This is a genomic window from Streptomyces roseifaciens (assembly GCF_001445655.1).
In the GTDB taxonomy this organism is placed as follows: domain Bacteria; phylum Actinomycetota; class Actinomycetes; order Streptomycetales; family Streptomycetaceae; genus Streptomyces; species Streptomyces aureoversilis.
On record NZ_LNBE01000003.1, the window covers coordinates 172,712 to 634,084 of the forward strand.

389 protein-coding genes, 1 tRNA gene and 10 pseudogenes (2 of these 400 only partly in view) are annotated in these 461,373 nt (G+C 72.1%); 202 read left to right on the plus strand and 198 right to left on the minus strand.

All coding sequences use genetic code 11. From position 1 onward, the window contains the following. Window positions 1-131 carry the 3' end of an amino acid permease gene (locus AS857_RS06810; RefSeq protein ID WP_058042248.1) on the plus strand. It extends 1,318 nt beyond the left edge of the window, so the window shows 131 of its 1,449 coding nt (coding positions 1,319-1,449); its start codon lies off the left edge, out of view; it ends in the stop codon at window positions 129-131. Window positions 132-205: 74 nt separating this feature from the next. Here the strand turns inward: AS857_RS06810 and AS857_RS06815 are convergent, their stop codons facing one another. After that, complete coding sequence (locus tag AS857_RS06815) at window positions 206-748, minus strand: PadR family transcriptional regulator (RefSeq protein ID WP_058042249.1); 543 nt, start codon at window positions 746-748, stop codon at window positions 206-208. 175 nt (window positions 749-923) lie between these two features. On the opposite strand from AS857_RS06815, the gene AS857_RS06820 reads away from it, so the two are divergent. The 3 genes from AS857_RS06820 (at window position 924) to AS857_RS06830 (ending at window position 3,845) form a co-directional block, all read left to right on the plus strand. Then, complete coding sequence (locus AS857_RS06820) at window positions 924-1,922, plus strand: zinc-binding dehydrogenase (RefSeq protein ID WP_245699641.1); 999 nt, start codon at window positions 924-926, stop codon at window positions 1,920-1,922. 76 nt (window positions 1,923-1,998) lie between these two features. After that, entirely contained in the window at window positions 1,999-3,303 is a 1,305-nt protein-coding gene (locus tag AS857_RS06825; RefSeq protein ID WP_245699642.1) for an MATE family efflux transporter, read from the plus strand. A gap of 68 nt (window positions 3,304-3,371) precedes the next feature. After that, window positions 3,372-3,845 carry a helix-turn-helix domain-containing protein gene (locus AS857_RS06830; protein WP_063804193.1) on the plus strand — a complete coding sequence of 158 codons (474 nt, stop codon included), beginning with the start codon at window positions 3,372-3,374 and terminating at the stop codon, window positions 3,843-3,845. On the opposite strand, the gene AS857_RS39475 is transcribed toward AS857_RS06830, so the two are convergent. The 18 genes from AS857_RS39475 to AS857_RS06905 form a co-directional block, all read right to left on the minus strand. Further along, entirely contained in the window at window positions 3,824-5,029 is a 1,206-nt protein-coding gene (locus AS857_RS39475; RefSeq protein ID WP_338058247.1) for an MAB_1171c family putative transporter, read from the minus strand. The two genes, AS857_RS06830 and AS857_RS39475, sit on opposite strands and share 22 nt — an antisense overlap. Further along, window positions 5,030-5,527: an ImmA/IrrE family metallo-endopeptidase gene (locus AS857_RS39840; RefSeq protein ID WP_160330195.1), complete on the minus strand. Its 498-nt coding sequence runs from the start codon at window positions 5,525-5,527 to the stop codon at window positions 5,030-5,032. It abuts the gene before it with no gap. A 792-nt stretch (window positions 5,528-6,319) separates the two neighbouring features. After that, window positions 6,320-7,075 carry a 3-deoxy-manno-octulosonate cytidylyltransferase gene (locus AS857_RS06835; RefSeq protein WP_058042250.1) on the minus strand — a complete coding sequence of 252 codons (756 nt, stop codon included), beginning with the start codon at window positions 7,073-7,075 and terminating at the stop codon, window positions 6,320-6,322. Between the two features lie 58 nt (window positions 7,076-7,133). After that, complete coding sequence (locus AS857_RS06840; protein ID WP_058042251.1) at window positions 7,134-8,255, minus strand: adenosylhomocysteinase; 1,122 nt, start codon at window positions 8,253-8,255, stop codon at window positions 7,134-7,136. 25 nt (window positions 8,256-8,280) lie between these two features. After that, window positions 8,281-9,276: an NAD-dependent epimerase/dehydratase family protein gene (locus tag AS857_RS06845; RefSeq protein ID WP_058042252.1), complete on the minus strand. Its 996-nt coding sequence runs from the start codon at window positions 9,274-9,276 to the stop codon at window positions 8,281-8,283. Between the two features lie 31 nt (window positions 9,277-9,307). Beyond that, a complete protein-coding gene (locus tag AS857_RS06850) occupies window positions 9,308-10,144 on the minus strand; it encodes an aminoglycoside phosphotransferase/kinase family protein (protein ID WP_058042253.1) in 837 nt (278 codons plus the stop codon). Further along, the gene (locus AS857_RS06855) at window positions 10,141-10,797 is read right to left on the minus strand and encodes a histidine phosphatase family protein (RefSeq protein WP_058042254.1); all 657 of its coding nucleotides are present in this window, start codon (window positions 10,795-10,797) and stop codon (window positions 10,141-10,143) included. Before AS857_RS06855 ends, AS857_RS06850 begins: the two co-directional genes overlap by 4 nt. Next, window positions 10,794-11,546: a phosphotransferase gene (locus tag AS857_RS06860; protein ID WP_058042255.1), complete on the minus strand. Its 753-nt coding sequence runs from the start codon at window positions 11,544-11,546 to the stop codon at window positions 10,794-10,796. Before AS857_RS06860 ends, AS857_RS06855 begins: the two co-directional genes overlap by 4 nt. Continuing rightward, window positions 11,543-12,388, minus strand: coding sequence for a class I SAM-dependent methyltransferase (locus AS857_RS06865; RefSeq protein WP_058043956.1), 846 nt, complete (start codon window positions 12,386-12,388; stop codon window positions 11,543-11,545). Before AS857_RS06865 ends, AS857_RS06860 begins: the two co-directional genes overlap by 4 nt. 31 nt (window positions 12,389-12,419) lie before the next feature. Beyond that, window positions 12,420-12,932, minus strand: a complete 513-nt coding sequence (locus AS857_RS06870) for a P-loop NTPase family protein (protein ID WP_058042256.1) — start codon at window positions 12,930-12,932, stop codon at window positions 12,420-12,422. 93 nt (window positions 12,933-13,025) lie between these two features. Continuing rightward, a complete protein-coding gene (locus tag AS857_RS06875) occupies window positions 13,026-14,084 on the minus strand; it encodes a glycosyltransferase family protein (RefSeq protein ID WP_173864731.1) in 1,059 nt (352 codons plus the stop codon). After that, window positions 14,081-15,799, minus strand: a complete 1,719-nt coding sequence (locus tag AS857_RS06880) for a carbamoyltransferase family protein (protein WP_058042258.1) — start codon at window positions 15,797-15,799, stop codon at window positions 14,081-14,083. The genes AS857_RS06875 and AS857_RS06880 overlap by 4 nt, the downstream gene beginning before the upstream one ends. 6 nt (window positions 15,800-15,805) lie before the next feature. Continuing rightward, window positions 15,806-16,756 carry a thymidylate synthase gene (locus tag AS857_RS06885; RefSeq protein WP_058042259.1) on the minus strand — a complete coding sequence of 317 codons (951 nt, stop codon included), beginning with the start codon at window positions 16,754-16,756 and terminating at the stop codon, window positions 15,806-15,808. A 62-nt stretch (window positions 16,757-16,818) separates the two neighbouring features. Continuing rightward, on the minus strand, window positions 16,819-18,612 hold the full coding sequence (locus AS857_RS06890; RefSeq protein ID WP_058042260.1) for a hypothetical protein: 1,794 nt from the start codon (window positions 18,610-18,612) through the stop codon (window positions 16,819-16,821). Further along, window positions 18,609-19,319: an HAD family hydrolase gene (locus AS857_RS06895; protein WP_058042261.1), complete on the minus strand. Its 711-nt coding sequence runs from the start codon at window positions 19,317-19,319 to the stop codon at window positions 18,609-18,611. The genes AS857_RS06890 and AS857_RS06895 overlap by 4 nt, the downstream gene beginning before the upstream one ends. Window positions 19,320-19,407: 88 nt before the next feature. Then, entirely contained in the window at window positions 19,408-19,602 is a 195-nt protein-coding gene (locus tag AS857_RS39480) for a hypothetical protein (RefSeq protein WP_144440750.1), read from the minus strand. Continuing rightward, entirely contained in the window at window positions 19,599-20,009 is a 411-nt protein-coding gene (locus AS857_RS06900) for a DUF6415 family natural product biosynthesis protein (RefSeq protein WP_058042262.1), read from the minus strand. The genes AS857_RS39480 and AS857_RS06900 overlap by 4 nt, the downstream gene beginning before the upstream one ends. Next, window positions 20,006-20,800, minus strand: coding sequence for a TauD/TfdA family dioxygenase (locus AS857_RS06905; protein WP_058042263.1), 795 nt, complete (start codon window positions 20,798-20,800; stop codon window positions 20,006-20,008). Before AS857_RS06905 ends, AS857_RS06900 begins: the two co-directional genes overlap by 4 nt. A gap of 174 nt (window positions 20,801-20,974) precedes the next feature. Here AS857_RS06905 and AS857_RS06910 point away from each other — a divergent pair, with 174 nt between their 5' ends. Further along, the gene (locus AS857_RS06910) at window positions 20,975-21,394 is read left to right on the plus strand and encodes an NUDIX hydrolase (protein WP_058042264.1); all 420 of its coding nucleotides are present in this window, start codon (window positions 20,975-20,977) and stop codon (window positions 21,392-21,394) included. Window positions 21,395-21,418: 24 nt separating this feature from the next. Further along, window positions 21,419-22,579, plus strand: a complete 1,161-nt coding sequence (locus AS857_RS40600; RefSeq protein ID WP_063804194.1) for a helix-turn-helix domain-containing protein — start codon at window positions 21,419-21,421, stop codon at window positions 22,577-22,579. Window positions 22,580-22,599: 20 nt separating this feature from the next. Here the strand turns inward: AS857_RS40600 and AS857_RS06920 are convergent, their stop codons facing one another. Then, window positions 22,600-22,806: a hypothetical protein gene (locus AS857_RS06920; RefSeq protein WP_216823953.1), complete on the minus strand. Its 207-nt coding sequence runs from the start codon at window positions 22,804-22,806 to the stop codon at window positions 22,600-22,602. A gap of 236 nt (window positions 22,807-23,042) precedes the next feature. Between AS857_RS06920 and AS857_RS06925 the strand changes: the two genes are divergently transcribed. The 5 genes from AS857_RS06925 to AS857_RS06940 all read left to right on the plus strand — a co-directional run bounded on the left by AS857_RS06925 (window position 23,043) and on the right by AS857_RS06940 (window position 27,472). Continuing rightward, the gene (locus tag AS857_RS06925; RefSeq protein WP_144440751.1) at window positions 23,043-24,335 is read left to right on the plus strand and encodes an NsdA family TPR-like regulatory protein; all 1,293 of its coding nucleotides are present in this window, start codon (window positions 23,043-23,045) and stop codon (window positions 24,333-24,335) included. Between the two features lie 18 nt (window positions 24,336-24,353). Continuing rightward, window positions 24,354-24,917, plus strand: coding sequence for a GNAT family N-acetyltransferase (locus AS857_RS06930; protein ID WP_058042267.1), 564 nt, complete (start codon window positions 24,354-24,356; stop codon window positions 24,915-24,917). Between the two features lie 419 nt (window positions 24,918-25,336). Beyond that, window positions 25,337-25,627, plus strand: a complete 291-nt coding sequence (locus tag AS857_RS06935; RefSeq protein ID WP_063804195.1) for a hypothetical protein — start codon at window positions 25,337-25,339, stop codon at window positions 25,625-25,627. A gap of 438 nt (window positions 25,628-26,065) precedes the next feature. Then, window positions 26,066-26,275 carry a helix-turn-helix domain-containing protein gene (locus AS857_RS37335; RefSeq protein WP_079110137.1) on the plus strand — a complete coding sequence of 70 codons (210 nt, stop codon included), beginning with the start codon at window positions 26,066-26,068 and terminating at the stop codon, window positions 26,273-26,275. Between the two features lie 63 nt (window positions 26,276-26,338). Continuing rightward, window positions 26,339-27,472 carry a tyrosine-type recombinase/integrase gene (locus AS857_RS06940; RefSeq protein ID WP_245699649.1) on the plus strand — a complete coding sequence of 378 codons (1,134 nt, stop codon included), beginning with the start codon at window positions 26,339-26,341 and terminating at the stop codon, window positions 27,470-27,472. 154 nt (window positions 27,473-27,626) lie between these two features. Here AS857_RS06940 and AS857_RS06945 read toward each other — a convergent pair whose 3' ends face one another. From AS857_RS06945 to AS857_RS06990, 10 genes are all read right to left on the minus strand, one after another. Next, on the minus strand, window positions 27,627-28,148 hold the full coding sequence (locus tag AS857_RS06945; RefSeq protein ID WP_245699651.1) for a flavin reductase family protein: 522 nt from the start codon (window positions 28,146-28,148) through the stop codon (window positions 27,627-27,629). 34 nt (window positions 28,149-28,182) lie between these two features. Continuing rightward, complete coding sequence (locus AS857_RS06950) at window positions 28,183-29,457, minus strand: ATP-grasp domain-containing protein (protein ID WP_058042268.1); 1,275 nt, start codon at window positions 29,455-29,457, stop codon at window positions 28,183-28,185. Next, entirely contained in the window at window positions 29,454-30,422 is a 969-nt protein-coding gene (locus AS857_RS06955) for a 3-oxoacyl-ACP synthase III family protein (RefSeq protein WP_058042269.1), read from the minus strand. The genes AS857_RS06950 and AS857_RS06955 overlap by 4 nt, the downstream gene beginning before the upstream one ends. Next, window positions 30,419-31,213 carry a thioesterase II family protein gene (locus AS857_RS06960; RefSeq protein WP_058042270.1) on the minus strand — a complete coding sequence of 265 codons (795 nt, stop codon included), beginning with the start codon at window positions 31,211-31,213 and terminating at the stop codon, window positions 30,419-30,421. The genes AS857_RS06955 and AS857_RS06960 overlap by 4 nt, the downstream gene beginning before the upstream one ends. Then, window positions 31,210-34,389, minus strand: a complete 3,180-nt coding sequence (locus AS857_RS06965; RefSeq protein WP_058042271.1) for a non-ribosomal peptide synthetase — start codon at window positions 34,387-34,389, stop codon at window positions 31,210-31,212. Before AS857_RS06965 ends, AS857_RS06960 begins: the two co-directional genes overlap by 4 nt. Then, window positions 34,386-35,459, minus strand: coding sequence for a MupA/Atu3671 family FMN-dependent luciferase-like monooxygenase (locus AS857_RS06970; protein ID WP_058042272.1), 1,074 nt, complete (start codon window positions 35,457-35,459; stop codon window positions 34,386-34,388). Before AS857_RS06970 ends, AS857_RS06965 begins: the two co-directional genes overlap by 4 nt. A gap of 8 nt (window positions 35,460-35,467) precedes the next feature. Next, window positions 35,468-37,048 carry an amino acid adenylation domain-containing protein gene (locus tag AS857_RS06975; protein WP_058042273.1) on the minus strand — a complete coding sequence of 527 codons (1,581 nt, stop codon included), beginning with the start codon at window positions 37,046-37,048 and terminating at the stop codon, window positions 35,468-35,470. After that, window positions 37,045-39,063 (minus strand): beta-ketoacyl [acyl carrier protein] synthase domain-containing protein, encoded by a 2,019-nt coding sequence (locus AS857_RS06980; protein WP_058042274.1) that lies wholly within the window; start codon window positions 39,061-39,063, stop codon window positions 37,045-37,047. Before AS857_RS06980 ends, AS857_RS06975 begins: the two co-directional genes overlap by 4 nt. Window positions 39,064-39,080: 17 nt before the next feature. Then, entirely contained in the window at window positions 39,081-39,389 is a 309-nt protein-coding gene (locus tag AS857_RS06985) for an acyl carrier protein (RefSeq protein WP_058042275.1), read from the minus strand. Between the two features lie 279 nt (window positions 39,390-39,668). Further along, window positions 39,669-41,000 carry an MFS transporter gene (locus tag AS857_RS06990; protein WP_058042276.1) on the minus strand — a complete coding sequence of 444 codons (1,332 nt, stop codon included), beginning with the start codon at window positions 40,998-41,000 and terminating at the stop codon, window positions 39,669-39,671. Between the two features lie 68 nt (window positions 41,001-41,068). On the opposite strand from AS857_RS06990, the gene AS857_RS06995 reads away from it, so the two are divergent. Then, window positions 41,069-41,575 (plus strand): MarR family winged helix-turn-helix transcriptional regulator, encoded by a 507-nt coding sequence (locus tag AS857_RS06995; protein ID WP_058042277.1) that lies wholly within the window; start codon window positions 41,069-41,071, stop codon window positions 41,573-41,575. A gap of 41 nt (window positions 41,576-41,616) precedes the next feature. Here AS857_RS06995 and AS857_RS07000 read toward each other — a convergent pair whose 3' ends face one another. Next, window positions 41,617-42,555, minus strand: coding sequence for a ParB/RepB/Spo0J family partition protein (locus AS857_RS07000; protein ID WP_245699653.1), 939 nt, complete (start codon window positions 42,553-42,555; stop codon window positions 41,617-41,619). A 338-nt stretch (window positions 42,556-42,893) separates the two neighbouring features. Here AS857_RS07000 and AS857_RS07005 point away from each other — a divergent pair, with 338 nt between their 5' ends. The 10 genes from AS857_RS07005 to AS857_RS07050 all read left to right on the plus strand — a co-directional run bounded on the left by AS857_RS07005 (window position 42,894) and on the right by AS857_RS07050 (window position 52,969). Further along, a complete protein-coding gene (locus AS857_RS07005; protein WP_160330196.1) occupies window positions 42,894-43,868 on the plus strand; it encodes a helix-turn-helix domain-containing protein in 975 nt (324 codons plus the stop codon). Window positions 43,869-44,023: 155 nt separating this feature from the next. Further along, window positions 44,024-46,036: a glycosyltransferase family 2 protein gene (locus AS857_RS07010; protein WP_058042279.1), complete on the plus strand. Its 2,013-nt coding sequence runs from the start codon at window positions 44,024-44,026 to the stop codon at window positions 46,034-46,036. 306 nt (window positions 46,037-46,342) lie between these two features. Beyond that, the gene (hisC, locus tag AS857_RS07015) at window positions 46,343-47,434 is read left to right on the plus strand and encodes a histidinol-phosphate transaminase (protein WP_058042280.1); all 1,092 of its coding nucleotides are present in this window, start codon (window positions 46,343-46,345) and stop codon (window positions 47,432-47,434) included. Window positions 47,435-47,641: 207 nt separating this feature from the next. Further along, the gene (locus AS857_RS07020; protein ID WP_245699655.1) at window positions 47,642-48,937 is read left to right on the plus strand and encodes an ATP-grasp domain-containing protein; all 1,296 of its coding nucleotides are present in this window, start codon (window positions 47,642-47,644) and stop codon (window positions 48,935-48,937) included. A gap of 159 nt (window positions 48,938-49,096) precedes the next feature. Next, a complete protein-coding gene (locus AS857_RS07025) occupies window positions 49,097-49,678 on the plus strand; it encodes a type 2 periplasmic-binding domain-containing protein (protein WP_058042282.1) in 582 nt (193 codons plus the stop codon). Between the two features lie 4 nt (window positions 49,679-49,682). Further along, on the plus strand, window positions 49,683-50,096 hold the full coding sequence (locus tag AS857_RS07030; RefSeq protein ID WP_058042283.1) for a DUF2000 family protein: 414 nt from the start codon (window positions 49,683-49,685) through the stop codon (window positions 50,094-50,096). A 164-nt stretch (window positions 50,097-50,260) separates the two neighbouring features. Next, entirely contained in the window at window positions 50,261-50,674 is a 414-nt protein-coding gene (locus AS857_RS07035; protein WP_058042284.1) for a cell division protein SepF, read from the plus strand. Window positions 50,675-50,698: 24 nt separating this feature from the next. Then, window positions 50,699-51,982: an AAA family ATPase gene (locus AS857_RS07040; RefSeq protein ID WP_079110140.1), complete on the plus strand. Its 1,284-nt coding sequence runs from the start codon at window positions 50,699-50,701 to the stop codon at window positions 51,980-51,982. Continuing rightward, window positions 51,972-52,355 (plus strand): nucleotide pyrophosphohydrolase, encoded by a 384-nt coding sequence (locus AS857_RS07045; RefSeq protein WP_079110141.1) that lies wholly within the window; start codon window positions 51,972-51,974, stop codon window positions 52,353-52,355. The genes AS857_RS07040 and AS857_RS07045 overlap by 11 nt, the downstream gene beginning before the upstream one ends. A 155-nt stretch (window positions 52,356-52,510) precedes the next feature. After that, window positions 52,511-52,969: a DUF6099 family protein gene (locus AS857_RS07050; RefSeq protein ID WP_058043962.1), complete on the plus strand. Its 459-nt coding sequence runs from the start codon at window positions 52,511-52,513 to the stop codon at window positions 52,967-52,969. Between the two features lie 11 nt (window positions 52,970-52,980). Here AS857_RS07050 and AS857_RS07055 read toward each other — a convergent pair whose 3' ends face one another. After that, entirely contained in the window at window positions 52,981-53,175 is a 195-nt protein-coding gene (locus tag AS857_RS07055) for a hypothetical protein (protein WP_058042285.1), read from the minus strand. Window positions 53,176-53,423: 248 nt separating this feature from the next. Here AS857_RS07055 and AS857_RS07060 point away from each other — a divergent pair, with 248 nt between their 5' ends. The 7 genes from AS857_RS07060 to AS857_RS07090 all read left to right on the plus strand — a co-directional run bounded on the left by AS857_RS07060 (window position 53,424) and on the right by AS857_RS07090 (window position 62,538). Beyond that, entirely contained in the window at window positions 53,424-54,347 is a 924-nt protein-coding gene (locus tag AS857_RS07060; protein WP_058042286.1) for an LLM class F420-dependent oxidoreductase, read from the plus strand. A gap of 42 nt (window positions 54,348-54,389) precedes the next feature. Continuing rightward, a complete protein-coding gene (gene mmuM / locus AS857_RS07065; RefSeq protein WP_058042287.1) occupies window positions 54,390-55,316 on the plus strand; it encodes a homocysteine S-methyltransferase in 927 nt (308 codons plus the stop codon). 158 nt (window positions 55,317-55,474) lie between these two features. Then, window positions 55,475-56,962, plus strand: a complete 1,488-nt coding sequence (locus AS857_RS07070) for a hypothetical protein (protein ID WP_245699656.1) — start codon at window positions 55,475-55,477, stop codon at window positions 56,960-56,962. Window positions 56,963-56,966: 4 nt separating this feature from the next. Beyond that, on the plus strand, window positions 56,967-57,752 hold the full coding sequence (locus AS857_RS07075) for an NUDIX hydrolase (RefSeq protein WP_063804196.1): 786 nt from the start codon (window positions 56,967-56,969) through the stop codon (window positions 57,750-57,752). Between the two features lie 34 nt (window positions 57,753-57,786). Beyond that, window positions 57,787-59,271, plus strand: coding sequence for a 3' terminal RNA ribose 2'-O-methyltransferase Hen1 (locus AS857_RS07080; RefSeq protein WP_058042289.1), 1,485 nt, complete (start codon window positions 57,787-57,789; stop codon window positions 59,269-59,271). Further along, window positions 59,268-61,958, plus strand: coding sequence for a polynucleotide kinase-phosphatase (locus AS857_RS07085; RefSeq protein WP_058042290.1), 2,691 nt, complete (start codon window positions 59,268-59,270; stop codon window positions 61,956-61,958). Before AS857_RS07080 ends, AS857_RS07085 begins: the two co-directional genes overlap by 4 nt. A gap of 139 nt (window positions 61,959-62,097) precedes the next feature. Beyond that, on the plus strand, window positions 62,098-62,538 hold the full coding sequence (locus tag AS857_RS07090) for a hypothetical protein (protein WP_058042291.1): 441 nt from the start codon (window positions 62,098-62,100) through the stop codon (window positions 62,536-62,538). Window positions 62,539-62,560: 22 nt separating this feature from the next. Here AS857_RS07090 and AS857_RS07095 read toward each other — a convergent pair whose 3' ends face one another. Both AS857_RS07095 and AS857_RS07100 read right to left on the minus strand, forming a co-directional pair. Continuing rightward, on the minus strand, window positions 62,561-62,953 hold the full coding sequence (locus AS857_RS07095) for a RidA family protein (protein WP_058043963.1): 393 nt from the start codon (window positions 62,951-62,953) through the stop codon (window positions 62,561-62,563). Between the two features lie 89 nt (window positions 62,954-63,042). After that, window positions 63,043-64,179 (minus strand): acyl-CoA dehydrogenase family protein, encoded by a 1,137-nt coding sequence (locus AS857_RS07100; protein WP_058042292.1) that lies wholly within the window; start codon window positions 64,177-64,179, stop codon window positions 63,043-63,045. 129 nt (window positions 64,180-64,308) lie between these two features. Between AS857_RS07100 and AS857_RS07105 the strand changes: the two genes are divergently transcribed. Together AS857_RS07105 and AS857_RS07110 are read left to right on the plus strand one after the other, a co-directional pair. Further along, on the plus strand, window positions 64,309-65,967 hold the full coding sequence (locus AS857_RS07105) for an AMP-binding protein (RefSeq protein WP_058042293.1): 1,659 nt from the start codon (window positions 64,309-64,311) through the stop codon (window positions 65,965-65,967). Then, entirely contained in the window at window positions 65,960-66,799 is an 840-nt protein-coding gene (locus AS857_RS07110; protein ID WP_058042294.1) for a PaaX family transcriptional regulator, read from the plus strand. The genes AS857_RS07105 and AS857_RS07110 overlap by 8 nt, the downstream gene beginning before the upstream one ends. Window positions 66,800-66,912: 113 nt before the next feature. On the opposite strand, the gene AS857_RS07115 is transcribed toward AS857_RS07110, so the two are convergent. From AS857_RS07115 to AS857_RS07135, 5 genes are all read right to left on the minus strand, one after another. Continuing rightward, window positions 66,913-69,168, minus strand: coding sequence for a bifunctional salicylyl-CoA 5-hydroxylase/oxidoreductase (locus AS857_RS07115; protein WP_058043964.1), 2,256 nt, complete (start codon window positions 69,166-69,168; stop codon window positions 66,913-66,915). Further along, window positions 69,165-69,992 carry an enoyl-CoA hydratase family protein gene (locus tag AS857_RS07120; protein WP_058042295.1) on the minus strand — a complete coding sequence of 276 codons (828 nt, stop codon included), beginning with the start codon at window positions 69,990-69,992 and terminating at the stop codon, window positions 69,165-69,167. The genes AS857_RS07115 and AS857_RS07120 overlap by 4 nt, the downstream gene beginning before the upstream one ends. A 144-nt stretch (window positions 69,993-70,136) precedes the next feature. After that, window positions 70,137-71,138: an ornithine carbamoyltransferase gene (gene argF / locus AS857_RS07125; RefSeq protein ID WP_058042296.1), complete on the minus strand. Its 1,002-nt coding sequence runs from the start codon at window positions 71,136-71,138 to the stop codon at window positions 70,137-70,139. Between the two features lie 88 nt (window positions 71,139-71,226). After that, a complete protein-coding gene (locus tag AS857_RS07130; protein ID WP_245699658.1) occupies window positions 71,227-72,534 on the minus strand; it encodes an arginine deiminase in 1,308 nt (435 codons plus the stop codon). Between the two features lie 120 nt (window positions 72,535-72,654). Continuing rightward, a complete protein-coding gene (locus AS857_RS07135; protein WP_058042297.1) occupies window positions 72,655-74,184 on the minus strand; it encodes a helix-turn-helix domain-containing protein in 1,530 nt (509 codons plus the stop codon). A gap of 103 nt (window positions 74,185-74,287) precedes the next feature. On the opposite strand from AS857_RS07135, the gene AS857_RS07140 reads away from it, so the two are divergent. The 8 genes from AS857_RS07140 to AS857_RS07175 all read left to right on the plus strand — a co-directional run bounded on the left by AS857_RS07140 (window position 74,288) and on the right by AS857_RS07175 (window position 83,092). Further along, entirely contained in the window at window positions 74,288-75,265 is a 978-nt protein-coding gene (locus tag AS857_RS07140; protein ID WP_058042298.1) for a hypothetical protein, read from the plus strand. 1 nt (window position 75,266) lies between these two features. Next, window positions 75,267-75,629, plus strand: coding sequence for a GntR family transcriptional regulator (locus AS857_RS07145; RefSeq protein ID WP_058042299.1), 363 nt, complete (start codon window positions 75,267-75,269; stop codon window positions 75,627-75,629). A gap of 129 nt (window positions 75,630-75,758) precedes the next feature. Next, entirely contained in the window at window positions 75,759-76,655 is an 897-nt protein-coding gene (locus tag AS857_RS07150) for an alpha/beta fold hydrolase (protein ID WP_058042300.1), read from the plus strand. A gap of 218 nt (window positions 76,656-76,873) precedes the next feature. Next, window positions 76,874-79,588: an aconitate hydratase AcnA gene (acnA, locus tag AS857_RS07155; protein ID WP_058042301.1), complete on the plus strand. Its 2,715-nt coding sequence runs from the start codon at window positions 76,874-76,876 to the stop codon at window positions 79,586-79,588. A 258-nt stretch (window positions 79,589-79,846) separates the two neighbouring features. Then, window positions 79,847-80,116, plus strand: a complete 270-nt coding sequence (locus AS857_RS07160; protein ID WP_058042302.1) for a hypothetical protein — start codon at window positions 79,847-79,849, stop codon at window positions 80,114-80,116. 39 nt (window positions 80,117-80,155) lie between these two features. After that, window positions 80,156-80,500, plus strand: a complete 345-nt coding sequence (locus AS857_RS07165; protein WP_058042303.1) for a hypothetical protein — start codon at window positions 80,156-80,158, stop codon at window positions 80,498-80,500. Window positions 80,501-80,585: 85 nt separating this feature from the next. Next, entirely contained in the window at window positions 80,586-81,830 is a 1,245-nt protein-coding gene (locus AS857_RS07170) for a zinc metalloprotease (RefSeq protein WP_058042304.1), read from the plus strand. Window positions 81,831-81,895: 65 nt separating this feature from the next. Beyond that, on the plus strand, window positions 81,896-83,092 hold the full coding sequence (locus AS857_RS07175) for a serine hydrolase domain-containing protein (protein WP_216823956.1): 1,197 nt from the start codon (window positions 81,896-81,898) through the stop codon (window positions 83,090-83,092). Between the two features lie 122 nt (window positions 83,093-83,214). Here AS857_RS07175 and AS857_RS07180 read toward each other — a convergent pair whose 3' ends face one another. From AS857_RS07180 to AS857_RS39845, 3 genes are all read right to left on the minus strand, one after another. Beyond that, entirely contained in the window at window positions 83,215-84,270 is a 1,056-nt protein-coding gene (locus tag AS857_RS07180) for an FG-GAP repeat domain-containing protein (RefSeq protein ID WP_058042306.1), read from the minus strand. A gap of 119 nt (window positions 84,271-84,389) precedes the next feature. Next, entirely contained in the window at window positions 84,390-88,256 is a 3,867-nt protein-coding gene (locus tag AS857_RS07185) for a GH92 family glycosyl hydrolase (protein ID WP_058042307.1), read from the minus strand. A 458-nt stretch (window positions 88,257-88,714) separates the two neighbouring features. Then, a complete protein-coding gene (locus AS857_RS39845) occupies window positions 88,715-88,870 on the minus strand; it encodes a hypothetical protein (protein WP_160330198.1) in 156 nt (51 codons plus the stop codon). Between the two features lie 33 nt (window positions 88,871-88,903). On the opposite strand from AS857_RS39845, the gene ngcE reads away from it, so the two are divergent. From ngcE to AS857_RS07200, 3 genes are all read left to right on the plus strand, one after another. Continuing rightward, entirely contained in the window at window positions 88,904-90,349 is a 1,446-nt protein-coding gene (ngcE, locus tag AS857_RS07190) for an N-acetylglucosamine/diacetylchitobiose ABC transporter substrate-binding protein (protein ID WP_058042308.1), read from the plus strand. Window positions 90,350-90,604: 255 nt separating this feature from the next. Further along, window positions 90,605-91,522, plus strand: a complete 918-nt coding sequence (locus AS857_RS07195) for a carbohydrate ABC transporter permease (protein WP_058042309.1) — start codon at window positions 90,605-90,607, stop codon at window positions 91,520-91,522. Between the two features lies 1 nt (window position 91,523). After that, window positions 91,524-92,432: a carbohydrate ABC transporter permease gene (locus tag AS857_RS07200; RefSeq protein ID WP_079110144.1), complete on the plus strand. Its 909-nt coding sequence runs from the start codon at window positions 91,524-91,526 to the stop codon at window positions 92,430-92,432. A 100-nt stretch (window positions 92,433-92,532) separates the two neighbouring features. On the opposite strand, the gene AS857_RS07205 is transcribed toward AS857_RS07200, so the two are convergent. The 7 genes from AS857_RS07205 to AS857_RS07235 form a co-directional block, all read right to left on the minus strand. Continuing rightward, window positions 92,533-92,997, minus strand: coding sequence for a hypothetical protein (locus AS857_RS07205; protein ID WP_144440752.1), 465 nt, complete (start codon window positions 92,995-92,997; stop codon window positions 92,533-92,535). Between the two features lie 250 nt (window positions 92,998-93,247). Further along, a complete protein-coding gene (locus AS857_RS07210; protein WP_058042311.1) occupies window positions 93,248-94,576 on the minus strand; it encodes an FG-GAP-like repeat-containing protein in 1,329 nt (442 codons plus the stop codon). A gap of 278 nt (window positions 94,577-94,854) precedes the next feature. Continuing rightward, window positions 94,855-96,399: an FG-GAP-like repeat-containing protein gene (locus AS857_RS07215; protein ID WP_058042312.1), complete on the minus strand. Its 1,545-nt coding sequence runs from the start codon at window positions 96,397-96,399 to the stop codon at window positions 94,855-94,857. Between the two features lie 182 nt (window positions 96,400-96,581). After that, complete coding sequence (locus AS857_RS07220; protein WP_079110147.1) at window positions 96,582-97,811, minus strand: acyltransferase family protein; 1,230 nt, start codon at window positions 97,809-97,811, stop codon at window positions 96,582-96,584. An 87-nt stretch (window positions 97,812-97,898) separates the two neighbouring features. Next, complete coding sequence (locus AS857_RS07225) at window positions 97,899-99,581, minus strand: FG-GAP-like repeat-containing protein (protein WP_162492567.1); 1,683 nt, start codon at window positions 99,579-99,581, stop codon at window positions 97,899-97,901. Window positions 99,582-99,880: 299 nt separating this feature from the next. Beyond that, window positions 99,881-101,353 carry a S1 family peptidase gene (locus AS857_RS07230; protein ID WP_058042314.1) on the minus strand — a complete coding sequence of 491 codons (1,473 nt, stop codon included), beginning with the start codon at window positions 101,351-101,353 and terminating at the stop codon, window positions 99,881-99,883. Window positions 101,354-101,529: 176 nt separating this feature from the next. After that, window positions 101,530-101,907 (minus strand): hypothetical protein, encoded by a 378-nt coding sequence (locus tag AS857_RS07235; protein ID WP_058042315.1) that lies wholly within the window; start codon window positions 101,905-101,907, stop codon window positions 101,530-101,532. A gap of 366 nt (window positions 101,908-102,273) precedes the next feature. Between AS857_RS07235 and AS857_RS07240 the strand changes: the two genes are divergently transcribed. The 8 genes and pseudogenes from AS857_RS07240 (at window position 102,274) to AS857_RS07270 (ending at window position 115,788) form a co-directional block, all read left to right on the plus strand. Then, a complete protein-coding gene (locus tag AS857_RS07240) occupies window positions 102,274-105,810 on the plus strand; it encodes an ALF repeat-containing protein (RefSeq protein ID WP_079110148.1) in 3,537 nt (1,178 codons plus the stop codon). Window position 105,811: 1 nt separating this feature from the next. Next, window positions 105,812-106,186 (plus strand): DUF6188 family protein, encoded by a 375-nt coding sequence (locus AS857_RS42315; RefSeq protein WP_420823919.1) that lies wholly within the window; start codon window positions 105,812-105,814, stop codon window positions 106,184-106,186. 365 nt (window positions 106,187-106,551) lie between these two features. After that, window positions 106,552-107,751 (plus strand): ROK family transcriptional regulator, encoded by a 1,200-nt coding sequence (locus AS857_RS07245; RefSeq protein WP_058043966.1) that lies wholly within the window; start codon window positions 106,552-106,554, stop codon window positions 107,749-107,751. A 218-nt stretch (window positions 107,752-107,969) separates the two neighbouring features. Beyond that, complete coding sequence (locus tag AS857_RS07250) at window positions 107,970-109,076, plus strand: substrate-binding domain-containing protein (protein WP_079110149.1); 1,107 nt, start codon at window positions 107,970-107,972, stop codon at window positions 109,074-109,076. An 11-nt stretch (window positions 109,077-109,087) separates the two neighbouring features. Further along, window positions 109,088-109,897 (plus strand): annotated as a pseudogene (locus AS857_RS07255) (ATP-binding cassette domain-containing protein); the annotation flags it as partial. A gap of 179 nt (window positions 109,898-110,076) precedes the next feature. Further along, window positions 110,077-111,408, plus strand: coding sequence for a sugar ABC transporter permease (locus AS857_RS07260; protein WP_058042317.1), 1,332 nt, complete (start codon window positions 110,077-110,079; stop codon window positions 111,406-111,408). Window positions 111,409-111,817: 409 nt separating this feature from the next. Further along, the gene (gene dxs / locus AS857_RS07265; protein ID WP_058042318.1) at window positions 111,818-113,806 is read left to right on the plus strand and encodes a 1-deoxy-D-xylulose-5-phosphate synthase; all 1,989 of its coding nucleotides are present in this window, start codon (window positions 111,818-111,820) and stop codon (window positions 113,804-113,806) included. Window positions 113,807-114,285: 479 nt separating this feature from the next. Next, the gene (locus AS857_RS07270; RefSeq protein ID WP_058042319.1) at window positions 114,286-115,788 is read left to right on the plus strand and encodes an amino acid permease; all 1,503 of its coding nucleotides are present in this window, start codon (window positions 114,286-114,288) and stop codon (window positions 115,786-115,788) included. An 80-nt stretch (window positions 115,789-115,868) separates the two neighbouring features. Here the strand turns inward: AS857_RS07270 and AS857_RS07275 are convergent, their stop codons facing one another. Then, on the minus strand, window positions 115,869-116,255 hold the full coding sequence (locus tag AS857_RS07275) for a PIN domain-containing protein (protein ID WP_058042320.1): 387 nt from the start codon (window positions 116,253-116,255) through the stop codon (window positions 115,869-115,871). A gap of 142 nt (window positions 116,256-116,397) precedes the next feature. Here AS857_RS07275 and AS857_RS07280 point away from each other — a divergent pair, with 142 nt between their 5' ends. Further along, window positions 116,398-117,489: a PLL family lectin gene (locus AS857_RS07280; protein ID WP_058042321.1), complete on the plus strand. Its 1,092-nt coding sequence runs from the start codon at window positions 116,398-116,400 to the stop codon at window positions 117,487-117,489. A 130-nt stretch (window positions 117,490-117,619) separates the two neighbouring features. On the opposite strand, the gene AS857_RS07285 is transcribed toward AS857_RS07280, so the two are convergent. The 4 genes and pseudogenes from AS857_RS07285 to AS857_RS07300 form a co-directional block, all read right to left on the minus strand. Continuing rightward, entirely contained in the window at window positions 117,620-118,738 is a 1,119-nt protein-coding gene (locus tag AS857_RS07285) for a C40 family peptidase (protein ID WP_079110151.1), read from the minus strand. Between the two features lie 30 nt (window positions 118,739-118,768). Then, window positions 118,769-119,251: a poly-gamma-glutamate biosynthesis protein PgsC/CapC gene (locus AS857_RS07290; protein ID WP_030365939.1), complete on the minus strand. Its 483-nt coding sequence runs from the start codon at window positions 119,249-119,251 to the stop codon at window positions 118,769-118,771. 88 nt (window positions 119,252-119,339) lie between these two features. Then, a pseudogene (pgsB, locus tag AS857_RS07295) lies at window positions 119,340-120,522 on the minus strand (poly-gamma-glutamate synthase PgsB); the annotation flags it as partial. A 4-nt stretch (window positions 120,523-120,526) separates the two neighbouring features. Next, window positions 120,527-122,758 carry a HAMP domain-containing protein gene (locus AS857_RS07300; RefSeq protein WP_245699661.1) on the minus strand — a complete coding sequence of 744 codons (2,232 nt, stop codon included), beginning with the start codon at window positions 122,756-122,758 and terminating at the stop codon, window positions 120,527-120,529. A 224-nt stretch (window positions 122,759-122,982) separates the two neighbouring features. Between AS857_RS07300 and AS857_RS07305 the strand changes: the two genes are divergently transcribed. Together AS857_RS07305 and AS857_RS07310 are read left to right on the plus strand one after the other, a co-directional pair. Then, window positions 122,983-124,011, plus strand: a complete 1,029-nt coding sequence (locus AS857_RS07305) for a hypothetical protein (protein ID WP_058042322.1) — start codon at window positions 122,983-122,985, stop codon at window positions 124,009-124,011. A gap of 474 nt (window positions 124,012-124,485) precedes the next feature. Then, a complete protein-coding gene (locus tag AS857_RS07310; protein WP_058042323.1) occupies window positions 124,486-127,332 on the plus strand; it encodes an NACHT domain-containing protein in 2,847 nt (948 codons plus the stop codon). Between the two features lie 112 nt (window positions 127,333-127,444). On the opposite strand, the gene AS857_RS07315 is transcribed toward AS857_RS07310, so the two are convergent. The 3 genes from AS857_RS07315 to AS857_RS07325 form a co-directional block, all read right to left on the minus strand. Then, a complete protein-coding gene (locus AS857_RS07315; protein ID WP_058042324.1) occupies window positions 127,445-127,798 on the minus strand; it encodes a hypothetical protein in 354 nt (117 codons plus the stop codon). 118 nt (window positions 127,799-127,916) lie between these two features. Continuing rightward, a complete protein-coding gene (locus AS857_RS07320; RefSeq protein WP_058043970.1) occupies window positions 127,917-128,522 on the minus strand; it encodes a mycothiol-dependent nitroreductase Rv2466c family protein in 606 nt (201 codons plus the stop codon). A 71-nt stretch (window positions 128,523-128,593) separates the two neighbouring features. Beyond that, window positions 128,594-128,776, minus strand: coding sequence for a hypothetical protein (locus AS857_RS07325; protein ID WP_058042325.1), 183 nt, complete (start codon window positions 128,774-128,776; stop codon window positions 128,594-128,596). Between the two features lie 133 nt (window positions 128,777-128,909). Here AS857_RS07325 and AS857_RS07330 point away from each other — a divergent pair, with 133 nt between their 5' ends. Both AS857_RS07330 and AS857_RS07335 read left to right on the plus strand, forming a co-directional pair. Next, window positions 128,910-129,740: a helix-turn-helix domain-containing protein gene (locus AS857_RS07330; protein WP_058043971.1), complete on the plus strand. Its 831-nt coding sequence runs from the start codon at window positions 128,910-128,912 to the stop codon at window positions 129,738-129,740. Further along, the gene (locus AS857_RS07335) at window positions 129,730-129,939 is read left to right on the plus strand and encodes a DUF397 domain-containing protein (protein WP_058042326.1); all 210 of its coding nucleotides are present in this window, start codon (window positions 129,730-129,732) and stop codon (window positions 129,937-129,939) included. Before AS857_RS07330 ends, AS857_RS07335 begins: the two co-directional genes overlap by 11 nt. A gap of 73 nt (window positions 129,940-130,012) precedes the next feature. On the opposite strand, the gene AS857_RS07340 is transcribed toward AS857_RS07335, so the two are convergent. The 5 genes from AS857_RS07340 to AS857_RS07360 all read right to left on the minus strand — a co-directional run bounded on the left by AS857_RS07340 (window position 130,013) and on the right by AS857_RS07360 (window position 137,375). Further along, on the minus strand, window positions 130,013-132,142 hold the full coding sequence (locus tag AS857_RS07340) for a 3-hydroxyacyl-CoA dehydrogenase NAD-binding domain-containing protein (RefSeq protein WP_058042327.1): 2,130 nt from the start codon (window positions 132,140-132,142) through the stop codon (window positions 130,013-130,015). Further along, the gene (locus AS857_RS07345; protein ID WP_058042328.1) at window positions 132,139-133,383 is read right to left on the minus strand and encodes a thiolase family protein; all 1,245 of its coding nucleotides are present in this window, start codon (window positions 133,381-133,383) and stop codon (window positions 132,139-132,141) included. Before AS857_RS07345 ends, AS857_RS07340 begins: the two co-directional genes overlap by 4 nt. Window positions 133,384-133,873: 490 nt before the next feature. Then, the gene (locus AS857_RS07350; protein ID WP_058042329.1) at window positions 133,874-135,151 is read right to left on the minus strand and encodes an HRDC domain-containing protein; all 1,278 of its coding nucleotides are present in this window, start codon (window positions 135,149-135,151) and stop codon (window positions 133,874-133,876) included. A gap of 233 nt (window positions 135,152-135,384) precedes the next feature. Continuing rightward, window positions 135,385-136,047, minus strand: coding sequence for a response regulator transcription factor (locus AS857_RS07355; protein WP_030369345.1), 663 nt, complete (start codon window positions 136,045-136,047; stop codon window positions 135,385-135,387). Window positions 136,048-136,664: 617 nt separating this feature from the next. Next, the gene (locus tag AS857_RS07360; protein ID WP_058042330.1) at window positions 136,665-137,375 is read right to left on the minus strand and encodes a DUF3000 domain-containing protein; all 711 of its coding nucleotides are present in this window, start codon (window positions 137,373-137,375) and stop codon (window positions 136,665-136,667) included. A gap of 91 nt (window positions 137,376-137,466) precedes the next feature. Here AS857_RS07360 and hemE point away from each other — a divergent pair, with 91 nt between their 5' ends. Beyond that, window positions 137,467-138,552 (plus strand): uroporphyrinogen decarboxylase, encoded by a 1,086-nt coding sequence (gene hemE, locus AS857_RS07365; RefSeq protein WP_058042331.1) that lies wholly within the window; start codon window positions 137,467-137,469, stop codon window positions 138,550-138,552. A gap of 61 nt (window positions 138,553-138,613) precedes the next feature. On the opposite strand, the gene AS857_RS07370 is transcribed toward hemE, so the two are convergent. Further along, complete coding sequence (locus AS857_RS07370; RefSeq protein ID WP_058042332.1) at window positions 138,614-139,684, minus strand: alkene reductase; 1,071 nt, start codon at window positions 139,682-139,684, stop codon at window positions 138,614-138,616. A gap of 203 nt (window positions 139,685-139,887) precedes the next feature. On the opposite strand from AS857_RS07370, the gene AS857_RS07375 reads away from it, so the two are divergent. Continuing rightward, window positions 139,888-140,370 (plus strand): MarR family winged helix-turn-helix transcriptional regulator, encoded by a 483-nt coding sequence (locus AS857_RS07375; protein WP_058042333.1) that lies wholly within the window; start codon window positions 139,888-139,890, stop codon window positions 140,368-140,370. A gap of 25 nt (window positions 140,371-140,395) precedes the next feature. Here the strand turns inward: AS857_RS07375 and AS857_RS07380 are convergent, their stop codons facing one another. Further along, a complete protein-coding gene (locus AS857_RS07380) occupies window positions 140,396-141,325 on the minus strand; it encodes a nitroreductase/quinone reductase family protein (protein ID WP_058042334.1) in 930 nt (309 codons plus the stop codon). Between the two features lie 290 nt (window positions 141,326-141,615). Next, window positions 141,616-142,488: a DMT family transporter gene (locus tag AS857_RS39490; protein WP_058042335.1), complete on the minus strand. Its 873-nt coding sequence runs from the start codon at window positions 142,486-142,488 to the stop codon at window positions 141,616-141,618. Window positions 142,489-142,781: 293 nt separating this feature from the next. Here AS857_RS39490 and AS857_RS07390 point away from each other — a divergent pair, with 293 nt between their 5' ends. Continuing rightward, a complete protein-coding gene (locus AS857_RS07390) occupies window positions 142,782-143,666 on the plus strand; it encodes a 2OG-Fe(II) oxygenase family protein (RefSeq protein ID WP_245699669.1) in 885 nt (294 codons plus the stop codon). Between the two features lie 23 nt (window positions 143,667-143,689). Here the strand turns inward: AS857_RS07390 and AS857_RS07395 are convergent, their stop codons facing one another. From AS857_RS07395 to AS857_RS07415, 5 genes are all read right to left on the minus strand, one after another. After that, complete coding sequence (locus AS857_RS07395; RefSeq protein ID WP_058042337.1) at window positions 143,690-145,069, minus strand: FAD-dependent oxidoreductase; 1,380 nt, start codon at window positions 145,067-145,069, stop codon at window positions 143,690-143,692. 12 nt (window positions 145,070-145,081) lie between these two features. Beyond that, a complete protein-coding gene (gene pcaG / locus AS857_RS07400) occupies window positions 145,082-145,639 on the minus strand; it encodes a protocatechuate 3,4-dioxygenase subunit alpha (protein ID WP_058042338.1) in 558 nt (185 codons plus the stop codon). Then, window positions 145,639-146,370, minus strand: coding sequence for a protocatechuate 3,4-dioxygenase subunit beta (gene pcaH / locus AS857_RS07405; RefSeq protein WP_079110154.1), 732 nt, complete (start codon window positions 146,368-146,370; stop codon window positions 145,639-145,641). The genes pcaG and pcaH overlap by 1 nt, the downstream gene beginning before the upstream one ends. A 54-nt stretch (window positions 146,371-146,424) precedes the next feature. Continuing rightward, window positions 146,425-147,624, minus strand: a complete 1,200-nt coding sequence (locus AS857_RS07410) for a 4-hydroxybenzoate 3-monooxygenase (protein WP_058042339.1) — start codon at window positions 147,622-147,624, stop codon at window positions 146,425-146,427. A gap of 71 nt (window positions 147,625-147,695) precedes the next feature. Then, the gene (locus tag AS857_RS07415; protein WP_058042340.1) at window positions 147,696-148,889 is read right to left on the minus strand and encodes a thiolase family protein; all 1,194 of its coding nucleotides are present in this window, start codon (window positions 148,887-148,889) and stop codon (window positions 147,696-147,698) included. A 187-nt stretch (window positions 148,890-149,076) separates the two neighbouring features. Between AS857_RS07415 and hemG the strand changes: the two genes are divergently transcribed. Together hemG and hemQ are read left to right on the plus strand one after the other, a co-directional pair. Beyond that, window positions 149,077-150,534, plus strand: a complete 1,458-nt coding sequence (hemG, locus tag AS857_RS07420; protein WP_058042341.1) for a protoporphyrinogen oxidase — start codon at window positions 149,077-149,079, stop codon at window positions 150,532-150,534. A gap of 5 nt (window positions 150,535-150,539) precedes the next feature. After that, window positions 150,540-151,253, plus strand: a complete 714-nt coding sequence (gene hemQ / locus AS857_RS07425; protein ID WP_058042342.1) for a hydrogen peroxide-dependent heme synthase — start codon at window positions 150,540-150,542, stop codon at window positions 151,251-151,253. A 55-nt stretch (window positions 151,254-151,308) separates the two neighbouring features. Here hemQ and AS857_RS07430 read toward each other — a convergent pair whose 3' ends face one another. Continuing rightward, window positions 151,309-152,895: an alpha/beta hydrolase gene (locus AS857_RS07430; protein ID WP_058042343.1), complete on the minus strand. Its 1,587-nt coding sequence runs from the start codon at window positions 152,893-152,895 to the stop codon at window positions 151,309-151,311. Between the two features lie 245 nt (window positions 152,896-153,140). Between AS857_RS07430 and AS857_RS07435 the strand changes: the two genes are divergently transcribed. The 4 genes from AS857_RS07435 to AS857_RS07450 all read left to right on the plus strand — a co-directional run bounded on the left by AS857_RS07435 (window position 153,141) and on the right by AS857_RS07450 (window position 158,968). Further along, entirely contained in the window at window positions 153,141-153,842 is a 702-nt protein-coding gene (locus AS857_RS07435) for a nuclease-related domain-containing protein (protein WP_144440755.1), read from the plus strand. An 844-nt stretch (window positions 153,843-154,686) separates the two neighbouring features. Further along, the gene (locus AS857_RS07440; protein WP_420823920.1) at window positions 154,687-155,823 is read left to right on the plus strand and encodes an imelysin family protein; all 1,137 of its coding nucleotides are present in this window, start codon (window positions 154,687-154,689) and stop codon (window positions 155,821-155,823) included. Then, a complete protein-coding gene (efeB, locus tag AS857_RS07445) occupies window positions 155,820-157,091 on the plus strand; it encodes an iron uptake transporter deferrochelatase/peroxidase subunit (RefSeq protein WP_058042345.1) in 1,272 nt (423 codons plus the stop codon). Before AS857_RS07440 ends, efeB begins: the two co-directional genes overlap by 4 nt. After that, on the plus strand, window positions 157,088-158,968 hold the full coding sequence (locus AS857_RS07450; protein WP_079110156.1) for a phospholipase C: 1,881 nt from the start codon (window positions 157,088-157,090) through the stop codon (window positions 158,966-158,968). Before efeB ends, AS857_RS07450 begins: the two co-directional genes overlap by 4 nt. Before the next feature lie 183 nt (window positions 158,969-159,151). Here the strand turns inward: AS857_RS07450 and AS857_RS07455 are convergent, their stop codons facing one another. Then, window positions 159,152-159,556, minus strand: coding sequence for a BlaI/MecI/CopY family transcriptional regulator (locus AS857_RS07455; RefSeq protein WP_058042347.1), 405 nt, complete (start codon window positions 159,554-159,556; stop codon window positions 159,152-159,154). A gap of 263 nt (window positions 159,557-159,819) precedes the next feature. On the opposite strand from AS857_RS07455, the gene AS857_RS07460 reads away from it, so the two are divergent. Further along, window positions 159,820-161,790 carry a transglycosylase domain-containing protein gene (locus tag AS857_RS07460; RefSeq protein WP_245699670.1) on the plus strand — a complete coding sequence of 657 codons (1,971 nt, stop codon included), beginning with the start codon at window positions 159,820-159,822 and terminating at the stop codon, window positions 161,788-161,790. Between the two features lie 59 nt (window positions 161,791-161,849). On the opposite strand, the gene AS857_RS07465 is transcribed toward AS857_RS07460, so the two are convergent. Together AS857_RS07465 and AS857_RS07470 are read right to left on the minus strand one after the other, a co-directional pair. Then, window positions 161,850-163,124 (minus strand): polysaccharide deacetylase family protein, encoded by a 1,275-nt coding sequence (locus tag AS857_RS07465; protein WP_058042348.1) that lies wholly within the window; start codon window positions 163,122-163,124, stop codon window positions 161,850-161,852. A gap of 68 nt (window positions 163,125-163,192) precedes the next feature. After that, window positions 163,193-163,894, minus strand: coding sequence for a peptidyl-tRNA hydrolase (locus AS857_RS07470; protein ID WP_245699674.1), 702 nt, complete (start codon window positions 163,892-163,894; stop codon window positions 163,193-163,195). Window positions 163,895-163,941: 47 nt separating this feature from the next. On the opposite strand from AS857_RS07470, the gene AS857_RS07475 reads away from it, so the two are divergent. Genes AS857_RS07475 through AS857_RS40310 form a run of 3 tightly spaced genes read left to right on the plus strand, consistent with a single transcriptional unit; the run spans window position 163,942 to window position 165,673 of the window. Further along, window positions 163,942-164,838 carry an ATP-binding cassette domain-containing protein gene (locus tag AS857_RS07475; protein WP_058042350.1) on the plus strand — a complete coding sequence of 299 codons (897 nt, stop codon included), beginning with the start codon at window positions 163,942-163,944 and terminating at the stop codon, window positions 164,836-164,838. Beyond that, the gene (locus AS857_RS07480; RefSeq protein WP_058042351.1) at window positions 164,835-165,503 is read left to right on the plus strand and encodes a hypothetical protein; all 669 of its coding nucleotides are present in this window, start codon (window positions 164,835-164,837) and stop codon (window positions 165,501-165,503) included. The genes AS857_RS07475 and AS857_RS07480 overlap by 4 nt, the downstream gene beginning before the upstream one ends. Before the next feature lie 29 nt (window positions 165,504-165,532). After that, a complete protein-coding gene (locus AS857_RS40310) occupies window positions 165,533-165,673 on the plus strand; it encodes a hypothetical protein (protein ID WP_173864732.1) in 141 nt (46 codons plus the stop codon). 3 nt (window positions 165,674-165,676) lie between these two features. Here AS857_RS40310 and AS857_RS07485 read toward each other — a convergent pair whose 3' ends face one another. The 3 genes from AS857_RS07485 to zapE form a co-directional block, all read right to left on the minus strand. Next, the gene (locus tag AS857_RS07485; protein ID WP_079110404.1) at window positions 165,677-166,579 is read right to left on the minus strand and encodes a polysaccharide deacetylase family protein; all 903 of its coding nucleotides are present in this window, start codon (window positions 166,577-166,579) and stop codon (window positions 165,677-165,679) included. A 59-nt stretch (window positions 166,580-166,638) separates the two neighbouring features. Continuing rightward, window positions 166,639-166,935: an antibiotic biosynthesis monooxygenase family protein gene (locus tag AS857_RS07490; protein WP_058042352.1), complete on the minus strand. Its 297-nt coding sequence runs from the start codon at window positions 166,933-166,935 to the stop codon at window positions 166,639-166,641. Between the two features lie 235 nt (window positions 166,936-167,170). Continuing rightward, the gene (zapE, locus tag AS857_RS07495; RefSeq protein ID WP_058043976.1) at window positions 167,171-168,247 is read right to left on the minus strand and encodes a cell division protein ZapE; all 1,077 of its coding nucleotides are present in this window, start codon (window positions 168,245-168,247) and stop codon (window positions 167,171-167,173) included. A 149-nt stretch (window positions 168,248-168,396) separates the two neighbouring features. Here zapE and AS857_RS07500 point away from each other — a divergent pair, with 149 nt between their 5' ends. Together AS857_RS07500 and AS857_RS07505 are read left to right on the plus strand one after the other, a co-directional pair. Then, window positions 168,397-169,221, plus strand: coding sequence for a pyrimidine reductase family protein (locus AS857_RS07500; RefSeq protein ID WP_058042353.1), 825 nt, complete (start codon window positions 168,397-168,399; stop codon window positions 169,219-169,221). A 161-nt stretch (window positions 169,222-169,382) separates the two neighbouring features. After that, entirely contained in the window at window positions 169,383-169,883 is a 501-nt protein-coding gene (locus AS857_RS07505; protein WP_058042354.1) for a hypothetical protein, read from the plus strand. A 100-nt stretch (window positions 169,884-169,983) separates the two neighbouring features. Here the strand turns inward: AS857_RS07505 and AS857_RS07510 are convergent, their stop codons facing one another. Together AS857_RS07510 and AS857_RS07515 are read right to left on the minus strand one after the other, a co-directional pair. Continuing rightward, window positions 169,984-170,676, minus strand: a complete 693-nt coding sequence (locus tag AS857_RS07510; RefSeq protein WP_079110158.1) for an ABC transporter ATP-binding protein — start codon at window positions 170,674-170,676, stop codon at window positions 169,984-169,986. Then, a complete protein-coding gene (locus AS857_RS07515; protein ID WP_058042355.1) occupies window positions 170,673-171,737 on the minus strand; it encodes an ABC transporter permease in 1,065 nt (354 codons plus the stop codon). The genes AS857_RS07510 and AS857_RS07515 overlap by 4 nt, the downstream gene beginning before the upstream one ends. A 172-nt stretch (window positions 171,738-171,909) precedes the next feature. Here AS857_RS07515 and AS857_RS07520 point away from each other — a divergent pair, with 172 nt between their 5' ends. From AS857_RS07520 to msrB, 4 genes are all read left to right on the plus strand, one after another. Further along, on the plus strand, window positions 171,910-173,220 hold the full coding sequence (locus AS857_RS07520) for a sensor histidine kinase (RefSeq protein ID WP_338058248.1): 1,311 nt from the start codon (window positions 171,910-171,912) through the stop codon (window positions 173,218-173,220). Then, window positions 173,217-173,885, plus strand: coding sequence for a response regulator (locus tag AS857_RS07525; protein WP_058042356.1), 669 nt, complete (start codon window positions 173,217-173,219; stop codon window positions 173,883-173,885). The genes AS857_RS07520 and AS857_RS07525 overlap by 4 nt, the downstream gene beginning before the upstream one ends. Window positions 173,886-173,968: 83 nt before the next feature. Then, window positions 173,969-175,366 (plus strand): UDP-N-acetylmuramate--L-alanine ligase, encoded by a 1,398-nt coding sequence (gene murC / locus AS857_RS07530; protein WP_058042357.1) that lies wholly within the window; start codon window positions 173,969-173,971, stop codon window positions 175,364-175,366. Window positions 175,367-175,410: 44 nt separating this feature from the next. Then, window positions 175,411-175,818, plus strand: coding sequence for a peptide-methionine (R)-S-oxide reductase MsrB (msrB, locus tag AS857_RS07535; RefSeq protein ID WP_058042358.1), 408 nt, complete (start codon window positions 175,411-175,413; stop codon window positions 175,816-175,818). A 39-nt stretch (window positions 175,819-175,857) separates the two neighbouring features. Here msrB and AS857_RS07540 read toward each other — a convergent pair whose 3' ends face one another. The 4 genes from AS857_RS07540 to lpdA all read right to left on the minus strand — a co-directional run bounded on the left by AS857_RS07540 (window position 175,858) and on the right by lpdA (window position 180,495). Continuing rightward, complete coding sequence (locus tag AS857_RS07540) at window positions 175,858-176,148, minus strand: hypothetical protein (RefSeq protein ID WP_058042359.1); 291 nt, start codon at window positions 176,146-176,148, stop codon at window positions 175,858-175,860. A gap of 126 nt (window positions 176,149-176,274) precedes the next feature. Further along, entirely contained in the window at window positions 176,275-178,011 is a 1,737-nt protein-coding gene (gene treZ / locus AS857_RS07545; RefSeq protein WP_058042360.1) for a malto-oligosyltrehalose trehalohydrolase, read from the minus strand. Between the two features lie 45 nt (window positions 178,012-178,056). After that, complete coding sequence (locus AS857_RS07550) at window positions 178,057-178,980, minus strand: GNAT family protein (RefSeq protein WP_058042361.1); 924 nt, start codon at window positions 178,978-178,980, stop codon at window positions 178,057-178,059. 99 nt (window positions 178,981-179,079) lie between these two features. Further along, the gene (gene lpdA / locus AS857_RS07555) at window positions 179,080-180,495 is read right to left on the minus strand and encodes a dihydrolipoyl dehydrogenase (protein ID WP_058042362.1); all 1,416 of its coding nucleotides are present in this window, start codon (window positions 180,493-180,495) and stop codon (window positions 179,080-179,082) included. Window positions 180,496-180,588: 93 nt separating this feature from the next. Between lpdA and AS857_RS07560 the strand changes: the two genes are divergently transcribed. After that, a complete protein-coding gene (locus AS857_RS07560; protein WP_058042363.1) occupies window positions 180,589-181,476 on the plus strand; it encodes a LysR family transcriptional regulator in 888 nt (295 codons plus the stop codon). A gap of 49 nt (window positions 181,477-181,525) precedes the next feature. Here AS857_RS07560 and treY read toward each other — a convergent pair whose 3' ends face one another. Together treY and glgX are read right to left on the minus strand one after the other, a co-directional pair. After that, complete coding sequence (treY, locus tag AS857_RS07565; RefSeq protein WP_058042364.1) at window positions 181,526-183,943, minus strand: malto-oligosyltrehalose synthase; 2,418 nt, start codon at window positions 183,941-183,943, stop codon at window positions 181,526-181,528. Window positions 183,944-183,985: 42 nt separating this feature from the next. Beyond that, window positions 183,986-186,112 (minus strand): glycogen debranching protein GlgX, encoded by a 2,127-nt coding sequence (glgX, locus tag AS857_RS07570; protein ID WP_058042365.1) that lies wholly within the window; start codon window positions 186,110-186,112, stop codon window positions 183,986-183,988. 469 nt (window positions 186,113-186,581) lie between these two features. On the opposite strand from glgX, the gene AS857_RS07575 reads away from it, so the two are divergent. Both AS857_RS07575 and AS857_RS07580 read left to right on the plus strand, forming a co-directional pair. Then, a complete protein-coding gene (locus AS857_RS07575) occupies window positions 186,582-187,835 on the plus strand; it encodes an SAV2148 family HEPN domain-containing protein (protein ID WP_058042366.1) in 1,254 nt (417 codons plus the stop codon). Window positions 187,836-187,938: 103 nt separating this feature from the next. Then, entirely contained in the window at window positions 187,939-188,661 is a 723-nt protein-coding gene (locus AS857_RS07580) for a 3'-5' exonuclease (protein WP_058042367.1), read from the plus strand. A 157-nt stretch (window positions 188,662-188,818) separates the two neighbouring features. Here the strand turns inward: AS857_RS07580 and AS857_RS07585 are convergent, their stop codons facing one another. After that, window positions 188,819-189,754 carry a phosphotransferase enzyme family protein gene (locus tag AS857_RS07585; protein WP_079110160.1) on the minus strand — a complete coding sequence of 312 codons (936 nt, stop codon included), beginning with the start codon at window positions 189,752-189,754 and terminating at the stop codon, window positions 188,819-188,821. A 347-nt stretch (window positions 189,755-190,101) separates the two neighbouring features. On the opposite strand from AS857_RS07585, the gene AS857_RS07590 reads away from it, so the two are divergent. Continuing rightward, a complete protein-coding gene (locus AS857_RS07590) occupies window positions 190,102-191,331 on the plus strand; it encodes a S8 family peptidase (protein WP_058042369.1) in 1,230 nt (409 codons plus the stop codon). A 167-nt stretch (window positions 191,332-191,498) separates the two neighbouring features. Continuing rightward, window positions 191,499-192,173 carry a LysE family translocator gene (locus AS857_RS07595; RefSeq protein ID WP_058042370.1) on the plus strand — a complete coding sequence of 225 codons (675 nt, stop codon included), beginning with the start codon at window positions 191,499-191,501 and terminating at the stop codon, window positions 192,171-192,173. Window positions 192,174-192,231: 58 nt separating this feature from the next. Here AS857_RS07595 and AS857_RS07600 read toward each other — a convergent pair whose 3' ends face one another. Then, complete coding sequence (locus AS857_RS07600; RefSeq protein WP_058042371.1) at window positions 192,232-193,071, minus strand: NAD(P)H-binding protein; 840 nt, start codon at window positions 193,069-193,071, stop codon at window positions 192,232-192,234. 159 nt (window positions 193,072-193,230) lie between these two features. On the opposite strand from AS857_RS07600, the gene AS857_RS07605 reads away from it, so the two are divergent. Beyond that, window positions 193,231-193,734, plus strand: coding sequence for a MarR family winged helix-turn-helix transcriptional regulator (locus AS857_RS07605; protein ID WP_058042372.1), 504 nt, complete (start codon window positions 193,231-193,233; stop codon window positions 193,732-193,734). Here AS857_RS07605 and AS857_RS07610 read toward each other — a convergent pair. The 13 genes from AS857_RS07610 to AS857_RS07665 all read right to left on the minus strand — a co-directional run bounded on the left by AS857_RS07610 (window position 193,665) and on the right by AS857_RS07665 (window position 205,583). Then, the gene (locus AS857_RS07610; protein WP_058042373.1) at window positions 193,665-194,441 is read right to left on the minus strand and encodes a sirohydrochlorin chelatase; all 777 of its coding nucleotides are present in this window, start codon (window positions 194,439-194,441) and stop codon (window positions 193,665-193,667) included. The genes AS857_RS07605 and AS857_RS07610 overlap by 70 nt on opposite strands. Then, window positions 194,438-195,340, minus strand: coding sequence for an ABC transporter permease (locus AS857_RS07615; RefSeq protein WP_058042374.1), 903 nt, complete (start codon window positions 195,338-195,340; stop codon window positions 194,438-194,440). The genes AS857_RS07610 and AS857_RS07615 overlap by 4 nt, the downstream gene beginning before the upstream one ends. Then, window positions 195,327-196,130, minus strand: coding sequence for an ABC transporter ATP-binding protein (locus AS857_RS07620; protein ID WP_058042375.1), 804 nt, complete (start codon window positions 196,128-196,130; stop codon window positions 195,327-195,329). The genes AS857_RS07615 and AS857_RS07620 overlap by 14 nt, the downstream gene beginning before the upstream one ends. A gap of 44 nt (window positions 196,131-196,174) precedes the next feature. Further along, window positions 196,175-197,302: an aliphatic sulfonate ABC transporter substrate-binding protein gene (locus AS857_RS07625; protein WP_058042376.1), complete on the minus strand. Its 1,128-nt coding sequence runs from the start codon at window positions 197,300-197,302 to the stop codon at window positions 196,175-196,177. Between the two features lie 174 nt (window positions 197,303-197,476). Next, on the minus strand, window positions 197,477-198,805 hold the full coding sequence (locus tag AS857_RS07630) for a sulfate adenylyltransferase subunit 1 (RefSeq protein WP_058042377.1): 1,329 nt from the start codon (window positions 198,803-198,805) through the stop codon (window positions 197,477-197,479). Window positions 198,806-198,807: 2 nt separating this feature from the next. After that, a complete protein-coding gene (gene cysD / locus AS857_RS07635) occupies window positions 198,808-199,722 on the minus strand; it encodes a sulfate adenylyltransferase subunit CysD (RefSeq protein WP_058042378.1) in 915 nt (304 codons plus the stop codon). Next, window positions 199,719-200,276, minus strand: a complete 558-nt coding sequence (gene cysC, locus AS857_RS07640; protein ID WP_079110161.1) for an adenylyl-sulfate kinase — start codon at window positions 200,274-200,276, stop codon at window positions 199,719-199,721. The genes cysD and cysC overlap by 4 nt, the downstream gene beginning before the upstream one ends. Then, the gene (locus tag AS857_RS07645) at window positions 200,273-200,962 is read right to left on the minus strand and encodes a phosphoadenylyl-sulfate reductase (RefSeq protein ID WP_058042380.1); all 690 of its coding nucleotides are present in this window, start codon (window positions 200,960-200,962) and stop codon (window positions 200,273-200,275) included. The genes cysC and AS857_RS07645 overlap by 4 nt, the downstream gene beginning before the upstream one ends. Continuing rightward, window positions 200,959-201,150: a hypothetical protein gene (locus AS857_RS07650; protein ID WP_058042381.1), complete on the minus strand. Its 192-nt coding sequence runs from the start codon at window positions 201,148-201,150 to the stop codon at window positions 200,959-200,961. The genes AS857_RS07645 and AS857_RS07650 overlap by 4 nt, the downstream gene beginning before the upstream one ends. Then, window positions 201,147-202,844, minus strand: coding sequence for a nitrite/sulfite reductase (locus AS857_RS07655; RefSeq protein ID WP_058042382.1), 1,698 nt, complete (start codon window positions 202,842-202,844; stop codon window positions 201,147-201,149). The genes AS857_RS07650 and AS857_RS07655 overlap by 4 nt, the downstream gene beginning before the upstream one ends. Before the next feature lie 209 nt (window positions 202,845-203,053). Then, complete coding sequence (locus tag AS857_RS42320; RefSeq protein WP_353620284.1) at window positions 203,054-203,137, minus strand: putative leader peptide; 84 nt, start codon at window positions 203,135-203,137, stop codon at window positions 203,054-203,056. A 128-nt stretch (window positions 203,138-203,265) separates the two neighbouring features. Then, on the minus strand, window positions 203,266-203,841 hold the full coding sequence (locus tag AS857_RS07660; protein WP_058043979.1) for a GNAT family N-acetyltransferase: 576 nt from the start codon (window positions 203,839-203,841) through the stop codon (window positions 203,266-203,268). Between the two features lie 491 nt (window positions 203,842-204,332). Then, on the minus strand, window positions 204,333-205,583 hold the full coding sequence (locus tag AS857_RS07665) for a helix-turn-helix domain-containing protein (RefSeq protein ID WP_058042383.1): 1,251 nt from the start codon (window positions 205,581-205,583) through the stop codon (window positions 204,333-204,335). A gap of 231 nt (window positions 205,584-205,814) precedes the next feature. Here AS857_RS07665 and AS857_RS07670 point away from each other — a divergent pair, with 231 nt between their 5' ends. From AS857_RS07670 to AS857_RS07685, 4 genes are all read left to right on the plus strand, one after another. Next, window positions 205,815-206,999 (plus strand): YihY/virulence factor BrkB family protein, encoded by a 1,185-nt coding sequence (locus tag AS857_RS07670; RefSeq protein WP_079110162.1) that lies wholly within the window; start codon window positions 205,815-205,817, stop codon window positions 206,997-206,999. Window positions 207,000-207,198: 199 nt separating this feature from the next. Further along, the gene (rsgA, locus tag AS857_RS07675; RefSeq protein ID WP_058042385.1) at window positions 207,199-208,290 is read left to right on the plus strand and encodes a ribosome small subunit-dependent GTPase A; all 1,092 of its coding nucleotides are present in this window, start codon (window positions 207,199-207,201) and stop codon (window positions 208,288-208,290) included. Between the two features lie 185 nt (window positions 208,291-208,475). After that, a complete protein-coding gene (locus tag AS857_RS07680) occupies window positions 208,476-209,948 on the plus strand; it encodes a DNA-3-methyladenine glycosylase 2 family protein (RefSeq protein ID WP_058042386.1) in 1,473 nt (490 codons plus the stop codon). A 2-nt stretch (window positions 209,949-209,950) separates the two neighbouring features. Then, window positions 209,951-210,466: a methylated-DNA--[protein]-cysteine S-methyltransferase gene (locus AS857_RS07685; RefSeq protein WP_058042387.1), complete on the plus strand. Its 516-nt coding sequence runs from the start codon at window positions 209,951-209,953 to the stop codon at window positions 210,464-210,466. A gap of 71 nt (window positions 210,467-210,537) precedes the next feature. Here the strand turns inward: AS857_RS07685 and AS857_RS07690 are convergent, their stop codons facing one another. Both AS857_RS07690 and AS857_RS07695 read right to left on the minus strand, forming a co-directional pair. Further along, window positions 210,538-211,020, minus strand: a complete 483-nt coding sequence (locus AS857_RS07690; RefSeq protein WP_058042388.1) for a DUF456 domain-containing protein — start codon at window positions 211,018-211,020, stop codon at window positions 210,538-210,540. A gap of 109 nt (window positions 211,021-211,129) precedes the next feature. Further along, complete coding sequence (locus AS857_RS07695; RefSeq protein WP_058042389.1) at window positions 211,130-211,834, minus strand: helix-turn-helix transcriptional regulator; 705 nt, start codon at window positions 211,832-211,834, stop codon at window positions 211,130-211,132. 1,614 nt (window positions 211,835-213,448) lie between these two features. On the opposite strand from AS857_RS07695, the gene AS857_RS37350 reads away from it, so the two are divergent. After that, entirely contained in the window at window positions 213,449-215,059 is a 1,611-nt protein-coding gene (locus tag AS857_RS37350; protein WP_245699675.1) for a protein phosphatase 2C domain-containing protein, read from the plus strand. A gap of 319 nt (window positions 215,060-215,378) precedes the next feature. Further along, window positions 215,379-215,948: an ATP-binding protein gene (locus AS857_RS07705; RefSeq protein ID WP_079110164.1), complete on the plus strand. Its 570-nt coding sequence runs from the start codon at window positions 215,379-215,381 to the stop codon at window positions 215,946-215,948. A gap of 33 nt (window positions 215,949-215,981) precedes the next feature. Here AS857_RS07705 and AS857_RS07710 read toward each other — a convergent pair whose 3' ends face one another. Beyond that, complete coding sequence (locus AS857_RS07710) at window positions 215,982-217,025, minus strand: DUF2637 domain-containing protein (RefSeq protein WP_058042391.1); 1,044 nt, start codon at window positions 217,023-217,025, stop codon at window positions 215,982-215,984. Window positions 217,026-217,223: 198 nt separating this feature from the next. After that, window positions 217,224-218,045 (minus strand): (2Fe-2S)-binding protein, encoded by an 822-nt coding sequence (locus tag AS857_RS07715; protein ID WP_058042392.1) that lies wholly within the window; start codon window positions 218,043-218,045, stop codon window positions 217,224-217,226. Window positions 218,046-218,163: 118 nt separating this feature from the next. Here AS857_RS07715 and AS857_RS07720 point away from each other — a divergent pair, with 118 nt between their 5' ends. Further along, window positions 218,164-219,027, plus strand: a complete 864-nt coding sequence (locus tag AS857_RS07720) for a GntR family transcriptional regulator (protein ID WP_058042393.1) — start codon at window positions 218,164-218,166, stop codon at window positions 219,025-219,027. Window positions 219,028-219,146: 119 nt separating this feature from the next. Here AS857_RS07720 and AS857_RS07725 read toward each other — a convergent pair whose 3' ends face one another. Beyond that, window positions 219,147-219,950 (minus strand): hypothetical protein, encoded by an 804-nt coding sequence (locus tag AS857_RS07725; RefSeq protein ID WP_058043980.1) that lies wholly within the window; start codon window positions 219,948-219,950, stop codon window positions 219,147-219,149. Window positions 219,951-220,300: 350 nt separating this feature from the next. Here AS857_RS07725 and AS857_RS07730 point away from each other — a divergent pair, with 350 nt between their 5' ends. Continuing rightward, the gene (locus AS857_RS07730; protein WP_245699676.1) at window positions 220,301-222,352 is read left to right on the plus strand and encodes an elongation factor G; all 2,052 of its coding nucleotides are present in this window, start codon (window positions 220,301-220,303) and stop codon (window positions 222,350-222,352) included. A gap of 66 nt (window positions 222,353-222,418) precedes the next feature. Here AS857_RS07730 and AS857_RS41850 read toward each other — a convergent pair whose 3' ends face one another. The 6 genes from AS857_RS41850 to AS857_RS07760 all read right to left on the minus strand — a co-directional run bounded on the left by AS857_RS41850 (window position 222,419) and on the right by AS857_RS07760 (window position 230,991). Then, the gene (locus tag AS857_RS41850) at window positions 222,419-224,239 is read right to left on the minus strand and encodes an FG-GAP-like repeat-containing protein (RefSeq protein ID WP_058042394.1); all 1,821 of its coding nucleotides are present in this window, start codon (window positions 224,237-224,239) and stop codon (window positions 222,419-222,421) included. Between the two features lie 97 nt (window positions 224,240-224,336). Further along, window positions 224,337-225,515 carry an XdhC family protein gene (locus tag AS857_RS07740; protein ID WP_058042395.1) on the minus strand — a complete coding sequence of 393 codons (1,179 nt, stop codon included), beginning with the start codon at window positions 225,513-225,515 and terminating at the stop codon, window positions 224,337-224,339. 23 nt (window positions 225,516-225,538) lie between these two features. Further along, a complete protein-coding gene (locus AS857_RS07745) occupies window positions 225,539-226,996 on the minus strand; it encodes an NCS2 family permease (protein WP_058042396.1) in 1,458 nt (485 codons plus the stop codon). Between the two features lie 166 nt (window positions 226,997-227,162). Continuing rightward, window positions 227,163-229,535 (minus strand): xanthine dehydrogenase subunit D, encoded by a 2,373-nt coding sequence (pucD, locus tag AS857_RS07750; protein ID WP_058042397.1) that lies wholly within the window; start codon window positions 229,533-229,535, stop codon window positions 227,163-227,165. Continuing rightward, complete coding sequence (locus AS857_RS07755; RefSeq protein ID WP_058042398.1) at window positions 229,532-230,113, minus strand: (2Fe-2S)-binding protein; 582 nt, start codon at window positions 230,111-230,113, stop codon at window positions 229,532-229,534. The genes pucD and AS857_RS07755 overlap by 4 nt, the downstream gene beginning before the upstream one ends. Further along, entirely contained in the window at window positions 230,104-230,991 is an 888-nt protein-coding gene (locus AS857_RS07760; protein ID WP_058042399.1) for an FAD binding domain-containing protein, read from the minus strand. Before AS857_RS07760 ends, AS857_RS07755 begins: the two co-directional genes overlap by 10 nt. Window positions 230,992-231,276: 285 nt before the next feature. Here AS857_RS07760 and AS857_RS07765 point away from each other — a divergent pair, with 285 nt between their 5' ends. Beyond that, window positions 231,277-232,965 (plus strand): PucR family transcriptional regulator, encoded by a 1,689-nt coding sequence (locus tag AS857_RS07765; RefSeq protein ID WP_058042400.1) that lies wholly within the window; start codon window positions 231,277-231,279, stop codon window positions 232,963-232,965. Window positions 232,966-233,153: 188 nt separating this feature from the next. After that, a complete protein-coding gene (locus tag AS857_RS07770) occupies window positions 233,154-233,399 on the plus strand; it encodes a hypothetical protein (RefSeq protein WP_058042401.1) in 246 nt (81 codons plus the stop codon). Window positions 233,400-233,453: 54 nt separating this feature from the next. Here AS857_RS07770 and AS857_RS07775 read toward each other — a convergent pair whose 3' ends face one another. Then, complete coding sequence (locus AS857_RS07775) at window positions 233,454-234,452, minus strand: endonuclease/exonuclease/phosphatase family protein (protein WP_058042402.1); 999 nt, start codon at window positions 234,450-234,452, stop codon at window positions 233,454-233,456. 472 nt (window positions 234,453-234,924) lie between these two features. On the opposite strand from AS857_RS07775, the gene mgtA reads away from it, so the two are divergent. Both mgtA and AS857_RS07785 read left to right on the plus strand, forming a co-directional pair. Continuing rightward, on the plus strand, window positions 234,925-237,675 hold the full coding sequence (gene mgtA / locus AS857_RS07780; protein WP_079110166.1) for a magnesium-translocating P-type ATPase: 2,751 nt from the start codon (window positions 234,925-234,927) through the stop codon (window positions 237,673-237,675). Between the two features lie 35 nt (window positions 237,676-237,710). Further along, the gene (locus tag AS857_RS07785; protein WP_245699679.1) at window positions 237,711-238,505 is read left to right on the plus strand and encodes an MgtC/SapB family protein; all 795 of its coding nucleotides are present in this window, start codon (window positions 237,711-237,713) and stop codon (window positions 238,503-238,505) included. A gap of 22 nt (window positions 238,506-238,527) precedes the next feature. On the opposite strand, the gene AS857_RS07790 is transcribed toward AS857_RS07785, so the two are convergent. Beyond that, window positions 238,528-239,415, minus strand: coding sequence for an NAD(P)-dependent oxidoreductase (locus AS857_RS07790; protein WP_058042403.1), 888 nt, complete (start codon window positions 239,413-239,415; stop codon window positions 238,528-238,530). 570 nt (window positions 239,416-239,985) lie between these two features. On the opposite strand from AS857_RS07790, the gene AS857_RS07795 reads away from it, so the two are divergent. From AS857_RS07795 to AS857_RS07810, 4 genes are all read left to right on the plus strand, one after another. Next, complete coding sequence (locus AS857_RS07795) at window positions 239,986-240,204, plus strand: hypothetical protein (protein ID WP_058042404.1); 219 nt, start codon at window positions 239,986-239,988, stop codon at window positions 240,202-240,204. A gap of 131 nt (window positions 240,205-240,335) precedes the next feature. Beyond that, window positions 240,336-241,142 (plus strand): HlyD family efflux transporter periplasmic adaptor subunit, encoded by an 807-nt coding sequence (locus tag AS857_RS07800; RefSeq protein ID WP_058042405.1) that lies wholly within the window; start codon window positions 240,336-240,338, stop codon window positions 241,140-241,142. 83 nt (window positions 241,143-241,225) lie between these two features. Then, a complete protein-coding gene (locus tag AS857_RS07805; RefSeq protein WP_058043984.1) occupies window positions 241,226-243,343 on the plus strand; it encodes an NHLP family bacteriocin export ABC transporter peptidase/permease/ATPase subunit in 2,118 nt (705 codons plus the stop codon). Between the two features lie 58 nt (window positions 243,344-243,401). Beyond that, a complete protein-coding gene (locus AS857_RS07810; protein WP_079110407.1) occupies window positions 243,402-246,287 on the plus strand; it encodes an NHLP bacteriocin export ABC transporter permease/ATPase subunit in 2,886 nt (961 codons plus the stop codon). Between the two features lie 62 nt (window positions 246,288-246,349). On the opposite strand, the gene AS857_RS07815 is transcribed toward AS857_RS07810, so the two are convergent. Continuing rightward, on the minus strand, window positions 246,350-246,616 hold the full coding sequence (locus AS857_RS07815; RefSeq protein WP_058042407.1) for a hypothetical protein: 267 nt from the start codon (window positions 246,614-246,616) through the stop codon (window positions 246,350-246,352). A 69-nt stretch (window positions 246,617-246,685) separates the two neighbouring features. Beyond that, a complete protein-coding gene (locus tag AS857_RS07820) occupies window positions 246,686-248,578 on the minus strand; it encodes a hypothetical protein (protein ID WP_058042408.1) in 1,893 nt (630 codons plus the stop codon). A 523-nt stretch (window positions 248,579-249,101) separates the two neighbouring features. Between AS857_RS07820 and AS857_RS37355 the strand changes: the two genes are divergently transcribed. Next, window positions 249,102-250,760 (plus strand): hypothetical protein, encoded by a 1,659-nt coding sequence (locus tag AS857_RS37355; protein WP_245699680.1) that lies wholly within the window; start codon window positions 249,102-249,104, stop codon window positions 250,758-250,760. Further along, the gene (locus AS857_RS07830) at window positions 250,760-251,158 is read left to right on the plus strand and encodes a hypothetical protein (RefSeq protein WP_058042409.1); all 399 of its coding nucleotides are present in this window, start codon (window positions 250,760-250,762) and stop codon (window positions 251,156-251,158) included. The genes AS857_RS37355 and AS857_RS07830 overlap by 1 nt, the downstream gene beginning before the upstream one ends. 297 nt (window positions 251,159-251,455) lie before the next feature. Here the strand turns inward: AS857_RS07830 and AS857_RS07835 are convergent, their stop codons facing one another. Continuing rightward, window positions 251,456-252,619: a magnesium and cobalt transport protein CorA gene (locus AS857_RS07835; RefSeq protein WP_058042410.1), complete on the minus strand. Its 1,164-nt coding sequence runs from the start codon at window positions 252,617-252,619 to the stop codon at window positions 251,456-251,458. A gap of 114 nt (window positions 252,620-252,733) precedes the next feature. Between AS857_RS07835 and AS857_RS07840 the strand changes: the two genes are divergently transcribed. Next, complete coding sequence (locus AS857_RS07840) at window positions 252,734-253,852, plus strand: winged helix DNA-binding domain-containing protein (RefSeq protein ID WP_058042411.1); 1,119 nt, start codon at window positions 252,734-252,736, stop codon at window positions 253,850-253,852. Window positions 253,853-253,903: 51 nt separating this feature from the next. Here the strand turns inward: AS857_RS07840 and lysA are convergent, their stop codons facing one another. The 3 genes from lysA to AS857_RS07855 form a co-directional block, all read right to left on the minus strand. Then, window positions 253,904-255,244 carry a diaminopimelate decarboxylase gene (lysA, locus tag AS857_RS07845; protein WP_079110408.1) on the minus strand — a complete coding sequence of 447 codons (1,341 nt, stop codon included), beginning with the start codon at window positions 255,242-255,244 and terminating at the stop codon, window positions 253,904-253,906. A gap of 1,072 nt (window positions 255,245-256,316) precedes the next feature. Further along, window positions 256,317-256,724 (minus strand): SAV_915 family protein, encoded by a 408-nt coding sequence (locus AS857_RS07850; protein WP_107105531.1) that lies wholly within the window; start codon window positions 256,722-256,724, stop codon window positions 256,317-256,319. A gap of 195 nt (window positions 256,725-256,919) precedes the next feature. Continuing rightward, the gene (locus AS857_RS07855; RefSeq protein WP_058042413.1) at window positions 256,920-257,762 is read right to left on the minus strand and encodes a helix-turn-helix transcriptional regulator; all 843 of its coding nucleotides are present in this window, start codon (window positions 257,760-257,762) and stop codon (window positions 256,920-256,922) included. A gap of 146 nt (window positions 257,763-257,908) precedes the next feature. Here AS857_RS07855 and AS857_RS38680 point away from each other — a divergent pair, with 146 nt between their 5' ends. Both AS857_RS38680 and AS857_RS07865 read left to right on the plus strand, forming a co-directional pair. After that, window positions 257,909-259,816, plus strand: a complete 1,908-nt coding sequence (locus tag AS857_RS38680; RefSeq protein ID WP_107105532.1) for an AMP-binding protein — start codon at window positions 257,909-257,911, stop codon at window positions 259,814-259,816. Then, window positions 259,813-261,441: an AMP-binding protein gene (locus AS857_RS07865; protein WP_058042414.1), complete on the plus strand. Its 1,629-nt coding sequence runs from the start codon at window positions 259,813-259,815 to the stop codon at window positions 261,439-261,441. The genes AS857_RS38680 and AS857_RS07865 overlap by 4 nt, the downstream gene beginning before the upstream one ends. A gap of 324 nt (window positions 261,442-261,765) precedes the next feature. On the opposite strand, the gene AS857_RS07870 is transcribed toward AS857_RS07865, so the two are convergent. From AS857_RS07870 to AS857_RS07885, 4 genes are all read right to left on the minus strand, one after another. Next, window positions 261,766-262,569, minus strand: a complete 804-nt coding sequence (locus tag AS857_RS07870) for a hypothetical protein (RefSeq protein WP_058042415.1) — start codon at window positions 262,567-262,569, stop codon at window positions 261,766-261,768. Between the two features lie 153 nt (window positions 262,570-262,722). After that, window positions 262,723-264,519 carry a glyoxylate carboligase gene (gene gcl, locus AS857_RS07875; RefSeq protein WP_058042416.1) on the minus strand — a complete coding sequence of 599 codons (1,797 nt, stop codon included), beginning with the start codon at window positions 264,517-264,519 and terminating at the stop codon, window positions 262,723-262,725. Next, a complete protein-coding gene (locus tag AS857_RS07880) occupies window positions 264,516-265,451 on the minus strand; it encodes a 2-hydroxy-3-oxopropionate reductase (RefSeq protein ID WP_079110169.1) in 936 nt (311 codons plus the stop codon). Before AS857_RS07880 ends, gcl begins: the two co-directional genes overlap by 4 nt. Before the next feature lie 873 nt (window positions 265,452-266,324). Next, a complete protein-coding gene (locus AS857_RS07885; RefSeq protein WP_058042417.1) occupies window positions 266,325-267,152 on the minus strand; it encodes a TIM barrel protein in 828 nt (275 codons plus the stop codon). 98 nt (window positions 267,153-267,250) lie between these two features. Here AS857_RS07885 and AS857_RS07890 point away from each other — a divergent pair, with 98 nt between their 5' ends. The 9 genes from AS857_RS07890 to AS857_RS07930 all read left to right on the plus strand — a co-directional run bounded on the left by AS857_RS07890 (window position 267,251) and on the right by AS857_RS07930 (window position 276,193). After that, the gene (locus AS857_RS07890) at window positions 267,251-267,508 is read left to right on the plus strand and encodes a hypothetical protein (protein WP_079110409.1); all 258 of its coding nucleotides are present in this window, start codon (window positions 267,251-267,253) and stop codon (window positions 267,506-267,508) included. After that, window positions 267,505-267,888, plus strand: a complete 384-nt coding sequence (locus AS857_RS07895; RefSeq protein ID WP_420823921.1) for a helix-turn-helix domain-containing protein — start codon at window positions 267,505-267,507, stop codon at window positions 267,886-267,888. The genes AS857_RS07890 and AS857_RS07895 overlap by 4 nt, the downstream gene beginning before the upstream one ends. 126 nt (window positions 267,889-268,014) lie before the next feature. After that, a complete protein-coding gene (locus AS857_RS07900) occupies window positions 268,015-268,977 on the plus strand; it encodes a helix-turn-helix domain-containing protein (protein WP_058042419.1) in 963 nt (320 codons plus the stop codon). A gap of 93 nt (window positions 268,978-269,070) precedes the next feature. Beyond that, window positions 269,071-269,616: a 2-oxo-4-hydroxy-4-carboxy-5-ureidoimidazoline decarboxylase gene (uraD, locus tag AS857_RS40315; protein WP_058042420.1), complete on the plus strand. Its 546-nt coding sequence runs from the start codon at window positions 269,071-269,073 to the stop codon at window positions 269,614-269,616. Beyond that, window positions 269,613-269,996 carry a hydroxyisourate hydrolase gene (gene uraH / locus AS857_RS40320; protein WP_058042421.1) on the plus strand — a complete coding sequence of 128 codons (384 nt, stop codon included), beginning with the start codon at window positions 269,613-269,615 and terminating at the stop codon, window positions 269,994-269,996. Before uraD ends, uraH begins: the two co-directional genes overlap by 4 nt. Before the next feature lie 5 nt (window positions 269,997-270,001). Continuing rightward, the gene (gene pucL, locus AS857_RS07915; protein WP_058042422.1) at window positions 270,002-270,949 is read left to right on the plus strand and encodes a factor-independent urate hydroxylase; all 948 of its coding nucleotides are present in this window, start codon (window positions 270,002-270,004) and stop codon (window positions 270,947-270,949) included. A gap of 137 nt (window positions 270,950-271,086) precedes the next feature. Beyond that, window positions 271,087-272,445, plus strand: a complete 1,359-nt coding sequence (locus AS857_RS07920) for an 8-oxoguanine deaminase (protein ID WP_058043989.1) — start codon at window positions 271,087-271,089, stop codon at window positions 272,443-272,445. A 692-nt stretch (window positions 272,446-273,137) separates the two neighbouring features. Continuing rightward, window positions 273,138-274,556, plus strand: a complete 1,419-nt coding sequence (locus AS857_RS07925; protein ID WP_079110170.1) for a nucleobase:cation symporter-2 family protein — start codon at window positions 273,138-273,140, stop codon at window positions 274,554-274,556. Between the two features lie 185 nt (window positions 274,557-274,741). Continuing rightward, window positions 274,742-276,193, plus strand: a complete 1,452-nt coding sequence (locus AS857_RS07930; RefSeq protein ID WP_058043990.1) for a YfcC family protein — start codon at window positions 274,742-274,744, stop codon at window positions 276,191-276,193. 4 nt (window positions 276,194-276,197) lie between these two features. Here the strand turns inward: AS857_RS07930 and aceB are convergent, their stop codons facing one another. Both aceB and AS857_RS07940 read right to left on the minus strand, forming a co-directional pair. Next, window positions 276,198-277,814, minus strand: a complete 1,617-nt coding sequence (aceB, locus tag AS857_RS07935; protein ID WP_058042423.1) for a malate synthase A — start codon at window positions 277,812-277,814, stop codon at window positions 276,198-276,200. A gap of 170 nt (window positions 277,815-277,984) precedes the next feature. Continuing rightward, entirely contained in the window at window positions 277,985-278,584 is a 600-nt protein-coding gene (locus AS857_RS07940) for a nucleotidyltransferase family protein (RefSeq protein ID WP_058042424.1), read from the minus strand. Window positions 278,585-278,738: 154 nt separating this feature from the next. Here AS857_RS07940 and AS857_RS07945 point away from each other — a divergent pair, with 154 nt between their 5' ends. Next, window positions 278,739-279,068, plus strand: a complete 330-nt coding sequence (locus AS857_RS07945) for a DUF5955 family protein (RefSeq protein WP_058042425.1) — start codon at window positions 278,739-278,741, stop codon at window positions 279,066-279,068. Between the two features lie 251 nt (window positions 279,069-279,319). Here the strand turns inward: AS857_RS07945 and AS857_RS07950 are convergent, their stop codons facing one another. Further along, complete coding sequence (locus tag AS857_RS07950) at window positions 279,320-280,111, minus strand: IclR family transcriptional regulator (RefSeq protein WP_058042426.1); 792 nt, start codon at window positions 280,109-280,111, stop codon at window positions 279,320-279,322. A 155-nt stretch (window positions 280,112-280,266) separates the two neighbouring features. Here AS857_RS07950 and allB point away from each other — a divergent pair, with 155 nt between their 5' ends. Both allB and alc read left to right on the plus strand, forming a co-directional pair. Next, window positions 280,267-281,619 carry an allantoinase AllB gene (gene allB / locus AS857_RS07955; RefSeq protein WP_058043991.1) on the plus strand — a complete coding sequence of 451 codons (1,353 nt, stop codon included), beginning with the start codon at window positions 280,267-280,269 and terminating at the stop codon, window positions 281,617-281,619. Beyond that, window positions 281,616-282,764 carry an allantoicase gene (gene alc, locus AS857_RS07960; RefSeq protein ID WP_058042427.1) on the plus strand — a complete coding sequence of 383 codons (1,149 nt, stop codon included), beginning with the start codon at window positions 281,616-281,618 and terminating at the stop codon, window positions 282,762-282,764. The genes allB and alc overlap by 4 nt, the downstream gene beginning before the upstream one ends. Here the strand turns inward: alc and AS857_RS07965 are convergent. The 4 genes from AS857_RS07965 to AS857_RS07975 form a co-directional block, all read right to left on the minus strand. Continuing rightward, the gene (locus AS857_RS07965) at window positions 282,745-283,290 is read right to left on the minus strand and encodes a GNAT family N-acetyltransferase (RefSeq protein ID WP_058042428.1); all 546 of its coding nucleotides are present in this window, start codon (window positions 283,288-283,290) and stop codon (window positions 282,745-282,747) included. The genes alc and AS857_RS07965 overlap by 20 nt on opposite strands. A 4-nt stretch (window positions 283,291-283,294) precedes the next feature. Further along, on the minus strand, window positions 283,295-283,954 hold the full coding sequence (locus tag AS857_RS07970; protein ID WP_058042429.1) for a thiaminase II/PqqC family protein: 660 nt from the start codon (window positions 283,952-283,954) through the stop codon (window positions 283,295-283,297). Window positions 283,955-284,107: 153 nt separating this feature from the next. Further along, on the minus strand, window positions 284,108-284,269 hold the full coding sequence (locus AS857_RS39850; protein WP_160330199.1) for a DUF6126 family protein: 162 nt from the start codon (window positions 284,267-284,269) through the stop codon (window positions 284,108-284,110). Beyond that, complete coding sequence (locus AS857_RS07975) at window positions 284,266-284,892, minus strand: helix-turn-helix domain-containing protein (protein ID WP_058042430.1); 627 nt, start codon at window positions 284,890-284,892, stop codon at window positions 284,266-284,268. The genes AS857_RS39850 and AS857_RS07975 overlap by 4 nt, the downstream gene beginning before the upstream one ends. Before the next feature lie 168 nt (window positions 284,893-285,060). Here AS857_RS07975 and AS857_RS07980 point away from each other — a divergent pair, with 168 nt between their 5' ends. From AS857_RS07980 to AS857_RS07990, 3 genes are all read left to right on the plus strand, one after another. Then, on the plus strand, window positions 285,061-285,516 hold the full coding sequence (locus tag AS857_RS07980; protein WP_058042431.1) for a guanyl-specific ribonuclease: 456 nt from the start codon (window positions 285,061-285,063) through the stop codon (window positions 285,514-285,516). 118 nt (window positions 285,517-285,634) lie between these two features. Beyond that, the gene (locus AS857_RS07985; RefSeq protein ID WP_058042432.1) at window positions 285,635-287,455 is read left to right on the plus strand and encodes a hypothetical protein; all 1,821 of its coding nucleotides are present in this window, start codon (window positions 285,635-285,637) and stop codon (window positions 287,453-287,455) included. Between the two features lie 52 nt (window positions 287,456-287,507). Beyond that, entirely contained in the window at window positions 287,508-288,713 is a 1,206-nt protein-coding gene (locus AS857_RS07990; RefSeq protein WP_058042433.1) for a cytochrome P450 family protein, read from the plus strand. A 23-nt stretch (window positions 288,714-288,736) separates the two neighbouring features. On the opposite strand, the gene AS857_RS07995 is transcribed toward AS857_RS07990, so the two are convergent. Together AS857_RS07995 and AS857_RS08000 are read right to left on the minus strand one after the other, a co-directional pair. After that, window positions 288,737-289,444, minus strand: a complete 708-nt coding sequence (locus tag AS857_RS07995; protein ID WP_058042434.1) for a DUF6875 domain-containing protein — start codon at window positions 289,442-289,444, stop codon at window positions 288,737-288,739. A gap of 125 nt (window positions 289,445-289,569) precedes the next feature. Then, entirely contained in the window at window positions 289,570-290,199 is a 630-nt protein-coding gene (locus AS857_RS08000; protein WP_160330200.1) for a LysE family transporter, read from the minus strand. 225 nt (window positions 290,200-290,424) lie between these two features. Between AS857_RS08000 and AS857_RS08005 the strand changes: the two genes are divergently transcribed. The 7 genes and pseudogenes from AS857_RS08005 to AS857_RS37365 form a co-directional block, all read left to right on the plus strand. Beyond that, window positions 290,425-291,174: a GntR family transcriptional regulator gene (locus AS857_RS08005; protein WP_058042436.1), complete on the plus strand. Its 750-nt coding sequence runs from the start codon at window positions 290,425-290,427 to the stop codon at window positions 291,172-291,174. A gap of 257 nt (window positions 291,175-291,431) precedes the next feature. After that, on the plus strand, window positions 291,432-292,442 hold the full coding sequence (locus AS857_RS08010) for a sugar ABC transporter substrate-binding protein (RefSeq protein ID WP_476718231.1): 1,011 nt from the start codon (window positions 291,432-291,434) through the stop codon (window positions 292,440-292,442). Next, entirely contained in the window at window positions 292,439-293,491 is a 1,053-nt protein-coding gene (locus AS857_RS08015) for an ABC transporter permease (protein ID WP_058042437.1), read from the plus strand. The genes AS857_RS08010 and AS857_RS08015 overlap by 4 nt, the downstream gene beginning before the upstream one ends. Further along, the gene (locus AS857_RS08020; protein WP_058042438.1) at window positions 293,488-294,315 is read left to right on the plus strand and encodes an ATP-binding cassette domain-containing protein; all 828 of its coding nucleotides are present in this window, start codon (window positions 293,488-293,490) and stop codon (window positions 294,313-294,315) included. The genes AS857_RS08015 and AS857_RS08020 overlap by 4 nt, the downstream gene beginning before the upstream one ends. 202 nt (window positions 294,316-294,517) lie before the next feature. After that, the gene (locus tag AS857_RS08025) at window positions 294,518-295,636 is read left to right on the plus strand and encodes an ROK family glucokinase (RefSeq protein WP_058042439.1); all 1,119 of its coding nucleotides are present in this window, start codon (window positions 294,518-294,520) and stop codon (window positions 295,634-295,636) included. Continuing rightward, complete coding sequence (locus AS857_RS08030) at window positions 295,636-296,208, plus strand: hypothetical protein (RefSeq protein WP_063804202.1); 573 nt, start codon at window positions 295,636-295,638, stop codon at window positions 296,206-296,208. Before AS857_RS08025 ends, AS857_RS08030 begins: the two co-directional genes overlap by 1 nt. Window positions 296,209-297,718: 1,510 nt before the next feature. Further along, window positions 297,719-297,970, plus strand: a pseudogene (locus AS857_RS37365) (EamA family transporter); the annotation flags it as partial. A 102-nt stretch (window positions 297,971-298,072) separates the two neighbouring features. On the opposite strand, the gene AS857_RS08045 reads toward AS857_RS37365, so the two are convergent. The 3 genes from AS857_RS08045 to AS857_RS08055 form a co-directional block, all read right to left on the minus strand. After that, complete coding sequence (locus AS857_RS08045; RefSeq protein WP_144440756.1) at window positions 298,073-299,278, minus strand: MAB_1171c family putative transporter; 1,206 nt, start codon at window positions 299,276-299,278, stop codon at window positions 298,073-298,075. A gap of 6 nt (window positions 299,279-299,284) precedes the next feature. Beyond that, window positions 299,285-299,860: a hypothetical protein gene (locus AS857_RS08050; RefSeq protein ID WP_216823957.1), complete on the minus strand. Its 576-nt coding sequence runs from the start codon at window positions 299,858-299,860 to the stop codon at window positions 299,285-299,287. A 138-nt stretch (window positions 299,861-299,998) separates the two neighbouring features. Beyond that, a complete protein-coding gene (locus AS857_RS08055) occupies window positions 299,999-300,421 on the minus strand; it encodes a helix-turn-helix domain-containing protein (RefSeq protein ID WP_058042443.1) in 423 nt (140 codons plus the stop codon). 176 nt (window positions 300,422-300,597) lie between these two features. On the opposite strand from AS857_RS08055, the gene AS857_RS08060 reads away from it, so the two are divergent. Genes AS857_RS08060 through AS857_RS36705 form a run of 14 tightly spaced genes read left to right on the plus strand, consistent with a single transcriptional unit; the run spans window position 300,598 to window position 317,699 of the window. After that, on the plus strand, window positions 300,598-302,376 hold the full coding sequence (locus AS857_RS08060; protein ID WP_216823958.1) for a fatty acyl-AMP ligase: 1,779 nt from the start codon (window positions 300,598-300,600) through the stop codon (window positions 302,374-302,376). 8 nt (window positions 302,377-302,384) lie between these two features. Next, on the plus strand, window positions 302,385-304,067 hold the full coding sequence (locus AS857_RS08065; protein ID WP_216823959.1) for an acyl-CoA dehydrogenase family protein: 1,683 nt from the start codon (window positions 302,385-302,387) through the stop codon (window positions 304,065-304,067). Further along, the gene (locus AS857_RS08070) at window positions 304,064-305,722 is read left to right on the plus strand and encodes an acyl-CoA dehydrogenase family protein (protein ID WP_058042446.1); all 1,659 of its coding nucleotides are present in this window, start codon (window positions 304,064-304,066) and stop codon (window positions 305,720-305,722) included. Before AS857_RS08065 ends, AS857_RS08070 begins: the two co-directional genes overlap by 4 nt. A 42-nt stretch (window positions 305,723-305,764) precedes the next feature. Then, on the plus strand, window positions 305,765-306,040 hold the full coding sequence (locus tag AS857_RS08075; protein ID WP_058042447.1) for an acyl carrier protein: 276 nt from the start codon (window positions 305,765-305,767) through the stop codon (window positions 306,038-306,040). After that, window positions 306,037-308,952, plus strand: a complete 2,916-nt coding sequence (locus tag AS857_RS08080) for a type I polyketide synthase (RefSeq protein ID WP_058042448.1) — start codon at window positions 306,037-306,039, stop codon at window positions 308,950-308,952. The genes AS857_RS08075 and AS857_RS08080 overlap by 4 nt, the downstream gene beginning before the upstream one ends. A gap of 5 nt (window positions 308,953-308,957) precedes the next feature. Then, window positions 308,958-309,980, plus strand: coding sequence for a 3-oxoacyl-ACP synthase III family protein (locus AS857_RS08085; protein ID WP_058042449.1), 1,023 nt, complete (start codon window positions 308,958-308,960; stop codon window positions 309,978-309,980). Between the two features lie 11 nt (window positions 309,981-309,991). Next, a complete protein-coding gene (locus tag AS857_RS08090; RefSeq protein ID WP_063804283.1) occupies window positions 309,992-311,872 on the plus strand; it encodes an HAD-IIIC family phosphatase in 1,881 nt (626 codons plus the stop codon). Next, the gene (locus tag AS857_RS08095; RefSeq protein WP_058042451.1) at window positions 311,869-312,096 is read left to right on the plus strand and encodes a hypothetical protein; all 228 of its coding nucleotides are present in this window, start codon (window positions 311,869-311,871) and stop codon (window positions 312,094-312,096) included. The genes AS857_RS08090 and AS857_RS08095 overlap by 4 nt, the downstream gene beginning before the upstream one ends. Before the next feature lie 52 nt (window positions 312,097-312,148). Next, complete coding sequence (locus AS857_RS08100; protein ID WP_245699683.1) at window positions 312,149-312,835, plus strand: 2-oxo acid dehydrogenase subunit E2; 687 nt, start codon at window positions 312,149-312,151, stop codon at window positions 312,833-312,835. Then, on the plus strand, window positions 312,832-314,079 hold the full coding sequence (locus tag AS857_RS08105; RefSeq protein ID WP_058042453.1) for an FAD-dependent monooxygenase: 1,248 nt from the start codon (window positions 312,832-312,834) through the stop codon (window positions 314,077-314,079). The genes AS857_RS08100 and AS857_RS08105 overlap by 4 nt, the downstream gene beginning before the upstream one ends. Then, entirely contained in the window at window positions 314,076-315,200 is a 1,125-nt protein-coding gene (locus AS857_RS08110; protein ID WP_058042454.1) for an alpha/beta fold hydrolase, read from the plus strand. Before AS857_RS08105 ends, AS857_RS08110 begins: the two co-directional genes overlap by 4 nt. Next, complete coding sequence (locus tag AS857_RS08115; RefSeq protein WP_107105535.1) at window positions 315,197-315,955, plus strand: thioesterase II family protein; 759 nt, start codon at window positions 315,197-315,199, stop codon at window positions 315,953-315,955. Before AS857_RS08110 ends, AS857_RS08115 begins: the two co-directional genes overlap by 4 nt. Before the next feature lie 39 nt (window positions 315,956-315,994). After that, window positions 315,995-317,203, plus strand: a complete 1,209-nt coding sequence (locus AS857_RS08120) for a cytochrome P450 (RefSeq protein WP_058042455.1) — start codon at window positions 315,995-315,997, stop codon at window positions 317,201-317,203. A gap of 52 nt (window positions 317,204-317,255) precedes the next feature. Further along, on the plus strand, window positions 317,256-317,699 hold the full coding sequence (locus AS857_RS36705; RefSeq protein ID WP_063278416.1) for an SRPBCC domain-containing protein: 444 nt from the start codon (window positions 317,256-317,258) through the stop codon (window positions 317,697-317,699). 192 nt (window positions 317,700-317,891) lie between these two features. Here the strand turns inward: AS857_RS36705 and AS857_RS08125 are convergent. Next, a pseudogene (locus AS857_RS08125) lies at window positions 317,892-319,081 on the minus strand (IS110 family RNA-guided transposase); the annotation flags it as partial. A 411-nt stretch (window positions 319,082-319,492) separates the two neighbouring features. Here AS857_RS08125 and AS857_RS37370 point away from each other — a divergent pair. From AS857_RS37370 to AS857_RS08165, 11 genes and pseudogenes are all read left to right on the plus strand, one after another. Beyond that, window positions 319,493-320,288 (plus strand): annotated as a pseudogene (locus AS857_RS37370) (IS5 family transposase). Window positions 320,289-320,708: 420 nt separating this feature from the next. Further along, entirely contained in the window at window positions 320,709-320,966 is a 258-nt protein-coding gene (locus tag AS857_RS39495) for a hypothetical protein (protein WP_144440757.1), read from the plus strand. 160 nt (window positions 320,967-321,126) lie between these two features. Beyond that, window positions 321,127-321,471: pseudogene (locus tag AS857_RS37375) on the plus strand (transposase); the annotation flags it as partial. Between the two features lie 204 nt (window positions 321,472-321,675). Further along, window positions 321,676-324,306, plus strand: a complete 2,631-nt coding sequence (locus AS857_RS41145) for a hypothetical protein (protein WP_245699685.1) — start codon at window positions 321,676-321,678, stop codon at window positions 324,304-324,306. 201 nt (window positions 324,307-324,507) lie between these two features. Continuing rightward, entirely contained in the window at window positions 324,508-324,666 is a 159-nt protein-coding gene (locus tag AS857_RS40605; RefSeq protein ID WP_216823960.1) for a hypothetical protein, read from the plus strand. Between the two features lie 41 nt (window positions 324,667-324,707). Continuing rightward, a pseudogene (locus AS857_RS41150) lies at window positions 324,708-325,004 on the plus strand (IS3 family transposase); the annotation flags it as partial. A gap of 304 nt (window positions 325,005-325,308) precedes the next feature. Beyond that, window positions 325,309-326,520 (plus strand): site-specific integrase, encoded by a 1,212-nt coding sequence (locus AS857_RS08150; protein ID WP_245699687.1) that lies wholly within the window; start codon window positions 325,309-325,311, stop codon window positions 326,518-326,520. 20 nt (window positions 326,521-326,540) lie between these two features. Beyond that, a pseudogene (locus AS857_RS42055) lies at window positions 326,541-327,327 on the plus strand (alpha/beta fold hydrolase); the annotation flags it as partial. 794 nt (window positions 327,328-328,121) lie between these two features. Further along, the gene (locus tag AS857_RS42060) at window positions 328,122-328,499 is read left to right on the plus strand and encodes a carboxymuconolactone decarboxylase family protein (protein ID WP_420823943.1); all 378 of its coding nucleotides are present in this window, start codon (window positions 328,122-328,124) and stop codon (window positions 328,497-328,499) included. Between the two features lie 26 nt (window positions 328,500-328,525). Then, a complete protein-coding gene (locus AS857_RS08160; RefSeq protein WP_173864734.1) occupies window positions 328,526-329,167 on the plus strand; it encodes an MBL fold metallo-hydrolase in 642 nt (213 codons plus the stop codon). 39 nt (window positions 329,168-329,206) lie between these two features. Further along, a complete protein-coding gene (locus AS857_RS08165) occupies window positions 329,207-329,986 on the plus strand; it encodes an exodeoxyribonuclease III (RefSeq protein ID WP_058042458.1) in 780 nt (259 codons plus the stop codon). Window positions 329,987-330,052: 66 nt separating this feature from the next. On the opposite strand, the gene AS857_RS08170 is transcribed toward AS857_RS08165, so the two are convergent. Continuing rightward, the gene (locus tag AS857_RS08170; protein ID WP_058042459.1) at window positions 330,053-331,921 is read right to left on the minus strand and encodes an SGNH/GDSL hydrolase family protein; all 1,869 of its coding nucleotides are present in this window, start codon (window positions 331,919-331,921) and stop codon (window positions 330,053-330,055) included. 148 nt (window positions 331,922-332,069) lie between these two features. Between AS857_RS08170 and AS857_RS08175 the strand changes: the two genes are divergently transcribed. After that, window positions 332,070-332,510, plus strand: a complete 441-nt coding sequence (locus AS857_RS08175) for a DUF6278 family protein (protein WP_058043997.1) — start codon at window positions 332,070-332,072, stop codon at window positions 332,508-332,510. An 81-nt stretch (window positions 332,511-332,591) separates the two neighbouring features. Here the strand turns inward: AS857_RS08175 and AS857_RS08180 are convergent, their stop codons facing one another. After that, window positions 332,592-333,407, minus strand: a complete 816-nt coding sequence (locus AS857_RS08180; protein ID WP_058042460.1) for a GntR family transcriptional regulator — start codon at window positions 333,405-333,407, stop codon at window positions 332,592-332,594. Window positions 333,408-333,616: 209 nt separating this feature from the next. On the opposite strand from AS857_RS08180, the gene AS857_RS08185 reads away from it, so the two are divergent. The 4 genes from AS857_RS08185 (at window position 333,617) to AS857_RS08200 (ending at window position 336,976) form a co-directional block, all read left to right on the plus strand. Beyond that, entirely contained in the window at window positions 333,617-334,360 is a 744-nt protein-coding gene (locus AS857_RS08185; protein ID WP_058042461.1) for an amino acid ABC transporter ATP-binding protein, read from the plus strand. 18 nt (window positions 334,361-334,378) lie between these two features. Further along, complete coding sequence (locus tag AS857_RS08190; RefSeq protein WP_079110174.1) at window positions 334,379-335,380, plus strand: glutamate ABC transporter substrate-binding protein; 1,002 nt, start codon at window positions 334,379-334,381, stop codon at window positions 335,378-335,380. Window positions 335,381-335,468: 88 nt separating this feature from the next. After that, the gene (locus AS857_RS08195) at window positions 335,469-336,113 is read left to right on the plus strand and encodes an amino acid ABC transporter permease (RefSeq protein ID WP_058042462.1); all 645 of its coding nucleotides are present in this window, start codon (window positions 335,469-335,471) and stop codon (window positions 336,111-336,113) included. Next, window positions 336,110-336,976 carry an amino acid ABC transporter permease gene (locus AS857_RS08200; RefSeq protein WP_058042463.1) on the plus strand — a complete coding sequence of 289 codons (867 nt, stop codon included), beginning with the start codon at window positions 336,110-336,112 and terminating at the stop codon, window positions 336,974-336,976. The genes AS857_RS08195 and AS857_RS08200 overlap by 4 nt, the downstream gene beginning before the upstream one ends. Window positions 336,977-336,996: 20 nt before the next feature. Here AS857_RS08200 and AS857_RS08205 read toward each other — a convergent pair whose 3' ends face one another. The 3 genes from AS857_RS08205 to AS857_RS08215 form a co-directional block, all read right to left on the minus strand. After that, entirely contained in the window at window positions 336,997-337,365 is a 369-nt protein-coding gene (locus AS857_RS08205) for a cupredoxin domain-containing protein (RefSeq protein WP_079110413.1), read from the minus strand. Window positions 337,366-337,540: 175 nt separating this feature from the next. Continuing rightward, complete coding sequence (locus AS857_RS08210) at window positions 337,541-338,731, minus strand: globin domain-containing protein (RefSeq protein WP_058042465.1); 1,191 nt, start codon at window positions 338,729-338,731, stop codon at window positions 337,541-337,543. Window positions 338,732-338,802: 71 nt separating this feature from the next. After that, window positions 338,803-339,243: an RrF2 family transcriptional regulator gene (locus AS857_RS08215; RefSeq protein ID WP_058042466.1), complete on the minus strand. Its 441-nt coding sequence runs from the start codon at window positions 339,241-339,243 to the stop codon at window positions 338,803-338,805. A 136-nt stretch (window positions 339,244-339,379) separates the two neighbouring features. On the opposite strand from AS857_RS08215, the gene AS857_RS08220 reads away from it, so the two are divergent. The 3 genes from AS857_RS08220 (at window position 339,380) to AS857_RS08230 (ending at window position 343,599) form a co-directional block, all read left to right on the plus strand. Beyond that, the gene (locus tag AS857_RS08220; protein WP_245699693.1) at window positions 339,380-340,282 is read left to right on the plus strand and encodes an SGNH/GDSL hydrolase family protein; all 903 of its coding nucleotides are present in this window, start codon (window positions 339,380-339,382) and stop codon (window positions 340,280-340,282) included. 342 nt (window positions 340,283-340,624) lie between these two features. Further along, window positions 340,625-342,475: a gamma-glutamyltransferase gene (gene ggt / locus AS857_RS08225; RefSeq protein WP_107105536.1), complete on the plus strand. Its 1,851-nt coding sequence runs from the start codon at window positions 340,625-340,627 to the stop codon at window positions 342,473-342,475. 128 nt (window positions 342,476-342,603) lie between these two features. Further along, window positions 342,604-343,599 (plus strand): ligand-gated ion channel, encoded by a 996-nt coding sequence (locus AS857_RS08230; RefSeq protein ID WP_058042468.1) that lies wholly within the window; start codon window positions 342,604-342,606, stop codon window positions 343,597-343,599. Between the two features lie 9 nt (window positions 343,600-343,608). On the opposite strand, the gene AS857_RS08235 is transcribed toward AS857_RS08230, so the two are convergent. From AS857_RS08235 to AS857_RS08245, 3 genes are read right to left on the minus strand one after another with little or no spacing between them, the layout of a single operon-like run. Beyond that, window positions 343,609-344,160: an isochorismatase family protein gene (locus tag AS857_RS08235; protein WP_058042469.1), complete on the minus strand. Its 552-nt coding sequence runs from the start codon at window positions 344,158-344,160 to the stop codon at window positions 343,609-343,611. Window positions 344,161-344,183: 23 nt separating this feature from the next. Then, the gene (locus AS857_RS08240) at window positions 344,184-345,524 is read right to left on the minus strand and encodes an MFS transporter (protein WP_058042470.1); all 1,341 of its coding nucleotides are present in this window, start codon (window positions 345,522-345,524) and stop codon (window positions 344,184-344,186) included. Next, window positions 345,521-346,000 carry a MarR family winged helix-turn-helix transcriptional regulator gene (locus AS857_RS08245; RefSeq protein ID WP_058042471.1) on the minus strand — a complete coding sequence of 160 codons (480 nt, stop codon included), beginning with the start codon at window positions 345,998-346,000 and terminating at the stop codon, window positions 345,521-345,523. The genes AS857_RS08240 and AS857_RS08245 overlap by 4 nt, the downstream gene beginning before the upstream one ends. Window positions 346,001-346,192: 192 nt before the next feature. Here AS857_RS08245 and AS857_RS08250 point away from each other — a divergent pair, with 192 nt between their 5' ends. The 4 genes from AS857_RS08250 to AS857_RS08265 are packed head-to-tail and all read left to right on the plus strand — an operon-like array spanning window position 346,193 to window position 350,808. Next, window positions 346,193-347,035, plus strand: coding sequence for a nitrilase-related carbon-nitrogen hydrolase (locus AS857_RS08250; protein WP_058042472.1), 843 nt, complete (start codon window positions 346,193-346,195; stop codon window positions 347,033-347,035). Further along, window positions 347,032-348,372: an aspartate aminotransferase family protein gene (locus tag AS857_RS08255; RefSeq protein ID WP_058042473.1), complete on the plus strand. Its 1,341-nt coding sequence runs from the start codon at window positions 347,032-347,034 to the stop codon at window positions 348,370-348,372. The genes AS857_RS08250 and AS857_RS08255 overlap by 4 nt, the downstream gene beginning before the upstream one ends. Continuing rightward, window positions 348,369-349,769 (plus strand): dihydropyrimidinase, encoded by a 1,401-nt coding sequence (hydA, locus tag AS857_RS08260; RefSeq protein WP_058042474.1) that lies wholly within the window; start codon window positions 348,369-348,371, stop codon window positions 349,767-349,769. The genes AS857_RS08255 and hydA overlap by 4 nt, the downstream gene beginning before the upstream one ends. A gap of 40 nt (window positions 349,770-349,809) precedes the next feature. Beyond that, on the plus strand, window positions 349,810-350,808 hold the full coding sequence (locus AS857_RS08265; protein ID WP_058042475.1) for a TIGR03842 family LLM class F420-dependent oxidoreductase: 999 nt from the start codon (window positions 349,810-349,812) through the stop codon (window positions 350,806-350,808). Between the two features lie 91 nt (window positions 350,809-350,899). Here AS857_RS08265 and AS857_RS08270 read toward each other — a convergent pair whose 3' ends face one another. Beyond that, entirely contained in the window at window positions 350,900-351,955 is a 1,056-nt protein-coding gene (locus AS857_RS08270) for a lipoate-protein ligase LplAB (protein WP_058042476.1), read from the minus strand. Between the two features lie 159 nt (window positions 351,956-352,114). On the opposite strand from AS857_RS08270, the gene AS857_RS08275 reads away from it, so the two are divergent. The 3 genes from AS857_RS08275 to AS857_RS08285 all read left to right on the plus strand — a co-directional run bounded on the left by AS857_RS08275 (window position 352,115) and on the right by AS857_RS08285 (window position 356,289). Further along, a complete protein-coding gene (locus AS857_RS08275; RefSeq protein ID WP_058042477.1) occupies window positions 352,115-353,896 on the plus strand; it encodes a gamma-glutamyltransferase family protein in 1,782 nt (593 codons plus the stop codon). A 122-nt stretch (window positions 353,897-354,018) separates the two neighbouring features. Continuing rightward, window positions 354,019-354,846: an inositol monophosphatase family protein gene (locus AS857_RS08280; RefSeq protein ID WP_058042478.1), complete on the plus strand. Its 828-nt coding sequence runs from the start codon at window positions 354,019-354,021 to the stop codon at window positions 354,844-354,846. A 36-nt stretch (window positions 354,847-354,882) separates the two neighbouring features. Beyond that, entirely contained in the window at window positions 354,883-356,289 is a 1,407-nt protein-coding gene (locus AS857_RS08285) for a phytoene desaturase family protein (RefSeq protein ID WP_058044000.1), read from the plus strand. A gap of 49 nt (window positions 356,290-356,338) precedes the next feature. Here AS857_RS08285 and AS857_RS08290 read toward each other — a convergent pair whose 3' ends face one another. The 5 genes from AS857_RS08290 to AS857_RS08310 form a co-directional block, all read right to left on the minus strand. Further along, entirely contained in the window at window positions 356,339-356,932 is a 594-nt protein-coding gene (locus AS857_RS08290) for a Clp protease N-terminal domain-containing protein (protein ID WP_058042479.1), read from the minus strand. Window positions 356,933-356,934: 2 nt separating this feature from the next. Further along, window positions 356,935-357,159 (minus strand): helix-turn-helix domain-containing protein, encoded by a 225-nt coding sequence (locus tag AS857_RS08295; RefSeq protein WP_058042480.1) that lies wholly within the window; start codon window positions 357,157-357,159, stop codon window positions 356,935-356,937. 32 nt (window positions 357,160-357,191) lie between these two features. Next, window positions 357,192-357,770 carry a hypothetical protein gene (locus AS857_RS08300; protein ID WP_063804204.1) on the minus strand — a complete coding sequence of 193 codons (579 nt, stop codon included), beginning with the start codon at window positions 357,768-357,770 and terminating at the stop codon, window positions 357,192-357,194. After that, window positions 357,767-358,057, minus strand: a complete 291-nt coding sequence (locus AS857_RS08305; protein ID WP_058042482.1) for a hypothetical protein — start codon at window positions 358,055-358,057, stop codon at window positions 357,767-357,769. The genes AS857_RS08300 and AS857_RS08305 overlap by 4 nt, the downstream gene beginning before the upstream one ends. 115 nt (window positions 358,058-358,172) lie before the next feature. Beyond that, the gene (locus AS857_RS08310; RefSeq protein ID WP_058042483.1) at window positions 358,173-358,913 is read right to left on the minus strand and encodes an SIR2 family NAD-dependent protein deacylase; all 741 of its coding nucleotides are present in this window, start codon (window positions 358,911-358,913) and stop codon (window positions 358,173-358,175) included. A gap of 317 nt (window positions 358,914-359,230) precedes the next feature. Between AS857_RS08310 and AS857_RS08315 the strand changes: the two genes are divergently transcribed. The 3 genes from AS857_RS08315 (at window position 359,231) to AS857_RS08325 (ending at window position 361,775) form a co-directional block, all read left to right on the plus strand. After that, a complete protein-coding gene (locus AS857_RS08315) occupies window positions 359,231-360,142 on the plus strand; it encodes a hypothetical protein (protein ID WP_144440758.1) in 912 nt (303 codons plus the stop codon). Window positions 360,143-360,287: 145 nt separating this feature from the next. After that, the gene (locus AS857_RS08320; protein WP_058042485.1) at window positions 360,288-360,866 is read left to right on the plus strand and encodes a TetR/AcrR family transcriptional regulator; all 579 of its coding nucleotides are present in this window, start codon (window positions 360,288-360,290) and stop codon (window positions 360,864-360,866) included. A gap of 123 nt (window positions 360,867-360,989) precedes the next feature. Next, a complete protein-coding gene (locus AS857_RS08325; protein ID WP_058042486.1) occupies window positions 360,990-361,775 on the plus strand; it encodes an SDR family oxidoreductase in 786 nt (261 codons plus the stop codon). A gap of 58 nt (window positions 361,776-361,833) precedes the next feature. Here AS857_RS08325 and AS857_RS08330 read toward each other — a convergent pair whose 3' ends face one another. Next, a complete protein-coding gene (locus AS857_RS08330) occupies window positions 361,834-363,567 on the minus strand; it encodes a BCCT family transporter (protein WP_058042487.1) in 1,734 nt (577 codons plus the stop codon). A 147-nt stretch (window positions 363,568-363,714) separates the two neighbouring features. Between AS857_RS08330 and AS857_RS08335 the strand changes: the two genes are divergently transcribed. Next, on the plus strand, window positions 363,715-364,848 hold the full coding sequence (locus AS857_RS08335) for a glycerate kinase (protein ID WP_245699696.1): 1,134 nt from the start codon (window positions 363,715-363,717) through the stop codon (window positions 364,846-364,848). Window positions 364,849-365,234: 386 nt separating this feature from the next. Here AS857_RS08335 and pssA read toward each other — a convergent pair whose 3' ends face one another. The 9 genes and pseudogenes from pssA to AS857_RS08380 form a co-directional block, all read right to left on the minus strand. Beyond that, complete coding sequence (gene pssA, locus AS857_RS08340) at window positions 365,235-366,083, minus strand: CDP-diacylglycerol--serine O-phosphatidyltransferase (RefSeq protein WP_079110176.1); 849 nt, start codon at window positions 366,081-366,083, stop codon at window positions 365,235-365,237. Next, a complete protein-coding gene (locus AS857_RS08345) occupies window positions 366,070-366,726 on the minus strand; it encodes a phosphatidylserine decarboxylase (protein WP_058042489.1) in 657 nt (218 codons plus the stop codon). Before AS857_RS08345 ends, pssA begins: the two co-directional genes overlap by 14 nt. Window positions 366,727-366,895: 169 nt before the next feature. Beyond that, a complete protein-coding gene (locus AS857_RS08350; RefSeq protein WP_058042490.1) occupies window positions 366,896-368,101 on the minus strand; it encodes an acyl-CoA dehydrogenase family protein in 1,206 nt (401 codons plus the stop codon). Window position 368,102: 1 nt separating this feature from the next. Then, window positions 368,103-368,615, minus strand: coding sequence for a MaoC family dehydratase (locus tag AS857_RS08355; protein ID WP_058042491.1), 513 nt, complete (start codon window positions 368,613-368,615; stop codon window positions 368,103-368,105). 5 nt (window positions 368,616-368,620) lie between these two features. Beyond that, a complete protein-coding gene (locus AS857_RS08360) occupies window positions 368,621-369,592 on the minus strand; it encodes an HpcH/HpaI aldolase/citrate lyase family protein (protein WP_058042492.1) in 972 nt (323 codons plus the stop codon). Next, window positions 369,589-371,601, minus strand: a complete 2,013-nt coding sequence (locus tag AS857_RS08365; protein ID WP_079110177.1) for a protein meaA — start codon at window positions 371,599-371,601, stop codon at window positions 369,589-369,591. The genes AS857_RS08360 and AS857_RS08365 overlap by 4 nt, the downstream gene beginning before the upstream one ends. A 10-nt stretch (window positions 371,602-371,611) precedes the next feature. Then, complete coding sequence (gene ccrA, locus AS857_RS08370; RefSeq protein WP_058042494.1) at window positions 371,612-372,949, minus strand: crotonyl-CoA carboxylase/reductase; 1,338 nt, start codon at window positions 372,947-372,949, stop codon at window positions 371,612-371,614. A gap of 382 nt (window positions 372,950-373,331) precedes the next feature. After that, complete coding sequence (locus AS857_RS08375) at window positions 373,332-374,171, minus strand: TetR family transcriptional regulator (protein WP_058042495.1); 840 nt, start codon at window positions 374,169-374,171, stop codon at window positions 373,332-373,334. 100 nt (window positions 374,172-374,271) lie between these two features. Then, window positions 374,272-375,162: pseudogene (locus tag AS857_RS08380) on the minus strand (3-hydroxyacyl-CoA dehydrogenase family protein); the annotation flags it as partial. Window positions 375,163-375,540: 378 nt separating this feature from the next. On the opposite strand from AS857_RS08380, the gene AS857_RS08385 reads away from it, so the two are divergent. Further along, on the plus strand, window positions 375,541-376,170 hold the full coding sequence (locus AS857_RS08385; protein ID WP_245699703.1) for a HEAT repeat domain-containing protein: 630 nt from the start codon (window positions 375,541-375,543) through the stop codon (window positions 376,168-376,170). 30 nt (window positions 376,171-376,200) lie between these two features. Here AS857_RS08385 and AS857_RS08390 read toward each other — a convergent pair whose 3' ends face one another. Continuing rightward, window positions 376,201-377,238: an Rv2578c family radical SAM protein gene (locus AS857_RS08390; protein WP_058042497.1), complete on the minus strand. Its 1,038-nt coding sequence runs from the start codon at window positions 377,236-377,238 to the stop codon at window positions 376,201-376,203. 173 nt (window positions 377,239-377,411) lie between these two features. Here AS857_RS08390 and AS857_RS08395 point away from each other — a divergent pair, with 173 nt between their 5' ends. Together AS857_RS08395 and AS857_RS08400 are read left to right on the plus strand one after the other, a co-directional pair. Further along, entirely contained in the window at window positions 377,412-377,855 is a 444-nt protein-coding gene (locus tag AS857_RS08395) for an SRPBCC family protein (RefSeq protein WP_058042498.1), read from the plus strand. Window positions 377,856-378,079: 224 nt separating this feature from the next. Continuing rightward, window positions 378,080-380,464 (plus strand): MFS transporter, encoded by a 2,385-nt coding sequence (locus tag AS857_RS08400; RefSeq protein WP_058042499.1) that lies wholly within the window; start codon window positions 378,080-378,082, stop codon window positions 380,462-380,464. A 463-nt stretch (window positions 380,465-380,927) separates the two neighbouring features. On the opposite strand, the gene AS857_RS08405 is transcribed toward AS857_RS08400, so the two are convergent. The 7 genes from AS857_RS08405 to AS857_RS08435 form a co-directional block, all read right to left on the minus strand. Then, a complete protein-coding gene (locus tag AS857_RS08405) occupies window positions 380,928-381,437 on the minus strand; it encodes a flavin reductase family protein (protein ID WP_058042500.1) in 510 nt (169 codons plus the stop codon). Then, complete coding sequence (locus tag AS857_RS08410; protein ID WP_058042501.1) at window positions 381,434-382,672, minus strand: MFS transporter; 1,239 nt, start codon at window positions 382,670-382,672, stop codon at window positions 381,434-381,436. Before AS857_RS08410 ends, AS857_RS08405 begins: the two co-directional genes overlap by 4 nt. Beyond that, a complete protein-coding gene (locus AS857_RS08415) occupies window positions 382,669-383,874 on the minus strand; it encodes an acyl-CoA dehydrogenase family protein (protein ID WP_245699705.1) in 1,206 nt (401 codons plus the stop codon). Before AS857_RS08415 ends, AS857_RS08410 begins: the two co-directional genes overlap by 4 nt. A gap of 49 nt (window positions 383,875-383,923) precedes the next feature. Then, the gene (locus tag AS857_RS08420; protein WP_058042502.1) at window positions 383,924-385,105 is read right to left on the minus strand and encodes an acyl-CoA dehydrogenase family protein; all 1,182 of its coding nucleotides are present in this window, start codon (window positions 385,103-385,105) and stop codon (window positions 383,924-383,926) included. 121 nt (window positions 385,106-385,226) lie between these two features. Then, complete coding sequence (locus AS857_RS39855) at window positions 385,227-385,490, minus strand: acyl carrier protein (RefSeq protein ID WP_058042503.1); 264 nt, start codon at window positions 385,488-385,490, stop codon at window positions 385,227-385,229. A 34-nt stretch (window positions 385,491-385,524) separates the two neighbouring features. Beyond that, on the minus strand, window positions 385,525-387,120 hold the full coding sequence (locus tag AS857_RS08430) for an amino acid adenylation domain-containing protein (protein WP_058042504.1): 1,596 nt from the start codon (window positions 387,118-387,120) through the stop codon (window positions 385,525-385,527). Further along, window positions 387,117-387,911, minus strand: a complete 795-nt coding sequence (locus AS857_RS08435) for an alpha/beta fold hydrolase (protein ID WP_058042505.1) — start codon at window positions 387,909-387,911, stop codon at window positions 387,117-387,119. Before AS857_RS08435 ends, AS857_RS08430 begins: the two co-directional genes overlap by 4 nt. A 416-nt stretch (window positions 387,912-388,327) precedes the next feature. On the opposite strand from AS857_RS08435, the gene AS857_RS08440 reads away from it, so the two are divergent. The 12 genes from AS857_RS08440 (at window position 388,328) to AS857_RS08495 (ending at window position 405,660) form a co-directional block, all read left to right on the plus strand. Continuing rightward, window positions 388,328-389,164 carry a M55 family metallopeptidase gene (locus AS857_RS08440; RefSeq protein WP_058044003.1) on the plus strand — a complete coding sequence of 279 codons (837 nt, stop codon included), beginning with the start codon at window positions 388,328-388,330 and terminating at the stop codon, window positions 389,162-389,164. Further along, a complete protein-coding gene (locus AS857_RS08445) occupies window positions 389,157-390,527 on the plus strand; it encodes a M20/M25/M40 family metallo-hydrolase (RefSeq protein ID WP_058042506.1) in 1,371 nt (456 codons plus the stop codon). The genes AS857_RS08440 and AS857_RS08445 overlap by 8 nt, the downstream gene beginning before the upstream one ends. A gap of 113 nt (window positions 390,528-390,640) precedes the next feature. Beyond that, the gene (locus tag AS857_RS08450) at window positions 390,641-392,629 is read left to right on the plus strand and encodes a S9 family peptidase (RefSeq protein WP_058042507.1); all 1,989 of its coding nucleotides are present in this window, start codon (window positions 390,641-390,643) and stop codon (window positions 392,627-392,629) included. A 222-nt stretch (window positions 392,630-392,851) separates the two neighbouring features. Beyond that, window positions 392,852-393,631 (plus strand): 2,3-dihydro-2,3-dihydroxybenzoate dehydrogenase, encoded by a 780-nt coding sequence (locus tag AS857_RS08455; RefSeq protein WP_058042508.1) that lies wholly within the window; start codon window positions 392,852-392,854, stop codon window positions 393,629-393,631. A 248-nt stretch (window positions 393,632-393,879) separates the two neighbouring features. Continuing rightward, window positions 393,880-395,100, plus strand: coding sequence for an isochorismate synthase DhbC (gene dhbC, locus AS857_RS08460; RefSeq protein ID WP_058042509.1), 1,221 nt, complete (start codon window positions 393,880-393,882; stop codon window positions 395,098-395,100). Then, on the plus strand, window positions 395,097-396,743 hold the full coding sequence (locus AS857_RS08465) for a (2,3-dihydroxybenzoyl)adenylate synthase (RefSeq protein WP_058042510.1): 1,647 nt from the start codon (window positions 395,097-395,099) through the stop codon (window positions 396,741-396,743). Before dhbC ends, AS857_RS08465 begins: the two co-directional genes overlap by 4 nt. A gap of 26 nt (window positions 396,744-396,769) precedes the next feature. Further along, window positions 396,770-397,402, plus strand: coding sequence for an isochorismatase family protein (locus tag AS857_RS08470; RefSeq protein ID WP_058042511.1), 633 nt, complete (start codon window positions 396,770-396,772; stop codon window positions 397,400-397,402). Between the two features lie 5 nt (window positions 397,403-397,407). Further along, window positions 397,408-397,638, plus strand: a complete 231-nt coding sequence (locus tag AS857_RS08475) for a phosphopantetheine-binding protein (RefSeq protein ID WP_058042512.1) — start codon at window positions 397,408-397,410, stop codon at window positions 397,636-397,638. Beyond that, window positions 397,635-401,768 carry an amino acid adenylation domain-containing protein gene (locus tag AS857_RS08480; protein ID WP_420823922.1) on the plus strand — a complete coding sequence of 1,378 codons (4,134 nt, stop codon included), beginning with the start codon at window positions 397,635-397,637 and terminating at the stop codon, window positions 401,766-401,768. Before AS857_RS08475 ends, AS857_RS08480 begins: the two co-directional genes overlap by 4 nt. Further along, window positions 401,768-402,511: a 4'-phosphopantetheinyl transferase family protein gene (locus AS857_RS08485; protein ID WP_079110179.1), complete on the plus strand. Its 744-nt coding sequence runs from the start codon at window positions 401,768-401,770 to the stop codon at window positions 402,509-402,511. The genes AS857_RS08480 and AS857_RS08485 overlap by 1 nt, the downstream gene beginning before the upstream one ends. Window positions 402,512-402,761: 250 nt before the next feature. After that, window positions 402,762-403,463 carry a hypothetical protein gene (locus AS857_RS39860; protein WP_058042513.1) on the plus strand — a complete coding sequence of 234 codons (702 nt, stop codon included), beginning with the start codon at window positions 402,762-402,764 and terminating at the stop codon, window positions 403,461-403,463. Window positions 403,464-403,536: 73 nt separating this feature from the next. Further along, window positions 403,537-405,660 (plus strand): CHAT domain-containing WD40 repeat protein, encoded by a 2,124-nt coding sequence (locus AS857_RS08495; RefSeq protein ID WP_144440759.1) that lies wholly within the window; start codon window positions 403,537-403,539, stop codon window positions 405,658-405,660. Window positions 405,661-405,724: 64 nt separating this feature from the next. Here AS857_RS08495 and AS857_RS08500 read toward each other — a convergent pair whose 3' ends face one another. Continuing rightward, on the minus strand, window positions 405,725-406,123 hold the full coding sequence (locus AS857_RS08500) for a hypothetical protein (RefSeq protein ID WP_058042515.1): 399 nt from the start codon (window positions 406,121-406,123) through the stop codon (window positions 405,725-405,727). A 392-nt stretch (window positions 406,124-406,515) separates the two neighbouring features. Here AS857_RS08500 and AS857_RS08505 point away from each other — a divergent pair, with 392 nt between their 5' ends. The 5 genes from AS857_RS08505 (at window position 406,516) to AS857_RS08525 (ending at window position 412,311) form a co-directional block, all read left to right on the plus strand. Beyond that, the gene (locus tag AS857_RS08505; RefSeq protein ID WP_058042516.1) at window positions 406,516-408,045 is read left to right on the plus strand and encodes a hypothetical protein; all 1,530 of its coding nucleotides are present in this window, start codon (window positions 406,516-406,518) and stop codon (window positions 408,043-408,045) included. A 45-nt stretch (window positions 408,046-408,090) separates the two neighbouring features. Next, a complete protein-coding gene (locus tag AS857_RS08510; RefSeq protein ID WP_058042517.1) occupies window positions 408,091-408,660 on the plus strand; it encodes a GNAT family N-acetyltransferase in 570 nt (189 codons plus the stop codon). Between the two features lie 51 nt (window positions 408,661-408,711). After that, on the plus strand, window positions 408,712-410,727 hold the full coding sequence (locus AS857_RS08515) for a DUF5107 domain-containing protein (RefSeq protein WP_058042518.1): 2,016 nt from the start codon (window positions 408,712-408,714) through the stop codon (window positions 410,725-410,727). A 140-nt stretch (window positions 410,728-410,867) separates the two neighbouring features. Beyond that, window positions 410,868-411,449, plus strand: a complete 582-nt coding sequence (locus AS857_RS08520; protein ID WP_058042519.1) for a TetR/AcrR family transcriptional regulator — start codon at window positions 410,868-410,870, stop codon at window positions 411,447-411,449. A 100-nt stretch (window positions 411,450-411,549) separates the two neighbouring features. Continuing rightward, window positions 411,550-412,311: an SDR family NAD(P)-dependent oxidoreductase gene (locus tag AS857_RS08525; protein ID WP_058042520.1), complete on the plus strand. Its 762-nt coding sequence runs from the start codon at window positions 411,550-411,552 to the stop codon at window positions 412,309-412,311. Here AS857_RS08525 and AS857_RS08530 read toward each other — a convergent pair. Further along, window positions 412,301-413,713: an amino acid permease gene (locus AS857_RS08530; protein ID WP_058042521.1), complete on the minus strand. Its 1,413-nt coding sequence runs from the start codon at window positions 413,711-413,713 to the stop codon at window positions 412,301-412,303. The two genes, AS857_RS08525 and AS857_RS08530, sit on opposite strands and share 11 nt — an antisense overlap. 370 nt (window positions 413,714-414,083) lie before the next feature. Between AS857_RS08530 and AS857_RS08535 the strand changes: the two genes are divergently transcribed. Further along, the gene (locus AS857_RS08535; RefSeq protein ID WP_058042522.1) at window positions 414,084-415,292 is read left to right on the plus strand and encodes an aminotransferase class I/II-fold pyridoxal phosphate-dependent enzyme; all 1,209 of its coding nucleotides are present in this window, start codon (window positions 414,084-414,086) and stop codon (window positions 415,290-415,292) included. 89 nt (window positions 415,293-415,381) lie between these two features. Then, window positions 415,382-416,479: an MBL fold metallo-hydrolase gene (locus AS857_RS08540; protein ID WP_107105539.1), complete on the plus strand. Its 1,098-nt coding sequence runs from the start codon at window positions 415,382-415,384 to the stop codon at window positions 416,477-416,479. An 8-nt stretch (window positions 416,480-416,487) separates the two neighbouring features. On the opposite strand, the gene AS857_RS08545 is transcribed toward AS857_RS08540, so the two are convergent. Continuing rightward, window positions 416,488-417,021: a GNAT family N-acetyltransferase gene (locus AS857_RS08545; RefSeq protein WP_058042523.1), complete on the minus strand. Its 534-nt coding sequence runs from the start codon at window positions 417,019-417,021 to the stop codon at window positions 416,488-416,490. Between the two features lie 94 nt (window positions 417,022-417,115). Then, on the minus strand, window positions 417,116-417,688 hold the full coding sequence (locus tag AS857_RS08550; RefSeq protein ID WP_058042524.1) for a TIGR03086 family metal-binding protein: 573 nt from the start codon (window positions 417,686-417,688) through the stop codon (window positions 417,116-417,118). Between the two features lie 165 nt (window positions 417,689-417,853). Between AS857_RS08550 and AS857_RS08555 the strand changes: the two genes are divergently transcribed. The 3 genes from AS857_RS08555 to AS857_RS08565 all read left to right on the plus strand — a co-directional run bounded on the left by AS857_RS08555 (window position 417,854) and on the right by AS857_RS08565 (window position 420,641). Then, window positions 417,854-419,371, plus strand: coding sequence for a bifunctional phosphatase PAP2/diacylglycerol kinase family protein (locus AS857_RS08555; protein ID WP_058042525.1), 1,518 nt, complete (start codon window positions 417,854-417,856; stop codon window positions 419,369-419,371). A gap of 64 nt (window positions 419,372-419,435) precedes the next feature. After that, the gene (locus tag AS857_RS08560) at window positions 419,436-420,248 is read left to right on the plus strand and encodes a methyltransferase domain-containing protein (protein ID WP_058042526.1); all 813 of its coding nucleotides are present in this window, start codon (window positions 419,436-419,438) and stop codon (window positions 420,246-420,248) included. A gap of 42 nt (window positions 420,249-420,290) precedes the next feature. Beyond that, entirely contained in the window at window positions 420,291-420,641 is a 351-nt protein-coding gene (locus tag AS857_RS08565; RefSeq protein WP_058042527.1) for a VOC family protein, read from the plus strand. 91 nt (window positions 420,642-420,732) lie between these two features. Here the strand turns inward: AS857_RS08565 and AS857_RS08570 are convergent, their stop codons facing one another. Then, window positions 420,733-422,541 (minus strand): hydroxysqualene dehydroxylase, encoded by a 1,809-nt coding sequence (locus tag AS857_RS08570; protein ID WP_058042528.1) that lies wholly within the window; start codon window positions 422,539-422,541, stop codon window positions 420,733-420,735. Window positions 422,542-422,778: 237 nt separating this feature from the next. On the opposite strand from AS857_RS08570, the gene AS857_RS08575 reads away from it, so the two are divergent. Further along, the gene (locus tag AS857_RS08575; RefSeq protein ID WP_058042529.1) at window positions 422,779-423,084 is read left to right on the plus strand and encodes a 4a-hydroxytetrahydrobiopterin dehydratase; all 306 of its coding nucleotides are present in this window, start codon (window positions 422,779-422,781) and stop codon (window positions 423,082-423,084) included. Between the two features lie 64 nt (window positions 423,085-423,148). On the opposite strand, the gene AS857_RS08580 is transcribed toward AS857_RS08575, so the two are convergent. From AS857_RS08580 to AS857_RS08605, 6 genes are all read right to left on the minus strand, one after another. Beyond that, window positions 423,149-424,519 (minus strand): cryptochrome/photolyase family protein, encoded by a 1,371-nt coding sequence (locus tag AS857_RS08580; protein ID WP_058042530.1) that lies wholly within the window; start codon window positions 424,517-424,519, stop codon window positions 423,149-423,151. Window positions 424,520-424,617: 98 nt separating this feature from the next. Then, a complete protein-coding gene (locus AS857_RS41855; protein ID WP_058042531.1) occupies window positions 424,618-425,778 on the minus strand; it encodes a DUF1266 domain-containing protein in 1,161 nt (386 codons plus the stop codon). A gap of 59 nt (window positions 425,779-425,837) precedes the next feature. After that, a complete protein-coding gene (locus AS857_RS08590) occupies window positions 425,838-426,635 on the minus strand; it encodes an aldo/keto reductase (protein ID WP_058044006.1) in 798 nt (265 codons plus the stop codon). Window positions 426,636-426,828: 193 nt separating this feature from the next. After that, a complete protein-coding gene (locus AS857_RS08595) occupies window positions 426,829-428,655 on the minus strand; it encodes an AMP-dependent synthetase/ligase (protein ID WP_173864763.1) in 1,827 nt (608 codons plus the stop codon). Window positions 428,656-428,753: 98 nt separating this feature from the next. After that, a complete protein-coding gene (locus AS857_RS08600) occupies window positions 428,754-429,956 on the minus strand; it encodes a hypothetical protein (protein ID WP_058042532.1) in 1,203 nt (400 codons plus the stop codon). Window positions 429,957-430,083: 127 nt separating this feature from the next. After that, on the minus strand, window positions 430,084-430,947 hold the full coding sequence (locus AS857_RS08605) for a LysR family transcriptional regulator (RefSeq protein ID WP_058042533.1): 864 nt from the start codon (window positions 430,945-430,947) through the stop codon (window positions 430,084-430,086). Window positions 430,948-431,042: 95 nt separating this feature from the next. Between AS857_RS08605 and AS857_RS08610 the strand changes: the two genes are divergently transcribed. Then, window positions 431,043-432,044: a bile acid:sodium symporter family protein gene (locus tag AS857_RS08610; RefSeq protein WP_058042534.1), complete on the plus strand. Its 1,002-nt coding sequence runs from the start codon at window positions 431,043-431,045 to the stop codon at window positions 432,042-432,044. A gap of 320 nt (window positions 432,045-432,364) precedes the next feature. On the opposite strand, the gene AS857_RS08615 is transcribed toward AS857_RS08610, so the two are convergent. After that, the gene (locus AS857_RS08615) at window positions 432,365-434,569 is read right to left on the minus strand and encodes a sialidase family protein (protein ID WP_058042535.1); all 2,205 of its coding nucleotides are present in this window, start codon (window positions 434,567-434,569) and stop codon (window positions 432,365-432,367) included. A gap of 66 nt (window positions 434,570-434,635) precedes the next feature. Next, window positions 434,636-435,595 carry a quinone oxidoreductase family protein gene (locus tag AS857_RS08620; RefSeq protein ID WP_058042536.1) on the minus strand — a complete coding sequence of 320 codons (960 nt, stop codon included), beginning with the start codon at window positions 435,593-435,595 and terminating at the stop codon, window positions 434,636-434,638. Window positions 435,596-435,730: 135 nt separating this feature from the next. Here AS857_RS08620 and AS857_RS08625 point away from each other — a divergent pair, with 135 nt between their 5' ends. Continuing rightward, on the plus strand, window positions 435,731-436,192 hold the full coding sequence (locus AS857_RS08625; protein WP_058042537.1) for a MarR family winged helix-turn-helix transcriptional regulator: 462 nt from the start codon (window positions 435,731-435,733) through the stop codon (window positions 436,190-436,192). Window positions 436,193-436,255: 63 nt separating this feature from the next. Here the strand turns inward: AS857_RS08625 and fdhD are convergent, their stop codons facing one another. Beyond that, complete coding sequence (gene fdhD / locus AS857_RS08630; RefSeq protein ID WP_058042538.1) at window positions 436,256-437,110, minus strand: formate dehydrogenase accessory sulfurtransferase FdhD; 855 nt, start codon at window positions 437,108-437,110, stop codon at window positions 436,256-436,258. Window positions 437,111-437,330: 220 nt separating this feature from the next. On the opposite strand from fdhD, the gene AS857_RS08635 reads away from it, so the two are divergent. Then, on the plus strand, window positions 437,331-438,926 hold the full coding sequence (locus tag AS857_RS08635; protein WP_058042539.1) for an aldehyde dehydrogenase family protein: 1,596 nt from the start codon (window positions 437,331-437,333) through the stop codon (window positions 438,924-438,926). 40 nt (window positions 438,927-438,966) lie between these two features. Here AS857_RS08635 and AS857_RS08640 read toward each other — a convergent pair whose 3' ends face one another. Then, on the minus strand, window positions 438,967-440,286 hold the full coding sequence (locus AS857_RS08640; RefSeq protein ID WP_058042540.1) for a DUF2254 domain-containing protein: 1,320 nt from the start codon (window positions 440,284-440,286) through the stop codon (window positions 438,967-438,969). Between the two features lie 115 nt (window positions 440,287-440,401). Here AS857_RS08640 and AS857_RS08645 point away from each other — a divergent pair. Continuing rightward, window positions 440,402-440,489, plus strand: a tRNA-Leu gene (locus AS857_RS08645). 669 nt (window positions 440,490-441,158) lie between these two features. Further along, the gene (locus AS857_RS08650) at window positions 441,159-442,184 is read left to right on the plus strand and encodes a recombinase family protein (protein WP_420823923.1); all 1,026 of its coding nucleotides are present in this window, start codon (window positions 441,159-441,161) and stop codon (window positions 442,182-442,184) included. 75 nt (window positions 442,185-442,259) lie between these two features. Here the strand turns inward: AS857_RS08650 and AS857_RS08655 are convergent, their stop codons facing one another. The 9 genes from AS857_RS08655 to AS857_RS08690 all read right to left on the minus strand — a co-directional run bounded on the left by AS857_RS08655 (window position 442,260) and on the right by AS857_RS08690 (window position 448,616). Next, window positions 442,260-443,114: an aminoglycoside phosphotransferase family protein gene (locus tag AS857_RS08655; RefSeq protein WP_058042542.1), complete on the minus strand. Its 855-nt coding sequence runs from the start codon at window positions 443,112-443,114 to the stop codon at window positions 442,260-442,262. Next, on the minus strand, window positions 443,095-444,000 hold the full coding sequence (locus tag AS857_RS08660; RefSeq protein WP_058042543.1) for an aldo/keto reductase: 906 nt from the start codon (window positions 443,998-444,000) through the stop codon (window positions 443,095-443,097). Before AS857_RS08660 ends, AS857_RS08655 begins: the two co-directional genes overlap by 20 nt. Continuing rightward, window positions 443,997-445,184 (minus strand): cupin domain-containing protein, encoded by a 1,188-nt coding sequence (locus AS857_RS08665; protein WP_058042544.1) that lies wholly within the window; start codon window positions 445,182-445,184, stop codon window positions 443,997-443,999. Before AS857_RS08665 ends, AS857_RS08660 begins: the two co-directional genes overlap by 4 nt. Before the next feature lie 14 nt (window positions 445,185-445,198). Beyond that, entirely contained in the window at window positions 445,199-445,336 is a 138-nt protein-coding gene (locus AS857_RS40325) for a hypothetical protein (RefSeq protein ID WP_173864736.1), read from the minus strand. Between the two features lie 412 nt (window positions 445,337-445,748). Beyond that, window positions 445,749-446,582: a helix-turn-helix domain-containing protein gene (locus tag AS857_RS08670; RefSeq protein ID WP_058042545.1), complete on the minus strand. Its 834-nt coding sequence runs from the start codon at window positions 446,580-446,582 to the stop codon at window positions 445,749-445,751. Beyond that, window positions 446,579-447,091 carry a DUF6879 family protein gene (locus AS857_RS08675; RefSeq protein WP_058042546.1) on the minus strand — a complete coding sequence of 171 codons (513 nt, stop codon included), beginning with the start codon at window positions 447,089-447,091 and terminating at the stop codon, window positions 446,579-446,581. Before AS857_RS08675 ends, AS857_RS08670 begins: the two co-directional genes overlap by 4 nt. Continuing rightward, window positions 447,075-447,287, minus strand: a complete 213-nt coding sequence (locus AS857_RS08680) for a hypothetical protein (RefSeq protein WP_058042547.1) — start codon at window positions 447,285-447,287, stop codon at window positions 447,075-447,077. Before AS857_RS08680 ends, AS857_RS08675 begins: the two co-directional genes overlap by 17 nt. Before the next feature lie 548 nt (window positions 447,288-447,835). Next, window positions 447,836-448,057 carry a hypothetical protein gene (locus AS857_RS08685; RefSeq protein ID WP_058042548.1) on the minus strand — a complete coding sequence of 74 codons (222 nt, stop codon included), beginning with the start codon at window positions 448,055-448,057 and terminating at the stop codon, window positions 447,836-447,838. Next, window positions 448,050-448,616, minus strand: a complete 567-nt coding sequence (locus tag AS857_RS08690) for an RNA polymerase sigma factor (RefSeq protein WP_058042549.1) — start codon at window positions 448,614-448,616, stop codon at window positions 448,050-448,052. The genes AS857_RS08685 and AS857_RS08690 overlap by 8 nt, the downstream gene beginning before the upstream one ends. 128 nt (window positions 448,617-448,744) lie before the next feature. Here AS857_RS08690 and ctaD point away from each other — a divergent pair. Next, window positions 448,745-450,361: pseudogene (gene ctaD / locus AS857_RS08695) on the plus strand (aa3-type cytochrome oxidase subunit I); the annotation flags it as partial. Beyond that, window positions 450,358-450,678: a hypothetical protein gene (locus AS857_RS08700; protein WP_058042550.1), complete on the plus strand. Its 321-nt coding sequence runs from the start codon at window positions 450,358-450,360 to the stop codon at window positions 450,676-450,678. The pseudogene ctaD and the gene AS857_RS08700, both read left to right, overlap by 4 nt. A gap of 86 nt (window positions 450,679-450,764) precedes the next feature. On the opposite strand, the gene AS857_RS08705 is transcribed toward AS857_RS08700, so the two are convergent. The 5 genes from AS857_RS08705 to AS857_RS08725 form a co-directional block, all read right to left on the minus strand. Next, complete coding sequence (locus AS857_RS08705) at window positions 450,765-451,958, minus strand: transglycosylase family protein (protein ID WP_058042551.1); 1,194 nt, start codon at window positions 451,956-451,958, stop codon at window positions 450,765-450,767. 71 nt (window positions 451,959-452,029) lie between these two features. Then, window positions 452,030-454,165 carry a glycoside hydrolase domain-containing protein gene (locus AS857_RS08710; RefSeq protein ID WP_058042552.1) on the minus strand — a complete coding sequence of 712 codons (2,136 nt, stop codon included), beginning with the start codon at window positions 454,163-454,165 and terminating at the stop codon, window positions 452,030-452,032. Window positions 454,166-454,327: 162 nt separating this feature from the next. Beyond that, window positions 454,328-455,797: a C40 family peptidase gene (locus tag AS857_RS08715; protein WP_058042553.1), complete on the minus strand. Its 1,470-nt coding sequence runs from the start codon at window positions 455,795-455,797 to the stop codon at window positions 454,328-454,330. A gap of 141 nt (window positions 455,798-455,938) precedes the next feature. Continuing rightward, window positions 455,939-456,148: a hypothetical protein gene (locus AS857_RS08720; protein WP_058042554.1), complete on the minus strand. Its 210-nt coding sequence runs from the start codon at window positions 456,146-456,148 to the stop codon at window positions 455,939-455,941. A gap of 195 nt (window positions 456,149-456,343) precedes the next feature. After that, on the minus strand, window positions 456,344-456,661 hold the full coding sequence (locus AS857_RS08725) for a hypothetical protein (protein ID WP_058042555.1): 318 nt from the start codon (window positions 456,659-456,661) through the stop codon (window positions 456,344-456,346). A gap of 173 nt (window positions 456,662-456,834) precedes the next feature. Between AS857_RS08725 and AS857_RS08730 the strand changes: the two genes are divergently transcribed. Together AS857_RS08730 and AS857_RS39500 are read left to right on the plus strand one after the other, a co-directional pair. Next, window positions 456,835-457,836, plus strand: a complete 1,002-nt coding sequence (locus AS857_RS08730) for a helix-turn-helix domain-containing protein (RefSeq protein ID WP_058042556.1) — start codon at window positions 456,835-456,837, stop codon at window positions 457,834-457,836. Between the two features lie 266 nt (window positions 457,837-458,102). Then, window positions 458,103-459,149 carry an RICIN domain-containing protein gene (locus AS857_RS39500; protein WP_144440760.1) on the plus strand — a complete coding sequence of 349 codons (1,047 nt, stop codon included), beginning with the start codon at window positions 458,103-458,105 and terminating at the stop codon, window positions 459,147-459,149. 17 nt (window positions 459,150-459,166) lie between these two features. Here AS857_RS39500 and AS857_RS08745 read toward each other — a convergent pair whose 3' ends face one another. Next, window positions 459,167-461,373 carry the 3' portion of a right-handed parallel beta-helix repeat-containing protein gene (locus AS857_RS08745; protein ID WP_063804207.1) on the minus strand. 610 nt of this gene lie beyond the right edge of the window, so the window shows 2,207 of its 2,817 coding nt (coding positions 611-2,817); its start codon lies beyond the right edge, outside the window — the gene reads right to left on this strand; the stop codon is at window positions 459,167-459,169.

Genomic DNA, 461,373 nt, shown 5'->3' on the forward strand with positions numbered 1-461,373 from the left:
CGGTGATAGGTCTGTTGGCAGTGGACGAGGAGAGCCGCCCTCAGGTCGTGGGGAGTGGCGCTCTGACCGCGCTCTTCTTGACGCTCGGAGTGGTGCGACACCGACGGCGCATCACTTCCGGGACTGGGTGACCGGACAGGGCTGGTAGAGGATCACCGGGTGTGCGGACGTGCCTGCAGGGTACGTCCGCACACCCACTTGAGCGTCAGGCATCACCCTCCGACGCCTCGCGTAGCTCCCGCAGCTTCTCACCGAGCCAGGCACGTTCCGCCTGCTGTGCAGCCCGAGCCATGATCAGCATGCCTTTGCGGTAGGGATCTTGAACATCCTTGATGCGTACGGGGGTGCCCGAACGGCTGAAGAAACTGGCCGGCTGGTTGAGGAAGTCCAGCCGCTGCTGCAACACGGCGGCTTGTTGAGCGGGGTCCGTGAGCTGGCTGAGGAAGGCGAGCAGGGTGAAGAAGGCGCCGCCGTCCGTGATCTCGGTCGGCTTCGGATGCGCCAGACGCTGCAACAACTCGGCTCGTCCCTCGGCCGTGATGCTCAGTATGTGACGGGCCGGAGCGCTGTCGCCGGGCTCGGACCGTCGCTCGACGTATCCAACCTGGCGCAGGCGGTTGATGGCCGGATACAGGGCTCCGTCACTCACGGGCCGGTTGTGCCCTATCAGGTCCGAGATGTGGCGGCGGAGTTCGTAGGCATGCATGGGGCGCTCGGCGAGAAAGCCAAGGACGGAGAGCGTCAGCACAGTCTTCCTGCCTTGTGGGTCGAGGTGGCGGATACGGGGCGTTCGGCCCGGTTTTCATGATCACGATTGCGACTACCTCTATTAGAGTGACACGAATCGAGGTAGCGTGTCGCGTGCTGACCGAGTCAGCAGCCGGAGGGGCCTGAGCCCCGTATGTGCTGGAGGGGGTGTCCCTTTGCGCAAGACGATGCATGCGATGACGGTGCAGCGCCCTGGCGGACCAGAGGTGTTGCAGCTGCGTGAGGTTCCCCGCCCCGAGCCGCGGGAAGGCTGGACGCTGGTGCGCGTTATGGCGTTCGGACTGAACCGTTCGGAGCTGTTCACTCGCCGCGGCATGTCCCCCACCGTGAGCTTTCCACGAGTGCTGGGCATCGAGTGCGTAGGGGTCGTAGAGCAGTCACATGACCCTGGACTGCCGGAGGGCACTACGGTCGCGGCCGCTATGGGGGGCATGGGAAGGCAATTCGACGGAAGCTACGCGGAGTTCGCACTGCTCCCAACGGCTCAGCTCATGCCCGTGAGAACGAAACTTCCATGGTCCGCCCTGGCGGCGATCCCCGAGTCCTACCTGACCGCGTATGGATCGCTGGAAGCACTCCGGCTCCGGCCGGGGCACCGTCTGCTGATTCGTGCCGCCACCTCGTCCGTTGGTATGGCGGCGCTCGCTCTGTCTGCCGGCCTGGAAGTGGAAGTGGCCTGTACGACACGTGATCCTGGCAAGGTCGAGTCGCTGCGCGAGCATGGGGCCGATCAGGTCATCCTTGACCGCGGAGGCAGTATCGGTGAGCACGTGCGCGCGATATGGCGGGACGGAGCGGACCGCGTGCTGGACCTGGTGGGCGGCGGCACGGTCTTGGACTCACTGCGCGTACTGGCTCCGGGCGGCAGCGTATGCAACTCAGGCATCCTCTCGGACACTTGGGTCATGCCGGCATTCGAGCCGCTGGAGGACATCCCTTCCGGGGCGACGCTGACCACCTTCTCCAGCAGCGCAATCAACACCGGCGCTTGGGCGCGGCTGGCCCTCCAGGACATCCTCGGTCAGGTCGAGACAGGAAGTTGCCGGTCGGTGATCGACCGAATTTTCCCTCTCGAAGAACTCGCCGCTGCTCACCACCACATGGAAACCAATCAAGCCCTCGGAAAGGTCGTGGCCGTTGTCCACCATCCCTGACACCCAGACAATGACTGAGGCCCAGAGCCTCACGCCAGCTCTCACTCGACGGGCACTGTTGGGCTTAGGCGTGCCGGTGTACTTCGAGCTTCTCTCTGGAGTGGTCGCCGGCATCATCGATACCGTCTGGGTCTCCCGCCTGGGTGAAGCAGCCGTCGGAGCGGTCGCTGTCGCGAGCACTCTCGAGAACGTGCTGCTTGGCGTGATCCTCATGGCCAACATCGGAGCCACGGTTCTGATCGCCGACGCCTTGGGCGGCGGACGACGAGCCGAGATCCCGACCATCATGCGCGCTGTCGGACTGCTCTGGTTGATCATCACGCCCATTGTCGCGATCGGCGGCTTCTTCGCACGTGACCAGGTTGCGAGCCTGCTCGTGGGCGGAGAGGGGGAGGTGCATCGGCTTGCGGCCGGCTTCTTTGCCATCGCCTTCCCAGGGATGGCAGTCTTCTTCGCCCAGAACGTGGTCGACGGCATCTTCAAGGGGACGGGCGACACGAAGACGCCTATGCGGATGGCGATCCTTGCCAACTCCTGCATTCTCGTGCTCGACCCACTGCTTATCTACGGTGTCGGCGGCCTTCCCCACATGGGTGTACGAGGAGCCGCGCTTGGGATGCTCTTGGGCCGCTCCGTCGCCCTGTGCGTGAGCTTGACGCTGCTGTGGCGCAAGCGCCTCGGCAATGTCGGTGACGCGGCGGCCACCACGCTGCGCTGGCCCAACGCCCTGCGACGCCTCCTGGGCATCGGCCTGCCGGCATCCGGAGACTTCGTCCTGCGCATGGGCATCAGCGCGACGCTGGTCGGCATTGTCGCTCGGTTCGGTGAGGACCCACTGGCCGCCTACGGCATCGGCATCAAGGTGATCCTTTTCGTCACCATGGCCTTTTACGCCCTTCGTCAGGCGGGGAGCATTCTCACCGCCCGCACCCGGGGATCGGGCGAGAGCGCGGACAGGGTGATCGGACAGCAAAGCGTCGTACTCGCCATGATGGTCGGTGCCGGCGCCGGACTCGTGCTCGCCCTGGGCGGACGGCTGCTCATGGGGTTCTTCACACAGGCATCAGGAGTCATTGACTCAGGTGCGACCCTGCTGTGGTACCTCCTGCCCTACCTGGTGCTTCTGGCTGGTGTGGTTGGCCTCGGCGGAGCGTTCATGGGCGGTGGGCGCACTCGGGCAATGTTCTGGGTCACACTGATGGGTGCTGTTGTTCAGCTGCCGCTCGCCTACGGGCTGAGCTCTCTGTCCGCGCTGGACGTCCAGGGAGTGTGGCTGTCTATGATCATCGGCACTGGCGCCCAGTACCTCATGTCGTATCTGCTCTTCCGGCGCTACTTCGGGGCGCGGGCCAGTAAGAGTTCGGCTGACTCGCGCTCGTAGCCGCGCCACCAGGGGGATGGCTAGAGTTGACAGCTGAGGAGGACAACCCGAGAGGAGGTCGGTAGATCATGAACGATGCGGGTGGTCAGAGCCCTGGAGGGCACACCGAACGTAGAAGTCTCGCTGAGAAGCTGGAGCACTTGCTGGCTATTACGACGCCAGCAGGCCAGCGTCCCCCCTCGAACGAGGACATAGCGACAGCGATCAACATTGCCGCAGGCGAGAAAACGATCAGCGCTACCTACGTATGGCAGCTGCGCACCGGACGGAAAACAAATCCGACGATGCGCCACCTTGAGTCGCTGGCTCAATACTTCGGGGTGAGCGCTGCCTACTTCCTCAGTGATGAGGAGTCCCGAAAGATCGATGACCAGCTGGCCTTGCTCGGCGCGCTCAAACAGTCGGACGCGCGCAGCATCGCCTTGCGCTCGACAGGGCTTTCCGAGTCGAGCCGCCGGGCTTTGCATAGCATGATCGACCAGTTGCGGAAGCTAGAGGGATTGCCTGACGACGAACTCGGTCAAGAGGAAACGGCGCGCTGACGGTTTCCTTCGAAATGGCTTCTGCTGCGCGAATTCAGTTTCTGAAAAGATTTTGAAACCTGCGCAAGAAGTGCGATCTCCTGTGCCAGGTTGACGCCGGCGGTTCGACGACGGGCGAGAGGCTCTTCCTGTGCTGGCTCCAGCTCCCCGGGGCCGTATAGAGCTGACCTCAGCACTGCCGCTTCACACATGGCCTCGTGCTGCATCCCGTGTGCTTGCTCGAGGCGGTGGATAGCGATCGGATCCGCTCTGTGCCGGAGAACCAGCTGTGCGTCCCTGATTTCGATGACACGTCGATACAAATGGTAGTCGAGCTGACGTCGTGGAATCCATCCGAGCAGGCGGGATGCGGGAGGTTCCAGGACCAGGTTCGGTGCCGCTTGATACACGGCGCGCCACAGGGGTGCAAGCCGTAGATAGTCACGGTAGGTGTTAAGCCAGCGGCCTGCTGAATTTAACTTCGGTCCCCAGGAGGGGGCTGTCCAGCCGAAAATTTGAAGAAGAGTTCCTGCATCTGCGATAGACCAGAAGAGGAACTTCCAGGGCCCTACCACACCTTCTGCATGTAGTGCGATGATCTGCCAATAGCGGACGGCGCAATACGCCAGAATGAGTGTGGAGCCTGCGGCAACGAACCACATGCCGAGGCGTAGCCAGAACTCGCGCACGGTGCGGGCGTAACGGAAAGAGAAGAGAACCGTCTGGAAGCGTCCCGCCGCACAAATGGCCAAGTAGTAGGCCATGTAGGCCGCATAATCCACATTTTGAATATTCAGGTATACGGTCTCTTGGGCAGATGCTTCTTTTTTCGGCTGTATGGCGAAGAATAGGAAAATGAGGGCAGTGAGTGCGGCTCCGAACCCTGCCACCTGCCATTGTGTGGACCTCTTGGCAATCTCGGGGGGTAGCGTCAGATTAACGACCGTCACTTGCTGCGCAGCCGTGAGCACTACTACGGATGCCTGAACGATGATCGTCGTGGCGTTCGGGAACCCAAGGAATCCCGAGATTTGGCGCCTGAAGATCTCCAGGTCGACGAAATATGCCACCGAGTTGCACATAAAGTATGTACATAACGCGAAGAGCGCGAGATTCTTCGGCCTGTGCACGAGTGCGGGTAACTTGTAGGAGAAAGCGGCCAGGCTTGCTACGGCGCAACTCCACGAGAGTACATTGAAAATCATTCACTGCACCGAGCCGACGCTGGGTGAGTGGCCTGCAGATATAGCTTCCTTGAGCCGTGTGATTACCTCGTCATCCGGGCACAATGGGGGCTCCGTGCCGGTGTCATTCTGCCGTCGGACTGGGGTGAGGAGAATGGAGGCAACCATTTCTGCCTCCTGCTCATTCCGTTCGGAATATTCAGTCCGCTGGAGTGCCCTGCGAACGACCATTGGGTCGATATCTGGGAACAGGTGACTTAGCACAGTTTCGCTTGTTCCCGCGTTGGCTTCGTGATCACACAGGATGTGGGCGAGCTCATGCGCGATGATGTGCTCTTGGTGAGCGCGGGTCGTGCGAACTTCGTATATGACAAAGTCGGCCGCCGGGGTGGCCATCCACATACCGTTTAGGGAATACTCAGGTATCGCCATAGGGATGAGATGGATCGGTTTCCCGCGTTGATCGCTCAACCTGTCTCTTAACGAGACGATGTCGCGACTGTCCTTGTCGAGCCCCATAGCAGTGAGGCGTGCTTCGCACTGCCGGCGGAGGCTTTTGAAGTGTCGCGATGTTGTAGAGACACCTGACACGGAAAGGGCGTGGCCTATCGCATACTCCTTCATTGGGGAATTACCGATTTCCGCTCGATCGTGTCTCTGCGCGGCATTTCGCGAGTGCGGTCTGCGAGCCTGCGAGGGAGCCGTAAGAGGGGATGCCAACCGGAGCCCCTTGCCTCGCCTTGCCTGCCTTGTCGCGCAAGGTCGATAACCCCGGTATCCCAGGCGCAGACGCGAGTGTTGCGTGCACGCAAGTAAGACCATCGGTGGCTAGCAAGTGCTTCCCCTCCCCTATGCGATAGAACGCACCTGCGTCGACCCAACCTTACTCACATGGCAAGGCTGTGCACCAGAGTGTCACGTGTGCTCTCCCTCGCTGAGGACCGGGGTGAGGATTAGAGTCAATAATTCGGATTCATGGGGCAGTCTGTGTCCTGATACTTGCTTGACGACGTCGCTGGAAACAGTGCAAGGACCTCTGGATGTCCGATTTATCCAGGGGTGAAGGGTGCCGCCGATGCCCTCGTGGAAGGGCAAGAAGTGTCCGGTCCAGCCACTGACGCGTTCCAATACGTCGGTGCCATCAGCTGATGCCTTCGTCCAGAACAGTGACCATGCCCGGGAGGGTGGCATCGGCGCGCAGGCAGAGGCACCGGCCGACAGGGGTCGCGCCGGTGCCGGAGCCGCCGATGCGGGCCTGCATGCACGCGCGAGGGCTGGGTGGCGCTCAAGCTCGGTGGTCAGCACTCCCTGTCACGTGATTTCCCCAGGAGCAGATGTCTCCCTCAGCATCGTGTGTGCCCTTTCAAGATCCTGGGGCGTGTCCACCGCGATTCCCCGGTCGGTCACGGGGAGCATCCGAACCCCGTGTCCATGCTCGATGAGCCGGAGCATCTCTATGCCTTCGGTGCGCTCCAGCGGCCCCTGTTCGAGCTGTTGAAACAGCCCGATCCCATCTTGAGTGAAGCCGTAGAGACCAAGCTGCCGTAGGTAGAAGGGGCGTTGGTTCCGCGGATACGGGATCGGCTGGCGGGAGAACATCAGGGCGTTGTCGTTCTTGCCGACGACGACCTTGACGACGTTGTGGTCGAGGACCGCTGCCGCGTCGTTCAGCCTCGTGCACGCGTTGACTGCCAGGGCGCCGGCGCCAAGGTGGGTGAGTGCTTCGGATACGGCGTCGATCGACGTGGGGTTGATGAACGGTTCGTCTCCCTGGACGTTGATGTACGCGTCGGCTTGAAGGTGTTGTGCGCACTCGGCGACCCGGTCGGTGCCGGTGGGGTGCTCGCCGGTCATGATGCAGGGGATGCCGAGCCGGCGGCAGGTGGCTTCAATGCGGTCGTCGTCTGTTGCGACGACGGCGTCGTCAAGGTGGTGCGTCTGCTGACAGCGTCGGTGGACGTGCCAGAGCAGCGGCATGTCTCCGAGTATGGCGAGTGGTTTTCCCGGGAATCGCGAGGCTCCCCAGCGGCAGGGGATGACTGCAACGTGGCGGCGTGTGGCACTCATGGTCAGCTCCCGTAGATGGGGCGTGATGGGCGTGTGCGGACAGCCGGGATGGGAGTGATCACCGGTCGAAGTGGTCGAGCCAGACTTGCGCGATGGTCTGGCGGACAGGCGAGGGCACTTCGTGCAGGCCGGGGGCGTACTCGCCGCGGCTGAGCGCGGCGGTGGCAGCGAGGATCTCGGCTTGGACGAGGTGGATGTAGCTGCCGACCGCCGCGCCGTGCACGAAGTTGACGGCTCCTCCTTCGGCGAGCACGTAGAAGTAGTGCCCGGTCACCTCGTAGCGGGTCAGGTGGTCGCCGACGGGAGTGCGCTGGTAGAGGCCGTCGAGCGCGTCGAGTTCGAGTTCGTCTTCGGAGGAGGTGACCGAGGCGACGTAGGCGCCGTTGCGGAGGGCTTCGAAGTGGCTTTGCCGCAGCGCCAGGTTACCGGTGGCGCAGAGAACGAGTTCGGCGTCGTGGATTGCCTCTGTGCGGGATGGCGGGGTGCGGAAGCCCTGGGAGCGTGCCTGTACGCGTTTGACGGGGTCGCTGTCGAAGACGGTGACACGCAGGTCGTGGGCGCGCAGGTTGTGCGCGATGGAGCGGCCGACCTTGCCGAAGCCGATGACGCAGGCGCCGCGGCTGGTGAGGATGTCGCCCCGGGTGCGGACGAGCGCATCGGTCGAGAAGACGATGGAGCGGCCGACTAGGTGGTCCTCGCAGTGCTTCAAGGGGGAGCGGGCCACGGAGAAGACCGGGCAGGGTAGTTCTTCCAGCGCTTCGTACCGCTGATGGCCGTTCTCTGTGTCCTCGACGACGCCCCGGATGCGGCCAGAGAATTTCTCGGCCAGGGTGGTGATGGCAGGAGCGAAGTAGCCGCCGATGTCGAGCAGGACGACGTCGTGGCTCGGGGCGTTCTTCTCTAGGTACTCCAGGGCCCTGACGGGGTCGGCGAACATGGCGCGGCTGAGGTCGTGCACAGCGTAGGCACGTCGGACTTCCTGTACTGCCTCGGGGCTTATGGACCTGGGCTTGGGCAGCACGGCCGCGATGGTCGACGTGCGGGCCAGCGCGTGCAGGAAGGCCGGCCGTTCGGGGAGCAGGTGGGTGATGATCAGCAAGCTGATCGGGCCGTCGACGGGGAATCGCGCGGTGATCCGACGGAAGTAGGCGTCGAGCCGGGCTTTCTCAGGGCCTTCCACGGCACCTCCTTCTCCGCAACGGGGGTCAGGCCGCGGCGCTGTAGGGGGACTGGGTGAGTGCCTGCATCTGGGCACGCATGCCGCTGTGAAGGTCGGCCGTCGCACGCCAGCCGAGGGTGGCTTCGGCGAGCCGGGTGTCGGCTCGGGTACTCAGGACGTCCCCGCTGCGTGCTGTGTCAGCACGGACGTCGATTTCCCGGCCGGTGAGGCTCTGGGCGACGTTGATCACGTCGATCAGAGAGGCATTGGCGCCGCCGCCGACGTTGATAATGCTTGTGTCGGGCGGGGTGGTGGCTGCGGCGATAGTGGCGGCGATCGCGTCGTCGACGAAGGTGAAGTCCCGGCGCTGGTATCCGTCTCCGAACAGCCGGAGGGGGCCGCCGGTGAGGGCGGCGTGGAGCGTGCGGTGGATGAACATGTCCGGGCGCTGGCGGGGGCCGTAGACCGTGAAGTACCGCAGGGCGATGACGGACGTCGGGCACGCGGCGCGGGCGGCATGGGCCAGGCACAGCTGCTCCTCGGCGAGCTTGGTGACCGCGTACGGAGAAACCGGGCGGAGGCGGTCGCTTTCGACGCTGGGTCCTCCGCTGGTGACCCCGTAGACACTCGAGGAGGAGGCCACCACCAAGCGGGGGACACGCATGCGGGTGGCTGCGTCCATCACGCGCTGGGTGGCGAGGATGTTGGAGTGGACGTACTCGCTGAACTGTGGTCCCCACGACGGGCGCACGCCGGGGATGCCGGCCAGGTGGAAGATGACGTCTGCGTCGACGAGCAGGGGGTCGATCGCGCAGTCAAGGAGGTCGGCAGTGACGTGGATGTAGCCCTGGACCCCGTGCAGCACGGTGAGGTTGACAGCCGTGGACTCGTCGCTGGCGGGATCGCGCCGGTCAACGCCGATCACAGCGGCACCTGTCTGGAGGAGAGCGTGGGCGAGGTGGGAGCCGATGAACCCGGCCGCGCCCGTCACGACCGCGCGCCGGATGACTGGTGCGGTGACGGCGGCGTGGATCTCTGACATAAGGACCTCCGAAGGGTTCGGTGTCGAGGGGCTAGCTCAGGCGTGAGAGGACGGTTCGGCCGTGGGCGGTGAGGGCGTGGTCGTCTTGTTCGTGTCCGCGGACCAGGGCGGTGGCGGCCTCGATGGCGCCGAACCGCTCAAGGAGGCGTTGTTCGGTGGCGGACGGGCGAGATCCGTAGCCGTTGAAGAAGGCGTCGCGGAGGTGTGGGGCTGCCTGCCAGCGGCGGAATTCGAGCCGGGCGAAGTCGCGCACGCGGGCATCACGTCGCATGTGCTCCATGTCGACGACCCGGAACGCATCTCCAGTGATCCAGTTATGCGGCTGGTAGTCGAGGTGGCAGACGGCGCTGTCCATCGGGGTGCCGGCCAGCTCGGTGGCGATCCGGCCGAGGAGCCGGTGCTCGGCTCCCGAGAGGAGGCCGGCTCGCTCGGCCTTGGCGATCCAGCCGCGCAGGCGGGTGGCGAGCTCGATGCTCAAGGCGCCGGCACTGCGTGCTGCCGTGGCCCGGTGAAGGGCCTGCAGGGCACGGCCGGCGTCGTGGTGCGCCTGCTCCTCCTCGGGAGATCCGGGAGGAAGGCTCTGACCTCCTTGCCCATTGACGGCAGTGAGCAGCAGCGTTCGCGTGGCGTCCTGTCGGGCGACGAGCGCTGGTGCGTGACCCTGCAGGTGGCGGACCCATGTCGTGTAGGCCCGGACCTCTTGGGCGTAACGGACGGACCGCTCGTGCTGCTTGGCGACGTAGGTGTTCCCGACGCTGTCGGCGAGGCGTAGGAGCCGTGGGGGGAGCGCCAGGTCTGCGACGACGGTGACCTTGCCGACGACTCGATGAGCGAGTTGGACGCGCGGGTCGTCGGGGTTCGTGCTCATGGCGCGGGCTCCGCCGCCGGCCCGGCGAGGTGCGCGGCGTCGTTGTGAACCTTCAGCAGCCACCGGTGCTGGCCGAGCCGGTTGAGGTGGTGCTGCCACCGGCTGATCGATGCGTGGGAGACGGCGAAGCCGGCATCGGTGCCTGGGCCGAGACCGAGCAGCAGGGTGTGGGCGGCGATCACGGTCTCGCCGTGCGCGGCGAACAGGAGGCGGTCGCCTTCGTGCGCGGCGATGAGGTTGCGGAGAAAGGCACCGGCCCGTTGCAGGTAGCCGTTCCAGGTGTCGGATCCCTCCGCCCACGGCTGGTCAGGGTGGACGTGCGGCGCGCCTCCGGCGGCGGTTTTCACCTCGGTCCAAGGTTTGCCGTCGGCTGCGCCGTGGACGGGACCGTCGAGGCCAGGGTGGGTGCCAACCGGTAGGCCGAGGGCCTGGCCGAGGATCTCGCCGGTCTGGCGGAGCCGGAGCCGGGGGCCCGTGAAGAGCGCGGTGAACGGGGTGCTTCGGTGCTCGGCGGCCAGCCGGGCAGCCGCCAGGGTCACCTGGGCCTGGCCGCGGGTGGTGAGTCCGGTGCAGGTCGCGGGCCCGCCGACGACGCCGTCGACGTTGCACTGGGCCTCGCCGTGCCGGATGAAGACGAGTTCGGTGGTGATCATGTTGAGCCTCCGAATCCGGGGACGCCGAAGCGATAGCCGTTGCGTCCGGCGTACGGGGCGGTCAGGTGCACGTGGAGGGCGAGAAAGGCATGAAGGCGCTGGAGATCGATGGCGGCCAGCCGGGTGTTGTGACGGGAGGCGGCCTCGTTGTAGAGGTCCAGGGCCTGTTCGACGCCGGGCGGTTCGATCGGGCCGTGCGTCATGATCAGCGTGGTGATCAGCTTGGCCAGGTCGTATCCGAAGGGGGCGAGCGTGAGGTCGTCGGTGTCGACCGTGAAGATCGTGCCCTCGGTGGTGATCAGGAAGTTCCGCGGGTTGCTGTCCTTGTAGAAGGCGACGGGCCCTTCAGCGGTCTCTTCCAAGAGCGCGAGCAGCATGTCCAGAACCGATGAGTCGGGCAGGTGGCCCTGTTCCAGCCGCTTGCGCAGGGCGACCTCGCGGCAGGCGACGTAGTCGGGGAAGAAGGCGCCGTCGCGGGAGGTGCACGGCACGGCGAGTGAGGCGCGGTGCAGGTCGCTGGTCCAGGCGGCGCCGTGGGCATCGCCCAGCATGCCGGCCAGTCGCGGCAGGTCGTGCGGCTCGGCATGCCGGCCATCTATCCATGCGAACGTCAGGCTGGTCGGGGCGGTGGCCATGAGCGCCGGCTGCAAGAGCGGCCGGGCGTGCGCGGCGAGCCAGTGGTAGTGCCGGGAGGCTGCGGCCGCCTGCCTGGCGCTGGCGTAGTTCTTGGTGAACCGGGCAGAGGTCATGGCTGACCTCCCCGGTGCCGGGCCACTACGTAGGTGATGACGGAGCTGGTGGTGATCGGCTGTTCGGGGAGCGCTTCGTGGAGCGCCTCGGCCAGTGCGCTCGGGTTGCCGTAGAGGCCGGGGGAGAGGTGGTATTTCGGGTTCGTGGCGAGGTACTCCGCCGCGTGATCGAGGCCGCCGAACGTGAACCGGTGCTCCTCGTGCTCGGTCTTGATCACTTCCAGGGAGGTGCCCGTCAGGCCCACGAGGTTGCCGCTGTGGGCGGCGGCGTAGAGGCTCTCGTGTTGCTCGGCGCGCGGATCGAGCCCGGCGGCGGCGATAAGGGCGTCCATCTCTCGGTAGCTGTTGAGCGATTTGGTGACCAGGACGGCGAGCCCGTCACCAGCCAGCACGCGAGCGATCTCGGCGAGGGCCCGCTCGGGCTGCGGCGAGTGGTAGAGGCAGAACGCGGCCACCACCGCCCCGGCTGAACCGTCGGCCAGCGGCAGCTGGTGGAAGTCCGCCTGGACGAACTCCGCACGAACCTCGCGCTGCCTTCCCACCCGATCGCGCGCGTCGGCCAGGAGCGCCGGGGCCAGGTCGACGCCGACCAGGCTCGTCGGCCGGAGCTGCTCGGCCAGGACCCGGGTAGTGGTGCCGCGCCCGCAACCGATGTCCACCACCAGCCCAAGCGGCGGTGCGCCCTCGCCGTGGTGCTCCGTGAGGCTGCGGACGATGACCTCGGGTACCGGCCGACCGGAGGTCTTTGCGCGCAGGAGGGCGCCGGTCCGGCGGGTCAGCCGGGCAGCTCGACCGTACAGATCGTGTTGCCGTCCGGGGTCGAGAAACGGGTTGGTGATCACGAGCCGCACCCCCACAGGGGCTGCGGCCGACTCAGCTGTGCTCGGCGGCGATCTGTCGGAGCCAGCGCCGCGTGTGGCGTCGGCTGGTCAGCAGAACCACGGTGGCGTGACCGGCGGCGAACTGCTCGATCTTGGCCATGACGCGGGGCCGCATCTTGCGCCGGTACGTCGCGACGTACTTGATCACGCCCCAGTGGATGCGGTTGTGTACCCCGTTGCCCTGGTGACCGGCGCCGTGCCGGATTTGCCGGGAGACGATCCCCCACAGGGCGGCCGGCGTGGAGACATCCATGAAGACGACCGTGTCGCAGGCTTCGAGCCGGATTTGGAGCGTGGAGTTGTAGTTGCCGTCGATCACCCAGGCCGGCTCGGCGACGAGATTCCGCTGCACCTCGGCGAACTCCGCCATGGGCAGCTCGTTCCAGTCGTCGTCGTAGAACGCGGCATCCAGGTGCGTCACCGGCGCGCCGAGCAGGGCGCCGAGCTCGCGGGCGATGTGCGACTTGCCGCTGCCTCCGCAGCCGACGACAGCGACTTTCTTCATGGTGCTCCAGCCTAGGGCTACGGGGACGGTCGGGCGGCCTGGCTGCCGGGAAAGGTCCGGATGATCCGGGACGGGCTTTTCGAGTGTGGTGATTCATCGGGCCGCTCCTCTGCAGGCACCCGCCGGGGTGCTGGCGACCGAGTCGAGGACGGCTTCCAGCGCGTCCATCTGGCGGCTCAGACCGAAGAGCTCAAGGCGGGCGAGGCAGGCGGAGATCAGTTCCGCGTGTCGGCGGGTGCCGGTGATCTTCTTCAGGTCAGTGATCTTGCGGACCACGTGGCCGCCCGACCGGACCACCAGCTCGTCGGGTACGAACCGCTCGACGTGCCGGATGCCGGACGGGGCCAGCGGCAGGCAGCCTGCCAGCACGGCCTCGAAGATCCGCTGCGTCATCTGGCCCGCCGCGGCGTACCGCTCGGGCAGCAGCAGGACGGTGGTCAGTGCGTCACCGTACAGGTTGGCGACTTCTGTGAAAGGGATCCGTCCGAGAAAGGTGACGTGCGGCCAGCGACCGGTCTGGGTCCACTTGCCGCCGACCCGGTGCTCGAAGCAGGAGGCGGCCGGGGCGAAGAAGCGGTCGAAGGCTTCGTTGCGGTCGTACTGGTTGCCCACGTAGGCCAGCGGCACCTCGCGGGGCTTCATCGCCAGGGTGTTCGGATCGGCCTGGGCGAGCAACTCCTCGTCGAGGGGGAACAGGAGCGTGTGGGCGCCGGGGGTGGGCTCCAGGGCGGCCTCGCACACCGCGACCGTGGAGCAGCGTCGCCAGATGCTGTCCGGTCGCAGCTGGCGGTCCTTGTCCCAGATCACCGTGGGCACGCGACGGTGCGTGGTGTAGTGCAGCAGCAGCTCGGACTGGCGGTGCAGATCACAGGTGTGACCCGAGGTTCCGCAGATGGTCGTGTTGCGCCCTTCGATGGGCCAGCGCCACTCGAGGAACAGGACGTCGATGTCGGGGAACCCGGCGTCGAAGGTGTAACGGCTGCCGACGGCGTCGCCAGCTTCGAGCCGGTCGCGGTCGGCCTGCAGGAAGACGATGTGGTGGCCGCGCGTGAGGAGGGCATCGATCAGGGGACGGCGGTGGCTGCGGCCTCCGTCGGGGGTGTCGGTGATGCCGTTGCCGAGGAAGCCCCAGAAGCTGTATCCGATCTTCATTTGGTGATCCACCGGCCTTCCAGGAGCAGCGCGTCCAGCCCGGAAGTCGCGAGGCAGTCGAGTGCCATCTCCGGAGTCCCGCAGATGGGCTTGCCCTTGACGTTGAGCGACGTGTTGATCAGTACGGGGACGCCGGTGCGGCGCCCGAACGCCTGGAGAACGTCGTGCATGAAGAGGTTCTGCTGCGCGGTGACGGTCTGGAGCCGGGACGTTCCATTGGCGTGGACGACGGCGGGGATCTGCTCGCGGGCCTTGGCAGTGACCTGGGAGGCCATCGACATGTACGGGGCGTCCTGGCCGAGGGTGAAGAACTCCCCGGCCCTCTCGGCGAGGGTGATAGGGGCGAACGGGCGGAACGGCTCCCGGAACTTCACCGTGGCGTTGAGCCGTTCCACGACGCCGTTCTCCAGAGGTGAGGCAAGGATTGACCGGTTTCCCAAGGCACGGGGGCCGGCCTCGACGCGTCCCTGGAACAGACCGACGATCATCCCGTGGGCCAGCTGGTCGGCGAGGAATTCCGCGGCCTCTGCGCCTAGGGGCTTCTGCTTCAGGCCCGGCCACCGGGTGAGGACCGGACGGGGCTGTGGGTAGGACGGCCCGAGGTAGCAGGCGCGAGCGACCCCTTCGAGAGGCTGCCGGCTGCCGGTGTCCGCGTGCACGGCGATCGCGGCGCCGATCGCCGTGCCGGCGTCGCCCGGCGCGGGCGGGACGAAGACCTCATCGAAGATCCCTTCCTCGACGATCCGCCCGATGCCGACGCAGTTCGTGGCCACGCCTCCGCCCACGCACAGCCTCCGCGACCCGGTGACCCGGTGAGCACGGCGGGCCAGGTGGAGCATGACCTGCTCGGTGCGTTCCTGGAGCGCTGCGGCGAGGTCCTGGTGGACCTGCTGACGCTGCTCTCCTGGGTTTCGCGGTGGGCAGGTGTCGGTGATGAAGAGGGGCGAGATCCGGGGGTAGCCGGAGTGGAGGACGCGTGGGGGAAAGTAGGCCGGGTCCACGACGAAGCCGGTGGCGGTGGTGCGGAGCGCGCGGGCGAAAACGGGTCGGAACCGGGCGGCGTCGCCGAGAGCCGCGAGCGCCATCACGGTGCCCTCCTCGTTGCCGCGTCGCCAGCCGAGATGTTCGGTGACGGCCCCGTACACGTAGCCGAGAGAGGCTGGGTCTCGGATCTCCTCCAGGGAGCGGACGCACGGGCGTTCGGCGTGGTGGCCGTGTGCGACGGTGGTGGTCTGCCGTTCCCCGAGGCTGTCCACGACGAGGACAGCCGCCTCGGTCCATCCCGAGGCCGCGAAGGCGATCAGCTGGTGGGCGCGGTGATGCAGCACGGGGACGACCCGCGCGCGGGGGAACTCCCTCCGCAGGTATTGGAGGCGGCGCTGGGTGCGTACGGCGACCTTGGCGAACCCGGTGGCGCGCGGCAGGGCCCGCGAACGGGTTGCACTCGACAGCAGCAGCCGCGCCGTGGCGGGGACCTCGGCCAAGTAGCGGGCGGGCCGGAAGTTGTACGCGACGGCGTCCACGTCGGTCGGCGCGAGGCCGGCCCGGCCGAGGAGCCAGACGATGGCGTGTTGGGGGTATTCCCGCGTGTGCTTCTGCCCGGAGAGGCGTTCCTCTTCGACGAAGCCGACCAGCTCGCCGTTCACCAGGAGGGCTGCGGCCGAGTCGTGTGTGAAGGAGCACAGGCCGAGGATGACGCCGGGTACCTGATCCATCGCGGCTTACCCTTCCGCTACGGGCGGGACGGAGACGCTGGCGCGGCGGTTCAGCTCGTCGTACCAGTGGATCAGCGCCTCGCCGAGCGGTCCGTCGACGGTCGTGGCGATGTGCTGCGCCTCCTGGCGTGCCCCGTGCTTCCACAGGCGGTAGCTGCGCATCGTTGTGGCTATGGCGTCCCAGGTGGGATGTCCGGTCTCGTCTCCGGCTTCGACGTGGCTGAGCAGTTTGTCGAAGCCCTCCCATGGGGTGGCGAGGGTGGGCATGACCTGGCTCGCGTTGACGTCGGTCAGGCCGGCGGCTTGCTCGATGTCATGTTCGTAGATGTGCAGGGAGCCGACCTGGTGGTGGTACTCCCCGAGTTCGGCGTCCAGCCATCCGGCGACCAGTTCGTGCAGCGTGGTGTAGAAGAACAGGTCGTATGGCATGCCGGTCCACACGTCCTGGCCGCGCATGCTCGTTGTCATGTGCAGGCGGCCGGCGCGCAGGTGGAAGCGGAAGCCGAGGGTGCACGGGACGTCCTTGTGGCCGGCGGCATCCCGTGCCGGGTCGTAGAGCTGGATCAGGGCCCGGCGGGAGTCGGGGTCGTCCTTGAGGATCTCGACGACCCTGTGGAGCTGGTCGATCCTCCCGGCCCAGTTGCGCATCCGGGGCCCGTACGCGCCCTGGAGAACGCCGTCGTCGGCGTAGTGGCGCAGCCGTCCGTTGAATTCGTGGATCCACGGGGCATCGGTGCCGGACAGGTACCAGACCGTCTCGGCCACGGCGAAGGCCGGGTTGATGATCCGGGCCGGCGGAGCGCACAGCAGCCGCGCCCTGGGCTGGGTCAGCCGCATGGTGACGTTGAGGACCTCGCGGGTGGCCATGCCACGAGGGCTGACTTTGTCGCCGTTCTTGGCCAATGTCACGGCTCCAACGAAGAGTTCGGCGATGCTGTCGGCGGTCAGATGCGTCATGGTTGCGTCTCCTCACCTTGCGATTCGCCGGGACCAACGCCCCGGCACGGTGGTGAACGGGGCTACGCCGGGCCGGTCCGAGACCGGTCGACGACGAGGCGGGCGATGTCGCGGGCGCTGGTGCCGTGCCAGTGGCACACCGCATCGGTGGCCCTGCGCGAACCCTGCGATTGGGGCGGTGTGCTCAGTGCGTTGGCGATGTCGTCCGCCGAGCTGCAGCGCTGGGCGAGGCCATGGTCGGCGAGGCCCAACGTCCGCCCGCCGGGATGAGCAAGTTCGAGAACGGGGATGTTCAGCAGCACAGCCTCGATGCCGCAGGTGGAGTAGGCGCTCAGGACCGCGTCGGCGCCGGCCAGGCACCCGTGGGCACCGACTCCTGGATCGGCAGCCGCCACCGGCAGCCTGCTTGCCCTTTCGAGGAAGAGGCCGAAGGAGCCAGCGGTCTGCGCAGGGTGGGGTGCGATGATCAGGCCCCAATCCCCCTCGGCCTTCCGCAGGCCCTCCAGGACGAGGCTTCCCTGGGCGCGGAGAAGGTCGGGGCCGAAAGGCTGACAGGCCCATACCGCGATCTTCTCCGGGCAGCGGTCCACGCGGGCCGCCAGAAGTTCGTCGAGGTAGCAACGCTGCTGCTCTTGATCGAGGCCGCCGAGGGCATCGAACCGTGGTTGCCCCAGGACGTGGATCTCGGCGTCCGGGTGCCGTGCCCAGGCCCTCGCGGGCGTGACGTCCCGTTCGCCCATGACGACGATGTGACGGCTGTGCAGGGTCGGCCACGCCACCGATTGCGGGGTCCAAGCTCCGTGCTGAACGTAGAACGTGGTGATGCCGTGCCGTTCGGCCGCATGAACCGCGAGCGCTCCCAGCGGGCTGGTGTCGTTGCAGAGCAGGACGGTGTGCGGTCGGGTGGAGGTGAACACGCCGTCCAGCCAGGTCTCGGTGCGGAGCACCGCGCGCCACGATGGCTGAGTGCTGCCGCCGCTCGTCTCGACGACGGAGGCAGCAAGGCGCTCCAGCCGGTCCAGCCACACGGCCAGCTCGCGGACACGGATCGTCTTGCCGTAGCCGCCAGGGCCTTCGTCGGTGGTGGCGGGACCGGGGATCGTACCGGTGGGGGAGAGGAGACTGGGCAGCGCTGGGCACAGGCGGGTGGACGAGGTCGTCGGCTCCGGGCATCGGTCCGCGGCGTCCGTGGCCAGATCGACCAGGACGCCACGGTGGCCGTCTCGAGCCAGTTCCTCAAGAACCGGCAGGAGGGTCTCGGCGTGGCGGGACGACCACGACAGCGCTACGACCTCGGACTGCGGAAGCGTCGAAGGTGACGGGCTGGGCGCGGTCGAAGCGTCCACGGGCGAGGCCGTGAGCTGTCGGAGCTGAGCGGACCGCATCGGATCGCCGGCAACCGGAGCGCCCAGGAGGTAGGCGACACCGGACCAGGTGACGGTGTAGAGGCGGTACTCACGGGAGCTCGTCTCACGCGCGCCGATCAGTGCTTCGCCCGCGGCGGGGATGATGCAGCCGGGGTTCCGTGCGAACGGCTCCCACGCGCTCAGGGCAAGCAGCTTACGAACGAGTTGACCGACGAGGCGGCGCACGGGGACGTGCTGCACGTGCAGCCATGAGGCCCCGCCGGGCGTCAGAGCCCGCTGTGCGCTGTGCGCCTCCAGCTCGGACATCACGGCCTGGATGTGGGAGTCCAACTCCTCCCGGTCGGTCGTCGGAACGTCGAGAGCCGTCGTGGCGATCCACTCCGCCGTCGGCTGGTCCCGCAGGGCGTCTTCTGGGACGAGCGCCCACCGGTACGCAGCGTCCGCCCACACTCGGGCGAGGGCGAGCGGACCCGCGTCCACCGGGTTCACAGCAGGCTTCCTTCGAGGAAGGGGCCCGAGTGTCGGCCCTCACCGAGGATCTGCAGGAGATCGTGCGGAGCATGCGCCGTTGGAGGTACCGGGGTACCGGGGGAGCCGTAGCCCCAGGCCGCGTGGACGTAGGCAACTCCAGCCCGCTGCGCGGCTTCATGGTCAACCGCCATATCGCCCACGAAAGTGGCTTGCGCCGGATCAGCACAGAGATCGACGAGCGCGAGCAGCAGGGGGTCGGGGGCCGGCTTGCCGCGGCCAGGACCGCCGGCTGCGCGAACCGAGCCGAACGGGCACCCGAGCTGCGCCAGCAGAGGGGCCGCACGATCCAGTGGCTTGGACGTGACGACACTGAGCAGCCATCCGCGGGCGACGAGGGTGTGGAGTACTTCCTCCACCCCCTCGAACGGCCGGGCCAGATGGGCGAAGGCCTTCGATGCCTCCGAGTACGTCTGATGCACCGCCTCGACATCGGTCACGGCCAGACGCCTCATGATGTCGTTGAACGGGCGGCCCAAGTGCTGTTCGTACTGCTCGAACGGCAAGTCGATGCCGTGGTGCTGCTGGACCGCGTGCCATGCCTCCTGCATCACCGGCCGTGTGTCGAGCAGGACCCCGTCGAGGTCAAGGAGCAGCGAGCGCTGTGCGCCGCAGTGTGCCGGATGGGTGTGGGAGCTCTGTATCGCGGAGCAAGGCGTTGAGGTCATGCTTTTCTCCCTCGAAAGCGGAGGTGGGAACGCAGTGGGCCGAAGGGCGTGCCGAGTTCCGAATGCCCGTGGGAGCAGCCCTTGGTGATCACTCCTCGGGAGGCAGATCGGGCACGCTGACCGGCGGTGGGCTCGGTATGGCGTTGTGGTGGTGCTCAAGCTGGACGAGCTGTGCGAGCAGCCAGACTGTGGCGACGACACCGGCCCCGTACGTCCACTTGCACATGGTGCCGACCGGGTCGTACCAGACGAGGCGGCGTCGAGTTCGCGCGTGGCCCCTCATGACACGGCCGCCAAGTGGAGCTGCTCGGCTTCTTCGTTGGCGAGTGCGAGGAGGTCGCGACAGATGCAGGCCAGTTCCTGGGCGTACACACAGCGCACGACCGTGGGCCCGGATTTCGGCTCGTTGTTCAGCCTGTCCCGCATGGAAGCGGCCACGTGACGGATCTGGTCGCCCTGGCCGTACTGCGCCCAGTCCTTGGTCTCGACCTCGGGCAGGAGCAGCTGGATGTGGCCACGTAGGCGCAGCAGCAAGTGATCGACGTTGGCGGCCGGCGGCAGCCTGTCGAGGGTGGCGCGGACCGTGCCCATGATGCCGTCGATGTCGATGGGGTACTCGTCCGGTCTGACCTGAGGGACTCCCCGGCAGGTGGCGCGCAGGCGGCGGCCGACGATCTTGAGGGACCTCATAGCACGGTCACCGGGCAGGCCGTGGTCGGCGTAGTCGTGAACGGAGAGGCGGGGGAGAAGCCTTTGAGGAGGGGGACGTGGGGATCGCCGAGGACGCGCCAGCACAGGCGGGGGCCGGTGAAGGTGGCGCGGGCGTGGAACCAGCGTTCGTTGTCGAGCAGGTAGCCCTGGCTGGCGGCCAGCGGCAGGCGGATCTGGTAGGTGGTGAGCGCGCTTCGGAGGTCGGGCAGGTAGCTCTGCACGATGGGGCTAAAGCGGGCGAGGCCGTCGAGCCGAAGCCGTACGGACACCCGGCCGTCGGGGTGTTCGGTGAGCACTTGAGTCGGGTGTCCGTCGCCGCCGCCGAAGAATGCGGTGCGCGGTTTGCTCAGTGCCACGATCGCGTCGCGGCGGCGTGCCGCGATGTCGGTGTACACCGCGCGGCCGTCGGTCAGCAGGCACTCTCCGCCGACGTAGGCGGGGGTGCCACAGACCAGCAGCATGAGACGGGGCGGCTCGGGAACTCCGGAGCGTTCGGTGTGCGGGGCCAGCTCGCCGTTGCCGAAACCCCCGTATCCGGCAAGGTGCGTGTGGCGGCGGGTGTCGCGGATGGTGGTGAGTCCGTCGGGGTCGCTGTCCCGGTGCGGGGCGATGTCCATGATCCTGGAAGCGAAGTCGCGGACGGCGGTGCGGGAGGAGAAACCGCCGAGGGTGATCATCCCGGAGTCGCGTAACCGTTCCCGGACCACCTCTTCGACCCGCGGCGACTGGATGTCGACGAAGTGGGCCGAGAACAGCTTGGCCTCGCGCATCGGCGTGCTCCTCTCATCGAAGGGAATGCGAACAGAGTCGGAGGCAGAGACTGGCGGGGTACAGCGACGGATTGTCGACTCGGACAATTCGCTTACAGAAGCGGCAGGTTGATGAGGTCGTGCTATGTTCCGCACGCCCCAAGGACCCGCGATGCCCCGCGAAGGACAGCAGCGATGACCTACACGCCCCCGACCTGGCCCGTCTCCGTCAAAGCCGTCGCCCTCGACATCCACCAGCGCGTACTGCTGCTGAAGAACGAGAGGCAGGAGTGGGAACTGCCCGGCGGCCGCCTCGAGCAGGCAGACGACAGTCCGGAGACGACGGTCGAGCGGGAGCTGCTGGAGGAGACCGGCTGGGAGGTGAAGGCCGGGCCGATCATCGACGGTGGCGTGTGGATCTACGAGCCGATCCCTGGCCGGCGGGTCCTGATCGTGACCTACGGCTGCACCGTGCTCACCCCGGACCGGACGCCGGTCATCAGCCACGAGCACAAGGAGATCGGCCTCTTCACGGCCGACGAGGTGCCAGGGCTGAACATGCCGGACGGCTACAAGCGGGCGATTGCCACCTGGTACGGGCAGCGGCAGAGCTGACGGGCTGCCGGGAGGCATGACGTGATGCTTCCGGCGCCACGGCCGGCCGCCCGCCATGTGGTGTGGCACTGGGCGACCCCGCAGGCCGAGGCCGTCCTCGCCACGCGCGACCTGGGGACGATCCTGAGGTTCCACCGGGCCGTGCACCGGCTCAACCAGACCGAACTCGGCGAGATCCTGGGCTACGACAAGACGTACGTCTCCGCCCTGGAACTGGGCAAACGCTCGCTGGACGACGTCGGCTCCCGACGCCGCGTCGCGGAACACCTCGGCCTCCCGCCGCACGTCCTCGGCGTGACCGACGTCGCCGACACCGACCACCGGGCCATGCTCCAGTTCGGCGCGTCCACCGTCCGGCTCGCCGAGATCGCCCGCCAGACCGGCCATGCCTCCGAAGCCGTCGCCGAACTGTGGCCGCTTGTCGCCCGCCTCGAAGCCCGCGTCGAAGACGGACACAGCGAACGCGATGTCGTCCGCCTGCTGGCCCACGCCCGCGTCGGACTCGGCGTCGCCCTCGGTAATGTGCTCCCCGAAGAGCGCCTGGCCACCGCGGCCCGCTGGACCGCCCGCAGCCTGGAAGCGGCCCGCCACCTCGGCAACGACCCGGCCTTGCTCTCCGGCATCCTGCGCATGCACGGCAACGAACTGCGCAAGGCCGGACTCCGCGGCGCCGCCGTCGAACGCCTCCGCCATGCCGCCGCCATCGCGTCCACGACCGACGGCCGTGTCGCCGTCCTGCCGCTCCTGGCCCGCGCCGCCGGCGCTCTTGGCGACCGCACGCTGTTCGACGCGGTGATGCACGAGACCGACGGTCTTCTCGACCGTGCCGTGCACACCTCGTTGTTCAACCCCTACTCGCTCCACGAGATCCGCCTGCGCGGCCTCCTGGCGACGGGCCGTGCACCAGCGGCCATAAGGCTGGTCGAGGATCGACCGACGCTGACGACCACGGTCGCGCCGCAGTGGCGGGTGATCGAGCTGGTCACCGTTGCCCAGGTCCTGCTGCTCGGCGGCGACAGCACCGGGGCCGCCGAGACCCTGGACGCGGCGGTGGGCGAAGCGGTGGTGCAGCGGCTGCCGCACCAGTTGCAGCGCATCATCCGCGCCGCCGGCCAGCGGCTGCCGGACACCCGGGCCGCGGCCGACGAGGCGCTGGGCCGGATGCGACAGGAGATGGCCGCGTAGGACAGGGGCTGCGGCCCCGCTCATCGCGTCTCCTCCGGGCCGCTGTCGGGGAAGGGCACCGCGCGGGCGAGTTCCCAGTAGACGTCGTAGTCGTGGGCGCCCCAGCTGGTCACGTCACCGTGCGCCTGCCGGTAGCGGGCACCAGTGGGGGATTCGGGGGCGGTCTCGCGATTCCGCACGATGGGCAGGGCGGGTCCGGACATGGAAGTGCCGGGGGAGCAGGGCATGGGAGCGTTCTCCCGTTCTCGGGGGGATGTGCGAGAGCGCGGGCCCGTCAGGGGCGGCGGCCCGCCGTGTGTCCACTTCACTGCTGGACCGATGGCCGTACGAGGAAACCGAGCGGCCATTGAGCGGCCATTCACTGGCCTCGAACACCGAAGATCAGCGTGATTCCCGCCACCGCATACCGTCCGCGGCGGTTACCGCCTACGGTGAGTCCGAGCTGAGATCAGGGAGTAGTCGGATGAGGACGCCGGCAAATAAGGAACTGTTCGCCGCCCGAGTGGCGAAAGGCTGGTTCTCCCAGGAAGCAGCAGCCGAGGGCATCAGTGAAGCTGGGCAGCAGGCTTTGCGAGAGCCTCGGTACGTGATCAGCGTGCGTACCTACCGGCGGTGGGAGTCGGTCAATCCCGGGTGGCCGAGGCCGGACCAGGCAACTGCTCTGCGAGCGGCGTTCGGGCGTGGCCCCGAGCACCTGGGGTTCGTGATCGATGCCGAGCAGATGTTTGACAGCCCCGACGAGGGGACCGCCATGATCCCACCTATGAAACGACGCAACGCTCTGACTGCCGGAGCCGCCGTCATCGGCCTGCCCTGGCTCAGCTCCTCGCCCTCCCGCCCTGCCGAGGTGCGCGTGGGCCACGACGAGGTCGTCCTGCTCCAGGCTGCCGCTGCCGACCTTGATGCCATCGACCAGCGTTTCGGCGGTGACCGGCTGTGGCGAACTGCCACCATGCACCTGAGCTGGATGCACCACGTGATCAATCACGGCACCTACAGCGACGCCATCGGCCAGGAACTCCACACCATCACTGGCCAGCTCACCACCAGCCTGGGCTGGTTCTGCTACGACGCCGGACAGCAGACCGAAGCCCGCGTCTACTTCTCCGAAGCGCTGAACACAGCGATGATCTCCGAAGACCACGCGCTGGCCACGCGAACACTGTCGAACATGGCCCGCCAGTCCGTTGATCTCGACAAGCCCCGTGAGGCGGTGCGCTTCGCCCGCACCGCCGAACAGTACGCCGCAAAATGGGATGCCCCGCCTCGTGTGACCGCGCTATTGGCCATTCGTGCGGCCCAGGGATACGCGCGGTTGGGAGACGAGATCAACGCCTCTCACACCATCAAGCGGGCGTGGCGGTCCTTCGACCAGGGCTCCACGGACCGTGACCCTGAGTGGACCGGGTTCCTCAACGAAGCGGAACTCGTGTGCCTGGAAGGCATGTGCCGATCCGACCTGAAGCAGAACCGGCGTGCCGTACGGCTCCTGGAGCGCTCTGCTGGCCTACAGGACATCGAACACTCCCGTAACCGGGGCATGTGCTTGGCCCGCCTCGCGCAGGCAGCCGTCCACGACCACGATCTCGACCGCACAGCAGAAGCCGCCAAGGAGTCCCTGCGCCTGATCGAGGGCGGCCAGTCCTCCACCCGCAACCGCCATCAGCTCGCGGCCGTCCGCGACAGCCTCACCCCGCACGCGTCCAGCGCACAAGCCCGCGAAACCATTGAGCTGTTGAACGCCCACATCGCCTGACCAAGGAGCCGCCTCCGCATGCCCCACCTCACGTTCGCCCGGCACACCCCCGACGCCGCTCGAAAGATCATCGACGAACTGACCGACGTTTACGCAAAGGTCTACGACGTGCCTCCGTACATCGGCGACCCCTTCTTCTCCGTCGCCACTTTCGTCGAGCGACTCACTGCCGCATTCGACATGAAGGGCTTCGAAGTCGTCACCGCGCACCTCGACGACGGCACCCTCGTCGGCTACGTCCATGGCGTCACGCTCACCACCGACCGGCCTTGGTGGGCCTCCCTTACCGACACGCTTCCCGCGGACGCGAAGGACGCCGCACAGGCTGGCGACATGTTCTGGCTACGCGAGCTGATGGTCCTCCCACAACACACCAACAACGGCATCGGCCGAGCTCTCCACAACGAAATGATCAGCGGCCGCGCGGAACCCTGGACAACCCTGACCTGCATCATCGACAACGAGCCCGCCCGCAGTGCCTACCCCCGGTGGGGGTACGAGGTCATCGGCCGCATCAAACACGCTCCCGAGTCTCCCGTCTACGACGCCATGATCCTTCGCCCTGACGTCGTGCCTTCCTGAACCCTGCCCAGGAGGTGCCCTTGCTGATCGTCCGCCGCGCGGTACCCGGCGGCGGTCGGGCTGTGCCCTGTACGCACGCCGTCCCTGCTGACGGACACCACATGGCCCGCCTTGCTGGACCGTAGATCCCTGTCACCCCGACTGGTACATCGTCGGAGAACTCCGCGCGTCCGGTGCGACTACCGCACGGGTGATGACGACCGCAGTCTGCCGTCGGCTTCTACCTTCCTTCGTAATGCCGTCTTTGGCCTCGTCGTCCGCGTGCTTCTTACGTCCGAATGATCCGCCGTACATGCCCCATTACCCCAGTTCGCCTACGGCAGACGGCGATCGGTGCGAACGGGCTGGAGACCTGCTCGCCACCCATGTCAACGTACGGGTGTCCGGAAAACCGCAGGTCAGGGAAGGGATTCACCGTGATGATCACCGCCACCACGCCCCACGTCGGCTCGCCCGCCACGCTCTCCACTGCACCCCACGCCGGGGAGCGGGAATGGCTGACGGGGGATGGCTGCGCGGAACCGGTCATCGACCTTCTGCGGGGGCAGGGCTGGTCGATCGTCTCCGACGATCTCGCCAACGTCCACTGTGGAAGTCCGGACGGTAGGGCGTACGTCGGTTTCCTTCCGGAGACGCCGGACGCCTTCCACAACGACGTCGTGTGGCGCGTGAGCGTGAGCGCGCCGCGCGGAAGCCGAGGGCGGGAGTAAAGCTTCGGCTCGGGTACCCCCGCCGAGGCCATCGCTCGGTTCCTCACCGCTCTGATCGCTGCTCAGCCCCAACCCGAGCCTGATGCCAGTGGTGGCCTCTGTGGCCATTTACCACAATCCACAGAGCGAACTCACGGTCTTTTGTTGCCTCATTTAACGGCCTGCTGCTGACGCAGGCAAGGCCAGCCGTCGGGGGCCACGCTTGCGGGCTCCTGCTTATAGCGGCAAACCTCCGGTTAACCAAACCGGTCCTCCTCAACAAACTGAGTGTTGTTCGCGCTGACTACTTGGCGGTGGCTTCGGCGCGGGCGTAGAGCTGCCCAGTTTGAGAGTGCCGGCTGCGTAACGGCTCGTGGAACGTCTATGAGTTCCGCGAACCCGATCTCGAGTCACTCCCGCAGCGGCGGCAAATTTGCAGCGCTATGAGGAGTACGAAGCATGAGTGACCGACTTCTGTCCGTGCCGACCGTGGCTGGGCTTCTTGACGTGAGCCGTCGCACGGTCTACCGGTTTGTCGCTTCCGGTGAACTGTCCATTGTCGACCTTCGGACCGGTGTCGAACGCTCGCGGGTGCGGATCCCGAGCGCCGATGTCGAAGCGCTCATTAAGCGCCGCACGGTCGGCCTGCCCAAGCGTCGCGCTGCTTGAGCTGCAGGCTGTTCGCGCATTTTCAATCTCAAGTTTTCCTGAATTGCCCTCCTGAAAGAGATCATGGCGTACCTTCGCAAGCTGAAGTCTGGAAAGTGGCAGGCCACCGTCCGGAATCCGGGTGGCGACCGGTTCGCAGAATCCTTTCCTCTTAAGACGCAGGCCAAGGCTTGGGCAGCCGACCTCGAGATGAAATTTGCTCGCGGTGTCTTGCGTGACCCGCGCGCTGGCGAGATCAAGTTCAGGGACTGGCACGACCGGTGGTGGGAGGCTCGAGTCGTCGAACCTCACACTCGTCGGGGAGATGCCTCGAGCATCAAGACCCACGTCATGCCGCACTGGGCGGACTGGGAGATACAGGCCATAGCCCGCATGGACATGCAGGCATGGATCAGCAAGCTGGTGAAGGACGACAAGGGCGTCTCGGCGATTCACCGTGCGTACAACCTCACGAAGTCGATCATGCGTGCCGCCGTTGACGAGGACTTGATCGCCGTATCGCCGTGCCGGCGTATCGATCTGCCGACCATCGCGGAGAAACCCCCGCAGTGGTTCACCCTCGACCAGGCGCAGGCCATCCTCGACCAGCTCGCCGATCCCTGGCGGACCATGGTCTTGCTCGGTTTCTACACCGGGTTGCGCTGGGGTGAGCTGTCTGGGCTCCACGGACACCGGATCGACTGGCAGCGCTCGCGTCTCTTCGTCGTCGAGGTCAACACGAAGTCGGGAATCAAGGAGTACCCCAAGAGCTCGAGGAGCCGACGGGAGGTGCCCATCCCGCCGCATGTTCTGGAAGCACTCGAGCACCACATGCACGGCCGGGACCGGGACGGCGTGGTGTTCACCACGGTCACCAAGGGGCGGTCCGGGAGACTCCTCGATGACGGGAACTGGCGTCGGCAGACCTGGTGGCCGGCCGTTCGTGCCGCGACCTACCTGGACCCGACGACCAACATGCACGTACTCGTGCCGGAGTACCCGCCGCACGCCACCCGCCACACCACTGCGTCCTGGCTAGTGCAGAATGGGGTGTCGCTGTACGAGGTGCAGCACCTGCTCGGTCACGAGAGCTACCAGACCACGCAGCGGTACGCGCACCTCCAGCCTGACGCTCATCAGGCGGTACTCGGAGCGTGGCAGCGCCTTGACGCTCAATTGACGCTCCAGGGTCCTGATGATCTCGCTCTGGCGACCTAAAACGGCCTCTGACCTGCGATTTCTTCGGGAAGATGTTGCTTCGACATCTTCCCGATGACGCACCACGTGGAGTGCGTGGCCATCCTGAAGCCGGTGGCCAAGGACGCCTGACCGGGCCCAGGGCTCCCGGGCCCGGCCGGCGCGGTCCTGCGGGTTACTGGGCCGGCCGCCCCGCAGGCGTGCGGAATTCGCGCTGGTGCCACAGCAGGGGCTCGTCGCCGGGGCCCGAGCGGGTTTCCAGGAGTTCGCCGAGGAGCAGATCGTGGTCGCCGGCGGGGAGGACGTCCGCCCGGCGGCACAGGAAGGCCGCGTGGGCGTTCGTGAGGAGCGGGAGGTCCGAGCCCGGCCACGGTTCGAAGCCGCCTGCCGCGAAGCGGTCGACGCCGCTGCGGGCGAACGTTCTCGCCGTGGCGGCGTGTTCGGCGCCCAGGAGGTTCACCACGAACTCGGGGGCGGACGTCAGGGCCGGGTGGCAGCTGGACGTGCGGGCGATCCCGACGAGCAGCAGCGGCGGTTCCATGGACACGGAGGTGACCGCGCTGGCGGTGAACCCCCAGCGGCGCCCCGTCCCGTCCGTGGTCGTGATGATGGTCAGCGGCGCCGCCAGGTGCGCCATGGCGTCGCGGAACTCGGCCGCACCGATCGGTGCCCGGGCCGTCTGCGTCGGCGTGGTCACGGGGTCTCCTCCCAGCGGAACGTCATGTGAGAACTCACCGCAGCAGCTCGGCCGGGGTGACCCTGCGCGTCGTCCCGTCGGCGAACGCGAAGTCGTAGGAGAGGGCGGACAGCGTCTTGTCGTACAGCGCCGCCATCTCCGCGTGGTCCGCGCCGCTGCCCCACACCAGGTACAGGATCTGGGTGTTGACGCCGCCGGGCAGTTCCTCGCCGATGCGCGTGAAGCCGCGGTAGCCCGCGATGCCGTCCAGGGCGCGCACGTCGTCCTCGCCGTGGACGGCGACGAGCCGGGCCGGTTCCACCGGCGCGAGGCCGATGAACACGAAGTGCACCCGGTCCGGGCGGAGCGGGGGGAGCCGCACCTGCTCACCGAGGGCGAGGAGCGCGGCCACCCGGGCCAGGTCGACGCCGGACGATTCCTGGCCGAGCTGGTGCATGTGGCCGCCGATACGGCCGTTGACCTCGATGATCCGCGGCCCGTCGGGGGTCAGTTTGACCTCGGTGTGGGTGAGGCCGTTGGTGACCCCGAGGGCGCGCAGCGCGTTCCCCGTCAGGGTCCGGATCTCGTCCTCCAGCCCGTCCGGCAGGGCCGGCGGCCAGAAGTAGCCGGTCTCGCGGAACGGCGGCGCGAGCGGGAGCTTGCCCGTGACCGCCAGGTGCGTGATGCCCTGCGGCCCGCACAGGCTCTCCACCGAGACGTAGTCGCCGAAGTCCAGGTCGGTCCGGCCCTGCAGCAGTTCCTCGGCGACCACGGTGGTGCCGGTCGCGTCCGCGGTCACGAACACCTCGGCGACCAGGTGCTCCACTTCCTCCGGGTCCGCGACCACGAAGACGCCCCGGCTGCCCTCGCCGCGCAGCGGCTTGACGATGGCGGGCAGGCCCACCTCGGCGGCCACCCGCGGCCACTCGTCGGCCGAGGTCAGCGCGATGCTGCGGACCCGGTCCACCCCGGTCTCCGCGAGGCGGGCCCGCTGGCGGGCCTTGTCGATGAGCATCAGCATCGTCTCGGGGGAGTGGCCGGGCAGGCCGAGCGCCGAGGTCAGGGCCGAGGTGGTGGCCAGCTGGGACTCGGCGAAGGTGAGCACCGCTGCCGGGTTCTCGGCCCGGACGGCGGCGATGTCCGTCTCCGGGTCGCCGGTCAGCCGGAGGGTGCGCCCGACCTGTTCGAGCAGGGGCCGCATCTCCTCGTTGTGCGCCGAGTCGGGCAGCAGGAACAGCAGCTCGCCGAGGCCGGACAGGCCCGCCGCGAACTGGGCGGGCGCGACCGCGCCCTTGTCGTAGACGACCGCGATGGTCCGGTCCGTGCTCATCGGGCACCCTCCGCGCAGTATTCGAGCGCGGTGACGCCGAAGCTGAAGCCCATGCCGCTGGACGCCACCAGAATCAGATCGCCGTGCTGCAGTTGCTCACGCGCAGCCAGCTCCTTCAGACAGATCACGGTGTCGCTGCTCGCCATGTGGCCGATCCGCCCGTACGTGAAGACGCTCTGCTCCTCGGTCAGGCCGAGCGCGGTGAGCAGGCGCGACTGGATGTTGCGGTCGCCCTGGTTGGTGAGCAGGTAGGCGATGTCGCCGCGCTTGCGGTCGATCGCGTCGAGGGTCTGCTGCGCGAGGGCCTCGAAGTTCTCCATGTAGGCCGTCGACAAGCCCGTGCGTCCGCCCTGGTACCGGAAGTAAGGCCCGTCCGGGCCCTGTTCGCCGCCCCAGAAGTCGGCCCAGCTCGCGTCGGTGCGCATGGCCGCGTGCAAGTGGCGGTACGCGTAGCCTTCGGGTCCGACGAGGACGGCGCCGCCGGCGTCGCCCGCGTTGAACAGGGGCAGGGTGTCCGCGTCGCGGTAGTCGACGAGACGGCTCAGCCGGTCGCCGAGCAGGACGAGCACGTACCCGCCGTGCGACCGGGACTTCTCGCAGGCGATCTGCAGCGCCGTCATGCCCGCGTTGCAGAAGTTGCCCACCTCGAAGCAGTGCGCCCGGTCGATGCCCAGCTCGTGCGCGATCTTCGCGGCGGGGGACCAGGCGGGCCGGTCCCAGACGCCCGAACCCGCGTACAGGACGTGCCGGATCCCGGCACGGTCCACGCCGGTCCGGTCCAGGACCGCGGCCGCCGCGTCCCGGGTGATCTCCCAGGCGGTCTCGTCCGGACCGAGGACCGGGATCTCCTCGCTCAGGGTGATCTTGCGGATCTCCTCGGCCGGCAGCCCGGAAGCGAGCTGCATCTGCTCCACCGTGGCGCGGCCGCGGGGGAATCGCACATCGAGATCGACGATTCCGCTCATGGCCGCACCGCCTCGGGCGCGGCCGTGTTCGTGCGGTTGCGCACGGTGTCCTCCAGGATTTCTTCGAGTGCCGCGGCCGGGCCGGTGACCCGGTCGCCGAGGTAGAAGTGATGGCCCGCGAACACCCGCAGGGTGAACGGGCCTTCGGTGTGGGCGCGCCAGGCCGTCGCGTCCGCCACCGTCGTCGTGGGGTCGGAGGCCCCGGTGAAGGCGGCGACCGGAGCGGCCACGACGGCCCGGGGGTCCGGGCGGTGGGTCAGCGCGGCCCGGACGTCGGCCCGCAGGGCCGGCAGGACCAGGCGGAGCAGCTCCGCGCTCTCCAGGACGCGTGCGTCGGTGCCGTGCATGGCCCGGATGTCGTCGAGGAGCTCGTCGTCGCCGGGCGGCGTCTCCTCGCGGTGCACGGAGGGGGCGCGCCGCCCCGAGACGACCACGGCCGCGGGGCCCGGCCCGCCCGAGGCCTCCAGGCGCAGTGCCAGCTCGAAGGCGAGTACGGCGCCCATGCTGTGCCCGAAGAGCACCAGTGGCCGGCCGGCGGCGTCGGGCACCTCCCGGCCGAGCGCGGCGTGCAGGGCGTCGGCGCAGTCGTGCAGGGACGTGAACGCGGGCTCCGCGAGCCGGTCCTGACGGCCCGGGTACTGCACGGCGAGCACCTCCGCCGCGCCCCGGGCCGCCAGTTCCCCGGCCAGCGGCCGGAAGAAGCCGGCGGACCCGCCGGCGTGGGGCAGGCACAGCAGCCGCGGCGCGTCCGCGGCCGCCGTGCCCAGGGTGCGGATCCATCGGCCGGTCACGGGGAGACGAGCTCCCACAGAGCGGCCTCCAGGGCGGCGGCCAGCTCCTGCGCGGCCCCGGCGGCCACCTTCGCGGGGTCGGTCGTGATGTCGAGCCTCCACTGGTCGCTGCCGGTGTGACGGCCGATCTCCACGGAGACGGGGAAGCTGTTGCGGTCGCTCAGCCACCAGTCCGCCGTCTTGAGGAGCAAGAGATCGTCCAGGGCGTCCACCACGCCGAAGCTGGTGAAGTTGAACAGGACCTCGAACGGCGTGGCCTTGACGTCCCGGGTGATCCGGGACAGCGGGTAGCGGCGGTGCGGCAGCATCTCCTGCTCCGCGGCGAAGGCCGCCCCGACCAGGCCGGCGGGGTCCTTGCCCGCCAGGTCCACGCGCAGCGGCACGCTGTTGAGGAACAGGCCGAGGGTCGCCTCCGCCGAGGCGGCTTCGGGTCTGCCGCCCGACACCACACCGGTGACGACGTCGTCGGTTGCGGCGACCCGGCCGAGGGCAAGCAGGTGGGCGGCGAGGAAGACGCTCTTGACCGGGGCGCCGAGCGCAGCGGCCCGCTCGCCGATCCGAGCCACCAGCTCGGGCGGAAGGACCACGGTGACGTCCCGCTCGGGCGCGCGGCCGCCGACGGCGGATGCCCCGCCCGCGGCAGGTGCCCCGGACGGGGCGGGCAGCCGGGTGGCGGTGGCCCCGTCGAGCAGCCGTGTCCAGTACTCCCGGGCCGTGTCCGACCCGGCCTCGCGGGCCTCCAGCGCGACGAACTCCCGGTAGGGGAGGGGGCGCGCGTCGTCGGCGTACGCGGTGAGGCCCATCATTTCCCGGTCGTATCCGGTGAGCAGCTCGGTCATCAGGAGCGCGAAGCTCCAGCCGTCCAGGATGCTGTGGTGCGTGGAGACCGCCAGGTGGAAGTCCTCGTCCCCGTGCCGGAGCACGTGGCAGCGCAGGAGCGGCGCCCGGGTGAAGTCGAAGCGTTCCTGCCACTGCTCCTGCCACCAGCGGCGCAGTGCGGTGTCCGGGTCGAGTCCCGCGGCGGGCGTGACCACGGTCAGCGGGATCTCCGCCGCGGCGTGCACGTACTGGACGACTTGCCGGTGGCTGCCGAGGTCGAAGGACGTGCGCAGGATCTCGTGCCGGCCCGCGAGGGCGTCCAGCGCGCGCCGCAGCGCTCCGAGGTCGAGCGGTCCGTGCACGCGCACGCTCTCGAGGTCGTGGTAGAGCGTCGGATCGCCACTCATCTTGGAGTGGAAGATGATGCCCTGCTGGAGCGTGGAGGCCGGGTAGGCGGCCTCCACGCCGTCCGGGGCACCGGCGAGGAAACGGTCCTCGGCGGCTTCGGGAGCGGTACCTCCGGCCTCCCCGGCGCTTCCGCTCTCCTCGGCCTGCGCGGCGGTCGCTTCCTGGGCGCGGCAGTACGCGGCCAGTGCGCTCACGGTCGGGTGCGCGAAGAGCGCCACCACCGTGACCGGCAGGCCCGCCTCCTTGGCCCGCACCACCATCGGGATGGCGCGCATGGAGTCGCCGCCGATGGCGAAGAAGTTGTCGTCGGTGCCCACCGCGGGCACCCCGAGCGCCTCGGCCCAGATCGTCGCGAGCTGTGCCTCGACGCTGTCCGCGGGAGCCCGGAGCGGGCCCGCGGGGGGCGTGACCCGCGCCTCGGGGCGGGGCAGTGCGTCCCGGTCCAGCTTGCCGTTGGGGGTCATCGGCAGCGCGGTCATCGGGACGAAGGCGGACGGCACCATGTGGGCGGGGAGCCGCCCGGCGGTGAACTCCCGCAGAGCGGCGGGGAGCCCGTCCTCCTGCCCGGCGCCGCCGCGCCCGACCCAGTAGCACACGAGGCGCTGCTGCCCGGGCTCGTCCTCGCGGACCACGGTGACGGCCTCGCGGACGTCGGGGTGGCCGAGCACGGTCGCCTCGATCTCGCCCAGCTCGATGCGGAAGCCGCGCAGCTGGACCTGGCCGTCGGCCCGCCCGTGGTAGTACACCTCGCCGTCGGCGCCCGGCTCGGCCAGGTCGCCGGTGCGGTAGAGCCGGCCGCCGGGTGTGAACGGGTCGGGCAGGAAGCGCTCCCGGGTCAGCTCGGGACGGTTCAGGTAGCCCCGCGCGACGCCGGCCCCGCCCACGTACAGCTCGCCCTGCACGCCCGGGGCGACGGGCCGCAGCTCCTCGTCGAGCACGTACAGGGTGAGGTCGGCCAGCGGGGTGCCGATGGGGCTGCGCCGGTCGTCGAGGTCGGCGCGGGTGATGCGGCGCAGGGTGACGTGCACGGTCGTCTCGGTGATGCCGTACATGTTGATCAACCGGGGCCGGTCGTCGCCGTACTGCTCCACCCAGCGCCTGAGCGTGGCCGGCTCCAGCTTCTCGCCGCCGAAGACCACCGTGCGCAGCGCCGTCCCGGGGAAGCCGAGCGCCTCGGCGGCCGTGGCCAGCTGCCGGAACGCGGAGGGCGTCTGGCTGAGCACGGTGACGCGCTCGGCCACGAGCAACTGCACGAACGCCTCGGGGTCGCGGCTCAGCTCGTACGGCACCACGACGACCCGGCCGCCGTACAGCAGGGCGCCCCACAGCTCCCACACGGAGAAGTCGAAGGCGATGGAGTGGAACATCGTCCACACGTCGTCCGGTCCGAAGCCGAACTCCGCCTCGGTGGCGGTGAACAGGCGGGCCGCGTTGGCGTGGCTGACGACGACGCCCTTCGGCCTGCCGGTGGAGCCGGAGGTGTAGATCACGTACGCGACGTGCTCGGGCCGCAGACCGACGGCGGGTGCGGTGTCCGGCTCCCCCGCGAGGTCGTCCTGCGCCGGGGCGACGACGGTCAGGCCCAGCTCGGGCACCTCGTCGCCGACCGCGAGGCGGCAGCCCGCGTCGGCCACGGTGGAGCGCAGCCGCTCCAGCGGGTAGCGCGGGTCGAGCGGCAGGTAGCCGGCGCCTGCCTTGAGGATGCCGAGCACCCCGACCACCAGGTCGACGGTGCGCGCGCACGAGAGGGCGACCAGCTGCTCCGGGCCCGCGCCGAGCGCCACGAGCCGGTGGGCGAGCCGGTTGGCCGCGCGGTCGAGCTCGGCGTAGGTCAGCCGGCGTTCGCCGTCGCTGACGGCGATGCGCCCGGGCCAGGCGGCCGCGGCGGCGGCGAAGGTCTCGTGGAGGGGGCGCACCGCGTGCTCCCCGCCGTCGTGCGCGGTGGTCATCGCGGTCCCTCCGTGTCGTCGCTGCTGAGCCGGCGCAGCCGGTCCAGGTGGCCGAGGCCGCCGAGGACGTCGGCGGTGGGCAGGCCGAAGTCGATGAGGCAGGCGATCTCGTCGACGCCGATGTCCCGCAGCCGCTCCACCACCGCGCGGCACTTGTCGACGCCGCCGAGCAGGCCGCCGTCGTCGTAGTAGCGCTCGAAGGCGCGCTCCACGAGGAAGTCGATGTCCTTCTCGCGCAGTTTGGACGGGTCGATCTTGCGCGCGTTCTCCAGCTTCGAGCCGCCGAGGATGAGCCCGAGCGAGCTGCGCAGGTACGCCGACATGGGTGCGCGCACCAGCTCGCGCGCCGCGTCGTCGTCCTCGGCGAGGAAGGTGTGCACCATGAGGGCCACGTGGCCGGGCCAGCCGTCCGCGCCGGGGCGCTCGGCGACGGCCTTGCGGTACAGGGCGATCTTCTCGGCGAGCTGGTCGAGGTCCTGGCCGAGCAGGTGGGTGAGCAGGCCGTACCCGCCCTTGCCGGCCTCCTGCACGGTGCGGGCGTCGCCGCCGCTGGTGATCCACACCGGCAGCTCGGGCTGCACCGGCGGCGGGAAGATCCGTACGTCGGCCTCGTCGCCGGTGCCGCCCGTGACGGTCATCGGCTCGCCGCGCCACAGCTTCCGGACCTGTGCCGCCTGGTCGAAGAGGCCTGCCCTCCGGTTCTCGTACGCCCCCGGGTTGAGGCAGAAGTCCGTGGCGTGCCAGCCGGACGCGACCGAGATGCCGGCGCGGCCACCGGAGATGTTGTCGACGACCGACCACTCCTCCGCGATGCGCAGCGGGTGGTGCAGCGGGGCCACCACGCTGCCCGCGCGGATCTTGACGCGCTCGGTGATCGCCGCGAGGGCCGCGCCGGTCACCGAGGGGTTGGGGTAGGTGCCGCCGAAGGCGTGGAAGTGCCGCTCCGGCGTCCACACCGCGGTGAAGCCGTTGCGGTCGGCGAACCTGGCGCCCTCCAGGAGGAGCTCGTAGCGGTTGCCGCCGTCCTCGCCCGCGCTGTCGTTGGCGAAGTAGAAGAGGCTGAAGTCCATCGGTTCCGTCACCCTTCGTCCCGGGTAGCGCGCTCGGCGAGCATCCGGACCAGTGCCGGACGGTCGGCCTTGCCGCTGGTGTTCAGCGGCAGCGCGTCGAGGTGCTCGTACTGCTGCGGCACCATGTGCACCGGCAGCTTCTTGCGCAGCCAGGTGCTCAGCGCGCCGCGGCCGAACTCCTCGGGGCCGGTGTGGAAGGCGACGAGGCCCGCGCCCGGGCCCTGCGGCGACACGACGACGACGGCCTGGTCGATGCCGGGGTGGCGGCGCAGCACGGTCTCGATCTCGCCGAGCTCCACGCGGTAGCCGCGGATCTTGACCTGGTCGTCGAGCCGGCCCAGGTGCACCCACGCGCCGTTCTCCAGGCGGACCCGGTCCCCGGTGCGGTAGTAGTGCGCGTCGGTCAGTTCGCCCGAGCCGTCGAACACGGTCGCCACCGGGCCGCCGGGGGTCTCCTCGACGGACATGAACCGGCCCGCGTCGTCCTCCGGGGCGTAGTAGCCGGCGAACCGCTGGGAGCCGCGCACCACGAGCTCGCCGTCCTCGGCGGGGCGGCCGTCCTCGTCCAGGACCAGCCACTCCAGGAAGGGGTACACCGGGCCGATGGGCACCGTGTCGTTGGAGGTCGACGGCCACTGCTCCGGGTCCGCGGGCAGCTCGTAGCCGGCGCAGGCCACGGTGAGCTCGGTGGGGCCGTACACGTTGCCGATAACCGCGCCGGGGGCGATCTGCCGCCATGCCGCGGCCTGTTCGAGGGTGAGCTGCTCACCGATGAAGAGGCTGTAGCGCAGCGTGTCCGACACGCCGGTGAACAGCTTGCCGAGGCTGCGGCTGACCGTCACCACCGAGGGCACGGAGAACCAGTGGGTGATCCGGCGGCCGATGAGGTAGTCGACCGGCGCGAGCAGCTCCGTGCGCTGCGGCACCACGAGCGTCGCGCCCGCCGCCCAGGTCACGAAGAGGTCGAAGACCGAGGGGTCGAAGGTGAGGTCGAACGTGTGCGAGACGCGGTCGCCCGGCCGCACGTCGTAGCGCTCCACGGAGTGGGCGACGTACGCGGAGGCGTTCCGGTGCCGGATCGGCACGCCCTTGGGGCGGCCCGTCGAACCCGAGGTGAACAGCAGGTAGGCCACGTCGTCCAGGTCGCCGCGGTAGGCGGGCAGGCTGCCGCCGGCCTTGGCCTCGGCCACGTCGGCGGCGGTGAGCGTGATCACCTGGTGGTCCGACCAGCCCTCGGAGTCGGTGACCTGCGCCGCGCCCGACTCGTCGACGAGCACCACGTCGATCCGGGCGAGGTCGCAGGTGGCCTGGTTGCGGGTGACGGGGAAGCGCGGGTTGAGCGGGGTCACCACCGCGCCCAGGCGCAGCGCGGCCAGGTAGCCGGCGTAGGCGACGTGGCTGCGCATGGCGAGCAGCGCGACCCGCTCGGGAGCCTTGCCGTGCTCGCGCACCAGGAGCTCGGCCAGGGCCTCGGCCTGGGCGTGGAGCTCGCGGTAGGTGTACGAGGCGTCCTGCACCTCGACGGCGGTGCGGTCCGGGTACCGGTCCACCGCCTCCTGGAACCAGGCGTAGAGCGTACGGGCGGTCATGCGGGTTCTCCTTGTGCTGAGTGGGGGCCGGACCCGCCGCCCGGCGGCAGGGGAGCGGCCGCCGGGCGGCCCGCCTGCGCGGGGAAGTGGTCGAGGGCCCAGTAGCGCTCGCGCGGGAAGGGGTAGGTGGGCAGCGGCACGCGCCGGCCGCGGCGGCCCGCGAGGGCGGCCCAGTCGACGTCGGCGCCGTGCAGCCAGGCCTCGTGCGCCAGTTCCTCGACGGCTTCCGCGAGGTCCGCGGGCCGGGCGGCCAGCTGCACGACCGGGCCCGTGCGCCCGCCCCGGTCGAGGCCGTCGCCCACCAGGACGGTGAAGGCCCGCTCGGGCACGTCCGCGACGGCGTCGTAGCGGGCGCTGCGGCGCGGGAAGACGGCGGCGAGCAGGTCGAGGAGCGCGGTGGCCCCGGGCGCGTCACCGGCCGCCACGACGACCGCGAACAGGCCTGCGGGAGCGGCCCGCCGTGAGCGCACGGCCGGGTCGGCGGCGTCGCGCAGGGCGGCGGCGAGGCGTGCGGGGCTGTCTGCGGGGACGGCCACCACGCGCCGCTCGGGGAAGGCCCGGCGGCCCGTGCGCAGGGTGTGGGCGAGGTCTTCCGGCCGTACGGCGCCGGACTCCGCGACGTCGGCCAGCCGCCGTGCCACGGAGTCCAGCTCGGCGCCGTTGCGGGCCGAGAGGACGAGGCGCACGACGGGCCGCTCCGGCGCCGGGGGGCGCACCGGTGCGGGCGGCGCGGCGACCACGGCGACCGCGTTGTTGCCGCCGAAGCCGATGTTGTTGACCAGCGCGAACCGCTCCTCCCCGGCGAGGGGACGCGGCTCGGTCGTCACGTGGAACGGGCTCTGCGCGAACGCCCGGGGCTCGCGGGGCTCCTTGAACAGCGGGTGCGGCACGAGCCGGCCGGTGCGCACCACATGGACGGCGCCGAGCAGCGCCGCGAGGCCCGAGGCGGGCCCGGTGTGCCCGATGTTGGCCTTGACCGAGCCGAGCGCGATCCGGCCGGCCGGCACTCCGGGGCCCAGGCCCGCGGTGAGCCCGCGGATCTCCAGGCGGTCCCCGATGGGCGTGCCGACGCCGTGCCCTTCGACGTAGCCCACCTGGTGGCCGCTCACCCCGGCGACGTCCAGGGCCTGGCGCACGACGGAGGCGATCCCCGCCGCGCTGGGAGCGGTGAAGCCGGCGCGATCCGAGCCGTGGTTGCCCACGGCGGTGCCGCGCAGGACCGCGAGGACCGGGTCGCCGTCGGCCAGGGCGTCCGGCAGCCGGCGCAGTGCCACCGCGCCGACGCCCGAACTGTAGAACGTGCCGGTCGAACTCGCGTCGTACGAGCGGCAGTAGCCGTCCGCGGACAGGCTGCCGTCGGGGCGGCGCCGGTATCCCGTCTCCGGTTCGAGGACCGTGGCGCCCCCGGCCAGCGCGAGGTCGCACTCGCCCGCGAGCAGGCTCAGGACCGCGTAGTGCACGGAGTACAGGGCCGAGGCGCAGGCCGCCTGGACGCCGGCGGTGGGGCCGCGCAGGCCCAGCTTGTAGGCCACGCGCGCGGCCATGAAGTCCCCGAGGCCCCCGAGGTGCAGCGGCAGGTCGCCGAGCGCCGTCGGCCAGCCGTCCCGCTGCGCCGTGGCGGCCAGCAGCCGTGCCGAGTACGGCCCGGCGTGGCTGCCCGCGAAGACGCCGGTGGCCGTGCCGGAGCGGGCTCCGTGACCGGCGGACTCCAGGGCCTCCCAGCACACTTCGAGGAAGAGCCGCTGCTGCGGGTCGACGGCCTCGGCCTCGGCGCGGGAGTAGCCGAAGAACTCCCCGGCGAAGTCGGCGGCCCCGGACAGCCGGGCGGCCTTCCGGACGAACCCGGGATCGGCCCAGGTCTCCGGCTCCACCCCGGCGGCGAGCAGGTCCTCGTCGGAGAGCTCCCGCACGGAGACGGTGCCGTCCTCGAGGTTGCGCCAGAACTCCTGCGGATTCGACGCGTCGGGGAAACGGCACCCGGCGCCGACGACGGCTATGTCGGTGTCGCGGCTCACGCCTTCGCCACCCTGCCTCAGCGGCCGCGGGCCAGGAGCCGGCCGCGTCCCCCGGCCGCGTCGGTGGCGGTGTCCGCCCCGGCCTCCGGGGCGGCGAGGCCTGCGAGGAACTCGGCCTGGGCCTCCACGGTGGCGTGGTCGAACAGCTCGGCGGCCTCGATCTCGCGGCCGGTCAGGCGGTTGATCCGCTCCAGGAGGACGATGAAGAGCAGGGAATCACCGCCGGCCTCGAAGAAGTTCGCGTCGACCGGGACGTCCTCCTGGTCGAGCACCTCGGCCCAGATCAGCCGGATCTCTTCGAGGAGGTCGTGTGCGGCGGTGCTCATGGGATTCCTTTCGGGGGCGTGCCGGTCCGCGCCCGGGCACCGGTGGCCGGTGTTCAGGGCGGCTCGGAAGGCCGTGGACTCCGCCCGTGCGGAGCCGGAGGATGCATGGGTGACGGCGGCCCGGCGGGCTCGCGCGGTGCCGGCTCGCGCACAGCACTTGCTCGTGCGGTGCGCGGGACCACGCGGCTGAGTGCCGGAGCCGACCGTGAATGCATACTCCGAGGTGCGCCATTTCCCGTCAAGGAATCCCCGTCGAACGGGAGTTAGGCGGCTCGCGGCTCAGGCGGGCGCCTTGGTGCCCTCCCCGCTCTCCCGGACGTTCTCGGCACCGCCCCCGGCCGCCGCGCCGGAGGCCGCCGCCGCGCCGGCTTCCTCCGCCGCCGGCCCGGAGCGGGCCGGCGCCTCACGGTCCAGCCGCAGGTTCCGTACGCCGGGGACCGCGGCCGTGCCCACGCAGACCACCGCGACCAGGACCGCGGCAGCCGCGAAGGGCACCCGCTCGCCCCACAGGGACAGTGCGACCGGAGCGAGGACCACGCCGAGCGGCTGCGCGGCCAGCGACACCAGCCAGTCGTAGGAGCTGACCCGGGCGAGTACGCCCTGCGGGATGACCGTCTGGACGGTGGTGTCCCAGGTGGGGTTGAGGAAGCCGAGTGCGGCGAGGGCGACGCCGTAGCCGGCCACCAGCAACGGCACCGGGGCGCCGGCGGCGAACAGGGCGAGCGGCAGCGCGTAGCTGGCGAGGGCGATGTTGCCGACGAGCACGGGCCGCTTCGGGCGGGCCCAGCCCGACAGGAGCGAGCCGGCGAGCAGACCGATACCCCCCGCCTGGGTCACCGCGACCCAGGCACCCTCGCCGCCGAGCCGCTTCACCGCGATGAGCGGGCCGAGCGTGAGCAGGATGTTGGCGACGAAGTTCCACACGGCGTGCGCGATCAGGCTGGTCCAGTACCAGTCCCTGGCCCGCACCTCGGCGAACCCCTCGGTGAGGTCGGCCCGGATCGAGGTGCGCGCCCGGGGGGCGGGGGCGGCCTCGGTCAGGCGGACCGTCAGCATCAGGGCGGCGCTGATGCCGAAGGCGGTCGCGTCGACCACGAAGACCCAGCCGTAGCCGACCGCGAAGATCAGGGTGCCGGCCAGGGCGGGACCGGCCAGCAAGGAGACGCTCTTGGCCACGCTCATCAGGGAATTGGCCTTGATCCGCTGCTCCCCGGCGGCGGGCACGATCTTGGTGACCAGGGGCGAGAGGTTGGACAGGCCGACCGCCGACGCCGCCCCCGCCACGGCCTGGGCTATCGCGATGTGCGTGACGCTGGGGTCGTCGCCGAGCAGTTCCACGGCCACCACGGCCTGGGTGACCATCCGCGTGAGGTCCGCGACGAGGGCGACCAGGCGGGTGTTGAACCGGTCGGCGACCGCACCGGCCACCGGCAGCAGCACGAGCCGGGTGCCGAGGGCGCAGCCCAGGACGACGGCCAGCAGCGTGGCCGAGCCGGTGACGTGGACGATGGCCAGGCTCAGCGCGGTCGGCACCAGGGCGTCGCTGAGCGTGGACATGGTGCGGCTGACGAAGAGCAGCCGGAAGTTGCGTAGCCGCAGGGGATGGGTCATCCGGCGAGATTAATTCGACGTCGCAATATTTGACAACGCACTTTATGGCGACGAAGTAAAATGTGTCCATGGCTGAGCGCGACTCCGTGGACGAACACGTCACCCGCTGGCAGGAGATCCTGCCGACCCTCGATCCGGTGGTGGAAGGCGCGGTGACCCGGATGTCGGTGCTCGTCAGGCACCTGGGCCGGGCCAAGGAGGCCGCCCTCGCCGAGCACGGCCTGCAGAGCTTCGAGTACCTGACGCTGCACGCCCTCGCCGGTCGCGGCGGCCGGGCCACGCCGTCGGAGCTCGCGGCCGCGATCAAACTCTCCCCGTCCGCGATGACCAGCCGTCTCGACGGCCTGGAGCGGCGCGGCTTCGTCCGTCGAGAGGCGTCCGCGGCGGACCGCCGCAAGGTGACGGTCGAGCTCACCGGCCCGGGGCGGACCGCCTGGCAGTCCGCCCTGGAGACCGAGGGGCGCGAGGAGCACCGCATCCTGCAGGCCCTCGACCCGGCCGAGCGGGAGCTCCTGGTTGACCTGCTCCGCCGCGTCCTCGTCGAGGCCGAACGCGAACCGCGCTTCGGCGGCTGAGCCGGCCCGGCCCCTGATGCCCCCGGCCCCTGCCACCCCCGCTATCCGGCGCGCCAGGCGCCCGCAGACTCCTGTGCACGGCCGAGCTCCCTGGCGAACCGCTCCCACTCCTGCGCGTAGGACCGGGCCAGGTCGGCGACGGTGACCGCGCAGTGCGGCGGCACGGAGGCGAGCAGCTGCTCGCCGGCTTCGATGTCCAGGGCCTGCGTGCTCAGCCAGCGCAGCAGCGCGCGCCCCGACTCGGTGAGCTTGAGCGAAGGGTCGTTGACAAGCCTCCGCAGCACCGTCGCCCGGCTGCGGCGCACCTCGTGCGGCCCGGCCGCGGGTCCGGCCGGGGCTGCGGCCCGGCGCGCTGCGGCCGGCTCGGGCTCGCCGCACTGCATGCGCCGGTGCACGTCATGGGCGGTGCTGACGGAGATCCCCGCATGGGCCGCCACCTCGCGCAGCGGGACCCCGGGGTGCGCGGCCAGCAGGGCCCGTGCGGCCTCCCGGCGCCGGGCCGGGTCGAGCGGCCGGGTCCGGCCGTCCTGGCCCACCCGGGTGTTCGGCTGAGGAATTTCCTCGCACGAACGCCTGCGGGCCGCGCCCACGGTCTTCGGCGACAGGTCCGTGATCCGGGCGATCGCCCGGTCCGACCAGGTGGGATGCGTGCGCAGGATCCGTTCGGCCGCCGCCTTGCGGTCCTTCAGGGTCAGCGGCAGGCCGTGGTCGACGTTCGCCGCGACGGCCCGGACGAACACCTCGTCGGCCGGCCCGTCCAGGTAGCGGACCGCGATCTCGCGCTCGCCGCGCAGCACCGCCGCCCTCAACCGGTGCATTCCGTCGACGACTTGGCGTGTGCCGCGGTGCACCAGGATCGGGGTGAACTCCCGGGGCGACTGGGCGAGGGCCTCGACGTGTTCCTGGTCGATGCCGCCGAGTCGTGGAGAGTCGCCGCTGCGCAGGGAGTCCACGGGGACCCTGCTCACCGGGTACGACACGGACCGCAGTCCTGGCCCTGACATCACTGACAGTTTCTCCGCCCCTGCGTGCGTCTTCGACAACGCAGGCCCCCCTTCGCTCACGTGCGGCAGCGCCCCACGCCTCCCCTGTCGGCCCTCACCCAAAGATCAATTGCCAGGTTTGTCAAGCGTTGGCCGGGCTGGTTGCCGGCGTACGGATCGAGTAGGTTCCCTCACGGCTCGGCCGGCGTCGGCGCCCGTGTGTACCAGCGGCAGAACAGCGGAGTGAGGGAGGGCGACTGCCCGGCAGCGGCACCATGACGGCCATGCGACAGCGAGCTAGGTATCTCCCGGAACAGCCGGGATTCGGCGCCCGGTTGAGGGAGATCAGACAGGCCCGCGGCATGATGCAGGCGGAGCTCGCCGGCCCGGGCATGTCACCGGCGTACCTCTCGCGCCTCGAATCGGGCAACCGCCCGCCGACGGAGCGGGCCCTCACCTACCTCTGCGACAAGCTCGGCGTCCCCGCCGAGGTCTTCCGGCAGGAGTACCCCGACGAAGCGGCGCAGCGGCTCGCGGTGGTCCTCTCGGGCAGTGTCGCCGAGGACGCGGACGTCGTGCCGCTGCTGCTCGAAAGCCTGGAGCGGCCCGCCGAGATGGACCCGGCCGTGCGCTGGCAGGCGCTGTGGGTCCTCGCCGAGGCCTACCGCACGCAGGGCGACGGGGAGCAGGAGGAGCAGACCCTGCGGGCCCTGATCGCACTCGGCGCCGAGATCGGCAACCCCCGCCTCGAGGTCCGCGCCCGCGTCCAGCTCGCGCGGTACCTGCAGGCCTGCGGCCGGAACAGGGAGGCGCTGGATGCCGCCGGCAGGGCCCATGCCGTCACCGCCGAGCGGGCGATGCCTCAGTTGGACGCGGCCCGTGCACTCCTGGTGCTCGTCTCCCTGGAGGCCGACGCCGGACGGCTCGCCGAAGCCGCCGCGCACACGGACGAGTTCCTCGCCCTCATGGCGGAACTGCCGGCCGGCCTGAGGGTCGAGGCCCTGTGGACGGCGAGCACGGTGCGCGTCCGCCAGAAGCGGCACGCCGAGGCCGTCCTGCTCCTCGAACAGGCGATGTCCGAACTCACCTGTACCAGCGGCGATCTGACGCTCTGGCTGCGTCTGCGCCTGGCCGCGTCCTGGCTGTACCTGCAGATGGCTCCGCGCAACCTGGGCGGGGCCGAGCGCCGGCTGCGCGAGGCCGGACCCGCCGTCGAGCTCCTGGGCTCCGCGAAATACCAGCGGGAGTTCCTCGCCCTCTGCTCGTACCTCGCCTTCTACCGAGGCGGCGGAGCCCACCCCGGTTCCTGACGGCCGGGGCCGTCACCCATCCGCGCCCTTGCGTCTTGCGGCCGTGCCGGGGCCCCTCGGCGGTCCCCATCTTCGGCAATCTTCAACGAACACCGTTTCGATGTCTCCTATACCCTGAAACGACACCTTGTACTGCAGGAACGGAGCACCTCGCCATGTCTCGGCCTCGGCCTGACGTCACGGTCATCATCGCCGCGTACAACGCCATGCCGTACGTGACCGGCAGCGTCGGTTCCGTTCTGGAGCAGTCGCTCGGGGCCGACCGGATCGAGCTGATCGTCGTCGACGACGGGTCCACGGACGGTACGGCTGCCGAGCTGGACCGGATCGCGGAGCGGGCCGGGGCGGGGATGCGGGTCGTTCATCAGGCGAACTCCGGGGGGCCGGCGGGGCCGCGGAATCTTGGGCTCGAGCAGGCCACCGGGCGCTACGTGTACTTCCTCGACGCGGACGACCGGATCGGGCCCGAGGCCCTGGAGCGCATGGTCGCGGCGGCGGACGAGAACGGCTCCGACGTCGTGCTCGGGCGGATTGTGGGGGAGGGCGGGCGGCGGGCGCCTCAGTCGATGTTCCGGCGGAACCAGCCCAAGACCGATGTTTTCGCCTCCCGGGTCTACTGGACGCTCAACCCCATGAAGCTGTTCCGCCGCGAGCTGATAGACCGGCTCGGGCTGCGCTTCGACACCGGGCTGTCGATCGGCGAGGACCAGCCGTTCGTCGCCACCGCCTACCTCCAGGCCGCCGCGATATCCGTCGTCGCCGACTACGACTGCCTCTACTGGGTCGCGCGCGAGGACGGCAACAACATCACCGCGCAGGAGCACGGCGCGCGGATGCGAATAGACCTCTTCCGGATGATGGCGGGCCTCGTCGCCGAGCACGTGCCGGCCGGCTCCGACCGCGACACGCTGATGCACCGGCACTTCGCCGTCGAACTGCGCGACGCAGTCCTCCAGTTGAGCCGCGAGCCGCAGCGCGAGGTCCAGGACAAGCTGCTGCACGAGCTGTCCGACCTGGTCACGCTGCACTGGAGCGAGGGCCTGGCCGCGCGCCTGCCCGCCGTGGTCCGCCTGCGCTGCCACCTCATCCGTCACAGGCTCCTCGACGAGCTCCTCACCCTCGTCCGCTGGGAGCTCGACCGGGGCGCCGCCAGCTACGGCATCACCACCCTCGCCGCCACCGCCGCCGCCCTCCCGGACCTCCTGGTCGAGGGCGGCCGCGCCTACGCGCTCCACCCCTACTTCCGCGACTCCACGCTCAACATCCCCGACGACTGCTACGACATCACGGACGAGCTGCGCGCCCGCCACCGCGTCGACTCCGCGGAGATCAACGCCACCGGGCTGCGCCTCACGGGGCACGCGTACATCCACCGCATAGCCACGCGCGACGTCACCACCGAGCTCGTCCTCCGCAAGCGCGGCACGGACACGGAGCGCCGCCTTCCTGTTCATCACACCGCCACCCCGGGCCTGGGTACCGAGGAGGACGGCGGTCTGCACGACTACGACGTCGCCGGGTATGACGCGACGATCGATCTCGCGTCGCTGACGGCCGGCATGTGGGACATCTCGCTCGCCGTGGGCGCCCAGGGCATCGTCAAGGAGGCCCGCCTCGGCAGCAGCCGCGCGGAGTCCGTGACGACCGCGACGACCACGCTCGTCACGGACGCGGGCACGGCGGTCGCCCTCTACACCACCAAGCCCTACGGCAATCTCACGCTGGACGTGGGCGAGACCCGCCACCGCGTACTGCCGCGCCTGCGCGTCACCGGCGCGACGTGGGTGCCCGGCGGCGGCCCCGCCACCCTCGCCGTGAGCGGGCGCTGCACGCTGGAAAGCTGGCCCCAGGGTGCGCTGACGGTGCGGGCCAAGGGCCCGAAGGGCGCCGAGCAGACGGTCCCGGTCCAACCCTCGGCCTCCGACGGCTCCTTCACGGTGCAGGTGCCCTGCACGACCGCCGGCGAGTGGGAGCCGGCGCTCCGCCTCGCCGTGGCCGGCAAGGAGTGGTCCGTCCCCGTACCGCCGCAGCCGTCGCTGAAGCCGGCGCGCTGGCAGCGGCTCGGCCTGCCCTGGTACGCGAAGCCGCTGCCGGGGCGGGACGTGCTGACGCTGCGCGTCGGGCGCGTGGAGCTTCTGAAGGCTGTACGGGGGCGGCTGAAGCGGTGAAGCGGTGACGTGGTGGCGTGGGTGGAGTGGTGAAGCGGTGAAGTGGCGCCAGGAGGTGCCAGGCGGCGCCGCGGGCCGGATGCCTCCGGCGGCTCGGTTTTCGCCCGCAAACCCCGACCCCATCCGCTGACCTGCGGATCTTTACAGTTCTTTGCTGCTCCCGGAGGCCGCCCGGGCCTCGGTCACCCTCCGTGCTCACGTAATGTTGATCTTGGTCGTGCGGTCCTTCGGTCGCGGCCCCGCCCTGTGCCTCGTGCCGGGCGAGGGGCGGCCGGGACCGCGTCGTGTCCAAGAAGGGGGAAGCACGTGGGGGAGTTAGGGCCCAAGCTGCGGGCGGCGCTGGAGGGGGTGCCGGCCGGCAGGCCGCGGAGCTCTGCGGGAATTGCTGCGGCGCAGCCGGTGTACAAGCTGTCCGCGAACGAGAATCCGTATCCGCCGCTGCCCGGCGTGATCGAGCGGGCCGTGGCCGGGGCGCAGGGGATCAACCGCTATCCGGACCTGTGGTGCGGGGAGCTGACCCGCGAGCTCGCCGCGCGCTTCGACGTGCCGGAGGCGCACATCGCTACCGGCACCGGCTCGGTCGGCGTCACCCAGCAGCTGCTGCAGATCACCGCGCAGCCCGGGGACGAAGTCCTCTACGCCTGGCGGTCCTTCGAGGCGTACCCCGTCCTCACCCACATCGTGGGCGCCCGCCCCGTCGAGGTGCCGCTGGCCGCGGGCGAGGTGCACGACCTCGACGCCATGGCCGCGGCCATCACCGGACGCACCCGCCTCGTCTTCGTCTGCAACCCCAACAACCCGACCGGCACCATAGTGCGCCGGGCGGAACTGGAGCACTTCCTCGACCGGGTGCCCTCCGACGTCCTCGTCGTCCTGGACGAGGCGTACATCGAGTTCGTCGCGGACGAGGACTTCCCGGACGGCATCGAGGTCTACCGCGACCGTCCCAACGTCTGTGTCCTGCGCACTTTCTCCAAGGCGTACGGCCTGGCAGGCATGCGCGTGGGCTTCGCCGTCGCGCACGAACCCGTGGCCACCGCCCTGCGGAAGACGGCCGTCCCCTTCGGCGTGACGCAGTTCGCGCAGGATGCGGCCGTCGCGTCGCTGCGCGCCGAGGCCGGGATGCGGGAGCGCGTCGCGGTCCTCACCGCCGAACGGCAGCGGGTGAGCGCGGCATTGGCGGAACAGGGCTGGGCCCTGGAGCCGTCGCACGCCAACTTCGTCTGGCTGCGGACGGGGGAGCACACGGACGGCTTCGCCGCGCTGTGCGAGCAGGAGGGGATCCTGGTGCGGGCCTTCAGTGGCGAGGGCGCGCGCATCAGCCTGGGGGAGCCCGCTGCGAACGATCGGTTCCTTTACGTCGCCGAGCGTTTCCGTAAGGAGTCGCAGGGCCTGTAGCAGGCCCGCATTTCCGGGGAATTATTTCCCTTCTCCTTGGTTCCGGCCTGCTGCCCGCATTATTTGCCGCAGGCCGGAACTCGCCTGCCCGAAATCAAAAGAAACGCCTTCCCTGTGACATCCGACACCGTTGACTGATTCCGGCAGGTCGATCAAGGATTGGCGAATACAGGTGCGAATGCACGGAGATTGGTACGGGAGGATTCCTTGGGCACCCACCAGGATGTGCGCCGGCAGCGGAACGTGATTCTGGTCGACAGTTATGAGACTGCCGAGCACGGAGTTCCGCAGACGGCCCGTCACATCGCCCCGGCTTTCATCCGCGCCGGATATTCGTGCGTACGCGTCCAGAGTTCCGCGCAGCCGCCCGCCGTCTACGCGTCCTCGCGCCCCGCGCTGGAGAACTACGTCGCCAACCTCGTGCACGACGGCGACCTCGCCCGGACGGTCGCGGAGCTGCGCGCGTACGACCCGGTTGCCGTGGTGCCCGGCGGCGAGTACGGCGTGGCGTTCGCCGACGTGCTGAGCGAGGCCCTCGGCCTGCCCACCAACGGGACCGCCCTCAGCCGGGCCCGCCGGGACAAGGGCGAGATGGCGGAGACCGTACACCGGGCGGGCCTGCGCACGGCGGAGCAGCTGCGGGCGGAGAGCGAGCAGGAGCTCGTGGACTGGCACCGCAAGCTCGGCGGCCGGATCGTCGTCAAGCCGCTGTCCAGCGCGGGCGGCGACGGGGTCGCGTTCTGCGACACCCCCGAGCAGTCGGCGGCGGCGTTCCGCCGCATCGTCGGCGCGGACGACATCTTCTCGCGCCCCAACACCGCCGTGCTGGCCCAGGAGTACCTGGTCGGCACCGAGTACATCGTCAACACCGCGAGCCTGGACGGAGCCCACCACGCCGCCGAGATCTGGCGCAGCTCGCGCTTCAGCGTCAACGGCATCCGTGACCTGTCGGGCGCCTGCTACATCGTCCCGCGCCGCGGCGAGGTGCAGGACCAGCTGGTCGAGTACGCCTTCGGGGTGCTCGACGCGCTGGGCATCCGGCACGGTCCGGCCCACGTGGAACTCAAGATGACCCCGGACGGCCCGTGCCTCATCGAGGCCGGCGCGCGGCTGTCCGGCGGCGACCTGCCGCACTACGCGCGGCTGGCGGCGGGGGAGTCCCAGCTCGACTGGGCCGTCGACGCCTACGTACGGCCCAAGCGCTTCCTGGCGCGCCGGGGGGAGCCGTACGAGATAGACCGGTACTTCGCCTGGGTGGCGCTGATATCGCCCGCCGCCGGCCGGCTCAAGAAGTACCGGAACATCGAGGAAATCCGTTCACTGGAGAGCTTCCGTGAAATGTGGGAGCTGGTCCGGCCGGGGGAGGAGATTGTGCCGACCGTGGACGACACCACGTACCCCGTCATCATCAATCTGATGCACGAGGTGGAAGAAGTAGTGCAGCGCGACATGGGAACGATCCGATATCTGGACGGGGCGGGATTCTATGAACTCGAGGGATGACCACCGGTTCCGTCCGCCGGTTCGCCCGACGGTTCACCTGAACGACGTCCCCGAGGAGCGCACGCCGTGACCACGCAGACCGTAGACCTGAATGCAGCTGTAAATGCAGGCGCAGGCGCAGAGGCAGGCGCAGGTGCAGGCATTGACGTTGACGAACTGATGGCGGCGGCTCCTTTCAGCGCCTACATCGACACGGCCACCCGCTACGCCTCCGTGGCCACGCTCGCCGACGATCCCGCCGGGCTCACGTGCAGCGTCACCGTGGGTACGCGCTGGGCGGCGACGGGCAAGGCGAGCAGGCTGCTCGGCTACCCCTCCTTCGAGGAGGCCGCCGCATCGGTGAAGGACGGCCGCAACGACGCGCTGCTCGTGGCCGGCGCCTACCCGGAGATCCGCACGTTCTTCTTCGACCCCGAACTGCGGGCCGTGGAGGCGTTCGTCGGCCCGCTGCCGGACATGGTCTTCGCCGCCCCGCCGCAGGACGCGGACCTGGAGCGGTTCGACGTCGTCCACTACCACCCGGCGACCAGGAAGCTCTTCGAGTCGCGCGTGGACGACCGGACCGCGGAGTCCTTCCACGCCACCTCGAACAGCGCCGCCTGCAAGGCCGCCCTGGCCCACGGCGGCCGTGCCGCCGCCATCACCAACGCCACGTGTGCGGAGCACTACGGGCTGAAGGTCATCGAGGTGCTCTCCGTGGGCACCCCCATGAGCTTCGTCGTCTTCGAGCGGAGAAAATAACCGGATGTCAGAACTCCTCCGTACGGTGATCGCCGTCGACAAGTCCCTGGAAGCGGGCGCCGTCGCCAACGCGGCCGCCATCGTGATGGGCCAGCTGGCCCGTGTCGACGCCAGGATCTACGCGGACGACGTGCGGGACGGCGACGGGGTGCACCACGCCGGCATCCGCTTCAACACCGTCGTCCTCTCGGGCCGCACCGGTCACCTCCTGCAACTGGCCGAGTCCGCCCGTGCGGAGGGGCTCGCCCCGGTGGTGTTCACCACCCGCGGCCAGGCGCTCAGCAACAGCTTCGACGACTACCGGGCCATGGTCGAAGGGGCCTCCTCCGGGGAGCTCGGCATCTGCGCGGTGGGCGTCGTCGGCGAGGACGCCGGCATCCGGGCGCTGACGAAGCGCTTCAGCGTCTACAAGGGCTGAGACCAGAGCTGAGGCCAGAGCTGAGGCCGCAAGCTCACGCACGGCGCCGGACGGGTCGCTCGGGCCCTCCGGCGCTCAGGCGTGTCATTGGTCCCGACGGGTGACGATTGTCCCTAGGATTGTGGGATGCATATAGCGAGCACGTTCCCCGGAGGGGTGAGCCGGTGAACAGGTCCGAGGCCACCGACGAGCAGTGGGAGGGTCTGGCCGAGGTCGTCCCGCTCCGTGGTCACCACGCATGGCCGTCATGGCCCAACCACAGGGCTCTGCCCGAGGACGAGCAGCAGCCCGATCCCAACCAGCGGCGCATGGTCGTGCTGCGGGTCCAGGTCTTCGCGGACGCCCGCGAGGTCGCCGAGCACCTGATGGCCCGGGTGCCGGTCCTGCTGGACCTCACCGGCGCCGACACGGACGTCGCCAAGCGCATCCTCGACTTCTCCAGCGGCGTCGTCTTCGGCCTGGGCAGCGGCATGCACCGGGTCGACACGAACGTCTTCCTGCTGGCCCCGGAAGGGACGGAGGTGGCGTCGGGATACCCCGATCGTAGGAAAAGTGATCAGCCGAAACGGTTTGGCTGAATATCTGTCACATACGGTCCGGGCATGGACACACGCTGTGCCCGACCGGACGCCCTTCCCGCCGTCGCTTCCGTCGACCCCTCCGCCGACCTCTCCGCCCCTGCCCCCATCTCCACCCCCACCCCTGCTCCCGCCTCTGTCCCTGCCCGTGTCCCCGCCCCGCCGGGTGGGCAGCGGCCCGCGGTGACCGAGTTACGGCTCTCCGCCTTCAAGTCCCACCGCAACGCCGTCTTCGCGCTCGGCCCGCTCACCCTCTTCCGGGGCCCGAGCGGCAGCGGCAAGTCCAGTGCCCTCCAGGCCTACGGGGCCCTCGCCCGGCTCGCCGGAGGCGACACCCTGGAGGAAGCCCTCGCCGGCGTCGACGGCGGCCCCGAGGCCTGCGTCCCGCAGCAGGCCCGCCCCGACGCGCAGGGCAGGCGCGGCTTCCGCATCGGCTGCATCGTCGGAGGGCCCCTCGGTCCCGTCCGCCTCGACGTCGCCGTCCAGGCCGAACCCGAGCTGCGCATCGTGGGCGAACGGATGACGGCCGCCGGCCGGACCCTGCTCTCGACGGCCCTGCGCGATCCCGGCCGCCGCGCCGTCGAGGCCGCCTGGCACACGGCCGGCGCCGTCCCCGTCACCCGTGCACCCCTGCCGGACGACCGACTCGGGACCGCTCTGCTGCCCCTGCGCGTCGCGGGCAAGACCGCCGGTCAGCGCCTCGTCCTCGACGCCGCCGAACAGGTCGTCGTGGCGCTGCGCTCCGTCTTCCCCTGCGACCCCCGCCCCGAGCTCATGCGGATGCCCGCCGCGGCGGGCGACGGGCTGCTGCGCGGCTCCTGCGACAACGCCGCCGCGGTCCTCGGCCGTACGCGCCACGAGTGCGCGACCCGCCATGCGGCGCTCGTGGCGGCGGTGGGCGCGGGGTGCCGCGTGCCCGTGGACGAACTGGCGGTACGGGAGCTGGGCGACGGTCTCGTACGGGCCCTGCTGGAGCGGCGGTCCGGGGCGGCGACGCCCCTGGAGCGGCTGGGGGACGGCGAGTTGCGCTACCTCGCCCTCTGCCTCGTGCTGATGACCGGCCCGGGGGTGCTGGACATGGATTCGGCCGCCGAGGTGCTGCAGGCGCGGCAGACCCTCACCGTCCTGGCGGACGGCTTCGACCGCTGCCTGGATGCGCGGCAGGCGCGCGAGCTGCTCTCCTTGGCCGTGCGAATGGGGGAGCGGGGGCACGTCCGGCTGGTGGCGGCGGTGCAAGGGGGCGCGGATCCTGCAGCGGATCCGGCTCTGCCGGGAATCTCGGTGGTAGATCTTGGGGGTGAATCCTGAACACCGAGAAGAGGGACGCGGCGGCGGAGAGGGCGAGCTGCAGGTGCTGCAGCGCCGCCTGGCCGACTTCGCGGCGGCGCGCCGCTGGCTTCCCTACCACACGCCCAAGAACCTCGTCGCTGCCCTGAGCGTCGAGGCGTCCGAACTCGTCGAGATCTTCCAGTGGTTGACGCCGGAGGAGTCGGCGCAGGTGATGGACAGCCCGGGGACCGCCGCCCGGGTCGAGGACGAGGTCGCGGACGTGCTGGCGTATCTGCTGCAGTTCTGCCAGGTGCTGGGCATCGACCCGGCTGCGGCCCTCTCCGCGAAGATCGAGCGCAACGAGAAGCGGTTCCCGCTGCCGGATTCGCCAGATCGTCACTCTCCGGAGTGATTGAGTTATCCACACCCCATCTGGTATCCACAGATTTCTGAATTCCCCTGGCGTTTCCGGCGGTTAGTCATCACTCTGGGTAGTGAGCAGGTGTGAGCACGGCGCAGTCGGAAGCGCAGTCGAGGGCGCAGTCGGGAAGATGGGGGATTCAGGCCATGGATGCAGTGCGGCTCATCGGAGCCACCCGGACGGCCCTGGCGCAGGCCAGGGCCGTCCATGACATCGTCACCGAGGCATGGCAGACCCAGGCGCTGGCGGGAGCGGTCGGCGGCCACCTCGCGGTGCACGGGCCCTTCGAGGCCCGCGCCGCCGCGGGAAGTCTGAGCGAGGCCGGCACCCGTGCGTCCGGCGCGCTGCGTCATACGCTGCGCGCCGGAGCGGTACGGGCCGGGCAGCTCACCGAAGTGCGCGACCCCTGGGGCGCGTTGGCGGGGCTCTGCGGGCTCCTCGGCGAAGTGGGCATCGCCCTGGTGGGCGTCGCCTGCTCCTCCGGCGAGGAGGCCATGTACTGGCAGTGCATAGAGGCGATCGACGCCGCCGACGAGACGAGCGACAGAGTCCGCTGGTTACAGAGACGGCTCGCGTCGCGCGAGCGGGAGGGTGGTGCCGCGTGAGGCGCGGGCGGTCAGCGGGCATCCCCTCCGTCGACGGACGCCGGGCGTCCGTCGCGCGGCTGCAGATCGGCGTCGAGCTGCGACAGATCGGCGTTGAGCGCGGCCATCAGCTCCTCCATCTGCTGCAGCAGGCCCTTGGGCGCGCCGGGCTGCCGGGCGGCGGGCTGGGCGGGCACCGTTTCGTCGGGCACGGCTTCCTGGGTCATCGCGGCCTCCTCGGCCCCGGCCCTCCCGGTGCGGGAGAGCGGTGTTGCGGTCGTCGCCTCCGGCAGAGCACACCGGTGCGCGGGCCGGGCGGTCCGGCTCCGCCCGAGCAAACGACCACCGGCCGCGGCGGACACTGGCCGGGGCTCACCCGTCCGGCGGGGGCGGCGGAATTTCACCCGACCGGGGTGGGTGGACCGGGGCAGGGCACGGTCGGTTGACGCGCGTGCGGCAGTGCAGGATGGGAGGCATGGATCTGCGAATCTTCACCGAGCCCCAGCAAGGGGCGAGCTATGACACCCTGCTGACGGTCGCCAAGGCCACCGAGGACCTCGGCTTCGACGCCTTCTTCCGCTCCGACCACTACCTGGCCATGGGCTCCGCGGACGGCCTGCCCGGGCCGACGGACGCCTGGATCACCCTGGCGGGGCTCGCCCGTGAGACGCGCCGCATCCGGCTCGGCACCCTGATGACCGCGGGCACGTTCCGGCTGCCCGGCGTGCTGGCCATCCAGGTGGCGCAGGTGGACCAGATGTCGGGCGGGCGGGTCGAGCTCGGCCTGGGCGCGGGCTGGTTCGAGGAGGAGCACAAGGCGTACGGCATCCCCTTCCCCAAGGAGAAGTTCGGGCGTCTGGAGGAGCAGCTCGCGATCGTGACGGGCCTGTGGGAGACGGAGGCCGGGCGGACCTTCGACTTCGACGGCACCCACTACCAGCTCACCGACTGCCCCGCGCTGCCCAAGCCCGCACAGCGGAAGGTGCCCGTGCTCATCGGCGGCCACGGCGCGAAGCGCACGCCGCGGCTCGCCGCGAAGTACGCCGACGAGTTCAACATCCCCTTCGCCTCGGTCGAGGACAGCGAGCGGCAGTTCGGCAGGGTGCGGGCGGCCGCGGAGGAGGCCGGCCGCAAGGGCGACGAGCTCGTCTACTCCAACGTGCTCGTCGCCTGCATCGGCAAGGACGACGCGGAGGTCGCGCGCCGTGCTGCGGTCATCGGGCGCGATGTGGCCGAGCTCAAGGAGAACGGCCTGGCCGGCTCGCCCGCCGAGGTCGTCGACAAGATCGGCCGCTATGCGGCCATCGGATCCTCCCGGGTCTACTTCCAGATCCTGGACCTGGACGACCTCGACCACCTGGAGCTGATCTCCTCGGAGGTCCAGTCCCAGCTGAGCTGAGCTGACGCCGGCCCGGCGCCGCCGTACGACCGAGGAGCACCCGTGACGCCCGCCCCCACCACCCCTCTCGCCGACGCGCTGGAGCGCGGCCCGCTCGTCCTCGACGGCGGACTGTCCAACCAGCTGGCGGCGCAGGGCTGCGACCTGTCCGACGCCCTGTGGTCGGCCCGGCTGCTCGCCGACGACCCGGGGCAGATCGAGCAGGCCCACGCCGCCTATGTGCGGGCGGGCGCCCAGGTGCTCATCACCTCCAGCTATCAGGCCACCTTCGAGGGCTTCGCGCGCCGGGGCCTGGGCCGTGCCGAGGCCGCGGCGCTGCTGCGGCGCAGCGTGGAGCTGGCGCGCGGCGCCGCGGAGCGCGCAGCCCCCGGGAAGGAGATCCGGGTCGCCGCGTCCGTCGGCCCCTACGGCGCCTTCCTCGCCGACGGCAGTGAGTACCGAGGGCGTTACGGCCTCAGCGTCGCCGAGCTGGAGCGCTTCCACCGGCCGCGGATCGAGACCCTGGTGGAGGCAGCGCCCGATGTCCTCGCGCTGGAGACCGTGCCCGACGTGGACGAGGCGGAGGCGCTGCTGCGGGCGGTGGAGGGCTGCGGGGTGCCCGTGTGGCTGTCGTACAGCGCGGAGGGCGAGTGCACCCGTGCCGGTCAGCCGCTGTGCGAGGCGTTCGCGCTGGCTGCCGGGAACGACCAGGTGGTCGCCGTCGGGGTCAACTGCTGCACGCCAGCCGATGCCGGCCCTGCGGTGCGGCTCGCGGCGGAGGCCGCGCGGAAGCCCGTCGTGGTCTACCCCAACAGCGGCGAGCAGTGGGATGCCGCCGCCCGGTCCTGGACGGGCCGGCCGGCCTTCGCTCCCGGTCGTGTCACCGAGTGGTACGAGGCGGGCGCCCGCCTCATCGGGGGCTGCTGCCGCGTGGGCCCGGCCGGGATCGCGTCCCTGGCCCGCACCCTGTCCCGGTCCCCGGCCCCGTAGAGCCCGTAACTCCGCTTCAGGTCCCGTCAGTTGGCGCAACCGCGGGTCCGGGCCATGGGTTCACCACTAGCGTGGAAGCGGACGTGAGAGATGCGTCGTAGGGGATCCAGGACCGGGGGTGGGGAATGTCCCAGGAATCCGCTGAGACGACCGTCAGAGTGAGGCCGCCGGACCTGGCACCCGGCGCGGTGATCGCCCAGTCCCTGGACAACCAGTGGGCGACCGCGGAACTGACCAGGGAGATGGTCGCAGGAGAGAGATCGCTCGGGGAGGTCGGAGGCGAGCGGGAGAAGGAGGTGCGGGCCGAGTACTTCCGCAGTCTGATCAACACCCGCCAAGTGGTGGCCAACCGCGTGTTCTTCTACAACAACGCCGCCGTCAGCCGTGACCTCGTCGAGGGCGGCACGGCCCGCCGCGCGCACCAGAAGCTGCTGGCGCAGGCGGCCCTCGTGCCCTACCTGCTGAACGAGCGCGATCCCGCCGAGCGCCCGAGCACCGGCCTGGACTTCGACGAGCGGGCCTTCACCGCCTGGCAGGAGACGCTCGAAGGGATGCCGTCCGGCGAGCGCGTCAAGTGCGTCCGGTTCTCCTGGGAGGACCAGGAGAACCGGGACGCCGCCAGGAGCGCCCTGTTCAACGCCTTCGCCGCGCGGGTGCAGGGGCTCACCGCGAAGGACATCCCCCTGCTCGCCGCGCAGGTCGGCGTCCCGCAGCGGCGGCACGAGGCGTTCGCCGCCCGGATCGGCGAAGTGGTCCGGCTCAGCAACGAGCGCAGCGTCCGCGGCGACCTCGTCACGCGCAACGTGCTCTACGAGGAGTTCGTGACCGTGCCGGGCACACCCGTCTCCGAGGGCAGGTACGACAGGAACAAGCCCTTCGCGGGGGAGATCAAGCAGCTCCTCGACCTCATCTACAACGTCAACCTCGCCGACGCCCTCGGCATGTACCCGCTCACCCCGGCCGGCAGCCTGCGGAGGGTGGCCCTCCAGGAGTGGCGCGACGTCCGTACGACACCCGCCGGGACGGTCACCGACCCCGAGCAGCTCCTGCTGTTCCTGCAGCGGCAGGCGTTCTCCACGGTCCAGGACCGGCTCGCCCTCACCCCCGCCGCGGTCGACGCGCTCGCCCTGGAGGACATCTGGAGCCTGCGGCAGAGCGACCCGTGGAACGCCTACATCAGCGCCTTCGACGAGCTGACCGCCGATCCGGCGTCCTTCCACGAGCGCGTCGGCCCCGTCTTCGACCGCTACGTCGGGCTCAACTCCGAGATCGTCCGCCTCGCCGGGGCCCGCGGCGACAGCCGGGCCCGCGCCAACAAGTGGCTGCCCGTCATCGAGGTCGTCGTCACCGTCGGCGGCGCCGCCTTCACCGCAGTCACCGGGGACGAGAGCTGGAGCGTGGCCGGCAGCCTCGGCGGGATCTCGGCCAAATACGGCGGATCCGTGCAACTGGTGCTGCGCAACAGGCTGGAGGGCCGGCGCGAGCAGAAGTTCGCACGGGAGATGGCGGCAGTGCGGTTCGACGGCACGCGGGAGTGGGAAAGGTTCCACGACATGGTGCGCAAGCTGCCCGGGTACCGGGAGGAGGGCGGCTCCCCGGCCGCCACCGGCTCCGCCACCGTCCAGGACGAACTCCCGGAGTACTGAGCCAGTGCGAGAAGAGACCCCCGCCACCCCCTACGACCGGCTGCGCGCCACCCGTCCCGAGCTGTTCGGCAACACCCCGGGCGGGATCGACATCCTCTTCGACCCCGCCGACGTCGAGGAGGCCCGGCGCACGGCGGACGCCGGGGCGGAGGGCGCCACGGCTCCGGTCGGCGTCGTCTACGCCGACCGCTTCGTCACCCTCGTACGGGACGCGGTCCGCTTTCCCGGCGGCGCCCCCGGGCTCTACGTCCGCATGCTCTCCACCGTCGCGAGCCCCGGCGCCGTCGTCCTCCCCCTCACCCCCGCGGGAGACGTCGTCCTCGTCGAGCACTACCGCCACGCCACCCGTTCCTGGCACTGGGAGGTGCCGCGCGGCATGGGCGCCCCGGGCGCCACCGGAGCGGAAAACGCCGTGCGGGAACTGGCGGAGGAAATCGGTGCAGAGGTCACCGAATTGATTTCCCTGGGCCGTATGCATCCCGACAGCGGACTGATCGGCGATCACGTCGAGCTGTTCGTCGCCCGAATCGACGACTTCGGTTCTCCGGAGACGGCCGAAGGCATCCGGCGCATCGTCCCCCGGCCTTGGCCGGAGGTCGCGGAAATGGTTGCCGCAGGGGAGATCACCTGCGGTTTCACCATCGCGGCCCTCACCCGCGCCCTGTTGAACGGCCTGCTGGAGAACGGCATGCCGGGGAAGGGCATGCCGGGGAACGGCCCGATGGGGAACGGTCTCCCGGGGAGCAGCCTTCCGGTGAATACCGCCGAGGGCACCGGCGAAAAGCATTAGCAGAAGGCGCGCACCCCCGGGGATACTCGACCGCGTGTTCCTGACGATATCCACCACCGGCACGAGCGGATCCCCTGCGACCGACCTCGGATTCCTGCTGCACAAGCATCCCGACAAGGCGCAGCGTTTCTCGACCTCCCACGGCACCGCGCACGTCCTCTACCCCGAGGCCACGGCCGAGCGCTGCACCGCCGCGCTGCTGCTGGAGATCGATCCGGTGGCGCTGGTGCGCCGCTCCAAGGGCAAGGGACGCGGCGGCGCACCCGACTCCGCCCTCGCGCAGTACGTCAACGACCGCCCGTACGCGGCGTCCTCGCTGCTCGCCGTCGCCCTCAGCAGCGTCTTCTCCACCGCCCTCAAGGGCCAGTGCGCCGCCCGGCCCGAGCTGCCCGGTGCGGCCCGCCCGCTGCGCATCGAGGTGCCCGTGCTGCCCGCCCGCGGCGGCGCAGCGCTCGTGGAGCGGCTGTTCGCCCCGCTGGGCTGGACGGTGTTCGCAGAGCCCGTCGCGCTGGACGAGCGGTTCCCGCAGTGGGGCGACTCGCGCTACGTACGGCTGGTGCTGGAGGGCGAGCAGCGGCTCGCCGACGCCCTGCGCCACCTCTACGTCCTGCTGCCGGTGCTCGACGACTCCAAGCACTACTGGGTGGCGCCCGACGAGGTGGAGAAGCTCCTGCGCTCCGGCGAGGGATGGCTTGAGGACCACCCCGAGCAGCGCCTGATCGCCGGCCGCTACCTCGGCCGCCGCTGGTCGCTGACGCGGGACGCCCTGGAGCGCCTGGCCCTCGCCCGCCTCGCCGAGTCCGACGACACCGAGGCCGAGGAGCTCGACAACGCCGTCGACGAGGAGACGGACACCGAGGAGCGGCCCGTCCCGCTGGCCGTGCAGCGCCGCGAGGCGATCCTGGGCGCCCTGCGCGCCTCGGGGGCCGCGCGCGTGCTCGACCTCGGCTGCGGACAGGGGCAGCTCGTGGGCGAGCTGCTGACGGACCCGCGGTTCACCGAGGTGGCCGGCATGGACGTCTCGGCGCGCGCCCTCGCGGTGGCCGCGCGGCGGCTGCGCCTGGACCGCATGACCGAGCGTCAGGGCGCGCGGGTCGCGCTGTTCCAGGGCTCGCTCGCGTACACCGACCGCAGGCTGGCCGGGTACGACGCGGCGGTGCTCAGCGAGGTGATCGAGCACGTCGACCTGCCCCGGCTGCCCGCCCTGGAGCACGCGGTGTTCGGCGCGGCGCGCCCCGCGACGGTCGTCGTGACCACCCCGAACGTGGAGTACAACGTGCGCTGGGAGACCCTTCCCGCCGGGCACGTGCGGCACGCGGACCACCGCTTCGAGTGGACCCGCGAGGAGTTCCGCGCCTGGGCGTCGGGCGTCGCGGAGCGGTACGGCTACGAGGTGGCGTACGCGGCCGTGGGGCCGGACGACCCGGAGGTGGGGCCGCCGACCCAGATGGGTGTGTTCACGCGTACCGAGAACGACAGGAACGACAGGAACGACAAGAAGCAGGAGAAGGCCGCATGACCACAGCAACCGCCCCCGCGGCCGCCAAGCGCACCCTCGCCGTCACCGACCTCTCCCTCGTGGTGCTGGTCGGCCCGACGGGTTCGGGCAAGTCGACCTTCGCCCGGAAGCACTTCAAGCCCACCGAGGTGCTCTCCTCGGACTTCTGCCGCGGCCTCGTCGCCGACGACGAGAACGACCAGAGCGCCAGCGGCGACGCCTTCGACGTGCTGCACTACATCGCGGGCAAGCGCCTCGCCGCCGGCCGCCTCACCGTGATCGACGCGACCAACGTCCAGGCCGAGGCCCGACGGCAGCTGGTCCGCGTCGCCCGGGAGCACGACGTGCTGCCCATCGCGATCGTCCTCGACCTGCCCGAGGACGTCTGCGCCGCGCGCAACGCCGCCCGCCCCGACCGGGCCCACCTGCCCCGCCACGTCATCCAGCGCCACCGCCGCGAGCTGCGCCGCTCGCTGCGCGGCCTGGAGCGCGAGGGCTTCCGCAAGGTGCACGTCCTGCGCAGCGTCGAGGAGGCCGAGGCCGCCGAGGTCGTCCTGGAGCGCCGCTACAACGACCTCCGGCACCTCACCGGCCCCTTCGACATCATCGGCGACGTCCACGGCTGCAGCTCCGAGCTGGAGACCCTGCTCACCGAGCTCGGCTACGCCGACGGCGTCCACCCCGGGGGCCGCACGGCCGTCTTCGTCGGCGACCTCGTCGACCGCGGCCCGGACAGCCCCGGCGTGCTGCGCCGCGTCATGGGCATGGTCGCCTCCGGCAACGCCCTGTGCGTGCCGGGCAACCACGAGAACAAGCTCGGCCGCTGGCTCAAGGGCAAGAAGGTCCAGCCGACCCACGGGCTGGTCGAGACCATCGAGCAGCTGGAGCGCGAGGACGCCCGCGACCCCGCCTTCCGCGCGCAGGTGCAGGAGTTCGTCGACGGGCTCGTCAGCCACTACGTCCTCGACGGCGGCAAGCTCGTGGTCTGCCACGCCGGCCTGCCGGAGAAGTACCACGGCCGCACCTCGGGCCGCGTCCGCTCGCACGCGCTGTACGGGGACACCACCGGCGAGACCGACGAGTTCGGCCTGCCCGTGCGCTACCCGTGGGCCGAGGACTACCGCGGCCGCGCCGCCGTGGTCTACGGGCACACCCCCAACCCGTCGGCCACGTGGCTGAACAACACGATCTGCCTGGACACCGGCGCGGTCTTCGGCGGGAAGATGACCGCGCTGCGCTGGCCCGAGCGCGAGCTGGTGGACGTACCGGCCGAGCAGGTCTGGTACGAGCCTGCGCGGCCGCTGGCGAGCGAGGCGCCCGGCGGGGAGGACGGCCGCCCGCTCGACCTGTCCGACGTCACCGGCCGCCGCGTCGTCGAGACCCGGCACATGGGCCGCGTCGCCGTGAAGGAGGAGAACGCCGCGGCCGCGCTGGAGGTCATGAGCCGCTTCTCCGTCGACCCGCGGCTGCTGCCCTACCTCCCGCCGACCATGGCGCCGTGCGCGACCTCCCAGGAGGAGGGCTACCTGGAGCACCCGGCCGAGGCGTTCGCCGCCTACCGGGCCGACGGGGTGCGGCAGGTGGTGTGCGAGGAGAAGCACATGGGCTCGCGGGCCGTGGCCCTCGTGTGCCGCGACGCGGACGTGGCGCGGGAGCGCTTCGGCGCGACCGGCGGGGTGAGCGGCGCGCTGTACACCCGCACCGGCCGGCCGTTCTTCGACGACCCCGCGATGACCGAGCGCATCCTCCGCCGGCTGAGCACGACGGCCGGTGCGGCCGGGCTGTGGGAGGAGCTGGAGACCGACTGGCTGCTGCTCGACGCCGAGCTCATGCCCTGGTCGCTCAAGGCGCAGGGGCTGCTGCGCCACCAGTACGCGGCCGTGGGCGCCGCGTCCGGCGCGGTCTTCCCGGGTGCGATCGCCGCACTGGAGTCGGCGGCGGAGCGGGGCGTGGACGTGTCCGGGCTGCTGGACCGCCAGCGCGAGCGGGCCGCGGACGCGGCTGCCTTCACGGAGGTGTACCGCCGCTACTGCTGGACCACCGGCGACAGCGCGCAGGGCTGGCCGGGGGAGCAGGCGGAGACGCAGTCCCTGCGCCGGGTCGGTGTCAGGGGCACGGACGGCCTCGACGGCATCCGGATGGCACCGTTCCAGATCCTGGCGGTGCAGGGCCGCAGCCTGGCCGCACTCCCGCACGACGAGCAGCTCGCCCTGATCGACCGGATGATCGAGGCGGAGATGTACGGCTCGGAGTCGAACAACGGCCTCTGCGCGTACACCCCGGTGTACATGAACCGCCTGCTCGCCCCGACCCGTCGCCTCGTCGTCGACACCGAGGACGAGGCGTCCGTGGCCGCCGGCGTGCAGTGGTGGCTGGACCTGACCGGCGCCGGCGGCGAGGGCATGGTCGTCAAGCCGCGGCAGGCGCTCGTACGGACCGCCGGCGGGCGGCTCGTCCAGCCCGGCGTCAAGTGCCGCGGCCGGGAGTACCTGCGGATCATCTACGGTCCCGAGTACACCCGCCCGGACAACCTGACCCGGCTGCGCGCACGCCACCTCGGCCACAAGCGCTCGCTCGCGCTGCGCGAGTACGCGCTCGGGCTGGAGGCGCTGGACCGGCTGGCGGCGGGCGAGCCGCTGTGGCGGGTGCACGAGGCGGTCTTCGGGGTCCTCGCCCTGGAGTCGGAGCCGGTGGACCCGCGGCTGTAGGCGCCGCGGGCCGGGTCCGCTGCGCACGTGCCGGTGCGGGCTGCGGCGCGCGACGCCCCGGGGCGGGCGCGGCACGGGCCGCCGCCCGTACGGGCGGCTCCCGCTCGCCACTGCGCAGGGGCGGCGGCATGCTGGCCGCATGAGTACGCAGCACTGGGGCGACGACTACGCGCACGGTGCGCCGCCGCGCGTCCGCCACCGGGGGCACCGGAAGTGGCCGTGGGTGCTGCTCGCCGCCGTGCTCCTGCTGGCCGCCGGGTGCGCGGCGATCGTCGTCGTGCTCGCCGGGCAGAGCGAAACGGTCCGGGTGCGGTACGAAGTCACCGGCGATGCGAAGGGCGTGTCCATCGCGTACAGCACCTGGCGGGACGGGGCCGTCGTGACGCAGAAGGAGGCCCCCCGGGACCTGCCCTGGCGCAAGGAACTGGAGACGACGGAGTTCGAGAAGGGCGGCCTGCTGGCCGTCACGACCGGGAAGGGCGGCGGTACGGTCACCTGCTCGGTGACGGTGGACGACCGCCGGCCGTGGACCGCCACGGCGTCCGGCCGGGAGGCGACGGCGACCTGCAGCGGCTTCTGATCCCCTCGCCCCCTCCTTCCGCTCATGGCAGCATCGCGATCCCGTCCAGTTCCACCAGCGCCGCCTCGTCCCACAGGCGCACCGCGCCGATGACGGCCATCGCCGGGTAGTCCCGCCCGGCCAGCCGCCGCCAGATGCCGCCCAGTTCCCGGGCGTGCGCGCGGTAGGCGGCGACGTCGGTGGCGTAGACGGTGACGCGCGCGAGGTGCTGCGGCCCGCCGCCCGCGGCGCGGAGGGCGGCGAGCAGATTGCCCAGGGCCCGCTCGAACTGCTCCGGCAGCCCGCCGGGCACGATCCGGCCGGCGCCGTCGAGGGCGGTCTGCCCCGCCAGGAGGACGAGCCGGCTCCCGGTTGCGGTGACGGCGTGGGAGAAGCCGGTGGGCGGGGAGAGCTCCGGCGGGTTGATCCGGCGCACGTCGGCGCCCCCGGCCCCGTCGGCGCCCCCGCCTCCATCGGCGCTTCCGGCCTCGCGGGTGTCCGCGCCTCCCGCCGTCTCGTGGGTGTTCACCGGTACAGCTCCTTCGCGATGATCGTGCGCTGGACCTCGCTCGCGCCCTCGTAGATCCGCGGCGCGCGCACCTCCCGGTACAGGTGCTCCAGCAGGTGCCCCCGGCGCAGCGCGCGGGCGCCGTGGAGCTGCACGGACGCGTCCACGACGTACTGCGCGGTCTCGGTGGCGAACAGCTTGGCCATCGCCGAGCGGGCCGCGATGCCGGGCTCGCCCGCGTCGTACGCCGCGGCCGCCGCGTACACCAGCAGCGCCGCGGCCTCCGTGCGGGTGGCCATCTCGGCGAGCTGGTGGGAGACGGCCTGCAGGTCCTTCAGGGGGCCGCCGAACGCGCGCCGCTCCCCGGCGTGGGCGACGGCGGCCGCGAGCGCGGCCCGGGCCATGCCGACGGCGAAGGCCCCCACGCTCGGCCGGAAGAGGTCGAGCGTGCGCATGGCGACGCGGAAGCCGCCGCCCGGCACCCCGAGGACGTCCCCGGCGCCGACCGGCACGCCGTCGAACGTCAGCGTGCCGATGGGGTGCGGGCTGAGCATGTCCAGGCTGCGGCCGGACAGTCCCGCGCTGTCGCCGGGTACGAGGAACGCCGTCACGCCCCGCGAGCCGGGCGCCTGCCCCGTACGGGCGAAGACGGTGTAGACGTCGGCCTCGGGGGCGTTGGAGATCCACGTCTTCTCGCCCGAGAGGCGCCAGCCGTCCCCGGCGCCGGACGGGTCCGGCTCGGCGCACAGCTCCAGCGCCGCCGCGTCGGACCCGGCGGCCGGCTCGCTCAGCGCGAACGCGGCCACCGCCCGGCCCGCGACCACCTCCGGCATCCAGCGGGCGCGCTGCCGGGCGGTCCCGGACTGCACGACGGGGTAGGCGCCGAGCCCCTGCAGGGCGAGCGCGGTCTCGGCCTCCGTGCACTCCCGCGCGAGGGACTCCCGCAGCAGGCACAGGTCCGTCGCGCGCACCGGCCCGTCGGCGGGGAAGAGCCGGGCCAGCAGGCCGAGTTCGCCGAGGGCGGCGACGAGGGGCCGGTCGACGCGGCCCGGCTCGCCGCCGGCCGCGAGCGGGCGCAGCCGCTCCGCCGCGAGGGTGCGCAGGTCTTCGCACCAGGCGCGCTGCTGCGGGTGGAGGGCGAACGGGGTGACCATGGGCGGCCCCTTCGTGATATCGCGCTGTGTTGACTGCCGTCACCAAGTCGCTACGCTGACAGCGGATCCGCACGGCTGGCAAGACCCCCGTTCACCTCCATGTCACCGGCGCGAGGGGGCGCATCAGCGATGGCAGCGACCGAGCTTCAGCCGTCGGCCCACGTCGACACCTTCCCGCGCGACCACCTCCCGCCCGCCGGCCACTGGCCCGGCCTGCCGTACAAGAGCGGCGCCCTGCCGGCCTACCCGCCCCGCCTCAACTGCGGCAGCGAACTCCTCGACGCCACCGTGGCCCGGCTGGGCCCGGACCGCCCCGCCGTGCACGACGACACCGGCTGCCGGTGGACCTACGGCCAACTCGCCGCCCACGTCGACCGCATAGCCCACACCCTCACCGGCGACCTCGGCGTGGTCCCCGGCAACCGCGTCCTGCTGCGCGGCCCCACCACCCCCTGGCTCGCCGCCTGCTGGCTCGCCGTGATGAAGGCCGGAGCCGTCGCCGTCACCGTCCTGGCCGCCCAGCGCCCGCACGAACTCGCCACGATCTGCGAACTGGCCCGCATACGGCACGCCTTGTGCGACGCCCGCTCGCTCGACGGCCTCGACGCCCTCGCGCAGGCCCCGGAACCCCTGCGCATCACCCCGTACGGCGGGGACACCCCCGGCGACCTGCTGCGCCTGGCCGCGGACAAACCCTCATCGTATGCGGCGGTGGACACCTCCGCGGACGACGTCGCCCTCATCGCCTTCACCTCCGGCACCACCGGACGCCCCAAGGGCTGCATGCACTTCCACCGCGACGTGCTCGCCATAGCCGACACCTTCTCGGCACACGTCCTGCGGCCGCGCCCCGACGACGTCTTCGCCGGCAGCCCGCCCCTGGGCTTCACCTTCGGCCTCGGCGGCCTGGTGATCTTCCCCCTGCGGGCGGGCGCCGCCACCCTGCTGACCGACTGGCGCGGCCCCGAGCACCTCCTCGCCGACATCCGGCGCCACCGCGTCTCCGTGCTCTTCACCGCCCCCACCGCCTACCGCTCGATGCTGGAGACCCTGGAGCAGCCCGGCCCGCACGACGTCTCGTCGCTGCGCCGCTGCGTCTCCGCGGGCGAACACCTGCCCGCGGCCCTCTGGCACGCCTGGCGGCAGGCCACCGGGCTGCGCGTCATCAACGGCATCGGCGCGACCGAGATGCTGCACATCTTCATCTCCGCCGCCGACGACGCGATCCGCCCCGGCACCACCGGCCTGCCCGTCCCCGGCTACGAGGCGCGCGTCGTCGGCCCCGACGGCCGGACGGTGCCGGACGGCGAACCCGGCCTGCTGGCCGTGCGCGGCCCCACCGGCTGCCGCTACCTCTCCGACGCACGGCAGCGCGAGTACGTGCGCGACGGCTGGAACCTCACCGGGGACACCTACGTCCGCGAGCCCGGCGGCCACTTCCGCTACGTCGCCCGCGCCGACGACATGATCATCTCGGCCGGCTACAACATCGCCGGCCCGGAGGTGGAAGAGGCCCTGCTGCGCCACCCCGACGTCCTGGAAGCGGCCGTCGTCGGGCGACCCGACGAGCGGCGCGGCGAGATCGTCGTGGCCCACGTGGTGCTCCGGGCGGGGGTTCCGCGCACCGCGGAAACGGCGGCGGCGCTGCGGGAGTTCACCAAAAAGGAGATCGTTCCCTACAAGTGCCCTCGCGAGATCGAGTTCCCGGAGGCCCTTCCCCGCACGCCCACCGGCAAATTGCAGCGCTTCCGGCTGCGTCACGGCGCTTTACAGTTTCCCCGTGACTGACCAGCAACCACTCCATACTCCTCGGTCCCTCATCGTCACTTTCTACGGCGCGTACGGCCGCGGGGGCGCCCGCCATACGGGCGGCCGGCCCGTACCGATCGCGGCCCTGATCCGGTTGCTGGGTGCCGTCGGCGTGGACTCGCCCTCGGTGCGGTCGGCCGTCTCGCGCCTCAAACGACGCGGCCTGCTCGTCGCGGACCGCACGCCCGACGGGGCCGCGGGCTACGGCCTCTCGGAAGCCGCACGGCAGCTCCTCGACGACGGCGACCGGCGCATCTACGGCCGGGCCTCCACGCGGACGGCCGGCGGCTGGCTGCTGGCCGTGTTCTCCGTACCCGAGGAGGAGCGGCACAAGCGGCACCTGCTGCGCTCGCGGCTGGCCCGGCTCGGCTTCGGGACCGCCGCCCCCGGCGTGTGGATCGCTCCCGCGCACGTCCACGACGAGACGCGGCACACCCTCGAACGGCTCGGACTGGCCTCCTACGTCGACCTGTTCAGGGGCTCCCACCTCGGCTTCGAACCGACCGCCGAAGCCGTGGGCCGCTGGTGGGACCTCGAATCCCTCGCCGCGCAGCACCACGCCTTCCTGACCGCCCACGAACCCGTGCTGCGGCGCTGGGCGCGGCGCCGGGTGGTGCCGCCACGCGACGCCTACCGCGACTACCTCCTCGCGCTGGACTCGTGGCGGCACCTGCCGTACGCGGACCCCGGCCTGCCGGGCGGCTTGCTGCCGGCCGACTGGCCCGGGGTGCGGGCGGCGCGGGTGTTCGGTGCGCTGCATTCTCGGCTGCGGGAGGCGGGGGCGCGGTTCGTGGCGGGGGAGCTGGCCTGACGGCCGGCCCACAGGAATCGAGGGGGCTCAGAAGAAAACAGAGCCGTCCGGCGATTGAGGACCGGGGTCCGGGGCGGAGCCCCGTGCAACGGCGGGGTCACCCGGCAGCGTCGCTAAGCCCCGCGCCCGGTCGGCGGCCTCCGGCTCCCGGCCCGGTACGGCGCAGGCCACGACACCCCCGGCCCCGCGTACTCCTGTTCGGCCGCCGCGTGCAGCGTCCAGTGCGGGTCGTACAGGTGCGGCCGGCCGAGTGCGCAGAGGTCGGCGCGGCCCGCCAGGATCAGGGAGTTGACGTCGTCCCAGGAGGAGATGGCGCCCACCGCGATCACGGGGACGCCCGCCTCGTGGCGGATGCGGTCGGCGAAGGGCGTCTGGTACGAGCGGCCGAACGCGGGCCGCTCGTCGGCGACGACCTGGCCGGTGGAGACGTCGAGCGCGTCGGCCCCGTGGGCGGCGAAGGCGCGCGCGACGGCGACGGCGTCCTCCGCGGTGGTGCCGCCGTCGGCCCAGTCGGTGGCGGAGATCCGTACGGTCATGGGCCGGTCGGCGGGCCACACGGCCCGGACGGCGTCGAAGACCTCCAGGGGGTAGCGCAGCCGCCCGTCGAGATCGCCACCGTAGGCGTCGTCGCGGCGGTTGGTCAGGGGGGAGAGGAAGCCGGACAGCAGGTAGCCGTGGGCGCAGTGGAGTTCGAGGAGGTCGAACCCGGCGCGGGAGGCGGCCTGCGCGGACCGTACGAACTGATCGCGTACGGCACGCATTTCGGCGACCGACAGGGCGCGCGGGGTCTGGTTGACGCCGGCCCGGTACGGCAGCGCCGACGGCGCGACCAGCGGCCAGTTCCCCTCCGGGAGCGGCTGGTCGATGCCCTCCCACATACGGCGCGTGGAGCCCTTGCGTCCCGCGTGCCCCAGCTGGAGGCCGATCGCCGTGCCCGGCGCCCGGTCGTGCACGAAGCCGGTGATGCGGCGCCACGCCCGCTCGTGTTCCGGGGCGTACATCCCCGAGCAGCCGGGCGTGATCCGGCCCTCTTCGCTCACGCAGACCATTTCGGCCATGACGAGCCCGGCTCCGCCGAGGGCGCGCGCGCCGAGGTGGACGAGGTGGAAGTCGCCGGGGGTGCCGTCGGCCGCGGAGTACATGTCCATGGGGGAGACGACGACCCGGTTGCGCAGGGTCAGGCCGCGCAGCCGGAAGGGGGTGAACATGGGCGGCGTGCCGGGCGGGACGCCGGCCTCGTCCTCCACGGAGGCGACGAAGTCCGCGTCGCGCAGGCGCAGGTTGGCGTGGGTGACGCGGCGGCTGCGGGTGAGGAGGTTGAAGGCGAACCGGCGCGGGGGCTGGTCCACGTGCACGGCGAGGTCCTCGAACCACTCCAGGCTGGCGCGGGCGGCACGCTGGGTGGAGGCGACGGCCGGGCGCCGCTCGTCCTCGTAGGCGGCGAGCGCCGCTGGCACGTCGGGGTGCCGCTCCAGGGCCTGTGCGAGGGCGAGGGCGTCCTCGACGGCGAGCTTGGTGCCGGAGCCGATGGAGAAGTGGGCGGTGTGGGCGGCGTCGCCGAGGAGGACCGTACGGCCGTGGTGCCAGTGCCCGTTGACGACCGTGCGGAAGGCGGTCCAGGCGGAGTGGTTGGAGCGCAGGGGGCGGCCGCCGAGGGCGTCGGCGAAGTACTTGCCGCAGGCCTCCAGCGTGGCGTCCTCGTCGGCGCGGTCGAGGCCCGCGCGGCGCCAGACCTCCTCGCGCATCTCGACGACGACGGTGCTGGCGTCGTGCCGGTACGGGTAGCCGTGGAGCTGCATCAGGCCGTGCTCGGTCTCGGCGATCTCGAAGCGGAAGGCGTCGAAGGCGAAGTCGGCGGAGAGCCAGATGTAGCGGCAGCGGTGGGTGGTGAGGGTGGGCCGGAAGCGTTCCGCGTGGGCTTCGCGCGTGCGGCTGTGGACGCCGTCGGCGGCGATGACGAGGTCGTGGGTGCGGGCGAGCTCCTCGGCGGGCGGCGCCTCCGTGCGGAAGCGGAGCCGGACGCCGAGCGCGTGGCAGCGCTCGTGGAGGATCTCCAGGAGCCGGCGGCGGCCGAGGGCGGCGAAGCCGTGGCCCCCGGAGCGCAGCGCGGTGCCGCGGTGGACGACGTCGATGTCGTCCCAGCGGACGAACTCGCGGCGCAGGGCGGCGTAGACCTCCGGGTCGGCGCTCTCGATGCCGCCGAGGGTCTCGTCGGAGAGGACCACGCCGAAGCCGAAGGTGTCGTCGGGGGCGTTGCGTTCCCAGAGGGTGACCTCGCGCTCCGGGGCGAGACGTTTCAGCAGGGCCGCGGCGTAGAGGCCGCCCGGCCCGCCGCCGATGACGGCGACCCGCGCGGCGGCGCCCGTCATCGCCCCCGCCACTTCGGGGTCCGCTTCTCGGTGAACGCGGCGTGGAACTCGGCGTAGTCGGCGCTGTTCATGAGCAGGGCCTGGGTGGCGGCGTCGAGCTCGACGGCGGCCGCGAGGGGCATGTCGAGCTCGGCGGTGAGCAAGGCCTTGGTCTGGGCGTGGGCGAGGGCGGGCCCGTCGGCGAGACGGCGGGCGAGGGCCTGTGCCGCGTCGGCGGCCCGCCCTTCGTCGGTCAGCTGGCTGATCAGGCCGATGCGTTCGGCCTCGGCGGCGCGTACGGGCTCGCCGAGCATCAGCAGCCGGGTGGCGTGCCCGAGGCCGACGACGCGGGGGAGCAGGTAGGCGGCGCCCATGTCGCCGCCGGAGAGCCCGACCCGGGTGAAGAGGAACGCGAAGCGGGCGGTCGGGTCGGCGACGCGGAAGTCGGCGGCGAGCGCGAGGACCGCCCCGGCGCCCGCGGCGACCCCGTGCACGGCGGCGACGACCGGGAAGGGGCACTCGCGCAGGGCCCGTACGGTCTGCCCGGTCATCCGGTTGAAGTCCAGGAGCTGCCCGGTGTCCATGGCCAGGGTCGCGCCGATGATCTCGTCGACGTCGCCGCCGGAGCAGAACCCGCGGCCCTCGCCGCCGAGCACGAGGGCGCGCACGGAGCCGTCGCGGGCCAGCTCGGGCAGGAGGTCGCGCAGGTCGGCGTAGGCGCCGAAGGTGAGGGCGTTGAGCTTGTCCGGGCGGGCGAGGGTGACGGTCGCGACGCCCGCGTCGAGGGTGAGGCGCAGGTGCCGCCACTCCTCGGTACGGGACGCGGAGCCGGTGAACGGACTCATGGAGCGCGGCCTCCTTCAGCCGGGGGGCTGGTGCGTGCCTGCGCTGTGAAGTTATCACCGGTGCGTGACTGTCGTCACGAGTGCGCGATAGAAGGGGAGTTGCCCCGGACGGCCGGCCGCCGACCGCCCGGGGCGACTGCGCCGTCAGCCGGCCAGCGTCGCCACCAGCACCGCCTTGATCGTGTGCATCCGGTTCTCGGCCTGGTCGAAGACGACGGAGTGCTGCGACTCGAAGACCTCGTCGGTGACCTCCAGGGAGGTCAGCCCGTGCCGCTCGTGGATCTCGCGGGCGACCGAGGTCTCCAGGTCGTGGAAGGCGGGCAGGCAGTGCAGGAACTTCACCGCCGGATTGCCCGTCGCGCGCAGCACGTCCATGGTGACGGCGTACGGCGCGAGCAGGGCGATGCGGGCGTCCCACACCTCCTTGGGCTCGCCCATCGACACCCATACGTCGGTGGCGACGAAGTCCGCGCCCTTCACGCCCTCGGCGACGTCCGGGGTGAGGGTGATCCGCGCCCCGCTCGTCTCGGCGAGCCGCCGCGCCATCGCGATGACGTCCGCGTCGGGCCACAGCTCCTCAGGGGCCACGATGCGCACGTCCATGCCGAGGAGCGCGCCGGTGACGAGGTAGGAGTTGCCCATGTTGTAGCGGGCGTCGCCGAGGTAGGCGAAGGCGACGTGGTCCAGGGACTTGGCGGTGTGCTCGGACATGGTGAGGACGTCGGCGAGCATCTGGGTGGGGTGCCACTCGTCCGTCAGGCCGTTGTAGACGGGCACCCCGGCGTGCTCGGCCAGCTCCTCCACGACGTCCTGGCCGTGGCCCCGGTACTCGATGGCGTCGAACATGCGGCCGAGCACGCGTGCCGTGTCCCTGACCGACTCCTTGTGCCCGATCTGGGAGCCCGCCGGGTCGAGGTAGGTCGTGCGGGCCCCCTGGTCGCCCGCGGCGACCTCGAAGGCGCAGCGGGTGCGCGTCGAGGTCTTCTCGAAGATCAGGGCGATGTGCCGGCCGAGGAGCCGCTGCTCCTCGGTGCCGGTCTGCCGCGCGGCCTTGAGCTCGGCCGCGAGCTCGACGAGGCTGTGGAACTCCTCGGCGGTGAAGTCCGTCTCCTTGAGGAAGTGACGGCCCTTGAGGTCTGTCGTCATGGGGATGGACTCCTAGCTGGCTCTGGCTCGCGGGGCTCACGACTGCGGAAAGATGGAATTCTATACACGCTTCCGCATTGCTATGCAATCAGATGTGCGAAGGACCACCCGGGGCGGAGGCGGCGGAGGGCACCGCGACCGGGCTCGGGACGGGCGGTCCGGCGGGCGGCCCGGACACCGGATCCCGCTCGATCGGACAGCTCATGCAGCGCGGCCCGCCCCGCCCCCGGCCCAGCTCGCTGCCCGGGATGGTGATCACTTCGATGCCGTTCTTGCGCAGGTGGGTGTTGGTCGTCACGTTGCGCTCGTAGGCCACCACCACGCCCGGCTCGATGGCCAGCACGTTGCAGCCGTCGTCCCACTGCTCCCGCTCCGCCGAGTGCACGTCCTGCGTCGCGGTCAGCACCCGCACCGAGTCCAGGCCGAGGGCCGCGGCGATCGCCCGGTGCATGTGCTCCGGCGGGTGGTCGGTGACCTTCAGCTCGCGCTCGCCCGTGCCCGGCTCGATCGTGTACGAGCGGAGCATCCCCAGCCCGGCGTACTGGGTGAAGGTGTCCCCGTCCACCATGGTCATCACGGTGTCCAGGTGCATGAACGCGCGCCGCTTGGGCATGTCCAGCGCCACGATCGTGCGGGCCGATCCGGCGGCGAAGAGCCGGTGGGCGAGCATCTCCACCGCCTGCGGGGTGGTCCGCTCGCTCATCCCGATCAGCACGGCGCCCTCGCCGATGACGAGCACGTCGCCGCCCTCGATCGTGGACGGGTAGGCGGCCTGGCCCTCGGACCAGACGTGGAAGCCGCCGCCCGAGAAGAGCGGGTGGTAGCGGTAGAGGGCCTCGTAGTGCACGGTCTCGTGCCAACGCGCGGGCCAGCGCATCGCGTTGACGCACACCCCGTCGTAGACCCAGGCGGAGGTGTCCCGGGTGAACAGGTGGTTGGGCAGCGGGTTGATGAGGAAGTCGTCCAGCTCCATGGCGTGGAAGCGCACGGAGACCGGCTCGCTCCAGCGCTCCAGGAACTCGCGCTTGGTCATCCCGCCGACCAGCCACTCGCCCAGCTCCGCCGCCGGCAGCCGCTCGAACGCGGCCCGCAGGTGGCCGGTGGCCAGCGGTCCGTACTCCTTCTCGTCGAAGACCCGGTCCAGGACCAGCGCCCGGGCCTCCGGCACCGTCAGGCTCTCCTCCAGCAGGTCCTGGAAGAAGTGCACCTCGACCCCGCGCTCGCGCAGCACGTCCGCGAAGCCGTCGTGCTCGGCGCGGGCCCGCCGCACCCAGAGCACGTCGTCGAAGAGGAGAGCGTCCTTGTTGGAGGGCGTGAGCCGCTTCAGTTCCAGGCCGGGGCGGTGCAGTATGACGCGGCGCAGCCGCCCGGCCTCGGAATCGACATGGAATCCCATCCCCCCATCCTGTCCCGGATCACTCGTGATGACCCGGTTCACCACGGCGAAACGTCCACCGGCGGTTCGCCGTGGCCCCTGACGGGAGGGGGGAAGGGGGGATGGTGAGGGCCCGCGGGGTCAGATGTCGCGGAAGATCTCGATCTGGGCGCCGATCGAGTTGAGGCGCTCCGCCAGGTCCTCGTAACCGCGGTTGATGACATACACGTTGCGCAGGACCGACGTGCCCTCGGCGGCCATCATGGCCAGCAGGACGACCACGGCGGGGCGCAGGGCCGGCGGGCACATCATCTCCGCCGAGCGCCAGCGGGTCGGGCCCTCGACGAGGACGCGGTGCGGGTCGAGGAGCTTGACGTCCGCGCCGAGGCGGTTGAGGTCGGTGAGGTAGATGGCGCGGTTGTCGTAGACCCAGTCGTGGATGAGGGTCTGGCCCTGGGCGGCCGCGGCGATGGCCGCGAAGAAGGGCACGTTGTCGATGTTGAGGCCCGGGAACGGCATGGGGTGGATCTTGTCGATCGGGGCCCGGAGCTTGGAGGGGCGGACGGTCAGGTCCAGCAGGCGCGTGCGGCCGTTGTTCGCCGGGTACTCGGGGCTGCGCTCGTGGTCGAGGCCCATCTCCTCCAGGACCGCGAGCTCGATCTCCAGGAACTCCACCGGTACGCGCCGGATGGTCAGTTCGGACTCGGTGACGACGGCGGCGGCCAGCAGGCTCATGGCCTCCACCGGGTCCTCGGACGGGGCGTAGTCCACGTCGCGGTCGATGGTGGCGACGCCGTGCACGGTGAGGGTGGTCGTGCCGATGCCCTCGACGCGCACGCCGAGCTCCTCCAGGAAGAAGCACAGGTCCTGGACCATGTAGTTCGAACTGGCGTTCCGGATGACGGTCACGCCGTCGTGCCGGGCGGCCGCCAGGAGGGCGTTCTCGGTGACGGTGTCCCCGCGCTCGGTCAGCACAATCGCCCGGGTGGGTGCGACCGAACGGTCGACCTGTGCGTGGTACGTGCCGTCGGTCGCGGTGACCTCCAGGCCGAAGTGGCGCAGGGCCGTCATGTGGGGCTGGACGGTGCGGGTGCCGAGGTCGCAGCCGCCCGCGTACGGAATCTTGAAGTGGTCCATGCGGTGCAGCAGTGGGCCCAGGAACATGATGACGCTGCGCGTCCGGCGGGCGGCCTCGGTGTCCATGGCGGCCAGGTTGAGCTCCGCGGGCGGCACGATCTCCAGGTCGTTGCCGTCGTTGATCCAGCGGGTCCGGACGCCGATGCTGCCCAGCACCTCCAGGATCCGGTAGACCTCCTCGATCCGGGCGACCCGGCGCAGGGTCGTGCGGCCGGCGTTGAGCAGGGTGGCGCAGAGCAGCGCGACACACGCGTTCTTGCTGGTCTTGACGTCGATGGAACCGGAGAGCCGGCGTCCGCCGACCACCCTGAGGTGCATGGGCCCCGCGTAACCGAGGGAGACGATTTCGCTGTCCAGCGCCTCACCGATCCTGGCGATCATATCAAGGCTGATGTTCTGATTTCCTCGCTCAATGCGGTTCACGGCGCTCTGGCTGGTGCCAAGGGCCTCCGCGAGCTGCGACTGGGTCCAGCCTCGGTGCTGACGGGCATCGCGGATCAGCTTGCCGATACGGGCGAGGTATGCGTCTGTCATGCCGTAGACGTTATCTCACATATGAGATTTCATCCGCATGGCGGTTCTGGCCATTGGTTGTTCTATTACGATGCGTACAACTCGGAGGTGCCCCGGAGGTGCCATGACTGTGACCCTGCGCCCGGTGAGCGGCCTTCGTGCGCCCCTCGTCGTGGCCGCCGCCCATCTGCTGGCCTGCGTCGCCTTCCTGACGGTCTTTCTGGTACGCCGCGACGGCCTGCCCGACCCCGTCGCCACGCACTTCTCGGGCTCCGGCGGCGCCGACGGGTTCACCGCGCTCGGCTCCTTCCCCTACCAGGCGCTCGGCCTCCTGCTCGTACCGGCGCTCCTCTTCGGCGGACTTGTGTACGCGACGCGCGGCGCGCGGGTGCTCGTCGCCCTCGGCTGCGGCGTCGCGGGGTTCCTCGGCGCCGTCACCGTCTGCGTCGTCCTCGGCAACGCCCGCGCGGAAACGGCCGGTCAGGCGCACCTCACCCCGGGGGCGTTCGGCGCCGCCGCGTTCGTCGCCGCCGTGGCCGCGGGCATCGGCGCCCTCGCCGGAGGGCGCGGCGCCCCGGCGCCGGCACCGGCAAAGGCGGCCGCCGCCGTGCCCCGCCTCGACCTCCGCGAGGGCGAGAGCGCGATCTGGACCCGGAGCGCGGGCTCGCGCCCCCTGCTCGCCGGCGGCGGGGCGCTCCTGGCCGCCGGCGCCGTCCTCACCCCGCTCGCCGGCTGGGCCGCGGGCGCCGGCCTGATGGCCGGCGGAGCCGTGCTGTGCGCCTGCTTCGGCGTCCGCGTCACCGTCGACCGGCACGGACTCACCGTCAACGTGCTCGGCCTGCCCCGCCCCCGCGTCCGCATTCCGCTCGACCGGATAGAGGAGGCCGTCCACCGCGACGTCGACCCGCTGCGCGACCTCGGCGGCTGGGGCTACCGCGCCGTCCCCGGCCGCAGCGGCTTCGCCCTGCGGTCCGGCGACGCCGTGGTGGCCCGCCTGACGACCGGCAGCGAATTCGTCGTCACGGTCGACGACGCCGCCACCGCCGCCGCGCTCCTCAACGCCCTGACCGAGCGCGCCCGCACGACGAACGGCGGCGGCTGACATGCTCTTCCGCCTCGACCACGGCTCCCCGGTGCCCCTCGGCGACCAGATCGCCGCCTCCGCACGCGGCGCCATAGCGGACGCCACCGTACGCCCGGGCGAACGCCTCCCCGCCGCCCGCGCCCTCGCCGACTCCCTCGGCGTCAACGTCCACACCGTCCTGCGCGGCTACCAGCAGCTGCGCGAGGAGGGCCTCATCGAACTCCGGCGGGGCCGCGGCGCGGTCGTCACGGCCGACCCCGCCGCCCCCGGCCGCGCCCGCCTGACCGACGTCGTCCGCACCCTCATCGCGGACGCCCGCGCCCTGGGCCTGACGGACGAGGAGATCGTCGACACCGTGCGGGGCGGGCTGGCGGCGCGGTAGGCCCGCCCGGGCGCGCGGCCGACGGGCGCGCGCCCGCGGAGGGATCCCCCACCCGCAGCCCGCGATCCGCCCCCTGCCATGATCGAACACAGGGCGGCCGGGGGTGCCGCCGCAGGGGGAGGTCGCCTCATGGGCGCTCGGGTCAGTTCCTTCGCCGACGACGCCGCGCGGGCGCGGATACTCGGTGCCTACGACGCGGCCATGGCCTTCTGGCCGGAGCCGCGGGGCCGGCAGGACGTCGCGACGTCCTTCGGGAGCACCCGCGTCCACACCTACGGCGGCGGCCCGGGCACGCCGGTCGTCCTGCTGCACGGCCAGAGCGCGACCCCCGCCGAATGGGCGCCGCACGTGGCCGCGCTCGGCGAGGGCCGCCCCGTGCTGGCCGTCGACCGGGTCGGCGAGCCGGGGTACAGCACGCAGAGCGCCCCCATCGCCACGGCGGAGGAGACCGCGAGCTGGCTGGAAGAGGTCCTTGCGGGCCTCGGCCTGGAGCGGGCGCACCTGGTCGGTCACTCGTACGGCGGCTGGGTCGCCCTCAATCACGCGGCCCGCAAGCCCGCCCGCGTGGCCTCGGTCGCCGCCTACGATCCGCCCCGCGCCCTGGCCCCGCTGCGGGCGGGCTTCGTCCTGGGCGCCGTCGCCTCGATGCTGAGCGGTTCGGAGAAGTTCCAGCGCCGCTGGTTCACCGCGCTCATCGGTGACACGGGTGCGGACCCCGAGGAGGCCGAGGCGCAGACGCACCTGTCGCTGGAGGCCATGCGCGGCTTCCGCGTACGCCTGCTGCCGCCGCAGCGCATGAGCGACGAGGAATTGCGCTCCGTGACCGCCCCCGCCCTGATCCTGCTCGGCGGGGCGGACCGGGTCATGGACTCGGAGCGTGCCCGGGAGCGGGCGGGCCGCCTGATCCCGGACGTGCGGGCGGAGATCGTGCCCGGTGCCGGGCACGGCATTCCGGTGAAGGCGCTGAACAGGCGCGTGCCGGAGTTCTGGCGCGAGGTGGAGGCCGCGCCGGGCGGGCAGGCGTGAGGAGGCGGGCACCGGCCGCGGAGGGTGCGGGCCCGCCAGGACATGACCGTTCCCCGGCGATGTACTAGAGTTATCTCGACATCGAGATATCTGCCGAGAGGCGTACCGCTGTCGCGCCAGTAAGGCATGCCTAACTAAGGCACACCTTATCGGATCGGCGGGACCGTGGGGCGGCAGGATGGCCGCAGTACGCGAATTCATGCATGAAGGAGACTGTCGTGTCGGCGAACAGCTTCGACGCCCGCAGCACGCTGCAGGTGGGCGACGAGTCGTACGAGATCTTCCGGCTGGACAAGGTCGAGGGCTCCGCACGCCTTCCCTACAGCCTGAAGGTGCTGCTGGAGAACCTGCTCCGCACGGAGGACGGCGCGAACATCACCGCCGACCACATCCGTGCGCTGGGCAACTGGGACTCGCAGGCCCAGCCCAGCCAGGAGATCCAGTTCACGCCGGCCCGCGTGATCATGCAGGACTTCACCGGCGTCCCCTGCGTCGTCGACCTCGCCACCATGCGTGAGGCCGTCAAGGAGCTCGGCGGCGACCCGGCGAAGATCAACCCGCTGGCCCCGGCCGAGCTGGTCATCGACCACTCCGTCATCGCCGACAAGTTCGGCACGAAGGACGCCTTCGGCCAGAACGTCGAGCTGGAGTACGGCCGCAACAAGGAGCGCTACCAGTTCCTGCGCTGGGGCCAGACCGCCTTCGACGAGTTCAAGGTCGTCCCCCCGGGCACCGGCATCGTCCACCAGGTGAACATCGAGCACCTGGCCCGTACGGTCATGGTCCGAGGCGGCCAGGCCTACCCGGACACCCTCGTCGGCACCGACTCGCACACCACCATGGTCAACGGCCTCGGCGTGCTGGGCTGGGGCGTCGGCGGCATCGAGGCCGAGGCCGCGATGCTCGGCCAGCCGGTCTCCATGCTCATCCCGCGCGTCGTCGGCTTCAAGCTGACCGGTGAGCTCCCGGCCGGCACCACCGCCACCGACCTCGTCCTCACGATCACCGAGATGCTGCGCAAGCACGGCGTCGTCGGCAAGTTCGTCGAGTTCTACGGCGAGGGCGTCGCCGCCACCTCGCTGGCCAACCGCGCCACCATCGGCAACATGTCGCCGGAGTTCGGCTCCACCGCCGCGATGTTCCCGATCGACGGCGAGACGCTGAAGTACCTCAAGCTCACCGGCCGCTCCGAGCAGCAGGTCGCGCTGGTCGAGGCGTACGCCAAGGAGCAGGGCCTGTGGCTGGACCCGGCCGCCGAGCCGGACTTCTCCGAGAAGCTGGAGCTGGACCTGTCGACGGTCGTCCCGTCGATCGCCGGCCCGAAGCGCCCGCAGGACCGCATCGTCCTCGCCGAGGCCAAGGCCCAGTTCGAGCGTGACGTCCTCAACTACGTCTCCACCGCCGACGAGGCGGGCGAGGAGTCCTTCCCGGCCTCCGACTCCCCGGCCGCCGCGAACGGCGTGCCCAGCCGCCCGACCACGGTCACGGCCCCCGACGGCACGACGTACGAGATCGACCACGGCGCCGTCACCGTCGCCGCGATCACCTCCTGCACCAACACCTCGAACCCCTACGTCATGGTCGCCGCGGCGCTCGTGGCCAAGAAGGCGGTCGAGAAGGGCCTGACCCGCAAGCCGTGGGTCAAGACCACCCTCGCCCCGGGTTCCAAGGTCGTCACCGACTACTTCGACAAGGCGGGCCTGACCCCCTACCTCGACAAGGTCGGCTTCAACCTCGTCGGCTACGGCTGCACCACCTGCATCGGCAACTCCGGCCCGCTGCCGGAGGAGGTCTCCAAGGCGGTCAACGAGCACGACCTCGCGGTCACGTCCGTCCTGTCGGGCAACCGCAACTTCGAGGGTCGCATCAACCCCGACGTCAAGATGAACTACCTGGCCTCCCCGCCGCTGGTCGTCGCGTACGCCATCGCGGGCTCCATGAAGGTGGACATCACCAAGGACGCCCTGGGCACCGACCAGGACGGCAACCCGGTCTTCCTCAAGGACATCTGGCCGTCCGAGGCCGAGGTCAACGACGTCGTGGCCAACGCCATCGGCGAGGACATGTTCAACAAGTCCTACCAGGACGTCTTCGCGGGCGACGCCCAGTGGCAGGCGCTGCCGATCCCGACCGGCAACACCTTCGAGTGGGACACCGAGTCCACCTACGTCCGCAAGCCCCCTTACTTCGAGGGCATGACGATGGAGACCACCCCGGTCTCCGACATCGCCGGCGCCCGCGTCCTGGCGAAGCTGGGCGACTCGGTCACCACCGACCACATCTCCCCGGCCGGTGCCATCAAGGCCGACACCCCGGCCGGCAAGTACCTCACGGAGCACGGCGTCGAGCGTCGCGACTTCAACAGCTACGGCTCGCGCCGCGGCAACCACGAGGTCATGATCCGCGGCACGTTCGCCAACATCCGCCTGCGCAACCAGATCGCGCCGGGCACCGAGGGCGGCTTCACCCGCGACTTCACCAAGGCCGACGCGCCGGTGTCGTTCATCTACGACGCCTCGCGCAACTACATCGAGCAGGGCATCCCGCTGGTCGTCCTGGCCGGCAAGGAGTACGGCTCGGGCTCGTCCCGCGACTGGGCCGCCAAGGGCACCGCGCTCCTCGGCGTCAAGGCCGTCATCGCCGAGTCCTACGAGCGCATCCACCGCTCGAACCTCATCGGCATGGGCGTCCTGCCGCTGCAGTTCCCCGAGGGTGCCTCGGCCGAGTCGCTGGGCCTGACCGGCGAGGAGACCTTCACCTTCACCGGTGTGACCGAGCTCAACGAGGGCCGCACGCCCCGCACGGTCAAGGTCACCACCGACACGGGCGTGGAGTTCGACGCGGTCGTCCGCATCGACACCCCCGGTGAGGCCGACTACTACCGCAACGGCGGCATCATGCAGTACGTGCTGCGCTCGCTGATCCGCAAGTAAGCGGTTCCGGCGCCACAGCCGAGCGGTTCAGGGCCGCACCCCGTCTCGTACGGGGTGCGGCCCTGCCGCGTTCCGGGGCCCGCAACTCGCGTGCGCCCTCGGCCCGGTACGCGCGTTCGGCCCCCGCACTCTCACGGGGCAAACCCTAACTCGACCGGGTGATAGGGGTGTTGGCGAAGTGTCGGACATTCCGCTCCTGGTTAACCTCCCGCGGGGATCGACGCCGGGCCGATGTCGTCCCCTAGGGAGGGAACAACCATGGGATCCGCCGTCACTTTCGGGGAGCTCGAACGCCTTTCGGGCGAGGAGCTCCCCCCGCGGCTCGTACTGTCGAGCGTGTTGTCGGCGGGGACCGACCAGCCGGTCTACCCGGCGATGGTGAAGACCGACCACGGCACGACGGTCGCCTACGCCTGCCAGTACCGGCAGAACGCGGGAAGTCCTCCGCTCCTCGTCTTCCTGGGACTCGCCTCCCAGGACCCCGGCTATACGACGACGTGCATTCCCGCGGCCATCTCCACCCGTTGAGCACTGATCCGCAATCCGTAATCAGAGAAGGGGAATGGAATGGACAACGCCATCAGCTTCGAGGAACTCGAGGGCGTCGCGGGCGAGCTCCTGCCCGAGCGCACGGTCATGGGCATCGTGGCCGCCCCGCTCGCGTACGGCCCCGCCGGGGACGGCGACGGCGGTGCCGGCGCCGGTGCCGGCAGCTCCAGCAGCAGCGCCGCGACGGCCTCGGGCGGCGGCGTCTACGCTCCGCCGGCCTCCGACCACGGCACGACCATGCTGTCGGCCTGCCAGTCCGTGGACCGGCAGCAGCCGGCCGGCCTGCTGAGCTCGCTCAGCCTGCACTCGCAGAACCCGGCCACCGGTCTCCACTGCGTCCCGGCAGCCGTCTCCAGCCACTGACATACGGCCCGTACGCACCAGGGGAAGGGCCGGCCGGAAGCGTCCGGTCCTTCCCCGCCCTCTGTCCCCTTACGGAGAGCGCAGAATGACACTGCCCGCGCTGGTGGCCGGTACGGAACTGGTCGGCGAGTTCGAGGACTCCGGCTACCGCGAGCCGCCGCACCTGGTCTGCCGCCCCGACGGGCAGATCGTCCGGCTCCCCCCTCTGCTGTACCAGGTCGCGCGGGCGCTGGACGGCCGGCCCGTCGCGCTGGTGGCCGAGCAGCTCAGCCGGGAGACGGGGCGGCAGTTCACCGCGGAACACGTCGTCTACGTCATCGACAAGAAGCTCGCCCCGCTCGGCATCACGACCTACAGCGACGGCTCGCCGCCCCCGCCCGCGCAGAAGAGCGACCCGTTCCTCGCCTTCCGGTTCCGCCTGGCGGTCCTGCCGGAGCGCGCCACGTGGTTCCTGGCCGGGCTGTTCGCCTGGCTGTTCCGGCCGCTGCTGGTCCTGCTCGCCCTGGGCGCCTTCGCCTTCGGCGAGGTCTGGCTGTGGATGACCCAGGACACGGGTGCCGCGCTGCAGTCCGTGCTCTCCTCCCCGGCCGACGTCCTCCTCGTCGTCCTCCTGGCCGTCGCCTCCTGTGTGTTCCACGAGATGGGCCACGGGGCGGCCTGCCGCTACGGCGGCGTGCGGCCCGGTGCGATGGGCTGCGGCATCTATCTGGTGTGGCCCGCCTTCTACACCGACATCACCAGTTCGTACCGGCTCGGCCGGGCCGGGCGCATCCGCGCGGACCTGGGCGGCGTCTACTTCAACGCCCTGTTCGTGCTGGGCCTGCTGGGGCTGTACGAGGTGACCGGGAGCCCGCTCCTGCTGGTGGCGATCTTCTCCGTGCACGTGGAGATGGTCCAGCAGCTGCTGCCGACGCTGCGGTTCGACGGCTACTACATCGTGGCCGATCTCGTCGGGATCCCCGACCTGTTCAAGTACATCGCACCGATCCTGAAGCGGGTCGTCCTCCGCCGCCCGGAGGACGAGCGCCTGAAGGCGCTGAAGCGGTGGCCGCAGATCGTGGTCGCGGCGTGGGTCCTGTTCCTGGTGCCCGCCCTCACGCTGCAGCTGGCCATGGTGCTGGCCAACCTGCCGCAGCTGCTCCGTACGGACTGGCAGACGATCACGCTGCTGGCCGGGCACGTGGGAGCCGACGGCTTCCCGGTGCTGGGCCTGATCGCGGCAGCCGTGCAGGTCGTCCTGCTCACGCTGCCGGTGGCAGGCCTGACGCTGGTGCTGTGGAGGCCGGTGCGGTCGCTCTTCCGGCTGGCCCTCGGGGCGCTGCGGGGCTGAAGCGCATGCGGGGGCCCGGGGTTGATCACCTAGGATCGAGAGGATTCGAACTCCTGGGGGAATGTGTGACCTTGAGACTCCGCTCCGTCGTGGCGGCGGCCGCGGCCGCCCTCGCCATCGGCCTCGCCGTCCCGCCGGGCGCGGCAGTGGCCGCGGACAGTGCCCCCGCGGGCACCGCTCCCGCAGCCGCCGCCCCCGCCGGGCTGGACGCCGAGGCCCTGCAGGCGGCCCTGGACAAGCTGACCGCGGCCGGTGCGCCCGCGGCCCTCGCCGAGGTGCGGGTCGGGGACCGGAGCTGGTCCGGTGCCAGCGGGGTGCGGGACGTACGGACCAAGCAGTCCGCCCGCCCCGGCGACCGCTACCGCGTAGCCAGCGTGACCAAGTCGATGGTCGCGACCGTCGTCATGCAACTCGCCGACGAGGGCCGGCTGAAGCTCGACGACCCGGTCTCGAAGCACCTGCCGGGCGTGCTCCCCTACAAGGAGCCCATCACGCTGCGGCAGTTGCTCAACCACACCAGCGGCATCCCGGACTACCTCGACGACCTGTACCCGACCGGCTCGCTCGAGGAGCACCGGAAGAACCGGTTCCGGTACTTCGCTCCGCAGACCGTGATCAGGAACGCGGTCAAGAAGCCGCTCGCGGACCCGGCGAGCCCGGACCTGCCCTACTCCAACACCAACTACGCACTGCTCGGCCTGGTGGTGGAGAAGGTCACCGGCAAGTCGCTCGGCACCGAACTGACGCGCCGGGTGTTCCGGCCCGCCGGAATGCGCGACACCTCGTACCCGACCGTGAACCCGTTCCTGAGTGGGCCGCACGTGCACGGATACATCAAGCCGGAGAGCGGGCCGCTCTTCGACGCCACGGACTACACCCCGTCGGTGTGGGGCGCCGCGGCCGCCGTCGTGTCGACCAGCGCCGACCTCAACCGGTTCTTCCGCGCACTGTCCGACGGCACGCTGCTCTCCCCGGCCGGGCTGGCCGAGATGCGCAAGCAGGACGGCAAGTACCCGTACTACACGCAGGGCCTGATGCCCGGCGGCGACCTGTGTCCCGCCAAGCCCGGCGAGCTGCTGTGGGGCAACCGGGGCAACGGCTTCGGCTACCGGTCCATGACCTTCAGCTCCCCGGACGGCCGTCGTCAGGTGAGCTTCGGCTGGACGGTGAGCGTGCCGGGCGTGAGCGGTCCGCCGGCCGTGGAGAAGGCCTGGCAGGAGTTCCTGCTCGCCGCCCTCGGCGCCACGTGCGGCCGCGGCTGAGAGACGGGCTGAGAGACGGGCTGAGAAAAGGGCCGCACCCCGGTGGGTGCGGCCCTTCGCGTCACATCACGTCGCGGCGGATCGGTACGTCCCAGTACGTCTCAGTACGTCATCCCGTCACGTCAGTACATCATGCGGAACTGGTTCCAGCCCGAGTTGCCGATCTTCACCTTGTAGTCGTACGGCTGGGCGGCCTTGCCCGTGCCCCTGTACAGCCACAGGGCGCCGTCCTTGTCGCGCGCGACGAGGTCGGACTTGCCGTCCAGGTCGACGTCGCCGGTGCCGACCAGCTTGTTGAACTGGTTCCAGCCGCCGCCGATGCGCTGCTTGTAGTCGAACGGCTTGGTGTAGTCGCCGGTGCCCTTGTAGAGCCACAGCACACCGTCCTTGTCGCGGGCGACGATGTCGGCCTTGCCGTCACCGGTCAGGTCGCCGCGGCCGGCGATCTCAGTGAACTGACCCCAGCCCGGTCCGACCTTCTTGCGGCCGGTCAGCGTGCCGTCCGGGTAGGCGAGGTAGAGCCACAGGACGCCCTCGCGGTCGCGGACGAGGATGTCCGACTCCTTGCCCCCGCCCAGGTTGCCGGGCGACATGAACTGGTCGTACTGGCCCCAGTCGTCCGCCACGATGCTCGCACTCCGGCCCGCGGGGGCGAAGATGATGTTCTGGTCGTTGTCGCGGACGTACAGTCCGTCGGCGATGCCGTCCCGGTCGTGGTCGACGCGGGCCGCGGCGTTGATCGCGTTCCAGCCGTTGGTGACGTACTCCTTGGGCGTGATGCCGCCCTTGCCGTCGGGCCAGTAGAAGTACAGGTCGTCGTTGTTGACGGCGCTCAGCGGGAGGAAGGGGGCCTCCGCGGAGGGGCCGTCGGCCTTGACGCCCTTGCGCGGGGCCGCGAGCCCCGGAGCGGGGGCGGCCGAGGGGGCCTTGGGGGCGAGGGGGCCGGACTTCGGGTAGTCGCCGGACTTCGCCTCGCCGCGCAGCGCCTCGGAGCGGTGCTTGAACGAGGTGGCCGCGGGCAGCTTCGCCGCGCGCTCGGCCGCGGTGCCGGCGGGCGACGTCCTGGGGCCGTCGGCCAGGGCGGTGCCGGCGGTGGTGCCGACCAGGGCGGCGGCTATCGCGGCGGTGGCGACGCGCTGCACCGCGCGGGAGCGCGGGCGGCCGGGAAGGTGAGCCACGTGGGTTCTCCAAGAGGGTCTCAGCGAAGAGTGGCGTGCCCCTGTCAGGGGCCCTGACAGGGGCACGCCACTGGATCCACGTGATCGTTTCACACTCTCTTTACATGTCAACGGCGCAGTTATGCGGATCTCGGCCCCAATAGTTCGATCTCCGCCAGAGTGCTCTCGCCCGCCGGCCGCAGCCGGTAGTGGCGGTACGAACCGGGCCGGGCCACCGAGAACACCCGGGTCTGCCGGTCCCAGGAGAAGGCCTCGCCCGTGCGCCGGTCCACCTCCTGCCACTGCTCGCCGTCCGGCGAACCCTCCAGGACCCAGCCCTCGGGCGCCTTGGCCCGGTCGGCCGAGGTCAGCGTGTAGGAGGTCACGCGCGCGCCGGACGGCACTTGCAGCAGGGCCGTCGTGAAGGGGGCCTCCGTGAGCGAGGTGTCGTCGGTGAGGGGAGAGGTGCCGGGCAGGGTCACGTCGCCGTCCGGGACGGGTGCCTCGAAGTCCTTGCTCAGCGAGCCCGGCCCGTCGTTCCTGCCGCTGCCCCACGACGACGGCCGCGGGCCCATGGCGAACTCCAGCGTCGCCCCCTTCGCGAGGACGGAGTGCGGGAGCGCCGTGGACCGCCAGGCCTTGCCGTTGACGCGCAGCCCCTGCACGTACACGTTGCGGGCGCTGTTCCGCGGGGCCTTCACCACCAGGTCGCGGCCGTTCTCCAGGTGGACCGTCGCCTTGGTGAACAGCGGCGACCCGACCGCGTACTCGCCGCCGCCCATCACCAGCGGGTAGAAGCCGAGCGCGCTGAACAGGTACCAGGCCGACATCTCGCCGTTGTCGTCGTCACCCGGGTAGCCCTGGCCGATCTCGCTGCCCAGGTAGAGCCGGGACATCACCTCGCGCACCTTCTCCTGGGTCTTCCAGGGCTGCCCCGCCGCGTCGTAGAGGTACGCGATGTGGTGCGAGACCTGGTTGCTGTGGCCGTACATGCCCATGCGGACGTCCCGCGCCTCGGTCATCTCGTGGATGACGCCGCCGTACGAACCGGCGAACTCCGGCGCCCCCGTCTCCGGCGTGCCGAAGAACTGGTCGAGCTTGTCGGCCAGGCCCGCCCGGCCGCCGTACAGCCCCGCCAGCCCGCGGGTGTCCTGCGGGGCGTGGAAGGCGAAGTTCCAGCCGTTGGTCTCGGTGTAGTCGTGGCCCCAGACGCGCGGGTCGTACCGCCCGGGCGGCAGCCGCCGCGAGCCGTCGGCGTTGCGGCCCTGGAAGAAGCCGGTGGCGGGGTCGAAGAGCTTGACGTAATTGCGGGCGCGGTTGGCGAAGTACGCGGCCTCGTCCCGGTAGCGCGGCTTGTGGGTCCGCTCGTGGAGCGCCTTGCCCATCGTCGCGAGCCCGTAGTCGTTGAGGTAGCCCTCCAGGGCCCAGGACATGCCCTCGCGCGTCGTGGTGCTCGTGTACCCGAGGAAGACGGAGGTGTCCATGCCCTTGCGGCCGACGCCGGGCTGCGTGGGCACCACCGTCGCGTTCTTGAGCGCCGCCTCGTATGCCGCCTCCGCGTCGAAGGAGACTCCCTTGGCGTAGGCGTCGGCGAAGGCCACGTCGGAGCTGGTGCCCGTCATCAGGTCGGCGTAGCCGGGGGAGGACCAGCGCGAGATCCAGCCGCCGTCCTTGTACTGCTGGACGAAGCCGTCGACGAGCCGGCCGGCCCGCTTCGGGGTCAGGAGGGAGTAGGCGGGCCAGGTGGTGCGGTAGGTGTCCCAGAAGCCGTTGTTGACGTAGACCTCGCCGTCGACGACCCGCGCGCCCGTCCGGGTGGGCGTGCTCTCGCCATCCGGGCGCGAGAAGGGGCTCGCGTAGCGGTGGCGCGGGCGGGTCCGGGTGCCGGTGTTCTCGAAGCCGGAGTTGGGATAGAGGTAGAGCCGGTAGAGGTTCGAGTAGAGCGTGGTGAGCTGGTCCCGGGTCGCGCCCTCGACCTCGACCCGGCCCAGGACGGCGTCCCACGCGGCGCGGGCGCGGTCGTGGACGCGGCCGAAGGCGGCGCGGCCCGCGCCCTCCGGGACCTCCTGCTCCAGGTTGGCCTTCGCCTGCTCGGTGCCGATGAGGGAGGTCGCGATGCGCAGCGTCACCGTGCGGTCCCGGCCGGGCGCGAGCCGCAGATAGCCGGTCGTGCCGTCCTCGCCGCCCGGGCCCGGCTTGCCGCTCGCCGTGACGGGCGCGTCGAGCACGCCGTAGACGAAGAGCCGGCTCGCGCCGACGGACAGCCCGCTGCGCACGTCCGACCAGGCGGTGAAGGAGCGGTTCTCGGGGTCGAGCGTGAGACCGCCCTGGTTGCGGACGTTGTCGAGGACGAGGGCGGCGGTGTCGGTGGCGTCCCCCGGATAGGTGAAGCGCATGACCGCGGCGTGATCGGTGGGCGCGATCTCGGCCTTGAGGCCGTTGTCGAAGGTCACGCCGTAGTAGTGGGGGCGCGCCGTCTCGTTGGCGTGGTGGAAGGGGAGGGCCCGGGCGGCGCGCCCGGTGTCCGGAGGGTCCGAGCCGGCGGCGGACCGCGGCATCGCCACCGGCATCACCTGGAACGTCTGCCGGTCGCCCATCCAGGGGCTCGGCTGGTGGCTCGCGCTGAACGCCTGGATGGTGGGGAGGTTGTCGGCGTTGTTGGCGGCGGCGTACTGGTAGAGCCAGTCCATGGCGCCCGCGTTGGTCACCGGCGTCCAGAAGTTGAAGCCGTGCGGGACGGCGGTCGCGGGGAAGGTGTTGCCGCGCGAGAAGCTCGCACTGGAGTGGGTGCCGCGCGTCGTCACGGCGTAGTCGGCCAGGTGCGCCGGGGGCCGCTCGGCGGGCGCGGGGGCGAGGGAGACGTCGTCCACCCAGCCGCGGAACTTCGCAGGACCGGAAGGGGAGTCGTACGCGACGAGCACCCGCGCCACGCTCTTCCCCGCGGCGACGGCGCCGATGCGCGACTCCCTGTTGTTCCACTGATTGGCGTAGAGCATCCGGGACTCGGCCTGGCCCCGCGGGGTCAGCGGCGCACCGTGCTGGTCGACGGCGCCGAGGTCACTCAGATAGGTGCCGTCGGTGAAGGCGAGGTCCAGGGCCACGTGCGTGGCCGGATAGCGCTGGTCGACCTCGGGCATGGACGGGAAGACCTTGTACGAGAGGACCGTCCGCGGGGTCACGCGGAGGCCGTCGCCCGCGACCGAGAAGACCTTGTTGTACGAGTACGCGCGGTCCCTGCTCTGGTGGACGCCTCCGTAGCGCAGGGCATGGGTGCCCGTGAAGCCGGCGCGGGCCTTGGCGGTGGGGGAGCCCGGGGGGCCGCTGTCGACGTAGCTGCGCATGTCGGACGGGGGCGGCGGGCCGGTGTAGAGCGGCGCCAGCTGCACCTCGGCCAGCTGGGTGATGTCCGCGCCGCTGTTACGGGCTATGTCGAGCCGGTAGTGCCGGAAGGGGGTGGAGTTGAGGAAGGAGAACTCGCGGGTCTGGAAGCGCTTTTCGAAGGTCTCGCCCTTGCGGGAGTCGAGGGGCGTCCAGTCCCGGCCGTCCTGCGAGCCCTGCAGGGTCCAGTCCCGGGGGTCGCGGCCGGGAGAGTCGTTGGCGGACGTCAGGGCGTAGCGGACGGCGGTGACCGGCTCGGAGAGCTCGAATTCCAGCCAGGCCGCCTTCTCGAAGTCGAGCCACTTGGTCGTGCTCTCGCCGTCGAAGAGGTTCTCCTTGACCTCGCCCGAGCCGGCGTTCTCCCCGCTCGCCCGGACGGCCGTGACGGTGTCGGTGACGTTGCCGGGGATGCCGCGCTCGTCGTTGCCGTCGATGCCGGAGGACCGCTTGTGGCCTCCGGGGGCGGTCTCGACGGTGTTGCGCCAGTCGGGTTTCGGCTGGCCCGGCTCGAAGGAGGAGGCGAAGGAGGGGTCGGTCGGCGCCGCGTGGGCGGCGCGGGCGGCCTGGGCAGATTGGGCGGCTTGGGCGGCGTGGGCGGTCTGGGGCCCGGGCACCTGAATGGCCGTCATGAGGCCAGAGGCGAGGAGGAACGAGAGGAGGAGCGTGAGCGAACGGGTGAGACTAGGCCATCGGTGCCGGGGCCTGTGCCGTTGCCTGCCCTGCCGCATCTCAAGTCTCCCAACGAAACCGACAACGTTGTCAAGTGAGTCGCGCAGAGATAAGTAGGGCGTGAGAGGTGGATGGTGTCAAGGGTCCCGGGGTTGGTGTCGCGGTCGGCGGAGGCGGGAGGGGGCGCCGGAGGGTGCCGACGGCTCCGGGTGGCTCGCGGCAGCTTCCGGCCGGACGCCGGCGGGCGGGAACTCGTACCGTAAGAGGTCTCAACTAGGGAAAGACTGAAGCCCAAAGCTGCTTCCGATCTTGCCCAGTTGGTGAGAAGTGGACTATACCTGTCGGCTACCGGGGAGGTCCTGAAGGCCGCCGCGTCGGCCCGGGGGGAGGGCGGCGGGGGGAGAATGCCGCGGGCACGTCACCGACCCCGGCGCACGCACCCCAGCACGCCCAGCGCATCCAGCACGCCCAGCATTTCCAGCACTTCCGGAACGTCCAGCACACCCAGCTTCAACTGACCCGCGGTGTCGGGCCCTTCGTCAACTCTTGTGAACAAGGGGAAGTACCGGTGCACCGCCTGAGTCCTGGAGAAGGCGAGGACTTGAGCATGGGATCGAGCACGGGATCCACAGGGGAGTTCGGCCGGCGCGACCTGATCAGGAGAGCGGCTGCACTGGGCCTGATCGCGGTGCCGTCGATGGGCGTGCTGAGCGCCTGCGCCAGCGGGGACGGCGACAGCGACAACAAGGTCGACAAGGGGACGAAGACCGATAAGAACCCGCTCGCGGTCAACGAGTCCGCCCCGCTCGACGTCGTCATCTTCGACGGCGGCTTCGGCCAGCAGTACGCCAAGGACGCCGAGGCCGAGTACAAGGCGGCGTTCCCGAAGGCCAAGGTCCAGCACGGCGCCACGCAGGAGATCCAGACCCAGCTCCAGCCCCGCTTCAACGGCGGCACCCCGCCCGACCTGATCGACAACTCGGGTGCCAAGCAGATGGACATGGGCACCCTGGTGGGGAAGAAGCAGCTGACCGATCTGAACGCCCTGCTCGACGCGCCGTCGATCGACGACCCGTCGAAGAAGGTGCGGGACACGCTGCGGCCGGGCGTCGTGGAAATGGGCCAGTTCGACGGCCAGGAGACGTGGGTCCTCTTCTACGCCTACACCGTCTACGGCGTCTGGTATTCGAAGACCAATCTGGAGAAGCTGGACGCGCAGTACCCCGAGACGTGGGACGAGATGCTCGCCGTCTGCGAGAAGGCGAAGAAGAAGGGCATCGCCGGCTGGACGTACCCCGGCAAGCACCCGTACTACCTGCCGTTCAGCCTCTACCCGTTCATCGCGAAGATCGGCGGGAAAGAGGTCATCGACCGGATCGACAACCTGGAGCCGAACGCCTGGAAGGACCCGGCCGTCAAGGCCGCCTTCGAGGCCTATTACGAGCTCCACAAGAAGGGCTACATCCTCCAGGGCACCCCCGGCCTCACCCACATCGAGGCGCAGACGGCGTGGAACCAGGGCAAGGCGCTGTTCATCCCGAACGGATCGTGGGTGGAGAACGAGTCGAAGAAGACCACGCCCGCCGATTTCAAGATGTCGGTCGGGGCGCCGTCGAGCCTGGACGCGAAGCGCGACAAGATGCCCTTCGGCACGATCTGGGCTTCGGGCGGCGAGCCCTTCATCGTCCCGAAGAACGCCAAGAACCCGCAGGGCGGCATGGAGTTGCTCCGCATCATGCTGGGCAGGAAGTCCTCGCAGAACTTCATCAAGCAGGTCTCGTCGCTGACGTCGCTGAACGGCGGCACGGAGGGCCTCACGCTGCCTCCGGGCCTCAGCTCCTCGCAGGAGGCCCTCGCCAAGGCCGGCCAGAACGTGATCAATCCGCGGATCGGGGACTGGTACACCGCGCTGCAGAAGGAGAAGATCGGCGTGGCCGCGCTGGGCGAGATGATGGCGGGCCGGATGACCCCGGACGAGACGATCGCGAAGATCCAGAAGTTCTCGGACGAGGCCCGCGGGGACGACTCGATCAAGAAGTACCGGCACAGGTAGCTCGTACGGAACACGTACCGAGGCAGGTCGGGTCGGGTCGGGTTCGGGTCAGGTCGGACAGGGTCAGGCCGGACAGGGTCAGGCCGGACAGGGTCAGGTCGGACCGGATCAGGTCGGACCGGATCAGGTCGGACCGGTTCAGGTCAGGTCAGGTCACCGGCGGCGGTGCGGCCACGTGCCCGCCCGCCGCTCCGCGTCTGCGGGAGATACGCGGGAGATCTGCGGGAGATCCGCGGGAGATCGGGGTCGAAAGCAATGCAGCACGGCAAGTACCGGTTCATCGTGGGGTTCCTGGCCGTACCCCTGGCGATCTACGCGGTGTTCGTGATCTCGCCGTTCCTCCAGGCCATCTACTACTCCTTCACGGACTGGACCGGACTGAGCCCCGACTTCAAGATGGTCGGGTTCAAGAACTACCGGAAGATGTTCGCCGACGACGTGTTCTGGAAGTCCGTCGGCCACAACGTCCTGCTGTTGCTGGTCCTGCCGCTGGTGACGCTGGGGCTGGGGCTCTTCTTCGCGTTCATGCTGAACGTGGGCGGGCGGAGGAGGAAGAACGCGGCGGTGGCGGGCGTCCGCGGATCCGGCTTCTACAAGGTCGTCTACTTCTTCCCGCAGGTGCTGTCGATCGCGATCGTGGCCCTGCTGTTCCAGTTCGCGTACAACCCGAACAGCGGCGCGCTGAACTCGTTCCTGGACGCGGTGGGTCTGGACTCCGTCCGCCCGGACTGGCTGGGGGACCCGGATCTCGCACTGTGGTGCGTGATGGCGGTGATGGTGTGGAGCAACGTCGGCTTTTACGTGGTGCTCTTCTCGGCCGGCATGAGCTCCATTCCCAAGGACTTCTACGAGGCCGCGCTGCTGGACGGTGCGAACCGCATCCAGACGTTCTTCCGGATCACGCTCCCGCTCCTCTGGGACACCGTCCAGACGGGGTGGGTCTACATGGGCATCATGGCGCTCGACGGCTTCGCGGTCGTCCAGATCATGACGGTCGGCCCGGGCGGACCGGACTATTCGACCGAGGTGCTCGCGTACTTCCTCTACACGAAGGCATTCCGCGACGGGCAGGCGGGATACGCGACCACGCTGGGCGTCGCCCTCCTCATCGTCACCATGATCTTCGCCGGCATCGTGATGAAGCTGGGCCGGCGCGAACGGCTGGAGTTCTGAGATGAGCGCCGCAGAGAGCGAAAGCGCAGTGGAGCGGAACGGCGCCGGGGACCGGATCGGCGCCGAGGACCGCATCGGCACCGAGGGAAGAGTCCTCAACGTCTTCTCGCACGGAGTGCTGATCCTGTGGGCCCTGATGGTCACGCTGCCGCTGCTGTGGGCGGTGATGAGCGCCCTGAAGGACGACAAGGCCATCTTCACGTCGCCCTGGGCACTGCCCACGAGCCTGCACTTCGACAACTGGTCGAGGGCGTGGTCGCAGGCGCACATGGGCGAGTACTTCATGAACTCGGTCGTGGTGGTGGCGGGTTCCCTGTTCGGCACGATGCTGCTGGGCTCCATGGCGGCATACGTCCTGGCGCGCTTCGAATTCCCGGGAAACCGCTTCGTCTACTACCTGTTCGTGGGCGGGATGAGCTTCCCGGTGATCCTCGCTCTGGTGCCGTTGTTCTTCGTCCTGAAGAACATGCAACTGCTGGACACGTACCACGGCCTGATCCTGGTCTACATCGCCTATTCGCTGCCCTTCACGATCTTCTTCCTCAGCGGCTTCTTCCGCACCCTCCCCAGCTCGGTGGCCGAGGCCGCGATGATCGACGGGGCTTCGCACACCCGGACCTTCTTCCAGGTGATGCTCCCGATGGCCAAGCCGGGCCTGATCAGCGTCGGGATCTTCAACTTCCTGGGCCAGTGGAACCAGTACCTGCTGCCGGCAGTCCTGAACGTCGGCGACGAGGACAAGAAGCTGCTCCCGCAGGGCCTGGTGGCGCTGGCCGTCAGCCAGGGCTACAAGGGCGACTGGTCGGGCCTCTTCGCGGGCCTGGTCATCGCGATGCTGCCGGTGCTGGCGGCGTACATCGTCTTCCAGCGGCAGGTACAGGCGGGGCTCACGGCGGGGGCGCTGAAGTAGGGGTTGCGCCGGCGGGGAATCGGTCCCCCGGCGCTCGCGGACACCGCGGACACCGGGGGACGGCCTGCTGCTGTCCGGCGCTCGGACGACTGCGGGACGACTACGAGCGGCGCCCGTAGTCGTGGTCGCCGTGGTGGTGGTCGTTGTCGTGACGGTCGCCGTGGTCGTGGCGGTGATCGTCACGACGGTGGTCGTCGTCGCGGCGGTGATCGTCCCGGCGGTGGTCGCCGTCGTGACGGTGGTCGCCGTCATCACGGTGGCCGTCCCAGCGGTGGTCGTCGTTCCAACCGTGGTCGTCGCCATGGTGGTCGTCGTCGTGGCGGTGGATCTCGTACGGGTGCACCCACCAGCCGTTGTGACAGACGCGGCCTTCGGCGTCACGGTCCCCCTCGTCGTAGACGCCGCTGCCTCTGCTCTCCCCACTGGGCCCGGGACGCCCGTGGGAGTACACGTACCGGCAGTCGAGGGGCGCCGCAGACGTCGCCGCCTGCGCCACCGGGATGACGGGCAGCGCAGCACCGGTCGCACACAGGACCACCAGCGCCGCACGCGCAATATTTCGCATCGGATCGCCCTTCACTCATCGATGGGCCGCACTGTCACACGACCCTGGATGAACCACGATGGCGAAGGAAAGACGACCAGTTGTGACCTATCCACACCAAACCACACGAATGCGTAATGTGGTGCGCTAGGCGTCAAATCTGACTTTCGGTGTGGAGGTGTGCTGCGAGTCGGCCGGCGACGGCCCGCGGCCGTGCGGCGGCCTGAGACCGCCGCACGTGTTGAGCACTCCCGGCCCGGCCGGAGCTCGGTCAGATGCGCACCCTGAAGCCGGGGCCGGCGCCGGTGGCGATGCGGCCGTGGTCGGTCCAGCCGCCGTGGCCGTCGCCGCCCTGGTTCAGGAAGGCGTCGATGGCTCCGTTGTCGTGGACGGAGAGGTGATCGGCCTTGCCGTCGCCGTCGATGTCGGCGAAGCGGATGCCGGCGCCGGGCACCGGGGTGCGCGAGACGATCCGGCCCTGATTGATCCAGTCCCCGTGTCCGTCGCCGCCGTTGTTGGTCCAGGCGTGGACGGTGCCGTTGTCGTCGACGACGAGGTAGTCGGCCTTGCCGTCGGCGTTGATGTCGGCGAAGCGGACCTTGTCGGCGGGTGCGCCGGTGCCGGTGGCGATGATGCCGCGGTCGGTCCAGCTGTCCGCGGCATCATCGCCGTTGTTGGTCCAGGCGTGGACTGCGCCGTCGTCCGAGAGGACGAGGTAGTCGGCCCTGCGGTCGCCGTTGATGTCGGCGAAGCGGACCTTGGTGCCCGGTGCGCCCGTGCCCTTGGCGATGCGGCCGTGGTCGGTCCAGTCCCCGCGCCCGTCACCGCCGTTGTTGACGTATGCGCGCACAGCGCCGTTGTCGTCGACGACGAGGTAGTCGGCCTTGCCGTCGCCGTTGATGTCCACCTGGTAGTCGCCGAGGGGAGCCTCGCCGGGCAAGGCGGGCTTGATGTCCACGCGCTCGCGCACCCAGCCGTTGCCGGCTGCGCGGGCCACTGCCTCGTAGAAGGCGTTCGCCATCTTGGCGTAGCCGCTGTCGTTGGGGTGGAGCCGGTCCTTGAGCTCCTGGGCGGTAACCGCACTCATGTCGACGTAACCCACCTTGAATCCCTTGCTCCGCCGCTCGGAGACCAGGCGCGGCACCTCGGCGTTGAACCTCTCGACGCGCTTCTCCACCTGCTCCGACTGCGAGGGAACGAGGGAGGAGACGAGCAGGGTCATCTCGGGCGCGGCACGGGTGATCCGGTCGATCAGACGGCCCAGCCGGGCGGGGGCGCCGTCCACGTCGTTGTCGAGGTCCATGTCGTTGGTGCCGATGTGGAGGAGCACCACATTCGGGCCTGCCACCGGCAGCCAGTGCTCGATGTTCTCGGAGAGGTCGGAGATCTGCCACCCCGAGTGGCCTTCATGATCTGCACCGTTGGTACGCACCGAGCCCACGAACTGCAGGGAGTCGGTGTGAGGGGCCAGCTTGTCACGCAGGGCGAAACGGTACCCGTCGCGGGAGGAGCTGCCCGCCCCCCACGTGATCGAGTCGCCCAGAGGCATGACCGACAGCCGGGGCACCTTCCAGTTCTGCTGACCGACCGGTGCGGTCACCGCAGTGCCCGGAGACGGAGACGGGGCCGCGGTGGCCGGTGCGGCGACTGCACCCGCCAGGCTCGTCGTGAGTGCCGCAGCCAGGGCGGTTGCCAGGAGCCGCGCTGCGGAGCGTGGGCGGGGATGAGCGAGGGGCATCGTGCCGGGGACTTTCCATGAGGGCTGCCGCCCGTGCGGGCAGGCAACCGGGTCGAATACGGAGCCCCGCGCCGGTTCGCCGGCGCGGGGCTCGGTGTCACATCTGCCGGGGAGCCGGCGGATCGAGACGAAAGGCGAGGTCAGATGCGGACTTTGCTGCCGGGGGCGCCGACGCCGGTGGCGATGGTGCCGCGGTCTTCCCAGTCGTCTTTGGTGCCGCTGCTCTTGTTGATCCAGGCGTGTACGGCGCCGTTGTCGTCGACGACGAGGTAGTCGGCTTTGCGGTCGCTATTGATGTCGGCGAAGCGGACCTTGTTCCCGGGGGCGCCGACGCCGGTGGCGATGGTGCCGCGGTCTTCCCAGTCGTCTTTGGTGCCGCTGCTCTTGTTGATCCAGGCGTGTACGGCGCCGTTGTCGTCGACGACGAGGTAGTCGGCTTTGCGGTCGCCGTTGATGTCGGCGAAGCGGACCTTGTTCCCCGGGGCGCCGACGCCGGTCGCGATGACGCCCTTGTCGGTCCAGCCTCCCTGTCCGTCGCCGCCGTTGTTGACGTACGCGTGGACGGCGCCGTTGTCCTCGACGACCAGGTAGTCGGCCTTGCCGTCGTCGTTGATGTCGGCGAAGCGGATCTTGCTCACGGGGGCGCCGGTGCCGGTGGCGATCACACCCCGGTTGATCCAGCTGTCCTTGGCGACACGGGAGTTGTTGATGTACGCGCGAACGCCGCCCTTGTCGTCCAGGACGAGGTAGTCGGCTCTGCCGTCGTCGTTGATGTCGGCGAAGCGCACCTTGTTTGCGGGCGCTCCCGTGCCGGTGGCGATCACGCCTTGGCCGATCCAGTCGTCCTTGGAGCCCTCGCTGTTGTTGAGCCATGCGCGCACTGCGCCGTTGTCGTCGACGACGAGGTAGTCGGCTTTGCCGTCGCCGTTGATGTCGATGTTGGAGTCGACGGGAGTGTCAACTCGGGGCTGCTCCTTGGGCTCGACCTGCTCGCGTATCCAGCCGGTGAGGTCGTCGATGCGGGCATCGATGGCGTTGGTGCGGGTTTCCTTGGGGTCGGTGCCGATGCATCCGCCCTGCCAGGAGCGGCTGTTGACGCCGATGAGCTCGAAACGGCCGCCGACGTCGCGGAAGGCGGGTCCGCCGGTGTCGCCCTGGCATATCGCTGCGCCGTCGGTCTTTGCGGCGAGGCCGACAGTGGTGGGCTTGACCGTTCCGGTGGTGAACTTCGCGTAGTGGAGGCGGTCCGGGACCCACTCGCCCCTGGTGCGGCCGTATCCGGTGACCCAGACGTCCTGGCCTTCGAGGGTGGCGTTGGCCGGGAGGCTGACGGGGGTGATGCCCGTGACGGGCTTGTCCAGCTTGGCGAGGACGAGGTCGCGGTCGTCGCGGGGGACGAGTCCGGTGACGGTGGCGGTGACGCCGGCGTCGCGGGTGAGGTCGGGGCGGCCGATGACCGCGGTGACGGCCTTGCCGTCCGGGAGCTTCGGGCTGCCCTGGCCGGGGTTGTCGGTGAAGCAGCTGCCCGCGGTGGCGAGCCACTGAGGCGCGACGAGCACGGCGGAGCAGCTGCGCTCGCCGGCGACGTCGAGCTTCGCCGTGAAGGCGAAGGAGTCGTTCACGGGTTGACCCACCACGGCGTCGGCGGGGGAGACCGTCAGCGTGCTCGCAGCGGCGGTGGTCATGAGCAGTCCTGTGACCCACGCGGCACGGGGACGTCTGGCAGGCATGTTCTCTCTTCCTTCAATGGGGTGCGCGGCTAGGTCGGCTGCACAGGTCTGCGGGTCGGTGAGCCGCTGCCGGGTGCGGCGAGGCGGGCAGAGCACGGGACTTCCGTGCCCGCCCGTGGAAGCGGGGGGCCAGCGCGTCACTCCGACGCGTCCCGCCCCTCGCGCTGAGCCGTCGTCCGTGCGGAGGCTCGCGGGTCGTACGGCTGGGAGAGGGACTCGAGCTCCGAGAGCTTCCCCGTGATGTTGTAGGTGTTCAGCTGGCTGTGCAGGCGTATGTCTTCGAGGCTGTCCTTGAGCTTGCGGCGCATCCACCGGCCCATGGGACGCTCGACCCAGCGGTGGACGAGCCACGAAACGATCAGCAATCCCACGACCAGGACCGCCACGATGACGTAGGGGTGGAGCCTGCGCTCCGTGTGGCGGATGAAGATCCAGCCGATGTCCTCGTGGAGGAGGTAAAGGGGGTAAGTGAGGGTTCCGGCGGTGGGCAGCCACCGCCAGGAGATCGAATTGGTGAGCCCGACCGCGACCGCCGCCATGACGGCGAAGATGACGGCGAGGAGGATCAGGGCGGGCCACAGCGGGGCCTTGTATCCCGCGTAGAACTGGTTCGACCGGTGGGCGGCGACCAGGAAGTGCTGGCCGAGCAGGAAACAGCCGGCCACGATGGTCCACAGCAGCGCGCTCGGCCCGAACCGGTAGATGAGATAGAGCGCGATGCCGGCGATGAAGTACCAGCAGTGCTCGGGCATGACGATGGTGGTGATGAGCTCGATGTCGGCCTTGGCGGCGAAGAGCCCGGCCACGGTCCATCCGAGGCAGAAGATCACCAGGCGCCGGTAGGTGATCCCCTTCCAGGCGACGAGCACGAAGAGCAGGTAGAAGCGCACCTCCACCCACAGGGACCAGTACACGCTGTCCACGCGGTCGACGCCCATCGCGTCCTGGAGCATCGTCAGATTGACCGCGAGGTTGCTGAGGGTGGGAATGTCCCGCACGCCCGGGAGCAGCCAGAGTGAGAGCGCGGTGACGAGGACGGCGAACCAGTAGGCGGGGTAGAGCCGTGTCACGCGCGATATGGCGAAGTCGCCCACGCGTTTGCCCCAGCAGCTCATGCATATGACGAAGCCGCTGATGAGGAAGAAGAGCTGGACCCCGAGCCACCCGTAGTAGCTGAGGAGGTACGTGCTCGGGAAGTGGCCCTTCACCGAGGTGGTCCAGCCGGTTCCGTCGTAGGCAAGGAGATGGAAGGCGACCACCATCAGAGCCGCGATGATGCGCAGCCCGTCCAGGACGTAGAGCCTGGACCCCGCTGATTGGTCCCCTGCCGGCCTGCGATCGGATTCGCGTCGCCCGGCGACAAACATGCGTTCCCACCTATCGCTGACTTGGTCAGCAGTGTCTTCTTGATCGGGGAGGCACTTGCTCACAGTTTCCTGTGGCGTGCATCGGATTCAGATTCGGATCTTGTGCCCGGGCTCGCCGACGCCGGTGGCGAAGACGCCGCGGTCGGTCCAGCTGCCCCGGCCGTCGACGATGTCGTTGAGCCAGGCTTGAACCACCCCGTCGTCCTGGAGGATGAGGTAGTCGGCTCTGCCGTCGGCGTTGATGTCGGCGAAGCGGACCTTGCTTCCGGTCTCACCGACACCGCTGGCGAACCCGTCGAACTCGCTCCAGCCGACGTGTCCGTCGGTGCCCGTGTTGATCCATGCCCTGACGGAGCTGTCGTCCTGGACGGCGAGGTAGTCGGCCTTCCCGTCTCCGTTGATGTCGGCGAAGCGGATCCTGTCCTCGGGTTCGCCGGTCCCGCCGGCGAAGGTGCCGCGTTCGATCCAGCTGCCCTGGCCCGTACCGCCGTTGTTGAGCCAGGCCTCCACCACCCCGTACTTCCCGACCACGAGGTAGTCGGCCCGGCCGTCTCCGTTGATGTCGGCGAAGCGGACCCTGCTGCCCGGTGCGCCGACGCCGGTGGCGAAGACACCGCGGTCGGTCCAGCCGCCGTTGCCGTTCCCGCCGTTGTTGATCCAGGCCTTGACGGACCCGTCGTCCTGGAGGATGAGGTAGTCGGCCTTGCCGTCGGCGTTGATGTCGGCGAAGCGGATCTTGCGGCCCGGTTCACCGGCGCCGCTGGCGAAGGTGCCGCGTTCGATCCAGCTGCCGTGGCCCGTCCCGCCGTTGTTGATCCAGGCCTTGACGGAGCCGTTGTCCTGGACGGCGAGGTAGTCGGCCTTGCCGTCGCCGTCGATGTCGACCCGGTAGTCGCCGGGCGGGGGCGCCGGGCGTACCGGAGCCGGCTTGACGTCCACGCGCTGCTGGATCCAGCCGTCCTCCGCGGCGCGGGCGATGCCCTGGGAGAACGCGTCGGCCATCTTGACGTAGCCGTTGTCCTTGGGGTGGAGCTCGTCGGCGAGGTCGTTCGTGGTCACCGCGCTCATGTCGACGTAGCCGACGTGCCGGCCCTTGCCCCGGCGCTCGGCGACCAGCTGCGGAACCGCGGCATTGAACTGCTCGATCCGCTTCTGGGTCGGGCCGTCCGTGGACGGGACCAGAGAGGAGACCAGCACGGTCATGTCGGGGGCCTGCGAGGTGATCTTGTCTATGAGATTGCCAAGACGACGGGGAGCCGTGTCGGGGCGGTAGTCGTCGTGCAGATCGTTCGTGCCGATGTGCAGGAGCACGACGTTCGGCGCCGCTGTCGGCAACCACTGGTCGACGTTGGCGACGAGACCGCTGATCCTCCAGCCCCAGTGGCCCTCGTGGTCCGTATCGGGCGCCGTGCCATGGTGCTCGGACCCCACGAAGTCCAGCTTGTTCGCGTGCGGGGCCAGCTGGTTCCACAGGTCGGCGCGGTAGCCCGAGCCGTTGGAGCTACGGGCACCGTGGGTGATCGAGTCACCCAGGGGCATCACGGCGAGGCGCGGGACCTTCCAGTTCCTGGTGACGGCGGTGACCGCGGGGGCGGCGACCGACGGCCGGTCGGGGGCCTGCGGGCCAGGTGACGATGACGGCGCCGGCGGCGTCGCCGTCACCGGGGCCGGCGGCGGCGTGGAGGGCGCGGCGAAGGCGAGGTGTGTGCCTGCCGTGAGCACGCCTGCGGTCAGTAGCGCAGTCAGCGCGCGCTGGGTTCTCGTGAGCAAGAAAATGGCTTTCTGTCGTCTGCTTCCCCGGCCGGAACAGCGGAACAGCGGATTCTGGCGCGGGGACACGGGAGGCCCCGTCCACACGAATCGGAGGGGGGTCCGGGTAAGGAGTGGGCCCGTTCGACCGGGGGCTTGCCGCGGTACGAGCCGCGGCAAGCCCCACGGACAAGCCGATCAGGAGCGCCGGCCGGGAGCGCCGGCCGTCATGCCGGGGAGGCGGCGTCGGCGTGGTCGGCCTGATCGGTATGTCTGCCGACGCACTGCGGCCCGGCCGGGCGGAGGGCGTCGAGTCCTGCCTACTTGAGAAGCTCGGCCTCGCCGTGCGTGCCGCTCGCGTCGACGGCCGGGTACAGGCTGAGGTTGCCGTCTTCCCAGCGGACGAGAACGTCGTTGGGACGGGCGTTGTCGACGAACGCTCCGCCTGCGAGGGCCTTGGTGAAGCGCCAGCCGGAGTTCTCCGGACGGATCTTGATCTCGTCGTCGAACGGCTTGGTGGTGCTCACGCCGCGGTAGATGCTGGCGGAACCGTTCTCCCAGCGGACCAGCAGGTCTGCGGTCTGCTTGCCGGTGAACTCGCCGGCAGTCATCTGCACGATCTTCGTCGCAGCGGGGGTCGCCTTCAGCAGCTGCACCTCGCGCTTGAGGCCATTGGCGCCGATGTCGGTGTGGAGCGCGAAGGAGCCGTCCTTCCAACGGATGAGCAGGTCATCCCGCTGGGCGTTGGCGGTGTACCTGCCGACCGTCATCTCCATGACGTTGTCGGCCCATGAGGCGCTGGCAGGCTTGAGTTCCTCTTCCTTGCTGAAGCCGTTCTGGTCGACGTGAGCGAACGACGTCACCTGTCCGGTCTTCCAGCGCACCACCAGGCCGTCCGTACCGCTGCCGGTGAAGTTACCCGCTGCGATGGACTTGGCGTAGAACCAGCTCTTCCCCGGCATCTTGTGCTCGGCGGTGAACAGGTGCTCGGGGTCCTTGCCGTCGGCGCCCTGGAAGAGGCTGGCCGTGCCGTCCTCCCAGGTCACGAAGAGGTCCATGCGCCGGTTGCCACCGGGCGAGCCACCGGTGAAGTAACCGGAGACCAGGTTCGTGGCCTTCTTCCAGTCCTTCCCGCGCAGGGGCGCGGGAGGGGACGTGATGCCCTGGATCCACCCGGTGAGGTCGTCGGTGCGGGCGTCGACGGCGTTGGTCCGGGTCTCCTTGGCGTCGGTCCCCTGGCATCCCCCCTGCCAGGAGCGGCTGTTGACGCCGATGAGCTCGAAACGGCCGCCGACGTCGCGGAAGGCGGGTCCGCCGGTGTCGCCCTGGCATATCGCTGCGCCGTCGGACTTGGCGGTGAGGCCGACCGTCGTGGGTTTGACCGCGCCGGTGGTGAACTTGGCGTAGTGGAGCCGGTCGGGCACCCATTCGTCCTTGGTGCGGCCGTAGCCGGTGACCCAGACGTCCTGGCCCTCGATGGTGGTGTTCGCGGCGAGGCCGACCGGGGCGATGCCGGTGACCGTCTTGTCCAGCTTGGCGAGGACGAGGTCGCGGTCCGTGCGCGGGACGAGTTCGGTGACGGTGGCGGTGGTGCCGACGTCGCGGGTGAGGTCGGGGCGGCCGATGACCGCGGTGACGGCCTTGCCGTCAGGGAGTTTCGGGCTGCTCTGACCAGGGCTGTCGCTGAAGCAGCTGGCTGCGGTGGCGAGCCACTGGGGTGCGACGAGCGCGGCGGAACAGCTGCGCTCCCCGGCGATGTCGAGCTTGGCCGTGAACGCGAACGAGTCGTTCACGGGCTGACCCACGAGGGCCTGCGCGGGGGCGGCCGTCAGCGTGCTGGCGGCAGCAGCAGTTAAGAGGAGCGCTGCGACCCACGTGGCGCGGGGACGTCTGGCAGACATGTCATATTCCTTGATTGTGATGCGTGGCTGGCCCGGCTACAGCACTTACGGCGTGATGTGGTTGCGCATCAGCCGGTGACACGGAGTTCCAGCAGGACGGCGCGTGCGGCGCTGCCCGATCCTTCACCGAACGGTGTGTAGTCGTTCTTCGGAGCATCAATGACTGTGCGCTCGCCGTTGGCCCTGACCGTGGCCTGGACAGGGTGGTCCTTAGTCCAGATACCGAAGGCATCGGCGATCTCCAGGACGAGGTAGCCCTGCTTGCCCTTGACCGTGAAGCAGAAATCTTTGATGGTTTGGCCGACCCGAGCCTTGACGGTGATGTCCTGAGTGGACCCGCAGTCGGTGAGCAAGATGTGACCGTCACCCTTGCCGAGGACGATGCCCTGATCCTGGGAGAGCTTCGCTCCGTTGGGGTACTGGAACGTTTCGATCGCGAACGGCATCCCATCGTCATCAGCTGCCGTGGTCGTGGTCCGAGGTGGGGCGGGTTGCGCGAACGACGGTGCGGCAAATCCGACATATGAGGCAGTTGCTGCAATAGCGATAGTAATGATGGTTTTTCGGGTGCGGAGTATTGGCATGGTTACCTTCCAGTTCGAGAGTGAGGGTGATGTTACGTCCTGTGACGTCCGCGAGTAAAGTGTATGTATGATGTCGTCAACATGGCGTCAGTTAGGCCTGAAGTAGGGGGAGTTGGGGCAGGGGTGGCGTAGATGGGGCTTGCCTTGCGAGTCTGCCGATTCGCGCCCTTGCTCAGCTTTTGCGTTGGCTGAGCCGAGTCCGGATCTACCGAAGGAGGGGCCGCCTGTATGAGCCGAAGACTGTGTTCCGGTACCGGAGTGCCGAAAGATGGTGAGGTCACTCGAGCCGGGGGGAAGTGGCTGTTACGGTTGCGTGAAGCCTGCGCTGTGGTACTCCCCGCTGCACTCCTGGTCGGCCTTGTCGGTGCAGCGCCGGCCATTGCGGTCGATGACGGGGATGATGACCCCTACTGGCAGTCGGAGCGCGGGCTGGTAGTCGGCCTTTGGACGACCGGCGGTGCGGGCGTCAAGTCAGCCGCCGAGATTGCGCTACTGGGCACAAACGAGGACATCAAGAAATTCCTCGCAGCCAAAGACGGCATCGAGTACAGCGATGACTACATTGATGTCAGCCGCGTCTTCAGCGCGGGTGGGCCCGCAGTGCGGGAAGCTGCCAAAATGGCTCTCAAGGGTACCCCGGCGGACTTGCGCGCGTTCTTGAAGGAAGGCTGGAAATCCCCTCACGAGGCCGATCAGAGCGTTGAGGCCTCACGAGTCATTTACTACGGGGGCGACGGGGTCAAAGAAGCTGGCAAAGCAGCCTTGGCGGGAACTCCGGCTGATGTTGCCAAGTTCCTTGATGTTGGCCAATATGTGGCTCGGGATGCTGATAATCAGCTCGAAGTCTCGCAGATAATCGCCGCAGGCGGCCCCAATGTGAAGGCTGCCGGCAAGTTGGCTCTCCAGGGCACACCGGACGACATGGTCGAGTTCTTGGAGATAGGCCAGTTCACGGCCCGCAACCGAGATCAGGAACACGCCACCATCGCGGATCTCACCAAGCAGGCCGAGCAGGCGGGCCTACGGGCCGAGCAGGCGACCGAGGCGTCCCAGAAGGCATCTGCACGCGCGGTGGCGGCTTCCGAGCGGGCAAAGGAGTCTGCACAGACGGCAGCCAGGGAAACCAAGGCGGCCAGGAACGACTCCAAAATGGCCGCCGTCAAGGCTCAGCAGGCCGCGGAAGCGGCGCGGAACGCAGCCAGCGCCGCCCAGCAGGCCATCGGCGCAGCGAATGCGGCCCAGCGCTCCGCCCGCATTGCTGCCATGGCTGCTGCCCAGACCGCAAGCGCGGCCAACGCAGCTGCCGAGGCTGCTACCCGCGCCTATAACGCATCGATTGATGCCGCTGGTGACGCCGGTAAGGCCGAAGACGCCAAGAACTATGCCAAGGCAGCGCGCTCGGCGGCGGGGCTTGCGAAGAAATCGGCCGCGGCGGCCGAACAGGCGGGCAAGGCATCATGGGCTGCAGGAGAGGCGGCGAAGGCGGCGCAGAGCGCCGGTGCCAACGCCAATGCAGCAGCTGATGCTGCTGATGAGGCGAACGGCTATGCCGACGCAGCCGGGGTCCACTCCGGTGAGGCGCAGGCGGCAGCCGCGGAAACCCGTCGGCACGCGCGGGAAGCCAACCGTGCTGCCAATGCCGCCGAGTCACTTGCCCGCAAGTCTGCCAGCGCTGCCTACGAGGCGCGAGATGCGGCCAACTCGGCGGCCGAGCACGCGAACAAGGCTGCAGATTCCGCTGACGAAGCCGCCAAGCACGCGGGCGAGGCCAAGGACGCGGCTGCTGAGTCTGCCAAGAAGGCTGATGCTGCGAAGGAGGCCGCCGAGGCCGCGAGCAATGCAGTAGCCACTGCCAAGAAGGTTTTCGCCATTGCGCGGGAGGTGGAGACGGAAGATCTCGCCACTCGCACTGCAGCGGCTATCGAACGCGCCAGGTCAGATAAGGAACGGGCGGAGAAGTTCACTTCCACCGCTGCCACCAAGGTGGTGGAAGCCAGCAAACTGGATAACTTCGCCAAGGAGCTGGCGGCCGATGCAAACAAGCCTGACGTCGATGTCAAGAACATTGCGGTCAAGGGGCGCGACCTTGCCCTGCGGGCGTTGAAGACCCGCGGCCCATTCAGTCAGGAGGCTGCCAGATGGGCTCTGGCCGGCTCCGATGCGGACGTCCTCGAATATCTGCGCAGTGGTTGGGGGGAGGCAGAACAGAGCGAGATCCGTCAGCAGGTCGTGGACCTGGCTGCGCAGGGTTCCTACCCATCCGTTCGCAGTGCCGCGCAGAACGCACTCAGCGGTAGTGAACAGCAGATCCGAGACTTCTACACCACTGGCCAGTACACGGCGGGAGCCGCGGACTACACCATCCGTGTGTCCGCGATCAACAGTGCTGGTGGTGCCGGTGTGAAGGAAGCCTCCAAGGTTGCCCTCGCCAGCCAGGATCCTAAGCACCTCGTCGCTTTCATTGCGAACGGCCAATACCAGGCGCGGTACGCCGACGAGAGCGTTTTAGCCTCCAGGCTGGTTAGCGAGGGCGGTCCGGAGGTGAAGTCCGCTGCCAAGATCGCTCTTTCTGGGCCGGCGGACCAACTGCATGACTTCATCCAGGTCGGACAGTATATGGCCGACCGTAAGGACCAACTCGCTGCCACCCATATTGCCCGGCTCCAGGTTTTGATCGACCAAGGCTCCAAGGTCGAGGCCAAGGCTCAGGAGAACCGTTGGATAGCAGCCAAGGCAGCGGCGATCGCTAAGGGTGCCTCCGGCGACGCTCAGCAGGCGGCTGACCAGGCCCGGAAGTCAGCGGATCAGGCCAAGGGATATGCCGCTGACGCAGACAAGTCGGCTCGGCAGGCCGAGAGCTCCGCCGCCAGGGCAGCGAAATCTGCCGCCACGGCACGTAATGCCGCTGCCGCTGCTGACCGTGATGCCGCAGATGCCACCGCCTCCGCGGCCCAGGCTGAGTTCTCCGCTGGATATGCTCGAGAATCTGCCAGGCGAGCGGCTGATTATGCCGACGATGCCCGCGGTTCTGCTGCAGCAGCTGGGAAGAATGCCGACGAAGCGAAAACTCTCGCCTCCCAGGCTTGGAACGATGTACTGAAGAAGCGTCAGGCCGAGCAGGCGGAGGAGCAGCGCTTGGCCGAGCAGCGGCGCATTCAGAAGGAGAAGGAAAAGGAGGAAAGGGAAAAGAGGAAGTGCCACGCGGCTCCGCTCCATGCCGGTAATGAGTTGAGTGGCATGTCCTGTATGAGAGGGCCGGGGAAATGGGAATTTGACACCGCGCTGCCCGACCCGACTCTGACCAAAATCGTCTGGACGGTAACCGGTCTCAACGACATCAAGGACTGCATCAAGAACCCCTCCTTGGGTAAGTGTGTGACGGCTGTTGCGATGGCCCTGCCTGCCGGAAAGGCTTTGAAGGCTGAAAAGATTGCCGTTGAGGGAGTCGAGGATGCGGTCAAGGGCTCTCGGATCGGAAAGTCGGCCCCCAGGCTGGGGCCTGAGCGCCAAGCTGGAGCCAAAGATGGCTGGACGATGAGGGAAGCAGATAACGGCAAGGGGTATGTGTGGCAGGCGCCGGGGGCAAAGGGTAATGGCGATATGATGCGCGTGATGAGCCCTACCGGTAGGTACCCGAATGGCTATGTTCGCTTCCACAACAAGAGTGGTCAGCCAATCGGTCTCAATGGGAAACCTGGTAGTCAGGCCGACACGCACATACCCATCGATGTCGATGGGACGTATCCAGTTCCGAACGGATGGTGAAATGGATCTGAACATTCAAGGTCAATCGGTGACTCGTGTCTGCTTCGACGCGGCTCTCACAATTCTTACCAGTGAGGACTGTGAGCTGCGGGTGGAGTCGGAGGCGACTCTCGGAATGCGCGATGGGGCTCTCATCCCGTTTGCCCCGGAATCGCCAGGTACTGCCGCTGCTGACTTGGTGGAGTTGAGGAGCGACGTCATCGTCTCCGCTGAGGTGGGGAGTGCTGGGGAACTCGCCGTCACTTTTGAAAGTGGCAGGAAGTTGGTCGTTTCCTCGCACGGTGAATACGAAGCCTGGGGGTTTGTTGGTTGTAGGGGCAGAAGAGTGACCTGCATGCCTGGCGGAGAATTGGCGGTGTGGGGGGAGGGTGATTGAGCGGCTACCCTTCGGGTTGTCACTCCCTTCCGCATGATCAGGATTCTGCCTACTCTGTGAACGAGTAGCAGGTAAACCTGGACTGTGGGCCTGTTCGAACGGGAACGGGCCCACAGCCATGTGCTGAGCAAGGCCAAGCGTGATGAAGTGCGATTCTTCATCGCAAGTGACGTGCCTTGTCCAGCCCCGCCCCGGGACCCACCCCCTACGATGCGGCCTCGATGCGGTTCAAGGGGTTGACGGGGGATCCCGGTCGCGGCTCTGCTTAGAGTTCATATGTTGTATGGATGGCCGGGCTCCAGTGTTGTGGTCCGGTTGAGGGGACGGCCGGCGTGCCGTGTCCGGCTAGGCGGGAGTGGATGGGCGTGGAGACTCCGGGGTCGCAGTCGTCGCTGCACCGGGCCAACCTCGAGCGGGTCGTGCGCGCGGTGCGCAGGGCCGGGTCGCTCACGCAGGCGGAGATCGCCCGGGCCACGGGGCTGTCGGCCGCCACGGTCTCCAATATCGTGCGGGAGCTGAAGGATGGCGGGACCGTCGAGGTCACGCCCACCTCCTCCGGGGGGCGGCGGGCGCGGAGCGTGTCCCTGTCCGGGGATGCCGGGATCGTTGTCGGTGTGGATTTCGGGCATACCCACCTGCGGGTCGCGGTCGGGAACCTCGCCCAGCGCGTGCTTGCCGAGGATGCCGAGCCCCTTGACGTGGATGCCTCCGCCTCGCAGGGGCTCGACCGGGCCGAGCAGCTGGTCAGGCGGTTGATCGAGGATGCCGGGATCGATCCCGGGAAGATCATCGGGGTGGGGCTCGGTGTGCCCGGGCCCATCGACGTCGAGACCGGCACGCTCGGGTCGACCGCCATCCTGCCCGGGTGGGCCGGCACCAATCCCCGGGATGAGCTGGCCGCCCGGCTGAACGTGCCCGTTCACGTCGACAACGACGCCAACCTCGGTGCCCTCGGCGAGCTCGTGTGGGGTGCCGGGCGCGGGGCTGCCGATCTTGCCTACATCAAGGTCGCCAGTGGTGTCGGTGCGGGGCTCGTCATCAATGGGCAGATTTACCGTGGGCCTGGGGGCACTGCGGGTGAAATCGGGCATATTACGCTTGACGAGTCCGGGCCCGTCTGCCGTTGCGGTAACCGTGGGTGTCTTGAGACCTTTACGGCTGCCCGCTACGTGCTGCCGCTCCTCCACTCGGCCCACGGTACCGACCTCACCGTCACCCGCATGGTCCAGCTCGCCCGCGAAGGCGATCCGGGCTGCCGACGGGTGATTTCGGACGTCGGGCGGCATATTGGTAGTGGTGTCGCCAACCTCTGCAACCTCCTCAACCCCCGCCGCGTCGTGCTCGGCGGCGATCTCGCCGACTCCGGCGAGCTCGTCCTCGCGCCCATCCGCGAATCCGTCTCGCGCTACGCGATCCCCAGCGCCGCACGGCAGTTGGAGGTCGTACCCGGTGCGCTCGGCGGTCGCGCCGAGGTGCTCGGTGCGCTCGCCCTCGTGTTGAGCGAGATGGGTGATTCCACGCTGCTGGACGGGCATGCTCCGGTCGGCGCTCCGCTGTCCGCCTGATGCCTGCCTGAGTTCGGTTCCAGTGGTTCCGGCCGGTTCCCGTCGGCTTCATCCCGCTTTTGGGTCAAGCCATCCCGGCCACTTGAGTTCATGTAGATAACGAATGGCACCGTTGCCATCTCGTTAAGGATTTACTTCTTGACGGCCCCTTTGTGGCCGAGTTGACTTCCAGCCACCTCGGCCGCAACGACGCGGCCTCGTCAGGGAGGTTTCTGCAAGTGAACACGAATCTGCGTCGTGCAGCCGTGGCCGTGGCGGCCATGTCGATGGCGGCCGGTCTCGCCGCCTGTGGCAGTGCCAAGGAGGCCGGCGGCGGGGAGACCAAGAAGGACAAGAAGGGCCCGCTCACCATCGGGCTCCTCCTTCCTGAGAACCAGACCGCGCGCTACGAGCGCTTCGACAAGCCGCTGATCGAGAAGAAGATCAAGGAATTGGCGGGCGCCGACACCGTCGTCCTTTACGAGAACGCCAAGCAGGACGCCTCCGTCCAGCAGCAGCAGGTCGACACGATGATCACGAAGAAGGTCGACGCGCTGATCGTCGATTCCGTGGACGCGAAGTCGATAGCCTCCTCGGTGAAGAAGGCGAACGACAAGGGCATTCCCGTCGTCGCGTACGACCGCCTGGCCGAGGGCCCCATCAAGGCGTACACCTCCGTCGACAACGAGCGCGTCGGCAAGATCCAGGGCGAGTCGCTGCTCAAGGAGCTCGGCGACAAGGCTTCCGAGGGTCAGATCGTCATGATGAACGGGTCGGTCACCGACCCGAACGCCAAGATGTACAAGGACGGCGCCCACTCCGTGCTCGACGGCAAGGTCAAGGTCGGCAAGGAGTACGACACCAAGGAGTGGAAGCCGGAGAACGCCAACGAGAACATGAAGGGCGCGATCTCCTCGCTGGGCAAGGAGAACATCGTCGGCGTCTACTCCGCCAACGACGGCATGGCCGGCGGCATCATCACCGCCCTCAAGAGCGCCGGCTTCGACAAGCTCCCGCCCGTCACCGGCCAGGACGCCGAGCTCTCCGCCGTCCAGCGGATCCTCTCCGACGAGCAGTTCATGAGCGTTTACAAGCCGTACAAGCCCGAGGCCGATGCTGCTGCCGAGATGGCCGTTGCGCTCGCCCAGGGGAAGTCGCTCGACGGCATCGCCAAGTCCACCGTCGACAGCGGCACCCAGAAGAAGATTCCTTCCATCATCGTCACCCCGTTCGCGCTCACCAAGGCCGACATCGGGAAGTACGTCGGTCAGGAAGGCTTCTTCAACCGCGACGAGATCTGCACTGAGAAGTACAAGGCTCAGTGCGACTCCGCCGGGATCAAGTAGGGATTCCGCAGATGTCCGTCACCACCGCCACAACGGCCGCAACGGCCGGATCCGGCGCCGCCCCCGTCCTCGCCCTGCGCGGGATCTCCAAGCGCTTCGGTGCCGTCCAGGCGCTCACCGACGTCGACCTGGAGATCCACGCCGGCGAGGTGGTCGCCCTCGTCGGTGACAACGGCGCCGGCAAGTCCACCCTCGTCAAGACCATCGCCGGCGTCGGCCCCGCCGACGACGGGGTCATCGAGTGGGAGGGGCGGCCGGTCACTGTCGACCGGCCGCACGCCGCCCAGGAGCTCGGCATCGCGACCGTCTACCAGGACCTCGCGCTCTGCGACAACCTCGACGTCGTCGGCAACCTCTTCCTCGGCCGCGAGATCACCCGCGCCGGGGTGCTCGACGAGGTCGAGATGGAGCGCCGCGCCCGTGAGCTGCTCTCCACCCTGTCCATCCGGATCCCCAGCGTCCGTATCCCCATCGCCTCGCTCTCCGGCGGGCAGCGGCAGACCGTCGCCATCGCCCGTTCGCTGCTCGGCGAGCCCAAGATCGTCATCCTCGACGAGCCGACCGCGGCGCTCGGCGTCGAGCAGACCGCGCAGGTCCTGGACCTGGTCGAGCGGCTGCGCGAGCGCGGCCTCGGCGTCATCCTCATCAGCCACAACATGGCCGACGTAAAGGCCGTCGCCGACCGCGTCGCCGTCCTGCGCCTCGGCCGCAACAACGGCACGTTCGAGGTGGCGAGCACCACCCAGGAAGAGATCATTTCCGCGATCACCGGCGCCACCGACAACGCTGTCACCCGGCGCCGGGCCCGCTCCGCGGGGGCAGCGGAGGCCGCGGAGGCTGCGGAGGCTGCGAAGGCCGCGGGGGCAGCGGAGGCTGCGAAGACCGACGGCGCCGGCGAGACTGACGGCGCCGGCGAGGCCGGCGGTGCCGCTCCGGCCGCCGAGGCCGACCGCGCCGACCGCGCCGACCGCGCCGACGAGCCCGAGAAGGAGGCGGGCGCATGAGCACCGAGCTGCCCACGTCCACGTCGTCCACCGAGCCGGCCGCCAACGGCAACGGCAACGGCAATGGCAATGGCAATGGCAACGGCCAGGCCCCCGCCCACGACGCCGTCCCCGCCGTCGACCCCCGTCTCCTCGTCCGCGAGGAAGGCTTCGCCGGCTACTGGGGCGAGTTCGTCCGCAAGCTCCGCAGCGGCGAGCTCGGCTCCCTCCCCGTGATCGTCGGCCTGATCGTCATCGCCCTGGTCTTCCAGCTGCGGGACCCTGCCTTCCTCGGTGCGGAGAACCTCAACAACCTCTTCGTCACCGCCGCGGGCACCGGCCTGATCGCCGTCGGCATCGTCTTCGTGCTGATCCTCGGCGAGATCGACCTCTCCGTGGGCTCGGTCAGCGGGCTCGCGGCCGCCGTCTTCGCCGTGCTCAACGTGAGCCACGGCATGCCGGAGTGGCTGGCGCTCGTCCTCGCGATCCTCTCGGGCACCCTCATCGGCGCCCTGCACGGCTTCTTCTTCGCCCGGATCGGCGTACCCGCCTTCGTCGTCACCCTGGCCGGCCTGCTCGGCTGGAACGGCCTCATGCTCCAGGTGCTCGGCTCCAACGGCACCATCAACCTCGACGACTCCGGCATCGTCGCCGGCCTCACCAACCACTACTTCACCGACATCTCCGCCGCGTACGGGCTGGCGACGCTCGCCGTGGCCGCGTTCTTCCTGGTGTCCTTCCGGGACGGCAGGCGCCGCGAGGCCGCGGGTGTGCCCAGTAGGCCGCTCAGCGAGATCGTGCTGCGCACGGTGGCGCTGGCCGTGCCCGCCTACGTGGTGGCCTGGCTGCTCAACCAGTACAAGGGCCTGCCGCTGGCCGTGGTGATCTTCCTCGGGGTCGTCGTGGCGCTCGACCTCGTACTGCGCCGCACGGCGTACGGGCGGAAGGTCTTCGCCCTCGGCGGCAGTGTGGAGGCGGCGAGCCGCGCCGGCATCAACGTCGCCGCGGTCCGGATCTCCGTCTTCGCCCTCTCCGGGACGATGGCGGCCGTCGGCGGCATGTTCCTGGCGTCGCAGATCAACGCCGCGAACCAGTCCTCCGGGGCCGGCAGCCTGCTGATGAACGCGATCGCCGCGGCCGTCATCGGCGGTACCAGCCTCTTCGGCGGGCGCGGCAAGACCTGGTCCGCCCTGCTGGGCGTGCTGGTGATCCAGTCGATCGCGTCGGGCATGGCGCTGCTGGGCATCGCCTCGGCGGTCCAGTACATGATCACGGGCGCGGTGCTGCTGGCCGCCGTGGTGATCGACTCGGTCTCCCGGAAGACCCAGAAGACCGCCGGCCGGGCGTAGGCCCCGCGCCTGCGGGCTGCTCTCCCCCGGGGCACCGCCGCCCGCCGCCCACCCGGGCCGGCGGGCGGCGGTGCCCTTGCGTACGGGTGCGCCCGCCGTACGGGTGTACCCGTACGTACGAGCCTCCCCGTCGTACGGGCGTGCACGCCCGCCGTCGCCGTCCGCCTGCGCGTCGTGGCTGGTCGCGCAGTTCCCCGCGCCCCTTCGGGGCGCGGTCGTGCTGCCGGACCACGTCCTATGAGGCGTTTTGTCGTGCCGCCGGGTCGCTCATACGTCCGGTCGGGTGACTCAGGTCGCATCACCCGTTCATCGCCACTGCGGGCGGAACATTAGACTCGACGGATCTAGAGGTTTCTCAAGACTTCTACATGTTTCTACAAGCCGACAGCTCGACGAAGAGGAGGCACGGGTGGCCCTGCTGACCCGCATCAGGGAACCGCGCGACCTGGACCGGCTCAGCCCGGAGCAGCTCGACCGGCTCGCCGCGGAGATCCGCACCTTCCTCGTCGACGCCGTCGCCAAGACCGGCGGACACCTCGGGCCCAACCTCGGCGTGGTCGAGCTCACCATCGCCCTCCACCGGGTCTTCGACTCGCCGAAGGACAAGGTCCTCTTCGACACCGGGCACCAGGCCTACGTCCACAAGCTGCTCACCGGCCGCCAGGACTTCTCGAAGCTGCGCGCCAAGGACGGCCTGTCGGGGTACCCCTCGCGCGCCGAGTCCGCGCACGACGTCATCGAGAACAGCCACGCCTCGACCGTCCTCGGCTGGGCCGACGGCCTCGCCAAGGCCAACCAGGTCCTGGGCAAGGACGACCACGTCGTCGCGGTCATCGGTGACGGCGCGCTCACCGGCGGCATGGCCTGGGAGGCGCTGAACAACATCGCCGTCGCCAAGGACCGCCCGCTCGTGATCGTCGTCAACGACAACGAGCGCTCCTACGAGCCCACCATCGGCGGCCTCGCCAACCACCTGGCCACCCTGCGCACCACGGACGGCTACGAGCGCTTCCTGGCCCGCGGCAAGGACATCCTCGAGCGCACCCCGGTCGTCGGCAAGCCGCTGTACGAGACGCTGCACGGCGCGAAGAAGGGCCTGAAGGACTTCATCGCCCCGCAGGGCATGTTCGAGGACCTGGGCCTGAAGTACGTCGGCCCGATCGACGGCCACGACATCGAGGCCCTGGAGTCCGCCCTGCAGCGCGCCAAGCGCTTCGGCGGCCCCGTCCTCGTGCACTGCCTGACCCAGAAGGGCCGCGGCTACAAGCACGCCGAGCAGAACGAGGCGGACCGCTTCCACGGCATCGGCGCGATCCACCCCGACACCGGCCTGCCCCTCGCCTCCTCCGGCGCCAGCTGGACCTCCGTCTTCGCCGACGAGATGGTGAAGCTCGGCAAGGAGCGCGAGGACATCGTCGCCATCACGGCGGCCATGATGCAGCCGGTCGGCCTCGGCAAGTTCGCCAAGGCCTTCCCCGAGCGCGTCTACGACGTCGGCATCGCCGAGCAGCACGCGGCCACCTCCGCGGCCGGCCTGGCCACCGGCGGGCTGCACCCGGTCTTCGCCGTCTACGCCACGTTCCTCAACCGCGCCTTCGACCAGGTGCTGATGGACGTCGCCCTGCACAAGTGCGGCGTGACCTTCGTCCTGGACCGCGCCGGCGTCACCGGCGACGACGGCGCCTCGCACAACGGCATGTGGGACATGTCGATCCTGCAGGTCGTCCCCGGCCTGCGGATCGCCGCCCCGCGCGACGCCGACCAGGTCCGTGCCCAGCTGCGCGAGGCCGTCGAGGTCAAGGACGCCCCCACCGTCGTCCGCTACTCCAAGGGCACCGTCGGCCCGGCCGTCGAGGCCGTGGGCACCATCGGCGGCATGGACGTGCTGCGCCGTCCCGCCGAGGACGTCGTACGGCCGGACGTCCTCCTCGTCTCCGTCGGCGCGCTCGCCCCGATGTGCCTGGAGATCGCCGACCTCCTCGACAAGCAGGGCATCTCCACCACCGTGGTCGACCCGCGCTGGGTCAAGCCCGTCGACGAGGCGCTGCCCGGCCTGGCCGCCGAGCACCGCGTCGTCGTCACCGTCGAGGACAACGGCCGCGTCGGCGGCGTCGGCTCGGCGATCGCGCAGGCGCTGCGCGACGCCGGCGTGGACCTGCCGCTGCGCGACTTCGGCATCCCGCCGCGCTTCCTCGACCACGCCTCCCGCAAGGAGGTCATGGCCGAGATCGGGCTGACCGCGCCGGACATTGCGCGCCAGGTCACCGGGCTCGTCGCCAAGCTCGACGGGCGGCTTGAGGACGCGCCCGGGGCGGCCGAGGCGGCCCCGGTTCCCGAGGCGTCCCCGGTTCCCGAGGCGGCCTCCGAGGCCGCCGCTGCGGAGCCCGCGCGCGACTAGGCTTCGCCTGCGCCTTTGCCGCGCTGCGGTTCTTTTGCCGCCGGTCGGCCGTTGGTCGGCTGCCGGTCGTGTGTGGCTGGTCGCGCAGTTCCCCGCGCCCCTTATGGGCGTGCGGGCTGCGCCTTGGCCTGGTCGGCCGGCCTCCGGTCGTGTGTGGCTGGTCGCGCAGTTCCCCGCGCCCCTATAGGCGTGCGGGCTGCGCCCTGCCCCGGTCGGCCGGCTGCCGGTCGTATGTGGCCGGTCGCGCAGTTCCCCGCGCCCCTTATCGGGCGCGCGTCGTTCCCCGCTCTCCTCTTCCGGGCCGGTCGGACCACCTATCCGGGTGGTCCGGCCGGTCCGTCTGCATATGGACCGGTGCGTCCCATCGGGTGAATCCTGTTGGGGGTGGCCGGTCAGGCCCCTGCCCGGCCCGGATCATCGCGGACACTCGCTCAGTTCATGGTGAGCACGCGAGCAGGTGGACAGGTGGAGGTGGGCCGATGAGCACGAGCGAACAGCAACCTCGCGGGGAGCCCCGCGGCAAGCGCGGTGTCTTCCGGACCAAATCGGTGGAGCAGTCCATCCGGGACACCGAGGAGCCCGAGCACGCCCTCAAGAAGTCCCTGACGGCCTTCGACCTGACCGTCTTCGGCGTCGGCGTCGTCATCGGCACCGGCATCTTCGTCCTCACCGGCAAGGTCGCCAAGGAGAACGCCGGCCCGTCGGTGGCGCTGGCCTTCGTCCTCGCCGGCGTCGTCTGCGGGCTCGCGGCGCTGTGCTACGCCGAGTTCGCCTCCACCGTGCCGGTCGCCGGCTCCGCGTACACCTTCTCCTACGCCTCCCTCGGCGAGCTGCCCGCCTGGATCATCGGCTGGGACCTGATCCTGGAGCTGGCGCTGGGCTGCGCCGTCGTCTCCGTCGGCTGGTCCGGCTACATCCGCTCCCTGATGGACAACGCGGGCTGGCACCTGCCCACCGTCCTGGAGGGCACGCACGAGGGCCGCTTCGGCTTCGACCTCCTCGCCTGCATCCTCGTCCTGGTGCTGACGGCGATCCTCGTGCTCGGCATGAAGCTGTCCTCGCGCGTGACGGCCGTCGTGGTCGCGATCAAGGTCACCGTCGTCCTGATCGTGATCTTCGTCGGGGCCTTCTTCATCACCGGCTCCAACTACGACCCGTTCATCCCGGAGTCCCAGGGCACCACGGCCGGCGGCGACATCCAGGCGCCGCTCATCCAGCTCATGTTCGGCTTCTCCCCGTCGAACTTCGGCGTCATGGGCATCTTCTCTGCCGCCGCCGTCGTCTTCTTCGCCTTCATCGGCTTCGACATCGTCGCCACCGCCGCCGAGGAGACCCGCAACCCCCAGCGCGACGTGCCGCGCGGCATCCTCGGCTCCCTCGCCATCTGCACGCTGCTCTACGTGGCCGTTTCCGTCGTCGTCACCGGCATGCAGAAGTACACCGAGCTGTCCACGGACGCGCCGCTCGCCGACGCCTTCAAGGCCACCGGGCACCCGTTCTGGGCCGGGCTCATCAGCTTCGGCGCGGCCGTCGGCCTCACGACCGTCTGCATGATCCTGCTGCTCGGGCAGAGCCGGGTGTTCTTCGCGATGAGCCGCGACGGGCTGCTGCCGAGGATCTTCTCCCGCGTGCACCCGCACTACGGCACGCCCTACCGGTCCACGATCCTGCTCGGCGTGGTCGTGGCCGTGCTCGCGGGCTTCACCTCCATCGACGTCCTCGCCGAACTCGTCAACATCGGCACGCTCTTCGCGTTCGTCGTCGTGGCCCTCGGCGTCGTCATCCTCCGCCGCACGCGGCCCGACCTGCCCCGGGCCTTCCGCACCCCGCTCGTGCCCGTGGTGCCCGTCCTGTCGGTCCTGGCCTCGCTGTGGCTGATGCTCAACCTGACGGCCGAGACGTGGCTGCGGTTCGCCGTGTGGATGGCCGTCGGCGTCGTCGTCTACTTCGTGTACGGGCGGCAGCACAGCCGGGTGCCGTAGCCCTGACGGGGATGCCGGGGCTTCATGCCTCGGCATCCCCCGCGGCCGGGGCCGCCCCGTGGACTACGCCCGGATGCCGCCTACGGCTGGAGCAGGCTCGGTCCGGCGACCTCCGCGCCGAGGGCCGTCACGCGTGCCCGCAGCTCACGGTCGGCCGTGACGACCACGCAAGCCCGTCCCGGCGTCCGCGCCGCCACCACCTCGACGATCTTGTCGTCGCCGCTGCCGGCGGCCCGCTCGACGCGGACGCCCGGCACCGGGCCGACATCCCGCGCGGCCCCCTCGACCACCAGGACCACTTCCGGCGCGTCCGTGAACAGCGTCCGCTCCCCGGCCGCCGCGTAGGCGGCGATACGGTCGCGGAGCCGTATCGCGGCCCCGAGGCGGTCGCGCCACCAGCCGTCCGGCACCGAGCCGACGACGTTCGCGGAGTCCACGACCAGGAGAACGGGGAGGAGGGCGCTCATGCCCACAGCCTCGCACGCCAACCGCTGGCGGAGGCCCTGACCGGCCACGATGTTATTGTCGAGGGTCGACAAACGGGCTCCGAGCGCAGCGCGACCGAGGCCGAATGCGAGAGCCGCATGTGAGAAAGGCTGGCAGCGAGTCATGGCAGTGCGTACGCCCACCCCGGTCACCGGCTGGCTACTGAGGGGGAGCGACGGCCGTCTGACGGCCTACGCACCGGCCGAGGGCGGTGTCGTGCGCTGGACCGAGACCCGGCCCGGCGGCCCGGAGTGGACGGGCCCGGAGCTGCTGGCGGTGCCCGGCCTGGAAGCCTGTCTGTCCATAGCGCAGAGCCCGCAGGGCTACGTGTACCTCGTCGGCGTGCGGCAGCGCGAGAACGAGGCGGGCGAGCTCGACACCGACATCGTGTACGCCACCCAGTTCCAGCCCGGCCGCCCGCCCACGAACTGGCGGTCGATCGGCTCTCCCCACGGCCCGGACCGGCAGCGCTCCGCCCAGCTCGGCGTCCCCACCGCCGCCGTCGACTCCACCGGCCTGCAGGTCTTCGTCCGCAACTCCGGCGGCGGCGTCTGCGGCCGCCGGCAGGACGCCCGCGGCATCTGGGGCCCCTGGACCGACATGAAGGGCAGTCACGTCCTCGACGGCCTGACCGCCTCCGCCACGCCGTCGGGGCGCATCGAACTGCTCGCCCCCGCGTCCGAGTTCGTCCTGCGCTGGCGCCAGGAACAGCCGGGCGGGCCCGTGCGGCGCGTACGCAACGTCCCCGCGAAGCCGGGGGCTTGCTCGGCGACGGCCGGGGTCACCGGGGAGGACCGCGTCACGCACTTCTGGCGTGACGCCGTCGACGGCGAACTGCACACGCTGGCCCCCGAGGCCGTGACCGGTGACGCCGATACCGACGTCGATGCCGATCCCTCGGTCGTCTCCGTCGGCGGAACGGGCAGCGGGCCCGCTGCCGTCCTCCACACCGTCCTGGACGGTCACGAGTGCACGGTCCTCGCCCAGCGCGCCGCGTCCGGCCTGCCGGCCGTGGCGGTCTGCCCCAGCGGCGACGAGACGCTCACCGCGCAGTGGTCCGAGACGGGCGAGGAGTTCGCGGGGGCGCCGGGGATGGCGCTCGATGCGAACGGGCGTGTGACGGTTGCCGTGCTCGGTACGGATGGTCACTTGCGGGTGGCGCGGCAGCGTGCCGACGCGCCGGGGCTGGCGCTGGGGCCCTGGGAGCGGGTGTAGGGGGCGGGGGGCTTTTCCCCTACCCGACCCTTCCCGTAACCGGGGGGCAAGCCCCCGGGCCCCCGTATCGCGCTGAACGCGCTCGTCCTCAAACGCCGGACGGGCTTGAACGCGGCGAAGCCGGCCCCCTCTACAACCTCTTCGCGCTCCGCAACCCCGTCGCGTAGAAGCCGTTGCCGTCCAGGCGGGCCGTGCCGCCCTTGTCGCCGAAGGTGGGGCCGTTGGCTTCTTCGCGGCTGGAGATGAAGCGGGGCTTGCCGTCGGTGTCGAGGCCCATGTAGATGCCGACGTGGTCCAGGCGGTCCCCGGTGCGCTTGTCGATGTCGAAGAAGACCAGGTCGCCGGGCTGCAGGCGGTCCGTGGCGTCGGGGCGCTTGCCGGTCAGTTCCAGGACCGGTACGCCGGGGGAGAGCCGTGCCATGCCGTTGGCGGTGCGGGGCAGGCCGTCGCCCTTGACGTCCTTGGCCATCAGCGGGTAGCGGGCCCGGTAGCCGAAGACGGTCCGGATGAAGCCCGAGCAGTCCATGGCCCGGAAGCGTGCGGGCTCGGGCCGTTCGACGGTGCCGTCGCGGAAGCGGTAGGGGATGCCCAGGTAGTCGTAGAAGTCGGACTGTTCCAGGCGCAGGTCGCCGGCCGCGGTGCCGTTGGGGTTGAGGGGGCCGAACTGGGCGTCGCCGGAGTACGGGATGCCCTGGGCGTCCTTCTTCTGCGGGGCGCCCTCGAGGTACTCCATGGCGAAGGCGAAGACGTCGGGGTCCTTGCTGCCCAGGGACTTGCTGAACCAGTCCTTGAACCAGGCGGCCTTCTCGGAGCCGTCCTTCCACGCCTCCGGCAGCAGCCGCACCCAGTTGTCCGTGGTCACCTTGGCCGAGGTGTACTTGGGCTCGGTGAAGGTGCGGCTCGCGCCGGTGAGGACGGCGGTGCGGGCGCCGTCGGTGAAGGTGGCGAGCACCCCGCCGTCGGCGGCGCGCACGACGGTGCGGGCGGGGTTGGCCAGCCGTTCGAAGCGGCGTTCGCCGGAGGCCGGCTTGCTGCCGGTCGTCCCGCCGGCGCCCGCGACGGACTGCACCGGCGGCGCGTCGGCCTCCTGCTTCTCGCGCAGCTCCACCGTGAGGTACGCGCTGGTGCCGAGCAGGCCGAGCACGACCAGGGTGTGGACGGCGTGGCGGCCGGTCAGGCCCTTCTTCGGGCCTGTCCTCGGGCCCGTCCTCGGGCTCTTCTTCCGGCCCTTGCTCCGGTCCTTCGTCATGGGGGCTGTGCTCCGTGGGGTCGGGAAGGCTCAGGCGGTGGGCATGAAGCCCAGCAGGATGCCGGCGGTCAGGACGACGTAGTTGGCGAGCGAGACGGTGCCGGTGGCCAGCAGGGTCGCGCCGCGCGGCTGGCGCACGAGCTGGTAGGCGATCAGGCCGGGGACGATGAAGCCCAGCGTCTGGTTGGCGTACATCAGCGGGAACTGCTGCTGCAGGATCACGTAGAGCGTCGCCTGCAGCACCACGCCGGTCAGGACGACCGCCGCGAACAGCCGCTTGCCGTAGAGGATCACGTAGCGCTGCAGCAGCAGGGTGGCCAGGTACGTCAGGACGGTGATGCCGACGACCATGGCGGCGCGCTGCAGGCTCTCGACGAGGGTGAGGGCCAGCCAGCCCGGGGTGATCATGCCGCCGGGGGAGAGGTTGGTCGTGAGGTAGCAGACCAGGGAGAACAGCAGGCCGAGGGCGATCCCGATGGCGGCGATCTCCGGGGTGAGGACGGCGGGGATCAACGGAAGTCTCCTGTGGGATCTATGTAGGTCGGGACGTACACCGGGGGCTCCGGCTGCTGCGGCTCCTCCGCCCGCTGCGTCTGCGACGTCTCGTCCGCGGGCAGCTCGGCGAGCCGCTCCAGCAGCAGTTCGCCCTGGCCGTGGATGTTGCCGATGGCCACGAGCGAGGCGCCCGGGCCGAGCCGGCCGAGGATCTCCTCCTCGAGCTCGGCGGCGTCGCGGCGGTCGCCGCCGAGGTCGACGATGCGCGAGCGCCACTCGGCGGGGATCGCGTCGGCGGCGCTCTTCGTCGGGTGGCCGATCAGGAAGACCGATTCCGGTTCGAGGCGGGGGATCAGCTCGCCCATCTGGCCGTTGCGCTCGACGCGGTCCGGGCGGCAGTTGATGAGGACGTGCAGGGGGCGCTCGATCGCGCCCAGGCTCAGCAGCTGCTCGACGTTCATCAGCGTCGACTCGGGGTCGTTGGCCGCGAAGATGTTGGCGAAGCGGAACGGCATGCCGTCGGGGGTGAGGTAGCGCTCGACGGAGAGCACGCCGGGGTCCGGCGGCGCGTCGTACATGCCCTGCAGAGCGGTGTCCCGGTCGACGCCGAGGAGGTCGGCGACGGCCAGGGCGATGGCCACGTTCTCCTTGAACGTGAACCAGCTGAAGCCCCGCAGCTCGGCGTCGGTGACGGTCTCCGGGTCCACGGCGATCAGCCGGCAGTCGCGCGCGGCGGCCTCCTCGCGCAGGATGTGCAGCCGGTCGCGCTCGGCGGTGACGCAGATGCCGCCGTGCGGCATGGACCGGCTCAGCGAGCGGGCCACGTCGTCCAGGGTGGGGCCCATCTCCGCCAGGTGGTCCTCGCGGACGTTGCACAGCACGCCGATCGTGGAGCGGATCAGCTTGGTCTGGTTGACCTCCTGCAGGGCCGGCATGACGGCCATGCACTCGATGACGAGCGCGTGCGGCCGGTACGCGGCGGCGCGCCGCACGATGCCGATCTGCTCCACGACGTTGGCGATGCCGAACTTGCGGTAGACGGGCTCCTCGGTGGCGTCCGGGTGGATGAAGCGCGCCGCGGTGCCGGTGGTCTTGGCGACCGTGACCAGGCCGCCGCCGCGCAGCGCGCCCGCGCACAGCCGGGTGATGGAGCTCTTGCCGCGGATGCCGTTGATCAGCACCCGGGTGGGGATCATGTCCAGGTTGGTGAAGTGGCGGCGCTGCTCGACGACGCCCGCGACCAGGACGATCGCGCAGCAGATCACCAGGACCGTGTAGAGGAAGAGCACCGGGTCAGTTCCTTCCGGAGGGGCGCGCCGGCTGCTTCTGGGTCAGTTGCTGCCGGATCAGCTCGAGGTTGCGGACGACCGCGCCCGCCTCGTCGTGGTGCTGCGGGAACAGCACGGTCTTGCGGTCGCCTCCGGCCAGCGCCTCGGCCTGGCCGGCGAGCGTGCGCAGCGGGCGGATGACGAGGATGTGCAGCCAGCCCAGGCAGGCCACGGCGGCGGTGACGCCGAGCAGCCCGGCGAGCATGGTGTGCCGCTGCGCGGTGTACTCGGGCAGCTCCAGCCAGGACGCCGGCTGCTCGCTGACGACCTGCCAGCCGAGGTCGCGGACCGCTCCGCCGCCGGTGAAGGGCGCGGCCGCCGCGAGCGAGGAGCCGCCTGCGGTGCGGTGCAGCAGCGCGGTGCCGTTGGCGGCCTTGCGCGCCTTGACCGCGAGGGTGTCCAGGTGCCGGCCGGGCAGCTTCGAGAAGGCCAGGAAGCCGTGCTGCCGGTCGGCGGCGAGGACGCGGTGCTTGTCGTCCACCAGCCAGACCTGGCCGAGGCCGGGCCGGGTGACCATGGAGATCAGGAACTGCGGGTCGTACTCGCCGACGACGGTGCGGCCCTTGCCGCCGGGCACGGCCGCGTACGCGGCGACCGCCGGTTCCTTGCCCGAGGTGTTGAGCTGGGCGACGGAGTCCGCGTACGGCTTCCGGCCGCCCGGGTGGCGCGGGGAGGCCCCGGCGCGGGTGAGGACCTTGCCGTCGGCGTCGAGGACGTAGACGGAGCGGTAGCGGGGGTGCTCGCGCAGCGTCGTCTGCAGGACGGCCTTGTCGGCGGCGTCGTCCTTGCCGCCGCCCGCCCCGACGATCTGCGCGACGGAGGCGACGTCGGCCCAGCCCTCGTTGAGCGCCTTGCGGACGCGGTCGGCGGCGGTGTCCGTACGCCGGCGCTGGTCCTCGACGAGCTGCTTGGGCACGGTCACGCCGCTGCCGGCGCGGTTGAGGAGCAGCAGGAGCGGCGCGGCCCAGGCGAGCAGGACGACGCCGCAGACGATGACTGTGGCGCGGGTGCCGAAGCCGCCGCGCGCCCGGCCGGTGCGGGTGGGCCGCCCGCCGAGCAGCTGGCCGCGCAGGCTCTCCAGGGCGGCGCCGATCCGGGCCGGCTCCCGGCCGCGGAACTTGCGCACCGGGCGGTCGAGCTCGCCGCGGCCGATCCTGCGGCTCTCCAGGTACAGCTGGATGAGCGGGCGCTGCACCGTGCGGACCAGGATCCAGGTGACGAGCACGGCGAGGACGAGCAGCACGGCGGCGGCCACCAGACCGAAGGCCTGGGTGCGCACCGCCTTGGCGTCCTCGGTGACCTTGACGGAGGTGACCACCGACAGGCCGAGGCCGCCCGCGGGACTGGTCTCGCCGGGGGAGCGGCCCGCGGCCGCATAGCCCACGGCCGTGCGGTGCTTCTTGTCCGAGCCGCCCATGAGGTGGCCGCTGGCGCCCGGGTGGCCGCCGGGTTCGGGGGTCTTGCCGAAGGCCGCGGCGGCCGTCTTCGCGGCGCGCTTGGCCCACGTCGTGCGGGTGATCGAGGGGCCGTCCTTGGCGAGGACCGTGCCGGCGGAGTCGACCACGAGGAGGGAGCGGTTCTCGCCGGTGGAGATCCCCGGCACGTTGAGGGTGCCGGAGGCGACGAGCAGCCGCAGTTTGCCGCCGTCGCGCAGGGCTGCGGTGACGAGCATGCGGGTCTCGCCGGAGGGGAGCTTCACGAGCCGGGGAGCGAGACCGCCGTCCTTGTCGCCCTTGTTCCCGTTATCAGCGGTTTTGCTTGATCCGTCCTTGAGGACATCGGCCAGAGGGATCGTTTCGCCGCGTGCGGCGAGGAGGCCGCCCCCGGCGGGGTCGATGATCGCGAGCCCGCGCCATTTGTTGTAGACCTTGCCGAGCTTGTCCAGGACGGTGTCGGCCGGTACGGCCTCGGGTCCGGTGAACAGCGCGGCGGCGCGCTGGAGATCGGTGACGCTCTCGTCCAGGGAGGCCCGCAGCGCGACCGCGCCGTCCTCCGCCACCCGCTGCTGCGAGCTGAGCACGGCCTTGTCGACGGCGGCCCGGTCGTGGTCGCCCAGCACCAGGGCGGTCGCCCCCGCCACCAGCAGCAGCAGCGCCAGGAGCGCGGCGATCGGCGGGCGGGCGCCGCCGAGCAGGGGCATGTCGGCGCGCCGGCGAATCTTGCGCCGACGCGCGCCGCGCGGAGCGGTGGGCGGCATTCCTGGGTATTCCTTTCGGCCGCGGCACGGCATTGCTGCCCGGGACGGCGGAATACCTTGTTCTGCTTGCCGCTCATCAGGATGGGCTAAGGGGAACTGCAGAATCCTAAGTGGAAGCTAAAGTATTGACAAAATCTTGGCGGCATGTGCCTCATGTGCGTGCGAATCGGGTGCAGTTGAAGTAGAGGCGGGAAAGCGTGCGGCTCCGGGGTACTTTTGCCGGCATGACGAGCCAGCCGGAGACCGCCCGCGGCGTGCGCGCGCGTACGGCCCGTGCCGCCCGTACGGTGCTGCTCTGTGTGCTGCTCGGCGCGCCGCTCCTGGCCGGGGCGGCCGGCTGCGGGGGCCCGTCGGCCGCGGACGGGGACGGCCGCAAGGACACGACCAGGTCCCGCAGGGCCGCGCCGCAGCCCACCGGCACCGTCGACCTCGCCCGGCGCATCACCGACTACACCGACGGCATCACCGCCGACGGCAGCTACCGCATCCCCGCCGAGCGCGAGCGCCGCGCCGTCGCCGACGGCGTCCGCGCCCTCCTCGACGGGGACCGCACCGCGGCCGGGCGCCGGCTGGGCAGCGTCGGCTACGCCGTGCGCACCCTCGTCGACAGCAGCGGCACCCGGTACGCGGAGATCGCCGACGCCACGCGGGAGGGCGAGGTCCGGCGCGGCTGGGGCCGCGTCTACGTGGACCTGCGCGGCCCGGTCCGCTGGCAGGTCCAGGTCCCGCACCCCTCGGCCGACCAGCGCACCGAACAGCTGGGCATCGGGCTCCTGCGCGGCGCCCCGGGCGGCGTGCTCGTCCTGGCCGGCGCCCACCGCGCGGCGGACTCCGGCGACGGCCCCGACGCCGCGGACGTCGCCCACCGCCGCGACTCCGTCTTCGCCGCCGTCTCCGACGCCCTCGCCGACCGCCGCCTCCCCGCCGTCCAGGTCCACGGCTTCGCCGACAGCAGCCTCCCCGACCACGACGTGGTCGTCTCCCCGGGCAGCGGTGAAGCGGGCCTCCCCTCCGCCCGCAGCCTCGCCGCCGCCTACCGCGCGCAGGGCATGCGCGTGTGCGAGGTCTGGGAGCGCTACTGCGGCCGCCTCGAAGGCCGCACGAACGTGGAGGGCGAGTACGCGGGCGAGGCCGGCGTGCCGTTCCTGCACGTGGAGCACAACCGGCTGATACGGGACGACGACGCGCTGGTCGCGAAGGCGGTGCGGGCGCTGGCGGAGGTGACCGGGAGGTGGGGGACGGGGCGGGGCTGACGACCCGCCTGCGGCGATTCGCTCTGCCGGTGCTCCGCTCTGCCTGCGGTCCCCTCCACCTGCGGTCCCCTCCACCTGCGATCCGCTCAGCCGGCGATTCGGGCAACGGGCGGCCGGGGCCGGCGGTCGCCCGCGCCGTCGAGCGCGCCACCCCGTAGGCGGTATCGGCCCTTCGTCGCATCGGCCCTTGGCCGCGCCTGCCCTTGGCCGCGCCCGCCCTTCGTCGCATCGGCCCTTGGCCGCGCCCGCCCTCCGCTCCACCCGCCCTTCGCTCCGCCGGGCGGCCCCGCGGTCGCTCTGCCGGGTGGCCTTCCGGGGATTTCCGCCCCTGCCGCCGCGGAGGAGGGGTTACCTGATTCCCGGGTCGGCGGCCCGGCCCGGGCCGCCGCTCCCGCCCACCCGGGGCGGGACGGAATCGGATGCGGGCGGGGGCGGGAGCCTATGGGGTCGGGGTCGCCACTGCGTCGGGCGCGCGTGCAACGGCGCATCGGGCTGGGGCTGGCCTGCGCGGCCCTGGTCACGCTGGCCGTCGTGCTGTGGCGGGGCGACGTCGAGAGCCCCGGGACCGCGACGTGGATCTCCGTCGTCTCGGCCGTGGTCTCGGCGTGCGCCTTCGTCGCCGACCTCCTGAGCGGCCTCGGCGACGGCGACCCGCCGGACCCGGCCGACCGCCGGCGGCGCGCGGCCGACGCCCTCGCCCAAGCGGTGCGCAGCCAGTGGGCGGCGGAGGCGCAGCTGCGCCGGCTCCAGGACCCGGAACCGCTGAGCGTCCGCTGGTCCCGCGTCGGCCCGCCGCTCGCCGACCACCAGGGCAACATCCACCCCGGCCCGCTGCCCCCGCCGCGCGACGGCGACCAGCGGCTCGGCCGCGTCGTCGAGGCGTTCGCCGCGGTGCGGTCGCGCCGGATGGTGGTCCTGGGCGGCCCGGGGGCGGGGAAGAGCATCCTCGCCGTGCAGTTCGTCCTCGGGATGCTCGCCGCCCGGCAGCCGGGCGGCCCGGTGCCCGTCCTCTTCCCGCTGGCCGGGTGGAATCCGCAGGCCCTCACCCTGCGCGCGTGGCTGGCCGAGCGGCTGGCGGCGGAATACCGGACGCTGGCCGCCCCGTCCGGCGACGGCACCCTGGCCGGGGAACTGCTGGACGCCGGACTCGTCCTGGCCGTCCTCGACGGCTTCGACGAGCTTCCCGCGCCCGCGCACGGCCAGGCGATGCGCCGGCTCAACGCGGACCTGGACGAACGCCTGCCCGTCCTGCTCACCTGCCGCACCACCGCCTGGACCCGCGCCGTGCGGGCCGGCGACGTCCTGACCGCCGCGGAAGTCGTCGAGCTGCGACGGCTCGACTTCGGCACGGCACGCACCTACCTGGAACGCACGGCGCGCCCGGACGGCCGGGGCTCGACCTCGTGGACGCCGGTGCTGCGGCCGGCGCCCCCGGGGCCGCTGGCCGAGGTGCTGGGCACGCCGCTGATGGTGGCCCTGGCCCGCACCGTCTACGGGGACACCTCCCGCGACCCGGCCGAACTCCTGGACGCGGCGCGCTTCCCCACGGCGGAGAGCATCGAGGAACACCTGCTGGACGCCTTCGTCCCGGCGGCCTTCGGCGACGCGCCCGGAAGCACCTGGCGGCCCGGCGCGGCCCACCGCTGGCTCCGCCGCCTCGCCCGCGACCTCGACGGCCACGACCGGCAGCGCGGCACGTGGCGGCTCGCGTGGTGGGAGCTGCCGGACGCGATGCCGAGGGCGCTGCGCCTGATCGGCCCCGCCCTGCTGGCCCTCCTCGCGACGGCCTCGCTGCTGGTGCCGCTGGCCTGGTACGGACGGGGAGTCGTCGGCAACTGGGACAGCCCGTTGTCGATGGTCCTCCACCTGACGGGCATCCTCCTGGGCCTGTGCTGCGGGTTCGCCTGCCTGCTGCCCGCCACGGCGGGCACCCCGCAAGGGCCGCGCCGGCTGGCCCGCATGGCGGTGACGCTGACCGCCGTCGCCGCGCCCCTCGCCGCGGTCGCCGGCCACCTGGCGCCGCCGCTCTTCGGCCTGCGGCTGGGGGACGCGATCACGCCCCGGCCCATCTGGTTCTTCAACGGGTGCGCCTTCGGGCTGATCCTGTCGATGCTCTTCGCCGTCGCCGGGCTGCCCCGGCGCCCGCCCCCGCTGGGCCTGCCGTGGGCCGGCAGCGCGAGCGGCCTCGGCGCCGTCCGCGCGCTGGCGATCGGCCTCGCCGCCGCCGGACCGGTCCTCCTGGCCCTCCGGCTCGTCGTACCGGCCCCGATCTGCTTCGTGGCGGGCCTGCTCCTGTGCCTGCCCGGACAGCGTCACGGGGAACGGGCCGCAACACCGTTCACGGGCCCCGTCGCCGTCCTCCGCGGCTTCGGAAGCGGCCTCCTGCGCGGATTCGTCGTCTGCTCGCTCATCGGCGTGTCCGCTTGCGCGGTCGTCGGAGGCATCGTGGGCGCGTTCGCGGCGTACGAGATCCGATCGGCTCCCTCACTCGCGGACGCCGGGCCGACCGACGGCTGGCGCGCCCGGGTGTCACCCGACGGCGTCCGCACCGTCGACTCCTCGAAGCCGTACGCGGGCGAGCTGCTGCCCCGCGGCGCGCACACCAAGCCGCTCGCCGTACCGAGCCAATCCGGCATCGCCTACAACGGGCGCACGCCCGAGGCATTCCACCAGCCGGTCCGCATCCGCATGGAGCGCGACGAGCCGGTGCTCATCACCGCGGGCCACCCCCCTGCCGACGCCTGGAACGTGGTGTCCGAACTGCCGCGCCCCGTACAGCTGTGGCTCGCGTACCGCAGCACGCCGGCCGTCATCGGTGACGTCGTGGTCCCGCTCGCCGAGTTCGGCGTCCTGATCGGTGCCATCGGAGGCTGCGCCTCGGGCGTCTACCGCGCCCTGAGCACCCCTTCCGACGTCCTCCGGGCCGCAGGCCCGCAGAGCACCCTGCGCACCGACCGCGCCGCCACCGCGGCGCGCAGCGCCATCGCCGCCGTGCTCGCGGGCGGGGTCTGCCTGGCGCTCATCCCGGTGGTCGGCAGCGGCGGCGCGCTGGGCACCATGCACACCGAACTGTGGGTGCCCCTCGGCACGTCCGCGCTCGCGCTGAGCGCCTGGGGCCGCCTCGGTACGGCCCGGATCTGGCTGGCCGTCACCGGCCGTGCGCCCTGGCGGCTCATGACCTTCCTCGAAGAGGCCCACCGGCGCGGGGTGCTGCGCCAGTCGGGCGCCCACTACGAGTTCCGCCACCTGCGGCTCCAGCAGCGCCTCGCGGGGGCGGCCGAAGAGGATGAGCGCCGGGCGGCTCCGGCGCCGGTGCCGTGAAATGCGGCGGGCCGTGAATGCAGCGGTGCCGTAAACGCAGCGGTGCGCTGCGAGCGGAAGTCCCGCTCGCAGCGCACCGGATGTCAAACCGTCAGCCGGAGGCTGCCGGTCGTCAGCGCCACTGCTTGATGCACGCGGTGGGGACCCAGCCCTCGTGCCCCGCGTAGCTCAGGAGCACCCAGCTGTTGTCCTTCTTCCCGCAGAGGTTGTAGGACTGGCCGCTCTGGCCGGTGCCGGTGGAGTCGCAGCCGCGGCCCGACTTGCCCTTGGGGAGCAGGCCGACGGCGGTGGCGTTCAGCTTGGTCGTCGTACGGATCTTCACGCTCTCCACTGCCGTGAGCGTGCCGTAGCTGCAGGACGAGGCGGCGGCCCGTGCGTCGGCCGTGGCGACGCCGCCGGTCAGGGCGGTGGCCCCGGCCAGGGTGGCGGCGGTGATGGCCGTGGCGGCCAACTTCCTCATGTTCATGCGTCGTTCCCCGTCGTGGTCGATGACGTTCCCCGGTGCCCGGACGGGCGTACCGAGATGATCACCACGCTAGCTGGGCATGCGCATGACATGCAAAGCGGTTGCCCCGTCCTTCCGTTCAGCTGAAGTCCAGGCCGCCCGTACGGGTGCGCTTGAGCTCGAAGAAGTTCGGGTAACCGGCCAGCAGCCGCACACCGTCGAAGATCCGGGCGGCTTCCTCGCCCCGCGGGATCGCGGTCAGGACGGGCCCGAAGAAGGCGACCCCGTCGATGTGCATCGTGGGCGTGCCGACGTCCTCGCCGACCGGGTCCATGCCCTCGTGGTGACTCGCGCGCAGCGCCTCGTCGTACTCCGCCGTGCGGGCCGCGTCCGCGAGTGACTCCGGGAGTCCGGCGTCGGCCAGCGCCTTCCTGATCAGGTCGTCGGAGATCTCACCGTTGGCGTTGTGGATGCGCGTGCCGAGGGCCGTGTACAGGTCGCGCAGCACCCCCTCCCCGTGCTCCTGCGCCGCCGCCGTGCACACCCGCACCGGGCCCCAGCCCACGTCGAGCAGTCTGCGGTAGCGCTCCGGCAGGTCGGCGCGGCCCTCGTTGAGCACGGACAGGCTCATGACGCGGAACCGCAGATCGAGGTCGCGGTGGCGCTCCACCTCCAGGATCCAGCGGGAGGTGATCCAGGCGAACGGGCAGATGGGGTCGAAGTAGAAGTCCACTTTGTGTGTCATGACCATGAGCCTACGAGGGGAGGTGGACCGACCGGCAGGTCCACTTCCCCGCGCAAATCGTGGGCCAATGCCTACTGCTTGCACCCCTGCTGGAGATGCTCCCTGCGCCGCCTCTCGACCTCCTCGACCGCGGCGGGCCCCTGCCGGAGGGCGACGGCACGCCTCATGATGAGGACCGCGCACGTCAGGCACGAGGTGTCCGTGCGGCTGCCCTCTTCTTCGTGCGGGTGGGCATTCGCACGCGCGTTCATCATGTCCGGCCTCCGTTGTGTCTTGCTCGTTGCCGGCGGGCAACTCACCTTCAGGTAACTAGGGTTGCCGGGCAGAGGCCTCGACCACCAGGACTTGATGTCCCCGGCGCACGCAGGGGAGATGGGAGGTAGGTGCATGCCCGCACGACCACGTCCACTGACGCCGGACCGGTCCGCCCGGCACCTGTTCGGCGCGAAGATGCGCGCGTACCGCGGCAGCATGAGCCTGGAGCGGCTCGCCGAGATCGTGAACTTCAGCAAGAGCCACCTGGCGCGGGTGGAAACGGCGGAGTCCATGCCGCCGCCGGAACTTCCGGCGCTGCTGGACGCCGCGTTCGACACGGACGGCATTTTCGCCGAGCTGTACCAGGTGGCACGGAGGGAAATCCACCCGGACCAGTTCCGGAGGCGGATGGAGATCGAGGCGAAGGCGCGCGTCATCGCCGATTACACCTGCGCGCTGATGCCGGGTCTCGCGCAGACGGAGGAATACGCCCGGCTCCTGTTCCAGACGCACGACCCGAGGGCGACGGAGGCCGAGGTCGAGGATCTGGTAGCGGCACGGATGGATCGGCAGGCCCGGCTGCGGGCCGACGATGCGCCGGACTATTCCGCGATCATCGACGAGGCCGCCCTGTGTCGCGGATTCGGCGGACCCGCTGTCATGCGGCCGCAACTGGCCCGGCTGATCGACCTGAATGAGAGCGCCACGAGCGTGATGCAGGTTCTGCCGTTCGCCTACGGAGGGCACGCGCTGATGGGTGGCTCCCTGGCGTTGTTCACCCTCGGCGACGGCACTCAAGTGGCCTGGGAGGAGGGCCATTCCAGCGGGACGCTGATGGAGGATTTCGATAGCTTCGTCACCCGCCAGCGTGCCTACGATCTCCTCAGGTCCTGCGCTTTGTCACCGGCAGACTCGTCAGAATTCGTCCGGAACGTCATGGAGGCATTACCCGATGAGCACTGACCCTGATATATCCCGCGTGGAGTGGGTCAAGTCCAGCTATAGCGGCGCAGGGGGAGGCAACTGCCTGGAATGGGCCTGGTCCGGACCCCCGGGCATCGTCCCCGTCCGCGACAGCAAAACCCCGGACGGCCCTGTCCTCGCCTTCCCCCCAACGGCCTGGGCCGCCTTCGTCACCGCCGTCCGCAACGGCGACGCCTGACGCGAACGCGAACCGCAACAAACGAGGGCCGTACGGGAAACCCCGTACGGCCCTCAGGCTCACTTACCTCCCGCTACGCGGGAACGGAAGCCACACCCACCGGCAGGAACCGCTTGCCGTTCGCCTTCTCGGCGACGCCGACCCGGTCCAGGTACGGCGTGATGCCGCCCAGGTGGAAGGGCCAGCCGGCGCCGGTGATCAGGCACAGGTCGATGTCCTGGGCCTCGGCGACGACGCCCTCGTCGAGCATGAGGCCGATCTCCTGCGCGACCGCCTCCAGGACGCGGGCGCGCACCTGCTCCTCCGTCAGGACGGAGTCACCCTGCACCAGAAGCGCGGCGACCTCGGGGTCCAGCTCCGGCTTGCCGGAGTCGTAGACGTAGAAGCCGCGCTTGCCGGCCTTCACGACGGCGGCGAGGTTCGGGGAGACCTTGAAGCGGTCGGGGAACGCGCCGGCCAGCGTCTCGGAGACGTGGAGGCCGATGGCGGGGCCGACGAGCTCCAGGAGCACCAGCGGGGACATCGGGAGGCCGAGCGGCTCGACGGCCTTCTCGGCCGTCGCGACCGGGGTGCCCTCGTCGATGACGTTCTGGATCTCGCCCATGAAGCGGGTGAGGATGCGGTTGACGACGAACGCCGGGGCGTCCTTCACCAGGACCGCGGTCTTCTTCAGCTTCTTGGCGACGGCGAAGGCCGTGGCCAGGGAGGCGTCGTCCGTCTTCTCGCCGCGGACGATCTCCAGCAGCGGGAGGATGGCGACCGGGTTGAAGAAGTGGAAGCCGACGACCCGCTCGGGGTGCTTGAGCTTCGACGCCATCTCGGTGACGGACAGCGAGGAGGTGTTCGTGGCGAGGATGGTGTGCGCGGGCACGACCGCCTCGACCTCGGCGAACACCTGCTGCTTGACGCCCATCTCCTCGAAGACGGCCTCGATGACGAAGTCCGCGTCGCCGAAGCCGGCGGCCTTGTCGAGGGAGCCGGTGACGGCGGCCTTGAGGCGGTTGGCCTTGTCGTTGCCGATGCGGCCCTTGGCGAGGAGCTTGTCGATCTCGCCGTGGACGTAGCCGACGCCCTTGTCGATGCGCTCCTGGTCGATGTCGGTGAGGACGACCTGGACCTCCAGGCGGCGCGCGAAGAGGAGCGCGAGCTGGGAGGCCATCAGGCCGGCGCCGACGACGCCCACCTTGGTGACGGGGCGGGCCAGCGAGCGGTCGGGGGCACCGGCCGGGCGCTTGGCGCGCTTCTGCACCAGGTTGAAGGAGTAGATGCCGCTGCGCAGCTCGTCGCCCATGATCAGGTCCGCGAGGGCCTGGTCCTCGGCGTCGAAGCCCTGGCGCAGGTCGCCGTTCTTCGCCGCGGAGATGATGTCCAGGGCGCGGTAGGCGGCCGGGGCGGCACCGTGCACCTTGGAGTCGGCGATGGAGCGGCCACGCTCGACGGCCTGGTCCCAGGCCTCGCCGCGGTCGATCTCGGCGCGGTCGACCTGGATGTCGCCCTTGAGGACGGAGGCCGTCCAGATCAGGGACTGCTCCAGGAAGTCGGCGCCCTCGAAGAGGGCGTCGGCGATGCCGAGCTCGAAGACCTGCTTGCCCTTGAGCTGGCGGTTCTGGTTGAGCGAGTTCTCGATGATGACCGAGACCGCGCGGTCGGCGCCGATGAGGTTCGGCAGCAGGGCGCAGCCGCCCCAGCCGGGGACCAGGCCGAGGAAGACCTCGGGGAGGGAGAAGGCGGGGATGGCCTTCGAGACGGTGCGGTAGGTGCAGTGCAGGCCGACCTCGACGCCGCCGCCCATGGCCGCGCCGTTGTAGTACGCGAAGGTCGGGACGGCGAGGGAGGACAGGCGCTTGAAGACGTCGTGGCCGCCCTTGCCGATGGCGAGCGCGTCCTCGTGCTTCTTCAGCAGCTCGACGCCCTTGAGGTCGGCGCCGACGGCGAAGATGAACGGCTTGCCGGTGAGGCCGATGCCGGTGATGGAGCCCTCGGCGGCCTCCTTCTCGACCTGGTCGATCGCGGCGTTGAGGTTCGCGAGCGACTGCGGGCCGAAGGTGGTCGGCTTGGTGTGGTCCAGGCCGTTGTCCAGCGTGATGAGCGCGAAGCGCCCGGCGCCGAAGGGGAGGTCGAAGTGGCGGACGTGCGCCTGGGTCACGACCTCGCCGGGGAACAGCTCCGCCGCGCCCTTGAGAAGTTCAGCGGTGGTGCTCACTTGTTGCCTCCGTCGCGGTGTCCATTAGTCGCTCCGCTCCAGTGCGGGTTCTCCCAGATGACCGTGCCGCCCATGCCGAGGCCGACACACATCGAGGTGAGGCCGTAGCGGACGTGCGGCTGCTCCTCGAACTGGCGGGCCAGCTGGGTCATCAGGCGCACGCCGGACGAGGCCAGCGGGTGGCCGAAGGCGATGGCGCCGCCGTACTGGTTGACGCGCGGGTCGTCGTCCGCGATGCCGTAGTGGTCCAGGAGCGCGAGCACCTGCACGGCGTAGGCCTCGTTGAGCTCGAAGAGGCCGATGTCGTCGATGGTCAGGCCGGCCTTGGCGAGGGCCTTCTCGGTGGCCGGGATCGGGCCGTAGCCCATGACCTCGGGCTCGACGCCGACGAAGGCGTACGAGACGAGGCGCATCCGGACCGGCAGGCCCAGCTCGCGCGCGACGTCCTCGGAGGCGATCAGCGAGGCGGTGGCGCCGTCGTTGAGGCCCGAGGCGTTGCCGGGGGTGACGCGGCCGTGCGGGCGGAACGGCGTCTTGAGGTTGGCCAGGCCCTCCATGGTGGTGCCCGGGCGCATCGGCTCGTCGGCCGTGACCAGGCCCCAGCCCAGCTCCCCGCCCTCGGGGGTGGTGCGGCGCACGGAGATCGGCACCAGGTCGGCCTGGATCTTGCCGTCGGCGTAGGCCTTGGCGGCCTTCTCCTGGCTGCGGACCGCGTAGGCGTCCGCGCGCTCCTTGGTCAGCTGCGGGTAGCGGTCGTGCAGGTTCTCCGCGGTCATGCCCATGACGAGGGCGGACTCGTCGACGAGCTTCTCCGAGAGGAAGCGCGGGTTGGGGTCGACGCCCTCGCCCATGGGGTGACGGCCCATGTGCTCGACGCCGCCCGCGAGGGCGATGTCGTACGCGCCGAAGGCGACGCCGCCGGCGACGGTCGTCACGGCGGTCATGGCACCGGCGCACATGCGGTCGATGGACATGCCGGGCACGGTCTGGGGCAGGCCCGCGAGCATGCCGGCCGTACGGCCCAGGGTCAGGCCCTGGTCGCCGATCTGCGTGGTCGCGGCGATGGCGACCTCGTCGATCTTGGCGGGGTCCAGGTTGGGGTTCCGGCGCAGCAGCTCACGGATGCACTTGATGACGAGGTCGTCGGCGCGGGTCTCGTGGTAGATGCCCTTCGGGCCCGCCTTGCCGAACGGGGTGCGGACGCCGTCGACGAAAACGACGTCCCTAGCGGTACGAGGCACTTGGCTCTCCTCCTGTGCGGGATCGCTGCGCGCGGGCATGCCGGGACGGCTCCGCCGCGGTGCGGGCTGACACCGTCATGCTACTTGCGGGTAACCAAGCTGCACAGACCCACCGGCGGGAGCGGCGAAGGTCACATTCCGTGTGCGGTACGGCTGCGGCTGCGCCTCGCGGCTGGGGGCGGGGGCGGCTGCACCCTGCGGCTGAGGTGGCGGTCGCGCTTGCGGTCGCGGCTGCGGTCGCGGCTGCCGCCGGTCCGGCACCGCCGGGCACCGTGTGGTGGGCTGGGCGCCGTTGCGGCGGCAGAAAGGGCCCCGGTCCCACCCCTTCCCGTTTCCTGGGGGGGCAAGCCCCCCAGACCCCCGAGGGGGCCGGGGCGCAGCCCGGGAAACGGTGAAGGGGCGGGACCGGGGCCCCGACTCCGCCGCAACGGCGCCGAGCCCGGTGCGAGGTGGCCGGCGGTGCCGAGCCGCCTCATCGCGGGCATTCCGTTCAGACCACGGCCTCCGTGAGGGCCTTCACCAGGGCCGGGGTCACCTGCTCCACCTGCCACGGACGCGCCCCGTGGGAGGAGAGGATCTCCGCCACCGCCTCCGGCGTCGGATGCGCGGGCGGCTCCCAGCACAGCCTCCGCACCGTATCCGGAGTGATCAGGTTCTCCTGCGGCATGGTGAGGCGCTCGGCGAGCTCGGAGACGGCCGTGCGGGCCGCGGTGAGGCGGGCCGCGGCCTCCGGGTCCTTGTCCGCCCAGGCACGCGGCGGCGGAGGGCCGGTCAGCGGCTGGCCCGGCTGCGGCAGTTCGGCGTCCGGGATGGCGCGGGCGCGGTCGATCGCCGCCTGCCACTGCTCCAGCTGCTTGCGGCTCATGCGGTGCCCGTAGCCGGGCAGGGCCGCCAGGGCGTGCGCGTTCGGCGGCATGTTGAGCGCGGCCTCGACGATCGCGGCGTCGCCCAGCACCTTGCCGGGAGAGACGTCGCGCCGCTGCGCCACGTGGTCGCGGGCGGTCCACAGCTCGCGCACCACCGCCATCTGGCGGCGCCTGCGCACCTTGTGCATCCCGGACGTACGGCGCCAGGGGTCCTTGCGCGGCGGGGCGGGCGGGGCGGAGGCGATGGCGTCGAACTCCTGCCGGGCCCACTCCAGCTTGCCCTGGCGGTCCAGCTCCTCCTCCAGCGCGTCGCGCAGGTCGACGAGGAGCTCCACGTCGAGCGCGGCGTAGCGCAGCCAGGGGTCGGGCAGGGGGCGGGTCGACCAGTCGACGGCGGAGTGCCCCTTCTCCAGGGCGTACCCCAGGACGTTCTCCACCATGGCTCCGAGACCCACCCGTGCGAACCCGGCGAGCCGTCCGGCCAGCTCGGTGTCGAACAGCCGCGTCGGCGTCATCCCTATCTCGCGCAGGCACGGCAGGTCCTGGGTGGCTGCGTGCAGCACCCATTCGGCGTCGGCGATGGCGTCGCCGAGCGCGGACAGGTCGGGGCAGCCGACCGGGTCGATGAGCGCGCTGCCGGCGCCCTCACGGCGCAGCTGGACGAGGTAGGCGCGCTGGCCGTAGCGGTATCCGGAGGCGCGCTCGGCGTCGACGGCGACGGGGCCGGTGCCGGCTGCGAACGCCGCGACGACCCGCTCCAGGGCATCGTTGTCAGCGACGACCGGCGGGATGCCCTCGCGTGGCTCCAGTAGGGGGATCGGCGCCGAAACGACGTCGTCCGGGGGAGCGCCCCCGGTGGTTCGCAGTGGTGTGTCTGCTGCGGTTTCTTGGGCGTCGGTCACCGGTCAAGGGTATCTGTGTATGGCAAGCGCCCGTCGACGGAACGTCCCGTCGACGGGCGCGGCGTGTGGGTCCGGCGGGTGGGAGGGGGTGCGTGCGGGCGTGCGTACGGGCGTGCGCCCGTGGCTGCCCGCGGGGGCTGCCGTCCGGGTGATCCTCCGGCTTCGGGGAAGCCGCGGTGGATCTTCGCGTCAGTGGATCCGGCGGATCCGGCGGGTTCGGCGGGTCGGCGGACTCAGTGGATGATGCCGGTCCGCAGCGCCACGGCGACCATGCCGGCCCGGTCCCCGGTGCCGAGCTTGCGGGCGATCCGGGCGAGGTGACTCTTGACGGTGAGGGCGGACAGCCCCATGGAGACGCCGATGGCCTTGTTGGACTGGCCCTCCGCGACCAGCCGCAGCACCTCGACCTCGCGGCCGGAGAGCTCGCGGTAGCCGCCGGGGTGGCCGGGCGCGCCGGGCGGGCGGCGGTGCAGCCGGGCAGCGGCCGCGGAACCGATGGGGGCGGCGCCGGGGCGGCCCGGGACGCCGAGGTTGGTGCGGGTGCCGGTGACGACGTAGCCCTTGACGCCGCCCGCGAGGGCGTTGCGCACGGCGCCGATGTCGTCGGCGGCGGACAGGGCCAGGCCGTTGGGCCAGCCCGCGGCACGGGTCTCGGACAGGAGGGTGAGCCCGGAGCCGTCGGGGAGGTGGACGTCGGCAACGCAGATGTCGCGCGGGTTGCCGACTCGGGGGCGGGCCTCCGCGATGGACGACGCCTCGATCACGTCCCGCACCCCCAGCGCCCACAGGTGCCGGGTGACGGTGGAGCGGACGCGGGGGTCGGCGACGACCACCATGGCCGTCGGTTTATTGGGGCGGTAGGCGAGGCTCGCAGGTTGCTCGAGGAGAACGGACACCAAGCCTCCAGGGGGGAGTGGCGGGGGGACGGGTGCCGGCTATTCGGGGTAAGCCGGGGCGATCCGTATGGGAAGGGTCACAAGCCTCTTCGGCACCGAAGCGTTCCGGCTTTAGGGAATGATCACGAATTGATGAGTAACAATTCGGGCAATTCGGATGCGATCGATCAACAACCGATCAAATTACCGATCGAAACATTGCCCACGACCGGCAGAAACCGATCAGGGGTCCGGCATCCGGGTGACCGTTCCGCGACGGGGGGCTCGGGGACGACGGGGGGTTCGCCCGTCGTCCCCGCCTGCCCGCCGCGGCGGGAGAGCCGGTGGTGGGCCCGCCCTTCAATCCCGCCGTGCCGCCGCCTGCAGCGGTGAAGGGGCCTGCCCCTTCAAGACCGCCGCCGCGGCGAGCAACCACAGCGGCGCTGTCCGGCGGTGCCAGGCACACCTGAGCCCGTACGGCACCGCCGGTCTCCACCATCGTGGCTGATCACCGTCGCGGCGGATGCAAGGATGCGCCGCATCCTTGACCAGCTCCGTCCGCGGCGAAGGGCCCCTGCCACGCCGTCGCGGCGGGTTCAAGGGTGCGGCGCATCCTTGACCGTGAGCCCGCGCAGCGGTCAGCGGCTTTGGGGGTCCCTTCGTTGGGGCAGCGTTACTACCCCCGCGTCCGGGCCCCCGCCCGGCGGCAGGCCCGCGATCTGGCACAGCAGGTCGCACCACGCGGCCAGGTGGGCCGCCGTGTCCGGGACCCCGGCGGCACCCTCGGCCGCGTCCCCTTCGGCCGCGCCCGCCTTCCCGCCGTGGACCGCCCGTACGGGCTTCCCCGCGGGGGGCACGGGCGACCAGGAGGCCCGGATCTCGATGCGCGTGGACGGCTCGCGGTCCCGCAGGCCGCCGAAGTAGTGCGACCCCGCACGCGTCACCGTCCCGCTCGGCGCCCCGTAGGGCACGCGGCGCGCCTCCAGGGCGCCGGTCAGCCAGGACCAGCACACCTCGGGCAGCAGCGGGTCGGCCGCCATCTCCGGCTCCAGGTCGGCGTGGACGAGCGTCACCAGCCGGAACGTGCCGCCCCAGGCCTCGTGACCGGCCGGGTCGTGCAGCAGGATCAGCCGCCCGTCGGCCAGTTCCTGGTCGTCGACGACGACCGCGGCCTCCAGCGCGTACGAGTAGGGGGCGAGCCGCTGGGGCGGCGGGGTCGCGTCGAGTTCGATCTCCGGCCGCAGGCGCACCCCTTGCAGCCCGGCGACCGCTTGCCGGAAGACGGACGGGGAGTCCTCCCCATCCGCGTCGTCCGGACCGTCCGAGAGGTGTCCCTGCGCCGCAGCCATGCCCGGAAGACTAGGCGGAAGGGAGCGCGGTTCCGGGTAGGGACACCCACATGGGCGGGTCACTCGTTCGGCCCGTGCGAAGATTTGGGGCATGAGTGAGCGCAGGGATGCCGGCCAGCCCGCCGGCCAGCAGCAGACCGGCCGCACGGCGGCGTACGACTCGGCGTTCCTGCGGGCGTGCCGGCGCGAGCCGGTGCCGCACACGCCGGTGTGGTTCATGCGGCAGGCCGGACGGTCGCTGCCGGAGTACCGCAAGGTGCGCGAGGGCATTCCGATGCTGGAGTCCTGCATGCGGCCCGAGCTGGTCACCGAGATCACCCTGCAGCCCGTGCGCCGGCACGGCGTCGACGCCGCGATCTTCTTCAGCGACATCGTGGTGCCGCTGAAGGCCGTCGGCATCGACCTCGACATCAAGCCGGGCGTGGGCCCGGTCGTCGCCGAGCCGATCCGCACCCGCGCCGACCTGGACCGGCTCCGCCCGCTCGACGCCTCCGACGTCTCCTACGTCACCGAGGCCGTCCGCATGCTGACGGCCGAGCTCGGCACGACCCCTCTCATCGGCTTCGCCGGTGCGCCGTTCACGCTCGCGAGCTACCTCATCGAGGGCGGCCCGTCGCGCACGTACGAGAACACCAAGGCCATGATGTACGGCGACCCGGAGCTGTGGGCCGACCTCGTCGACCGCCTCGCCGGCATCACGTCCGCCTTCCTCGACGTTCAGATCGCGGCCGGCGCCTCCGCCGTCCAGCTCTTCGACTCCTGGGCGGGCGCCCTCGCCCCGGCCGAGTACCGCAAGTACGTCATGCCGGCCTCGGCCAAGGTCTTCGACGCGGTCGCCCACCACGGCGTGCCCCGCATCCACTTCGGCGTGGGCACGGGCGAGCTCCTCGGCCTCATGGGCGAGGCCGGCGCGGACGTCGTGGGCGTCGACTGGCGCGTCCCGATGGACGAGGCCGCCCGCCGCGTCGGCCCCGGCAGGGCCCTGCAGGGCAACCTCGACCCGGCCGTCCTCTTCGCCGGTCACAAGGCGGTGGAGCTGAAGGCCCGTGAGGTCCTGGACGCGGCGTCCGGCCTGGAGGGCCACGTCTTCAACCTGGGCCACGGCGTCCTGCCGAACACCAACCCGGAAGCGCTGACGCGCCTGGTGGAGTACGTGCACGAGCAGACCGCGCGGTAGCAGGAGCGGACATACGGGAGCGGGCGGCCGTTTCGGCCGCCCGCTTCGTAGGATCCACCGCTCAGTTGCTCAGCGCCGGGTAGTCGGTGTAGCCCTTGGCGCCCTCGCCGCCGTAGAAGTTCGCGCGGTCCGCGGCGTTGAACGGGCCGCCGGCCTCAAGGCGGGCGGGCAGGTCGGGGTTGGAGATGAACAGCTGCCCGTAGCTGACGATGTCGGTGGTGCCGTCCTCGACGAGCGAGAGGGCGTCCGGGCCGGTCGGGCCGTCGGTGAAGGCGTTGAGGACCAGGACCCCGGAGAACCGCTTGCGCAGCTCCAGGGTGAGCTCGCGGATGTCGAGGCCCTCCATGATGTGCAGGTAGGCCAGGCCGAGCGGCTCGATGGCGTCGACCAGCGCGGTGTAGGTCGCCTCGGCGTCGGGCTCCTCGATCGAGTGCAGCGGGTTCGCGGGGGAGATCCGCAGGGCGGTCCTGGCGGCACCGATCCCGGCGGCGACGGCCTTGACGGTCTCGACGGCGAAGCGGATGCGGTTCTCGACGCCGCCGCCCCACTCGTCGGTACGCCGGTTGGAGCCGGGCGCGAGGAACTGGTGGATCAGGTAGCCGTTGGCGCCGTGCAGCTCCACGCCGTCGAAGCCGGCCTCGATCGCGTTGCGGGCGGCGGTCGCGTAGTCGGCGATGGTGGCGCGGACCTCCTCGCCGGTCAGCTCGCGGGGCGTGACGAAGTCCTTCATGCCCTCGGGGGTGAAGGTGCTGCCCTGGGCGGCGACCGCGGAGGGGCCCACCGGCGTCAGGCCGTCGGGCAGCAGCACCGGGTGCCCGATGCGGCCGGTGTGCATGAGCTGCGCGAAGATCCGGCCGCCCTCGGCGTGCACCGCATCGGTGACCTTGCGCCAGGCGGCGACCTGCTCGGCGCTGTGCAGCCCCGGGGTCCAGGGGTAGCCCTGGCCGACGACGGAGGGCTGGACGCCTTCCGTGATGATCAGGCCGGCGGAGGCGCGCTGCGCGTAGTACTCGGCGGTCAGATCGGTGGCCGTGCCACCCCGGCCGGCGCGGCTGCGGGTCATCGGGGCCATCGCTATGCGGTTGGCGAGGCGGAGGCCGGCGAGGTCGATCGGGTCGAAAGCGGTGGTCATGGCTGTCCCCTCGATGGATCAACGGCAGGTACGCAGATGCTTGGCCGACCATTATTGGTCGGCCAAGCTTTGGGTTCGGACGCCACTGTAGCGCATTACTTGGCCGGCCAACATAATGGAGATGAGAGGATCTCCCACCGCCCGCAGACCCGCCGCCCCGCCGCTCCCAGACCCGTCGCCCCCCACCCGAAGGAGGCCCGCACATGTCCGGCCCCACCCCGCCGCCCTGTCCCGACGCCGCCGCCGGCCTGCCGCTGTGCTCCGGGGGCGGCGGCCAGGTCAGTCACGCCATCGCCCGCGTCGCCCGGGCCCACCGCATCGCCGCCGGCAACCTGCTGCGGAGGCTCGGGCTCTACGCCGGGCAGGAGCTGCTGATGATGCGCCTGTGGGAGACCGGCCCGCAGCGCCAGTCCGAGCTGATCAAGCTGATGGGCCTCGACCCCTCGACCGTGACCCGCATGGTGCAGCGGCTGGAGCAGGCCGGCCTGGTCACCCGGTCCCCCTGCCCCGGCGACCGCCGTGCCGTCCTGGTGGAGACCACGGCGGCGGGCGAGGCCCTGCGCAAGGACGTGGAGCAGGTGTGGCAGGAGCTGGAGGAACGCACCCTCGCCGGCCTCCCGGAGGACGACCGCAAGGAGCTGGCCCGGCTCCTGTCGCACCTGGAGGGCAACCTCACGGGCTGCTGAGCGGCGCGCGCCCTTCCGGCGTGCGCTACGGGACGGGCGGGAAGGGGACCCCGGCCAGGAGCGGCAGGAGCGTCTCCTCCTCGTAGTCCAGGTGCGCCGTCAGCTCCGCCGACATCCGCTCCAGCTCCGCGCGGAAACGGTCGGGGTCGGCGCCGCCGACGTCGGCCAGGAGGGCGCTCAGGTCCTCCTGGATGCGGGCGACCGTGCGGTGCTCGGCGCGCAGCCGGGCGAAGGCGCCGGCGAGGTGGGGGTGGTGGGCCTCCATCGCCGGGAACATGTGCCGGTCCTCGCTGACGTGGTGGAACTCCAGCGACTGGCAGAACGCCAGGCAGTGCTGGCGGATCTGCAGACCGAGCCCCGGCGCCGGCGGCTCGCCCGGCCCCTGGTGCGCCGCCCGCGCGGCGAAGTGGGCGTCGGTCTCCTCGCGTACGTGCTTCAGCTGCGCGCGGAGCCAGACGTGCACCTCCAGGAGCTTGTCGGCGAGGGTCCTCACCGGGGCGGGGGCAACGGCCCCGGCGTCGACATCGGCATCGGCATCGGCCGCGGCAGGCTCCAGGACCACGACCGGCAGGGTGCGCGTGGTCTTCTCCTGGTACTCGCCGTAGCCGGGCGCGGCGTTCACCACGTGCGCGAACAGCCGGTCCCGGCGCTCCCCTTCGGCGGGCACCGCGACCGCCTCGTACTGTTCGGTGCCGATCTCCACGCGCACGACGGGGTGGGCCAGCAGGTTGTGGTACCAGTCCGGGTGGCTCGGGGCGCCGAGGTTGGACCCGACGACCATGAGCAGGCCGTCGTGGCGCACATAGCCGAGCGGCGTGGTGCGCTCCACGCCGGACCGCGCACCGGTCGTGGTCAGCAACAGCAGGTCGCCGCCCTCGAAGGGGCCGCCGACCTTTCCGCCGTTGGCCCGGAACTCGTCGATGACGGACTGGTTGAAGGAAGACGCGCTGGACATACGGGTGGGCTCTCCGGAAGGACATGCAGGACCGACCGCGGCGCATGGCGCGACGCGGGGTACCTGAAAGACGGGAATCCGCACGGGGCGGAGGGAAGCAGAGGAAAAAGGGGCGCACGGAGCGCCGGGGCGCGCGAACGGGCGCGCCTGCGTCGGGCTCAGCCTGCGAAGCGTGAATTCATGGGAATACCCCTGCACAACGGGTGGTCGCCCAGCTGCCGGCCGGCCCACTTCTCTTTGGCCGGCGCCACGCGCCACGCGCTCATTACATTCGACCGGACCGGCTCACGTCAACGCCGAAGATCACCGGATGCGCGGTCACCCCGGCGGCGGCGGGGCGCAGCGCGCCGCCGTCCCGTCTCCGCGAGGAGTATCGCGGAGACGATCAGTGCGGCGCCGCAGAGGTTGACGGCGGTGAAGGTGTCTCCGGAGAGCCAGTAGCCGGAGACGCCGGCGAAGACCGGTTCCATCGCCATGATCAGGGCGATGCGATGGGGGGACGAGGTCGCGAAGGCCTTGGTCTTGACGAAGAAGGCGAGGGCCGAGCCGGGGACCGCGGTCACGGCCAGGGCCAGCCAGACGGTTTGCCCGGAGGGGGCGGCGAGGGATCCGGTGGCGAGGGACCACAGGAGCCCCGCCAGGCCCACCACGGCCAGTTGGACGAGGGTGAGGGGTCCGGTGCGGGTACCGGGGCCGAGGTGCGCGAGGAGGACGTTCTGCACCGTGAAGGACAGGGCGCAGGCCAGCATCAGGACGTCGCCGCGGTTCACCGACAGCCCTTTGAGGGTGAGCAGTGACAGCCCGGCCAGCGCCAGGGCGGCGCCCGCGGCCTGGTGCGCGCGGGGTGGTGTGCGGAGGACGAGCGCCCCGAGCAGCGGGGTGAAGACCACGGCGAGGCCGGTGATGAAGGCGGCGTTCGACACGGTGGTGTCCTCGAGGCCGACGGTCTGCAGCGCGTACGCCGTGAAGAGCACGCCGCCCGCGACGGTTCCGCCCAGTGCTTCACGCGCCGTGATCCGCCCCGGTGCACGGGCCTGGAAGAGGCCGATGACGGCCGCCGCACCCAGGAAGCGGTAGGCGAGGAACGCCGGGACGGGCAGGAGGGCGACGGCGTCCTGGACGACGACGTAGCTCCAGCCCCACAGTGCCGTGACCCCCAGCATGGCCAGCGCCCACCCGGTGGCGTGAGGTTCGCGCCGCGGCCTTTCCCGTAACCGCAATCGGATACCCCTCCAAGGATGGCGAGGAAGGTAACGGGTGCGGTAACGGGAGTCAACTCCCCTGCCCGGTCGGCTGAAATCCGCTCCTGAAATTTCCGTATGCAAGTGGGTGCCGAGCGTGGATGTACCGGCAGCGCCCGCCCGGGATACTGGGCAATCGGAGATCCCTGCGGAGATCCTGTGGAGGTGGACAAGGCGTGAGTTCGGCAGGCAGTTCGGGTCCGGCCATACCCTCGGTGGACCTGTCATCGGAAAAGGCGGTCGCCGAGATCGGCGAAGTGTGCCGGCGGAGCGGGTTCTTCTCCGTGCGCGGCCACGGCATTCCGGCCGCCCTGGTCACGTCGGCGTTCGAGGAGACGGCGCGGTTCTACGCACGTCCGCTCCGGGAGAAGACCGAGTTCAATGCCGGTATGCGCTCCCAGTTCCTGGGCTACCGGAGCGTGGGCCAGGAGAAGAGCACTTCGCACGCCGGTGGCGAGGCCTGCGAGCAGTACCGGATCGGGAGGACGACCGGTGCCCTGGCGTCGGGGCGGCCGGCCGACTTCTACCACGAGCCTTTCCGGCGGTGCAGCGGCCTCTTCGAGCGCATGGCCGTCCTGGGCGACACTCTCCTGTCGGCCTGCGCCGAGGGCCTCGCCCAGAGCGGCGATTTCTTCGATCCGTACCTGAAGCCGCCGATGCACCGGCTGGGCCTCAACCACTACAAGGTCGGATACGGTGCGGAGATCGCCAATACGGTCGACTACGCGATGTCACCACACATCGATCACGCCCTTTTCACCGTCGTCGCACAGGACGAACCCGGCTTGGAAGTGCGCGGCGCGGACGGCGACTGGACGCCGGTTCCGGTGGTTCCTGACGCCTTCTTCGTGTTCCTCGGCGACTATCTGCAGAGGTGGACGAACGGCACGTACAAGGCGGTGTTCCATCGTGTCGGCCCGGTGACCACCGACAGGATGTCCATCCAGTACAAGCACCGGCCCTCCTACAGCACGGTGGTCGCGCCGCTGGACCCGTTCGTCTCCGCAGCGAATCCGCCCCGGTACGAACCGTTCGACACGGGGAGCCAGTACGCGTCCCTGCTCGCATCCCTCATCGGGGACCGGGAGGCCGCTCCCTGAGCCCCGGCCGGCCGGCGGGCCGGTCACCCCGGGGAGGCCACCTCCGCCGCAGCCCGCCTCGCCGCCACCAGCACCGGATCCCAGACCGGTGAGAACGGCGGGGCGTAGCCCAGGTCCAGGGACGTCAGCTGATCGACCGTCATGCCCGCGGTGAGGGCGACCGCCGCCACGTCGACGCGTTTCGCCGCGCCCTCGCGCCCTACGATCTGGACGCCCAGGAGGCGGCCCGTGCCGTGCTCGGCGAGCATTTTGACCGTCATGGGGCGGGCGCCGGGGTAGTAGCCGGCGCGGCTCGTCGACTCGATGGTGGCGGTCACGTATCGCAGGCCCTCCTCGCGCGCCTGGGCCTCCAGCAGGCCGGTGCGGGCGATCTCCAGGTCGCAGACCTTGCTGACGGCCGTGCCGACCACGCCGGGGAACGTGGCGCGGCCGCCGGTGACGTTGGTGCCGATGACCTGGCCGTGCTTGTTGGCGTGGGTGCCGAGGGCGATGTGCCGGGTGCGGCCGGAGACGAGGTCGAGGACCTCGACGCAGTCGCCGCCGGCCCAGACGTTCTCGTGCCCGCGCACCCGCATGGACCGGTCGGTGAGCAGCCCGCCGGACGCGCCCAGGGGCAGGTCCGCCGCGCGGGCCAGCGTCGTCTCGGGGCGCACGCCGAGCCCGAGGACGACCACGTCGGCGGGGAAGTCGCCGGCATCGGTGGCGACCGCCCGGGCCTTGCCGTCCGGCCCGGTCCGTACGGCGGTGACCTCGGTGTCCGTCACCACCTCGATGCCCATGCCGGTCATGGCGTCGCGCACGAGCCCGCCCATGTCGGGGTCGAGGGTGGCCATCGGCTGTGAGGAGCGCTCGACGACGGTCACCGCGTAGCCGCGCCGGACGATCGCCTCCGCCATCTCGACGCCGATGTATCCCGCGCCGACCACGACCGCCCGGCGGCCCGCCGCGCCGCCGTTCAGTGCGCCGACGAGCGCCCGGCCGTCCTCCAGGGTCTGCACCCCGTGCACGCCCGGTGCGTCGATGCCCTCCAGGGGCGGGCGCACCGGGCGGGCGCCGGTGGCGAGGACGAGGTGGTCGAAGCCGTGCCAGCACTCCTCGCCCGACTCCAGGTCGCGGGCGAGGACGCGCTGCCGGCCGAGGTCGAGCCCGGTCACCTCGGTGCGCATCCGTACGTCGATGCCGCGGCCGCGGTGCTCCTCCGGGGTGCGGGCGATCAGCGCGTCCGGGCCGTCGACCACGCCGCCGGCCCAATATGGGATGCCGCACGCGGAGTAGGACGTGAACCGGCCGCGCTCGAACGCGGTGATCTCCAGCTCGCCGGGCCCGCGGAGCCTGCGCGCCCGGGACGCGGCGGACATGCCCGCTGCGTCGCCTCCGACGACCACGAGTCGCTGCACGGCCATGCGCCGCTCCTTTCAGCCTTCGTCGTTCCTGTGCAGCTGCTGATGCCGCCACTCCAGGAACACCGTCTCGTCTTCCCCCTGCAGCTTCACATCGAAGCGGTACGTGTTCGGCCGTCCGGGCTCGGGCCGCGCCCGCAGCGTCGCCCGCCGTTGCGGCGGCAGCGCGGACAGCAGCGGGTCTCCGGGCGGCTCGGTGACGTACACCCGGGTGAAGAGGTGGTGGTCGAGCCCGCGCGCGAGGACGCACAGGGCGAGGTACGGCACGCCGCCCGGCAGCAGGGTGTGCAGCTCGTAGTGCCCGTCCCGGCAGGTGGGGACGCGGGCGAAGCCGGTGAAGGCCCTGCCGTCGCGGCGCAGGCTGCCCGGCGCCCCGGCGAGCGAGCCGTCCGGGGCCGCCTGCCAGAACTCCAGCAGGGCGTCGGGCACGGGCGTGCCCTCGCCGTCGTAGACGTGGCCGTGAAGGGTGACCGCCCCCGGGTGTCCCGGCGGTGCGAGGTCGCCGCCGCCGGGGAAGGGCAGCGCGGTGCCGTAGTAGGGGCCGACGGTCTGGGAGGGCGTCGGGGGCAGCATCAGCGGCCCTCCTCGGCCCAGGTGGCGGACGGGCCGTCCAGGACGATGTCCCAGCGGTAGCCCAGCGACCGGCCGGGCTCGCCCGCCGCCGGGTCGAAGGCGGAGACCAGCCGGGACCGCGCGGCCGCATCCCTGACGGTGTGCCAGATGATGTCGTCCGGCAGGAGCGGGTCGCCGGGGAAGTACATCTGGGTCACCAGGCGCTGGGTGAACGCCGTGCCGAAGAGGGAGAAGTGCAGGTGCGAGGCGCGCCAGTGGTCCTCCGGGCCGCCCAGCGGATAGGCGCCGGGCCGGACGGTGACGAAGCGGTAGCGGCCGTCGTCGTCGGTCAGGCAGCGGCCCGCGCCGGTGAAGTTGGGGTCGAGCGGGGCGGGGTGGCGGTCGAGCGGGTGGGCGTAGCGGCCGGCGGCGTTGGCCTGCCACACCTCCACGAGCTGGCCGCGCACCGGCCGCCCGCGGCGGTCCGTGACCCGCCCGCCGACGGCGATGCGCTCGCCGATCGGCTCGCCGCGGTGCTGCCGGGTGAGGTCGTGGTCGAGGGGGCCGACGTCGGCCGCTCCGAAGACGGGGCCGGTCAGCTCGACGGTGTCCGGCAGGGGCGGCAGCGGCACGGGCACGCGGACGGCCGGCCTGAGGGGCACGCGGAGGGCCACGGCGCGTGCGGCGGGGGAGAGGGTGTCGTCGGGGTCCGTAGGGCGTATCCGTTCCTGTGCGGGTTCAGAGAGGGCCATGGGACCGATCTACCCCGTGCCGCCCGCGGTGATCCCGGCCGGGCCGCCGACGGGTCAGATCAGCGGGGCGCCCGCATAGTTCTCGGCCAGTTCCGCAGCGGCCGCCGTGGGCCCGGTGAGCCGGCGCAGCCGGGCGAGCTGCATCGCGCGGTCGTAGGCGTCGGCGCCCGGAGCGGTGTGCAGCAGCGTCGTCATGTCGTGCGAGAAGGCCTGGGCCTGCCACACCCGGCGCAGACAGTTGTCCGAATAGCGGTCGATGAGGGAGGTCGAGCCGCTGCGGTGCCAGTGGGTGAACGCGCGGGCCATCGTGACGACGTCCCCGAAGGCCAGGTTGAGGCCCTTGGCGGCGCTCGGCGGGACGATGTGCGCCGCGTCCCCGGCGAGCAGCAGCCGCCCGTGGCGCATGGGTTCGATGACCTGGCTGCGCAGGCCGCTCACGGACTTGGTGAGGACGGGCCCGCGCTGCAGCCGCCGGCCCCTGGCGGCCAGCCGGACGTCGAGCTCGTCCCAGATGCGGTCGTCCGGCCAGTCGCCGGGCGAGGTGCCGTTGGGCACCTGGATGTAGAGCCGGGAGAGGGCGGGGGTGCGCATGCTGTGCAGCGCGAAGCCCCGTTCGTGGCCGGCGAGCAGCAGCTCGTCGCTGGAGGGCGCGACGTCCGCGAGGATGCCGAGCCAGGAGTAGGGGTACGTGCGCGCGTGCATCCGGACCGCGCCCGGGGGCAGGGCGCGCCGGGAGGCCCCGTACGAGCCGTCGCAGCCGGCCACGTACTCGCACTCCAGCGTCCGCTCCGGGCCGCCCCTCCCCTCCGCCCCGCCCGCCCCGTCCGTGGCGAAGCGGACCAGCGGCTGCTCCCCGTCGGTCTTCTCCACGGCCACCACCCGCGCGCCGAACAGCAGCGGCGGGCCGTCCGCCAGCTGAAGGGCGATCAGGTCCTTGACGACCTCGGTCTGCGGATAGAGCGTCACGGTCCGGCCGCCGGTCATGGAGGGCAGGTCCACCCGGTGCGCCTCGCCTTCGAAGCGCAGCTCGAAGCCGCGGTGGACCAGGCCCTCGCGGTCCAGCCGGTCGCCCGCGCCGCACTCCCGCAGGACGTCCGCGGCGCCCTGCTCCAGCATCCCGGCGCGCTGGCGCCGCTCCACGTACGCCCGGTCGCGGGCCTCCAGGACGACGCAGTCCACTCCGGCCCGGTGCAGCAGCCGGGCGAGCAGCAGGCCGGCGGGACCGGCTCCGATGATGGCGACGGTGGTACGCATGGGCGGGCAACCTCCCCGGAGAGCGAGCGCCGTACGGGCCCCGGCCTGCGCGCTCCTCCGGGCCGGTGGCCTCAGCGTTCGAGGACCAGCGCCTGCCCCTGCCCGACGCCGATGCACAGCGCGGCCAGCCCCGTGCCCGAGCCCGCCGCAGCGAGCCGATGGGCCACGGCCCCTGCGAGGCGCGCGCCGGAGCATCCGAGCGGGTGGCCGATGGCGATCGCGCCGCCGCGGGGGTTGACGATCCCGGGGTCGAGGTCCGGCCACTCCGCGAAGCATCCCAGGACCTGGGCCGCGTAGGCCTCGTTGAGCTCGAAATATGTCACGTCCGCCAGCGAGCGCCCGGCCTTGGCGAGGGCCCGCCGCACGGCCTCCACCGGCCCGAGCCCGTAGAGGTCCGGCTCCAGCGCGGTGACCGCCGAGGCCCGTACGCGCGCGAGCGGCTCGCGGCCCGTGCGCCGCAGGCCCTCCTCGTCGCACAGCAGCACCGCCGCCGCGCCGTCGTTGAGCGGCGAGGCGTTGCCGGCGGTGACCGTGCCGCCCTCCTTGCGGAAGGCCGGCTTCAGGCGGGCGAGGGCCTCCATGGAGGTGTTGTCGCGGATGGTCTCGTCGCGGGGCAGCTCCACGCCCGGCACCGGGACGACCTCGGCGGCGTACGCGCCCTCCGCCCACGCCCGCGCCGCCTTGCGGTGGCTGGCGAGCGCGTAGGCGTCCTGCTGCTCACGGGTGATGCCGTACTTGTCGGCGATCAGCTCGGCGCCCTCGCCCAGCGACGTCGTCCACCGCTCGGGCATGGCCGGGTTGGTCATCCGCCAGCCCAGCGTGGTCGAGTACAGCTGCTGGTGGGCCGCGGGGAAGGCCCGCTCCGGCTTCGGCATGACGTAGGGCGCGCGCGTCATGGACTCGACGCCGCCCGCCACCACGACCGAGGCGTCGCCGAGCGCGATCGCGCGGTACGCGTGGACGACGGCCTCCAGGCCCGAGGCGCACAGCCGGTTGACCGTCAGGCCCGGCACCGTCACCGGCAGGCCGGACAGCAGGACGGCCATCCGGGCCACGTTGCGGTTCTCCTCGCCGGCCCCGTTGGCGTTGCCGAAGACGACGTCGTCGATCAGGGCGGGGTCGAGGCCGGGGCTGCGGCCGACGACGGAGCGCACCACGTGCGCCGCGAGGTCGTCGGGCCGGACGGAGGCGAGGGCGCCACCGTACTTGCCGACCGGGGTGCGCACGGCGTCGACGACGTACACGTCCCGGATGCGGTCGTTCATGGCTGCTCCTCCCGCGGCGCCCCACCACCGGGGTCCGCCCTGTGAACTGGTGTTCATGGTCGGCCGCAGTCGAGTCTTCGGGCTGCGGCCGTCCGCTGTCAATGGGTAACCGTCCGACCGTTCGGGCGGGAGTCGTTCCCGCGGCCCGGCCGCCGGTCCGCGCAGGGGCGTTTGAGAGAGTGGTGCCATGAGCGCAGCGGACATTTCGGCGGACCGTTCACGGCGGCACGCGGCCGTCATCGGCGGGGGGATCTCGGGGCTCGCAGCGGCCCTGCGGCTGGCACGGGCGGGCGTCCGCGTCACGCTGCTGGAGAGCGAGGGCCGCGTCGGCGGCAAGCTGCACACGGGCGAGATCGCGGGCATGCCCGTGGACCTCGGCGCCGAATCGGTGCTGGCCCGCCGCCCCGAAGCCGTGGAGCTCGCCCGCGCCGCCGGCCTCGGCGACCACCTGCAGCCGCCCGCCGCCACCGCGATGCTGTGGACCCGCGGCGAGCTGCGCCCCCTGCCCACCGGGCACACCATGGGCGTCCCCGGCGACCTCGCCCCGCTGGCCGCCGCCGGCATCCTCTCCGCCGACGGGCTCGCCCGCGTCGCCCGGGACGCCGAGCTGCCGCACACCGACCCCGGCGAGGACGTCGCCATCGGCGCGTACATCGCCGAACGCATGGGCCGCGAGGTCGTCGACCGCCTCGTCGAGCCGCTCCTCGGCGGCGTCTACGCGGGCGACGCCTACCGCATCTCGATGCGGGCGGCCGTACCGCCGCTCTTCGAGGCCGCCCGCACCCACCGCTCGCTCGGCGAGGGCGTGCGGGAGCTGCAGGCGCGCGCCGCCGCCCGGCAGCAGACCGGGCCGGTCTTCATGGGCATCGAGGGCGGCATCGGCCGGCTGCCGCTCGCCGTCGCGGACGCGGTGCGCGCCGCGGGCGGCGAGATCCGCACCCACGCGCCGGTGGCCGAGATCGTGCGCACCGCGGACGGCGGCTGGCTGGTCGAGCTGGAGGACGAGACGCTGGCGGTGGACGCCGTCGTCGTCGCCACGCCCGCGCACGACGCGGCCCGCATCATCGCCCGCGCCTGCCGCGCCGCCGGGGCCGGCGCCGCCGTCGACGCCCTCGCCGACGTCGAGTACGCCTCCATGGCGCTGGTCACCATGGCCTTCCGCCGCTCCGACGCCGAGGGGCTGCCGAGCGGCAGCGGCTTCCTCGTCCCGCCCGTCGACGGGCGGAAGATCAAGGCGTCCACGTTCTCCAGCAACAAGTGGCGCTGGAACGCCGAAGCCGACCCGGACCTGTTCGTCCTGCGCACCTCGATCGGGCGGTACGGCGACGAGGGCGACCTGACGCGCCCGGACGCCGAGCTGGTGGACCTGTCGCTCAAGGACCTCGGCGCCGCCGTGGGCCTCGCGGCCGCCCCCGTCGGGACCCGGGTCACCCGCTGGGACGACGGGCTGCCGCAGTACCCGGTCGGCCACCTCGCGCGCGTGGCGCGCATCCGCGAGCACGTCGCCCGCCTGCCCGGCCTGGAGGTCTGCGGCGCCGTCTACGACGGCGTGGGCATCCCGGCCTGCATCTCGAGCGCCCACCGCGCGGCCGACGGGCTCATCGCGACCCTGGCCGAGGGCGCGGGGGACGACGAGGGAGAATAGGGACCATGACTGACGCGCAGAAGATCCCGAACGCCGGCAAGAAGGCCAAGGACCTCAACGAGGTCATCCGCTACACCCTCTGGTCGGTGTTCAAGCTCCGCGATGTCCTGCCGCAGGACCGCGCCGGCTGGGCCGACGAGGTGGAGGAGCTGTTCGCCCAGCTCGCCGAGAAGGACGTCACCGTGCGCGGCACGTACGACCTCTCGGGCCTGCGCGCCGACGCCGACGTCATGATCTGGTGGCACTCCGAGACCTCGGACGCCCTCCAGGACGCCTACAACCTCTTCCGCCGCACCCGCCTCGGCCGTGCGCTGGAGCCGGTGTGGTCGAACATGGCGCTGCACCGCCCTGCCGAGTTCAACAAGTCGCACATCCCGGCGTTCCTCGCCGACGAGACGCCGCGCGACTACGTCAGCGTCTACCCCTTCGTGCGCTCGTACGACTGGTACCTGCTGCCCGACGAGGACCGCCGCCGCATGCTCGCGGACCACGGCAAGATGGCCCGCGGCTACCCGGACGTGCGTGCCAACACGGTCGCGTCCTTCTCGCTGGGCGACTACGAGTGGATCCTCGCCTTCGAGGCGAACGACCTCTACCGCATCGTCGACCTGATGCGGCACCTCCGCGCGTCCGAGGCACGGATGCACGTGCGCGAGGAGGTGCCCTTCTACACGGGTCGCCGGAAGGCGGTCGCGGAGCTGGTGGCCGGCCTGGCCTGACGGCCGGACGGTCCGGGGCGCCGCCCCGGACCCCGGTCCTCGGACGGCCCTTCTCCTATGCCGGCTGCTTGAGGCCCTTGCCCGCCGTGGCCGCGGGTTCCCGGCGCGGTGCGCACTGCGCGCCCCGCGCCGGGACCGCGCCCGTCAGCAGGTACGTGTCCAGGTGGCGGTTGACGCAGCGGTTGGGGCCGCCCCCGATGCCGTGCGTGCCCGCGTCCCGCTCGGTCACCAGCGCCGAGCCCGGCAGCCTGCGGCGCAGCTCCAGCGCGCCCGTGTACGGGGTGGCCGCGTCCCGCTCCGACGCCAGCAGCAGCGTGGGCGGCAGGGCGCCGCGCGCCGCGCGGACGTCGAGCGGCCGCTGCGAGTGCGTCTTCCAGAACGCGCACGGCAGGTTCATCCAGGCGTTCTGCCAGGTCTCGAACGGGGCCCGCTCCGCCAGCCGCGTGTTGTCGCGGTCCCACACCCGCCAGGAGCGCGGCCAGCGCGCGTCGTTGCACTCGACGGCGGTGTAGACGGCGTTGGCGTTCTCGCTCGCGGCGGCGCCCGAGGCATCCGGCTCCGCGAGGACGCGCAGCGGCTTGGCGTCCCCGCGCAGGTACGCCGCCAGGGCGTTCGCGCCGCGCGCCCAGTAGGTGTCGGTGTAGCCGACCTGGAGGAGCGCGGCCTGCAGCTCCCCGGGCCCGACCTTGCCGGCGGGGCGGTGCCCGAGCCGCTTGCTCGCGCGGTCGTAGGAGGCCAGCACCTGCCCCGCGGTGCGCCCGAGGTGGTAGACCTTGTCGTGCCGGGCGACCCAGCGCCGCCAGTCGCCCCAGCGCTTCTCGAAGGCCGCGGACTGGTCCAGGTTGCTGCGGTACCAGATCTTCTTGGGGTCGGGGTCGACCACGCTGTCGAAGACCATGCGGCGCACGTGCCCGGGGAAGAGCGTGGCGTAGAGCGCGCCGAAGTAGGTGCCGTAGGACGCGCCCATGTACGTCAGCCTCCGTTCGCCGAGCGCGGCGCGGAGCACGTCCAGGTCGCGGGCGTTGTTGAGGCTGGTGAAGTGCCGCAGGTCGGCGCCGGCCTTGCGGGCGCAGCCCTGGGCGTAGGCCTTGGCCTCGGCGATCTTCTTGCGCTTGTAGGCGGCCGAGGGGTGCTGCGGGGCGTCGGTGGGGGCCTTCGCGAAGCTCGCGGGGTTCACGCACGACAGCGGGGCGGAGCGGCCGACGCCGCGGGGCGCGTAGCCGATGAAGTCGTAGGCCTTCGCCAGCTTCTTCCACTGCGGGACGGCGGCGAGCAGCGGGAAGAACATGCCGGAGCCGCCCGGGCCGCCGGGGTTGTAGACGAGCGCGCCCTGCCGTTCGTGCGCCGGGCCGGTGGCGCGGCCGCGGCTGACGGTGAGATTGATGTGCTTGCCGTGGGGGTGGGCGTAGTCCAGCGGTACGGACACGGTGCCGCACTCGAAGGGAGCGGGCAGGCCCTCGGCCACGGGGCACGCCCCGAAGCGGATGCCGGCCGCGGCGGCCTGCTGGGCGGCCTTGGCCGCACCGAGGGCTTCGGCGTAGCCGCCCGGCGTGTGCCCCGGGGCGAGGGCATCGGCCGGGGCGCTGACGAGTGTGGTGAGAACCAGGGATCCGAGGGCTCCGTACAACGCGACTGCTCTCACTGACCATCCCTTCCCGGCGTTAATGTGACAAAAGGGATATTTGGCCCGGGGTTCGGCGAAGTAAAGCACCGGCGGCCGGTGTCGCCGGAATGCGGCCGAAGGGGGAGGCGCGCGCGTGCGGGGCGCGGCATGGACGAGGCCCCGCGATCGGGGGGATGTCGCGGGGCCTCTGTCCGTGTCAACGGCCGGACGGCCGGGTTGGTTCCCCCGCTTCTGCGGCAGTATGGCGGGTGGGGGTGGTGTGCGTGCGGGAGCGGCCGGACGGCAAGAGGAGTGCGAACGGGAAGACTTACGATCCCGAGCGGCTGTTCCTGCCGCCCGACGACGACCTGGCCCCCAACCGCCCCGGCGAGACGCTCCGCGCCCGGCTCGACGGCTCCGCGGCGGCGGGCGCCGCCGGGCGGGCCCGCCTCGCGCTCGCCCGCCTGCTCGGCCGGCGGCCCGTGGAGGACGCCTGGCGCCGGGCGCTGGCCGCCGAACAGTGCGTCGGCGCGGCGCTCGAAGGGCTCGCCGGAAGCGGCTGGGACGTGGTGCACTCCATCGTCCTGCCCGGGGACGCGATCATCTCGCACCTGCTGATCGGCCCCGGCGGGGTCTTCGGCATCTCCGCCAGGCCAGGGCGGCGGGCGCGCGTCCGCGCCGGCGAGTCGCAGGTGCGCACGGACCGGGAGCGGCGGCCCTGCCCGTACGTCCGCGAGACGCGGCACGACGCGGCGCGCGCCTCCCTCGTCCTCTCCCGCGGCTGCGGCTTCCTCGTGCGGGTGGAGCCGGTGCTGGTGTTCGTCGGCGCGCGGAGCGTGGAGGCCGCGCCGGAGCTCGACGACGTCCGGGTGCTGGGGGAGGGGGAGGTGCCGGGGCTCGGCGCGCTGGGCGGGGTGCTGCATCCGGACCGGGCGCGGCGCATCCATACGGTGGCGCGCAACCGGCGGGTGTGGCTGTGGGCGTGACGGTGCGTCGGCTCCGGGGTAGCGCTGCGGCTGCGTGACGTACCGTCAGACGGGTGAAGTCCGGGCGTATTTCCCGACCGGGCGGCCGGTTGCTGCGTAGCCTTGATCGTGCGGTCGAGGACCACGGGACGGCTGCGGTGCGGTGCGCCGCGCCCGGCGGACGCTCGGGGATGCAGGGGTTCCTGCGGGACCCCCTGCGCCGGGCGCCGGCACGCACGGCTGCCGCCCCGTAACTCGACCGCGTTCGTTTTCGGCCGTGGCCGGTGCTTCCGCGCCGCCGGGGCGACCGGGCTCCGCCGCGCCCGTGGCGGTCTCCGGCGATGCCGGGCCGGCCTGGTGGCCGGGGGTCGGTTCGGCAGCGCCGGTCCGGTTGCCGGTGGTTGCGCGCCGCGGCGGCGGTGGGAAGCGGGCGTGCCCGGCCGCTGGTGCTTCGGCGAGCTCCGTCCGCCGTGGCGGAGAAGGGCGCAGGCCCGCTGCGGAGTCCACGGGGCCCGGTGCTCCCCGTCCCGCCGCAGCGGTGCGTGGCCGCGATGGTGGTGTCCGGCGGTGCCCGGTCGGCGGGATGGAGGTGGCGGTGGGTCGTGAGGGGTGGCGCTTGCTGCCGGTCCGGCACCGCCGGGCCGGTCGTGGCGGGCTGCGCGCCGCTGCGGCGGTGGGAGGGAGGCGGGCCTTGCCCCCGGTGGCTCGGCAGGCTTCGGCCACTGCGGCGGCGGCACGCGCGGCGGTGGGGAGGCGCGGGCGGAGGGCTGCCGGTCGTGGCGGCCTGTGTCCGCCGTGGCGGTGCGCCACCGGCATCGTGGTGAGCGGCGGTGGCAGGTCGGCGCCGCAGCGAGTGGCCGCCCTCGTGGCGGTCGGTGGGACCGTGCTCGTCCTCGCCGGGTGCGCGGCGCCCTCTCCTGCTCCCGTGGGCGGCGAGCGCATCGACGCGAACCCCGGTCGCTGCGGGCACGGATGGCGTCATCCCCGGCCCGGCACGCAGACCTTCACCCTGCACAACACCTCCGGCACCGCCACCGAGGTCCAGCTCACCGACGCCCGCACCGGTGCCGTCCTCGGTGAGGTCGAAGGGCTCGCGCCCGGGGCCGTGCGGGGGCTTCCGGTGCGGCTCGGGGCCGGCACGTACGTCTTCGTGTGCCTGGGGGACGACACCGACCCCGTCACCGGCCCCGCCGTCCGCGTCCCCGGCGACCCCCGCCGCACCCGCAGCGGCCCCGCCGCCGTCCCGGTGTCCGTGCACGACCTCATCCCGCCCGCCCTGGAGTACCAGCGGTGGGCGGGCCGCAGCATGACCCGCCTCGTGGCCGCCACGGACGCCCTGCGCACGGCCGTCCGCACCGGCGACCGCCCCGCCGCCCGCTCCCGCTGGCTCACCGCCCACCTGGCCTACGCGCGCCTCGGCGCCGCCTACGGGGCCTTCGGCGACGCGGGTGACGCCCTCGACCGCACCGGCGCGGGCCTGCCCCGCGGCGTGCGCGACCCCGGCTTCACGGGCTTCCACCGCGTCGAGCACGGCCTCTGGCACCACGAGCGCGCCCCGGCGCTGCGCCGAGCCGCCGACCGGCTCGCCCGCGACGTCCGTGCCCTGCGCGCCGGCTGGGCGCACACCCGGATGGACCCGGCCGACCTCGGCCGGCGCGCGCACGAGATCCTCGAGGACACCCTGCGGGCCGAGCTGACCGGCCGCACCGACCACGGCAGCGGGAGCAGCCTCGCCACCGCCCGCGCCCACCTCGACGCCACCCGTGCCGTCCTCGGCCCCCTTCGCCCCCTCCTGCGCACCCGCTACCCGGGCCTGCCGGCCCTCGACCGCCGCCTGGACCGCGCGGCCCGGATCCTCGACGCCCATGCCCGCCACGGACAGTGGACCCCGCTCGGTCGCCTGGACCGCGCGCAGCGGGCACGCGTCGACGCCGCCGTCGGCGACCTCACCGAGCGCCTCGCGTCCGTCGCCGCACTCTGCGACGTACGGAGGACGCCATGAGGCGCGTCCCCTGGCGCGTCCCCCGGCGCGGCCTCCTGCGCGGCGCACTGGCGGCAGGCGCCGCGGCCACGCTCACCGCCCCTGCTCCTGCCCCCGCACCCGCGCCCGCCTCCGCCGACGGGCCCCGGGCCGCCGCCGGCCCCCGCTTCCACGGCCCCCACCAGGCCGCGATCCTCACCCCGCCCGCCCGCGCCACGGCCTTCACCTCCTTCGACGTCACCGCCGCCGACCGCCGCGAGCTCGCCGACCTCCTGCGCACCCTCACCGACCGCGCCCGCTTCCTGACCACCGGCGGCACCCCCGCCCCCACCGGCATCACCGCGCCGCCCCCCGACTCCGGCATCCTCGGCCCGTACGTCCCGGCCGACGGCGGACTCGGCGTCACCCTCTCGGCAGGCGCCTCGCTCTTCGACGGCCGCTACGGCCTCGCCGACCGCGCCCCGCGCCGGCTGCGCACCATGCCCGTCTTCCCCGACGACGACCTCGACCCCGCCTGGTGCCACGGCGACCTCGGCCTCCAGCTGTGCGCCGACAGCCCCGACACCGTCCTGCACGCCCTGCGCGACCTCACCCGCCACACCCGCGGCGGCCTGCAGATCCGCTGGCGGCTCGACGGCCACACCGCCCCGCCCCGCCCCTCCGGCACGCCCCGCAACCTCTTCGGCTTCAAGGACGGCACCTCCGGCCCCGACCCCCGCGACGCGCGCCTCATGGACCGCCTCGTGTGGACCGCCGCGGACTCCGGCGAACCGCCCTGGGCCGCGGGCGGCAGCTACCAGGTCGTCCGGCTGATCCGCATGCTCACCGAGTTCTGGGACCGCATCCCGCTCTCCGAACAGGAGCGCGTCATCGGCCGCAGCCGCGACACCGGCGCCCCCCTCGACGGCGCCCGCGAGAGCGACCCGCCGCGCTACGCCCACGACCCCGAGGGCGAGGTGACCCCCCTGGACAGCCACATCCGCCTGGCCCACCCGCGCACCCCCGGCAGCGAGGCGCACCGGCTGCTGCGCCGCTCGTACAACTACGACCGCGGCGTCGGCAGCAACGGCACCCTCGACCAGGGCCTGCTCTTCTGCTGCTACCAGCGCGACCCGGTGCGCCAGTTCACGGCCGTGCAGAAACGACTCGCCGGAGAGCCGCTGACCGACTACGTCACCCCCTTCGGCGGCGGCTGGTTCTTCGCCTTCCCCGGCGTGCGGGACCGCGCGGACTGGTACGGCCGCGCCCTGCTGGCCGGCGGCACGGGCCGAACGGGAGGAAAGCCATGACCTGTACGCGTCTCCGCATCCGTACGCGCACCCGCACCCGTGCTCGTGCTCGTACCCGAACCCGTATCCGTACGAGAAGGGGCGCCCGCCTAGGCGCCGCCTTCGCCGTCCTCGCCGCGGCCGGCGCGGCGGCCGCCGCCCCGCCCGCGGCCGCGATGCCCTTCCCCGGCGACTGGACCGGGACCGAGTCGCCGATCGAGCACCTCGTCGTCGTCTTCGACGAGAACGTCTCCTTCGACCACTACTTCGCCACCTACCCGCGGGCCGCCAACACCGACGGCACCCGCTTCGAGGCCTCCCGCGCGACGCCCGCCCGGATCGACAACCTGCGCACGGCCGGGCTGCTGCAGCGCAACCCCAACCAGTACCCGCCCCGCCGCCTGTCCTCCCGGCAGGCCCTGACCTGCGACCAGAACCACTCCTACGGCCCGGAGCAGTACGCGGCCAACGGCGGCAAGGCCGACAAGTTCGTCCAGAACACCGACTCCGGGAAGTGCTCCGGCCGGCTGTTCGGCGAGCCCGGGCTCGTCATGGACTACTACGACGGGAACACCGTCACCGCCCTGTGGAACTACGCCCAGCACTACGCCCTGAACGACCGCTCCTTCAGCACCACCTACGGGCCGTCCACCCCCGGCGCGATCAATCTCGTCTCCGGCCAGACCCACGGCGTCGTCTCCACCGACCCGGCAACCGGCACGGAGCGGCCGCAGCGCACCGCGAAGCCGGACCCGCGCGTCGTGGTGGCGCCGGACGCCGACGGCGTCGGCACGATCCTCACCGACCCCGACCCGGCGTACGACGACTGCTCCAACAGGGACCGCACCGGGCGCGGCGCCCTCGCCGCCATGACCGGCCGGACCATCGGTGACGTGCTCGGCGAGGAGGGCGTCACGTGGGGCTGGTTCCAGGGCGGGTTCCGCCCGAGCACCCCCTGGGACGGGCGGCCCGGGCACCACGCGCGTTGCTCCGGCCGGACGCACGCCAACGCCGGGGGCACGCGGGTGATCGACTACAGCCCGCACCACGAGCCGTTCCAGTACTACCGGTCGACCGCCAACCCGCACCACCTCCCGCCGCGGTCCGTGGCCGAGATCGGCCGGGACGGGCAGGCGAACCACCAGTACGACCTCACCGACTTCGACGCGGCCCTGCGCGCCGGGCGGCTGCCCGCCGTGAGCTTCCTCAAGGCCCCCGCCGCGCAGGACGGGCACGCGGGCTACTCCGGGCCCGTCGACGAGCAGCGCTTCCTCGTGGAGTGGATCAACAGGATCCAGAGCGCGCCGCAGTGGGGGAGCACGGCGGTCGTCATCGCCTACGACGACTCCGACGGCTGGTACGACCACGCCTACGCCGCGCCGCGCAACGGCTCCCGCCTCGGGGGCAAGGGGCCGCACGGCAAGCCGCTGGACGGCCCCGCCTGCCGGGCCGGGCCCGCCGCGGCCGGGGGGCACGCGGGGCGGTGCGGGCCGGGGCCGCGGCAGCCGCTGCTGGTGATCTCGCCGTACAGCAAGGTCAACGCGGTCGACCACACGCCGACCGAGCAGACGTCGATCCTCCGCTTCATCGAGTGGAACTGGGACACCGGTCCCGTCGGCGGCTCGTCCTTCGACGCCCGCGCCGGATCGCTGCTGAACATGTTCGACTTCGCGCGCCCCAACGGGAAGCGGGTGCTGCTGAACGCGGACGGCTCCGTGCGCTCGGTGGGGCGCATCGGGGTCGTGGCCCCCGTGCGCACGAAGATCACCGACGGTGCGTCGCCGGGGCCGCCCGCGGCCGCCCTGCGGACACCGGTCGCCTGGGCGGCGGGCGGCACGGCGATGTGCGGGGGCGTGGCGGCGGCCCTGTGGCGTCGCCGGTCACGCCGCCGGGGCTGACGCCCCGGGGGCCTCCGCCGCGACGGCGGGCACCCACCGGGGTGGTGTCCGGCGGTGCCGGGCCGGCCTGAGGCGGGCCCGGCACCGCCGGGGTGCGCCGTGGTGGCTTGTCGCCGCTGCGGCGGGGGCTTTCTTGCCTGCGGCAAGGGGCAGGACGGGAGCCGGAGGGCGCCGGGCGCAGCCCTACCTCGGGGCTGGGAGGGTGCCGTCCGTCAGGAGGGCCCTCAGGAGGAGGGCGTCCGTCATCGGGAGTTCCGCCACGAAGCGGGCCAGGACCACCTCGCGGTCCGGGAGGGCGTCGAGGATGCGGCACATGCGGCGGGCGGCGAGGCCCGCCTCGTCGGTGACGGGGGCGTACGCGTAGGCGCGCCCGCGCGGGGTCCGGGTGAGGACCTCCTTGCCGTGGAGCCGCGACAGGATCGTCACCACGGTGCTGTAGGTGAGCTCACCGGAAAGCCGGGCCTGCACCTCGCGCGGCGTCAGCGGCCCCTCCGCCCGCTGCAGCGCGGCGAGCACCTCGCCCTCCAGCGCGCCGTTCGCCCGGCGTCGGGGGTGGCGCACCGCGACGGTGGGTGTGGCTGTTTCCATGGCGTTCCGGCGTTCCTTCTGCTTCTTTCAATGGGTATGACCCGAGATCTTGTGCTTTTACATTGAAGTAAAACATTACGCTACGGCAGCGGACATCATATGGTCGAGCGGTGTTCGAACGACGAAAAGGGACGCATGCCGCGCATGCCCGGAAACCCTCCGCTCCGGTCGGCCGTTCCTCCGGCCGGGCCGGCCGTTCTTCCGGCTCTTCCGGCCCGGGCCGCCGCAGACGCGCCGCCCCCCGGAAGCGCGGGCTGCGCGGTGTGCGCGGGCTGAGCGGGCTGCGCAAGCTGCGCCCCGTCTACCCGCGCCCGGGCCGGCAGGGCTTCCGGCGCTGGATCCCGTCGTGGCGCCAGGTGCTCGGACTCTTCTCGGCCGTCACGGGCGTCGTCGCCGCACTCGTGGCGATCATGTACGCGCGTACGGACATACCCGCCGACCTCAACGCCTTCGCCACCCAGCAGGACAACGTCTACTACTGGGCCGACGGCACCGAGATGGCCCGCACCGGCGAGATCAACCGGCAGGACACCGACCTGGACAAGGTCCCGGAGAAGGTGCGCTGGGCCGTGCTCGCGGCCGAGAACCAGACCTTCTACTCCGACAGCGGGATCTCGCCGAGCGGCATGGTCCGCGCCGTCACCCGCATGGTGACCGGCGGCAGCACCCAGGGCGGCTCGACGATCACCCAGCAGTACGTGAAGAACGCCTACCTCAACCAGGAGCAGACCTTCACCCGCAAGCTCACCGAGATGTTCATCGCGATCAAGCTCGACAACCGGATGAGCAAGGACGACATCCTGGAGGGCTACCTCAACACGAGCTGGTTCGGCCGCGGCACCTACGGCATCCAGCGCGCCTCCCACGCCTACTACGGCAAGGACGTCTCCCAGCTCGACGTGAGCGAAGGCGCCTTCCTCGCCTCGCTGCTCAAGGGCGCGGGCCTCTACGACCCGGCGCTCGGCAAGAAGAACCACGAGCGGGCGGTGGAGCGCTGGGGCTGGATCCTGGACCGGATGGTCGACGGCGGCAAGCTGTCCAAGGAGGAACGGGCCCGCTACACGTCCTTCCCCGAGCCGAAGGCCCCGCCCAAGCCGGCCGGCCTGACCGGGCAGACCGGCTACCTCGTGGAGACGGCGCGGGCGTACGTCAGCGCCCACACCCCCGTCACCGAGAAGGACTTCGACCTCGGCGGCTACCAGATCCGCACGACCTTCCAGAAGACCGCCATGGCGGCCCTGACGAAGGCCACCGACGACGTGAAGGGCGGGCTGGACCCCGACAAGCGCGCCTCCGACAAGGACGTGCGCATCGGTGCGGCGTCGGTCACCACCGACGGCCGCATCGTCGCCCTCTACGGCGGCCCCGGCTACCTCCAGCAGGGCTTCAACGACGCGAACTCCTCGGTCGTTCCGGCGGGTACGGCCTTCGCCCCGTTCGTCTACGCGGCGGCCCTGCGCGACGGCGTCCAGCTGGAGCGCGGCAAGCCCCGCACCCCGGTCTCCCCGGCCACGGTCTACAACGGCGACAACAAGGTGAGCCTGCGCACCCCCGAGGGCCCGTACTGGGACCGCTCCGGAAAGATCGTCAAGGCGGTCAACGACGGCGGGAAGTCCTGGGGGAAGGTGACGCTGAAGGAGGCTGTGGCGCAGTCCGTGAACACGCCGGTGATGCAGCTCGGCATGGACGTGGGCCTGGACCGGGTGGGCAAGGCGGCCGTCGACGCGGGCCTGCTGGAGAGCAGCCTCGGCACGAAGCTGCCGGCCTTCTCCCTGGGCACCGCGACCCCCAGCGCGATCCGCATGGCCGGCGCGTACGGCACCTTCGCGGCCAGGGGACTGCACAGCGAGCCGTTCTCCGTCGACCGGCTGAGCCGCAACGGCAACGAGGTGCCCGTCGAGAAGCCGAAGGCCGAGCGCGTCCTGCCGCAGCAGGTGGCCGCCGCCGTGGACGACGCCCTGCGGGAGGCGGTCCGGCGCGGCAGCGCGACGACGGCCAAGGCGGCCGGCGCCGACGCGGCCGGCAAGCCCGGCACCGGGCAGGGCAACAAGTCCGCGTGGTTCGCCGGCTACCGCGGCAAGGTGTCGACCGCCGTGTCGCTCTCCCGCATCGACCCCAAGACGCAGGAGCTGCTGCCGCTGGACGGCCTGGGCGGCGCCCCGAAGGACGCCACCGGCAGCACCTATCCCGTGGACATCTGGACGAAGTACATGGCGTCGGCGCAGCCCCGCTGACACGGCAGGGGCGCCGGGCTCCCGCCCGGCGCCCCGCGCTCTCTCCGGCCGGCCCCGCCCTACTTGACCAGCGTGGACCAGTCCGGCGACTGCGCCGGGTCCAGGCCGCGGAACTTCGCCAGGACCTTGGGGTCCTGGGCGTCCAGCCAGTCGGCGAGCTGCTTGAAGGACACGCAGCGCACCCCCTCCCGCTTGCAGACCGACTTCACGACGTCCTCGACGGCCTTCATGTAGATGCCGCCGTTCCAGTCCTCGAAGTGGTTGCCGACGAACATCGGCGCCCGGCTCCCGTTGTAGACGCGCTCGAAGCCGTTGAGGTAGCCGTCCCGGGTGAGCTTGCGCCACTCCGCGTACTTGGCCGGGTCGCCCTTGGTGTTGTCGCCGGACTGGTTGTAGAGGAAGTTGAAGTCCATCGACAGGACCTGCTTCTCGCTCTTGGGGTACGGCATCAGCTGCAGCGGGAAGTTCCAGATGTCGTTGATCTTGGACGGCCAGATCTGGAAGTCGCCCGGCGAGCTCGCGTCGTAGCGCCAGCCGTACTGCTGCGCCGCGGCCAGCATGTTCTTCTGCCCCTCCAGGCACGGGGCGCGGCCGCCGACCAGCTCCTTCTTGAAGTCGAAGGGCAGCGGCGGGAGGCTCTTCAGGCCGGTGTTCGTCTTCCAGTTCTCGACGAACGAGTACGACTGGTCGATCTCGCTCTTCCACTCGGCGACGCTCCAGTCGCCGCCGCCCTTGCCGCCGCAGAAGTGGCCGTTGAAGTGAGTGCCGATCTCGTTGCCGTCCAGCCACGCGCCGCGCAGCTGGACCAGGGTGTCCTTGATGTGCGGGTCGGTCGCGAAGGATATCGCCGCGTCGCCGGGCTTGTGCTGCGGCGGCTTGTACAGGGTCGCCTTCGACTTCGGCAGCAGGTACATGCTGGTGAGGAAGAAGGTCATCTTCGCGTTGTTCTCTTTGGCGACTTTGCGGAAGTGCGAGAAGAGATGGTCGTCGCCCTCCAGCGCGCCGTCCCAGGAGAACACCACGAACTGCGGCGGCTTCTCGCCCGGCTTGAGCTTCTCCGGCTTGGGCTGGTCCGGCTGCGGGCCGGTGTAGGACGTCGAGCCGTCCCCGAGCACCTTGACCTTGCCGTCCCACTTCTCCTCGGGCTTCTTGTCCTTCTCCGCCTCGCCGCCCGCCGGGCCGTCCTGGCCGGAGCCCTGGGAGGAGGCCGGGGCGGCGCTCTTGCCGCCGTCCTTCTTCTCGCCGGAGTCGCAGGCGGTCAGGCCCATCGCGAGCGCGACGACGGCGCCCGCGGTGACGAGAGCCGTCGCGCCGCGCGCGGTCCTTTTCGACAACTTCTTACCCCCTGGCGCCAAAACAGATGTTCTGCCCGTCAGTATCACAGGTCTCTCTGTGGGCCCCATCAGCCCCTCTGGACACTTCCGTAGCGCAGCGCGGGGTGCTCCGCGACCACCGTGCACGAGCCCGGCGCGATCTCCGTGAAGCCCGCGTCCCGCACCACCGGCAACCCGCTCGTCGCGAGCTCCGCCCAGCGGGCCGGATCCGCCGTGCGCACCGACAGCGCGAACCCGCTCGCGCGCCAGGCCGCGCGGGCCGCGTCGTCCAGCCCCCACCACGCCAGCTGGGCGCCGTGGCCCGCCTGCGCCATCGCCTTGCCCGCCGACATCTCCAGCTCCGGGCTCATCCACAGCACCGGCCGCGCGGGGGCCGCGGCCGCCGGCGGCTCCGGGTCGTCCAGGTCCGTGCCCGACACCTGGAGCTTCACCAGCTCCTTGGGCCAGCCGTCGAGCGGCACCGGCGGGAAGACCCGCACCTCCGCCCGCTCACCGGTCACCGTGATGCCCGGCAGCGCCGACGCCTTGCGCCACTCCGCGCCGCGCGCCCTGCGCACCACCTTGCGGATCCGGGAGTCCTGCCAGTCCCGTACCGCCTGCGCCCACTCGCCGTCCTCGCCGTCGCTCCCGGTGCCGGCCCGCTCGTCCGCCAGGAGCGTCAGCACGGCGCGCGCCGCGGTCCCCAGAGCGTCGGTCCGGGCGGGCGGGGCGTCCTTCTCGATCCGTACGACGAGGGGCAGGACGAACTGGGGTGCGTCAGGGCTGGTCACGGCCCCCAGTCTGCCAGCCGCCCGGCAGCGCCCCTTAATGTGAGCGGATGAGACTCACGGGGGTGGGCCGCCGCTACGGACTGGGCGGGCCGTGGATACTGCGCAACGTCGACCTCGCCGTTCCCGAGGGCAGCCTGCTGCGGGTGGAAGGCGCCAACGGCAGCGGCAAGTCCACGCTGCTGCGCCTGCTCGCGGGCATCGACGCCCCCAGCACCGGCCGGATCGCCGGGCGTCCCCGCACCGCCTACGTCCCCGAACGCTTCCCCGCCGCGCTGCCGATGACCGCGGGCGCGTACCTCACGCGGCTGGGCCGCATCCACGGCCTCGGCCGCGCGGCCGCCTCGCGCAGTGCGCTGGACTGGCTGGAGCGGTTCGGCGCCGGGAAGTACGCCGGAACGCCGCTGTCCGAGCTGTCCAAGGGCACCAGCCAGAAGATCGCCGTCGCACAGGGCCTCATGGGCACGCCCGGGCTGCTCGTCCTGGACGAGGCGTGGACGGGACTGGACCGGGCGTCGCGAAGCCTCCTGGACGAGGAGGTCCGGGAACGGGTGGCGGGCGGGGCACGAGTGGTCTTCGTCGACCACGATCCCGGGCGGTTGGCGGGGGCGGCGGACGCGGTATTGCGGGTGGAGGGGGGAGCGGTCAAGCACTCAGCCCGTCCGGCGTTCGATGACGCCGGGGTCCGGGACGGAGCCCCGGTTACGGGAAGGGGCGGGGCGGGGGAAAACCCACCGGCGCCCGAGGCCCGCACCGTTGTCGTCGCCGAGGCCCCACCCGGAGCCGTCCTCCCCCCGGACCTCCCCGGCGCCCCCACGGCGGCGCAGGCCGACCTCGCCGTCACGCTCACCGTCGCCGCCCCGCACTCCGACGCCCTGCTCCGCGCCCTTCTCACCGCCCGCCCGCCGTGGCACATCCGCTCCGTGACGGAGGTTCCGCACCCGTGACAGCCCTGCTCGGCTACCAGGCCGCCCTCCTCCTGCGGTCCCACCGCTGGCTGCCGCCGCTGCTCCTGTACGGGGCCTCCATGGGGGTCGGGGTGCAGGGCGGGCAGCCGGTCCTCGACTGCGCCGGGTGGGCGGCGGCCACGCTGCTGCCCGCCACCGCGTGGCTGGTCCGGGTGTGCGTGACCAACGAGCCGGCCGCCGCCAGGGACTGCAGCGCCGCCGCGGCCGGGCCCGGGCGGGTGCACCTCGCCGCGGTCGGCGTCGCCCTGGGGGCGGCGCTGCTGCTGGCCGTCGCCGGCAGCGCCGTCGTCGCGGCGGTCGGCGACCCGCACACCGCCGGCCGGCAGGCGGCCGTCCCCATGGGGTCCGCCATCGCCGCGGGGCTGGCGGCCGCGGTGGTCTGCGCGCTGCTGGGGACGGCGGTCGGGGCGCTGTGCAACCGTCCGCTGCTGCGCAGCACCGCGTGGGCGGTGCCGTCCACGGTGCTGGCCGCGTTCCTGGTGCTGTTCGCCGGAGCGTCGCCCGCGAGGGCCGTGGTGACCGGCCTGGTCACGGGTTCCCGTACGGGGGTCGTGAGCATCCCGTGGCTGCAGCTCGGCGCGGCGGGCGCCCTGGCGGCCGGAGCCGTCGCGGTGGCCTGCGCGCTCGCCTCCCGGCGCACGTGAGCTCCGTGCCCGTGGGGGACGATGGGGGCATGAGCGACCACGACGACGAGGCGTTCGCGGACTGCGTGCAGTGCGCGAAGCCCACCGAGTACCCCGCCGACCGCCCCGGCATCACGCTGTGCCCCGTGTGCGAGTGGCAGGAGGCCCAGCGCACGGCGTGCTCCGGCTGACGGTCAGCCCCCGGCGACGAGGTCCGAGACCCGGACGAGCTCGTAGCCGCGGGCCCGCAGTTCCGGCACGATGCGGCGGATCGCCTCCTCGGTGACGGGCGCCGCGCTGCGCGTGCAGTGCATCACCACGACGGAGCCGGGCTTCACCTGCGCCAGCACCTGGTCCGCGACGGGGCCGGCCTTCTTGGCGAAGGCGTCCCCGCTGACCACGTCCCACTGCACGGCGGTCACCTTCGCCGGTGCGATCTCGCGCAGGACCGCCTCGTCGTAACACCCTCCGGGGAAGCGGAAGTACGGCACGATGCGCTCCACTCCGGCCTTCCGGAAGGCGGCGAAGGCACGCTCCACGTCCTGGCGGGCGGTGCCGCGCGCGACGGAGGGCAGGCCGTAGCAGGGGGTGGAGAAGGCGTGGTGGCTGTAGGAGTGGTCGGCCACCTCGAAGAGCGGGTCGCTGCCGATGGACCTGGCCTGGTCGGGGTACTGCTCGGCCCACTTGCCGGTCATGAAGACGGTGGCGGGGGCCTTCAGCCGCCGCAGCGTGGTGATCAGCTGCGGGTTGTCGAACCGCTCCCCGCCCGCGGCGCGCTTGTCCTGATCGGCCGTCATGTCGGCGTCGAAGGTGAGCGCGACGCGCTTGGCCCCGTCGCGCCTGCCGTGGGAGAAGACGGGGGTGGTGCCGCCGGGGCCCGCAGGGAGCGTGGGCGCGGCCGACGGAGGTGCGGAGGGCGACTGCGCGGAGGGCGGCTGCGGTGCCGGGGCCGAAGTCCTCGGGGACGGCGGGTTCTTGGTGCGCTCGGCCGCGCCGGAGCTGCCGCCGCCGCACGCGGCGAGGGGCAGGCAGAGCAGTGCGGCGAGTGCGGGCGCGAAGGCGTGACGGGCCGGCCGGCGACGGGGGATGGGGATCACCACGGCACTGTATGCCGCACCGCATGCCCGGTGCGCGGGGCCCTCGCGCCCGCGGGCCGTCAGGCGATGACGACGTTGTGCGCCGGGGTGATGACGGGCTGCAGGTCGGCGTGGCCGAGGTCGGCGAGGACGGGGCCGAGGGTCTTGGCCCAGGCCTCCAGCGCCTCGGGGGACTCCCAGACGTCGGTCACCCGCCACCCTCCGCCCTCCAGGGGGCCGGCGACGTGGGCGATGAGCCCGGCGGCGGGGATGTCGGCGAGGCGGGTGAAGCCCTGCCCGCCGGTGACGCGGTGGATGACGGCTTCGTAGAGGTCCTGTCCCCCGTCGGGGACGTCGAAGGTGACGATGACGGCCATGGTGTGCTCCTGGCGGTGGCGGAGAGCCCGGGGCCGGGCCCGAACACACCCTCCCCCTCCGGGCCGCCGCAGGGCAGCCCTGCAGCGGCGGCTCGCGGGCGCATCGGGCGGGAGGCCGTAGGCGCTGGCGCGAGGGCGCGCGAGGGGCGGGCTCACCGCTTGTGGAGCGTGCCGGGCGGGCGGCTCCGCTTCCGGGCCGCCCGTACTGCCGCCACCACCACCGCCACGGCTGCGGTTACGACTGCTGCTGCGGCTCGACGAGCTGCTTCGCGTCGCGGGCGAGCGCGGTCAGGCGGGATATCGCCCGGAAGTACTTCTTGCGGTAGCCGCCGTTCAGCATCTCCTCGCTGAACAGCTCGTCGAACGGACGGCCCGAGGCGAGGACCGGTATCTCGCGGTCGTAGAGCCGGTCGGCCAGGACGACCAGGCGCAGGGCCGTGGACTGGTCCGGCACGGGCGCGACGCCGGTCAGGCACACGGCCTGCAGGGAGTCGCACATCGCGCCGTAGCGGCTGGGGTGGACCTTGGAGAGGTGGTCCAGCAGAGCGGGGAAGGCGTCGAGCGACGCGCCCTCGGTCGTTTCAGCCGTACGGGTGACGGTGTCGTCGTCGTACGGGGCGGGGGCCTGCGGAAGGCCGCGGTGGCGGTAGTCCTCGCCGTCGATGCGCAGGGGGCGGAAGTGGGCGGACAGCCCCTGTATCTCGCGCAGGAAGTCGGCGGCGGCGAAGCGGCCCTCGCCGAGCTTGCCCGGCAGCGTGTTGGAGGTCGCGGCGAGCGCGACGCCCGCCTCCACCAGCTTGCCCAGCAGGGTGGAGACGAGGACGGTGTCACCGGGGTCGTCGAGCTCGAACTCGTCGATGCACAGGAGGCGGTGGTCGCTCAGGGTGCGGACGGTCTGCTGGAAGCCCAGGGCGCCGACGAGGTTGGTCAGCTCCACGAAGGTGCCGAAGGCCTTCTGCTCCGGGGCGGCCGGGGTGGCGTGCCACAGGGAGGCCAGCAGGTGGGTCTTGCCGACGCCGTACCCGCCGTCGAGGTAGACGCCGCGGGGGCCGGCCGGCGCGGCCGGCTTCGCCTCGCGCCGGAACCAGCGCTTGCGGCCGCCGCCGGGGGCGGCGCCGAGGCCGGCCGCGAAGCCGCCGAGGACCTGGACGGCCTCGGCCTGGCTGGGCTGGTCGGGCGCCGGTATGTAGTTGTCGAAGCGCACCGTGCCGAAGCGCGGGGGCGGCACCATCTCGGCGACCAGGCGGTCGGCCGGCACGTGCGGGGCGCGCGAGGTGAGCGCGACGGGGGAGCCGGTACCGGCGCCGGATATCGGGCCCGAGGCGTCGGACGGGGCCGACGGGGCCGGCGAGGCGGCTGCGCCGGAAGCGGAGGCGGTGGTGGCTGACACAGCTCTCCAGCGTAGCCGCTGTCCGCCGGCTGCCGGCCGCCGGAAGAGCGAGGCATGTCACACTGCGGCCTATGCGACGCCTGTTCCCGCTCGAATCCCCCGCCTCGTCCGCCCCGTCCGCCGCTCCCTCCCCTACGGCCCCGGCCCGTGCCTCCGCGCAGGAGGACCGCACCTGGGAGCTGGACGAACTGGCCGAGGTCTACGCCTACCCGGAGGAGCCGGGCCCGGCCCGCCACGCATGGCTGCGCGCGAACATGGTCTCCTCGCTGGACGGCGCGGCCCACCACGACGGGCGCTCGCAGCCGCTCTCCTCCGACGCCGACATGCGCATCTTCGGGACGCTGCGCGGGCTCGCCGACGCCGTCGTCGTGGGCGCGGAGACCGTACGGCAGGAGGGCTACCGGCCCGCGCGGGCCCGGGAGGCCTTCGCGGCGCGCCGGGCGGCGCTCGGCCAGGGGCCCGCGCCGGCCATCGCGATCGTGAGCGCCGGGCTCGACCTGGACTTCTCTCTTCCGCTGTTCACCGAGCCCCTGGTGCCCACCCTCGTGCTGACGGGCGAGGACGCACCCGGGGACCGGGTCGCCGCGGCGCGCGAGGCCGGGGCCGAGGTGCTCGTGGCGGGAGAGGGGCGCCGGGTGGACCCCGCGCGGGTGCCGCAGGTGCTGGCGGAGCGCGGGCTGACCAGGCTGCTCACCGAGGGCGGCCCGCGGCTGCTGGGGCAGTTCGCGGCGGCCGGGGTGCTGGACGAGCTGTGCCTCACGCTCGCCCCGATGGTCGCCGGGGGCACCGCGGCCCGGATCGTGAACGGCCCCGACATGCCTCTGCCGGAACGATTCGTCCTCGCTTCGCTCCTCGAAGAGGCAGGATTTCTCTTCAGCAGGTACCACAGGATCTGACAATCGGCGGAATATCCCGTTCCGGTTAGCCGTCGGTGGGCAGAATTGAATCGGACGCTCCCCAGGGGGCACATGATCGGAACAGGCGGGCCCAGGGGGCACGCAGGATGGTTTCTTTTGGCCGTTGGGCCGGTGGCCCACGAAGGAGAAGGGCTTCCACCGTGTTCACGAGCGTATTGATGATCGAGCAGCCGCTGTCCGGCACCGACGTCGACTTCGTCACCACCCTCCACGACGACCAGATGTCCTTCGTGGTCCTCATGCAGCCCAGAGGCGCCGAGGACCGGCTGCTCCGGGCCATCGACGACGTCGCGCTGGGCGAGCTGGAGCAGGCCGTGCACGAGGGGGACGAGCCCGAGGGCGAGCAGGCCATCCGCCCGGCGGCCCTCGCCCTGGAGCACTCGCTCCGCAGCCTCCGGGACGCGGGGTGCGAGGCCGTCGGACAGCTCATCGAGGGCCACCCGCTGGACCTGCTGCGGTCCGTGGTCGACCAGACCCACGCCGACGAGGTGATCGTGCTGACCGCGCCGCACCTGGTGGAGGAGTTCTTCCACCGCGACTGGGCCTCCCGGGCCCGGCACAAGGTCGGCGTCCCCGTCCTCAAGCTCTACGCCCACAACGACGAAGAGGACTACGCCCTGGGCGACGTGCAGGAGCAGTGACCCGGCCGCGGCGGGGGCGCCGCCCGCCGCGGATTCCCGCTGCCGGCCGGCAGGTGGAGGGGCCCCGGCCGGGCGGATCAGCGGGTCCCGGGCCGGCTGATCAGCCCAGCCGCCCGTCGGCCATGGTGAGCACCCGGTCCGCCCGGCCGAGCAGCTCCCGGTCGTGCGTGACCAGCACCGTGGCCGTGCGGTGCGCCCGCGTCACTTCGGCGAGCAGCTCCACGACCTGCTCGCCGCGCTCCCGGTCCAGCGCCGACGTCGGCTCGTCCACCAGCAGGACGCCCGGGCCCCCGGACAGCGCCCGGGCGATGTTCACCCGCTGGCGCTCGCCGCCCGACAGCTGGTGCGGGCGGCGGCGCCGCTTCGCCGCGTCCAGGCCCACCGACTCCAGCAGCTGCGCCACCCGCGCCCGGGCGGCCCGCACGCTCCCGCCCCGCACGTGCTCCACGGCCAGCAGCTGCTCCTCGGCGGTCAGCGACGGCAGCAGGTTCGCCTGCTGGAAGACGATGCCGATGCGCTCCCGGCGCAGCGCCGCACGGGCCCGGGCGCTCATCCGCGCGGTGTCCTGCCCCGCCACGGTCACGCGGCCCGCGTCCGGGCGCAGCAGCGTCGCCGCCACCGCGAGCAGGCTCGACTTCCCGGAGCCGGAGGGCCCCGCGACGGCCACGAGCTCGCCGGGCGCCACCTCCAGGGACACCGCGTCGAGGGCGGTCAGCCTGCGGTCGCCGTCCGGGTAGGTGAGGCCGACGGCCTCCAGCGACAGAACGGGGGACGGAACGGGCGCGGTGCTCAACGGGAGGCTCCCAGGGCGGTCAGCGGATCGACGGAGGTGATGCGGCGCACGGCGAGCGCGGAGCCGGCCAGCCCCAGCAGCACCATCGCTGCCACCGGCACGGCGACGGTCGCCGCGCCCAGCTCGAACGGCACCGAGGACGACGCCAGCGCTCCGCCGGCCGCGCCCGCCGCGGCGCCGAGCGCGGCCCCGGAGGCCAGCACGACCGCCGCCTGCCCGAGGGCGTCCCGCACGAGATAGGCGCTGCTCGCGCCCACGGCCTTGAGCACCGCGACATCGGGCCTGCGCTGCACCGTCCACACCGTGAAGAAGGCCCCGACGACCAGGGCGCTCACCACGAACAGGAACCCCTGGATCATCCGCAGGGTGCCGTGCTCGGCCGCGTACCCGTCGATGCCGTCCAGCGCCGCGCCGACGCCGACCGCCTTCGTGGTCCGCGCGGCGGGCCCGTCCGGCCGGCCGCCGCCGTCCACGGCCAGCGCGGTCGGCTGCGCCTGGTGACTCACGCGGTGCCAGGCGGCCAGGGTGGTCCACACGCTCGGGGCGTGGCCGTGGCTGCGGTCGGCGGTGATGCCCGAGACGGTCAGCTCCTCGGTACCGAGGGTGACGCGGTCGCCCGTGCGCACCCCCGTCTCGCGCGCCAGCCGCTCGCTCACCGCCACCCCGCGGCCGTCCGGGGCGGAGCCGGAGACGAACGCGGGCCGCAGCCGGTCCGGCGTGCCGAACACGCTCACCGACGACGCCTTGCCGCCCGCCGTCAGCCGGGTCATCGCCACGCCGAACGGCTCGGCGGACGTGACACCCGGGGTCTCCCGCCAGGCCCGCAGCTGCCCGGCGTCCACCGAGCTGTTCGAGAACGAGACCTCCGGCGCGGCCCCGGCGGGCGCGGCGAAGACGATCCGGCCGGCGGGCAGCCCCGCCACGGCGGACGACGCCTCCCGCGCCAGGCCGTCGGTCAGGCCGTAGAGGAAGACCACGAGCGTGGTGATGAGGGTGACGACCGCGCCCATCAGGGCGAACCGCCCCCGGGCGAAACGGATGTCACGGAGCGCGACGAACAAGGACCCCTCCCGGGCTCTGTCAGGACCCCTCCACGGTCCCGCGCGGGCGCCCCGCCGCCATCAGGGCAAGGACGGGTCCGCACCCCGTACGTCCGGTGCACCCGAAAATCAATCGAACGGTTGAGGGCTGCGGGGCCGGGTGCCCCGGGCACGGGCCCGTACGCTCGATCGGGTGAGCCGAACGAGCCTCCCCGCCCCCGCGACCGCGACCGCCCACGCGCGCGTGCCCGGCCCTGCGGGCCCCGCGGACCGGCCCGCCCTCGGCGGCGGCGCCGGGGCGGAGATGCCCTCCCTGCGGCTGGTCCGGCTCGCCGTGCACGGGGCGTTCTACGCGCTGCTCGTCATCGCCGCCGGCCCCGCACTGGCCGGGACGGCCCCCGTGGCCGTCCTGCCGCCCGCCGCCGTCCTCGCCGCCGTCTACGGGCTCGGTATCGTCCGCAGCACCCGGCGCCCCGGACCCTGGCTCGCCGCCGTCACCGCGCTGTGGCTGCTGCTCCTGGCCATGGACCACGGCTTCAGCTACGTCGCCTTCCCGCTCTTCTTCCTCTTCCTGCACGCCATGCCCGTCCGCTGGGCGCACCCCGCCGTCGCCGCGGCCACCGCCGCCGTCGTGGCCGCCCAGGCCGGCGCCCCCGGCGGGCTGACCGCAGCCAAGGTCATCGGCCCCGTCGCCGGCGCCGTGGTCGCCATCCTGACCGGCTACGGCTACGCCGCGCTCTACCGGGAGAGCCGCAAGCGCCAGCAGCTCATCGACGACCTCCTGCGCACCCGCGACGAGCTCGCCGCCGCCCAGCGCGAGGCCGGGCGGCTCGCCGAGCGCCAGCGCCTCGCCCGCGAGATCCACGACACCCTCGCCCAGGGCCTGTCCAGCATCGTCCTCCTCGCCCGCGCCGCGGAGACCGCGAGCCCGGAGGCGGCCCGCGCCCGGATGCGGGAGGCCGGGCGGACCGCGGCCGACAACCTCGCCGAGGCCCGCCGCTTCGTCCAGGCCCTCACCCCGCCCGCCCTGGAGGACGCGCCGCTGCCCGAGGCGCTGCGCCGCGTGACCGAGCGGACGGTCCCGGGGGCCGTCTTCCGCCTCGACGGCGACCCCTGCGCCCTCCCCATGGAGACCGAGGTCGCCCTGCTGCGCCTCACCCAGGAGGCGCTCACCAACGTCGCCCGCCACGCCCACGCCGACCGCACCGCCGTCACCATCGCCTTCCTCGACGGCCAGGTGACCCTCGACGTCTACGACGACGGCATCGGCTTCACCCCCGGGGACGACCCCGCCGACGGCCGCCGGACCTTCGGCCTGCACGGCATGCGCGAACGCATCGCCGCCCTCGGCGGCACCCTCACCGTCGAGTCCGCCCCCGGCGAGGGCACGGCGATCGCGGCGGCGGTGCCGGTGGGTTCCGGGGCCCGGTCCCGGGACGCGGCCGAGGCCGAGGCCGCGGCGTCGGCGGGCCCGGTGGCCCGCCCCCAGGGTGCCGCGGCATGAGCGGGCCGGCACACCCGGAAGGCGTCGGCCGCGAGCCCATCCGCGTCCTGATCGTCGACGACCACCCCGTCGTCCGGCGCGGGCTGCGCGCCATGGTCGACGAGCTCCCCGACGTGGAGGCCGTCGGCGAGGCCGGCGACGGCGCCGAGGCCCTGCGGCTGCTCGACGCCGGCACCCGCCCCGACGTCGTCCTCATGGACCTCCAGATGGGCGCCGGCATGCACGGCGTCGAGGCCACCCGCCGCATCACCGCCCTGCCGGACCCGCCCGCCGTGCTGATCCTCACCACGTACAGCACCGACGCCGACATCCTGGCCGCCGTCGAGGCGGGGGCCACCGGCTACCTCCTCAAGGACGCCCCGCCCGAGGACGTCGCCGCGGCCGTCCAGGCCTCCGCCCGCGGCGAGACGGTCCTCGCGCCGCCCGTCGCCGCGCGCCTGCTCGGCCGCGTGCGGTCGGGCCGCCCGGTGCTGTCGCCGCGCGAGACCGAGATCCTCGGCCTGCTCGCCGAGGGCCTGGCCAACAAGCAGATCTCGCGCCGCCTGTTCATCAGCGAGGCCACGGTCAAGACCCACCTCGTGCACATCTACGGCAAGCTCGGCGTGGACAGCCGCACGGCCGCCATCGCGGCGGGGCTGGCGGGAGGGCTCATCCGGTCGGTGTGACGGGGGCGGGCCGGGCCGCCGTCGCGGGGTGCAAGAATCGCGGTGAGTCGTTTTCCCGTACCCGACCTCAGGGAGCTCCGCACATGGCACCGGCCGTCCCCACGACGATGGACCGACCGCACTTCATCGGCATCGGCGGCGCCGGCATGTCGGGCATCGCGAAGATCCTCGCGCAGCGCGGCGCGGCCGTCGCCGGCAGCGACGCCAAGGACTCCGCGACCGCCGAGGCCCTGCGCGCCCTGGGCGCCACGGTGCACATCGGGCACGCCGCCGAGCACCTGGCCGAGGACGCCACCTGCGTCGTCGTCTCCAGCGCCATCCGCGCCGACAACCCCGAGCTGGCCGCCGCCGCCGAGCGCGGCATCCCCGTCGTGCACCGCTCCGACGCCCTCGCGGGCCTCATGGACGGCCTGCGTCCGATCGCCGTCGCGGGCACCCACGGCAAGACGACCACGACGTCGATGCTCGCCGTCTCCCTCGACGCCCTGGGCCTCGACCCGTCGTACGCCATCGGCGGCGACCTGGACGCCCCCGGCTCCAACGCGCGCCACGGCGCCGGCGAGATCTTCGTGGCGGAGGCGGACGAGAGCGACCGCAGCTTCCACAAGTACGCGCCCGAGGTCGCGATCATCCTCAACGTGGAGCTGGACCACCACGCGAACTACGCGTCGATGGACGAGATCTACGAGTCGTTCGACACCTTCGTCGGCCGGATCCGCCCGGGCGGCACGCTCGTCGTCTCCGCCGACCAGGCGGGCGCCCGCGAGCTCACCGAGCGCATCTCGGGCCGCTACGACATCGAGGTCGTCACCTACGGCACCGCCGAGGACGCCGACGTCCGCGTCCTCAAGGTCAACCCGCGCGGCCTGACCAGCGAGGTCACCGTCCTGCTCGGCGGCAAGATGCTGACCTTCACCGTCTCCGTGCCCGGCAGCCACTACGCGCACAACGCCGTCGCGGCCCTCGCCGCGGGCGTCGCGCTCGGCATCCCCGTGCACAACCTCGCCTCCGCGCTCGGCAAGTACACCGGCGTCAAGCGCCGCCTCCAGCTCAAGGGCGAGGCGAATGGCATCCAGGTCATCGACTCCTACGCCCACCACCCCACCGAGATGACCGCCGACCTGGAGGCCATCCGCGGCGCGGTCGACGCCGGCTCGCGCATCCTCGTCGTCTTCCAGCCGCACCTGTTCTCCCGCACCCAGGAGCTCGGCACCGAGATGGGCCAGGCCCTCGCGCTCGCCGACGCCTCGGTCGTCCTGGACATCTACCCGGCCCGCGAGGACCCGATCCCCGGTATCACCAGCGCCCTGATCATCGACGCCGCGACGGCCGCCGGCGCCGACGTGCGCGCCGAGCACGACATGGCGGCGATCCCGGACGTGGTCGCGGGAATGGCCCGCCCCGGGGACCTCGTTCTGACCATGGGCGCCGGTGACGTGACGGACCTCGGTCCGCGCATCCTGGCCCGCCTGGAGAGCTGACCGCACCGGCGGACAGCCGCGACCCCCCCCGGAAGGCGTGCGAGATGGCGTACGAGGTCGAGAAGACGGACGAGCAGTGGCGCGCGGAGCTCTCCCCTGCGGAGTACCAGGTGCTCCGCAGGGCCGGCACCGAGCCCGCCTTCCGGGGCGAGTACACCGACACGAAGACCGCAGGCGTCTACTCGTGCCGCGCCTGCGGCGCGGAGCTGTTCCGCTCCACCGAGAAGTTCGAGAGCCACTGCGGCTGGCCCAGCTTCTACGACCCGAAGGACTCGTCCGCCGTCGAGCTGATCGAGGACCGCTCGCACGGCATGGTGCGCGTCGAGGTCCGCTGCGCCGGCTGCGGCTCGCACCTCGGCCACGTCTTCGAGGGCGAGGGCTACCCCACCCCCACCGACCAGCGCTACTGCATCAACAGCATCGCCCTGCGCCTGGAGCCTGCGGAGGACTGAGACCGGGAAAGGGTGGTCCGAGGAAAGGGTGAGTCCGGCTCACTTGCGTGCGGCGAGGCCCTTCTTCAGGTCGTCGTAGTTCATGACGGGGAGCAGCTCGACGTCGGCCTCCATCTCCAGCAGGAGCGTCTCCAGCGTGGCGGGTATCTGCGACGAGTCCTCCAGGTCGAAGACGAGCGTGCAGGTGCGGCCGCCGTCCATGGGGCCGAAGTAGGCGGCTTCGGGCTTGGTGCGGTCCATCAGGTCCTGTACGAACTTCGGCATCTCGCCGCGCTTGTAGACCTCGTTCGAAGCGTGGGTGTCCAGCCGGGCCCTGAGCATCATGCGCATGGCTCATCGTCCCCTCGGGGCGGCCCACCGCGCCCGGCACTCCGGCTCCGCGCTCACTGAGGCGCGGATGCGCCCACCCTCAGCGTCTCTCCCGCCCCGTCCCGCCGCAACGCAGGCGCGGCGGGGTCAGCCGCACCGCAGCACGGCCGCCGAGGCGGGGGGCAGGTGCAGCAGGCCGTCCGGGCCGGGGAGGTCGACCGGTTGCCAGGCGGCCAGGACCTCGCGTACGGGGGCGTCGCCCAGGGGCAGTGCGGCGGGTCCGTCCGTCGGGTTGACGGCCGTGCACAGGCCGCCGCGGCGCAGGACGGCCGTGCCGCCGGGGCCCACGGTGACCGCCGTGGCGGAGAGCGGGCCGGGGTCGGGTTCGGCGCGGCGCAGGGCGATCAGGCGGCGGTGCCACTCCAGCAGGGCGCGGTGCGGCTCGCGCTCCGGCTCGTCCCAGTCCAGGCAGGAGCGGGCGCGCGTGGCCGGGTCCTGCGGGTCGGGGATCTCCTCCGCGGCCCAGCCGTGCGCGGCGAACTCGCGCCGGCGGCCGGTGCGGACCGCCTCGGCCAGCTGCGGGTCGGTGTGGTCGGTGAAGAACTGCCAGGGGGTGCGCGCCCCCCACTCCTCGCCCATGAAGAGCATCGGGGTGAACGGCCCGCCGAGGACGAGCGCGGCGGCGCAGGCCAGCAGCCCGGGGGAGAGGCGGGCGGAGAGCCGGTCGCCCAGGGCGCGGTTGCCGATCTGGTCGTGGTTCTGGGCGTAGCCCAGGAGGCGCCGGGCCGGGGTGCCCGGGTCGAGGGGCCGGCCGTGCGGGCGGCCGCGGAAGGAGGAGCGCGTGCCGTCGTGGAAGAAGCCGCCCCGCAGCGTCTTGCCGAGCGCCCCGGCCGGGTCGGCGGCGAAGTCGGCGTAGTAGCCCTGGGACTCCCCGGTCAGGACGGTGTGCAGGGCGTGGTGGAAGTCGTCGTTCCACTGGGCGTGCAGGCCCAGGCCGCCCGTCCCGCGCGGCGTGGTGGTGGCCGGGTCGTTCAGGTCGGACTCGGCGACGAGGAACAGCGGCCGGCCCAGCCGGGCGGCCAGGGCGTCCACGGCGCCGGAGAGTTCGGCGAGGAAGTGCTTGGGCCGGGTGTCCGCGAGCGCGTGCACGGCGTCCAGCCGCAGCCCGTCCAGCCGGTAGTCGCGCAGCCAGGCCAGCGCACTGCCCGTCAGATAGGCGCGCACCTCGTCGGAGCCGGGGGCGTCGAGGTTGACGGCGGCGCCCCACGGCGTGTGGTGGGTGTCGGTGAAGTACGGCCCGAAGGCGGGCAGGTGGTTGCCGGAGGGGCCGAGGTGGTTGTGCACCACGTCCAGGACGACGCCGAGGCCGAGCGCGTGCGCGGCGTCCACGAACCGGCACAGCCCCCCGGGCCCGCCGTAGGGCTCGTGGACGGCCCACGGCGACACGCCCTCGTATCCCCAGCCGTGCGTGCCGGGGAAGGGGCATACGGGCATCAGCTCCACGTGGGTGACGCCCAGTGCGGCGAGGTGCGGCAGGCGCGCGGCCGCGGCGTCGAAGGTGCCCTCGCGGGTGAACGTGCCCACGTGCAGCTCGTAGAGGACGGCGCCGGGCAGCGGGCGGCCCGCCCACTCCTGCCGCCAGGGGAAGCGCCCGGGGTCGGTGACGGCGCTCGGCCCGTCGGGCCCGTCGGGCTGCCGGCGCGAGCGCGGGTCGGGCCGCATGGGGCCGCCGTCCAGGGCGAATCCGTAGCGGGTGCCCTCCTCGCCGGGGGCCTCGCAGCGCCACCACCCGTCCCGGGCCGGGTCCCGCTCCATCGCGTGCGCCCGGCCGCCGGCGTGCAGCTGCACCCGGCCGGCCCGCGGCGCCCACACCTCGAACAGCACGGGCGGCTCCTTCCCGACGGCAGTGCTGTCCATGGTGCCCCGAGGTCAGGCCTCGCGGGCCGGAAGCAGGTCGATCCGCTCCTGCAGGACGGGGTAGCCGGCCTTCGCGAAGCCCGCGGCCATCGGCAGGTTGCCCTGGTCGGTGGAGGCCGCGATGCGCGTGGCGCCCCGGGACACCAGGTCGTGCGTGCACTCCACGAGCAGGTCGTAGCCGTAGCCGCGGCCGCGCTGCCCGGCGACGACGCCGAGGTAGCCCACGCACGGACCGGCCGGGTTGTGCGCGGGGATGTGCAGGCCGACCAGCTCGCCGCTGGGCGTGAAGGCGAGCCGCCACCAGTCCCGGGGCGAGGGCAGCCAGGCGAGGAAGTCCATGAGGTCGTCGACGGCGGCTTCAAGGCCGAGTTCGGTGACGTTCTTGCGGTCGTGCGCGTCGAGCGTGCCCTCCATGGTGCGGCCCAGCACGTCGCGGATGACGGCGTCGTCGGGCTCGGGCCGGAAGACCAGCCGGCCGGGGCGCTCGGGCAGCGGGCAGCCGGTCGTCCACTCGTAGCGGAAGCGCTCGACCAGCACCTGCATCCCGGCGGCCTCGGCCACCGCGACGCGCGCCTCCACGGCGGCCCGCACCTCGGGCATCTCCCGCCAGCCGGGCGGGGCCATCAGGGCGTACTCGGAGCGCAGGGGGGAGGTGCGCAGCAGGCGGGCGGCCGCCTCCTCCTCGCCCTCGGCGAAGTCGAACCAGTCCAGGGCCTTGGGGGTCTCGTCGCCGGGGCCGCCCCACCAGGCGGCGCGGGCGACGACCTCGCCGTCGCGCAGCGCGACCCAGGTCCAGTCGGGGCGGTACTCCCCGCCCCGGTGCACGGGCACGTAGGTGTGGCCGAAGGCGCCCTTGCCGACGAGGGCGGGCACGTCGAGGGCCGAGAACAGTTCGGTGTCGCGCTCGGTGAGCGCACGGATGACCAGCTGGGTCATGGGGTCCTTCCGGAGAGGCTGTTGCGCTGCATGCGCACCGCCTAGGAAGGCCCATGCGGGCCCCGCCCGTCCACCGATTTCTCTCGGGCCCGATGTCTTTCAGACCTGGTGCAGCCCGCGCCCGGCCAGCGAGAGCATCACCTCGCCCACCGCCTCCGACAGCGTCGGGTGCGGGTGGACGTGCCGGGCGACGTCGGCCGTGTCCGCGTCCCAGCCGACGACCAGCTGGCTCTCCGCGATCATCTCCGAGACGTGCGGGCCCACCAGGTGGACGCCGAGCACCCGGCCGCCGCCCTTCTCGGCGACGACCTTCACCACGCCGCCCTGCCCGTGCACCATGCCCTTGGCCACGGCCGTCAGCGGCATCGAGTTCACCTCGGCGTCGTGGCCGCGCTCGCGCGCCTCGTCCTCCGTCAGGCCGACGGAGGCCGTCTGCGGGCTGGAGTACGTGACGCGCGGCACGGCGGCGTAGTCGACCGGCTGCGGCGCCCGCCCGGCGAGGGTCTCGGCGACCAGCAGCCCCTCCGCGAAGGAGGCGTGGGCGAGGCCGAGGGAGGGCGGCGGCAGCAGGTCGCCGACGACGTGGATGCCCGGCACGGCCGTCTCCAGGCGCGACCAGTCGGCCGGCGGGACGAAGCCGCGGGCGTCGGTGGCGAGTCCGGCCGCCGCCAGGCCGAGGCCGTCGGTGACCGGCACCCGGCCCACGGCCACCAGCAGCCGCTCCGCCTCCAGCGTGCGCACCTCTCCGCGGGCGGTGCGGAGCGTGGCCCGCACCCCGCCCTCGTGGGCGACGGCGTCCTCCAGCCGCGCGCCCGCCCGGACGTCGATGCCCCGCTTCTTCAGACCCCGCGTCAGATACCGGCTCACGTCGGCGTCCTCCAGCGGCAGCAGCCGCTCCGCCGCCTCCACCAGCGTCACCTCGGCGCCCATGGAGCGGTGCAGGGAGGCGTACTCCACGCCGATGGCGCCCCCGCCGAGCACCAGCACCGAGCCGGGCAGCCCCGGCGCGAACAGGGCGTCGTCGCTGGTGACCACGCGCGCCCCGTCGGGCTCCAGGCCCGGCAGGGTGCGCGGCCGCGAGCCGGTGGCCAGCACGATGCCCCGGCGGGCCGTCCACGCGGAACCCGCCTCGGCGCCCGAACCGATCCGCACCGTCCGCGGGCCCGTCAGCGTCGCCGTCCCCCGCACCACGCGCACGCCGGCGTGCGCCAGATGGCTCTCCACGCCCCGGTGGTTGCGGGCGACGATGTCGTCGCGGGTCGCGGTGAGCGCTGACCAGTCGACCGACTCCAGGGTCGCCTTGACGCCCCACCGCTCGCGCGCCTCCGCGATGCCGTCCACCAGCTCCGCCGCGTGCAGCATGGCCTTGCTGGGTATGCAGCCGCGGTGCAGACAGGTGCCGCCCACCAGGTCGCGTTCCGCGAGGACGACGTCGAGGCCCAGCGCTGCGGCCCGCAGGGCGGTGCTGTAGCCGCCGGTGCCGCCGCCGATCACGATCACATCTGTTTCGCGCATGTCTTCACCCTGCGCCGTCAGGGATTATGAGTCCAACGCAATGTTTCGATCGATCCCATGAACAGAGGTCATGGGGCCACGGGAGGGCCGGGCATGAGCCTGCGGCAGATGGAGTACCTCGTCGCGGTGGTCGAGGAGGAGTCGTTCACCCGCGCGGCCGACCTGCTCAACGTGACCCAGTCCGCCCTCTCCCACCAGATCAAGGCCCTGGAACGGGACGTCGGCGGCCCGCTGCTGGAGCGCCGCCCGCGCGGCATCGGCCTGACCCCGATGGGCCGCGCCTTCCTGCCCCACGCCGAACTCGCCGTCCGCAGCGCCGAACAGGCCCGCCGGGCGGCGAAGGCCGCCGCCGGAGCGGCCGGCGGCGAGCTGCACATCGCCTCCCTGCACGCCCTCGCGGTCGGGGTGCTGCCGCCCGTCTTCGCGCGCTGGCGCCGCGCCTTCCCCGCCGTCCGCCTCCACCTGCACGAGTACGCGACCACGGAGGAGCTGCGCGACCACATGGAGCGCGGCGTCGCCGACATCGCCGTCGGCCCCCGCCCCGAGGGCTGGCACGGCCCCGTCGTCCCCCTCGGCGACGAGGAGATCATGGTGATCACCTCGGCGGACGACCCGCTCGCAGCCCGTACGGAACCCCTCACGCTGCCCGAACTGGCCGGGCGCGACTGGGTGCGCTGTGCCCTGGAACCGATCGTGCAGGGCAAGCGCTGGCTCGACTGGGTCTGCGAGCAGGGCGGCTTCGCTCCCCGTACGGCCGTCTGGACGGAACACTCCTCGACCGCCGTACGGATGGCGGTGTCCGGACTGGGCCTGGTCGCCGCCCCCGTGCACATGGCGCGCGACGTGCCCGGCGCGGTGACCGTCCCCGTCGACCCGCGCTGGCGCCGCGAGCAGACCGCCTTCGCGCGCGTGGAGCTCACCGGCACCACCGCCGCCTTCGTCGAGCTCTGCCGCGAACTGGCGTTTCCGGGCACCGGCTGAAGCCCGCTGTGCGTGGGGCCGCGCCCTTCCACGGGGCGCGGCTCGTCGCTCAGTCCCGCACGAGCAGCGCCACCGGACAGTGCTCCAGCAGCTCCGACAGGGCCACGGGCGCCTCCCAGGAGGCGCCCGTCAGCACCTCGCGCCACCGGCCGCCGCCCGGCAGCGGCAGCACCGTCCCCCGCAGGCCCCCGTCCTGCGCCAGCCGCTCGTGCAGCCGCGAGACGACGGTGACCGCGGCGCCGGAGCGTGCGAAGGCCACGCAGTGCCCGGCGGCCGGGCCGTCGGCGGCCAGCGGCGCGTACGAGGCGCCGGGGCCGAACCACTCGGGGCGCGAGCGGCGCAGCCCCAGCACGGTGCGCGTCAGGTGCAGCTTCTCGGCGGACAGGTCCCCGGCTCCGGCGGCCGCCCCGTCGGCGACGGCTTCGGGGAAGGCCGGCGGGCGCCGGTTGTCGGGGTCGACCAGGGCGGCGTAGGCGCGCTCCGTGCCCATGTAGAGGTCGGGCACGCCCGGCATGGTCAGGTGCAGCAGGGCCGCGCCGAGCGTGTTGGCCCGTACGGACGGGCGCAGCGCCTCCTCCAGGGGCGCGAGAGCCGTGCGGGCCGGGCCGCACGGGTGCGCCGCGACGAAGGCCTCCACGGCCGCCTCGTAGGCCGCGTCCGGCTCGGTCCACGTCGTGCGCAGCCCCGCCTCGCGCACGCTCTTCAGCACGGCCGGCGCGAGCCGGTCGGCGTCCGCGGGGTTCGCCGGGCCGAGCCCGAAGGCGCTCTGCCAGGCCAGCCACGCCACGTGCGGGTCGGGCGCGCAGGGGTCGGCGGCCCCGGCCGCCAGCCGGTCCATCAGGTCCGCCCACTGCCCGGGGCACTCGCTCAGCGCCGCGATCCGGGCCCGCACGTCGGCGCTGCGCTTGGTGTCGTGCGTGGACAGCACCGTCCCGGTCGCGGGCCAGTCGTGCTGCAGGCGGGCGCAGTAGGCGTGGAATTCCTCCGGGGAGACGGCGGGCCGGCCGGGGTCGCCGCCGACCTCCGCGGCCGACAGCAGGGGCGCGTGCCGGTAGAAGGCGGTGTCCTCGACGGACTTGGCGCGCAGCGCGGAGGCGGTCTGCGCGAACCGCGCGCAGAAGTCCCGCTGGTCCGGCCCCTGCCCCAGGCGGCCGAGCGCCGCGTCCCGGACGATCTCGGCCGCGCAGGCCTCCTCGGGCACGGCGAAGGCGCCGCGCGCGTCCTGGGCGGCCTGGTCGAGCAGGGCGGCGTCGACGGGGGCCGGGGGCCGCCCGGGCAGCGCGTAGGGCCGGTAGACGGGCAGCCGGACGAGGATCTCGCGCAGCGCGGTGCGCAGGGCCCAGGGCGCGGTGTCGCGCAATTGGTGCGAGCCCTCGCAGATCCGGCCGGCGGTGCGCACCAGCCGCTCGGTCTCCGCGGCCAGCTCGTGGGTGATCACCTTGTACGCGGCGCGGCGCACCGTCGCGGGCCAGTCGCCGCCGCGGTCGGGCGGCAGGCCGGTGAAGGCGCGGTAGCGGGCCCCCAGTTCGGCGGCGCCCGCGGGGTCGACGAAGAGGCCGTCGAGGTGGCGCAGGGCGTCGTAGCCGGTGGTCCCGGCGACGGGCCAGTCGCCGGGCAGGCGCTCGTCGCGGCCGAGGATCTTCTCGACGACCGTCCACCGGCCGTCCGTGGCCTCGGCGAGGCGGTGGAGGTAGCCGGCGGGGTCGGCGAGCCCGTCCGGGTGGTCGACGCGCAGCCCGTCGGCCACCCCGTCCTGCAGCAGCTGCACCACCTTGCCGTGGGTGGCGGCGAAGACCTCCGGGTCCTCCACGCGGACCGCGATCAGCTCGGAGACGGTGAAGAAGCGCCGGTAGTTCAGCTCCGTGCGGGCCAGCCGCCACCAGGCGGGCCGGTACCACTGGGCGTCCAGCAGGTCGGGCAGCGGCAGCCGCTCCGTGCCGGGCCGCAGCGGGAAGGCGTGGTCGTGGTAGCGCAGGACGCGCCCCGAACGGTCCGAGCGGCCCGCGACGCTGAAGTGGCGCAGCTCCCCGCCGAGCGGGCCGGCCAGCACGGGCAGCAGCACCTTGCCGCCGTGCTCGGCCCAGTCGATGTCGAACCAGCGGGCGTAGCGCGAGGCCGGGCCGTCCCGCAGGACCTCCCAGAGCGGGCCGTTGAGCGTCGCGGGCGCGGGCAGGGCCATGTGGTTCGGGACGATGTCGAGGATCAGGCCCATCCCGTGCTCCCGGGCGGTGCGGGCCAGGGACCGCAGGCCCTCCTCGCCGCCGAGCTCGGCCCGCACGGCCGAGTGGTCGACGACGTCGTAGCCGTGCGTGGAGCCGGGGACGGCCTCCAGGACGGGGGACAGGTGCAGGTGGGACACCCCGAGGGAGGCCAGGTACGGCACGGCCTCCTCGGCTGCCCGGAAGGGGAAGGCCGGCTGGAGCTGGAGCCGGTAGGTCGCGGTCGGCACAGCGCTGTGGAGCCTCATGGGAACGTACGTACCCACTCGCGGCGGCCTTGCCGCAGGGGACTACGCCGGGCGCTGCAACACCGCGAGGCTGCGGTCGGCCAGCGTCAGGCGGTCCCCCGCCCGGATCTTCGGCCCGTCGGTCGCCACCCCCTCGGGCCCGGCGGTGTCGACCACGACCTGCCACAGCCTGCCGTGGTCGGCGGGCACGACGAAGTCGAGCGGCTTGTCGTGCGCGTTGAACATCAGCAGGAAGGAGTCGTCGACGACCGGCTCGCCGCGCGGCCCGGGCTCGGAGATCGCCCCGCCGTTGAGGAAGACCGTCAGCGACTTGGCCTGGGCGGCCTGCCAGTCACTGTCCCGCATCTCTTCACCCTCGTGGGTGAACCAGGCGATGTCGGACAGCTCGTCGTGGGTGCCCTGCACCGGGCGGCCGTGGAAGAAGCGGCGGCGCCGGAAGACCGGGTGGTCGCGGCGCAGCCACACCATCGCCCGGGTGAAGGCGAGCATCCGCCGGGCGGACCCGGAGGAGTCGTCCCCGGGGCGCGGCCAGTGCACCCAGGAGACGTCGTTGTCCTGGCAGTAGGCGTTGTTGTTGCCCTGCTGGCTGCGCGCGAACTCGTCGCCGTGGCTGAGCATCGGCACGCCCTGCGACACCATCAGCGTGGCGACGAAGTTGCGCATCTGGCGCTCGCGCAGCGCGAGCACCTCCGGGTCGTCGCTCTCGCCCTCGGCCCCGCAGTTCCAGGACCGGTTGTGGTTCTCGCCGTCGCGGTTGTCCTCGCCGTTGTCCTCGTTGTGCTTGCCGTTGTACGCGACGAGGTCGTGCAGGGTGAAGCCGTCGTGGCAGGTGACGAAGTTGACAGAGGCCAGGGGGCGCCTGCCGTCGCCCTGGTAGAGGTCGGAGGAGCCGGTCAGCCGGGAGCCGAACTCCGCCAGGGTGGCCGGCTCGCCGCGCCACATGTCCCGGGCGGTGTCCCTGAACTTTCCGTTCCACTCGGCCCACAGCGGGGGGAAGTTCCCGACCTGGTAGCCGCCCTCGCCGACGTCCCACGGCTCCGCGATCAGCTTCACCCGGCTGACCACCGGATCCTGCTGCACCAGGTCGAAGAAGGACGAGAGCCGGTCCACCTCGTGGAACTGGCGCGCGAGCGTCGCCGCCAGATCGAAGCGGAATCCGTCCACCCGCATCTCGGTCACCCAGTACCGCAGCGAGTCCATGATGAGCTGCAGGACGTGCGGACTGCGCATCAGCAGGGAATTGCCGGTGCCGGTGGTGTCCATGTAGTACTGCGGGTCGTCCGCGAGCCGGTAGTACGAGGCGTTGTCCAGGCCCCGGAAGGAGAGCGTGGGCCCCAGGTGGCTGCCCTCGGCCGTGTGGTTGTAGACCACATCGAGAATGACCTCGATGCCCGCCGCGTGCAGCGCCCGCACCGCCGACTTGAACTCCAGCACCTGCTGTCCCCGGTCGCCCCAGGAGGCGTAGGCGTTGTGCGGGGCGAAGAAGCCGATGGTGTTGTAGCCCCAGTAGTTGGCCAGACCCGAATCCACCAGCCGGTGGTCGTTGACGAACTGATGGACCGGCATCAGTTCGATGGCCGTGACCCCCAGCTCCGTCAGGTGCTCGATCACCGCGGGGTGGGCCAGCGCCGCGTACGTGCCGCGGATCTCCTCCGGCAGCGCCGGGTGGCGCATCGTCAGGCCCTTGACGTGGGCCTCGTAGATGACCGTGCGGTGGTAGTCGGTGCGCGGCGGGCGGTCGTCCCCCCAGTCGAAGTAGGGATTGACGACGACCGACGTCATCATGTGCGGCGCCGAGTCCATGTCGTTGCGCTTCTCGGGCCGCCCGAAGTGATAGCCGTAGACGGCCTCGCCCCAGTCGACGGCCCCGCTCACGGCCCGGGCGTAGGGGTCCAGCAGCAGTTTGGCGGAGTTGCAGCGGTGCCCGTGCTCCGGCTCGTAGGGCCCGTGCACCCGGAAGCCGTACCGCTGACCCGGCATCACCCCCGGCAGGTAGGCGTGCCGTACGAAGGCGTCGCTCTCGCGCAGCTCCACCGCCGTCTCCGAGCCGTCGTCGTGCAGGAGGCACAGCTCGATCCGCTCGGCGACCTCCGAGAAGACCGCGAAGTTGGTGCCGGCGCCGTCGTACGTCGCGCCGAGGGGGTACGCCTGTCCCGGCCAGACCTGCATCGACTCTTCCGTTCTTCCGTTGTCCCAGGCTGTACTCGGGGGCCGTCCTCGCCGCCGCACGCGCCGGCCTTGCTGTTCGAGACGCGCGTACGGGCCGAAGCGGCATCTTCGCCCAATCGGACCGGACAGGGCGCCCTTTCGCCAGATCTTCCCCAAAAGGAGCGCAACCACAGCCCCCTTCGGCTCGTCCGACCGGGTGACCCGGCGGGGGTGCGCCCCCGCTCCGCCCCCTCCCCTCCGGCCCCGGAAACCGGCGGCACGGCGCGCCCGGACGGGCGCCCGCACGGCTCTCACCGCGCGTTTTGGGACCCCACCGCTATGAAACGGCTCACTCCCCGCGCCGGGCGGGCGGACAACAGGTTTCCGGAACGGGAGAGTTGGCGGAGGACCGGACCCGTCCGGGTGCAGGGCCCGCCGCCCGCACAGTAGTCTGCCTTGATCGTTGGACGGGGGCGGAAGGCGGTGCACTGTGAGCTCGGGCGGGCTGGAGCTGCCCCCTGGAGACGGAAGTCCCGGGGGTGACGGCTCGGCCGACACACCTCCCGGCGCCGTGTCCGTGGCACGCCCCGTGGAGATCGGCGCCGCACTGGACTGGGACGCCGAGGCGTGGGGCGAGGTGCGCACCCGCGCCCGGCGGGCCGGCCGGGCGTACATCTGGCTCAACCTCGTGGAGCAGCGGCTGCGCGCCGTCGTCGCCGCCGTCCTGCGGCCCGTCTACGAGCCGGTGCACGGCGAGGACGAGTGGGTCGTCGCCGCGGCCGGGCCGGCCGGGCAGGAGTGGGTGCAGCGGGCCGTCGCGGTGCGCGAGGTCAGCCGCCGCAAGGGCTATCTGCTCGACCCGGCCGACGACAACGTCCTCAGCTTCCTCACCCTGCCCCAGCTGCGCGAGCTCCTCGTCCAGCACTGGCCCTGCTTCGAGCCGTACCTCGACGACCGGCGCGAGCTGGAACTGGCACTGGACGAGCTGGAGGTGACGCGCAACGTCGTCTCCCGCAACCGCGCCCTGTCCGAGACCGTCCTCGCCCAGGCCGAGCGGGCCGCCGGCCGCCTGCTGACGATCCTCGGCGGCGGCAGCGGCGGCAGCGGCGGCACGGGCGCCCGGTCCGGCGACCGGCTGCCCGTCGACGCCGTCGAGGACATCGTGGGCGACCGCTACGCCGACGTCGTGGGCGTCCACCCCGACCGGGTCCGGCTGCAGCGGCAGCTTCCCGTGGAGGACCTCTTCGGCAGCGCCCGCCGCCTCGACGCCGTCGGCATAGGCCTGAACCTGCTCGTCCAGAACTACTCGGGGCGCCGGCTGGTCCGGCTCGCCGAGGCCGGCTGCCGGGCCCGTCTGCTCTTCCTCAACCCCGCCAGCAGCGCCGTGCGGCGCCGGGAGCGGGAGCTGGGCATCAAGAAGGGCGAGATGAGCCGGTCCGTCGAGATGAACATCATGCACATGCGGCGCGTGCGCGACCGGCTCCGCGACACCGCCGCCTTCGAGATCCGCGTCTTCGACGAGACGCCGCGCTTCACCGCCTACCTCGTCAACGGCGACGGCGCGGACGGGCTGGCCGTCGTCCAGTCCTACCTGCGCAAGGCCCGCGGCATGGAGGCCCCCGTGCTGGTGCTGCGCGGCGGCGGCACCGTGGTCCGCGACGGGCGCGAGCCCGAGCACGGGCTCTTCGAGACCTACCGCGAGGAGTTCGAGAGCGTGTGGGCGGACTCGCGACCGGTCTCGTGACGGCCGCCCGCGACGGCGTTCCCGCAGGCCGGGACGGGGCGCTGTCAGTGGGGCGTGCGACGCTGGGGACCAGTCGGGGGAAGCACCACGAAGGGGGACCGCGATGGGGTGGCATCAGGAGCTGCTGATCGGCTTCGACCTGGAGACCACGGGCACGGATCCGGCCGAGGCGAGGATCGTCACGGCGGCCGTCGTCGAGACCAAGGCCGGGGAGCCCGTCGGCCGCCGGGAGTGGCTGGCCGATCCCGGCGTCCCCATCCCGGACGAGGCCGCGGCCATCCACGGCATCACCAGCGAGCGCGCCGCCCTCGGCAGGCCCGCCCGCGAGGTGGCCGACGAGATAGCGGACATCCTGGTCGCGCACTGGTCGGCGGGCGCGGCCGTCGTCGCCTACAACGCCGCCTTCGACCTCACCATCCTCGCGGCGGAGCTCCGGCGGCACGGGCTGCCCTCCCTCGGGGAGCGGCTGGCGGCCGCGGGCGGTGCGGCCGCCGGCGGGCAGGGCACGGGCCCGGTCGTGGACCCGCTCACCATGGACCGCGCCCTCGACCGCTACCGCAAGGGCAAGCGGAACCTGGAGACGGTCTGCCGGGTCTACGGCGTGACCCTGGAGGACGCCCACGAGGCCGGTGCCGACGCCCTCGCGGCCGTCCGGGTGGCCTGCGCCCTCGCCGAGCACTATCCGGAGGTGGCCGAGGCCGCCCCCTGGGACCTCCACCGGGACCAGGAGCGGTGGTACGCGGACTGGGCGAGGGGCTACGAGGCCTGGCTGCGCCGCAAGGGCGACGAGACGGCGACCGTGGACGGCCGCTGGCCGCTGCGCTGACCGCTCCGCGGGGGAGGCGATGCGCGCACCGGCTCCGGTGGCCTGAGCGCAGACCGCTGCGGGAGCGCCCCTATAAGGGGCGCGGGAACTGCGCGACCAGCCACGCACGGCCCGCAGACGGCCTGCCGCGTCCGGCAGGGATTGAGGACGGGAGTCCTCAGAACGGATACCACCGGACCGCGGCGTCACCCTCCCGCAGTGACGCCACCCGGCGACCGAACTCCGCGCGAGCCGCAGCGTTGCCCGGCGCGTGCTGGGCCACCCAGGCGCAGCTCGCCGTCTCGCGCGCACCGCGCAGGACCGGGCAGCCCTCCCACTCCCGTACGTCCCAGCCGTACGTCCGTACGAAGGCGTCGTAGGCGTCGGCCGGCAGGCCGTAGCGGTCCTTGCTGAGGGCGAGGACGACGAGGTCGTGCTCGCGCAGGTCGCCCGCGAAGGTCTCCAGGTCCACCAGGACCGGCCCGTCCGGGCCGATGTGCACGTTGCGCGGGAGGGCGTCCCCGTGGATCGGGCCCGGGGGCAGGTGCGGGGTCAGGGCCGCGGCCTGCACCGCGAAGCCGTCCCGCCGCTCGCGCAGGTAGGCCGCGTCCGCGGGGTCGATCGCGTCCCCGGCCAGCCGCAGCCACCGCTCGACACCGCCGAGCAGTTCGCGCCGGGGCAGGGCGAAGTCCGGGGCGGGCAGGGCGTGGAGGATGCGCAGCAGCCCGGCGAGGTCGGCGGCGCCGGCCGGGCGCACGGCCTCGGGCAGCCGGTGCCAGAGCGTCACGGGGTGCCCTCCGGCCGTCCGCGGCGCGGGCTCGGCGGCGCGCACGGCCGGGACGCCCTGCTCCGCCAGCCAGGCGGCGACCCGCAGTTCGTGGCGCGCGCGCTCCAGCAGTGACGCGTCGCGGCCCACCTTGACGACGAGCCCGCCCACGGCGAAGACCGCGTTCTCGCCGAGCGCGAGCAGGGCCGCGTCGGCCACCGGCGCCTCCGGCACCGCCGCCGCGAGGAGCTCGCGCGCCCGCCGCTCCGTGAATGCCGTGCTCTCCGCCGCGTCCGCCACTGCGCCCGTACCTTTCGTACCTGCGGCGATCGCCGCACTCCTGCTCATCCGACCCGTCACGCTACCCGGCCGGCCGCGCATGGCCGGAAAGAGATCGTTGGACGATACGTTTCGTCTTGCCGGCTCTCGGGCCGGATGTTCACCCGTCCTTCTCATCAGGGCCTGCCCTGCGCTCAATTGATGCTCCGTCAGTGCCCAAATTGCCTTCCTTCAAAGGGGTTTGGCATTACGCAACGACGTTGCCTATGTCACAAAACCTCGTGGGGGTTGAACTGCCCGCGTCAAATCCGACAGGGTTTCGAAGCACCCCGGAGCGGCCCCTTCCGTCACTCCGGGCGTGCAGTGACACATGCTCAATTCCCCCCACAACAACCGCACGAGGAGGAAACCTCGTCATGGCATCACACAAGCGCACCGGCCGGCGACGGACCGTCCTGGCGATATCCGCCGCAGCCGCCGTCACCGCCGGAGCCACGCTCATGGCTCTGCCGGCCGGCGCCGCCCCCGCCCCCGAAGGGACCGTCTACGGCACCAACGCCAAGGGCGCGATCGAGGGCAGCTACATCGTCATGCTGAAGGACGGCAAGGGCGCCGTCGGCGCGAAGTCCGTCTCCGCGCAGGGCGGCGACCTCGCCGAGCGCTACGGCGGCAAGCTCGGCCGCACCTACGACTCGGCGATCCACGGCTTCTCCGCCAGCGGTCTGGACGAGACGGAGGCCAAGCGCCTCGCGGCCGACCCCGCGGTCGAGAAGGTCGTCCAGAACCACCGCTTCACCGCCAGCGCCACCCAGGAGGCCCCACCCTCCTGGGGCCTGGACCGCATCGACCAGGCCGAGACCAAGGGCGACGGCAAGTACGCCTACCCCGACGGCGCCGGCGAGGGCGTCACCGCGTACGTCATCGACACCGGTGTCCACATCAGCCACAAGGACTTCGGGGGCCGCGCCTCCTTCGGCTTCAACGCCGTCGACAAGAGCGACAAGGCCGAGGACGACAACGGCCACGGCACCCACGTGGCGGGCACCATCGCCGGCACGGCGCACGGCGTCGCCAAGAAGGCCAAGATCGTGGCCGTCAAGGTCCTGGACGGCCAGGGCTCCGGCTCCACCGAGCAGGTCGTCGCCGGCATCGACTGGGTCACCAAGAACCACAAGGGTCCCTCGGTCGCCAACATGAGCCTCGGCGGCGGCGCGGACGAGGCGCTCGACGCGGCCGTGCAGAAGGCGATCGCCTCCGGCGTCACCTTCGCCATCGCGGCGGGCAACGAGTCCTCCGACGCGGGCAACAGCTCCCCGGCCCGGGTGAAGGAGGCCATCACGGTCGCCTCCACCACGAAGGACGACCAGCAGTCGGACTTCTCCAACTTCGGCAGCGTGGTCGACCTCTACGCTCCCGGCTCGGAGATCACCTCCGACTGGAACGACAGCGACTCCGGCACCAAGACCATCTCCGGTACGTCGATGGCCACTCCGCACGTCGCGGGTGCCGCCGCCGTCTACCTCGGCGCCCACAAGGACGCCACCCCGGAGCAGGTCGCGGGTGCGCTCGTCAAGGGCGCGACCCCCGACAAGGTCTCCAACCCGAGCACGGGCACGCCCAACAAGCTGCTGAAGGTCACCGAGTAGCAGCTCCAGCCCATCGGCCGGCCGCCGCTCCCCACCCCCACGGGGAGCGGCGGCCGTGGTCGTTCCCGGACTTCCGGGCGAGATCGCCCGGAAACCCGCCTGGTTAAGCTCCCGTCATCACACGAGCCTCAATCACCACATGAGCCTCAAGAAGACAGGAGTCCAGCGTGACGGCGGCGATACTCGGATTCACCCTCTTCTCCCTCCTGGTGGCCATGGCACCGGGCCCGGACACCCTCCTGGTCCTGCGCAACTGCCTGCGCGGCGGCCGCCGCACGGGCAGCGCCACCGCCCTCGGTGCGGCCGTCGGCTCGCTGGCCTGGGGCGTGGCCGCGGCGTTCGGTCTCGCGGCGGCGCTGCAGCGCTGGGACGCGGCCTTCACCGTCGTCCGGCTCGCGGGCGCCGCGTACCTCGTGTTCCTCGGCGCCCAGGCCCTGTGGGCCCACCGCCCGCGCCGCGGAGGCGGCTCCGGTGCGTCCGGCGATTCCGGCGGGTCCGGGGCCGCGGCGCTGCAGGAGCAGGCCTCCGCCGCCCCCGCGCCGCGCGCGGCCGAGGCGTTTCGCCAGGGCCTGCTGAGCTGCCTGCTCAACCCCAAGGTCGGCGTCTTCTTCGTCGCCGTCGTCCCCCAGTTCCTGCCCGAGGGCGGCTCGCCGTTCGGGGTGACCCTGCTCTTCGGCGTGATCGACGCGGTCGTGGCCGCGGTGTGGATGCTGCTCGTCGCGGTCTGCGCCGCGCGCATGATCACCTGGCTGCGCCGCCCCCGCGTCGGCCGCAACCTCGAACGCGCCACGGGGGGCGTCCTGGTGGCCCTGGGCATCGGCACGGCGGCGGAGACGGTCTGAGGCCGCGTCAGGTACGAGAGCCGGGGCGCGAGCCGGGGACGGAAGCCGGCGGTGGACGTCAGGGACGGAAGTCGGCGGCGTGGTCCTCCACCCACGTGGCGAACGTACGCGCCGGACGGCCCGTCAGCTCCTCCACGCCTCCCGCGAGCCTGCCCGGCTTGCCGTCGGACGACTTCCAGAAGGAGAGCAGCGCGTCGGCGAAGTGCCCGGGCAGGTGGGGGCCCGCGGCCTCCTTCCAGGCCTCGGGCGAGACGGGGTTGACGGTCACGGGCACGCCCGCGACGCGCGAGATCTGCTCGGCCTGGTCGAGGAAGGTCAGGACTTCCGGGCCACTGAGCGTGTACGCGCCGCCCTGGCGCGCGGGGTCGGTGAGGACGGTGAACGCCGCCTCGGCCAGGTCCTGTTCGTGGATGGGGTCGGTGTATGCGCCGGGGTAGGGCAGGTCCACCGTGCCGGTGGCCTTGACGGAGCGGGTCCAGCCCAGCGTGTTGGTGGCGAAGACGCCCGGCCGCAGGAACGTCGCGGTGACCGGCCCGGCGGCCAGGGCCTGCTCGGCCTCCCGGTGCGGGCGGGCGACGGGGTGCGTGGCGGCGTCGGGGTAGTGCACGGAGCTCGACGACAGCAGCACGATGTGCCGGACGCCGGCGTCCGCGGCCGCCCGTGCGAAGGCGGCGGTGTGCGAGGCCTCCGCGTACAGGAACACGGACGCGACGCCGTCGAGCGCCGCGCGGAAGGTCTCCGGCTCGTCGAGCGCGAGGCGCATCGAGGGGACGCCGTCCGGCAGTGTGAGCTCGCCGGGGGTGCGGGAGGCCGCCCGGACGGCGTGGCCCCGGGCGTGCAGGATGTCGATGAGTGCGCGGCCGACGCGGCCGCGGCTGCCGGTGACGAGGGTGGTCATGTCCTCGGGTGCCCTTCTGGGAGACGCAGGCGGTGCAGGGAATGCACGGCGTGCGAGGAATACGTAAGATGCCCGCGAGACGCACATTGCGTCGCGCAATCATTGTGGTGCGCAGACATTGCGTCGCGCAAGCATTTTCCGGAAGGGCGGAGCGGGCCGGTGCCGAAGCGTGCGGAGCTGGTGGATCGGATCAAGGAAGAGAGCCGCCGGCACTACGCCGCCTGGACGCTCTTCAACCAGGCCATGGCCGACCACCTCGGCCTCCACCCCACCGACCTGCAGTGCCTCAACCTGCTCGCCATGGAGCGCGAGCCGCTGAGCACCGGCGAGGTCGCCCGGCTCGCGGGCCTCACCCCCGGCTCGGCCACCCGCCTCGTGGACCGGCTGGAGAAGGCCGGCCTCGTGGAGCGCCGCGCCGACCCCGGCGATCGCCGCCGCGCCCTGGTGGCCCTGGCTCCGGCGGCGCAGAGCCGCATCGCCGCGGCCTGGGACGTGCCGGGCGGCGCCTTCCGGGCGGTCCTCGACGGCTACCGGGACGAGGAGCTCGCCGTCATCGGCGACTACCTGCGCAAGGGCTCGGAGGTCGGCCTCGCTCAGGCCGAACGCCTGCGGGCGGCCGGCCGGGCCGGGGAGAGCACGCCCCCCGCCGCTGCCTCCTCGTAACGGCGCACCACCAGCGCCACCACCTCCGGCGCCGCCCCCAGCACGTCCGCCAGGACGTCCGCGCCGCCCTCCACGGCTCCCCGCGCGATGCGGTCCGGCAGCCGGCCGGGTGCGAGGACGTACGGGGCGACCGCCACCCGGCGCGCCCCCTCGGCGCGCAGGGCCCGCACGGCGTCCGCCACGTGCGGCGGGGAGGCGGAGGCGAACGCGGGCCGCACGGCGCACCAACCGGTACGCCGCCACTCCCGCGCGATTTCTGCGATCACCGCGTTCGCCTCCGGGTCGGAGGAGCCCGCCGAGGCCAGGACGACCCCGGTCGGGCGCCGGTCGCCGAGCGGCAGACCGGCTTGCCGCAGCCGCCGCTCCAGGGCGGCCGTCAGCAGGGGAGCGGGCCCCAGCACCTGAGCCCGCGTCACGTTCAGGCCCGGCAGCCCCGCCGTCGCCGCCCGCAGCACGGCCGGGATGTCGGCCTTGGCGTGGAAGGCGCGGGTCAGCAGCAGGGGCACGGCGACGACGTCGCGCACCCCCTCCGCCGCCAGCCGCTCCAGCACCCGAGGCACGCTCGGCACGCAGAAGTCGAGGAAGCCCACCTCGACCCGGAGCCCGGGCCGCGCCGCGGCCACCCGCGCACGCAGCTCCAGGACGGTGGCCGCGTGGCGCGGGTCGCGGCTGCCGTGGGCGACGAGGAGCAGGGGCGCTGGAGTCATCGGTTCGCCGCGGCCAGTCCGCGCGTCCGCAGCACCCGGCGCTCCAGCGGGCTGAAGACGGCCAGGTCGATGGCGATGCCGACGAAGAGGATGAGGAGGATGCCGAGGAGCACCCCCGGCATGTCGGAGTCGGTGCGCGCGTTCTCCAGGTACTGGCCGAGCCCCAGGCCGAGGTCGGGGGAGGAGGCGATGAGCTCGGCGGCCATCAGGGACCGCCAGGAGAACGCCCAGCCCTGCTTGAGCCCCGCGATGTAGCCGGGGAGCGCTGCGGGCAGCAGGACGTGCCGGGCGCCGCGCAGCCCCGTGGCGCCCATGGTGCGGCCCGCCCGCAGGTACAGCGGCGGCACCTGGTCGATGCCGGACACCAGGCCGTTGGCGATGGAGGGCACCGCGCCCAGCAGGATCACCGCGTACATCGCCGCGTCGGTGATGCCCAGCCAGATCACCGCCGCGGGCACCCAGGCGACAGACGGCAGCGACTGCAGCCCGGACAGGACGGGGCCGAGCGCGGCCCGGACGAACTTCACGCGCGCGACGAGCAGGCCGAGCGGCGTGCCGAGGGCGAGCGCCGCGGCGAAGCCCAGCAGGCCGCGCGAGACGGACGTCCAGACGATGTCCAGGAGCGTGCCCCGCAGCCACAGCTCCTGCAGGCTGTGCCACACCGCGGACGGGTCGGGCAGCTTGTAGTCGTCGGTGACCTCCGCGACCACCAGCAGTTTCCAGACCGCGAGGACCAGGACGACGGCCGTCAGGGGCGGCAGCACCTTGTGGAGCAGCACCTGGGCGAAGGGGGCGCGCCGGACCTCCACCGCGTCCAGGGCGTCGAGCCCGGCCTCCAGGCCGGCGAGGTCGTGCGGGCTGCCGGAGGCGCTCCGGGCGCCCGTCTCAGTGCCGGCCATGGCGGCGGATCTCCCCACGCAGTTCTTCGGTGATCTCGACGGACAGGTCCGCCACCGCCGCGTCCTCGATGCGGCGGGGCTGGGGTATGTCCACGGCCCACTGCCGGGCCACCCGCCCCGGCCGCGAGGACAGCAGCACGACGCGCTCCGCGAGCCGCACCGCCTCGCGGACGTTGTGGGTGACGAACAGCACCGACAGCGACGTCTCGGACCAGATGCGGGTCAGCTCGTGGTGCAGGACGTCCCGGGTGATGGCGTCCAGCGCCGCGAACGGCTCGTCCATCAGCAGGACCTGGCTGTCCTGCGCCAGGGCGCGGGCGAGGGCGACGCGCTGCCGCATGCCGCCCGACAGCTCGTGCACCCGCTTGCCGTACGCGCCGGAGAGCCGTACGAGCTCCAGGAGCCGCTCCGCCTCCGGCCGCCGCTCCGCGCGCGGCACCCCGCGCAGCCGCAGCGCCAGCTCGATGTTGCGGCCCGCGGTGAGCCAGGGGAACAGCGCGTGCTCCTGGAACATCAGCGCCGGGCGGCCGCCGGGCACGTCGATGGTGCCGGCGGTCGGCCGGTCCAGGCCCGCCACCAGGTTCAGCAGCGTGGACTTGCCGCAGCCCGAGGCCCCCAGGAGGCACACGAACTCGCCGGGGCGCACCTCCAGGGAGATGTCGTCCAGCACGGGCTGGGCCGCGCCGGGCCGGCCGAAGGACTTGTGGACGTGCTCGATCCTGACCGCCGCGGACTCGCGGTCCGCGAGCGCGGTCGCGCCGGTCTTGTCGGTCGTCAGTGCCGGGGCCATCCGGTCACCTCCTGGGGATGGGGCGGGATACGACGGGCGGGCGGCTACTGCTTGCCGAGCTTCGCGGCGGTCACCGCGGGCCTGCCCTCGGCCTTGAGAACCTTGTTGAGCACGGTCAGGTCGTAGATTCCCGAAAGGTCCGGCTTCTCCAGCAGCCCGGCCTTGACGGCGTGATCGGCCTCCGCCTCCAGCGACGCGGCCAGCGGGTCGTCGAGGACCTCGATGGACTTCCAGGCCGGGTCGATGATCGCGGCCGGCAGCTCCTTGCCGGAGAGCTTCTTCAGCGCCGCGTTCGCCGAGCCCTTGGCCTTCTCCGGGTTCGCCTTGATCCAGGCGTTCGTCCTCACCGAGCCGCGCAGCACGGCCTCGACCACGTCGGGGTGCGCGTCGAGGAACTTCTGCGACACGATCACATTGGTGATGACGAACTTCCCGTCCGGCCACAGCGAGGACTCGTCCAGGAGCACCTTGCCGCCCTCGGAGACCAGCTTCGAGGCGGTCGGCTCGGGCACCCACGCGCCGTCCACCGAGCCGGACTTGAAGGCGTCGGGAGTCACCTTGTTGTCCGTGCGGACGACCGAGACGTCGCCCTTGCCGCTCTGCGGGTCGACCTTCCAGCCCTTCTCCGCGATCCAGTGGAGGAACGCCACGTCCTGGGTGTTGCCCTTCTGCGGGGTGGCGATCCGCTTGCCCTTGACGTCGTCCGGGGAGGAGATCTTCTTCGGGTCGACGACCAGCTTCACGCCGCCCGACGCCGAGCCCGAGACGATGCGCAGGCTCTTGCCCTTGGACTTCACGTAGCCGTTGATCGCGGGCGACGGGCCGATCCAGCCGATGTCGATCGAGCCCGCGTTGAGCGCCTCGATCTCGGACGGGCCCGCGTTGAACGTCGTCGAGCGGAGCTTCGTGCCGCCCAGCTCCTTCTGGAGCAGCCCCTCCTGCTCGCCGACCAGCGGCGTGGCGTGGGTGATGTTGGGGAAGTAGCCGATCCGGACGGTGTCCGCCGACAGCTTCTTCCCCTCCGCGTTCTTCCCCGCGGTGGAGCCGGACCCGGTGGTGCCGGAGTCCTTCTCCGATCCGTAGCCGCAGGCGCCGAGGGCGCCGATCAGCAGGGGCAGGGCGGCGACGGCGGCGAGTGCGCGGCGGCGGGCGGAGCGGGCGGCGGCGGGCACGGGGGGTCCTCTCGACGGGCCGGGGTACGGCTAGGGGACGCCCGGCGCTTCGGCGGGGCGTAAGGGAAGTGACTGGTACGGGAAGGGGCGGGGTGCTGACGCCGTCGGTACGGGCGTCAGCACGCACATCGGCCGATGCCGCCCGCCGAGCCGTTCGCGATCGCTGCCGTCATCTCAGAAGTCCCATCCCTCGTCGCCGGACGGCTCCCCGGGCCCCGCCGCGAACGCCTCGCCCGCCATGCCGGCGGTCAGCGTTGTGCCGTCGCCGGGGTCGATGAGGAGGAAGGAGCCGGTGTGGCGGGAGCCGGCGTAGGGGTCGAGGGCGAGCGGCTCGGCGGTGCGCAGCGTGACGCGCCCGATGTCGTTGGCCTCCAGGCGGCCCGGCGCGGGGTGCTGGGAGAGGTCGTCGAGGGTCAGGCGGGAGGGGATGTCCTTGACGAGGGCCCGGACGGTGCGGGTGGTGTGCTTGAGCAGGACGCGGGCGCCGGGGAGGAGCGGCTGGTCGGCGAGGTGGCAGACGGTGGCCTCGACGTCCCGGGTGACCTGCGGCGCGCCGGCGGTGGGGGCGATGAGGTCGCCGCGGGAGACGTCGAGGTCGTCGGCGAGGCGCACGGTCACCGACTGCGGCGCCCAGGCCACGTCGACGCTCTGGCCGAGCGCGTCGATGGCGGCGATCGTGCTCGTGCGCCCCGACGGCAGGACGGTGACGGGCTCGCCGACGCGCAGCACCCCGGAGGCGATCTGCCCCGCGTAGCCGCGGTAGTCGGGGTGCTCGGCCGTCTGCGGCCTGATCGTGTACTGGACGGGGAAGCGCGCGGGGTCGGCGGTGGGGTCGGTGACGACGGGCACCGTCTCCAGGTACTCCAGGACGGTGGGGCCGCCGTACCAGTCCATGTGCGCGGAGGGCGCCACCACGTTGTCCCCGGCGAGCGCGGAGACGGGGATGGCCGTGACCTCGGGGACGCCCAGCCCGCTCGCGTAGGCGGTGAACTCCTCGGCGATGGCTGCGAAGACGGGCTCCGCGTAGCCGGCGAGGTCCATCTTGTTGACGGCGAGGACGACGTGCGGGACGCGCAGGAGTGCCGCGACGGCGGCGTGGCGGCGGGTCTGCTCGACGACGCCGTTGCGGGCGTCGACGAGGACGACGGCGGCCTGGGCGGTGGACGCCCCGGTGACCATGTTGCGCGTGTACTGCACGTGGCCGGGGGTGTCGGCGAGGATGAAGCGCCGCCGGGGAGTGGCGAAGTAGCGGTAGGCGACGTCGATGGTGATGCCCTGCTCGCGCTCGGCGCGCAGGCCGTCCGTCAGCAGCGCCAGGTCCGGGGCGCCGGCGCCGCGGCTGCGGGAGGCGTGCTCGACGGCCTCCAGCTGGTCGGCCAGGACGGACTTGGAGTCGTGCAGGAGGCGGCCGACCAGCGTGGACTTGCCGTCGTCGACGGATCCGGCGGTGGCGAAGCGCAGCAGCGAGGTCGCGGCCGTGGTCGTGTCGGTCACAGTGCTCATGGCTAGAAGTACCCCTCGCGTTTGCGGTCCTCCATGGCGGCTTCGGAGAGTCTGTCGTCGGCTCTGGTGGCGCCGCGTTCGGTGAGGCGGGAGGCGGTGATCTCGGTGATGACCTCCTCGATGGTGGCGGCGTGGGAGTCGACGGCTCCGGTGCAGGACATGTCGCCGACGGTGCGGTAGCGCACGGTGCGTATCTGGGTGTCCTCGCCGTCGCGGGGGCCGCCCCAGGCGCCGGGGGCGAGCCACATGCCGCCCCGGGCGAAGACCTCGCGCCGGTGGGCGAAGTAGATCGCGGGCAGCTCTATCTTCTCGCGGGCGATGTACTGCCACACGTCGAGTTCGGTGAAGTTGGACAGGGGGAAGACGCGGACGTGCTCGCCGGGGGCGTGGCGGCCGTTGTAGAGCTGCCACAGTTCGGGGCGCTGGCGGCGGGGGTCCCAGCCGCCGAACTCGTCGCGCAGGGAGAACACGCGTTCCTTGGCGCGGGCCTTCTCCTCGTCGCGGCGGCCGCCGCCGAAGACGGCGTCGAAGCGGTGGCGGGTGATGGCGTCGAGGAGGGGGACGGTCTGCAGGGGGTTGCGGGTGCCGTCGGGGCGCTCACGCACCCGTCCGGTGTCGATGGCCTCCTGGACCGAGGCGACGTGCAGGCGCAGCCCGTGCCCGGCGACGGTGCGGTCGCGGTAGGCGAGGACCTCGGGGAAGTTGTGGCCGGTGTCGACGTGCAGCAGCGCGAACGGCAGCGGCGCCGGCGCGAAGGCCTTCAAGGCCAGGTGCAGCATGACGATGGAGTCCTTGCCGCCCGAGAACAGCAGCACCGGCCGCTCGAACTCCCCCGCCACCTCACGGAAGACGTGCACCGCCTCCGACTCCAGCACCTCCAGGTGGGGCAGGGCGAAGGGGCTTCCGGCGGCGCTCATGCCAGCCCCCGTCCCGCCAGCAGGGCGTGCAGCGCCCCTGCCGACTCCGCCACGCTCTGCCCGTGCGCCTCGATCCGCAGGTCCGGGTCGGCCGGCGCCTCGTAGGGGTCGTCGACGCCCGTCAGCCCGGAGATCTCGCCCGCCGCCTGCCGTGCGTACAGGCCCTTGACGTCCCGGACCGAGCACACCTCGACGGGCGTGGCCACGTGCACCTCCAGATAGCCGGTGCCCCGCTCCTGGTGGTGCTTGCGCACCGCCTCGCGGGAGTCCGCGTACGGCGCGATCACCGGGACGAGCACCTTCACGCCGTGCGCGGCGAGCAGCTGTGCGACGAAGCCGATCCGCCGCACGTTGGTGTCCCGGTCCTCCCGGGAGAAGCCCAGCCCGGCCGAGAGGAACTCGCGGATCTCGTCGCCGTCCAGCACCTCCACCCGGTGTCCCTCGTCGTGCAGCCGCCCGGCCAGCGCCCGGGCGATCGTGGTCTTGCCCGCGCTCGGCAGGCCGGTGAGCCAGATGGTGGCCCCGCTCATCGCTTGCTCCTGCTCCTGTGTCATCCGTGCAGCCCGCATTCGGTCTTGGCCAGCCCGGCCCAGCGGCCGGCGCGCGCGTCCTCGCCCGCGGCGACCCTGCGGGTGCAGGGCGCGCAGCCGACGGAGGCGTAGCCGTCCATCAGCAACGGGTTGGTCAGCACGCCGTGTTCGGCGACGTACGCGTCCACATCCTCCTGGGTCCAGCGGGCGATGGGGGAGACCTTCACCTTCCGCCGCCGCTCGTCCCAGCTGACGACGGGGGTGCCCGCGCGGGTGGGGGACTCGTCGCGGCGCAGCCCGGTCGCCCAGGCGTCGTACGCGGCGAGCCCGCGCTCCAGCGGCTCGACCTTGCGCAGCGCGCAGCACAGGTCGGGGTCGCGGTCGTGCAGCCGGGGGCCGTGGGCGGCGTCCTGCTCGGCGACGGTCGCGCGGGGCGTGAGCGTGATGACGTTGACGTCCAGCACGGCGGCGACCGCGTCGCGGGTGCCGATGGTCTCCGGGAAGTGGTAGCCGGTGTCGAGGAAGACGACGTCGACGCCGGGCAGGGCGCTCGAGGCGAGGTGGGCGACGACCGCGTCCTCCATGGAGGAGGTGACGCAGAAGCGCTCCCCGAAGGTCCCGGCGGCCCAGCGCAGTATCTCCGGCGCCGGGGCCTCCTCCAGCTCGCGGCCCGCCCGTTCGGCGAGCGCCCGCAGATCGGTGGCGGTCATGACGTGCTGCCCCCTTCGCCGGGTACGGGCGCGGGGCCCCGGTGGCGCGGGGCCAGCAGCCCGAGGAACGACAGGCGGAACGCGCGGCTGCATGCGGCGCATTCCCAGGCGCCGTGCCCCTCCTCGGAGGGGCGCAGGTCCTCGTCGCCGCAGTAGGGGCAGTAGAAGGGGGCGGCGCGTCCGCTCATGACAGGTCCGCCTCTCCGGCGCGCGCGACCCAGGCGGCGAACCGCTCGCCGTCCTCGCGCTGTTCGGCGAAGCGGGTCAGCACCCGCTCGATGTAGTCGGGCAGTTCCGCGGAGGTGACCTTCAGTCCGCGGACCTTGCGGCCGAAGCCGGCCTGCAGGCCCAGCGCGCCGCCCAGGTGCACCTGGAAGCCCTCGACCTGACGGCCGTCCTCGTCCAGCACGAGCTGGCCCTTGAGGCCGATGTCGGCGGTCTGGATGCGGGCGCAGGCGTTGGGGCAGCCGTTGATGTTGATGGTGACCGGCTCCTCGAAGTCCGGCATGCGGCGCTCGAGTTCGTCGATCAGGGAGGCGCCGCGCGCCTTGGTCTCCACGATGGCGAGCTTGCAGAACTCGATGCCGGTGCAGGCCATCGTGCCGCGCCGGAAGGGGGAGGGCGCGACCTGGAAGCCCAGTGCCTCCAGCCCGGCGACGAGGGAGTCCACCTGCTCGCGCGCCACGTCCAGGATGACCATCTTCTGCTCGACCGTGGTGTTGAGCCGGTCCGAGCCGTGGGCCGCCGCCAGTTCGGCGATCTTGGTGAGGGTGCTGCCGTCCACCCGGCCGACGCGCGGGGCGAAGCCCACGTAGAAGCGGCCGTCCTTCTGCTCGTGCACGCCCACGTGGTCGCGCCAGCGGTTGCTGGGCTCGGCGGGCGGCGGCCCGTCGGCGAGCTTGCGCTTGAGGTACTCGTTCTCCAGGACGTCGCGGAAGCGCTCCGGGCCCCAGTCCGCCATCAGGAACTTCAGCCGGGCGCGGGTGCGCAGCCGCCGGTAGCCGTAGTCGCGGAAGATGCCGACGACGCCGGCCCACACGTCCGGCACGTCCTCCAGCGGCACCCAGGCGCCGAGCCGCTCCCCGAGCCGGGGGTTGGTGGACAGCCCGCCGCCCACCCAGACGTCGAAGCCGGGCCCGTGCTCGGGGTGGACGACGCCGACGAACGCGATGTCGTTGATCTCGTGGACCACGTCCTGCACCGGCGAGCCGGAGACCGCCGACTTGAACTTCCGCGGCAGGTTGGAGAATTCCTTGCTGCCGATGTAGCGGCGCTCGATCTCCTCGATGGCCGGCGTGCCGTCGAGGATCTCGTCCGCGGCGATCCCGGCGACCGGCGAACCGATGATCACGCGCGGGCAGTCGCCGCACGCCTCCGTCGTCGACAGCCCGACGGCCTCCAGCCTCTCCCAGATGGCGGGCACGTCCTCGATGCGCACCCAGTGCAGCTGGATGTTCTGCCGGTCGGTGATGTCGGCCGTGCCGCGGGCGTAGGTCTGCGAGACCTCGCCGATGGCGCGCAGCTGGGCGACGGTGAGCCGGCCGCCGTCGATGCGGACGCGCATCATGAAGTACTCGTCGTCCAGCTCCTCCGGCTCCAGGACCGCGGTCTTGCCGCCGTCGATCCCCGGCTTGCGCTGGGTGTACAGCCCCCACCAGCGCATCCGTCCGCGCAGGTCCGCGGGGTCGATGGAGTCGAAGCCGGCCTTCGAGTAGATCGTCTCAATGCGTGTCCGCACATTGAGACCGTCGTCGTCCTTCTTGAACTGCTCGTTGCCGTTGAGCGGGGTGAAGTGGCCCACGGCCCACTGGCCCTCGCCGCGGTGGCGGCCGGCCTTGCGGCGGGACGTGGCGGCTGAGGGGGTGTGCGAGGTGGCAGCCATGGCGGTATGTCCTTCGGTGGCCTGCGGGTACGCCCACGGGTGCGCCCGGCCTGCGTACGAGTACGAGTACGGGTGCGCGTACAAGTGCCGGTACGGGTACGGGTGCTCACGGGGCTGCGTGGGTGCGCAAGGGGGACGCTCGTCCGCGGCATCGGGGACGGCGGGGGAGCGGGCGAAAGTCAGGAAACGGCAGTGCTGGTGCTGAGACGTCAGCCCGCCGGACAGATGGCGCTGGACACGCGGACGAGGTCGACGTGACGCCGACTCACCAAGACGATTCCAGCTCCGGACATGGGGGAAGCGTGGCACGGCGGGATCCGGCCAGTCCACCATTGTCCGCAATATGGACGATCCCGTCCCGCAATGCGGGACGGGATCGCTCGGCGGCCTGTGCCGCCCGTGACGGGTGCGGTGCCTGTGCTCAGGCGTGGGCGCCCGGCCAGGGGCCGGGCGGTGCGGCCTCCGGCTGCTCCTCGGTCTTGGTCGCGAACAAACGGAAGCCGCGCTTCTCGTAGTTGGCCACCGCGTGCTCGCCGTCGAGGCTGCAGGTGTGCAGCCAGACCCGCCTGGTCGGCTCCAGGCCCTCCCAGCGGTCGGCCAGGTCCCAGGCCCGCGCGGTGCCGTACGACAGCAGGTGACCGCCGATGCGGCGGCCGCGGAACGCCGCGATCAGCCCGAAGTAGACGATCTCGACCGTGCCGCCGGGCTGCGGCTCCAGCTCGATGTAGCCCGCCGGCGTCCCGTGCTCGTAGGCCACCCAGGTCTCCACGCCGGGCCGCTCCAGGTGTGCGCGCCACTGCTCGTGGCTCCAGGGCAGCCGGTCGAGCCAGGTCACGTCGCCGCCGACGGCCGTGTAGAGGAACCGGCTGAACTCGGGCGAGGGCACCTCGGAGCGGACGATCCGGATGCCGGACGCGGCGTCCGGCACCTGGACGGGCACGAGGTCGGCCGGCGAGGTCTGTTCCAGGGACCAGGTGGTCACGGTGGTCGTACGGATGCTCATACGCCCAGCGAACCACGGGCCGGGCCACACGCTACACGTGGGGCCCGCAGGGCCCGCGCGACTCCCGGCCCTGCGCGCCGGGTGCCTTTGCTCCCGCCGCGGCGGGGTGCGGCGGTGCCGAGCGGGCCCTCGGGGTCGGTTCGGCGCCGCCGGGATCCTTGTGGGGGTTGATCGCCGTCGCGGCGGGGGTGGGGTGGTGCGGCTTTCGATTCCGGCGAGGCTCCTGCTTCCGCCGCGGCGGCGCTCAGCCGTCGCGGCGGGTCTCGGCGGTGCCGGGTGGGCCCTCGGGGTCGGTTCGGCGCCGCCGGGGACCTTGTGGGGGTTGATCGCCGTCGCGGCGGAGCGAGTTCGCGCCGCGTGCCCGGGTGCTGCCGCGGCTTCGATTCGGCCGCGGGCTCTTGCTTCCGCCGCGGCGGCGCTCAGCCACCGTGGTGGAGTCCGGCGGTGCCGGGCGCGCCTCAGGTCGAGGGTGGGTGTCGGCCCGGTCACCGGGCCCGGTCGCGGTCTGCCAGGACGACCGGGGCCGTTGACGACGGCAGTAGGTCTTCGGCCTGCGGCGGGGCCAGCAGGTGGACGTCGACGCCGTCCGCGAAGCGGTACGGGCGGTGACCGAGGACGCCTCCCAGGGTGCGGCGCATGCGGGACATCTCCGCGCGGACCGTGACCGTCCGGGAGGCGTCGCCGAACAGGTCCGCCGCGAGCTCCGCGGCGGAGCGGCCCCCGGGGTGCCGCGCCAGCACGTACAGCAGCTCGGCGTGGCGGGGGCTGAGCTCCTGCGACCACTCGCCGGCGGCGCCCGCGACCGTGACCGTCCAGCGGCGCGGGCCGCGCACGTCGAGCACGACGCGGTTGGGCACGAGCTCGGGGCGCGCGGCCTCCTCCACCTGCACCAGCCACCCGTCCGGCAGCGGCGCGAGCGAGCACAGCCCGAGCGAGGGCAGCCAGGCCCGCCCCGCCTGCACGGACTTGGGCAGGGCGACCCGGCCGACCGGCCCCATGCCGGTCACCGCCGCCGCCCAGCCGTCGCGGTCCACCACCAGCGCCCGCCCGCTCACCCGGGCCAGCATGGGGGCCGCGACCGCCCGCAGCCGCTCCACCGACTCCCAGTGCCGGGCCCGCAGCTCCCCCTCGCCCAGCTTCGCGACCGCCGTGACCAGCGGCAGCGTGGCGGGGTTGAACACCGGCGCCGGCCCGCTGACGTTCAGCACGCCCAGCAGCCGCCCGTCGCGCGGATCGTGCAGCGGGGCCGCCGCGCACGTCCACGCGTGGTGGGTGCGGACGAAGTGCTCGGCCGAGCGCACCTGAACCGGCCGCCGCTCGACGAGCGAGGTGCCGATGCCGTTGGTGCCCACGAGCTCCTCGGCCCACGACGCCCCCACGTCGAAGCCGAGCCGGTCGGCGCTGCGCAGCACGCCGGGGTTGCCCTGCCGCCACAGCACCCGGCCCTCGGCGTCCGTGACGGCCATCAGGTGCCGCTCGATGTCGACCACCGTGCCCAGCCCCTCGTGCAGCTGGCCGAGCAGCGCCGCGAGCGGCGAGCGATGCCGCCGCTGCTCGACCTCGTCGGCCGGCAGCGGCGGGGACGAACCGCCCTTCTCCGGATCGACGCCCCGCAGCCGGACGCGGTGCCAGGACTGCCCGATGACCGGGCGCGGGGGCACGGGAGGCCGTGCGTCACCCAGGCAGGCCTCCCGGACGGCCGGCAGCAGGCGTTCGTCGGTGGTTCCGCGGTTCACGCTGCCATGGTGCCGTCCCGCGGGCCCGTCCGGCGGGGCATCCGCAGGATTGCAACTCCATGCAACCGTTGCGCGGGGGCGCGCCGCGGGCGGATGGTGTGGGAGAGCGGCCGGAGGGTGGTGCCGAGTCGGCGCAGCATCACCCTCCACCGGACGCTCGTCCCGCCCCGCGTCGCCCGTCTGTTCGGCGGGCGTGCGAGCCGATGCTGCCAGGGCGGATACGGTTAGAGCGTGCAGGCAGCAAACGAATCACCGGGGCGTCGGGCCGGCCGGCTGCACAGGGCTCGCGTCCTGTACCGAAATGTCTCGAAACGCAGGATGGCGTGGCTTCTTCTGAAGGACACGGTCAACTCCTGCATCGAATACCGCGTCACCGGGCTCGCGGCGGAGGCCGCGTTCTTCACCCTGCTGTCGCTGCCGCCGCTGCTGCTGGGCCTCCTCGGCCTGCTGGGCTACCTGGACGACTGGACCGGCACCAACACCATCGGCTCCATCCAGGAGAACATCCTCAAGGCGTCCGCGACGGTCCTCAGCGACAAGGGCGTCAACGAGATCGCCCGGCCCCTGCTGCGGGACGTCACCAAGGGCCGCCCCGACGTCATCTCCGTCGGCTTCGCCATCGCGTTGTGGTCCGGTTCGCGCGCCGTCAACGTCTTCGTCGACACCATCACGATCATGTACGGGCTGGAGGGCAAGCGCGGCATCGTCCGGACCCGCCTGCTCGCCTTCCTCCTCTACATCGTCGCCCTCCTCATCGGGGCGGTGGCGCTGCCGCTGATGGTCGCCGGGCCCGAGGCGGTGGTGGACGTCGTGCCCTGGAGCGCCGACGTCGTGCGCTTCCTGTACTGGCCCGTCGTCATCCTGCTGTGCATCGCCTTCCTCACCACGCTCTACCACGTGTCCGTGCCGGTCCGTTCGCCCTGGCAGGAGGACATCCCCGGCGCGCTCGTCGCCCTGACGATGTGGGTGTTCGGCAGCTTCCTGCTGCGGATCTACCTCACCCACACGGTGGAGGGCCTGACCATCTACGGCTCCCTCGCCGCGCCCGTCGCCGTGCTGCTGTGGATCGGCGTCTCGGCCTTCGCCGTGCTCGTCGGCGCGGCCGTCAACGCCGCGCTCGACCGGGTGTGGCCGTCGGTGGCCACCGCCGCCGCGCGCGCCGACGTCGACCGGCTGCGGGCCGCGGCCGCGGCGCAGGAGGCGGCCGAGCGGGCGGCCCGCGCGCTGGAGGCGAGCCTGGAGGAGGACCTCGACGACTACGGCCCGGACGAGGGCGTGATCGGCCAGGACCGCGAGCCGCCTTCGGAGTTCCCGGAGCGGTGGGCGCAGTTCCTGCCCCCTGACGACGTCCGCTCCCGCCTCCAGAAGGAGGGCCACCAGCCGAAGCACGCGCGGCACGCGAAGCGGCGCGACTAGCGAAGGCGACGAAGGAAGAGGCAACGCGACGAGCAGGGGCGCGACGGGAAAAACCTTTCGCGTCCGCCCGTGCACCCCACTTAAGCTCACCCCAGCGCGAAGGACGCGTGTTCCCAGGAGAGGAGGCGAGGACCGATGACTGTCACGGCCCGCACCCAGCAGAAGTCCGTCACTTCCCCCTCCCTTAAGGAACACCGTCTTGACCGAGCTCTCACACCCTCTCGCCCCCTACGGCTGGGACGAAGGGTTCGCTGACAGCTTCACCGCACACGCCGCCGGGGGCGCCGTCCCCGGCCGCATCGTCCGCGTCGACCGGGGCCGCTGCGACGTCGTCGTGCCCGCGCCGGACGGCACCGGCGTGCACACCGTGCAGGCCGACACCGCGCTCGTCACCACCGGCGACCCGCTGAACATCATGTGCACCGGCGACTGGGCCGCCGTCGACACCGACCGCGCAATGGTGCTCGCCCTGCTGCCCCGCCGCAGCGCGTTCGTGCGCTCCACGTCCTCCAAGCGCTCCGAGGGCCAGGTCCTCGCCGCCAACGTCGACCACGCCGTCATCGCGGTCTCGCTGGCCGTGGAGCTGGACCTGGGCCGCGTCGAGCGGTTCCTGGCCCTGGCCTGGGAGAGCGGCGCCGAGCCGGTGGTCGTCCTCACCAAGGCCGACCTCGTGCCCGACCCCGTCGTCCTCGGCCACCTCCTCGCCGACACGGCGACCGTGGCGCCGGGCGCCCAGGTCCTCGCCGTCAGCGCGGAGACCGGCGAGGGCGTCGACGTCCTCGCCGCCTCCCTGGCCGGGGGCACGTCCGTGCTGCTCGGCCAGTCCGGCGCGGGCAAGTCCACCCTCGCCAACGCCCTCGTCGGCGAGGAGGTCCAGGGCGTCAACGCCGCCCGCGACCGGGACGGCAAGGGCCGTCACACCACCACCACGCGCAACATGCTCAAGCTGCCCTGCGGCGGCGTCCTGATCGACACCCCGGGGCTGCGCGGCGTCGGCCTGTGGGACGCGGAGAACGGCCTCTCGCAGACGTTCGCCGAGATCGAGGAGCTGGCCGCCCGCTGCCGGTTCCACGACTGCGGCCACGCCGCCGAGCCCGGCTGCGCCGTCCTCGCGGCGGTCGGCTCGGGGGAGCTGGGGCAGCGGCGCCTCGACAGCTACCGGAAGCTGCAGCGCGAGAACGCGTGGATCGCCTCCCGCACCGACGCCCGGCTGCGGGCGGAGATCCGCCGCGACTGGAAGCAGAAGTCGGCGGAGGGCCGCGAGGCGTACGCCCGCAAGCGGGGCCTGTAGGCGCGGGTCCCTCACCGGGCGCTGTACGGCCCGGGGCAGGTGGGTCCGGCGCCGCCGGGACGGGCAGCCGTCGGCGGTGCCGGACCTGCCCCGGCCTTCGGAGCCCGTACAGCGCGCACCGGGGGCCCGAAGGCCCCGTCCGATTTCCGCCAGTCGCACGCGCCCCCGTGCCGCAGACTGGACGCATGGACGACGAGGCCCGCTACCAGGCGGTACACAGCAGGGACGCCCGCTTCGACGGCGAGTTCTTCCTCGCCGTGAAGACCACGGGCATCTACTGCCGTCCCAGCTGCCCCGCCGTGACCCCCAAGCGCCGGAACGCCTGCTTCTACCCCTCGGCCGCCGCCGCGCAGGGCGCCGGATTCCGCGCCTGCCGCCGCTGCCGCCCCGACACCGCCCCCGGCTCCGCCGAGTGGAACGTCCGCGCCGACCTCGTCGGCCGCGCCATGCGACTGATCGGCGACGGCGTCGTCGACCGCGACGGCGTCGCGGGCCTCGCCTCCAGCCTGGGCTACAGCGCCCGGCAGGTGCACCGCCAGCTCACCCAGGAGCTCGGCGCCGGCCCCATCGCCCTCGCCCGCGCCCAGCGCGCCCACACCGCACGCGTCCTGCTGCAGACCACCGACATGCCGGTCACCGGCATCGCCTTCGCCGCGGGTTTCGCGAGCGTGCGCCAGTTCAACGACACCATCCGCGAGATCTACGCCGCCACCCCCAGCGGCCTGCGCGGATGCAGGAGCCGCCGGCCCGCCGGCGCAGGCATCCCGCTGCGGCTGGCCCACCGCGGCCCGTACGCCGCCCCCGAGATCTTCGGCTTCCTGCAGCGGCGCGCCGTCCCCGGCGTCGAGGAGGTCCTCGGCACCGAGGGCGCCCGCCTCTACCGCCGCACCCTGCGGCTGCCGTACGGCACCGGCGTCGCCGAGGTCCACGAACCCCGCCCCGGGGACGGCCGGCACGGAGCCTGGCTCGACTGCCGGCTCCACCTCACCGACCCCCGCGACCTGGCCACCGCCGTCCAGCGCGTACGCCGCCTGTTCGACCTCGACGCCGACCCCTACGCCGTTGCCGAGCGGCTCGGCGCCGACCCCCTGCTGCGCCCGCTCGTCGAGGCCCGGCCCGGCCTGCGCTCGCCCGGTGCGGCCGACGGCGACGAACTGGCCGTGCGTGCCGTGCTCGGGCAGCAGGTGACCGTGGCCGCCGCGGCACGCCTCGGCGAGCACCTCGTCGCCGCCTACGGCAAGCCGCTGCCAGCCCCCGACGGAGGCCTCACGCACCTCTTCCCCGAGCCCGCCACCCTCGCCGACGCCGCACTCGACGAGCTCGGCATGCCCGACGCCCGCAAGCGCGCCCTGCGCGCGACGGCCACGGCCCTCGCCGATGGCACCGTCCGCCTCGACCCCGGCGCGGACCGCGAGGAAGCGGCCCGGGCCCTCCTCGGCCTCCCCGGCATCGGCCCCTGGACCGCCGGCTACATCCGGATGCGGGCCCTCGGCGACCCCGACGTCCTCCTCGGCGACGACGCCGGCGTCCGCCACGGCCTCGCCGCGCTCGGCGCGGACCCCACCGCCGCCGACGCGTGGCGCCCCTGGCGCAGCTACGCCCTCCACCACCTCTGGCACCTCGCGGCCACGGCCGCCCCGACCCGCAAGGACTCCTGACCATGACCACCCTCTACAGCGAGATCACCAGCCCCCTCGGCCCGCTCCTCGTCACCGGCCGGCCCTCCGCCGGCGCCCCCGGCGGGACGGCCATCGCCTCCCTGTCCGTGCCCGGCCAGAAGAACGCGCCCGCCGTGGCACCGGACTGGCAGCGCGACACCGCCGCCTTCGCCGAGGCCGAGCGGCAGCTCACCGCCTACTTCGCGGGCGACTCCCGGGACTTCCGCCTCGAATTCGCCGCGGAGGGCACGGAGTTCCGCCGCCGCGTCTGGGACGCCCTGGACGCCATCCCCTACGGCGCCACCACCACCTACGGCGAGCTCGCCGCCCGCATCGGCGCCTCCCGCGCCGCGGTCCGCGCGGTCGGCGGGGCCGTCGGCGCCAACCCGCTGCTCGTGCTGCGCCCCTGCCACCGGGTGATCGGCGCGGACGGCTCGCTCACCGGCTACGCGGGCGGCCTGGACCGCAAGCGCGCCCTGCTCGCCCTCGAAGGCACCGGAGGCGCGGCCGGCCGGTGAGCCGGTGACTCGGTGGGCCGGAGCCCGGCCCGGGTCGCGCCCGGGGCCCCCGGCCCCGCCTCGGTCCCGGCTCATCCGGCGGTGACCGCGCCGATCCACATCCCCACCACGAGCAGGCACGCGAACAGCTCCACGAGGACGCTCGTGCCCAGCGCCCGCATCACGTTCCGGGTGGACGCCCACGCCGCGCCGTGCCCGCCCAGGCGCCTCCGCTCCACGCCGTAGAGCCCGGCGACGAACCCCGGGACCGCGCCCAGCACCGGGATCACGAAGAAGCCGGCGATGCCGGAGACCCCCGCCACGAGGAAGGCGCGGCGCGTGATGCCCGCGCCCCGGAGGCGGCGGGGCGGCAGCAGCCAGCCGACGGCCCGCTCCAGCAGCAGCACGCCCGTCGCCCCCGCCAGCACGGCCCAGGCGAGGGCGGTCCGGTCGGTCATCGACCACCACAGCACGCCGGCCCACACGATCGGCGGCCCCGGCACTCCGGGGGTGACGACGCCGAGCAGGCCGAGCAACATCACGAGGCCGACCAGGACCAGCTGCCACGTCCCCATGCACCAAGGTTGCCGGAAGCCGGGCGGCGGCGCTCCCGGACGATTGCGGCCACCGTGGCCGAGACCCGACCCCCGCCTCCCACCTGCGGGGATGCCCATGGAGTCCGTGTCAGCGGCGTGCGGTCCAGCCGTGCGCGGCCGCGTGCCAGCCCAGCTGCAGCCGGGTGGTCACCCCGGCCAGCTCCATCAGCCGCTTCACCCGGCGCTGCACCGTGCGCAGCCCGAGTCCGAGCTGCTTGGCGACGCTCGCGTCGGTCAGGCCGTCCATCAGCAGGGAGAGGACGGCCAGGTCGAGCGCGTCGGGCCCGGCCGGGGGGCCGTCGGCCGCGCGCCGGGCCGCGTCCGCACAGACCCGGAGGGGGAGGGCCTCGTTCCAGATGTCCTCGAACAGGTTCACCAGCGACGCGAGGAGCGGGCCGGGGTGGACGACGAGGGCCGCCGGCTCGGACAGCTCGGGCAGCGCGGCGAGCCCGGCCGTGCGGGGGGTGAGCGGAAGCAGGGCAACTGCGCGGTCGGCGATCACCAGTTCGGCGGGAATGCGCTCCGCGACGCGCATCAGGGCCGGATCCCCGGAATCCGGCAGCGCGGCGAGGCCGGCGCGTTCGACGACGGTGCGGTGGGGTATGCCGGACGCTGTGTCCGATGAAACGGCTGAGCCGTCCGAGCCGCCCGATCCGTCCGTGCCGTCCGGTGCGGCCCGGTCGGCCGTCCGCCAGTGTCGTCCCGCCAGCAGCGCGCATATCTCCACGGAGGCGCCGCGGCGTATGCGCAGCAGCCGTTCGTCAACACAGCGTGCGCCCGTCACCAGTTCCACACCACTGTGTCCTGCGGGCTGTTGCCGTTCCTTTTCCGTCCCCCCGCAACGGCCCATCTCCCGGACTGCGGCAGGCTCTTCCAGTCCAATGGCACCGAGCACACGACATCCCTCCCCGCGACCGCTTTTCGACTCGGTCATCATCCCCGGGTGAGGTCTGCCGTGCACTCTTCCCGTATGCCCAAGAGTATGGACAATAAGGGCATGAGCCAGCAGGGGGACCCGCACACCGGTCAAGAGGACGCCTGGTGGGGCGAGTTGTACGACAAGAATGCACCGGATATCGGCTCCGCCGCCGGGGACGACAGCAGCCTGGACGAGCGATTCACCTCCGCCTCGGCGGTGGTGAGGGCGGAGTCCGGCGGCGAACGGCCGAAAAGGACGCAGAGGACGGTGAGGGCGCCGAGAGCCGAGCCCCCCGATCCGCCGCGGCCCCCGGATCCCGTCGCCGTTCCCCCGAGCGGGCTTCCATCGCTGCCGAAGGGATATGGGGCGCCCCGTTCGCGCGGGGTGCCGGGGCGTGCCGAATTCACGCCCCCGCCGCCCGGAGCGGAACCTCCGCCCGAACTGCCCCCGCCTTCGCGCGCGGAGCGGCTCGCGGACGGTCCCGTGCCCGGCCGGGCGGCCAGGGTCCCGCTGCCGAGGATTCCGAAACCGCCGGATCTCCATTCGGCGGGACTCCTTCCGGAACTCCTGGAGAAACCGCAGAAGTGGCGCAAGAGCGACCCCCGCAGGCAGGCGGAGGTACCGCGGCAGCCAGGAGGGCAGCCGGGGCGGCCGGTGCGGCCCTCCGGCCCGGAGCGGCAGGACCCCCGGAGCCGCGCCGACGGCCCGCCGGAGGCGCGGCCGGATCTGCCGCCGGGATCCCCGGGGTCACCGGGCCCCGCCCGCCCGGCCGGGCGTGAGCCGGACGGCACGGCGGCCCCGGCCCCGGACCGCTCGCGGCGCCCCGCCCGCCCCGTCGCCGGGGAACGCCCCGGCCGCCCGGCCCGTTCGGACCGCTGCGAAGGCGCGGACCTCTTCTTCGGCGGCGACCGCCGTACCCGCTCCGAACGCGGACCCGACCGCCCCGACCGCCCGGACCGCCCGGCACAGACGGGCCGTTCCGACGCCCCGGCCGCCCCCGTGGCGGAGCAGGCGGACCGCGCCGGGAGCGCGAAGCGATCCGCACAGGAGAGCTGTACGGGACGCGCGGACCGTGCCGACTGTCCGGACGGTTCCGAGCCGGTGGACCGCCTTGACGGCGGGGACGCCCCGAGCCGCCGCCCGGACCGTACGACGCGGGTGAGCCGTACGGAATCTGCGGACGGTTCCGGATATCCGAAGGCCCCGGAGCCGGTGGGCCGCTCCGCACAGGTGAATCCTGCGGACCGCCCGAGCCGTTCCGACGCCCCGGCCGCCCCGGAGGCGGAGCAGGCGGACCGCGCCGGGAGCGCGAAGCGATCCGCGCAGGCGAGCCGTACGGGACGCGCGGACCGTGCCGACTGTCCGGACGCTCCCGAGCCGGTGGACCGCCCCGGCGCCGGGGATGCTCTCGTTCGTTCCCGCCGTTCCGCGCAGCCGGGCCGGTCCGAACGCGCAGGTGGCCCCGACTGTCCGGACGGCGCGGAGCCGGTGGACCGCCCGGACGGCGGGGACGTCTCCGGTCGCGGGGACCGCACCGGCCGGCCGGAGCCCTCCCGCCGTGCGGACGCCGCAGACCTGCCCGAGGGCCCCGAAGGCCCGGATGACCTCGCCCAGCCGCAGGCGCCCGCCCGGCGGGAGCTTCAGGAGGGGTACGAGCGGCCGGCCGAACCGCGGCCGCCGGAGCGGCTCAAACGTTCGGGACGGCTCGAGAGGCCGACCAGGCCGGTGCGGGCCGAACGCCCCCTGCGGCCGCCGCGGCGCCCCCTGCCCGAACCGCCCGCCCCGCAGCCCCGGCACCTCCTGGAGCCGCCGGAGCTCCCCGAGCCGTACGAGCGCCCGGAGTTCTCCGGTATCCCCGCCCAGCAGCGCCCGGAGCTCCCGGAGCCACGGGAGGAGCCCCTGCCCCCGGCCGTGCCGGCCCGGAGGACGCCCGGGGCGAGCCCCGCCCGCATCACGGCGCGGGACGCCCGGCCGGCCGTCCCCGAGCCCGGCGGCGAACCCGCCGGGCCGGTGGAGCCCGCAACCGGGGCGGCGTCCCTGGAGCCGGCCTCCCGCCCGCCCGTCGTCTCCCGCGAGTCCACGCCGCCCCGGCGCCACCCCCTGGCCGCGCCTCCGCAGCCGCCCGGCCGGGCGGGCCGCGCGGCGGAGTACGTCGGCGAGCGTCCGCCCACGTACGACGCGGAGCCGACGGCCTGGCCCGCCGCCGACCCGCAGGACCTGGACGGCCTCGTGCCGGACACGGTCCTGGACGGCGCGCAGTACGGCGCCGTCACGCTGCGGGCCCTGTCCCTGCGCGGCGATTCCGCGCGCTACCGCGGCGAGCCCCGGCGGGACGCGCTGCTGACCGCCCGCTTCGGCGAGGGGGAGAGCGCGCTGCTGCTCGTCGCGATGGCCAGCGGCCCGCGCGGCTCGAACGTGGCGCCGCGCGCGGCGCGGGACGCCTGCGCGTGGCTGGCCGGCGCCGTCGGCCGCAGCCACGCCCGGCTGGCCGACGACATCCGCGGCGGCCGGCGCGGCGAGCTGAAGTCGGGCCTGCACCGGCTCACCGACCGCTCCTACGGGCGGCTGCGCGCCCAAGCCGCCGAACTGGGCCTGCGGCCGGACGAGTACACGGCCACCGTCCGCTGCCTGCTGCTGACCGCGGACCCGCAGTGCCGTACGCGCGTGTTCTTCGGCGTCGGTGCGGGCGGCCTGTTCCGCCTCCGGGACGGGGTCTGGCAGGACCTGGAGCCGGACCCGCCGGCGGAGCGCACGGGCGAGCCCGTCATCGGCTACGGATCGGCGCCCGCCGACCTGATGACGATGGATCTCGGCATTCCGACGCCGGGCCTCACGCCGCCCGTCGAACCCGTCGAGGTGGAGCCGCCGGGCGAGCCCTTCCGCTTCCGGGCGTCCGTGGCCCGGCCCGGGGACGCCCTGCTGCTGTGCACGGCGGGCCTCGCCGATCCCATGCGCGGCGAACAGGAGCTGGGCGGGCGGCTGGCCGAGCGCTGGGCGGGCGAGCACCCGCCGGGGCTCGCGGCGTTCCTCGCGGACACCCAGCTGCGGGTCAAGGGATACGCCGACGACCGTACGGCGTGTGCCCTCTGGGAGGCGTAACCGGGCCGGTTCCGGGGCGGGGGGGGGGGGGGGGGGCCCCCCCCCCCGCCCGGCCGTCTCCGGGCCCGGTGCGGCGCAGCGGTCGCGGCAAGGTACGGACCGGCGCGCCGGGAATTCCTTCCAGCCCCGCACAAATTCCCGGACCGGCGCACGCCAACGGCATATTCGCGCACCGCGCAAGAGGCTCCGGGATTTTGGTCATATCACCATGTTGATGGCTCAACAGGCGTTGTCCAGCGTGGTCCGGGGCATGCATTGCGGTGAGTGAGCGCGAGCGTGTTCGAGGCCGGGGCGCCGGGGAGGGGTCGGGGCGGGGAGGATGAAACGGCAGGCAGCAGGCCGGGCGGGCGCGGAGGGCTACGCGGGGGAGCGGGAGGACCGTACGGACCACAGGAGCGGTTTCGGGGACGGCGCGGCGCATTCCGGGCCGCTATTCGAAAGGAGGCTCCGCCGCCGGGATCTCACCGGCGTCCGGGAAGTCCGGGCCGAGTTGCGGCGCTTTCTGGCCCGCTGGGGCGCGCCGGGCCGTGCGGAGACCGCCGAGCTGCTCACGAGCGAGCTCGTCACCAATGCGCTGGTGCACACCGACGGCGGCGCCGTGGTCAAGGCCGTGTTCACGGGCGCGGCGTTCACGGGCGGGGCGGGCCGCGCGAAGGGGCGGCTGCGCGTGGAGGTGCGGGACTTCATGGCGGGCCATCCCGCGCTGGGCGGCCCGGGCACGGACATCGGCCCGGTCAGGGACGCCGTTCCGGAGATGAACGACATCGAGAAGGCGGCGACGTCGGGGCGGGGGCTGCTGCTCGTCCACGCCCTGTCGGACGGCTGGGGCGTGTGCGCCCACGGCGTCGGGAAGTCGGTCTGGTTCGAGCTGGCCGCCCAGGAGCCCTGAACCGCCGCTGCGCGACGACCCAGGGCTCAGGGCTCAGCCGAACTGCCGCTCGATCTGGGCCAGCTTGGCCTCGAGCGAGTCCAGGCGGGGGATCGCCTGGGTGTCGTCCTCCGCGGTGAGGTCGATCGGATCAGGGCGGCCGACCGCCTGCAGGGGACGTGCGCGGACGGGAAGCTGTCCCTGGTCGACTATGGAAGGGTCCGACCCGATCTGCGCCGGCTGTGGGGCCGCGGGCACGGCGGGCCCGCCGACCTCGACCTGCCGGCCGCCCCGGACCCGGCCCCACACCCGGTTCTGCCGGTTGTACGCCTTGAGCCGGGCGCGCTCCAGCTTGCCGGCCTCCCTCCTGCGGGCCCTGGCCTGCTCCCGCTGCCGTTTGTCCTCGCGGACCTCCTCCACGGCCTCGTCCAGCGAACGGACGCCCTCCAGGAGCATCAGGGACCAGGCGCCGAAGGTCTCGCGAGGAGCCCGCAGCCAGCGGACCATCCGGATCTGCGGCAACGGCCTGGGTACCAGGCCCTGTTCGCGCAGCGCGGCCCGGCGGGTCTGCTTGAGCGCGCGGTCGAAGAGGACGGCCGCGGACAGCGACATGCCGGCGAAGAACTGCGGTGCCCCGGCGTGGTCCAGGCCCCGGGGCGCGTGCACCCAGTTGAACCAGGCGGCCGCGCTGGCGAAGGTCCACACGAGCATGCGCGAGCCGAGCGCGGCGTCACCGTGGCTCGCCTCGCGCACCGCCAGCACCGAGCAGAACATGGCGGCCCCGTCGAGGCCGAAGGGCACCAGGTACTCCCAGCCGCCCGTCAGCCCCAGGTTCTGCCGCCCGAACCCCACGAGGCCGTGGAAGGAGAGGGCGGCGGCCACCGCGGCGCAGCAGAACAGGAGGACGTACGAGGCGCTTCCGTAGATGGCCTCCTTGCGCCGTCTGCGCTCCTCGTTGCGCTCCCAGGAGTCCGCGCCGCCTCCTGCGTCGTCCGCGCCGTGCCGGCCGCGTGCGAGCACCGTCACCGCCACCACGGCCCCGGCGAGCGCCACGACACTGGGGAGCATCCAATTCAGCGGTATATCGGTCACTCTCATCTTGCGTCCCTTGCATAGCTGTACAGCCTTTCGCGCGCCATCCTCGCGGAATCGGCCCGTTCGCCAAGGGGTTTCGCGCCAACTGCCTGCCAATGGAGGGCAACGGCATACGGATAGGTGCGAAGAAATTCGAACGTCATTAAGGGAAGAGGGAATTGCGTTCCCTTCACCTCACCCGATCGAGTGGTGTGAGGCCGGTCAGCTTACGGACAGCCGCTGTACCCGGTCCGTGTCGCACGTACGGGGGCAGGTCGTACAGGCGTCCTCGGGGCGCACGGTGTAGAAGAGGCAGCAACTGACGCGATCACGGGTCGGGATCGGCTCTCCCAGGCGGCCGGTAAGCATCCGGAAGGCCGCGCCGCCGGCGTACGGCGGCGTCACCCCCGGCAGCAGCAGGGCCAGTTCGCGGCGCGCCCGTTCCTCCTCGCCGAGCAGCTGTCCCACATACCACAGCGATTCGGCCAGTTCGTCCGTCACCATGCCCCACAGGGCGCGCGGACCGCGCCGCATACGCGGCTGGAAGCCGACCAGCACGGGTGTGAAATGCGCGGCAATGGAAGCGCGCACTTCCGCGCGCAGTGCCTCTTCACCGGGGACCGTCCGGGCGCCCGGCAGGCCGGCGGCCGGGTCGCCGGGCAAACACGCGAACTCCGCCGCCCGGGCCGTCATCCGGCCCAGCGCGCGGTGGAAGGAGACGTCCCCGGCGGACAGCCGCGGCACCCTGCGGTGCAGGAACCAGGGGACGGTGACGAGCAGGCAGGCCGGCCACGCGTAGCGGTGCAGGCCGACGCTCGCGACGACGTCGGGGCGGGCCTGCGCCCCGTGGTCGCGCCGGATCTGCTCGTCGTCCCACGCGAGGAAGGCGTCCAGCTCGCCGGCGCCCTCCGCGAGCCCCGCGGCGCTCACCCAGCCCTCGCCGGTGCACGGGGGCCCGGCGGTCACGGAAAGGGCGGGGAAGACCTCGGCGAGGCGGGCGTAGGAGTCCGAGAGCGAGGGCGGGGCAGTCGGGGCGGACGTCATGCGGGGACCACCGAATCGCGATCGTTCTACGGGTAAGGCTTACCTTACCCCGGTTGATCGGGGTTTGAACTGCCGGAGGGGCCGCCTATGGTTCAGAAAGGACATCAGGAGGACCCCAATGGAGCAGGGAAGATCCCGCACCGCCCCGCCGGCCGCGGGGCCGTTCGCCGGCGTGCCGGCGCAGGCCGCGCGCGGCGAGGCCGTTCCCGCCGCCGCTCCTGCCGGCGGCCGTGCCGGTGTCCGCGGCGAGGGGGCCCGCGGCGAGCACGTCCACGCCGAGCAGGAGTACCCGGCGTACGGGGGCCGCTGCGCCGCTCCCTCGCCCGCTCCCGCGCCCAGGCTTCCCCAGCGCCACTCCGTGCGCGGGCAGGTGCTGGACGCCCTGCGCAAGGCCCTCGTCAGCGGCGAGCTGACACCGGGCGAGGTCTACTCCGGCCCGGCGCTCGGCGAGCGCTTCGGCGTGTCGGCGACGCCCGTGCGGGAGGCGATGCAGCAGCTGGCGCTGGAGGGCGCCGTCGAGGTCGTCCCCAACCGAGGCTTCCGCGTCACCTCGCGCACCGCCCGCGACCTCGCCGAGCTCGCCGAGGTGCGCGCCCTGCTGGAGGTCCCGGTGCTGCTGCGGCTGGCCCGTACGGTCCCGGCCGCCCGCTGGGACGGGCTGCGGCCGCTCGCCGAGGCCGCGTGCGTGGCCGCGGCCACCGGCGACCGCGCGCTCTACGCCGAGGCCGACCGCGCCTTCCACCGCGCGCTCCTGGGCCTCGCGGGCAACCACCAGCTGGTCGCCGTCGCCGACGAGCTCCACCGCCGCGCGCAGTGGCCCACGGCCCACGGCCGGCAGCTCCGTGCGGCCGACCTTGTTGCCGACGCGGCCGAACACCACGCCCTGCTGGCGGCGCTGGCCGCGCACGACGTGGAGCGGACCGAGGCGCTGGCGAGGGGCCACTTCGCGGGAGCGGAGCGAACGGTGCCGGGGACGGCCTAAGGCGCGCACGACGGCTCACGGATCAGCGCCGGGACCCGCGGATCGGCGCCGAGCCCCCGGAGTCGGGGCGGGGCCCTGCGGGTCGCTGCGGGGCCCGGCCGATCAGTGGGGCTCTGCGATCAGTCCGGGCTCGTCGCCGCGGGGGCCAGCTGTTCGGCCAGCCAGCCCGGGATGCCGCCGAGCAGCCGGACCAGCCGGGCCGCCTCCTCCCGCAGCCGGGCGGCCTCGCCCGGGTCGTCCAGGACGGCGGCGAGCGAGGCCAGCGCCGGGGCGATGCCCACGAGATAGCCCAGCTCTTCCCGGATGCGAAGCGACTCCGCGAAGCCGTAGCGCGCCTCGGCGAGCCTGCCCTCGTGCTCGGCCATGGCCGCCACGTGCCGCCAGGTGAAGGACAGCAGCAGGCGCTGGCCCTGCGCCGTCGCCCCCGCGTGGGCGCGCTCGAAGGCGGCCGTCGCGTCGGACGGGTTGTCCGACAGGTGCTGGGCGATCAGGCCGCGGCGGAAGTGCAGCAGGGGGCGGTTCGGCGACCCCGGCGCGAGCAGGGCCGCGGCCCTGCCCAGGGCCGAGCGGGCCTCGTCGGCCCGGTCGCGGACGCCCAGGAGGGTGGACGCGTAGGCCAGGTGGCCGCGCTCGCAGGCCGCCGCCCCGCGCTCCTCGTCGTCCGTGGCCAGGGCCTCCGCCGCGCGCAGCGCGTCCTCGGCGGCTCCCCAGCCCTCCTTGGTGAACATGCACCGCTCGGTCAGCACCGCCGTCCGCTGCAGGGCCGGCCCGGGCTCGGCGGCCGCGCGCGGTGCGAGCAGGGCCGCGGCGTCGTCCCAGCAGGCGCGTGAGCGCAACCGCCACACGGCCCGCTCCAGTGGATCGTCCCCCCGCGGATCCCCGCCCTGCGGTCCCCGCGGCTCCGGCAACCCCGCATTACGCATGGCGGTGTCCGCCACAGTGCCCTCCCCAAGCGCGCCGTCGAGCTGGAAGCCGTGACCGCATCTCAGCACGAAGACGAGGGCCCGGCCAAGGGTCAGGTGTGAACCAATTCACAAATGCTCTCCCAGCGGTACGTGCACATTACCAAGAGTGAGCGGCTCATGAGCGCGGCGTCGCTCATATGCGCTACCGGGAAATTCGCTGGATCACCCCGCCGGGCGGCTGCCAGGATGGCGGCGCGCGCCTTCGAACGCGCCGCGAAGCCCCCCACACACCTCGGGAGACACGCCCATGCGCCAGAGCCTCGGTAACCCCCAGCGCCCTGACCGGACGACTCCTTCCGAGGACTTCCTTGCGTACGCACACCCTGCTCTCCGGGCTCTGCCTGCCCGTACGGCCCGTTCTGAACGTCGGCATCCTCGCGCACGTCGACGCGGGTAAGACGAGCCTGACCGAGCGCCTGCTCTTCGACACCGGCGCCATCGACCGGCTCGGCAGCGTCGACGCCGGCAGCACCCGCACCGACAGCGGCGAGCTCGAACGCCGCCGCGGCATCACCATCCGCACCGCCGTCGCGCCCTTCCGCGTCGGGGGCCTGCGCGTCAACCTCGTCGACACCCCCGGCCACAGCGACTTCGTCGCCGAGGTCGAGCGCGCCCTCGGCGTCCTCGACGCCGCGGTCCTCGTCCTGTCCGCCGTCGAGGGGGTGCAGGCGCAGACGCGCGTGCTGATGAAGACGCTGCGGCGGCTGCGCCTGCCCACCCTCGTGTTCGTCAACAAGACCGACCGCGCGGGCGCCCGGGAGGCGGAGACGCTCGCCGCCGTCCGCCGCAGGCTGACCCCGTACGTGATTCCCATGGGCACCGTCCGCGGCATCGGGACCCCCGGCGCCCGCACCGTCCCCGGTTCGTACGGGGACGCCGCCTTCCGCGAGGCCGTGGCCGAGGTGCTGGCCGAGAACGACGACGCGCTGCTCGCCAAGCTGGTCGACGACCGGCAGGTGACGCCCCCCGAACTGCGGGAAGCCCTCGCGCGGCAGACCGCGCGCGGCCTCGTCCACCCCCTCTACTTCGGCTCGGCCGTCTCCGGCGAGGGCGTGGCGGACCTGATCGACGGCATGGTGCGCCACCTCCCGCCCGCGCGCGGCGGCTCCGGCGCCGAGGCCACCGGCACGGTCTTCGCCGTCGACCGCGGGCCCTCCGGCGAGAAGACCGCCCACCTGCGCCTCTTCTCCGGCGCGGTCTCCGAGCGCGACCGCATCACGCTCCACCGGCCGGAGGCCGGCGGCGGCCGCACCGAGCACACCGCCCGCGTCACCTCCCTCGTGGTGGTCGAGGCCGGGGAGCCCGGCACCGCACGGCGCCGCGCCACGGCCGGCGACATCGCCCGGATCAGGGGCCTGGCGGAGGTCAGGGTGGGCGACCGCCTCGGCCCCGCGCGCGAGGGCGCGCAGACGCCGCACTTCGCCCCGCCCGGCCTGGAGGCGGTGGTCAGGCCCGTGCGCCCCGAGGACGCGGCCCGGCTGCACGCCGCCCTCACGGCCCTCGCCGACCAGGACCCGCTGATCGGCACCCGCGCCCTGCCGGCGGGCGGCGGCACCTCCGTGCTGCTCCACGGCGAGGTGCAGAAGGAGATCGTCGCGGCGACGCTCGCCGAGGAGTTCGGCGTCGACGCGGTCTTCGAACCGAGCAGCACCGTCCACCGCGAGCGGGTCACCGGCACGGGCGAGGCGTACGAGGAGATCGGCCGGCACGGCGGTCACGCCTTCTGGGCGACGGTCGGCCTGCGCGTCGAGGCGGGCGAGCCGGACTCCGGCACCGTCTTCCGCCGCGAGACCGAACTCGGCGCCCTGCCCCTCGCCTTCGACCGCGCGATCGAGGAGACCGTCCACCGCACCCTCGCCCAGGGCCTGTACGGCTGGCCGGTGACCGCCTGCGTGGTCACGCTGACGCGCTCGGGCTTCGCGGCGCCGGTGAGCACCGCCGCCGACTTCCGCCGGCTGACCCCGCTGGTCCTGATGGCCGCCCTCGCCGAGGCGGGCACGCGGGTGTACGAGCCCTGCCACTCCTACGAACTGGAGGCCCCCGCCGACACCCTGAGCGCCGTCACGGGCCTGCTGGCCGGGCTCGGGGCCGACCTCCACGACACGGCGGCCGGCCCGGAGGTGTGCGTCCTCAAGGGCACGATCCCGGCCCGCAGCGCCCCCGCCGCCGAACGCCGTCTGCCCGCCCTGACCCGCGGCGAGGGCGTCTGGTGGACCCTCCCGGCCGCCGACCGTCCGTACGACGGCCGCCCGCCGGTGCGTCCGCGCACGGACGGCAACCCGCTCAACAGGGCCGCGTACCTGCGGCATCTGACGGCGGCGCGGAACGGAGCGCCGTCGGAGGCGGCGGACCCGGCGTAGACGGCGCGCGGCGCCGCGGGGAAGGCCTCCCCGCGGCGCCGCGCCGGTGCTCCGCCGTCCTGCGGCTCAGCCGTTGTTCACCAGCGGGGACCACTGCCCCGGGCCGTCGGTGCTCAGCCCGTCGTACAGGGACGTCTCGCCGTCGGACCAGCGGACGACCAGGTCGTCGGGGCGGCCCGAGCCGGTGAGGTCGCCCGCGGTCATGGCCGCGCCCGCCCACGAGGGGTTGGGGGCCTGGAGGCGGGTGCCCTTGCCGAGGGCGGTGCCCGTCGTGGCGTACGAGCCGAGGGAGCCGTCCGACCAGCGCACGAGGAGGCTGCTGCGGTCCTGGCCCGCCGGGCGGGGGCTGCTGAGCGCGGTGGCGTAGTTCCAGTACGAGCCGGCGTCCATCAGGCGCCGCTCCGTGCCCGGCCCGGTGGGGCTCGCGCCGGAGTACACGCTGAGGCTGCCGTCGACCCAGCGGACGGCCAGGTCCCTGGAGCGGTCCGTGGAGTCGTAGCGTCCGGCCGTGATCTGCGAGGCGTACTTCCAGTACGAGCCGCCGGCGCCGAGGGTGTGCTCCGGGCCGGAGCCGGCGGCCTGGAAGTCCTCGTAGTAGCTCAGCTTGCCGGTGTCCCAGCGGACCATGAGGTCGGGCTTGCCGCTGCCGCCGAAGTCGCCGGCCGTGACCGTCACGGCGCGCTTCCAGAAGCTGTCCGCCCGGGCGAGCTGCTGCTCGGTGCCGAAGCCGCCGCGGCCGTCGCCGGGGTAGAGGCTGACCTCGCCGTCGCTCCAGATCGTCAGCAGGTCGTCGCGCCCGTCGCCGGTGAAGTCGGCGGAGACCAGGTGCTTGCCGTGCGACCAGGTGGAGGCGGCGCCGGGCAGCCGGGCGCCGTCGGAGGGACGCTGGTAGGCCGTGCGCACGGGGGTCCGGTCGGCGACCGCATCCCGGTAGAGGTCCTGGACCTCGCGGCCGAACACCGGGGAGTAGCTGACCCAGTCGTCGCCGGTGAGGTTGCCGCCGCCGTTCCAGCCGCCGAGGTTGCCGATGACGTCTCCGGTGCGGGAGGCGGCGTCGTAGTGGGCGATCCACGGGCTGCCGGACGTGCCGCCGTAGAAGCCGCCGCACTTCATCTGCAGCTGGTGCTGGCCGGACAGGCGCGACGTCGGCACGGTGCAGCTCAGCGCCTGCTGGCCGGTGTTGTGCGAGCCGGGGTAGCCGACGACGGTGACGGTGCTGGTCCAGCGGGGTGTGGGGGTCAGCCGGAGAGCGCCGGCGGCGTTCTCCGCCTGCTCGCCGCGGGAGTTGGGGCCGAGGCGGGCGAAGCCGAAGTCCAGGTCGGAGTCGGCGCCGGTGCTGTTGCGGGCGTACCGCGGGTCGCTGAAGACCCGCTGTACCGGGAAGACGCCGTACGGCTGGCGGGCCGCGTCCTGGCCCTTGCGGTACTGCGGCACGAAGATCTGCTGCCCGCTCCCGGCGAGGCCGTGGGCGCAGTGCCCGGCGGTGAGGACCAGGTTGCGGCCCGGGCTCTGCACGACGCTCGCGGTGCAGTACGTGGGCCCGTCGGGGGTGCCGCCGAAGAACGTGCCGACCATGGGCAGGCCGTCGCCGTACGTGCCCTGGGGCGTGCCGGCCGGTGCGGCGGCCGCCGCGACCGACGTGCGCGGGGCGGCCAGGCGCGCACCGGAGGCCGGCTTCGCCTGCCGCGCGGGCAGCGGCTTGGCGGCGGCCATGCGCTCGGCCGTCCAGTACGTCTCGGCGGAGCGGGCGGCGGCGGCCGCGGACGGGGCGGGGGAAGGGGGCGCCGGGGACGGTGCGGCGGACGCCGTGGCGGTCGTTCCGCAGGTGGCCAGGCTCGCCACGCTCAGGGCGATGACGAGCGGCCAGGTCCGTCTGAAGGGAGACAAAAGGCCTCATTGTGCTGGTGGGACAAGGGCATGAAGGAACGCGAACAACTCAAAAATGCGACTCACGTTCTATCAGAGGCTGTCCTGTGCACCCCTTTCAGGCCACCGGATACCGGGCGACCGACCCCGGCCCCTGCGGCCGCTCGTGGTGGATGGGCGTGTGCGCGCCCGTCAGCGGCGCGCCCGTGCCCCCGTGCCGGAGCGCGACGATCTCCGCCGCGATGGACAGGGCCGTCTCCTCCGGGGTGCGCGCCCCCAGGTCGAGCCCGATCGGCGAGCGCAGCCGGGCCAGGGCGCGCTCGCCGACGCCCGCCTCGCGCAGCCGTCCCAGCCGGTCCTCGTGCGTGCGGCGCGAGCCCATCGCGCCGACGTAGGCGACCGGCAGCCGCAGGGCCCGCTCCAGCAGCGGCACGTCGAACTTGGGGTCGTGGGTCAGCACGCACAGGACCGTCCGGGCGTCGAGCGCCCCGGCCGCCTGCTGGGCGTCGAGGTAGCGGTGCGGCCAGCCGACGGCGACCTCGTCCGCCTCGGGGAAGCGCCCCGCCGTCGCGAACACGGGACGCGCGTCGCACACCGTGACGTGGTAGCCGAGGAACTTGCCGGCCCTGACGAGCGCCGCGGCGAAGTCCACCGCCCCGAAGACGATCATGCGCGGGGGCGGCAGGCACGACTCCACGAGGAGCGTCACCGGGTCCTCGCAGCGCATCCCGTCCGGACCGGCCGTGACCGTGCCCGTCCGTCCGGCGGCCAGCAGCGCGGCGGCCTCCGCGGCGGCCGCGCGGTCCAGCCCGCCGGACTCCGCGAGCGCCCCCGCGTACGTGCCGTCCGCCCGTACGAGCAGGGCCCGGCCCAGCAGCCCGTCCGGGCCCGCGACCACCCGGGCGAGCGCCACCGGCTCGCCCGCTGCGACCGCCGCCAGCGCCTCGGCCAGCACGGCGCGCCCGGGGGCGCCCGGAAGGACCGGGACAACCAGCACGTCCAGGACGCCGCCGCAGGTCAGGCCCGTCGCGAAGTCGTCCTCGCCCGGGTGGTCACCCGGCCGGCCGAACCGTTCCCGCACGCTCTCGCCGCTCTCCAGCGCGGCGCGGCACAGCTCGTACACCGCGCCCTCCACGCACCCGCCCGAGACCGAGCCGACCGCCCTGCCCTCGGCGTCGACGGCGAGGGCCGCGCCCGGTTGCCGGGGCGCGCTGCCCTCCACGGCGACCACCGTGGCGACGGCGAACGCGCGTCCTTCCCCGCACCAGCGGTGCAGCTCCTCGGCGATGTCCAGCATGACAAGCCCTTTCCCCGGGCGGCTTACTTGACGCCCAGCCAGCTCTCGATCGGGTGCAGGGCGAAGTACCCCGTGAACACGGCCGTCAGCAGCCACATGAAGACGCCCGGCTCACGCCACCTGCCCTGGGCGGCCTTGATCGCCGTGTAGGCGATGACGCCGGCGCCGACACCCGCCGTGATGGAGTACGTGAACGGCATCAGCACCACCGTCAGGAAGGCCGGGACGGCGATCGCCCGGTCGCTCCAGTCGACGTGCCGGGCGTTGCTCATCATCATCGCTCCGATGACGACGAGCGCGGCGGCGGCGACCTCGCCGGGCACGATGCGCGTCAACGGGGTGAAGAACAGGCATGCGGTGAAGAGCAGCCCCGTCACGACGGACGACAGGCCCGTCCGGGCGCCTTCGCCGACACCGGTCGCCGACTCGATGAAGACGGTCTGCCCCGAGGCCCCCGCGACTCCGCCGATCGCGCCGCCCGCGCCGTCGATGAAGAGCGCCCTGCTCAGGCCCGGCAGCCGGCCGCGCTCGTCGGTCAGCCGGGCCTCGGTGGCGACGCCGATGATCGTGGCCATGGCGTCGAAGAAGCCGGCCAGGACGAGCGTGAAGACGATCATTCCGACGCTCATGACGCCCAGCGACCCCCAGCCGCCGAACTCCACGTGCCCGAGGAGGGAGAAGTCCGGCACGGACACGGCGCCGCCCTCGAGCCCGGGCGCGCCGCTCTGCCAGGCGGCGGCCCCCGGGGCGGCCGCGGCGTTGACGACGACGGCCAGCACCGTGCCGACGACGATGCCGATCAGGATCGCGCCGGGGACGTCGCGGGCCTGCAGCATGAGGACGGCCAGCAGGGTGACGCAGAAGACCAGTACGGGCCAGCCCGCGAGCTCGCCCGCGGGGCCGAGCGTCACCGGTCCGCCGCCCTCGGAGGCGTGCACGAAACCGGCCTTGACCAGCCCGATCAGGGCGATGAACATGCCGATGCCCATCGTGATGGCGTGCTTGAGGGCGAGGGGTATCGCGTTCATGATCAGCTCGCGCAGGCCGGTGACGGCCAGCAGCACGATCACCGCGCCGTACAGCACGCACATCCCCATGGCCTGCGGCCAGGTCATGTGGGGCGCCACCTGGGTGGAGAGCACCCCGGAGACGCCCAGCCCGGCGGCCAGGGCGAGCGGGACCCTGCCGACGAGGCCCATGAGGAGGGTGCAGACCGCCGCGGCGAGCGCGGTGGCCGTGATCAGCCCGGCGTGGCCGAGCCGGTTCCCGGCGGCGTCCGGGCCGGAGAGGATCAGGGGGTTGAGCAGGAGGATGTAGCACATCGCCATGAAGGTGGTGATGCCGCCGCGCACCTCCCGCCCGACGGTGGATCCGCGTGCGCCGATGCGGAAGTAGCGGTCGAGCCGGGAGGCGGCGGAGCGGCGCGGGCCCGCGCCCGCGTCCTGCGCCGCGCCTCTCGGCTCCACGGATGGCTGGGTCATGAGTGCCTGCTCCCATGGTCCGGGCGGGTGGTTCGGCTGCACGGCCCGGGGGACGGCCCGAGACGAAGGACGGCACGTCACCGGCGGCTGGGGGGTGCTGAGGGCCGCGGCCCGGGACAGGGCGCCGGTGGTGCCCTGCGAGGGGCTTTCGGATTCCGGTGGGGACTCAGGTGCCGGTGAGGTGTTCGGGCCGCACCGGCACCCGCGCGAGCGCGATCCCGGTCGCCGCCCGGATCGCCGCGACGACGGCCGGGGTGGCGGACAGCGTGGGCGCCTCGCCGGCGCCGCGCAGCCCGTACGGGGCGTGCTCGTCGGCGAGTTCGAGGATGTCCACGGGGATGGCGGGGGTGTCGAGGATCGTGGGGATCAGGTAGTCGGTGAAGGACGGGTTGCGCACCCGCCCGTCCGCGGCGACGACGATCTCCTCCATGACCGCGAGGCCCAGCCCCTGGACGGTGCCGCCCTGTATCTGGCCGGTGACCGCCAGCGGGTTGACCGCCTTGCCGACGTCCTGCGCGCAGGCCAGCTCCACGACCTTGACCAGCCCGAGCCCGGTGTCGACGTCGACGACGGCCCGGTGGGCCGCGAAGGAGTACTGGACGTGGCCGTTGCCCTGCCCGGTGCGCAGGTCGAACGGCTCGGTGGGCCGGTGCCGCCACTCGCGCTCGACGTCGATCACCTCGTCCTCCAGGACGTCGGCGAGGGCGGCGAGGACCTCGCCCGCCTCGGTGGCGACCTTGCCGCCCTCCAGGACGAGCACGGCCCGCTCCCAGGCCGGGTGGTGCGCGCCGAACCGGGCGCGGCCGAGGGCGAGGACCCGCTCGCGCACCTCCTGGCACGCGTGGCGGACGGCGCCGCCGGTGACGTAGGTCTGGCGGGAGGCGGACGTGGAGCCGGCCGAGCCCACGCGGGTGTCGGCGGGCTGCAGGACGACCCGGGTGACGCCGAGTTCGGTGCGGGCGATCTGGGCGTGGACGGTCACCCCGCCCTGGCCGACCTCGGCCATCGCGGTGTGCACCGTCGCCACCGGCTGCCCGGCGACGGCCTCGAGCCGTACGCGGGCCGTCGAGTAGTCGTCGAAGCCCTCCGAGAAGCCGACGTTCTTGATCCCGACCGCGTAGCCGACGCCGCGGACCACGCCCTCGCCGTGGGTGGTGTTGGACAGCCCGCCCGGCAGGGCGCGGACGTCGGGCGCGCCGCCTGCGGTGTCCCAGGGCCGCTCGGGCGGCAGCGGCCGGGCCTTGACCCGGCGCAGCAGCTCGGCGACGGGCGCGGGGGCGTCCACGACCTGCCCGGTGGGCATCACGGCGCCCTGTTCCATGGCGTTGCGCTGCCGGAACTCCACCGGGTCCAGGCCCAGCCGCTCGGCCAGCCGGTCCATCTGGGCCTCGTAGGCGAAGCAGGCCTGGACGGCGCCGAAGCCGCGCATCGCCCCGCAGGGCGGGTTGTTGGTGTAGAGGGCGAGGGCCTCGACGTCGACGTCGCCGACCACGTACGGGCCGACGGCCAGGGACGCCGCGTTGCCGACGACGGCCGGGGACGAGGAGGCGTAGGCGCCGCCGTCGAGGACGATGCGCGCCTTCACGAACAGCAGGCGCCCGTCGCTGCTCGCGCCGTGCTCGTAGTGGAGCCTGGCGGGGTGGCGGTGCACGTGGCCGAAGAAGGACTCGAAGCGGTTGTAGACCATCTTCACGGGCCGGCCGGTGCGCAGCGCGAGCAGGCACGCGTGGGCCTGCATGGACAGGTCCTCGCGCCCGCCGAAGGCGCCGCCGACGCCCGAGAGGGTCATGCGGACCTTGTCCTCGGGGAGGCCGAGGACGGGGGCGATCTGGCGCAGGTCGGCGTGGAGCCACTGGGTGGCGATGAAGAGGTCGACGCCGCCGTCCCCGGCGGGCACGGCGAGCCCGGACTCCGGGCCGAGGAACGCCTGGTCCTGCATGCCCACCTCGTAGTCGCCGCTGACGACGACGTCGGCGCGGGCCCGGGCGGCGGCCACGTCGCCGCGGACGACGGGCTGGCGGTGGACGATGTTCGGGTGCGGGACGTGGGCGGCGTGGTGGTCGTCGCGGGCCGGGTGCAGCAGGGGCGCGCCGGGGGCGGTGGCGCTCTCCTCGTCGCCGACGACGGGCAGTTCCTCGTAGGTGATACGGATCCGGGCGGCGGCGCGGCGGGCCGTCTCGGGGTGGTCGGCGGCGACGAGGGCGACGGGCTCGCCGTGGTAGCGGACGACGCCGTCGGCGAGGACGGGGGTGTCCTGGATCTCCAGCCCGTAGCGGGTCGCGGCGGGCAGGTCGTCGTGGGTCAGGACCGCGTACACCCCCGGGGTGGCGAGCGCCCCGGAGACGTCGGCGGAGATGATCCTGGCGTGGGCGTGGGGGCTGCGGAGGGTGAAGCCCCACAGCATGTCCTCGTGCCACAGGTCGGAGGCGTAGGCGAATTCGCCGGTGACCTTGAGCGTGCCGTCGGGGCGCGGGGCGGATTCCCCGACGCCGCCGTGGGCGGTCCGGGCGAGGCCGGCGGGGGTGTGCGCGGTGCTCATCGCGGGCCCGCCTCTCCGGCGCGGGCGGCCGCGAGGCGGACCGCGTCGAGGATCGTCTCGTAGCCGGTGCACCGGCACAGGTTGCCCGACAGGGCCTCGCGGATGTCCGCGTCGGAGGGCTCGGGGTTGCGCTCGATGAGCTCGTCGGCGGCGACGAGCAGGCCGGGGGTGCAGAAGCCGCACTGGACGGCGCCCGCGTCGACGAAGGCCTGCTGGACGGGGGAGAGCGCCGCGGCGCGCGTGCCGTCCGGTGCGGCCGTCCAGCGGCGGGCCTCGTCCAGGCTCGTCCCGGCGGGCTCCGGCGGTGTGCCGGCGCCCGCGGCGCGCCGCCGGGCGTGCTCGGCGAGGCCCTCGACGGTGACGACCTCCCGCCCCTCGGCCTGGCCCGCCGCCACCAGGCAGGCGCACACCGGCAGCCCGTCCAGCCGGACCGTGCACGAGCCGCACTCGCCCTGCTCGCAGGCGTTCTTCGAGCCCGGCAGCCCGAGCCGCTCGCGCAGGACGTACAGCAGGCTCTCGCCCTCCCACACGTCGTCGGCCTGCTGCGGCCGGCCGTTGACCGTGAAGTTCACGCGCATCGGCTGTCCCTCCCCCCGCTGCGGTAGGCGTCCCACGTCCAGCCGAGCGTGCGGCGCGCCATCACGGCGACCGCGTGCCGGCGGTAGCGGGCGCTGCCGCGCACGTCGTCGATCGGGTTGCACGCCCCGGCGGCGAGCTCGGCGAACCGGCGGGCGGCCGAGGGCGGCACGGGCCGCCCGGACTCCCAGCAGCCGCCCTCCTCCAGGGCCGCGGCGAGGAAGTCCTCCGCGGCGCGGGCCCGCACCGGCGTGGGGGCCGCGGAGCCGATGCCGGTACGGACCGTGCGGCTGCGCGGGTGCAGGGCGAGGGAGAACGCGCACACGGCGATGACCATGGCGTTGCGGGTGCCGACCTTGGAGAACTGCTGCGGGCCGTCGGCCCGTGCGATGCGCACGGCCCGGATCAGCTCGTCCGGGGCCAGGGCGTTGCGCTTGACGCCGGTGTAGAACTCCTCGGCGGGGATCAGGCGGGTGCCGCGCACGGACTCCGCCTCCACCTGTGCACCCGCCGCCAGCAGGGGCGGGTGGGAGTCCCCGGCGGGGGAAGCGGCGCCGAGGTTGCCGCCGACGCTGCCCCGGTTGCGGATCTGCGGCGAGCCGACGGTGTGCGCCGCGAGCGCCAGGCCGGGCAGCTCGGCCCGCAGCTCCTCCATGATCCGTGCGTACGGGACGGAGGCGCCCAGCCGGACCTCGTCCTCCCCCGTCTCCCATTCGTACAAATCGCCGATGCGGTTCAGGTCCAGCAGGTGGTCCGGCCGGCGCCGATCGAAGTTGATCTCGACCATCACGTCCGTGCCGCCCGCGAGGGGAACGGCCTCCGGGTGCTCGGCCTTGGCGGCCAGAGCCTCCTCCCAGCTGCCGGGGCGCAGGAACTCCATGGGGCTTCTCTTCTCGATCGGTCTCACAGGGTCGTCCGAGGGATGTGCCGGGGTGTGCCGGGTGGTCCGGTGGGGGGATTCCGCGTGGCGGTCCGCCGCGCTCCGCGGCCGTGCCGCACGCTGTGGGCCCAGTACACAGAGCGCCCGGCGGGACGGTGCAGTCACCGAAAACATGAAGCGGTTGGCTGGCCAGAGCGCCCATCTTGTAGATTCGAACGAAAGACGGGGTTGGGAAACCTCACTGCATTCCACTGGTAACAACAAGACAGATCGGCGGCGACCACGATGCGGCTGCGCGCACTCCTGGAGACCGAAGCGCTGGGCCTCCGACTGCTCGGCGGCGAGGACGAGCTGGACCGCACGGTGCGCGGCGTGATGACGACCGACCTGCGCGACCCGAGCCGCTACCTCTCCGGCGGCGAACTGGTCCTCACCGGCCTCGCCTGGCGGCGGGAGCCGGAGGACTCCGAGCGGTTCGTGCGGATCCTCACGGGCGCGGGCGTGGCGGGGCTCGCGGCGGGCGAGGCCGAGATGGCCTCCATCCCGGACGACCTGGTCCGGGCCTGCGCCCGCCACCGCCTTCCGCTGTTCTCCGTGAACGAGAACGTCTCCTTCGCGTCCATCACCGAGCACGTCGTCCGGCAGGTGTCGAGCGAGCGCGCCGGGGACCTGGCGGCCGTCGTCGACCGCCACCGGCGGCTGATGACGTCGGGCCCGGCGGGCGGCGGCCCCGAGGTCGTCCTCGACCTGCTCGGCTCCGACCTCGACCTGCGGGCGTGGGTGCTCTCGCCGACCGGCCGCCCCATCGCGGGCTCCTCGCTGGCGGGCGCCGGGCCCGAGCTGCCCGCCGCGGTCAGCGCGGCCCTGGCCGGCGAGCACCTGGCCGCCTCGCGCACGGGCCGGCGCGGCCCGCACCGGGTGACCATTGCCGGCGACACGTACTCGCTCTTCCCCATCAGCCACAGCGGCCGCGCCCTGGCGGCCCGCGACGTGCGCGAGACGGTCCTGTCGGACTGGCTGCTGGCCGTCGAGGCCGACGCCGGGGACTGGTCGCCGGAGCGGCTCGACCTGCTCGACGGCGTCACCCAGCTGATCGCGGTGGAGCGCGACCGGCGCGACGCCGCCCGCACCGTGCGCCGCAGGCTCGCCCAGGAGGTCCTCGAACTCGTCCAGGCCGGGGCGGCCCCCGCCGAGATCGCCGCCCGCCTGCGCGTCGCCGCGCCCGTCCTGCTGCCCGGCCTCGGCACGGCGCCGCACTGGCAGGTCGTCGTGGCCCGCGTCGAGTGGGAGGACGGCGACATCGCGGGCGGGCCCGTCGCCCAGGCCCTGCTGGAGGAGATGCTCGTCGCCCCGGAGGCGGCCGGGCCCGAGCCGTCCGACCGCATCGCCGTCGCCCACATGGGCGACGAGGCCGTGGCGCTGGTGCCGCTGCCCGCCGTGCCGGCCGAGGCCGAGGGCGGCGAGGAGGGCCGCATCCCCGGCCTGCACGCGGACCGGGTCCTCGCGGCCGTCCGCGAGCCGCTCTCCCGCGGGCTCGACGACGACGGCCGCCTCACCCTCGGCGTCAGCGCCGCCGTCCACTCCGCGGAGGGCCTGCGCGGGGCGCTGGAGGAGGCCCGCCACGCCCGGCGGGTCGCCGCCGCGCGCCCGGGCCGCGTGTGCGCCGCGGGCCACCAGGAGCTGGCCTCGCACGTCCTGCTGCTGCCCTTCGTCCCCGACGACGTCCGCCGCGCCTTCACGGCCCGGCTCCTGGACCCGCTGCGCGACTACGACCGCCGGCACCGCGCCGAGCTCATCCCGACGCTGGAGGCGTTCCTCGACTGCGACGGCTCCTGGACCCGGTGCGCGACGCGGCTGCATCTGCATGTCAACACCCTGCGCTACCGGGTGGGCAGGATCGAGCAACTGACGGGCCGGGACCTGTCGCGCCTGGAGGACAAGCTGGACTTCTTCCTGGCGCTGCGGATGAGCTGAGCGCGGTTTCCGGTTCCGGCTCGCGGCTTCCGGCTCGCGGTTCCGGGCGTCCGGGGCTCGGCTCCCGGCCCCCGGCCCCGGCTTCCGGCGTGCCGGACGTACGACGAAAGACCGGAGCCGTACGCAGAAAGGAGGAGTCGTGCCCAAGTGGGGTACGGCTCCTGTGGCAGGCGCGCATCATCACGGATATGAGTGAGCCTGAAGAGGCGTGCCCCGGCCCCCACGCCTTCTGCAAGGGATGCAGGGGGAGCGGCGACTACCACGCCGCCGTCCTCTACTTGAGCCAGCCCGGCCAGGGCGGCCACATGACGGGGGCTCACCTCTGCCCGTACTGCTCGGGCCGCGGCTTCTTCTGCAAGCACCACCCCCCGTGCAGCGGGCTGCACGACGACGACACGCCCGTCATCGGGCCGGACGTCCTGCCGCCCGTGTGACGTCCGGGGGCGGCTGGGGGACCGGGGGCGGCTTCGTGGGACCGGGGCCCGCCCTCACCCGTGCAGCGTCGCGTCCAGCACCAGCGCCCGGTGATCGGTGCCCGGCAGGTCCAGGAAGCGGGCCCGGTCGGGCTGCAGGGCGGAGCTGAGGAGGACGTGGTCGATCTGGGCGCCCAGCGGGGGCGCCGTCAGCGACGGCCAGGTGGGCGTCCGGGAGCGGCCGAGCACCGCCGCGCCGTCGCGCATGCCCGTGTCCAGCACGGAGCGGAAGGCCGCGTGGTCCTGCGAGGCGTTGAAGTCCCCCGCGATGACGGTGGGGCCCCCGCCCCGGCCGGCGGCCATGGCGCGGACGCGGCCCAGCTCCGTCCGCCACAGCTCCAGCCCGCCCGCCACCGGCGGCATCGGGTGCGCCACCTGGAACAGCAGCTGCGCCCCCGGCACCTGCACCAGCGCCCGGGGCATCGCCAGCGTGCCGGGCACCGAGCCGTCCGGCCGCAGCGGGAACCTGCTCAGGAGCGCGGACCCCTGGGCCCGGCCGCCGCCGACGATCACCCGGTACGGGTACGCGGCCCGCACCTGCGCGCCCTCCAGGGCCGGTGCGCACTCCTCCGGCGCGCACTCCTGCACCGAGACCAGGTCCGGCTTCTCGCGCCGCAGGGCCTCCAGCAGGGCCGGGGTGGCCCCGCCGAACTCCAGATTGGCCGTCAGGATGCGCAGCCGGGCCACCACCGGGCCGGAGGCCGGCGCCCGGTCCGCCGCGTACGGGGGCAGGAAGAACAGCGTGCCGAGGACCGCGGTCAGCGCCCACGCGCAGCCGACGAGCCACCGGGTGCCCGCCGCGAGCACCAGCGCCGTCGCCGCCGGGGCGAGCAACCACGGCAGGAACGCCAGCAGTTGGGGCATCGGCGTGACGCCGTCCACGTCGCAGGCGCGGCACAGCAGCGGCCCGCTCACCAGCAGCAGGAGCAGGCCCGCGCACCAGCGGGCGGCCTTGTGCCGGACGAGGGGCGGCGGCCCCTCGTCCGCCATGGGCACCGGGCCGGCCTCCTCCATGGTTTTGACCCTTGTATTACCTACTGATTGCGGACGGCTTGACGTCATATGGCAAGCTAGACGCTGAAGGTGCCGCTCCGGCCGCATTTGGCGTGTATTTCGCGCGGTGCCTGCACTGTTCGTACGAGCGAGGAGGTGATCGGGATGACCAGTCGGAGTCCCGAGGGAAGTCCTCGCTTCAGTGCGGTTCCTGCTTGCGCAGTGCTCTGATCCACTGAGTTGACGTACGGGGTCGTGTGCCCCGGGCGCTGTTGCGCGCACTTCCTTTATCAGGCCCTTATCGGGCCTTGTCCTCGGTTGCCCGTGCGGCTTTTTCCTGCCTTCCGGCAGCCGTAGCGACCCGTATTCCTGCATCTCCACCGACTTTTCCGTGCCCACGGCCCGGCCGCACCGCCATGGCGCCATGAGGCCATGCCGCCATGCCGTCATGCATTCGTGCGCTGCGCCGTCGTGCCCGGAGAGAGGTTCCGCCATGACCGACACCACCCTCACGCCCCGCAAGCTCGCTCCGCCGGGCCGCACCCGCCGCGAGCGGAAGGCCGCCGAGCTGGAGGCCCGTACCCGCGCCGCCGGCGACCGGCTGGCCAGGATCAGCGGCTGGCCGGCCGCGCAGGTCCTGCAGGACACCCGCGCCACGTCCCACGGCCTGCGCCAGGACGACGCCGAGCTACGGCTCGCGCGCTGCGGGGCCAACGTCGTCGCGCACGACACCGGCCCCCGCTGGTACGCGCAGCTCGCCAAGGCCTTCTGGAACCCCTTCATCATGATCCTGGCCGTCCTGCTGGTGATCATGTACGTGCAGTGGCTGCAGGTCGCCGACGAGGAGCCCTTCGACCCCAAGATCCCCATCATCGGTGCGATGGTGCTGGTCAGCGGCCTGCTGCGGTTCTGGCAGGAGCACCGCTCGGCGGGCGCCGCGGCCGCCCTGCGCGCCCTCGTCACCACGACCACGGCCGTCCGGCGGCGCGCGGGCCACGGCGCCGCCCCGGCCACCGTCGAGATCCCGATGGACCGGGTCGTCGTGGGCGACGTCGTGAGCCTGTCCGCGGGCGACCTCGTCCCCGCCGACCTGCGCCTGCTCACCGCCAAGGACCTCATGGTCGGCCAGGCCGCGCTGTCCGGCGAGTCGCTGCCGGTCGCCAAGGCCGACACGCGCACCCACGACTACGGGCAGTCCACGACCACCGACCCCGTAGAGGCCGACAACCTCTGCCTGATGGGCACCTCGGTGACCTCCGGCACCGCCACCGGCGTGGTCGTCGCCACCGGCGCGGACACCTACTTCGGGTCGATGGCCGGATCCCTCGTCGGGGAGCGCCCCGAGACCAGCTTCGACGCCGGCGTGAAGAAGGTCGGCTTCCTGCTGATCCGCTTCATGCTCGTGATGGTCCCGCTGGTGTTCGCCGTCAACGGCTTCACCAAGGGCGACTGGAACGAGGCGTTCATGTTCGCCGTCGCCGTGGCCGTCGGGCTCACGCCCGAGATGCTGCCGATGGTCGTCACCACCAACCTCGCGCGCGGCGCCGTCGCCATGTCGCGCCGCAAGGTCGTCGTCAAGCGCCTGAACGCCATCCAGAACCTGGGCGCCATGGACGTGCTGTGCACCGACAAGACCGGCACGCTCACCGAGGACCGCATCGTCCTCGACCGCTACCTCGACGTCCACGGCCGGGAGGACACCGAAGTCCTCGAATACGCCTACCTCAACAGCCACTTCCAGACCGGGCTGCGCAACCTCATGGACCAGGCGGTCATCGACCGCGTGCTCGAGGCCGAGGAGGTTGTCGTCGACGCCCGCTTCACCAAGGTCGACGAGATCCCCTTCGACTTCGCCCGCCGCCGCATGTCGGTGGTCCTGAGCCGCAACGACCTGGACGGGCCCGCCTCCGGCGAGCACGCAGTCGGCGAACACGTCCTCATCACCAAGGGCGCCGTCGAGGAAGTCCTGGCGCTGTGCACCCACATGACCGAGGACGGCCGCCGCACCGAGCTCGACGCCGGGCTGCGCCGCCGCGTCACCCGTACCGCCGAGGACAACAACCGGCAGGGGCTGCGCGTGCTGGCGGTCGCCACGCGCACGCTGCCCGGCGACCGCGAGACGTACGGCGTCGCGGACGAGGACGGGCTGACCCTCGTCGGCTTACTCGCCTTCCTCGACCCGCCGAAGGCGGACGCCGCCGCGGCCCTGCAGGCCCTCGCCGAGAAGGGTGTCGCCGTCAAGGTCGTCACCGGCGACAACGAGCTCGTCGCCGCGCGCGTCTGCGCCGACGTGGGCATCGACGTCGGGGCCGTCGTGACCGGGGCCGTCATCGACACCCTCGACGAGACGGAGCTGCGCGCCCTGGTCCGCGCCACCACGGTCTTCGCCAAGACCAACCCGGTGCAGAAGGCCCGCATCGTCCGGGCGCTGCAGGCCGAGGGCCACACCGTGGGCTTCCTGGGCGACGGCATCAACGACGCCGCCGCCCTGCGCGACGCCGACGTCGGCATCTCCGTCGACACGGCCGTCGACATCGCCAAGGAGTCGGCCGACATCATCCTGCTGGAGAAGGACCTGACGGTCCTGGAACAGGGCGTCGAGCAGGGCCGCACCACCTTCGGCAACACCATCAAGTACATCAAGATGACGGCGAGCTCGAACTTCGGGAACGTCTTCTCGGTCCTGGTGGCCAGCGCCTTCATCCCCTTCCAGCCGATGCTCGCGATCCACCTGCTGGTGCAGAACCTCGCCTACGACGTCTCGCAGTTCGCCACGCCCTGGGACCGCATGGACCCGGAGTACCTGCGCAGGCCGCGCACGTGGGACGCCAGGGGCATCGCCCGGTTCATGCTCTTCATCGGCCCGATCAGCTCCGTCTTCGACATCACCACCTTCCTGGTGCTGTGGCACGTCTTCGGGGCGGACAGCGAGGCGGGCCAGACGCTGTTCCAGTCCGGGTGGTTCATCGAGGGCCTGCTGTCCCAGACCCTCATCGTCCACATGATCCGCACCCGCAAGGTGCCCTTCATCGGGTCCCGGGCCTCGGCCCCGGTGATGGTGATGACCGCCGTGGTGATGGCGTTCGGCATCTTCCTGCCGTTCTCGCCACTGGCCCCGGCGCTCTCGATGGAGCCCCTGCCGATGGGCTACTTCCCGTGGCTGATCGCGATCCTGCTGGCGTACTGCGCCCTGACCCAGGCGGTCAAGACCTGGTACATCCGGCGATTCAACACCTGGCTGTGACCGGCCGATAGAGATACCGACGAGGAAGGTGGATCATGGTTGTGGTCAACGAGTGGCACATGGCGGCCAACATCGCGGCCGGCCTGGGCTTCGGTGCGATCATCGGACTGGAGCGCCAGTGGCGGGCCCGGATGGCGGGCTTGCGCACCAACGCGCTGGTCGCGGCCGGATCCGCCCTCTTCGTCCTCCTCTCGCAGTACGGCTTCGCCTCCGCCACCAGCACCACCGGCTACGACGGCTCCCGCGTCGCCGCGCAGATCGTCTCCGGCATCGGCTTCCTCGGAGCGGGCGTCATCATGCGCGACGGGCTGAGCGTGCGCGGCCTCAACACCGCGGCGACCCTGTGGTGTTCGGCCGCCGTCGGCGCCCTCGCCGGGACCGGGCTGTACGTGGTGGCCGCGCTCGGCACCGTGGGCGTGGTCGGTGCCAACACCCTGCTGAGGCCGCTGGCGCGCGGCCTCGACCGGGGGCCGCACGGCGGCGCGGAAGTGGCCACCGACTACCACTTCGAGGTCGTGTGCACCGAGCCCGAGGAGGCCCACGTCCGCACCCTCGCCGTCCAGGCCGTCGCCCGCCCCGGCTTCCGGCTGCGCTCGGTCTACAGCGCGGACGCGGAGGCCCCCGGCAAGGTGGTCGTGTCGGCCGACCTCACCACGGAGCGCCGGGACGACAGCCTCCTGGAGGAGGCCGTCAGCCGCCTCTCCCTGGAACCCGCGGTCTCGGCCGTCAGCTGGACCGTACTGCAGGGCCCCGACGACGACGCGGACGACGACTACACGGCGGAACGCCGGGGCCGGCGCCGGGTGCGGGACTTCTTCACGGGGAGGTGACTCGCCGGGCCCCGCCTGCCGGTCACGCGGCGGGGCGGCCGAGCACCTCCGTCATGCGGGAGAAGGCGTCGTCGCCGTAGCCCGCCTCGATGGCCCGCCGGGCGGTCGCACGGGCGGCCTTGAGGATGCCGGCGTCGATGCCGTGGTGCTCGGTGACGTCGACGATGTGCTCGATGCCGGCCGCGGCCGAGGCGAGGGTGAAGACGTCGCTGACGTGGTTCCCCGCGTCGGTCCGCTCCGCGTGATCGGTGAGGCTGCGGGGCAGCAGGCCCACGATGCCCTGGGCGAACGGCTCCAGGTCCTTCGCCTTGATGTTCTCGGCCCTGGCGAGGGCGAAGGCGTGCGCGATGCCGCTCATGGCCGTCCAGAGGATGTCGAGCAGGGCCACGTCGTGGGCCGCGGCCCGGCCGGGGTCCTCGCCGAGGTACGTGCCGGTGCCGCCCAGGGCGGCGAGCGTGGCCCGGTGGGCCCGGTGGACGGATTCCGGGCCGCTGTAGAGCACGACGGCATCGGGGCCGCCGATGGTCACGGTCGGGGTCATGATCGCGCCGTCCAGGTAGCCGAAGCCGTGCCGGGCGGCCCATGCGGCCGTCTCGCGGGCGTTCGCGGGGGAGTCGGCGGTGAGATTCACCAGGGTCCGGCCCTCGAGGGCCGTGGTCACCGGGCCGAGGATCGTGCGGACGGCGGCGTAGTCGATGACGCAGACGACGACGAGGGGGCTCGCGGCGATCGCCTCGGCGGCCGTGGGGGCGAGGACCGCGCCCTGCTCGACCAGTGCGGCGGCCTTGCCGGGGGAGCGGTTCCACACGGTGGTCGGGTGACCCGCTTTCAGGAAGGCGCCGGCCAGGGCCTGGCCCATGAGACCGAGGCCGATGACGGTGACGGGCGCGCCGGCAGGGGCGTGGGGCATCTGTTGTCCGTTCGTTCGGGGGGTGGTTCGCGGGGTGGTTTGTGGGGGTGGTCCGTGGGGTGGTCCGTCACGAGCTTCGTCCGGGGTCCGCCGGGTCCTCAAGTACGCACTTCGAGGTAAGTGATTACCCCGGGGAAGGTGTCCCGGCCGTGTCCCGGCCGCGTCCTGCGCCGCGCCCCGGCCCGCACCCGGTGTGCCGTTCCCGTCACCGAACGTCGCTCCGGGAAATCTCCACAATCTCCGGGTACCGGCGGTAGCCCCTGTTCACCGGCCCGGAAAATGCCGGTTATGCCCGACGCGCTTGATGGTCGTGTGTCCATTTATGTTCCGCGCGGATCACGAGGCCCGTGTATCTGTTACTCGATCTTGTGAAGAACGTGTGATGATCCGGCGGAGGAATCCGAAAGCGTGCCTTCGGAAAGGGCCTCCGGACGTCAATGCGGTTGGCCGCGCCACCCGTTCGCGTGCTTATATCTGCGGCACCGCGGCGGCTCTTTGAACGGTGGCCGGTTCCGGCCGGGCCGACGCGGTCAATTGAGAAACATTCAGACAAACGAAGGGTGCGCCATAATGCGTGACAACCTCGAGACCCGTGAGATCGCCGACGCCGAGCTGGACGCCGTTTCCGGCGGTGTGAGCATTTCCGGCGGCCTGCTCGGCGCCGTGACCGGCGACGTTCACAACGTGCTGGGCACCGTGACCTCGCTGCAGACGGTCCAGGCCGTGCCGGGCGCGGCCGGTCAGGTCGAGGGCATCGTCGGCGTGCGCGCCGGCGTCGCCGGTCTCTGAGAAAACCGCCACCCGTGAATCCCGGAACTCCTCCCCTGTTCCGGGGTTCACGGCTGCCCGTATTTCCGCCGCATATTTCGGCGCCGTAGTCGTCAGCAGCCGGGTCGCCGGTGCAGTAGAAGGAATAGTCCGTGCAGTTCCGCCAGCAGGCGCTTTCCAAGCTGCAATCGCCCGAAGAGCTCGATCTGCCCGTACGATTCGCGCGCCCGCAGGGCCGGCTCGTGCTGGCCGTCACGGTCGCCGTCGTTGCCGCGGCGGCTTTCTGGGCGTTCACCGGAACGGTGTCGTCCAGGCTGAGCGCACCCGGCATTCTCACCCGGGCCGAGGGCAGTTATCTGCTGCAGAGCCCGTACGCGGGGCAGGTCACCGGAGTCCTCGCGCGCGAGGGCCAGCTGCTGGCGCCGGGCGCCCCCCTGCTGCAGATCAGCACGGACCGGGGCGAGCGGACCGTGCGCGTCGTGGCCGGGGGACGGGTGACGACGCTCGTCGCCAAGACGGGCGCGGTCGTCACGACCGGCGCGGACGTCGCGATCGTGGAAAAGGTGACGAACCCGGACGAGCCGCTGGTGGCCATGCTGTACGTGCCCGGCGGGAGCGGCGGCGCGATCCCCGTGGGCGCCGCGGTCGACCTGAACGTCCAGTCCGTCCCCCGGGAGAAGTTCGGCGTGCTGCGCGGCCGCGTCCAGGCCGTAGGCCGCGCACCCCAGACCCCGGCGCAGATCGGCGGCTTCCTCGGTGACGGCCGGCTCGCCGCACAGTTCACCCGGCAGGGCAACCCCGTCGCCGTGCTCGTGCGGCTGGAGCGCTCGCCCGCCGCCCGGTCCGGCTACCGCTGGTCCTCGGCGGACGGCCCCCCGTACGCCGTCGACTCCACGACGCCGGTCACCGCCGCCGTCCACCTCGCCGACCAGCGGCCCGTCGACTGGCTGCTGCCGTGACCGCCCCGCGCCGCCGCCGCGCGCCCGCACCCGCCCCCCGGGGCCGGACGCCCCGGCCCGTCCGCACCCCCACCGTGCTGCAGATGGAGGCGGTGGAGTGCGGTGCCGCCGCGCTGGCCATGGTGCTCGGCCACTACGGCCGCTTCGTCCCCCTGGAGGAGCTGCGCATCGCGTGCGGCGTCTCGCGCGACGGCTCCCGAGCGAGCAACCTCCTCAAGGCCGCCCGCAGCCACGGGCTGAAGGCCAAGGGCATGCAGATGGACGTCGGCGCGCTCGCCGGGGTGCGCCCGCCCGCCGTCCTCTTCTGGGAGTTCAACCACTACGTCGTCCACGACGGCACGGGCCGCCGCTTCGGCCGCCGGGGCGTGTACGTCAACGACCCCGCAAAAGGCCGGCGGTTCGTCCCCATGGACGAGTTCGACGACTCCTTCACCGGCGTCGTCCTCACCTTCGAACCCGGCGACGACTTCCGCCGCACCGGCCGCAGACCGGGCGTCACAGGCGCCCTGCCCGCCCGCCTGCGCGGCACCTCCGGCACCCTGCTCGCCGCCGTGATCTCCAGCCTCCTGCTGGTGGTCGTCGGCGCGGCGGTGCCCGCGCTCAGCCGCACGTACATCGACACGTTCCTGATCGGCGGCCGGACGTCGCTGCTGGGCGTGCTCTTCGCGTCCATGGCGGGCGCCCTGGTGCTCACCGCGACGCTCACCGCGCTGCAGCAGGCCAACCTGCTGCGCGGGCGCATCATCTCCTCCACCCTGGGCAGCGCCCGCTTCCTGCGGCACCTGCTACGCCTCCCCGTCACCTTCTACTCCCAGCGCAACCCCGCCGACCTCGTCCAGCGCCTGCAGTCCAACGACGCGGTCGCCGAGACCCTGGCGCGCGACCTCGCCGCGGCCGGCGTGGACGCGGTCGTCGTCCTGCTCTACGCCGTGCTGCTGTGGACGTACGACCCGCAGCTCACCGTCGTCGGCGTGCTGATGGCGCTGCTCAACGTCGTCGCCATGCGCATCGTGGTCCGCGTACGGGCCACCGGGACGCAGAAGCTGCGCGCCGAGAGCGCCCGGCTCACCAACACCTCCTACAGCGGCCTGACCCTCATCGAGACGATGAAGGCCACCGGCGGCGAGAACGGCTTCTTCCGCCGCTGGGCCGGCCAGCACGCGGTCACGCTCGACGTGCAGCAGCGGCTCGGCGTGCCCAGCGCGTGGCTGGCGGTCGTCGCGCCCGCGCTGGCCGCGCTCAACAGCGCCCTGATCCTGATGATCGGCGGCGTGCGCGCGGTGGAGGGCCACCTCTCCGTCGGCCTGCTCGTCGCCTTCCAGGCCCTGGTCACCGGCTTCACCGCGCCGATCACCCGGCTCAACGGCGTCGCCGGGCGGATCCAGGACTTCGCGGCCGACGTCGCCCGCCTCAAGGACGTCGAGAACTTCCCCGCCGACCCGGTCTACTCGCGGCGCGAGGCCCCCGCCGGCACCCGCCGCCTCAAGGGCCACGTGGAGCTGGAGAACGTCACCTTCGGCTACAGCCCCCTCGACGCCCCGCTGCTCAAGGACTTCTCGCTCTCGGTCGGCCCCGGGCAGCAGATCGCGCTCGTCGGCGGCTCCGGCAGCGGCAAGTCCACCGTCTCCCGGCTCATATCCGGCCTCTACGCCCCCTGGGAAGGCGCCATCCGCATCGACGGAATGCGGCTGGAGGACATCCCGCGCGGCGCGCTGGCCGCCTCCGTCTCCTTCGTCGACCAGGACGTCTTCCTCTTCGAGGGCACCGTGCGCGACAACGTCGCCCTGTGGGACCCGTCGATCACGGACGAGGCCGTCGTCGCAGCCCTGGAGGACGCCGCCGTGTACGACGTCGTCGCGCGCCGCCCCGGCGGCATCCACAGCCGCGTCGAGCAGGACGGCCGTAACTTCTCCGGCGGCCAGCGCCAGCGCCTGGAGATCGCCCGGGCGCTGGTGCGCCGCCCCAGCGTCATGGTCCTGGACGAGGTGACCAGCGCCCTGGACGCGGTCACCGAGCAGACCGTCATGGACAACCTGCGGCGCCGCGGCTGCGCCTGCGTCGTCATCGCCCACCGGCTGAGCACCGTGCGCGACAGCGACGAGATCGTCGTCCTCGACCGGGGCACGGTCGTGGAACGCGGGCGGCACGAGTACCTGGTGGCCGCGCAGGGCACGTACGCGGAACTGGTCAAGGAGCACTGAGGTGACGACTCCGCACCACGCCCACGTCCCGGTCGCCGCCGATCCCGTGCTGGCCGCCATGGGCGGGCTCGGGACGCCCGTCGACTGCACCGGCCTGCGCAGCCTGTCGCTGGAGGGCCCGCACGTGCTGTGGCTCGTCGAGGACGGCGAGCTGGACCTGTTCGCCGTCGACGTCGCGCAGGCGGGCCACTGGCACTTCCTGGGCCGGCTGGAGCCGGGCACGCTGCTGCTGGGCCCGGCGGAGGGCCCGGCGCACACGCTGACCGGCCGCCCGCGGCAGGGCTGCCGGCTGCGCCGCATCGAGCTGGGGGAGCTGTACGCGTATGGCGCGTATGGCGCGTATGGCGACCAGGGATACGGCACGAACGGCTCGCATGGCTCGTACGGCGATCAGGGGTATGGCGCGTACGGCGCGTACGGCTCGTACGGCGACCAGGGATACGGCTCGTATGGCTCGTACGGCGCTCCTGAAGGGACGCTGAGCCCCTTGGAGGACGCCTTTGCCCTCGGCGTCGGCCGCGGCCTGCACGTGCTGTATCAGGCGCCGCTGGAGAACAACAGGACCGGCGCCGCCCGCAGCGGGGCCGACGACGACGTGCTGTGGATGCAGATCGCCCCGGGCAGTGTGCAGTACGGCGCCGCGTACGAGGGGTACGCCGCGGGGAGCCTCCTCGTCGACGCGGCGATGTGGCAGGGCATGATCGACCAGCAGTACCGCCTGCTGCACGCCCTCGACCGCTGGATCGAGCAGCTGGAGCGCGCCCACGAGGACCGTACGGCCGCCGGCATCGAGGCGGGCGAGGCCGCCCGCACCCAGGCGGACCGGACGCTGATCGCTTCCATCGGCCGCTCCGGCGAGAGGTCCCGGCGCGGCGGGACCGGCGGCGACGACAGTGCGACGTTCGAGGTGTGCCGGCTGGTGGCCGGGGCGGCGGGCATCGCCCTGTCCGAGCCCGGCGCGGCCTCGCCGGGCCGGACGGACCCCGTCGAGCGCATCGCGCTCGCCTCACGGATCCGCACCCGTACCGTCAGGCTGAGCGGCCGATGGTGGCAGGAGGACGGCGGGCCCCTGGTGGCCCGGCGCGCGGGGGACGGGGCACCGGTCGCCCTGCTGTGGCGGCGCGGCCGCTACGAGGCGGTCGACCCGGCGACCGGCACGCGGGAGCGCGTGGGGAAGGACGCCGAGTCCTCCTTCGAGCCGCGGGCCGTCATGTTCTACCGCCCGCTGCCGGACGTGCCGTTGGGGCCGCTGGGGCTGGTGCGTTTCAGCGTGCGCGGCACCGGCAGGGACCTGCGCGGCGTCCTGCTGGGCGGCCTGGTCGCCGTCTGCCTGGGCGCACTCGTGCCCGTCGCCACGGGACGGGTGCTCGGCACGTACGTACCCGCCGCCGAGACCGGCCTCATCGTGCAGACCGCCCTGGGGCTCGTCGTCACGAGCATCGTCTCGGCGGTCTTCATGCTGCTCCAGAACGTCTCCGTCCTGCGGATGGAGGGCCGTATCGAGGCCACCCTGCAGCCGGCCGTCTGGGACCGGCTGCTGCGGCTGCCGACGACGTTCTTCACCGGCCGCTCCACCGGCGAACTGGCCGGTGCCGCCATGGGCATCAGCGCCGTCCGCAGGACGCTGTCCGGCATCGGCCCGGTCGTCCTGCAGGCGGCCACCGTCGGCACAATGAACCTCGTCCTGCTGCTCGTCTACAGCGTGCCGCTGGCGCTGGCCGCCGTCGCCATGCTGACCGTCATCGCGGCGGTCTTCCTGGGCCTGGGGCTGTGGCAGCTGCGCTGGCAGCGGCAACTGATCAAGCTGAGCAACAAGCTCAACAACCAGGCGTTCCAGACCCTGCGCGGACTGCCGAAGCTGCGCGTGGCCGCGGCCGAGAGCTTCGCCTACGCCGCCTGGGCGCGGGAGTTCGCCCGCACGCGCGAGCTGCAGCAGCGCATCGGCCGGCTCAAGAACGTCGTGACGGTGCTCAACGCGGTCTGCCTGCCCCTGTGCACGCTCGTGATGTTCATGCTCCTGGCGGGCCCGGCCCGGGACAGCATGTCCGCGGGGGACTTCCTCACCTTCAGCACCGCCGTGACGATGCTGCTGTCCTCCGTGACCCAGCTGACTGGCGCCCTCCTGTCGGCCGCCGCCGTCCAGCCGATGTTCGAACAGGTCAGGCCGATCCTCCGGGCCGAGGTCGAGGTCCGCGGCTCGAGCGTCCAACCGGGCGAACTGAGCGGCGCCATAGCGGCCAAGAGCCTGTCCTACCGCTACAGCGCGGACGGCCCGCTCGTCCTCGACGACGTGACCTTCGACGTGCGCCCGGGCGAGTTCGTCGCCGTCGTCGGCGCCAGCGGCTGCGGCAAGTCGACCCTCCTGCGCCTGCTCATCGGCTTCGACAAGCCCGCCTCCGGCAGCGTCCTCTACGACGGCCAGGACCTCGCCGCCCTCGACCGGCCGGCTGTCCGCCGCCAGTGCGGCGTCGTCCTCCAGCACGCCCAGCCGTTCTCCGGCTCGATCCTCGACTGCATCCGCGGCGCCGGCGACTTCACCCTGGAAGAGGCGTGGGAGGCCGCCGCGATGGCGGGCCTCGCCGAGGACATCAAGGCGATGCCCATGGGCATGCACACCATGCTCTCCGACGGCGGCGGCACCGTCTCCGGCGGCCAGCGCCAACGCCTCATGATCGCCCAGGCCCTCATCCGCAAGCCCCGCGTCCTCTTCCTGGACGAGGCCACGAGCGCACTGGACAACGAGGCCCAGCGCGTGATCACCGAATCCACCCGCGCCCTACGGGCCACGCGCATAGTGATCGCCCACCGCCTGTCCACGGTCATGGACGCCGACCGCGTCATCGTCATGTCGGAAGGCCGCATAACCCAACAGGGCCCACCCACCACCCTCCTGACCGACACAACAGGCCTCTTCCACGAACTGGTCCACCGCCAGCTCGGCTGACCCGGGGCCCGGGGCAGGGGCACCGCCGCCGGGGCCTCAGGCTCTCCCCAGCCAGGGTCGGCTCAGCCTATTCCCTCGCGTGCGGCCTTCAGGTCGTCCACGAAGAACACGTCTTGACGCCACTCCCCGGGCCATGCAGCGAGTACGAGATCTTTCGGTCCCGCCTGCGCCAGCAGGGCCCGCTTGTCAGTGATGCGGGTCGCTTGGGAGACGACCCCCTGGGCATCGATCCGGATCAGGGTCACGGTCTGTCCGCGCCAGGGGAACCCGGCTTCCACAGAGCTGGTGCGGCGGAGGCTCGAAGCGTTGAACTCGGCAAATCTCGGCATGATGTGCAGCCTACTTTTGCCGTTGAGGGGGTGTGGATCTTTTGCGTACACCAGTGCGCGGCTCGCAGCTCATGCAGCAGGCCAGGCATCGAACGTCTCGCTCGCGGGAATGCCTGAGAGCCATCGCGCGGCCCAGGTGTCGGCGTTGTCTCGTCTCTTGGCATGCGCTGTTGCCTGGGACTCGCCTTCGAGCAGCGCACTGAGGCTGTCCATGAGGCCGGTGCCCGCCAGGAAATGGGCGAGCGGTGCGACCGACGCAGCTGCCCCTGGTGTGACGGGGCCGCCATGCGCGAGTGAATTACGCACAGATCTCAAACGATTGAGGGCACGTGACCAGCGGTCATTGAACTCCTCGTACCAGGCGTGCATGCCTTCACCTCCCGCTACTCGCCTCGCCAGGCTCTCCGCACGCCGCCGCTGCTTGCTGTGTGTGGGGTAGACCAGCACAAGGTCTGGCAACCTGGAGATAACCTTGTGTATGTCGGTGTGGAAACCCATACCCTCGTACTGCACCATTTCCCTGCGCAGCGCCTCGGCGGCTTGGCCGACGTCCGGCGTGAAGTGCCTCAGGTCATCGCGGGCGTGCCAGGCCACACGCATCAGTGCGTGGGCGATTTGATGCTGGATCCAGGCGTTCTTGTGGAAGTTGTCCAGGTAGACGTACCACTCCTGGCCCGAGACCCTGCTGGCGAGCAGTTCGAGGATCCTCACGTCCAGGACGACCGCCGGCAGGGAAGGTTGTGCGCTGGAGGCTTTCCACCAGCCGACCGCGTCGATGACATCGGACAGGTCCGAGTTTGCTCCAGGGAGATGCGGAGCAACACGAGGGGCCATACGATTCAAGCGCTCTGCCGTGGCATCCATTTGGAGGTGCGGTGTCGCGAAGTCTTCCTCGGCCAGGCGGAATGCCTCGTTGGAAGTGCAGATGCCGTCGACAGCATGGATGTACCCCACGTACATCTCCCAGCCGCGGAAGTCCTCCGGGAATGTCGCGGCTAGGACCATGGACCGTGCCTGTAGACGCGAGACGGCTGGAGCGTCTGCCGCTGCTACTACGCCGAGATCGACGCGTACGAGGACTACGTGCGGTCCCTCCGGAAGCCAGTCCGTGGGGAAGAAGGATTCGGCTTCGGTCACCTCGTGCGGCAGTTGGTCTCGGTGAGGGCCATCCTCGGTCGCGTTGCCATGAAACCAGTCCCGGTCGTACAGGGTGATGGATCCGAACGTCTGCACCATGCCCGCGATCCGCGCCTTCGCGAAGGCGTGCCACACCACGTGATGGGCCCGACGTGGAGGAACTGTCAGCAGTCGCACAGAGAGGTCGAGCCGGGCCTCTTCGGACAGGCCGGCTGATGCCTCGGCATCCTGACGCGACAGCGTGCTCAGGTCCGCGACGTCCCCCAGACTGAGCTGAGCCACCCGCACGTCTATCTGCCGGTCGAGTAGGACCCCGGTGATGGAGCGCATCACTTCTGCGGAACCTCGCTGAGAACGCTTCAGGAGGGCGCGGAGCAAGCCAGTACGCATGCGGATGACCTCGTAGTCCTGGCCGTCTCTGACAGCGGACACGACGTCCCGCCAAGCGCAGATCAACTGGCCGTCTGAGCAGGCTTCCCGGGCGAGGGAGAGCAGCAGCTGACTCGCCTGTGCCACTTGCTCTTCGGCCCCCGCCGCAGGCAGGCCCTCCATTGCGGAACGGAAAGTGTCCACCTGGACGGTCAGCCCCTGTCTGTACTCCGGTCCCAGACGGTTGACGCCGTCGTCGAAGTCGTTCATGGCGGCCTGCCAGTAGAACCGGTGCCGCCTTTCGAAGTCGCGCGAGTCGTCAAGCCAAGACCGGAGCTGGTCCAGCGTCGCCGGGAACGTCAGGTCCACTTCTTCCTTTTCGTACCAACGGTCGCGGAGGGCCTCCGTCAGCTCGAAGGTCCACGATGGGTCGACTACGACATCCCCGAAGAACATGTGCTTCAGTTTGCCCCCTTGCAGCCCGGGCCGGTCGCACAGGCGGCTGACACGCAGCTGGAGATTGCTGCACTCAGGCCCGGAGCGGGACTGCGTCGAGGGTGGACGAGCGTATGGACCACGCCGACGGCCTCATCTCCGCGCTCTACGCTGCGTCACCTCCGGGATGTGCAAGCACCTCGGGTCTTGCGTCGCAAGGATGCCGTGCCTTGAGGTACTGGAGCATGCCGAGAGATTCAGCCCTGAGGACTCCCGTGACGCCAAGGGCCGACCTTCATGCCAGGTAAGCCGGAGGCGGTTTCGGCCATTCCCGAGCCAACCAGCGCATTTGCGCAAATTATCGTGTTTGCGGTCTGGCGGTTCTTGCTGTCCGCAGTGAAGATGCCCGCTTGTCGGCGAACGGGGGAGCGGGATGGCAGTTGGGTGGGGCGTCCATGCTCGGGGGAAGGGGCGTTCGGAGGAGGCCGAGTGGCCTGCGGTCCCGATTCACGCGAACCATGCTGCTCATGGGGCCAGCCGTCCTGTGGAGGTGGACCCTGCATCGTCCGAAGTGACGAGGCTGCTGTGTCAGGCGGTCTACGCGCGACCCGACCGGGTGAAGATGGTGAAGGCGTGGTGGCGCAAGATCCGGGGCAAGAGGGGGAAGGCCAAGAAACCTCGGCGTAGTACCAGGCGGCCAATCTATCTGGAGGGCAGCGATGACTGTCCGACCCTGGGTGAGCCGACTGCGCAGTGGGTTGTCGACCATGTGTTGCACGGTCCGCCGCTGCCTGTGCCGTCGTACGGCTTCGATCTTGTTCCGGTGACGGCGCACAGCCTTCGTGCGCGGCGCCGCCGGTGGGCACGGCGCGCTTGCATCCTGATCCTCTGTGGGCTGGTCGCCTATGCGGCGCCGTGTGCTTTCGCGATCTGGGCAGCGGCCGTCATCGTCGCTCTATTCCTACGGTGGGCTGCCTTCCGCGCGATCCGCAAGGTCGGCCGGACGAGGTGGGCGCCTTCGCGGCGCGTGGCGTATGTCGTGCTTCTCATCCCATGGTTGCTCGCACTCATACCGTACGAACCCGCTGGTGGCGACGCGCTCGAACTGCGATTCGAACTGGCCTTACTCCCCTTCGGGCTGGCGGTTGTCGTCGCACTGGTGTACGCAGCTGACCGGCTTGTGGCACGGGCCGCGCTGGGCGCCCTGGCTCGGGAGGGTGTGTCGTCCGATGGCTTGCCGTGGGCCGCCGCGAAGGCCAGACACAGGATGACGGAGATCGGCAAGGCCCAGTCGCAGCTGGCGCTGCCTTACGACGCCTTGGAGCGGTTCGTCGGTGCCGGACGCGATGTCTGGGGACCTGCTCGCATCAGCATCCCCCTGCAGCCCAAGGACGCCGAGGAGTCGGTCAGGCCGTTCGGGGAGGCGGAACTCCTCCGGTGCGTGGGCATCGCCCTCAAGGAACTGGGCCGTGGCGCTCGGGAAATCACGGATCCACTCCCCGGGTTCTCGATGGAGCGCATACTCGGCCTTCCGGCGGCCCGATGGCTGCAGCGCACCCGCGAGACGAACGTGGAGCTGTCTGACCTGATCGGTCTGGGGCGTAGGTCCCCTTCAGGCGTGCCGGACCGGCTGTATCTGCGAGCTCAGTGCATCAGCTGGGACGGACAGATCGTGGTGAGCGTCTTCGTGCATGCCGCGCTGGAGGCCGGAGAACTCCGCCTGACCATTCGCCCGCATGTGATCACGCCGCTCTACAACGAGCTGCGGGTAGCCGACCTACCGGCCCGGACGCGCGGGGCGCGTCTACTCAGGTGGCTTGCTGCGCAGTCACTCCTGGACACACTCATGGGCCCTTTGGCCGTGTGGCGACTGGTCGCCCGCCTCGGTGAGAAAGCCGAGGGCCGCGTGGAGGAAGAAGCCCCGGTGAGCCTGCGTGACCGGTACTCCACCGAGGAAGTCACCGACATGCACCAGGGCGACGATGCCAAGCGGCACGTCGTTCTGATGCAGTCTTGCGTATTCCGGACTGTGGCCGAGTATCTGGATGAGCAGGGAATCGACCTGACTGCGTACGAACGGCAAGTTGCCGCCGTGACCAACAACATCCTCGTATACGGGGACAACAACGCTCCCATCCAGAACGTCGCCGGCAGCGGGATCAGTGGTGTTGGCCAGGACAACAAGAATCAGGGAGACAAGTAATGGTTGTGAGACGGCGTCGCCCCGATCCGGACCCTGGCCATGGCTCGGGCATCAGCATCGGCGGTAACAACAACGCACCGTTGCAGAATGTGGTGGGACAGAACATCGCCAACATCCATCAGTCAGCCTCGTTGCAGGGCATGGTTGACATCGATGCTGTGCGCGGTCTCCTTACCGCCTTCCGTTCGGACGTCGACCACAACGCGGCGGACCTGCAGAACGCGATGGTGCTGCGTGCGATGGCGGACACCGTTGACGCCTCGCTGATGACCCCCGATGCGCCACAGGTCGGAACACTGCGTGGAATCGCGCAGGCGTTGCCTGCGCTTGTGGCGGGCACCGTTGTGCAGCAAGGAGGCGAAGCGCTCGCCAACGCCATCAGTGGACTGGTGAGCTAAGTCGGCTTGCCCGAGCTGCCTGGGGGTGCGGGATGGACTGTTCCGGCTGCTCCCGAGCGAGTCGTCACCCCCACAGGGCCTCGCCGGGTTCGCTGTTCGGTTCGCTTTGCTGCACGGGCACGGAGGGCCCCTCAACGGTCTCTTGTATTCGCGCTGCCCAGGGGCGAGCGGGAGCCGGAAACGCTAAGGGGCGTGGCTCGCTCCCCGGTGCCACGGGTTCTCCCCAGATTCTCCCCAGGGCCCTGAATCGGTCACTCGACAATGTTTGCTGTGGCGAATTCGATCAGTGATTCGCCGCTACAGCCAGTCCCGTCGCTTGAAGATGAAGTACAGGCTCGTGCACACCGCTGCCATCAGCAGGATCGCGAACGGGTAGCCGAACGTCCAGTGGAGCTCCGGCATCTGGTCGAAGTTCATGCCGTAGATCGTTCCCACCAGCGTGGGTGCGAACAGGATCGCCGCCCATGACGAGATCTTCTTGATCTCCTCGTTCTGTTCGAAGCCGGCTTCTGCCAGTGCGCGCATTTCGGCGTTCTGTTGTTGGGTGACGAGTGTTGCGTTGACCGCGAGGATGTCCGCCAGGGCCGAGCGGAAGCCGTCGACGCGTTCGCTGGTGTGGGTGACGTGGTCGGCGACGTCGCGGAGGTAGCGCTGGAGTTCGTCGTCGGTGCCGTATTTGGCGAAGCCTGCCATGAGGCCGTGGAGCATGCCGACCAAGGGGCGGGTGGCGCGCTGGAACTCGACCATTTCCCGGGCGAGTTCGTAGATGCGGCGGGAGACGGCGGGGTCGCCGCTGAAGACCTCGGTCTCGATCTCGTCGATGTCGTTCTGCACGCCCGCCACGACGGGGGCGTAGCCGTCGACGACGGCGTCGAGGATCGCGTACAGCACCGCCTCCGGGCCCAGGGCCAGCAGCTCCGGGGTGGCCTCCATGCGGTGGCGGACGGCCGAGAGGTCCGGGGCCGCGCCGTGCCGGACGGTGATCACGAAGTCGGGGCCGACGAAGACGTGCAGTTCGCCGAAGTCGACCTCCTCGGGGGCGTCCAGGTAGCGCGCGGCGCGCAGGACGACGAAGAGGGTTTCGCCGTAGCGCTCCAGCTTGGGGCGCTGGTGGGCCTCCAGGGCGTCCTCGACGGCGAGCTCGTGGAGACCGAACTCCTCGGCGAGGGAGAGGAGTTCCGCCTCGGTGGGGCGCTGCAGGCCGATCCAGGCCATGCTGTCGGGCTGCTCGTGCAGCCGGCGGTAGGTGTCCGCCAGCGAGTCCGGCGTCGCGATGCGGCGGCCGTCGCGGTAGACCGCGGCGTGCACGATGCTGCCCGCGCCGCCCGCGGGCGGGGCCGCCGGGGGTGGGGGCGGGGTGGCGGTGCCGTCCGTGCGGCCGGTCGTGCGGCCGTTCGCCGGGCGGAGCCGGGAGTGCTTCCGGGGCGTGGGGCGCCTGCCGTGCGGAGGGTTTTCGGACACGGGTGCACTCCCTCTCGCTGTTCACGGAACCAGGCACAGGATATACATGCTGAATTCGGTCGCGCGGTGCGGTTCAGGACCGGATCTGTCCGCAACTCGGCCTAGCTTGATCACATGGCAACCAGCGGGTCCCCGATTCTGACCGTCCGAGCCCTCAATCGTGCTCTCCTTGAGCGCCAGCTGCTACTGCGCCGCACCGCGCTGCCGGTCCTCGACGCCGTGGAACACCTGGTCGGCCTCCAGGCGCAGTCGCCCCAGGACCCGTACTACGCGCTCGCCGCCCGCCTCGACGGCTTCGACCCCGAGGAGCTCTCCGGCCTGCTCGACTCCCGCGCGGCCGTCCGCATCCCGGTGATGCGCTCGACGATCCACCTGGTCAGCGCCCGCGACTGCCGGGCCCTGCGCAGCCTCTTCCAGGTCGTGCAGGAGCGCTCGTTCCAGGGCAACCACGGCAAGCGCCTCGGCGACGTCGACCTCGCGGCCGTGGCCGCGCTCGCCGCCCGGCTCGTCGCCGAGCGCCCGTACACCTTCCACCACCTCGGCCTGGCGCTCGCCGAGGTGTGGCCGGATCACGCCCCTCAGGACCTGGCGATGGCGGCCCGGACGCTGCTGCCGCTCGTCCAGGTGCCCCCGCGCGGGCTATGGGGCCGCAGCGGGCCCGCCGCCCACACCACCGCCGACCACTGGCTCGGCGACCGCCCCGCCTCCGCCCCCGCGCCCGACCTCGGCGCCACCCTCCTGCGCTACCTCGCCGCCTTCGGCCCCCCCTCCGTCAAGGACGTGCAGAAGTGGTGCGGCCTGACGGGGCTGCGCAGCGTCGTCGACGGGCTCCGGCCCGGCCTGCGCACCTTCCGCGACGAGAACGGCACCGAACTCCTCGACCTGCCCGACGCCCCGCTGCCCGACCCCGGCACGCCGGCCCCGGTGCGCTTCCTGCCCGAGTTCGACAACATCTCCCTCTCGCACGCCGACCGCGCCCGCATCGTCGACCCCGCGCACCTGCGCCGCATCTGGCGCGTCAACCGGGCCGCGCCCACGGTCGTCCTCGACGGGTTCATCCGCGCCGTGTGGCGCCTCGACCGGGCCGTCCCGGAGACCACGACGCTCGTGGTCGAGCCCTTCGAGGAGATCCGTCCGGCGGACCGGGCCGGGCTGGAGGAGGAGGCCGCCCGCGTCCTGGCCATGGCCGCGCCCGGCACCGCCCACGATCTGCGCGTCCTGCCGGTCGCCTGACAGACCCGGACCTCTTCGGACCCCTTCGGCTTCCGGCCCCTTCCTGCCTCCCTACTCGCCCACGTCCCGGCTGCGCAGGTCGTCCAGCGTCTCGCGGCGTACGAGCAGCCGGGCGCGGCCCCCGGACACCGCGGCCACCGGCGGCCGGCCGACGAGGTTGTACGCCGAGGCCATCGACAGGTGGTACGCGCCGGACGCGGGCACCGCCAGCACGTCGCCCGGGCGCAGGTCGCCGGGGAGCTCCACGTCCTCGGCGAGCACGTCACCCGCCTCGCAGTGCCGCCCCACCACCGTCACCGTGCGGCCGGGCGCCACCGATGTGCGCCCGGCCAGCCGGACCGTGTAGCGGACCCCGTACAGCGCCGGGCGCGGGTTGTCGCTCATGCCGCCGTCGACGGCCACGAACGTCCGGGCGGCCGTGGTCTTCACCGACAGCACCCGATAGAGCGCGACGCCCGCCGGGCCCGCTATCCACCGCCCGGGCTCCACGGTCAGCCGCGGCCGCGGGAGCCCGAACCGGGCGCACTGCAGGTCCAGTTCGGATCCGATCCGCTCGGCGTACGTGCGCGGGTCCACGGCCGGGTCGCCCTCGCGGTAGGCGATGGCGAAGCCGCCGCCGAGGTCCAGCTCGGGGAAGGTCACCCCGTGCCGGTCGCGGACGCGGGCCAGCAGCGGGACGAGCCGGCGCACCGCGGTCACGTACGGGCCCAGGCCCGCGATCTGCGAGCCGAGGTGGCAGTGCAGGCCCGCCAGCTCCAGCCGCGGCTGGCCGAGGAGCCGCTCCACCGCCTCCTCGGCCTCGCCGCCGGCGACCGGCACGCCGAACTTCTGGCCCTCCACACCCGTCCGCACGGCCGCGTGCGCCCCCGCGGACACGCCCGGCACGACCCGCAGCAGCACCCGCTGGCGGGCGCCCGGCGGCACGAGGGCCGCGAGCCGGGCGATCTCGCCCGTGCCGTCGATGACGATCCGGCCCACGCCCAGGCGCAGGGCGGCCCGCACGTCGTCGGGGCTCTTGGCGTTGCCGTGCAGCACGATCCGCTCGGCGGGGAAGCCGCTGTGCGCGGCCAGTTCGAGCTCACCGGCGGAGCAGACGTCCAGGCTCAGCCCCTCCGCCTCGATCCAGCGGATCATCGCGCGGGAGAGGAACGCCTTGCCGGCGTAGGCGACGTCGGCACCGGGGAGCGCCGTGCGCCAGGCGCGGGCGCGGGCCCGGACCTCGTCCTCGTCCATGACGTAGACGGGCGTACCGAACCGGTCGGCGATCTCGCCCAGCGGCACCCCGCCCACGGCGAGCCCGCCGCCGCCCGGCACCTCCTGCGCGGAAGCGGGCCACACCGGTGCGGCGGGTGTGCTCGACGGGGGCGGCGGGGATACGGGGGCGGTCGGCATGGCCATGAGGTCTCCTTCGGAGGGAATGCGGTGCGGCGTGGCACGGAGGTGTGGGGTGAGACCGCGGTGCGGGGTGGGGCTCCCTGCGGTGCCGACGCGGTCGGGCCGGGTCGGGCACCGGCGGGCCGCGCCGCGGGGGGTTGCTTGTTGCTGCGGTGGTTTTCTTGCCTGTGGCAAGGGAGTGGGAGAGCGGCGGGCTTGCCTGGTGCCGGCGAGGTCGGGGTGTGTCCGGCACCGCCGGGCTGCGCCGTTGTGGTTGGTCGCCGTTGCGGCGGGGTTTCTCTGGCCTGCGGCCAGTGGGCCGGGGGACCAAGTGGTGGGGCTGCCGCTGGGCGAGGCCGCGGGGTAGGGGCGGGTAACCGGGTGAGTGGGTGGTCGGGTGAGTGGGAGTGGGAGTGGGAGTGGGAGTGGGAGTGGGAGTGGGTGACCGGGCGACCGGGTGGACAAGTCGGTCGCCGGGGAAGCGCCCTTCGCCGGGACTGCCGAGGTTCTTGCCGCGAGGCAGCGGTCCTCCGCCGCGATGGTGAGGAACCCCCGCTGCGGAGTCCGGCGGTGCCGGGCGCACCCCGGCTGCGACGTGGGCCCCGGCGGTGCAGGCCGCTCGTGCCGGGCATACCCGGCTGCGCCCGTGGGCCCACCGGCGGCGTCGACCGGCGGTGCCGGACACACTCCCGTCCCGACGGCGAGTAACCCCTGCTGCGCAGTCCGGCCGCCGCCCTGCCGGATACCCCCCCGTCGCGACGGCGAGAAGCCCTCGCGGCGCAGAGCCGCGGTGGCGGGCACCCCCGCCGCGACGGTACCCGTCCGCCCGGGCGGCAACCGTCGCCGCGACGGCACCCGCCCGCCCGGACGGCAACCGGGTCAGGCCGGTCAGCTGGGTCACCCCGAGCCATCCAGGCCACCGGGGCCACCCGTGTCACCCGGACCATCCAGGCCACCGGGTCCACCCCGGGCCACCCAGGCGACCCCGGACCACCCCGGCCACCCGAGTCACCCAGGCGACCCCGGACCACCCCAGCCACCCAAGTCACTCAGATCACCCAGACCGCCTAGATCACCTAGATCACCCAGTTCAGCCCGAAAGCGCCGTCAGCGGCGGCCCCGCCGGGTTCGCTCGTACTGGTGGAGCCGTCAGCTGGGGGTCGATCGAGATCGTGGCGACGCCGAGCGGTGTCGCCAGGGCGCGTACGGCCGGGAGGGCCAGGCGGACCGAGGGCTGGTCGGGGCCCAGAACGGCCGAAAGCCGTCGCTCGGTGGTGAAGGCGACGGCGGTCCTCGTGCCGAGGGGGGAGCGGAAGACCCGCAGGGCGAAGCCGCACGCGCAGCGCCGCACGGGTACGTACAGCGGCTGCTCGGGGGCGCGGCCGGCGGGATGGGAGGGTTCGGAGGGTTCCCCGTCGCCGGACTGCGGGCTCTCGGCGGCCGTGCCGGAGGCGGCGGCGACTGCGGCGGCTTCGGCGGGGGTACGGCTCAGGTGCATGACGGTCCTCGGAAGCTCGGGAGGTGTCGGATGGGAGCGTCGTTGACGGCGCCGCGGCGCCGCCGTTCACGCTATGCCCGTACCGAACCCCGCCGAGCTCCTCCTTGACAGGCTGTTGACCCTCGGTGCCACTCCTTTGACGCTTCCTTGACGGTCCGGGGAGCGGTCGGCGACGAGGGACGAGGGTGCGATCGGTTACGGCAGCAGACCCGCCCGCCGCGCCGCGACCACCGCCTCCAGGCGCGTGTGCACCCCCAGCTTCCGCATGCTCGACCGGAGGTAGCTCTTGACCGTTTCCGGGCGCAGGCCCAGCCGGTCCGCCGCCGTGGCGTTCGTCGCGCCCGTCGCCACGCACGCGAGGACGTCCACTTCGCGCGGCGACAGGTCCACGCCGGGCCCCGCTCGCCGTACCGCCGGGTCCGCGGAGGAGGCCGCCGCGAGGCGCCCGCACGCCGCGAGCAGCTCCTGGCGCAGGCGCTGGTCCGTGACACGCTGTGCCAGGGCGCGCAATTCGCCGTGCGCCTCGCGGACCTCCTCCCACATCGCCGGGTCGGCGGTGGTGGGCTGATGGGCCACGGACAGCAGCCGCTGCACCTCGTCCTGGACGGCGAGGGCCTGTTCCAGCTCGCGCGCCGCGTCGACGGCGGCGGTCAGGGAGCGGTCCCCGAGGGTGAGCGGGCGCCGCAGGGCGCCGTAGAGCACGCCGCGCACCCGGCCCCGTACGACCACGGGTACCGCGAGCACGGAGCGCAGGCCCTCGGCCGCCACCGCCGCGTCGTACTCGTGCGTGATGACGTGCGAGGACTGGTAGTCGGTCACGGACAGCGGGCGGGTGAGGGCGGCCGCCTTGCCGCCCAGTCCGCTGCCCGTGCGGATCGCCAGTCCGCGCAGGACCGGCGTCGTCGTCCCGGTCATGTCCGATATTCGGAACTGCCGTGCTCCCGTGAGCAGTCCGCCGAAGGCGACCGGCAGTCCGGCGCCCTTGCGCATCCGCATCAGCGCCGCCCGCACCTCGGCCGTCCCGTCCGGATCTCCCATCGCTGCCTCCACGTCCCGGATCCGGAGGTGGAATCTCCGTATCCCTGAAATGCGGCCACCCCCGTTCGGGGGTGGTGAGACTCAGATCACCGTCGCACGATGCTAACCGTGCGGGCCCGCGATGCGCCCCGCAATCTGGAGGACACGTGACGTCATCGAAGCCGAGGAACGCAGGGGATGCCGCCGGAGCGCCGGGCTCCGCCGCGGAGTTCCGCGCCGCCCGGGACTTCCTGCTCGCGCACCGCGAGGACTGGCAGGCCGCGTACGAGGGCTTCGCCTGGCCCCGCCCCGCGGAGTTCAACTGGGCGCTGGACTGGTTCGACGCCGTCGCCGAGGGCAACGGCCGCACCGCCCTGTGGATCGCCGAGGAGGACGGCAGCGGGGTCAGGCTGTCCTTCGACGACTTGCGCCGCCGCTCGAACCGGGTCGCCAACTGGCTGCGCGGGCAGGGCGTGCGCGCCGGCGACCGGATCCTCGTCATGCTCGGCAACCAGGCCGAGCTGTGGGAGACCGCGCTGGCCGCGATGAAGCTGCGCGCCGTGGTCATCCCGGCCACCCCGCTGCTGGGCACCGCCGACCTCGCCGACCGCGTCGAGCGCGGCCGGGTCTCCCACGTGCTCGTACGGGCCGAGGACACGGCCAAGTTCGCGGACGTGCCGGGGTCCTACACCCGGATCGCGGTCGGGGAGCGGACAGGGGAAGGGCCTGCGGAAGGGTCTTCGGAGGGGCCCGTGGAGGGGCCCGCGAAGAGGCCTGTGGAGGGGCCCGCGCAGGGGCCCGCGCAGAGGTCTGCGGAGGGGTCTGCGGAGGGGGCGGACGGCCGGAATCGGACGGACGACCGGAACCGTACGAACGTCGACCGAGCCCGTACAGACGTCGACCGAGCCCGTACAGGCGCCTGGATCCCCTACTCCGACGCCGCCCACGCCGACGACACCTTCACCCCCGACGGCTCCACCCGCGCCGACGACCCCCTCCTGCTCTACTTCACCTCCGGCACCACAGCCCGCCCCAAGCTCGTCGAACACACCCACATCTCCTACCCCGTGGGCCATCTGACGACCATGTACTGGATCGGGCTCCGGCCCGGCGACGTCCACCTCAACATCTCCTCGCCCGGCTGGGCCAAGCACGCCTGGTCCAGCCTCTTCGCCCCCTGGAACGCCGAAGCCACCGTCTTCGTGCACAACTACACCCGCTTCGACCCCGCCCGCCTCATGGCCGAGATGGACCGGGCGGGCGTGACGAGCTTCTGCGCCCCGCCGACCGTGTGGCGGATGCTCATCCAGGCCGACCTGAGCGGGCTGCGCACCCCGCCCCGCGAGGCCGTGGCCGCGGGCGAGCCCCTCAACCCCGAGGTCATCGAGACCGTACGGCGGGCCTGGGGCGTGACGATCCGCGACGGCTTCGGGCAGACCGAGACGACCGTGCAGATCGCCAACCCGCCCGGCCGGCCGCTGAAGGTCGGCTCCATGGGCCGCCCCAGCCCCGGCTTCTCCGTCGTCCTCCTCGACCCCGGCACGGGCGAACCGGCCGCCGAGGGCGAGATCGCCCTCGACCTCTCCGGGCGTCCGGTCGGCGTCATGACGGGCTACGCGGGCGACCCGGAACGCACCGCGGAGGTCATGGCCGGCGGCTACTACCGCACCGGCGACATCGGCTCCCGCGACGCCGACGGGTACATCACCTACGTGGGCAGAAGCGACGACGTGTTCAAGTCCAGCGACTACAAGGTGTCCCCGTTCGAGCTGGAGAGCGCGCTCCTGGAGCACGAGGCCGTCGCCGAGGCCGCGGTCGTCCCCGCTCCCGACCCGCTGCGGCTCTCCGTGCCCAAGGCGTACGTCGTCCTCGCCGAGGGCTGGGAGCCCGGCCCGGGGACCGCCAAGGCCCTGTTCGCCCACTCGCGGGCCGTGCTCGCCCCGTACAAGCGCATCCGGCGCCTGGAGTTCGCCGAGCTGCCCAAGACCGTGTCCGGCAAGATCCGCCGCATCGAGCTGCGCGAGCGCACCGCGCGCGGCGGCGGAGACGAGTACCGAGAGGAAGACCACCGGTGACCACACCCGCGTACGCGGCCGGGAGCACCTCCATCCCGCTGATCGACGACACCATCGGTGCCGATCTCGCGTTCACCATCGAGCGCTTCGGCGACCGTGACGCCCTCGTCGACGTCCCCAGCGGACGCCGCTGGACCTACGCCGAGTTCGGGCGGGCCGTCGAGGAGATCGCCCTGGGGCTGCTGGCCAAGGGGGTGGCCAAGGGCGACCGCGTGGGCATCTGGGCGGTCAACTGCCCCGAGTGGGTCATGGTCCAGTACGCCACGGCGCGCATCGGCGCGATCATGGTCAACATCAACCCGGCCTACCGCGTCCACGAACTGGGCTACGTGCTGCGCCAGGCCGGCATCGGCGTGCTCGTCGCCTCCGTCGAGCACAAGGCCAGCGACTACCGCCGCATGGTCGAACAGGTCCGGGCCGACTGCCCCGCGCTGCGCGACGTCGTCTACATCGACGACCCCACCTGGGAGGGCCTCGTCCGGATCGGGGAAACCGTGCCGCGCGAGCGGCTCGCCGAGCGCGAGGCGCAGCTGAGCTGCCACGACCCGGTCAACATCCAGTACACCTCCGGGACCACGGGCTTCGCCAAGGGCGCCACCCTCTCCCACCACAACATCCTCAACAACGGCTACTTCGTGGGCGAGCTCCTCGGCTACACCGAGGCCGACCGGGTCTGCCTGCCCGTGCCCTTCTACCACTGCTTCGGCATGGTCATGGGCAATCTCGCCGTCACCAGCCACGGCGCCTGCGCCGTCATCCCGGCCCCGGCCTTCGACGCCACCGCCGCCCTGCACGCCGTCGAGCGCGAGCGCTGCACCTCCCTCTACGGCGTCCCCACCATGTTCATCGCGGAGCTGGAGCTGCCCGACTTCGCCACGTACGACCTCTCCTCGCTGCGCACCGGCATCATGGCCGGCTCGCCGTGCCCGACCGAGGTGATGAAGCGGGTCATGGGCGAGATGCACATGTCCGAGGTCAGCATCTGCTACGGCATGACCGAGACCTCGCCGGTCTCCACCCAGACCCGGCGCGACGACGACATCGCGCGGCGCACCGGCACCGTCGGCCGGGTGCTGCCGCACATCGAGGTGAAGGTCGTCGACCCGGAGACGGGGGAGACCGTCGCCCGCGGCGAGCCGGGCGAGCTGTGCACGCGCGGCTATTCGGTGATGCTCGGCTACTGGGACGAGCCGGAGCGCACCGCCGAGGCCGTCGACGCCGAGCGCTGGATGCACACCGGCGACCTCGCCGTGATGGACGAGGACGGCTACGTGCGGATCGTCGGCCGCATCAAGGACATGATCATCAGGGGTGGGGAGAACGTCTACCCGCGGGAGATCGAGGAGTTCCTCTACACCCACCCCAAGATCTCCGACGTGCAGGTCATCGGTGTGCCCGACGAGAAGTACGGCGAGGAGATCATGGCCTGCGTCATACTCCGCGACCCCGAGCGTCCCCTCACCCGCGACGAGCTCGCCCGCTTCTGCCGCGGCCGGCTCGCGCACTACAAGATCCCGCGCTACCTGCGGATCCTGGACGCGTTCCCCATGACGGTCAGCGGCAAGGTGCGCAAGGTGGAGCTGCGCGAGCAGGCGAGCGCGGGTCTCGCGGCGGCGGAGGCCTGAGGGGTGGGCGGAGGTCTGGAAGGGGTGGAGGCCTGACGGGTGGGCGGAGGCCTGGCAGGGGTGGCGGCCCGACGGGTGGGGCGCGGCCCTGACGGGGCGGAGCCTGACCGGGGCGGAAGGCCCGGCGCCCGGCCGTCCGCCTGAGGCGGAGGCCGGGGCGGGCGGCGGAGGGCCGGGTGCGTGGGCGGCCCCGAACAGCTGGAGGGGCCCGCGATCCCCCGTATGTTTCGCGGGCCCGGTACGAAGTCTCCGCCCCCGGGCACCCAACTCGCCATCGTCCGGGCGTGGTTCAGAGGAAAAATTGAGCTTGGCGGTACGGGCGGCTCAGGCGGGCCCGCGCCCGACGAGCTCGTCGGCCGGGCCGTTCAGCGGCTGCGGAGTGCCGGTGAGGTCCATCACGAACAGCGGAACGCGCAGGTCGTCCGCCCGGGAGCGGGCCTCGTGGGCGTAGCCGGCGAGGGAGAAGAAGACGCCGGACGCGGAATCCACCATGGCGTGCAGCCACAGGCACTCGACCGCCCGCAGCGAGGTGGGCACGGTGGACGGGTCGACCCGGGCGACGAGGGCGCCCGCGCGCAGGTCGACGCCCGCGGCCTCCGGATCTCCCGGCCGGGTGACATCCGTGCAGCCCAGCCACGTCAGATAGCGCTCGGCGGCGGCCAGCGCGTCGTCGGCGGTCCGGATGGGCACCGGCCGGAAGGCGGGGCGCTGCGCCGCGGCGTGCTGCTCACCGGTTCCGGCGGCGCCGTTCCCGTCGCCCTTGCTGCCGCCGTCCCCGGCTCCGTCCCTGTCCCCGTTCCCGTTCCCGTTCCCGTCCCCGGCTCCGCCCCCGCCCCCGTCCCCGGCTCCGTCTCCAGGTGCGGGCGCCGGCGAACGGACGGGCAGGCGCACCACCGTGCCGCAGGAGCAGCCGAATTCCGGCCGCGGCCACTGGTCCTGCCGGTCGCAGGAGGGGCAGCGGACGGCCACCCACGCGTCGCGCCAGGTGCGGTGCGCCAATAACTCGGGGGAGGCGTCCGCCTGCACCGGCAGCGTGAGCGGCGCACCGCACGCGCAGGGGAAGGTGGGTGGGGTGAAGGAGTGCTCGCGACGGCACGTCGGGCAGTGAACCGGCACGCTCTTGGCCATATTCGGCTCCAGCAACGGGTCCGTGAGTAAGGGGTACGGGCCCATCGTCCACGATGCGGGCGCGCCGGGGGAGCGAATGCCGAAGTGGGCGGGTGCGCCCCCCGCGCCTCCCGTGGCGCCGCCGAGCGCGAGGGCGCGCGCGCCCGTCGTGCGCTAGCGCTCCGGTACGGGTTCGCTCTCGCGGACGGCGTCGATGTCCGGGCCGTGCGGGGTGTCCGCCTCCCGCTCGATCATGATCTCCACCAGGACGGGCCGCGAGGTCGCGACGGCCTCCTTGCGCGCCCACTCGATCGCCGGCCGGATCTCCCCGGGGTCCGCCACCCGCCGGCCCGAACAGCCGTACGCCTCCATCAGCTTGACGTGGTCCGTGCCCGACTCGTCGTAGTGGACGTCCACCTGGTAGTTCATGCCGTAGCCGGCCGAGGCCTGGCGGATCAGGCCCAGGTACGCGTTGTTCAGCATGATCAGCACGAACGGGACGTCGTACTGCGCGGCCACGGCGAGCTCCTCCACCGTGAACTGGAAGCCGTAGTCGCCGACCACGCCGACGACCTCCTCCGCGCCCCGGCCCATGCCCTGCAGCGCCTTCTTGACGCCGATCGCGGCCGGCACCTCCCAGCCGAGCGGGCCCGCCTGCCCGCAGACCTGGTAGTGGCGCGGCCGGTGGGCCTTCTGATGCTGGCCGCCCCAGATCTGGTACAGGCCGATGGCCGTGACGAACCACGTGTCCGCGCCGAAGATCTCGTTGATCTCCTTGTAGACGCGCGGCGCCTTCACGGGGACGGTGGCGAAGTCCTCGCGACGGGTGAGCGTGCGCTTCAGCTCCCGGCAGCGCGCGGCCCACGCGCTCGGCTGAGTGCCGTGCTGCGTGCTGTGCCGCGTGCCGTGATGTGTGCCGTGCCGCGTGCTGTGCCCGGCACCGTGCCCGGCACCGGCCGGGCGGCGGGCCTTCGCGGCGGCGAGCAGGGCGGCGAGGAACAGCTTCGCGTCGGAGACGACCCCCAGGTCCGGCTCGAAGACCTTGCCGAGCTGGGACGGGTCGACGTCGACGTGGACGAAGGACCGCCGCCCCCGGTAGACGGAGAGGTCCGCCCCCGTGTGCCGGTCGCCGAAGCGGGCGCCGACGGCCAGGACGAAGTCCGACTCCAGGAAAGAGGCGTTGGCGTACCGCTGCGAGGTCTGGATGCCGGTGGTGCCCATGTGCAGCTCGTGGTCGTCCTCGACGGCACCCTTGCCCATGAGCGTCACCTGGAACGGCACCCCCAGGTACTCCACCAGCTCCCGCAGCTCGTCCGCCGCCCCGGAGAGGATCACCCCGCCGCCGGCCAGGACGAGCGGCCGCTCGGCGGCCAGCAGCAGGTCGAGCGCGGCCTCCACGCGCGGCGGGTGCGGCGCGACGACGGGCACCGGCAGCCGCGTGTCCAGCGCCGGGTCGTAGCGGATCCCGCGGCGGGCGACGTCCACGGGGATGTCGATCAGTACGGGGCCGGGCCGCCCCTCGCGCGCGGTGCGGAACGCCTCCCGGAACGCCCACGGGATCTGCGCCGCCTCCTTGACCTGCACGGCCCGCTTGGTGACCGGCCGGACGATCTCCACGATGTCGACGGCCTGGAAGGCCTCCTGGTGGAGCTTGGCGGAGACCGCCTGCCCGGTGATGCACACCATCGGGACGGAGTCGGCGAACGCGGTGTACAGGCCGGTGACGAAGTTGGTGCCGCCCGGGCCCGAGGTGGCGATGGCGACGCCCGGCCTGCCGTTGGTGCGCGCCCAGCCGTCGGCCATGTGCGTGGCCCCGGCCTCGTGACGGACGATCAGGTGCTCGATGCCGCCCACGGCTTCCAGCGCCTGGTACAGCGGCAGGATCGCGGCGCCCGGGCAGCCGAAGGCGACGTCCACGCCCTCGTCCTTGAGGATGTGGACCGCGGCGTGCATGGCGGGCATCGTCGTCATCGCAGCGCCCTCCCGGCCCCGGAGGCGGGCAGTCGCTCGGCGCCTGAAGGCTGCGCGGCGCCCGAGGGTTGCTCGGCGCCGTGGGTCCGCTCGATGCCGGAGAGCCGCTCGACGCCGCGCAGCAGCGCCGAATGGTCCAGTCCGCCGTCGCCCTGGGCGCGCGCCGCGGCCACCAGGCTCGCGACGAGCGCACCCACCGGGACGGCGGCGCCGACCGCGCGGGCGGCGTCCGTGACGATGCCCATGTCCTTGTGATGCAGGTCGATCCGGAAGCCCGGGGGATAGTGCCGGGAGAGGAAGTTGTGCCGCTTGCGGCTGAGCACGGCGGAGCCGGCCAGCCCGCCGCCCAGGACGTCCAGTGCGGCCTCCAGGTCCACGCCGGACTTCTCCAGGAAGACCACGGCCTCGGCGCACGCCTGGATGTTCGCGGCCACGATCAGCTGGTTGGCGGCCTTCACGGTCTGGCCGGCCCCGTGCGGGCCGCACAGGACGACCGTCGTGCCGAGGACGCGGAAGAGCGGCAGGGCCCGCTCGAAGTCGGTCCGCTCCCCACCCGCCATGATCGACAGCACGCCCTCGACGGCACCGGCCTCGCCGCCGGACACGGGCGCGTCCAGAACGCGGATGCCCTTGCGGGCGGCGGCCTCCGCGAGTTCGACGGACGTCCGGGGGGTGACGGACGACATGTCGACGAACAGCGTGCCGGGCGCGGCATGCGCGAGGACGCCGTGCTCGCCGTGCGCCACGGCTTCCACCTCCGGTGAGGCAGGAAGCATGGTGACGACGAGGTCGGCGCCGCGGACGGCCGCCGCGACGGAGCCGGCGGGCGTCCCGCCCACGGCCGCGAGGCGGTCGAGCCCGGCCTGCTCGAGGGTGTGACCGGTGACGTCGTACCCGGCCTTGAGAAGGTTCGAAGCCATGGGCAGCCCCATGATCCCGAGACCGATCCACGCGACGCGGGGGAGGGATGAGGAAGAGGAAGAGGACACGGGGATTCCTTTCGGGAGAGGGGAGGAGGGGGGACTGCTGTCGGGGGATGGGCTGAGGAGGCGAGTGACGGCGCACGTCCGGCGCCGGGCGACCGGTGCCGGTCATCGCGTCGGCTGCGCCGGGCACGTGCTTCCGCCGCGACGGCGGCTCCGGGGCGATGCCGGGCGCTCGGAGGGCGGCCGGAGTACCTGGACAGGGCATCGCGTCGGCTGCGTCGGGCACGTCTTTCCGCCCCGGCGGTTTCGGGCTGTACCGGGGCGGCCGGAGCGCTGCGGGTGGCCGGGGGCGACCATCGTGTGGGCTGTGCCGGGTACTTGCTTCCGCCGCGGCGGCGGGAAACTGCGGTGGCTTCGGGCGGTTCCGGGCGGCCGGAGTGTCCGGAGCGGCTGATGCCTGCCATCGCACCGCTCGGTGGCCGCTTCCGGCGGTGCCGGACCGGCTGGAGCGCCCGGAGTGGCCGACGCCCGTCATCACACTGCCTGGTGGCGAGTTCCGGCGATGTCGGCACGACCGGTGTGGCCCAGGCGGTATCGCGCCGGCTCTGCCGGGCACTTGTTTCCGCCGCGGTGGCGGGAGACCCCGGCGATGGCTTTCGGTGGTGTCGGACTGGCTGGGCTGCCGGGAGGGGTCGGGGTTCTGTCGTCGCGCCGGCTCTGCCGGGCACTTCTTTCCGCCGCGGCGGCGGGAAACCCCGGCGGCGGCTTCCGGCGGTGCCGGACCGGCCGGAGGTCGGAGACCCCCGGGCCACCCGGGCCACCCCGGGCCACCCCGGGCCACCCGGGCCACCCGGGCCACCCGGGGCCGCCCGGGCCCCGTCACCGCGCCCCATCCAGCCAGCCGAACGCACCCCCGCTCGGGCCGGACGGGTGGTACTCCAGGCCCACCCAGCCGTCGTACCCGGCCTGTTCGAGGCGTTTCAGGAGTACGGGGACGTCCAGCGTCCCCGTGCCCGGTTCGCCGCGGCCCGGGGCGTCCGCCAGTTGGACGTGGCCCGTGTGCGCGGGCGCGTACGCGGCGACGGCCGCGGCCGGGTCCTCGCCCGCCATCGCCAGGTGGTAGAGGTCCATCAGGAACCTGGCGTTGCCGAGCCCCGAGGCCTCATTGACCCTCTCCGCGAGCTCCACGGCGCGCGCCGAGCCGGTGACCGGGTACGCGGGGGACTCCACCGCGTTGAGCGCCTCGATCAGGAGCGTCGCGCCCACCCGGCCGGCCGCCCGCGCGGCCAGGACGAGGTTCTCCAGGGCGAGCGCGTCCTGGGCCCCGGCGTCCGTGCCCGCGACGCGGTTGCCGTACAGGGCGTTGAGCGCCGTGCACCCCACCGAGGCCGCGAAGTCCGCCGCGACGTCGACGTTGGCGCGGAAGCGGCCGGATTCCGCCCCCGGCAGCGAGAGCGCTCCCCGGTCGGGCCCGGGCAGCCGCCCGGCGTAGAAGTTCAGGCACACCAGTTGCGTACCGGCGTGCCGCAGTGCCCCGCGCAGCGCGTCGAGTTCGCGGGCCTCCGGCGTGGGCGTCGCGGGCCAGGGCCACCACATCTCGACGGCGCGGAAGCCCGCCGCCGCGGCCGCCGCGGGGCGTTCCAGGAGCGGCAGTTCGGTGAAGAGCATCGAGAGGTTGACGGCGAAGCGGTGTCGGGGGAGAGGCATCCCGCCTCACCCTCCTTCCGTATGGCGGAATTTATATTCTGCTTTACGGAAGCGTGCTGCCGTTCCCGGCCTCTGTCAAGGCGAGTAGGTTGGCCACCGTGCGATTGCGAGTGGAGTTCACGACCGAACCGTTCGATCTCGACCGGGTGCCGCCCCACGCCGAGGCCGCCCGGGACGCCCTGCGGGGCGCCGGCCTCGACGCCGTGGACGTCGGCCCCTTCGGGAACTCCGCGGAGGGCGGCGGCGACGCCGTGCTCGCCGCCGTGCAGCAGGTGCTGAGCACGTCGCTGCAGGCCGGTGCCACGCGGGTGTCGCTGCAGATCAGCGTGGTCGACGACGAGGAGGGGACGCCGTGACGGGGGAGGCGGCCGCGCACCCGCTCCGTGCCGCGGTCGCGCCGCTGGTCGACGCCATGGGCGGGGAGATGGTCGATCCCGAACAGGCCGCGGCGGACGACGTGATGCTGTCCTGGGAGGGGCGCGAGGTCGTCGCCGTGAGACTGCCGCGCCTGTCCGCCTCGCTCGACCACATCCTGGCCGACCTGGAGCGCCGCCAGGGCAAGCCCCTGGCCGAACTCGACCGCAAGACCAAGCAGTCGGTGGTGCGCACGCTGGAGGAGCGCGGCGCCTTCTCCCTGCGGCACGGCGTGGAGACCGTGGCCGCGGCGCTAGGCGTCAGCCGCTTCACCGTTTACAACTACCTGAACCGCGAAGGCGGTTCCACAGGGCCCCGCTAGGGCCGCCGGCAGGCGGGGAGACGGGGAGGCGGGCAGGCGGGCGCGGGCCGCGGGACCGGCCGCGCGGGCCGTCCGTACCCGCCGGTACGGTAGGAGCTCCCCGAGGCCCCGAGGGAGGCCCGCGCCGTGTCCCCCGACGTCACGTGGAGCATCGGAGAGCTCGCCGAGCGCGCGGGCGTCACCGTCAAGACCGTCCGCTTCTACTCCGACCGCGGCCTGCTGCCCGAAGCCGCCCGCAGCGGCGGCGGCCACCGCCGGTACGGCCCCGAGGCGCTCGACCGGCTCCGTCTGATCCGCTCCCTGCGCACGCTCGACGTGCCGGTCCCGGACGTCGGCCGGGTCCTCGAACGGGACGACGCACTGGAGGACGTCGTCGCGGGCAAACTGCGGGAACTCGGCTCGCAGCTGACGGCCCTGCGCTGGCGTGAGGCCGCCCTCCGGCTGCTCCAGGACTGCCCGCCCGGGGAGCGCGCCGAGCGGCTGCGCCTGATCGGCGCCGTGTCCACCCCGCCCAGCACGGCCGCGATGGCGGGCTTCTGGCGGCGCTGGCTGCCCCCGCGGCTCCCGGCCCGGCTGGTCTCCGCGATCGTCGACGAGGCGGTGCCGCAGCCGCCCGACGACCCGACCCCGGCCCAGGTCCTCGCCTTCGCCCGGCTGCACGCCTTCACCTCCGGCCCCTGCACGGGCGACGACCGCGGTCAGCCCGAGGTCCACCGGGCCGGCGAGGGCTACCGCCCCGCCGTGCTCTACGACGGTCTCCGCGAGGCCTTCGCGCTGGCGTCGCCGGACCTGCGGGCGCAGCGGCCGCCGCGCCCGGGCGAGGCGCTCGACTGCTTCGTCTCCGCCCACGCCCGCGCCCGCGGCACCCGGGACACGGCCGCCTTCCGCCGCCGCCTCGGCGCCCAACTCGCCGCGGAGCCCCGCATCGACCACTACTGGCAGCTCGTCGCCGAACTGACCTCCCCTCCGTCCGGCCCGCGGGAACCGACCCCCGGCGCCGCCCACGACTGGCTCTGCGCCGCCCTGGACGCCTCGGATCCCCGGCCCGGGCGCCGGACACGGGAGCCGAGTTCTTCAACAAACTGTTGACGCGGCGTTCCGAGGGGCGTTAGCTATGCGCAGCCCGACAGCCATGCGCAGCCCGTCCCCACCACGGAGGCGCCCGTGTCGCCCATGTCGCCCATGTCTTCGAGTCCGACGCCGGGTCTCGCCCGGTTCAACGCGGCCGGTGACGGCGCGGCCCGCGCCGCTCTGCAGGCGGTCTGCGCCGGTCGCGCATGGGCGGACGCGGTCCTCGGCGGGCGCCCCTACCCCACCGCCGAGGCGCTCTACGCCGCGAGCGACGCGGCGACGGCCGCACTGACCGCGGGCGGGCTGGCGGAGGCCATGGCGGCGCACCCGCCGATCGGGCGCCCGGAGCCGGGCGATCCCGCCTCCGCCCGCGAGCAGCGCGGCATGGCGCAGGCCCCTCCCGGGATCCGTGCCGAGATGCGCGCACTCGACCTGGCCTACCAGGACAAGTTCGGGCACGTCTTCCTGATCTGCGCCACCGGCCTCGACGCCGCACGCATGCTCGACGCGATTCGTCACCGCACGGACAACACGCCGGAACACGAACGCGGGATCGTGCGGGAGGAACTCGGCAAGATCAACCGCATCCGGCTGGCCCGGCTGCTGGAGGACCCGGCCGGCCCGTACGCACCCGAGCAGGAAGGAGCCCGTCCGTGAGCGCCACCGCACCGGCCGTCTCCGCCGCGTCCGCGTCCGCCTCCGTGTCCACGCACGTCCTGGACACGGCCACCGGCCGCCCCGCCGAGGGCGTCACCGTCGAGCTGTCCGCACGGAGCGGATCCGACGGGCCCTGGACGGCGTTCGGCACCTCGGTGACCGACGCGGACGGGCGCTGCCGGGGGCTCCCCCCGCCACCGCAGGGCACGACCCACGTACGGCTCCGGTTCGACGTGGGGCCGTACGCCGCCCGGGGGAACGCCGGGCGGGAAGCGTTCTTCCCGGAGGTGGCGGTGGCCTTCGCCGTCGCGCCGGGCGAGCACCACCACGTACCGCTGCTGCTCAGTCCGTTCGGCTATTCCGTGTACCGAGGGAGCTAGCACACATGCCCACCGTTCTCGGCCAGAACCAGTACGGCAAAGCCGAAACCCGCGTCGTGCGGGTCACCCGCGACGGGCCCGTCCACCGCATCAGGGACCTCAACGTCTCCGTAGCCCTCTCCGGCGCCATGGACGACGTCCACCTCTCCGGCTCCAACGCCCGCGTCCTGCCGACGGACACCACCAAGAACACCGTGTTCGCCTTCGCCAAGGAGTACGGCATAGCCGCGCCGGAGGACTTCGCCATGCGGCTGGCGCGCCACTTCGTCACCGGCCAGGAGTCGATCCGCACCGCCCGGATCCGCGTCGATGAGTACGCCTGGGACCGCATCGCCACACCCGGCCCGGGCGAGCACTCCTTCGTCCGCCGCGGCCGGGAGACCCGCACCGCGCAGGTCACCTTCGACGGTGCGGGCGGGCGGTGGCAGGTCCTCTCCGGGCTCAAGGGCCTCACGGTCATGAACACCACCGACTCCGAGTTCCACGGCTACGTCAAGGACCGCTACACCACCCTCCCCGAGACCCGCGACCGGATCCTCGCCACCGAGGTCAACGCCTGCTGGCGGCACGCCTGGGACGGCGGCGGTGACAGCCACGGAAACAGCCACGGAAGCGGCGGCCGTGACGGGGCCGCCCCGCCCGACTGGGACGGCAGCTGGGAACGGACCCGCGGCCACCTGCTGGCCGCCTTCGCCGAGACCTACTCCCTCTCCCTGCAGCAGACCCTCTACGCCATGGGCTCACGCGCCGTCGAACACGGCCCCGGCATCGACGAGATCCGGCTCTCCCTCCCCAACAAGCACCACTTCCTGGCCGACCTCGAACCGTTCGGCCTCGACAACGACAACGAGGTCTACTACGCGGCCGACCGCCCCTACGGCCTCATCGAGGCCACCGTCCTGCGCGACGGCGCGGAGGCCGCCGTGCCGCAGGACCTGACGAACCTTCCGTGAAGCGACAGCGAGGAATCACCGTGGCCGCACCCCCCGCAGGAACAGCCGACGGCACCACGCACCAGGGCACCACGCACCAGGGCACCACGCACCACGGCACCACGCACCACGGCACCACGCCCCCCGTCACCGAGCGCATCGTCATCGAGAACTGCGCGATCGCCACCGTCGACGCCGTCGACACCGAGCACGCCTCGGGGCACGTCGTCGTCGCCGGCAACCGCATCGAAACCGTGGGCCCCGGGCCCGCGCCCGAGGGCCTCACCGGCGTCGTCCGGCGCGTCGACGGCACCGGCCACCTCGCCACCCCCGGCCTGGTCAACACCCACCACCACTTCTACCAGTGGCTCACCCGCGGCCTCGCCCAGGACTGCAACCTCTTCGACTGGCTCGTCGCCCTCTACCCCACCTGGGCCCGCATCGACGAACCCATGGTGTACGCGGCGGCGCGCGGCTCCCTCGCGATGATGGTCCGCGGCGGCGTCACCACCGCGATGGACCACCACTACGTCTTCCCCAAGGGCGCCGGCGACCTCCTCGGCGCCGAGATCCGCGCGGCCCGCGAGACGGGCGTCCGCTTCCACCCCACGCGCGGCTCGATGGACCTCGGCGCCTCCGACGGCGGGCTGCCGCCCGACTTCGCCGTCGAGACCACCGAGGCCGCGCTCGCCGCCACCGAGGAGGCCGTCGACACCCACCACGACCCCGCCTTCGACTCCATGCTGCGCATCGGCGTCGCGCCCTGCTCGCCCTTCTCCGTCAGCACCGAGCTGCTGCGCGAGGCCGCCGCGCTCGCTCGGCGCAAGGGCGTGCGCCTGCACACGCACGGCTCCGAGACCGTCGAGGAGGAGCAGTACTGCAAGGAGAAGTTCGGCATGGGCCCGACGGACTACTTCGAGTCCACGGGCTGGCTCGGCGACGACGTGTGGATGGCCCACTGCATCCACATGGACGACGCCGACATCGCGGCCTTCGCCCGCACCGGCACGGGTGTCGCCCACTGCCCCTCATCCAACGCCCGGATCGCCGCCGGCACCGCCCGCGTGCCCGACCTCCTGCGGGCCGGCGTCCCCGTCGGCCTCGGCGTCGACGGCACCGCCTCCAACGAGTCCGGCGAGCTGCACACCGAACTGCGCAACGCCCTGCTCGTCCACCGGCTGGCCGGCGGGGAGAAGGCACTGAACGTCCGTCAGGCCCTGCGGCTCGGCACGTACGGCGGTGCGCAGGTCCTCGGCCGGGCGGACGGCATCGGCTCGCTGGAACCCGGCAAACTCGCCGACCTGGTGCTGTGGAAGCTCGACGGGCTCGGCCACTCGAGCATCGCCGACCCCGTCGCCGCGCTCGTCCTCGGCGCCCCCGCGCCCGTCACCCTGTCCCTCGTCAACGGCCGCCCCGTGGTCGAGAACGGGCGGCTCGTGACCGTCGACGAGGACGAGGTGGCCCGCGGGGCGCGCGAGCAGTCCCGCCGCCTGGCGGCGATCGCCGCCGGCACCTGAACCCCCGGCCGAGGGGGACGGCCCTCGGCCGGGCCCCCAACCCTCCACCAGCCGCGTCAAGGATGCGGGCCGGCCCCGCCTGCCCGCGCCCTCCCGTCCACCGCGGCGGTCACCGGCGGTGCCGGGCGCACCTGAAGCCCGTACGGCACCGCCGGGATCCACCATCGTGGCTGCACGCCGCGGCGGCGGATCCAAGGGCCCGGGAGGGCCCTTGACCCGGCTGGTGAAGGGGGCGGGCCTGCACCCTCCCGTCCGCCGCGATGGTGATCAGCCGAAGCGGCGGCTACCGGCGGTGCCCGGGTCGGCCCTTGACCCGGCTGGTGAAGGGTGGGGCGAGCCCGCGCCCTCCCGTCCGCCGCGACGGCGACCGGCCACCGCGGTGGTCACCGGCGGTGCCGGGCGCACCTGAGGCTCGTACGGGACCGCCGGGATCCACCATCGTGGTTGCACGCCGCGGCGGCGGATCCAAGGGCCCGGGCCGGGCCCTTGGCCCGGTCTGCCGGTGGAGGGGGCGAGCCTGTGCCCTCCCCTCCGCCGCGACGGTGATTCGCCACCGCGGCGGCCACCGGCGGTGCCGAGCGCACGTGAAGTGCGTACGGCTCCGCCGGGCTCCGCCGTCGTGGTCGTGTGCCGCGGCGGGTTCAAGGCCGGGCAACTCACCCCGCCGCAACCGCGAGCGAAGGAGGCACGTCGTGGCCGTAGACGAAGCCGAGGGCACCCGCGGCGAGGGTGCCGTTCACCCCGTCGACGAGGTGCTCCGGCCGGGGCGGCTGTTCGCCGGTGGGCTGCAGCACGTCGCCGCCAGCTATGCCGGCGTCGTCGCCCCGCCGCTGGTCCTCGGCGCGTACCTCGGGCTCTCCCCGGGCCGGACGACCTTCCTCGTGGGCGCGGCCCTCTTCACGGCGGGCATCGCGACCCTGCTCCAGACCATCGGGTTCTGGAAGGTCGGGGCACGGATGCCCTTCGTCAACGGAGTGTCGTTCGCGGGCGTCGCGCCCATGATCGCCGTGGCCGACGCCCAGGCCGACAAGAGGGACGCCCTGCCCGTCATCTTCGGCGCCGTGATGGTGGCCGGGGCCCTGGGCTTCGTCCTGGCGCCCTGGTTCTGCAAGCTCATCCGCTTCTTCCCGCCGCTGGTGAGCGGCACCGTCATCACCCTGATAGGCCTGACCCTCCTGCCGGTGGCCTTCGGCTGGATCCAGGGCGGCGACCCGGGCCGGCCGGCCACGCCGACCGGGCTCGGCCTGGCCGCGGCCACCCTCGTGATCGTCCTCGTGCTGCGCCGCGTGCTGAGGGGGTTCCTGCGGCAGATCGCGATCCTGCTGGGGCTGGCGGCGGGCACGCTGATCGCCGTCCCCGTGGGGGCGGTCGACTTCGGGCCCGCGGCGCACGCCCCCCTCGTCGGTTTCCCGTCGCCGTTCCACTTCGGGGCCCCGCAGTTCACGTTCTCGGCGATCGTTTCGATGTGCGTGCTCATGCTGGTGTGCATGACGGAGAGCACCGCCGACATGCTGGCCCTCGGCCAGGTGGTGGGCCGTCCGGCGGACGAGCGGACGATTGCGCGCGGCCTGCGCGCGGACACGCTCGGCACCGCCGTCAGCCCGGTCTTCAACGGCTTCGCCAACAGCGCGTTCGCGCAGAACATCGGCCTGGTGGCGATCACCCGGGTGCGCAGCCGCTTCGTGGTCGCCGCGTGCGGGGCGATGTTCGTCCTGCTGGGTCTGAGTCCCGCCTTCGCCTCGCTCATCGCGGTCGTGCCGCGGCCGGTGCTGGGCGGGGCGGGCATCGTGCTGTTCGGCACGGTCGCGGCCAGCGGCATCCAGGTCCTGCTCGGCGCCGGCCTCGACAAGGGGGACAACCTGCTGGTGGCGGCGGCCTCGCTGGGCGTCGGCACGATACCGGTGGTCTCGCGGACGTTCTACGACGGCGCCGGCGTCCCCGAGACGCTGCGGACGCTCCTGGATTCGGGGGTGAGCGCGGGCTGTCTGACCGCGGTGGTGCTCAACCTCGCCTTCAACCACGTGGGGAGGCGGCGACGTGACGGGCCGTCACCGGAGCCGTCATCGGGGCCGCCACCGGAGCCGCCCCCGCCACCCGTGCGTGGCGACTAGGGCCGGGCACCGCGTTTCGCGACAATAAGGTCAAATTGACCACCCTCAGTGCGGAGAGGGGTTCCGTCGTGGACGCGGAAGCCGAGGACGCAGCACCCGGCGGGCCCGGCGCACCCGGCGGGCCCGAAGCGCCGGGCGGTCCGGACGCGCCGGGCGGGCGCCGTGGCTTCGTCTTCCCCAGCGCGCTGACCGTCCTCTCGGCCGTGACCATCGCCGTCTGGATCCTGACCTTCGTCATCCCTGCCGGCACCTACAAGCGCAACGCCGACGGCCGCCCCGTCCAGGGCACCTACCATCACGAGGCCGCGCCCGGCGGCTTCGTGCACCGGCTCGGCGACCTCTTCCTCGCCCCCGTCAACGGCCTCTACGGCATCCGCGACACCGTCACCGGCGCGGTGGCCCCCGACGCGGTCGGCGCGCTCTACGGCAGCGCGGGCGTCTTCCTCTTCGTCCTCGCGATCGGCGCGTTCATCACCGTCGTCTTCGCGACCGGCGCCCTGGACCGCGGCATCGAACGCCTCGCCCACCGGCTGCGCACCCGCGGCGCCCTGCTGATCGCCGGCGTGATGACCGTCTTCTCGCTGCTGGGCACCGTCGAGGGCTTCGCCGAGGAGACCCTCGGCTTCTACGGGCTGATCGTGCCCCTCATGCTCGCGCTCGGCTACGACCGGATGGTCGCCACGGGCACGATCATCCTCGGCGCGGGCGTCGGCGTGCTCGCCTCGACCGTCAACCCCTTCTCCACGGGCGTGGCCTCCTCGGCCGCCGACATCTCGCTGGGCGACGGCATCGCCCTGCGCTTCGTCATGTGGATCGTCCTGACGGCCGTCACCATCGGCTACGTCCTGCGGTACGCGCACCGGGTGCGCACCGCCCCGGACCGCTCCCTGACGGGCTTCCTGCCTGGGGACCGGGAACTGGCGGCGGAGGCCGCCGCGGAGCCGCCGGAGCTGACGGGGCTGCAGAAGCTCGTGCTCGTGACGGTGACCCTGGTCTTCGCCTTCATGATCTTCTCGGTGATCCCCTGGGCGAGCGCCCTGACCGGCGAGACCGACGCCACCCCGTACGCGTGGGAGCTGGGCTGGTCCTTCGCCCAGCTGGCGGCGCTGTTCATCGTCGCCGCCGTGCTGATCGGGCTGCTGGCCCGGCTGGGCGAACAGCGGCTGAGCGCCACGATCGTGCAGGGCGCGGCCGACTTCATCGCCCCCGCCCTGGTGATCGTCCTCGCCCGCGGCGTCACGGTGGTGATGACGAACGCGAAGATCATCGACACGGTGCTGCACACCGTCGAGAGCGCCGTATCCGGCACGCCCGCCGCGGTCTTCGCGATCCTCGTCTACGTCGTCAACCTCCCGCTGGCCTTCCTCATCCCCTCGACCTCCGGCCACGCCACCCTCGCCATGCCCGTCCTCGCCCCGCTCGCCGACTTCGCGGGCGTCCCGCGCTCCGTGGTGGTCACGGCCTGGCAGTCGGCGAGCGGCGTGATGAACCTGTGGGTGCCGACCACCGCCGTCGTCATGGGCGGGGTGGCGCTGGCGAAGGTCGGCTACGACAAGTACTTGCGCTTCGTCTGGCCGCTGCTGGTGCTCCTGTCGGTGCTGATCTGCGGTTTCGTCGCGCTGGGCGCGTTGATGTGAGGTTTCAGTCCAGCAGCTCGTACGCGGGCAGTGTGAGGAACTCCGCGTAGTCCTCGTCCAGGGCGACCTTCAGCAGCAGGTCGTGGGCCTGCTGCCACTTGCCGGCCGCGAACGCCTCCTCGCCCTCCCCCTCGCGGATCGCGGCGAGCTCCTCGGCGGCGACCGCGCGGACGAGCCCGGCCGTGACCTTCTCGCCGTTGTCGAGCACGACCCCGGCGGCGGTCCACTGCCAGATCTGCGAGCGCGAGATCTCCGCGGTGGCCGCGTCCTCCATCAGGTTGAAGATGGCGACGGCGCCCAGGCCGCGCAGCCACGCCTCGATGTAGCGCGTGCCGACGGCCACGGCGTTGCGCAGGCCCGCGAAGGTCGGGCGGGCGTCGAGCGAGTCCACGGCGATGAGCTGATCTGCCGTCACGCGGACGTCCTCGCGCAGCCGGTCCTTCTGGTGCGGCCGGTCGCCGAGGACCGCGTCGAAGGAGGCGCGGGCGACGGGCACGAGGTCGGGGTGGGCGACCCACGAGCCGTCGAAGCCGTCCCGCGCCTCGCGGTCCTTGTCCGCCCGGACCTTCTCGAACGCGGCCTCGTTGACCGCCGGGTCCTTGCGCGAGGGGATGAACGCGGCCATCCCGCCGATGGCGTGCGCGCCGCGCCGGTGGCACGTGCGCACCAGGAGGTCGGTGTAGGCGCGCATGAACGGCGCCGTCATCGTCACGGCGTTGCGGTCGGGCAGCACGAACCGGGCGCCGCCGTCGCGGAAGTTCTTGATGAGGGAGAAGAGGTAGTCCCAGCGGCCGGCGTTGAGGCCCGAGGCGTGGTCGCGGAGTTCGTAGAGGATCTCCTCCATCTCGTACGCGGCGGTGATCGTCTCGATCAGCACGGTGGCGCGGACCGTCCCCCGCGGCAGGCCCGCGTACTCCTGGGCGAAGACGAAGACGTCGTTCCAGAGGCGGGCCTCCAGGTGCGACTCGGTCTTGGGGAGGTAGAAGTACGGGCCCTTGCCGAGACCGAGCAGGCGGTGGGCGTTGTGGAAGAAGTACAGGCCGAAGTCGACCAGGGCGCCGGGCACCGGGCGGCCGTCCACGGTGACGTGGCGCTCGTCCAGGTGCCAGCCGCGCGGGCGGACGACGACGGTCGCGAGCTCCCCGGCGGGCCGCAGCGCGTACGCCTTGCCCCGGGCGTCGGTGAAGTCGATGCGCCGTTCGAACGCGTCGATCAGGTTGAGCTGGCCCAGGACGACGTTCTCCCACGTGGGCGCGGAGGCGTCCTCGAAGTCCGCGAGCCACACGCGGGCGCCGGAGTTGAGGGCGTTGACCGTCATCTTGCGGTCCGTCGGGCCGGTGATCTCCACCCGGCGGTCCTCCAGGGCGGGCGGCGCGGGGGCGACGCGCCAGGAGGGGTCCTCGCGGACGGCGCGCGTCCCGGCGAGGAAGTCGAGCGTGCCGGTGCGGGCGATCTCGGCGCGGCGCTCCGCCCGGCGGGCGAGGAGCTCGTCGCGGCGGGGCGTGAAGCGGCGGTGCAGCTCGGCGACGAAGGCGAGCGCGGGCTCCGTGAGGACCTCCTCCTGCCGCTCCAGGGGCCGGGCGGTGACGGTGGCCGGGGAGGACGGAGCTGGTGCGGACATGGGTGGTCACTCCCTCTGCAGTGGTTGTTTTCCGGAGGCTAGTTTCCTCATGGTGGAAGTTCAATGGGGCGGTGGTGGGGCGGTGGCTGGCGGCGGTGGGGCGGTGGTGCCGGACGGCGGTTTCCGGCGGGCCGCCTCAGCCCTCCAGCCGCAGGTGCTCCGGGTCGCCCTCACCCCAGCAGCCGCAGGTCCTCCGGGGTGTCGACGTCCTCCGGCCCCGCCACGTCCCCGCACTCCACGAGCGTCACGGCCGCGGCGTGCTCGCGCAGGTACGTGCGGGCGCCGCGGTCGCCCGTCGCCGCGCGGGCCACGCCCTGCCAGTGCGGGCGCGCGAACAGCACCGGGTGACCGCGCTCGCCACCGTACGAGGCCGCGGCGAGCTGCGCGCCCGAACGGTGCGCGGCAAGCACGCGGGACACCGCCGCGGCGCCGACGCGCGGCTGGTCGACGAGGGTGACGAGCACGGCGCCCGCGTCCGAGGCGGCGACCGCCGCGAGGCCCGCCCGGAGCGACGAGCCCATGCCGTCCTGCCAGCCGGGGTTGTCCACCAAGGTGCAGTGGGTGAGGCCGGCGTGTACGCGCACTTCCGCGGCCGCCGCGCCCAGCACCACGTACACCGGCGCGCAGCCGCCGTCGTGCAGGGCCCGCGCCGCGTGCTCCACGAGCGGGCGGCCGTGCAGGCCGAGCAGGGCCTTGGGACGACCGCCCAGGCGCCGTCCGCCGCCCGCGGCGAGCAGCAGTCCGGCGACCGGGGGTGAGGTGGCTGTCATGGCCCCTGCATATCGCATCGCTGACGGCGGTGCGACGGGCGACCGCCCATCACCCGTGCGTGCGACCTCCGGACTTCATTTCGCTGTGCGTATGGCGCTCTGTACGGAAAGTGGCGTTAACTGATCCGCGCGAGCGCGTGGGAGGGGGAGTGCCGTGGCGGAAGGCGCCGTAGTGGCCGGAGATCCTAGGGTGAGCGAGCTGCGGGGAGCGGTCTCCCGGCTCCGCCGGGCGCTCGCGGGCCACCCCGCGCCGTTACCCGACCGCGATGCCGCGGAGGACGAGCTGGCGGCGCTCGACGCGATGGCCCGGGCCGGCGACCCGGAGATCTCGCGCCTGCGGCGCTCGCTGCTGCTGGTCGCGGGTGCGGTCGGCTCGGTGAGCGCCCTGTCGCCGACCCTGTCGGACCTCCGCACGGCAGTGGACCGCTTCGCGGCCCCCACCACCCCGGACGACCGGGTCCCTCCCCCGAGAGAGATCACATAACGCCGGCCCGGCATCGCCGGCCTCCACCGTGGTGGTTGCGCACCGCCGCGGCGGGGGCGGATGGCCAGCCTCGGCCCTCGTGGATGGGCGGGCGTGCGGCGCTCGGCCGCAGTCGGTCGTTCCGGTGTCGGGCGTGGCACCTCTCTTCCGCCGCGACGGTGCTGAGCCGCAGTCAACCGTCTCGGCGGTGCCGCGCTGCCGTCACAACGTCGGGTGCTGCCCGAGCGCAGGTGCCCCGCCGGGCACGCGGATCAAGCGAGCCCGGCGCTCGCTCCGGCGAGGTCCGTCGACAGGGCCGCCGCGACCTCCTTCAGGAGGGGGACGATGCGTTCCGTCGCCGCGTCCGTGACGCGGCCCGCCGGGCCGGAGATGGAGATGGCCGCCGCCGTGGGGGAGTCCGGCACCGGCACCGCCAGGCACCGCACGCCGATCTCCTGCTCGTTGTCGTCCACGGCGAAGCCGTTCTCGCGGACGCGCCCGAGCGCCTCCAGGAAGCCCTCGGGCGTCGTGATGGTCTTCTCGGTGGCGGCCGGCATCCCCGTGCGGGCGAGGATGGAGCGCACCTCCTCGTCGGGGCTCTGCGCCAGCAGGGCCTTGCCCACGCCGGTGGTGTGCGGTAGCACGCGCCGCCCGACCTCGGTGAACATCCGCACCGAGTGCCGCGAGGGCACCTGCGCCACGTAGACGACCTCGTCGCCGTCGAGCAGCGCCATGTTCGCCGTCTCGCCGGTCTCCTCGACCAGCCGCGCCAGGTGGGGGCGCGCCCACGTGCCGAGGAGGCGGGAGGCGCTCTCGCCGAGGCGGATGAGCCGCGGCCCGAGCGCGTACCGCCGGTTCGGCTGCTGGCGGACGTATCCGCAGGCGACGAGCGTGCGCATCAGCCGGTGGATCGTCGGCAGCGGCAGCCCGCTGCTGGTGGCCAGCTCGCTCAGCCCGACCTCGCCGCCCGCGTCGGCCATCCGCTCCAGCAGGTCGAAGGCGCGCTCCAGGGACTGGACGCCTCCGCTGGGGGCGGGGGTGCGGGGCTCGGCGGACGGGGGCACGGCGGGTCCTTTCGGGTACGGGGTGGGAGCAGCCTACCGGGCTCGCGCGGCCCCCCTCCGCCCCCGGAGGTCTTGACGGGTGAGGGGAGCGACAGAAGACTGCCCCCACCGTCGTTCAACAGAACGTTGAATTTCCGGGAGGGGACGTGGCCGGCCTGTCCACGGAGGACCTGGTGCTGCGCTCGACGCGCGTCGTCACGCCGGAGGGCACCCGCCCGGCCTCGGTCGCCGTCGCCGTCGCCGGCGGCACGATCACCGCGGTCCGCCCGTACGAAGCGGAACCGCCCCCGGGGGCCACCGTGGTGGATCTGGGAGACGACGCCCTGCTCCCCGGCCTCGTGGACACCCACGTGCACGTGAACGACCCGGGCCGCACCGCCTGGGAGGGCTTCCGGACGGCCACGCGCGCCGCTGCGGCCGGCGGCGTCACCACGCTCCTCGACATGCCGCTCAACAGCATCCCGCCCACCACCACCGCCGCCCACCTGCGGGTGAAGCAGGACGTGGCGCGCCCCGGCGCCCACGTGGACGTCGGCTTCTGGGGCGGCGCCGTGCCGGGGAACACGGGCGACTTACGCCCCCTGCACGACGCCGGCGTCTTCGGCTTCAAGGCGTTCCTGTCGCCGTCGGGCGTCGAGGAGTTCCCCGCCCTCGGCCCCGGCGACCTGGAGGCGGTCGCGGCGCGCGTCGCCGACCTGGACGGCCTGCTGATCGTGCACGCCGAGGACCCCGCCCACCTGGAGCGCGCCCCGCAGCGCGGCGGCCCGCGCTACGCCGACTTCCTCGCCTCCCGCCCCCGCGCCGCCGAGAACGAGGCCGTCGCCCGTCTCGTCGCCGTCTCCCGGCGCCTGGGCACCCGCGTGCACATCCTGCACCTGTCGTCCTCCGACGCCCTTCCGCTGATCGCCGCGGCGAAGGCGGAGGGCGTCGCGGTCACCGCCGAGACCTGCCCGCACTTCCTGACGCTGACGGCCGAGGAAGTCCCGGACGGGGCCACCGAGTTCAAGTGCTGCCCGCCCATCCGCGAGGCCGCCAACCAGGACGCGCTGTGGGCGGCCCTGGCCGACGGGACGATCGACTGCGTCGTCTCCGACCACTCGCCCTGCACCACCGACCTCAAGGTCCCCGACTTCGGCACCGCCTGGGGCGGCATCGCGTCCCTGCAGCTCGGCCTCCCCGCCGTCTGGACCGCGGCCCGCCGCCGCGGGCACACCCTGGGCGACGTCGCCCGCTGGATGTCCACCGGCCCCGCGGCTCTCGCCGGCCTGCACCGCAAGGGAGCCGTCGAGCCGGGCCGCGACGCGGACTTCGCCGTCCTCGCCCCCGAGGCCGCCTTCACGGTCGACCCGGGCGCGCTCCACCACCGCAACCACGTCACCGCCTACGCCGGGAAGACCCTCCACGGCGTCGTGCGGTCCACCTGGCTGCGCGGCCGCAGGATCGCCCGTGACGGCGCCCTCGCCGAGCAGCCCGCCGGCCTCCTCCTCGAAAGGCAGCGCAGCGCATGACGAGCACACCGGACGGCAGCCCCGGCATACCCTCCTTCGCGGGCGGCGCCGCACCGTACGCGGGCGGGGACCCGTACGCCGACTACCGCACCGCGGACCTCCCCTTCACCTCCCTGCCCGACCTCGCCGACCGCCGCCTGGGCGGGAGCGTCGTCGCCGCCAACGACGAGTTCTTCGCCGACCGCGAGAACCTCCTCACTCCCGCCCCCGCGCACTTCGACCCCGCCCTCTTCGGTCACAAGGGCAAGGTCATGGACGGCTGGGAGACCCGCCGCCGGCGCGGCCCGGACGCGGCCCGCCCACACCCGGCGGACGACGACCACGACTGGGCGCTGATCCGCCTCGGCGCGCCCGGCGTGATCCGCGGCCTCGTCGTCGACACCGCCCACTTCCGCGGCAACCACCCGCAGGCCGTCTCCGTCGAGGCCGCCCGCCTCCCGGGCACGCCCTCGCCCGGCGAACTCCTCGCCGACGACGTCAAGTGGACGGTCCTCGTGCCGCGCACGCCCGTCGGCGGCCACGCGGCCAACGGCTTCGCCGTCCGCTCCGAGGAGCGCTTCACCCACCTGAGGCTGTGCCAGTACCCCGACGGGGGCATCGCCCGGCTGCGGGTGCACGGCGAAGTGCGCCCCGACCCGGCCTGGCTCGCCGCCCTCGGCACCTTCGACCTCGCCGCGCTGGAGAACGGCGGGCGCCCCGAGGACGCCTCGGACCGCTTCTACTCCTCCCCGCTCAACACCGTCCTGCCGGGCCGCTCGCGGAAGATGGACGACGGCTGGGAGACGCGCCGCCGCCGCGACCGGGGGCACGACTGGGTCCGCTACCGCCTCACCGGGCAGGCCGTGCTGCGCGCCGTCGAGATCGACACCGGCTGCTACAAGGGCAATGCCGCGGGCTGGGCCGAGGTGTCCGTCCTCGACGCGGCCTCCGGAGCCGACCCGGCCGACGGCTCCACCGGCTGGACGGTGGTCGTGCCCCGCACCCGCCTCCAGCCCGACGCGGTGCACCGGTTCCCCCTGGACGGCGCCCCGGTGGCGACCCACGTGCGCGTGGACATCCACCCGGACGGCGGCGTGGCACGGCTGCACGTCCACGGCTCGCTGACGGAGGCGGGGGCGAGGAGCCTCACAGCGGACGGCTCATGAACAGGGCCGTCTCGCCCTCCGAGGCCGTGCCCAGATAGAGGGACGTGTCCAGCCCGCACAGGGCGAACCCCATGCGGCGGTAGGCCCGTACGGCCGGTGCGTTGATGTTCGTGACCTCCAGCCAGGCGGTACGGGCGCCCAGTTCCCGGCCGTGGGTCAGGGCGCGCTCCATGAGGCCGGGGCCGATGCCGCGGCCGCGGTGCCCGGGCGCCACCCTGATGTCGGCGATCACCAGCCGGTCGTTCCACGCCGAGTGGGTGAGGGTGACGGCACCGCACAGGGCGTCCCCGTCGAGGGCGACGATGACGTGGGCCTCCTCGTCGCCGTCCTCCTCGTCCTCGGCCGGGTACACCTTGCGCAAGGGCGGGTCGACGGGTGTCTCGCGCAGCCGGAACCCTTCGGCGGACGCGCCGACTTCGAGGACGGTCGCCGTCGTGAAGGAGTTGTCGATCGCCTCGGCCGCGACGTGCTCGCCGGGGCGGGCGGGGCGGTAGACGACGGCTGCGGGCTCTGCGGCTGCGGGCATGGCTTCACCGTACAGCGAGTCCGTCCCAGAACATCAACTCGTAGGCCTGGAGAAGCCGTCCGTAGCGGTGGGCCAGTGGCTCGGACAGCCGCCCGCCCGCCAGACCGGCCTCCACGGCCTCGACGGACCGCTCCTCCACCTCGGGCGCGGGCCCGGCGAAGAAGTCGAAGAAGCCGCACGCGGGGTTGTCGAAGCCGTAGTGCTCGCGCAGGGCCGCGCCGACGGCGGCGCAGTAGCCGCCCCACGCCGCGAAGTTGGCCGTCAGGGCGACCGCCGCGTCCACGGGCTCGGCGTTGAGCGCGAGCCAGGCCACGTACGACGGGTAGGCCTGGCAGCCCGGGCGGGGCTCGTGGGCGCGGACGGCCTCCTCGTCCAGCCCGCACGCGAGCGCCAGCGGCCCCAGCAGCGGCAGGGCCAGGTCCTCACCCTGGGCGAGGGACTCGAAGAACCGGGCCGCGGCCGGATCCCCGGCCGCGCGCCCGGCGAGGTGCGCGAAGCTGCGCCGGTCGGCGGCGATGACGTGGTGCTGCTCCAGGGCGAACGCGGCGATCACCTCGCGCGGGGCCTCGCCGGCGGCGATCAGCGGGACGAGCCGGTTGGCGCCCTCGCCGGGGGCGAGCCCCCGCACCGCGTCCGTCAGTACTTCCTGGGCCGTACGGGTCATCGCTCCGCCTTCCTGTCCCGGGACGGTCCGCGTGCTGCTCCCGCGATCGTAGTCCCGGGGCATGCCGTCCGCAGGCGGCGCGCGGCCCGCCTCACCCGGGCGGGAGAGGCCGCCTCGGGTGAGGCGCCCGGGTGAGGCCGCCCGGCCCCGGCCTCACCCTCCGGCGAGGAAGAAGAGGAGGAAGAGGAAGGCGGCGAAGAAGTGGACGGCCACGAGGTAGATGACGACCCGGACGGTCATCCCCATGGGGGCGCGGTCCTCCTCGTCCATGCGCTTGCCGGTGTGCGCGGATGCGTCGTTCACGGCGTCGTTCACGGCATGTCCCTCCGAGTGGGAGCGGCGCCGCCGAGGCAGAGCTCGGTCGCGCCGCTCTGCAGCAGCGTGTGCATGAACAGCAGGTCGGCGCCGCCGCGCGACGCGGCGGCGATGCGGTGCGGGGTGAGCGAGTCGAAGTGGGCGGCGTCGCCCGGGTCCAGGAGGTGGGTGCTCCCGCCCAGGGTGAGGCGCAGCCGCCCGCTCGTGACGTACAGCCATTCCTCGCCCGGATGGACGCGCACCAGCTCCGCCTGGCCGCCCGCCTCCGGCGGCACGTGCAGGCGCAGGGCCTGCATGGCGCGGCCGGAGCCGCCGGCCCGCCAGTACGTCCAGCCCCCGGCCCGCTGCGGCTCCATGTGGCTCGCGCGGACGATGGGGTCGCGCTCCGGAGCCGCCTCGCCCAGCAGGTCGGATACCGTTGTTCCGTAGGTGCGCGCCAGGGCCAGCAGCATCGGCAGCGACGGCGTCCGCCGGCCGGTCTCCAGCCGGGAGAGGTGGGCGGGGGAGAGGCCGACGCGGGCGGCGGCGGCCTCCAGTGTCAGCCCACTGCGGGTGCGCAGGTCACGCAGGCGCGGGGCCACGGTGGGCAGGTCGGCCGCGGGCTCGTCGGGCAGCGGTGTCATGCTTCCGGTATAGGACCCTTCCTGCCTGAAAGGCAAAAGTTTTGCCTCTGAGGCAAAGGCTCCCGAGGCGAAGGGGTCACCCGGCCGGACCACGTCCCCGGTTAACTCCTGGAAAACAGTCGGCGTTGTCGTTGACATGACAATAGCTACGCGCGTCATGCTGATCTCATGAAGGCAACCCCCCACCGCACCCAGCGCCCTTCGCGCTTCGCCCGCACGGCCGTCCTCGCCGCGCTGGCCTCGGCCCTGTTCGCCGGCGGCACGGCCGTCGCCGCGCCGCTCGCCGCCCCGGCGGCCCCCGTGGCCGTCACCGCTCCGGCGCCGGCCGCCGTGAAGGCCGTCGGCGACATCTGCAAGTCGGCCCTGCCGTCCCAGGCCCACGACACGCTGCGCCTGATCGACGCCGGCGGCCCGTTCCCGTACCCCAAGGACGGCACGGTCTTCTCCAACCGCGAGGGCGTGCTGCCCAAGCACGACTCGGGCTACTACCACGAGTACACGGTCAAGACCCCCGGCTCGCCCGACCGCGGTGCCCGCCGCATCGTCACCGGCGAGGGGAACCACGAGGACTACTACACCGGCGACCACTACGCGACGTTCAACCGGATCGACTTCAGCTGCTGATCGGTCGTCACTTCGACGCCATCCGAGCGGACTCCGCTCACCAACCGTCTCCTCACGCTCGAAATCGAGTTGATCCGGTCACCGGGCAGCCGACCGACGCGTGAGGAGACACCGTCCCTTGTCCAGAACCCGGCCCGCGGGGTGCCGAGCCCGGCTCGGCACCCTGGCCCTCGCCGCCGTGGCCACCGCCTGCCTCGCCCTCGCCCCGGAAGAGCCGCCCGCGGCGTCCGCCGCGTCTGCGGCGCCGGCCGCGCCTCGTGCACCCGGCGCCCCCGACCTCGGGCCCGGGGTCCACGTCTTCGACCCGGCCATGCCCCGGCAGCGGATCCAGCGCACGCTGGACGAGGTCTTCCGGCGGCAGGAGCGCGCCCAGTTCGGGCCCGGCCGCGAGGCGCTGCTGTTCAAGCCGGGCAGCTACGACGTGGACGTCAACGTCGGCTTCTACACGCAGGTGGCGGGCCTGGGGCTGCGGCCGGACGACGTCACGGTCAGGGGCGCGGTGCACGCCGAGGCCGACTGGTTCAAGGGCAACGCGACGCAGAACTTCTGGCGCGCCGCCGAGAACCTCTCCGTCACCCCCGCCTCCGGCGCCGACCGCTGGGCCGTCTCCCAGGCCGCCCCGTACCGCCGCATGCACCTGCGCGGCGACCTCCGCCTGGACGACGGCGGCTGGTCGAGCGGCGGGTTCACCGCCGACTCGCTGATCGACGGGCGGGTGCTCTCGGGAACCCAGCAGCAGTGGCTCACGCGCAACAGCGAGCTCCGCGGCGGCTGGTCCGGCGCCACCTGGAACATGGTGTTCGCCGGGGTGCGGGGCGCCCCGCCGACGACCTTCCCCGACCCGCCCCGCACCAGCGTCGAGCGCACCCCCGCCGTCCGCGAGAAGCCCTTCCTGCACATCGACCGGTCGGGCGCCTACCGCGTCTTCGTCCCCGCCCTGCGCAGGGCCGCCCGGGGCACCACCTGGTCCGGCGGGGCGGCCGGGCCCGGCGCCTCCCGCCCGCTCGGCCGCTTCTTCGTCGTCCGGCCGGGCACCGGAGCCGCCCGGATCAACGAGGCGCTCGCGCGGGGCAGGGACCTGCTGATCACGCCCGGCGTCCACCACCTCGACCGGCCCCTGCGCGTTACCCGCCCCGGCACCGTCGTCCTCGGCCTGGGGCTCGCCACGCTCGTGCCCGACCGGGGCACCGCCGCACTGACCGTCGCCGACGTCGACGGCGTCCGCATCGCGGGCCTGCTCGTCGACGCGGGGCGCGCGGCGTCGCCGGTGCTGATGGAGATCGGCCCGCCCGGCGCCCGGCGCCGCCACGCCGCCGACCCCGTCTCGCTGCACGACGTCTTCTTCCGCATCGGCGGCGCCGGTCCCGGACGGGCCGTCAGGAGCCTGGCGGTGCACAGCTCGGACGTGATCGGCGACAACCTGTGGCTGTGGCGCGCCGACCACGGCAGCGGCGTCGGATGGACCGTCAACACCGCCGCCGAGGGGCTGGTCGTCGACGGCGAGGACGTCACGGTGTACGGCCTGTTCGTGGAGCACTACCAGCGGCAGCAGACGCTGTGGAACGGCGAGGGCGGCCGCACGTACTTCTTCCAGAACGAGCTGCCCTACGACCCGCCCGGCCGCGCCGCCTGGGGCGACGGCCGGGCCACGGGCTACCCCGCCTACCGGGTCGCCCCCTCCGTGACCCGCCACGAGGCCTGGGGCCTGGGCAGCTACTGCCACTTCACGGCCGCGCCCGGGCTCGCGGCCGACCGCGCCTTCGCGGCGCCCCGCAGGCCCGGAGTGCGCCTGCACAGCCTCGTTGCCGTCTCGCTCGACGGCGGCTGCACGCTGCGTCACGTCGTCAACGACACCGGAGGGCCGGCCGGCGCCGGGACCCGGGTCGCGACGCTCCGCTCCTGGCCGGAGGTCGAACGACTGTCCGGAAAACGCCCTTGAGTCGATCACTCTCCGCAATCCATGATGATCTTCCGGAGCGAGGGGGGACGCCATGGGAGCGGCCGAAGCAAAGGCGATCGTCGATCTGGAGGCCATGGGGGAGGAGTTCGCCCGGCATCCGCACCGGGTCTACGCCGGCCTGCGCGAACAGGGCCCCGTGCACCGCGTGCGCATGCCCGAGGGCGCCGAGGCCTGGCTCGTCGTCGGCTACGACGAGGTGCGCGCCACGCTCAACGACCCCCGGCTGACCAAGGACTGGGCGAAGTCCAGCTCGGACATCAGCCTGATCCGGGCCTCCGTCGGGCCGAACATGCTCGTCCTGGACGCACCGGACCACACCCGGCTGCGCAAGCTCGTCGCCAGGGAGTTCACGCCGCGGCGCGTCGAGGGGATGGCGCCCCGCGTACAGCAGATGACGGACGAGCTGCTCGACGCCATGCTGGCGGCGCCGGGCCGCCGCGCGGACCTGGTGGAGGCCCTGTCCTTCCCGCTGCCCATGGGCGTCATCTGCGACCTCCTCGGCGTGCCCGACCTCGACCGCGAGGCCTTCCGCCACTGGTCGAACATCGGCGTCGGCGCGGGCCCGGCCGAGGAGAAGGCGACCGCCGCCCGTGAGGTCACCGCCTATCTGAACGCGCTCATCGCCGCCAAGCGCCGGGAGCCCGGCGACGACCTGATGAGCGCCCTGATCAGCGCCGCGGACGAGGGCGGCGACCGGCTCTCGCCCGAGGAGCTCCTCGGCACGGCCTGGCTGCTGCTCGTCGCCGGCCACGAGACCACGGTCAACCTGATCTCGAACGGCGTCCTCGCCCTCCTGCAGCACCCCGACCAGCTGGCCGCCCTGCGCGCCGACCCCGGCCTGCTGGACAACGCCGTCGAGGAGATGCTGCGTTACGACGGGCCGCTGGAGACCCCCACGTACCGCTTCACCACCGAGCCCCTGGAGATCGGCGGCACGCTCATACCCGGCGGGGGCGAGCTCGTGCTGCCCGTGCTGGCCGACGCCGACCGCGATCCGGCCCGCTTCCCGGACGCCGGCCGGTTCGACATCCGCCGCGACGCCCGCGGCCACGTGGCCTTCGGCCACGGCATCCACTACTGCCTCGGCGCCCCGCTGGCCCGCCTCGAGGCCCGGGCCGCCATCGGCTCCCTGCTGGAGCGCTGCCCGGATCTCGCCCTGGACGCCCACCCGGACTCCCTCACCTGGCGCGAGGGGCTCCTCATCAGGGGCCCGCACCGGCTGCCCGTCCGCTTCTGAGGATGCCCGGCCGCCCTGCGGCCTCAGGCGGGCGGCGGGTGCCCCAGCTCGTCGCGGGCGCGCTCCAGTTCGGCGCGGGCCCGCTGCCGGGCGACGGGGCTCGCCCCCGGCTGGTGCCTCAGGAAGGACTCGACGAATCCTGCGCGCCGCGCGGGCGGGTAGCGCTGCTCGGCCAGGAACGGCAGGTCGTTGCCGACCATGCTGCGGGCGACGAGCAGCGGGGTGTCGCTGTGCAGCGGGCGGAAGCCGGGGTTGTGCAGCCCCGGCCCCGGGTGCCCGGGGAAGAACTCGCCGAGCATCATCCCCTCCGCCACGAACTCCGGTTTGAGCCGGTCGTGGACGCGGACCACGGTCGCGGCCGCCACCCCGGGCAGGACCAGGACTATGGTCTTGTCGATGGTGTGCTGGCCGCTGTGCGGCTCCATGGCCAGCCAGTGCGCCTTGAGCGCGGCGACGGCGGCCACGAGCCCGGCCTCGTCGCGCACCGGCGGCTCGGCGAGCGCGTAGCGGATCAGCCCGAGCCGCTGCGAGAGCGGCACGAACGGGCAGACCGCCCCACGGCGGCCGAGGTCGGGGTGGGGCCGGGCGACGTGTCCGGAGATCCATTCGTGGACGGGCCGCAGCAGTTCCTCCGCGGCGGCCTCCCGCTGGTCGTAGAGCCGGATGCGCGCGAGGCCGGAGTCCGCCCCGCCGCCGTCCGGGAGGGTGCAGTGATCGTTTCCGTGGTTCATGGGTTGTCCCCCCGTCACGGTCTCTTGTCAGTAGGAAAAACCCACCGGACCGGGATCGAGGTTGAGCGATCGGGGCAAAATAGCTTTATTGCACCCCTAGCGGGCGGTCGCTGTGACCAGAAGGGCTACGCCGTCAGTGCGGAGCCGAACTCCACCAGCAGTAAGGCCGAGGCCGCCAGCAGCAGTACGCCCGAGCCGCCGAGCAGCAGCCGGTAGCCGCGGGTGCCGATCCGGTGCCGCGCCCGGGCGACCACGACGGCGAGCGCGGCCTTGCTGCCGACCAGCAGCCCGTAGAAGCCGAAGAGGAAACCGCCGGCGCCGGGCGGTCCGTTGCGCCAGGCGGCCACGAGCAGCGGCGCCCCCGTCGTCAGCCAGAACATCCACGGGTGCGGGCTGAGGAGGTTGACGAGCGCGCCCTGCCAGAGGGTCCGGCGTCCCCGGACCCGGGCCTCCGCGGTGTCGCACGCCTCGGGCACCTCGGCCGTACGGGCCTCGCGCAGGGTCGAGACGGCCAGCCAGGCGAGGAAGAGGCCGCCGAGCACGCCGCCGCCGGCGATCGCCCGCTCGGGCAGCACGGCCAGCACGGTCACGGCCAGCACGATCACCGGCAGGTCGGTGAGCAGGGGCACCGCCGCCACGCGCAGCCCGACGCCGAGCCCGCCGCGCAGGGTCCCCGACAGCACCAGCGCGAGCAGCGGGCCCGGGCTGATCCCCGCGCTGAAGCCGAGCGCCACCCCCAGAGCCAGCTCTTCCACGGCGCCGCCCATCTCCCCTCACCGGCCCCCGCGGGGCATAGGTGAAAATCAGTGGATATTCAGTCACATCAGTACTGACATCTGTATTGCACAAGACGCCTGCAAGGGGCACGAGGTTGACGCCGCGGTCACTCGTATCGGTAACGCCGGATACGTGCCGTTACATGTCCGGACAACCTGACCTACGAACTTCCCGTCATCCGGTCCCGCGGCTAGGCTCCCTTCGTGGCGAACCAACCACCCCTCCAGTTCAGCCTGGACCGCAGCAGCCCCGTCCCGCTCTACTACCAGCTGTCCCAGCAGCTCGAAGCGGCGATCGAGCAGGGCGGGCTCGCCCCCGGCAGCCTGCTCGGCAACGAGATCGACCTCGCCGCGCGGCTCGGCCTGTCCCGGCCCACCGTCCGGCAGGCCATCCAGTCGCTGGTGGACAAGGGCCTGCTCATCCGCCGCCGCGGCGTCGGTACCCAGGTGCTGCACAGCCAGGTCAAGCGCCCCCTGGAGCTCAGCAGCCTCTACGACGACCTCGAAGCGGCGGGCCAGCACCCCGCCACCCGGGTGCTGCACCACGGGACCGAGGCCGCCGCGGCGGGCGTCGCCGCAGCCCTCGGCGTGCCCGAGGGCACCGAGGTCCTGCGGATCGAGCGGCTGCGCCTCGCCCACGGCGAGCCCATGGCCCACCTGTGCAACCACCTGCCCGTGGGCCTCCTCGACGCCGGCCCCGCCCGCCTGGAGGAGACCGGCCTCTACCGCCTCATCCGTGCCGCCGGCATCACGCTGCACAGCGCCCGGCAGACGATCGGCGCCCGTGCCGCGACCGCCGAGGAGGGCGAGCGGCTGGCCGAGCCGGAGGGCGCGTCGCTGCTGACGATGGAGCGGACGACGTACGACGACACGGGGCGCGCCGTCGAGTACGGTTCGCACGTCTACCGGGCCTCGCGCTACTCCTTCGAGTTCCAGCTGCTGGTCCGCCCGTAGCGGCCCGGCTCCGGCCCCGGCGTCGTCGGCCCGGACGGCCCTGCCCCGTTACGTCATGCCGTCAGAATGTTCGGACAAAGTCTTGACGCAGTGGGGCGCCCGCCACTAGAACTCCACCCACATGCAGCAGCCCCCGGCGGTACCCGCTGAAGCCCCCGCGGTCAGCGGTGACGGATGGTGACGGATACTTGGGCGGTTGGGCCCGTGGAATCGGGGTCCGGCCGCACCGTGACAGACAGTGAGAAGGGCAACTCCTCGTGGCAAGGGTTCGGACAGGCGTACGTGCGGTGAGCGCCGTGCTGGCAGCGGTGCTCGGCGCCACCCTGGCGGGGTGCAGCGCTACGGGCGGCAAGCGCGCGGAGGAGCGGGCGGCCAAGGCCGCCCAGGGCCGCGCCGCGGTCGACACGCCCCGCTGGACCTTCGCGATGGTCACTCACTCGGGCGATGGCGACACCTTCTGGGACATCGTCCAGAGCGGCGCCAAGCAGGCGGCCGCGAAGGACAACATCAAATTCCTCTACGCCCATGACGTGGAGGGCAACAAGCAGGCCCAGAGCGTCCAGGCCATGATCGACCAGAAGGTCGACGGCCTGATCGTCACGCTCGCCAAGCCCGACGCCATGAAGGACGTCGTGGCCAAGGCCAAGAAGGCCGGCATCCCGGTGATCACCGTGAACTCGGGCTCCGACAAGTCCAAGGAGTTCGGCGCGCTCACCCACATCGGCCAGGACGAGGTCATCGCCGGCGAGGCCGTCGGCGAGCAGCTCAACGAGCGCGGGAAGAAGAAGGCGGTCTGCGTCCTGCACGAGCAGGGCAACGTCGGCCACGAGCAGCGCTGCGACGGCGTGAAGAAGTCCTTCAAGGGCGAGGTGCAGAACCTCTACGTCGAGGGCACGAACATGCCCAGCGTGCAGTCGTCCATCGAGGCGAAGCTGCAGTCCGACAAGGACATCGACGCCGTCGTCACGCTCGGTGCACCCTTCGCCCCCACCGCGGTCAAGGCCGCCGAGCAGGCCGGCAGCAAGGCCGAGGTCGACACCTTCGACCTCAACGCCAAGGTCGCCGAGGCCCTGCAGTCCGGCAAGCTCGGCTTCGCCGTCGACCAGGACCCGTACCTGCAGGGCTACGAGGCCGTCGACCTGCTGTGGCTCTACCGCTACAACCGCGACATGCTCGGCGGCGGCCGCCCGGTCCTGACCGGCCCGCAGATCGTCACCAAGGACGACGCCAAGACCCTCGCCGAGTACGCCAAGCGGGGCACGCGATGAGCGCCCCTGCAACGGCCCCCGTCCAGGACGCCCCCGACGAACGGCTGATGCACCGCTCGCACCTGCGCCGGCTGCTCGGCCGCCCCGAGCTCGGTGCGGTCGTCGGCGCGGTGGCGGTCTTCGTCTTCTTCTCGGTCGTCGCCGACAGCTTCCTCCAGACGTCGAGCCTGTCGACGGTGCTCTACGCCTCCTCGACCATCGGCATCATGGCCGTGCCCGTGGCGCTGCTGATGATCGGCGGCGAGTTCGACCTGTCGGCCGGTGTGATGGTGACCAGCGCCGCGCTGGTCTCCTCGATGTTCAGCTACCAGATGACGGCCAACGTCTGGGCCGGCGCCGGCGTCTCGCTGCTCGCCATGCTCGCCGTCGGCTTCTTCAACGGCTTCGTGCTCACCCGCACCAAGCTGCCCAGCTTCATCATCACGCTGGCCACCTTCCTGATGCTGACCGGTCTGAACCTGGGCTTCACCAAGCTGATCGGCGGCACCGTCTCCACCAAGACCATCGGGGACATGGAGGGCTTCGAGTCCGCCCGCGCGGTCTTCGCCTCGCACCTGACGATCGGCGGCGTGGACCTCCAGGTCACCATCCTGTGGTGGCTCGGCCTGGTGGCCCTGGCCACCTGGGTCCTGCTGCGCACCCGCGCCGGCAACTGGATCTTCGCGGTGGGCGGCAACTCCGACGCGGCCCGCGCGGTCGGCGTCCCCGTCAAGGGCACCAAGATCGCCCTGTACATGGCGGTCGCCTTCTGCGCCTGGATCTCCGGCCAGCACCTGCTCATGTCGTACGACGTGGTGCAGTCCGGCGAGGGCGTCGGCAACGAACTCCTCTACATCATCGCGGCCGTCATCGGCGGCTGCCTGATGACCGGCGGCTACGGCTCCGCCATCGGCTCCGCGGTCGGCGCGTTCATCTTCGGCATGGCCAGCAAGGGCATCGTCTACGCGCAGTGGAACCCGGACTGGTTCAAGTTCTTCCTCGGCGCGATGCTGCTCCTGGCGACGCTGCTGAACGCCTGGGTGCGCAAGAGGGCGGAGGCCCGCAAATGAGTGCTGCTGCCCTGGTCAAGCTGACCGACGTCAGCAAGTTCTACGGGAACATCCGCGCCCTCGAAGGGGTCTCCCTGGAGGTCCACGCGGGCGAGATCACCTGTGTGCTCGGCGACAACGGCGCCGGCAAGTCCACCCTGATCAAGATCGTCGCGGGTCTGCACCAGCACGACGCCGGCAGCTTCGAGATCGAGGGCGAGGAGACGAAGCTCGCCTCCCCCCGCGAGGCCCTCGACCGCGGCATCGCCACGGTCTACCAGGACCTCGCGGTCGTCCCGCTCATGCCGGTCTGGCGGAACTTCTTCCTCGGCTCCGAGCCGACGAAGGGCGCCGGCCCCTTCAAGCGGCTCGACGTGCAGCACATGCGCGAGACCACCCGCAGCGAGCTGCTGCGCATGGGCATCGACCTGCGGGACGTCGACCAGCCCATCGGCACCCTCTCCGGCGGCGAGCGGCAGTGCGTGGCCATCGCGCGGGCGGTCTACTTCGGCGCGAAGGTGCTCGTCCTCGACGAGCCGACCGCGGCGCTCGGCGTCAAGCAGTCGGGCGTGGTCCTGAAGTACGTGGCCGCGGCGCGCGACGCCGGCCTGGGCGTGGTGTTGATCACCCACAATCCGCACCACGCGTATCTGGTCGGTGACCGCTTCGTGCTGCTCAAGCGCGGCTCGATGGCCGGCAGCCACGCCAAGTCGGAGATCGGCCTCGACGAGCTCACCCGCCAGATGGCGGGCGGCAGCGAGCTCGAGCAGCTCAGCCACGAGCTGCAGCGGGCCCCCGGTCCGGACGTGATCGGCGGCAAACCGGTCGCCTCCGGCGAGGGGTGACACAGCTCTCACCGAGCGGGCCCGCCGGTGGCGGGCCCGCTTCCCGCGATGCGGTACGCAACGCTTCCTTGAGGCACAATCGGCCACGACCGTATCCACGAGGCGGAGACCTCCCGAGACCACCGCAGGGACGACGACTCTTGCGAGCACGCAACCGGAGCGACCGTAGGACCGCACAGCTCCACGCCGTGGCGGTGGTGTCATGAGCATGTATCGCGACCTCCACCGGGGCGCGGCGAAGGCCACCGTGCTCCGGACCGTCGGCACGCGCGAGCGCCGCTCGCACCTGACCGCTCCGCGCGTCCCCACCGTCGGCATCGACATCGGTGGCACCAAGGTGATGGCGGGCGTCGTCGACGCCGACGGCACCATCCTGGAGAAGGTCCGCACCGAGACGCCGGACAAGTCCAAGAGCCCCAAGGTCGTCGAGGACACCATCGTCGAGCTGGTCCTCGACCTCTCCGACCGGCACGACGTCCACGCCGTGGGCATCGGCGCGGCCGGCTGGGTCGACGCCGACCGCAACCGCGTCCTGTTCGCCCCGCACCTGTCCTGGCGCAACGAGCCGCTGCGCGACCGCCTCGCCGGCCGCCTCGCCGTCCCCGTCATGGTCGACAACGACGCCAACACCGCCGCCTGGGCGGAGTGGCGCTTCGGCGCCGGCCGCGGCGAGGACCACCTCGTCATGATCACCCTCGGTACGGGCATCGGCGGCGCGATCCTCGAGGACGGCCAGGTCAAGCGCGGCAAGTTCGGCGTCGCCGGCGAGTTCGGCCACATGCAGGTCGTGCCCGGCGGCCACCGCTGCCCGTGCGGCAACCGCGGCTGCTGGGAGCAGTACAGCTCCGGCAACGCCCTGGTGCGCGAGGCCCGCGAGCTGGCCGCCGCCGAGTCCCCCGTCGCGTACGGGATCATCGACCGCGTCGGCGGCAACATCTCCGAGATCACCGGCCCCCTCATCACCGAGCTGGCCCGCTCCGGCGACGCCATGTGCGTCGAGCTGCTGCAGGACATCGGCCAGTGGCTCGGCGTCGGCATCGCCAACCTCGCCGCCGCCCTCGACCCCTCCTGCTTCGTCATCGGCGGCGGCGTCAGCGCCGCCGACGACCTGCTGATCGGCCCCGCCCGGGACGCCTTCCGCCGCCACCTCACCGGCCGCGGCTACCGCCCCGAGGCCCGCATCGTCAAGGCACAGCTCGGCCCCGAGGCCGGCATGGTCGGCGCCGCGGACCTGGCCCGGCTCGTCGCCCGCCGCTTCCGGCGCGCCAACCGCCGCCGCGTCGAGCGCTACGAGCGGTACGCGAGGGCGGGGCGCGCTTGATGAGCACCACGGAGCACCCCGAGCGCACCGCGCCGCCGCACGGCCCCGGGCAGCCGGACGACGGCTTCCGCCGCCGCTGCCTGAAGGCCGTCGTCGTCTTCCTGCTCATCGCCATCCCCGCCGGCTACCTCTACATCTCCGCGATGCAGAGCCGCGGCGGCAGCGAGTCCAAGAAGGAGCAGGCGGCCGCGTCCGGCCTGGAGGAGGGCTGGCCCACCCGGCTCCAGCGCCGCCTCTACGAGGTGACCGTCCCGCCCTACGCGGAGGACGTCGCCAGCTACGAGACCAACGCGTGGAAGGCGAGCTCGCTCTTCCTGCAGTTCACGACCACGCGCGAGAAGTTCGACAAGTGGCTCTCCGACGTCGGCACCAGCGCCTCCGAGCTGGAGGACGGCGAGGTCACCATCGACGAGGACGAGGCCGCCGAGGTCGGCTGGGACCTGGGCGGCGAGCACCGCTGGGCGGGCACCACCGTCGACCAGGACAAGCCCAAGCCCTCCCTGGAAATCACCGCCAACCTCGACGACCCGAAGTACCCGCGGGTTTTTGTAGTGTCCACGACCACGCCCTGATCGCCCTTCCGGGCCGTCGGATAGCGTGGCGCGGGTGAGTGAGAAGCAGACCCCGCAGCCCCTCCAGTACCGGACCGACGGCCCCGAGGACGGGCCCGTCCTGGTCGTCGGCCCCGCACTCGGCACCACCTGGCACAGGTAGGCGGAAGCGTCTCTTGGCGTCCACGTGGTCCAGATCGCTGCCATTCACGCAGGTGGGGCCTCTGTGGTTCAGGCGCGTCGATGGTGTTGGTGACACCGACGTGACTCGTGATGGTCACGGAGACCCCCTGCCGGGCCGGTGCTGGCAGGAGGCCTCGGCGCTCCTCAGCTGCGTGGTCCGCTCCTCGATCCTGCCATGGCGTCTGCGAACGTCTCGAGTGCCGGTAGCGGGCGGCGCCGCCGCTCGGCCCACCCAGGAATCAGCCGCGGCCTGAAACGGTACGCAGCCAAGAGGTTTACCTCCTCGTCCAGGGACAGAACCAGGACCGGGTCGCTCGTGAGACGGGGCAGTCGGCCGAAGGCTCCGGCAAGGTACTCGTTGCACGGCGGATCACGACGGTGTGCAGCACCCGGTGCTGGTGCCAGTTGGACTCCGGATCTCCGGTGTCGAGCACTCGGAGCAAGGGAGCTGTGACGATGCGCCCTCTAAGGCCGATGCGTAGTGCGCCATGGGAAATCTCCGCGACGAACTAGCCGCGCCAGCGTCCGCGGCGAGAGAACGATCTTCTGGTTGACGCGCAGGAGCTCCGGGTTCCGCAGCAACTGCGCGGTGCGCTCTGTATGCACTCGCACCCCCAGACGCCTGTCGTACCTCGCACCCAGGGCGCGGAAAGCGAGACTGTGCGCGGTGCGGCACTCCACCTTTGATGGGAAGTGCTTGGCCGCGTCCATAGCGATGGCCCGGTTGTACGCCAGGTACAGGCACCGGCCCCTCACCCCGGCGGCGGCCATTTTCAGCGTGGTCGTCTTGCCGGTGCCGGCCCCAGCTTCCATGACTAGTCCTCTCCCCGGAGGCCGTCTCCTCGACGATGCGCTCTTGTTCTGAGGTCGGCGCGGGCCCCTCGCGTACCGCGCCTGGCCGGTTTGGCTGTGTCGCTCTCCGCAGATGTCGTTTCGACGTGGTTTCGGGAGTCGGCCACCAGAGGGCCAGCAAGATCAATGTCACTGGGTTCGGATGTCACTCCGGCCCTTCCGCGCGGGCCGATTGTGGCCGTCGCTCGCCGCCCGTCCAGGTCGTTCGTCCTCGCTTCGCTCGGGCGCTCCTGGACCTGCGGCTTCGCCGACGGCAAAGGCCCGCAGCTATCGAGGAAGGGCCCAGAAGGCCGCGCGCCGCGGTCCAGCTCGCGGACGGCTCCCGGAGACGCTGACATCGCTTTCGGCCTCAACGAGGTGACTCCCGCTGTCATCGCGAAACGACATCCGGGGTCACGTCCATAGCCAGCCGGTTGGACCGCGCGTTTGGCGGGGGCGCCGAGACGACTGCCGCCGCTACGCCCCCGCTCTGCTGAACGAAGGCCAAAGAATGAGACTGCGGCACCTGCCAGCAGGGACCGTCGGACTGATCGGACTGCTCAACCCCGTCACCGGCGTCCAGCTCGGCACATCTGTCGCCGGAGAGACGTTGACCGTTCAGCAACTGTGCGGACTGGTCCTGCTTCTGGCCGGAGTCGTCCTGGGTCAACCCAAGCCTGCCGGCCGCCGCGACAGAAGTCAGGTACCTCCCCATGCGGTGGCCGACGAGCGTTCTGCGCAAGCATCCTCTAAGCGCGATGCCCTGTGAAGATCAGAGACGCGGGCAGAGCTCCGGCACGGATAGGTGCGAGGACGAGTGAAGTTCCGCCGTCTCGCCACACACCGCTGATATCGAGGATGTCCGGCTGGATTATCTCGTGGATGTCGGCTGGCTGCCCGGCTCGGGTTGAATCGACAGGAAGTTGTTGACCACAGTGGAGCGGTGGAAGGCCCGGCTGATCTGGGCAAGGAACCTTGCCTCCTGGTTGAGGTCGTCACGGCCAGGCATGTTCAGGCGCATGGACTCGTCGGGCGATGAGTCACGGTTCCCGGGAGCCAACACCTTTCGCAGGCAGCAAGCGATCGCTGTGGCTTCCACAAGATCTTTCCCGGTTACGCCTGAGCTCACAACGTGCCGGTGCGCGGTGTCGTAGAGCCTCTGGGAGATACGCGGTTGAAGAAACAGCATTCCGTCCCGGATCTCGATGACCCTACGGTAGAGCCGCAGGTGTGACTGGCGCAGGCCGACGAGATCGGCAAGCGCGCCGGACTCGGAACTATCGAGGACCACCTGGGGATACTCTCGCTGGAACGTCCGCCACAGGGGGGCAAGCCTGCGAAGCGTGAGGCAGCGCTGCCACATGCGCCAGCTGACGTTAGTTGCTGGGATGATCGAGCCGATGGCCATCAGCAGGATCGCGATCGCTTGCAGTGAGTTCGCGGCCTTCGCCGCCAGTTCAACTGGCACGGCGGCGCCGGACGCCAGTATGGACAGTAAGGTGATCTTGTAGACGGCGTAGACCAGGTCCAGTGCCGCGCCGACGCTGATACACAGCAGACCCCAGCGTAGAAAGGGCTGGGCGGCCAGTCTGCCCGCACGCCACAGCAGTGCAGCCACGCTGGCCAGCCCGATACCGATATACAGCTCGAGCGCCACCCAATACGCGATTGTCCCCCAGGAAGGTGGGGATCCGCTCAGCAGCTGTTCGGGAGAGTCATGAATAATTGTCTCCGACATGACAAACAGCGCGCACATCGTCAGCAGAGTGGCGCACGCAGCAATCAGCCGGGTGCGAGGATTCCTGGGGTTGCGCACATCGGCGCCGGTGATTATCCCGACGAAGCGCAAGGCAGTGATTGACGACAAAACGCCGAGAAGATGTTTCAGCAGCGTGGCGAGGTCTTCAGTGCCCGTCGTCCAGTCGATGTAGTCTGCCAGGCTCCCGTTACTGAGGCTCCTAGCGATTGCCCACAACATGAATGTTGCCCACAGCATTCGCTGCTGCGGGCTACGAAATGCCGACGGAATGCGCCAGATAGCGACGAGCCACAGCGTGACCTGAACGGCGATCTCCACGACCAACTAGCCTCGTGAAGCGGGGGATTGGTTGCTGAACGCCTGACTCAGGTCGCGTAGCAGGAGATCCTTCCTCGCATCCTCGTTCAACAGCTGTACTCGTCCCGCCTGTTGGCGGATTAGCGAGGCCAGCAACTCAGCTTCCTGTTCCTGCTCGGTGGAGTAGCTCACCCGACCCAGCGCCTGGCGCACGACTGCCGGGTTCAGGTTCGGCATCAGCCTGCTCAGAACGTCGCTGACATTCGGATCGGTAAAGCTGTGACCACTGAGCATGTGGCTGAGCTCGTGCAAGATGATATGCTCCGAGTGCAGCCTTGAGGTGTTGTCTTCATAGAAGATGTAGTCGGTCTCACCGATTGACAGCCACATGCCACACGGCGTTGTTTCGCTTAACCCTCGCGTCGGCCGCAGGGAGATGCGCCGACTCCGCTGGCCTCCAACATATGCGCAGAACTCTGCAATATCGAACGGGCTTGGGACCCAAATGTCAGCAAGGAGTGCCTCGCATCGCTTGCGGACCTCGCCCATTCCGGGTTTGCGGAAGCGGCTGAGGTTCGAACTCCGAAATTTGCTCAACTTCATCACGACATCCCCGCTGAGAGCCCCGAACGCCAAGTCCCGAGTGCCCCTTCTGAGCTAGAGCACATAACCAGACCCAGCGGCACCGCCCCCCGGCCGGCGCGTGGTCATCGTCATATTACGTCACATGGTGGGCACTTTTCACCGGTTTTCCCCACCCTCAAGCTCCCAGAACTTGTTGATCATGCTGCTGACCGCTTCCCGACTCCCAGAGGAAAGGTCCGCGGCGCGCATCGCAATCTCGGTAACACCTGCGTTACGAAGAGCGGCGAGCAGTTGAAGCTCGCTGTCAATCTCCTCGGTGATCTTGTCATCCAGGAAGTAAGCGACAGGCACGCCGAAGAAGTTGGCCAACCCGGTGAGGTGCTGCAGCGTCGGGTTGTCCCGCCTCCCGGTGCGCAGTTGCCAGATGTAGGTGTGGGAGATCGAGATGCCTTGCTCTTCACGGATGGACTCTGCCACGGCTGTATAGCTGCACTCGCCGTGCTTCCGCTTGCCGGTGGTAGTGAAGAGCCTGTCCAGCTTCTCGGCGATGGAGAACGCCTGTGCGGGCCGATTGTCCACGCTGTCTCCTTGGTCCGCAGCTGACGTTGGCGGGCACCATGCTAACGCGTAGGCTGCCGTTGACAAGTGTCTCAACGTCAGTTTACGTTCGACCTGCCTCGACTCGGGATCGAGTTGACGTCAGTGGGTGGCGGGTGAGCCGTCGGCGGCTCGCAGGCAGTCCTGGGCTGTCCAGTGTGGGGGTCGAAGTGAACGAACTTGCGAACAGCAGCTTCACGCACCATGTCCGTGACCGGCTGCTCGCCTATGGCGATGACCGGTTCTACACGTTCGTCAAGGACGGGGTGGACGGTCTCGTCGAGGACCGGGTCAGCTACCGAGGACTGGACAGCGCGGCGCGGTCTCTCGCCGCGTGGTTCACCTCCTCGGTACATGCCGGCAAGCCAGCACTGCTCCTCTTCCCTGCTGGCCTTGACTTCCTCCAGACATTCCTTGGTTGTCTGTACGCCGGAGTCATCGCTGTCCCTGCTCCTGTACCCACGGACCCGCGCAGCTACCGGCGGGTCGCCAACATCGTGGCCGACACCGGTCTGGAACTGGTGCTCACCACCTCGTCGTTGCTCGACGAGCTACGCGAAAAGCTCCCCGAGCTGTCCGAGACCCGGCTCGACGTGCGCGCCGTCGACCAGGACTGCGCGGGTACGGCGGACGACTGGCGGATGCCGTCGCTCGGCCTTGAATCCGTTGCATTCCTGCAGTACACCTCCGGCTCCACCAGTGAACCGAAGGGCGTAATGGTCACGCAGGGGAACCTGCTGCACAACGAGGGCGAGATCGCTTCCCGGATGAGCCTGGGCGATGAGCTGGTGATGACAGGTTGGCTGCCTCATTTCCACGACATGGGCCTGATCGGGATGCTGCTGTACCCGCTCTACGCCGGTGGCGACTGCACCTTCATGGCTCCCGGAACCTTCCTCAAGCGGCCGGTGCGCTGGCTGCAGGTGGTCTCCCAGACACGAGCCAACCTGACCGTGGCACCGAACTTCGCCTACGACATGTGCGTGCGCACCATCACCGACGAGCAACTGTCTGCGCTCGACCTGTCCTCCTTGAAGGCTGTGCTGAACGGCGCGGAGCCGGTACGGGCCAAGACCCTCGCGGACTTCAGCGCCCGATTCGCGCCCGCCGGATTCCGACCGGAGATGTTCGTGCCCTGCTACGGGATGGCGGAGGTGACCCTGCTCGCCACTTCCGTCGACGTCGGTGCACGGCCCCAAGTGACCAAAGTGGATCGGATGGCGTTGGAGCGCGACGAAATCCGGCTCGATGACGGTGAGCAGTCGACCAGCCTGGTCTCGTGCGGAGTGCCCAGCACGCTGGACATCCGCATCGTCGAGCCCGCGACGCGTGTCGAGCGCGCGGTCGGCCAGGTCGGTGAGATCTGGCTCCGTGGCGGCAGCGTCGCTGCCGGATACTGGAACCGGCCGGATACCAACCGTGAGATTTTCCAGGCCCACACCGCCGACGGCGACGGACCTTTCCTACGCACCGGGGATCTGGGGGTACTGCTCGACGGCCAGCTCTACGTGACCGGCAGGCTGAAAGACGTGCTGATCCTGCGCGGCCGCAATCTGTACCCGCAGGACATCGAGTACGTGGTCAGCGAGCTGCACCCGGCGCTCGCGGCGGGCACCGGTGCGGTGTTCTCCGTCCAGGCCGACGGTGAGCACGTGGTCGTCCTGCATGAGATCAAGAGGGGGCTGCTCGGCGAGCTGTCCATGGACGAGCTGTCCGGAAGGATCAGCGTTCACGTCGCACGGACCTTCGACATCCCAGCACCGAGCGTGGTACTGACCAACCGGGGAGTCGTGCAAAAGACCACCAGCGGCAAAGTGCAGCGCCGGCTGATGCGGGATCTGTTCCTTTCCAACGGGGTCAAGGCCCTGCACGAATCGTTACGTCCGGCCGTACACGGTCTCAAAGCCATCCCGGCGACGGCTGAGGGACAGCGATGAGCGTTGCGATGACGTCCCTGGCCGAGGAGTTCGACCATAGGCTCGGCGACCCCCGTGCTCCCGCCGCAATTTTCTCCTACGCACGCTGCACTGAGCTGGACCGAGCCGAGGAATTCCCGGGGGAGATCTGTGATCTGCTCAATGCATTGGGATTGCAGCAGTACTACGTGCCGGAGCCAATTGGTGGGAAGCTTCGGGACTTCCCGGTCCCACTGCAGTTGATCCGTGCAGTCGCCCGCCGAGACCTGACCGTGGCCATCGCACACGGCAAGACTTTCCTGGGCGGTGTGAGCGCATGGATCTCACCCGCATCCGCGGTGACCCGCGCAGTGGCGGACCAGGTAATCAGCGGTGCTCCCGTCAGCTGGGGGCTGACGGAACGGGCGCACGGCAGCGATCTGATGGCGGGCGAGGTTCGCGCCCAAGAGGTACCTGGCGGCTATCGGCTCACCGGGGAAAAGTGGCTGATCAATAACGCCACGCGAGGGCGCACCATCACTGTGCTGGCCAATACAGGGGGCGGCCCCCGCGGCTTCGATGTCTTTGTCGTGGACAAGATGGCGCTGGCGCCGACCGAGTTCACCTGCCTCCCGGGGGTGCGCACCCACGGCATCCGCGGAGCCGACATCAGCGGTATCGCCTTCATGGGGGCTTTCGTGCCCGCCTCCGCACGACTGGGTGCCCCGGGTACCGGTCTCGAGACTGTCCTCAAGGGACTCCAGCTGACCAGGACACTGTGTGCGGCGCTGTCCTTGGGCGCGGGTGAGCACTCACTGCGGCTCGCACTGGAGTTTGCCGAGGGGCGCCAGCTGTACGGACGCGGCCTGCTCGAACTGCCCTACGCCGTCCGAACGCTGGCTGATGCCGGCGCCGACCACCTGCTGAACGAGGCGGTCGCGCTGGTCGGCAGCCGCTGCATCCACGGACAGACCGGCGAAATGAGCCTCGTGTCCGCCATTGCCAAGTACCTGCTGCCGACCCGCACTGACAGGATGATCTCCACCCTGGGCAGGTTCCTCGGGGCACGATCACAGCTGACCAACGTCGACATCGACGGCCGGTTCCAGAAGCTGGCGCGCGACCACCGCATTGTCGGCATCTTCGACGGGAACACGCTGGTGAACCTGAACTCGATCATCAACGAGTTACCAGTCGTCGCCCGTCACGCGGCCACGCCGTACGACACGGCCGCTCTCCGGACCACGTTGGACCCGGACGAGCCGCTGCCCGAATTCGACGCCAACCACCTGCGACTGGTATCCCGCGCGGGCAGCAGCCTGCTACGCGCGTTTCCGGATCTCGTCCGGCAGATGGAGCACACGCCTACGGGGGAGCACGCGGCGCGGATTCTCGAACACTACCAAGATTTGCTGTCCGAGCTGGCCGACCACCGTCCAGTGCGGATCACCGTGCCGAGGCGGAGCTTCGTCCTGGCCGAGCGACTGTCCCTGTGCTGGGCGGCGGCTGCAGTGCTTGGAATCTCGGCGCACACCAGTCAGTCCGATCCGTTGTGGGCGAATGGCCTGTGGCAGCGGGCCGTCCTCGGCCGGATTCTCGAGGCCCTCGGCGACGCAGTCGCGCGCCAGGCCGGCCAGGACGAAGCCCTCGTCGACGCCCTGCAGGCCCGCCTGCAGCAGGGCCTGTCGCTGTCGTTGCTGCCGCACCGAGTCGCCGAGGGGACGAGCCGATGAGCACTGTGGGACTGGACAGCTTGGAGAATCTGTTCGGCGATCCGTTTGACGATGAGAATCCCGTGGGTTTCGCGGGCGTTCTAGCCGCTGACGAACAGGCCGTACCGCTCGCCGACGGCGAGCTGCTGCTGGACAAGTGGAACTTCAACCACGAGTTCGTCCCCCGCTCCCTCGGTGGCCGGTTGACCGGGGTAGACGAACTGGCCCGCAGGCTGCGCCCGGTGTTCCGACGGGATCCGGCCCTGGGTTTGGGCTACGGGGTCACCTCGCTGATGGCGGCAGTCAACGTGTGGGCGGCTGGTTCCACCAACCAGCGCCGCAGGGTCGCCGACGACCTGCTGGCGGGCAAGCGGATCGCCGTGGCCTTCCACGAGCTGGCCCATGGAAACGACTTCCTGCGCAACGAATTCGCAGCGCGGCTCACCGCAGACCAGATCGTTCTGTCTGGCACCAAGCAGGTCATCAACAACATCGAACGCGCGGAATCTCTTGTCCTGTTAGCCCGCAGTGCCGACGCACCGGGGCCGCGCGCGCACTCGACGCTGCTGATCGACAAGCGGGATCTCCCCGAGGACTCTGTCCGGTACATGCCCCGGTTTACCACCTCAGGGATGCGCGGGTGTCATCTTGGCGGGGTCGTCTTCGACAACGTCCCGGTCGGTCTCGACGCACTTGTCGGCACCCCTGGCCAAGGGGTGGAGACGGCGTTGCGCGCTTTCCAGGTCACGCGGGCGACGCTGCCGGGGATGGCGATCGGCACCCTGGACTCGGCCCTGCACCTCGCTCATGATTTCGCCGCAAGCCGCAGGCTGTACGGGCACACCGTCGCCGACCTCCCGCATGCGCGCGGCACCCTCGCCGCGGCCTTCACAGACCTGCTGATCGCGGACTGCCTGGCAACGGCAGTCAGCCGCGGCCTGCACCTGGCCCCAAGAGCGAGCTCGGCGCCTGCAGCTGCGGTGAAGTACCTGGTGCCGCTGCTGCTTGAGGAAGCTCATCACGAGTTGTCGGTCATCCTTGGTGCCCGGTCCTACCTTCGGGAGGGGCGGCACGCGGCGTTCGGCAAGTTCTCCAGGGACCTTCCCCTGGTCAGCATCGGGCACGCCGGCGCGACCTCCTGCCTGCTCACCGTCCTGGCCCAGCTCCCCACGCTCGCCAAGCGCAGTTGGTCACCGGCCGCGCCGCCCGCCAAACTGTTCGACACTGCCATCGCACTCCCCGAACTGGATATCAGCGGGCTGTCCGTTAGCGACAAGGCGCCCGATCCGCTGATGTCCACGCTGGCCCAGGTACGCCCGGATGACGGCCTGCCCGGACTCTTCGCCACCGCCCTGGCCGAGCTGCACGCGGACAGCCTGCGACTTCCCGCTGGGGAGCTGGGCCCGGCGGCCAGTGCCGAAGCCTTCGAGCTCGCGAAGCGCTACACCCTGCTACTCGCGGCGGCGGCGTGCCTGGGCACCAAGCAGTTCGCCACATCCGAGTTCCTGAGCAGCCCACAGTGGCTGACTGCAGCGCTCACCCGGCTCGCCGCGCGACTGGGCCATGGCGACGGCGTACTCGACGACGAGCTCGCCGAGCCCTTGTTCGGCGAGCTCACCACCCGTGTCGATCAGCGGCTGTCCTGCGGAACGGACCGCTCCTCCATCTTCGGCTGAACCCCCGCTCCCGAGTCACCACACAGAACATCAGGAGATGACATGACGTTGAACACCGAGATCAGCCCGGTCGAGCTTGAGTTCTGGCTGATAGAACGTGTCGCGAGCTACCTGCGCCTGGACACGCGGGAGGTGGATCCGCAGGAATCGTTCGCCAATCTCGGCTTGGACTCGGTCTACGCGCTGACGCTGACCGCCGATATCGAGGACACGCTGGGTATCGAGGTCGAGCCGACCCTGGCCTGGGACTACCCGACCATCAGCGCCCTGGCAAAGGGGTTGACGGCGTCGATGCGTGCCGCCAAGGAAACGGTATGACGGAGATCGCCATCGTCGGTATTGACGGGCGGTTTCCGGGCGCGGCGAATCCGGCGGAGTTCTGGGACCTGCTGATGCGCGGTGCGGACGCCATCAGCACCGTCCCCGACGACAGATGGGACCCTGACGCCTTACTGGGCTCGGGCCGGCTGAACACCACCACCGGCGGATTCCTCACCGACCCGGATGTCTTCGACCACGAGTTCTTCGGCATTTCCCCCAAGGAGGCCGAGGCGATGGATCCCCAACAGCGCCTGATGGTTCAGGTCGCGTGGAGGGCGCTGGAGGACGCTTGCCTGGATCCGCGCGCGCAGGCAGGAACCGCCACGGCGGTCTTCATCGGGGTGATGGGCAACGAGTGGGCCCATCTGCACATGACCGACTACGACCGGATCACCCCACACCTTGGCTCTGGCAACGGCTACTGCATGATCGCCAACAGGCTTTCCTACCTGTTGGACCTGAAGGGACCGAGCTGGGCGGTGGACAGCGCATGCTCCTCGTCGCTGGTAGCTGTCCACCAGGCATGCTCGGCGCTTCGGTTGGGTGAGTGCGACCAGGCGATCGTCGGCGGAGTCAACATCATGATGACTCCAGCGCTGAACATCTTCTACACCCAGGCCGGATTGTCGGCCCCGGACAGCGCCTGCAAACCATTCAGCGCCGAAGCCAATGGGATCGTGCGCGGTGAGGCCGTTGCCGCTGTCGTGCTCCGCAGGCTGGCCGACGCCGAGGCAGCAGGCCTGCCGATCTACGGGGTGATCACGGGCAGCGCGGTCAACCAGGACGGCCGGAGCAACGGCCTCACAGCACCGAACCGCTGGTCCCAGGAGCAGGTGATCCGGGATGCCTACCGCAAGGCGGGCGTCGGCCCGGAGCAGATCGCAGCCGTCGAGGCACATGGGACCGGCACCGTGCTGGGCGACATGATCGAGGCCAACGCACTCGGCGCAGTGCACGGCGTCGACCGCCCCACCCCCTGCGGGCTCGGCTCGCTCAAGGGCAACATCGGGCACACCGAGGGCGCGGCCGGCATCTCGGCACTGATCAAGATGGCCCTCGCCGCGCACCACGGCGTGGTGCCATCGAGCAGGCACGCCGACACCGAAAACCCCCAACTTGCCCTGCGCGCCAAGGGCTTGAGACTGCTTAAGGCTCCTCAGCGGCTCAAGGGTACGGCGCCTTTGCTCGCGGTGAGCAGCTTCGGGCTGGGCGGCACCAATGCCCACCTCGTGCTGCGCGGACACCGCACGACGCCCCTGCCCGAGCGGCCCGCACCAGGCATCGTGACACTGTCCGCCAACAGCAGCGCGGGACTCCAGCGCAACGCAACGCAGCTGGCGACCGATCTCGCCAAGCTGCCCGAGCGCAGCTTCGCCAGACTGTGTTGGACGAGCAACCAGGTGAAGTCGACGGGCAAGCACCGACTGGCCTTCGCCGCATCGGGTTCCCAGGACGCCGCCGCGGCACTACGCAGGTTCACCGAGGACCCCGCCTTCGCCGACGGTATATCCGATGTGGCGCAGCGCGACGTCCGGGTCGGCTGGCTGTTCACCGGGCAGGGCTCCCCATATCCGGGCATGACGCGAGCGCTGCACGACCGGTTCGCGGGGTACCGCCAGGCACTGGCCGACGTGGACCAGGCTATGGCCGAGCACCTCGGCCGATCCGTCTCCAGTGTGATACTGGGCGAGGAGCCGCTGATCCAGCAGACCGGACTGGCCCAGCCAGCAATCTTCGCGGTCGGCTACGCGATGTCGGTGATGCTGAGTGAGCTGGGGGTCCAGCCGGATTGGCTGATCGGCCACAGCGTCGGTGAGTTCGCCGCTGCCGTCCACGCCGGCGTATTGGCCTTGCCCGATGCCTGCGAGCTGGTGACGGCGCGCGCTCGGCTGATGCAGGAGCTGCCGTCCGGCGGCGGCATGCTTGCGGTGCGCGGCGAACCGGCCGAAGTGCTGGACCTGCTTGACGGCACGGTGGGTATCGCGGCGCTGAACGGACCGGAAGACACTGTGTGCTCTGGGCCGGTCGACGAACTGGAACGCATCGCCAAAACACTGCAGGAAAGAGGTATCACCACCCGGACACTGGACGTATCGCACGCCTTCCACTCGCCGCTCATGGAGCCGATGCTGGCAGAGTTCGCCGCCGTAGCAGTCAAGTTCACCTACCGGCCTGCCACCATCCCCGTCTACTCCACGCTGTACGGGCGGGAACTCACCGCCGGTGAACTGATGGACGCTGGGTACTGGACCGAGCACGCACGCAATCCGGTGCGCTGGGCCGACGCCATGGCAGCCGCCCAGGACCGGCGGACCGACTTCATCATGGAGCTCGGCCCTCGGCGGGTACTCGGTCCTATGGCCCGCAGAGCTCGCCAGACAACGGCGGAGATTCTCACCCCTTGCCCCGGTCCGGCGGCCACCGGCCTGGAACCTGCAGACGTGATCGCCCGGCTGGCCAGGGCAGGCAGCAGGCCGACGTGGGACGCGCTGTACGACGCTGACCAGCAGCGGCTCGTCCGGCTGACGCCCTATCGCTTCGCCGCCGACAGCCGATTCTGGACCACGGCCGGGAACGACAGGCCGCGAGCGGGTGGCACTACCACCCGCCCCCACCACGCCGAGCCGTCCGCCCCAAAGCAGGCTGATATCGATGACGTGCACACGGCTGTGCTCGCGATCCTCGGCGATATCAGTGGCCACAGGCCGACAGAGATCTCGGTCGCTGCCCACCTCGGCGACGAACTCGGCTTCGACTCCATCATGGTCGTCCAGCTCAAGGCTCAGCTGGAACGCCAGTTTGGAATCGCCATCGATGCAGTGGAACTGCTGGCGGAGATCGAGACTTCCGGCGACCTGATCACGTACCTCCGGCGGCAGCCGGCCCACCGCAGAACAGTAACGAGGTGACAGCCATGTCCACACCGACCAGCTACATCCGCGCGGTGGGCACCGCTCTGCCCGGCGCACCGATTGACAACTCAGCCCTTGCCCGGCGGATCGGTGTCAGCGCCGAATGGATCGACATGTTCATCGGCACCCGAACCCGCCATTTCGCCATCGACCTCGATACCGGCGAGCAGACCAGCACCCTCGCCGAACTGGCCGAGCGCGCCGGGGCGCAGGCCATGCAGCAGGCCGGGATCACAGCGTCCGAGATCGACTTCCTGGTGCTCGCGACCGCGACGCCAGACGAGTTGATGCCGGCGACGGTGAATCAGGTTGCCGACCGGCTTGGTATCGACCAAGTGCCTACGTACCAGCTGCAGTCCGGCTGCGCTGGAGCCGTCCAAGCCCTGGACCTCGGATGCCTGCTGCTGCAGCGCCCCGAACACGAAATCGGCCTGGTGATCGGCGGCGATGTCTGTGCCAAGCATCTGCGGCTGAACCGGGAGTTCGGCACCCTCCCATCCGCTGAGCTGGTCAACTACGTGCTCTTCGGCGACGGCGCAGGGGCGGTCGCGGTCGCCCGCGAGCGGCCTACCGCTGGTATGGCCATTCGCACGGTGCTCAATCAGGTGACCGGCCGCGGACAGCGGCCGGGCCAGATGATCCGCTGGTTCGGCGAGGCCGACCGGGAGCGCGGCGGACAGGCCGTGGACGAGGATTACAAGGCTATTGAGGAAAGAGTGCCCACGATGGCGAAGGAGATCCTTTGGCAACTGCTGGATGACGCAGGCTGGCAGGCCGAGGACCTGGCATACCTGCTTCCGCCGCAGCTCTCCGGCCGGATGACCGAGCGGATCGTGTCCGGGCTCGGCATGCCCGGGGCGACCGAGGTCAGCTGTGTCGCCGATACCGGGAACAACGGCAACGCCCTGCCGTTCCTCCAGCTCGACCGGCTTGCAGGCATGCTGAGTCCAGGCGAGCGGGCCCTGGCGATCTCTGTCGAGTCGAGCAAGTGGATCAAAGCCGGATTCGCTGTCGAGGGGGTTTGATGGTGCCGCCCATGACTACCGATGCTGATCAAGCATGGGACCGCCTTCGCCTGCTGCGCGACAATGGACGGTTGGCCATTGCCTATGCTGAGGCAGGAACACTGGCTGGCTCGCTACCTGAGCGCAGGCAGGCCGCGCTCGGGCAGCTGCTGCTCGGCTTGGACCCCAATGTGGTCACCGCCTCGGACCCCATGGTCACTGCGCTCAACGTCGTGATCACCGGCAACGGGACCACGGCGCCCCTGCAGGCGCCATTGGCCGCTGCCTTCGCTCGGAACCAGCTGCTGCTCCGCCCGCGAGGCCAGGGACAGTACGTCAACGACCTGGGCGACCCAGGCAGTGACGTGTACTCCGAACAGACCGATCTCACCGTGTGCCTGCTCGATCCCGACTTGATCGCTTCCGAGCTCGCGGCAGTGTGGACAGCAGCCGACTGTGAACGCGTGCTCCGATCGGCCGGCGACCGGATACGTGCCCTGGCGGCCGAGCACGACCGGGCAGGGACGGGCACCCTGGTGCTCACCACTGTCCCGTTGCCCGCGTGGCTGGCGAAGCAGCTGGTCGACTTCCAGTCCCGGGCAAGGCTCAGCCTGGCATGGCGGGAGTTCAACGCCGATCTGCTCCGACTGGCCGCAGAGCTGTCCCGGTGCATCGTGCTGGACCTGGACGTGTTGCTGACCGCGCCGGTGTCCCTCGACGAACCGCGCATGCGGGTCTACACCCAGGTCGGCTACTCCGAAGAGCTGCTCTGCCGTATTGCCGACGAGATCGCCGCAGTCGCCCGTGCACTCTGCGGACGGACCAAGAAGGTCCTCGTGTTGGACCTCGACGGCACACTTTGGGGGGGTGTACTCGGCGATGACGGCGTGGCCGGGGTGCAGATCGGCCCAACCGGTCCCGGCGACGCGTTCCGGCGATTCCAGCGCACGGTGGCCCAACTCGGCTCGCAAGGAGTCCTTCTTGCCGTCTGCAGCAAGAACGACGAACATCTCGTGCGCGCGGCACTAGCAGAGCGGGCCGAGATGGAGCTGCGTGAGGAGGACTTCGTCGCCATCGTCGCCAACTGGGAGCCCAAGGACCGGGGGATTGCCGGGCTGGCTGAGGTGCTCAACCTCGGCGTGGACAGCATGGTCTTCGTTGACGACAGCGCCTTCGAGTGCGGGCTTGTTGGCGAGCATCTACCGCAGGTAGCAGTGGTCGAGGTCGATCGGGAGCCCACACGGCACGTCGAACAGCTGCTGGCCGGTGACTGGTTCGCCGCTCTACGGCTGACCGGCGAAGACCGCGCTCGCCGGAACTCCTATCAGGCCGAGGTCCAGCGCGACTCCCTCCGATCGACGTCCTCGTCACTGCAGGAGTACCTCAACGGTCTGGGCACACGGGTTGAGATCTTTAGCCCGGACGAGCAGGATCAGTCGAGAATCGCCCAACTAACCCAGCGAACAAACCAGTTCAATATGGCCACGGTCAGGATGGACCTCGCACAGGTGCAGGCAGCGCTGTCCGGGCCAGGCAGCGACGTGTGGGCCGTCCGTTCCGGCGACCGTTTCGGTGAGGCGGGCATAGTCGGCGTGGTGTTCCACCGAATCGCCGACGACCAGCTGCACATCGACAACATGCTGCTGAGCTGCCGCGTCTTCGGCCGCGGCCTGGAGAGCGCGATGGTGCGCGAGGTCCTGGCGCACGCGGCGGAGCTGAGAGTGGACCGAGTAGTGGCGCGGTACCGGCCAACGCCGAAGAACGGCCGGTTCGCCCAGTTCTATGAAGAGCACGGGTTTGTGGTGGCCGAAACCGACGGCGACACCACGGTATGGGTACACGACCTGGCCGAGTTGCCCAGCCCCCTCACCCATCTGGCCGTGACCAACCTACTGCGGAGACCGACACCATGACTGAGGCGGAATTCCTGACACTACTGGACGAGGACCTGGGGCTGCGGCTGTCCGTTGAGGACTTGAGCCGAGACGTGGACACACTGCTGCACTGGGACTCCATGCACCTGGTCCGGCTGCTGAGCGTGCTTGAGAGGCGAACCGGCAAGAGCATTGCCCTCAATTCGCTGCTGGAAGCCCGCACACTGAACCAGGCCCGAAAGCTCGTGATGGCCGATGCCTAGGGTCGCCAAGCAGCGCAGGCACACGCTGTACTTCCTGCGACATGCACGCCGGATGGCCCCGGTCTTCCTGGACACCGATGTCGACTTCACCGAGGTGATCGCCCATCGGAAGCGCGCTTCAGAGGAAGGCGCCCGATACTCGTATCTCAGCTATGTGCTGCGGTCGGCGACACGGGTGCTGGAGAAGCATCCCGACTGCAATGCCGCACTCGGCGGTGGCGTGCTGCCAAAGCTCGCGCACTTCAGCGCCGTGCGTCCGAAGATCGCCATGGACCGCACGCTGTCGGGGCAGCGGGTCGTGCTGTCGGCGGTGTTGCCGGACTTGCGTGGAGCCGGCCTGGACGAGATACAGCGGGCAATCGCACGGATCAGGGATACCCCGGTTGGCAAACTGCCCGAGTTGCGCGGCACCGTCATGCTTCACCGATTGCCCGCGCTGTTCGGCTGGCCCGCATTCCGCGCGGGAATGGCCGCCCTCGGGAAGCGCCCGCAGCTGATGGGAACGCTGGCCGTGTCATCGCTGGGACACCGTGCCGTCAACGGCTTTCACGCGACCGGGGGCACCGCGATCACCCTCGGCCTCGGCCAGGTGAAGCCAACCCCCGTCGCTCGGGAAAACGAGGTTGTCATCGCCCCAGTGATGCGTCTCAACCTTTGCTTCGACCACCGGGTGGTCGACGGAGCCGAGGCAGCGGACGTACTCGACGAGATCAAGACTGATCTGGAGAACACATCATGACCGAGCAGATCACTGCCCAGGCCTGTGTGATCGGCGGCGGCCCGGCCGGGCTGGTGTTCGCGCTCGCCCTCGCTGCCCGAGGCCGCGATGTCATCGTCGTGGAGAAGAGTGAGGACTTCGACCGGTCCTTCCGAGGCGAGTCGATCCTGCCGGACTCCGTCTGGCTGCTCGACCAGTTGGAACTGCTTCAGCCGCTCCGTGACCAGAAAGTTCTGGAGGCACACGGGCTGGAGATCAGCGAGAACGGCCGGCCCGTCCTGCGGGTCGACTTCCGCCAGTTCGACCAGCCGCAGCCGTTTCCCATGGAGATCCCGCAGCCCATGCTGCTGCGGGTTATCGCCGACGCGGCAAGCAAGCACCCAGGGTTCCGCATCATCCGACCGGCGAAAGCGGTCGTCTTGCTGCGGGACGGTGGGCGGGTGACCGGCGTCCGCTGCCGCACCCCGCAGGGCGATTTGGAGATCACCAGCCCCATCACCATTGGCGCGGACGGTCGGTACAGCAAGATTCGTGACATGGCAGGAATCGAGCACCACAAAACGCCACTGGAACGCGATGTGCTGTGGTTCAAGATGCCTTACCCGCAGGCGTGGGAACCCAACAGATACCGCATTCGCATCAACCAGGACCGACACGCCGTCTTCCTGCCCACCCATCCCGACATGGTGCGGGTTGGGTTAAATATTCCCAAGGGCGGTCTGAAAGACTTGCGGACCGCGGGAATCGGCGCTCTTTACGCGCGGATGGACGAGCTCGCCCCCGAACTGGGTTCACTCGTACGGAAAAACATCACAAGCTGGTCGGGCACAATGATGCTGGACATCTTCACCACTGTGGTTCCACAGTGGAGCATCCCGGGACTCGTGCTCGCCGGCGACGCCGCGCACACACTCTCGCCGATCCTCGGCCACGGCGTGAACCACGCAATCATGGACGCGCTCGTCCTGGCCCGGCTGGTGGACCAGGCGCTGACAGGTCCGGACACTGCTACGGCACTGGATCGGGCCGGCACCCGGTTCCAGCTCGTGCGCGAGGGCAAGGTTCGACAGGCCCGCGATCTGCAGCTCCGCCAGGAGAAGATCTTCACCCTCTCGTCGCCGCTGGCCACGCTGACGCGACGCTCGCTGTACCGGATGATCAACGCATTGCCCCCGGTAAAGCAGCGGGTGCTCGGCCGGGCCTACTTCACCATTCCGCAAGTGGCCGATCCGGTCGCGAAGCAGTTGCAGGATGTGGGGGCATGAGCACGGTGTCCGGTGCTGAACATCGCGGCGACGCCGACGACCTCACCGAGTTGAAGAAACTGGTACTGCTCCACGCTCAGGCGCAGGGCATTCCGCCAGCCGACTGCGCGCAGTTGCTGTGGAGCATCACCTCCGACGGCGCCGGTAGCGCGGGTTCCTGGGTTGATGTCTGGTCCTCCGCCGCAAAACGCCATCTCACCGCAGGCGACTACCTGCTGGCCTGCAGGCACTACAACATGGCCCGGTTTCCGTTCGTCGATGGTCCTGAAAGGGATGCGGCCCTGCGAGAATGTGTGAACGCCTTCCAGCGCTGGGCGACGACCCGCCAGATCACCCGCGAGGAGGTGGTGGTCGGCGGGGACCGGATGCCGTTCTGGCTGAGTACCTCACCGCGTGGCAGGGCCGCTCCCGCGCTGATCGTGGTCGGCGGGATCGTCAGCATCAAGGAGCAGTGGGGAGAGCTGCTACCGATGGCTCGGCGCCTTGGCATGACGGTGGCCTGCGCCGAGCTGCCGGGCGTAGGGGAGAGCAATGTGCCGTACGACAGGAACGCCTGGCGGATCTTCCCCGCCCTGCTTGATCGCCTGGCCGAGCTGCGCGGAATCTCCGAAGCGTACGTGCTCGCTATGAGTTTCGGCGGGAACCTCGCCATCCGGGCTGCGGCGCGCGACGAGCGGCTGCGCGGCATCTGCACGGTCGGCGCGCCGATATCGAAGTTCTTCACCGATCGGCAGTGGTGGTCGCAGTTGCCGGGCACGACCTTGCGCACGCTCGCTCATCTGACGGGGCATCCCGTCGATGAGCTGCAGGAGAGGATCGCGGACTGGGCACTCACCGACGCCGAGCTGTCTCAGGTGGACATACCTGTGCGCTATGTGGCCAGTCGCCGGGACGAGATCATTCCGGCTACCGATCCGGCGCGGGTGCGCCGGCACATCCGTGACGGCGAGGTCCTGGAGCATGACGATGTGCACGGTTCACCCCAGCACCTGCTGGAGACACGTTTGTGGCTCGTCAGGTCCTTGCTGTCGATGCGCGGCGCCACAGTCGTACCCGCTGTACTTGGTCTGGCACTGAACCTGCTCGGGCTGCAGAACCGGATACGGGGCGGGCTACGGTGACCTTCTACCTGGGTGTCCCGGTCGATCCTGCCTCCGAGCTGCGCATGTACTGCTTCCACCATGCAGGAGGTGGCCCCTCCCTCTTCCGGGGCTGGCAGCGAGCGCTCGCCCCGGAAGTACAGGTCCTGCCGGTGCTTCTGCCCGGCCGCGACCGGCGCATCCGGGAGCCTCGGTTCACCGACATCGACCGTCTGGTCAAGGAACTGGACCGGGAGCTGGGTCCATCCCTTGAGCAGCCATATGTCCTCTTCGGGCACAGTATGGGGGCGCTCATCGCACATCGGCTCGCCGCCTATCGGTCGACGGCCGGAGGGCGTCTGCCGGAGGCGGTGATTCTTTCCGGTTGCCGCCCACCGCACCTGCCCTCCGGGCTGCCGCCCGCCGACCGGGTCAGCGAGGCGAAACTCGTCAGCTGGCTCAACGAGGTCGGCGGGCTGCCAGATGAACTGCTCCAAAGGCCGGAATGGCTCGCACTGCTGCTTCCCATCCTGGTCGATGACCTCACCCTGTGCGCGAGCGCGGCCCAGCAGCCGTTCACGCGGCTTCCCTGTCCCGTGCATGTCTTCGGTGGCGACGAGGATCCGCTGGCAGGGAGCCACGAGCTATCTGCGTGGCGCACACACGCCGACGCGGAGTTCACGGTGACCACGTGCAGCGGCGGCCATTTCTACCTCAAGGACTCACCAGCCCAGCTGCTTGCACATCTGCGGAAGGCCCTTTGCAGATATCGGTCTCCGCTGCGAACCAGTTCATGACCGCTTATTAGTCCGTCAAATCAAGTCTGGAGATCACCAGTGACCACAGCGGATATCAGGCAGACCGAAGCGCGAAGCTTCCCCTTTGGTCGGGAGCACGTGACCAAGCTGCCATCGATCTATGGACAACTGCGGGCGTCCGAGCCGGTTTCCGCCATCCTGCTGCCGAGCGGAGACACTGGCTACCTGGTCAGTCGCTACGACGACGCCCGGCTCGTGCTCTCCGACCCACGATTCAGCCGGGCTGCCACCATCGCGCCCGGGGCGCCTCGCCTCACCCCGGTCGACTTCCCGGCGGGGAGCCTGTTCACCCTGGACCCGCCGGAGCACACCCGGCTGCGCAAGCTCGTCGCCGGCGCATTCACCGAACGCCGCGTGCAGTCGCTGCTCCCGCGGATCCAGCAGATCACCGACGAACTTCTGAATGCCTGTGACACAGTAGGCGAGGAGGTCGAGCTCAACCAGGCCCTGGCGTTCCCGCTGCCCATCATGGTCATCTGCGAGCTGCTCGGCGTTCCGCACGAAGAGCGCGAGCGCTTCCGGGTGTGGTCGGACGCGGTCGTCTCCCTGACCGCGCACACCGCCGACCAGGTCGTCGCCCGCCAACGCGAGATGGCTGGCTATATGGCCAACCTGATCGAGCGTAAGCGAGTTGAGGGTGGAGACGACCTGCTCAGTGCCTTGATCACCGCGCACGATGAACAGGGCGCACTTGGCACGAACGAGCTGATCGTGATGGCCATGACATTGCTCGTCGCCGGGCACGAAACGACTGTGAGCATGATCGGCACCAGCGTGCTGACACTGTTGCGGCATCCGGAAACAGTGCACCGCCTGCTGGAGGACGAGGGGTACGTCGCCCCCCTGGTGGAGGAACTGCTGAGGCTCAACCCGATCGGCGACGGCGGCCCGCTGCGTATCGCTCTGGAGGACGTGGAGATGGCGGGCGTGGTCATCCCCAAGGGTAGTGCCGTGATGGCCGCCATCGGGTCAGCCAACATGGACTCGAGCCGGTTCGAGCAGCCAGAAGCACTCACCGCCGAGCGAGAGGTCAACCCGCATCTTGCCTTCGGTCATGGCATCCACCGATGCCTCGGCGCCGCCCTCGCCAGGGCTGAACTGCGAATCGCGATCCGCTCACTGTTCATGCGATTCCCCACATTGCGACTCGCCAAGCCGATTGACGAACTGCGGATGAAACCTGGCCTGCTGGTCAACTCGCTGGAGTCACTACCGGTCACCTGGTGATTCAGGCGTATGTGACCATCAACATGACAACCGAGGCGAAGGGCTCAATGCAATGCGCATTGTTGAAACGAATGTGACGATCTCCGCACCTGCATCCCTGGTCTGGGACACTCTCGTCGGTTTCGACAGCTATGCCGAGTGGAACCCGTTCATGGTCAAAGCGGCGGGCCGTGCTGAACCGGGCGAGCGGCTTGCCATCACCCTCCGGCAGAGCGACACCCGCACCATGTCGTTTAAGCCGAAGGTGCTCGTCGCCGAGCCGGGCAGGCACCTGCGGTGGATCGGCAGGCTTCTGGTACCGGGGATCTTCGACGGCATGCACGAGTTCATCCTGACCGAGACCAGCGAGGGAACCCTACTCGACCACAAGGAGACGTTCACCGGGGTACTGCCGGCTCTGATGGGAAGCAAGTTGGACTCGACCGCACTGGGCTTCGAACAGTTCAACCAGGCACTCAAGCGCCGCGCAGAATTCCGGCATTCCGCAACCAGTTGACGCGGAGGGACCGCCACCGCGTGGTGTCTTGTGGACGTCGCCACGCCGCCGCAGCGCACAGGCTTCCCAAGCCCATAGGCCGGACCGCCATGGCGAGATCCTCCTCCATAGGCACCTGGAGGAGGCGGGAGTTGGTACGGCCGTTCGCCGCCCTCCAACTGGGGTGCCTCTATGTCTTTCGTCAAGCGAGGCGGGGGGTCGGGGTTCGTAGAAGGTGCCGTCGCGGAGCATCGCGAAGAGCACGCTGATGCGGTGCCGGGCGAGCCGGAGAAGAGCCTGTGTGAGGGTCTTCCCTCTGGCCCGGCACTTGTCGTAGTAGGTGCGGGAGGCCGGGTCGTGCAGGGCCGCGAACGCGGACAGGAACATCGCGCGCTTGAGCTGGCGGTTTCCGCCTCTGGACGCGTGTTCGCCGTGGATCGAGATCCCGGACGACTTGGTGGCTGGTGCCAGGCCGGCGTAGGAGGCGAGGTGGGCGGCGCTGTGGAAGCTGGTGCCGTCGCCGACGGTGACCAGCAGGACGGCGGCGGTCCTGACCGCGACCCCCGGCATCGAGGTCAGGACCTGGTGAAGAGGGTGGGCCTCCAGCAGTTCGCTGATCTGGGCTTCCAGGGCCCAGCGCTGGTCGTGAACGGCGCCGAGCGAGCGGGCCAGCGACGGGACGACGATGTCCAGGGTGCCAGTCCCCGGACGACGACAGTCTGCTCGTCGAGTGTGTCGAAGACCTCGTCGATCAGCCGTTTCGCCATCCGGGGAGCCTTGGGCCGGATTGCTTCGGCGGGCCTGCGGCGGCCTGCTTTTCTCAGGGCGGCCGGGGATCCGTAGCGTTCCAGCAGCCAGATGACGGCCGGGTGGTCGAGCCGAGGGCCGAGGACGCGTTCCAGCGAGGGGTGGAACTGGGTGAGCAGGCCGCGTATCCGATTGGTGGTGCGGGTGGCCTCGGCGGCGAGGTCCTGGTCGAAGCCGACGAGCACGGTCAGCTCGGCGGTGATCTCGTCGGAGAGTTCCAGCGAGCGCAGGGTGTGCGGCATGGTGCGGGCTGCGTCCGCGATGACCGCGGCGTCCTTCGCGTCGGACTTCGCCTCGCCGGGGTAGAGATCGGCGATCCGTCGCATCGCCAGTCCTGGCAGGTAGGCGACCTGGCAGCCCGCGTCGCGGGCGACGGTCAGGGGCAGAGCGCCGATCGAGGCGGGCTGGTCCACGATCAGCAGCACAGTGCCGAACTTCGCGGTGAGTTTGTCGAAGACAGCCCGTAGCTTGGGTTCGCTGTTGGGCAGGGGCTTGTCGAAGACCTTCTTGTCGGCCGGGGTGAGCCCGTGGCCGTGGTGAGCGGTCTTGCCGACGTCCAGAGCGAAGAACACGTCGACGTCGCTGATGTCGTACAACCCATCCTCCCGAACGGGGTTGGTCCTGTGCTGGCCAGGACGTTGGTGCCGTACTCTCGCATCCACGTTATGCAGACCTGCCACCCGCGAGACGCCGGGCGTTGCGCTCGGCGGGGCGGTGGTCGGACCTCTCATCAGCGTCTCCATTGGCACCCCTTCGGGCCCGGTGACACCCCCCAGGTCATCTCGGACAGGGGGACACCGTCATACCGGGCCCGGAGGCCAGCGGCCCTCTTGCAGGACACAGAGAACATAACGGGGCGGCTCAGCCGCCTACGAGCAGTCTGCATTCCCGGGGTCTTCGAACCTGCGACACCCGCTTTAGAACCCCTAACGCAACATGGGTCGCCGTGTCCTCCGGGCGGGTATGTCGGTTGCTTGGGTGCGAGCGAGCGAAATCCTCAACCATGGGTGGTTGACGACGAGTTGTGGTTGAGGATCGAGCCGTTACTGCCGTCGTCGCCGCGTGGGCACCGGCAACCCGGGCGGAAGAGGGTGCTGGAGGACCGGCAGGTGCTGCACGGCATCCTGTTCGTCCTCTACACCGGCATCCAGTGGGAATGGCTGCCCCAGGAGCTCGGGTTCGGCTCGGGGATGACCTGCTGGCGGCGGCTGCGGGACTGGAACGACGCCGGGGTGTGGCAGCGGCTGCACGAGGTGCTCCTGGACGAGCTGCGGCCGGCCGCCTGGACCTGTCGCGGGCGTTGATCGACAGCTCCCATGTCCGGGCGCTCAAGGGCGGCCCAAAACCGGACGGAGCCCGGTCGACCGGGGCCGGCCGGGCTCCAAGCACCACGTGATCTGCGACGCCACCGGCATCCCACTGGCCGTGACCCTGACCGGCGGCAACCGCAACGATGTCACCCAGCTGATGCCCCTGCTGGCAGCGATCCCGCCCATCCGCGGCAAACGCGGCCGGCTCCGCCGGCGGCCGAAGGAGATCTACGCCGACCGCGGCTACGACCACGACTGCAACCGCCGCCAGGTCTGGGCACGAGGCATCAAGCCGGTCATCGCCCGCCGCGGCACCCCGCACGGATCCGGACTGGGAACCAAGCGATGGGTCGTGGAACAGACGATCGGACTGCTGCACTGGTTCAAACGCCTGCGCATCCGCTGGGAAGCCCGGGACGACATTCACGAGGCGTTCCTCAAGCTCGCCTGCTCGCTGATCTGCCGGCGACGCCTGCGAACCACGTTGCGGTAGGAGTTCTAAGCCCGCGCCCCGACGCGCCCAGCCGCCACGGCGAGGGACTGGCCTCCCGCCACCGCCAGCACCTGACGGTTTTACCGGTGCGTCCCAGTACCGCGATCGAGCTCTCTGCCCGACGGTAAGATCACCGCTCGTATACCGGAAGGCGGGGTCGCCGCAGCGCCTGCCGACCTGTGCCGAGGGCCGAGGGGGAGGGGCAGGATGCCCGAGGGGAACGGATAGCTCAGCCCGTCATTCGAGCGCATCCTTCTCCCGCCTGCGGTCACAGAGGCCTTCGCCGACCTGACCCTTCCCGTTGAACGATCCCGGTTTCTTGCCGACTTCCCGCTCTGGCACGTCACCGAGACCCGCTGGGACACCCTCGCCCAAACGGCCGATGTCCGCTACCGCGAGCTGACGGGGGACCATCCCGTTGTGCCGACCAAGGCTGCCATTTCGTTGAGACACGACCTCGAACCCGGCAGCCTCTACCTGCGGGACTCCACACATGAGCTGCACCTACTGCGCCCGTTCCTGACGGGCGAGGTCTGCCCGGTTTGTCGCGCATGGTCGACCTTCCACGCCGATCTCGTCCCCAAGGGCGGAGTACAGCTGAAAAGCCTTGAACACGGGCATGTGCTACACCAGCCCGCAGGCAAGTCAAAGGCGTTGGTCGACGTCGGTCTACTCTGACGTGCGGCCGTCCACTTAACTAGCGCAACCGCCTCACACGGCGCAGACCCCGACTTCACGGGGTCTGCGCCCCTCTCGCCCTAGGGTGGTCAGATGATCCAGGCCCCTTACCGATTCTCCGTGGCAGACCTGGAACGGTGCACAATCTCCGTCGGTCATTGGTCGAGCCACCCGACCAATGACCATGCAGGCCGGGGACTTGGGCCTGGCGATCACCAAAGTCCGCACCAGGTCGTTCTTCCCGAGCTTGCTGGAGTGCAGACGCCGCATCGATCGGGCCCTCTACCCAATGCTCATGGAGACCGTGTCCACTGGCAGTGTCGATGGCCTGGTCAAAGGACTGGGCGGCGATACAGGAATATCCAAGTCCGCGGTCGCGAGGGTCTGCCAGGATCTCGACACCGAGCTGAGCGTGTTTCGCCCCCGGCCCCTAGACCACATCACCCCCTGTCGTGCTCGCTCGGCTTGTCGGATCCCGTCTCAGTTGTGCGCCCCAAGGAGCGGCGGCCTGGGCGAGCCGGAGGTGTGTCAAGACGGTCCCTGGACGCTTGCAGTACCCGCCTCAACCGCTGCGGCAACCCTCAAGACCCGTCGGCGGAGGTGCTGACTGGCCTGTCGATGACTCGGGTTGCCCGCTTCCGGGCACTTCGTCACGGCAACGCCGAGCTGTTTGGCTGCGCAGGGGGCTGCGCTGTGCCGTAATGATTCCGTGGATCTGAACTCGCTGCGGAAGCTCGTTGAAGGCCAGCTCCTACGGTTCGAGGGCAACGCCTTTCAGGACTGCATGGACCGATTCGGCCTGGAGATGTACCCCGGGGATTACCAGCCGGTGAGGGCAGCCGGCCCGAAGGGCGATACCAAGAACGACGGTTACTGCCCGAAAGCCCGCGTGTTCTTCGCGGCGCACGCGACACGAGCCGAGCGGATCGATAGGACGAAGGCAAAGATCCGCAGCGACCTGGCGGGCTGCCTCAAGGAGCACCGAGATGTGAAGGTGTGGCGTTTCCTCACCAACGACACCCTGCCCGGCGAGGTTGACCAGTTCGTCGACAACGAGCTTCGCCCCCTCTACGCCAGCGTCACCATAGAGGTATGGGGACTCAGGACACTCGCGAATGAGATTTGCAGGCTCACCCGGTTGCAGGTCGACCGGGTCCTCGACGTCAACACGGACACGGAGCGCTGGCCCGCTCCGAACGGAGACTCTGGCCGTGGAGACCGTGCCGTCTATTCCGGAAGACCGGTTGAGGAATTAACGGACCCCCATGCGCTTGAAGTACATAAACCTATTGTGGTGCAAAATGCCCCGATCGGCCTCCCAGTATACATAGCACGCAGCCATGACGTAGTCCTCCGGCAGGAATTGGCCTCTCCGGGATCCGCGCTCGTCGTCCTCGTCGGCGGGTCCTCTTCAGGGAAGACGCGCGCCGCATACGAAGCTGTCAGGTCGATGAGTGGCTGGATGCTTCATCATCCGATCTTCCCCAGCCGGAGTAGTGCCCTGATAGAAGTGCTGCAGTCAGAATCTGTCGCTCCGCAGACAATCATCTGGCTGAACGAGCTACAAGACTATCTGATGACCGACACGGGAGAGGTGGCGGCCTCTGCGATACGGAAGGCGTTGCTTAGTCATAGGGACGTGAAGTTCGTGGCCACCATCTGGCCGCGGTACTGGCAAGACATTACAGATCCGGGTCGACCTTTTCCTGGAGGCAGGGAACTTCTCGCTAACCAGGCAATACGCGTCGACATTGACACCGAGTTTCGGGGCGATCTCCTCGTATCAGCTGCACAATCCGATATGCGTTTCAAGATGGCACTGGCATCCTCACCTACGAGGGTCACACAGTATCTCGCGGCCGGCCCTGCCCTGCTTGATTTCTTCAAGGATTGCAAGGATCGGAATCCCGGCGCCTGGGCCGTGCTATGCGCTGCGATGGACGGGCACATAGCGGGGCATCCTCAATTTGCGACTTCAGGATTCCTAGCTGATGCCGCACCCGGATACCTGACCGATGAGGAATGGGGAGCAGTCGGCGACGACTGGTTCGAAGGAGCGCTTGCCTGTGTAACGGCCGAACTTCGCGGCGCGATCCGGCCTCTTGCGAGGATCCGTCCTAGGGGTGGCCGGAGCTCCGGAGTCTACTATCGTCTTGCCGACTACTTGGTTCAATATTCCCAACAGGAACGGCGCGAGAGTCCCGTGCCGCGCAGTTTCTGGGATGCCGTTCTGCAGCACGCCGGCGACCCGGTGGCTGCATCCGTTTTTGCTCGGGCCGCTGGCGACAGAGGAATGCACAAAGAGGCAGCTGAGCTCTGGATGCCGCTGGCCCTGGACGGCGACTCGGGTGCGCTCCATGAGCTGCTGCAAAATCCCACGGTAACTAGTGAAGATATATTGCCACTGGCGCATGCCGCCATTGATGCTATCTCGCTGTGTGACACTATGGGGCTCGGCTGGATGCTCATCGAGTTTTATCATCACGAATCCCTGAAAGCGCGTCTCGTGGATCGAATCAGTCGAAGCCCGCATGATTTGAGGATCGGTCCCCCTATTGATATGGGGCAGATCCTGGAGGAACTTGACGCGGCCCATCATGGTGAAGCCGTTCGAGTCTACTCCCAAACCATTCGATCCCAGCTTGCGTCGATAGACGCGTCGGATTTCTGGTCATTTTCTGCGCTCTCAGGCGCCCTTCTTCGGTCGGAAGTCTGGGAGGCCAACGAAGTAGGAAGGGCCCTCGCGCGCTCCTATTTCCTAGGCCGCAAGATGGAGGTCACGAATCTCGCCTATTTTCTGGCGCATCTGACTGGCCACCTAGACAGCGACGCGGAGTTCATAGACGAGGTGCGGGCCGAGCTAAATTCGCGCATAGATGAAGTCGACGTCACAGAAGTCATCTCGCTTCATCCAGCGATTGTTAACCTCTTCAATGCGGGCGAGGATGAACTCGGGAACATTCTGATCGCGCGTGCCTCCGAGGCCGTCGACACCATGATCCTGGGAAGCTCATATGCGCCACTGGAATTGATGGAACTGCTGTACGGGCGAGGGGACCTTGATACGCTTAAGCATCTTGCGTTGCGAATCGCCAAAGATTTTGATCCGATGCTGTCGCATGCAGCCCTGACCTCTCTTATTCGCCTGCGTAAGGTGGAATGTCATGAGGCGTTCGCCATCATGGCCAAGCGCATGGCGACGACCGGGCCGGTTCTTCCGGTAGCGGGCGCGGAAGACTTGGTGACCTTCTATGAACGGACAGGTCTAGCGGAACTTCGCGATGCCTATGCGACGCGCCTTCTCAATTTTCGACGCCACGAGGGGGCGGGAACTGTTTAGGGGGTGTTGTCTAGCGATCTTGAGTGCATCCTCCAGTACGGTTCACCTCCGCCCGAGCGGAGGGGGCCTGCCGCACGATGGGGTGACATCTGAACTAGCTTGCTCTGTGAGGAAGTTGGGAAGAATACCACTGTGCCCAAGCCTTATGCCGGAAGAGTCCCGCCAGGGTGTCGTCCGTGTCGCGCGGAACCGCGGCCCGGCGTGACGGTCGAGCAGCTGGCCGCCGACTTCGGAGTCCACGCCATGACGCTGTGGAAGTGGATGCGCCGCGCGGACATCGACGACGGGGCAAAGCCCGGAACATCCAGTCAGGAGAGCGTGGAACCAAGGGAGACGCGTCGGTGGATCAAGCGGCCCTGAACAATGCTGTTGCCCGCCGCGACAACGTCGCCGGGTGAATTGTCCACAGCGATCGCGGGTCGCAGTTTCGGTCAGGGAAGTTCGTCCGGGCCCTCGCCGGCCACCAGATAGCCGGTTCGATAGGGAGAGTCGGGGCGGCAGGCGACAACGAAGTCATGGAGTCGTAGAAGAACGTCCTCGATCGCCGAGAGTGGGCCACCCGTGAGGAACTACGAATCGCGATCGTGACCTGGGCCGAGAGGAAGTATCACCGACGCCGCAGACAAGCCTTGTTCGGTCGGATGACCCCTGTCGAGTTCGAGATTGTTATGACTACACCGGCCCTCCGGGCTACGTGACCACACCTGTCACCCAACCCTGCAGCAGACCCGTGGTCGATATGGCAGGGGTGGGCAAGGTCTCGTTCTGCAGGGCGATACATAGCAGGTGATCCCCGGTTACCGAAACCGGGGATCGTCCCGATGATTGAGGGTGTTCACACTCGGCTGTGCTTGCCAGCGGAGCCGGGGTGAATGAAGCAGACAACGCTGCAAACCCCGGACGAGGAGAGTGCTGTTGTCTGCTGCCCTGATGACCGTGGTGCCCTTCGCTGAAAGACAGCGTCGGCACTGCCGATGTGGAGTTTCCACGCCCTCAAGGAGAGTGAACATCCTGTCTCAACCGATCAAGAAGCTGCCGCCGAACGCGAAGGGCCAGGTCCGGTACCGGTTTGTGGTTGACGTCGGGACCGACCCGGCCACCGGGAAGCGCAAGCAGCTGACCCGTACCCTCGGCACGCTCAGGGAGGCGAAGGCCGAGTACGCACGTATCACGGTCCGTCGCCACGAAGGGGCGCTCGTGCCACGCAACAAGATGACCGTGAACGAGTGGCTCGACCAGTGGCTCGCCAAGAAGGCGGAAGACCTGGAAGAGACCACGATCTCCACCTACAGGGTGACCCTGGACCGTGTCCGAGGCAGGCTTGGGCATATCCGGCTCCAAGAGCTCACCGAGGACGATGCCGAGGCGTGGATGCTGTGGGCGCTGCGGGAGGGCCGCGTACGTGCCACGAAGGCCGGTCCCGGTCTTGGGGTTACCTCGGTAGAGATGTCCCTCACGAGGCTGAAGGAAGCCCTCAACCGGGCCGTGGCGCGGCGCCTGGTCGCGGTGAATGTGGCCCAGGAGGTCAGGATCCCCCGAAAGGTGTGCAAGGCGGAGCGGCAGGCGAAGGCCGAGGTGCCGCCCTGGAGTGTCGCGGAGGTCCATGCCTTCGTACGCGCGGTGAGGGATCACCGGCTGTACGCCCCGCTCTGCCTGTCGTTGATGGGTCTGCGCCCGGCGGAGGTCTGCGGCATGCGTTGGGCCGATCTGGATTTGGAGCCAGCCACCCTGGCCGTTGCCAACACGCGCACGTTGATGGGGAACAAGACCGTGGTCGAGAAGGATACGAAGTCGCTTACCGGGGAACGGGACCTCCCGCTGCCCGTTCTGGTCAAAGAGGCCCTCCGGAGCTTCAAGGGTACCCAGGCTGCTGAGAAGCGGGCGGCGGGGCAGGCGTACGAGGACAGCGGGTACGTGCTGCTGGACGAACTCGGGACGCCGCTCAATGTGCGGCAGTTGCGTGAGCAGGCGTACAAGGTCATGGCCGAGAACGCGCTGCGGCGGGTCCGTTTGTACGATGCCTGCGCCAGTTGCTTCACCTACCTGGCGAACAATGGGGTCCCTGATCATCTCCTCGCCCGTTGGGCGGGGCACACCGATGTGAGGACCACGAAGCGCTGGTACGTGAAGCCGGACGTGGAAGATCTTCGTGCGGCGGCGAATGCCTGGAGTGGTCTCACCGGTCTCCCGACCCCTGTGGTGAGAGAGGTGTGAGACGTGGGAGCCTGGGACGGGTGAGCGAGACGACGAAGACCCTGCAGCACCGCTTTGACGGGCCCGAAGACGCACCAGTCCTGGTTCTGGGCCCCTCTCTGGGCACCACCTGGCACATGTGGGACCGCCAGATACCCGAGCTGACCCGGCACTGGCGGGTGCTCCGCTTCGACCTGCCCGGCCACGGTGGCGCCCCCGCCGCGCCCGCCGCCACCGTCGACGACCTCGGCGACCGGCTCGTCGCCACGCTCGACTCGCTCGGCGTCGACCGCTTCGGCTACGCCGGCTGCTCCCTCAGCGCCGCCGTCGGCATCGACCTGGCCCTGCGCCACCCGCACCGGCTCGCCTCCCTCGCCCTCGTCGCCGCCTCCGCCCGCTACGGCACCGCCGACTCCTGGCGGCAGCGCGGCGCCGGGGTCCGCAGGGACGGCCTCGACCCCGTCGCCCGCTCCGCGCCCGAGCGCTGGTTCACCGCGAACTTCTCCGGCGCCCAGCCCGCCATCGTCGACTGGGCCGTACAGATGGTCGGCACCACCGACACGTACTCCTACATCGCCGCGTGCGACGCGCTGGCCGCCTTCGACGTACGGGCCGAGCTGACCCGCATCAGCGTGCCGACGCTGGTCATCGTCGGCGCCGAGGACACCACGACGCCGCCCGCCGACGCGCGCGTGCTGGTCGCGGGCATCCACGACGCGAAACTGGCCGTGGTGCCCGGTGCGTCGCACCTGGCCCCCGTGGAACAGCCGTCGGCGGTGACGGACCTGCTGGTCCGCCATTTCACGACGGCCTGGCAGATGTCGACGCAGCAGGGGCTGTCGGCGGTGACGGGGGCGTCTCCGACGCAGGGCACGGCGGGTGCGGCGGGGACGACAGGGGCGGGAGGTCCGGCCGCCGGTGCACCCGGCGCGGGCTTCGGTGCCCCGGGGTCCGGCGCGGGCGGGGCTTTCGGCACGGGCGCGCCGTCCGGCGGCCCGGGAACCGGTACCGCTTCGGCCATGCCCCCGGGCACGGGTCAGGACGGCACGAACCCGGCCTTCGGCGCACCGGGCTCCGGTACGGGCGGCGCCTTCGGCGGCCCGGGTGCGGGCGCGGGCTTCGGCGCGCCGGGGGCCGCCGACACCGGCGCGACTCCGCCCGGTGCGGGCGCGGGCTTCGGCGCGCCGGGGGCGGGTTCCGCCGCTCCGGCTCCCGGCATGCCCGCCCCTGCGGGTCCCGGCGCTTCCGGGCCGGGTGGACCGGGGGCTTCCGGTACCGGGTTCGGCTCGGTGGGGCGGGGGCCTGGTGCCCAGGACGCCGCGGGTCCTGGAGCTTCCGGATCTGGTGCGGGTACCTCGGGATCTACGGGTACGGGTACGGGCGCGGGTGCCGGGCCGGTGGGGCAGGGGGCCGGTGCGTATGAGCCCGTAGGCAGCGGCGCTTCCGGTCCGGGCGCGCCCGGAGGGATACCCGGGCCGGCGCCGGCCGGTGGCGGGTTCGGGGCCGTGGGTCTGCCCGCTCCCGGGGCGGGGCTGCCCGGCATGGCCTTCGGCGCGCCCGGCGGCGGCTCGGCCGCCCCCGGCGCCGGCGCCCCGCGCGGGTTCGGGCCGCCCCCGGCGGACATGCACGGCCCCGCCGACGACCGCGAGCGCGGCGAGCGCATCCGCCGCGAGGTCCTCGGCGACGAGCCCGTCGACCGGGACGGCTTCACCGGCGACTTCCACGACCTCGTCACCCGCTCCGCCTGGGGCGGCGCCTGGTCCCGGCCCGGTCTCGACCGCCGTACCCGGGCCCTGATCACCCTGACCGCCCTCACGGCCCGCGGCCACGTCGACGAGATCGCCCCGTACACCCGCGGAGCGCTCCGCAGCGGCGTCACCCCCGACGAGATCAAGGAGACGCTGCTGCACACGGCCGTCTACTGCGGCCTGCCGGCCGCGGGCGCCGCGTTCGCCGCCGCGCAGCGTGTCATCGCCGAGGAGGCGGGCTCCGGGGCGTAGCAGCAGGGGCGTAGCAGTATGGGCCCATGGAGCTGAAGCTGACGAAGAAGAGCCACGCGTGCGTCCGCCTGGAGAAGGACGGCCGCACGCTCGCCATCGACCCCGGGGCCTTCAGCGAGGCGGACGCGGCCGTCGGCGCCGACGCGATCCTCGTGACCCACGAGCACCCCGACCACTTCGCCGAGGACCGGCTGCGGGCCGCGCTGGAGGCGAACCCCGCGGCCGAGCTGTGGACGCTGCGCAGCGTCGCGGAGCAGATCGCCCCGGCCTTCCCGGGGCGGGTGCACACGGTGGGGGAGGGGGACGCCTTCACGGCGGCGGGTTTCGACGTGCAGGTGCACGGGCAGCTGCACGCCGTGATCCACCCGGACATCCCGCGGATCACGAACGTCGGCTATCTCGTGGACGGTTCGGTCTTCCACCCGGGCGACGCGCTGACGCTGCCGGACGTGCCGGTGGACACGCTGATGCTGCCGGTCATGGCGCCCTGGAACAAGATCTCGGAGGTCATCGACTACGTGCGGGAGCTGGCGCCGCGCCTCGCGATCGACATCCACGACGCGCTGCTCACCGACCTCGCGCGGCCGGTCTACGACCGGATGCTGACGCCCGCCCGGGTGGGTGCCGAGCACGCCAGGCTGGCGCCCGGGGAGACCGTGACCCTCTGAGGCACGAGGAATGTCGGACCCGGCCGTTAGGGTTGCTCCATGCGCATCGCCACCTGGAACGTGAACTCGATCACCGCCCGTCTCCCGAGGCTGCTGGCCTGGCTGGAGAGCAGCGGCACGGACGTGCTGTGCATACAGGAGACGAAGTGCGCGGAAGATGCCTTCCCGTTCGAGGAGCTCCGCGAGCTGGGCTACGAGGCCGCGGTGAACGCCACCGGCCGGTGGAACGGCGTGGCGATCGTCTCCCGGGTGGGCCTGGAGGACGTGGTGAGCGGTCTGCCGGGCGGCCCCGACTACGACGGCGGGCAGGAGCCCCGCGCGATCTCGGCGACGTGCGGGGGCGTCCGCGTCTGGTCGGTCTACGTGCCCAACGGCCGGGAGGTCGGCCACGACCACTACGCGTACAAGCTCCGCTGGCTGGAGACCCTGCGGGACGCCGTCGCCGCCGATGCGGAGGGCGAGCGCCCGTTCGCCGTCCTCGGTGACTACAACATCGCCCCCACCGACGAGGACGTCTACGACCCGGCCGTCTTCGAGGGTGCCACGCACGTCACCCCGGCCGAGCGGGCGGCGCTCGGCGCCCTGCGCGACCTGGGCCTGTCCGACGTCGTGCCGCGCCCGCTGAAGTACGACCGCCCGTACACGTACTGGGACTACCGCCAGCTGTGCTTCCCCAAGAACCGGGGCATGCGCATCGACCTCGTCTACGGCAACACCCCCTTCGTGAAGGCGAAGCAGGACGCGTTCGTCGACCGCGAGGAGCGCAAGGGCAAGGGCGCCTCGGACCACGCCCCGGTCGTCGTCGACCTGGACGTCTGAGCCCGGGCGCCCCGCCCGCCGCGCTCTCCCGCCCGCGCCGCCGCGCACTGCCGGCGGCGGGCGTGGTCAGGTCAGCTGGCGCAGGTCGATCGCGTCGCTGAACGCCTTCATGCCGGCGTCGTTGGGGTGCAGGTGGTCCCCGCCGTCGTAGGCCGGAAGCATCCGGTCCGGCTGCTGCGGGTCCCGGATGGCCGCGTCGAAGTCGAAGACGGCGTCGTACGTACCGCCGCCGGCCAGGATGTGCCGGTTGATGGCGGTGCGCTGGGCCTCGGCGTCCGGCGTGCAGTCGTAGAAGCCTCCGCAGGGCGCGATGGTGGCGGCGACGACCCGCAGCCCGCGCTCGTGGGCGCGCGCCGCGATCTCCTTGAGCCCGGCGATGACCTGCTCGGCCTTAGTGCCGGACCGGATGTCGTTGACGCCCTCGAAGACGATGACCGTACGGGCCGAGGTCTGCGCCAGCACGTCCCGCTCCAGCCGGTGCTGGGCGCTGACGCCGCTCATGATGGTGCTGGTCCCGTCGCCGGGGTAGCGGTCGGTCACCACGCGGTTGCCGGAGATCCCGTGGTTGAGGATCCCGAACCGCGGCACGCCGTGCTGCCCTCGCAGCCGCCGCGCCAGCAGGTCGGGCCAGCGGCCGTTGGCGCCGGGCGTCGACCGCTCGCCGTCGGTGATGGAGTCGCCCAGCGTCACCACGGACCCGGGCCCGTCCGCGACGTCCACGCCCGTCAGCAGCGGCCACGTGGCGAGCGTGCCGGTGTACGCGCCCGCGCCGCGCTCGCCCGTCCGGTCGCCGCTGCCGTCGCCGGTGAGGTAGGAGACCTGGCTGGTGTAGCTGTGCACGGGCACGGCCGGCACCGTGCCGGGCAGGTGGATGCTCACCAGCAGGTTGGTGTCCTCGGGCACCCGGAAGCCCAGCGGGTCGCTGAACGCCTGGGCGCCGGCGGGGATCACCGTGCCCGGCCGCCCGCCGAAGGCCAGGGCCCGCGGCGCGCCGGCCGTGGCCGCGCCCTTGCCCTGCAGGGCGACGGTGGCGTGGCCGATCCGCACCGGGCGCGGCGCGAAGGTGTTCTCCAGCCGGATGCGCGTCGAGGGTCCGCCGGCGCTGCTGTGCACGACGAGCCGCAGCGTGCGGTCCGTCCACGGCCCGACGGCCGCGTAGCCGGAGGTGGAGGCGGCCCAGGTGCCGGTCCAGCCGCGGGAGCCGCCGCGCAGCGCGAGCGAGAACACGTGCAGGTCGCGCTCGGGCCCGGGATCCTGCGGCAGCACGACGGATTCGACGTCGCGGCCGGGCGCGAGCGGCACGGACACCGTGTACAGCCGGGTGGTCGCGGTCTTCCGCCCGCTGCCCGTGTTGAGGTGGGGGAGTCCGACGGCCTTCGTGGTCAGGAGGCCGCCGCGCCAGTCCGGTGCGGCCAGCCGGTAGGTGCTGCGCGAGCCGTCGCGGTAGCGCACCGTGCCGGTGCCGGCGGCGTCGCCGCCCGGCGCGCCCTTGGTCGTGCCGGCGACGAGGAACGTCAGGGCCTCCCCGCGGCCGCCGAGCCGGACGGCCTGGCCGGCGGCGCGGACGTTGTCGGGCTTCCCGGGGGCGGAGCGGGGCCAGTGCAGCCGGGCGCCGTCGAAGGCGAGTTCGCGGCCGGGCGTCCAGCCGGCGGCCGTGAGGTCCTGGGCGGAGAGGGAGTTGCCGGCGCCGTCGAAGTCGGCACCGCCGGGGCGGGCGTCGTCGCTGACCCCCCGGTTGTCGAAGAGCCGCTCCAGCGGGAGCGGCTCTCTGTCGGGTTGCGCACCGGGTTGTGTGCCGGCGGCGAGCGCCGGAGTGTTTGCGGCAGCGACGGCGCAGGCGGCGCCCACGATCCCCACCGCGGCGGCCCGGGCCGCAGCCCGTGCCGCCGTCCACCGTCTGTGCCGTTTCCCGCCCGGTGTCTGCGTTCGGAGCATGTGTCTCATGCCTCCCTTGGTTCCCCGCTCGGTCAGTGGCTGCATGAAGCTAAGGAGACGCATGGGCAACGTCAAGGAGGCCATCCGGTCACGTCGGGCGCCGCGCGCCTGTGGTGGGGCCATCCGTGCGAGTGCGATCCTGTCCGGTATGAACATTCCCTTCTTGGACAGTTGGCGAAAGCGACACGGACCGGGGCGCGGCGCGGCACTGGCGAACGCGGTCGACCGCGACCCGGAAGGTCTTGCGGAGCTGCTGTCCGAGTGCGAACTGCTGCGCACGCACGCGCAGTCCGCAGGGGTGGTGCTCGACGACTCCCCCGCTTCCCTGGAGGCGCTGGACCAGCTGCAGCCGCGCTGGCGGGACGACCCGGAGCTGGTGCCCTGGCTGGGCAACGACGCGGGCCTCTATCTGGGCACGGTCGTCATCCGTACGGTGCCGGGCGCGGGGTGGTGGATCTGGCCGGACGGCCAGCCGGTGGTGCGGCTCGCCAATGGCCGGGAGGTCGACGTGGTCGAGGCGGGCCGGGAGTGGGCGGCCGACGGCGCACCGGAGCTGTCGCAGCTGTACGCGGAGCTCGCGGAGAACTGACCGGGCGAGCGGGGCGGGGCGGCCAGGGGGCGGCGGGGCAGGACAGGGGCGGGCCGGGGGCGGCGGGCCGGGGGAGCGGTCTCAGCTGGTGAAGGCGATGTCGTACTCGACCCGCCAGCGGTCGGCGCGCACGACGATGTCGGAGGTCTCCACGGCCCGCCCGTCGCCGTCGAAGTGCGTGCGCTCGATGACTGTGACGCAGCTGCCCGCGGCGCAGCCGAGCGCCTCGGCCTCCGGCGTGCTCGCCGGCCGGGAGCCCACGAGCTCCCTGGCCCGCACGACCCGGATGCCGATGGCCGCGAGCCGCCCGCGGACACCGCGCCGGGCGTAGGGGCCGCGCTCGGGCAGGGCGACGTCCGTGCCCTCGGTGATGGCTAGCGGCTCCCAGCTGGTGGCGAGCTGCACGGGGTGCCGGTTGGCCAGATATTCGTAGTGCGTGCAGAGCACGCGGGTGCCCACGCCGATGTGGAGCCGCTCGGCGATCCGCTCCGGGGCGGCGGTCTCGGTGGACGACGCTTCCCACGTAAGGGTGGTGTTGCGGGCCGTGCCGCCGTCGGGCGGGGGCTGCCGGCCGGACTGCTCGCCCCGGCGCGGGACGGGCGGCCCGTACCCCCGGATCTGGGCGGCGAAGGGGGAGTCGACGGCTCCGGTGGAGCGGAGCAGGCTGCCGAGGGGCGCCCGGTCGGTGACGAACACACCCCGCCCGAACTGGCCTTCCGCGTACCCGGCGGCCTTCAGCACGCGCACCGCCCGGTCCACGGTCTGGTCGCTCGCGGCGTAGGTGCGCTTGAGCTCGGAGCGGGAGGGGATGCGCTCGCCCACGGCGAGCCCGCCCTCGTCGATGCGCCGGCGCAGATCGTCCGCGATGCGCTGGTAGACGGGCCTGCTGTCGCCCACCCCCGGCTCCTTTCCCCCGAGTTCCCCCAGTCCGTCCCCCTCAGGCTAGGTACCCAGGCCCGGTCTGTGTACCTAGGGCAAATGGCGGGCAATGCGCAACGAATACCCATATGAATGCGTGTCATGGCTGAAGTCCCCTATGGAGGGGAATAGCTTGCCCGGATGGTGAGCGTCGACCCGAAGAGCGCGGAGAGTGGGCGGGACTGGGCATGGCCGTCGATCCCCTGATCGAACTACGTGGTGTCAACAAGCACTACGGCAAGCTGCATGTCCTGCGGGACATCGACCTCACCGTCGGCAAGGGCGAGGTGGTCGTCGTCATCGGCCCCTCCGGCTCCGGCAAGTCCACCCTGTGCCGGGCCATCAACCGGCTGGAGCCCGTCGAGTCCGGCACCATCCTCCTCGACGGGCGGCCGCTGCCCGAGGAGGGGCGCGAGCTCGCCAAGCTGCGCGCCGAGGTCGGGATGGTCTTCCAGTCCTTCAACCTCTTCGCCCACAAGACCGTGCTCGCCAACGTCTCCCTGGCGCCGCTGAAGGTCCGCAAGCGGTCCAAGGAGGACGCCGACCGCCGCTCGCGCGAGCTGCTGGAGCGCGTCGGCCTGCTCGCCCACGCGGACAAGTACCCCGCCCAGCTCTCGGGCGGTCAGCAGCAGCGGGTGGCCATCGCCCGTGCCCTGGCCATGGATCCGAAGGTGATGTTGTTCGACGAGCCGACGTCCGCGCTCGACCCGGAGATGATCAACGAGGTGCTGGAGGTCATGCAGCAGCTCGCCCGGGACGGCATGACGATGGTCGTCGTCACCCACGAGATGGGCTTCGCCCGCTCCGCCGCCAACCGCGTGGTCTTCATGGCCGACGGCCGCATCGTCGAGGACCGCTCGCCCGAGCAGTTCTTCACCGCACCCGAGAGCGAGCGCGCCAAGGACTTCCTCTCCAAGATCCTCAAGCACTGAGCGGGGAGTGCTGCGCACATGAACAGGCATGGGAAGCGGAACGGCCAAGAGAAGCGGAACGGGCAGGAGAGGCGGAACGGGCAGGAGAACCGGCGCCTTCCAGGAGCCCGCACACGGGGCCGCCGGGCCGCCGGCCTGGTCCTCGCCGGGCTCGCCCTGCTCGCCGCCGCCTGCGGCAAGCCCGGCAGCCCGCCCGTCAAGGGCCCCAAACCCGAAGAGCTGCCCGTCTATACGGTCGACAAGGCCTTCCAGCTCCCCGACTCGCCCACCTGGCGGGCGGCGAAGGCCCGCGGCCACCTGGTCGTCGGCGCCAAGGAGGACCAGCCCTACCTGGGCGAGAAGGACCCCGCCACCGGCGTCTACTCCGGCTTCGACATCGAGATCGCCCGCATGATGTCCGCCTCCCTGGGCTTCGACCCCAAGACCATCCGGTTCCGCACCATCGCCTCCGCCAACCGCGAAACCGCGCTCCAGAACGGCCAGATCGACTACTACGTCGGCACCTACACCATCAACGCCCTGCGCAAGAAGCAGGTCGGTTTCGCCGGGCCGTACTACATCGCCGGGCAGTCGCTGCTGGTCCGCACCGACGAGACGGACATCAACGGGCCCCAGGACCTGGCGGGCAAGCGCGTCTGCTCGGCCGCCGGCTCCACCCCGCTGCAGCGCATCCAGCGCGAGTACCCCAAGGCGATCGCCGTCGCGTACGACACCTACTCGGTCTGCGTCGACAACCTCCTCAGCCTCCAGGTCGACGCCGTCACCACCGACGACACCATCCTCATGGGCTTCGCGGCCAAGGCCCCCGACGAACTGAAGATCGCCGGGAAGCCCTTCTCCAAGGAGCCCTACGGCATCGGCGTGCCCCGCGGCGACAACGCCCTGCGCTTCGCCCTGGACGACGCCATCCAGGCGCACGAGAAGAACGGCGACTGGAAGAAGGCGTACGACGCGACGCTCGGCCTCTCCGGGGTGCCCGCCCCGGCGCCGCCCGCCGTCGACCGCTACCCGGCGAGCTGAGGAGCCCCGTGCTGCATTCTCCCGGGGAACACCCCCCGATCCCCCGGCCGGAACGGCCCGCCCGTCACCTCACCGGGAGGCGCCCGCTGTGAACGTGCTCACCGACAACCTCTCCCTCTACGGCGAGGGCCTGCTCGGCACCGTGGAACTCACCGTCTACGCCTCGCTGCTCGCCCTCGTCCTGGGCTTCGTGATGGCCTCCTTCCGGGTCGCCCCCGTCGGCTCCCTGCGGGTCTTCGGCACGGTGTGGGTGACGGTGCTGCGCAACACCCCGCTGACGCTGCTGTTCTTCGCGGTGCTGCTCGGCCTGCCGCGGTTCGGCGTCGTCCTGCCCTTCGAGCTCTTCGCCGTCCTCGCCCTCGGCTGCTACACGTCGGCCTTCATCTGCGAGGCCCTGCGCTCGGGCATCAACACCGTGCCGACCGGGCAGGGCGAGGCGGCCCGCAGCCTGGGCATGACCTTCGCGCAGACCCTGAGCCTGGTCGTGCTGCCGCAGGCCTTCCGCTCCGTCATCCCGCCGGTCGGCTCCACCCTGATCGCGCTCGCCAAGAACTCCGCGATCGCCGGGTCGTTCAGCGTGACCGAGCTCCTCGGCACGTACAAGCCGCTCAACGAGCTCGGCTACAGCGTCATCTGGTCCTTCATCTGGATCGCCGTCGGCTATCTGATCGTCACCCTGTCCATCAGCGCGATCTTCAACGTGCTGGAGAAGCGCTGGGGAGTACCCCGATGACCGACACCGCGCTCTACGACATCCCCGGGCCGATGGCCCGGCGGCGCCACCTGATCTACGGGCTGGTCTCCACCGCCGTGATCCTGGCGATCGTCGCCGGGATGATCTACCTGCTGTTCGACACCCACCAGTTCACGGCGGAGAAGTGGCGGCCCTTCGCGTACGTAGGCATCCAGGAGCTGCTGCTGCGCGGCCTCGGCAACACGCTCAAGGCCTTCGCCTACGCCGCCGTGCTCTCCCTCGCGCTCGGCGGGCTGCTCGCCTCGGGCCGGCTGTCCGAGCACCGGATCGTGCGCTGGACCGCCACGCTCTTCGTGGAGTTCTTCCGGGCCATGCCGGTCCTGGTCATGATCTTCTTCGTCTTCGTGGCCCTCAAGGTCCAGCCGCTGCCGGCCCTCGTCACCGGGCTCACCCTCTACAACGGCTCGGTGCTCGCCGAGGTCTTCCGCAGCGGGGTGAACTCCGTCGACCGCGGCCAGCGGGAGGCGGCGTACGCCCTCGGGATGCGCAAGACGCAGGTGATGACCCACGTCCTCGTGCCGCAGGCGGTCCGCGCCATGCTGCCGACGATCATCAGCCAGCTGGTCGTGGCGCTCAAGGACACCTCGCTGGGCTTCCTGATCACCTACGAGGAGTTCCTGCACGCGGGCAAGCTCATCGCCAGCAACCTCGACTACGGGCTGCCCTTCATCCCCGTCGTCATGGTCATCTCCCCGATCTACATCGGCATGTGCATGCTCCTGTCGTGGTTCGCGACGTGGGTGTCCAGGCGCCAGCGCCGCAGCCTGAAGACGAAGGCGGTGGAGGTCGCCCCGGCAGAGCCCGGCACCCTGCTGCCGGGCGCCGGGCAGATCCATCCGTGACCGTCACAGATCTGTGAGGGTCACGGCGTGACGGTCACGGTGCCGGTCATGCCCGACCCCGCGTGCGGGATGCAGTGGTAGCGGAAGGTCCCCGGGGTGGGGAAGGACACCGGTGGGGACGCCTGGCCGGAGGCGACCGAGAAGTTCCAGCCCGGGGAGTCGGACGTCGTGGTGTGCGTGCTGCCGCTGTTATTGACCCAGGTGACCGTGTCACCGGCTCTGACGGTCACCGTCTGCGGGACGAACTGGAAGTTCACCATCAACACCGTGTGCGCGGCGAAGGTCCTGCTCTCGGCGGCCGTGGGACCGGCCGTGAGCGCCCCCAGCGACAGGACCGTCAGCAGTGCGGCGAAGAGGCGGAGGAACGAGCGAACGGGTGAGCGTGCCATGAGGCCCTCCTCGGACGTGCGTGCGCTGAAGCTGCCCTCCGCCGGATGCGGCAACCGTCCGTCACTCGAATGTGCTACCGAAAAGGGGCCTCGGTGCACGGTGGGGCGCCGGTGGGTGACGGCGCCGCTCGCCGTGTGAAGCGTCCTTCCTCGTGTCACGCGTCCGCTCGCCGTGTCACGCCTCCGTGCCCAGCCACAGGTCCGGGCCGAAGACCTCGTAGTGGATGTCCGCGGCCGTGACCCCCGCCGCCAGGAGCTGCGTCCGGGCCGAGCGGAGGAAGGGCAGCGGGCCGCAGAGGTAGGCGGTGGTGCCCGCGGGGATGCCGATGCGGGAGAGGTCGGCGTAACCCGTGCGGTCGGCGGGCCAGTCGCCCTCGGGCTGCTCGTACCAGATGTGCGCGACCGCGTCCGGGAGCTTCTCCGTGAGCTGCAGAAGGTCGGCGCGGAAGGCGTGGGTGGCCTCGCTGCGGTCGGCGTGGACGGCGATCACGCGGCGGCGCGAGCCGGTCGCGGCCAGGTGGGAGAGCATCCCGGTCATCGGGGTGCACCCGATGCCGGCCGAGGCCAGCAGGACGGGGGAGGTGCCCTCGCCGAGGGTCACGTCCCCGCAGGGCGCGCCGACCATCAGCGTGGTGCCCACGCGCGCGTGGGCGTGGAGGTGGTGGGAGACCTCGCCGTCCGGGTCGCCGGTCACGCGCTTGACGGAGAACTGCAGGGCGTCGTCGGGGTGGCCGGAAAGGCTGTACTGGCGGATCTGCCGCGCACCGTCCGGGAGCTCCGTCCGGACCGAGACGTACTGCCCGGGGCGGGCGGCGGGCAGCGGGTGGCCGTCCAGCGGCTGGACCAGGAAGGTCGTGACCTCCGCGGTCTCCTCGATGCGGCCGGTGACGCGGTACGGCCGGAAGGCGTCCCCGGCGGCGGCGCCGGCCTGCTCGTACAGGCGGCCCTCCAGGGCGATGAGGGCGTTGGCCATCAGCCAGTAGACCTCGTCCCAGGCGGCCGCCACCTCCTCGGTGACCGCCTCGCCCAGCACCTCCGCGATGGCGGCGAAGAGGTGCAGGTGGACGACGTGGTACTGCTCGGGGGCGATCCCCAGCGAGACGTGCTTGTGGGCGATGCGCGCGAGCATCGCGTCGGGGCGGGTCCCCGGGTGCTCGAGCAGGGCGGTCGCGAAGGCGGCTATGGAGCCGGCGAGGGCCTGCTGCTGGGTGCCGTTCGCCTGGTTGCCGCGGTTGAACAGGTCGCGCAGGAGCTCGGGGTGGGCGGCGAAGAGCTTGTCGTAGAAGAGCGGGGTGATCTCGCCGATGGCGCCGCCGACGGCGGGGAGGGTGGCGCGGACGATCTCGGTCGACTTGGGGGACAGCATCGGCGCTCCTTAATTGGCATCTTGAATGCATATTTTTGGTCGTGCGAAGGACCGAGGGGGCGGGAGGGGCTTCAGTCCTGCGGGCGCGTGCCGAGGCTCAGCAGGACCGGGCCGGTCGGCGGTCCGGTCAGCTCCTCGACCGTGAGGGGGTCCAGGGTGGCGTAGAACGCCTCCTGTGCGTTCCGCAGGGCCCCGCGCAGCCGGCAGGCCGCGCGCAGCGGGCAGGGTGGATCGTCCTCGCACCCGACGACGTCGCCGGTGCCTTCGAGCTCGCGCACCAGCCGGCCGACGGAGCCCGTCCGCCCGGCGGTGGTGAGGGTGAGTCCGCCGCCGCGGCCCCGGCGGGCCTCGACGACGCCCAGGTGCTGCATCCTGCTGACCACCTTGGCGGCATGGGTGTACGGCACGCCGATCGCCTCGGCCACCTCGCGGGTGGTCGGGCTGTCGTCGCCGGTCACGGCCAGGCGCATGGCGATGCGCAGCGCTATGTCGGTGCTCTTGGTCAATCGCACATCTGCACTCTACCTAATCCGATTCTCGCACTCCAATTTAACCTCGGGTCGTCAGTTGACAGACGGTCACCGCCCGGCGAGTCTGACGTCCGCGATCATCGCAAGACGTACACCGGACAATTTCATGGAGGCACTGGTGGCACACGCGCACAAACGTGGTGGGCGGTACGGGAAGGGACTCGCGGCGCTCGGCGCGGCGGCGGCCCTGGCGGCGTCCTTCGCCGGCACTGCGACGGCGGCGGACGCCGAGGCGACCGCGACCCCCGCGGGCGGCCAGCGCTACGTCGCCCTCGGCGACTCCTACACCTCCGCCCCCGGCGTCCCCGAGCAGAGCGGCGGCGACTGCGCCCGCTCCAGCGTCAACTACCCGGCGCTCACCGCGAAGGCCCTGCACCAGACGTCCTTCAAGGACGTCAGCTGCAGCGGCGCCAAGACCGACGACATGTGGCGCGCCCAGGGCGACAACCCGCCGCAGCTCAACGCGCTCGGCCGGAACACCCGCCTCGTCACGCTCGGCATCGGCGGCAACGACATCGGCTTCGGCGACATCATCGGCACCTGTGCCCAGCTGTCCGTCACCGACCCGGCCGGCGCCCCCTGCCGCACGAAGTACACCGAGGGCGGCACCGACCAGCTCACCGGCCGCATCGCCGACGCCGCGCCCAAGGTCGCCAAGGTGCTGAAGGACGTGCACAAGCGCGCCCCCTACGCGCGCGTGGTGCTCGTCGGCTACCCGGCGATCATGCCGGAGGACGGCGTCGGCTGCTTCCCGGCCGTGCCGATCGCCGCGGGCGACGTCCCCTACCTGCGGGACACCGAGAAGAAGCTCAACACGATGCTGCAGGGCGAGGCCCGCAAGGCCGGCGTCCGCTTCGCGGACACCTACAAGCCGACCCTCGGCCACGACGTGTGCAAGCCCACCGCGGACCGCTGGATCGAAGGCGCCCAGCCGGAGAACCCGGCCGCCCCGTTCCACCCCAACGCCAAGGGTGAGGCGGCCATGGCCACCGCGGTGACGTCGGCGGCCCGCGGCCGCTGACGCGCCGCGATGTCGGTGTTCGGCGGTGCCGTACGGGCTGAGGCCTGTGCGGCACCGCCGTTCGCGTTGGGTGGGGGTTGCGCGCCGTGGCGGCGGGGGTGGCTTGTTGTGCAGGCTCCTGCGAGTGCGCAGGCTGTTTCCTTCCGCTGCAGCGGTGGCGCGCCACGATGTCGGTGTTCGGCCTGTGGGGCACCGCCGTTCGCGTTGGGTGGGGGAGTCCGCCGTGCGGGATTGCGCGGGCGCGCCGGCCGGGCCGCCCGGCACCGCCGATTGCGTCCTGTGGGGTTGCGCGCCGCGGCGGCGGGGGTAGGCTCCGGGGCCCGCTCGCCGCTTGGAGGCAGAATGGCCCGCCCGAGAACGAAGAAGCCACCCCATCGACGTCTGCCCGTACTCGCCGCGGCGGCCTCCCTGGTCGTCGGACTCGGCGCCCTCCCGGCCGCCGCCCAGCCCGGCGGCCCGCCCGCCGAGTCGGGCCGCACCCCCGCCAAGACCCCCGTTGCCGCCGGCTACGGCGGCGCCGTGGCCAGCGTCGACGCCGACGCCTCGGCCGCCGGCATCGAAGTGCTCCGCAAGGGCGGCAACGCCGTCGACGCCGCCGTGGCCACCGCGGCCGCACTGGGCGTCACCGAGCCGTACTCCGCGGGCATCGGCGGGGGCGGCTACTTCGTGCACTACGACGCGAAGCGGCGCCAGGTCTCCACCATCGACGGCCGCGAACGCGCCCCGCTGAGCGCGGACAAGAACCTCTTCCTGGAGAAGGGGAAGCCGGTCCCCTTCGCCGACGCCGTCACCAGCGGCCTGAGCGTCGGCACCCCCGGCACCCCCGCCACCTGGGACACCGCCCTGCGCACCTGGGGCACCCGCTCGCTCGCCCAGGTGCTGCGGCCCGCCGAGCGCATCGCCCGCTCGGGCTTCACCGTCGACGCCACCTTCCGCCAGCAGACGGCCGACAACGAGGCCCGCTTCAAGGACTTCCCGGCGACGGCGAAGCTCTTCCTGCCCGGCGGCCGCCCGCCCTCCGTCGGCAGCACCCTCAAGAACCCCGACCTCGCCCGCACTTACGCGCTGCTGGGCGAGCGCGGCGTCGGCGCCCTCTACCGCGGCGAGGTGGGCCGCGACATCGTCCGGACCGTGCGCAAGCCGCCCGTCGACCCCGCCTCCGGGCGCGTGGCCCGCCCCGGCGACCTGACCGAGCGGGACCTGCGGGAGTACGCGGCGAAGCGCCAGGCGCCGACCCGCACGTCCTACCGCGGCCTGGACGTCTACGGCATCGGCCCCTCGTCCTCCGGCGGCACGACGGTCGCCGAGGCCCTCAACATCCTGGAGAGGAGCGACCTTTCGAAGCTCGACACGAAGACCTACCTGCACCGCTACATCGAAGCCAGCAGGATCGCCTTCGCCGACCGCAACCGCTGGGTGGGCGACCCGGCCTTCGAATCCGTGCCCACCAAGGCCCTCACCTCCCAGCGCTACGCCGACTCGCGCGCGTGCCTGATCAAGGACGGCGCGGTGCTCACCAGCCCGCTGGCGCCCGGCGACCCGCGCCGCCCGGCGCCCTGCGGCACCCACGGCAAGGCCGCACCCACCCCCTACGAGGGCGAGCACACCACCCATCTGACGGTCGCCGACAAGTGGGGCAACGTCGTCGCCTACACGCTCACCATCGAGCAGACCGGCGGCAGCGGCATCACCGTCCCGGGCCGCGGCTTCCTGCTCAACAACGAGCTGACCGACTTCTCCTTCGTCCCCGTCACCCCGGGCGTCCACGACCCGAACCTGCCCGGCCCGGGCAAGCGCCCGCGCTCGTCGGTGTCGCCCACGATCGTCCTCGACCACGGGCGGCCCGCGTTCGCCCTCGGCTCGCCCGGCGGCGCCACGATCATCACCACGGCGCTGCAGACCATCCTCAACCACGTCGACCGCGGGATGCCGCTCGTCGATGCGATCGCGGCGCCGCGCGCCAGCCAGCGCAACGCCGCCGCCACCGAGCTGGAACCGGGCCTGTGGAACAGCCCGCTGCGCGGCCGCCTGGAGGGCATCGGGCACGTCTTCAAGTCCAACCCCGAGATCGGCGCGGCGACCGGCGTCCAGCTGCTGCCGGACGGCCGGTGGGCGGCCGCCGCCGAACGGACCCGGCGCGGCGGGGGCTCGGCGATGGTGGTGCACCCGAGCGGGAAGCCGCCCGTGCGCTGAAATGCGCCCGGGCGGGTGAGGGAGGAGGGTGAATCACCGGCCCCCGTTCCGGTCAGGATCACCGGCATATGGCTGTGCACTGTGGGGAATCCGTTGGCCTGCGCCGGGCTCTCACCCGTGTCCCGGGCATGCTGGCAGCGCTGTTCGGCGCGCTCGCGGCGTGGCTGCTCGGCAGCCCGGCCGCGAGCGCGGCGGAGCCGGACACCTGCCGGACCGGCGCCTACCTCAGCGATCTTTACGGCCTGGACCCCGTGGGGCACACCTTCGGGGCGCGGGTGACGGTGTGGAGCGTCTGCCCGCGGCGCGAGCTGGATCCGCTGCCCGGCGTGGCGTTCAGCAACTACAACGACGACCTGGAGCGGAGCAAACCGGAACTGACCAGCGAGAAGGGCATGTTCCGGGACGTCGTCCGGGTCCAGGGGACCTTCCGGCAGGACTGGGGCGTCCGGGCCTTCCCCTTCGACCGCCACCGCATCGAAATCAAGATCACCTCCCGTAAGGAGGCCGACCGGTTCCGCTTCGTGCCCGACAACGAGGACTCCGGGGTGAACTCCGGGATCGCGCCGCCCGGCTGGCGGATCACCGGCTTCCGGCTCGTCGCGGCCGACCGGCATTTCCCCACCAACTTCGGCGACGCCACCCTCCCCAAGGGCAAGGGCAGCACGCGCAGCCGGCTGGTCGTCCAGATCTCCCTTTCGCGCAGCGACCCCGTCATCTTCTGGAAGCTGACGGGCCCGCTGTACCTGATGCTGCTCATCGGCACCGCCACGTTCCTGCTGCCCTCGCACAGCGAGCAGCTGGGCATGGGGGAGAAGCTCGACTCGATGCAGAGCCGGCTGTCCCTGCTGGGTGGCGGGCTGTTCGTCGTCATGATCAACATGCAGCAGGTGAACACGGTCATCACCAGCACCGTGGGGCTGACGCTCATCGACGCGCTGCACCTGCTCACGCTCGTCTACGTGCTGCTGGCCGTGGTCGCCACCGTACTGTCCTGGCGCTGGACCGTCCGCGGCGGCGACCCGGAGCGCGTCGAGCGGCTGCACCACCGCGGTGCGGTCATCGCCCTCGCGGCGTACGCGGCCGTCGCCGGGGCGATGGTCGCCTACGCCGCCTATGTGGGCTAGCCGCGGCGGTCAGCCCAGCAGCTTGATCACCTCGTCCGTCGTGCCGGTCTCCGCCAGGCGCGGGAGGACCTTCTCCACGGCGATGCGGTGCACCTCCGGGTCGGGGTCGGTGACCGCGTCGGTCACGACCGTCACGTGGTAGCCGTGCTCGTGGGCGGCGCGCGCGGTGGACTCCACGCCCGCGCCCGTCGCGATGCCCGCGAGGACGACCTGGGTGACGCCGCGGCGCCGCAGCTGCAGGTCCAGGTCGGTGGCGTGGAACGCGCCCCAGGTGTGCTTGGTGACCACGATGTCGCCCTCCTCCCGGCCGAGTTCGGGCACCAGGTCGGCGAAGTCGGCCGGCGGGCGCCCGCTGCGCAGGGGCGCTTCGGAGCGGCCGGGGGCGGAGCCGATGACGCGGACGAGGACGACCGGGAGGCCGCGGCCGCGGAAGGCGGCGGCCAGGCGCGCGCCGCGCTCGACGATCTCCTGGGCGGGGTGGGCGGTGGGCATCGCCACGATGCCCTTCTGGAGGTCGACGAGCACGAGGGCGGTGGTCGTGTCGAGGGTGGTGACGGGCATGGCCGTGGGCTCCTTTTCGGGGGTCAGGTGCGGGTACGCGCGCGAAGGGCGCGGTCGGTGGCGGTGAGGGCGATCAGCAGCAGGCTCAGCGCGCCGGTGACGGCCGCGAGCCGGTGGAGCCCGGCGTCGCTCGCCTGCTGCCCGAAGCAGAGGGCGAGGAGGCCGGTGGCGGCCATCGCGCTCGTGTACTGGGCGGTGCGCTGCAGGCCGGCGGCGGAGCCGACGCGGTCGGGCGGCGCCTGGGCGTAGACGGCGGCCTGGTTGCCGGTGGAGGCCAGGCCCTGGGGGATGCCGAAGAGGGCGGAGGCGATCAGCAGTGCGGCGAGCGGGGTGCCACCGGTGGCTGTCACGAGGATGCCGCTGCCCGCGGCGAGCAGTGCGGCGGCCGTGGTGAGCGGGGCGCGCAGGCCCTTCGTCCGGGCGCCGAGCAGGGAGCAGGCGGCGGCCGCGAGGGACATCGGCAGCATCACCAGACCGGCCTGGACGGAGGTGCAGCCGCGGGCCTCCTCCAGCCATTGGGCGTATCCGTACAGGGCGCAGTAGATCGCCAGGTAGGTGAGCCCGTGACGCAGATAGGTGCGCAGGAGGGCCCCGCGTGGCGGGGTGGTGGCCGAGGGGCCGCCGGAAGGCTGCTGCGGCCGTACGGGGCCCTGCCGCGGCCGTACGGGGCCGGTGTCGCCGCCGTCGGGCCCGGTGCCGTCGGGGGCCGTGCTGGCGGGGGCCGTGCCGGCGGCGGCCGGGCGCCTGCGGTCGTGCGGCAGCCACGGCAGGGCCACGGCCAGCGCCAGCAGGGCGAGGGGCACGTTGACCGCGAAGATGCCCCGCCAGCCGGTGGTCGCGGTGAGGAGTCCGCCGAGGGTGGGGCCGAGGGCCGCGCTGCCGAGGGCGGCGAGCGAGAGGCGCCCCATCACGGGGCGGGGCGCGGGCCGGCCGGTGCGCAGGGACTCGGCGCGCAGCATCGCCATCGCGGCGGGATAGGCGGCGGAGGTGCCGAGGCCGAGCAGCACGCGGGCGGCGATCAGCCAGGCGAAGGCGGGGGCGAACGTGCCGAGCAGGCCGCCGGCGCAGACGACGGCGAGGCCGGCGAGGAAGACGCGGCGGGGGCCGAGGGAGTCGGCGAGGCGGCCCATGACGGGCTGGCCGACGGCGCTGGTGAGGTAGAGCGACGACAGGAGCCAGGCGGTGCCGGAGGGGCCGGTGCCGAAGTCGCGGCCGATGGCCACCAGACCAGTGGCGATCATGGTGCTGTTGAGGGGGTTGAGGACCGCCCCGAGGAGCAGCGGCGTCATCAGGCGCGCGCCGAAGCCCCGGTCCGGGGCGGTCGCGGGGTCCCGGGCGCGCAGGGGCGCCCTTAAGGCTTTCACTCCTCCACCAGGCGCTTGAGCAGGAGGGCGGCGTCGGCGAGGGTCCGCTGCTCGTCCGGGGTGAGCCGGTGGGCGATGGCGTCGGCGAGCCAGGCGTGCTTGGAGTGCCGTACGGAGGCCACGGCGTCTTCGCCGTCCCCCGTGAGGGAGAACAGGACCTGGCGTCCGTCCGTGGGGTGCGGGGAGCGGGCGACCAGGCCCAGCTCCTCCAGCCTGGCGACGATGACGCGCATGGACTGCGGCCGGACGAGCTCCGCGCGGGCCAGGTCCGCGGTGGTGGCGGGCCCGCCGTTGGCGAGGCGGCCCAGGACCGTGCGCTGGGAGGGGGTGAGGGAGCCCTGCGGGGAGGCCACGCGCAGGCGGCGCATGAGCTGGGAGACCGTCGCGGCCAGGTCGGCGGCGGCGCGTTCCTGATCCGTGCCGGACTGCCGGCCGGCTTCCTTGGCGGCTTCCTTGTCGGTTTCCTGATCGGGCATGCGTCCACCGTAAATATTGACAGGCAAACTTGCAAGTTTTTCTGTTCTGTCGTGCGGAGGCCGGGTTATCCACAGGACGATCGATGGTCTTGCCGCGCGGCGTGCCGCGTCCTACGGTCGCAACCACACGTGGATCTACGCGTGTCAGCCTGGCCGGTCGGCCCGGCTGACGCCCCCGTGAAGGAGCAGCTCATGGCCAATGCCGTCCGCGCCGCTCTGGTCCAGGCCACCTGGACCGGCGACACCGAATCCATGCTCGCCAAGCACGAGGAGCACGCCCGCGCGGCCGCCGCCCAGGGCGCGCAGGTGATCGGGTTCCAGGAGGTCTTCAACGCCCCCTACTTCTGCCAGGTGCAGGAGAGCGAGCACTACCGCTGGGCCGAGCCCGTCCCCGACGGGCCCACGGTCCGCCGGATGCAGGAGCTGGCCCGCGAGACCGGGATGGTGATCGTCGTCCCCGTCTTCGAGACCGAGGGCCCCGGTTTCTACTACAACACCGCCGCCGTCATCGACGCCGACGGCCGCTACCTCGGCAAATACCGCAAGCACCACATCCCCCAGGTCAAGGGCTTCTGGGAGAAGTACTACTTCGCTCCGGGCAACCTCGGCTGGCCCGTCTTCGACACGGCCGTCGGCAAGGTCGGCGTCTACATCTGCTACGACCGCCACTTCCCCGAGGGCTGGCGCCAGCTCGGCCTCAACGGCGCCCAGCTCGTCTACAACCCTTCCGCCACCTCCCGCGGCCTCTCCGGCCACCTCTGGAAGCTGGAGCAGCCCGCCGCGGCCGTCGCCAACGAGTACTTCGTCGCCGCCATCAACCGCGTCGGCCGCGAGGAGTACGGCGACAACGACTTCTACGGCACCTCCTACTTCGTCGACCCCCGCGGGCAGTTCGTCGGTGACGTGGCGAGCGACACCAAGGAGGAACTCGTCGTCCGTGACCTGGACTTCGGCCTCATCGACGAGGTCCGGCAGCAGTGGGCCTTCTACCGCGACCGCCGGCCCGACGCCTACGAGGGGCTGGTCCGGCCATGACCTCCGCGCCCGGGCCCGGGGGCTCCCCGGCCACCCACCTGCACGCCCGGCACCGCGCGGTCATGCCCGAGTGGCTCTCCCTCTACTACCGCGAGCCCTTGGAGCTCACCCACGGCGAGGGCCGCCACGTCCGGGACGCCCACGGCCGGCGCTATCTCGACTTCTTCGGCGGCATCCTCACCACCATGACCGCCCACGCCCTGCCCGAGGTCGCCAAGGCCGTCTCCGAGCAGGCGGGGCGCATCCTGCACACCTCCACCCTCTACCTCGACCGGCACATGGTCGAGCTCGCCGAGCGCATCGCCGCCCTCTCCGGCATCCCCGACGCCCGCGTCTTCTTCACCACCTCCGGCACCGAGGCCAACGACGCGGCCCTCCTGCTGGCCACGACCCACCGCGGCTCCAACCAGATCCTGGCGATGCGCAACAGCTACCACGGCCGCTCCTTCTCCACCGTGGGCATCACCGGCAACTCCGCCTGGTCGCCGACCAGCCTCTCGCCCCTCCAGACCCTCTACGTCCACGGCGGAGTGCGCACCTCCGGCCCCTACGCCCACCTGTCCGACGCCGCCTTCACCGCCGCCTGCGTCGCCGACCTCGAGGACATGCTGGGCCAGACCCACGGCCGGGTGGCGGCCCTGATCGCCGAACCGGTGCAGGGCGTCGGCGGGTTCACCTCCCCGCCCGACGGCTTCTACGCCGCCTTCCGCGAGGTCCTCGCCCCCCGCGGCATCCTCTGGATCACCGACGAGGTGCAGACCGGCTGGGGCCGCACCGGCGACCACTTCTGGGGCTGGCAGGCCCACGCCGAGCACGGCCCGCCCGATCTGCTCACCTTCGCCAAGGGCATCGGCAACGGCATGTCGATCGGCGGCGTCGTCGCCCGCGCCGAGGTCATGAACTGCCTCGACGCCAACTCCATCTCCACCTTCGGCGGCAGCCCCGTCACCATGGCCGCCGGCCTCGCCAACCTCACCCACCTCCTGGAGCACGACCTCCAGGGCAACGCCCGCCGGGTCGGCGGCCTGCTCATCGAGCGGCTCCGCGCCGTCGCCGCCGGGTTCCCCGTCGTCCGCGAGGTGCGCGGCCGCGGCCTGATGATCGGCATCGAGCTCGTCGAGCACGACGGGTCGCCCTCGCCCGAAGCGGCCTCCCTCGCCCTCGAACTGGCCAGGGAGGAAGGCCTGCTGATCGGCAAGGGCGGCCGCGAGGCCAACGTCCTGCGCATCGCGCCGCCGCTGTCGCTCACCGTCGCCGAGGCGGAGGAAGGGGCCGCCGCCCTGGAAACCGTGCTGCAGCAGGTGCAGTTCACCATCGCCGGAAAGGAACGGCCATGACCACGACAGCCATCCGTGGCGGCCTCGTCATCACCGCCGCGGAGGAGACCCGCGCCGACGTCCTCGTCGAGGACGGCAAGGTGGCGGCCCTGGCCGCGTCCGGCAGCGCCTTCGCCCAGGGCTGGCACGCCGACCGCACCCTGGACGCCACCGGGAAGTACGTCATCCCCGGCGGCGTCGACGCCCACACGCACCTCGACTTCCCCTTCGGCGGCACCGCCTCCTCCGACGACTTCGAGACCGGCACCCGGGCCGCCGCCTGGGGCGGCACCACCACCATCGTCGACTTCGCCGTCCAGAGCCGCGGCCAGGCCCTGCGCGAAGGCCTCGACCGCTGGCACGCCAAGGCCGCCGGCCGCTGCGCCGTCGACTACGGCTTCCACATGATCCTCTCCGATGTGAACGAGAGCTCCCTGAAGGAGATGGACCTCCTCGTTGCCGAAGGGGTCACCTCCTTCAAGCTCTTCATGGCCTACCCCGGCGTCTTCTACAGCGACGACGGACAGATCCTGCGCGCCATGCAGCGCGCCGCCGGCAACGGCGGGCTGATCATGATGCACGCCGAGAACGGCATCGCCATCGACGTCCTCGTCGAACAGGCCCTCGCCGCCGGGCACACCGACCCTCGCTACCACGGCGAGGTCCGCAAGGCGCTGCTGGAGGCCGAGGCCACCCACCGGGCGATCCAGCTCGCCCGCGTCGCCGGCAGCCCCCTGTACGTCGTGCACGTCTCGGCCGAGGAAGCCGTCGCCGAGCTCGCGCAGGCCCGCGACAAGGGCCTGCCCGTCTTCGGCGAGACCTGCCCGCAGTACCTCTTCCTGTCCACCGACAACCTTGCCGAGCCCGGCTTCGAGGGCGCCAAATACGTCTGCTCCACGCCGCTGCGCCCCCGCGAGCACCAGGCCGCCCTCTGGCGCGGCCTGCGCACCGACGACCTCCAGGTCGTCTCCACCGACCACTGCCCGTTCTGCTTCTCCGGCCAGAAGGAGCTCGGCCGCGGCGACTTCTCGAAGATCCCCAACGGCCTGCCCGGCATCGAGAACCGCATGGACCTCCTGCACCAGGCCGTCGTCGACGGCCACATCACCCGCCGCCGCTGGATCGAGATCGCCTGCGCCGCCCCCGCCCGGATGTTCGGCCTCGCCCCGCACAAGGGCACCATCACCCCCGGCGGCGACGCCGACATCGTCATCTACGACCCGCACGCCGAGCAGACCCTCTCGGCCTCCACCCACCACATGAACGTCGACTACTCCGCCTACGAGGGCAAGCGCGTCACCGGGCGCGTCGAGACCGTCCTCTCCCGCGGCGAAGTGGTCATCGAGCAGCGCAAGTTCACCGGACGCGCCGGCCACGGCCGCTACGTCCCCCGCGCCACCTGCCAGTACCTGACGTGAGACGCAACGACGCACCACGTATGACGTGAGGAGCACCGCCGTGGACTTCGGCCTCGTCCTGCAGACCGACCCGCCCGCCACCGCCGTCGTCGACCTGATGCGCCGCGCCGAGCGCTCGGGCTTCCGCTACGGCTGGACGTTCGACTCCTCCGTGCTGTGGCAGGAGCCGTTCGTCATCTACAGCCGCATCCTGGAGCACACCGAGCGGCTCGTCGTGGGGCCGATGGTCACCAACCCCTCCACCCGCACCCCGGAGGTCACCGCCTCCACCTTCGCCACCCTCAACGACATGTACGGCAACCGCACGGTGTGCGGCATCGGCCGCGGGGACTCCGCGATGCGGGTGGCCGGCCGCAAGCCCAACACCCTCGCCTCGCTGCGGGAGTCCATCCGCGTCATCCGCGACCTCGCCGAGGGCCGCGAGGCCGACGTCGGCGGCACGACGCTGAAGATCCCCTGGATCCGGGACGGCAGGCTGCCCGTGTGGATGGCCGCCTACGGCCCGAAGGCCCTCGCCCTCACGGGCCAGGAGGCCGACGGGTTCATCCTCCAGCTCGCCGATCCCTTCCTCACCGAATGGATGATCAAGCACGTGCGGGACGCCGCCGCCGAGGCCGGCCGGGACCCGGCCGCGGTCAGCATCTGCGTCGCCGCTCCCGCCTACGTCGGCGACGACCTCGCCCACGCCCGCGAGCAGTGCCGCTGGTTCGGCGGCATGGTCGGCAACCACGTCGCCGACCTGGTCGAGCGCTACGGCGAGCACTCCGGCCTGGTGCCCGAGGCCCTCACGGCCTACATCAAGCAGCGCCACGGCTACGACTACAGCCACCACGGCCGGGCCGGGAACCCCTCCACGGACTTCGTGCCCGACGAGATCGTGGACCGCTTCTGCCTCCTGGGCCCCGTGGCGGCCCACCGCGAACGGCTGGAGCACCTGCGCGACCTCGGCGTGGACCAGTTCGCGGTCTACGCCATGCACGATGCGAAGGAGGCGACCATCGATGCCTACGGCGAGCACCTGATCCCCGCGCTGAGCTGAGCTGAGTTGAACCGAGCCGAGGCGAGCGGTGGCGGGCCCGGCCGCCGGATCACGGCGCACGTGCCCGCCCGCCGTCCGCCACCGGCCGGCCCTACGGCACGCGCGCCGTCCACTCAGGAGAGGAGAACTTCGCCGCCGCCAGCTCCTGCGCCCGCGCCATCTCCTGGGGGGTGACCGAGCCGGCCGTCAGCCCGTAGCGGCCCCGGAAGGAGTCGATCATCTTCTCGATCACGTCGGCACGCGGCAGCCCGGTCTGGCGGCGCAGGGGGTCGACGCGCTTCTTCGCGCTCTTGGTCCCCTTGTCCGACAGCTTCTCCTTGCCGATGCGCAGCACGTCCAGCATCTTGTCCGCGTCGATGTCGTACGCCATCGTCACGTGATGGAGCACGGCCCCCGCGCTGCCCACCAGCCGCTTCTGCGCCGCGCCCGCGATCTTCCCCGACTCGGTGGCGATGTCGTTGAGCGGCTGGTACCAGGCCTTCACGCCCATGCGCTCCAGCGCGCCCAGCACCCAGTCGTCCAGGTAGGCGTAGCTGTCGGCGAAGGACAGGCCCTGCACCAGGGCGTCCGGCACGCACAGCGAGTAGGTGATGGTGTTGCCGGGCTCGATGAACATGGCCCCGCCGCCGCTGATCCGGCGCACCACCGTCATCCCGTGGCGCTCCGCGGCCTCCGGGTCCACCTCGTTGCGCAGCGACTGGAAGCTGCCGATGACCACCGCGGGGGAGCCCCACTCCCACACGCGCAGGGTCGGCGGCCGCCGGCCGGCCGCCACCTCGGCCGTGAGCACCTCGTCCAGCGCCATGTGCAGCGCGGGGGACTGGGGGCCGTCGTGGATCAGCTGCCACTCGTAGTCGGTCCAGTCCGTGGCCTGGGCCAGGGCCCGGCGCACCGCCACGCCCACCGCCTCGGCGGAGAAGCCGAACATCACCGTGCCCTCCGGCAGGGCCGCGTCGATGCGCGCCGCGAGCTGCGGGGCGGTCAGGTCGGCGGGCGCGCCCTCCAGGGCCCGGTTGATGTCGAGGAGCGCCTCGTCGGGTTCGAGGAAGAAGTCCCCGCCCACCCGTATGTCGCGCAGCACCCCGTCGGCGACGTCCAGGTCGATGACGACGAGCTTGCCGCCCGGCACCTTGTATTCACCGTGCACGGCGCATCCTCCAGCTTGTTTTCCCCGGCCGGCCCGGCTGCCGGCAGCGGAATCAACCGTAACGCCGCGCCCCGTGCGGACGGCCCTCGGACGGACGGCCCACGGATCCCCCGCAGGCGGTATTGCGCACCGGCGGGAGGATCTGCCTTTCTGGACGCCATGTTCACCACCCGGCCCACCCTGCAGGGCACCTTCGGCATGGTGTCGACCACCCACTGGCTGGCCTCGCAGTCCGCGATGGCCGTACTGGAGGGCGGCGGCAACGCCTTCGACGCCGCCGTCGCCGCCGGATTCGTCCTGCACGTCGTCGAGCCGCACATGAACGGCCCGGCCGGCGAGGTGCCCGCCGTGTTCGCGCCGGCGGGCGGCCCGGTGCAGGTGCTCTGCGGCCAGGGTCCGGCGCCCCGGGGCGCGACCATCGGGCACTACCGCTCGCTCGGCCTCGACCTGGTCCCCGGCACCGGCCCGCTCGCGGCCGCCGTGCCGGGCGCGTTCGACGCCTGGATGCTGCTCCTGCGCGACCACGGCACCAAGCCGCTCGCCGACGTCCTCTCGTACGCCATCGGCTATGCCGAGCACGGCCACGCGCCCGTCGAGGCCATCGGCCGGACCGTGGCCACCGTCCGCAAGATCTTCGAGACGGAGTGGACGTCCTCCGCCGGGCTCTACCTGCCCGGCGGCCGCCCGCCGGCCCCGGGCACGCTCCTGCGCAACCCCGCGCTCGCCGCCACCTGGCGCCGCCTGCTCGCCGAGGCCGACGCGGGCGGCGGCAGCCGGGAGCAGCGCATCGACGCGGCCCGGCGCGTCTGGCGCGAGGGCTTCGTCGCCGAAGCGCTCGTGGCGGCCGCGGCTCGCCCGACCCTCGACACCTCCGGCGAGCGCCACACCGCGCCCCTCACCGGCGACGACCTCGCCGGCTTCCGCGCGGGCTACGAGGAGCCGGTGCGCCACGACTGGAACGGCTGGACCGTCTGCAAGGCCGGCCCCTGGTCGCAGGGCCCGGTCCTCCTCCAGCAGCTCGCCCTGCTCGACGGGCCGCCGGACTACGGCACGCCTGAGTACGTCCACACCCTCATCGAGGGCAGCAAGCTCGCCATGGCCGACCGCGAGGCCTGGTACGGCGACGCCGCCGACGTCCCGCTGAAGGCCCTGCTCTCCGAGGGCTACAACGCCGCCCGCCGCGCGCTGATCGGCGACCTCGCCTCGTACACCCTGCGCCCCGGCAGCCCGGAGGGCCGCAGCCCGCACCTGGCCCGGCACGTCGTCGCCGCGGCGGAGCGGACCGCCCCGGCCGCGGCGGGCGCGGGCGAGCCGACCGTCACCGTCAGCGGCGCGACCCGCGGCGACACCTGCCACCTCGACGTCGTCGACCGCTGGGGCAACATGATCTCCGCGACCCCCAGCGGCGGCTGGCTGCAGTCCAACCCCGTCGTCCCGGAGCTCGGCTTCCCGCTCGGCACCCGGCTGCAGATGGCCTGGCTCGAACCCGGCCTGCCCAACTCCCTCACCCCCGGACGCCGCCCGCGCACCACCCTCACCCCGTCCCTGGCCCTGCGGGACGGCGAGCCCGTCCTCGCCTTCGGCACCCCCGGCGGCGATCAGCAGGACCAGTGGCAGCTGCACTTCTTCCTCGCCGTCGCCCTGCGCCCGCCCGTGCGCGGCGGCCTGGACCTGCAGGGCGCGATCGACGCGCCCAACTGGCACCAGGACTCCTTCCCCGGCTCCTTCTACCCGCGCACCATGAGCCCCGGGGCCGTCGTCGTCGAGCGGCGGATGGGCGAGACGGCGATCGGGGAACTGCGCCGGCGGGGTCACCGGGTGACGGTGGGCGAGTCGTGGTCGGAGGGGCGGCTGTGCGCGGTGGCGCGCGATCCGCGCACGGGCGTGCTGTCGGCGGCGGCCAATCCGCGCGGCATGCAGGGGTACGCGGTGGGCCGCTGACGGGGCCCGGCGGACGGCAGGGGCCCGTGTGCACCGGGCGCACATCCCGGGGTTCACCGGAGGGACATCCGGGGGGCGCCGGCCCGTCACCGATTGTCGGTGGGGCGTGGTTCGATGGACACATGCTCGAAGACTTTCTCGTAGGTGATCCGACCGACGTCGAGGAGGCGGTCCGCAAGGCGGCCGCCGCCGAGATCATGCCCCGCTTCCGGCAGCTCGCCGCGGACGAGATCGTCCAGAAGAACGGCCCGCACGACCTCGTCACCGTCGCCGACCGGCGCGCCGAGGAGCACCTCGCCGCCGCCCTCACGGCCCTGCTGCCCGGCTCGGTCGTGGTCGGCGAGGAGGCGGTGCACGCGGATCCGGGCATCCTCGGCGCCGTCGGCGGCGACGCCCCCGTGTGGATCGTCGACCCGGTCGACGGCACCCGTCAGTTCGTCAACGGCGAGCCCGGCTTCGCCACGCTCGTCTGCCTCGCCCACCGCGGCGAGCTCCTCGCCTCGTGGACGTACGCGCCCGCGCTCGACCTGATGGCCGTCGCCCGCCGCGGCGGCGGGGCCCGGCTCAACGGCGAGCCGCTCCGCGCCGGCTCGCCCGCCCCGGGCAAGGTCCTGGAAGTGGCGATCTCCCACTACGACTTCACCGACGACGAGCAGAAGCGCGTCCTGTCGGCGCTCGCCACGGAGGGCGTCGCGCCGCGCCCCTGCGGCTCGGCCGGCCTGGAGTACCTCAACGTGGCGCGGGGCGCCATCGACGGCCTCGCCTTCAGCTGGGAGAACCCCTGGGACCACGCCGCCGGGCTGCTGCTGGTCGCCGAGGCGGGCGGGGCGAGCGGGACGGTCGCCGGGGAGTCCTTCCGCATAGCCGGCGGCAACGCCCTCCCCTTCGCCGCCGCGCGGGACGAGGCGACGCTCCGTCATATCCTGGACCTGCTGGCGTCCGCCGGCTGATCCCGAGGACGAGGGGAGTGGCGTCCGGTGCCCACCATGCTCGACGCCGTCGTCGTAGGTGCCGGGCCCAACGGGCTCACCGCCGCCGTGGAGCTGGCCCGGCGCGGCCTGTCGGTGGAGGTCTTCGAGGCCGCCGGTGCCGTCGGCGGCGGCGCGCGGACCGAGGAGCTCACGCTCCCCGGCTTCCGGCACGACCCGTGCTCCGCCGTGCACCCGCTCGGCGCGGGCTCGCCCGCCTTCGCCGCGATGCCGCTGGCCCGGCACGGCCTGGAGTGGGTGCACCCCGAGCTGCCCATGGCGCACCCCTTCCCGGACGGCACGGCCGCCGTCCTCGCCCGCAGCGTGGGGGAGACGGCGCACTCCTTCGGGCCGCGCGACGCCGGGGCGTACCGGCGCCTCGTCGAGCCCTTCCAGGGCAGATGGGAGACGCTCGCGGCCGACTTCCTGCGCACCCAGTGGGACGGCCTGCCGCGCGACCCCCTCCTCTACGCGCGCTTCGGCCTGGCCGGCATCCAGCCCGCGTCCCTGCTGGCCCGCCGCTTCCGGGGCGAGAAGGCGGCGGCCCTGATCGCGGGCCTCGCCGCGCACGGCATCGCCCCCCTCACCGGCCCCGGCACCGGCGGCATGGCGCTGATCTTCGCGCTGGCCGCGCACGCGGGCGGCTGGCCGGTGCCGCGCGGCGGCTCCCAGTCCATCGCCGACGCCCTGGCCTCGTACCTGCGCGCGTGCGGCGGCGCCGTGCACACCGGCTTCGAGGTCAAGCGCCTGGACGACCTGCCGCCCGCCCGCGCCTACGTCTTCGACACCTCGCCCACCGCCCTCGCCCGGATCGCGGGCCTCGGCAACGCCTACCGCGGCTACCGCTACGGCCCCAGCGTCTTCAAGATCGACTACGCGCTGTCGGGCCCCGTGCCGTGGACGGCGCAGGAGGCCCGCCGCGCCGGCACGGTCCACATCGGCCCGACGTACGGCGAGATCGACGCCGCCCTCGACGCCGCGCTGCAGGGCCGGGACCCGTCGGTGCCCTTCCTCATCACCGCCCAGCCCAGCCTCGTCGACCCCAGCCGCGCACCCGAGGGCAAGCACACCTTCTGGGTGTACGGGCACGTGCCGAGCGGCTGGGAGGGCGACGCCACCGAGGTGATCGAGCGTCAGATCGAGCGCTTCGCCCCCGGCTTCCGCGACCTCGTCCTGGCCCGCGCCACGGCCGGCCCCCCGCAGCTGGCCGCCCGCAACGCCAACTACGTGGGCGGCGACTTCGCCATCGGCTCCGTGGCGGGCCTCCGCCTGGTCATCCGGCCCAAACTCGCCCGCGTGCCCTACGCCACGGCCCACCCGGCCGTCTTCCTCTGCTCCTCCGCCACCCCGCCCGGCCCCGGCGTCCACGGCATGTGCGGGCACCACGCGGCGAAGGCGGTGTGGAGGAGGCTGCGCACGCGGTAGGCGGGCGCCGTGCGGCCGGGCGGCGCAGAGCCGCTCAGGTGCAGGCTGCTCAGGCGGCGCCCGGCAGGTCCGCCAGGATCCCGTTCCGTACGGCGACGGCGTCGGTCCCCAGCTTCCGCAGGACGCCGCCCGTCACCTTGTCGTCCGGGTGGAGGATGCCCAGGAGGACGTGTTCCGCGCCGATGTGGCGTTCCTTGCGGGCCAGGGCCTCGCGCAGGGAACGCTCCAAGGCCTTCTTCGCGCGGGGTGTGAAGGGGATGTGGCCCTGCCCGCCGGGTTCGCTCCGGCGGCGGCCGAACGGCAGGAACCGCCGCCGCCTCTCCTCCGGCGGACCGGGCCGGTCCAGGGCCCCCGGCCCGAACGTGCCCTCGGCCTGCGCCCGTACGGCTTCCAGGTCGATGCCGAAGGCGCGCAGCGCCTCCGCGTCGTCCGTACCGAGGGCTCCGGCGGGCGCGACCGCACTCCGGCACCTCTCGGGCGTGATGCCGAACCGGGCCAGCGTGGCGACTCCGGGCGCCCCGTCCTGCATGAGGACGCCGAGCAGCAGGTGCTCGCTGCCGATCCACGGATGACCCAGCGTGCGGGCCTCCTCCTGAGCCTGTACGACGGCGACACGTGCATCCCGGGTGAACCGTTCGAACATGCCTACCTCCTGGCGTGTTTCTTGTGCACTGCCTGCCTGCTGACTCCGAGCGCGGCCCCGATCTCCTCCCAGGACCAGCCCTGCCGGCGCGCGCTGTCGACCTGCAGCGCCTCCAGGCGCTCGACGAGCCGCCGCAGCGCGGCGACGGCGCGCAGCCCCACGTGGGGATCGCTGTCCATGGCGGCCTCGGTGGTGCCGACCGCGTCCTTCGCATCCGTTCCGGCCATGCTGTCAACTTTGGATGACAGGTGTGGAGGTGTCAACGGTCGTTGACGGACGGGTTCAGCGGGCGCTTGAAGTAGCTCCACGGGAAGGAGTCCGTGCCGACCTGGGTCCAGCCGTCCGCCTCCATGCGCCGCCGGCGGCCGGCGACCGCGAGCGGGACGCGGCGGTACTCCCACTGCCGGTCGGACGCCTCCACCGCGTGGTAGAGCGGGCCGAACTCGACCAGCTCCCAGCGGTCCAGGCCTGCTTCCCCGAGGGCGGCCATTTCGTTGAACGCGGTCAGCGGGGTGAGGATCCGGCGCTCGGGGGACCCCTCGGGGACGGCGCCGCTCTTGGCGGCGAAGCGCTGCTGCGCGGCCTGCCGGCTCACGCCCAGCAGGCGGCCGATGGTGTCCCAGCTGTGCCCCGCGGCCCGGGCGCGCTGCACGGCCTCGCGCAGCAGCCGGCTCGTCTCCTCGGCGCCGGTCCGCGTGGCGGCCACCAGGCGCAGATAGCCCTCCGGGTCGTGCTCCAGGGACTCGGCGAGCCCTTCCGGTGCGCCGAGTACGGCACTCGCGATGGCCTCGCGGATGCGGGCTTCCTCTTCCGGGCTGAGCGGCGTCACTTCGCTCATCGCTGCTCGCCGCCGTGCAGCGGTTCGAGGGCGTCCAGGGCCCCCTCGTCGCGCTGCCGCTGCGCGGTGTCGGCGATGCTCTGCGCGTGCGTCGCCCCGTAGAGGGCGCCCATGGTGGCGATGAGGACGAGCTCGGCGGCGATCAGCGCGAAGAACGCCGGGTCGCCGAGGTCGTCGGAGATCGACAGGGCGAGCGTGATCAGGGCGATGGCGCTCATCAGCAGCGCGATGGCGGTGTTGGCGAGGGTGGACTGCGAGGCGGCCCCGGACCGCGAAGAATCGATCATGACGTCAACCTTTCCTTGACGTCCCCTCTTTGTCAACCTTTCCTTGACGGGCGCTCGTCCGCCTGCCCGCCTGTCCGCCCGCCTGCCCGCTCGCCCGCCTGTCCGGCCGGGCGGGCTACCCCGCGGCGATCCGCTCCAGCAGCGCCGGAAGCGCCGTCCCGATCGGCTCGCGCACCAGCTCGTCGGCCCGGTCGTCGTACGGCGTCGGCTCCGCGTTGACGATGATGAGCCGCGCGCCGTGGTCGGCCGCCAGTCCCGCCAGCGATGCGGCGGGGTGCACCTGCAGGCTCGTGCCGACGGCGACGAAGACCTCGCACGCCTTGGTCACGGCCACCGCCTCGCCCAGCATCACCGGGTCCAGACCCTCGCCGAACATGACCGTCGCCGACTTGAGGATGCCGCCGCACGCCTCGCACGCCGGGTCCGGATCGCCCGCCGCCACCCGCTCCAGCGCCGCCTCCATGCCGGAACGCGCCTTGCAGCGGGTGCACTGCACGGCCCGTGCCGAGCCGTGCAGTTCGAGGACCTTGCGCTCCGGCATCCCCGCAAGCTGGTGCAGCCCGTCGACGTTCTGCGTGATCACCCGCACCGGGACGCCCGACTTCTCCAGGCGCACCACCGCCTCGTGCGCGACGTTCGGCCGGGCGCGCAGCGCGGGCCCCTCGCGCCGCATCCGCCACGACCGGCGCCGGATCTCCGGGTCGGACATGTAGTACGTGTACGTGACGAGCTTCTCGGCCTCCGGGTCGCGGCGCCACAGCCCGTTGGGGCCGCGGTAGTCCGGGATGCCGGAGTCCGTGGAGATCCCGGCGCCGCTGAGGATGGCCACCAGCGGGCGCTTCTTGGCGGTGTTCATGGCGGGAGCGTAGGCAGTCCGGTGTCCGCCCGGCGACGGGTTTTCCTATGGATCTATCGATATTTCGGACCCTTCGCCGGACGCCGGCGGGCGGGCCGTCGAGCTAATGATTTATCGACTTTTCTGTACGTCATTCCAATGGCGTCGTTTTTTGTGCCCGGGCCTCCTTCGCGAGGGTGAATGCGGAGGCGGCATCCGGGCCAAGGGCCGGACTCGCCTCGTGGGTGTGCGTCCACGGCTGTGTTCCTGTGCCATTCCGGGTCCCTGGGAGTGAAAGGAGCGATATGTCGCTAAAACAGAGACGCGCCGGGGTCTTTGTGGCGGGAAGCAGTGTCGTCGCGCTGGGCGTGCTGTTCACGTTCTGCGCGTCGGCGGGCGCAGGGGTGTCCGACGGCAACGGAGACGCGCGCGGTGGAGTGCCGGGTGAAGTGATCTCGCGGATGGGTCAGAAGGTGCGCAAGAGCCCTGCGCTCTCCGCGCCGGTCGTCGGCAGTTACGGGCCCGGAGCGCATGTGCTCATCGCGTGCCAGGCCGCCGGGGGACGGGTGGAGGGTGACGGCCTCTGGTACCGGCTGGCCGACGGGCAGGGATGGCTGAGCGCTCACTACGTCCACGTTTCCGGACTGGTTCCGGTCTGCAGGGGAGGCGGAAGCGGGAGCTCCGGCAAGCCGGCGGGTGCTGCTGGAGCGCCGGACCCGAAGGGGGCACCCGGGGCCGCCGGTCCCACGGGCGCGGCGAGCCCGCCCGCCGCCGCGGGAGGCAAGGACGTCCCCGGTTCGACGGGTGCTGTCGGGCCCGCCGTGCCCGTCAAGCCTGCCGCGCCCGCCAAGCCCGCCGGCGCCGCCAAACCCAAGAAGCCCAAGAAGCCCGCCAGGCCCGCAAAACCTGCCAAGCCCACCGGCGCCATCAAGCCGACCGGACCGGTCGGACCTGCCGGCTCCACGGGTCTGCCGGGCGTCCCCGGCGCCTCCGGCCGGATGCAGGTCGTCGCGCAGGACTACACCGTCCCGCCGATGTCCCTCCGCCAGCTGCTGAGGAGTCCCACGTGCCCCGACGGCACACGGATCGCCGGAGGCGGCTACTTCCAGCCCGGCGGCCGGATCGGCGGCGTGGAGACGGTCGACGCGTACCCCAGCGTCACCGGGAACGTCTATCTGGTGGGCGTGAACAACACGAGCCCCGCCGCCGTCGACCTGCGGGTCTTCGCCGTCTGCCAGCCGGTGGCCTGACCGGGGGCGGCGAAGCGGCGGCGGCCCGTCCGGCATGGCGGGCCGCCCGCCCTCCGCTCCGCGAACCCGGCCGGGTCGCCACCGCCGACGTCACCACCACCGACAAGTAATTGACCTTCAGGTCAAAAAATCATACGGTCCTCCCATGGGAAGACCCAAGCAGTTCGACCCGGACGTGGCCGTCGGCAAGGCCATGGACGTCTTCTGGCGCAAGGGCTACGCAGCCACCACGCCGCAGGACCTCGTCGACGAGCTCGGCATCGGAAAGGGCAGCCTCTACAACGCCTTCGGCAGCAAGCACGCCCTCTTCGAGCGCACGCTGGAGCGCTACCGCGACACCCAGTCGGCGGCGCTGGTCGAGCTGCTCGACCAGTCGGGCCCCGTCCGGCCGCTGCTGCGCTCCGCGCTGGAGCTGCTGATCGAGACCGACCTCGGGCCGGCCGGCCGCCGTGGCTGCTTCGCCGTCAACACCGCCACCGAACTCGGCGGCCGGGACGACGCCTCCACCGAGCTCGTACGCCGCATGTTCGAGCGCACCGAGGGCGCCTTCAAGGCGGCCGTCGAGCGCGGGCAGCGCACGGGCGAGTTCGCCCCGGACCGGGACGCGGACGCGGCGGCGAGCCTGCTGCTCGCGGCGCTCGTCGGGATGCGGGTCATCGCCCGGGCCCAGGGCGGCCGGGAGCGGCTGTGCCGCGTCGTGGATGCGGTGCTCGACGCACTCTGAGGCGCGCCCTCCGGGGCTTTCCGGGGCCTTTCGAGGCCCTCCGGGTGGCGGCTCTTCCCGTGGCTCCGCTTTGGTTTCCGCTTACCCAAATTTTGTACCTACAGGTCAAGAAAGAGGGTCCTCATGGATCTCCACCTCAACGGCAAGACCGCCCTCGTCACGGGCGCCAGCCGCGGCATCGGCCTCGCCACCGTCCGGTCGCTCGCCGCCGAGGGCGTACGGGTCGTCGGCGCCGCCCGGACGATCACCCCCGAGCTGAAGGAGGTAGCCGCCGTGACCGTCGCCGTGGACCTCAGCACCCCCGACGGCGCGCGCCGCCTCGTCGAGCAGGCGGTCGCCGGGCTCGGGGACGGGATCGACCTGCTGGTCAACAACGTCGGCGGCGGCGACGAGATCGTGCTCGGCGGGTTCCTCGATTCCGGCGACGCAGAGTTCCAGTCGAACCTCGAGCTCAACTTCCTCAGCGCCGTGCGCGTCAGCCGCGCCGCCCTGCCCTCCCTGGTCGAGCGGCGCGGGTCCGTCGTCAACGTCTCCTCCATCAACGCGCGGCTCCCCGCCGCCGGACCCGTCGCCTACAGCGTGGCCAAGGCCGCGCTCACCGCGTTCGGCAAGTCCCTGTCCGAGGAGTTCGGGCCGCGGGGCGTGCGCGTCAACACCGTCTCGCCGGGCGTGGTCCGCACGGCGATCTGGGAGGACCCGGAGGGGTTCGGCGGCAAGGTGGCCGCGGCGGCCGGCGTCGACCACGCCGAGTTCCTGGAGCAGCTCCCGCAGCGCTTCGGCATGGCCAGCCCGCGGATCACCGAGCCCGGCGAGGTCGCTGCCCTGATCACCTTCCTGCTCTCCGACGTGGCGGCCAACATCAACGGTGCGGACCACGTCATCGACGGCGGCACGGTGAAGACCGTCTGACGCGCCGTCCGGACGGCGTGGCGACCCGGACGGCGTGCCGTGCGGCCCGGCCGCGGGCCTAGCCCCGCGGCCCGCCGCCCTTCGGGCCGTCGTCGCGGTCGTCGCGCTCGCGGACGCTCTCCGCGACCCGGCGCAGCCGAGGGTGGCGCACCGGGCCCGGGGCGTGCTCCTCCATCGCGTCGCCGACCATCGTCCGCAGCGCGTCCCGCAGCCCGTGCATCGCGTGGTGACGGGCCGGGCCCGCGCCCGGGTCCTCGCGCAGCTCCCTCATCAGCGACCAGCACAACGCCAGCATCACCAGTACGAACGGCAGCGCGACCAGGATCGTCGCCGACTGCAGCGACTGCAGCCCGCCGGCCACCAGCAGGACCGCCGCCACCGCCGCCATCAGCACCCCCCACGTCACCACCAGCCACGTGCGCGGGTGCAGCGCGCCCCGGCTGGAGAGCGAGCCCATCACCAGGGACGCGGAGTCCGCGCTGGTGATGAAGTACGTCATCACCAGCGCCATCGCGATCCACGAGGTGAGCGTCTCCACCGGCAGGGTGTCCAGGAGCGCGAACAAGGACGCCTCCGCGCCGTCCTTGACGGTCCCGGCCATGTCGGCCGCGCCCGTCATGTCCAGCCGCAGTGCGCTCCCGCCCATCACGCAGAACCACACCACCGTCGCCCCGCTGGGCACGAGCAGCACGCCGACGAGGAACTCGCGGATCGTCCGCCCGCGCGAGATCCGGGCGATGAAGGTGCCCACGAACGGCGCCCACGACAGCCACCACGCCCAGTAGAAGATCGTCCACGCGCCGAGCCACTTCGAGTCGGTGAACGCGCCCGTACGGGTCGCGAGCGTCAGCAGGTCGTGCAGATAGCCGCCGGTGGCCGCGGGGATGGTGTTCAGGACGAAGACGGTGGGGCCGAGGAGGAAGACGAAGAGCATCAGGCAGGCGGCCAGCGCGATGTTGAGCGTGCTGAGCCACTTCACGCCCTTGTGCAGCCCGGAGAAGGCCGACAGCACGAACGCGGCCGACAGCCCGCCGATGATCACCAGCTCCAGGGAAGTGGTGTCCTGCACGCCCGTCGTGATGTTGAGCCCCTTGGACACCTGGAGGGCGCCCAGGCCCAGGCTGGTCGCCGTGCCGAACACGGTCGCGAAGACCGCGAGCAGGTCGATGACCCGGCCCGGCCAGCCCGCCGCCCGCTCCTCGCCGAGCAGCGGCACGAACGCCGAGCTCAGCCGGTTGCCGCGGCCCTTGCGGAAGCCGGCGTAGGCGAGCGCGAGGCCGGCCATGCCGTAGATCGCCCACGGGTGCAGGGTCCAGTGGAAGAACGAGTACTCCAGCGCCGTGCGGGCCGCCGCGGGCGTGTTCGCCGTGATGCCGCTGCCCGGGGGCGGCGAGACGAAGTGCAGGAGCGGTTCGCCGACGCCGTAGAACATCAGGCCGATGCCCATGCCCGCGCTGAACATCATCGCGATCCACGCGAGGTTGCCGAACTCGGGCCGGTCGTCGTCCCGGCCGAGCCGGATCCGGCCGAAGCGGCTGAAGGCGATGACCACGCACAGGACGAGGAAGACGTCGGCGGCGATCACGAACAGCCAGGCGAAGTTGGACAGTACCCAGTCCAGCGCCGACTTCGTCACCCGGTCGAAGGAGTGCTTGCCCAGCGCCGCCCACGCGACGACCGCGAGCACCGCGGCGCCGCCGATCGCGACCAGCGCCGGGTCCGGGGGCTCCTCCCCGCCGCCCGGAACGGCAGGGGAGGGCGGGCCGGCCGGATCGTGCACATCGGTGCTCATGACGCCCCACTATGGCCGGAAGAGTACGGAATCGGACGGACTGGCACGCCGTGCACGGCCATGGGCAAGGGCGGATCCGCCCCGGTAGGGTCCGGTCCGCGCGGCCCTGCGAGGGCGGGCCGGGCCCGATGCGAGGGGTGGCGCGCGATGACGGACGCGGTACGGGTGCTGATCGCCGCGGACAAGTTCAAGGGGTCCCTGACGGCCGCCGAGGTCGCCCGGCACGTCGCCGCCGGGCTCCGGCGCGGCGCGGACGCCGCCGGCCGGCGGCTCGTCGTCGGCGAGCTGCCCGTCGCCGACGGCGGGGACGGCACGGTCGACGCCGCCCTGGCGGCCGGGTTCGAGCGCCGCGAGGTGCGGGTGACCGGGCCGGCGGGGGACCCGGTCACCGCCGCGTTCGCGCTGCGCGGCGCCACCGCCGTCGTGGAGATGGCCGAGGCGTCCGGGCTGCGGCGGCTCCCCGGCGGGGTCCCCGCGCCCCTCACGGCCACCACCTACGGCACGGGCGAACTGCTGCGGGCCGCGCTCGACGCGGGGGCCCGCACGGTGATCCTCGGGATCGGCGGCAGCGCCTCCACGGACGGCGGGGCCGGGATGCTGAGCGCGCTCGGTGCGCGGCTCCTCGACGCCTCCGGCACGCCGGTCGGCCCCGGCGGCGCGGCCCTCGCCGGCCTCGCCACGGCCGACCTCTCCGGCCTCGACCCGCGGCTGCGCACCACGGCCCTGGTCCTCGCGAGCGACGTCCGCAACCCCCTGACCGGCCCGGCGGGCGCCGCGGCCGTCTACGGCCCGCAGAAGGGCGCCGGAGCGGACGACGTGGCCCTGCTGGACGCCGCCCTCGCGCACTACGCCGCCGTGCTCGACGGCGGCGCGCTCGCGGGCGCGCCCGGCGCCGGTGCCGCGGGCGGGCTCGGGTACGGGGCGCTGGCCGGGCTCGGCGCGGGCTTCCGGCTCGGCATCGAGGTCATGCTCGACGTCCTCGGCTTCGCCGACGCCCTGAAGGACGCGGACCTCGTGATCACGGGAGAGGGGTCCCTGGACGCCCAGACCCTCCACGGCAAGGCGCCCGCGGGGGTGGCCGCGGCGGCCCGCGAGCGGGGCGTGCCGGTCGTGGCGGTCTGCGGTCGCCTGGCCCTGGAGAGCTCTGCGCTCCAGGGCGCGGGGATCGGGCGTGCGTACGCCCTGACGGACCTGGAGCCGGACCCCGGGCGCTGCATGGCCCTCGCCGGGCCGCTGCTGGAGCGCCTCGCGGAGCGCATCGCGGGGGACTGCCTCTCGTAGGCGCGGCCTGTAGGCACGACCGGTACGCACGACCCGTAGGTACGGCACCGCCGGACACGTCGGGTGGGGGTTGCGCGCCGTTGCGGCGGGAGTGAGAGGCGAGGCCTCTCGACCCTGCCGTACCCCCGGCGGAGGCGAGAGCCGGGCCTCTCGGCCGGCTCCACGCCGCCTCTGCCGCAGGCAGAGAAAACCCGCCGCAACGGCGCGCAACCCCCACCGGAGGTGCCCGGCGGTGCCCGGTGGTGCCCGTCCGCCTCAGGACCCGGACGGGCACCGAACGTGAACGTGACCGCCCCGCGAGGCGAGGCACCCGAAAACGCCGAGTGGGTGGTCCCGAACCCGGAGGTTCGGGACCACCCACTCGTGGTCACCCCGCGACGCAGTCGCTACGGCAGCTGCGTCGCCCTCGCCTCGCGGCGGTTGTCGCGGAACGTGTTCACCCGGCGCGCCGTGGCGAACAGGGGGATCACCGCGCCCAGGACGACCTGGAGCGCGCAGCCCGTCTGGAGCAGGAGCTCACCGCCGGGCGCGTCGAACGCCCAGGCCGCCAGCAGGCCCATGCTGAGCACGATCCAGCTGAGCATCGCCACCGCGAGGCGCCCCCGCGGCTTCGGGTACTCGACACGGCTCACCATCAGCCACGCCACGCCCACGATCGCCAGCAGCGTCGGGACGAAGGGCAGCTCCAGCAGCACGATCGAGACGACGGTCAGCGCCCCGAAGGGGCTCGGCATGCCCTGGAAGATGCCGTCCCGCAGCTGGACGCACGAGAAGCGCGCCAGTCTGAGGACGACCGCCAGCAGGACCACCACGGCCGCCACGGCCGACACCCGCTGGTGGGCGTCGTCGGCGACCATGCCCCACACGACCACGAAGTACGCCGGGGCGAGCCCGAAGCTGATCAGGTCGGAGAGGTTGTCCAGCTCCGCGCCCATCGCCGAGCTGCGCAGCTTGCGCGCCACGAGCCCGTCGAAGAGGTCGAAGACCGACGCCAGCAGCATCAGTATCACCGCGGTGGCCGCGCTGTGGCGGGCCATGCCGCCGTCCTCGTTCCCCGTGAGGTGGGGGATGAGGACGCCGGTGGTGGTGAAGTACACCGCCATGAACCCGCAGATCGCGTTGCCCAGCGTGAGCGTGTCCGCTATTGAGAGCCGGGTGGACAGGGGCATGTCCTCCGTGTCCTCGGCCTCGTCCGCCTCGGGCACCCAGGATGCCTCTTGATCAATCACGGTCAAGGCGTGTCACCCCCGCCGTGGTCTTCTGTCCGACCTCCACCGCGACCTCGACGCCCTCCGGGAGGTAGAGGTCGACGCGCGAACCGAAACGGATCAGACCGATCCGCTCACCCTGCTCCACCTTGGTGTCCGTGGGGAGGTAGGGCACGATCCGCCGGGCCACGGCGCCGGCGATCTGCACCATCTCGATGTCGCCGAGCTCGGTGTCGAAGTGCCAGACGACGCGCTCGTTGTTCTCGCTCTCCTTGTTGAACGCCGGAACGAAGCCGCCGGGGATGTGCTCGACCGACGTCACGGTGCCGGCCAGGGGGGCGCGGTTGACGTGGACGTTCAGCGGGCTCATGAAGATGGCGACGCGGGTCCGGCCGTCCTTCCACGGCATGATGCTCTGCACCACGCCGTCGGCCGGGGAGATGACCCGGCCCTTGGCGATCTCGCGATCGGGGTCGCGGAAGAACCACAGCATGCCCGCCGCGAGCGCGGTGGTGGGCACGGCCAGCGCCGCCCAGCGCCCGGAGCGCCGGGCACGGGTGAGGCTGACCGCCGCCGTGGCGACGGTCGGAAGAAGCCACGGCGATGCTCCGCGCGCGAGGCGTACGCCGGCGAGGCTGTCGCGGTGTGCAGAGGAAGAGCTGTGGGGCATGGGTGACCTTCGTAGCGGAGGGTGCCGCGAAACGATTGGGGGACGGCGGCTTTCCGGGGATGCTATCGGTTGCGACCGGCAACTGGCTAAGCGCCAGGGCCAGTAGATGGCCGAACTCCGATGACTGGGTGTGATCTTCTTCTCGGTCAAATCACCCCTAATCGGATATTTATCCCTGGATCCGGTACTCCTCGAGTAGCCGGCGGCCGATGATCATTTTCTGGATCTCTGCCGTCCCTTCACCGATGAGCAGCATGGGGGCCTCTCGGTAGAGGCGCTCGATCTCGTACTCCTTGGAGAACCCGTATCCGCCGTGGATACGGAAAGCGTCCTCCACCACCTCCTTGCAGTACTCGGAGGCCAGGTACTTGGCCATTCCGGCCTCGAGATCGTTGCGACGGCCCGAGTCCTTCTTCCGGGCCGCATTCACCATCATCGCATGCGCCGCTTCGACCTTTGTCCCCATTTCGGCAAGTTTGAACTGGATGGCCTGGTGTTGCGCGATGGGTTTTCCGAAGGTGTGCCGCTGCTGCGCGTAGGCCGCGCCCAGCTCGAACGCGCGCTGAGCGACGCCGCAGCCACGCGCTGCGACATTCACCCGGCCCACCTCGACGCCGTCCATCATTTGGTAAAAGCCCCGGCCCGTGACCCCGCCGAGCACGCGGTCGGCCGGAACGCGCAGGCCGTCCATGATCAGTTCGGTGGTGTCGACGCCCTTGTAGCCCATTTTGTCGATCTTTCCGGGGATGGTCAGACCCGGCTTGACCTCGCCGAACCCCGGTTCCTTCTCGATCAGGAAGGTGGTCATCGACTTGTGCGGGGCGGTCCCCTCCGGGTGGCCCTCGTCCGTCCTGCACAACACGGCCACCAGCGTGGACGTGCCGCCGTTGGTCAGCCACATCTTCTGGCCGTTGAGGACGTACGCGTCGCCGTCGCGCACACCCTTCGATGTGATTGCCGACACATCCGAGCCCAGGCCGGGCTCCGACATCGAGAAAGCACCCCTGATGTCGCCCGCCGCCATCTTTGGCAGGAAATAGTCCTTCTGTTCCTGGGTGCCGTGCTGCTTGATCATGTAGGCCACGATGAAGTGGGTGTTGATGATCCCCGACACGCTCATCCAGCCCCGGGCGATCTCCTCGACGCACAGCGCATATGTGAGAAGGGACTCACCGAGGCCGCCGTACTCCTCCGGGATCATCAGGCCGAACACCCCGAGTTCCTTCAGCCCCTCGACTATCCGGGTGGGGTACTCGTCACGGTGCTCCAGCTCGGTGGCCACCGGGATGATTTCCTTGTCGACGAAGTCACGGACCGTTGCCAGGATTTCCTGCTGGACGTCCGTCAGCCCGTCGGTCTGCGCCAGGCGGCCCATCTCACTTCTCCCGGATGATCGGCTCGGGGCGGCCGGGCTGCTCCCCGCCGCGCTCCTCGATGTACGTGGCGGTGGGCACCATCACCTTGCGCCGGAAGGTGCAGACCACGGTGCCGTCCTGCTTGTAGCCGATGGTCTCGACGTGGACGATCCCGCGGTCGCTCTTCGACTTCGACGGCGTCTTGCCGAGCACCTTCGTCTCGCCGTAGATGGTGTCGCCGTGGAAGGTGGGCGCGATGTGCTTCAGCGACTCCACCTCCAGGTTGGCGATGGCCTTGCCCGAGACGTCCGGGACGGACATGCCCAGCAGCAGGGAGTAGACGTAGTTGCCGACCACGACATTCTTGCCGAAATCGGTCGTCTTCTCCGCGTAGTTGCCGTCCATGTGCAGCGGGTGGTGGTTCATGGTCAGCAGACAGAACAAATGGTCGTCGTACTCGGTGACGGTCTTTCCGGGCCAGTGCTTGTAGACGTCGCCGACGGTGAACTCTTCGTAAGTCCGGCCGAACTGCATCGTGCTCAGGCCTCCGGGATCTCGAACTTCGACGTGCGCGTCATCCCCGCCGCACGGCCCTTGCCCGCGATCACCAGCGCCATCTTGCGGCTGGCCTCGTCGATCATCTCGTCGCCGAGCATCGCCGAGCCCTTCTTGCCGCCGGCCTCGGAGGTGCACCAGTCGTAGGCGTCCAGGATCAGCTCGGCGTGGTCGTAGTCCTCCTGCGTGGGGGAGAAGACCTCGTTGGCCGCCTCCACCTGGCCGGGGTGCAGCACCCACTTGCCGTCGAAGCCGAGGGCCGCGGCCCGGCGGGCGACGTCCTTGTAGCCGTCCACGTTCTTGATCTGGAGGTAGGGGCCGTCGATGGCCTGCAGGTCGTGGGCGCGGGCCGCCATCAGGATCCGCATCAGGATGTAGTGGTAGGCGTCCGCCGGGTAGCCGGGCGGCTGCTCGCCGACGACCAGGGACTTCATGTTGATCGAGGCCATGAAGTCGGCCGGGCCGAAGACGATCGTCTCCATGCGCGGCGACGCGGCGGCGATCGCGTCCACGTTCACCAGGCCCTTGGCGTTCTCGATCTGCGCCTCGATGCCGATGCGGCCGACCTCGAAGCCCATGGTCTTCTCGATCTGGGTCAGCAGCAGGTCCAGGGCGACGACCTGCTGGGCGTCCTGGACCTTCGGCAGCATGATGCAGTCGAGGTTGGGGCCCGCGCCCTCGACGACCGTGACGACGTCCCGGTACGTCCAGTGCGTCGTCCAGTCGTTCACGCGGACCACCCGGGTCTTGCCCGTCCAGTCGCCGTTGTTGAGCGCGTCGACGATCGAGTGGCGGGCGCCCTCCTTGGCAAGCGGGGCGCAGGCGTCCTCGAGGTCGAGGAAGACCTGGTCGGCGGGGAGGCCCTGGGCCTTCTCCAGGAAGCGCGGGTTGCTGCCGGGGACCGCGAGGCACGAGCGGCGCGGGCGCAGCCGGTTCACCGGGGCGGGCGTAATCATGCGGGGACCTCCAACGGGTCGAGGTGGTTCGCTTTCCGGATCTCGTCGACGATACGGCCGATGATCTCCGTGATGCCGAAGTCCTTGGGGGTGAAGACCGCGGCGACGCCGGCCGCCCGCAGGGCGGTGGCGTCCGCGGACGGGATGATGCCACCGACGATGACGGGGACGTCGTCGGCCCCCGTGGCGCGCAGCCGCGCCAGCACGTCGGGGACGAGCTCGGCGTGCGATCCCGAGAGGATCGACAGGCCGACGCAGTGCACGTCCTCGGCGACGGCCGCCGAGACGATCTGCTCCGGGGTCAGCCGGATGCCCTGGTAGACCACTTCGAAGCCGGCGTCGCGCGCGCGGACGGCGATCTGCTCGGCGCCGTTGGAGTGGCCGTCCAGGCCGGGTTTGCCGACGAGCAGGCGCAGCTTGCCGCTGCCCAGCTCGTCGGCCGTACGGGTCACCTTGGCGCGGACGGCGGCCAGCGGGGTGCCGGCCTCCGCGGTGACCGCCACGGGGGCGCTGCTCACGCCCGTGGGAGCCCGGAACTCCCCGAAGACGTCGCGCAGGGCCCAGGACCACTCGCCGGTCGTCACGCCCGCGCGGACGCACTCCAGGGTGGCCGCCATGAGGTTGTCCGAGCCGGCCGCCGCCTTCTTCAGCGCGGACAGCGACTCCTGGGCGCGGGTCTCGTCGCGGTCGTCGCGCCAGGCGTGCAGGGAGGCGACGACGCGGGCCTCGTTGGCCGGGTCCACGGTCATGATCGCGGTGTCGAGGTCGGCGGTGAGCGGGTTGGGCTCGGTCGACTCGTAGCAGTTGACGCCGACGATCTTCTCCTCGCCGGCCTCGATCCGGGCCCGGCGCTCGGCGTGCGAGGAGACCAGCTGCGACTTCAGGTAGCCGGACTCGACGGCCGCCATCGCGCCGCCCATGCCCTGGATCCGCTCGATCTCCTCCAGGCACTCGGCGACCAGGCCGGACACCTTGGCCTCGATCACGTGCGAGCCGGCGAAGATGTCGTCGTACTCCAGCAGGTCGCTCTCGTGTGCGAGGACCTGCTGGATCCGCAGGCTCCACTGCTGGTCCCAGGGCCGGGGCAGGCCCAGGGCCTCGTTCCAGGCCGGCAGCTGCACGGCGCGGGCGCGGGCGTCCTTGGAGAGGGTCACGGCCAGCATCTCCAGGACGATGCGCTGGACGTTGTTCTCCGGCTGGGCCTCGGTCAGACCGAGGGAGTTGACCTGGACGCCGTAGCGGAAGCGGCGCTGCTTGGGGTTCTCGATGCCGTAGCGCTCGCGGGTGATCCGGTCCCAGATGCGGCCGAACGCCCGCATCTTGCACATCTCCTCGACGAACCGGACGCCCGCGTTGACGAAGAAGGAGATGCGGGCGACGACGTCGCCCTTGCGGTCCTCGGGAACCTGACCGGAGGCGAACACCGCGTCGAGCACGGCGATCGCGGTGGACATCGCGTACGAGATCTCCTGGACCGGAGTGGCCCCCGCCTCCTGCAGGTGGTAGCTGCAGATGTTGATCGGGTTCCACTTCGGGATGTTGTTGACCGTGTACGTGATCATGTCGGTGGTCAGCCGCAGGGACGGCCCCGGCGGGAAGACGTGCGTCCCGCGCGAGAGGTACTCCTTGACGATGTCGTTCTGCGTCGTCCCCTGCAGCCGGGTGATGTCGGCGCCCTGCTCCTCCGCGACCACCTGGTACATGGCCAGCAGCCACATGGCGGTGGCGTTGATGGTCATGGAGGTGTTCATCTGCTCCAGCGGGATCTCCCGGAACAGCCGCCGCATGTCGCCGAGGTGCGCGACCGGCACGCCGACCCGGCCGACCTCGCCGCGGGCGAGGATGTGGTCGGAGTCGTAGCCGGTCTGCGTCGGCAGGTCGAAGGCGACCGAGAGACCGGTCTGGCCCTTGGCGAGGTTGCGCCGGTAGAGCTCGTTGGACGCCTCGGCGGTGGAGTGCCCGGCGTAGGTCCGCATGAGCCAGGGCCGGTCCTTCTGACGCTCAGTCATTCCAGTGCTCTCACACGTTCCGGAAGCGGTTGATGGCGTCGATGTGCCGGGCCCGCATCTCCTCGTCGCGGACGCCCATCCCCTCCTCGGGGGCCAGCGCGAGCACGCCGACCTTGCCCTGGTGGAGGTTGCGGTGCACGTCGTACGCGGCCTGCCCGGTGTCCTCCAGGCGGTACGTCTTCGACAGCGTGGGGTGGATCTTCCCCTTGGCGATCAGGCGGTTGGCCTCCCACGCCTCGCGGTAGTTGGCGAAGTGCGAGCCGACGATCCGCTTCAGCGACATCCACAGGTAGCGGTTGTCGTACTCGTGGTTGTAGCCGGAGGTCGAGGCGCAGGTGACGATCGTGCCGCCCTTGCGGGTGACGTAGACCGAGGCGCCGAAGGTCTCGCGGCCCGGGTGCTCGAAGACGATGTCGACGTCCTCGCCGCCGGTCAGTTCGCGGATGCGCTTGCCGAGGCGCTTCCACTCGCGCGGGTCCTGCTCGTGCTCGTTCTTCCAGAACTTGTAGCCCTCGGCGGAGCGGTCGATGATCGCCTCGGCGCCCATCCGCCGGCAGATCTCCGCCTTCTTGTCGCTGGAGACCACGCAGATGGGGTTGGCGCCGCCGGCGAGCGCGAACTGGGTGGCGTACGAGCCGAGTCCGCCGCTCGCGCCCCAGATCAGGATGTTGTCGCCCTGCTTCATGCCGGCGCCGTTGCGGGAGACGAGCTGGCGGTAGGCGGTGGAGTTGACCAGGCCCGGGGCCGCGGCCTCCTCCCAGCTCAGGTGGCGCGGCTTCGGCATCAGCTGGTTGGACTTCACCAGCGCGATCTCCGCCAGGCCGCCGAAGTTGGTCTCGAAGCCCCAGATGCGCTGCTCGGGGTCGAGCATCGTGTCGTCGTGGCCGTCGGCGGACTCCAGCTCCACGGACAGGCAGTGGGCGACGACCTCGTCGCCGGGCTTCCAGGCGTTGACGCCGGGGCCGGTGCGCAGCACGACGCCCGCGAGGTCGGAGCCGATGACGTGGTACGGCAGGTCGTGCCGCTTGGCGAGCGGGGAGAGCTTTCCGTAGCGCTCCAGGAAGGCGAAGGTGGACAGCGGCTCGAAGATCGAGGTCCAGACGGAGTTGTAGTTCACCGAGCTGGCCATGACGGCCACGAGCGCCTCGCCGGGCCCGAGTTCGGGCACCGGCACCTCCTCGACGTGCAGCGACTTGCGCGGGTCCTTCTCGCGGGTGGTCAGGCCCTCGAACATGCCGGCCTCGTCCTTGTGCACGGTGACCGCGCGGTAGGACTCGGGGACGGTCAGGGCTGCGAAGTCCTCGGACGTGGTGTCCGGCGCGAGGATCGCGTCGAGTATCTGGTTCACGGTATTGCCTCCGGCGAAGCACGTCGGGAAACGGCTTGAGGGAACGTCGGGGGTGGTGCAGAGGGTGGAGCAGAGGCGGTGCCGTCGGTTCGGCGGTGGTGCGGGGCGGTGCCTTGTGCGGTGATGCGGCGCCGGTGGGCGCGCTGGGAAATGCCTGTGACGCAGGCGTCCGGGCGCACAGCGTTCTTGTGGGGACAGCCGGCGCACGACGGTTGTCGTCTGCGCGCCGGCCGCCCGGACACCGACAACGTATGGCACCGCGTGCCACACGACAAGACACTCGGTGCCAACAATTTCTCTCAGATGTCATCCGGAAGGCACGTATGAGCAACGAAGGCCGCCCCGAGGGGGCGGCCTTCGTCAGTAAATGAGAGTTTTTGTTCTACTTCGTCTTGAGCGCCTTCTCGATCGCCCGCATGACCTCGCCCAGCGGCGCGTCCGTCCGGGCCACGGTCACCAGGACCTCGCCCTCGGTCCGCGCCGAGGCGGCCGGGCCGTCCTCCGCCCGGGCGCGCCCGGCCCCGATGCCCGTGCCGAAGGTCTCCCGCACGATCGCGAACGCGTGGTCGAGCTGGGTCTCCACGTCGCCCTGGCCGCCGCCGCGCAGCCAGCGCCGCAGCACGTGGTTGTGCGCGGTGACGACGGCCGAGGCGGCGACCTCGGCGAGCAGCGGGTCGTCGTCGCCGACGTGGTGGGCGCTCTCGTCGAAGTGGCCGAGGAGGTAGCGGGTGAAGAGCCGCTCGTAGCGGGCCACGGAGGCGATCTCGCGCTCGCGCAGGGCCGGCACCTCGCGGGTCAGGCGGTAGCGCTCCACGGAGACGGCGGGGGAGGCCGCGTACATCCGCATGACCTCCTTGATGCCCCGGCAGACGGTGTCGAGGGGGTTCTCGTGCGGCGGGGCCGCGTCCAGCACCCCCGCGGCCCGCACCAGGGTGTCGTCGTGGTCGGGGAAGATGGCCTCTTCCTTGGAGCGGAAGTGGCGGAAGAACGTCCGGCGGGCGACGCCGGCCGCGGCCGCGATCTCGTCGACGGTCGTCGCCTCGTAGCCCTTCGTCGCGAACAACTCCATCGCGGCCGCGGCGAGTTTGCGGCGCATGGTGAGCCGCTGGGCGGCGGCGCGGCGGCTGCCGGCGCTCTCGGTGTCGGGGTGCGGGTCTCTGGTCTCGCGGGGTACTTCTCCGGCCGTGCGCGGGGTGCGGACGGCCTTGGCGGGCTGGGGCATGTGGGGAACGTAACACGCGTCCGTACGGGCGTGCCGGGGCGGACCGTCCCCGGGTTCGAGCAGTCCGCCCCAGCCCACGTCGCGCTCGCGCGCGGTCCGGTCAGGCCTTCGCATACTCGCGGAAGCCGCGGCCCGTCTTGCGCCCCAGGCAGCCCGCCGCCACCAGGTGCTCCAGCAGGGGCGCCGGAGCGAGCCCGGGGTCGCGGAACTCGCGGTGCAGGACCTTCTCGATGGCCAGGGACACGTCCAGCCCCACGACGTCGAGCAGCTCGAAGGGCCCCATCGGATAGCCGCCGCCGAGCTTCATGGCCGCGTCGATGTCGTCCGGGCTCGCGTAGTGCTCCTGCACCATCTTGACCGCGTTGTTCAGGTACGGGAACAGCAGGGCGTTGACGATGAACCCGGCCCGGTCGCCGCAGTCCACGGCGTGCTTGCGCACCTTCGCGCAGACCGCGCGGACCGTGGCGTGCACGTCGTCCGCGGTCAGGACCGTGCGGACCACCTCCACCAGCTTCATCGCCGGCGCCGGGTTGAAGAAGTGCATCCCGAGGACGCGCTCCGGGCGGGCCGAGTCGGCGGCCAGCCGGGTCACGGACAGGGCGTTGGTGCCCGTCGCCAGGATCGTCTCCGGGCGCACGATCGCGTCCAGGGCGGTGAACACCTCGTGCTTGACGGCGTAGTCCTCGGGCACGACCTCGATCACCAGGTCGGCGCCGGCCGCGGCCTGCAGGTCCGTGGCCGTGCGGAAGCGGGCGAGCGCGGCCCGCCGCTCGTCCTCCGTGATGCGCTCGCGGCGCACCGCGCGGGCGGTGGCGGTTTCCAGCGCGCGGACGGCGTGCGCCGCCGCGGCCTCGGAGACGTCGATCCCGACGACCTCGCGGCCGGCCCGGACGAGGACTTCGGCGATGCCGGTGCCCATGGTGCCGAGGCCGACGACGGCGACGGTCCTCAGGGGGGAGGGGGAGGAGGGGGACGGCTCAGGGGTGGACGTACGGTCCATCGCGAGACTCCAGAAGGTGTTCCCCGGGCGCGGGGATGCATCGGTCGGTTGCCGGTGCAGGCGGGCGGCCCCGGCGGGCCGCGGCGGCTGCGGGATTTTCCGGGTGCGGTATTTCCGGGTACGTACGGGTAAGGGGCGACCACGGAAAGGGAGTTGTGCGACCGGCAGGCCCTGTCCCGGGGCCGTGCCGTACTCGACGGGCCGAACCGACGAACCGACGTCGAAAGCAGCGGGCGGCTGCGTCACCAGGCCGCCCGAGCGGGGGTACCGCTCTTGCCGGGAGATTAACTCACGGGTAACCAAGAGCGCCAGGGGCGGGGCCGGCGACTTACGATGTGGCGCAGGCCACTCGGGGAGGAGAAGCGGGCAGTGACAGGAGCCGAGAGGGCAGAAGAGGAATTCCGTGCGCTGGTGAAACGGGTGCGGGCCGAACTGGGCACGTCGGCCGAGTTCTCGGAGTTCGAGCGGCTCCTCGCGCTCGTCCGCTCGCGCGAGGGCGGACCCCCCGCCCGGCGCGCGCGGCGCGACGAGCTCGCCGGGATGCTGGTCGCCCCCGAACAACCGCTGTGGGCCCGCGAGATCGCCGCCTTCGTCCTGGGGGCGGAGGGCGACCGGCGGGCCTTCGAGACGCTGATCCTGCTCCTCAACTACCGCGAGCCGGTGCGCTGCGCCACCGCCGCCTTCGTCCTCGCCCGCCTCGGCGACCCCCGCACCGCCCGCGCGGCCGCGGCCCTCGCCACCAACCCGCTGCGCACCGCCTACGCCCTGCACCCCGTCCGCCTGCTGACCGAGCTGCGCGCCCCCGAGTCCGTCCCCGCCCTGCTGGCCACGCTCGAACGGCTGCTGGCGGCCCGCGACCACTGCTGGCCGATAGCCCGCGCCTGCGTGGAGGGCCTGGGCGCCCTGGGGGACCGGCGGGCGGAGGACGCCCTGGTCGCGGCCCGCGAACACGACCGCCTCCGGGCGGCGGCACAGGAGGCGCTGGAGCGGCTCATGTGACGGGCGGGGCCGACGCCCCGGCGGCGTCCCTCACAGCAGGGTGAGCTGAGTCGCCTGCGGAGGCGTCGGGCCCGGGTCCTGCGGCGGTGCCGCGGGGATACGGCGGTGGCGGCCGGGGCCCGTCGGGCCTATGCCGAATTCGGTTGCGTATTCGTGGACTTGCCGGGTGATGCGCCGCTGGTACCACTTCGGGGCGTAGGCGCCGTCCGCGTACATCGTCTCGTAGCGCCGCACCAGGTGCGGGTGGTGGCGGGCCAGCCAGGCCGTGAACCACTCGCGGGCGCCCGGCCGCAGGTGCAGCACGAGCGGGGTGACCGAGGTGGCGCCGGAGGCGGCGACGGCGCGCACCGTCGCCCGCAGCTGCTCGGGGGAGTCGCCGAGGAAGGGGATCACCGGCGCCATCAGCACCCCGCAGGGGATGCCGTGCCCGGTGAGCGTCCGGACGGCGTCGAGCCGGCGCGCGGGCGAGGGGGTGCCGGGCTCGACCGTGCGCCACAGCTCGTGGTCGAGGAAGCCGACGGACATCGACACCCCGACGTCGGTGACGGCGGCGGCCTCGCGCAGCAGCTCCAGGTCGCGCAGGATCAGCGTCCCCTTGGTGAGCACCGAGAACGGGTTCGCGCGCTCGCGCAGGGCGGAGATGATGCCGGGCATCAGGCGGTAGCGGCCCTCGGCGCGCTGGTAGCAGTCGACGTTGGTGCCCATGGCGATGTGCTCGCCGCGCCAGCGCGGGGCCGCCAGCTCGCGGCGGAGCGCCTCGGGGGCGTTGACCTTGACGACGATCTGGGTGTCGAAGCCGAGGCCGGTGTCCAGGTCGAGGTAGCCGTGCGTCTTGCGGGCGAAGCAGTACACGCACGCGTGCGTGCAGCCACGGTAGGGGTTCACCGTCCACTCGAAGGGCATCCGGGAGGCGCCCGGCACCCGGTTGACGATCGTCTTCGCCCGGACCTCGTGGAAGGTGATCCCGCGGAACTCGGGGGTGTCGAGGGTGCGCGTCACCACGTCCGTGCCGAAGAGCGCGCCCGGGCCGTCGTCGGCGCCGTCGCCGCCGAGGTTGGACCAGCGCATGGCACCTCCTTCGCATCATTCGTTCGAACGTTCGATCCCTCCCGTCGAGATTAGAACATATGTTCGCGCGGGGCGAGGGGGCCCGGATTTGGGCGGGTGTGGCGTTGGTGGTTGGCTGTGCCGCGAAGCAGGTACGGCAAGCACAGCTTTTTCACATGTCCCGGAGGGCAGCCATGGGCCAGGTCGAGGCCACGACGGAGCGGATCATCGCGGCGGACCCGGAGGAGGTGTTCGACGCGCTGGCGGACTACACCGGCACCCGGGCCAAGCTGCTGCCCGAGCACTTCAGCGAGTACGAGGTGCGCGAGGGCGGGGACGGCGAGGGCACCCTCGTGCACTGGAAGCTCCAGGCCACCAGCAAGCGCGTCCGCGACTGCCTGCTGGAGGTCGCCGAGCCCACCACCGGGCAGCTGGTCGAGAAGGACCGCAACTCCTCCATGGTCACCACCTGGACCGTCACCCCGGCCGGCGAGGGCAGGGCGCGGGTCGTCGTCAGCACCGTGTGGAACGGCGCCGGCGGCATCGGCGGCTTCTTCGAGCGCACCTTCGCCCCCAAGGGCCTCGGCCGCATCTACGACGCCGTCCTCGACAAGCTGGCCGCGGAGACCGAGAAGTAGGCGGCGCACGGCCGAGAGGCAGTCGGTGGAAGCCCGGACCGGTCGCGGTCCGGGCTTCACCGTTTCGGGTGGTTTCCCCCGGCGTCGCAGGGGGCCGCCGTATGCCTCCGACCGGCGCAAAAGCCCCACCGATGGTCTCTCGGGTCAATCCCCTCGGTTGCCCGCCGTTGTCGCGAAATGCGAGAAAAGGGCGGCGATAGCAGGTGCTACGAGGGGAGCGGCACGTGGGTGGGACCACTTTGGTACAGAGCGACGGGCCGCCGGTGCCCGTCCTGCTCGCACCCGAGGCCGCCCCCGCACCTCCGGCGCCCCCCGAACCCCCCACCGTCCGGGGACGGTTGGGCGTGGTCCTCGCCGGCCTGCTGCTCGCACTGTTCCTCGCCGCGATCGACCAGACCGTCGTCGCCACCGCGCTCCCGGCCATCGCCGGAGACCTGCACGGCGCCGGCCGGGCCACCTGGATCATCACGGCCTACCTGCTCGGCTCCGCCGTCGCCGTTCCCGTGCACGGCCGGCTCGGCGAAACCGCCGGCCGCAAGGGCGTCTTCGCCTTCGCCGTCGTCCTCCTCGTCGCCGGCTCCGCCCTCGCGGCCCGGGCGCAGACCATGGACCAGCTCCTCGCCTTCCGCGCCCTCCAGGGCATCGGCGGCGGCGGCGTCCTGGCCGCCGTCCACGCGATCATCGCCGACCTGACCCCCGCCCGCGAGCGGCGCCGCCGCCTCGGCGCGGCCGCCGCCGTCCTCGCACTCGCCTCCCTCGCCGGACCGCCGCTCGGCGGCCTCCTCACCGACCACGCCTCCTGGCGCTGGTGCTTCCACCTCAACGTCCCCCTCGGCCTGCTCGCCCTCCTCGCGGTCACCTTCGGGCTGCGGCTCCCCCGGCCCGCGCACCGGGCGCGCTTCGACACCCTCGGCGCCCTGCTCCTCGTCGCCTTCTCGGTCTGCGCCGTCCTGCTGGCCGACCGGGCCGGGACCGCCCCCGCCTGGCACGCGCGCGTTGTCCTCGGCCTCGCCGCCGCCACCCTCGGCACCGCCCTGCTCTTCATCGTCGTCGAGCACCTCGCCGCCGACCCCCTCGTCCCGCCCCGCCTCCTCCGCGACCGCACCTTCCTCGTCTGCGCCGCCCTCGGCGCGGGCACCGGCGCGGCCCTCTTCGGCGCCGTCGGCTGTCTGCCCACCTTCCTGCAGATGGCCGACGGCGCAGGCGCCGTCCGGGCGGGGCTGCTGCTCCTGCCCCTCACAGCCGGCGCCGTCCTCGGCTCCCTCCTCAGCGGGCGGTACGCCCGGCGCACCGGCCGATGCCGCCTCTTCGCCGCCGCCGGCTGCGCCGCGGCCGCCGCCGGTGCGTACGCGCTCTCCCGCCTCGGCACCGGCACCACCTGGCCCGCCTACGCCCTCGCGACGGCGGCCCTCGGCGCCGGCACCGGGCTCGCCCTGCCCGCCCTCGCCCGCGCCGTGCGCAACTCCGTGCCCGCCGCGGACCTCGCCGCCGCCGGCAGCGCCGGCACGTACCTGCGGCAGCTGGGCGGCGCGCTCGCCGTGGCCTCCCTCGGCGCCCTCCTCGCCCACCGCCTCGCCGGCGGGCCGGGCCGCAGCAGCGGGCCGTCCGCCCCGCACGCGCTCACCCCGCGGCTGCTCCGCGCCCTGCCCGCCGAGCTCCGCGGCGGCTACGTGCGCGCCTACGCGGACGCCATGCCGCGGATCTTCCTGTACCTCGTACCCGTCCTCGTCCTGGGCCTTTTACTCGCCTTCCTGCTGAAGGAGAAACCGCCGGTGTCCCAAAACCTCGCCGAAGCCCCCGTCATCCCCTCCGCGCGGACCGCACCGCCCGAGGAGGAACCCCCCTTCGTCCCGGGCATCCCCGTCACCGGAGTCGTCCAGCACCACGACGGCACCACCGTGCCCCGCGCCGCCCTCACCCTGATCGACAGCGGGGGACGGCAGATCGGGCGCGGGGCCACCGGCGAGGACGGGCGGTACGCCCTCAGCACGCCCGGCACCGGCTCCTACGTCCTCATCGCGGCCGCGGGCGGACACCAGCCCCAGGCCGTCACCGTCACCGTCGGCGAACGCCCCGTCGAGCTCGACGTGGTGCTCGGCGGCGCCGGCCGCCTCGCCGGGACCGTCCTCACCGCCGACGGCTCGCCCGTGCGGGACGCGCTCGTCACCCTCACCAACGTGCACGGCGAGGTCGTCGCCTCCACCCGCACCGGGCGCGACGGCGGCTACGACATCACCGAACTCGTCGCCGGCGAGTACACGCTGGCCGGCAGCGCCCCCGTCTTCCGGCCCGCCGCGCTGCCGGTGACCGTCCAGTCCTGCCGCGAGACCCGCCAGGACATCGAGCTCGCCGGCGGGGCCGTCCTGCGCGGCGTCGTCCGGGCGGGCGGCGGCCGGCTGGTCGAGGACGCCCGCGTCACCCTCCTGGACGCCGCGGGCAACGTCGTCGACACCGCCACCACCGGCCCCGACGGGTCCTTCCGGTTCGTGGACCTCTCGGCGGGCGAGTACACCGTCATCGCCGCGGGGTACCCGCCGGTGGCTACGGTGCTCCAGGTCGCAGGCGGAGGCCGCACGGAACGCGACCTCCAACTCGGCCACGCGGACTAGCCGTCCGGCTGGGTTCGGGGCGCCCCCGGGCGCGGGGTCCGGCTTCCGCCGGGCCCTACGCCGGGGGGCGGCGCCGTTACGGCGGGAGGTTTCCCGGCTACGCCGGATGCCCTGGCTCGCCCCGCGCGCGGCGGCGGGCTGCCCCGGCCGTCACGGGGACACCTGCCTCGGCAGGAATGACCTCCCGCCGGTGCCGGTGGCCGCGGATTCCGCCGGACTCTCGCCGTGGTGGCGCCTCGCCGTCGCGGCGGGAGGTTTTCCCGGCTTCGCCGGGGGAGCGGGCTCAGGCGCAGGCCCTGTGCATGACGGCAGTCATCCCCCTCCCGCCGCCGCGGCGTTCGGCCACGACGGTGAGGGTCCGGCGGAATCGGGGCCTGCCGGACCGGTGGGTGTGGATTCCGCCGGACCCTCGCCGTGGTGGTGTTTCGCCGTTGCGGCGGCTGCGGCGCGCAGGCGACGTCCCCTACGGCACCGGCCACGTTGCGTACCGGCGCATTCCGTACAGCAGCGGGGGCTCCTCCGCGCTCCGCGTGGTGGTCGTGCGGACTATTTCGCCGATGATCACGGTGTGGTCGCCGGCGGGGGTCAGGCGGTGGACGCGGCATTCGGCCGCCGTGTGGGCGTCCTCCGGGAGGAGGGGCAGGCCCGTGGCCGGGGAGGGCTGCCAGGGGACGGCCGAGAAGCGGCCCGCGTCGCGGTGGGCGAAGGCCTCCGCGGCGCGGCGTCCCGCCCCGTGCAGGAGGTTGACGGCGAACCAGCCGCGCCCGGCGAGCACCGGCAGGGTGCTGCCCTTGGCGGAGGCGCACACGAGCAGCAGCGGCGGGTCGAGGGACACGCCGCACCACGCCGTGCACGCGAAGCCGTACGGGGTGCCGAGGCCGTCGTCCGTGGTGACCACGGCCACCCCGCCGGGATGGCTCGCCATCAGGGCGCGGTAGCTGTCGGGGTCGACGGGGGAGAGCGCGGTGGTCATGGCGGGGTCCTTCGGGTGGAGGTGCGGTTGCCGAGGGCCGCGGTGACGCCGATGCTGCCCAGGCACAGCACCGTCACCACCCCGGCGAAGACGCCGGCCGCCGTCATGAGCGTGCCCTCGGCCAGCAGCACGGCCACGCCGACGACGGGCACGGTCAGGCCCAGGTACGCGGCGACGAAGTAGCCGGAGACCAGCTCCGAGACGCGGTCGGGCGCGGCCTGGGACGTCACCAGCGCCAGGCCGGACTTGAAGGACGTGCCCGCGCCCGCCCCGCCCAGCACGGAGCCGCACAGGAAGACGGGCAGCGACGCGGCGGACAGGCCGGTGACGATGAGGGCGAGCCCGAGCGGGACGGCGGTCATGCCGGCGACCAGCCCGGCGCGCGGCGTCATCCGCCCCGCGAGGAGCTGGGCCGCCCCCGCCGAGCCGAAGGCGCTGAAGGCCACCAGGCCGACGGCGAGGTGGCTGTGGTTGTGCAGCCCTTGCACGAGGAAGTTGCCCGCCAGCGCGGCCAGCAGGCCCAGCAGCGCGAACGAGGCGAAGACGGCGACCGCCGCGGCGGCGAACGGCCGCCGCACGGCGGGCGGCACGCCGATCCGCTGCGGGCGGATCCCGCCCCCGCGTGCCACGACCCGCTCGGGCAGCAGCACGAGCGCCGCGCCCGGCAGCAGCAGGACGATCAGGACGGTGTACGGCAGCACCTCGGGCGAGGGCGCGTACTCCACGAGGACGCCCGACAGCAGCGCCCCGCTGCCGAGCCCGGCCATGTTGGTGACCGAGGCGATGAGGGCGGCCCGCGGCGGGGAGGGGTGCAGTTCTCTCAGGTACGCGGTGGCGGCGCCCGTCGTCAGGCCCACCGAGACGCCGGAGAGCAGCCGCCCGGCGAACAGCCCCGGCAGGGTGGGCAGGGCGATGAAGACGACGCTGCTCGCCGCGGCCACGACCAGCGCCGGGACGAGCGTGGCGCGCCGCCCGATCTTGTCCGACAGCCCGCCGAACAGCAGCAGGGCGGCCACGATGCCCACCGCGTAGGCCGCGAAGACCAGGGCGACGACCGGCGGGGACAGGTGCAGCCGCTGCACGTACAGGGCGTAGACGGGCGTGGGCAGGGTGCCGCCGGCCATCACCACGAACAGCACGTACGTGACGGTGGGGACGGCGGTACGCGGTACGGCGGGCAGGGCGGGGGCCGGGGCCCCCGCTGCGGCGAGCCGCCGCTGTCCATTGGCCCTCACCAGTCGAAGGCCGTCGCGTCGTACAGGTTCACGCCGAGCGCGGCCTTGCCCAGGTACTCCAGGCACTCCTCCGGTTTGGCGGGCATCACGGAGGCAAAGGACGCCTCGCGCACCAGCCGTTCCAGCGGCTGCGACCGGCTCACGGCCACCGAGCCGCAGATCCGTACGGCGTCCTGCGCGAGGGCGGGCCCGGTCTCGCCGACGACGTACTTCGCGGCGTGCACCGCGGCGTTGGCCTCCGCGCTGCCGCGCGCAGCGTCCACGCGCGCACCGGCCTCGGCGACCAGGGCCCGGGCGGCGCTCAGCCGCGCGGACATCCGGCCGAGCTCGCGCTGCAGCACCGGCGACGCGGCGCGCCGGGGCGATGCGGCCACGTGGTCCGTGGTGAAGCGGAGGATCGCCTCGGCGATGCCCAGGTAGGCGCCGGTGTACCCGGCGATCATCCAGTGGGGTTCGCGCACCAGCTTGTACAGGGACATCCCCTCGACTCCGAGGAAGAGCCGGGAGCGCGGCACGGTCACCGCGTCCAGGGTCATGCCCGCGGTGCTGGTGCCGTACATGGCGGACAGGCTGTGCACCTCTCCGAAGCCCACACCGCGGTCGTCGGCGGCGACCACGAAGTGCGAGACCTCGCCGCTGCCTTCGGTGCCCTCGGCGCGGGCGGCGACCACGTAGTAGTCGGCGACTCCCGCCAGCGACACGAAGGACTTCTCGCCGGTGATGACGTACCCGCCGTCCTCGGTGCGGCGGTAGGAGGTGCGCACGCCGCGGAGCTTGGCGCCGCTGCCGGCCTCGGAGGTGGCGGAGGCGAACAGCTTCCGCCCGTGGACCACCTCGTCGAAGAGCCAGGACCGGAAGGCCTCCGCCGCGGGCGGCAGGGGCGTGCCGGCGGACTCGCACAGGGAGCCGATCGCGACGTTGTGCATGTTGAAGCCGAGGGCGGCGGCGCCGTTGTGCGCGCCCAGCACGGCGAGCACCCGGGAGTACGCGGCGAAGCCGAGCCCGGCCCCGCCGGCCTCGCGCGGCACGAGCAGGCCGAGCAGCCCGGCCTCGCGCAGGACGCGGTAGGTCTCGTGGCCGGTGGAGCGGCCCGCGTCCACCTCGGCGGCGAACGGGGCGAGGGCCGCCCCGGTCGCCTCGGCGACGTCGAGCAGTTCGTCGAATTCGGCGGGCAGCAGCTCGGTGGGCAGGGACATGGCCATGAGGGGCCTTTCGGAAATCGGGTTCCCGGCTCGGGAATCGGTTCGCGAATCAGTTTTCGACGGGGAGCCCGAATTCACGGGCGACCCCGATGCGCAGCAGGTCGTTGGGGCCTGCATAAGTGAGCGCCGCCATGGGGCTGTGCAGATCGGCGGGGAGTTCGGAATCGGCGATGAAGGCCCGTACGCCCGACAGCGCGGTGGCGTGCTCGGTCAGCCGTACGTAGTCCTCGGAGACGGAGATCTTGGTCAGGGCGGCCTCGGCCGACAGCCGGCGGGTGGGCGTACCCGCGTCGAGCCGCGCCGCCATGGCGTACAGCAGCGTGCGGGAGCGGTGCAGGACGAGCGCCATGTCGCTGATGCGGGCGGCCACTTGGTGGCTGGAGCCCATGCGGCGGCCGAAGTGGCCGCGCTCGGAAGCCCAGTCCGTCAGGCGCTGCAGGGTGCGGCGCATCGGGCCGAGGGCGTAGCCGAGCAGCAGGGCCCGCTCCCAGGTGGTGGTGGAGGAGAGGATCGCCAGGCCCGACCCCTCGCCGCCCACCAGGCTGCCCGCGTCCAGGCGTACGCCGTCGAAGGCCAGCTCGCCCATCGGCACGCCGGGCAGCGCGGTCTTGGCGAACGCCTCGGCACGGGTCACGCCCGCGGTGGCGACGGGGAACAGGAAGGCGGACAGGGAGAAGGGCGAGCGGCCCTGCTCGGTGCGGGCGAAGACGAGGGCCAGGTCGGCCACGGGGGCGGCGGTGATGAAGGTCTTGGCGCCCTCCAGAACGTAGCCGTCGCCGTCGCGCGTGGCGCGGGTGTCCATCGACAACGGGTCGCTGCCGCCCTTGCGTTCGGTGAGGGCGTGGCACAGCAGCTCCCGCCCCTCCTGGATGCGGGCGACGGACCGCCACGCGCCGGCCGGGAGCACGGCGCGCAGCGGATACTCCATGCCGAACACCTGGGAGGCCATGGCGTAGACGACGCCGGGGTCGGCGCCGGCCAGGCCGATGCCCTCGATCATGGCCAGCGAGCGGGTGACGGGCCCGGGGGCGGCGGCGCCCGCGGACGCCCCGGGCCCGGGCTCCGGGGCGTCCAGACAAAGCACGCCGAGCCCGGCGAGGGCCTCCCACTGGTCGCGGAAGCCCTTGCCGGCCAGCTGCTCCACCAGGGGCAGCGCCCGGTCGCGGTACTCGTCCACCACGGCCTCGGCCCCCGGGGGACCGGAGCGCAGCAGGCGATCGGCGGCGCTCACAGTGTCTCCTCGTTCTCCCCCAGAGCCTGAACGGCCTGGGAGGTACCCCCATCTCCGCCTGCGCGGCGCAGAGGTGCGGGCATCACGGTCGGGTGCGGCCCGGTGGCCGCGCATGCGTCGCTCACCGGGCTACTCCCGCCCGGAGGTCCTCCAGCACGCTCCACAGCGCCTGCGGGCTGCGGAAGTTGGCCGCGACGATCTCGGTGTCCGGCAGCACGATGCCGGCCTGCGCGTCGAGCGCGGCGACGATCTGCATGATGGACAGGGAGTCCAGCAGGCCCTGTTCGAGCAGCGGGGTGTCGGGCAGGAGCTGCCGGGGCTCCTCGCCGCGCCCCCAGGTGATCTTGCTGCTGATCAGGGTGCAGAGATCCTCTACGGTGTTCACGCTCGGGCTCCTTCTGTGGCGAGTGGTGGACGGATCAGGCGGTGTGCGGCCCGTCGGTGCGGGCGGCGAGCGCGCGGCGGTCGACCTTGCCGCGGGCGTTGACGGGCAGGGCGGCGGCGGGGACGACGCGGTCGGGCAGCATGCGCAGCGGCAGGAGCCCGCGCAGACCGGCGAGGATCCCCTCGGCGGTCTCCTCGGGGGAGGTCTCGGCAGCGGCCGCGGCCCCCGTCCCGCCCCCGTCGCTCTGGACGTACGCCCAGATCTCGCCGTGGTGCGCGCCGTCCTTGGCGACGACGGCGGCGGCGGTGACGCCGGGCAGTGCGAGCACGGCGCTCTCGACGTCGAGCAGGTCGATGCGGTGGCCGCGCCGCTTGACCTGGGTGTCGCCGCGGCCGCGCAGGAACACGCGGCCGTCGGCGGCGATGCGGCCGATGTCGCCGGTGGCGTAGGCGCGGCGGGCGACGCCGTCGCGGAAGCGCACCGTGCGGGTGGGGTCGGTGAGGGTCCCGTCCTGCAGGTATCCCTGGAAGACGGTGGCACCGGCGACGTGGATCTCGCCGGTGCCGTCGGTGGGCAGGCCGTCCTCGCCGAGGACGTCGACGACGTCGCCGTCGACGGCCCGGCCGATGGTGGCCTCCTGGTCGGCGGTCCAGCTGGCGGGCACCCGGCTGTACGTGCAGACGTTGGTCTCCGTCGGCCCGTAGAGGTTGTAGAGCGGCACGTCGCCCAGGAGCCCCAGATAGCGCTCCAGGGGGCGCGGGGCGAAGGGTTCGCCCGCGAAGGCCGCCACGCGCAGGGAAGGCGGGAAGTCCTCCGCGATGCCGCCCCGTTCGAGCATGCCCTGGTAGAGGGAGGGCACCGCGTAGAAGGCGGTGATGCGCTGCTCGTGGAGCCAGCCGACGACGTCGCGCGGGAAGGCCCGCAGGACGTCGGGCATGAGGACGGCGCAGGCGCCCGCCGCGGCCGTGCTGAACAGGTCGAAGGTGGTGAGGTCGAAGGTCAGCGCGGCCTGCGAGCCCACGCGGTCGGTCTCCGTCAGCCCGAGCTCGGCGGCGGCCCACAGCGCGAAGTGGGCGACGTTGGCGTGGGAGAGGAGCACTCCTTTGGGGCGGCCGGTGCTGCCGGAGGTGAACAGGACGTAGCCGCCGCTGCCGGCCGGCGCGGGCAGCGGGGCGGGCTTGTCCGCGGCCGCGAGCGTGCGCACCCGGTTCAGGCCGTGGTCCAGCGTGCCCTCGTCCGGCGCGGGGCCCGCTCCCGCCTCGGCGGCGGCGCGGCGGCAGCCCTCCAGGGAGCGGTCCGGGGCGAGCAGGAGGGAGATCCCGGCGCCGCGCACCATGTGGGCCGTGCGGACGGGCGGGTCGGCGACGTCGAGCGGGGCCACGACGGCCCCGGCCCGCAGCGCGGCGTAGATGCCGAGGACGGCCTCGGAGCCCTTGGGGGCCAGGACGCCCACCCGGTCCCCGGTCTCCAGGCCGGCCGCGCGGAGCTGCCGGGCCAGATCGCCGACGGCGCGGTCCAGTTCGGCGTAGGTCCAGGTGCGGCCCCCGGCGGTGAGGGCGGGACGGGAGGGGTGCCGGCGCGCGGACGCGGCGAGCAGGCCGTCCAGGCGGACGTCGTCGAGGTCGCTCATGGTCGGGTCTCCTGGCGCGGGGGCGGGCCGGCGGGGCCGGGGGCGGTGGCGAGGAAGGTCTGGACGGCGTCGACGACGTCGTCGGGCCGTTCGAGGTGCGGGGCGTGGCCGCAGCCGGCCAGCTCCAGGCGCTGCACGGGCCCGCCGAGGGCGCGCTCGGCCGCGTCGAGATGGGCGAAGGTGCCGTACGGATCGCTGTCGCCCTGGACGAGGAGGACGGGGGCGGTCGCGCCGGCCAGGTCGCCCTCGATGTCCCAGCCGCGGAAGGCCTCGGAGAGCCACAGCCCGCTCCAGCGGCGGAACACCGTGAGCGGGTCCTGGTGGTAGAAGGCCAGCTCCTTGGCGAGCGGCCCGGACGCGTGGGCCTCGCGGGCCGCGGCGACGCCGCGGAGCGTCTGCGGCTCGGCGAACAGGTGCGGGGCGACGGCGACGACGGCCTCGACCGGGTGCTCGGCCGCGTGCAGCAGCGCGATCGAGGCGCCTTCGCTGTGGCCGACGAGCACGGGGCGGTGGACGCCGAGCCGGTCGAGCAGCTCGGGGAGGACCTCGTGGGCCTCCTCGTGCAGGGAGCGCGGGGTGCGCTCCTGCGGGGCCGGGCCCGAACCGCCGTGTCCGTGGCGGGAGAAGACCAGGGCCCGGCGGCCGGTGGCCGCCGCCAGGCGGGCCGGGAAGCGCCGCCACATGGCGATGCAGCCCAGGCCTTCGTGGAGGAGGACGAGCGGGGCGGCCTCGGAGTCGCCTTCGAGGACGGTGTATTCGACAGGCCCTCGGGATATCGCAATGGTGGGCATGCAGTGTCCTTGGTGTGAGGGCCGGTTGTCCGAAAGGAAGCGCCGGCCGCCGCCGGGAACCGATAATTGCGAAGGTCAATGGTGGCGTCAACTGCTTTATTTTTTCATGGGGTTGAGGCAACCGTCCCGACGGGCGTGGTAAAATGCGGCAAAACTTGGAATATGCAATTCCCCCGCATGGGCATGGAGGTTTGCCTCCATGGCGCGCCGGTGTCTTCCGCCACTACCGGGCGGGGCCGGGAGGGAATGCCGCCGCCTTTTCCGCGACCCGCCGAACGCCTGATCGAGCGCGGTGTCCGGCGCGGCCTCCGTCCCGCATCCGTCCGCCGGACGGCCGAGTCCCGCCGCAAGCCCGTTGCGGCGACCGTGTCAGGACCCGTGCAGCGGCCTGCCACCTGCGGTAGGACTGAGGCATGGTGAAGATCCTGATCTCCGCGGACATGGAGGGCGCCACCGGTGTCACCTGGCCGGCCGACGTGCTGCCCGGCGCCTCGCAATGGGAACGGTGCCGCCATCTGTTCACCTCGGACGTGAATGCGGCCGTCGCGGGCTTCTTCGACGGCGGTGCCGACGAGGTCCTCATCAACGAAGCGCACTGGGGGATGCGCAATCTGCTGCTGGAGAAGCTGGACGACCGGGCCCAGATGCTCACCGGCAAGCACAAGAGCCTGAGCATGGTCGAGGGCGTGCAGCACGGCGATGTCGACGGCATCGCCTTCGTGGGCTATCACACGGGGGCCGGCACCCCGGGCGTCCTCGCCCACACCTACCTCGCCAACACCATCACCGGCGTCTGGGTGGACGGCGCGCGGGCGAGCGAGGGGTTGCTCAACTCCCTCGTCGTCGCGGAATACGGTGTTCCCGTGGTGTTGGTGACGGGCGACGACCTGACCTGTGCGGACGCCAAGGGATATGCGCCGCTGGCCCGTTCGGTGGCCGTCAAGGACTGCGTCTCCCGCTATGCGGCCGTCTGCCGCACCCCCGCGCGCACGGCCGCGGACATCCGCGCCGCGGCCCGGGAGGCGACGGCCCTCGCCGTGCGGTACGAGCCCGTCACCGGCGGCGGCCCGTTCACCGTCGACATCGAGTTCGACGCCGACCACCTGGCCGGTGCGGCGACGGTGATCCCGGGCGTCGTGCCCAGCGGCGAGCGCCGGGTCTCGTACACCACGGCGACCATGTACGACGGCATCCGCTGCTTCAAGGCGGTCACGACCGTCGTGTCGGCCGCGGTGGAGGAGCAGTATGGCTGAGATCACGACGGAAGAGGCGGTAGGGCCGGAGGGGGCGGAAGTCCGGGTGGACGAGCGCGCCCTCGACGAGGCGGTGTGCTTCACCTCCGACCTGATCCGCATCGACACGACCAACCGCGGCGCGGGCGACTGCCGGGAGCGGCCCGCCGCCGAGTACGTGGCCGCGGCGCTGAGCGGGGCCGGCATCGAGCCGGTGCTGCTGGAGAAGGAGCCCGGCCGGACGAACGTCGTCGCCCGGGTGCCGGGCACCGATCCGGGCGCCCCCGCGCTGCTCGTCCACGGCCACCTCGACGTGGTCCCCGCCGACCCCGCCGAGTGGAGCGTCCACCCCTTCTCGGGCGAGATCCGCGACGGCGTGGTGTGGGGCCGCGGCGCCGTCGACATGAAGAACACCGACGCCATGGTCCTGTCGGTCGTACGGGCCTGGGCGCGCACCGGCGCCCGGCCCCCGTGCGACATCGTGCTCGCCTTCACCGCCGACGAGGAGGACCGCGCCTGGACGGGCGCCGCCTTCCTGGCCGAGGAGCACCCGGGCCTGTTCGAGGGCTGCCGGTACGCGATCGGCGAGTCGGGCGCCTACACCTTCCACGCCGACGGCGGGCTGCGGCTGTACCCGGTGGCGGCGGGGGAGCGGGGCACGGCCTGGCTCAAGCTCACGGCGCGCGGCAGGGCGGGCCACGGCTCGAAACCCAATCAGGCCAACGCCGTCACCCGGCTGGCCGAGGCGCTGGCCCGGATCGGCAGACACCGCTGGCCGGTGCGGCTGTCCCCGGTCGTGAGCGCCGCCCTCGTGGAGATCGCCGCCCTGCACGGCATCGAGGCCGACCCCGGCGCGCCGGGCTTCGACGCCGACGCGCTGCTGGAGGAGCTGGGCTCCGCGTCCCGGCTCCTGGCCCCGACGGTCCGCAACAGCTCCAACCCGACGATGCTGGACGCGGGGTACAAGGTCAACGTGATCCCGGGGGCCGCCGTCGGGCACGTGGACGGGCGCGTCGTGCCGGGCGGCGAGGAGGAGTTCCGCACCACGCTGGACCGGCTCACCGGGCCGCACGTGGAGTGGGAGTACTACCAGAAGGGCACGGCGCTGCAGGCCCCGCTCGCCACCCCGCTGTTCTCCCTGATGCGGGAGGCGCTCGAGCGCTTCGACCCCGACGGGCACGCGGTGCCGTTCTGCATGTCCGGCGGCACCGACGCCAACCAGTTCTCGCGCCTGGGCATCGACTGCTACGGGTTCGCCCCGCTGAAGCTGCCCCCGGGCTTCGACTACCAGGCGCTGTTCCACGGCGTCGACGAGCGGGTGCCCTGCGACGCGCTGCACTTCGGGGTGCGGGTGCTCGACCACTTCTTGATGAACGCAGCCTGATGAACGCAGCTTGAAGAACACAGCCTGATGAACGCGGCTTGCCGGACACGGCTTGACGAACACAGCGTGATGAGCACGGCCTGACGGGCCGTTTCGAGGAGGCGTAACAGATCATGGTGTCCACGGCACCCTACGGAGCCTGGCAGTCCCCGGTCGGCGCGGAGCTCGCCGCGTCGGCCGGCGGCGGACCCGACTTCGTGGGTACGGTCGGCGACGAGCTGTGGTGGGCCGCACCACGCCCGGCGGAGGAGGGCCGCTTCACCCTCGTGCGGCGGCGGGCCGGCGGGGCCGAGGAGACGGTGCTGCCCGCCCCCTGGAACGTGCGCAACCGGGTGCTGGAGTACGGCGGCCTGCCGTGGGCGGCGGTGGCCCGCGCCTCCGGCGGCCCGCTGGTGGTCTTCACCCACTTCGCCGACCAGCGGCTCTACGCCTTCGAGCCCGACGTCCCCGGTGCCGTACCGCGGCCCCTGACCCCGCTGTCGTCGGTGGGCGGCGGGCTGCGCTGGGCCGATCCGGTGCTGCTGCCCGGCCGCGGCGAGGTGTGGTGCGTGCTGGAGGAGTTCACCGGCGAGGGGCCGTGCGACGTGCGCCGGCTGCTCACGGCCGTCCCGCTGGACGGCTCGGCGGCGCGGGACCGCGGGGCCGTCCGGGAGCTGACCGACGGCGGGAACCGCTTCGTCACCGGGCCGCGGCTCTCCCCGGACGGCCGGCAGGCGGCCTGGATCGCCTGGGACCACCCCCGGATGCCCTGGGAGGGCACCGAGCTGAAGACCGCTCAGGTCTCCGCGGACGGCCGGCTGGCGGACGCCCGTACGGTCATGGGCGGGCCCGCGGAGTCCGTGGCCCAGGTGGAGTGGGCCGAGGACGGCTCGCTGGTCGCGGCGAGCGACCGCACCGGCTGGTGGAACCTGTACCGCGTCGACCCGGCGACGGGGGAGAGCACGGCGCTGTGCCGCCGCGAGGAGGAGTTCGCGGGGCCGCTGTGGCGCGTGGGGGTGCGCTGGTTCGCGCCGCTGCCGGGAGGGCTCGTCGCCGCGCTCCACGGCCGCGGCGCCGCCGTCCTCGGCGTCCTCGACCCCCGCAGCGGGGAGATCGCGGACGTCGCCGGGCCGTGGACCGAGTGGGCGCCGACCCTGGCGGTGAGCGGCACCCGCGCCGTGGGGGTCGCCGCGAGCCCGCACAGCGCGTACGAGGTCGTCGAGCTCGACGTCTGCACGGGCCGGGCCCGGACCGTCGGCGCCCGGCACACCGACCGCGTGGACCCCGCCTACTACCCCGAGCCGCTGACGCGCACCTTCGGCGGGCCGGACGGGCGCGAGGTGCACGCCCACCTCCACCCGCCGCGCAACCCCGGCCACGCCGCCCCGGACGGGGAGCTGCCGCCGTACGCGGTGTGGGCGCACGGCGGCCCCACCGCCCGCACGCCCCTCGTCCTCGACCTGGCCGTCGCCTTCTTCACCTCCCGCGGCATCGGCGTCGCCGAGGTGAACTACGGCGGCTCGACCGGCTACGGGCGCGCGTACCGCGAGCGGCTGCGCGGGCAGTGGGGCGTGGTGGACGTCGAGGACTGCGCGGCGGTGGCCGCGGCGCTGGCCCGCGAGGGCATCGCCGACCCGGCCCGGATCGCGATCCGCGGCGGCAGCGCGGGCGGCTGGACGGCGGCGGCCTCGCTCGCCGCCACCTCGCTCTACGCCTGCGGCACCATCCTCTACCCGGTGCTGGACCCGGAGGCCTGGACGGCGGAGGGCGGCACGCACGACTTCGAGTCGCGCTACCTGGAGTCGCTGATCGGCCCCCGGGAGGAGGTGCCCGAGCGCTACCGGGAGCGCTCGCCGCTGCACCGGGCGAGCCGGATCTCCGCGCCCTTCCTGCTGCTGCAGGGGCTGGCCGACCCCGTCTGCCCGCCCGCGCAGAGCGAGCGGCTGCTGGCGGCGATGGCCGGGCGCGGGGTGCCGCACACCTACATCGCCTTCGAGGGCGAGGGCCACGGCTTCCGCCGGGCCGCCACGGTCGTGCGCGCGCTGGAGGCGGAACTGTCCCTGTACGCGCAGACCTTCGGGGTCGCCGCGCCGGGCATGGCGGTCCTGGAGCTCGTGACCTGACGGGCCGGAACCTCCGCCCCGCAGGGGGGTGGCCGCCGGGCAGCCGGGGGTCACCCCCCTATAGGCAAGAGCGTGAGGTTAGCCTAACCTAAGCCTTGCTCGTGCGCCCCCCGCGCACGGATGGAGCAAGGCGCCCCCTCCGTGCGGCCGTTCGATCCGGCCGGGCGGGTCATGTAAGGTAAGGCTTACCTTAGTTCGGATTGGGAATCGGGGGAACCGCAAGTGCAGCAGTCAGAACTCTCCGGCCGCATCGCGCTGGTCACCGGCGCCGGCCAGGGCATAGGCGAGGCCGTGACCCGCGCCCTCGTCGCCCGGGGAGCGCGCGTCGCGGCCCTCGACTGGACTCCGGACGGCATCAAGGACCTGGAGGCCGAATTCGGCCGCGACAAGGTCACCGCCCACACTGCCGACGTCGCCGACAGCGCCGCCGTCGAGGCCGTCGTCGAAGAGGTCGAGGACACCCTCGGCCCCCTCGCCATCCTCGTCAACGTCGCCGGGGTGCTGCGCACCTCGCCCGTCGTCGACATCACCGACGACACCTGGCACCGCACCTTCGCCGTGAACTCCACCGGCGTCTTCAACGCCTCGCGCGCCGCGGCCCGCCGCATGACGGAGCGTCGTTCCGGCTGCATCGTCACCGTCGGCTCCAACGCCGCCGGCGTGCCGCGCACCAGCATGGCCGCGTACGCCGCCTCCAAGGCCGCCGCCACCATGTTCACCAAGTGCCTCGGGCTCGAACTCGCCCGCAGCGGCATCCGCTGCAACGTCGTTTCGCCCGGCTCCACCGACACCGCCATGCAGCGCGGTCTGTGGGCCGACGAGGAGGCGCCCCAGCGCGTCATCGACGGCGACCCCGGGTCGTACCGCGTCGGCATCCCCCTCGGCCGGATCGCCGAACCCGCGGACATCGCCGACGCCGTCGCCTTCCTCGTCTCCGACCGTGCGCGGCACATCACGATGCACGACCTGTACGTCGACGGCGGCGCGACGCTGCGCGCCTGAGCGCACCGTTGTCCGGGGCTCCGCCCCGGTCCCCGGTCCTCGGTATCGCCGGGCGGGCTCAAATTTTTTGAGCCCGCCCGGCGACTGAGGACACCGCGCGCAGCGCGGTGCGGGGGGTTGGGGGCGCGCCCCCAAGAAACGGCGAAAGGGCGGGTCAGGGGCACCGATGGCCCACAAGGCCGGCTCCCACCCGGACACTTCACGAAACACCACCCGGTGCGACCCACCGGAGGAACGGAGCAGTAAAGGTGACCACCGCTCACCACGTCGCGGATCGGCCGGGCGGCAGCGAGCCCGGCACCCCCGTCGGGGGTGACACCGTCGGCGCCGCGACCTCGCTCCTCGACGCCTACGAACCCGGCCGCGCCCGGTTCTTCGCCTCGCCCACCCGCACCCTCCTCGCCCACGGCGTGCGCGCCGAGGTGCCGCACGGCGCCGCCCCCGTGGCGCAGCGCGTCGCCGAGACGCTCGCCGCCCGGGTGCTGGCCGGTGACGAGGCGCCGGTCGTCGTCGGCGCGGTCCCCTTCGACCAGGGCGCGCCCGCCGCGCTGGCCGTGCCCGAGGCCGTCCGCTGGGCGCCGCCGCTCGCCGAGGACCCGCTGATCGCCCTGCCCGCGGCCGCGCCCGGCGCCGCCCGCTGGGACGTGCGGCCCGTGCCCGAGCCCGCGGGCTACGGCGCCGCGGTCGCCGAGGCCGTCGGCCGCATGCAGCGCGGCGACTTCGCCAAGGTCGTCCTCGCCCGCACCCTGGAGCTCTCCTCCGACCGCGACCTCGACCTGCCCGCCCTGCTGCAGCGCCTGGCCCGCCGCGACCCGGCCGGCTACACCTTCGCCCTGCCCACCGGCCCCGGCCGCACCCTGCTCGGTGCGAGCCCCGAGCTGCTGGTCTCCCGGCGCGGCGGCACCCTCGTCGCCAACCCGCTGGCCGGCTCCACGCCGCGCAGCGCCGACCTCGCCGAGGACGTCCGCCGCGCGGCCGCCCTCCTGCAGTCGGAGAAGGACCTGCACGAGCACGCCGTCGTCGTCGACGCCGTCCGCGAGGCCCTCGCCCCGTACTGCCGCACCCTGCACGTGCCCGAGCGCCCCACGCTGGTGCGCACCGCCGCCATGTGGCACCTGTCGACGACCGTCACCGGCGAGCCGGCCGACCCCGCGGTGTCCGCGCTGGAGCTGGCCTCCGCGCTGCACCCCACGCCCGCCGTCTGCGGCACCCCGACCACCACCGCGCGCGACGTCATCGGCGAGCTGGAGCCCTTCGACCGCGGCTTCTTCACGGGCATGGTCGGCTGGGGCGACGCGAACGGCGACGGCGAATGGGTCGTCACCATCCGCTGCGCCGAGGCCGAGGAGCGCACCCTGCGGCTGTACGCGGGCGCGGGTGTCGTCGCGCAGTCCTCGCCGGAGGCCGAGACGGCCGAGACCGGCGCCAAGTTCCAGACGTTCCTGCAGGCTGTGGGGGTTGACCAGTGACCGAGACGACCGACGCTCCGGGCTATCCGGCCGAGTTCGCCGAGCGCTACCGCGCGGCGGGCTACTGGCGTGGAGAAACGTTCGGGCAGATGCTGCGCGACCGCGCGCAGGCGCACCCGGACCGGATCGCGATCGTGGACCCCGCCGGCGAGGGCCGCCGCTGGACGTACGGCGACCTCGACCTGCGCGCCGACCGGCTGGCCGCCGGCTTCCTCGCCCACGGCATCGGCAAGGGCGACCGCGTCGTCGTCCAGCTGCCGAACGTCGCCGAGTTCTTCGAGGTCGTCTTCGCGCTCTTCCGCATCGGCGCCCTCCCCGTCTTCGCGCTGCCCGCCCACCGCGAGACCGAGATCCGCCACTTCTGCGCCTTCACCGAGGCCGCCGCCTACGTCATCGCCGACGTCAGCGAGGGCTACGACTACCGCGAGCTGGCCACGAAGGTCCGCGCCGAGGTCCCCGGCCTCAAGCACGTCTTCGTCGCCGGCGAGCCCGGCGAGCACACGGCGCTGGCCGGCCTCCCCACCGAGCCGGTGGCCGTCGAGAACGCCCCGGCCCCGCACGAGCTGGCCTTCCTCCAGCTCTCCGGCGGCTCCACGGGCGTGCCCAAGCTCATCCCGCGCACGCACGACGACTACATCTATTCGCTGTGGGGCTCCAACGAGATCTGCGGCGTGGACGAGAACAGCGTCTACCTGTGCGCGCTGCCCGCCGCCCACAACTTCCCCCTGAGCTCCCCGGGCACCCTCGGCGCGCTGTACGCCGGCGCCCGCGTCGTCCTCGCCCCCCGCCCCAGCCCCGACGTGGCCTTCCCGCTGATCGCCGCCGAGGGCGTCACGATCACCGGCCTGGTGCCCCCGCTCGCCCTCGTGTGGACCGAGGCCGCGGCGGAGACCCCGCACGACCTGAGCAGCCTTCAGGTCCTGCTGGTGGGCGGCGCGAAGTTCAGCGAGGAGGCGGCCCGCCGGGTGCGCCCGGCCCTCGGCTGCACCCTCCAGCAGGTCTTCGGCATGGCCGAGGGCCTGGTGAACTACACCCGGCTGGACGACCCCGAGGCCACGATCGTCACCACCCAGGGCCGCCCCATCTCGCCCGACGACGAGATCCGCATCGTCGACGACGAGGACAACGAGCTGCCCGCGGGCGAGACCGGCCACCTGCTCACCCGCGGCCCGTACACCATCCGCGGCTACTGGCGGGCACCCGAGCACAACGCCACGGCCTTCACCGCCGACGGCTTCTACCGCACCGGCGACGTCGTCCGGATGACGGAGACCGGCCACATCGTCGTCGAGGGACGGGCCAAGGACCAGATCAACCGCGGCGGCGAGAAGGTCGCCGCCGAGGAGATCGAGAACCACATCCTCGCCCACCCGGCCGTACACGACGTCGCCGTCGTCTCCATGCCCGACGCCTACCTGGGCGAGCGCACCTGCGCCTACGTCGTCCTGCGCGAGGGGGCCGAGCCGGTCAAGTCGATCGCCGTCAAGAAGTTCGTCCGCGAGCGCGGCCTCGCCGCCTTCAAGGTCCCCGACCGGGTGGAGTTCGTGACGGAGTTCCCGCAGACGGGCATCGGCAAGGTGTCGAAGAAGGACCTCCGCGCGGCCATCGCCGCACAGGTCGCCGCCGCAGCAGCACAGCACTGAGAACCGAGAAAGGCTCACCGACCACCATGGCACTTCCTGCCATCGCCCCGTATCCCATGCCGCGGGAGGCCGACCTCCCCGCGAACAAGGTCGGCTGGACCGTCGACCCGAGCCGCGCGGTGCTGCTCGTGCACGACCTGCAGAACTACTTCCTCGACGCGTTCGAGGCCGGGGCGTCGCCCGTCACCGAGCTGCTCGCCAACGTCGCCGCGGTGAAGAAGGACTGCGAGCGCCTCGGCGTCCCCGTCGTCTACTCCGCCCAGCCCGGCGGCCAGAGCCCCGCCGAGCGCGGCCTGCAGCAGGACTTCTGGGGCCCGGGCCTGCCGGACGACGAGCGCGCCAAGGCCATCGCCGACGCCGTCGCGCCGACGGCCGCCGACACGGTCCTGACCAAGTGGAAGTACAGCGCCTTCGTGCGGACCGACCTCGCGGAGCGGATGGCCGCCCAGGGCCGCGACCAGCTGATCATCGTCGGCGTGTACGCGCACATCGGCGTCATGATGAGCGCCTGCGACGCCTGGATGCGCGACATCCAGTCCTTCCTCGTCGCCGACGCGGTCGCCGACTTCTCGGCCGAGGACCACGCCATGGCACTGCGCTGGGCTGCCGCCAAGTGCGCCGTGGTGACCACCACCGACCGGCTCTTCGAAGGGGCGTAACACCCATGGCACTCACCCTCGAACAGATCCGGGCCGACGTCGCCGACGTGCTCGGCGAGGACCCCGCCGACATCCCCGACGACGAGAACCTCGTCGACTACGGGCTCGACTCCGTCCGCATCATGACCCTCGTCGAGCGCTGGCGCCGCGACCACGGCACCGAGGTCACCTTCGTGGCCCTCGCCGAGCAGCCGGCCATAGAGCAGTGGGCACCGCTGCTGGGGGCGGGGACGTGAACGCCCGCACCCTCGACCGGGCGGGGGCACACCCCCTGACCGGCACCTCCGGCGCGGGACGGTCCCCCGCGCCGGAGGGGCTCCCCCTGACCGCCGCCCAGTCGGGCATGTGGTTCGCCCAGGCCCTCGACCCGGGCAGCCCCGCCCTCGGCACCGCCGAATACCTCGAGATCCACGGCGACATCGACCCCGCGCGCTTCGCCGAGGCCCTGCACCGCACCGTCGGCGAGGCCGACGCCCTGCGCGTGCGCATCACCGACGCCCCCGGCGGCCCGCGCCAGCTGCCCATCGCCGTCGAGGCCCCCGGCCACGGCTTCCCGCTGCACACCGCCGACCTGCGCGACGAGCGCGACCCGGACGCGAGCGCCCTCGCCCGGATGCGCGCCGACCTCGCCGAGCCCTTCGACCTGGCCCGCGGCCCGCTCTTCTCCCACGCCCTCTTCCGCGTCGGCGACGAGCGCTGGCTGTGGTACCAGCGCGTCCACCACGCCGTCCTCGACGGCTACGGCTACTCCCTCGTCGCCCGCCGCGTCGCCGAGCTCTACACGGCCCTGGCCACCGGCGAGGACCCCGCCCCGAGCCCCTTCGGCCGGCTCGCCGACCTCGTCGCCGAGGACGCCGCCTACCGCGAGTCCGCCACGCGCACCCGCGACCGCGCCCACTGGCTGACGGTCTTCGCCGACCGCCCCGAGGCGCCGAGCCTCGCCTCCGCGGGCCCCGCCGCGCGCCCCGCCCTGCCCTCCCGCAGCCACCTGCGCGCCACCGCGCACCTCGCCCCCGAGGCGACCGCCAGGCTGCGCCGGCTGGCCGCATCCGTGCGGGCCACCTGGACCGACGTCCTCTTCGCCGCCCAGGCCCTCTACGTCGCCCGCGCCACCCGCAGCGAGGACGTCGTCCTCGGCCTGCCGATGATGGGCCGCATGGGCTCCGTCGCCCTGCGCGTGCCCGGCATGGTCATGAACGTGCTGCCGCTGCGCATGACCGTCACCCCCGGCACGACGTTTGCCGAACTCGTCCACCAGGCCGTCCTCGGCATCCGGGCCGCCCGCCGCCACCAGCGCTACCGCTACGAGGACATCCGCCGCGACCTCGGCCTCCTCGGCGAGGGCCGGCCGCTCACCGGCCCGCTCGTCAACGTCATGCCGTTCGACTACGGGCTCACCTTCGCCGGCGCCCGCTCCGACGCGCACAACCTCGCCCCCGGCCCCGTCGACGACCTCACCGTCGGCATCTACGACCGCGCCGACGGCAGCGGCCTGCGCATCGACTACGACGCCAACCCCGCCCGCTACGGCCAGGACGAACTCGCCGCGCACCAGGCCCGCTTCCTGGACCTGCTGACCCGCCTCGCCGAGCGCGACCCGCACCTGCCGCTCGGCGGCCTCCCGCTGGCCACCGACGCCGAGCGCGAGCAGGTCCTCGCGGAGTTCAACGACACCGCGACCGAGGTGCCGCCCACGACCCTCATCGGCCCCGTGGAGGCCCGCGCCGCCCGCACCCCGCACGCCACCGCGCTCGTCGACGGCGACCTGACCCTCACCTACGCCGCGCTCAACGCCCGCGCCAACCGGCTCGCCCGCCACCTGCGCACGCTGGGCGTCGCCCCGGGCACCCTCGCCGCCGTCGCCCTGCCGTGCTCCACCGAGCTCGTCGTGGCCCTGCTCGCCGTCCTCAAGGCGGGCGGCGCGTACGTGCCGCTCGACACCGCGGACCCGGCCGTGCGCCTGCGCGGGATGCTGGACACCGCCGCACCGGTGTGCGTCCTGACCGACCGCGCCGGGGCCGCCGCCCTGCCCGCCGGCGCCGCGCCCGTCGTCGTGCTCGACGACCCCGCGCTCGGCGAGGCGCTGGCCGCGCACCTGCCCACCGACCCCGGCCGGGCCCTGACCCCGCAGCACCCCGCGTACGTCCTGCACACCTCCGGCACCACCGGAGCCCCCAAGGGCGTCGTCGTGCCGCACTCGGCCATCGACAACCGGCTGCGCTGGATGCAGGCGCAGTACCCGCTCGCCCCCGGCGACCGCGTCCTGCACAAGACGCCCGTGGGCTTCGACGTCTCGGTGTGGGAGCTGTTCTGGCCGCTGCGCGAGGGCGCCACCCTCGTCCTGGCCGGGCCCGGCGCCCACCGCGACCCCGCGGAACTCGCCCGCACCGTCCGCGAACAGGGCGTCACCGTCACCCACTTCGTGCCCTCGGTGCTGCAGCTCTTCCTCGCCGCACCCGGCGCGGCCGCGTGCACCGGCCTGCGGCACGTCTTCAGCAGCGGCGAGGTCCTGCCGCGCGCCACGGCCGAGGAGTTCCACCGGCTGCTCCCCGGCACGGCCCTGCACAACCTCTACGGCCCGACCGAGGCGGCCGTCGACGTCACCCACCACACCTGCCGGCCGGGCGCGACCGGGCCCGTCCCCATCGGACGGCCCGCCTGGAACACCCGCCTCTACATCCTCGACGCGGCCCTGCAGCCCTGCCCGCCCGGCGTCCCCGGCGAGCTCCACCTGGCGGGCGCCCAGCTCGCCACCGGCTACCTCGGCCGGCCGGACCTGACGGCCGAACGGTTCGTGGACGACCCCTTCGCGGGGCCCGGCGCACGCATGTACCGCACGGGCGACCTCGCCCGCTGGCGGGAGGACGGCGAGGCCGAGTACCTCGGCCGCACCGACCGCCAGGTCAAGCTGCACGGACGCCGCATCGAACCCGACGGCGTCGAGGCCGTCCTGCTGGCCGACCCCCGCGTCCAGGCGGCCTGCGCCGTCGTCCGCGAGGACCGGCCCGGCGACCGCCGCCTGGTCGCCTACGTGACTCCGGTCTCGGCGGATGCCGCCGCCGAGACCGGCACCCTCTTGCGGCCCGCCCCGGACGCCCTGCGCGAGTCGCTGGCCGCGCAGCTGCCCGAGGCCATGGTGCCGAGCGCCGTCGTGGTCCTGGACGCCTTCCCCACGGGCCCCAACGGCAAGCTGGACCGTGCGGCGCTCCCCGCGCCCGGCCCCCAGGCGGATGCCGGGGGGCGGGCCCCCGCCGGGCCCCGCGAGGAGACCCTGACGCGCCTGTTCGCGGAGGTCCTCGGGCTGCCCCACGTCGGCGTCGACGACAGCTTCTTCGCCCTCGGCGGCACGTCGCTGCTCGCGGCCCGGCTCGTCGCCCGCGTCCGGGACGTCTTCGGCGAAGGCGTCGGCGTCATCGCCGACTCCGCCGGCGGAGGGGCGGACGACGGGGAGGACGGCCCGTTCGCCATGGGCGCCCTCTTCCGGGCCCCGACCCCGGCCGCCCTCGCCCGCAGGCTGGGCGGCGGCACGGACGTCACGGCCGGCTTGGACGGAGCGCCGCTGGAGCCCGTACTGCCGCTGCGCGCCACCGGCAGCCGCACGCCGCTGTTCGCCCTGCCCCCGGCGGCGGGCCTCGGCTGGTGCTACGCGTCGCTGCTCGCCGGCCTCGGCCCCGACCAGCCCCTCCACGCGCTCCGGGCCCGCGGGCTGACGCCCGGTGAGCCGCTGCCCGCGACGCTGGAGGAGATGGCCGCGGACCACGCGGAGCGCATCCGGGCAGTCCAGCCCCAGGGCCCCTACCGGCTGCTGGGCTGGTCGGCCGGAGGCGTCCTCGCGCACGCCGTCGCCGTACGGCTGCAGGAGGCCGGGGAGAAGGTCGAGCTCCTCGCGATGCTCGACGCCTACCCCGCGGCCGCCGCGTTCGAGGAACAGGCCGTCCTGGGCGCCCTGCTGGACATGGCAGGCTGCGCGCAGGCCGACGGTGCCCCGCTCACCCGGGACGGCGTCCTCGCCGCCCTGCGCGCCGACGGCGGCGCCTTCGCCGCGCTGACCCCGCGCATGCTGCAGGCGGTGGTGGACGTCGCGCTCGGCACGACGGCCCTCGCCGGGCGGCACCAGCACCGCGTCTTCGACGGCGACGTGCTGTTCTTCACGGCCACGGGCACGGCCACGGCCACGGGCACCGGTACGGACGGGGACGGCCCGCGCGCACCTGGCGCGGGGTCCGTGACGCGGGAGGCGTGGCGCCCCTACGTCACGGGTAGGGTGATCAACCGCGATATCGCCTGCCCGCACGCGCACATGACGCAGCCGGGGCCGGCCGCGGAGGTCGCCGAGGCGGTGACCCGCCACCTGGGGGAGAGCTGATGCGCGTGAGCGACGGGCCGGGCACCGCGCCCCGGGTCCTCGGCGAGGACTCCCTTCCGGGGGTGTGGACGCCCGGCCCGCCGCACGTGTGGCTCCTGCGGACCGACCGGCCCCTGCCCGGTCCCGTGCAGGACCCGGAGCGCATCCTCGACGCCGGGGAGCGGGCGCGCGCCGCGGCGTTCGTGCGCGACCTGCACCGAGAGCGCTACGTCGCCTCGCACACCGGGCTGAGGCTGCTCCTCGGCGCCTACCTGGCCACCGACCCGGCCGCGGTCGAGCTCGTGCGCGAGCCCTGCCCCGGCTGCGGCGGGCCGCACGGCCGCCCGGCCGCCGCCGGCGCCCCCCTGCACTTCAACCTCTCGCACGCGGGCGACCTCGCGCTCGTCGCCTTCGCGGACACGCCCGTCGGCGCGGACGTGGAGGAGGTGCAGCCCGCCGGGACGGCCCGGGAGCTGGCGGGCGTCCTGCACCCGGCCGAGACCGCGGAGCTGGCCGCGCTGCCCGCGCCGCGGCTCCCGGAGGCCTTCGCGCGCTGCTGGACGCGCAAGGAGGCCTACCTGAAGGGCACCGGCACGGGCCTGTCGGAGAACCCGTCGGTGACGTACGTCGGCACGGGGCCCGTCCCGGCCTCGCCCGCCGGGTGGGCGCTGGAGGACGTGCCCGCGGCGCCGGGTTACGCGGCGGCCATCGCGGTCGCGGTCACGGGCGCGGTCACGGGCGCGGCGGCGAACGCCCCGCGCTGAACGGGGCGCGGGGCGCATTCCGGGGGCGTGCAGTGGTGAACGGCTGAATAAGCGGCGTACGGCCCGATGGTATTCATCTGAATTACCTATAGCCTGACTGTTCCGCGGAGGGTCATAACGCGCGTCGGGGGGAACCATGCCGACCTCTGCTTCGATCATCTTATGCGTCTTCGGGGGCCTCATGGTCCTCATCTCCCTGCTCGGCAGCGGATTTTCCGTCAGGGAAATCTCCTTTCCCCGGATCAGTCCCGTGATCCGGTCCACCGCGGCCCTCCTCGGGGCGGGACTCGTGGTGACGAGCATTGTCCTGATGGCGAACGGGAATTCCCGCGGGAGCACGCCCGGGATCGCGGGGGCGACCACCGCGCCGCCCTCCACGCCGCCGCCCTCGCCGCCGTCGGCCCCGCCTTCCGCGCCGCCGTCCGCCGGCCCCTCGCCCGGCACCCCGGCACCGCCGCCGCCGGCCGTACCGCCCACGGCCCCGGCCCCGGGCTCCACCCGTTCCGCGACGGCGGCCCTGCTCGAGCGCGTGCCCGACGCCATCCGTCCCAGCTGCTCCGACGGCGACGCGTCCAAGTTCCCGCCGTCCGTCGTCGCCGTGGTCGCCTGTACGCCGCCCGGCGGATTCCCGGTGATCTACGCCCAGTTCGTGGACGGCATCAGCACGAGCGGCGCCTACGACCGGCTGATCGGCAACGCCACGGTCACGCACGACGCGTGCGGCCCCTCGGTCCCGCTCGACGGGCGGCAGAGGTACAAAGTCGGCGGAAAGACCGTGGGCGACCTCACCTGTTACGGGACTTCCGACGGCGACGCCTATCTCACCTGGTCCAGCGAGGACCTGAACATCATCGCGGAGGCCCACGCCCCCCTCGCCTCCTACGGGCGGCTGTGCGCCTGGTGGATGACGGCGGGACCGCTGCACGGCACCGGCGCGGGCGCGGCCGCCTGAGAAAGCGGGAAACGAGAATGGTGAATTCTTCCCGGGAATTCCCGGAGCCGTGATGCACGGAGCCGCCGATTTCGTGCTGGAAGTCAGCGGCGGTCCCGGCGGGCGGTACACGGTGGCCGTCTCCTCACCGGCCGGTGAGGGGAGCCTCTCCGTCGCCCTGGACCCCGACGCCATCGGCGCCCGCCTCGCCGACCTCCAGCGGGCCGTCCTCGCCTCCTCCGTGACACCGCGCGCGGCGGCGCTCGGCCTGGAGCGGCCCGTGCGGGAGGTCGGGGAGCGGCTCTTCCGTGCCGTGTTCGACGGACGCCTGCGCGGGCTGTACCTCGCCAGCCGCCAGCACGCCGGCGAGCGCGACGAGGCACTGCGCGTGGTCCTGCGCATCCGCGCCCCCGAACTGGCCGCCCTGCCCTGGGAGCTGCTCTACGACGAGGAGTCCGGCGAGTACCTGTGCCTGCGCCGGCCCCTCGTCCGCTACGTCGACCTGCCCGAGCCCCTCGCCCCGCTGCGCTCCGAACCGCCCCTGAAGATCCTCGGCATGACCTCGCTGCCCCGCTCCCGCGCGCCCCTGGGCGCGGAGAGCGAGCGGGCCGCCCTGTCCGTCGCGCTGGGCCCGCTGACCGAGCGCGGCCTGGTCCACCTCGACTGGGTGCCCGGCCAGACCGCGGAGGACCTCTCCCGCAGGCTGCTCCGGGGCTGCCATGTCCTGCACTTCATCGGGCACGGCGCGTACGACCCGCAGCGCCGCGAGGGCATGGTCACCCTGGCGGACGCGGACGGGCGTGAGCACCACCTGCACGCCACCGCCCTCGCCTCGCTCCTCAGTGTGGCCCGGCCCCGGCCGCAGCTGGTGATCCTCAACAGCTGCCAGAGCGGCATGGGAAACGCCGAGGACCTCTTCTCCAGCACGGCCGCCGTGCTCGTGCGCACCGTGCCGGCCGTCGTCGCCATGCAGTTCGCCGTCACCGACAAGGCGGCCACCCGCTTCGCCGCCTCCTTCTACCAGGCGCTGGCCCAGGGCCGCACCGTCGACGAGGCCGTACGGGTCGGCCGGATCGCCCTGGTCGTCGACAAGGACGACAGCCTGGAGTGGGCGACCCCGGTGCTCTACCTGCGCGGCGGGGACGCCCGGCTCTTCGACATGCCCGCCGTCTGGGCGGAGGCCGGACCGGCCGTACCGCCGGCCGGCGCGGGCCCCGTACCGCCGAAGCCGCACACGCCCCCGGAGGCGGCCGACGGCCGGCCTGCGGCTGCGGACGGCCCGCCCCAGGCACCCGGCGGCACACCGGCACCGCCCGGCGGCCCGCCCGAGGCGCCCGGCGCGGTGATCACCTCGCGCGTCCTCGACACCCGCCAGTGGGTGCACGCCCTCGCCTTCCACCCCGACGGCAGACGGCTGGCCACCGGGTCCCGCAACCGCGTCAGGGTCTGGGACGCCCTGACCGGCAACCGGATATGGGAGCAGCCGGTGGGCGGCTGGCTCTCGTCCGTCTTCGCCGCGGCGTTCAGTCCCGGCGGCCGCCGCCTGGTCACCGGGGGCGCCGACAACACCGTCCGCATCTGGGCCTCCTCCAACGGCGAGGAGCTGCTGCGCCTGCGCCACGACCACGTCGTCTTCGGCGTGGCCTTCAGCCCCGACGGCTTCCGCGTCGCCTCCGCCTCCGCCGACCGCACGGTCCGGCTGTGGGACTCCACCAGCGGCGACCCCATGCTGCGCATCACCCACGACCAGGTCGTGACGGACGTCGCCTTCAGCCCGGACGGCGCGCGCCTCGCCTCGGCCTCGGCCGACCGCTCCGTACGGCTGTGGTCGCTCGGCGGCGACGCGCTGCTGCGCCTGCGCCACGACCACGCGGTCAAGGCCGTCGCGTTCAGCCCCGACGGCGGCCGGCTGGCGACGGCCGGCGACGACGGCTGCGTCCGCGTGTGGGACGCCGGCAGCGGTCATCAGCTCCTGCTCGTGCGGCACGGGGACGCCGTGAAGGACGTGGCGTTCAGCCCCGGCGGCCACTGGCTCGCCACGGCCTCCGCGGACCGCACGGCGGGCGTGTGGGCCGTCGCGGACGGTACCCGCATCCTGCGCGTGCAGCACCATCACACCGTCTTCTGCGTGGCGTTCGGCCCGGACGGCGGCTGGCTGGCCAGCGGCAGCGAGGACAAGACGGTGAAGCTGACGCCGGTGCCGGGTGAACGCGGATGAGCCCGGCGGGGAGGCCGCCGGGCCCACCACAGGGGGACCGGTGCAAGGGGACCGGTCCCGGGGATCAGCGCGGGGCGGTGCAGATCGCGACCGCTCTGATCGTTTCGGAGGCGCCGCCCGCGGGGTTGGTGTTCGTGCCGCGGACCACCCAGGTGCCGCCCTCCTGGAAGGAGTCGGTGAAGAAGATGCGGAAGGCACTGGTCTTCCCGCCGCCGCCGCTGGGCACCCGGCCGGCCGGGCAGGTCGCGACGGCGCGGCCGTTCGCCTGCGGCGCCACGGTCACGGGCGGGCCCTCCACCTGGTCGAAGCCGCCGATCTCCGGACCGTCCTCGGCGAACTCCTTGGCCTTGTCCGCGGAGACGACGGGCTTGTCGTCGGCGGCGTTCTCCGCCGAGGCGGTGGTGACCAGGCCGCCCGTGAGGGCCGCGACCGCCGCCATGGCGAGGATGATGGTGCGCTTCATGCCGACCTCCTGTGTCGTGAAGCCGTGGGCCGCTTCCCGGGGGATGCGGAAGCTCCGGATCCACAAGCTACGGAGGAAGGCGTGATCGAGTGCAGGGAGCGATGGTGGGTACCGCGGGGGCGTACGGAAGTGAAGCCGCTTCCGTGGAATGCCTGACGCCCGGGGGCGGTGGGGCGCCCGGTGCGCACGGGTCAACTGCTCGTTGCCGTAGGCCTGTTTCCCCTGCGCGGCTCTTGCACCGGCGCGCCCCGGAAGTACCCCCTGCGCCCCTCGTGTGGTGGATGCCCTGCTTGTCCGGTTCACGGGCACGCTGAGTCACGCAGCACTCGGTCGTACAGCACGCGCTGACAGCCGGTACGCGCACCGGACGGCACCAGGCAGAGGGGGCTCCCGTGCCCGACCCCATCACGATCAGCATCGAACCGTACCAGGAGGGCACGGCGACGGCCTCGTCCCTCGCCGGCGACCTCGTCGCCCTCCCCGCCGTCCGCGAGCGCCTCTCCGGACCCCGGCTGAACGTCGCCGACTTCCGGCTCCTGGAGAAGGACGCCGGCACCGACGCGCCGTTCCGCGCCGTCGTCCACGACCCGGACGCCTACCGCTCGGTCGAGGTCACCGGCAGGCTCGGCGACCTGGCAGGGGCGACCGCGCGCTCGGTGCGGTTCCAGCCGCTGCCCGACCGGGAGGAGTTCGACCGGGCGGTCGAAGCGGTGTGCGCGCACGCCGAGTTCGGGCCCCAGCTGGCGGCCGACGGCGCCCTCGCGTACCGGCCCATGCCGCCGCTCGCCGACATCACCCACGCCGACGGCACCGTGGACCGCGTCGTCACCGTCGGCCTGCGCACCCCCGGGAGCGAGGTCAAGCACCGCATCGTCGGCGTCCGCACGAAGGACGGCACGGTGATCCCGGCCCCCGAGGGAGTCTCCGCTCCCTCCGCCCTGGACTGCGTGACCATCCCGCCCGCCGACAACTGCCCCGACCCGTCCGGCGGTCCGCGGGCCGTCCGCGTCCGGGTGAGCCGCGGGACCACCGAACTGTGGAACCTGGTGGTCAACCGGCCCAGGACCTCCTCCGGCGTCAACGGCTCCGGCGCGGAGCTGCGGTTCGTCGACTACAAGGGCGAACGCGTCCTCTACCAAGCCCATGCGCCGATCCTCAACGTGCGCTACACGGGCGACCGGTGCGGGCCCTTCCGCGACTGGGCGAACGAGGAGGTCTGCTTCAATGCGACCGGATCGGACCCGGTCGGCCCGGGCTACCGCCTGTGCACCTCGGCGCCGCGCACGATCCTCGACACCCACAGCGACCAGGGCAACTTCCGGGGCGTCGCCTTCTTCCACGACGGCTCCGCGCTCCGCATCGTCAGCGAACTCGCCGCGGGCTGGTACCGCTACGTCACCGAGTGGCGGCTCGCCGACGACGGGACGATCCTGCCGCGCTTCGGCTTCTCCGCCGTCACCAACCCGTGCACCTGCCTGGCCCACACGCACCACGTGTACTGGCGGCTGGACCTGGACGTCGGAGGCTCGACCGCCAACCGGGTGGACGAGTTCAACGACGCCACCGGCTGGACGCCCGTCCGCCTGGAGACCCAGCGCACCCGCAACCCCGCCGGCCACCGGCAATGGCGCGTCGTCGCCCCGGCGACCGGGCGCGGCTACGTCCTCGTGCCGGGCGCGAACGACGGCACGGCGGACGCCTACGGCGTGGCCGACCTGTGGGTCCTGCGCTACCGCGGCACGGAGATCGACGACGGGAGGCCCTCCGACACGCGCGCCCACATCGGCGACTTCGTCAACGGCGAATCCGTGGACGGGCAGGACCTCGTGGTCTGGTACGGGGCCCACTTCTTCCACGACGAGGCCGGTCCGCCGCCCCCGTCGCACGTGGTCGGCCCGGACCTCCGCCCGGTCGTGGTGTGATCGCGGCTCCTCCCCGGGGCGGCGGCCGGACCGTACGATGAAGCGGTGTCCGATCACCAGACCGCCGGCGCCCGCGCCCGCGTCCTCGCCGAGGGGCCGCGGGTGGTGATCCGGGCCGTCACGCCGGAGGACGGCCCGGAGTTCACCCGGCTGGTCCGGGACAGCGCGGACCTGCACCACCCGTGGCTGTCCATGCCCACCACCGAGGAGCGCTTCGCGCAGTACGCCGCCCGCTTCGACGGGGAGCAGCGGGCGGGCTTCCTCGTGTGCCTGCGCGACTCCGGGCGCCCGGCAGGCTTCGTCAACATCAACAACATCGTGCGCGGAGCCTTCCAGTGCGGCGCGCTCGGCTACGGCGCGTTCGTGCCGTCCGCCGGGCGCGGCCTCATGGGCGAGGGGTTCGGGCTCGTCCTGCGCCACGCCTTCGGCCCGCTGGGCCTGCACCGCCTGGAGGCGAACATCCAGCCGGGCAACACGGCGTCACTCGCGCTGGTGAAGCGGCACGGCTTCCGGCTGGAGGGCTTCTCCCCGGAATTCCTCTTCATCGGCGGGGCGTGGCGCGACCACGAACGGTGGGCGATCACCGCGGACATGCTCCAGGAGCACCAGGATTGAGACCGGACCACCGGAGCTGACACCGGACCACCAGGGTTGAGAGAGGTTGCCGTGCCCACGACCATCCGACGCGCCGTGCTGTCCCTGCCCGCCGCCCCGCTCGGCGCGGAGGATCCGCTGCCGTCCCTGCGCACGGCCGCCGACGTCCACCGCATCGACGCCGAGCAGCGCAGGGCCCTGCCGCCCGACATGGCCCGCCAGGCCGGCCACGCGCCCCTGCGGTCCCTGCTGCCCGTGCGCCGCCGCGACGGCTACTCCCGCAGGCGCACCCCCGCCGATCTAGAGGCGATCGTCATCGAGAACGACCGGCTGCGCGCCACCGTCCTGCCCGGCCTCGGCGGGCGCGTGCACTCCCTGGAGCACAAGCCGACGGGCCGGGAGCTGCTCCACCGCAACCCCGTCCTGCAGCCCGCCTCGTTCGCCCTGAACGGCGCCTGGTTCTCCGGCGGCATCGAATGGAACATCGGTGCGACCGGCCACACGACCCTGTCCGTGGCCCCGCTGCACGCGGCCCGCGTGCCCGCCCCCGACGGCGGGGAGATGCTGCGCCTGTGGGAGTGGGAGCGGCTGCGCGACCTGCCGTTCCAGGTCGACCTGTGGCTGCCCGACGGCTCGGACTTCCTCTACGTGGGCGTGCGCATCCGCAACCCCCACGACCGGCCCGCCCCCGTCTACTGGTGGTCCAACATCGCCGTCCCCGAGGAGGCGGGCACCCGCGTGCTCGCGCCCGCCGAGGCGGCCTGGCGGTTCGGCTACGAACGCAGCCTGAGCCGGGTCCCGGTGCCCGAGTGGGACGGCGCCGACCGCACGTACCCCCTGAACAGCACGCACGCCTCCGACTTCTTCTACGACGTGCCCGGCGGGGAGCGCCGCTGGATCGCCTCCCTCGACGCGGACGGCCACGGCCTCGTGCAGACCTCGACCGACCTGCTGCGCGGCCGCAAGCTCTTCGTCTGGGGCTCGGGCCGCGGTGGCCGGCGCTGGCAGGAGTGGCTCACGGAGCCGGGCACCGGCGGCTACGCCGAGATCCAGGCCGGGCTCGCCCGCACCCAGCTGGAGCACGTGCCGCTGGAGGCGGGCGGCGCGTTCGCCTGGCTGGAGGCCTACGGGCCGCTGGCCGCGGACCCCGCCGCCGTGCACGGCGGCGACTGGGCGGCGGCCCGCGGCGAGGCGGCCGCCCGGCTGGAGGCGGCCCTGCCCCGCGCCGACGTGGAAGCGGCGTACGCGGCGTGGCGCCCGTACGCCGACGCCGAGCCGAAGGAGAGCCTGCACACCGGCTCCGGCTGGGGCGCCCTGGAGGCCGAGCGCGGGCACTACGACCTGCCGGGCACGCCCTTCGCGCCCGAGACGCTGGGGGAGGAGCAGGAGCCCTGGCTGGAGTTCCTGCACCGGGGGGAGTTCCCGCGGCCGGACCGGAGCCTGCCGCCCGGTCCCTCGCTCGTGTCGCCCCGCTGGCGCGAGCTGCTGGAGACGATCGGCGACGGCGACCTCTGCGGCGCCTACCACCTCGGCGTCGCCCGCTGGCACACCGGCGACCGCTCGCAGGCCGTCCGCGCCTGGGAGGCGGCGGGCGGCCTGTGGTGGGCGAAGCGCTGCCTGGCCTTCGCCGACGCCGAGGACGGCCATCCCGAGCGCGCCGCCGACCGCTATCTGGAGGCGTTCGGCGAAGCCTGCGGGGAGCGGCGCGAGAGCGCCTCGTGGGCCGCCACCATGGCCGCGCTCGGCCGCGAGGCGGTGGAGGCGCTGCTGGACGCCGGCCGGGCGGACGACGCCGGGGCCGTGCTGGACGGCCTGCGCCCGGGCGTCCGCGAGCGCGGCCGCTTCCGGCTGCTGCGCGCCCGGGTGCTGCTCGCGCAGGGGGACGCCGCGGCCGCGCGGGAGATCTTCGACGGCGGCTTCGAGGTGGAGGACCTGCGAGAGGGCGACGAGTCCCTCGGTGAGACCTGGTACGCGATCCAGGCGCGGCTGCTGGCGGGCGAGGGGCCCGTCACCGAGGAGATCCGCGTACGGGCGCGGGCGCAGGCGCTGCCCCGGCCGTACGACTTCAGGATGCGGCCGGCCCCGTAGGCCTTCCGGGCCCTCGTCGCGGCCCTTCCGGCCCTCTTTCCGGCCGTCTTTCCGGTCCTCCTGCCCGGCCGTCCCCTGCGGCCGGGCTTTCTGGACCGATCATTCTTGACCGAACGTTCTCGAATCGCTACGGTCGACTCATGGCCAGGACCAAGGAATTCGATCCGGATGCCGCGCTCCAGTCGGCCGTCGAGCTGTTCTGGCGGCGCGGCTACGAAGCGACGTCGATGGCCGACCTCGTCGCTCACCTGGGCATCGCACGGGCCAGCCTGTACGCGACGTTCGGCAGCAAGCACGAGCTCTACCTCAAGGCGCTGCAGCGCTACAGCGAGCAGCACAGCCCGCGCATCGCCGAGGAGCTCTCGCGCCCCGGCCCGGCCCTGCCGGCCGTGCGGGGGCTGGTGACCCGCTTCGCCGGCGAGGCGGCCGACGACGAGCTGCGGCGCGGCTGCTTCGTCACCAACACCGCCGTCGAGCTGGCGCCGCACGACCCCGCCGCGGCCCGCGGCGTCGAGGAGAGCTGGCTCGCCCTGGAGGCGGCGCTCACCGCCGCACTGACGCGGGCCCAGGAGCAGGGCGAACTGCCCGCCGGCCGCGACCCCGTGGCCCTCGCGCGGATGCTGCTCGTCCTGATGCAGGGCATGCGGGTGGTCGGCAAGGCGGTACCCGGCCGGGCCCGGCTCCGGGACGCGGCCGCACAGGCCCTCGCCCTGCTGGAGTGAAGGTGACGGACTCCTGCTGCTTTTCCGGACCGCTGCCGCCGTCACGGCATCTCATGCAACACACCCGCCTTTATGCGACCCATTGCTTAGGAGTGTCGACATGACCGCACGTTTCACCGGCCGGACCGTCCTCGTCACCGGCGGCGGTACGGGAATCGGCCAGGCCATCGCCCTCGCCTTCGCCAGGGAAGGCGCGCGGGTCGTGGTCGCGGGCCGCCGGGAGGAGCCGCTGAAGGAGACCGTGGCCTTCGTGGAGGCGGAGGGCGGCGAGGCCGTCGCCGTCACCGCGGACGTGACCCGGGCCGAGGACGTGCGGGCCCTCGTGGAGCAGACCGTCGCGCGCTTCGGCAGCCTCGACGTCGCCGTCAACAACGTGGGTCTCGCCGTGCCCCCGGCCAAGGTGGCGGACGTGCCCGAGGAGGACTTCGACCGGATCGTCGGGACCAACCTCAAGGGCGTCTGGCTGTCCATGAAGTACGAGATCGGGCACATGCGCGCCAACGGCGGCGGCGCCATCGTGAACATCGCGTCCAACGTCGGCGCCCACCGCAGGAAGCCCGGCTTCGGCGCGTACACGGCCACGAAGGCGGCCGTCTCCGCCCTGACGCGCAACGCCGCGCTGGACCACATCGGCGAGGGCGTGCGGATCAACGCCGTGAGCCCCGGGCCCGTCGAGACGCCGATGTCCTCGCGCCCCGGGGAGTCCTCGCTCGACAAGGCCGAGCGCATGAGCCGCGAGGTGCCGGCCGGCCGCGCGGGCACCCCCGACGAGATCGCGTCCGCCGTGCTCCACCTCGCCTCGGACGAGGCCGGCTACACCGTGGGTGCCGACCTCGTCCTCGACGGCGGCGTCACGGCCTGACGGCCTCCGCCTGCTCCGCCCGCTCCGCCGTCCCGGCCCGCTCCGGGGCGGCGGACTGCGCGGCCCCGTCCTGCGCACCGGCCTGCGCCGTGGTGCGGCGGGCCGTCAGCCACACGTAGACGAGGATGCCGGCGAAGAGGAACAGCACGCCCTGGTAGACGGCCGCGTACCCGGCGCCCGCCACCAGCCAGAAGGAGAAGGCGAACGCGCCCAGCGCGAGCGCCATGTCACGGACGAAGCGGCCGGTGCGGACCTTGTCCCGCTGCCCCGTGAGCAGGAAGTACACCTGCGCGGCGGCGGCCAGCAGGTACGGGACCGTCGCGGAGAACGTCGTGATGAGGACCAGGATCTCGAAGACCCCGCCCACGCCCGAGGTGTAGTTGACGATGGTCAGCAGCGAGGCGAGGACCGCGGCGGCGAGCACGCCGAACGTCGGCACGCCGCGCTTCTTCTTCCCGAACGCGGCCGGGAACAGCCCGTCCTTCGCGGCGGCGTAGGGGGCCTGGGCGCTCATCAGCGTCCAGCCGTTGAGGGCGCCCACGATGGAGATCACGGCGCAGAGGGCGATCAGCGTGCCGCCCCAGTGGCCGCCGAACATCACGTCGACGGCGTCCGAGAAGGGGGCCGTGGACTCCACCAGCTTGTCGTGCTCGACGGTGCCGAAGACCGAGACCGTGCCCAGGAGGTAGACCAGCGCCGCGCCCACGGTGCCCAGGACGCTCGCGCGCCCCACGTTGCGCTCCGGGTCGCGGACCTCGCCCGCGCTCATCGCGGCGGACTCCACGCCCACGTAGGAGTAGAGCAGGATCGCGGCCGACGCCGTCAGCCCGCCGGTCCAGTTGCCGTCGGAGGTGGTGAACGAGCCGAGCTTGTCCGGGTCGAAGAAGAACAGGCCGACGACCGCGACGAACAGCAGCGGCACGAACTTCATCACCGTGGAGATCATCTGGACTGCGCCCACCCAGCGCGTACCGGCCAGGTTCGCGAGCGTGGGCAGCCACAGCATCGCCAGCGCCATGGCGAGGTCCCCGGCCATGGAGCCCTTGCCGGTCATGACGTGCAGGTAGCCGACGCCGGCCACGGCGAGGGCCGCGTTGCTGACCCACGTCATGGTCCAGAACGACCAGGCGGACAGGAAGCCGGCGAAGTCGCCGAAGGCCTCGCGCGCGTAGACGTAGGGGCCGCCGGTGCGCGGATGGCGCTCCGCGAGGCGCCCGAAGACCAGGGCCAGGGCGATGGCGCCGACGGTCAGGACGCCGAACGCCAGCAGGCTGACCGTGCCGAACGGGGCGACGGACGCGGGCAGCAGGAAGATGCCGCCGCCGATGATGTTGCCCATGACCAGGGCAGTGGCGGTCGGGAGGCCGAAACGGCGGGTGTGCGTGCCGTCGGTGTCGTGCATGAGGGGGTGTGCCTCTCGGTCCAGCGGGCAGGTTCGCCAGGATGTGCGACACGACATGGTGACCGGAGCGGGGCGGTCCGCAAAATCCTTTGTTTTTGTCCCGCCACCCCCGCCCGGCGGCCGCAAATGGTGCTGCGAGACGGCCCCCGGGCCGTGATTCGTCCAGCCGCCCCCGGACCGGCCGCCGCCTCCGCCCCGCGCGGGCGGCACCCGCCCGGCCACGGCCGAACGACGTCACCCGCCCGCCCGTGTCGGCCCGCTCCGCACCCCCTGATCTGCGAAGGTGGACGGGGGCGGCAGCAGGCGGCCCCGGTGCCGTACAGGCGCTGCCGCTCGGTGCGGACGGCGCGGCGGTCGGAGGTACGGACGGATGCAGGTCAGCTTTCCCGCGCTCCCGGCCGGCACCGCGCCCGAGCGCGGGCTGCCCGTGCTGCCGGAGCTCGCCGCGCGCCTCGCGCAGGCCGCCCGGGACAGCGCACCCGAACCGGTCGGCGGCGGGGACGCCCTGCGCGCCGCCGCCTGCGGCTACTGGGCGCGCCGCGGCCTGCCGACCGCGCCCGAGCACGTCCTCGCCGCACCCGGGGCCCAGCCCCTGCTGCTCGCGGTCCTCGCGGGGGCCGGCGGCGACGTCCTGCTCACGCGCCCGTGCGCCGCCTGGTACCCCCCGCTCGCCCGGCTCGCCGGCCGCCCCACCTACCACGTGCCGGTGCCCGCCGAGTGCGGCGGCGTGCCCGACCCCTTCGCGCTGCTGGAGACCGTGCGCCGGATCCGTGCCGAGGGCGGCAGACCGCGCGTGCTCGTCCTGTCGGTCGCCGACGACCCCACCGGCTCGGTCACCCCGCCCGAGCTCCTGCACGAGGTGTGCGAGGCGGCCGTCGGCGAGGAGCTGACCGTCGTCAGCGACGAGACCTGGCGCGACATGCGCCACGACCCCGGCGGAACGGTCTTCTTCGGCCCCGCCGAGATGTGGCCCGACCACGTCGTCGTCCTCACCGACCTGGCCGGCGGCCTCTTCCCCACGGCCTGGCCCGCCGCCGTCGCCCGCTTCCCCGCCGGGGGGCGCGGCCCGGTCCTGCGCGCCCGGGTCACCTCCGCGCTCGCCGCCGTACGGGCCGAGCTGGCGCCGCCGGTCGCCGCGGCCGCCGCCTACGCCCTCGACGAGCCCGGGCCCGTCCGCGCCCGGGCCGCCGACGCGGTCCGGATCTACGGCGCCCTCGCCCGCGCCGCGCGCGAGCACCTCACCGCGGCCGGCGTCCTCAGCCGCCCCTCGCAGGCCGGGCCCTACCTCTACGCCGACCTCGGCGAGCTGCGCGCCGCCCTCGCCGACCGTGCCATCACCGACTCCGTCGAGCTCGAGGCGCACCTCAGCACCGCGCTCGGCCGCCCCGTGCCCGGCGGCCACCGCTTCGGCGACGACCCCGACGCCCTGCGGGTCCGCATCTCCACCCCGCCCCTCCTCGGCGCGACCGACGAGGAGCGGCAGCGCGCCCTGGACGCCCCGGACCCGCTGGCCGCGCCGGGGGTCGCCGCCGCACTGACCAGTTTCGGATCGGCCTTCGGCCGGCTCGCCGGCGGCTGACCTACCGTGGCCGGTCGTGCGAGACCCGGTGCACGCCACGCCGGACACGCCGCACCGCTCCCGGTTCCCCAGCGATTGGAGCCCCCTCGATGACCGAACAGACCGAGCGCCCTCTCGCCGAGCCGCGCCCGCTCGGCGAGATCCGCATCTGGCCCAAGTCGTTCGCCGACCGCCTCACCGCGCCCCTGCCCGGCGTGCGCGCCCTCGCCCGGCTGGCCCGCGAGGGGCGGCTGCGCCCCGGCGCCGAGGCCCTGCGGGAGATCGCCGCGCTGCCGGTCGAGCCCGGTCCGCTGCCGGTCACCGACGCCGCCACGGCCGCGGTCACCTGGGCCGGGCACGCCAGCTGGGTCGTGCGCATCGGCGGTCTGACGGTGCTCACCGACCCCGTCTGGTCGCGCAGGATCCTCGGCACGCCGCCCCGGCTCACCCCGGTCGGGGTCCGCTGGGAGGACCTGCCGCCGGTCGACGCGGTCGTCATCAGCCACAACCACTACGACCACCTCGACGCGCCCACCCTCAAACGGCTGCCCCGTCACACCCCGCTGCTCCTGCCTGCCGGGCTGGCCCGCTGGGCCCGGCGGCGCCGCTTCACGCACGTCACCGAGCTCGACTGGTGGGAGGCCGTCGAACTGCCCGGCCCGGCCGGCCCCGTCCGCTTCGACTTCGTCCCGGCCCACCACTGGAGCAAGCGCACCCTGACCGACACCTGCCGCTCGCTGTGGGGCGGCTGGGTGATGACCGCCCCCGGCGGGCAGCGCGTCTACTTCGCGGGCGACACCGGCTACGGCCACTGGTTCGAGCGCATCGGCCGCCGCTACGGCGGCATCGACCTCGCCCTGCTGCCGATCGGCGCGTACGACCCGCGCTGGATGCTGGGCACGGTCCACACCGACCCGGAGGAGGCCGTCGCCGCCTGCCAGGACCTGGGCGCCCGGGCGATGGCCCCCATGCACTGGTCGACGTTCATCCTCTCGGCAGAGCCGCCGCTGGAGCCCCTGCGCCGCGTCCGCGCCGCCTGGGAGGCGACGGGCCGCCCGCGCGAGGACCTCTGGGACCTGCCCGTCGGCGGGTCCCGGACCCTTCCCGGGTGGTCCGGTTCGGCCCCCTCCTCGCGGACTGGCCCGCTTCCCCTGGCCCTGCCCGGCAGCGAGCCGGCAGGGGGCGCGCACGGAGGAGCGGGGACGTAGACGCGTGCCTACGGCCGCGCCTCGATGACGTGGACGCAGAGCGGCACGCCGTACTCCGGGTGCGTCGTCTTCCGGTCGTGCCGCATCCCCAGCTTGCGCATGACCGCCGCGGGGGCTTCGTGGCCGGTGCGGTGCACGCCGACGACCCGGGCGAGCCCGCGGTCGCGGAACGCGAAGTCCAGGACGGCGCGCGCGGCCTCGGTGGCCAGGCCGTCGTCCCAGAAGGGGCGGCCGAGCCGCCAGCCGACCTCCACGGCCGGGCGCAGCTCGGGCAGTTCGGCGGGCACGGACAGGCCCGCGAAGCCGGCCAGCCGGCGCGACCGGCGCACTTCGACGGCGAAGAGGCCCACGCCGTGCTCGTCCCACCCCTGTTCCCAGGCGGCGACGGCGGCCGCGGTCCGTTCCCGGTCGAGCACCGAGCCGTCGCCGGTCCAGCGCATCACTTCGGGGTCGGCGTTGACGGCGGCCATCGGCTCGACGTCGTCCGCGCGCCAGCGGCGCAGTGTCAGGCGGGGCGTGAGGAGCGTGAGTGGGGAGGCCATGGCGGCATCCTGCCCAGCGCGGTGCCGATTACCCGGCCCCTGCCAGTCGGCTGTCCGAGTCCGGGGAGGTGGCGGGGGCCCGGGGGAAGAGCGCTCAGACCCGGCGCCCGAGCTGCGCGAGCAGCACGGTCTGCGCGTCGGCGCCGGGCGGCGGCTCCACCGGCTCGGCGAACAGGCCCGTCCCCGCCAGGCTGTCGATGTACGGCTCCACTTCACGCCGCGTGAGCTCCACCAGCGGTTTGGGCAGCCGTTCGTCCGCGCCGATCGCGCGGGAGAGGTCCCACGCGTGCACGACCGCGTCCGCCGTCATCTGCGAGCAGTACCCGCGGGTGTCGGAGGGCCCGGAGGACAGCTCCACCGTCCGCTCCAGGGCCCCGGGCGCGGCGAACGCCTCGCGCGCGGCGGCCTCGGCCGCGTCCCAGACGGCCACCGGGTCGTCCCCCAGCCGGTCGCCGTCCAGCGCGTCGCCGACGTCGTCGATGGACCGGCCTTCCAGCAGCGGCGGAACCCACAGCTGCTCCACGGCCAGATGGTTGACGAGGTCGCGCACGGACCACTCGGTGCAGGGCGTCGGTTCGTCCCACTGGCCGGGGCGGACGGCGTGCACGCGCTCGGTGAACAGCGCGAGCGCCTCCCGGTGCCGGTTGAGCAGCGTCGCATCGGTCATGGGCCCATTGTCGGGGTGCGGCGCCCCGGGCGCCTACCCGGGGGTCCGGGCGGTGCGTCCGGGCGGTGTGGCTGTGCGGTGCGTCCCGGCGTTGCTGTCGGCTGGGGGGCTTTCGGGTGGCCGGTCCGGCGGCGTCGGAACCCGCCGGCGGGGTACACGTGGGCCATGCGGAAGATCGTGAGTTCCTGGGACCGGGCGGCGTTCCTCGCGGTGGCCGCCCGGCACTGGCCCGGCGGCGACCGCGTCCTGCCCCGCCTGTCGCGCAGCGCCGACCACGGGCTGCTGTGGTTCGGCGTGGCGGCGGGCGCGGCCCTGGCCGGCGGGCGGCCCGCCCGCCGCGCCGCCCTGCGCGGGGTGGCGTCGCTGGCCGTCGCCTCGGCGACCGTGAACACGGTGGGCAAGCGGTCGGTGCGGCGGCTGCGCCCGGTGCTGGACGTGGTGCCGGTCGTCCGGCAGCTGTCCCGGCAGCCCTTCACGACGTCGTTCCCCTCGGGGCACTCGGCGTCGGCGGTCGCCTTCACGACGGGCATCGCGCTGGAGAACCCGGCCTGGGGGCTGGCCCTCGCACCGCTGGCGGCCTCGGTGTGCTTCTCGCGCGTCTACACCGGTGTCCACTATCCGGGTGACGTGCTGGCGGGGGCGGCGCTGGGCGCGGGCGCCGCGTTCGCCGTGCGCGGCATCGCGCCCACCCGCGCCCAGCTCGCACCCCCGGCCCGGCCCCGCGCGGACGCCCCGGCCCTGGCGCGCGGCGAGGGGCTGGTGGTGGTCGTCAACGCCGGGTCCGGGCAGCGGGCGGCGGGGGTGCGCACCGATCCGGTGCAGGAGGTGCGCTCGGCGCTGCCGCTCGCGGAGGTCACCGGGTACGGCCAGGACGGCGCGGGCGAGGGAGGGGACCTCGGGAAGGTGCTGGAGTCGGCGGCGCTGCGGGCCCGGGAACTGGACGGCGCCCTCGGCGTGTTCGGCGGCGACGGCACCGTCAACGCGGCCGCCGTCGTGGCCCGGCGCCACCGGCTGCCGCTCGCGGTCCTGCCGGGCGGAACGTACAACCACTTCGCCTACGACCTGGGCATCGAGTCCCTCGGCGACGCCTGCCGGGCCGTGGAGGCCGGAGAGGCCGTGGCCGTCGACATGGTGCGGATGTGCGCGGGCGGCGGCGAGGAGGCGGGCTGGTTCCTCAACACCTTCAGCATCGGCGCGTACCCGGAACTGGTGCGCGTGCGCGAGCGCTGGGCGCCGCGCGTCGGGGCCTGGCCCGCGGGCGTGCTGGCGGCGGTGCACGTGCTGCGCACGGCGCGGCCGCTCCGGCTGGAGGTGGACGGCAGGCGGCGCCGGCTGTGGATGCTGTTCGCGGGCAACTGCACGTACCGCGGGCTGGGTCTCGCGCCGGTGCGGCGGCACGACCTGGCGGACGGCGTGCTGGACGTCCGCACGGTCTCGGGCGGCCCGCTGGCCCGCACGCGGCTGCTCGCCGCGGCGCTGGGCGGCGGCCTGAAGCACTCGCCGGTGCTCAGGACGGCCCGGGTGCGCAGCCTGCGGATCAGCGGCATCCGGCGGGGGACGCACCTGGCGTACGACGGTGAAATCGCCGCCGCCCCCGGCGAATTGACGCTGCGGAAGGAGAACGAGGCGCTGGTGGTGTACCGCCTGCCCGCGGAGTGGGACCTGAGGGGACGCGGCGTCTGACAGGTGAGGTCTGAAATGTGAGACGGCACTCTCGAAATCCGAGACAAGGTTCTACGGTGCTGTCATGGCTGACGACGAAACCACCGTGTACACCCATGGCCATCACGAGTCGGTCCTGCGCTCGCACGCCTGGCGCACGGCCGCCAACTCCGCCGCGTACCTGCTGCCGGAGCTGGAGCCGCACCTGGAGATCCTCGACGTCGGCTGCGGGCCGGGCACCATCACCGCCGACCTGGCCGCCCTGGTCCCGCAGGGCCGGGTCGCCGGCCTGGACGCCGCCGAGGAGGTCCTCGGCGCGGCCCGTGCGACCGCCGCCGCCCGAGGGCTGACCAACACCGACTTCACCGTCGGTGACGTCCGGGCCCTGGACTTCCCCGACGGGTCCTTCGACGTCGTCCACGCCCACCAGGTGCTCCAGCACGTCGGCGACCCCGTGGGCGCGATGGGCGAGATGCGCCGCGTCTGCCGCCCCGGCGGGCTCGTCGCCGTCCGCGACGCGGACTACTCCGCCATGACCTGGTACCCGGCCGTCCCCGGCCTGGACGACTGGCAGGACCTCTACCGGCGTGTCGCCCGCACCGCCGGCGGCGAGCCCGACGCGGGACGCCGCCTGCTGTCCTGGGCCCGGCGGGCGGGCTTCACCCGCGTGTCGGCCACGGCGAGCGCGTGGTGCTACGCCACCGAAGAGGAACGCTCCTGGTGGAGCGGTCTGTGGGCGGCCCGCACGACCGCCTCCGCGTACGCCCGGCTCGCCGTGGACGGCGGACACGCGGACCGGGCCGGCCTCGACCGGATCGCCGCCGCCTGGCGGGAGTGGGGCCGCCACGAGGACGCCTGGTTCGCCGTGCTGAACGGCGAACTCCTGTGCCGCGCCTGAACCGTCCCGCACCGTGCCGCGCGGCCAACTAGCCTTGCTCCCATGAACATTCTGGGGACCTCGCTACGGGTGTGCGTCGATGATCTGGACCACGCGATCGGTGTCTACGAACGCCTGACCGGTGCCGAGGCGCTGCGCTTCCACCGCGGCGGCGTCGCGGTGGCCGCGGTCGGCTGCTTCTTCCTCATGAGCGGACCGGAGAAGGAGCTGTCCATCCTGCGCAAGATCACCGCCACGATCGCGGTGACGGACGTGGAGGAGGCACTCGGCGACCTGGAGGCGGTAGGCGCCCAGATCATCGCCGGCCCGGTACCGACCCCGATCGGCCGCAACCTGGTGGCCCGCCACCCGGACGGCTCGGTCTTCGAATACGTCGACCGCAAACAGGGTTGAACGGGCCTCCGTTTGCCCCGGGGGCGTCCACGACAGTCGTCATGATCCGACCGTGCCGCCCCGCCCCCGGGGCGCCCCGCCCCAGGCCGGGTCAGCCCAGGTCGAGGGCGTTGCGCAGTCCCATCCGGTAGCGGATCGCGTCCTCGGCCCTGAACAGTTCGAGCTCGGGGGCCCGGTACAGCGGGGTGATCGTGCACCGCTCCGCCCGCGAACCCGTCTCGTCCAGCAGGGCGTTGACCGCGGCCCGTGCCGCGGCGTTCGCGCCCTCCATGGTCGCGAGGTCGATGTCGGTGGCCACGTAGTCCCCGCACAGGAAGAGGTTGGGGATCGCCGTGCGCGCCGCGGGGCGGTTGTACCAGGTGCCGGCGGGGTGGACGAGGAGCTGTTCGTCGTTGACCGGGCGGGGGCCGCCGATCTCCACGGCCGGGTCCAGGAACCAGGAGTGGATCTTCGCGTCGCTCAGGACGGTGCGCCCGGTGTCGTTGAGCCCGGCCTTCATCTGCGCCCACACCTCGCGCGCGACCTCCTCGCGCGTGCACTGCTTGGCGGTCTTGCCGTAGAGGATGCCGGGCTTGTCCCACTCGGAGACGTCCACCGACAGGCAGTCCGCGGCCGCGCCGTCCCCGTAGTCGCGGCGGAAGTCGCGCCCCGACCAGTACTGCGCCTGCCCCACGGAGGTGATCGACCAGGGGGAGTCGATGTGGTTGACGTGCCCGTGCAGGACGGGTGTGGGCTCCGTCAGATAGAACTGGATGCCCGTCATCCAGTCCGTCTGCAGCTTGTCGCAGCGCGCCAGCTGCGGGTCGGCCGCCCGCACCTGGGCGTTCCAGGTGGTACGGGCGTGCTCGACGGGCATCGCGGAGACGAAGTGGTCGGCGGTCACCGACTGTCCGGCGCCGGAGGCGTCCTGCACGACCGCCTCGGTGATCCGGCCGCGCGCGATCCGCAGGTCCCGTACGGCCCAGCCGATCCGGAACGTGACGCCCAGGGAGCGGAGGTGAGCGACCCACGGGTCGATCCACGCCTCGTTGGTGGGGGCGTTGAGCACCCGGTCCGGCTCGCCGTCCGCGCCCCGCCCCAGGGCGTTGAAAAGGAACGCCTCGATGCACGTCGACACCGTCTTGGTGCTGGCCACCTCGGCCTTGGTGGCCACGATGTTGCGGGTGATGCCGATGGCCAGCAGCCGCTGGTAGTTCGGGGACATCTTCGCGGCGCGTATGAACTCCCACCACGGCACCCGCTCCCAGGCGCCGGTCCGCCGCTCGTCGCAGCTGGTGAGCCAGACGAGCAGCCTGCTCGCGAAGTAGACCGTCTCGTGGACGGGGATGTTGCCGAAGGCGTCGAGGAAGCCGGTCAGCGCGCGGCGCAGGGCGTCCGGGGTCAGCAGCGGCGGCGGCTTGCCGACCGTGCGGAACGGCAGCCGGATGTCCTCGTGGCCGGTTCGGGCCAGCATCACCTCGGTCGAGGCCACGATGTTGTCGTGGCAGCCGTTGGGGTTGCCGGGGAAGGGGATGCGGCGCATGGTGTCCGGCAGGTTCTGGTAGAAGCCGGGGAAGAAGCGGAAGCCGTGCTCGCCGGGCAGCGCCTTGCGGCCGCCCCGGGCGCTGCCGGGCACGTCCATGCTGCGGGCCTTGCCGCCGGGCGCCTTCTTCTCGTACACGGTCACCTGGAAGCCGCGCTCGGCGAGTTCGTGCGCGGCCGTGAGCCCCGCGACGCCGCCGCCCAGCACGGCGACGCTCGGTCCGCTGCCGGATCTGCCGCCGCCCGTCCCGCCCGTCGCGGCCGGTCTGGCGCGCGGGGCCGCCTCCGCCCGCCCGCCGAGCGCGGCCGTGCCGGCCGTGGCCGCGACGGCCGCCGCTCCGCCGATGAAGTTCCTGCGCGTGCTGCCCGTACCGTCCATGCCCGGCCCCCTGGCGTCGGTGACGTGTACACGTCCGGCGCAGGAGCATAGGAGCGACACCCCCGGCCCGGTAGCACTTGTCCGGCGCGCGGAGCCCCGTACCGCACATTGGCGCGAAAGCACCCCTGCCCCGTGGGACGCTTGAGTCACCGGCGCCCGGCGGGGGCACATCCCGGGCAACCACCACGGCCCCACCCGGGCACCCACCTACGGCACCCACCCACGAAGGGGACAGTCATGGCCGTCGAACCGCTCTCGCAGAAGGACGTCGAGGACCGCCTCCAGGAGCTGCCCGGCTGGACCACGGACGGCGAACGCATCAGCCGCACCTACCGCTTCGACGGGCACTTCCAGGCCGCCGCCATGGTGATCCACATCGCGCAGATCCAGGAGGAACTGGGCCATCACTCGGATGCGACCCTGGGCTACAACACCGTGTCGCTCAGCGTGAACACGCACAGCGCGGGCGGCAAGATCACCGGCCTGGACGTCGAGCTGGCCCGCCGCGTCGAGGCCGTCGCCCCGGGCCACGGCGGGCGCTGACCGCGCCCTCGGGGCCAGGGCCCGCGCTGCCACGACCTGTGCCACGGCGGGCGCCCACCCCTGTTCAGGCGAGCCCGCGCGCCTGCCGGAACCGGGCCAATCCCTCCTCCAGGGAGACGACCGGCTCCGGGTAGTCCAGGCGCGCCCGCTCCGGGGCCGGCAGCCGCCACGGCCGGTGGACGGCCCGGCCGGGCACTCCGGCCAGCTCGGGCACCCAGCGGCGCACGTAGGCGCCTTCGGGATCGAAGCGGTCGGCCTGGGCCAGGGGGTTGAGGACCCGGTGGGGGCGGGTGTCGCTGCCGGTGCCCGCCACCCACTGCCAGTTGAGCTGGTTGTCGGCCACGTCCCCGTCCACGAGCAGGTCCAGGAAGTGCCGGGCGCCGTGCCGCCAGTCCAGGTAGAGGGTCTTCGTCAGGAAGCTCGCGGCGATCAGCCGGGCCCGGTTGTGCATCCAGCCCTCATGGGCGAGCTGCCGCATCGCCGCGTCGACGAGCGGATATCCGGTCAGGCCCGACCGCCACGCGGCGAGCTCCCCGGGGGCCTCGCGCCAGCGGTCGTGCCGGGGCCGGTAGTCGCGGCGGGCCGCCTCCGGCCGGGCGGCCAGCATCTGATGGTGGAAATCCCGCCAGGCCAGCTGCCGTACGAACGCCATGGCGCCCGCGCAGCCCGCGGCGGCCCGCTCCCGGGCCGACGCGACGAGCTCCACCGGCGAGAGGCTGCCGAAATGGAGGTGCGGGGAGAGGCGTGACGTCGCGTCCCCCGCCAGGTCGTCGTGGCGGTCGGCGTAGCGCGCGAGCCCGCCGCGCCGCCAGGCGGCGAACCGGCGGCGCCCCTCGCCCTCGCCGCCGCGCGGCAGCCCGGGCGACGCCGCGCCCCGGGCCAGGGCGGCCGCCGCGGGCAGCGGCTCCGACTCCGCCTCGGGCAGCCGGACCGCGCGCGGCGCGGGCAGCACCGGCCGCAGCGGCTCGGCCGACCAGCGGCGGAAGTACGGGGTGAACACCGCGTAGTGGTCCTTGCCGGCGGGCAGGACGGCACCGGGCGGCACCGCCGTGACCACCGCGTCGTGCACCCGCAGCAGCCGCCCGTCCGCCTCCAGAACAGACCGCAGCCGCTCCTCGCGGCGCAGGGCGTACGCGCTCACGCCCGCGGCGACGTGCACCTCGCCCGCGCCGGTGGCGGCGGCCAGCCTGAGGGTCTCCGCCACGACCTCGCCGCTGCGCACCACGAGCCGCCCGCCACGGGCCCGCAGCCCCTCGTCGAGCGCGGCGAGGCAGTCGGCCAGGAACGCGGCGCGGTTGGGCACGGCGAAGCCGGCGGCGGCGATGCCCGAGTCCACGACGAACAGCGGTACGACGTGCGGCGCGCTCCGCAGGGCCGCGGTGAGCACGGGGTTGTCGTGGAGCCGGAGATCGGAGGTGAACAGGGCGATGGACACAACGGCGCCCCGGCTCACCGCGCTGTCCCGCCCTCGGTCGCTACGCCCATCCCGTGATTGTCCGTCCGGCGCCCTACGGGGTCGGAGCGGCAGGGCCGTCACGACCAGGGAATGTTGCGCCAGGGGCCGGCCGGGTCGCCGAGGAGCAGGCGGTGCGCGCTCACTGCGGTTTCGTGTCCGGAGGCGGCGGCGCGCGGGTCCCCGGCGCCGGGCCCGAGGGCAGCGCCCAGCAGGAAGCCCGCGGAGAAGGCGGGCCACGACGCGTACGTCCTGCGGGCGGCCTCACCGGCGGTCAGGACGACCCGTTCCGCGTCGGCCGGGGAGCACAGCCGCGCGGAGAGGCCCAGCCGGGCGAGGGTCACCGCGCTCGCGAGGCCGTGGGCCGCGGTGGAGACGACGCGCTGACCGGGCTGCAGCACTGCATCGCGCACCAGCTGTTCCTCGGCCGCGGCTATGCGCGTGACGGTGGTGTCCAGCGCCTGTACCTCCGCCGCGGCTGCGGCCCGGTGCGTCAGCACGTGGGTGACCGCCTCCCGCCACTGCGCGGTCGCCGGCGCCCCGTCGGCGGAGTGCTCGGCGAGGCCTTCGCGGGCCCGCAGCGCGAACTCGGCCTCCCGCATCCCCCCGTCCCCGGCGAGCAGCCGCTGCGTCAGGTGCCACCAGCCGGCGGGATCGGCGACGCCCCACGTGTCGTACAGGACGGCGCGGTCCTCGTCGTAGTCGCGGTAGACGCTGCCCAGCTCGTTCCAGGGCACGCCGTCGCGCACGGAGAGGAGGGCGCCGCAGGCCAGACCGTGGGCGAGCGGGCCGTGCAGGGGGCCCGTGTACAGGGTCAGCAGGAGGCCGGGCGGGCGCGTCGGCGCCTCGGCGCAGACCTCCAGCCAGGCCTCGCGGTCCAGCGGGGTGGCCGGGACGACGGCCGCGGACGGGTGCCCGGGGTTCACCGCCAGGTGCCACTTGTCGTGCGGCCACTCCAGGGCGAGTTCGTCCAGCGTGGTGCGCTGGAAGACCCGGTCGGGGCGCCAGGGCGGCAGCGCGCCGCGGGTGAGGACGGGCAGGCAGCGCTTGCCCGAGGCCGGGTCGCGGTACGGCACGAGCGGTGCGGGCGGCACCAGCCCGTCGGCCTCGGCCCGGCCCTCCTCCATGTACAGCTCGGCCACCGCGAGGGCGCCGACCTGGCCGTCCCAGTCCCCGTACGCCGTCGCGGCCTGCAACTGCGCCTCGATGTCGGTGGGCGGGGTCCAGGGTGTGGGGAACATGGACATGACTTTAAGCGGCCCGTCGGCCCGGGCCGCCCGCCCCGGCACCCCGGAGAGCCCTAGATATCGAACTCGTCCGGGTCCGGGCCCAGGCGGGTGCCGCTGTCGAGCGCCGCGATCGCCGCGAGGTCCTCGGCGTCGAGGGAGAAGCCGGAGACGTCGATGTTCTCGCGGATGCGGGAGGGCGTCACGGACTTGGGGATCGCCACGTTGCCCAGCTGCAGGTGCCAGCGCAGCACGACCTGCGCCGGGGTGCGGCCGTGCTTCTCCGCGACTCCGGCGATGACGGGTGCGGTGAGCAGGTCCTTGCCCTGGCCGAGCGGCGACCACGCCTCGGTGGTGATGCCGTGGCGCTCGTGGAAGGCGCGGAGCTCGGCCTGGGGCAGGAACGGGTGGAGCTCGACCTGGTTGACGGCCGGGACGACGGTCGTCTCGGCCAGCAGCCGCTCCAGGTGCGCGGGCTTGAAGTTGGAGACGCCGATCGCCCGGGCGCGGCCGCTCGCGGCGATCTCCTCGAACGTGCGGTAGATGGTGAGGTAGTCGTCGCGGAAGGCGCGCGGCCAGTGGATGAGGTACAGGTCGACGTAGTCGAGGCCGAGCCGCTCCAGCGAGGCGTCGAACTCGCGCAGGACGCCCTCGCGCGTCCAGGTCTCGGCGGCGTGGTTCCACAGCTTCGTCGTCACGAACAGCTCGTCGCGCGGGATGCCCGAGCCGGTGAGGGCCTTGCCCGTGCCGGCTTCGTTCTCGTACACCGCCGCCGTGTCGATGCTGCGGTATCCGGCGGCCAGGGCCGTCTCGACGACGGCCGTCGCCTCGGCGTCGGGGACCTGCCAGACGCCGAAGCCGAGCCGCGGCATCTCGACGCCGTTGTTGAGCGTGACGGTGGCGGGGAAGGCGGAGGAACCACCAGAGGAAGGTGCCTTGCTCACGGGTGCTCGTTCCTTACGTTCGGAGAAAGCGGTACGTGCTACTCCACTTGTGAACAGGTGTAGCCACCACGCTATTCCCCGAGGCCGTCGGCGGTTTCGCCCCGCGTGAGCCGTTCCGGTGTTACCCGCGGTACAGCGCGTCGACCTCGCGTGCGTACGCCGCCTCGATCGCCTTCCGTCTGAGCTTGAGCGACGGGGTCAGCAGGCCGTCCTCCTCGGTGAACCGGGCGCTGAGGATCCGGAAGGTCCGGATGGACTCGGCCTGCGAGACGAGCGTGTTCGCGGCCACCACGGCCCGCCGGATCTCGGCCTCCAGGTCCGCGTCGCGCAGCAGCCCGCCGGGCCCCGCCGGCTCCTTGCCGTGCAGGTGCAGCCAGTGCGCGACCGCCTCCTCGTCCAGCGTCACCAGGGCGGCCACGTACGGGCGGTCGTTGCCCACGACGACGCAGTGGGCGACGAGCGGGTGGGCCCGTACGCGCTCCTCCAGGGCCACCGGCGACAGGCTCTTGCCGCCCGACGTCACCAGGATCTCCTTCTTCCGCCCGGTGATGGTCAGATAGCCGTCCCCGTCCAGCCGCCCCACGTCGCCCGTCGCGAACCAGCCCTGCTGCAGCACCGCGCCCGTCGCCTTCGCGTCGCCCAGGTAGCCCGCGAAGACCTGGCCGCCGCGCAGCCAGATCTCGCCGTCCCCGGCGATCCGTACGGTGGTGCCGGGGACCGGCCGCCCGACCGTGCCGAAGCGGGGCCGCTCGGGCGGGTTGGCGGTCGCGGCCCCGGTCGTCTCCGTCAGCCCGTACCCCTCCAGCACGGTCACGCCCGCGCCCGCGAAGAACAGCCCCAGCCTCCGGTCCATCGCCGAGCCGCCCGACATGGCGTGCCGCACCCGCCCGCCCAGCGCCTCCCGCACCTTGGCGTAGACGAGCCGGTCGAAGACCTGGTGCTGGATCCGCAGCGCGGCCCCGGGCCCCGCGCCGGTGCCGAACGCCCGGTGCTCCAGCGCCTCCGCGTACCGCACCGCCACGTCGACGGCCCGCTCGAACGGCGCGGCCCGGCCCTCGGCCTCCGCCGCGCGCCGGGCCAGCGCGAAGATCTTCTCCAGGACGTAGGGGACCGCGAGGACGAACGTCGGCCGGAAGGCCCGCAGGTCCGGCAGCAGCGCGGCGGCGGTCAGCTGCGGCTGGTGGCCGAGCTTGACCCGCCCGCGCACCGCCGCGACCTGCACCATCCGCCCGAACACATGGGCCAGCGGCAGGAACAGCAGCGTCGCCGCCTCGTCGCCCGGGCGGGAGCGGAAGACCTGCTCGTAGCGCCTGACGACGTTGTCGGCCTCGGCCATGAAGTTGGCGTGGGTCAGCACGCAGCCCTTGGGGCGGCCCGTGGTGCCGGAGGTGTAGACGACGGTGGCCGGCGTCGCCGGGGTGAGCGCCATCCGGTGCCGATCCACCACGTCGTCGCCGATCCGGGCCCCGGCGGCGCTCAGCGTCTCGACGGCCCCCGCGTCCATCTGCCACAGGCGGCTCAGCCCCGGCAGCCGGTCGACGACCGAGCCGATCGTCATCGCGTGGTCCCCGTGCTCGACGACGCAGGCCGTCACGCCCGCGTCGTGCAGGATCCAGCTGACCTGTTCGGGGGAGGCGGTCGGGTAGAGCGGCACGGGCTGGGCGCCGATCGACCACAGCGCGAAGTCGAAGAGCGTCCACTCGTAGCGCGTACGGGACATGACGGCGACGCGGTCGCCGAACCGCACGCCCTCGGCGAGCAGCCCCTTGGCCAGCGCCAGCACTTCGTCCCGGAACGCGGCCGCCGTCACGTCCCGCCAGCGGCCGTCCGGCCCCTTGCGGCCGAACGCCGCCTGCCCGGGATCCTGCGCGGCCCGGTCGAACACGACGTCCGCCAGGCCTCCGACGGGGGGCGCCGTCACCAGGGGCGGCACGGTGAACTCGTGCAACGGGCAGCTCTCGCGCAACGGGCAGCTCCTTGTCATGCTCCGCACAGCGCGATGCCCCTACCCGGCCCTCCGGTCCCTCAACCGCCCCGCGAGGGTAATCAGCGGGGGCTCAGCCGGTACTCGACGCTGCTCGTCGCTCCACGGCTGCGCACGAAGGGGTCGACCCGCCCCGCCTGCTCCGCGGACGGCCCTTTCTCTTTCCGGTCGCCATAGACGAACGTGGTTCTCAGGTAGGGCACGCCATGTGCGGGAAACGTGAAGTAGGTACGGGCGTTGGGTTTGTCGCCGAGCACCAGGCGGAGCCAGCTCTGGACGGGGAGCGGTGTCGAATAGCACACCTTCCTGGGGCCCGGGTCCGGGTGACAGCGTGTGAATTCTCCCAGGTCGGTGGTGTGCGTGAGCAGGGAGAGGTGAACGGTCAGCCGCAGTTTCTCCTGTGCGTCGTTCCCGGCGTCGAACGCGAAGGACGTCACCAGTTTCTGCCCGGGAGTCAGGTGGCCGCCGGGCCTGATCAGGCGGCCGACCTTCAGCAGGCCCCGGTAGTCGCCCGGCTCCTGCCAGGCCACCTTCCAGGGTTTCTTCAGCGCCGACCTCACGACGTCCGGCTTCAATGTGGCGCCCGTTCCTCCCGAGCCGTGTCCGGTGACCGTGTAGAGGGCTCCGAACACGTCGACCGTGGCGGTGCCGATGTTGTCCAGCGTGACGGTCCCGCGCATGCGGGTCCCACCGCCGTCGCGTCCCACCTGCTCGAGTCCGGCCAGCACATTGACGCGTGGGAGCTCGTGGACCGGCTTGTGGAAAGTGAGGTACCAGAACTGGAACACGCCGAAGAAGGGAAGGAGGGCGATGACCACCTTCCAGGGCCGGTTCAGGGCCACCTCGGTGTGTGTGAGGAAGGCATTTCCCAGCACGAACAGCGCCGCCGCCAGGAGCAATGCGGCGATCACCAGCACCACGATGTCGCCGGCGTTGTGCGCAAGGCTGGGGATTTCGATCGCGAAAGGGACGATCAGGATGGGGACGGCGGATGCCTGTCCGGCGATGACGCTCGGGAATTCCCAGGGCCTGCGGCGCGGTCCCGGGCGACGATGCCATTGTCCGGCTTCCCGGTGGGTGTCCAGGAAGGCGCGCCCATTGACTGCCGCCACTGCGAGCCGCAGGACGCATGTGATCACCACCGGTGCGGAGGCGTCGACGAGTCCGGACGGAATCGTCTGCAGCGCGATGTCGAGCAGCCCCGTTGCTGCGAAAGCAATCGCATCGAACAGGAAAACCCAACGAAGCCACATCAGGATCGTCATGCGGACACGCTAGGTCAGTCCCGCGATCGCCCTCGGAAGGCGCACTTGGGCCCCGCTCGGCCTGCAGCTCCTGCTCGGCCTGTAGCTCCCGCTGCCTTTGCAGCTCCCGCTGCCTTTGCGGCTCCCGCTACGTCTGCAGCCGGTCGCCCGCCGCGAGGACGGCCTGGGCCAGTGCCTCCGCGGGCTGTCTCGCCGCGCTGTCCGGCGCGGCGCCGTGCAGCAGCACCACGTCGACCCCGCCCAGCTCGGGCAGGCCGGGCCCGGACGGGAGGTGCACCAGCCCGGGAGGGATCATGCCCAGGGTGTGCGCCATGACGCCGAGGCCGGCGCGGGCCGCGGCCACCAGGCCGTTGAGGCTGCCGCTCGTGCAGACCACCCGCCAGGCCCGGCCGCTGCGCTCCAGCACCTCCAGGGCGCGCGCCCGGGTCACCGCGGGCGGCGGGAAGGCGATCAGGGGCAGCGGCCGGTGGGGGTCCAGGCGCAGCCGTTCGCCGCCGATCCACACCAGCCTGTCGCGCCACACGAGCCTGCCGTGGGGTTCGTCGGGGTGGCGCTTGGCGAGCACCAGGTCCAGCCGTCCGGCCGCCAGCCGCCGCTGCAGCGTCTCCGACAGGTCGACGGTCAGCTCCAGGTCCACTTCCGGGTGCTCGCGCCGGAACCCCTCCAGGACCTCGGGCAGCCGCGTCAGCACGAAGTCCTCCGACGCCCCGAACCGCAGCCGCCCGCGCAGCCGGGTGCCCGCGAACCAGTGCGCGGCGCGCTCGTTCGCCTCCAGGATCGTGCGGGCGAAGCCCAGCATGGCCTCGCCGTCCTCGGTCAGCCGCACGCTGTGCGTGTCGCGGGTGAACAGCTGCCGCCCGGCCGCCGCCTCCAGCTTGCGGACCTGCTGGCTCACGGTCGACTGCCGGACGCCCAGGCGGACGGCGGCCTGGGTGAAGCTCAGCGTCTGCGCGACGGCCAGGAACGTACGGAGCTGCACGGGCTCGAACACACGACGAGCCTAGCGCCGCTCATCGCGTTTCGTGATGACAGTCAGAGCGGCGAGCGGGCTTCCGGATAGCCGCGGGGGACGGCAGGCTGGGGTCCATGCCGCGCATTCGCATACGCGTTCCCATCGACCCTTATGTAGCGGCCCTCCTGGGCACCGTGGCCCTCGCCGCCCTCCTGCCCGCCCGGGGCCAGGCGGCGACCGTCGCGGGCGGCGCCTCCACCGGCGCCGTGGCGCTGCTGTTCTTCCTCTACGGCGCCCGCCTCTCCACCCGCGAGGCGATGGACGGCCTGCGCCACTGGCGGCTGCACCTGACCGTCCTCGGCTGCACCTTCGTGCTCTTCCCGCTCCTCGGCCTCGCCACCCGCGGCCTGGTCCCCGTCGTCGTGACCCCCCAGCTGTACTCCGGGCTGCTGTTCCTGTGCCTGGTGCCCTCGACCATCCAGTCCTCGATCGCCTTCACGTCCATCGCGCGCGGCAACGTGGCGGCGGCGGTGTGCGCCGGATCGTTCTCCAGCATCGTCGGCATCGCCCTCACCCCGCTGCTCGCCGCCCTCCTCCTCGGCAACAGCGGCGGCGGCTTCTCCTCCCGCTCGCTGCTGTCGATCGTGCTGCAGCTCCTCGTGCCCTTCCTCGCGGGCCAGCTGCTGCGCCGCCGGGTGGGCGGCTTCCTCACCCGGCACAAGAAGGTGCTCGGCTACGTGGACCGCGGCTCGATCCTCCTGGTCGTCTACACGGCGTTCAGCGCGGGCATGGTCCGCGGCATCTGGCACGAGGTCACCCCGCTGCGGCTGCTGGCCCTCATGGGGGTGGAGGCCGCCCTGCTGGGCTTCATGCTGACGGTCACCACGTACGGCTCGCGGTGGCTCGGCTTCAGCCGCGAGGACGGGCTGGCCATCGTCTTCTGCGGCTCGAAGAAGAGCCTGGCGGCGGGCCTGCCGATGGCGGGCGTGCTGTTCGGGGCCCAGGCGAGCCTGGCCGTGCTGCCGCTGATGCTCTTCCACCAGATGCAGCTGATGGTGGGGGCGGTCCTGGCGAAGAGGTACGGGCGCGGGGCGGTGCAGGAGCCTGCGGCTGTGCGGGCGCCGGCGCGGGCTTGATGCCTGCGGCTGTTGTCTGAGCCTGGTGCCTGCGGCTGGTGCCTGTGCCTGGTGCCTGTGCCTGGTGCCTGGGTCTGGCGCCCGGGCCTGTCGCCCCGACCGCGGTCGGCGGGGCCTGGAAGGCGACCGGCGGGGACGGGGCCGCGACGGGCGGGGTGTGCAGCAACAGGCGGGGCTGTACAGCGACAAGCCGGCCCGGATTGCGGCAGGCGGGGCGGGACAAGCCGGCCCGGGCTGCAACAGGCGGGGCCGGACAGCAACAAGTCGGCCCGGACTGCGGCAGGCGGGGCCCGGGCCGCGGCAGGCCGGCGCCCCCGGGCTCAGCCGACGCGGTCCAGGGGCAGCCACAGCACGACGTCGCGCGGGGACCCCGGCCGCCGCCCCGGCCCTGTCCCTGACCCCGCTCCCGGCCCCGGCCTCCCGCCCCCGCGCAGTCGCGCGACTTCACGGTCCGTCAGCGCCCGCCCGTACACCCGGACGTCGTCCAGCTCCCCCGTCAGGTGCTCCCGGCCGTCCGGGCGCTGCCCCAGGTGCACCCCGAACGTCGAGTTGCGGCTCACCGCCCCCGGCACGCCGGCCGCAGTCGCCGCCGCCCCGTCCACGGTGAGGACGATCCGCCCCCCGCCGCGTCGCAGCACCGCCTGGTGCCACAGCCCGTCCCCGTACGCGCCGGCGGACCGTACGACGACCGTCCGGGCGGGCCCCGCCCCGGCGACCGCCGTCACCTGCCCGGTGACTCGCCCCCCGGGCGCGAGCCGGAGCGCCACCTGGGGCGCCCCGCCCATCCCGCCCATCCACAGCAGCGGCTGCTCACCCCGCGCGGCCGCGGCCGCTGACCGGGACCGGAACCACAGGGCGGCCGTGAAGTCCCGTTCGCCCAGCGGCAGGGAGGGCCGGTAGGGCAGCCGCACGGCGTCGTCCACGCCGTCGAAGGCGAGAGCGCCGTCGCGGGCGAGGCCGCCGCCGGAGCGCCCGGCGACCGGGCGCGGGCCTCCCAGGACGAGCGCGCCCCGCGCTCCCGGCGCCCGGTCCGGCGTCACGGGTGAGGGCGCGGGGCGGGGCCCCAGCCACTCCTCCGTGAAGCGGGCGAACCGGATCTCGTCGCGCGCGTCGCGCTTGCCCGCCTCGTAGAGCAGGCCGGTCGTGACGCCGCCGGCGTCTGCAGGGCCGGCGTCCGCAGAGCCGGCGTCCGCACCGCCGTCGGCCGCGGCCCGTTCGGCGGCTGACCTCTCGGTGCCGGACCTCTCGGTGCCGGAGCCCTCTGCGTCGGAGCTCTCGGCGCCAGGCTCTTCGGAGGCTCCCTCGACGACGGCCATGTCGGAGTAGCCCGCCCAGTCGGCCGTGACGAGCCTGCCGTGCTCCACGCCCTCCCAGGTGCGCCCCTCGTCGTAGGAGGAGCGGATCGTCATCGAGCGCCGCCGGTCGGGGTCGGCGGGCGAGGCGAAGAGCCAGCGCCCGGGGCGCGGCACGGCCACCGACCCCTGCACCATGGGCGTGTAGAGGTCCGGGACCGCCCGGAAGGGGCCGTCGAACCCCGTGCCCCCGTCCGGACTGACGGCGAAGTCGCGGTTGCCGAGCTCGGTCCCGTCCTGCTCGCGCCCGCCCGCGTACACCGAGCCGTCGGCCCGCTCGGCGAGCGTCAGCTCGGACGGCTTCTGCCCGTACGTGCCCTCCGGGGTGATCTCGTGGGTGTCCACCGCCCCCAGCCGCCAGTGCACGCCCCCGTCGTCGCTGAGGGCGAGCGCCGCGTGGTTGGCGCGGACGCGGGTGCCGTCGTGGCTCTCGGCGTTGAGCCCGACGACCAGGCGGCCGCGATGGGGCCCGCGGGTGAGCCGGAGGCCGTGCCCGGGGCCGGTGGCGTACCAGGAGTTCCAGCCGGGCGGCCGCAGGTCACGGGCGACGTCCTGCGGCGCGGACCAGTGCGCGCCGTCGTCGTCGCTGTACTGCAGGTGGGGGATGCGGTCGCAGGGCACGTCGCAGTTGCCGCCGCCGGGGCGGCCCTTGTTGTACGTGGTGAGGAGCGTGATCCGGCTGCTGTGCGCGTCGACGACGGGGGCGGGGTTGCCGTGGGTGTCGCCGCGGCCCTCGTCCACCACCTGCAGCGGACTCCACGTGCGGCCGCCGTCGGCCGAGCGCTTGACGACGACGTCGATGTCGGTGGCGTCGCTGCAGTCGCCCTTCCTGCCCTCGGCGAAGGCGAGGACGGTGCCGCGGGCGGTGGTGGCCAGCGCCGGGATGCGGAAGCAGGCGTAGACGCCGTCGTCGGCCTCCTGGCCGGCCTTGAACAGGACCTGCTCCTCGAACGCGGCGGGCGAGGCGCCTGTGAACCCGGCGGACGGGGTGCCCGTCGCACGGGCCTGCTGCGCCGCGACGGGCGGCAGGAGGAGGAACGAGCCCGCCAGCGCGGCGGCGACGATCGTGTCCCTGACGGGGTGCCGGGGAACGACCTTGACGGGGCGTTGGAGAACGGCCCTGACGGGGCGTCGGGGGACGGCGGGACCAGTGCGGACGTGCGGCGGCGCCATGAGGCCGAACGTAGGTGCCGTACGACTGTCACACAAGGCGGACTCGGCCGATGAGCCCATACGGGTTCACACCGGCCGCAGGACGACCTTGCCCAGGTTGACGCGCGCCTCGATGATCTCGTGCGCCTGCGCGGCGGCCTCCAGGGGCAGCTCGACGTGCACGCGCGGCCGCAGTCGGCCATTGGCGAACAGCTCCCACAACTCCTGCCGCCACTGCTCCATCAGCTCCGGCCGGTGGCGGGCGATGAGCGCCATCTGGAAACCGATCGCGGACTTCGCGCCGACGAGCAGGTCGTACGCCTCGATCGTGCCGCCGCCCGAGCTGTACGCGACGAGCCGGCCGCCGGGCGCCAGGGCGGCGAGGGCGGGGGAGAGGAGCTCGCCGCCTACGGCGTCCAGGACGATGTCGACCGGACCGCCCGAGCGGTCGGCTTCCCTGGCGGCGAGGTCGTCGTACGTCACGACGTGGTCCGCGCCCAGCTCCCGCAGGAAGCCGGTCTTGGCCTCCGCCGCCGAGGCGCTGACCGCCGCCACGACCCGCCCGGCGCCGAGCTCCTTGGCGAGCTGTACGGCGAGGTGGCCCACGCCGCTCGCGGCGGCCGTCACCAGCACCGACTCGCCTGCGGCCGGGCGGGCCGCCGCGTAGGCGCCGCGGGCCACCAGGCCGCAGCGGACCAGCGCCACGGCGTCCGTGGCGCTCGCGCCGTCCGGCACCGGCGAGGCCATCGCGACGTTCAGCAGGGAGTGGTCGGCGTAAGCGTCGGCGAAGCACAGGCCTGTGACGCGGTCGCCGACCGCGAAGCCCGTGACGCCGGGGCCGGTCGCCACGACCTCCCCGGCGACCTCGCCGCCCAGGCTCGCGGGCAGCGGGAGGCCGCCGCCGCGCACCTTCCGCACGACCGGCAGGGTGACGCCGGCGGCCTCGGTGCGCAGCAGCAGTTCGCCGGCGCCGGGCCGGGGGACGTCGGTCTCCTCCAGCTGCAGGACCTCGGGGCCGCCGTTCTGGTGATAGCGGACACGGCGCATGGGCACGCACCTCCACGGGTTTCGTTGGGTTCCCCAATGGGTTTCGTTGGGAGCCCCAACGGTAGACCGAAATTCGTGGGGGTGTCCAACGTTTTTTGTTGGGAGTGCCAACGGTTTCTTCGGTAGGGTCGCCCCATGACCGAGCCCCATGAGCCCACGCTCGACCGGATCCGCGCCCTCCCCAGCTGGCTCCTCAACCGGGCCTCCGCGCGTGGCCGCCGCCTGCTCGGCGAGGCGTTCGCCCGCGAGGGCCTGCGCATGCCGCACCACGCGGTCCTCGCCGCCGTGGCCGACTCCGGCCCCGTCGCGCAGGCAGCGCTCGGCCGGATGACCGGCTTCGACCCCAAGGACATGGTCGGCATCCTCAACGACCTCCAGAGGGCCGGGTTCGTCACCCGCACGCCCGACCCCGGCGACCGCCGCAAGAACGCCATCGCCCTCACCGCCGAGGGCCGCAGCTGCCTGCACCGGCTCGCCTGCCTGGGTGACGAGGCCAACGAGGCGCTGCTGGGCGCGCTGACGCCCGCGGAGCGGGAGCAGTTCACGGCGCTGCTCGCGCGCGTGGCGGAGGAGCGGGAGGAGGGCCCGGTGGCCTGATGCCGATGGCCTGATGCCGGTGGCCTGATGTCGGCGGCCTGGCGCAAATGGCCTGACGCGACGTCAGTCGTTCGCCGCCCGCTCCCGGAGGGCGATCCGCTGCTCTCCCGCGTACACGTTCATCGACGCCCCGCGCAGGAAGCCCACCAGCGTCAGCCCCGTCTCCGCCGCGAGGTCCACGGCCAGCGACGAGGGCGCCGAGACGGCTGCGAGCACCGGGATCCCGGCCATCACCGCCTTCTGCGCCAGCTCGAACGAGGCCCGCCCGGAGACCATCAGCACCGTCCCGGACAGCGGCAGGAGGCCCTGCTGGAGCGCGCGGCCGACGATCTTGTCGACGGCGTTGTGCCGGCCCACGTCCTCGCGAGCGTCCAGCAGCTCGCCGTCCGCGGAGAACAGCGCCGCGGCGTGCAGCCCGCCCGTGCGGTCGAAGACCCGCTGCGCCTCCCGCAGCCGGTCGGGGAGGGAGGACAGCAGCGCCGGTTCGAGCCGCATCGGGCCCTCCGGCCCGTCGGACAGGCGATGCCGCGCCGTGGTCCGTACGGCATCCAGGCTCGCCTTCCCGCACAGGCCGCACGAGGACGTCGTGTAGACGTTGCGCTCCAGGGTGACGTCGGGAACGGGCACGCCGGGCGCGAGGCGCACGTCGACGACGTTGTACGTATTCGAGCCGTCCTCCGTCGCGCCCGCGCAGTAGACGATGTTGGCCAGCTCGTCGGTGCGGCTCAGCACGCCCTCGCTCACCAGGAAGCCCGCCGCGAGCGCGAAGTCGTCGCCCGGCGTGCGCATGGTGATGGCCAGCGGCTTGCCGTTCAGCCGGATCTCCAGGGGCTCCTCGGCCACGAGCGTGTCGGGGCGGGCGGTGACCGCCCCGTCCCGGATGCGGATGACGCGGCGGCGTTCGGTGACCCGTCCCATGAGCGATCAGTCCCGGAGGTGGTGGGGTTGCTGGACGCTCCATTGTGCCCGGGCGTGACGTGGGCCTCATCGGGGGCCGGGGCGCCTCCCGCGGCCCGCCGCGTGGCTACCGTTCCGTATGACTACCGTCCGGTAGTGGACCGCCGACGTTCCCGCCCCGCCCGTACAGATCCCCGTACCGATCCCCGTACAGATCCCGTACCGAGAGCGGAGATCAGCGATGGCATCCGACCGCACCCCTCCTTTACGCGAGACCTCTCATTCACGGGGGACGCCCCCGCCCGTCCTCGCGCTCAAGCCCGGCACCGAGTGGGCCGGGGCCTGGCAGCGCTGTCTGGCCGCGGCCCCCGAGGCGTTCCGCGACGACCGGGTCCTCAACCTCTGGGCCGGCACCTGGCGGCCCGACGGCAAGCCGCTGCCCGCCGTCACGCCCGTCGACGGCACCCCCGTCCCCGGCCCGCCCCGCCTCGACGCGGCCACCGCCCACCGGGCCGTGCGCGCCGCCGTGGACGCGCACCGCGCCTGGCGCCACGTCCCGCTCGCCGACCGCAGGGCGCGCGTCGCCGCGGCCCTCGACGCCCTGGACGCCCACCGCGACCTGCTGGCGCTCCTGCTGGTCTGGGAGATCGGCAAGCCCTGGCGCCTGGCCCGGGCGGACGTGGACCGCGCGGTCGACGGCGTCCGCTGGTACGTGGCGGAGATCGACCGCATGCTGCCGGGGCGCACCCCGCTTCCCGGCCCCGTCAGCAACATCGCGAGCTGGAACTACCCGATGAGCGTCCTCGTCCACGCCATGCTCGTCCAGGCGCTGGCCGGCAACGCCGTGATCGCCAAGACCCCCACCGACGGCGGCCTGGCCTGCCTGACGCTCGCCTCGGCGCTCGCCGCGCGCGAGGGCGTCCCCCTGACCCTGGTCAGCGGCAGCGGCGGCGAGCTCTCCGAGGCGCTCGTGCGCGCCCCCGGGATCGGCTGCGTCTCCTTCGTCGGCGGCCGGGACACCGGCGCGCGGGTCGCCACCGCCGTGGCCGACCTAGGCAAGCGCCACGTCCTCGAACAGGAGGGCCTCAACGCCTGGGGCGTCTGGGACTTCACGGACTGGCCGGCGCTCGGCGCGCGGATCCGCAAGACCTTCGAGTACGCCAAGCAGCGCTGCACGGCCTACCCGCGGTTCGTGGTCCAGCGCGAGGCCTTCGCGGACTTCCTCGCGGTCTACCTGCCCGCGGTGCGGGACGTCCGCTTCGGCCACCCGCTCGCCGTGGAGGCACCCGGCGACGACCTCCCCGAGCTCGACTTCGGCCCTCTGATCAACGCCGCCAAGGCGGAGGAGCTGACCGGCCAGGTGGCCGAGGCCGTACGCCGGGGCGCCGTTCCCCTGCACCGCGGCCGCCTGGCCGACGGCCGCTTCCTGCCCGGCCAGGACACCGGCGCGTACGTACCGCCCGTCGCGCTGCTGAGCCCGCCGCCCTCCTCGCCCCTGCACCACGCCGAGCCCTTCGGCCCCGTCGACACCGTCGTCCCGGTCGACACCGAGGCCGAGCTGCTCGCCGCCATGAACGCCAGCAACGGCGCGCTCGTCGCGGCCCTCTCCTGCGACGACGAGGCGGCCTTCGCGCGCCTGGCCCCGCAGGTCCGGGCGTTCAAGGTCGGCCGCAACGGCCCCCGCTCGCGCGGCGACCGCGAGGAGCTCTTCGGCGGCTTCGGGGCGTCGTGGCGCGGGGCCTTCGTCGGCGGGGAGCTGCTGGTGCGGGCGGTGACGGAGGGGCCGACGGGTGAACGGCTCCCGGGGAACTTCCCGGAGTACCACCTGATGCCGTGACGGCCGGGCCGCTGCCACCGCGCAGTGAGGGTGAGGTGTCCTAACCGATCCCCTGCCGGTCGGGCAGCAGCGCGAAATCCCGGTCCGCCGCGTCCGGCACCGTGCGCGCCACGGCGTGCTCCAGCAGCGCGCGGTGCCGCTCCAGCGGCGGGCGCCGGTCCTCGGGGACCAGCCACCACAGGTCCTCCAGGGCGGCCATCAGCCGCCGGGTCACCTGCGGGCTCCCGGTCGCACAGCCGCGGATCTCCGCGAACCCCAGGTCGACCAGGTCCGCCCAGCCGGGGACGTCCTGCACCAGGCGCACCGCGCCCCGGCGGTCGCAGTGGTGCAGAGCCCCGAGCGGGCGGCGGGCCAGGGCCGCGAGGAACTGGGTGATCCGGTCCAGGCTCTGCACGGCCGTCGTCGGATCGTTCACGGCGGGGGACAGGGCCCGCTGCGCGATGTCCGACAGCTGCCGCAGCCCGAAGCCCAGGTCCTGGTGGAAGGTCCGCTCCACGCCCACGGACACGGTGTACCGCAGCGCGCGGGGCGGCGGCGCGGCCCCGCCGTGGACCGCCAGCACCGGCGTCCCGGGCACCACGAAGTCCCCGATCCGCGGGATCAGCCGCAGCACGACACCGTGCCGCCGCGCCACCCGCACCAGCCGCGCGACGTGCACGTCCCGCAGCACCCCGGCCCGGCCCGTGTGGGCGATCTCCGCGCCCGGCTCCGCGAGCACGGGCCGCTCGTCGTCGGCGACGCCGTGCTTGTCCAGCACCCGGAAGGACTCCCGGGTGATCCGGTCGATCACGTAGCTCACCCGCATCAGCCGCAGCGTGGAATTCACGTAGGCGACGAACAGGCCCAGGCTCACCAGGACCAGCAGGACGCACACGATGCCGGAGAAGACCGGGACGGTGGAGACGGTACGGGGGTTCTCGTCGCCCTCGTACGACGCCTGCACCAGCAGCGCGAACAGGAACGTCGCCAGGAAGACCCCGAACGTGCACTTGGTGATCCGGCTGCGGACGTACAGCCGCACCACGCGCGGGGAGAACTGCCCGCCGGCCATCTGCAGTGCGACCAGGGAGATCGAGAAGACCACACCGATGAAGGTCAGCATCGCCGAGCCGACGGTGGTGATGATCGTCTTGGCGTCGTCGGCGATCCCGATCAGGGCCTCGACGGCCTCGTAGTCCCCCTCCGCCTGCAGCATCCCGACGACGAACCGGTCCACCTCCAGCACCCCGGCAGCCAAGGCCGCGGCGCCGACGAGCCCCGCGGTGGGCGTGAACCAGAAGGTGTCCCGCAGGTGCTCCCGCAGCGGCGACAGGGGCCGCGGCCGCCGCCGCGCACCCGCCACCGTCCGGGTTTGCCCCATATTGCCCATAAGTAGACCTTATGGCCCGCGCAGATACCCAGGTGAAAGGCACTCCGAAACCTTGGTATTGTTATCCATGTCGCCGCGGGGAACACCCCGCCGGAGACAACACCTGGTCCGGGTGGCGGAATGGCAGACGCGCTAGCTTGAGGTGCTAGTGCCCTTTATCGGGCGTGGGGGTTCAAGTCCCCCCTCGGACACCAGCAGGAACCCCAGTTGATCTGGGGTTTTTCTGTTTCTCCGGCTGTGGCGTGACCAACCACGTGACCAACAGCCGAGCGAATCTCCTGGTCAGACCAGGGATGACAGGCCGAGACGGCTGGCACTGGAAGCGGCCAGCTTCTTCGCTCCCTCAGCGCGACGCCTGCCGTACCGCGCCATGGTGTAGCCCGGCGAGTGGTGCCGGGCGTTGGCCGAGACCTCTACCGGGTTCTCGTGGTTGTCGAGATCGTTCGTGATCTTCGACGCCCGCCAGTCGTGCAGCCGGACAACGGCGAAGAGGACCAGGGGCGCGGCAGCGCCCCACCTGGCGAAGAGGCAGCGGCGAAGAGGTGAGCAGCAAGGGGCGGCCGTCTGGCCGCACAGCCCGAAGCCACTTCGACAGAGCGGCCCCGCCAGGGGCCGACATCACCAAGCCCAAGAAGCTAGCCAGGTGGGGCGCTGCCGCGCCCCCACAGCGCGAAGCCGCAAGAGCAAGGCGTAAGGGTAAGGGGCCGCTTACGCGGCCACAGAGTCAAGCCAGTTACAGCAAGCCTCAGAAGGCTTCACTCCTGTGCAGCCTCCGACTGCCGGCCAGATCAGGAGCAGCGCTTTGACCTGCGCTTTCTTTGCCGCTGTCTCGCTTCGCCGTTGCCCTGACGAGGTCTGGAACCGTGGCAGGATCTGAGCTGCTAAGACATGGCGGTCGGCGCTTTCGCCTTCAGGGGGTCATACCCCCACCCCTTCGCCGTTGCCTTCACCTCGGGCAAAGCCAAGTCCTTACCCTTCCCTCCGCCGTCGCAGGCTCCGCCTTGCCATGTGGCAGGCGAACGACCGTACGGCTCTATGCGCGGCCGACAGGCCGCACGCCTCACGAGGCGACGAGACCAGCACGACAGGCCGTCAGGCACCCGAAGTGCGAAGCCCCCGCAGGTAGCTCCTGCCGGACGACCACGGGCAAGGTCGCAGCGAACTACCACACGGGCCGCTTCGCCCTCGTGCCTGCACTCAAAGCGGAACTCGCGGTGAAGACTCCGGCTGACCGCAACCCCGGTAAGCCGTGGGTTGCTGGCGAGGTAGTCCCCGTGGTGTCCGAAGCGATACCGGGCGCAGCGATCCGACTTGGCTATGCCAGGTGCAGCACGGTCGGGCAGGAACTCCAGAGCCAGTTGGACATGCTTGCCCGTGCCGACTGCACGCGGGTCTTCTCCGAGAAGATCAGCACCCGTGTGAAGGAGCGGCCGGAACTGGAGAAGGCGTTGGCTCTGGCGCGGGAGATCAAGACAGCCGCTCCGAACCAGCCCGTCATCCTGACCGTGGTCGAGATGAAGCGTCTCGCCCGCAACGCGGCAGAGCTCATGACGCTGTCCTCCACCCTGCAAGCGGACGGCATCCAACTCGAACTCCTCTCCGGCCCCTTGCAGGGTGTGTACGACCCGAACGGGGCGGGTGCCATCGTGTTCGCCGTCCTGGCCGTGGCCGCAGAGGTGGAGCGGGAAGGCATCCGGGAGAAGACGTTGGAGGGGCTGGACACTGCGGCACGCAAGGGCAACCACGGTGGGCGCCCCTCCGTAGTCGACGACGACAAGCTAGCCGTAGCCCGTGCCCGACACGCCAAGGGGGAGAGCGTCACAGCCATCGCTAAGGCCCTGGGGATCGGTCGTGCCACTTTGTACCGGCACATCGGAGAGGGCGCCTGAGACGGGCGCACAGGACGTTGAACGCGTAGGGCCTCGGCGTCAGGGGGAAGATCACCGAGGCCCGTGCGGGAGAGATCATGCACTTACTTCGGAGTGTATGGGGACCGGTGGCCGAACGCCGGTGAGTGACTCCGCACGAGTGAGCAGGCGTGGCGCAAGGTCCGGATACCAGCCACGTGCCACGGCTTGCAGCATCTCCGCCAGGGCCGCGAGTTCTCCGATTCGGCCAGCGGGGGTGTCCAGGACCGCAGCGAACTCCTGCCGGATACGGTCGGCCACGTCAGGGACAAGCAAGCTGTTGACGTGGAGGAGGCCCGCGTCGTAGCCAAGGGGCACCAGCCCCCACCGCTCCCAGTCCAACAGGCACAGGGGTGCGCCGGTGAGGTTGCCCCAGTGCAGATCACCATGACCGGTCACCCGCTCCACCTTGGCGGGGGCCGGAATGCCGAGGAACCGAGGGAAGGCTCGTTCGATCCACCCGTCCCGAACGGTCGTCTTCACACCCTCCGCCTCAGCGAGCAGGGCAAGGGCTTGGCGAAGGTCCGTCCACCACTCATCCGGCAACCCCGGGTCGTGGTCGATGTCGGCTCGGTCCGGGGACACCACGGCTTGTGTGAGGTAGTCGAGGACTTCGGCCTGGAAGGCCCACTCCCCGTCAGTCCAGTCATGCACTGCGTAGAGGTGAGGGCGAGGGACGCCGTCAGGCACCAGCTCAGAGGCTCCGACGATGCCCTCCCCCTGTTTCCTGCCCGCGTTCCTCTTTGCCGTCCGGCTCACCCGTAGCCACCGGTCTCCCGCTCGGCGTCCGAGGGTGACGCCAAGGAAGCCCCATGCCAGCGGCCCCGTGCATGTGAGGCCCAGAGCCTTGGCCGCCCGGTCGTGGGCGACCTCCATTAGGGCCTGTACCTCCTCATTCAGAGGCGAGTTCATCCGTTACCTTCCTGAGTTCCTGGTCCGTCAGCGGCGCAGCCAGAGCCTTGGCCACATCGTCCCAGTGCTCGCGAGTGCTCGCGGAAGTCAGGACGATATCGAGGCCGGGGCACGAGCCAGCGGCCAGCAGGGCAGCGGCTGCGGCTGACAGGCCAGGGCGGATGAGCTTGACCAGTTCGGGTGTCATGGCATCAAGGAGTTCGCCCCCGTGCAGGGGGGCGGAGCCGAACGTGATCACCCCCGCTTCCTTCGCCTGCACCAGCGGTCCGCCGCCGTCGAGTGCCTGCCTGATCAGGTCATCCATGACCAGGCTGACAGGCACCTGCAAGCCCGTGAAGTGATGTTTGGCGGAGCCTGCCGCTTGCCGGGCGAGCGCGAGCAACTCGGGAACGCTGAAGGCTCCGGAGCGCAGACCCGACCATGTGGCGACGCCGTACCCGGCGATCCTGCCCGCGTGGGCGAACTCCTCCAGCGCCGTGAAGGCTTCCCGCACACGCCCGTGCAGAGCGGCACGGTCAAGGCCGTGCCCGTGGTGCTCGGGGTTGTGCACGAACACCAGGTCCACGCGGCCGAGCGCGGCCAACGAGCGCTCCGTCTGCCAGCGAACGAAGCCCCGTTCAAGGCTGTGCCTACCGGCCGTCTCTTCCCGGGTGAGCACGCCCTCAGTCATGGCGGTGCGGCCTTGCTCCTCCGTGAAGAACCCCGCCTTCGTAGCTACCCGCACGGTCGGGTACTCCCCGAGAACCGGCCGCAGCTCCTCATGCGCCCGGCCATGGGCGTAGTTCGGTGCCGTGTCTACCCATGGGCTACCCGCAGCCAGGGCGGTGCGTGCCGCCTGACCTACGGCACGCACGCGGTATGTCCCCAGGGAGAGTGCGGCGGTCACAGTGCCGTCCCCACGACTGCGACGGTGTGCCCGTCGATGAGGACGGAGACTAGTTCGGCCACCTCCTTGACCTCCAGCCCGGCCGAGTCGGCCATCTCGCCGAGAGTGGTCGGCTGATTAGTCAACAGCGAGCCCAGCGCGGGCGCTGCGGACTCGGCGAAGTCCCACGCGGTACCGGCCGCCGAGAAGGTGACCGTGCCCTCTGTGCGGTTCGGCGTCAGGCGGCCCCTCGGTGCGGTGAGCTTCACCGCGATCTCCCTCCGTGCGGGGAGTCCGTCCACGTACGGCAGTGACGGAATCGCGTGGCCCAGGTCGGTCGTGTCGATCGACTCCGCCCACCGCTCCACGAGGCGCGGGTCCGCCATCATGTCGGCCACCTCACGGCGCACAGCGTCGATGAAGTCCGACTGTTCCACCAGCGAACCGAAGCGCGGCATGTCCCTGCGGAGCGCGAGGGACGCCCGAAGCTGATCGACGACCCAGAGCATCAGGTCAGCACCCGTGTGCGGCACCATGCCGAACGTCAGGTGCAGGGATTCCGTCCCCTGGTCAGCGGTGACCGAGTGCCACCAGCCGCGCGGCAGGTAGAGCACGTCACCCGGGGACAGAACGAGGTCCGCCACCGGGTCGTGGTCCGGCTCCTCCGGCGACTCCACGTCCCGGAAGGTGGGCGCCTCACGGGTCATCCCCCACAGGCGCCACCGCTTCGAGCCGTGCAGTTGGACCACGACGACACCATGGTCGTCCCAGTGCCGGCCGAAGCCCTCCCGCTCGGTCCACGAGGCGTACACGTTGGCCTGCACGGAAGTCCCGAGGAAGCGTTCCAGCCCTTCGGCAGCCGCTCCCACGGCGGGGTGGATCTTCTCCACCGCATCGAGGACCAGCGACGCCCCATCTCGGAGCTGGGCGTGGAAGTCGGACGGCTGGATGCGGGACCAGGTAACCGCGCGGCGGTTCGTGGTCGGGATCGCGTAGCGGTGCAGCGGGACCATCTCGCCGTCGACCGACAGGCGCAGCCGGGGCGGCTCCAGCCGCTGCGTGGCGATGATCCGGTTCAGGTCGTCCCAGGAGAACAGGCCCGCCGTGTCGGCGGCCCCGGGAAGGTGCGCGTAGGAGCGGTGGTACGTCTGGGCGAGGAACGTGTCCCCGCCCAGACGCCCCGCCCACGAGGCTGCATCAAGCACCGTGGGCGCTCCCGTCAGTCGTTGCCGTCGGAACGGCCACTGCTGACGTCCGACTCCTGCTCGGCGCGGGTGCGCGCGGCCACGATCTTCCGCTTCGCGACGAGCAGTCCACCCCCCTCGGGGGCGGCCGACGTGGTGTTCTGCTTCACCATCGGACTTACCTCTCTCTTCTCGGGGACTCCCACCGGGATTCCGGCAGGAAGCAAAGGGACAGCGACGAGCGCGGCGGACGCCGACCTCGGTGGCGACGGGCGCCCCGTGCACCGAGGGCACCCGCACGGCGGGTACTTGGTCGGCGAACCCAAGATCACCGCGTTGCGCGGGTTCACCTGCACCGTGCGCACCGGGCCGTACGTCCGGCCCCCGTCGTATGACACCCGGAGAGTCATGCGCCCGGTCGTCATGAGCGCACACCAGCGTCAGGACCGAACCTCCGCCGGTACCCCAGCCGCCACCCCACGCCGTAGCGGACCCACTTTTCGTTTCGCTCGGTCGCTGCCATGGAGGAAATCATTGGCCTAGAAAGCGACGGCTGTGTAGTTCTTTCCCGTCATGGACTAAAGATCATGAACGGCAGGCAGCAGACCACTCCGCCAGCAAGACTCGCGCTTCGCCCCCGAACAGCGCATAACCCTCCAGCGTGGAGAACAGTTCCAAATGCATTTCGATGTCGCGCGGATCTCTGAGGATCACGACACCGGTGGTGTTCTCCACAGTGGCCAGGGTGTTGTCGTAGACAGTGAAAGTGTCCATCGGAGCAATAGGCTTGTACCCTGCGATTGGGATGACGCCGAGCTTCACATTCGTCAGATGGGTCAGTGAAGCCAGCCGGTCAATCTGCATCGCCATCGCAGCCGGGGGCAGGAGTGGCCACCTCACAGCCTGCTCGGTAAGAATGAAGGTAAACCGCTTCTTCGTGTCGTAAAGAACCTCCTGCCGCTCCAGCTTCCTTGCGATCGTCTTAGTGACATCGGCCGGAGAATGGGAAAGGCTGGCTCGGATGTACTCAGGAGTGGACAGCAGTCCTGTAATCATCGAGAGCAGGAAGAAGCGGAACTCCGTGGACGAGGATTCAAGGGCAGCAAGTTCGGTCTGCTTCTTCTCCAGGCCCCTACGTCGCAGCGAGCGCAGGTCTTGCCATTCGGTGTTGGCCAGCCTCGCAAGGGCAATGACCTCCTCGATGACCTCGGGCGGAGCCGCGACGGCCCGGAGGATTCTTTCCAGGTCCAGCAGACTCGGTTGAGCTTTCCCATTCTCGATCCGGCTGATCTTCGATTGGGACATGTTGCAACGCCGAGCGAGCCGGTCCCCAGTGAGGCCGGCTCGCTTGCGTAGTTCTTTCAGCAGGGCGGCCAGTTCTTGCTTCGGCTGCCCCAACTGTTCAGGGTCGAACGTCACCCGCTCACGTACTCCAGGAATGGAACCGACTCGGCAACCGCAATCCGCTTCCACTGCCGGTACGGCTCGGGATCACCCTCGTACAGTTCCCGGTTTATCTGCGTCCCGTCCGCCCGGTAGTTCATCAGGACCACCTTGGACTCATCGAACATCCAGAAATCCTGGTCCGGGAGTCCCGGGTTCTCCCGGTCGGTGAGGTCGAGGATGCGGATATCCTCGCCCGCCTTCACGTGATGCCGGTAGTAATACTCGAACTCGAACCGAAGATAGTCCGAGAGCGGGCGGGTCACGACGTGCACCCTGCCAACACTCTTTCCTTCCGAGGTCCATTGCCGAACCTCGTCCATCCAACCCGAGGTGTAATCGTCCGGCGACTTCTCCCCGGCGAGAAAGCGCTTCAGCTTCTCCGCTTCCTGGGGCATGGTGTAGACGGGCAGCGTTTCCAGCCGCCACGCCCCACGCTCCATGGAATCGAAGCAGTCATTCCACGCGTCACCATCCAAGAGCACGGACGGCCTCCCTCAGAACGTCCTCGGGAATCTTCACCAGCGCCTCACCGGCCGGGGGCTGGAACGCGGCGCACTGGTCGCCCTGAACAACGATTCCGCCGTCCGTCTCGTCGCGGTAGACGTTCGGGCAGTCCTTCTCTCCACATTCCCCGGTGCCCGTGCCGGTGAGCCGGGTAAGCGCCGAACGTTCAGACATGCCAAACCCCCTCGCTCTGGCCCTGTTGGGCCGCCTGCCCAACGACAGTAGAAGGGGTGGCGCTACGCGTCTATGCGTGAACGCGACTATGCGTGTCCTTGCATAAACAGGTCCCGACCAGCCCAGCCCACCCCCAGGTACGTGGTCGTGCACTTGCCCGTGCACACTGGGCGTAGCCCGTGGCGCCGTCCGGGAGCCTGACCAGGGTCGGACGCCTCGGAGGAGGGTTGGTCACGTGACCAACGCATGACCAACAGGGGTCCGAGAGGGACTGAAACAGCAGGAAAGAAGAGGAGAAACGCCCGCCGGAATCGAGCCTGTCAGCGGGCGTTTCCCCAGGTCAGAGCGGTTGCGGGCTGGTGCCCGAGTGGAGAGTTCAAGTCCCCCCTCGGACACCAGTAGAAACCCCAGTTGATCTGGGGTTTTTCTGTTTTTCCGGGTAGTGGCGCGACGCACTCGACCGGCGTGGCCGGGCCCGTCGCTGATGTGTGGTCTTTGCCCGTGCGAGTGGTCCCTCGCGCGCAGGCCGGGCTGCGCGCGCTTCGAGATCAGCGGAATGCCGACAGGCTCAGGGCGAGCACCCCGACCAGGGCGAGCACCGTGGCTTCGGCCCGGACGATGAGGAGGACCCCGGCCCTTTTGACGCGGTCGCCGTACAGGAGGCGGTTCAGGGCGCGTTCGGCGTCGGCGTCGAGCGGGCGGTCGCGCCAGGGGCCGTCGCCGGAGGGTACGGGGTTGGCCGCGCGCAGCAAGTCCAGTTCGTCATGCATCGTCGTCGCCTCCAGCGCGCACGTCGGTCGGTGTGTCGGACCCTACGGGCAGGGCGGCGGGCCGTATGCGGTCGGCCTCGGCGCGCAGCCGGCGGCGGGCCCGGTGCAGGCGCATGGCGGCGGCGCTGCGGCTGCAGCCCAGGGCCACGGCCAGTTCGTCGAGGGTCAGCTCCTCCCATGCGGTCAGGCGCAGCGCCTCCTGGTCGGCCGGCGAGAGGCGGGCGAGGGCCTCGTGCACCCAGGCGCCGGGGCGGTCCGCGTCCGGGCTGTCCACGGTGTGCCGGCGGTGGGCGGTCTCGTGGTGGCCGAGCCTGAGCAGGAGACGGCGGTAGCGGGACATGCCGCGGACCGTGTTGGCCAGGCAGTTGCGGGCCACCCCGTACAACCAGGGCAGTGGCGGGTCGGGGATCTCCGTCCGCCGTCTCCAGGCGATGGAGAACACCTCCGACACCACTTCTTCCACCTCGTGCGCCTGCCCGTCCAGCCGTCGCGCCACGAAGCGGCTGACCGCCCAGTAGTGCGCGCGATAGGCAGCGGCGAAGGCTTCCTCCGTGCTCATGATCGGCTGATGTCCGGCATGGCAGAGATCTTCACATGCGTGTGGTGTGAGGTGGATCGCACGCCGGCGGGCCGGGGAGCGGTGAAGGAACGCGGGGGTCCGGACACGTACGGGGCATGAGATCCCCCGTGAAGTGGCTGACCACCACCGACCACAAGACGATCGGCACGCTCTACCTGGTCACGGCGTTCGCGTTCTTCTGCATCGGCGGGCTGCTCGCCCTGCTGATGCGCGCCGAGCTGGCCCGGCCGGGTCTGCAGATCGTGTCGAACGAGCAGTTCAACCAGGCGTTCACGATGCACGGCACGATCATGCTGCTGATGTTCGCGACGCCGCTGTTCGCCGGTTTCGCGAACTGGATCATGCCGCTGCAGATCGGCGCGCCCGACGTGGCGTTCCCGCGGCTGAACATGCTCGCCTACTGGCTCTACCTCTTCGGCTCCCTGATCGCCGTCGGCGGGTTCCTGACTCCGGACGGTGCCCCCGACTTCGGCTGGTTCGCCAATTCGCCGCTGTCGGGCGCGCAGTATTCGCCGGGTGTGGGTGCCGATATGTGGATCATGGGTCTGGCCTTCTCGGGCTTCGGCACGATCCTCGGTTCGGTCAACTTCATCACCACGATCATCTGCATGCGCGCGCCCGGCATGACGATGTTCCGCATGCCGATCTTCACCTGGAACGTCCTGCTGACCGGTGTGCTGGTCCTGCTGGCCTTCCCGGTGCTGGCGGCGGCGCTGTTCGCCCTGGAGGCGGACCGCAAGTTCGGGGCCCACGTCTTCGACGCGGCCAACGGCGGTGCGCTCCTGTGGCAGCACCTCTTCTGGTTCTTCGGCCACCCCGAGGTGTACATCATCGCGCTGCCGTTCTTCGGCATCATCTCCGAGGTCATCCCGGTCTTCTCCCGCAAGCCGATGTTCGGCTACTGGGGTCTGATCGCGGCGACGATCTCGATCGCGGGTCTGTCGGTGACGGTGTGGGCGCACCACATGTACGTCACGGGCGGTGTGCTGCTGCCGTTCTTCTCCTTCATGACCTTCCTGATCGCGGTCCCGACCGGTGTGAAGTTCTTCAACTGGATCGGCACCATGTGGAAGGGCTCGCTGTCCTTCGAGACCCCGATGCTCTGGGCCGTCGGCTTCCTGATCACCTTCACCTTCGGTGGTCTGACCGGCGTCATCCTGGCCTCGCCGCCGATGGACTTCCACGTCTCCGACTCGTACTTCGTGGTCGCGCACTTCCACTACGTCATCTTCGGCACCGTGGTGTTCGCGATGTTCTCCGGCTTCCACTTCTGGTGGCCGAAGTTCACGGGCAAGATGCTGGACGAGAAGCTCGGCAAGATCACCTTCTGGACGCTGTTCGTGGGCTTCCACGGCACGTTCCTGGTCCAGCACTGGCTGGGCGCCGAGGGCATGGTGCGGCGCATTTCCGACTACCTGGACGCGGACGGGTTCACCGCGCTGAACACCATCTCGACCATCAGCTCGTTCCTGCTCGGCTTCTCGATGCTGCCGTTCATGTACAACGTCTGGAAGACCGCCAAGTACGGCAAGAAGGTCGAGGTCGACGACCCGTGGGGCTACGGCCGCTCGCTGGAGTGGGCGACCTCCTGCCCGCCGCCGCGGCACAACTTCCTCACGCTGCCGCGCATCCGCTCCGAATCCCCGGCGTTCGACCTGCACCACCCCGGCGTGGACGCGCAGCCGGGCGTGGAAACCGGTGCGCGGAAGGAGGCGCTCGCATGAGGACGACCGCCGAGGCCATCAACGAGATCGAGGGATATCTGCTGTGGGAGGAGGAGAAGCGAAAGGCGCGGGAAAGGGCCCGGGAATTCACCGCCGTAATTCCCTGGCTGACCGACTCGCAGCGCGCCGACCTCGAACACCGCTACACCGCGGACCAGCTCGCGACGTCCCGCACACATCTCCGGCGCATCGTCGCGAGAAGCACTGAACTGCGCGCCGAGTACGAGGCGGTGTACCAGGCGCTCAAACGCCGGACGGCCACGTGGTGCGTGGTGTGCGGGGCGGTCTGGGCGGCCGCCGTACTGGCCTTGCGCTGAGCCGGCCGGAGCCCGAGTGCCCCTCGAACACCAGAAAACCCCAGTTGCCTGGGGTTTTCTGCTCTTCATGGCGGTGCGGGGGCAGGTCACCAGCCGGACGTGCCGATCTCGATGCGCGGCTTGAAGGCGCTGTTGGAGCCGTCGTTGGGGTAGAGGTAGAGCTTGCCCGTGCGGTGGGGGTCGGAGTCCACGGCCACGAGGTCGATCTGGCCGTCGTGGGTGAATTCGCCGGCCGCGTAGTCGGAGATGCCGTTCCAGCCGCCGGCGCCGAGTTCGATGGAGGAGCCGGCGTCGAAGGTGTGGTTCTTCACGTCCGGCTGGAAGAGCAGCAGCTTGCCCGTCCTCGTGTCGGTGGCGATGAGCTCGGGTGCACCGAGCTGGTCGAAGACGCCTGCGGAGATGACCTTGCTCATGCGGTTCCAGTCACCGGTGCCCCACGGGACGCGCTTGCCGAGGGTGTCCAGGCCGGACTTGCCCGTACCGGGGTAGAGGTACATCTGTCCGGTGTCGGCCTTCACGGCGATCAGGTCGTCCTTGCCGTCGCCGTTGAAGTCGGCGGCGGCGAGGTGCTTCATGCCGTTCCAGGCGCCGGAGCCGATCTCCATGCGGTCGTCGAAGGCGTCGAGGCCCTTGGCCTTGGTACCCGGGTAGAGGAAGAGCTCCCCGGTCTCCTTCTTCACGGCGATCAGGTCGTCCTTGCCGTCGCCGTTGAAGTCCCCGACGGTGAGGTTCCGCATGCCTGTCCAGCCGCCCGAGCCGATTTCGACGCGGTCGCCGAAGGTGTCGAGTCCGCTCTTTCCGGTGCCGGGGTAGAGGAACAGCTTCCCGGTGGAGACCTGGACGGCCAGGAGGTCCTTCTTGGCGTCGCGGTTGAAGTCGCCCGTGACCAGTTCCGTCATGCCGGGGTCGGCCGGCAGGGGCTTGGACGGGAACGGGTCCGCGTGGTCCTTGCCGAGTCCGTTCTTCGGGCCGCAGTTCGGCCAGGCCCGCTCGCCCTGCTTGTCGAGCACCTTCTCGGCTATGCGTATCTGCTCCTCCTTGGTGGCCAGATCGGCGCGCTCGGCGTACTTCTTGCCGCCGAATTCCGCCCAGGTTCCCTGGCTGAACTGCAGACCGCCGTAGAAGCCGTTGCCGGTGTTGATGTGCCAGTTGCCGCTGCTCTCGCACTGGGCCACCTTGTCCCAGGTGGCGACGGAGGCCGCCTGCGCGGCCGGGCCGGAGGCGAAGAGAGACAGTGCGGTGATCCCGGCGACGCCGGTGGCGGCCAGCAACGCGCGCATACGGGATGACGATGACGTGGACATCGGACCCTTTCTTGGAGGGGAGAGGAAGAGGGGGAGAGAGGCGCGCGTCACCAGCCGCCTGTGCCGATTTCCGTGCGGCTGTCCAGGCCCTTGCCGTTGCCCCGGTAGAGGTAGAGCTTTCCGGTCTCGCCCGGGTCGGAGTCGACGGCGGCGAGGTCACCGATGCCGTCGCCGGTGAAGTCGGCGGCCGCGTAGTCGGAGATGCCGTTCCAGCCGCCGGAGCCGATTTCGACGCGGCTGCCCAGAGTGCTGAGGCCCGTCTTTCCGGTGCCGGGGTAGAGGTAGAGCTCGCCGGTGCCGGTCTTGGTGGCGACGATGTCGGCCTTGCCGTCACCGTTGAAGTCACCGGGGGACACGACCTTGTTCATGCCGTTCCAGGCGCCGGTGCCGATTTCGATCCGGTCGTCGAGGGCGTCGAGTCCGGACTTGCGGGTGCCCGGGTAGAGGAAGAGCTGACCGGTCTCGGTCCTGGCGGCGACGAGGTCCGTCTTGCCGTCCCCGTTGAAGTCGCCCGCGGCGAGGTGCTTCATGCCGTTCCAGGCGCCCGAGCCGATTTCGATCCGGTCGTCCAGGGTGCTCAGGCCCTTGGCGTTGGTCCCGGGGTAGAGGAACAGCTGGCCCGTCTCGCTCTTCACGGCGACGACGTCGTCCTTGCCGTCGCCGGTGAAGTCGCCGACGGTCAGGTTCTTCATCCCGGTCCAGCCGCCGGAACCGATTTCGACACGGCTGGCGAAGGTACGGAGGCCCGACTTGCCGGTGTTCGGGTAGACGAAGAGCTTTCCGGTGGCGACCTGGACGGCGACGAGGTCCTTCTTGCCGTCGTGGGTGAAGTCACCGGCGGTCAGTTCCGTCATTCCGGGGTCCATGACGGCCGGGGCCACGTCCACGTAGTCGCGGTCGATCAGCAGCTTGGTGCCGCCGTAGGACTCGTGGACGTTCCCGGCGTACTGGTTGATCCGCTGGCGGTTGCCCCAGTGCCCGGACGGAACACCGGGGATCTCCGTGTTCGCCTTGCCGTTCCAGGTGGCGGCCCAGATCACGTCCGGGCGTTCGTAGGAACCGGAGTCGTGGACGGCGTCGAGCTGCTCGATGGCGGCGCCGGTCGAGCTGTAGACCCCTGAGCGGAAGCCGAGTTCGCGGATGCGCTCCGACCAGCCGGAGAGGTACTGCACGACGCGGGTGTTGTACTCCGCCTTGTAACCGCCCTCCATGTCCTCGTAGATCACTGTTCCCGGTGCGAAGCCCAGCCGCTTCGCGAGGGCGACGGCCTTGTCCGCCGCGGCACGGCCGTCCTTGGCGGCGGTGCGGGGCGCGATGCGGGTCGCCTGCGTCCCCGCGTAGACGGGCAGCATGTGCCACCCGGCCTTCGTCTGCGTCTGCACCCAGGCGGGAGTGAGGTTGGGCTGGCTGGGGCAGCCCATCGACGGGCCGCCGATGTAGATCCCGATGCCTCGGTAGGGGGACTTGGCCCAGTCGGCCATCGCCGCGCCGGACGGTGCGGTGCACGTGTCGAACGCCTTGCCGGTGAAGCCCGTGGTGGGCTTCACGGGGGCTGCCGCCGTCTCCGGGACGGCGGCAGCCGAGGGTGCGAGGACGGTGCCCGGTCGCGCCGACGCGTCGGTCCGCGCCGTGGCCAGGATCCTCTGCACGGCGGCGGGGGAGTCCTCGTAGCCGGCGGTGGCGTACAGACCGGCGCCCTCGAACGCGACCCGCACCTCGTGCTGCTCGTCGGCGGGCAGTGTCTCGGGGACGCGGTCGCCGGCCCGGACGGTCACCCCGGGCACCTCGGGGCGCGGGGCGGCATCGGCGAAGGGTTCGAGGACCAGGGCGTCGGTCTTGTCGGCGATCAGGTGCGCCGGGCAGTCCTGGTTCGCGCCGGGGTGACCGAGGTAGAGGGTGTGCTGGTCGAGCCGGACGCAGGTGTCCGGATGCTCGTCCAGGTTCACCACGTTCCAGCCGGCGGGGACGTCGAGGGTGAGGCCGCGGTAGGTGACCGGGGTGGTGCCGCCCGGCCCGTCGGCGGAGGCAGGGGCAGGTGCAGGTGCAGGGGCCGAGGCCGGAGCCGGGGCAGGAGTGGTGCCCGTGGCGGCGAAGGCCGTGGCGGTGGCGGACTGCAGCGGTACGGACAGCACCGCGGCGGCGGCGACGAACGCGGCCAGGCCGCGCATGCGCTTGAGGCTCATGGGGTTCTCCGGGGTTCTCCGGGGTTCTCCGGGAGGCGAGGGACGGGGCGGGTCCGCGAGAGGGATGTCGGACCCGCCCCGGAGGCACGCGTCAGACGGGGCGGACGGGCTCCGTGCGACGGTTGGCCGCGGCGCGGCGGACGGGCGCGGTGCGGTGGCGGATCACCAGCCGCCGGTGCCGATCTCCACGCGGGTCGCGAAGCCCTTGCCGTTGCCCCGGTAGAAGTAGAGCTTTCCGGTCTTGCGCGGGTCGGAGTCGACGGCGGCGAGGTCGTCGATGCCGTCCTTGTCGAAGTCGGCGGCCGCGTAGTCGGAGATGTCGTTCCAGCCGCCCGTGCCGACCTCGATGCGCTTGCCGAGCGTGTCCAGGCCGGACTTTCCGGTGCCGGGGTAGAGGTAGAGCTCGCCGGTCTCGGTCTTGGTGGCGACGATGTCGGCCTTGCCGTCGCCGTCGAAGTCACCGGAGACGACCTTGTTCATGCCGTTCCAGGCGCCGGTGCCGATTTCGACGCGGTCGTCGAGGGCGTCGAGTCCGGATTTGCGGGTGCCGGGGTAGAGGAAGAGCTGACCGGTGTCGGTCTTGGCCGCGACGAGGTCCGTCTTGCCGTCGCCGTTGAAGTCGCCCGCGGTGAGGTGCTTCATTCCGTTCCAGGCGCCGGAGCCTATTTCGATCCGGTCGCCCAGGGCATTGACGCCCTTGCCGTTGGTGCCGGGGTAGAGGTAGAGCTTGCCGCCCGCCCGCTTGGTGGCGAGGAGGTCGGCCTTGCCGTCGCCGTTGAAGTCGCCGACGGTGAGGTTCCGCATGCCGTTCCAGCCGCCGGTGCCGATTTCGACGCGGTCGTCGAGGGCGTTGAGGCCGTTCTTTCCGGTGCCGGGGTAGAGGAACAGCTTTCCGGTGGCGACCTGGACGGCCACGATGTCCTTCTTGCCGTCGTGGTTGAGGTCGCCGGCCGTCAGCTCCGTCATGCCGGGGTCGACCGGGGGCCGCTCGTCGTCGACGACGGACTTGTTGTGGACCGGGTAGTAGCTGTCGGTGTCGCGGCCCGGGAAGTAGGGGTACGGAATCTCGCGGTGGTGCACGCCGGAGCTGCTGAACTCGTAGCCCACGTACTTGGTGTGGTCCGCGTTCGCCCACTTGTCGAAGAGGACGACGTGCCCGTACCGGCCCGGCTTGGGGTTGAGCAGGGCGTCACCGGACTTGAGGTCGCTCTTCTTGATCTTCTCGGTCACGCCCTGGGGGCCGAAGTTGGGCGTGGCCATGTCCCAGGAGAGGCGCCAGGCCATGGACACGTAGCCGGAACAGTCGGTCCGGTGGCCCCGGTACGAGCCGCCCATGTTGTACGGGATGCCCTTGCCGACCCACTGCGCGGCGCGCTTGAGCGTCTCGCTGCGCTTGATTCTCGGGGCGTCCTTGCTGGCCCCCGCGACGTTGAAGAACTCTTCGCCGTCGGGCTCCACGGGGAGCATCGGGCCCTGGCCATTGCTCCCGAAGTCGCCCGGCTCCTCGTCCGCGGCGACCGCCGCCGGGACCGGTGCCGCCGTGGCCGGTGCCGCCATGAATCCACCGCCCGTGACGGCGCAGACGAGGGCGATGCCGATGGCGGAATTGCGCAGATGGGCGTGCTTGGACACAAGGATCTCCCGTGAAGAGGTGGGGTGAAGGGTGAAGAGGGCAGCTCAGAAGGCGATGGCTGCGCACAGGGGGCAGCTGACGATCGCGAGCCGGGGGGCCGGAGGCCGGGCGGAGGGGGAGGGCCGGTGGCGGCCTGTCCGTTACTGCCAGCCCATGGAGTCGGGGACCACCGGGACGGGGTTCTCGTCGGCCGTCGTCAGCGGGGCGTCGGCAGTGGTGGCCTGCGCAACGGCCGTGGCCGGCGTGACTGCGGCGGCCTGAGCGACGGCGACGGCGGCCGGAGCGAGGGCGGTGGCCCCCAGGGCGAGGGCGACGACCGCGGCGGCCTCGGCGATGCGGGTACGGAACATCTCAGGTGGTCCTTCCGGGAACGAAGCGTCGAGGGAGCGGCGCACCGGTGGGCATCCCGCGGTGATGCCCGGTCGGTTCCGGCCGGTCTGCCGGTTCTGCGATCAGCCGTTCGTACCGGCTGACAGGAGAAAGCTTCGTCCTGGGGCGGAAGGGGCGGAAGGGTTTTCCGATGGACCGAAAGGGCCTGGGACGGATCAGTCCAGGAATCCGGCGGACGACGTCACGCGCACGTCGAGCAGGGGTACTTGGGCGGCCACCAGCTCCCACCGCGCGAGCTGCGGGCAGTGGGCCAGGGCGCGCCGGCAGGCCTGCTCGGCGCGCTCCTCGGCCTCCTCCAGCCGGTCCGCGAGCAGGTACACCCCGAGGACGGGGTGGGGGCTGGCGTGCGGGTGGACCGAGATGTGCTCGATGCGCTCCCGCGGCAGGGCGCGCGAGAGCACCAGTTCCCTGATCCCGGCGGGGAGTTCCGTCGTCCGGCGGGGTCGGCGCAGACCGACGTGCACGAGATACATGGCGGCAACTCTCGCAAGCGGCGGACGTGCCCACCAGGGATGAAGCGGAACTGTTCCGTCCATGGCCGCAAACGGCCAGGGACTCGCCCCGGGAAGAGCTACACATGCTTGTGTGCGCCATGTAATGATCACGGGTAATTTCAGTAATTGTCCTTGACCGCCGGGGGGCGCAGATGCTGGACACGCTGGGGTTGGATGCCGGATCCGAACAGGTCTACCGGGGGCTGCTGGCCATGCCCGGCGCCGGGGTCGCCGCGCTGGCCACGTACCTGGGCCTGACCGGAGCCGAAGTGCGCGCCGGGCTCGACGTGTTGAGCGAGCTGTCGCTGGTGCGCCCATCGGCCGAGCACGCGGGTGGGCTGCGCGCCGTCTCCCCCGACATCGGCCTGGACATCCTGATGTCCCGCCAGCAGGCCCAGCTGGCCGCGCAGCAGCAGCGGTTGGAGGAGTCGCGCGTCGCCGCCGCCCAGCTCATCGCCGAGTACGCCGACCAGCGGTCCGTCGCCACCAGCCTGGGCGGGGAGCAGCTGACCGGGCTGGACGAGATCCGGGACCGGCTCGCACTCCTCACCCGTGAGGTGCGCGAGGAGGTCATGGCCTTCAGCCCCGACGGCGCGCAGACCGAGGCCAGCATGGCGGCCTCCCGCCCGCTGGACCGCGAGCTGCTCGGCCGCCGGGTCCGGCTGCGCACCGTCTACCTCGACAGCGTGCGCAACAGCCCATCGACCACCGCCTACGCCGAGTGGCTCACGCGGCTGGGCGGGCGGATCCGGACGGCGCCCGCGCTTCCCACCCGGATGATCATCATCGACAGGACCACCGCCGTGATGCCGGTGAACGGCGACGACACCGCGGCCCGCGCCGTCGTCCTGACCGGGCAGGGCATCCTCGCCGCCCTCTGCGCCCTCTTCGAGACCGTCTGGGCGGGTGCCCGGCCACTCGGCGCGAGCCCGGCCCGCGACGAACGCGGCCTCACCGGCCAGGAGGAGGCCACGGTCCGGCTCCTTGCGGAAGGCCGCACCGACGAGGCCATCGCCAAGCGGCTGGGAGTCTCCCAGCGCACCGCCCGACGCATCGCCACCGGCCTCATGGAACGCCTGGGTGCCCGCAGCCGCTTCGAGGCCGGCGTCCTCGCCGTTCAGGCCGGCTGGCTGCCCACCAGGGCGGCCCACTGACGGCACCAGCCGTCACTCCTTTCGAACTGGTTGCCGGGAAACGGATCCATCCGTGGTGGAATCACCTCCTATGGAGTGGACGGTCCACGGCCCGGGGCGTACTGCCGCGCGGCCGGGCACGCGACCGCTGCCATCACCGCTTCGCACTCACACGGGGGGATGACGTGTCACCCGAGCGCACGAACCGATCTTCCGGGCCGTCAGGGCCCGACGAGGACACGGGACTTCGGGACGGATTCTCGAAAGTCTTCGCCAGACGCCCGTCCGTGCCCCGGCGGGGCCTGCTGCCCGGCAAGCGGGTGTGGACCGTCCTCGCCTCCGCGGCGGCGGTGACGGGGCTGGCCATGGGCGCCGTTCCGCTGATGGACCAGCTCGAGTTCACCTCGGGCTCCTCGGACTCCTCGAAGAAGGCCGCTGCGGCCAAGGAGCCGGGGAAGTCCGGTGGCGGTTCCTCGGCGTCCGGCAAGACCAAGGACGCGGGGAAGGGCGCCGAGGCGGCGAAGCCCGGGAGCACCGGGAGCGGTGGCGGTGGCGGTGCGACCGGAGGGAAGGGCGGGTCGGGGCAGCCTTCCGGTTCGGGTTCGGGGTCGGGGTCGGGATCAGGGGGGTCGGGGTCCGGGTCCGGCTCGGGGTCAGGGTCCGGTTCTTCCGCGTCCGGTTCTTCCGGCTCGGGGTCGGGGTCCGGTGGGTCCTCCGGTTCCTCCGGCTCCTCGGGATCCGGCAGCTCCGGCGGTTCGAGTTCCGGTTCCGGTGGCTCCGGCGGCTCCGGGCACGAGGCCTCCGGGCCCTCGTCCTCCGGAGGCGGCGGGAGCAGCAGCGGTGGCGGTGGGGACCGGCCGCAGCCCCAGGAGCCCCCGAAGAGGGGCGTCGTCCAGCCGGCCAAGCCGGAGATCCCGCGCGCCCCGAAGCTCGACGACGGCAAGATCAAGGGCCCGGTGATGGGCTTCGCCGCGAAGCGGTGCGTGGACATCGTCGGAGGCAAGTCGAAGGCGGGCGCGCAGCTCCAGCTCGACGACTGCTCCGGCGACCGGCGCCAGCGGTTCGAGTTCCGGCCGGACGGCGAGGTCTGGTCGCTCTACGACGACCGGCTCTGCCTGGACACGCAGCGGGGCTCGACGGCGAACGGGACCGCCATCCAGATCGCCGACTGCAACAACAAGCCCACCCAGGCCTTCACGATCCAGAAGGACGGATCGCTGGTCAACCCCAAGTCCGGCAAGTGCGTCGAGGCCGCGGACGGCGGATCGAAGGGGCTGCGGCTCCAGCTGCAGGCCTGTGACGGCGCCAAGAACCAGAAGTGGCAGATCGGCTGACGGATCCCGGACCGGGGCTACGCCGTCCCCGCCGGTGCCGTTCCCGCTGAAGCCGCCCCCGCCGTAGCTGTTCCCGCCGGAGCCGGACCCGTCGGAGCCGTCCCCTCCGGCTCCGGCACGTCCGGGCCGGTGAGGGTGACGAGGTCCGCCTCCGCCGGTGCCTCGATCTCGGCGACCCGGTACGCCTGCCGCTCCGTCATGGCCTGGAACGTCTGGCGTGCGGAGCGGCCGTTGCCGAACCGGTGGTCGCGGGGGACGCGGGAGAAGTGGACGCCGAGCGCCTCCCGCGCGTCCTCGGTGAGCTCGTACTGGTGGGACGCGGCGTGCTGCTCCACGATCCGCACCAGCTCGGCGTCGTCGTAGTCCTCGAAGAGCAGGGTGCGGTTGAAGCGGGAGGCGAGGCCGGGGTTGGAGTCGATGAAGTGCTCCATCTCGTCCGGGTAGCCCGCCACGATCACCACGACGGAGTCGCGGTGGTCCTCCATCAGCTTCACGAGCGTGGCGACGGCCTCCTGCGCGAAGTCGTTGCCGCCTCCGGCACCGGCGGGGGCCAGCGAGTACGCCTCGTCGATGAAGAGCACCCCGCCCATGGCCTCCTGGAAGACCCGCTGGGTCTTCGGGCCGGTGTGCCCGACGTACTCGCCGACGAGCGAGGAGCGGTCGGCCTCGACGAGGTGGCCGCGCTCCAGCAGCCCGACCGCGGCAAGGATGCGGCCGTAGAGGCGGGCGACGGTGGTCTTGCCGGTGCCGGGGTTCCCCGCGAAGACCAGGTGCCGGCTGAGCGGCGGGGCGGCGAGCCCGGCGGCCTCCCGGCGGTGGACCATCCGCATGAGCTTCACCAGGGAGGCGACGTCCTGCTTGACGCGGCGGAGCCCGATCAGCTGGTCGAGCTCGCCGAGGAGGTCGTCGAGGCTCTCTTCGGGCTCGTCCCCGTCCCCGTCGCCGCCGGCCTGCGCCGTGGTGCCGGCCTCGGGGCCACCCCCGGCCGGCAGAGGCTTCTTCCGGTCCGGTGCCCCGGTGAGCTGTGGCCATTGCGGTGACGCCACCCGGACGGAGACGCACTCCTCCACCACCGGCGCGGCGTCCGGGTCGCTGCTCAGGTCCTCGGCGGCGTCCTGCACCCGGACGCGGCGGAGGACCGGGGCGGCGGTTCCGGCGAGGTGGACGGCCGGGAAGCCGGGGGCGACGATCTCGCACTCCTCGAAGACGCCGCCGCCTCCCGAGTCGACGATCAGCCCGTTCTTCGCCGGCTGCAGCACGCGCACCCCGCTCAGCCTCGGCTCGGCGCCGCCTGCGACCACCACGCCGGAACCCGCGGCGTCCCGGACCTCCAGGCCGGTGACGCGGGGCGCAGCACCGGGTTCGACGACGAGGCCCGCGGTACCCGCCCGCAACAGCCTGCCCCCCGTGACCTCCTGGTCGCCGGGGCCGAGGACCGCGGCGGCGCGCTCGCTGTCGGCGATCTCGCAGTCGTGCAGCCGGGTCCGGCCGCGGGTCACGGCGGTCACGCCGTTGCGCGTGCGGTGCACGGAGACGCCACGGAGCTCGGCGCGTACGGAGTCGGCGAGGTCCACCCCGGACATGCCGCAGTCGCTGATCCAGGTGCTCTCGATGACGGCCCGCGCGTCGGCGACCAGGTGGGCGCCGTGTTCGGGAGTCCTGGTGATACGGAGCCCCCGCAGCCGGACGTCGGCGCTGCCGCCCGCGTGGACGAGGCTGTAGGCGCACTCGTCCATGGCGCTGTCGTCCAGGTGCGCGACGGCGTGGTCGGTGGCGACGAGGCCATTGGCCGCCGACGCGCGGATCGTCGCCTCGCGGGCGGTGAGCCGGGCGGAGCCGTGCACGACGACGGCCGCGGCGCCGGTGCGCACGATCCGGGTGCCGGTGACCCGGACCCGGGCGTCGTCCCCGGCGCTGATGCCGGAGCCGCCGCTGTCGCGCAGGGTGCAGAAGGCGAGCTCCACCTCGCCGCGGCCGCCGGCCCGTACGGAGTCCGCGCCGTTGCTCGCCAGTTCGCAGTCGTGCAGCCGGACACCACCGCCGCCGGCCTCCCGCGAGTCCGCCCGCTCCGCCCCCTCCGCACCGGGCGCGGGGGAACTGCCCAGGACCCGTACGGCGTCCGTGGCGCACTCCCTGATCCGGCAGTCGGTGAGCAGGGCGGATCCCTGGTCCTCGACGAGCAGCCCGCTGCGCCCGGCGCCGTCGATCAGGCAGCCGTGCAGGA

Bases quoted from the DNA above. Each gene is read 5' to 3' on its own strand.
- AS857_RS07410 (WP_058042339.1), bottom strand. From the start codon at position 147,624: ATGCGTACCACCGTCGCCATCATCGGAGCCGGTCCCGCCGGCCTGCTG.
- AS857_RS06855 (WP_058042254.1), bottom strand. From the start codon at position 10,797: ATGATCACCACCGAACTCGTCTTCATCCGGCACGGCGAGGCCCAGTGC.
- AS857_RS08575 (WP_058042529.1), top strand. From the start codon at position 422,779: ATGGCCGTCGAACCGCTCTCGCAGAAGGACGTCGAGGACCGCCTCCAG.
- AS857_RS07235 (WP_058042315.1), bottom strand. From the start codon at position 101,907: ATGCCGTTCGCGATCGAAACGTTCCAGTACCCCAACGGAGCGAAGCTC.
- AS857_RS08705 (WP_058042551.1), bottom strand. From the start codon at position 451,958: ATGCGCGCGTTGCTGGCCGCCACCGGCGTCGCCGGGATCACCGCACTG.
- AS857_RS07755 (WP_058042398.1), bottom strand. From the start codon at position 230,113: ATGCGCGTGAACTTCACGGTCAACGGCCGGCCGCAGCAGGCCGACGAC.
- AS857_RS08620 (WP_058042536.1), bottom strand. From the start codon at position 435,595: ATGCGCCGTGTCCGCTATCACCAGAACGGCGGCCCCGAGGTCCTGCAG.
- AS857_RS07970 (WP_058042429.1), bottom strand. From the start codon at position 283,954: ATGACCCGTACGGCCCAGGAAGTACTGACGGACGCGGTGCGGGGGCTC.
- argF (WP_058042296.1), bottom strand. From the start codon at position 71,138: ATGACGACAGACCTCAAGGGCCGTCACTTCCTCAAGGAGACGGACTTC.
- AS857_RS06930 (WP_058042267.1), top strand. From the start codon at position 24,354: ATGCCCCACCTCACGTTCGCCCGGCACACCCCCGACGCCGCTCGAAAG.
- AS857_RS06985 (WP_058042275.1), bottom strand. From the start codon at position 39,389: ATGAGCACCGCCGCACACGACCTCCTCGAAGAGATCCGGCTGATCTGG.
- AS857_RS08300 (WP_063804204.1), bottom strand. From the start codon at position 357,770: ATGAGCGAAGTGACGCCGCTCAGCCCGGAAGAGGAAGCCCGCATCCGC.
- treY (WP_058042364.1), bottom strand. From the start codon at position 183,943: ATGAGGCTCCACAGCGCTGTGCCGACCGCGACCTACCGGCTCCAGCTC.
- AS857_RS07215 (WP_058042312.1), bottom strand. From the start codon at position 96,399: ATGACCACCGCCGCTGCGAGCACGCTGACGGTCTCCCCCGCCGACGCC.
- AS857_RS07795 (WP_058042404.1), top strand. From the start codon at position 239,986: ATGCGTGACAACCTCGAGACCCGTGAGATCGCCGACGCCGAGCTGGAC.
- AS857_RS07030 (WP_058042283.1), top strand. From the start codon at position 49,683: ATGTCAGAACTCCTCCGTACGGTGATCGCCGTCGACAAGTCCCTGGAA.
- AS857_RS06965 (WP_058042271.1), bottom strand. From the start codon at position 34,389: ATGACCACCGCGCACGACGGCGGGGAGCACGCGGTGCGCCCCCTCCAC.
- AS857_RS08430 (WP_058042504.1), bottom strand. From the start codon at position 387,120: ATGAGCGACCTCGACGACGTCCGCCTGGACGGCCTGCTCGCCGCGTCC.
- AS857_RS06995 (WP_058042277.1), top strand. From the start codon at position 41,069: ATGGCTGAGCGCGACTCCGTGGACGAACACGTCACCCGCTGGCAGGAG.
- AS857_RS06880 (WP_058042258.1), bottom strand. From the start codon at position 15,799: ATGGATCAGGTACCCGGCGTCATCCTCGGCCTGTGCTCCTTCACACAC.
- AS857_RS07085 (WP_058042290.1), top strand. From the start codon at position 59,268: ATGACCACAGCAACCGCCCCCGCGGCCGCCAAGCGCACCCTCGCCGTC.
- AS857_RS07740 (WP_058042395.1), bottom strand. From the start codon at position 225,515: ATGCTGGACATCGCCGAGGAGCTGCACCGCTGGTGCGGGGAAGGACGC.
- AS857_RS08390 (WP_058042497.1), bottom strand. From the start codon at position 377,238: ATGCGCTGGTCCAACCTCGGCGGCGACGGCGCCGACGACGGCCCGGGC.
- AS857_RS08310 (WP_058042483.1), bottom strand. From the start codon at position 358,913: ATGAACACCGCCAAGAAGCGCCCGCTGGTGGCCATCCTCAGCGGCGCC.
- AS857_RS07370 (WP_058042332.1), bottom strand. From the start codon at position 139,684: ATGACCACCGCTTTCGACCCGATCGACCTCGCCGGCCTCCGCCTCGCC.
- AS857_RS07965 (WP_058042428.1), bottom strand. From the start codon at position 283,290: ATGCCCGCAGCCGCAGAGCCCGCAGCCGTCGTCTACCGCCCCGCCCGC.
- AS857_RS07615 (WP_058042374.1), bottom strand. From the start codon at position 195,340: ATGGCCGGCACTGAGACGGGCGCCCGGAGCGCCTCCGGCAGCCCGCAC.
- pcaG (WP_058042338.1), bottom strand. From the start codon at position 145,639: ATGCTGCCCCCGACGCCCTCCCAGACCGTCGGCCCCTACTACGGCACC.
- AS857_RS08685 (WP_058042548.1), bottom strand. From the start codon at position 448,057: ATGCATGACGAACTGGACTTGCTGCGCGCGGCCAACCCCGTACCCTCC.
- hydA (WP_058042474.1), top strand. From the start codon at position 348,369: ATGACCACGACAGCCATCCGTGGCGGCCTCGTCATCACCGCCGCGGAG.
- AS857_RS08725 (WP_058042555.1), bottom strand. From the start codon at position 456,661: ATGTATCTCGTGCACGTCGGTCTGCGCCGACCCCGCCGGACGACGGAA.
- AS857_RS39840 (WP_160330195.1), bottom strand. From the start codon at position 5,527: ATGGGGCTCGACAAGGACAGTCGCGACATCGTCTCGTTAAGAGACAGG.
- AS857_RS08345 (WP_058042489.1), bottom strand. From the start codon at position 366,726: ATGCCCCACAGCTCTTCCTCTGCACACCGCGACAGCCTCGCCGGCGTA.
- AS857_RS07810 (WP_079110407.1), top strand. From the start codon at position 243,402: ATGGGCGGGCTCGGGACGCCCGTCGACTGCACCGGCCTGCGCAGCCTG.
- AS857_RS08075 (WP_058042447.1), top strand. From the start codon at position 305,765: ATGACGTTGAACACCGAGATCAGCCCGGTCGAGCTTGAGTTCTGGCTG.
- AS857_RS07840 (WP_058042411.1), top strand. From the start codon at position 252,734: ATGGCAACCAGCGGGTCCCCGATTCTGACCGTCCGAGCCCTCAATCGT.
- AS857_RS07620 (WP_058042375.1), bottom strand. From the start codon at position 196,130: ATGGCCCCGGCACTGACGACCGACAAGACCGGCGCGACCGCGCTCGCG.
- hemG (WP_058042341.1), top strand. From the start codon at position 149,077: ATGAGCGCAGCGGACATTTCGGCGGACCGTTCACGGCGGCACGCGGCC.
- AS857_RS07475 (WP_058042350.1), top strand. From the start codon at position 163,942: ATGAGACTCACGGGGGTGGGCCGCCGCTACGGACTGGGCGGGCCGTGG.
- AS857_RS40310 (WP_173864732.1), top strand. From the start codon at position 165,533: ATGAGCGACCACGACGACGAGGCGTTCGCGGACTGCGTGCAGTGCGCG.
- AS857_RS07090 (WP_058042291.1), top strand. From the start codon at position 62,098: ATGAGTACGCAGCACTGGGGCGACGACTACGCGCACGGTGCGCCGCCG.
- mgtA (WP_079110166.1), top strand. From the start codon at position 234,925: ATGACCGACACCACCCTCACGCCCCGCAAGCTCGCTCCGCCGGGCCGC.
- AS857_RS07805 (WP_058043984.1), top strand. From the start codon at position 241,226: ATGGAGGCGGTGGAGTGCGGTGCCGCCGCGCTGGCCATGGTGCTCGGC.
- AS857_RS08205 (WP_079110413.1), bottom strand. From the start codon at position 337,365: ATGGCACGCTCACCCGTTCGCTCGTTCCTCCGCCTCTTCGCCGCACTG.
- AS857_RS41855 (WP_058042531.1), bottom strand. From the start codon at position 425,778: ATGTTCCCCACACCCTGGACCCCGCCCACCGACATCGAGGCGCAGTTG.
- AS857_RS08600 (WP_058042532.1), bottom strand. From the start codon at position 429,956: ATGACGATCCTGATGTGGCTTCGTTGGGTTTTCCTGTTCGATGCGATT.
- AS857_RS07325 (WP_058042325.1), bottom strand. From the start codon at position 128,776: ATGATGAACGCGCGTGCGAATGCCCACCCGCACGAAGAAGAGGGCAGC.
- AS857_RS07680 (WP_058042386.1), top strand. From the start codon at position 208,476: ATGGACGACGAGGCCCGCTACCAGGCGGTACACAGCAGGGACGCCCGC.
- AS857_RS08235 (WP_058042469.1), bottom strand. From the start codon at position 344,160: ATGCCCGTCACCACCCTCGACACGACCACCGCCCTCGTGCTCGTCGAC.
- AS857_RS06935 (WP_063804195.1), top strand. From the start codon at position 25,337: ATGATCACCGCCACCACGCCCCACGTCGGCTCGCCCGCCACGCTCTCC.
- AS857_RS08560 (WP_058042526.1), top strand. From the start codon at position 419,436: ATGGCTGACGACGAAACCACCGTGTACACCCATGGCCATCACGAGTCG.
- AS857_RS08025 (WP_058042439.1), top strand. From the start codon at position 294,518: ATGAGCATGTATCGCGACCTCCACCGGGGCGCGGCGAAGGCCACCGTG.
- AS857_RS08015 (WP_058042437.1), top strand. From the start codon at position 292,439: ATGAGCGCCCCTGCAACGGCCCCCGTCCAGGACGCCCCCGACGAACGG.
- AS857_RS37335 (WP_079110137.1), top strand. From the start codon at position 26,066: ATGAGTGACCGACTTCTGTCCGTGCCGACCGTGGCTGGGCTTCTTGAC.
- murC (WP_058042357.1), top strand. From the start codon at position 173,969: ATGGCACCGGCCGTCCCCACGACGATGGACCGACCGCACTTCATCGGC.
- AS857_RS08160 (WP_173864734.1), top strand. From the start codon at position 328,526: ATGGAGCTGAAGCTGACGAAGAAGAGCCACGCGTGCGTCCGCCTGGAG.
- AS857_RS06950 (WP_058042268.1), bottom strand. From the start codon at position 29,457: ATGAGCACGGACCGGACCATCGCGGTCGTCTACGACAAGGGCGCGGTC.
- AS857_RS08450 (WP_058042507.1), top strand. From the start codon at position 390,641: ATGGTGTCCACGGCACCCTACGGAGCCTGGCAGTCCCCGGTCGGCGCG.
- AS857_RS08360 (WP_058042492.1), bottom strand. From the start codon at position 369,592: ATGATTACGCCCGCCCCGGTGAACCGGCTGCGCCCGCGCCGCTCGTGC.
- AS857_RS08285 (WP_058044000.1), top strand. From the start codon at position 354,883: ATGCTCGACGCCGTCGTCGTAGGTGCCGGGCCCAACGGGCTCACCGCC.
- AS857_RS08065 (WP_216823959.1), top strand. From the start codon at position 302,385: ATGACGTCCCTGGCCGAGGAGTTCGACCATAGGCTCGGCGACCCCCGT.
- AS857_RS07785 (WP_245699679.1), top strand. From the start codon at position 237,711: ATGGTTGTGGTCAACGAGTGGCACATGGCGGCCAACATCGCGGCCGGC.
- pucD (WP_058042397.1), bottom strand. From the start codon at position 229,535: ATGAGCACCGCGCACACCCCCGCCGGCCTCGCCCGGACCGCCCACGGC.
- AS857_RS08690 (WP_058042549.1), bottom strand. From the start codon at position 448,616: ATGAGCACGGAGGAAGCCTTCGCCGCTGCCTATCGCGCGCACTACTGG.
- ggt (WP_107105536.1), top strand. From the start codon at position 340,625: ATGGCCCGCCCGAGAACGAAGAAGCCACCCCATCGACGTCTGCCCGTA.
- AS857_RS06845 (WP_058042252.1), bottom strand. From the start codon at position 9,276: ATGTCAGAGATCCACGCCGCCGTCACCGCACCAGTCATCCGGCGCGCG.
- AS857_RS08625 (WP_058042537.1), top strand. From the start codon at position 435,731: ATGACCGAGCCCCATGAGCCCACGCTCGACCGGATCCGCGCCCTCCCC.
- ngcE (WP_058042308.1), top strand. From the start codon at position 88,904: ATGGGATCGAGCACGGGATCCACAGGGGAGTTCGGCCGGCGCGACCTG.
- AS857_RS08520 (WP_058042519.1), top strand. From the start codon at position 410,868: ATGGCCAGGACCAAGGAATTCGATCCGGATGCCGCGCTCCAGTCGGCC.
- AS857_RS08170 (WP_058042459.1), bottom strand. From the start codon at position 331,921: ATGCTCCGAACGCAGACACCGGGCGGGAAACGGCACAGACGGTGGACG.
- AS857_RS42320 (WP_353620284.1), bottom strand. From the start codon at position 203,137: ATGTCCGGAGCTGGAATCGTCTTGGTGAGTCGGCGTCACGTCGACCTC.
- AS857_RS07280 (WP_058042321.1), top strand. From the start codon at position 116,398: ATGGCAGTGCGTACGCCCACCCCGGTCACCGGCTGGCTACTGAGGGGG.
- AS857_RS07115 (WP_058043964.1), bottom strand. From the start codon at position 69,168: ATGACGGGCGCCGCCGCGCGGGTCGCCGTCATCGGCGGCGGGCCGGGC.
- AS857_RS42315 (WP_420823919.1), top strand. From the start codon at position 105,812: ATGGATCTGAACATTCAAGGTCAATCGGTGACTCGTGTCTGCTTCGAC.
- AS857_RS08020 (WP_058042438.1), top strand. From the start codon at position 293,488: ATGAGTGCTGCTGCCCTGGTCAAGCTGACCGACGTCAGCAAGTTCTAC.
- hemQ (WP_058042342.1), top strand. From the start codon at position 150,540: ATGACTGACGCGCAGAAGATCCCGAACGCCGGCAAGAAGGCCAAGGAC.
- AS857_RS08445 (WP_058042506.1), top strand. From the start codon at position 389,157: ATGGCTGAGATCACGACGGAAGAGGCGGTAGGGCCGGAGGGGGCGGAA.
- AS857_RS08275 (WP_058042477.1), top strand. From the start codon at position 352,115: ATGTTCACCACCCGGCCCACCCTGCAGGGCACCTTCGGCATGGTGTCG.
- AS857_RS39475 (WP_338058247.1), bottom strand. From the start codon at position 5,029: ATGATTTTCAATGTACTCTCGTGGAGTTGCGCCGTAGCAAGCCTGGCC.
- AS857_RS07380 (WP_058042334.1), bottom strand. From the start codon at position 141,325: ATGTCCAGCGCGTCTTCCTTCAACCAGTCCGTCATCGACGAGTTCCGG.
- AS857_RS08365 (WP_079110177.1), bottom strand. From the start codon at position 371,601: ATGACTGAGCGTCAGAAGGACCGGCCCTGGCTCATGCGGACCTACGCC.
- AS857_RS08230 (WP_058042468.1), top strand. From the start codon at position 342,604: ATGCTGGCAGCGCTGTTCGGCGCGCTCGCGGCGTGGCTGCTCGGCAGC.
- AS857_RS07790 (WP_058042403.1), bottom strand. From the start codon at position 239,415: ATGCCCCACGCCCCTGCCGGCGCGCCCGTCACCGTCATCGGCCTCGGT.
- AS857_RS07990 (WP_058042433.1), top strand. From the start codon at position 287,508: ATGGGAGCGGCCGAAGCAAAGGCGATCGTCGATCTGGAGGCCATGGGG.
- AS857_RS07975 (WP_058042430.1), bottom strand. From the start codon at position 284,892: ATGACACCGCTGCCCGACGAGCCCGCGGCCGACCTGCCCACCGTGGCC.
- AS857_RS07655 (WP_058042382.1), bottom strand. From the start codon at position 202,844: ATGGCTGCCACCTCGCACACCCCCTCAGCCGCCACGTCCCGCCGCAAG.
- AS857_RS07870 (WP_058042415.1), bottom strand. From the start codon at position 262,569: ATGGCCAAGAGCGTGCCGGTTCACTGCCCGACGTGCCGTCGCGAGCAC.
- aceB (WP_058042423.1), bottom strand. From the start codon at position 277,814: ATGTCCGCACCAGCTCCGTCCTCCCCGGCCACCGTCACCGCCCGGCCC.
- AS857_RS07010 (WP_058042279.1), top strand. From the start codon at position 44,024: ATGTCTCGGCCTCGGCCTGACGTCACGGTCATCATCGCCGCGTACAAC.
- uraD (WP_058042420.1), top strand. From the start codon at position 269,071: ATGTCTTCGAGTCCGACGCCGGGTCTCGCCCGGTTCAACGCGGCCGGT.
- AS857_RS07270 (WP_058042319.1), top strand. From the start codon at position 114,286: ATGAGCACGAGCGAACAGCAACCTCGCGGGGAGCCCCGCGGCAAGCGC.
- AS857_RS08485 (WP_079110179.1), top strand. From the start codon at position 401,768: ATGCGCGTGAGCGACGGGCCGGGCACCGCGCCCCGGGTCCTCGGCGAG.
- AS857_RS06975 (WP_058042273.1), bottom strand. From the start codon at position 37,048: ATGACCGCCCGTACGCTCTACGCCTGGTTCCAGGAGGCGGTGGACCGG.
- AS857_RS08255 (WP_058042473.1), top strand. From the start codon at position 347,032: ATGACCTCCGCGCCCGGGCCCGGGGGCTCCCCGGCCACCCACCTGCAC.
- cysC (WP_079110161.1), bottom strand. From the start codon at position 200,276: ATGACACAGGAGCAGGAGCAAGCGATGAGCGGGGCCACCATCTGGCTC.
- AS857_RS08110 (WP_058042454.1), top strand. From the start codon at position 314,076: ATGAGCACGGTGTCCGGTGCTGAACATCGCGGCGACGCCGACGACCTC.
- AS857_RS08280 (WP_058042478.1), top strand. From the start codon at position 354,019: ATGCTCGAAGACTTTCTCGTAGGTGATCCGACCGACGTCGAGGAGGCG.
- AS857_RS07850 (WP_107105531.1), bottom strand. From the start codon at position 256,724: ATGCACCTGAGCCGTACCCCCGCCGAAGCCGCCGCAGTCGCCGCCGCC.
- AS857_RS08210 (WP_058042465.1), bottom strand. From the start codon at position 338,731: ATGCTGTCCCCCAAGTCGACCGAGATCGTCCGCGCCACCCTCCCCGCC.
- AS857_RS07980 (WP_058042431.1), top strand. From the start codon at position 285,061: ATGAAGGCAACCCCCCACCGCACCCAGCGCCCTTCGCGCTTCGCCCGC.
- AS857_RS08245 (WP_058042471.1), bottom strand. From the start codon at position 346,000: ATGCCCGATCAGGAAACCGACAAGGAAGCCGCCAAGGAAGCCGGCCGG.
- AS857_RS08295 (WP_058042480.1), bottom strand. From the start codon at position 357,159: ATGGCCGGAACGGATGCGAAGGACGCGGTCGGCACCACCGAGGCCGCC.
- AS857_RS07160 (WP_058042302.1), top strand. From the start codon at position 79,847: ATGGGATCCGCCGTCACTTTCGGGGAGCTCGAACGCCTTTCGGGCGAG.
- AS857_RS07705 (WP_079110164.1), top strand. From the start codon at position 215,379: ATGAAACGGCAGGCAGCAGGCCGGGCGGGCGCGGAGGGCTACGCGGGG.
- AS857_RS07630 (WP_058042377.1), bottom strand. From the start codon at position 198,805: ATGAGCACTGTGACCGACACGACCACGGCCGCGACCTCGCTGCTGCGC.
- AS857_RS07885 (WP_058042417.1), bottom strand. From the start codon at position 267,152: ATGCCTCTCCCCCGACACCGCTTCGCCGTCAACCTCTCGATGCTCTTC.
- AS857_RS08640 (WP_058042540.1), bottom strand. From the start codon at position 440,286: ATGGGGCAAACCCGGACGGTGGCGGGTGCGCGGCGGCGGCCGCGGCCC.
- AS857_RS08325 (WP_058042486.1), top strand. From the start codon at position 360,990: ATGGATCTCCACCTCAACGGCAAGACCGCCCTCGTCACGGGCGCCAGC.
- AS857_RS07105 (WP_058042293.1), top strand. From the start codon at position 64,309: ATGGCAGCGACCGAGCTTCAGCCGTCGGCCCACGTCGACACCTTCCCG.
- AS857_RS07685 (WP_058042387.1), top strand. From the start codon at position 209,951: ATGACCACCCTCTACAGCGAGATCACCAGCCCCCTCGGCCCGCTCCTC.
- AS857_RS06885 (WP_058042259.1), bottom strand. From the start codon at position 16,756: ATGACGCATCTGACCGCCGACAGCATCGCCGAACTCTTCGTTGGAGCC.
- AS857_RS07165 (WP_058042303.1), top strand. From the start codon at position 80,156: ATGGACAACGCCATCAGCTTCGAGGAACTCGAGGGCGTCGCGGGCGAG.
- AS857_RS08335 (WP_245699696.1), top strand. From the start codon at position 363,715: ATGACGGACGCGGTACGGGTGCTGATCGCCGCGGACAAGTTCAAGGGG.
- msrB (WP_058042358.1), top strand. From the start codon at position 175,411: ATGGCGTACGAGGTCGAGAAGACGGACGAGCAGTGGCGCGCGGAGCTC.
- fdhD (WP_058042538.1), bottom strand. From the start codon at position 437,110: ATGGGACGGGTCACCGAACGCCGCCGCGTCATCCGCATCCGGGACGGG.
- AS857_RS07995 (WP_058042434.1), bottom strand. From the start codon at position 289,444: ATGAACCACGGAAACGATCACTGCACCCTCCCGGACGGCGGCGGGGCG.
- pucL (WP_058042422.1), top strand. From the start codon at position 270,002: ATGCCCACCGTTCTCGGCCAGAACCAGTACGGCAAAGCCGAAACCCGC.
- AS857_RS07140 (WP_058042298.1), top strand. From the start codon at position 74,288: ATGACTGTGACCCTGCGCCCGGTGAGCGGCCTTCGTGCGCCCCTCGTC.
- AS857_RS06970 (WP_058042272.1), bottom strand. From the start codon at position 35,459: ATGGACTTCAGCCTCTTCTACTTCGCCAACGACAGCGCGGGCGAGGAC.
- AS857_RS06835 (WP_058042250.1), bottom strand. From the start codon at position 7,075: ATGAGTGCCACACGCCGCCACGTTGCAGTCATCCCCTGCCGCTGGGGA.
- AS857_RS08085 (WP_058042449.1), top strand. From the start codon at position 308,958: ATGTCCACACCGACCAGCTACATCCGCGCGGTGGGCACCGCTCTGCCC.
- lysA (WP_079110408.1), bottom strand. From the start codon at position 255,244: ATGCCGACCGCCCCCGTATCCCCGCCGCCCCCGTCGAGCACACCCGCC.
- lpdA (WP_058042362.1), bottom strand. From the start codon at position 180,495: ATGCGCGAAACAGATGTGATCGTGATCGGCGGCGGCACCGGCGGCTAC.
- AS857_RS08615 (WP_058042535.1), bottom strand. From the start codon at position 434,569: ATGGCGCCGCCGCACGTCCGCACTGGTCCCGCCGTCCCCCGACGCCCC.
- AS857_RS08190 (WP_079110174.1), top strand. From the start codon at position 334,379: ATGAACAGGCATGGGAAGCGGAACGGCCAAGAGAAGCGGAACGGGCAG.
- AS857_RS07600 (WP_058042371.1), bottom strand. From the start codon at position 193,071: ATGACCACCCTCGTCACCGGCAGCCGCGGCCGCGTCGGCCGCGCACTC.
- AS857_RS07395 (WP_058042337.1), bottom strand. From the start codon at position 145,069: ATGGCCGTGCAGCGACTCGTGGTCGTCGGAGGCGACGCAGCGGGCATG.
- AS857_RS07170 (WP_058042304.1), top strand. From the start codon at position 80,586: ATGACACTGCCCGCGCTGGTGGCCGGTACGGAACTGGTCGGCGAGTTC.
- AS857_RS08470 (WP_058042511.1), top strand. From the start codon at position 396,770: ATGGCACTTCCTGCCATCGCCCCGTATCCCATGCCGCGGGAGGCCGAC.
- AS857_RS07135 (WP_058042297.1), bottom strand. From the start codon at position 74,184: ATGACAGACGCATACCTCGCCCGTATCGGCAAGCTGATCCGCGATGCC.
- AS857_RS07610 (WP_058042373.1), bottom strand. From the start codon at position 194,441: ATGACTCCAGCGCCCCTGCTCCTCGTCGCCCACGGCAGCCGCGACCCG.
- AS857_RS07540 (WP_058042359.1), bottom strand. From the start codon at position 176,148: ATGCGCATGATGCTCAGGGCCCGGCTGGACACCCACGCTTCGAACGAG.
- pcaH (WP_079110154.1), bottom strand. From the start codon at position 146,370: ATGGCCCTCTCTGAACCCGCACAGGAACGGATACGCCCTACGGACCCC.
- AS857_RS08200 (WP_058042463.1), top strand. From the start codon at position 336,110: ATGACCGACACCGCGCTCTACGACATCCCCGGGCCGATGGCCCGGCGG.
- AS857_RS39480 (WP_144440750.1), bottom strand. From the start codon at position 19,602: ATGAGGGGCCACGCGCGAACTCGACGCCGCCTCGTCTGGTACGACCCG.
- AS857_RS07100 (WP_058042292.1), bottom strand. From the start codon at position 64,179: ATGGTCACCCCGTTCGCCCTCCACCCGCAGCAGCGCGCCTGGTGCGAA.
- AS857_RS07720 (WP_058042393.1), top strand. From the start codon at position 218,164: ATGGAGCAGGGAAGATCCCGCACCGCCCCGCCGGCCGCGGGGCCGTTC.
- AS857_RS08375 (WP_058042495.1), bottom strand. From the start codon at position 374,171: ATGCCCCAGCCCGCCAAGGCCGTCCGCACCCCGCGCACGGCCGGAGAA.
- AS857_RS07760 (WP_058042399.1), bottom strand. From the start codon at position 230,991: ATGGAGTTCCTGCGCCCCGGCAGCTGGGAGGAGGCTCTGGCCGCCAAG.
- AS857_RS08330 (WP_058042487.1), bottom strand. From the start codon at position 363,567: ATGAGCACCGATGTGCACGATCCGGCCGGCCCGCCCTCCCCTGCCGTT.
- AS857_RS08700 (WP_058042550.1), top strand. From the start codon at position 450,358: ATGAGGACGACCGCCGAGGCCATCAACGAGATCGAGGGATATCTGCTG.
- AS857_RS08290 (WP_058042479.1), bottom strand. From the start codon at position 356,932: ATGTTCGAACGGTTCACCCGGGATGCACGTGTCGCCGTCGTACAGGCT.
- hemE (WP_058042331.1), top strand. From the start codon at position 137,467: ATGAGTGAGCGCAGGGATGCCGGCCAGCCCGCCGGCCAGCAGCAGACC.
- AS857_RS07320 (WP_058043970.1), bottom strand. From the start codon at position 128,522: ATGACACACAAAGTGGACTTCTACTTCGACCCCATCTGCCCGTTCGCC.
- AS857_RS07300 (WP_245699661.1), bottom strand. From the start codon at position 122,758: ATGCCGCCCACCGCTCCGCGCGGCGCGCGTCGGCGCAAGATTCGCCGG.
- AS857_RS06900 (WP_058042262.1), bottom strand. From the start codon at position 20,009: ATGAGGTCCCTCAAGATCGTCGGCCGCCGCCTGCGCGCCACCTGCCGG.
- AS857_RS08305 (WP_058042482.1), bottom strand. From the start codon at position 358,057: ATGATCGATTCTTCGCGGTCCGGGGCCGCCTCGCAGTCCACCCTCGCC.
- AS857_RS07415 (WP_058042340.1), bottom strand. From the start codon at position 148,889: ATGAACGACCGCATCCGGGACGTGTACGTCGTCGACGCCGTGCGCACC.
- AS857_RS08070 (WP_058042446.1), top strand. From the start codon at position 304,064: ATGAGCACTGTGGGACTGGACAGCTTGGAGAATCTGTTCGGCGATCCG.
- AS857_RS07335 (WP_058042326.1), top strand. From the start codon at position 129,730: ATGAGCACTGACCCTGATATATCCCGCGTGGAGTGGGTCAAGTCCAGC.
- AS857_RS07055 (WP_058042285.1), bottom strand. From the start codon at position 53,175: ATGACCCAGGAAGCCGTGCCCGACGAAACGGTGCCCGCCCAGCCCGCC.
- AS857_RS07240 (WP_079110148.1), top strand. From the start codon at position 102,274: ATGAGCCGAAGACTGTGTTCCGGTACCGGAGTGCCGAAAGATGGTGAG.
- AS857_RS07490 (WP_058042352.1), bottom strand. From the start codon at position 166,935: ATGGCCGTCATCGTCACCTTCGACGTCCCCGACGGGGGACAGGACCTC.
- AS857_RS07645 (WP_058042380.1), bottom strand. From the start codon at position 200,962: ATGACCGCCACCGATCTGCGGGCGCTCGCCGAACGGGCGGGCCGCGAG.
- efeB (WP_058042345.1), top strand. From the start codon at position 155,820: ATGAGGCGCGTCCCCTGGCGCGTCCCCCGGCGCGGCCTCCTGCGCGGC.
- AS857_RS06925 (WP_144440751.1), top strand. From the start codon at position 23,043: ATGAGGACGCCGGCAAATAAGGAACTGTTCGCCGCCCGAGTGGCGAAA.
- AS857_RS08250 (WP_058042472.1), top strand. From the start codon at position 346,193: ATGGCCAATGCCGTCCGCGCCGCTCTGGTCCAGGCCACCTGGACCGGC.
- AS857_RS07775 (WP_058042402.1), bottom strand. From the start codon at position 234,452: ATGGAGGAGGCCGGCCCGGTGCCCATGGCGGACGAGGGGCCGCCGCCC.
- AS857_RS08350 (WP_058042490.1), bottom strand. From the start codon at position 368,101: ATGGGCCGCCTGGCGCAGACCGACGGGCTGACGGACGTCCAGCAGGAA.
- AS857_RS07580 (WP_058042367.1), top strand. From the start codon at position 187,939: ATGGGGTGGCATCAGGAGCTGCTGATCGGCTTCGACCTGGAGACCACG.
- AS857_RS08185 (WP_058042461.1), top strand. From the start codon at position 333,617: ATGGCCGTCGATCCCCTGATCGAACTACGTGGTGTCAACAAGCACTAC.
- AS857_RS07765 (WP_058042400.1), top strand. From the start codon at position 231,277: ATGCGGCTGCGCGCACTCCTGGAGACCGAAGCGCTGGGCCTCCGACTG.
- AS857_RS08090 (WP_063804283.1), top strand. From the start codon at position 309,992: ATGACTACCGATGCTGATCAAGCATGGGACCGCCTTCGCCTGCTGCGC.
- AS857_RS06990 (WP_058042276.1), bottom strand. From the start codon at position 41,000: ATGACCCATCCCCTGCGGCTACGCAACTTCCGGCTGCTCTTCGTCAGC.
- AS857_RS07585 (WP_079110160.1), bottom strand. From the start codon at position 189,754: ATGAGCAGGAGTGCGGCGATCGCCGCAGGTACGAAAGGTACGGGCGCA.
- AS857_RS07185 (WP_058042307.1), bottom strand. From the start codon at position 88,256: ATGACGGCCATTCAGGTGCCCGGGCCCCAGACCGCCCACGCCGCCCAA.
- AS857_RS07050 (WP_058043962.1), top strand. From the start codon at position 52,511: ATGGATGCAGTGCGGCTCATCGGAGCCACCCGGACGGCCCTGGCGCAG.
- AS857_RS08635 (WP_058042539.1), top strand. From the start codon at position 437,331: ATGGCATCCGACCGCACCCCTCCTTTACGCGAGACCTCTCATTCACGG.
- AS857_RS07500 (WP_058042353.1), top strand. From the start codon at position 168,397: ATGCGACGCCTGTTCCCGCTCGAATCCCCCGCCTCGTCCGCCCCGTCC.
- AS857_RS06905 (WP_058042263.1), bottom strand. From the start codon at position 20,800: ATGCGCGAGGCCAAGCTGTTCTCGGCCCACTTCGTCGACATCCAGTCG.
- AS857_RS06895 (WP_058042261.1), bottom strand. From the start codon at position 19,319: ATGACCTCAACGCCTTGCTCCGCGATACAGAGCTCCCACACCCATCCG.
- AS857_RS07220 (WP_079110147.1), bottom strand. From the start codon at position 97,811: ATGTTTGTCGCCGGGCGACGCGAATCCGATCGCAGGCCGGCAGGGGAC.
- alc (WP_058042427.1), top strand. From the start codon at position 281,616: ATGACGAGCACACCGGACGGCAGCCCCGGCATACCCTCCTTCGCGGGC.
- AS857_RS08405 (WP_058042500.1), bottom strand. From the start codon at position 381,437: ATGACCACCGCGCTCTCCCCCGTCGACCCCGACAGCTACCGCGCCCTG.
- AS857_RS07650 (WP_058042381.1), bottom strand. From the start codon at position 201,150: ATGAGCGGACGCGCCGCCCCCTTCTACTGCCCCTACTGCGGCGACGAG.
- AS857_RS08105 (WP_058042453.1), top strand. From the start codon at position 312,832: ATGACCGAGCAGATCACTGCCCAGGCCTGTGTGATCGGCGGCGGCCCG.
- AS857_RS08030 (WP_063804202.1), top strand. From the start codon at position 295,636: ATGAGCACCACGGAGCACCCCGAGCGCACCGCGCCGCCGCACGGCCCC.
- AS857_RS06940 (WP_245699649.1), top strand. From the start codon at position 26,339: ATGGCGTACCTTCGCAAGCTGAAGTCTGGAAAGTGGCAGGCCACCGTC.
- AS857_RS08545 (WP_058042523.1), bottom strand. From the start codon at position 417,021: ATGGCCTCCCCACTCACGCTCCTCACGCCCCGCCTGACACTGCGCCGC.
- gcl (WP_058042416.1), bottom strand. From the start codon at position 264,519: ATGACGACGATGCCCGCCATGCACGCCGCGGTCCACATCCTCAAGGAC.
- AS857_RS07040 (WP_079110140.1), top strand. From the start codon at position 50,699: ATGGACACACGCTGTGCCCGACCGGACGCCCTTCCCGCCGTCGCTTCC.
- AS857_RS08680 (WP_058042547.1), bottom strand. From the start codon at position 447,287: ATGTCTGAACGTTCGGCGCTTACCCGGCTCACCGGCACGGGCACCGGG.
- AS857_RS36705 (WP_063278416.1), top strand. From the start codon at position 317,256: ATGCGCATTGTTGAAACGAATGTGACGATCTCCGCACCTGCATCCCTG.
- AS857_RS07375 (WP_058042333.1), top strand. From the start codon at position 139,888: ATGTCCGGCCCCACCCCGCCGCCCTGTCCCGACGCCGCCGCCGGCCTG.
- AS857_RS08565 (WP_058042527.1), top strand. From the start codon at position 420,291: ATGAACATTCTGGGGACCTCGCTACGGGTGTGCGTCGATGATCTGGAC.
- AS857_RS07130 (WP_245699658.1), bottom strand. From the start codon at position 72,534: ATGGGATTCCATGTCGATTCCGAGGCCGGGCGGCTGCGCCGCGTCATA.
- AS857_RS07710 (WP_058042391.1), bottom strand. From the start codon at position 217,025: ATGAGAGTGACCGATATACCGCTGAATTGGATGCTCCCCAGTGTCGTG.
- AS857_RS07770 (WP_058042401.1), top strand. From the start codon at position 233,154: ATGAGTGAGCCTGAAGAGGCGTGCCCCGGCCCCCACGCCTTCTGCAAG.
- AS857_RS08475 (WP_058042512.1), top strand. From the start codon at position 397,408: ATGGCACTCACCCTCGAACAGATCCGGGCCGACGTCGCCGACGTGCTC.
- AS857_RS07820 (WP_058042408.1), bottom strand. From the start codon at position 248,578: ATGTTCTTCGGGGATGTCGTAGTCGACCCATCGTGGACCTTCGAGCTG.
- AS857_RS08100 (WP_245699683.1), top strand. From the start codon at position 312,149: ATGGCCCCGGTCTTCCTGGACACCGATGTCGACTTCACCGAGGTGATC.
- AS857_RS40325 (WP_173864736.1), bottom strand. From the start codon at position 445,336: ATGGTGAAGCAGAACACCACGTCGGCCGCCCCCGAGGGGGGTGGACTG.
- AS857_RS08320 (WP_058042485.1), top strand. From the start codon at position 360,288: ATGGGAAGACCCAAGCAGTTCGACCCGGACGTGGCCGTCGGCAAGGCC.
- glgX (WP_058042365.1), bottom strand. From the start codon at position 186,112: ATGCAGGTCTGGCCGGGACAGGCGTACCCCCTCGGCGCGACGTACGAC.
- AS857_RS07195 (WP_058042309.1), top strand. From the start codon at position 90,605: ATGCAGCACGGCAAGTACCGGTTCATCGTGGGGTTCCTGGCCGTACCC.
- AS857_RS08550 (WP_058042524.1), bottom strand. From the start codon at position 417,688: ATGACCGATGCGACGCTGCTCAACCGGCACCGGGAGGCGCTCGCGCTG.
- AS857_RS07690 (WP_058042388.1), bottom strand. From the start codon at position 211,020: ATGGGGACGTGGCAGCTGGTCCTGGTCGGCCTCGTGATGTTGCTCGGC.
- AS857_RS08720 (WP_058042554.1), bottom strand. From the start codon at position 456,148: ATGTTCCGTACCCGCATCGCCGAGGCCGCCGCGGTCGTCGCCCTCGCC.
- AS857_RS07880 (WP_079110169.1), bottom strand. From the start codon at position 265,451: ATGGGGCTGCCCATGGCTTCGAACCTTCTCAAGGCCGGGTACGACGTC.
- AS857_RS08530 (WP_058042521.1), bottom strand. From the start codon at position 413,713: ATGCACGACACCGACGGCACGCACACCCGCCGTTTCGGCCTCCCGACC.
- AS857_RS08525 (WP_058042520.1), top strand. From the start codon at position 411,550: ATGACCGCACGTTTCACCGGCCGGACCGTCCTCGTCACCGGCGGCGGT.
- AS857_RS07855 (WP_058042413.1), bottom strand. From the start codon at position 257,762: ATGGGAGATCCGGACGGGACGGCCGAGGTGCGGGCGGCGCTGATGCGG.
- AS857_RS08415 (WP_245699705.1), bottom strand. From the start codon at position 383,874: ATGGCCATGTCCCTGCCCACCGAGCTGCTGCCCGCCGAATTCGACGAA.
- AS857_RS08540 (WP_107105539.1), top strand. From the start codon at position 415,382: ATGACCGAACAGACCGAGCGCCCTCTCGCCGAGCCGCGCCCGCTCGGC.
- AS857_RS07205 (WP_144440752.1), bottom strand. From the start codon at position 92,997: ATGCGAAATATTGCGCGTGCGGCGCTGGTGGTCCTGTGTGCGACCGGT.
- AS857_RS40600 (WP_063804194.1), top strand. From the start codon at position 21,419: ATGCTTCCGGCGCCACGGCCGGCCGCCCGCCATGTGGTGTGGCACTGG.
- AS857_RS07715 (WP_058042392.1), bottom strand. From the start codon at position 218,045: ATGACGTCCGCCCCGACTGCCCCGCCCTCGCTCTCGGACTCCTACGCC.
- AS857_RS07830 (WP_058042409.1), top strand. From the start codon at position 250,760: ATGGTTGTGAGACGGCGTCGCCCCGATCCGGACCCTGGCCATGGCTCG.
- AS857_RS08655 (WP_058042542.1), bottom strand. From the start codon at position 443,114: ATGAACTCGCCTCTGAATGAGGAGGTACAGGCCCTAATGGAGGTCGCC.
- AS857_RS08535 (WP_058042522.1), top strand. From the start codon at position 414,084: ATGCAGGTCAGCTTTCCCGCGCTCCCGGCCGGCACCGCGCCCGAGCGC.
- AS857_RS07560 (WP_058042363.1), top strand. From the start codon at position 180,589: ATGAGCCTGCGGCAGATGGAGTACCTCGTCGCGGTGGTCGAGGAGGAG.
- AS857_RS08435 (WP_058042505.1), bottom strand. From the start codon at position 387,911: ATGCCCACCATTGCGATATCCCGAGGGCCTGTCGAATACACCGTCCTC.
- AS857_RS07725 (WP_058043980.1), bottom strand. From the start codon at position 219,950: ATGCGTAATGCGGGGTTGCCGGAGCCGCGGGGACCGCAGGGCGGGGAT.
- AS857_RS06870 (WP_058042256.1), bottom strand. From the start codon at position 12,932: ATGAAGAAAGTCGCTGTCGTCGGCTGCGGAGGCAGCGGCAAGTCGCAC.
- cysD (WP_058042378.1), bottom strand. From the start codon at position 199,722: ATGAGCGCCGCCGGAAGCCCCTTCGCCCTGCCCCACCTGGAGGTGCTG.
- AS857_RS07275 (WP_058042320.1), bottom strand. From the start codon at position 116,255: ATGAGCGCCCTCCTCCCCGTTCTCCTGGTCGTGGACTCCGCGAACGTC.
- AS857_RS06910 (WP_058042264.1), top strand. From the start codon at position 20,975: ATGACCTACACGCCCCCGACCTGGCCCGTCTCCGTCAAAGCCGTCGCC.
- AS857_RS08050 (WP_216823957.1), bottom strand. From the start codon at position 299,860: ATGAAGTTGAGCAAATTTCGGAGTTCGAACCTCAGCCGCTTCCGCAAA.
- AS857_RS07060 (WP_058042286.1), top strand. From the start codon at position 53,424: ATGGATCTGCGAATCTTCACCGAGCCCCAGCAAGGGGCGAGCTATGAC.
- AS857_RS06920 (WP_216823953.1), bottom strand. From the start codon at position 22,806: ATGCCCTGCTCCCCCGGCACTTCCATGTCCGGACCCGCCCTGCCCATC.
- AS857_RS07745 (WP_058042396.1), bottom strand. From the start codon at position 226,996: ATGACCCAGCCATCCGTGGAGCCGAGAGGCGCGGCGCAGGACGCGGGC.
- AS857_RS07260 (WP_058042317.1), top strand. From the start codon at position 110,077: ATGAGCACCGAGCTGCCCACGTCCACGTCGTCCACCGAGCCGGCCGCC.
- AS857_RS08590 (WP_058044006.1), bottom strand. From the start codon at position 426,635: ATGCCGCGGCTCGGCTTCGGCGTCTGGCAGGTCCCCGACGCCGAGGCG.
- AS857_RS08355 (WP_058042491.1), bottom strand. From the start codon at position 368,615: ATGCAGTTCGGCCGGACTTACGAAGAGTTCACCGTCGGCGACGTCTAC.
- AS857_RS07145 (WP_058042299.1), top strand. From the start codon at position 75,267: ATGCTCTTCCGCCTCGACCACGGCTCCCCGGTGCCCCTCGGCGACCAG.
- AS857_RS06830 (WP_063804193.1), top strand. From the start codon at position 3,372: ATGAACGATGCGGGTGGTCAGAGCCCTGGAGGGCACACCGAACGTAGA.
- AS857_RS06860 (WP_058042255.1), bottom strand. From the start codon at position 11,546: ATGACCTCTGCCCGGTTCACCAAGAACTACGCCAGCGCCAGGCAGGCG.
- AS857_RS08710 (WP_058042552.1), bottom strand. From the start codon at position 454,165: ATGAGCCTCAAGCGCATGCGCGGCCTGGCCGCGTTCGTCGCCGCCGCC.
- AS857_RS07455 (WP_058042347.1), bottom strand. From the start codon at position 159,556: ATGGAAACAGCCACACCCACCGTCGCGGTGCGCCACCCCCGACGCCGG.
- AS857_RS06850 (WP_058042253.1), bottom strand. From the start codon at position 10,144: ATGAGCACGAACCCCGACGACCCGCGCGTCCAACTCGCTCATCGAGTC.
- AS857_RS07450 (WP_079110156.1), top strand. From the start codon at position 157,088: ATGACCTGTACGCGTCTCCGCATCCGTACGCGCACCCGCACCCGTGCT.
- AS857_RS07550 (WP_058042361.1), bottom strand. From the start codon at position 178,980: ATGACCCAGCTGGTCATCCGTGCGCTCACCGAGCGCGACACCGAACTG.
- AS857_RS08570 (WP_058042528.1), bottom strand. From the start codon at position 422,541: ATGGACGGTACGGGCAGCACGCGCAGGAACTTCATCGGCGGAGCGGCG.
- AS857_RS08095 (WP_058042451.1), top strand. From the start codon at position 311,869: ATGACTGAGGCGGAATTCCTGACACTACTGGACGAGGACCTGGGGCTG.
- AS857_RS06875 (WP_173864731.1), bottom strand. From the start codon at position 14,084: ATGAAGATCGGATACAGCTTCTGGGGCTTCCTCGGCAACGGCATCACC.
- AS857_RS08080 (WP_058042448.1), top strand. From the start codon at position 306,037: ATGACGGAGATCGCCATCGTCGGTATTGACGGGCGGTTTCCGGGCGCG.
- AS857_RS07940 (WP_058042424.1), bottom strand. From the start codon at position 278,584: ATGACAGCCACCTCACCCCCGGTCGCCGGACTGCTGCTCGCCGCGGGC.
- AS857_RS08730 (WP_058042556.1), top strand. From the start codon at position 456,835: ATGCTGGACACGCTGGGGTTGGATGCCGGATCCGAACAGGTCTACCGG.
- AS857_RS07025 (WP_058042282.1), top strand. From the start codon at position 49,097: ATGGCGGCGGCTCCTTTCAGCGCCTACATCGACACGGCCACCCGCTAC.
- AS857_RS08175 (WP_058043997.1), top strand. From the start codon at position 332,070: ATGAACATTCCCTTCTTGGACAGTTGGCGAAAGCGACACGGACCGGGG.
- AS857_RS07590 (WP_058042369.1), top strand. From the start codon at position 190,102: ATGGCATCACACAAGCGCACCGGCCGGCGACGGACCGTCCTGGCGATA.
- AS857_RS08500 (WP_058042515.1), bottom strand. From the start codon at position 406,123: ATGAAGCGCACCATCATCCTCGCCATGGCGGCGGTCGCGGCCCTCACG.
- AS857_RS06955 (WP_058042269.1), bottom strand. From the start codon at position 30,422: ATGAGCGGAATCGTCGATCTCGATGTGCGATTCCCCCGCGGCCGCGCC.
- AS857_RS39490 (WP_058042335.1), bottom strand. From the start codon at position 142,488: ATGCTGGGGGTCACGGCACTGTGGGGCTGGAGCTACGTCGTCGTCCAG.
- AS857_RS07525 (WP_058042356.1), top strand. From the start codon at position 173,217: ATGAGCGGGCCGGCACACCCGGAAGGCGTCGGCCGCGAGCCCATCCGC.
- AS857_RS07360 (WP_058042330.1), bottom strand. From the start codon at position 137,375: ATGGCTGCGGCGCAGGGACACCTCTCGGACGGTCCGGACGACGCGGAT.
- AS857_RS08555 (WP_058042525.1), top strand. From the start codon at position 417,854: ATGCGGAAGATCGTGAGTTCCTGGGACCGGGCGGCGTTCCTCGCGGTG.
- AS857_RS08610 (WP_058042534.1), top strand. From the start codon at position 431,043: ATGCCGCGCATTCGCATACGCGTTCCCATCGACCCTTATGTAGCGGCC.
- AS857_RS07200 (WP_079110144.1), top strand. From the start codon at position 91,524: ATGAGCGCCGCAGAGAGCGAAAGCGCAGTGGAGCGGAACGGCGCCGGG.
- AS857_RS42060 (WP_420823943.1), top strand. From the start codon at position 328,122: ATGCACGGCCCCGCCGACGACCGCGAGCGCGGCGAGCGCATCCGCCGC.
- AS857_RS08395 (WP_058042498.1), top strand. From the start codon at position 377,412: ATGGGCCAGGTCGAGGCCACGACGGAGCGGATCATCGCGGCGGACCCG.
- AS857_RS07330 (WP_058043971.1), top strand. From the start codon at position 128,910: ATGCCCGCACGACCACGTCCACTGACGCCGGACCGGTCCGCCCGGCAC.
- AS857_RS07305 (WP_058042322.1), top strand. From the start codon at position 122,983: ATGACGAGCCAGCCGGAGACCGCCCGCGGCGTGCGCGCGCGTACGGCC.
- AS857_RS07315 (WP_058042324.1), bottom strand. From the start codon at position 127,798: ATGAACATGAGGAAGTTGGCCGCCACGGCCATCACCGCCGCCACCCTG.
- AS857_RS08165 (WP_058042458.1), top strand. From the start codon at position 329,207: ATGCGCATCGCCACCTGGAACGTGAACTCGATCACCGCCCGTCTCCCG.
- AS857_RS07120 (WP_058042295.1), bottom strand. From the start codon at position 69,992: ATGAGTCCGTTCACCGGCTCCGCGTCCCGTACCGAGGAGTGGCGGCAC.
- AS857_RS07285 (WP_079110151.1), bottom strand. From the start codon at position 118,738: ATGACGAAGGACCGGAGCAAGGGCCGGAAGAAGAGCCCGAGGACGGGC.
- AS857_RS07815 (WP_058042407.1), bottom strand. From the start codon at position 246,616: ATGCCGAGATTTGCCGAGTTCAACGCTTCGAGCCTCCGCCGCACCAGC.
- AS857_RS07150 (WP_058042300.1), top strand. From the start codon at position 75,759: ATGGGCGCTCGGGTCAGTTCCTTCGCCGACGACGCCGCGCGGGCGCGG.